The sequence below is a fragment of the Microbacterium sp. SMR1 genome (assembly GCF_003289625.1).
In the GTDB taxonomy this organism is placed as follows: domain Bacteria; phylum Actinomycetota; class Actinomycetes; order Actinomycetales; family Microbacteriaceae; genus Microbacterium; species Microbacterium plantarum.
The window spans coordinates 557756-1012512 of the sequence record NZ_QMBN01000002.1 but is presented as its reverse complement, the minus strand read 5'-3'; the positions used below and the strand labels follow the sequence as shown (position 1 = coordinate 1012512).

General features: G+C 70.8%; 422 protein-coding genes, 6 tRNA genes, 1 pseudogene and 2 riboswitches (2 of these 431 running past the window's edge). Of the genes and pseudogenes, 171 read left to right on the top strand and 258 right to left on the bottom strand.

Annotation, left to right across the window (positions count from 1 at the left end; translation table 11 throughout):
* Together DO944_RS09390 and DO944_RS09385 are read right to left on the bottom strand one after the other, a co-directional pair.
* A protein-coding gene (locus DO944_RS09390) for an ABC transporter ATP-binding protein (RefSeq protein ID WP_112616808.1) crosses the window boundary here: on the bottom strand, window positions 1-445 show its beginning. Its footprint begins 1613 nt before the window's first position; only the first 445 of its 2058 coding nucleotides appear in the window; the start codon lies at window positions 443-445; the stop codon falls past the left edge of the window.
* Entirely contained in the window at window positions 442-2169 is a 1728-nt protein-coding gene (locus DO944_RS09385) for an ABC transporter ATP-binding protein (RefSeq protein WP_112616806.1), read from the bottom strand. The genes DO944_RS09390 and DO944_RS09385 overlap by 4 nt, the downstream gene beginning before the upstream one ends.
* Window positions 2170-2282: 113 nt before the next feature.
* Here DO944_RS09385 and DO944_RS09380 point away from each other — a divergent pair, with 113 nt between their 5' ends.
* The gene (locus tag DO944_RS09380) at window positions 2283-2978 is read left to right on the top strand and encodes a GTP pyrophosphokinase family protein (protein ID WP_112616804.1); all 696 of its coding nucleotides are present in this window, start codon (window positions 2283-2285) and stop codon (window positions 2976-2978) included.
* A gap of 24 nt (window positions 2979-3002) precedes the next feature.
* Here DO944_RS09380 and DO944_RS09375 read toward each other — a convergent pair whose 3' ends face one another.
* The 6 genes from DO944_RS09375 to DO944_RS09350 form a co-directional block, all read right to left on the bottom strand.
* Complete coding sequence (locus DO944_RS09375) at window positions 3003-3425, bottom strand: organic hydroperoxide resistance protein (RefSeq protein WP_023952119.1); 423 nt, start codon at window positions 3423-3425, stop codon at window positions 3003-3005.
* Window positions 3422-3916, bottom strand: coding sequence for a MarR family winged helix-turn-helix transcriptional regulator (locus DO944_RS09370; protein ID WP_240309688.1), 495 nt, complete (start codon window positions 3914-3916; stop codon window positions 3422-3424). The genes DO944_RS09375 and DO944_RS09370 overlap by 4 nt, the downstream gene beginning before the upstream one ends.
* Before the next feature lie 93 nt (window positions 3917-4009).
* Window positions 4010-4906, bottom strand: coding sequence for an SDR family oxidoreductase (locus DO944_RS09365; protein WP_112616993.1), 897 nt, complete (start codon window positions 4904-4906; stop codon window positions 4010-4012).
* A 53-nt stretch (window positions 4907-4959) separates the two neighbouring features.
* Window positions 4960-5844, bottom strand: a complete 885-nt coding sequence (locus DO944_RS09360; RefSeq protein WP_112616800.1) for an SMP-30/gluconolactonase/LRE family protein — start codon at window positions 5842-5844, stop codon at window positions 4960-4962.
* Window positions 5834-7624 (bottom strand): glycoside hydrolase family 15 protein, encoded by a 1791-nt coding sequence (locus DO944_RS09355; protein WP_112616798.1) that lies wholly within the window; start codon window positions 7622-7624, stop codon window positions 5834-5836. The genes DO944_RS09360 and DO944_RS09355 overlap by 11 nt, the downstream gene beginning before the upstream one ends.
* Window positions 7621-7980, bottom strand: a complete 360-nt coding sequence (locus tag DO944_RS09350) for a sugar ABC transporter ATPase (RefSeq protein ID WP_112616796.1) — start codon at window positions 7978-7980, stop codon at window positions 7621-7623. The genes DO944_RS09355 and DO944_RS09350 overlap by 4 nt, the downstream gene beginning before the upstream one ends.
* 142 nt (window positions 7981-8122) lie before the next feature.
* Between DO944_RS09350 and DO944_RS09345 the strand changes: the two genes are divergently transcribed.
* Both DO944_RS09345 and DO944_RS09340 read left to right on the top strand, forming a co-directional pair.
* Window positions 8123-9043 (top strand): DUF368 domain-containing protein, encoded by a 921-nt coding sequence (locus DO944_RS09345; RefSeq protein ID WP_112616794.1) that lies wholly within the window; start codon window positions 8123-8125, stop codon window positions 9041-9043.
* A gap of 62 nt (window positions 9044-9105) precedes the next feature.
* Window positions 9106-10425, top strand: a complete 1320-nt coding sequence (locus tag DO944_RS09340; RefSeq protein ID WP_309300105.1) for a cytochrome P450 — start codon at window positions 9106-9108, stop codon at window positions 10423-10425.
* A 525-nt stretch (window positions 10426-10950) separates the two neighbouring features.
* Here DO944_RS09340 and DO944_RS09335 read toward each other — a convergent pair.
* From DO944_RS09335 to DO944_RS09280, 12 genes are all read right to left on the bottom strand, one after another.
* Window positions 10951-11024 (bottom strand) — tRNA-Met (locus tag DO944_RS09335).
* Window positions 11025-11047: 23 nt separating this feature from the next.
* A tRNA-Thr gene (locus tag DO944_RS09330) sits at window positions 11048-11119 on the bottom strand.
* A gap of 63 nt (window positions 11120-11182) precedes the next feature.
* Window positions 11183-12529 carry a M23 family metallopeptidase gene (locus DO944_RS09325; protein WP_112616792.1) on the bottom strand — a complete coding sequence of 449 codons (1347 nt, stop codon included), beginning with the start codon at window positions 12527-12529 and terminating at the stop codon, window positions 11183-11185.
* A gap of 136 nt (window positions 12530-12665) precedes the next feature.
* Window positions 12666-13463 carry an inositol monophosphatase family protein gene (locus tag DO944_RS09320; RefSeq protein WP_396652016.1) on the bottom strand — a complete coding sequence of 266 codons (798 nt, stop codon included), beginning with the start codon at window positions 13461-13463 and terminating at the stop codon, window positions 12666-12668.
* A gap of 9 nt (window positions 13464-13472) precedes the next feature.
* Window positions 13473-14069: an ABC transporter ATP-binding protein gene (locus tag DO944_RS09315; protein ID WP_181574189.1), complete on the bottom strand. Its 597-nt coding sequence runs from the start codon at window positions 14067-14069 to the stop codon at window positions 13473-13475.
* A gap of 28 nt (window positions 14070-14097) precedes the next feature.
* A complete protein-coding gene (locus DO944_RS09310) occupies window positions 14098-15666 on the bottom strand; it encodes a hypothetical protein (protein ID WP_112616788.1) in 1569 nt (522 codons plus the stop codon).
* Window positions 15663-16520, bottom strand: coding sequence for a hypothetical protein (locus tag DO944_RS09305; protein ID WP_146752026.1), 858 nt, complete (start codon window positions 16518-16520; stop codon window positions 15663-15665). Before DO944_RS09305 ends, DO944_RS09310 begins: the two co-directional genes overlap by 4 nt.
* A complete protein-coding gene (locus tag DO944_RS09300; RefSeq protein ID WP_112616784.1) occupies window positions 16517-17443 on the bottom strand; it encodes an ABC transporter ATP-binding protein in 927 nt (308 codons plus the stop codon). Before DO944_RS09300 ends, DO944_RS09305 begins: the two co-directional genes overlap by 4 nt.
* Before the next feature lie 13 nt (window positions 17444-17456).
* Complete coding sequence (locus DO944_RS09295; RefSeq protein WP_114588130.1) at window positions 17457-18026, bottom strand: hypothetical protein; 570 nt, start codon at window positions 18024-18026, stop codon at window positions 17457-17459.
* A 29-nt stretch (window positions 18027-18055) separates the two neighbouring features.
* Window positions 18056-18565, bottom strand: coding sequence for a hypothetical protein (locus DO944_RS09290; RefSeq protein ID WP_112616779.1), 510 nt, complete (start codon window positions 18563-18565; stop codon window positions 18056-18058).
* 75 nt (window positions 18566-18640) lie between these two features.
* Window positions 18641-18949 (bottom strand): hypothetical protein, encoded by a 309-nt coding sequence (locus DO944_RS09285; protein ID WP_114588132.1) that lies wholly within the window; start codon window positions 18947-18949, stop codon window positions 18641-18643.
* 154 nt (window positions 18950-19103) lie between these two features.
* Window positions 19104-19763 (bottom strand): response regulator transcription factor, encoded by a 660-nt coding sequence (locus tag DO944_RS09280; RefSeq protein ID WP_112616775.1) that lies wholly within the window; start codon window positions 19761-19763, stop codon window positions 19104-19106.
* A gap of 113 nt (window positions 19764-19876) precedes the next feature.
* On the opposite strand from DO944_RS09280, the gene DO944_RS09275 reads away from it, so the two are divergent.
* From DO944_RS09275 to DO944_RS09265, 3 genes are all read left to right on the top strand, one after another.
* Window positions 19877-20251 carry a PadR family transcriptional regulator gene (locus DO944_RS09275; protein ID WP_112616773.1) on the top strand — a complete coding sequence of 125 codons (375 nt, stop codon included), beginning with the start codon at window positions 19877-19879 and terminating at the stop codon, window positions 20249-20251.
* A complete protein-coding gene (locus DO944_RS09270; protein ID WP_112616771.1) occupies window positions 20248-20760 on the top strand; it encodes a hypothetical protein in 513 nt (170 codons plus the stop codon). The genes DO944_RS09275 and DO944_RS09270 overlap by 4 nt, the downstream gene beginning before the upstream one ends.
* Before the next feature lie 180 nt (window positions 20761-20940).
* Window positions 20941-22095 (top strand): sensor histidine kinase, encoded by a 1155-nt coding sequence (locus DO944_RS09265; RefSeq protein WP_181574188.1) that lies wholly within the window; start codon window positions 20941-20943, stop codon window positions 22093-22095.
* Between the two features lie 19 nt (window positions 22096-22114).
* Here DO944_RS09265 and DO944_RS09260 read toward each other — a convergent pair whose 3' ends face one another.
* Window positions 22115-23017 carry a hypothetical protein gene (locus DO944_RS09260; RefSeq protein WP_112616767.1) on the bottom strand — a complete coding sequence of 301 codons (903 nt, stop codon included), beginning with the start codon at window positions 23015-23017 and terminating at the stop codon, window positions 22115-22117.
* A gap of 79 nt (window positions 23018-23096) precedes the next feature.
* Here DO944_RS09260 and DO944_RS09255 point away from each other — a divergent pair, with 79 nt between their 5' ends.
* Together DO944_RS09255 and DO944_RS09250 are read left to right on the top strand one after the other, a co-directional pair.
* Entirely contained in the window at window positions 23097-24374 is a 1278-nt protein-coding gene (locus DO944_RS09255; protein WP_112616765.1) for a histidine kinase, read from the top strand.
* 13 nt (window positions 24375-24387) lie between these two features.
* Window positions 24388-25056, top strand: a complete 669-nt coding sequence (locus tag DO944_RS09250) for a response regulator transcription factor (protein ID WP_112616763.1) — start codon at window positions 24388-24390, stop codon at window positions 25054-25056.
* A gap of 110 nt (window positions 25057-25166) precedes the next feature.
* Here DO944_RS09250 and DO944_RS09245 read toward each other — a convergent pair whose 3' ends face one another.
* Complete coding sequence (locus DO944_RS09245; protein WP_112616761.1) at window positions 25167-27272, bottom strand: thioester domain-containing protein; 2106 nt, start codon at window positions 27270-27272, stop codon at window positions 25167-25169.
* A 196-nt stretch (window positions 27273-27468) separates the two neighbouring features.
* Entirely contained in the window at window positions 27469-28164 is a 696-nt protein-coding gene (locus DO944_RS09240; RefSeq protein ID WP_112616759.1) for a response regulator transcription factor, read from the bottom strand.
* 322 nt (window positions 28165-28486) lie between these two features.
* On the opposite strand from DO944_RS09240, the gene lanKC reads away from it, so the two are divergent.
* A complete protein-coding gene (lanKC, locus tag DO944_RS09235) occupies window positions 28487-31078 on the top strand; it encodes a class III lanthionine synthetase LanKC (RefSeq protein WP_112616757.1) in 2592 nt (863 codons plus the stop codon).
* Between the two features lie 13 nt (window positions 31079-31091).
* Entirely contained in the window at window positions 31092-31208 is a 117-nt protein-coding gene (locus DO944_RS16040) for a SapB/AmfS family lanthipeptide (protein WP_220118300.1), read from the top strand.
* Window positions 31209-31276: 68 nt separating this feature from the next.
* Here DO944_RS16040 and DO944_RS09230 read toward each other — a convergent pair.
* From DO944_RS09230 to DO944_RS09210, 5 genes are all read right to left on the bottom strand, one after another.
* Window positions 31277-31358: transfer RNA gene (locus DO944_RS09230), tRNA-Tyr, on the bottom strand.
* Window positions 31359-31451: 93 nt separating this feature from the next.
* Complete coding sequence (locus DO944_RS09225; protein WP_112616755.1) at window positions 31452-31943, bottom strand: FBP domain-containing protein; 492 nt, start codon at window positions 31941-31943, stop codon at window positions 31452-31454.
* A 61-nt stretch (window positions 31944-32004) separates the two neighbouring features.
* On the bottom strand, window positions 32005-33387 hold the full coding sequence (locus tag DO944_RS09220) for a hypothetical protein (protein WP_112616753.1): 1383 nt from the start codon (window positions 33385-33387) through the stop codon (window positions 32005-32007).
* The gene (locus DO944_RS09215) at window positions 33384-34529 is read right to left on the bottom strand and encodes a DUF2510 domain-containing protein (protein WP_258524635.1); all 1146 of its coding nucleotides are present in this window, start codon (window positions 34527-34529) and stop codon (window positions 33384-33386) included. Before DO944_RS09215 ends, DO944_RS09220 begins: the two co-directional genes overlap by 4 nt.
* Window positions 34530-34652: 123 nt before the next feature.
* The gene (locus DO944_RS09210) at window positions 34653-34979 is read right to left on the bottom strand and encodes a hypothetical protein (RefSeq protein WP_112616751.1); all 327 of its coding nucleotides are present in this window, start codon (window positions 34977-34979) and stop codon (window positions 34653-34655) included.
* Between the two features lie 55 nt (window positions 34980-35034).
* Between DO944_RS09210 and DO944_RS09205 the strand changes: the two genes are divergently transcribed.
* On the top strand, window positions 35035-35523 hold the full coding sequence (locus DO944_RS09205; RefSeq protein ID WP_071918434.1) for a YajQ family cyclic di-GMP-binding protein: 489 nt from the start codon (window positions 35035-35037) through the stop codon (window positions 35521-35523).
* Window positions 35524-35553: 30 nt separating this feature from the next.
* On the opposite strand, the gene DO944_RS09200 is transcribed toward DO944_RS09205, so the two are convergent.
* From DO944_RS09200 to DO944_RS09155, 10 genes are all read right to left on the bottom strand, one after another.
* On the bottom strand, window positions 35554-36531 hold the full coding sequence (locus DO944_RS09200; protein WP_112616749.1) for an alpha/beta hydrolase: 978 nt from the start codon (window positions 36529-36531) through the stop codon (window positions 35554-35556).
* Between the two features lie 40 nt (window positions 36532-36571).
* Window positions 36572-37867 carry an ABC transporter ATP-binding protein gene (locus DO944_RS09195; protein WP_112616747.1) on the bottom strand — a complete coding sequence of 432 codons (1296 nt, stop codon included), beginning with the start codon at window positions 37865-37867 and terminating at the stop codon, window positions 36572-36574.
* Between the two features lie 46 nt (window positions 37868-37913).
* The gene (locus DO944_RS09190) at window positions 37914-38762 is read right to left on the bottom strand and encodes a carbohydrate ABC transporter permease (RefSeq protein ID WP_094262209.1); all 849 of its coding nucleotides are present in this window, start codon (window positions 38760-38762) and stop codon (window positions 37914-37916) included.
* Entirely contained in the window at window positions 38762-39697 is a 936-nt protein-coding gene (locus DO944_RS09185) for a carbohydrate ABC transporter permease (protein WP_258524634.1), read from the bottom strand. The genes DO944_RS09190 and DO944_RS09185 overlap by 1 nt, the downstream gene beginning before the upstream one ends.
* The gene (locus DO944_RS09180; RefSeq protein ID WP_112616745.1) at window positions 39694-40956 is read right to left on the bottom strand and encodes an extracellular solute-binding protein; all 1263 of its coding nucleotides are present in this window, start codon (window positions 40954-40956) and stop codon (window positions 39694-39696) included. Before DO944_RS09180 ends, DO944_RS09185 begins: the two co-directional genes overlap by 4 nt.
* Window positions 40957-41097: 141 nt before the next feature.
* Complete coding sequence (locus tag DO944_RS09175) at window positions 41098-41463, bottom strand: hypothetical protein (protein WP_112616743.1); 366 nt, start codon at window positions 41461-41463, stop codon at window positions 41098-41100.
* A complete protein-coding gene (locus tag DO944_RS09170; RefSeq protein WP_112616741.1) occupies window positions 41460-42845 on the bottom strand; it encodes an FAD-dependent oxidoreductase in 1386 nt (461 codons plus the stop codon). The genes DO944_RS09175 and DO944_RS09170 overlap by 4 nt, the downstream gene beginning before the upstream one ends.
* A gap of 53 nt (window positions 42846-42898) precedes the next feature.
* Window positions 42899-43954 (bottom strand): polyprenyl synthetase family protein, encoded by a 1056-nt coding sequence (locus tag DO944_RS09165; protein ID WP_258524633.1) that lies wholly within the window; start codon window positions 43952-43954, stop codon window positions 42899-42901.
* A gap of 48 nt (window positions 43955-44002) precedes the next feature.
* Window positions 44003-44740: a bifunctional demethylmenaquinone methyltransferase/2-methoxy-6-polyprenyl-1,4-benzoquinol methylase UbiE gene (gene ubiE, locus DO944_RS09160; protein ID WP_112616737.1), complete on the bottom strand. Its 738-nt coding sequence runs from the start codon at window positions 44738-44740 to the stop codon at window positions 44003-44005.
* Window positions 44741-44810: 70 nt separating this feature from the next.
* Window positions 44811-45353 carry a DUF402 domain-containing protein gene (locus tag DO944_RS09155; protein ID WP_309300107.1) on the bottom strand — a complete coding sequence of 181 codons (543 nt, stop codon included), beginning with the start codon at window positions 45351-45353 and terminating at the stop codon, window positions 44811-44813.
* Window positions 45354-45378: 25 nt separating this feature from the next.
* On the opposite strand from DO944_RS09155, the gene DO944_RS09150 reads away from it, so the two are divergent.
* The gene (locus tag DO944_RS09150) at window positions 45379-46671 is read left to right on the top strand and encodes an isochorismate synthase MenF (protein WP_112616733.1); all 1293 of its coding nucleotides are present in this window, start codon (window positions 45379-45381) and stop codon (window positions 46669-46671) included.
* Window positions 46672-46705: 34 nt separating this feature from the next.
* Here DO944_RS09150 and menD read toward each other — a convergent pair whose 3' ends face one another.
* Complete coding sequence (gene menD / locus DO944_RS09145) at window positions 46706-48517, bottom strand: 2-succinyl-5-enolpyruvyl-6-hydroxy-3-cyclohexene-1-carboxylic-acid synthase (protein ID WP_112616988.1); 1812 nt, start codon at window positions 48515-48517, stop codon at window positions 46706-46708.
* Between the two features lies 1 nt (window position 48518).
* Complete coding sequence (locus DO944_RS09140; RefSeq protein WP_112616731.1) at window positions 48519-48923, bottom strand: PLD nuclease N-terminal domain-containing protein; 405 nt, start codon at window positions 48921-48923, stop codon at window positions 48519-48521.
* 53 nt (window positions 48924-48976) lie between these two features.
* Here DO944_RS09140 and DO944_RS09135 point away from each other — a divergent pair, with 53 nt between their 5' ends.
* Complete coding sequence (locus DO944_RS09135; protein ID WP_112616729.1) at window positions 48977-49237, top strand: DUF4229 domain-containing protein; 261 nt, start codon at window positions 48977-48979, stop codon at window positions 49235-49237.
* A gap of 18 nt (window positions 49238-49255) precedes the next feature.
* On the opposite strand, the gene DO944_RS09130 is transcribed toward DO944_RS09135, so the two are convergent.
* The 3 genes from DO944_RS09130 to DO944_RS09120 are packed head-to-tail and all read right to left on the bottom strand — an operon-like array spanning window position 49256 to window position 52313.
* Window positions 49256-50224, bottom strand: coding sequence for a 1,4-dihydroxy-2-naphthoate polyprenyltransferase (locus DO944_RS09130; RefSeq protein WP_112616727.1), 969 nt, complete (start codon window positions 50222-50224; stop codon window positions 49256-49258).
* A gap of 11 nt (window positions 50225-50235) precedes the next feature.
* Window positions 50236-51396, bottom strand: coding sequence for an AMP-binding protein (locus tag DO944_RS09125; RefSeq protein WP_112616725.1), 1161 nt, complete (start codon window positions 51394-51396; stop codon window positions 50236-50238).
* A 17-nt stretch (window positions 51397-51413) separates the two neighbouring features.
* Entirely contained in the window at window positions 51414-52313 is a 900-nt protein-coding gene (locus DO944_RS09120) for a 1,4-dihydroxy-2-naphthoyl-CoA synthase (protein WP_112616723.1), read from the bottom strand.
* 47 nt (window positions 52314-52360) lie between these two features.
* Here DO944_RS09120 and DO944_RS09115 point away from each other — a divergent pair, with 47 nt between their 5' ends.
* The gene (locus tag DO944_RS09115; protein ID WP_112616987.1) at window positions 52361-53350 is read left to right on the top strand and encodes an o-succinylbenzoate synthase; all 990 of its coding nucleotides are present in this window, start codon (window positions 52361-52363) and stop codon (window positions 53348-53350) included.
* Between the two features lie 18 nt (window positions 53351-53368).
* On the opposite strand, the gene DO944_RS09110 is transcribed toward DO944_RS09115, so the two are convergent.
* Entirely contained in the window at window positions 53369-53986 is a 618-nt protein-coding gene (locus DO944_RS09110; protein WP_023952201.1) for a TetR/AcrR family transcriptional regulator, read from the bottom strand.
* 125 nt (window positions 53987-54111) lie between these two features.
* Here DO944_RS09110 and DO944_RS09105 point away from each other — a divergent pair, with 125 nt between their 5' ends.
* Together DO944_RS09105 and DO944_RS09100 are read left to right on the top strand one after the other, a co-directional pair.
* Window positions 54112-56937 (top strand): MMPL family transporter, encoded by a 2826-nt coding sequence (locus tag DO944_RS09105; protein WP_112616721.1) that lies wholly within the window; start codon window positions 54112-54114, stop codon window positions 56935-56937.
* Window positions 56934-58985, top strand: coding sequence for a YhgE/Pip family protein (locus DO944_RS09100; protein ID WP_112616719.1), 2052 nt, complete (start codon window positions 56934-56936; stop codon window positions 58983-58985). The genes DO944_RS09105 and DO944_RS09100 overlap by 4 nt, the downstream gene beginning before the upstream one ends.
* 543 nt (window positions 58986-59528) lie before the next feature.
* Here the strand turns inward: DO944_RS09100 and ccsB are convergent.
* The 6 genes from ccsB to DO944_RS09070 all read right to left on the bottom strand — a co-directional run bounded on the left by ccsB (window position 59529) and on the right by DO944_RS09070 (window position 65245).
* On the bottom strand, window positions 59529-60596 hold the full coding sequence (gene ccsB, locus DO944_RS09095; protein ID WP_112616717.1) for a c-type cytochrome biogenesis protein CcsB: 1068 nt from the start codon (window positions 60594-60596) through the stop codon (window positions 59529-59531).
* A gap of 5 nt (window positions 60597-60601) precedes the next feature.
* On the bottom strand, window positions 60602-62380 hold the full coding sequence (locus DO944_RS09090; RefSeq protein WP_112616715.1) for a cytochrome c biogenesis protein ResB: 1779 nt from the start codon (window positions 62378-62380) through the stop codon (window positions 60602-60604).
* Complete coding sequence (locus tag DO944_RS09085; RefSeq protein ID WP_112616713.1) at window positions 62361-63200, bottom strand: cytochrome c biogenesis CcdA family protein; 840 nt, start codon at window positions 63198-63200, stop codon at window positions 62361-62363. Before DO944_RS09085 ends, DO944_RS09090 begins: the two co-directional genes overlap by 20 nt.
* Window positions 63197-63811, bottom strand: coding sequence for a TlpA disulfide reductase family protein (locus DO944_RS09080; RefSeq protein ID WP_112616711.1), 615 nt, complete (start codon window positions 63809-63811; stop codon window positions 63197-63199). The genes DO944_RS09085 and DO944_RS09080 overlap by 4 nt, the downstream gene beginning before the upstream one ends.
* Complete coding sequence (locus tag DO944_RS09075) at window positions 63811-64452, bottom strand: histidine phosphatase family protein (protein WP_112616709.1); 642 nt, start codon at window positions 64450-64452, stop codon at window positions 63811-63813. Before DO944_RS09075 ends, DO944_RS09080 begins: the two co-directional genes overlap by 1 nt.
* 67 nt (window positions 64453-64519) lie before the next feature.
* Entirely contained in the window at window positions 64520-65245 is a 726-nt protein-coding gene (locus DO944_RS09070; protein ID WP_112616707.1) for a DedA family protein, read from the bottom strand.
* 99 nt (window positions 65246-65344) lie between these two features.
* On the opposite strand from DO944_RS09070, the gene aspS reads away from it, so the two are divergent.
* Together aspS and DO944_RS09060 are read left to right on the top strand one after the other, a co-directional pair.
* Window positions 65345-66685, top strand: coding sequence for an aspartate--tRNA(Asn) ligase (gene aspS, locus DO944_RS09065; RefSeq protein ID WP_064956100.1), 1341 nt, complete (start codon window positions 65345-65347; stop codon window positions 66683-66685).
* A gap of 89 nt (window positions 66686-66774) precedes the next feature.
* Window positions 66775-67968: a mechanosensitive ion channel family protein gene (locus DO944_RS09060; protein WP_112616705.1), complete on the top strand. Its 1194-nt coding sequence runs from the start codon at window positions 66775-66777 to the stop codon at window positions 67966-67968.
* Window positions 67969-68004: 36 nt separating this feature from the next.
* Here the strand turns inward: DO944_RS09060 and DO944_RS09055 are convergent, their stop codons facing one another.
* The 6 genes from DO944_RS09055 to DO944_RS09030 all read right to left on the bottom strand — a co-directional run bounded on the left by DO944_RS09055 (window position 68005) and on the right by DO944_RS09030 (window position 69888).
* Window positions 68005-68307 (bottom strand): Dabb family protein, encoded by a 303-nt coding sequence (locus DO944_RS09055; protein WP_112616703.1) that lies wholly within the window; start codon window positions 68305-68307, stop codon window positions 68005-68007.
* Complete coding sequence (locus tag DO944_RS09050) at window positions 68304-68582, bottom strand: glutaredoxin family protein (protein WP_112616701.1); 279 nt, start codon at window positions 68580-68582, stop codon at window positions 68304-68306. The genes DO944_RS09055 and DO944_RS09050 overlap by 4 nt, the downstream gene beginning before the upstream one ends.
* Window positions 68583-68598: 16 nt before the next feature.
* On the bottom strand, window positions 68599-68892 hold the full coding sequence (locus tag DO944_RS09045; protein ID WP_112616699.1) for a rhodanese-like domain-containing protein: 294 nt from the start codon (window positions 68890-68892) through the stop codon (window positions 68599-68601).
* A 114-nt stretch (window positions 68893-69006) separates the two neighbouring features.
* On the bottom strand, window positions 69007-69105 hold the full coding sequence (locus DO944_RS09040) for a 30S ribosomal protein bS22 (RefSeq protein WP_003792170.1): 99 nt from the start codon (window positions 69103-69105) through the stop codon (window positions 69007-69009).
* A gap of 83 nt (window positions 69106-69188) precedes the next feature.
* Window positions 69189-69380 (bottom strand): helix-turn-helix domain-containing protein, encoded by a 192-nt coding sequence (locus tag DO944_RS09035; RefSeq protein ID WP_112616986.1) that lies wholly within the window; start codon window positions 69378-69380, stop codon window positions 69189-69191.
* Between the two features lie 100 nt (window positions 69381-69480).
* Window positions 69481-69888, bottom strand: coding sequence for a helix-turn-helix transcriptional regulator (locus DO944_RS09030; protein WP_112616697.1), 408 nt, complete (start codon window positions 69886-69888; stop codon window positions 69481-69483).
* Between the two features lie 100 nt (window positions 69889-69988).
* Between DO944_RS09030 and DO944_RS09025 the strand changes: the two genes are divergently transcribed.
* A complete protein-coding gene (locus DO944_RS09025; RefSeq protein WP_112616695.1) occupies window positions 69989-71431 on the top strand; it encodes a TrkH family potassium uptake protein in 1443 nt (480 codons plus the stop codon).
* Window positions 71424-72095: a TrkA family potassium uptake protein gene (locus DO944_RS09020; protein WP_023952231.1), complete on the top strand. Its 672-nt coding sequence runs from the start codon at window positions 71424-71426 to the stop codon at window positions 72093-72095. Before DO944_RS09025 ends, DO944_RS09020 begins: the two co-directional genes overlap by 8 nt.
* A 37-nt stretch (window positions 72096-72132) precedes the next feature.
* Here the strand turns inward: DO944_RS09020 and proC are convergent, their stop codons facing one another.
* On the bottom strand, window positions 72133-72975 hold the full coding sequence (gene proC / locus DO944_RS09015; RefSeq protein WP_112616693.1) for a pyrroline-5-carboxylate reductase: 843 nt from the start codon (window positions 72973-72975) through the stop codon (window positions 72133-72135).
* A gap of 114 nt (window positions 72976-73089) precedes the next feature.
* Here proC and DO944_RS09010 point away from each other — a divergent pair, with 114 nt between their 5' ends.
* On the top strand, window positions 73090-74208 hold the full coding sequence (locus DO944_RS09010; protein ID WP_112616691.1) for an alpha/beta fold hydrolase: 1119 nt from the start codon (window positions 73090-73092) through the stop codon (window positions 74206-74208).
* Window positions 74209-74217: 9 nt separating this feature from the next.
* Here the strand turns inward: DO944_RS09010 and DO944_RS09005 are convergent, their stop codons facing one another.
* Window positions 74218-74649, bottom strand: a complete 432-nt coding sequence (locus DO944_RS09005) for a nucleoside deaminase (RefSeq protein WP_112616985.1) — start codon at window positions 74647-74649, stop codon at window positions 74218-74220.
* An 87-nt stretch (window positions 74650-74736) separates the two neighbouring features.
* On the opposite strand from DO944_RS09005, the gene upp reads away from it, so the two are divergent.
* Window positions 74737-75372 (top strand): uracil phosphoribosyltransferase, encoded by a 636-nt coding sequence (gene upp, locus DO944_RS09000; RefSeq protein WP_023952235.1) that lies wholly within the window; start codon window positions 74737-74739, stop codon window positions 75370-75372.
* Window positions 75373-75477: 105 nt separating this feature from the next.
* Here the strand turns inward: upp and DO944_RS08995 are convergent, their stop codons facing one another.
* On the bottom strand, window positions 75478-78996 hold the full coding sequence (locus tag DO944_RS08995) for a bifunctional RecB family nuclease/DEAD/DEAH box helicase (protein WP_112616984.1): 3519 nt from the start codon (window positions 78994-78996) through the stop codon (window positions 75478-75480).
* A gap of 70 nt (window positions 78997-79066) precedes the next feature.
* Between DO944_RS08995 and DO944_RS08990 the strand changes: the two genes are divergently transcribed.
* Window positions 79067-81136: an NAD(+) synthase gene (locus DO944_RS08990; protein WP_112616689.1), complete on the top strand. Its 2070-nt coding sequence runs from the start codon at window positions 79067-79069 to the stop codon at window positions 81134-81136.
* 43 nt (window positions 81137-81179) lie between these two features.
* On the opposite strand, the gene DO944_RS08985 is transcribed toward DO944_RS08990, so the two are convergent.
* Complete coding sequence (locus tag DO944_RS08985) at window positions 81180-81761, bottom strand: hypothetical protein (RefSeq protein WP_112616687.1); 582 nt, start codon at window positions 81759-81761, stop codon at window positions 81180-81182.
* A gap of 142 nt (window positions 81762-81903) precedes the next feature.
* Between DO944_RS08985 and DO944_RS15915 the strand changes: the two genes are divergently transcribed.
* Complete coding sequence (locus tag DO944_RS15915) at window positions 81904-82035, top strand: hypothetical protein (protein ID WP_258524632.1); 132 nt, start codon at window positions 81904-81906, stop codon at window positions 82033-82035.
* Window positions 82036-82037: 2 nt separating this feature from the next.
* Window positions 82038-82598 carry a nucleoside phosphorylase gene (locus tag DO944_RS08980; RefSeq protein ID WP_112616685.1) on the top strand — a complete coding sequence of 187 codons (561 nt, stop codon included), beginning with the start codon at window positions 82038-82040 and terminating at the stop codon, window positions 82596-82598.
* Here the strand turns inward: DO944_RS08980 and DO944_RS08975 are convergent.
* From DO944_RS08975 to DO944_RS08940, 8 genes are all read right to left on the bottom strand, one after another.
* Window positions 82586-82768, bottom strand: coding sequence for a hypothetical protein (locus tag DO944_RS08975; RefSeq protein WP_023952247.1), 183 nt, complete (start codon window positions 82766-82768; stop codon window positions 82586-82588). The genes DO944_RS08980 and DO944_RS08975 overlap by 13 nt on opposite strands.
* 9 nt (window positions 82769-82777) lie before the next feature.
* Entirely contained in the window at window positions 82778-85783 is a 3006-nt protein-coding gene (locus DO944_RS08970) for an AAA family ATPase (protein ID WP_112616683.1), read from the bottom strand.
* The gene (locus DO944_RS08965) at window positions 85780-86928 is read right to left on the bottom strand and encodes an exonuclease SbcCD subunit D C-terminal domain-containing protein (RefSeq protein WP_112616681.1); all 1149 of its coding nucleotides are present in this window, start codon (window positions 86926-86928) and stop codon (window positions 85780-85782) included. Before DO944_RS08965 ends, DO944_RS08970 begins: the two co-directional genes overlap by 4 nt.
* Window positions 86929-86990: 62 nt before the next feature.
* The gene (locus tag DO944_RS08960; RefSeq protein WP_112616679.1) at window positions 86991-88454 is read right to left on the bottom strand and encodes an MFS transporter; all 1464 of its coding nucleotides are present in this window, start codon (window positions 88452-88454) and stop codon (window positions 86991-86993) included.
* A gap of 132 nt (window positions 88455-88586) precedes the next feature.
* Complete coding sequence (locus DO944_RS15910) at window positions 88587-88946, bottom strand: hypothetical protein (RefSeq protein ID WP_258524631.1); 360 nt, start codon at window positions 88944-88946, stop codon at window positions 88587-88589.
* Entirely contained in the window at window positions 88943-89173 is a 231-nt protein-coding gene (locus DO944_RS08950) for a hypothetical protein (RefSeq protein WP_064956107.1), read from the bottom strand. Before DO944_RS08950 ends, DO944_RS15910 begins: the two co-directional genes overlap by 4 nt.
* Window positions 89174-89275: 102 nt before the next feature.
* The gene (locus DO944_RS08945) at window positions 89276-89569 is read right to left on the bottom strand and encodes a GNAT family N-acetyltransferase (RefSeq protein WP_112616677.1); all 294 of its coding nucleotides are present in this window, start codon (window positions 89567-89569) and stop codon (window positions 89276-89278) included.
* Window positions 89566-90132 carry a toxin gene (locus DO944_RS08940; protein WP_258524630.1) on the bottom strand — a complete coding sequence of 189 codons (567 nt, stop codon included), beginning with the start codon at window positions 90130-90132 and terminating at the stop codon, window positions 89566-89568. The genes DO944_RS08945 and DO944_RS08940 overlap by 4 nt, the downstream gene beginning before the upstream one ends.
* Before the next feature lie 401 nt (window positions 90133-90533).
* On the opposite strand from DO944_RS08940, the gene DO944_RS08930 reads away from it, so the two are divergent.
* The 3 genes from DO944_RS08930 to DO944_RS08920 all read left to right on the top strand — a co-directional run bounded on the left by DO944_RS08930 (window position 90534) and on the right by DO944_RS08920 (window position 92531).
* Window positions 90534-91226 (top strand): winged helix-turn-helix domain-containing protein, encoded by a 693-nt coding sequence (locus tag DO944_RS08930; protein ID WP_112616671.1) that lies wholly within the window; start codon window positions 90534-90536, stop codon window positions 91224-91226.
* Window positions 91227-91302: 76 nt separating this feature from the next.
* Window positions 91303-92286: a DNA-3-methyladenine glycosylase family protein gene (locus tag DO944_RS08925; RefSeq protein WP_396652015.1), complete on the top strand. Its 984-nt coding sequence runs from the start codon at window positions 91303-91305 to the stop codon at window positions 92284-92286.
* A gap of 26 nt (window positions 92287-92312) precedes the next feature.
* Window positions 92313-92531, top strand: a complete 219-nt coding sequence (locus DO944_RS08920; RefSeq protein ID WP_112616669.1) for a hypothetical protein — start codon at window positions 92313-92315, stop codon at window positions 92529-92531.
* 95 nt (window positions 92532-92626) lie between these two features.
* Here DO944_RS08920 and DO944_RS08915 read toward each other — a convergent pair whose 3' ends face one another.
* Genes DO944_RS08915 through DO944_RS08900 form a run of 4 tightly spaced genes read right to left on the bottom strand, consistent with a single transcriptional unit; the run spans window position 92627 to window position 96382 of the window.
* Complete coding sequence (locus DO944_RS08915) at window positions 92627-93385, bottom strand: ABC transporter ATP-binding protein (protein ID WP_112616667.1); 759 nt, start codon at window positions 93383-93385, stop codon at window positions 92627-92629.
* Complete coding sequence (locus tag DO944_RS08910; RefSeq protein ID WP_112616665.1) at window positions 93382-94374, bottom strand: iron chelate uptake ABC transporter family permease subunit; 993 nt, start codon at window positions 94372-94374, stop codon at window positions 93382-93384. Before DO944_RS08910 ends, DO944_RS08915 begins: the two co-directional genes overlap by 4 nt.
* The gene (locus DO944_RS08905) at window positions 94367-95341 is read right to left on the bottom strand and encodes an ABC transporter permease (RefSeq protein WP_112616663.1); all 975 of its coding nucleotides are present in this window, start codon (window positions 95339-95341) and stop codon (window positions 94367-94369) included. The genes DO944_RS08910 and DO944_RS08905 overlap by 8 nt, the downstream gene beginning before the upstream one ends.
* 54 nt (window positions 95342-95395) lie before the next feature.
* The gene (locus DO944_RS08900) at window positions 95396-96382 is read right to left on the bottom strand and encodes a siderophore ABC transporter substrate-binding protein (RefSeq protein ID WP_112616661.1); all 987 of its coding nucleotides are present in this window, start codon (window positions 96380-96382) and stop codon (window positions 95396-95398) included.
* 101 nt (window positions 96383-96483) lie between these two features.
* Here DO944_RS08900 and DO944_RS08895 point away from each other — a divergent pair, with 101 nt between their 5' ends.
* The 4 genes from DO944_RS08895 to DO944_RS08880 all read left to right on the top strand — a co-directional run bounded on the left by DO944_RS08895 (window position 96484) and on the right by DO944_RS08880 (window position 99045).
* Window positions 96484-97269 (top strand): siderophore-interacting protein, encoded by a 786-nt coding sequence (locus DO944_RS08895; RefSeq protein WP_112616659.1) that lies wholly within the window; start codon window positions 96484-96486, stop codon window positions 97267-97269.
* 111 nt (window positions 97270-97380) lie between these two features.
* Window positions 97381-97920 (top strand): DUF805 domain-containing protein, encoded by a 540-nt coding sequence (locus DO944_RS08890; RefSeq protein WP_112616657.1) that lies wholly within the window; start codon window positions 97381-97383, stop codon window positions 97918-97920.
* Window positions 97920-98201, top strand: coding sequence for a DUF6412 domain-containing protein (locus DO944_RS08885; RefSeq protein ID WP_112616655.1), 282 nt, complete (start codon window positions 97920-97922; stop codon window positions 98199-98201). The genes DO944_RS08890 and DO944_RS08885 overlap by 1 nt, the downstream gene beginning before the upstream one ends.
* Window positions 98202-98319: 118 nt before the next feature.
* A complete protein-coding gene (locus DO944_RS08880; protein ID WP_112616653.1) occupies window positions 98320-99045 on the top strand; it encodes a membrane protein insertase YidC in 726 nt (241 codons plus the stop codon).
* 91 nt (window positions 99046-99136) lie between these two features.
* Here DO944_RS08880 and DO944_RS08875 read toward each other — a convergent pair whose 3' ends face one another.
* The 3 genes from DO944_RS08875 to DO944_RS08865 form a co-directional block, all read right to left on the bottom strand.
* Window positions 99137-101209 (bottom strand): alpha/beta fold hydrolase, encoded by a 2073-nt coding sequence (locus DO944_RS08875; RefSeq protein WP_112616651.1) that lies wholly within the window; start codon window positions 101207-101209, stop codon window positions 99137-99139.
* A gap of 23 nt (window positions 101210-101232) precedes the next feature.
* The gene (locus DO944_RS08870) at window positions 101233-102063 is read right to left on the bottom strand and encodes an aldo/keto reductase (protein ID WP_112616649.1); all 831 of its coding nucleotides are present in this window, start codon (window positions 102061-102063) and stop codon (window positions 101233-101235) included.
* Between the two features lie 63 nt (window positions 102064-102126).
* Window positions 102127-102930 (bottom strand): Cof-type HAD-IIB family hydrolase, encoded by an 804-nt coding sequence (locus DO944_RS08865; protein WP_112616647.1) that lies wholly within the window; start codon window positions 102928-102930, stop codon window positions 102127-102129.
* A gap of 120 nt (window positions 102931-103050) precedes the next feature.
* Here DO944_RS08865 and DO944_RS08860 point away from each other — a divergent pair, with 120 nt between their 5' ends.
* The 4 genes from DO944_RS08860 (at window position 103051) to DO944_RS08845 (ending at window position 107279) form a co-directional block, all read left to right on the top strand.
* Window positions 103051-104319, top strand: a complete 1269-nt coding sequence (locus DO944_RS08860; RefSeq protein ID WP_112616645.1) for a sensor histidine kinase — start codon at window positions 103051-103053, stop codon at window positions 104317-104319.
* Window positions 104307-104984 (top strand): response regulator transcription factor, encoded by a 678-nt coding sequence (locus DO944_RS08855; RefSeq protein ID WP_112616643.1) that lies wholly within the window; start codon window positions 104307-104309, stop codon window positions 104982-104984. The genes DO944_RS08860 and DO944_RS08855 overlap by 13 nt, the downstream gene beginning before the upstream one ends.
* Window positions 104981-105847 carry a hypothetical protein gene (locus DO944_RS08850; RefSeq protein WP_146752025.1) on the top strand — a complete coding sequence of 289 codons (867 nt, stop codon included), beginning with the start codon at window positions 104981-104983 and terminating at the stop codon, window positions 105845-105847. The genes DO944_RS08855 and DO944_RS08850 overlap by 4 nt, the downstream gene beginning before the upstream one ends.
* 220 nt (window positions 105848-106067) lie before the next feature.
* Complete coding sequence (locus tag DO944_RS08845) at window positions 106068-107279, top strand: MFS transporter (protein ID WP_112616639.1); 1212 nt, start codon at window positions 106068-106070, stop codon at window positions 107277-107279.
* Here DO944_RS08845 and DO944_RS08840 read toward each other — a convergent pair.
* The 6 genes from DO944_RS08840 to aztB form a co-directional block, all read right to left on the bottom strand.
* Window positions 107254-108660, bottom strand: coding sequence for an MFS transporter (locus DO944_RS08840; RefSeq protein WP_309300104.1), 1407 nt, complete (start codon window positions 108658-108660; stop codon window positions 107254-107256). The two genes, DO944_RS08845 and DO944_RS08840, sit on opposite strands and share 26 nt — an antisense overlap.
* 57 nt (window positions 108661-108717) lie before the next feature.
* Window positions 108718-109548, bottom strand: a complete 831-nt coding sequence (locus DO944_RS08835; protein ID WP_112616637.1) for a hypothetical protein — start codon at window positions 109546-109548, stop codon at window positions 108718-108720.
* A 77-nt stretch (window positions 109549-109625) separates the two neighbouring features.
* Window positions 109626-110810 carry a zinc metallochaperone AztD gene (gene aztD, locus DO944_RS08830; protein WP_112616635.1) on the bottom strand — a complete coding sequence of 395 codons (1185 nt, stop codon included), beginning with the start codon at window positions 110808-110810 and terminating at the stop codon, window positions 109626-109628.
* A 29-nt stretch (window positions 110811-110839) separates the two neighbouring features.
* Complete coding sequence (locus tag DO944_RS08825; protein WP_112616633.1) at window positions 110840-111742, bottom strand: metal ABC transporter substrate-binding protein; 903 nt, start codon at window positions 111740-111742, stop codon at window positions 110840-110842.
* Entirely contained in the window at window positions 111739-112974 is a 1236-nt protein-coding gene (locus DO944_RS08820) for a hypothetical protein (RefSeq protein WP_112616631.1), read from the bottom strand. Before DO944_RS08820 ends, DO944_RS08825 begins: the two co-directional genes overlap by 4 nt.
* The gene (gene aztB, locus DO944_RS08815; RefSeq protein WP_112616629.1) at window positions 112971-113852 is read right to left on the bottom strand and encodes a zinc ABC transporter permease AztB; all 882 of its coding nucleotides are present in this window, start codon (window positions 113850-113852) and stop codon (window positions 112971-112973) included. The genes DO944_RS08820 and aztB overlap by 4 nt, the downstream gene beginning before the upstream one ends.
* A 54-nt stretch (window positions 113853-113906) precedes the next feature.
* On the opposite strand from aztB, the gene aztA reads away from it, so the two are divergent.
* Together aztA and pgi are read left to right on the top strand one after the other, a co-directional pair.
* Window positions 113907-114626: a zinc ABC transporter ATP-binding protein AztA gene (gene aztA, locus DO944_RS08810; RefSeq protein ID WP_112616627.1), complete on the top strand. Its 720-nt coding sequence runs from the start codon at window positions 113907-113909 to the stop codon at window positions 114624-114626.
* Window positions 114623-116308, top strand: coding sequence for a glucose-6-phosphate isomerase (gene pgi / locus DO944_RS08805; protein WP_112616625.1), 1686 nt, complete (start codon window positions 114623-114625; stop codon window positions 116306-116308). The genes aztA and pgi overlap by 4 nt, the downstream gene beginning before the upstream one ends.
* A gap of 92 nt (window positions 116309-116400) precedes the next feature.
* Here pgi and DO944_RS08800 read toward each other — a convergent pair whose 3' ends face one another.
* Window positions 116401-116955 (bottom strand): helix-turn-helix domain-containing protein, encoded by a 555-nt coding sequence (locus DO944_RS08800; protein WP_112616623.1) that lies wholly within the window; start codon window positions 116953-116955, stop codon window positions 116401-116403.
* A 66-nt stretch (window positions 116956-117021) separates the two neighbouring features.
* Here DO944_RS08800 and DO944_RS08795 point away from each other — a divergent pair, with 66 nt between their 5' ends.
* Window positions 117022-118647: a bifunctional NAD(P)/FAD-dependent oxidoreductase/class I SAM-dependent methyltransferase gene (locus tag DO944_RS08795; RefSeq protein WP_112616980.1), complete on the top strand. Its 1626-nt coding sequence runs from the start codon at window positions 117022-117024 to the stop codon at window positions 118645-118647.
* 94 nt (window positions 118648-118741) lie between these two features.
* Here the strand turns inward: DO944_RS08795 and DO944_RS08790 are convergent, their stop codons facing one another.
* The 4 genes from DO944_RS08790 to DO944_RS08775 all read right to left on the bottom strand — a co-directional run bounded on the left by DO944_RS08790 (window position 118742) and on the right by DO944_RS08775 (window position 123650).
* Window positions 118742-120835 (bottom strand): glucose PTS transporter subunit IIA, encoded by a 2094-nt coding sequence (locus DO944_RS08790; protein ID WP_112616621.1) that lies wholly within the window; start codon window positions 120833-120835, stop codon window positions 118742-118744.
* An 88-nt stretch (window positions 120836-120923) separates the two neighbouring features.
* Window positions 120924-122426 (bottom strand): PepSY domain-containing protein, encoded by a 1503-nt coding sequence (locus DO944_RS08785; RefSeq protein WP_112616619.1) that lies wholly within the window; start codon window positions 122424-122426, stop codon window positions 120924-120926.
* 81 nt (window positions 122427-122507) lie between these two features.
* Complete coding sequence (locus tag DO944_RS08780; protein ID WP_112616617.1) at window positions 122508-123152, bottom strand: hypothetical protein; 645 nt, start codon at window positions 123150-123152, stop codon at window positions 122508-122510.
* A gap of 24 nt (window positions 123153-123176) precedes the next feature.
* Window positions 123177-123650, bottom strand: a complete 474-nt coding sequence (locus DO944_RS08775) for an S-ribosylhomocysteine lyase (RefSeq protein ID WP_112616615.1) — start codon at window positions 123648-123650, stop codon at window positions 123177-123179.
* Between the two features lie 255 nt (window positions 123651-123905).
* Between DO944_RS08775 and DO944_RS08770 the strand changes: the two genes are divergently transcribed.
* Complete coding sequence (locus DO944_RS08770) at window positions 123906-124931, top strand: lytic transglycosylase domain-containing protein (protein WP_112616613.1); 1026 nt, start codon at window positions 123906-123908, stop codon at window positions 124929-124931.
* A 95-nt stretch (window positions 124932-125026) separates the two neighbouring features.
* On the opposite strand, the gene DO944_RS15905 is transcribed toward DO944_RS08770, so the two are convergent.
* Entirely contained in the window at window positions 125027-125155 is a 129-nt protein-coding gene (locus DO944_RS15905; RefSeq protein WP_256978038.1) for a hypothetical protein, read from the bottom strand.
* A gap of 86 nt (window positions 125156-125241) precedes the next feature.
* Between DO944_RS15905 and DO944_RS08765 the strand changes: the two genes are divergently transcribed.
* The 3 genes from DO944_RS08765 to DO944_RS08755 all read left to right on the top strand — a co-directional run bounded on the left by DO944_RS08765 (window position 125242) and on the right by DO944_RS08755 (window position 127910).
* On the top strand, window positions 125242-125514 hold the full coding sequence (locus DO944_RS08765) for a VOC family protein (RefSeq protein ID WP_112616611.1): 273 nt from the start codon (window positions 125242-125244) through the stop codon (window positions 125512-125514).
* A gap of 23 nt (window positions 125515-125537) precedes the next feature.
* A complete protein-coding gene (locus tag DO944_RS08760) occupies window positions 125538-126776 on the top strand; it encodes an amidohydrolase (RefSeq protein ID WP_112616609.1) in 1239 nt (412 codons plus the stop codon).
* 69 nt (window positions 126777-126845) lie between these two features.
* Complete coding sequence (locus tag DO944_RS08755; protein ID WP_112616607.1) at window positions 126846-127910, top strand: sodium:calcium antiporter; 1065 nt, start codon at window positions 126846-126848, stop codon at window positions 127908-127910.
* A gap of 23 nt (window positions 127911-127933) precedes the next feature.
* Here the strand turns inward: DO944_RS08755 and DO944_RS08750 are convergent, their stop codons facing one another.
* A complete protein-coding gene (locus DO944_RS08750) occupies window positions 127934-128266 on the bottom strand; it encodes a hypothetical protein (RefSeq protein ID WP_112616605.1) in 333 nt (110 codons plus the stop codon).
* A gap of 286 nt (window positions 128267-128552) precedes the next feature.
* Window positions 128553-130352, bottom strand: a complete 1800-nt coding sequence (locus DO944_RS08745) for a DUF2207 domain-containing protein (RefSeq protein WP_258524629.1) — start codon at window positions 130350-130352, stop codon at window positions 128553-128555.
* A gap of 35 nt (window positions 130353-130387) precedes the next feature.
* Between DO944_RS08745 and DO944_RS08740 the strand changes: the two genes are divergently transcribed.
* Both DO944_RS08740 and DO944_RS08735 read left to right on the top strand, forming a co-directional pair.
* On the top strand, window positions 130388-130819 hold the full coding sequence (locus DO944_RS08740; protein WP_112616601.1) for a MarR family winged helix-turn-helix transcriptional regulator: 432 nt from the start codon (window positions 130388-130390) through the stop codon (window positions 130817-130819).
* 133 nt (window positions 130820-130952) lie between these two features.
* Complete coding sequence (locus DO944_RS08735; RefSeq protein ID WP_112616599.1) at window positions 130953-132332, top strand: HNH endonuclease signature motif containing protein; 1380 nt, start codon at window positions 130953-130955, stop codon at window positions 132330-132332.
* A gap of 138 nt (window positions 132333-132470) precedes the next feature.
* Here the strand turns inward: DO944_RS08735 and DO944_RS08730 are convergent, their stop codons facing one another.
* The gene (locus DO944_RS08730; protein WP_064956137.1) at window positions 132471-132896 is read right to left on the bottom strand and encodes an Hsp20/alpha crystallin family protein; all 426 of its coding nucleotides are present in this window, start codon (window positions 132894-132896) and stop codon (window positions 132471-132473) included.
* A gap of 151 nt (window positions 132897-133047) precedes the next feature.
* Window positions 133048-134457, bottom strand: a complete 1410-nt coding sequence (locus DO944_RS08725; protein WP_112616597.1) for an L-serine ammonia-lyase — start codon at window positions 134455-134457, stop codon at window positions 133048-133050.
* An 89-nt stretch (window positions 134458-134546) separates the two neighbouring features.
* Here DO944_RS08725 and DO944_RS08720 point away from each other — a divergent pair, with 89 nt between their 5' ends.
* Window positions 134547-135617: an FUSC family protein gene (locus DO944_RS08720; protein WP_112616595.1), complete on the top strand. Its 1071-nt coding sequence runs from the start codon at window positions 134547-134549 to the stop codon at window positions 135615-135617.
* A gap of 13 nt (window positions 135618-135630) precedes the next feature.
* Here DO944_RS08720 and DO944_RS08715 read toward each other — a convergent pair whose 3' ends face one another.
* The 4 genes from DO944_RS08715 to DO944_RS08700 all read right to left on the bottom strand — a co-directional run bounded on the left by DO944_RS08715 (window position 135631) and on the right by DO944_RS08700 (window position 138248).
* Window positions 135631-136884: an FAD-binding protein gene (locus DO944_RS08715; RefSeq protein WP_112616593.1), complete on the bottom strand. Its 1254-nt coding sequence runs from the start codon at window positions 136882-136884 to the stop codon at window positions 135631-135633.
* A 124-nt stretch (window positions 136885-137008) separates the two neighbouring features.
* Window positions 137009-137081: transfer RNA gene (locus DO944_RS08710), tRNA-Arg, on the bottom strand.
* Between the two features lie 76 nt (window positions 137082-137157).
* Window positions 137158-137775: an asparagine synthase gene (locus DO944_RS08705; protein WP_112616591.1), complete on the bottom strand. Its 618-nt coding sequence runs from the start codon at window positions 137773-137775 to the stop codon at window positions 137158-137160.
* A gap of 44 nt (window positions 137776-137819) precedes the next feature.
* Window positions 137820-138248: a YdeI/OmpD-associated family protein gene (locus DO944_RS08700; RefSeq protein ID WP_112616589.1), complete on the bottom strand. Its 429-nt coding sequence runs from the start codon at window positions 138246-138248 to the stop codon at window positions 137820-137822.
* Between the two features lie 219 nt (window positions 138249-138467).
* Between DO944_RS08700 and DO944_RS08695 the strand changes: the two genes are divergently transcribed.
* A complete protein-coding gene (locus DO944_RS08695; RefSeq protein ID WP_112616587.1) occupies window positions 138468-138884 on the top strand; it encodes a DUF4383 domain-containing protein in 417 nt (138 codons plus the stop codon).
* The gene (locus DO944_RS08690; RefSeq protein WP_112616585.1) at window positions 138884-139429 is read left to right on the top strand and encodes a hypothetical protein; all 546 of its coding nucleotides are present in this window, start codon (window positions 138884-138886) and stop codon (window positions 139427-139429) included. Before DO944_RS08695 ends, DO944_RS08690 begins: the two co-directional genes overlap by 1 nt.
* Before the next feature lie 39 nt (window positions 139430-139468).
* On the opposite strand, the gene DO944_RS08685 is transcribed toward DO944_RS08690, so the two are convergent.
* The 7 genes from DO944_RS08685 to DO944_RS08650 form a co-directional block, all read right to left on the bottom strand.
* Window positions 139469-140404: an aldose 1-epimerase family protein gene (locus DO944_RS08685; RefSeq protein ID WP_258524628.1), complete on the bottom strand. Its 936-nt coding sequence runs from the start codon at window positions 140402-140404 to the stop codon at window positions 139469-139471.
* 32 nt (window positions 140405-140436) lie between these two features.
* Entirely contained in the window at window positions 140437-141939 is a 1503-nt protein-coding gene (araA, locus tag DO944_RS08680; protein ID WP_112616582.1) for an L-arabinose isomerase, read from the bottom strand.
* Window positions 141940-141967: 28 nt separating this feature from the next.
* Window positions 141968-143593 (bottom strand): xylulokinase, encoded by a 1626-nt coding sequence (locus tag DO944_RS08675; RefSeq protein WP_112616581.1) that lies wholly within the window; start codon window positions 143591-143593, stop codon window positions 141968-141970.
* Between the two features lie 77 nt (window positions 143594-143670).
* Complete coding sequence (locus DO944_RS08670) at window positions 143671-144690, bottom strand: LacI family DNA-binding transcriptional regulator (RefSeq protein ID WP_258524626.1); 1020 nt, start codon at window positions 144688-144690, stop codon at window positions 143671-143673.
* A 91-nt stretch (window positions 144691-144781) separates the two neighbouring features.
* Window positions 144782-145411 (bottom strand): hypothetical protein, encoded by a 630-nt coding sequence (locus DO944_RS08665; RefSeq protein WP_112616579.1) that lies wholly within the window; start codon window positions 145409-145411, stop codon window positions 144782-144784.
* 632 nt (window positions 145412-146043) lie between these two features.
* Entirely contained in the window at window positions 146044-146631 is a 588-nt protein-coding gene (locus DO944_RS08655) for a PadR family transcriptional regulator (protein ID WP_112616576.1), read from the bottom strand.
* A 63-nt stretch (window positions 146632-146694) separates the two neighbouring features.
* The gene (locus DO944_RS08650) at window positions 146695-147771 is read right to left on the bottom strand and encodes an FUSC family protein (protein ID WP_146752024.1); all 1077 of its coding nucleotides are present in this window, start codon (window positions 147769-147771) and stop codon (window positions 146695-146697) included.
* Window positions 147772-147838: 67 nt separating this feature from the next.
* Here DO944_RS08650 and DO944_RS08645 point away from each other — a divergent pair, with 67 nt between their 5' ends.
* Entirely contained in the window at window positions 147839-148339 is a 501-nt protein-coding gene (locus DO944_RS08645; protein ID WP_112616572.1) for a DUF1992 domain-containing protein, read from the top strand.
* 22 nt (window positions 148340-148361) lie between these two features.
* Here the strand turns inward: DO944_RS08645 and DO944_RS08640 are convergent, their stop codons facing one another.
* The 3 genes from DO944_RS08640 to DO944_RS08630 all read right to left on the bottom strand — a co-directional run bounded on the left by DO944_RS08640 (window position 148362) and on the right by DO944_RS08630 (window position 151501).
* On the bottom strand, window positions 148362-149516 hold the full coding sequence (locus DO944_RS08640) for a cystathionine gamma-synthase (protein ID WP_112616570.1): 1155 nt from the start codon (window positions 149514-149516) through the stop codon (window positions 148362-148364).
* Window positions 149513-150532, bottom strand: coding sequence for a pyridoxal-phosphate dependent enzyme (locus DO944_RS08635; RefSeq protein WP_112616568.1), 1020 nt, complete (start codon window positions 150530-150532; stop codon window positions 149513-149515). The genes DO944_RS08640 and DO944_RS08635 overlap by 4 nt, the downstream gene beginning before the upstream one ends.
* Before the next feature lie 156 nt (window positions 150533-150688).
* Window positions 150689-151501, bottom strand: a complete 813-nt coding sequence (locus tag DO944_RS08630) for an NADPH-dependent oxidoreductase (RefSeq protein ID WP_220118296.1) — start codon at window positions 151499-151501, stop codon at window positions 150689-150691.
* A gap of 85 nt (window positions 151502-151586) precedes the next feature.
* On the opposite strand from DO944_RS08630, the gene DO944_RS08625 reads away from it, so the two are divergent.
* Window positions 151587-152156, top strand: coding sequence for a flavin reductase family protein (locus DO944_RS08625; RefSeq protein ID WP_112616979.1), 570 nt, complete (start codon window positions 151587-151589; stop codon window positions 152154-152156).
* Window positions 152157-152176: 20 nt separating this feature from the next.
* Here DO944_RS08625 and DO944_RS08620 read toward each other — a convergent pair whose 3' ends face one another.
* Window positions 152177-153034 carry a sulfurtransferase gene (locus tag DO944_RS08620; RefSeq protein WP_112616564.1) on the bottom strand — a complete coding sequence of 286 codons (858 nt, stop codon included), beginning with the start codon at window positions 153032-153034 and terminating at the stop codon, window positions 152177-152179.
* A 161-nt stretch (window positions 153035-153195) separates the two neighbouring features.
* Here DO944_RS08620 and DO944_RS08615 point away from each other — a divergent pair, with 161 nt between their 5' ends.
* Both DO944_RS08615 and DO944_RS08610 read left to right on the top strand, forming a co-directional pair.
* Window positions 153196-154533, top strand: coding sequence for an O-acetylhomoserine aminocarboxypropyltransferase/cysteine synthase family protein (locus tag DO944_RS08615; RefSeq protein ID WP_112616562.1), 1338 nt, complete (start codon window positions 153196-153198; stop codon window positions 154531-154533).
* A complete protein-coding gene (locus DO944_RS08610; protein ID WP_112616560.1) occupies window positions 154530-155855 on the top strand; it encodes an NtaA/DmoA family FMN-dependent monooxygenase in 1326 nt (441 codons plus the stop codon). Before DO944_RS08615 ends, DO944_RS08610 begins: the two co-directional genes overlap by 4 nt.
* A gap of 15 nt (window positions 155856-155870) precedes the next feature.
* Here the strand turns inward: DO944_RS08610 and DO944_RS08605 are convergent, their stop codons facing one another.
* A complete protein-coding gene (locus DO944_RS08605) occupies window positions 155871-158357 on the bottom strand; it encodes an MMPL family transporter (protein ID WP_112616558.1) in 2487 nt (828 codons plus the stop codon).
* Window positions 158358-158412: 55 nt separating this feature from the next.
* On the bottom strand, window positions 158413-158967 hold the full coding sequence (locus DO944_RS08600; RefSeq protein WP_112616556.1) for a TetR/AcrR family transcriptional regulator: 555 nt from the start codon (window positions 158965-158967) through the stop codon (window positions 158413-158415).
* 38 nt (window positions 158968-159005) lie between these two features.
* Between DO944_RS08600 and DO944_RS08595 the strand changes: the two genes are divergently transcribed.
* The gene (locus tag DO944_RS08595) at window positions 159006-159611 is read left to right on the top strand and encodes a response regulator transcription factor (RefSeq protein WP_146752023.1); all 606 of its coding nucleotides are present in this window, start codon (window positions 159006-159008) and stop codon (window positions 159609-159611) included.
* A gap of 54 nt (window positions 159612-159665) precedes the next feature.
* Here the strand turns inward: DO944_RS08595 and DO944_RS08590 are convergent, their stop codons facing one another.
* Window positions 159666-160256, bottom strand: a complete 591-nt coding sequence (locus DO944_RS08590) for a DoxX family protein (RefSeq protein ID WP_258524625.1) — start codon at window positions 160254-160256, stop codon at window positions 159666-159668.
* A gap of 181 nt (window positions 160257-160437) precedes the next feature.
* Between DO944_RS08590 and DO944_RS08585 the strand changes: the two genes are divergently transcribed.
* Window positions 160438-160893, top strand: coding sequence for a CinA family protein (locus DO944_RS08585; protein WP_112616552.1), 456 nt, complete (start codon window positions 160438-160440; stop codon window positions 160891-160893).
* Between the two features lie 13 nt (window positions 160894-160906).
* Here DO944_RS08585 and DO944_RS08580 read toward each other — a convergent pair whose 3' ends face one another.
* From DO944_RS08580 to DO944_RS08570, 3 genes are all read right to left on the bottom strand, one after another.
* The gene (locus tag DO944_RS08580) at window positions 160907-161200 is read right to left on the bottom strand and encodes a hypothetical protein (RefSeq protein ID WP_112616550.1); all 294 of its coding nucleotides are present in this window, start codon (window positions 161198-161200) and stop codon (window positions 160907-160909) included.
* 64 nt (window positions 161201-161264) lie between these two features.
* Window positions 161265-162224, bottom strand: a complete 960-nt coding sequence (locus DO944_RS08575; protein WP_112616548.1) for a Gfo/Idh/MocA family protein — start codon at window positions 162222-162224, stop codon at window positions 161265-161267.
* Between the two features lie 44 nt (window positions 162225-162268).
* Entirely contained in the window at window positions 162269-162565 is a 297-nt protein-coding gene (locus tag DO944_RS08570; protein WP_112616977.1) for a hypothetical protein, read from the bottom strand.
* A gap of 173 nt (window positions 162566-162738) precedes the next feature.
* Between DO944_RS08570 and DO944_RS08565 the strand changes: the two genes are divergently transcribed.
* Window positions 162739-163038, top strand: a complete 300-nt coding sequence (locus DO944_RS08565) for an ATP-dependent DNA ligase (RefSeq protein WP_112616546.1) — start codon at window positions 162739-162741, stop codon at window positions 163036-163038.
* 2 nt (window positions 163039-163040) lie between these two features.
* Here DO944_RS08565 and DO944_RS08560 read toward each other — a convergent pair whose 3' ends face one another.
* The 5 genes from DO944_RS08560 to DO944_RS08540 all read right to left on the bottom strand — a co-directional run bounded on the left by DO944_RS08560 (window position 163041) and on the right by DO944_RS08540 (window position 166883).
* The gene (locus DO944_RS08560; RefSeq protein WP_181574186.1) at window positions 163041-163487 is read right to left on the bottom strand and encodes a MarR family winged helix-turn-helix transcriptional regulator; all 447 of its coding nucleotides are present in this window, start codon (window positions 163485-163487) and stop codon (window positions 163041-163043) included.
* An 89-nt stretch (window positions 163488-163576) separates the two neighbouring features.
* Complete coding sequence (locus DO944_RS08555; protein WP_112616542.1) at window positions 163577-165031, bottom strand: NAD(P)/FAD-dependent oxidoreductase; 1455 nt, start codon at window positions 165029-165031, stop codon at window positions 163577-163579.
* Window positions 165028-165468: an SRPBCC family protein gene (locus tag DO944_RS08550; RefSeq protein ID WP_112616540.1), complete on the bottom strand. Its 441-nt coding sequence runs from the start codon at window positions 165466-165468 to the stop codon at window positions 165028-165030. Before DO944_RS08550 ends, DO944_RS08555 begins: the two co-directional genes overlap by 4 nt.
* A 24-nt stretch (window positions 165469-165492) precedes the next feature.
* Entirely contained in the window at window positions 165493-166668 is a 1176-nt protein-coding gene (locus DO944_RS08545; protein ID WP_112616538.1) for a zinc-dependent alcohol dehydrogenase, read from the bottom strand.
* Window positions 166665-166883, bottom strand: a complete 219-nt coding sequence (locus DO944_RS08540) for a multidrug transporter (protein WP_112616536.1) — start codon at window positions 166881-166883, stop codon at window positions 166665-166667. The genes DO944_RS08545 and DO944_RS08540 overlap by 4 nt, the downstream gene beginning before the upstream one ends.
* Before the next feature lie 104 nt (window positions 166884-166987).
* Here DO944_RS08540 and DO944_RS15900 point away from each other — a divergent pair, with 104 nt between their 5' ends.
* A complete protein-coding gene (locus DO944_RS15900) occupies window positions 166988-167110 on the top strand; it encodes a hypothetical protein (RefSeq protein WP_258524624.1) in 123 nt (40 codons plus the stop codon).
* Window positions 167111-167170: 60 nt separating this feature from the next.
* Here DO944_RS15900 and DO944_RS08535 read toward each other — a convergent pair whose 3' ends face one another.
* A complete protein-coding gene (locus tag DO944_RS08535) occupies window positions 167171-167680 on the bottom strand; it encodes a MarR family winged helix-turn-helix transcriptional regulator (RefSeq protein ID WP_112616534.1) in 510 nt (169 codons plus the stop codon).
* A gap of 178 nt (window positions 167681-167858) precedes the next feature.
* On the opposite strand from DO944_RS08535, the gene DO944_RS08530 reads away from it, so the two are divergent.
* Entirely contained in the window at window positions 167859-168215 is a 357-nt protein-coding gene (locus tag DO944_RS08530) for a hypothetical protein (RefSeq protein ID WP_112616532.1), read from the top strand.
* A gap of 156 nt (window positions 168216-168371) precedes the next feature.
* Window positions 168372-170024, top strand: coding sequence for a thiamine pyrophosphate-binding protein (locus DO944_RS08525; RefSeq protein WP_112616530.1), 1653 nt, complete (start codon window positions 168372-168374; stop codon window positions 170022-170024).
* A gap of 9 nt (window positions 170025-170033) precedes the next feature.
* Here the strand turns inward: DO944_RS08525 and DO944_RS08520 are convergent, their stop codons facing one another.
* Together DO944_RS08520 and DO944_RS08515 are read right to left on the bottom strand one after the other, a co-directional pair.
* Window positions 170034-171923, bottom strand: coding sequence for an FAD-dependent monooxygenase (locus DO944_RS08520; protein ID WP_112616528.1), 1890 nt, complete (start codon window positions 171921-171923; stop codon window positions 170034-170036).
* A 22-nt stretch (window positions 171924-171945) separates the two neighbouring features.
* A complete protein-coding gene (locus tag DO944_RS08515) occupies window positions 171946-173346 on the bottom strand; it encodes an MFS transporter (RefSeq protein ID WP_023952395.1) in 1401 nt (466 codons plus the stop codon).
* 76 nt (window positions 173347-173422) lie between these two features.
* Here DO944_RS08515 and DO944_RS08510 point away from each other — a divergent pair, with 76 nt between their 5' ends.
* The 6 genes from DO944_RS08510 to DO944_RS08485 are packed head-to-tail and all read left to right on the top strand — an operon-like array spanning window position 173423 to window position 179932.
* The gene (locus DO944_RS08510) at window positions 173423-174883 is read left to right on the top strand and encodes a fumarylacetoacetate hydrolase family protein (protein ID WP_112616526.1); all 1461 of its coding nucleotides are present in this window, start codon (window positions 173423-173425) and stop codon (window positions 174881-174883) included.
* A complete protein-coding gene (locus DO944_RS08505; protein ID WP_112616524.1) occupies window positions 174880-175578 on the top strand; it encodes a GntR family transcriptional regulator in 699 nt (232 codons plus the stop codon). Before DO944_RS08510 ends, DO944_RS08505 begins: the two co-directional genes overlap by 4 nt.
* 27 nt (window positions 175579-175605) lie before the next feature.
* On the top strand, window positions 175606-177117 hold the full coding sequence (gene hpaE / locus DO944_RS08500) for a 5-carboxymethyl-2-hydroxymuconate semialdehyde dehydrogenase (RefSeq protein WP_112616522.1): 1512 nt from the start codon (window positions 175606-175608) through the stop codon (window positions 177115-177117).
* 53 nt (window positions 177118-177170) lie between these two features.
* Entirely contained in the window at window positions 177171-178331 is a 1161-nt protein-coding gene (gene hpaD, locus DO944_RS08495) for a 3,4-dihydroxyphenylacetate 2,3-dioxygenase (RefSeq protein WP_112616520.1), read from the top strand.
* A 27-nt stretch (window positions 178332-178358) separates the two neighbouring features.
* Window positions 178359-179144 (top strand): 2-keto-4-pentenoate hydratase, encoded by a 786-nt coding sequence (locus tag DO944_RS08490; RefSeq protein WP_112616518.1) that lies wholly within the window; start codon window positions 178359-178361, stop codon window positions 179142-179144.
* The gene (locus DO944_RS08485) at window positions 179129-179932 is read left to right on the top strand and encodes an HpcH/HpaI aldolase/citrate lyase family protein (RefSeq protein WP_112616516.1); all 804 of its coding nucleotides are present in this window, start codon (window positions 179129-179131) and stop codon (window positions 179930-179932) included. Before DO944_RS08490 ends, DO944_RS08485 begins: the two co-directional genes overlap by 16 nt.
* Window positions 179933-179939: 7 nt before the next feature.
* On the opposite strand, the gene DO944_RS08480 is transcribed toward DO944_RS08485, so the two are convergent.
* From DO944_RS08480 to DO944_RS08470, 3 genes are read right to left on the bottom strand one after another with little or no spacing between them, the layout of a single operon-like run.
* Window positions 179940-180767 (bottom strand): PRD domain-containing protein, encoded by an 828-nt coding sequence (locus DO944_RS08480; protein ID WP_112616976.1) that lies wholly within the window; start codon window positions 180765-180767, stop codon window positions 179940-179942.
* Between the two features lie 44 nt (window positions 180768-180811).
* Entirely contained in the window at window positions 180812-182263 is a 1452-nt protein-coding gene (locus tag DO944_RS08475) for a family 1 glycosylhydrolase (protein WP_112616514.1), read from the bottom strand.
* Entirely contained in the window at window positions 182250-184154 is a 1905-nt protein-coding gene (locus DO944_RS08470) for a beta-glucoside-specific PTS transporter subunit IIABC (protein ID WP_112616512.1), read from the bottom strand. The genes DO944_RS08475 and DO944_RS08470 overlap by 14 nt, the downstream gene beginning before the upstream one ends.
* Before the next feature lie 220 nt (window positions 184155-184374).
* Between DO944_RS08470 and DO944_RS08465 the strand changes: the two genes are divergently transcribed.
* From DO944_RS08465 to DO944_RS08450, 4 genes are all read left to right on the top strand, one after another.
* Complete coding sequence (locus DO944_RS08465; RefSeq protein ID WP_112616510.1) at window positions 184375-185067, top strand: SDR family oxidoreductase; 693 nt, start codon at window positions 184375-184377, stop codon at window positions 185065-185067.
* A gap of 7 nt (window positions 185068-185074) precedes the next feature.
* Window positions 185075-186535 carry a glycosyltransferase gene (locus tag DO944_RS08460; RefSeq protein WP_112616508.1) on the top strand — a complete coding sequence of 487 codons (1461 nt, stop codon included), beginning with the start codon at window positions 185075-185077 and terminating at the stop codon, window positions 186533-186535.
* Between the two features lie 88 nt (window positions 186536-186623).
* A complete protein-coding gene (locus tag DO944_RS08455) occupies window positions 186624-186926 on the top strand; it encodes a hypothetical protein (protein WP_112616506.1) in 303 nt (100 codons plus the stop codon).
* Complete coding sequence (locus DO944_RS08450) at window positions 186923-188125, top strand: glycosyltransferase family 4 protein (RefSeq protein ID WP_112616504.1); 1203 nt, start codon at window positions 186923-186925, stop codon at window positions 188123-188125. Before DO944_RS08455 ends, DO944_RS08450 begins: the two co-directional genes overlap by 4 nt.
* On the opposite strand, the gene DO944_RS08445 is transcribed toward DO944_RS08450, so the two are convergent.
* Genes DO944_RS08445 through DO944_RS08430 form a run of 4 tightly spaced genes read right to left on the bottom strand, consistent with a single transcriptional unit; the run spans window position 188085 to window position 192128 of the window.
* A complete protein-coding gene (locus tag DO944_RS08445; RefSeq protein ID WP_112616502.1) occupies window positions 188085-188882 on the bottom strand; it encodes a galactosyltransferase-related protein in 798 nt (265 codons plus the stop codon). The genes DO944_RS08450 and DO944_RS08445 overlap by 41 nt on opposite strands.
* Window positions 188879-189889: a glycosyltransferase gene (locus DO944_RS08440; RefSeq protein WP_112616500.1), complete on the bottom strand. Its 1011-nt coding sequence runs from the start codon at window positions 189887-189889 to the stop codon at window positions 188879-188881. The genes DO944_RS08445 and DO944_RS08440 overlap by 4 nt, the downstream gene beginning before the upstream one ends.
* A complete protein-coding gene (locus DO944_RS08435) occupies window positions 189886-191004 on the bottom strand; it encodes a glycosyltransferase (RefSeq protein WP_112616498.1) in 1119 nt (372 codons plus the stop codon). Before DO944_RS08435 ends, DO944_RS08440 begins: the two co-directional genes overlap by 4 nt.
* A complete protein-coding gene (locus DO944_RS08430; protein WP_258524623.1) occupies window positions 191001-192128 on the bottom strand; it encodes a glycosyltransferase in 1128 nt (375 codons plus the stop codon). Before DO944_RS08430 ends, DO944_RS08435 begins: the two co-directional genes overlap by 4 nt.
* A gap of 115 nt (window positions 192129-192243) precedes the next feature.
* On the opposite strand from DO944_RS08430, the gene DO944_RS08425 reads away from it, so the two are divergent.
* The gene (locus DO944_RS08425; RefSeq protein ID WP_112616496.1) at window positions 192244-193302 is read left to right on the top strand and encodes a hypothetical protein; all 1059 of its coding nucleotides are present in this window, start codon (window positions 192244-192246) and stop codon (window positions 193300-193302) included.
* On the top strand, window positions 193299-194576 hold the full coding sequence (locus tag DO944_RS08420; protein ID WP_112616974.1) for a glycosyltransferase: 1278 nt from the start codon (window positions 193299-193301) through the stop codon (window positions 194574-194576). Before DO944_RS08425 ends, DO944_RS08420 begins: the two co-directional genes overlap by 4 nt.
* Window positions 194577-194583: 7 nt before the next feature.
* Here the strand turns inward: DO944_RS08420 and DO944_RS08415 are convergent, their stop codons facing one another.
* From DO944_RS08415 to DO944_RS08405, 3 genes are all read right to left on the bottom strand, one after another.
* Window positions 194584-195216 carry a flavodoxin family protein gene (locus DO944_RS08415; RefSeq protein ID WP_112616494.1) on the bottom strand — a complete coding sequence of 211 codons (633 nt, stop codon included), beginning with the start codon at window positions 195214-195216 and terminating at the stop codon, window positions 194584-194586.
* Between the two features lie 72 nt (window positions 195217-195288).
* The gene (locus DO944_RS08410) at window positions 195289-196263 is read right to left on the bottom strand and encodes a squalene cyclase (RefSeq protein ID WP_112616492.1); all 975 of its coding nucleotides are present in this window, start codon (window positions 196261-196263) and stop codon (window positions 195289-195291) included.
* Window positions 196264-196282: 19 nt separating this feature from the next.
* Entirely contained in the window at window positions 196283-198337 is a 2055-nt protein-coding gene (locus DO944_RS08405) for a beta-galactosidase (protein WP_112616490.1), read from the bottom strand.
* 62 nt (window positions 198338-198399) lie between these two features.
* Between DO944_RS08405 and DO944_RS08400 the strand changes: the two genes are divergently transcribed.
* Window positions 198400-198996 carry a TetR/AcrR family transcriptional regulator gene (locus DO944_RS08400; RefSeq protein ID WP_112616973.1) on the top strand — a complete coding sequence of 199 codons (597 nt, stop codon included), beginning with the start codon at window positions 198400-198402 and terminating at the stop codon, window positions 198994-198996.
* A 123-nt stretch (window positions 198997-199119) separates the two neighbouring features.
* Here DO944_RS08400 and DO944_RS08395 read toward each other — a convergent pair whose 3' ends face one another.
* The 5 genes from DO944_RS08395 to DO944_RS08375 form a co-directional block, all read right to left on the bottom strand.
* Window positions 199120-199926: a sugar nucleotide-binding protein gene (locus DO944_RS08395; protein WP_112616488.1), complete on the bottom strand. Its 807-nt coding sequence runs from the start codon at window positions 199924-199926 to the stop codon at window positions 199120-199122.
* Between the two features lie 126 nt (window positions 199927-200052).
* Window positions 200053-200144 (bottom strand) — tRNA-Ser (locus DO944_RS08390).
* 92 nt (window positions 200145-200236) lie between these two features.
* Complete coding sequence (locus tag DO944_RS08385; RefSeq protein ID WP_258524622.1) at window positions 200237-201547, bottom strand: LCP family protein; 1311 nt, start codon at window positions 201545-201547, stop codon at window positions 200237-200239.
* A gap of 270 nt (window positions 201548-201817) precedes the next feature.
* On the bottom strand, window positions 201818-203458 hold the full coding sequence (locus DO944_RS08380) for a RecQ family ATP-dependent DNA helicase (RefSeq protein WP_112616486.1): 1641 nt from the start codon (window positions 203456-203458) through the stop codon (window positions 201818-201820).
* A 4-nt stretch (window positions 203459-203462) separates the two neighbouring features.
* Window positions 203463-204224: a hypothetical protein gene (locus DO944_RS08375; protein ID WP_146752022.1), complete on the bottom strand. Its 762-nt coding sequence runs from the start codon at window positions 204222-204224 to the stop codon at window positions 203463-203465.
* A gap of 110 nt (window positions 204225-204334) precedes the next feature.
* Here DO944_RS08375 and DO944_RS08370 point away from each other — a divergent pair, with 110 nt between their 5' ends.
* Window positions 204335-206785, top strand: a complete 2451-nt coding sequence (locus DO944_RS08370) for an acyltransferase family protein (RefSeq protein ID WP_112616482.1) — start codon at window positions 204335-204337, stop codon at window positions 206783-206785.
* A gap of 302 nt (window positions 206786-207087) precedes the next feature.
* Window positions 207088-207942: a hypothetical protein gene (locus DO944_RS08365; RefSeq protein WP_112616480.1), complete on the top strand. Its 855-nt coding sequence runs from the start codon at window positions 207088-207090 to the stop codon at window positions 207940-207942.
* Window positions 207943-207998: 56 nt separating this feature from the next.
* Here DO944_RS08365 and DO944_RS08360 read toward each other — a convergent pair.
* The 3 genes from DO944_RS08360 to serS form a co-directional block, all read right to left on the bottom strand.
* Window positions 207999-208086, bottom strand: a tRNA-Ser gene (locus tag DO944_RS08360).
* 48 nt (window positions 208087-208134) lie between these two features.
* Window positions 208135-209076, bottom strand: a complete 942-nt coding sequence (locus tag DO944_RS08355; RefSeq protein WP_103841269.1) for an HAD family hydrolase — start codon at window positions 209074-209076, stop codon at window positions 208135-208137.
* Window positions 209073-210338 (bottom strand): serine--tRNA ligase, encoded by a 1266-nt coding sequence (gene serS / locus DO944_RS08350; protein ID WP_103841271.1) that lies wholly within the window; start codon window positions 210336-210338, stop codon window positions 209073-209075. The genes DO944_RS08355 and serS overlap by 4 nt, the downstream gene beginning before the upstream one ends.
* Window positions 210339-210453: 115 nt before the next feature.
* Between serS and DO944_RS08345 the strand changes: the two genes are divergently transcribed.
* The 3 genes from DO944_RS08345 (at window position 210454) to DO944_RS08335 (ending at window position 214167) form a co-directional block, all read left to right on the top strand.
* Complete coding sequence (locus tag DO944_RS08345; RefSeq protein ID WP_112616478.1) at window positions 210454-211644, top strand: diacylglycerol kinase family protein; 1191 nt, start codon at window positions 210454-210456, stop codon at window positions 211642-211644.
* Between the two features lie 63 nt (window positions 211645-211707).
* On the top strand, window positions 211708-213072 hold the full coding sequence (locus DO944_RS08340; RefSeq protein ID WP_112616476.1) for a deoxyribodipyrimidine photo-lyase: 1365 nt from the start codon (window positions 211708-211710) through the stop codon (window positions 213070-213072).
* A 48-nt stretch (window positions 213073-213120) separates the two neighbouring features.
* The gene (locus DO944_RS08335; protein WP_112616474.1) at window positions 213121-214167 is read left to right on the top strand and encodes an LLM class flavin-dependent oxidoreductase; all 1047 of its coding nucleotides are present in this window, start codon (window positions 213121-213123) and stop codon (window positions 214165-214167) included.
* A 38-nt stretch (window positions 214168-214205) separates the two neighbouring features.
* Here the strand turns inward: DO944_RS08335 and pheA are convergent, their stop codons facing one another.
* The gene (pheA, locus tag DO944_RS08330; RefSeq protein ID WP_112616472.1) at window positions 214206-215168 is read right to left on the bottom strand and encodes a prephenate dehydratase; all 963 of its coding nucleotides are present in this window, start codon (window positions 215166-215168) and stop codon (window positions 214206-214208) included.
* Window positions 215165-216061 carry an EamA family transporter gene (locus tag DO944_RS08325; protein WP_112616971.1) on the bottom strand — a complete coding sequence of 299 codons (897 nt, stop codon included), beginning with the start codon at window positions 216059-216061 and terminating at the stop codon, window positions 215165-215167. The genes pheA and DO944_RS08325 overlap by 4 nt, the downstream gene beginning before the upstream one ends.
* 73 nt (window positions 216062-216134) lie before the next feature.
* Between DO944_RS08325 and DO944_RS08320 the strand changes: the two genes are divergently transcribed.
* Both DO944_RS08320 and pgm read left to right on the top strand, forming a co-directional pair.
* Window positions 216135-217061 (top strand): LysR family transcriptional regulator, encoded by a 927-nt coding sequence (locus tag DO944_RS08320; RefSeq protein WP_112616470.1) that lies wholly within the window; start codon window positions 216135-216137, stop codon window positions 217059-217061.
* A gap of 52 nt (window positions 217062-217113) precedes the next feature.
* Window positions 217114-218754, top strand: a complete 1641-nt coding sequence (gene pgm / locus DO944_RS08315; protein ID WP_112616468.1) for a phosphoglucomutase (alpha-D-glucose-1,6-bisphosphate-dependent) — start codon at window positions 217114-217116, stop codon at window positions 218752-218754.
* A gap of 112 nt (window positions 218755-218866) precedes the next feature.
* Here pgm and DO944_RS08310 read toward each other — a convergent pair whose 3' ends face one another.
* On the bottom strand, window positions 218867-219361 hold the full coding sequence (locus tag DO944_RS08310) for a MarR family winged helix-turn-helix transcriptional regulator (protein ID WP_112616466.1): 495 nt from the start codon (window positions 219359-219361) through the stop codon (window positions 218867-218869).
* A 93-nt stretch (window positions 219362-219454) separates the two neighbouring features.
* On the opposite strand from DO944_RS08310, the gene DO944_RS08305 reads away from it, so the two are divergent.
* Window positions 219455-220384, top strand: coding sequence for an NADP-dependent oxidoreductase (locus tag DO944_RS08305; RefSeq protein ID WP_112616970.1), 930 nt, complete (start codon window positions 219455-219457; stop codon window positions 220382-220384).
* Between the two features lie 149 nt (window positions 220385-220533).
* On the opposite strand, the gene DO944_RS08300 is transcribed toward DO944_RS08305, so the two are convergent.
* The 11 genes from DO944_RS08300 to DO944_RS08250 all read right to left on the bottom strand — a co-directional run bounded on the left by DO944_RS08300 (window position 220534) and on the right by DO944_RS08250 (window position 231775).
* Entirely contained in the window at window positions 220534-221154 is a 621-nt protein-coding gene (locus DO944_RS08300; protein WP_112616464.1) for a bifunctional 4-hydroxy-2-oxoglutarate aldolase/2-dehydro-3-deoxy-phosphogluconate aldolase, read from the bottom strand.
* Window positions 221151-222095 (bottom strand): sugar kinase, encoded by a 945-nt coding sequence (locus DO944_RS08295; protein WP_258524621.1) that lies wholly within the window; start codon window positions 222093-222095, stop codon window positions 221151-221153. The genes DO944_RS08300 and DO944_RS08295 overlap by 4 nt, the downstream gene beginning before the upstream one ends.
* On the bottom strand, window positions 222092-222940 hold the full coding sequence (gene kduI, locus DO944_RS08290) for a 5-dehydro-4-deoxy-D-glucuronate isomerase (RefSeq protein ID WP_112616462.1): 849 nt from the start codon (window positions 222938-222940) through the stop codon (window positions 222092-222094). Before kduI ends, DO944_RS08295 begins: the two co-directional genes overlap by 4 nt.
* Before the next feature lie 64 nt (window positions 222941-223004).
* On the bottom strand, window positions 223005-223769 hold the full coding sequence (kduD, locus tag DO944_RS08285; RefSeq protein ID WP_112616460.1) for a 2-dehydro-3-deoxy-D-gluconate 5-dehydrogenase KduD: 765 nt from the start codon (window positions 223767-223769) through the stop codon (window positions 223005-223007).
* A complete protein-coding gene (locus DO944_RS08280; protein WP_258524620.1) occupies window positions 223766-224638 on the bottom strand; it encodes a fumarylacetoacetate hydrolase family protein in 873 nt (290 codons plus the stop codon). The genes kduD and DO944_RS08280 overlap by 4 nt, the downstream gene beginning before the upstream one ends.
* A complete protein-coding gene (locus DO944_RS08275) occupies window positions 224635-225831 on the bottom strand; it encodes a glycoside hydrolase family 88 protein (RefSeq protein WP_112616458.1) in 1197 nt (398 codons plus the stop codon). The genes DO944_RS08280 and DO944_RS08275 overlap by 4 nt, the downstream gene beginning before the upstream one ends.
* Window positions 225832-225852: 21 nt before the next feature.
* The gene (locus DO944_RS08270) at window positions 225853-226524 is read right to left on the bottom strand and encodes a DUF624 domain-containing protein (RefSeq protein ID WP_112616456.1); all 672 of its coding nucleotides are present in this window, start codon (window positions 226522-226524) and stop codon (window positions 225853-225855) included.
* 4 nt (window positions 226525-226528) lie between these two features.
* On the bottom strand, window positions 226529-227449 hold the full coding sequence (locus DO944_RS08265) for a carbohydrate ABC transporter permease (RefSeq protein WP_112616454.1): 921 nt from the start codon (window positions 227447-227449) through the stop codon (window positions 226529-226531).
* The gene (locus DO944_RS08260; protein WP_112616452.1) at window positions 227449-228384 is read right to left on the bottom strand and encodes a carbohydrate ABC transporter permease; all 936 of its coding nucleotides are present in this window, start codon (window positions 228382-228384) and stop codon (window positions 227449-227451) included. The genes DO944_RS08265 and DO944_RS08260 overlap by 1 nt, the downstream gene beginning before the upstream one ends.
* Window positions 228385-228476: 92 nt before the next feature.
* A complete protein-coding gene (locus tag DO944_RS08255) occupies window positions 228477-229760 on the bottom strand; it encodes an ABC transporter substrate-binding protein (RefSeq protein WP_112616450.1) in 1284 nt (427 codons plus the stop codon).
* Window positions 229757-231775 carry a DUF2264 domain-containing protein gene (locus tag DO944_RS08250; protein ID WP_258524619.1) on the bottom strand — a complete coding sequence of 673 codons (2019 nt, stop codon included), beginning with the start codon at window positions 231773-231775 and terminating at the stop codon, window positions 229757-229759. The genes DO944_RS08255 and DO944_RS08250 overlap by 4 nt, the downstream gene beginning before the upstream one ends.
* Window positions 231776-231941: 166 nt before the next feature.
* Here DO944_RS08250 and DO944_RS08245 point away from each other — a divergent pair, with 166 nt between their 5' ends.
* From DO944_RS08245 to DO944_RS16035, 3 genes and pseudogenes are all read left to right on the top strand, one after another.
* Window positions 231942-233825: a heparinase II/III family protein gene (locus DO944_RS08245; protein WP_112616446.1), complete on the top strand. Its 1884-nt coding sequence runs from the start codon at window positions 231942-231944 to the stop codon at window positions 233823-233825.
* The gene (locus DO944_RS08240) at window positions 233822-234937 is read left to right on the top strand and encodes a substrate-binding domain-containing protein (RefSeq protein ID WP_112616444.1); all 1116 of its coding nucleotides are present in this window, start codon (window positions 233822-233824) and stop codon (window positions 234935-234937) included. The genes DO944_RS08245 and DO944_RS08240 overlap by 4 nt, the downstream gene beginning before the upstream one ends.
* Before the next feature lie 296 nt (window positions 234938-235233).
* Window positions 235234-235413: pseudogene (locus tag DO944_RS16035) on the top strand (acyltransferase); the annotation flags it as partial.
* Between the two features lie 1244 nt (window positions 235414-236657).
* Here DO944_RS16035 and DO944_RS08230 read toward each other — a convergent pair.
* From DO944_RS08230 to DO944_RS08200, 7 genes are all read right to left on the bottom strand, one after another.
* The gene (locus DO944_RS08230; protein WP_220118294.1) at window positions 236658-237791 is read right to left on the bottom strand and encodes a glycerate kinase; all 1134 of its coding nucleotides are present in this window, start codon (window positions 237789-237791) and stop codon (window positions 236658-236660) included.
* Window position 237792: 1 nt separating this feature from the next.
* A complete protein-coding gene (locus DO944_RS08225; protein WP_258524618.1) occupies window positions 237793-238830 on the bottom strand; it encodes a LacI family DNA-binding transcriptional regulator in 1038 nt (345 codons plus the stop codon).
* A gap of 9 nt (window positions 238831-238839) precedes the next feature.
* Window positions 238840-239727 (bottom strand): sugar phosphate isomerase/epimerase, encoded by an 888-nt coding sequence (locus DO944_RS08220; protein ID WP_112616436.1) that lies wholly within the window; start codon window positions 239725-239727, stop codon window positions 238840-238842.
* The gene (locus DO944_RS08215) at window positions 239724-240926 is read right to left on the bottom strand and encodes a dihydrodipicolinate synthase family protein (protein ID WP_112616434.1); all 1203 of its coding nucleotides are present in this window, start codon (window positions 240924-240926) and stop codon (window positions 239724-239726) included. Before DO944_RS08215 ends, DO944_RS08220 begins: the two co-directional genes overlap by 4 nt.
* A 10-nt stretch (window positions 240927-240936) precedes the next feature.
* Window positions 240937-242061: a Gfo/Idh/MocA family protein gene (locus DO944_RS08210; RefSeq protein ID WP_112616967.1), complete on the bottom strand. Its 1125-nt coding sequence runs from the start codon at window positions 242059-242061 to the stop codon at window positions 240937-240939.
* A gap of 195 nt (window positions 242062-242256) precedes the next feature.
* The gene (locus tag DO944_RS08205) at window positions 242257-244641 is read right to left on the bottom strand and encodes a glycosyl hydrolase family 95 catalytic domain-containing protein (protein ID WP_112616432.1); all 2385 of its coding nucleotides are present in this window, start codon (window positions 244639-244641) and stop codon (window positions 242257-242259) included.
* Window positions 244638-245594 (bottom strand): aldo/keto reductase, encoded by a 957-nt coding sequence (locus DO944_RS08200; protein WP_112616430.1) that lies wholly within the window; start codon window positions 245592-245594, stop codon window positions 244638-244640. Before DO944_RS08200 ends, DO944_RS08205 begins: the two co-directional genes overlap by 4 nt.
* 93 nt (window positions 245595-245687) lie before the next feature.
* On the opposite strand from DO944_RS08200, the gene DO944_RS08195 reads away from it, so the two are divergent.
* The 4 genes from DO944_RS08195 to DO944_RS08180 are packed head-to-tail and all read left to right on the top strand — an operon-like array spanning window position 245688 to window position 251509.
* The gene (locus DO944_RS08195; protein ID WP_112616428.1) at window positions 245688-246866 is read left to right on the top strand and encodes an ROK family transcriptional regulator; all 1179 of its coding nucleotides are present in this window, start codon (window positions 245688-245690) and stop codon (window positions 246864-246866) included.
* 4 nt (window positions 246867-246870) lie between these two features.
* The gene (locus DO944_RS08190) at window positions 246871-247806 is read left to right on the top strand and encodes a BadF/BadG/BcrA/BcrD ATPase family protein (protein ID WP_112616426.1); all 936 of its coding nucleotides are present in this window, start codon (window positions 246871-246873) and stop codon (window positions 247804-247806) included.
* The gene (locus DO944_RS08185; RefSeq protein ID WP_112616424.1) at window positions 247803-248561 is read left to right on the top strand and encodes a glucosamine-6-phosphate deaminase; all 759 of its coding nucleotides are present in this window, start codon (window positions 247803-247805) and stop codon (window positions 248559-248561) included. The genes DO944_RS08190 and DO944_RS08185 overlap by 4 nt, the downstream gene beginning before the upstream one ends.
* A complete protein-coding gene (locus tag DO944_RS08180; protein WP_112616422.1) occupies window positions 248558-251509 on the top strand; it encodes a glycoside hydrolase family 2 TIM barrel-domain containing protein in 2952 nt (983 codons plus the stop codon). Before DO944_RS08185 ends, DO944_RS08180 begins: the two co-directional genes overlap by 4 nt.
* 10 nt (window positions 251510-251519) lie before the next feature.
* On the opposite strand, the gene DO944_RS08175 is transcribed toward DO944_RS08180, so the two are convergent.
* Window positions 251520-253040 (bottom strand): alpha-N-arabinofuranosidase, encoded by a 1521-nt coding sequence (locus DO944_RS08175; protein ID WP_112616420.1) that lies wholly within the window; start codon window positions 253038-253040, stop codon window positions 251520-251522.
* A gap of 224 nt (window positions 253041-253264) precedes the next feature.
* On the opposite strand from DO944_RS08175, the gene DO944_RS08170 reads away from it, so the two are divergent.
* Genes DO944_RS08170 through DO944_RS08150 form a run of 5 tightly spaced genes read left to right on the top strand, consistent with a single transcriptional unit; the run spans window position 253265 to window position 261158 of the window.
* A complete protein-coding gene (locus tag DO944_RS08170; RefSeq protein WP_094262385.1) occupies window positions 253265-254530 on the top strand; it encodes an ABC transporter substrate-binding protein in 1266 nt (421 codons plus the stop codon).
* Between the two features lie 22 nt (window positions 254531-254552).
* Window positions 254553-255500, top strand: coding sequence for a carbohydrate ABC transporter permease (locus tag DO944_RS08165; protein WP_220118292.1), 948 nt, complete (start codon window positions 254553-254555; stop codon window positions 255498-255500).
* On the top strand, window positions 255494-256387 hold the full coding sequence (locus DO944_RS08160) for a carbohydrate ABC transporter permease (RefSeq protein WP_112616418.1): 894 nt from the start codon (window positions 255494-255496) through the stop codon (window positions 256385-256387). Before DO944_RS08165 ends, DO944_RS08160 begins: the two co-directional genes overlap by 7 nt.
* The gene (locus tag DO944_RS08155; protein WP_112616416.1) at window positions 256387-259449 is read left to right on the top strand and encodes a glycoside hydrolase family 38 C-terminal domain-containing protein; all 3063 of its coding nucleotides are present in this window, start codon (window positions 256387-256389) and stop codon (window positions 259447-259449) included. Before DO944_RS08160 ends, DO944_RS08155 begins: the two co-directional genes overlap by 1 nt.
* Window positions 259446-261158 carry a hypothetical protein gene (locus tag DO944_RS08150; RefSeq protein ID WP_112616414.1) on the top strand — a complete coding sequence of 571 codons (1713 nt, stop codon included), beginning with the start codon at window positions 259446-259448 and terminating at the stop codon, window positions 261156-261158. The genes DO944_RS08155 and DO944_RS08150 overlap by 4 nt, the downstream gene beginning before the upstream one ends.
* 38 nt (window positions 261159-261196) lie before the next feature.
* Here DO944_RS08150 and iolG read toward each other — a convergent pair whose 3' ends face one another.
* From iolG to iolC, 7 genes are read right to left on the bottom strand one after another with little or no spacing between them, the layout of a single operon-like run.
* On the bottom strand, window positions 261197-262207 hold the full coding sequence (iolG, locus tag DO944_RS08145; protein WP_112616412.1) for an inositol 2-dehydrogenase: 1011 nt from the start codon (window positions 262205-262207) through the stop codon (window positions 261197-261199).
* A 22-nt stretch (window positions 262208-262229) separates the two neighbouring features.
* Window positions 262230-263147, bottom strand: a complete 918-nt coding sequence (locus DO944_RS08140; RefSeq protein WP_112616410.1) for a sugar phosphate isomerase/epimerase — start codon at window positions 263145-263147, stop codon at window positions 262230-262232.
* Window positions 263144-265072: a 3D-(3,5/4)-trihydroxycyclohexane-1,2-dione acylhydrolase (decyclizing) gene (gene iolD, locus DO944_RS08135; protein ID WP_396652014.1), complete on the bottom strand. Its 1929-nt coding sequence runs from the start codon at window positions 265070-265072 to the stop codon at window positions 263144-263146. Before iolD ends, DO944_RS08140 begins: the two co-directional genes overlap by 4 nt.
* A complete protein-coding gene (iolB, locus tag DO944_RS08130) occupies window positions 265069-265977 on the bottom strand; it encodes a 5-deoxy-glucuronate isomerase (protein WP_112616406.1) in 909 nt (302 codons plus the stop codon). Before iolB ends, iolD begins: the two co-directional genes overlap by 4 nt.
* Window positions 265977-267527, bottom strand: coding sequence for a CoA-acylating methylmalonate-semialdehyde dehydrogenase (locus DO944_RS08125; protein ID WP_112616404.1), 1551 nt, complete (start codon window positions 267525-267527; stop codon window positions 265977-265979). Before DO944_RS08125 ends, iolB begins: the two co-directional genes overlap by 1 nt.
* A gap of 27 nt (window positions 267528-267554) precedes the next feature.
* A complete protein-coding gene (locus DO944_RS08120) occupies window positions 267555-268433 on the bottom strand; it encodes a class I fructose-bisphosphate aldolase (RefSeq protein WP_112616402.1) in 879 nt (292 codons plus the stop codon).
* The gene (gene iolC / locus DO944_RS08115) at window positions 268430-269398 is read right to left on the bottom strand and encodes a 5-dehydro-2-deoxygluconokinase (protein ID WP_112616398.1); all 969 of its coding nucleotides are present in this window, start codon (window positions 269396-269398) and stop codon (window positions 268430-268432) included. The genes DO944_RS08120 and iolC overlap by 4 nt, the downstream gene beginning before the upstream one ends.
* A 152-nt stretch (window positions 269399-269550) precedes the next feature.
* Between iolC and DO944_RS08110 the strand changes: the two genes are divergently transcribed.
* Entirely contained in the window at window positions 269551-270312 is a 762-nt protein-coding gene (locus DO944_RS08110) for a GntR family transcriptional regulator (protein WP_112616395.1), read from the top strand.
* 7 nt (window positions 270313-270319) lie between these two features.
* Here the strand turns inward: DO944_RS08110 and DO944_RS08105 are convergent, their stop codons facing one another.
* The 8 genes from DO944_RS08105 to DO944_RS08070 form a co-directional block, all read right to left on the bottom strand.
* Entirely contained in the window at window positions 270320-271600 is a 1281-nt protein-coding gene (locus DO944_RS08105; RefSeq protein ID WP_112616391.1) for an ABC transporter substrate-binding protein, read from the bottom strand.
* Window positions 271601-271640: 40 nt separating this feature from the next.
* Complete coding sequence (locus DO944_RS08100; RefSeq protein ID WP_112616389.1) at window positions 271641-272309, bottom strand: hypothetical protein; 669 nt, start codon at window positions 272307-272309, stop codon at window positions 271641-271643.
* Between the two features lie 2 nt (window positions 272310-272311).
* Window positions 272312-273238, bottom strand: a complete 927-nt coding sequence (locus tag DO944_RS08095) for a carbohydrate ABC transporter permease (protein ID WP_112616387.1) — start codon at window positions 273236-273238, stop codon at window positions 272312-272314.
* Window positions 273235-274227 carry a carbohydrate ABC transporter permease gene (locus DO944_RS08090; RefSeq protein ID WP_112616385.1) on the bottom strand — a complete coding sequence of 331 codons (993 nt, stop codon included), beginning with the start codon at window positions 274225-274227 and terminating at the stop codon, window positions 273235-273237. The genes DO944_RS08095 and DO944_RS08090 overlap by 4 nt, the downstream gene beginning before the upstream one ends.
* A 71-nt stretch (window positions 274228-274298) precedes the next feature.
* The gene (locus DO944_RS08085) at window positions 274299-275597 is read right to left on the bottom strand and encodes an ABC transporter substrate-binding protein (protein WP_112616383.1); all 1299 of its coding nucleotides are present in this window, start codon (window positions 275595-275597) and stop codon (window positions 274299-274301) included.
* 183 nt (window positions 275598-275780) lie between these two features.
* The gene (locus DO944_RS08080) at window positions 275781-276734 is read right to left on the bottom strand and encodes a hypothetical protein (protein ID WP_112616381.1); all 954 of its coding nucleotides are present in this window, start codon (window positions 276732-276734) and stop codon (window positions 275781-275783) included.
* A gap of 103 nt (window positions 276735-276837) precedes the next feature.
* Window positions 276838-278604 carry an ABC transporter ATP-binding protein gene (locus DO944_RS08075; RefSeq protein ID WP_112616379.1) on the bottom strand — a complete coding sequence of 589 codons (1767 nt, stop codon included), beginning with the start codon at window positions 278602-278604 and terminating at the stop codon, window positions 276838-276840.
* 50 nt (window positions 278605-278654) lie between these two features.
* Entirely contained in the window at window positions 278655-279398 is a 744-nt protein-coding gene (locus DO944_RS08070; protein WP_112616377.1) for a hypothetical protein, read from the bottom strand.
* Between the two features lie 200 nt (window positions 279399-279598).
* On the opposite strand from DO944_RS08070, the gene DO944_RS08065 reads away from it, so the two are divergent.
* Complete coding sequence (locus DO944_RS08065) at window positions 279599-281572, top strand: DUF6807 family protein (protein WP_112616375.1); 1974 nt, start codon at window positions 279599-279601, stop codon at window positions 281570-281572.
* Between the two features lie 19 nt (window positions 281573-281591).
* Here DO944_RS08065 and DO944_RS08060 read toward each other — a convergent pair whose 3' ends face one another.
* Both DO944_RS08060 and DO944_RS08055 read right to left on the bottom strand, forming a co-directional pair.
* Window positions 281592-282509, bottom strand: coding sequence for a carbohydrate ABC transporter permease (locus tag DO944_RS08060; RefSeq protein ID WP_112616373.1), 918 nt, complete (start codon window positions 282507-282509; stop codon window positions 281592-281594).
* Entirely contained in the window at window positions 282499-283431 is a 933-nt protein-coding gene (locus DO944_RS08055) for a carbohydrate ABC transporter permease (protein ID WP_091500515.1), read from the bottom strand. The genes DO944_RS08060 and DO944_RS08055 overlap by 11 nt, the downstream gene beginning before the upstream one ends.
* 120 nt (window positions 283432-283551) lie before the next feature.
* On the opposite strand from DO944_RS08055, the gene DO944_RS08050 reads away from it, so the two are divergent.
* Together DO944_RS08050 and DO944_RS08045 are read left to right on the top strand one after the other, a co-directional pair.
* Window positions 283552-284709, top strand: a complete 1158-nt coding sequence (locus tag DO944_RS08050; RefSeq protein ID WP_112616371.1) for an acetylxylan esterase — start codon at window positions 283552-283554, stop codon at window positions 284707-284709.
* Window positions 284710-284859: 150 nt separating this feature from the next.
* Complete coding sequence (locus DO944_RS08045; RefSeq protein WP_112616369.1) at window positions 284860-286140, top strand: ABC transporter substrate-binding protein; 1281 nt, start codon at window positions 284860-284862, stop codon at window positions 286138-286140.
* A gap of 103 nt (window positions 286141-286243) precedes the next feature.
* On the opposite strand, the gene DO944_RS08040 is transcribed toward DO944_RS08045, so the two are convergent.
* Window positions 286244-286513 (bottom strand): hypothetical protein, encoded by a 270-nt coding sequence (locus DO944_RS08040; RefSeq protein ID WP_112616367.1) that lies wholly within the window; start codon window positions 286511-286513, stop codon window positions 286244-286246.
* Between the two features lie 139 nt (window positions 286514-286652).
* Between DO944_RS08040 and DO944_RS08035 the strand changes: the two genes are divergently transcribed.
* Window positions 286653-288164, top strand: a complete 1512-nt coding sequence (locus DO944_RS08035) for an HNH endonuclease signature motif containing protein (RefSeq protein ID WP_258524617.1) — start codon at window positions 286653-286655, stop codon at window positions 288162-288164.
* A 50-nt stretch (window positions 288165-288214) separates the two neighbouring features.
* On the opposite strand, the gene DO944_RS08030 is transcribed toward DO944_RS08035, so the two are convergent.
* Window positions 288215-289339 carry a Xaa-Pro peptidase family protein gene (locus DO944_RS08030; RefSeq protein WP_258524616.1) on the bottom strand — a complete coding sequence of 375 codons (1125 nt, stop codon included), beginning with the start codon at window positions 289337-289339 and terminating at the stop codon, window positions 288215-288217.
* 62 nt (window positions 289340-289401) lie between these two features.
* Here DO944_RS08030 and DO944_RS08025 point away from each other — a divergent pair, with 62 nt between their 5' ends.
* The 8 genes from DO944_RS08025 to DO944_RS07990 all read left to right on the top strand — a co-directional run bounded on the left by DO944_RS08025 (window position 289402) and on the right by DO944_RS07990 (window position 299489).
* Entirely contained in the window at window positions 289402-290394 is a 993-nt protein-coding gene (locus tag DO944_RS08025; protein WP_112616365.1) for a LacI family DNA-binding transcriptional regulator, read from the top strand.
* Window positions 290395-290503: 109 nt separating this feature from the next.
* Entirely contained in the window at window positions 290504-291838 is a 1335-nt protein-coding gene (locus DO944_RS08020; protein WP_112616363.1) for a Gfo/Idh/MocA family protein, read from the top strand.
* Complete coding sequence (locus DO944_RS08015; protein WP_112616361.1) at window positions 291835-292770, top strand: NAD(P)-dependent oxidoreductase; 936 nt, start codon at window positions 291835-291837, stop codon at window positions 292768-292770. The genes DO944_RS08020 and DO944_RS08015 overlap by 4 nt, the downstream gene beginning before the upstream one ends.
* On the top strand, window positions 292767-293666 hold the full coding sequence (locus DO944_RS08010; RefSeq protein ID WP_112616359.1) for a 5-dehydro-4-deoxyglucarate dehydratase: 900 nt from the start codon (window positions 292767-292769) through the stop codon (window positions 293664-293666). Before DO944_RS08015 ends, DO944_RS08010 begins: the two co-directional genes overlap by 4 nt.
* Entirely contained in the window at window positions 293663-294784 is a 1122-nt protein-coding gene (locus tag DO944_RS08005; RefSeq protein WP_112616357.1) for a mandelate racemase/muconate lactonizing enzyme family protein, read from the top strand. The genes DO944_RS08010 and DO944_RS08005 overlap by 4 nt, the downstream gene beginning before the upstream one ends.
* The gene (locus tag DO944_RS08000) at window positions 294781-296220 is read left to right on the top strand and encodes an aldehyde dehydrogenase (NADP(+)) (RefSeq protein WP_112616355.1); all 1440 of its coding nucleotides are present in this window, start codon (window positions 294781-294783) and stop codon (window positions 296218-296220) included. The genes DO944_RS08005 and DO944_RS08000 overlap by 4 nt, the downstream gene beginning before the upstream one ends.
* 48 nt (window positions 296221-296268) lie before the next feature.
* A complete protein-coding gene (locus DO944_RS07995) occupies window positions 296269-297240 on the top strand; it encodes a serine hydrolase (protein WP_112616353.1) in 972 nt (323 codons plus the stop codon).
* A complete protein-coding gene (locus tag DO944_RS07990) occupies window positions 297237-299489 on the top strand; it encodes a beta-galactosidase (RefSeq protein ID WP_258524615.1) in 2253 nt (750 codons plus the stop codon). Before DO944_RS07995 ends, DO944_RS07990 begins: the two co-directional genes overlap by 4 nt.
* Window positions 299490-299679: 190 nt before the next feature.
* Here the strand turns inward: DO944_RS07990 and DO944_RS07985 are convergent, their stop codons facing one another.
* Window positions 299680-303585 carry a glycoside hydrolase gene (locus DO944_RS07985; protein WP_146752021.1) on the bottom strand — a complete coding sequence of 1302 codons (3906 nt, stop codon included), beginning with the start codon at window positions 303583-303585 and terminating at the stop codon, window positions 299680-299682.
* 112 nt (window positions 303586-303697) lie between these two features.
* Complete coding sequence (locus DO944_RS07980) at window positions 303698-304681, bottom strand: LacI family DNA-binding transcriptional regulator (protein ID WP_112616349.1); 984 nt, start codon at window positions 304679-304681, stop codon at window positions 303698-303700.
* 171 nt (window positions 304682-304852) lie between these two features.
* Between DO944_RS07980 and DO944_RS07975 the strand changes: the two genes are divergently transcribed.
* From DO944_RS07975 to galE, 6 genes are all read left to right on the top strand, one after another.
* Window positions 304853-305776 carry a carbohydrate ABC transporter permease gene (locus DO944_RS07975; RefSeq protein WP_112616347.1) on the top strand — a complete coding sequence of 308 codons (924 nt, stop codon included), beginning with the start codon at window positions 304853-304855 and terminating at the stop codon, window positions 305774-305776.
* On the top strand, window positions 305773-306651 hold the full coding sequence (locus DO944_RS07970; protein WP_112616345.1) for a carbohydrate ABC transporter permease: 879 nt from the start codon (window positions 305773-305775) through the stop codon (window positions 306649-306651). Before DO944_RS07975 ends, DO944_RS07970 begins: the two co-directional genes overlap by 4 nt.
* 82 nt (window positions 306652-306733) lie before the next feature.
* The gene (locus DO944_RS07965; RefSeq protein WP_258524614.1) at window positions 306734-308080 is read left to right on the top strand and encodes a sugar ABC transporter substrate-binding protein; all 1347 of its coding nucleotides are present in this window, start codon (window positions 306734-306736) and stop codon (window positions 308078-308080) included.
* A 74-nt stretch (window positions 308081-308154) separates the two neighbouring features.
* Window positions 308155-309693: an alpha-N-arabinofuranosidase gene (locus DO944_RS07960; protein WP_112616341.1), complete on the top strand. Its 1539-nt coding sequence runs from the start codon at window positions 308155-308157 to the stop codon at window positions 309691-309693.
* Window positions 309690-311465, top strand: a complete 1776-nt coding sequence (locus DO944_RS07955) for a beta-galactosidase family protein (protein WP_112616339.1) — start codon at window positions 309690-309692, stop codon at window positions 311463-311465. Before DO944_RS07960 ends, DO944_RS07955 begins: the two co-directional genes overlap by 4 nt.
* 40 nt (window positions 311466-311505) lie before the next feature.
* Window positions 311506-312486 carry a UDP-glucose 4-epimerase GalE gene (galE, locus tag DO944_RS07950; RefSeq protein ID WP_112616962.1) on the top strand — a complete coding sequence of 327 codons (981 nt, stop codon included), beginning with the start codon at window positions 311506-311508 and terminating at the stop codon, window positions 312484-312486.
* 82 nt (window positions 312487-312568) lie between these two features.
* Here the strand turns inward: galE and DO944_RS07945 are convergent, their stop codons facing one another.
* Window positions 312569-313540, bottom strand: a complete 972-nt coding sequence (locus DO944_RS07945) for a LacI family DNA-binding transcriptional regulator (protein WP_181574200.1) — start codon at window positions 313538-313540, stop codon at window positions 312569-312571.
* 76 nt (window positions 313541-313616) lie between these two features.
* Between DO944_RS07945 and galT the strand changes: the two genes are divergently transcribed.
* Both galT and galK read left to right on the top strand, forming a co-directional pair.
* On the top strand, window positions 313617-314777 hold the full coding sequence (galT, locus tag DO944_RS07940; RefSeq protein WP_396652022.1) for a galactose-1-phosphate uridylyltransferase: 1161 nt from the start codon (window positions 313617-313619) through the stop codon (window positions 314775-314777).
* Window positions 314774-315964 (top strand): galactokinase, encoded by a 1191-nt coding sequence (galK, locus tag DO944_RS07935; RefSeq protein WP_112616333.1) that lies wholly within the window; start codon window positions 314774-314776, stop codon window positions 315962-315964. The genes galT and galK overlap by 4 nt, the downstream gene beginning before the upstream one ends.
* Before the next feature lie 59 nt (window positions 315965-316023).
* Here galK and DO944_RS07930 read toward each other — a convergent pair whose 3' ends face one another.
* From DO944_RS07930 to DO944_RS07905, 6 genes are read right to left on the bottom strand one after another with little or no spacing between them, the layout of a single operon-like run.
* The gene (locus DO944_RS07930) at window positions 316024-316194 is read right to left on the bottom strand and encodes a CsbD family protein (protein ID WP_023952533.1); all 171 of its coding nucleotides are present in this window, start codon (window positions 316192-316194) and stop codon (window positions 316024-316026) included.
* Between the two features lie 59 nt (window positions 316195-316253).
* A complete protein-coding gene (locus tag DO944_RS07925; protein WP_023952535.1) occupies window positions 316254-316868 on the bottom strand; it encodes a hypothetical protein in 615 nt (204 codons plus the stop codon).
* Entirely contained in the window at window positions 316865-317449 is a 585-nt protein-coding gene (locus tag DO944_RS07920) for a DUF6286 domain-containing protein (protein ID WP_112616331.1), read from the bottom strand. The genes DO944_RS07925 and DO944_RS07920 overlap by 4 nt, the downstream gene beginning before the upstream one ends.
* Entirely contained in the window at window positions 317446-317841 is a 396-nt protein-coding gene (locus DO944_RS07915) for a hypothetical protein (protein ID WP_064956258.1), read from the bottom strand. The genes DO944_RS07920 and DO944_RS07915 overlap by 4 nt, the downstream gene beginning before the upstream one ends.
* Window positions 317838-318029 (bottom strand): DUF2273 domain-containing protein, encoded by a 192-nt coding sequence (locus DO944_RS07910; RefSeq protein WP_023952539.1) that lies wholly within the window; start codon window positions 318027-318029, stop codon window positions 317838-317840. The genes DO944_RS07915 and DO944_RS07910 overlap by 4 nt, the downstream gene beginning before the upstream one ends.
* Entirely contained in the window at window positions 318026-318529 is a 504-nt protein-coding gene (locus DO944_RS07905) for an Asp23/Gls24 family envelope stress response protein (protein ID WP_112616329.1), read from the bottom strand. The genes DO944_RS07910 and DO944_RS07905 overlap by 4 nt, the downstream gene beginning before the upstream one ends.
* 139 nt (window positions 318530-318668) lie before the next feature.
* On the opposite strand from DO944_RS07905, the gene DO944_RS07900 reads away from it, so the two are divergent.
* The 9 genes from DO944_RS07900 (at window position 318669) to DO944_RS07860 (ending at window position 325330) form a co-directional block, all read left to right on the top strand.
* Window positions 318669-319241 carry an RNA polymerase sigma factor gene (locus DO944_RS07900; protein ID WP_112616327.1) on the top strand — a complete coding sequence of 191 codons (573 nt, stop codon included), beginning with the start codon at window positions 318669-318671 and terminating at the stop codon, window positions 319239-319241.
* Window positions 319241-319828, top strand: coding sequence for an Asp23/Gls24 family envelope stress response protein (locus DO944_RS07895; RefSeq protein ID WP_258524612.1), 588 nt, complete (start codon window positions 319241-319243; stop codon window positions 319826-319828). Before DO944_RS07900 ends, DO944_RS07895 begins: the two co-directional genes overlap by 1 nt.
* Entirely contained in the window at window positions 319825-320145 is a 321-nt protein-coding gene (locus DO944_RS07890; RefSeq protein WP_112616323.1) for a hypothetical protein, read from the top strand. Before DO944_RS07895 ends, DO944_RS07890 begins: the two co-directional genes overlap by 4 nt.
* Window positions 320146-320193: 48 nt before the next feature.
* Window positions 320194-321672, top strand: a complete 1479-nt coding sequence (locus DO944_RS07885) for a carboxylesterase/lipase family protein (RefSeq protein WP_112616321.1) — start codon at window positions 320194-320196, stop codon at window positions 321670-321672.
* A gap of 116 nt (window positions 321673-321788) precedes the next feature.
* Window positions 321789-322118: a hypothetical protein gene (locus DO944_RS07880; RefSeq protein ID WP_112616319.1), complete on the top strand. Its 330-nt coding sequence runs from the start codon at window positions 321789-321791 to the stop codon at window positions 322116-322118.
* 26 nt (window positions 322119-322144) lie between these two features.
* Complete coding sequence (locus tag DO944_RS07875) at window positions 322145-323386, top strand: hypothetical protein (RefSeq protein ID WP_146752020.1); 1242 nt, start codon at window positions 322145-322147, stop codon at window positions 323384-323386.
* Window positions 323387-323410: 24 nt separating this feature from the next.
* Complete coding sequence (locus tag DO944_RS07870; RefSeq protein ID WP_112616315.1) at window positions 323411-324025, top strand: hypothetical protein; 615 nt, start codon at window positions 323411-323413, stop codon at window positions 324023-324025.
* Window positions 324022-324582, top strand: coding sequence for a hypothetical protein (locus tag DO944_RS07865; protein ID WP_112616313.1), 561 nt, complete (start codon window positions 324022-324024; stop codon window positions 324580-324582). The genes DO944_RS07870 and DO944_RS07865 overlap by 4 nt, the downstream gene beginning before the upstream one ends.
* Window positions 324575-325330: a hypothetical protein gene (locus DO944_RS07860; RefSeq protein ID WP_112616311.1), complete on the top strand. Its 756-nt coding sequence runs from the start codon at window positions 324575-324577 to the stop codon at window positions 325328-325330. The genes DO944_RS07865 and DO944_RS07860 overlap by 8 nt, the downstream gene beginning before the upstream one ends.
* A 12-nt stretch (window positions 325331-325342) precedes the next feature.
* Here DO944_RS07860 and DO944_RS07855 read toward each other — a convergent pair whose 3' ends face one another.
* Complete coding sequence (locus tag DO944_RS07855) at window positions 325343-326392, bottom strand: biotin/lipoate A/B protein ligase family protein (RefSeq protein WP_023952552.1); 1050 nt, start codon at window positions 326390-326392, stop codon at window positions 325343-325345.
* A gap of 100 nt (window positions 326393-326492) precedes the next feature.
* Here DO944_RS07855 and DO944_RS07850 point away from each other — a divergent pair, with 100 nt between their 5' ends.
* Window positions 326493-327236, top strand: coding sequence for an ABC transporter ATP-binding protein (locus tag DO944_RS07850; RefSeq protein ID WP_112616309.1), 744 nt, complete (start codon window positions 326493-326495; stop codon window positions 327234-327236).
* On the top strand, window positions 327233-328648 hold the full coding sequence (locus DO944_RS07845) for an FtsX-like permease family protein (protein WP_112616307.1): 1416 nt from the start codon (window positions 327233-327235) through the stop codon (window positions 328646-328648). The genes DO944_RS07850 and DO944_RS07845 overlap by 4 nt, the downstream gene beginning before the upstream one ends.
* 22 nt (window positions 328649-328670) lie before the next feature.
* Here the strand turns inward: DO944_RS07845 and DO944_RS07840 are convergent, their stop codons facing one another.
* Window positions 328671-329516 carry an alpha/beta fold hydrolase gene (locus tag DO944_RS07840; protein ID WP_112616305.1) on the bottom strand — a complete coding sequence of 282 codons (846 nt, stop codon included), beginning with the start codon at window positions 329514-329516 and terminating at the stop codon, window positions 328671-328673.
* An 83-nt stretch (window positions 329517-329599) separates the two neighbouring features.
* On the opposite strand from DO944_RS07840, the gene DO944_RS07835 reads away from it, so the two are divergent.
* Both DO944_RS07835 and DO944_RS07830 read left to right on the top strand, forming a co-directional pair.
* Window positions 329600-330058 carry a MarR family winged helix-turn-helix transcriptional regulator gene (locus DO944_RS07835; protein ID WP_112616303.1) on the top strand — a complete coding sequence of 153 codons (459 nt, stop codon included), beginning with the start codon at window positions 329600-329602 and terminating at the stop codon, window positions 330056-330058.
* A gap of 8 nt (window positions 330059-330066) precedes the next feature.
* Window positions 330067-331407 (top strand): MFS transporter, encoded by a 1341-nt coding sequence (locus tag DO944_RS07830; RefSeq protein ID WP_258524611.1) that lies wholly within the window; start codon window positions 330067-330069, stop codon window positions 331405-331407.
* Between the two features lie 128 nt (window positions 331408-331535).
* Here DO944_RS07830 and DO944_RS07825 read toward each other — a convergent pair whose 3' ends face one another.
* Both DO944_RS07825 and DO944_RS07820 read right to left on the bottom strand, forming a co-directional pair.
* On the bottom strand, window positions 331536-334412 hold the full coding sequence (locus tag DO944_RS07825; RefSeq protein ID WP_181574184.1) for a rhamnogalacturonan lyase: 2877 nt from the start codon (window positions 334410-334412) through the stop codon (window positions 331536-331538).
* Between the two features lie 165 nt (window positions 334413-334577).
* Window positions 334578-335582, bottom strand: a complete 1005-nt coding sequence (locus DO944_RS07820; RefSeq protein WP_112616299.1) for a LacI family DNA-binding transcriptional regulator — start codon at window positions 335580-335582, stop codon at window positions 334578-334580.
* Between the two features lie 128 nt (window positions 335583-335710).
* Between DO944_RS07820 and DO944_RS07815 the strand changes: the two genes are divergently transcribed.
* The 8 genes from DO944_RS07815 (at window position 335711) to DO944_RS07780 (ending at window position 345178) form a co-directional block, all read left to right on the top strand.
* Entirely contained in the window at window positions 335711-336136 is a 426-nt protein-coding gene (locus tag DO944_RS07815; protein WP_240309808.1) for an L-rhamnose mutarotase, read from the top strand.
* Window positions 336133-337299: an L-rhamnose isomerase gene (gene rhaI, locus DO944_RS07810; protein ID WP_112616297.1), complete on the top strand. Its 1167-nt coding sequence runs from the start codon at window positions 336133-336135 to the stop codon at window positions 337297-337299. Before DO944_RS07815 ends, rhaI begins: the two co-directional genes overlap by 4 nt.
* Window positions 337296-338612, top strand: a complete 1317-nt coding sequence (locus tag DO944_RS07805; protein WP_220118289.1) for an MFS transporter — start codon at window positions 337296-337298, stop codon at window positions 338610-338612. Before rhaI ends, DO944_RS07805 begins: the two co-directional genes overlap by 4 nt.
* Window positions 338609-339469, top strand: a complete 861-nt coding sequence (locus tag DO944_RS07800; protein ID WP_258524610.1) for an alpha/beta hydrolase — start codon at window positions 338609-338611, stop codon at window positions 339467-339469. The genes DO944_RS07805 and DO944_RS07800 overlap by 4 nt, the downstream gene beginning before the upstream one ends.
* Before the next feature lie 28 nt (window positions 339470-339497).
* Window positions 339498-341549 (top strand): bifunctional aldolase/short-chain dehydrogenase, encoded by a 2052-nt coding sequence (locus DO944_RS07795; protein ID WP_112616295.1) that lies wholly within the window; start codon window positions 339498-339500, stop codon window positions 341547-341549.
* 97 nt (window positions 341550-341646) lie between these two features.
* Window positions 341647-343074, top strand: a complete 1428-nt coding sequence (locus DO944_RS07790; protein ID WP_112616293.1) for a rhamnulokinase family protein — start codon at window positions 341647-341649, stop codon at window positions 343072-343074.
* A 168-nt stretch (window positions 343075-343242) separates the two neighbouring features.
* Window positions 343243-343464 carry a hypothetical protein gene (locus DO944_RS07785; RefSeq protein WP_112616291.1) on the top strand — a complete coding sequence of 74 codons (222 nt, stop codon included), beginning with the start codon at window positions 343243-343245 and terminating at the stop codon, window positions 343462-343464.
* Window positions 343465-343567: 103 nt separating this feature from the next.
* Entirely contained in the window at window positions 343568-345178 is a 1611-nt protein-coding gene (locus DO944_RS07780; RefSeq protein WP_112616289.1) for an MFS transporter, read from the top strand.
* On the opposite strand, the gene DO944_RS07775 is transcribed toward DO944_RS07780, so the two are convergent.
* The 4 genes from DO944_RS07775 to DO944_RS07760 all read right to left on the bottom strand — a co-directional run bounded on the left by DO944_RS07775 (window position 345162) and on the right by DO944_RS07760 (window position 349814).
* Window positions 345162-346007 (bottom strand): transglutaminase family protein, encoded by an 846-nt coding sequence (locus tag DO944_RS07775; RefSeq protein ID WP_112616287.1) that lies wholly within the window; start codon window positions 346005-346007, stop codon window positions 345162-345164. The two genes, DO944_RS07780 and DO944_RS07775, sit on opposite strands and share 17 nt — an antisense overlap.
* Window positions 346004-346936 (bottom strand): alpha-E domain-containing protein, encoded by a 933-nt coding sequence (locus DO944_RS07770; RefSeq protein WP_112616285.1) that lies wholly within the window; start codon window positions 346934-346936, stop codon window positions 346004-346006. The genes DO944_RS07775 and DO944_RS07770 overlap by 4 nt, the downstream gene beginning before the upstream one ends.
* Window positions 346930-348594 carry a circularly permuted type 2 ATP-grasp protein gene (locus DO944_RS07765; RefSeq protein ID WP_112616283.1) on the bottom strand — a complete coding sequence of 555 codons (1665 nt, stop codon included), beginning with the start codon at window positions 348592-348594 and terminating at the stop codon, window positions 346930-346932. Before DO944_RS07765 ends, DO944_RS07770 begins: the two co-directional genes overlap by 7 nt.
* 95 nt (window positions 348595-348689) lie before the next feature.
* Window positions 348690-349814, bottom strand: a complete 1125-nt coding sequence (locus DO944_RS07760) for an aminotransferase class III-fold pyridoxal phosphate-dependent enzyme (RefSeq protein WP_112616281.1) — start codon at window positions 349812-349814, stop codon at window positions 348690-348692.
* A gap of 206 nt (window positions 349815-350020) precedes the next feature.
* Between DO944_RS07760 and DO944_RS07755 the strand changes: the two genes are divergently transcribed.
* Window positions 350021-350911, top strand: a complete 891-nt coding sequence (locus DO944_RS07755) for an aldo/keto reductase (RefSeq protein ID WP_112616279.1) — start codon at window positions 350021-350023, stop codon at window positions 350909-350911.
* Window positions 350912-350944: 33 nt separating this feature from the next.
* Here DO944_RS07755 and DO944_RS07750 read toward each other — a convergent pair whose 3' ends face one another.
* Window positions 350945-351265, bottom strand: coding sequence for a DUF952 domain-containing protein (locus tag DO944_RS07750; protein ID WP_112616277.1), 321 nt, complete (start codon window positions 351263-351265; stop codon window positions 350945-350947).
* A gap of 49 nt (window positions 351266-351314) precedes the next feature.
* Here DO944_RS07750 and DO944_RS07745 point away from each other — a divergent pair, with 49 nt between their 5' ends.
* Window positions 351315-351872 (top strand): TetR/AcrR family transcriptional regulator, encoded by a 558-nt coding sequence (locus DO944_RS07745; RefSeq protein WP_112616275.1) that lies wholly within the window; start codon window positions 351315-351317, stop codon window positions 351870-351872.
* Between the two features lie 20 nt (window positions 351873-351892).
* Here DO944_RS07745 and DO944_RS07740 read toward each other — a convergent pair whose 3' ends face one another.
* From DO944_RS07740 to thiM, 11 genes are all read right to left on the bottom strand, one after another.
* Complete coding sequence (locus DO944_RS07740) at window positions 351893-352189, bottom strand: hypothetical protein (protein WP_112616273.1); 297 nt, start codon at window positions 352187-352189, stop codon at window positions 351893-351895.
* A 36-nt stretch (window positions 352190-352225) separates the two neighbouring features.
* The gene (locus DO944_RS07735; protein ID WP_112616271.1) at window positions 352226-355921 is read right to left on the bottom strand and encodes a proline dehydrogenase family protein; all 3696 of its coding nucleotides are present in this window, start codon (window positions 355919-355921) and stop codon (window positions 352226-352228) included.
* Window positions 355922-355973: 52 nt separating this feature from the next.
* Window positions 355974-356534 carry a thioesterase family protein gene (locus DO944_RS07730; protein WP_112616269.1) on the bottom strand — a complete coding sequence of 187 codons (561 nt, stop codon included), beginning with the start codon at window positions 356532-356534 and terminating at the stop codon, window positions 355974-355976.
* Window positions 356535-356615: 81 nt separating this feature from the next.
* Complete coding sequence (locus tag DO944_RS07725; RefSeq protein ID WP_112616267.1) at window positions 356616-358157, bottom strand: alpha-N-arabinofuranosidase; 1542 nt, start codon at window positions 358155-358157, stop codon at window positions 356616-356618.
* A 58-nt stretch (window positions 358158-358215) separates the two neighbouring features.
* Complete coding sequence (locus DO944_RS07720) at window positions 358216-359133, bottom strand: carbohydrate ABC transporter permease (RefSeq protein WP_112616265.1); 918 nt, start codon at window positions 359131-359133, stop codon at window positions 358216-358218.
* A complete protein-coding gene (locus tag DO944_RS07715) occupies window positions 359130-360101 on the bottom strand; it encodes a carbohydrate ABC transporter permease (RefSeq protein WP_112616263.1) in 972 nt (323 codons plus the stop codon). The genes DO944_RS07720 and DO944_RS07715 overlap by 4 nt, the downstream gene beginning before the upstream one ends.
* The gene (locus tag DO944_RS07710) at window positions 360098-361429 is read right to left on the bottom strand and encodes an extracellular solute-binding protein (RefSeq protein WP_112616261.1); all 1332 of its coding nucleotides are present in this window, start codon (window positions 361427-361429) and stop codon (window positions 360098-360100) included. The genes DO944_RS07715 and DO944_RS07710 overlap by 4 nt, the downstream gene beginning before the upstream one ends.
* Before the next feature lie 109 nt (window positions 361430-361538).
* Window positions 361539-362591: a LacI family DNA-binding transcriptional regulator gene (locus tag DO944_RS07705; RefSeq protein ID WP_112616259.1), complete on the bottom strand. Its 1053-nt coding sequence runs from the start codon at window positions 362589-362591 to the stop codon at window positions 361539-361541.
* A gap of 9 nt (window positions 362592-362600) precedes the next feature.
* Complete coding sequence (thiD, locus tag DO944_RS07700; RefSeq protein ID WP_112616257.1) at window positions 362601-364103, bottom strand: bifunctional hydroxymethylpyrimidine kinase/phosphomethylpyrimidine kinase; 1503 nt, start codon at window positions 364101-364103, stop codon at window positions 362601-362603.
* Complete coding sequence (gene thiE / locus DO944_RS07695) at window positions 364100-364780, bottom strand: thiamine phosphate synthase (RefSeq protein WP_112616255.1); 681 nt, start codon at window positions 364778-364780, stop codon at window positions 364100-364102. Before thiE ends, thiD begins: the two co-directional genes overlap by 4 nt.
* On the bottom strand, window positions 364777-365583 hold the full coding sequence (thiM, locus tag DO944_RS07690) for a hydroxyethylthiazole kinase (RefSeq protein ID WP_396652013.1): 807 nt from the start codon (window positions 365581-365583) through the stop codon (window positions 364777-364779). The genes thiE and thiM overlap by 4 nt, the downstream gene beginning before the upstream one ends.
* A gap of 2 nt (window positions 365584-365585) precedes the next feature.
* Window positions 365586-365682: riboswitch (TPP riboswitch) on the bottom strand.
* A 116-nt stretch (window positions 365683-365798) separates the two neighbouring features.
* Here thiM and DO944_RS07685 point away from each other — a divergent pair.
* The 3 genes from DO944_RS07685 to DO944_RS07675 all read left to right on the top strand — a co-directional run bounded on the left by DO944_RS07685 (window position 365799) and on the right by DO944_RS07675 (window position 368801).
* Entirely contained in the window at window positions 365799-366758 is a 960-nt protein-coding gene (locus tag DO944_RS07685; protein ID WP_112616253.1) for a hypothetical protein, read from the top strand.
* Window positions 366759-366823: 65 nt separating this feature from the next.
* Window positions 366824-367330 carry a GNAT family N-acetyltransferase gene (locus DO944_RS07680; protein ID WP_112616251.1) on the top strand — a complete coding sequence of 169 codons (507 nt, stop codon included), beginning with the start codon at window positions 366824-366826 and terminating at the stop codon, window positions 367328-367330.
* A 130-nt stretch (window positions 367331-367460) separates the two neighbouring features.
* Entirely contained in the window at window positions 367461-368801 is a 1341-nt protein-coding gene (locus DO944_RS07675) for an HNH endonuclease signature motif containing protein (protein ID WP_112616249.1), read from the top strand.
* A gap of 45 nt (window positions 368802-368846) precedes the next feature.
* Here the strand turns inward: DO944_RS07675 and DO944_RS07670 are convergent, their stop codons facing one another.
* On the bottom strand, window positions 368847-369776 hold the full coding sequence (locus DO944_RS07670) for a cytochrome b/b6 domain-containing protein (RefSeq protein ID WP_258524608.1): 930 nt from the start codon (window positions 369774-369776) through the stop codon (window positions 368847-368849).
* A gap of 9 nt (window positions 369777-369785) precedes the next feature.
* Window positions 369786-370562, bottom strand: a complete 777-nt coding sequence (locus DO944_RS07665; RefSeq protein ID WP_112616247.1) for an enoyl-CoA hydratase-related protein — start codon at window positions 370560-370562, stop codon at window positions 369786-369788.
* A gap of 119 nt (window positions 370563-370681) precedes the next feature.
* On the opposite strand from DO944_RS07665, the gene DO944_RS07660 reads away from it, so the two are divergent.
* Complete coding sequence (locus tag DO944_RS07660; protein WP_220118287.1) at window positions 370682-374476, top strand: choice-of-anchor I family protein; 3795 nt, start codon at window positions 370682-370684, stop codon at window positions 374474-374476.
* A 28-nt stretch (window positions 374477-374504) separates the two neighbouring features.
* Here the strand turns inward: DO944_RS07660 and DO944_RS07655 are convergent, their stop codons facing one another.
* The 4 genes from DO944_RS07655 to DO944_RS07640 are packed head-to-tail and all read right to left on the bottom strand — an operon-like array spanning window position 374505 to window position 378842.
* On the bottom strand, window positions 374505-375695 hold the full coding sequence (locus tag DO944_RS07655; protein ID WP_112616245.1) for a bifunctional 2-methylcitrate synthase/citrate synthase: 1191 nt from the start codon (window positions 375693-375695) through the stop codon (window positions 374505-374507).
* A 41-nt stretch (window positions 375696-375736) separates the two neighbouring features.
* Entirely contained in the window at window positions 375737-376663 is a 927-nt protein-coding gene (gene prpB / locus DO944_RS07650) for a methylisocitrate lyase (protein ID WP_112616243.1), read from the bottom strand.
* Window positions 376663-378183: an MmgE/PrpD family protein gene (locus DO944_RS07645; RefSeq protein WP_112616241.1), complete on the bottom strand. Its 1521-nt coding sequence runs from the start codon at window positions 378181-378183 to the stop codon at window positions 376663-376665. The genes prpB and DO944_RS07645 overlap by 1 nt, the downstream gene beginning before the upstream one ends.
* A complete protein-coding gene (locus tag DO944_RS07640; protein ID WP_181574183.1) occupies window positions 378180-378842 on the bottom strand; it encodes a GntR family transcriptional regulator in 663 nt (220 codons plus the stop codon). Before DO944_RS07640 ends, DO944_RS07645 begins: the two co-directional genes overlap by 4 nt.
* Before the next feature lie 107 nt (window positions 378843-378949).
* Between DO944_RS07640 and DO944_RS07635 the strand changes: the two genes are divergently transcribed.
* Window positions 378950-379480, top strand: a complete 531-nt coding sequence (locus DO944_RS07635; protein ID WP_112616239.1) for a ribonuclease H — start codon at window positions 378950-378952, stop codon at window positions 379478-379480.
* A gap of 16 nt (window positions 379481-379496) precedes the next feature.
* Here the strand turns inward: DO944_RS07635 and DO944_RS15665 are convergent, their stop codons facing one another.
* The 11 genes from DO944_RS15665 to rlmN all read right to left on the bottom strand — a co-directional run bounded on the left by DO944_RS15665 (window position 379497) and on the right by rlmN (window position 388104).
* A complete protein-coding gene (locus DO944_RS15665) occupies window positions 379497-379646 on the bottom strand; it encodes a hypothetical protein (protein WP_181574182.1) in 150 nt (49 codons plus the stop codon).
* Window positions 379647-379671: 25 nt separating this feature from the next.
* Window positions 379672-380559 (bottom strand): hypothetical protein, encoded by an 888-nt coding sequence (locus DO944_RS07630; RefSeq protein WP_112616237.1) that lies wholly within the window; start codon window positions 380557-380559, stop codon window positions 379672-379674.
* 6 nt (window positions 380560-380565) lie between these two features.
* Complete coding sequence (locus DO944_RS07625; RefSeq protein WP_112616235.1) at window positions 380566-381414, bottom strand: hypothetical protein; 849 nt, start codon at window positions 381412-381414, stop codon at window positions 380566-380568.
* 113 nt (window positions 381415-381527) lie between these two features.
* Window positions 381528-382403 carry a hypothetical protein gene (locus DO944_RS07620; RefSeq protein ID WP_112616233.1) on the bottom strand — a complete coding sequence of 292 codons (876 nt, stop codon included), beginning with the start codon at window positions 382401-382403 and terminating at the stop codon, window positions 381528-381530.
* Complete coding sequence (locus DO944_RS07615; RefSeq protein WP_112616231.1) at window positions 382400-382951, bottom strand: hypothetical protein; 552 nt, start codon at window positions 382949-382951, stop codon at window positions 382400-382402. The genes DO944_RS07620 and DO944_RS07615 overlap by 4 nt, the downstream gene beginning before the upstream one ends.
* Window positions 382944-383558, bottom strand: a complete 615-nt coding sequence (locus DO944_RS07610) for a hypothetical protein (protein WP_112616229.1) — start codon at window positions 383556-383558, stop codon at window positions 382944-382946. Before DO944_RS07610 ends, DO944_RS07615 begins: the two co-directional genes overlap by 8 nt.
* Window positions 383559-383627: 69 nt before the next feature.
* The gene (locus DO944_RS07605; protein WP_112616227.1) at window positions 383628-384890 is read right to left on the bottom strand and encodes a hypothetical protein; all 1263 of its coding nucleotides are present in this window, start codon (window positions 384888-384890) and stop codon (window positions 383628-383630) included.
* Window positions 384887-385189: a hypothetical protein gene (locus DO944_RS07600; RefSeq protein WP_112616225.1), complete on the bottom strand. Its 303-nt coding sequence runs from the start codon at window positions 385187-385189 to the stop codon at window positions 384887-384889. Before DO944_RS07600 ends, DO944_RS07605 begins: the two co-directional genes overlap by 4 nt.
* A gap of 48 nt (window positions 385190-385237) precedes the next feature.
* Window positions 385238-385729, bottom strand: coding sequence for an NUDIX domain-containing protein (locus DO944_RS07595; protein WP_112616223.1), 492 nt, complete (start codon window positions 385727-385729; stop codon window positions 385238-385240).
* A gap of 22 nt (window positions 385730-385751) precedes the next feature.
* Window positions 385752-386765, bottom strand: a complete 1014-nt coding sequence (locus DO944_RS07590; RefSeq protein WP_112616221.1) for an aldo/keto reductase family protein — start codon at window positions 386763-386765, stop codon at window positions 385752-385754.
* Between the two features lie 55 nt (window positions 386766-386820).
* Entirely contained in the window at window positions 386821-388104 is a 1284-nt protein-coding gene (gene rlmN, locus DO944_RS07585; protein WP_112616219.1) for a 23S rRNA (adenine(2503)-C(2))-methyltransferase RlmN, read from the bottom strand.
* A gap of 95 nt (window positions 388105-388199) precedes the next feature.
* On the opposite strand from rlmN, the gene DO944_RS07580 reads away from it, so the two are divergent.
* The 4 genes from DO944_RS07580 (at window position 388200) to DO944_RS07565 (ending at window position 393663) form a co-directional block, all read left to right on the top strand.
* Window positions 388200-389111, top strand: a complete 912-nt coding sequence (locus tag DO944_RS07580; protein ID WP_112616217.1) for a PRD domain-containing protein — start codon at window positions 388200-388202, stop codon at window positions 389109-389111.
* Between the two features lie 187 nt (window positions 389112-389298).
* Window positions 389299-391158 carry a beta-glucoside-specific PTS transporter subunit IIABC gene (locus DO944_RS07575; RefSeq protein WP_112616215.1) on the top strand — a complete coding sequence of 620 codons (1860 nt, stop codon included), beginning with the start codon at window positions 389299-389301 and terminating at the stop codon, window positions 391156-391158.
* A gap of 129 nt (window positions 391159-391287) precedes the next feature.
* Window positions 391288-392703 carry a glycoside hydrolase family 1 protein gene (locus tag DO944_RS07570; protein WP_112616213.1) on the top strand — a complete coding sequence of 472 codons (1416 nt, stop codon included), beginning with the start codon at window positions 391288-391290 and terminating at the stop codon, window positions 392701-392703.
* 84 nt (window positions 392704-392787) lie between these two features.
* Window positions 392788-393663 carry a Cof-type HAD-IIB family hydrolase gene (locus DO944_RS07565; RefSeq protein WP_112616211.1) on the top strand — a complete coding sequence of 292 codons (876 nt, stop codon included), beginning with the start codon at window positions 392788-392790 and terminating at the stop codon, window positions 393661-393663.
* On the opposite strand, the gene mmuM is transcribed toward DO944_RS07565, so the two are convergent.
* Window positions 393656-394534: a homocysteine S-methyltransferase gene (gene mmuM, locus DO944_RS07560; RefSeq protein WP_112616209.1), complete on the bottom strand. Its 879-nt coding sequence runs from the start codon at window positions 394532-394534 to the stop codon at window positions 393656-393658. The two genes, DO944_RS07565 and mmuM, sit on opposite strands and share 8 nt — an antisense overlap.
* 35 nt (window positions 394535-394569) lie before the next feature.
* Between mmuM and DO944_RS07555 the strand changes: the two genes are divergently transcribed.
* A complete protein-coding gene (locus tag DO944_RS07555) occupies window positions 394570-395439 on the top strand; it encodes a Cof-type HAD-IIB family hydrolase (protein ID WP_112616207.1) in 870 nt (289 codons plus the stop codon).
* A complete protein-coding gene (locus tag DO944_RS07550) occupies window positions 395439-395918 on the top strand; it encodes a GNAT family N-acetyltransferase (RefSeq protein ID WP_112616205.1) in 480 nt (159 codons plus the stop codon). Before DO944_RS07555 ends, DO944_RS07550 begins: the two co-directional genes overlap by 1 nt.
* Before the next feature lie 10 nt (window positions 395919-395928).
* Here DO944_RS07550 and DO944_RS07545 read toward each other — a convergent pair whose 3' ends face one another.
* Genes DO944_RS07545 through DO944_RS07535 form a run of 3 tightly spaced genes read right to left on the bottom strand, consistent with a single transcriptional unit; the run spans window position 395929 to window position 398335 of the window.
* Window positions 395929-396771 (bottom strand): NAD(P)-dependent oxidoreductase, encoded by an 843-nt coding sequence (locus tag DO944_RS07545; RefSeq protein ID WP_112616203.1) that lies wholly within the window; start codon window positions 396769-396771, stop codon window positions 395929-395931.
* A complete protein-coding gene (locus DO944_RS07540) occupies window positions 396768-397577 on the bottom strand; it encodes an enoyl-CoA hydratase/isomerase family protein (RefSeq protein ID WP_112616201.1) in 810 nt (269 codons plus the stop codon). The genes DO944_RS07545 and DO944_RS07540 overlap by 4 nt, the downstream gene beginning before the upstream one ends.
* Window positions 397574-398335: an SDR family NAD(P)-dependent oxidoreductase gene (locus tag DO944_RS07535; RefSeq protein ID WP_112616199.1), complete on the bottom strand. Its 762-nt coding sequence runs from the start codon at window positions 398333-398335 to the stop codon at window positions 397574-397576. Before DO944_RS07535 ends, DO944_RS07540 begins: the two co-directional genes overlap by 4 nt.
* A gap of 64 nt (window positions 398336-398399) precedes the next feature.
* Between DO944_RS07535 and DO944_RS07530 the strand changes: the two genes are divergently transcribed.
* Window positions 398400-398909 (top strand): GNAT family N-acetyltransferase, encoded by a 510-nt coding sequence (locus DO944_RS07530; protein WP_240309802.1) that lies wholly within the window; start codon window positions 398400-398402, stop codon window positions 398907-398909.
* Between the two features lie 2 nt (window positions 398910-398911).
* On the opposite strand, the gene glpK is transcribed toward DO944_RS07530, so the two are convergent.
* From glpK to DO944_RS07515, 3 genes are all read right to left on the bottom strand, one after another.
* On the bottom strand, window positions 398912-400426 hold the full coding sequence (gene glpK, locus DO944_RS07525; protein ID WP_112616195.1) for a glycerol kinase GlpK: 1515 nt from the start codon (window positions 400424-400426) through the stop codon (window positions 398912-398914).
* Window positions 400427-400472: 46 nt separating this feature from the next.
* Complete coding sequence (locus DO944_RS07520) at window positions 400473-401225, bottom strand: MIP/aquaporin family protein (RefSeq protein WP_023952721.1); 753 nt, start codon at window positions 401223-401225, stop codon at window positions 400473-400475.
* Window positions 401226-401326: 101 nt separating this feature from the next.
* On the bottom strand, window positions 401327-403045 hold the full coding sequence (locus DO944_RS07515) for a glycerol-3-phosphate dehydrogenase/oxidase (protein ID WP_112616193.1): 1719 nt from the start codon (window positions 403043-403045) through the stop codon (window positions 401327-401329).
* A 122-nt stretch (window positions 403046-403167) separates the two neighbouring features.
* Here DO944_RS07515 and DO944_RS07510 point away from each other — a divergent pair, with 122 nt between their 5' ends.
* Window positions 403168-404148 (top strand): sugar-binding transcriptional regulator, encoded by a 981-nt coding sequence (locus tag DO944_RS07510; RefSeq protein ID WP_112616956.1) that lies wholly within the window; start codon window positions 403168-403170, stop codon window positions 404146-404148.
* Window positions 404149-404170: 22 nt separating this feature from the next.
* On the opposite strand, the gene DO944_RS07505 is transcribed toward DO944_RS07510, so the two are convergent.
* The 3 genes from DO944_RS07505 to DO944_RS07495 all read right to left on the bottom strand — a co-directional run bounded on the left by DO944_RS07505 (window position 404171) and on the right by DO944_RS07495 (window position 407123).
* Window positions 404171-404962 carry an energy-coupling factor transporter transmembrane protein EcfT gene (locus tag DO944_RS07505; RefSeq protein ID WP_112616191.1) on the bottom strand — a complete coding sequence of 264 codons (792 nt, stop codon included), beginning with the start codon at window positions 404960-404962 and terminating at the stop codon, window positions 404171-404173.
* Entirely contained in the window at window positions 404959-406569 is a 1611-nt protein-coding gene (locus DO944_RS07500; RefSeq protein ID WP_112616189.1) for an ABC transporter ATP-binding protein, read from the bottom strand. The genes DO944_RS07505 and DO944_RS07500 overlap by 4 nt, the downstream gene beginning before the upstream one ends.
* Window positions 406488-407123 (bottom strand): ECF transporter S component, encoded by a 636-nt coding sequence (locus DO944_RS07495; protein WP_112616187.1) that lies wholly within the window; start codon window positions 407121-407123, stop codon window positions 406488-406490. Before DO944_RS07495 ends, DO944_RS07500 begins: the two co-directional genes overlap by 82 nt.
* A riboswitch (TPP riboswitch) is annotated at window positions 407116-407225 on the bottom strand. Its footprint overlaps the gene before it by 8 nt.
* 37 nt (window positions 407226-407262) lie before the next feature.
* On the opposite strand from DO944_RS07495, the gene DO944_RS07490 reads away from it, so the two are divergent.
* Window positions 407263-408615: a D-alanyl-D-alanine carboxypeptidase gene (locus DO944_RS07490; RefSeq protein ID WP_258524606.1), complete on the top strand. Its 1353-nt coding sequence runs from the start codon at window positions 407263-407265 to the stop codon at window positions 408613-408615.
* Here DO944_RS07490 and DO944_RS07485 read toward each other — a convergent pair.
* The 3 genes from DO944_RS07485 to DO944_RS07475 all read right to left on the bottom strand — a co-directional run bounded on the left by DO944_RS07485 (window position 408578) and on the right by DO944_RS07475 (window position 411340).
* Entirely contained in the window at window positions 408578-409249 is a 672-nt protein-coding gene (locus DO944_RS07485; protein ID WP_112616183.1) for a class I SAM-dependent methyltransferase, read from the bottom strand. The genes DO944_RS07490 and DO944_RS07485 overlap by 38 nt on opposite strands.
* Complete coding sequence (locus DO944_RS07480) at window positions 409246-410169, bottom strand: DnaJ domain-containing protein (protein ID WP_112616955.1); 924 nt, start codon at window positions 410167-410169, stop codon at window positions 409246-409248. Before DO944_RS07480 ends, DO944_RS07485 begins: the two co-directional genes overlap by 4 nt.
* 100 nt (window positions 410170-410269) lie before the next feature.
* Window positions 410270-411340, bottom strand: coding sequence for an enoyl-CoA hydratase/isomerase family protein (locus DO944_RS07475; protein WP_112616181.1), 1071 nt, complete (start codon window positions 411338-411340; stop codon window positions 410270-410272).
* An 86-nt stretch (window positions 411341-411426) separates the two neighbouring features.
* On the opposite strand from DO944_RS07475, the gene DO944_RS07470 reads away from it, so the two are divergent.
* The gene (locus DO944_RS07470; RefSeq protein ID WP_112616179.1) at window positions 411427-412359 is read left to right on the top strand and encodes an ATP-binding cassette domain-containing protein; all 933 of its coding nucleotides are present in this window, start codon (window positions 411427-411429) and stop codon (window positions 412357-412359) included.
* The gene (locus tag DO944_RS07465; protein ID WP_112616177.1) at window positions 412356-413177 is read left to right on the top strand and encodes an ABC transporter permease subunit; all 822 of its coding nucleotides are present in this window, start codon (window positions 412356-412358) and stop codon (window positions 413175-413177) included. Before DO944_RS07470 ends, DO944_RS07465 begins: the two co-directional genes overlap by 4 nt.
* Here the strand turns inward: DO944_RS07465 and DO944_RS07460 are convergent.
* The 6 genes from DO944_RS07460 to DO944_RS07435 all read right to left on the bottom strand — a co-directional run bounded on the left by DO944_RS07460 (window position 413144) and on the right by DO944_RS07435 (window position 417184).
* Window positions 413144-413563: a hypothetical protein gene (locus tag DO944_RS07460; protein WP_112616175.1), complete on the bottom strand. Its 420-nt coding sequence runs from the start codon at window positions 413561-413563 to the stop codon at window positions 413144-413146. The two genes, DO944_RS07465 and DO944_RS07460, sit on opposite strands and share 34 nt — an antisense overlap.
* A 70-nt stretch (window positions 413564-413633) precedes the next feature.
* Window positions 413634-414434, bottom strand: a complete 801-nt coding sequence (locus tag DO944_RS07455; protein WP_112616173.1) for a uroporphyrinogen-III synthase — start codon at window positions 414432-414434, stop codon at window positions 413634-413636.
* A 200-nt stretch (window positions 414435-414634) separates the two neighbouring features.
* On the bottom strand, window positions 414635-414901 hold the full coding sequence (locus DO944_RS07450) for a hypothetical protein (protein ID WP_112616171.1): 267 nt from the start codon (window positions 414899-414901) through the stop codon (window positions 414635-414637).
* A complete protein-coding gene (locus DO944_RS07445) occupies window positions 414891-415301 on the bottom strand; it encodes a phage holin family protein (protein WP_023952744.1) in 411 nt (136 codons plus the stop codon). The genes DO944_RS07450 and DO944_RS07445 overlap by 11 nt, the downstream gene beginning before the upstream one ends.
* A 1-nt stretch (window position 415302) precedes the next feature.
* Window positions 415303-415662, bottom strand: coding sequence for a hypothetical protein (locus tag DO944_RS07440; protein WP_112616169.1), 360 nt, complete (start codon window positions 415660-415662; stop codon window positions 415303-415305).
* Window positions 415663-415756: 94 nt separating this feature from the next.
* Window positions 415757-417184 (bottom strand): NAD(P)/FAD-dependent oxidoreductase, encoded by a 1428-nt coding sequence (locus tag DO944_RS07435; RefSeq protein ID WP_258524650.1) that lies wholly within the window; start codon window positions 417182-417184, stop codon window positions 415757-415759.
* A gap of 7 nt (window positions 417185-417191) precedes the next feature.
* On the opposite strand from DO944_RS07435, the gene DO944_RS07430 reads away from it, so the two are divergent.
* Together DO944_RS07430 and DO944_RS07425 are read left to right on the top strand one after the other, a co-directional pair.
* Window positions 417192-417770: an HhH-GPD-type base excision DNA repair protein gene (locus DO944_RS07430; RefSeq protein WP_112616165.1), complete on the top strand. Its 579-nt coding sequence runs from the start codon at window positions 417192-417194 to the stop codon at window positions 417768-417770.
* A 94-nt stretch (window positions 417771-417864) separates the two neighbouring features.
* On the top strand, window positions 417865-421464 hold the full coding sequence (locus tag DO944_RS07425; RefSeq protein WP_112616163.1) for an endo-1,4-beta-xylanase: 3600 nt from the start codon (window positions 417865-417867) through the stop codon (window positions 421462-421464).
* 104 nt (window positions 421465-421568) lie between these two features.
* On the opposite strand, the gene DO944_RS07420 is transcribed toward DO944_RS07425, so the two are convergent.
* Window positions 421569-422957 (bottom strand): glycine--tRNA ligase, encoded by a 1389-nt coding sequence (locus tag DO944_RS07420; RefSeq protein ID WP_112616161.1) that lies wholly within the window; start codon window positions 422955-422957, stop codon window positions 421569-421571.
* Window positions 422958-423097: 140 nt separating this feature from the next.
* Here DO944_RS07420 and DO944_RS07415 point away from each other — a divergent pair, with 140 nt between their 5' ends.
* A complete protein-coding gene (locus DO944_RS07415; protein WP_112616159.1) occupies window positions 423098-424534 on the top strand; it encodes a flotillin family protein in 1437 nt (478 codons plus the stop codon).
* A 153-nt stretch (window positions 424535-424687) separates the two neighbouring features.
* A complete protein-coding gene (locus DO944_RS07410; RefSeq protein ID WP_112616157.1) occupies window positions 424688-425494 on the top strand; it encodes an SDR family oxidoreductase in 807 nt (268 codons plus the stop codon).
* A 19-nt stretch (window positions 425495-425513) separates the two neighbouring features.
* Here the strand turns inward: DO944_RS07410 and DO944_RS07405 are convergent, their stop codons facing one another.
* Window positions 425514-426245, bottom strand: a complete 732-nt coding sequence (locus DO944_RS07405; protein ID WP_181574180.1) for a GNAT family N-acetyltransferase — start codon at window positions 426243-426245, stop codon at window positions 425514-425516.
* Window positions 426246-426320: 75 nt separating this feature from the next.
* Between DO944_RS07405 and DO944_RS07400 the strand changes: the two genes are divergently transcribed.
* From DO944_RS07400 to purU, 5 genes are all read left to right on the top strand, one after another.
* Window positions 426321-427718, top strand: a complete 1398-nt coding sequence (locus DO944_RS07400) for an MFS transporter (RefSeq protein WP_112616953.1) — start codon at window positions 426321-426323, stop codon at window positions 427716-427718.
* Window positions 427719-427738: 20 nt separating this feature from the next.
* Window positions 427739-429232, top strand: coding sequence for a peptide MFS transporter (locus DO944_RS07395; protein ID WP_112616155.1), 1494 nt, complete (start codon window positions 427739-427741; stop codon window positions 429230-429232).
* A 21-nt stretch (window positions 429233-429253) separates the two neighbouring features.
* Window positions 429254-429523, top strand: a complete 270-nt coding sequence (locus DO944_RS07390) for a hypothetical protein (RefSeq protein ID WP_112616153.1) — start codon at window positions 429254-429256, stop codon at window positions 429521-429523.
* Between the two features lie 100 nt (window positions 429524-429623).
* On the top strand, window positions 429624-430259 hold the full coding sequence (locus DO944_RS07385; RefSeq protein WP_112616151.1) for an alpha/beta fold hydrolase: 636 nt from the start codon (window positions 429624-429626) through the stop codon (window positions 430257-430259).
* A gap of 43 nt (window positions 430260-430302) precedes the next feature.
* Window positions 430303-431181: a formyltetrahydrofolate deformylase gene (gene purU, locus DO944_RS07380; protein ID WP_112616149.1), complete on the top strand. Its 879-nt coding sequence runs from the start codon at window positions 430303-430305 to the stop codon at window positions 431179-431181.
* 31 nt (window positions 431182-431212) lie between these two features.
* Here purU and DO944_RS07375 read toward each other — a convergent pair whose 3' ends face one another.
* The 5 genes from DO944_RS07375 to DO944_RS07355 are packed head-to-tail and all read right to left on the bottom strand — an operon-like array spanning window position 431213 to window position 437783.
* The gene (locus DO944_RS07375) at window positions 431213-432085 is read right to left on the bottom strand and encodes a hypothetical protein (protein WP_112616147.1); all 873 of its coding nucleotides are present in this window, start codon (window positions 432083-432085) and stop codon (window positions 431213-431215) included.
* 31 nt (window positions 432086-432116) lie between these two features.
* Window positions 432117-432914: a MerR family transcriptional regulator gene (locus DO944_RS07370; RefSeq protein WP_112616145.1), complete on the bottom strand. Its 798-nt coding sequence runs from the start codon at window positions 432912-432914 to the stop codon at window positions 432117-432119.
* Between the two features lie 58 nt (window positions 432915-432972).
* Window positions 432973-433896, bottom strand: coding sequence for a serine hydrolase (locus tag DO944_RS07365; RefSeq protein ID WP_112616143.1), 924 nt, complete (start codon window positions 433894-433896; stop codon window positions 432973-432975).
* A 46-nt stretch (window positions 433897-433942) separates the two neighbouring features.
* Window positions 433943-435940, bottom strand: coding sequence for a M13 family metallopeptidase (locus DO944_RS07360; protein WP_181574179.1), 1998 nt, complete (start codon window positions 435938-435940; stop codon window positions 433943-433945).
* Window positions 435941-435986: 46 nt separating this feature from the next.
* Window positions 435987-437783 (bottom strand): alpha/beta fold hydrolase, encoded by a 1797-nt coding sequence (locus DO944_RS07355; RefSeq protein WP_112616139.1) that lies wholly within the window; start codon window positions 437781-437783, stop codon window positions 435987-435989.
* A 127-nt stretch (window positions 437784-437910) separates the two neighbouring features.
* On the opposite strand from DO944_RS07355, the gene DO944_RS07350 reads away from it, so the two are divergent.
* Together DO944_RS07350 and DO944_RS07345 are read left to right on the top strand one after the other, a co-directional pair.
* The gene (locus DO944_RS07350; protein ID WP_112616137.1) at window positions 437911-439227 is read left to right on the top strand and encodes an MATE family efflux transporter; all 1317 of its coding nucleotides are present in this window, start codon (window positions 437911-437913) and stop codon (window positions 439225-439227) included.
* Window positions 439228-439311: 84 nt separating this feature from the next.
* Entirely contained in the window at window positions 439312-439821 is a 510-nt protein-coding gene (locus tag DO944_RS07345; protein ID WP_112616135.1) for a hypothetical protein, read from the top strand.
* An 18-nt stretch (window positions 439822-439839) separates the two neighbouring features.
* On the opposite strand, the gene DO944_RS07340 is transcribed toward DO944_RS07345, so the two are convergent.
* Window positions 439840-440508: an RNA methyltransferase gene (locus DO944_RS07340; RefSeq protein WP_112616133.1), complete on the bottom strand. Its 669-nt coding sequence runs from the start codon at window positions 440506-440508 to the stop codon at window positions 439840-439842.
* Between the two features lie 38 nt (window positions 440509-440546).
* Here DO944_RS07340 and DO944_RS07335 point away from each other — a divergent pair, with 38 nt between their 5' ends.
* Complete coding sequence (locus tag DO944_RS07335; protein WP_112616131.1) at window positions 440547-441185, top strand: metal-dependent transcriptional regulator; 639 nt, start codon at window positions 440547-440549, stop codon at window positions 441183-441185.
* 6 nt (window positions 441186-441191) lie between these two features.
* Here the strand turns inward: DO944_RS07335 and DO944_RS07330 are convergent, their stop codons facing one another.
* Entirely contained in the window at window positions 441192-442154 is a 963-nt protein-coding gene (locus tag DO944_RS07330; protein WP_112616129.1) for an SDR family NAD(P)-dependent oxidoreductase, read from the bottom strand.
* A gap of 42 nt (window positions 442155-442196) precedes the next feature.
* Between DO944_RS07330 and DO944_RS07325 the strand changes: the two genes are divergently transcribed.
* The 3 genes from DO944_RS07325 (at window position 442197) to DO944_RS07315 (ending at window position 443925) form a co-directional block, all read left to right on the top strand.
* Window positions 442197-443006 carry an HAD-IIA family hydrolase gene (locus tag DO944_RS07325; protein ID WP_112616127.1) on the top strand — a complete coding sequence of 270 codons (810 nt, stop codon included), beginning with the start codon at window positions 442197-442199 and terminating at the stop codon, window positions 443004-443006.
* A 112-nt stretch (window positions 443007-443118) separates the two neighbouring features.
* A complete protein-coding gene (locus DO944_RS07320; RefSeq protein WP_112616125.1) occupies window positions 443119-443304 on the top strand; it encodes a hypothetical protein in 186 nt (61 codons plus the stop codon).
* 39 nt (window positions 443305-443343) lie between these two features.
* Entirely contained in the window at window positions 443344-443925 is a 582-nt protein-coding gene (locus DO944_RS07315; protein ID WP_146752018.1) for a hypothetical protein, read from the top strand.
* Window positions 443926-444231: 306 nt separating this feature from the next.
* Here DO944_RS07315 and DO944_RS07310 read toward each other — a convergent pair whose 3' ends face one another.
* The 3 genes from DO944_RS07310 to DO944_RS07300 form a co-directional block, all read right to left on the bottom strand.
* Window positions 444232-445323 (bottom strand): alkene reductase, encoded by a 1092-nt coding sequence (locus DO944_RS07310; protein ID WP_112616121.1) that lies wholly within the window; start codon window positions 445321-445323, stop codon window positions 444232-444234.
* Window positions 445324-445437: 114 nt separating this feature from the next.
* Window positions 445438-446016, bottom strand: a complete 579-nt coding sequence (gene pyrE, locus DO944_RS07305) for an orotate phosphoribosyltransferase (RefSeq protein WP_112616119.1) — start codon at window positions 446014-446016, stop codon at window positions 445438-445440.
* A gap of 44 nt (window positions 446017-446060) precedes the next feature.
* Window positions 446061-446555: a metallophosphoesterase family protein gene (locus DO944_RS07300; protein WP_112616117.1), complete on the bottom strand. Its 495-nt coding sequence runs from the start codon at window positions 446553-446555 to the stop codon at window positions 446061-446063.
* A gap of 63 nt (window positions 446556-446618) precedes the next feature.
* Here DO944_RS07300 and DO944_RS07295 point away from each other — a divergent pair, with 63 nt between their 5' ends.
* The 3 genes from DO944_RS07295 (at window position 446619) to DO944_RS07285 (ending at window position 449527) form a co-directional block, all read left to right on the top strand.
* On the top strand, window positions 446619-447458 hold the full coding sequence (locus DO944_RS07295) for an exodeoxyribonuclease III (RefSeq protein ID WP_112616115.1): 840 nt from the start codon (window positions 446619-446621) through the stop codon (window positions 447456-447458).
* Window positions 447459-447530: 72 nt separating this feature from the next.
* Window positions 447531-448817 (top strand): sensor histidine kinase, encoded by a 1287-nt coding sequence (locus DO944_RS07290; RefSeq protein ID WP_112616952.1) that lies wholly within the window; start codon window positions 447531-447533, stop codon window positions 448815-448817.
* Window positions 448818-448882: 65 nt separating this feature from the next.
* Entirely contained in the window at window positions 448883-449527 is a 645-nt protein-coding gene (locus DO944_RS07285) for a response regulator transcription factor (RefSeq protein WP_112616951.1), read from the top strand.
* Between the two features lie 12 nt (window positions 449528-449539).
* On the opposite strand, the gene DO944_RS07280 is transcribed toward DO944_RS07285, so the two are convergent.
* Window positions 449540-450874, bottom strand: coding sequence for a DUF2029 domain-containing protein (locus DO944_RS07280; protein ID WP_220118285.1), 1335 nt, complete (start codon window positions 450872-450874; stop codon window positions 449540-449542).
* A 74-nt stretch (window positions 450875-450948) separates the two neighbouring features.
* Entirely contained in the window at window positions 450949-452760 is a 1812-nt protein-coding gene (locus DO944_RS07275) for a glycoside hydrolase family 15 protein (protein ID WP_112616950.1), read from the bottom strand.
* 81 nt (window positions 452761-452841) lie between these two features.
* Between DO944_RS07275 and DO944_RS07270 the strand changes: the two genes are divergently transcribed.
* Complete coding sequence (locus tag DO944_RS07270) at window positions 452842-453885, top strand: ABC transporter substrate-binding protein (protein WP_240309797.1); 1044 nt, start codon at window positions 452842-452844, stop codon at window positions 453883-453885.
* A 2-nt stretch (window positions 453886-453887) separates the two neighbouring features.
* Window positions 453888-454757 carry the 5' portion of an iron ABC transporter permease gene (locus DO944_RS07265; RefSeq protein ID WP_258524604.1) on the top strand. Its footprint extends 156 nt past the window's final position, so only the first 870 of its 1026 coding nucleotides appear in the window; its start codon is at window positions 453888-453890; its stop codon lies beyond the right edge, outside the window.

Sequence of the window (454757 nt, the reverse complement as noted above, 5' to 3'; positions counted from 1 at the left end):
TCGCGAGGACGGTGACGACCACCCACTTCAGCCGGTCGAAGTCGACGCCCGCGCCCACCTGGAAGTTCTGCATCGCCCCGACGATGTTGGCGACGTCCGTCTGCCCCGCGGCGTTGAGCGCCGCGACGACGTCCTCCTGGCTCGTACCCGGGGGGAATTGCGAGCCGAGGTTCGCGGAGACGACGCCCTCGAAGATGAGGTTGGTGGCATCGCCGAGCACGCGCGGGGCGAGGACGGCGAGAACCACGCCGACGGCACCGAGAACCGTCATGAGACCGAACACGAGGGCATAGGGGCGCAGCAGACCGATCATCCGCAGGAAGCTCGGCCCGAACTTCGCCGCCTTGCCGGGAGCGACACTGTCCCAGCTGCCGGAGTTCTGACGAGCCTGTTCCGCGAGCTCGAGCTCGGCGCGCTCCTCGTCGGTGAGGTTCTCGGCGCTCATGCGTCCACTCCCAGCTGCGATTCGACGATCTCGCGATACGTCTCGTTGGACTCGAGGAGTTCTTCGTGCGTACCGAGACCCGCCATCCGGCCGTCGTCGAGCACGAGGATGCGGTCGGCACCGGTCACCGTGGAGATCCGCTGTGCGACGACGATCTTCGTAACCTCCGGCAGTTCGCGCCACAGCGCTTCGCGCAGTCGCGCGTCCGTGGTGAGGTCGAGCGCGGAGAACGAGTCGTCGAAGACCAGGACGTCGGGGCGCCGCACGATCGCTCGTGCGATGGCGAGCCGCTGGCGTTGCCCTCCCGAGACATTGGTGCCGCCTTGCGCGATGCGCGCTTCGAGGCCTCCCTCCATCTCCGCGATGAAGTCGCGCCCCTGCGCGATCTCGAGTGCCTTCCACAGTTCGTCGTCGGTCGCGTCCTCCCGCCCGAACCGGAGGTTCGACGCGACCGTGCCGGTGAACAGGAACGCGCGCTGAGGGACGTAGCCGATGCCGCTCCAGAGCAGGTCGAGGTCGGCCTCGCGCACGTCGACGCCGGCGACCGTCACCGATCCCCCGGTGACGTCGAACAGCCGGGGTATGAGCGAGACGAGCGTGGTCTTGCCCGACCCCGTCGAACCGACGACGGCGACCGTCTCGCCGGGATCCGCGCGGAACGAGATGCCCTGCAGCACCGGCGTCTCGGCGCCCGGGTAAGTGAACGCGACGTCGTCGAACACGATGGCGCCCGGCTCGGGGAACTCCCGCACGGGCGAGGCGGGACGCTCGAGCGCATCCTGAGAGGAGAGCACCTCGCCGATCCGGTCGGCGGAGACCGCGGCGCGCGGGATCATGATCGTCATGAACGTCGCCATGAGCACGCCCATCAGGATCTGGCCGACGTACTGCATGAACGCGAACAGCGTGCCGATCTGCACGTTGCCCTGATCGACCTGGATGCCGCCGAACCAGATCACGCCGACGACCGTGACGTTGAGCACCAGCATCGCCAGCGGGAACATCAGCACGAACAGCGACCCGACCTTGCGCCCGACGATCATGATGTCGGTGTTGGCACCGCGGAATCGCTGCTCTTCGATGCGCTCGCGGACGAACGCCCGCACGACCCGGACGCCGGTCAGCTGCTCGCGCATGATGCGGTTGACGTTGTCGAGCCTGGTCTGGAACTGGCGGAACAGCGGCACCATGCGGCCGATGATGAGCCCGGCGACCACGAGCAGGAGCGGCACAGCGACCCCGATCAGCCAACTGAGCCCGACATCCTGCTGCAGCGCCATGATGACGCCGCCGATCGCGAGCATCGGAGCTGTGACGAGCATCGTGGCGCCCATCATCGCGAGCATCTGCACCTGCTGCACGTCGTTCGTGTTGCGGGTGATGAGCGTGCCCGGGCCGAAGCGCGACACCTCGCGCTCGGAGAAGCCGCTGACCTTCTCGAAGACGTCGCGTCGGATGTCGCGTCCCGCGGCCATCGCGGCACGGGCGGCGCACAGCGTCGCGATGACCGACGCGACGATCTGCCCGAGCGCGATGACCAGCATGATGGCCCCGCGCGACCAGATGTAGGCGGTGTCGCCTCGGGCGACGCCGTTGTCGATGATGTCCGCGTTCAGTCGAGGCAGATAGAGCGAGGCCATCGCCGAGCCGAACTGGAACACCAGCACGCCCAGGAGCAGCCACCGATAGGTGCGCAGATAGCGGAACAGGAGCTTGCCGAGCATGGGTCTCCTTGAGCGAGTCGACCGGACGGTTCATGGTAGCGCCGGGCTCCGACACGCGAACGACCGTGGATCCTCACAGCCGCCGCCGATGCCGGCTCGGTACCGTCGGTGCCATGACGACCGGCAGCTCCGTGCCCCCGCTCTCGATCACCGACGGCCTCCAGAACTTCACGCCGCAGGAGCTCCGGAGCCTGCGCGACGAGTTCCAGCAGTTCCTCCTGGAGTACCGCTTCGGCATGCAGGAGATCGAGACGAAGCTGCAGATCCTGCGCGACGAGTTCCAGCAGCTGCACGACTACAACCCCATCGAGCACCTCTCGAGCCGACTGAAGTCACCCGACGGCATCGTGGAGAAGGTCGTCCGGAAGGGGGTCGAACCCGAGTTCGCGTCGATCCGCGAGCACATCACCGACATCGCCGGCGTCCGCGTCACCTGCAGCTTCACGCAGGACGCCTATCGCCTGTTCGACCTGCTCACGGCCCAGGACGACATCGAGGTCCGGACCGTCAAGGACTACATCGCTGAACCCAAGCCCAACGGCTACAAGAGCCTGCACGCGATCGTGGAGGTGCCCGTCTTCCTCTCGACCGGACGCATCACCGTGCCCGTCGAGGTGCAGTTCCGCACCATTGCGATGGACTTCTGGGCGAGCCTCGAGCACAAGATCTATTACAAGTTCGCCGCAAACGTGCCGGCGGAGCTGACCGCGGAGCTGAAGGATGCCGCCGAGACGGCGGCCGAGCTCGACGCGAAGATGGAGCGCCTGCACCGCGAGGTGCGGCACCGTCCCCGCGTCGTGCGCATCTGAGCGCGCGACGCGGGGACGCGGGGATCAGTCCTCCGAGACCGTGATCTCGACGGGGATGTTGCCGCGGGTCGCGTTCGAGTACGGGCACACCTGGTGCGCGGCGTCCGCGAGCTCCTGGGCGACCTCGCGCTCGACGCCGGGCAGCACGACCTCGAGGACGACCGAGAGCGAGAACCCGCCGGCATCCGTGGGGTGGATCTGCACCTGGCCGCCGACGGCCGAGTCGGTCACGTCGATCTTCTTGGAGCGCGCCACCATCTGCAGGGCGGAGTGGAAGCAGGCGGCGTAGCCGGCGGCGAAGAGCTGCTCGGGGTTCGAGCCGTTGCCCGAACCGCCCATCTCCTTCGGAATGGCCATCTCGAGGTCGACCCGGCCGTCCGTGGTGCGGACGTGCCCGTTGCGGCCGGCGCCCGTCGAGAGTGCTTCGGCGGTGTAGAGAGCGCTCATGCGTGCTCCTCCTTCATTTCCTTTTCGGGGGTGGTCTTCGTCGCGCGGGTATCCGCGCGCAGATCGGTGGCGGTGTCGCGCATCCCGTCCGCCAACTCGGTGAGGGCGGCGATCAGCTGCCGGGCACCGTCGACGGTGACGCCCATCCCCTGCGCGATGCAGGCGGGCACGTGGGCGAGCTCCGAGCGCAGTTCGCGGCCTCGGGGGGTGAGCGACACGGTCACGACGCGCTCGTCGACACTGTCGCGACCCCGTTCCACCAGGCCGTCGCGCGTCATCCGGCGCAGCAGTGGCGACAGCGTGCCGGAATCGAGGTCGAGCGCCTGGCCCAGGTCGCTGACGCTGCGGCCGTCGCGGTTCCACAGCAGCACGAGCACGAGGTACTGCGGGTAGGTCAGCCCGTGCGGCTCGAGGAGAGCCGCGTACGCCTTCGTCGTCGCCCGCGACGCGGCGTAGAGCGAGAAGCAGACCATGTGCTGCGTCGGTTCCATATATGCACTGTACACAACTAGGTTGTGCGCAATCAATACGCTGGAAAAGTGCGCCGGCAGCCGCGGCCACCGGCGCACTCGTCAGCGATGACGTCAGGGCGTGGGCATTCCGCCGTTGACGTTCAGGGTCTCCCCCGCGACGTAGCTCGACTCCGCTGACGCGAGGAACACGTAGGCGGGCGCGAGCTCCGCCGGCTGACCCATACGTCCCAGCGGGGTCTCCTCGCCGAAGCTGTCGATCTTCTCCTGCGGCTGGCCGTCGCTCGGCTGGAGCGGCGTCCAGATCGGCCCCGGCGCCACGGCGTTGACGCGGATGCCCTTCGGCGCGAGCTGCTGGGCGAGCGCCTTGGTGAACGTGTTGATCGTCGCCTTCGTCGAGGCGTAGTCCACGAGCGTCTCGGACGGCGAGTAGGCCTGGATCGACGTGGTGTTGATGATCGAGGCACCTGCCGGCAGGTGCGGCAGCGCGGCCTTGGTGATCCAGAACATCGCGTAGACGTTGGTCTTGAAGGTGTCGTCGAACTGCTCGTCGGTCAGATCGGCCAGCTCGTACTGGAAGATCTGCTTGCCGCCGTTGTTGACGAGGATGTCGATGCCGCCGAGCGCCGAGACCGTGTCGGCGACGAGCGAGCGGCAGTACTCCGGGTCGCGCAGGTCGCCGGGAAGCTGCGCCACCGTCACACCCGCATCCTTCAGGATGCCCGCGATGCGCTGCGCGTCCTCTTCCTCCTCGGGGAGGTACGAGATGGCCACGTCGGCACCCTCGCGCGCGAAGGCGATCGCGGTAGCGGCGCCGATTCCCGAGTCGCCGCCCGTGATGAGCGCCTTGCGCCCGGTCAGGCGGCCGCTGCCGCGGTAGCTCTCCTCGCCGAGATCGGCCTTCGGCGTGAGGTCGGCGTCGAGGCCCGGCTCGTCCATGTGCTGCTTCTCGGGCTCGATGTCCGCGTACAGCTCGGCGGGGTTGACGAAGGTGTACTGGTCACGGGACATGGTGTCTCCTTCCATCGGTCTTCCTGGGGGTGGTCGTCACTCGGGTCCGTCGATCAGGCGATCGACGCAGACCCGAACGTGTGGATGGGGCGGCCGGTCGCGCCGGGTTCGAGGCGGAGGATGCCGCCCGAGAGAGGATGCCGCTGCAGCTGCTCCTCGGTGAGGTTCTCGCGCGCCGATCCGACGAGGAGGACGTCGAGATCGGGCCCGGCGAACGCGACGGAGGTGATGTTGGGCACGGGCATCGTGATCTCCTCGACGAGGTCTCCGTCGGCGCTCCAGCGCGCCACCATGCCCTCGCCATAGAGCCCGTTGACGAACGAGCCGTCGGTCGCCAGTACCAGCCCGTCACTCGACCGGCCGACGAGGTAGGGCTCGAGCTCTCCGAGCTCGCCGGCGGGACCGTAGGACGCGCGGTAGACGGTCGAGGTCGCGGTGTCGGTGATGTACATCGTGCGCCCGTCGTCGGACCACTCCATACCGTTCGCGATTCCGTAGCCACCGCCGAGCACCCGCACGTCGCCGTCCGGGTCAACCGACCATACCGCCGCATCGGGGTCGTCAGTCGTGAGCTCCATGGCGCCGACGATGAAGCGGCCGAACGGGTCGACCTTGCCCTCGTTCAGCCGCATGCCGTCGTGGCGGTGACGCAGCGCGGCGAGGTCGCGCTCGATACGGCCGTCCGCGTCGAGAAGGACGACGCGGTCCTTCAGCGCCGCGATGTAGCCGCCTCCGGCGGCCGGCTGCACCGCCGACAGCGGCGGGGGCAGCTCGACGACCCGGTCGTCGCTGCCGTCGACCGCCCCGTCGAGCGGGCCGCGATGCAGCAGCCCTGCGGTGATGTCGACCCACACGACCTCGTCGGTGCGGTCGTCCCACCAGATGCTCTCGACGAGCACGGCACGAGTGTCGCGGAACACTCCGATCTCATCTGCCACGGAGGGCCTCCTCGGGGACGACGTCGCGGATGGTGAGTACCGTCGCGATGAACGCGAGGTGGCTGAGGGCCTGCGGGGTGTTGCCCCAGGCGGTGCCGTCGTCGGCGTCGATCATCTCGGCGTAGATGCCGACGTCGTTCGCGAGGGCGACGAGCTGGTCGACGAGGTCGAGCGCCTCGTCATGCCTGCCGACGCACGCCAGCGCCTCGGCGCGCCAGAACGCGCAGGCGACGAACGTCTTCTCCTCCGCCGACACCCCGCTGTAGCGGTACAGCAGCGGGCCGGCGCCCAGTTCGTCGGTGAGGGCGTCGATCGTCGACGACATCCGCTCGCCGCGGTCGAAGCCGGTGGGCGCGTGCAGCAGCACGGAGGCGTCGAGCTCGTCCGAACCCGCATAGAAGGCGTAGGCCGACTTCGCCTCGGACCAGCAGTTCTCGTCGATCCAGAGCCGGATGCGCTCGCGCTCGGCCTTCCACCGCTCGGCGCTCCCGGGGATCGCGCCGCTCTCGGCGAGCGCGACGGCGTCGTCGAGGGCTTTCCAGCATCCCATCTTCGAGGAGGTGTAGTGCCGTTCCTCCGGCAGCTCCCACATTCCCGAGTCGGGATTGCGCCACAGGTCGCAGGTGCGGTCGGCGACGCCCGCCAGCATCCGCCCCGTACCGATGTCCAGGACGTTCCCCGCATCGACGTACGTCCGGCAGATCGCCATGAGGTCGCCGTAGACGCCGAGCTGAAGCTGCTCGCGCGCGGGATTGCCCGTGACGACCGGACCGACGCCTCCCCAGCCGGGCACGGGGTAGTCCTGAGCATCGGGCACGAGTTCGCCGCCCAAGGTGTACATGACGTGCAGCTCGGGCCCGTGCTCGCGGATGGTGCGCAGCATCCATGACAGTGCCGCGTGCGTCTCCTCGCGGAGACCGAAGCGCACGAGCGCGTGAGCGGTGTAGGCGAGGTCGCGCACCCAGGCGTAGCGGTAATCCCAGTTCTTGCCGCCCTCGGGATTCTCGGGCAGCGACGTGGTGGCGGCAGCGGCGATCGCGCCGGTGGGACTGAAGATGAGCAGCTTGAGGGCGAGCGCGCTGCGCTGGATGCGTTCCTCCCAGGGGCCTTCGTACGAGAAGACCTCGGACCAATGCCGCCAGCTGTCGATCGTCCGGTCGATGCCGACGTCGACGTTACGGGGGTCGGGAAGGTGCAGGGGCTCGTCGTGCGTCGCGGCGAGCGCGATGAGGTGACGCGAACCCTTCGAGGCGGTGAACGAGCCGGTCAGGCGGGGGCCGCTCGTGCCGTCGGGATCGGGAGCCTCGGGCCCGTGCTCGAACCCCACGACGACGAGAGCGGTCTTGCCGCTGCGGATGACGTCGCCGTGCTGGGTGCGCTCGATCCAGGGCGACGCCGTACGCAGCGAGGTGCCGGGATGGATGCGCCAGGCCATCGGCACGGTGCCCTCGAGCCCGTCGATGCGGCGAGCCAGCTCCGCCCACGGCATCCGCCCGGCGACTCCCGACACCATGGCGTCGGTGACTCTCACGGACCCGCGAGCCGTTGTGAACGTCGTCTCGAGAACATTGGTGTCGGGCACGTACCGACGGGTGGTCTCGAAATCCTCCGTGGGCGCGAGCTCGAGACATCCGCCCGTCTCGCGATCGAGCAGGCGCGCGAAGACGGGCGTCGAGGTCAGATCGGGCAGCGGCAGCCAATCGACGCTGCCGTCGAGACCGATCAGCGCGACGGTGCGGCCGTCACCGATCGGCGCGTACGACTCGATCCCCGCGGTCACATGCCCTCGTCGTTGATGTCACCCTCGCCGTCCTCGCCGAGTTCGGCGATGACCGGGTCGTCTCCCTGGGTCTCCGGCTGGGCGTATCCCGTGGGCAGGTCCTCTGCGGGGATCTCGTCTTCGTCAGACGGGATGTGCGCCGGGTCGTCGCTGGTCGCGGTCGCGACATCGAGCTCGGCGGGGTCGACGCCGGAGTCGAGCGCCTCGTCGATCGCGTCGGTGCGGTCCCACTCGCGCTGGGCCGGGTCGAGGTCGGGGTCGGCCACGCTGGTCGCATCGCCGTCGCGCAGCGGCTGGATGCCGGCATCCTCGGCTGCGGCGGGGCGGGCGAGGTCGTCGTTGAATGCGTTGGACATGCCTCCACGATGCGGCGGGGCGGCGAATCCGTCGAGCCACTTGCACCGGACCGGAGTGCGCGGTAACGCGCGCACCCCTCGATCGCTCAGGTGCCGTCGGTAGGCTGGCACGCTCCGTCATCGCTCTTCCCGGAGGTCACCCATGCCCGTCGCCCGAATGCTGCTGGATGCCGGACGCGGCGCTCTCATCGGAACCGTCGAGATCATTCCCGGAGTCAGCGGCGGCACCGTCGCGCTCATCATCGGCGTCTACGAGACGCTCATCGAGTCGGCCGGCCACCTCGCCCGCGGGGTCGCCCGTGGTGTCGCGGACGGCGTTCGAGGCCGCGGGATGACGCGCGCTCGTGCCGAGTTGGCCGCCGTGCGCTGGTCCGTCGTGCTCCCGGTCGGCGTCGGCATGATCACCGCCGTCCTCGTCGCATCCGCGGTCCTCGCCCCGATCATCGAGGCCGAGCCCGTCGCCTCACGCGCCTTGTTCGCCGGGCTCATCCTCGCGTCGCTCGTCGTGCCGATCCGCATGGTCGGCGGCCGGTGGCGAATGCGCGAGTACGCGGTCGCCGTTGTCGGCGCGGTCGCCGGCTTCGCCCTCACGAGCCTCCCCCAGGTCGACCCCCTCGAGCCTCCCCTGCCGGTCGTCGCACTCGCGGCGGCGTTCGCCGTGTGTGCCCTGGTGCTGCCCGGAGTCTCGGGCTCGTTCATCCTCCTGGCCGTCGGGATGTACGCGCCGACGCTGGCCGCCGTCAACGAGCGCGATTTCCTCTATCTCGGCGTCTTCATCCTCGGCGCCATGATCGGTCTCGGCATGTTCGTCTCGGTGCTGCAGTGGCTGCTCATCCACCGTCGGCGCATCATGCTCGCGACGATGACGGGTCTCATGATCGGCTCGCTCCGGGCGCTGTGGCCCTGGCAGGAGGGCGGCGCCGTCCAGGCCCCCGGGCCCGACGCGCTGCCGGCGCTCCTCCTGGTGGTGCTCGGCGCGGCGGCGGTGGGCGGCGTACTGCTGATCGAGTCGGCCGTGCTGCGGCGCGCCGCGCGGCGCCTCGAGTCCGGAGCCGCGGGCTAGCACACGGCGGTCCGATCCGCCTCCCCCTCGGCTCATCGGACCCGACGTGTGAGCGTGGAGACATGATGTCTTCGATCGCCGCCGCTGCACGCACGCTGACCGACGACTCCCCTCAGCTCCTGCTGCGTGGGTACCGATTCGGCGACCGCATCTGGGGTCGCCTACGGGCTGGAGCGCGCTCGGCTCCGATGGGCCTGCTCGGCGACCCGACCGTCTTCGTCCGCGGCGCGGAGGGCGTCGAGGTGTTCTACGACGAGAAGCGGGTCCGGCGCCACGGGGCGATGCCGGGAATCGTGCAAGAGACCCTGTTCGGGCATGGTTCGGTTCACAGCCTCGACGGCGAGGACCACCGGCACCGCAAGGCGACCTTCCTCGACGTCGCCTACGAGGACGAGCAGGTCGAGCGTCTGCGTCCGCTTCTGGCTGCCGAATGGCAGGGCGAGCTCGACGACTGGTTCGCCGGCGGGGAGCGTTCCGCCTACGACGCGGCGGTGGGCGCCTTCGGCCGCGCCGTCATGCGGTGGGCAGGACTCCCGGGAACGCCTGCGGCAAAGACGCGGTGGGCGGCTCGTCTCGCCCAGATCGTCGATGGCTTCGGCGTCCCCTACTCCCCCGAGTACCTCCTCGCCTGGATCAATCGCCGCTGGTCAGACCGGCACACCCAGCACCTCATCGAGGCGGTGCGCGACGGCGACCTCGAGCCCGAGCCCGGAACGGCCCTGCATGCATGGGCCTGGCACCGGGACCGCGCAGGTGTCCTGCTGTCCGCCCGCCTGGCCGGCATCGAACTGCAGAACAGCATGCGTCCGATGATCGCGGTCGCACGCTTCGTGGCGTTCGCCGCGAAGGAGCTCCACGACCGTCCGGAGTGGCGCGATCGCATCGGCGCGGAGGCGGCCGAGCGCGAGACGCTCGACGGCGGGCCTCTCGCCGTGGCGTTCGCGCAGGAGATCCGGCGCACGGCCCCGTTCGTCCCCATGCTCCCCGCGCGTGCGGTCGCCGATATCGAACTCGACGGCCAGAGCGTCGCGGCGGGTGGCCGCGTCGTCCTCGACATCCTCGGCACCAACCTCGATGAGAACTCATGGGAGCGTGCCGACTCGTTCGCGCCCGAGCGTTTCGTCGGCGTCGACGACTACGAGGCTCTCCCCGCGTTCATCCCCCACGGCGGTGCCGATGTCGCGACGGGCCACCGCTGCCCTGGCGAGAAGCTCGCGATCGCCGGACTCGCGACGGCGATCACGGCGATGAGCCACCCGGATGTCACTATCCTCGACTCCGGTCTCGACGTGAACATGCGCCGGTTGCCCACCAAGCCGGCGTCGGGCGGGCGCGTGCGGGCGACGGGCACCGGCGGCGGCTGCCCGTTCCACCGGCGCTGACGCGTCACCTGCAGACGACGTGTCCCCCGAAAGGCCGACTCGACGGACCGGCGGGGAGGCCCTAGCGTCGATGACGTCGACGATCTTCCCCCCGGATCGTGGGACGCCCCGCATCCTCCGATGACGGGGCGTTCTGGTTTCTGCGGGACGCGCGGCGCCACGTCATCCGATCGGATGAAATCCTGCGCGGAACTTCAGCCCATACGTAGCTCGCACACGAGGTCGTTGCGACCCGGTTATCCTGCTTCACCGGCCATTTTTCCGCGACGCGGGCGGATAGCGGGCGCGCCACGACATCCTGCCACGCGAGGCATGATCGTGACGTCGGGTGCGATCCAGCGCTGATGGGGAGCAGGGCGGGCCTGCTCGATCCCTCGGCCGCGAGTTAGGTCCTCGTCTCGCGTCCGACCTGCGCCCGGGACTCTGGAGGGGTCCCGGGCGCCTTCTCGTTCCCGCGGACTTTCGCGCGCGGTTGCCGTTGCCGAATACGACAAAACCCCCGGTGCGTCCGGGGGTTTTCATCTGTAGCAGGAGCGGGGCTTGAACCCGCGACCTCACGATTATGAGTCGTGCGCTCTCACCAACTGAGCTACCCTGCCGCATCGCATCCGAGGATGCTGCGAGCCCCGAGTCAGGATTGAACTGACGACCCCTTCCTTACCATGGAAGTGCTCTGCCACTGAGCTATCGGGGCGTGCTACCCGCAAGCGGGCAACTAGAAGAGGATACCATCTCGGCGGCCTCACTTCGAATCAGGTCAGCGCTTCGTGTGCTCTTCGAGCCAGGCGATCGGGTCGATCTGCGTCGTCCCGCCGAGGAGCACCTCGAGGTGCAGGTGCGCGCCGGTCGACTTGCCGGTGCTGCCGACCTGTCCGATGATCTCGCCGGGCTCGATCGTGTCTCCGACCTTCACCCGCAGCGAGCCGTACTGCATGTGGCCGTAGCGCGTCGAGACGAGCTCACCGTCGATGTTGTGGTCGATGACGACGGTCACGCCGTAGTCGCCGCCTGCCTCGGTCGCGATGCGCACGGTTCCGCCCGCGACGGCGTGGATCTCCGCCCCGGCCCCCGGCGTCAGGTCGACACCGCGATGCGGGCGGGAGAACTCGGACAGGTACGAGACCGAGCCGAACTGCGCCGAGATCGGAACCCCGACCGGGAACGGCCACTGGATCGCGGCGTTGGGGTCGTTGACCCACGTACCGGCGAAGTTGGTCACACCCGAGTCGGCCGCGATCTCCGAGACGGACGTCACATCGAAGGTGTCGCTGCGATCGAAGGTGACGCCCGTGTTCGGAGACGAGACGTACGCCTGGATCTCTTCAGGCTCGATCGACGCGGATGTCCGGGGCGCCTCGGCCGTGATGTCGCGACCCGTGTCGCCCGAGGCGAAGACGGCGGCCGCAGGGCTCGTCAGGCCGACGGCCAGGAGACCGACGGCGGCGACGGCGCTCATCGAGACGGATGCCGCAGCAATTCGCTTGCCCACGCGACGCAGGCGACCCGGACGCGCGACCGTGACCTCGCGGGTGCGCTGCTGGTGCTCGGCGATGGACTCCTCGCCCACCTGCACCGGGGTCTGCGCAGTGAAGGAGAACAGCCGCGCGGCGAACTCGAACTCGTCGACGTCGTGCGCGTCGGACGGCTCGCGCGTCTCGTCGCTCGCGTGCGCGTCGCTGTGCGAGCGCGCGTCGTCGGCATCCGGCGTCTCGGAGTCGACCGCGGCCGGGCCGAACGACTCGCCCTGCGCGGCACCGTGCTCCGCGGCCGGGCGGGTGCGACGACGGCGGGAAGGCGCGACGAAATTCGGTCCCGCGTAAGCGTCGCCGTCCACGACGGTGAGGACCATCTCGTCGGCTACGGTCTCGCTGGTCGCGGCGGCCGGCGAATCGACGGCTTCGACGTCCGGCGTCTGCGGTGCCTCGTCGATCGTTGCGACGTCATCGGCCGGAACGGCGGCGACCTTCGCGGCGAGCTCGGCTTCAGCTGCCAGCCGCCGCCACTGTGCCCGGGTGAGACCGGCAGCCCGCGTGAGTCCCGCCGAGGCTTCCCCTGCCGAGGGTCGCGAGGACGCGGCCTCAGTGGGAGTGGTCTCAGAAGTCAAATCGCAGGCTCTCGAAAACAGCGCGCGCTCGTGCGCAGCGGAACAGTCCGGGTTGCGTTCGATCCCTCGGCTCGGGTTCCGAAGATAACGAACGGGTAAACACTAACGTCTTACAGCTGGGAACGCGATCCACGCGTCAGCTTTCGTGGAAAACCCGTTCGGTCAGCCGACTGTGGAGCGACGACGACGCGGCGATCGTCATGGTGCGGCCGGGCCGCTCGCCGGGCATACCGGTGACGACGCCGCCGGCCTCGGCCACGAGAAGCGCCCCGGCGGCGTGGTCCCACGGCTGCAGTCCGCGCTCGACATAGCCGTCGAGACGCCCCGCCGCGACGTAGGCGAGATCGAGCGACGCGGCGCCGGCTCGGCGGATGTCACGAGCGACCGGCATGATCCGCCCGAGTCGCGCGAGGTCGCCCGCGTGCGTCGCCGGGTCGTAGCCGAAACCCGTCGCCAGGAGGGCACCGGCATCCGACGGCTCGGACACCGCCAGGCGCGCATCCCCGAGCCACGCTCCCCCGCCTGCGGTCGCCCGGAACATCTCGTCGACGGCCGGAGAGAAGACCGCCGCCGCGACCGCCTCCCATCGCTGCGGATCGGGTTCACCGTCGACGACCGCGATGCTCACGGCGTAATGCGGGATGCCGTAGGCGTAGTTGACCGTTCCGTCGATGGGGTCCACGACCCAGGTCAGCCCGCTGGCGCCGCGCTCGGCGCCGGACTCCTCGCCGAGGAAGCCGTCATCGGGGCGCGCCTGTGCGATGCGATCGCGGATGAGGAGCTCGACCTCGCGGTCTGCTTCGGTGACGATGTCGGCGAGCGCCGACTTCGTCGCGGCGATCGCGACTCCTTCGCCGCGGCGTCGGCGCGCGAGCGCACCCGCCTCGCGGGCGATGTCGACGGCCAGGTCTTCGAGCGCTCGGGCATCCACCATGCCTCCACGCTACGGGGTCGTGCCGGAAGCCAGCCTCGAAGCCGGATCACCCAGGTCGAGGACTCGGGGTTCGACCGCCCGCAGCGCCTCCTCATCATGCGTGGCGCACACCACCGCACCGCCCTGAGCGAGATGACCGGTCAGCAGCTCTCGGAGCACCGAGACGCTGGATGCGTCGAGCCCGTTGAAGGGTTCGTCGAGAACCCACAACGTGGGTGCGTGGAGAAGCGCGAGCGCGATGCCGACCCTTTTGCGCTGACCGAGAGACAGCATGGCAGCCGGCAAGTCCGGCGTCCCGTCGAGGATGCGACCGCTCAGCTCTGCCCCGCCTGTCCCGATCTTCGCCGCGGCCCAGAGCGACCTCGCCAGTTCGAGATGCTCTCCCGGCGTGAGCTCTTCGAAGAGGTGGGGCGGGTCCGTCACGTAGCCGATGTCCTTCTTCGCCGCCGACGCGGCGGCTTGCGCACCTCCGACCGTCGTCGACCCACGGAGTGGCCTCCGCACGCCCGCGATGGTGGACAGGAGCGTCGACTTGCCGGCGCCGTTAGGACCGCGGACGAGCATCACCTCGCCAGGCGCAACCTCGAACCGCGCCCGGTGGAGCACGACAGTGCGGCTGTAGCCGATCTCAGCATCAACGATGAGGACGATGGTGTGCTCCGATCACTGTGGGAAGCAGCGCTGTCGCGGCAGCTGCGGCCACGGGGGACCCGACGACGAGGGCGACGACGGCCAGGGTTGCGGACGCGTGCGTCCAAGGAACGGCGGACCCGATCGACAGAGCGGCGGCGATCGCGATGCCGACCGCGTAAGTCGCGGCAGCTCGCATCCAGCCCCGCTGACCGAGCTCGCTCGCTTCCTTCCAATCGGTCTGGGGGTACCTCAGCGACACAGCGCAGGCAAGCGTGGGCGCCACGACGGACACCGCCGCGCACGCGACCCCGGCGGTGCCGACGGCATGCGCCTGAATCGGAGTCAGGCCGGCGAGTACGCCGATGAATGCCGCCCCGGCTATCGCCGTGATCATGCTGCCGCTGGCGGCTCGCGTGACGGCGAGCGAGCGGACGCCCCCGGGAAAGGTGCGCATCAGCACGACCGCCCGGCGGTCGGAGTCGAGCGAGACCAAGGGAGCGAGCGATGAGAAGACCACGAACCCGTACCCCGCGCAGATGCCGCCGACCACCGTCGCACCCACCGGTTGAGCAGAGAGCTCCTGGATCGGATGCGCCCAGATCCACCCGCCGAGCGCCCCCAGTGAGACGACGGCGAGGAGCATCGCGAGAAGTGTGAACAGACTCGGCCTCACGCGCCATTCGAACGACCGAAGCGCGCGGCGGATGTCGAGCAGGGCCAGTTCGGCGAATCGTCGCCCTCCCGACGAGCGTCCCGTCCGCCGAGTCCCACCACCGCCGATGCGATCTGCTCGAGGCATGATCTCCGCCCACTGAAGCGTCCGCACCTGTCGGGCCGCTGCCCCGGCGGCGACGGCAGCAGCGAGGCAGCACAGGCCCAAACTCGTCGTCAGGCCGGTCGGGGCTGGCACCTCGAATGCGTCGAGTGGCGCGCTCGGCAGCGCGCCGAAGGCTCGGCTCACCCATGTCACCACCCAGGCGACCGCGACAGTGACGACCGCGAGCGCGGTGAGAGCCCACGCCGTCGTAACAGCTGTACTGCGCCGAGCGAGAGGCAGTCGCAGCAGGGCGAAACCCATGCCGCACGACGCCGATCCCGCGCCCGCGAGCGCCGCCGCTGCCCATGTCCACGCACCGATCGAGCTCGCTGACTCGTCGAGCAGCCGCAGCGCCACGAGCATGCCGACCGTGATGGCGACGAGGCGGACGAGGCGTCCGAGCAGGTGCCGTCCGAACAGGTAGGCGCGGGGCGAGACTCCCCGGTCGGCGAAGACCTGCCAGCTGCGGTGCTCGATGAGCGCCGGGCGGACCTCCCCCCAGACCGATCCCGTCCCGATGCCGAAGACGAGCCCGATGAGGATCACGACGCCGGCCGCTGTCTGCGACGGCACCCCGATCAAGCGCAGCACGTACCCCGCCCAGACGCCGACACCGACCGCGAGACCGACGCCGATGATCGAGGCTGTGACGGCCGTTCGCGGCGCGAGTAGCGGAATCGGCGCGAACCGGCGCAGGCGACGCGTCGTCAGTGCGGCAGCGACGATCCACGCGTGCCGCAGATCCACGATCACCGGCGCACCTCGCTCCGAACCGCCGGCACACGCCAGCGCAACCAGGCGACCGTGGTCGCGCCCGCGAGCCACACCAGAAGAACCCCGCATGCGCTGATGAGAGGCAGAACCTCATCCGCGCCGGATGCATCGACCACGAAACCCAGCCGCCCAGCCGGCATCATCGACGCAGCCCAGGCGTAGCCCTCGTGCCGTGACGTGGCGGCCACAGATCCGAGCACCGCGGGGAGGATGACGAACACGGTGAGATGGGTGGCGGCGGCGACGACGCCGTTGCGAATCGCGAGCCCCAGGCACGCCGCCCACGCCACGCACAGGCTCGTCGCCAGTGCCACGACCGCCCACCCGACGATGTCGCGCACCGCGACCTGCGGCGTGCCGCCGCTCGCGAGAACATACGAAGCCGTCGCCGCTCCGGCGAGCGCAGAGGTGCACGCCGCGAGGACCCCGGCCCCCATGATGACGACCGCGAGTCGCGCGACGAACGTCCGCCCCCGCGACGGCACCTCGATGTCCGTCAAGCGCTCGCGTCCCGTCGCGCGCTCGTTCGCCGTGAGGTGGATCGCGGCGAATCCCCAGAGCAGCGCAGCAGTCCCGGCACCGGCAACGGGGGCACGCTCGACCAGCCGAGCGACCTCGCCCGGAGGCAGATCGGCGTCGATGGAACCGAGGATGCTCGCGAAGAGGAGAGCGGCGGCTGTACCCACGAGAGCGCCGAGCACCCCGGCCGTCCAGAGCAACGGCTGGACCCGCAGGCTCCGCGCCTTGAGAAACTCCGCGCGGACCACATCCCTCATACGCTGCGCCCGCCGGGCGCGCTCACTCATCAGCGCGGACTTCACCGATCCCGTCATGACGGCCCGTCCGAGCGCGGAGGCTCTTTCAGCACGGGGTCGAGCGGTGCCGCTTCGGCAAGCAGACGGACGTAGTCGCTCTCGAGCGAGTCGTGGGATTCCGCGAGTGATTCGACGAAGAACCGATGCCGGAACGCCACCTCAGCGACGGCTCGGACGGTCATACCCCAGACGAGAAGAGCACGTCCCTCGCGGACGATGTCGGTGGCTTGCGTCACCAGCAGACTCCGCAGCGCGCCGGGATCGTCGCTCACCACGACAACGTGCCGAGAGCGTTCTGCCGATGCCGCGACGTCGGCGGACGAGATCATCCGACCGCTGGCGAGCACGTGGATGCGGTCGGCGACCCGCTCCAGTTCGGAGAGTATGTGCGAGGAAATCAGAACAGCGCACCCGCCGTCGGAGGCCTCGCGCAGAAGACCGCGCATCCAATGGATGCCATCGACGTCGAGACCGTTGAGCGGCTCGTCGAGGATCAGACTGCGCGGACGTCCGATCAAGGCCACAGCCAGGCTCAGCCGCTGGCGCATTCCGAGAGACAGGGCCCGCACACGTCGGTGACGCACCGGCCACAGCCCCACTTCGTGGAGCACCGCTTCGACGCGCCGTCTTGGAAGTCCTTGTGAGACTGCCGCGATCAGGACTTCGTCGACGACCCGCCGCGCGGGGTGGAACGCGGATGGATCAACAGCGGCTCCGACGGCACGCAGAGGTGTCCGCGCACGGGAGTAGGGCAGCCCGTCCACCAGCGCCGAGCCCGCGTCGAGGGTCTCGAGCCCCAGGACAGCGCGGAAGAGCGTCGACTTCCCAGCGCCGTTGGGGCCGATCACGGCGGTCACCTGCCCCGGTTCGGCCGTGAGATCGACGGCGGTGAGCGCGACCGTCGAGCCGTAGCGCTTGTGCGCGTCGGAGACCTCGATCATGCTTCCCTCCGGCTCATCCGTCGCCGCCGAACGCGCCGGTGATGACCGCGGCCTCGATCAACGCCCCGACCACCACGAGGCCGAGGGCGACGAGCATGAGGACTCCCGCGGGGGCGAGCGCGGACGTATATCGCCGGAACGGACTTCCTGTGAGGGTGCGTCGTCCAGCCAGCGCAGTCGCGATCGGGAGGAAACCGGCGACCGCAGCCGTCAGGAGACCGAGCATCTCGATGCCGATGTAGGCGGCGACCGAGCCGAGCAGCGCTCCGGTGCCGACGGTGTTGGCTGCGGCCGTCACCGTCGCCCCGAGATAGACACCGAGCAGCAGGCCCGACCCCGCGGTGAAGGTGCCGGCGGTCACGGCCCCGGCAGCGAGCGAAGCGGCGACGGGAGCGTTCAGAGTCACGACGGCCAGGAACACCTCGCCGAACCCGTCCGTCCCGGAAAGCCCGGCACGCTCGCCCGGGTCTCCCGGGACGGTGGCTCCGGAGACAGCCAGCGCTCCGCCGAGAGCTCCACCGCCGACGATCGCCAGGATCAGCACCGCGACGAGGCCCGAGACGCGAGCGTCAGGCGGCGACATCCAGCGAGAGCGGGGAGAGAGCGTCGCCGTCATCCGACCATGACGGTTTCGGGCGCAGCACGGCGCGCCGCCGTGCGAGCTGCGAGGTATCCGCTCGACGCGGGCAACCACGTGAGCACGACGGCAGCGAGAACGACGACGAGACTGATGAGCGCGACGGCCGTCGGCGCCGCTGCAGCGGCGATCACCTGCAGACCGGCGAGGATCGTCAGAACGACGCGTATGTAACGGCGACCGGCGCGGAGCGAGAACGCGATCCAGAGCACGATGACGACGGAGACCAGAGCGAGGAAGGCCTGAATGGCCACGGCTGTCGTCTGAGAGACCGCGACGAGTGTGTCGGTGTCCAGTTCACCGACGTCCGCGCCCGGCGTCGCCTGCAGGCTCGCACGCAGCGCTGCCTCGCCATCGGGCGAGAAGACGGCGAGAGCCGCTGTAGCACTCGAGGCGACAGTGAGGCAGGCCGAAGCCAGGAGCAGCCAGAAGGCCAGCACGAGCGTCCGGGGACGAACGGGTGCAGCGTACGGCGTGATCGACATGTGTCCGCTTTCGGTCGAGAGGAATGGAGTGATAGGGGCCGACGCGCTCAGCCCGCCGGCCCCGACGAGCGTCGCTCAGGCGACGGCCGGCTCGACGGCCCAGTTGAAGACGAGCCACACGATGGTCGCGGTCAACGCGGATGCGACGCCTGCCCCGGCGACCGCCGCGATGATCGTGAACGCGTTCTTACCCGCCTTGATGGCGGCGACGATCTGCGTGGCGGCTGCCGCACTGATGCCGAGCGAACCGGCGATCCACATGGGGCTGAAGCCCGTCACGATCAGGCCGGTGATCGCAACGGCGAGAGCCACGCCGATGGCGGCCAGCTTCACGATCGAGGTGGATTGCTGCTCGCGGACGACGCCCGCCGTGGTTGCACTCATGTACCGCTTCTCCTTCACTGGCATCCCCTGGCCCGCCGGGTGCGGGTCTGGTCGATGGATGTGACAGCGAAGCTAATGACGACACGGACATCAGCGCGTCGGCCTCAAGGCGATACCTGTGTCGTCTTTCGGCCAGTTTCGGCAGGAAGTCGCTCTACCGGAAGCTGACGAGTCCGAACCGCGCCGCCGTGATGAGCACCTGCACCCGGTCGCGGGCGTTCCACTTCAGCATGATGTTGCTCAAGTGGGCTTTGACGGTTCCTTCGGATACGTGCATCGAACGGGCGATCTCGCCGTTGGACTGGCCCGCTGCCAGATATCGCACGATCTCGGCCTCGCGCGCCGATAGTTTCTCCGACTCGGTAGGCAGTCGCAATGCACCGGTTTCAGCTGTCTGCAGGGCTCGGATCAGCTGGCCGCTGACCGCCGGCGACAGCGCTCCGGTCCCGCGGTGCACGGCTCGAATAGCGTCGGTGATCTCGTCGGGGGACGAATCCTTCACCAGGTAACCGGCAGCTCCTGCTCTCAGGACCGGAATGACCGCTTCGGCCGTCGCCATCGTCGTGATACCGATCACTTTGGTGGCGGGGCTCGACGACAAGATCGCGATGGTGGCTTCCAAACCTCCGACATGGGGCATGCGCAGATCCACGAGTGCGACGTCGGCCGCGGAGCGGACCACCACATCGGCGGCAACGTCGCCGTCTTCCGCCTCACCGACCACGCGCATACCGTCCGCAGCTGTGATGTAGGCCCCCAGCGCGCGTCGGACCAGCGAATCGTCATCGACGATCACCACTCGGATCTCCCCCACACCGGGAGGCTATACCAACGGCTCCGACAGCCCGGGGCAACCAAGACGAAAGTCGAGACGCCTCTGGACAGAAGTAGATGGCCCGTGGGACTAGGTCGTGTTGCGATCTAGTCATGGACGCAATCGACGGCAGCAACGCGTCGCATCACGCCTCAACCTGGAACAGCGAATGGATGCGGGGCCTCCTCCCCCTCCTGGTGATGCGTTCGCTCCAGGACGGCGCGTCGTACGGGTACGCGATCAGCGCGACTCTCGCCCGATCTGGATTCGGGGCGGTCAAGGGCGGGACCCTGTACCCCTTGCTGGCTCGCTGTGAATCCGCGGGCCTCGTCACCACGCAATGGCGACCAGGCGACGGCGGCCCTGGCCGCAAGTACTTCGCATTGACTCCTCATGGTCAAGCGGAACTCGTCCGGCTGTCCGAAGAGTGGCAGCGCTTCGTCACCACCGTCAACACATTCATCACCCTCGAAGGGACTCGCCGATGACCACGAACGAACGCTGGATCTCACTCTTCAGCACCGAGCTCGAGCGCCGCGACGTACCCGACGAACGCATTCGGGAGGAGGTCGAAACGGTGCGGGTGCATCTCCGAGACGGCGACGACGACGCCGCCGAGGATGCCTTCGGCGACCCGGTGGCTTATGCGGCTACGCTCGCGGCGCCCGGCTCCGAGGATCTGCCGTCGAGGACGACGATCCTCTCCCTCTTCGCGGCCATCGCGACGTTCATCGTCTTCGTGATCGCGTCGGTGCGGTGGATGGACGGCGATGCCTCGGCGTCGCCGTGGTCGATCGCCGGAGGCGTCGGCCTCCTCATCGCCCTGGTGATGCTGTCCGTCTCTCTTACCCGGCGCGCCATCGCCGCAGCGCTCCGAGACGAGCTCGATCTGCACACCGAAGCGCAATGGTCCCGGGCGTCCACGCTGCTCCTGCTCCTGCCTTGGACCTTCGTCGGCTTCGCAGGCTTGATCCTGGCGCTTGCCGCGCTTCTGTGACTACTCGATCCGCCCACCCCATCAACACGAAGGAACGACCCATGCGCATCTTCACCATCCTGCCCACCGCCAGCCTGTGGACGACGATCTGCGAAATGCTCGGACTGTGTAAGTGATGCCAGCGTTCGGCGCCGACCGACATCCGTGAGTTACGTCGGCCGGTCGACCATGATGGACCGCATGGCAGAACGCGCACTCCTGCCGACGCGGCAATCGCGCGGCGCTATTCCGTCGGTGCCGGCCCTCACAGGGATCGAACGTCGGGCGATTCTCTCCATCGTGGTCGTGGCCGTCGTCACCGGAATCCTGCTTGCCATCACCCGGGGCGGCGACGACGCGCTGCAAGCCACGTTCGAGGTCGTCGTCACAGCGCTGTTCGCGGGATTCGTCATCAGCCCACCGGCGACGATCATCGCCCTCGCCGCGTCGATGGGGTTGTCTCTGCTGGTCGGATCCTCGACCGAGATGCTTCTCGCGCTCGCGGTGGCGACGGGGTTCGCGGCGCGCACCGCCGGAACCCGCCTGCTCGCCGCGTACGTCGGGCTCCTCCTCGTCTCCGTCGCCGCAGCGGTCTTCTCGGCGGCGTCCGACCAGCTGTCGACCATCGTGATCTACCTGCTGCTCGCGACGGTCTCCGGGGGGATCGGGCTCCTGCTCCGGTTCGCTCGGAGCCGCGAGCAGCGCCTTCGCGAGGAACTCGCCCGGCAGATGATCATCGAGCAGGAGGTGCGTCAGTCGGAACGGCTTCTCATCGCTGACGAACTCCACGATGTCGTGTCGAGGGATCTCACGGTGATCGTGATGCAGTCCGAGCTCATGTCGCTCGAGGCCGGGACCGTCTCGCTGCACGAATCGCAGGTCACCATCCGCGACGCCGCACGACGGGCACTACGCGATCTGCATCGACTCGTTTCACGCGTGCAGAACGAGCGTGCCGATACGTCGACCCCGGAGTCGCTGTGCGTCGCGCTACACGAGGCCGAGCGCGATCTGATGCGAGCTGGATTCCCGTATTCGATGTCCGTGGCGGATGGCGCTGACGAACTGCCTCAGATCATCGACACGACGGTGGCTCGCATGCTGCGCGAGAGCGTGACGAACATCCTGAAGCACGCGGCCCCGGGACCGGTCTCCGTCTCTGTAGACATCGTCGACGAGGTCGTCAGGTTGCACGTTCGCAGCACCCTCGGCCGACGGCGAGCCCTCACCCCGCTCCCCTCGAGTGGCTACGGCAGTATCCGCATGCGTGAGAGGGCGGCCCTCCTCGGTGGAGGTTTCGACTCCCGGCGTGAGGGGCGCGAATGGGTGGTGACGGCAGCCCTCCCCATCGCCTGACGTGCGGCCGCGGAAAGCCTCAGCGCGGGGCGATGGGCTGGTCGGGCAGCGGCGGAGGCGGCGGATAGTCCCCGTACCCGGGCTCGGCGTGGGCCGCCTGCTGCGCCGGGGCCACCTGCTGTGCGGGGGCGGACTGCTGCCCCGGCGCGGGGGCCTGCGGCGCCGGCTGCGCCGGAGCGTAACCCTGCGGGTAGGTGGGGCGCCCCGTGTAGTACGCCTGCCAGTCGGGCGATCCGTCGGCGAGGACGGGGAGAGGCGTCCGGCCATCGGCGTAGGTCGGCCATGCCGGGGCAGCCGGTTGAGGAGCGCGAGGCATCAGTAGCGCGTTCACGAGGGGCACGAGGGCCGTGCCCACGGCGGCGAGGATCGTCAGTGCGACCACGACCCGCCAGTAGATCGGCAGGAAGTCGAACCACTCCCCTCCGACCAACGGCACGATGAGCATGACGGCCACGATGCCGAGGAAGGCGATCGTCACATAGGTGACGATCGACAGGAAGGTCGTGGGGTTGCGCAGGTAGGCCTTGGTGAAGAGTCGCAGGTGCAGCAGCGCCAGCTGCAGGATGAGCAACACCAGGAGGAACCGCATGAACCGCTCGTACCCCCAGCCGAAGCTCTCGGTCGGGGATGGAAGCCAGATCATGACGGCGCCCACGAGCAGCGCCACGACCCAGGTGCCCATGCTCGTCAGAGCGAACCACGCGGGGCGACGACCTGCGAGGTGCGACTCGAGGATGGCGATGCCTGCGAAGCCGGCGAGCAGCAGCACGGTCATGAACGCGCGGGCGACGATTCCGGTGCCCGACCCGATCAGCACCCAGACGACGCAGACGATAGCCGCCGCGATGAGCGCACCGATGGCGACCCAGATCGCGGCTCGCAGCAGCTTGTTCGATTCCGGAGATGTGATGGGCTTGCTCATCGACAGGGTTTCCTTCCGCGCTGACACCTCACATCCTGGCATGCACGAGCGTTCCGTGCGGGGCTGAGAGGATTCTGTGGTGAACCCACCCCGAGAGCCTGGCCTTGAGCTCGACGCATCCGCGACGCGCACCTTCTTCCGCACGCGTCGCGCGGCGCTGATCCTGGTCGCGATCGTCTCGGTGAGCACGACCGTTCAGGTGCTCGCGACGCCGATCACCGCGATGATGGCTGGCCCCGTCGATTGGCCCTTCGACATATCGATATCGCTGCTGTGCGTCATCCTCGCCCTGGCATGCGTGGCCCAAGCCTCGGCTGTCCTCCTGAGCGATCGGTGGCCCCGCATCGCGGTCTTCGCAACCGTGGCCGTCTACCTCCTCCTCCTCGGCGCCTTCGACATACCGAACTGGCTCATCGGCACGTATCTCGTCGTGGCACTCGCGCAGTTCCTTCTGGCCCGCCGGGTCTCGGCCGGTTCGGCCGTCGTGTGCCTGCTCGGCGTCGTGGTCGCCGGAATGGGCGGGCTCTTCACCTGGGCCGTTTTCTACTCGGGCGATGTCGGTACCGCCCTGAGCTTCATGGCGAACGAGTTCTTCCGCTTCACCGCGCCGGCCCTCGGAGCGACCGCCCTGGGGATCTGGTGGGGCGCCCAGGTTCGTCAGGTGAACCTTGCTCGCGAGCAGGCCGAGCTCGCGCGCCAAGAACACGATGCGCGGGTCAACGACGCGCGTGAACGCGAGCGCGCCCGCATCGCGCAAGAGCTGCACGATGTCGCCGGCCAGCACCTCGCCGGGCTCGTGACGCTGGCCGACGCCGCCATCTCCCTCGCACCGGCACGCCCCGACGAAGCCATCCGTCTGGTCGGCGAGGTGCGCAACGAGGGCCGATTCGCTGCCGCGAGCCTGGCGGGTGCGCTGAGCGATCTGCACGCCGCCGACGCAGCTGGTCCCGCCGAGACGACCCGCGACCTGCGTCGCGCCGGTGAGCTCGTGGAGTTCTGGTCGCAACGCGGCATGCCGGTCTCATTCGACCTCGACGGAGCCGTGTCCGATCTGCCCGCCGTCGTCTCGACCACCGCCTACCGCGTTCTCCAGGAGGCACTGACGAACGCGGCGAAACACGCCCCCGGAGCGCCGGTCACCATCTCGGTGACCGTGACCGACGAGGAGCTCCGCGCCCGGGTCGTCAACCAAGCACCCGGCACTGATTCGATGCCCGTGCCGGGCCTCGATCTCGGCTGGGGCCTGCGCGGGATGCGCGAGCGCGTCGAACTGTTGCGCGGCACACTGTTCGCAGGGCCGACGCCGACCGGCGGATGGGATGTGCGGATCGCGATCCCGATCGACCCGATCGCCTGACAAGGAGAACGGTATGAATCGTGGGGCCGAGCGCATCCGCGTTCTGATCGCCGACGACAATCGCGCCGTGCGCCGGGGGCTGCGGCTTCAGCTCGAAGGCGCTCCCGGCATCCAGGTCGTCGGCGAGGTCTCGAACGGCGTCGACGCCGTTCACGTCGCACGGGCCGAACGCGCCGACGTCGTGCTCATGGACATCCAGATGCCCCAGATGTCCGGGTTGTCCGCCACGCGCCTGCTCGCTCGTCCCGACGACGGTCGCTCCCCCATCGCCGTCATCGTCATGACGAGCTTCGCCGTCGACGGCTACGTCAGTGAGGCACTCGATTCGGGCGCCGTCGGATACCTGCTGAAAAGCCACGACTCGGACCAGCTCGTCGGCGCGATCTACGCCGCAGCGCGGGGCGAGGCACTCGTGTCGTCGCGAGTGACGGCGCCGCTGATCCGAGAGTTCGTGCGCCGCGGCGGCGCTCCCGAAGACCCCGAAGCAAGCGCTCTGCTGACCTCGGCCGAGCGCCGCGTGATCTCCGTGCTCGCCGGCGGAGTCACGAGCAACGAGGGCATCGCCGAGACGCTGCAGGTGTCGGTTCACACCGTGCGATCGCAGCTGCATTCCGCACTCAAGAAGCTCGATCTCGCCGACCGCACCCAGCTCGCACTGTGGGGCGCGCGCAACCGGGTGTGAGATTACTTCATCCATCCGGGTGAAACTTCGACACGGGTTTTCACCGCACAACCGACCGCACGACCGTCCCCCTCCCGCTGACGAGCGGGAGGGGGACGGTCGTATCAGGCTCAGCGGATCGCGCGCTGACGGTGGACCCGCAAGCCTCCCGCCAGCAGGAGCAGACCGACCATCATGCTGCCCAGTCCGAGCATGAGGGCCAGGTGCGGTTCGCTGCCACCGGTGGCGGGCAGGGCGCTGTGACCCGGGACCACCGGCTTGCCGCCGCGGACGTCGTTCACGAGGGCCGCGTCGACGGTGTCGCCCGGTGGGATCTCTACCGTGACCGGGTCGGCGGTGGCTACCTGGACCAGCGCGGTCGTTCCCGCCTTCGTCTCCGTGACGACGCAGTCCGAACCGGCGGGCAGGTCGGTGTACACCTGCTCGTAGTCGCCCGCTGCACTCCTCGCGGGGATCGTGAACGTCTCATCGAGCACGGCCCCGTCATCGCAACGGACGGTGAGCTCGATGTCGCCCTGCAAGCCGGCGCCACCACCCGTGATCGTCTTCACGACCCGCAACGAACCGGGCAGATACACGACGTCGTTGGCCAGGGCGGCATCGACCGTCGCGCCCGGCTCGATCGCCACCGTGACCGGGGCGCCGGTCGTGACGTCGACCTGCGCCGTTGCGCCCGATTCCAGCTCCGTGACGGTGCACTCGGTACCCGCGGGGATGTCGGTGAAGAGCTGCTCGTACTCCCCCGCGGCAGCACCCGCGGGGATCTCGAACGTCTCGTCGAGGACGTCTCCGCACACGATGCGCAGCGAGATGGCACCCTGTTGCCCCGCCGCGTCGCCGTCGATGTTCTTGACGACTCGCAGCTCTCCCGGCAGATAGGTCACCGTGTTGGTGATGGTGACGGCCGCACCCTCCGACGTGATCTCAGCGTCCTGGCCGGCATCCGTCGAGACGTCGACGGCCGTGTTCGCGCCCGTGACCGGTTCGGTCACGGTGCAGGTCGTGCCCACTGGGATGCCCGAGTACGTGAAGGTCTGCGTCGACGCGGTACCGGCGGGGATGTCGGCGGTATAGGCGTAGCCCTCGCCGCAGTCGATCGCCAGCTGGATGTCGCCCTGCAACCCGAGCGCCTCACCGGCGAACGCCTTGCTGACCGTCAGCGAGCCCACGGCGAGGAACTCCGCCACCGCAGAGTCGACCGCGTCGAGTTCGGCGGTGTCTGCGAGGATGAGCCGCTGCGCGTCGGCGAGGTCCGGGGTGTTGCCGTCGTACAGGTAGACCTGTCCGCGCTGGACGGTCACCGTCGCGCGCGCGTTGATCACCGCTTCTCCCGGTGATCCGTCGGGGACTCTCACCCAGATGTCGGTGCCCGATGGGACGGTCGCGGGGTTTGCCAGGGGCTCCATGCCCGCCTCATCCGTGAACATGGCGTACCCGCCGGGAACGGAGACGGTGACGTCGGTCGCTCCCTCGGCGGTGACCGTGTAAGGCCCGGCACTCGATGTCGCTCCGACCGTGTCGGACTCCGGCGTGATGCTCACTTCAGGCGCGGGCGGCTCCACGACGGGACCGGCGGCCTGAGCTGCCGCGACGATCGCCGCCGTGGCCTCGCGCACCGTGGAACTCGCCGTGGTGCTGAGCACATAGCCATCGGTGAAGTACCAGATCGCCGACTGCACGGCGGCAGCCTGCTGGTTCGCCGACAGACCCGCCGGTTCCGGAACGGTGGGATAGAAGTTGTTGAGGATGTAGGTGACGTACCCGATGTTGGGCACGTTCGACTCCTCCCAACTGCCGGACTCGTATCCGATCCCCACGTAGGTCGAGACGCGCAGATTGATGCAGTACATCTCAGCTGTCAGCGACGGGTCCGAGACGCTCGACGCGACGATCGTGCCGGCGAACGTCGAGACCGACGCGTATCCCTCGGGGTTGCTCGTCGGATACGGCGCCTGCGGGTCTTGGGTGACGGGCGAGGGAGGTTCGAGACCGGGAAGCGTCGCCCCCGGGCCGAGGCTCGTGATCTGGATCTCGGTGTTGGGGCCGATCTGACCATCACCGATGGGCGTCGCATCATCGATGCGCGCATGCGCGGCGGGACCGAGCGGGAACATCACGAGCGCCGCGACGACGAGAGCTCCCAGTGCAGCGATGACGCCACGGCTGCTCGCGCCGAGCCGATCGCCGCGAGACGCGACGACTGAACGCGCCGTCATGGCGCGACCTGCTTTTCCGTCGACGAGTGATGCGAGGCTTCCTGTCTCATGCCGGTCATGGCGTCTCCCTCTCTCCGGGGCGGGGTGCAGACGCTCCCTTTCACGGGGATGCGTATGGTCACCCTCGACCACGACCGAGCGAGGTCGGCAGTGCCATTCGTCCCTTCGACCTTCGACGTCGAAAGGACCATCTCGCTCATAAAGGGCCGCTGCGCGTGCTTTCGTCGTGAATGACGCGATACACGGCAGCCTGCGTGCGACTTTCCAGATGCAACTTGGCGAGCAGTCCCGAGACGTAATTCTTGATGGTCTTCTCCGCCAGGCCGAGCCGGAGGCCGATCTGCCGGTTCGTCATTCCGGCGGCGATGAAACGAAGGACCTGCCGCTCACGCAGGGTGAGATCAGGCGCGGCCGGTTCGTCGGCCGGCGGGCCCGAGGTCGCGACCGCCTGCAGTCCATGGGAACCATCCCCGCGCGCGATCCGCCGCACCAGCTGCAGGACGTCCTTCCCGCGGGCGTCATCGAGAAGGTAGCCATCGGCCCCAGCCGCCCACGCGATGCGCTTCGCTTCCCCGGCGTCGGTGCGTCCGTGCACGACCACGGGAACGTTCGCCTGCACACGCCGGATCGTGTCGACTGTGTCGACGATGCGCGCGGTCGGTTCCGTCGCATCGAGGATGGCGACATCCAGTTCGGTCCGGTCGATCATTCGTCCCGTGTCGTCGAGTCGCGCCGCATCGCCCACCACGACGACGTCATCCGAATCCTCGATGACCGCTCTCAAGCCCCGTCGGACGACGTCCCGTCGATTGATGAGGAGGACCCGTACTTCGTCTTCGACGTCGAGGGCCCCATCAATCGGCTCGGACGGCGTCTCCGCTTCGTCATTCATAGCCTCCGTGCCTCTCCCGGGTGGCCTCAGTCAAACACCTGCGCCAGGGCGCGCCTAGGGGGCGCCCGGCTTTTCGAACAGTTTCAGGTCTTTAGTCCTTCGCACCTCCGTGCCGCGGGTATTCTCAACAATCGCGATTACTTCATCCATTCGGATGAATTTTTAGGACCTATTTGCGCGCCGCCTCGGTGTCCGTGAACGGCTGCGACGCGGCACCACCGGCAGCTCAGGGCGCCTTTGTGCCGGCAGCCGCGCAGGCGGCGCCGCTCGAGCGGACGGATGATGACCCTGAGCCCGCCGTTCCGGGCCATGGGGGAAGCAGATGGAACTGATTTTCGGGCGCTTCGCGACACGGGATCGGGTGTTCTACGACGTGCCCGGCACGGATGACGCGAGCGCCGAGGCCGACGGGAATACCGCTGTGTACGCGCCGACGACCCTCACGTCGCAGGGCTGGCGGCACAGCCGACGGGGCCCGTGGTCGGTGTGGCTGCCGCCCGCGCATCGTCTGCCCGAACAGGGATGGAAGGTGCATATCACCGCGCTTCCCGATGCGGCAGGCACCGTGCTGGACATCGCCTCGAGGTACTGCCACCGCCACACCATCGCCTTCAAGCACCTGCGAGACGAACGCGCCCTCGCGGCCGTGCTCGCCAAGGATGCCGACCGCGCGGGCGCGGGTAAGTTCATCACGCTCTATCCGCCTTCCGAGCGGAGCCTCGAGCACTGCCTCGTCTCGCTCGACGAGGTGCTCGGCGGCGAGCCCGGCCCGTATGTCCTTTCGGACCTGCGCTGGAACGCTGGCCCGCTCTTCGTGCGGTACGGTGCCTTCACCGACCACGAAGTCCTCGTCGACGGTGATGCCCTGCCCGCCATACAGGATCTGCGGACGGGAAAGTGGGTACCCGACCAGCGGACGGCGGGGTTCCACATCCCACCCTGGATCGAACTGCCGCCCTTTCTCCAGCGGCAACTCGACGCGCTCGGGCACGAGCCGCCGCCCGGTTTCCCGGAGATCACCGGTGCCCTGCACTACTCCAACGCCGGCGGCGTCTACACCGGGGCTCTCGACGGCGCAGAGGTCATCGTGAAGGAGGCTCGCCCGTTCGCTGGCTGGACGCCCGACGGGCGCGACGCCGTCGGGCGGCTCCGCGACGAGGAACGCACCCTCCGCGCTCTCGCCGGGAGGGTCCGCGTCCCGGCGGTCAGGGCCGCCTTCGAGGCGCACGGCCACCGCTTCGTCGCCCTGGAACGGGTTCCGGGCCAGCCCCTCGATCGGCTGGTCGCGACGACCAGCCCGCTCACCGCCGCCGCCTCAACGCCAGCGGAGCGCCGCGCGTACCGCGATCGGATGCTGCAGGTGCTCGACGCGCTGCGGAGGGAAGTCACCCGGCTGCACGCCGCGGGCGTCACCCACGGCGACCTGCATCCGGCGAACGTCATGGTCGACGCCGACGGGTCGGTGAGCCTCCTCGACCTGGAGATGTCGCTTCCCGTCGGCTCTCGCATGCCCGCCGTCCTCGGCGCAGCGGGATTCTCCCTCCCGGACGAGCCGGACCCCGTGCGGCGCGATGCACACGCTCTGGCGTGCATCGAGCTCTACGTCTTCCTTCCGATGACGAGCCCGCTGGCGCTGCAGCCGGCCAAGGCGGATGCCCTCGTCACCGAGGCCGCGGCGGTCTTCGATCTGCCCCGCGAATGGTGCGAGCGGATGACCGCCCGGCTTCGGCCCGCCGACTGTGCGGCGCGGCATCCTGCACCCGTCGTATCGATCGAGCGTGTCGCCGAGCAGCTCGTGGCCGACGCGACGCCCGAGCGGACCGACCGGCTGTGGCCGGGCGATCCCCGCCAGTTCGGGCAGCCTGCGTTCTCCCTCGGTCACGGCGCACTGGGGGTCGCCGTTGCGCTGGATGCCGCGGGGGTCGCCCTTCCGTCGGAGTTGCGATCGTGGGTGTCGCGCTCGATCGCGCAGCTGCGTCCCGGGCAGGCACGCCTCGGGCTGATGGACGGCGCGGCCGGTGCGCTCTGGGCCTGCCGGCGCCTCGGCTTCGCCGACGAGGCGACGGCACTCGACGAGTACCTGCACGACGACGCCGTCGGGTCACTCGGCTCCGACCTCGCGACGGGTCTTCCGGGGATCGGCATCGCTCTGCTCGACGAGCCCGATTCCGAGCGCAACATCGAGCGGGCGACCGCGATCATCGAAATCCTCCGCGAACGCTGGGGGCTGCTCGGTCACGCCGCGCCGTCGGGAGCACCGTCGCCCGTGCCGTCACGACGGCACGGCGGCCTGATGGGCGGCGCGAGCGGGACAGCTCTTCTGGCTCTCCGGGTGTTCGAGCTCACCGGAGAGCGCCGCTTCCTCGAGATCGCCCGCCGGGCGCTCGACGTCGACCTCCGCACGTTGCGCCGCGACGCGGACGGCTCGGTGCAGGTCGACCAGGGATGGCGCATGCTTCCCTACCTCGCGCACGGGTCGGCCGGCGTCGGCCTCGTGCTCGCACGGTACCTGGCGCATGAGCCTGCCGATGACGAGCTGCGTGTCACGCTGCACGGCATCATCCGCGCGGCGTCGGCGCCCTTCGTCGTCCAGGCGGGACTCTTCGCCGGCCGAGCCGGATTGGCCCTCTTCCTTCATTCTCTGGAGGCGACCGGACACGCGAGCGCAGACACGGTCCGCGCGCGCGACCATCACCTCGGGCGAATGACGCTGCACGCCCTCGACGCGCCGGTCGGCGCGCGTTTCGTGGGCGACGGGATGCTGCGCGCGTCGTGCGATCTTGCGACCGGCGCCGCGGGCGTGCTGCTCGCGCTCGCCTCCGCGTCGCCTCCGGCTTCGAACAGTGACCAGCCGGTTCTGCCCTTCCTCCCCCCGGTGCTCGTGCCCGCCGGTTCTCCGGCGGCGAGAGGATGAGGGAGGTGAACAAATGGGTTTCATCCTGGCATTGCAGACGCTCGAGAAGAGCGAAGACGAACATCGCACTGTCGTAGGCAGCACAGTAAGCATCGGTCTGTGCCGGAGCACCGTGTCGACGGCCTGCTGATTCCGCCGATCGCGCGCCCCGCAGCGAAAAACGAAAGGGCCCCCGCTCAGCGGGGGCCCTTCTCGATGTGGCGAGTGAGGGATTCGAACCCCCGAATGCAATGCAGTCTGATTTACAGTCAGATCCCTTTGGCCGCTTGGGTAACTCGCCAGTGCGCACCCGCCCGGCTTGTGCAGTCGACCGGAGGCGCGAGAACCCATATTACCCCCTGTGACCGCGTGCTCCGAACCACGGCGAGGGCCGTCAGTCGTCGCCGCCGATGACCCGTTCGACGAAGGCCTCGGTGCGGTGGCGCGTGCCGTCAATCCGGCGATCGACGCTCGCGCGGATCTCGCTGGGCGCGAGCGGCCCCGCGATCCGCACGTTGTCGTGACATCCGAGGTCGGCGCAGATGTACGTGCCGATGGTGTCGCCGGCATCGCCGGCCGGTCCGGCCTTGCGCGCGCTGAAGAGGGTGACCTGGTCGCCGGGCTGCATGGTGTGGCAGAGGTTGCAGAGCGCGGAGCGCGCACGCGAGCTTCCGGATGCTGCACGCAGCACGACTCCGACCGGGGCGCCCTCGCGCTGCGTGATGACGTATCCCCGCTCGCGCGAGTTCGGATCCCGCCAAGCGAGGAAGTCGAGGTGGTCCCAGTCGAGCAGCATGAAGTCGATCGGCATCGCCATGATCCGGCGGTCGTCGGCCGTCGCGTTGACGAACGAAGCGCGGACTTGGTCTTCGGTCAGAGCTTGCACGCGTTCCAGCCTACGAAGCGCACGGCATCCGCGGGCCGCGTGCACGGACGCCCTCCCGCGGTCACTGCGACGCGACCCACGCCTGCCAGTCGGCCTCGGTGAATTCGGTGCTGTCGACGAAGAATCCGCCGCCGAGGACCGAATCCACTGCCATCGTCCAGGCCGACCCGTCATAGGCATCGGCGTAGGCGTAGAACGAGCCCGCGGCGTCGTACGCGAGGTTCGCGTCCTTGCTGCGCAGCGCCTCGTCGGTGAAGGCACCCATCCCCTGCGCGGCGACGGCGGCCTTCACCTCAGGCCGGAGGTACCCGGGATCGGCGAGCCCCGATTTCCATTCGACGAAGCGGGCGAATCCCTCGTGGACCGCCACGGGCGGTGCGATGAACGACCCGGGCGCCGCTGCGTAGTGAAGGCCGTGTGCGAACTCGTGGACGAACACCTGCTCGCGACCCGACGCGCTGCCCGGGCCCATCACGATGAGCGTTCCGGAGGTGTCGGATCCCGTCGCGATCACGGGGTCGAGGAAGCGCTGCGCGATCTGCGGTCGGAGAGTCGGACGCGCGTAACCGGCGACATCCATGTCCCACGGCGTGCCCTTGCCGTACTGCCAGCGCTGGAAGCGGTCATCGTCGTCGGTGATCGCGGACACGAAGCCGTCCTGCGTCGGCTCGCCGCCGAGGGCGCGGATCGTGTCCAGCGCAATGACGGCCGACCGCTCGGCAGCATCCGCGTTCTGATCGACTAGCTCAGCCTCGTCGCTCATACCGAAAAGGACGACGTGGTCGCGCTTGGTGACGTAGATCTCGCCTTCGTCCCACGGGTTCGGCTCGCGCGCGGGGACGATGGACGTGATCGTAGCGGGCTCGGGCGGTTCCGTCTCCTCGTACCGGTCGAACGACCGGCTGGGGACGGTACCGGGCTCGAAGGTCACGGTGTAGGCGAAGCCCTGAATGAGGTCGAGGCCGGCGTCGCTGTCACCGTCGCCTCGCTGCGGCTGCGCCGCGAACGCATACTGAGCGCCGAGGATGACCTCAATGGTGCCGGTCTCGTCGACGTCGAGGTCCGACGGCGCGATCGCCGCGACATCCCACCCGATCTTGCTCGAGTTGTCCCACCACAGCGCGAGCTGCGTCGCCGCGTCACCCGTAGCGTGAGCGAGGAACCGCTCGCGATCCTTGTCGCGCATCGCGGCGTTCATCTCGGCGAACGTGGCGCTGGTGGGAGTCGCCAGGTCGTTGTCGGCCCACGGAGCCCACGCGACCGGAACATCGGCCGTCGGCCCGGCCTCGGGCGTCCGCGGCCACAGCACGACGCCCGCGGCGACGGTCATCAGCAGCGCACCGATGCCGAGGGAGGCGATGACGATCTGCATCGTGCGCGCCGCGCGGTTGCGAGGCTTCGGCTGCGGTGATGCCACGGGCTGCGCTTCAGTCGTGTCGGTCATCGGGTCTCCGCCTTCGAGATGAGGATGATGCGGCGCTCGGAGTCGGTCGTCAGCTCGCCGCCGACGCCGGTCGAGGCGAGAACGAAGACGTAGTCGGTCCCGCCCGAAGAGATCAGGTACTGCTCGAGGGGTGCCGGAGTGTTGGGATCGTTGTGCCACCCCATCAAATCGGTCAGCGGCGCAGCCTGGCCGACGACGGGGAACCCGGCGGCGAGGGCGTCGATGTCGATGCCGTCGTCGAAGGAGGTCGAGGTTCCGCCGCTCAGGCAGACCGCGGCCAGCACGCCCTCGGTGCGCGCGATCTCGGACATCTGCGACAGCACGACGTCGGAGGTGTAACAGGCCTGATCGATACGGGCGGGCTCGAAGCTCGTCGTCGCGACGACCGCTCCGTCGTACGACGACGCCGAAGCGGCGCCCGTCACCCGCCAGGGACCGATGGCCGTCGGAGTCTCCCCCTGGCGAGCGCCGGAGGGCACATCGTCACCGTAGTAGTAGGGCCGGGTCAGCCAGATCTCGCGGGTCGAGGTCGCCGTCTGCGGCGTGCCGTCGACGGTGAAGGTGTAGGTCACATCGACCAGTGCTTTGGCGGTGTCCGCGCCGCTGGGCGACTCGTAGCCGGCGGCGCCGTTGGTTCCATAGAAAATGCCGCGCCGGTCGTACTCGATAGAGAGGTCGAGCACCTCCGCGGCACGCGCATCGCCGAACAGAGGCGTCGCCGACCCCGAGATCGCGATGTACCCGGGCGAGGCGTACTCCGTCCAGCCGGGCTCGTCGGCTGTGGCGGCGGCGAGGAAGCCGTCGACGACATCCGGCGCCTCCGACGTCGCTGCTGCGTTGGCCGAGACGACGGTCCAACCGACGAATCCGGCTGCGCCGCCGACGATGAGGAGTGTGGCCGCCAGCACGATCCAGGTCGCGCGCGTCATCACCTTCTGCCCGGGGTTCTTGGGCGCGGGACCGGGCGCGGCAGCGGGGGCCGCCGCCGGCGCGGCATCCGACGCCGACTGCTCCGCCACGGGGTAGGGCGAGACGTGATCGGTCCATCGCTGGCCGTCCCAATACCTGAGCTGCTGCTGTCCCGATGGATCGGGATGCCAGCCGGCCGGCACGGTCGGAACAGAGTCCGGCACGTCGTTCACGCGTCCCCCTCGCCCCGGCCGCGAGCACCGCCGGTTCGAGACGATGCTATTGGCATGCGCGAAGAGGCTCGTACACCTGCTTTTCCGCGCCGGATCTGCTAGTCGTGACAGACGCCCTCGGCGTCAGATGAACCAGCCGTTCAGGAATCCGGTCCCCAGCAGCACCTGCCCCCAGCCGAGGACCAGCCCGACCACGGGCCACCCGTATCCTCCTCGGTCGCCGCGCGCCGCGATCAGCCCGATGATGCCGAGCACGCCGCCGAGAGCTCCCGCCGCGATCGAGATCGGCAGGGCGACGAACAGCATCCATCCCCAGAGCGGATCCACCGTGTACCCGAGGACGACCACGACAGCGACCGGGAGGATGCCGATGCCCGCGAAGATCGTCGCGGCGATTCCCCACCCGCGGCCGCGGCGGCTCCAGGGCCGGTTAGCGGGCTCACTCGTCATGGCGCGAGCCTAGCCTCCCCCGGCGCGCGGCCACGGGCGCGGCTAGAGTAGCGGCATGGCAGATTCCTCGTTCGACATCGTCAGCAAGATCGATCGCCAGGAGGCCGACAACGCGCTGAACCAGGCCCGCAAGGAGGTCGAGCAGCGCTACGACTTCAAGGGCACCGATGCCTCCATCGAGTGGTCGGGCGAGTCGATCCTCATCAAGGCGAACTCCGAAGAGCGCGCCAAGGCCGTGCTCGACGTCTTCCAGACGAAGCTCATCAAGCGGGGCATCTCGCTCAAGAGCCTCGACTCGGGCGAGCCCACCGCTTCCGGTCGCGAGTACCGCATCGTCTCGACGCTGAAGGAGGGCATCTCGTCGGAGGATGCCAAGAAGATCAGCAAGATGATCCGCGACGAGGGCCCGAAGTCGGTCAAGTCGCAGATCCAGGGCGATGAACTGCGCGTGCAGTCGAAGTCGCGCGACGACCTGCAGGAAGTGCAGCGGATGCTGAAGGCCGCCGACCTCGACGTCGACCTCCAGTTCGTCAACTACCGCTGACGCTCCCCCGCATCATCGCGGGCTGAGCAATCACCGGTCGAGGCCGCTGACGAACGACACGAGTCGGTCAGCGGCCTCGGCGCGTGCGGGCGCAGCCGAGAGGAAGACGTCGTGCAGGGCACCGTCGATGCGGGCGATCGTGACGGTGGCGGCGATGCGGGTGGCCGCGCGTGCGATGTCGTCGACGACGAGGACCGAGTCGGTCGAGGTCATCGTGTCGTTCCAGCGCAGCGGCGACGTCGACCGCGCCGAGAGCAGAACGAGGGCCGGTGCGCCGACATCCACGCCGGCGGCGACGCGCGCATGCCCGGCGATGACGGCGGCGAGCCATGCGGGATGCGTCGGGAAGCCCCGTTCGGGGCGCCAGCCGTCGGGCGCGTCGGGCAGGCTGCCCACCTCGCGCTGGGCCCGCGTGTAGAACCCGAGATCGACGGCGGGGTGGGCACCACGCGGGTCGAAGCGCGCCCGCACCTCGACGAGCGGCGCGACCGCCTGCCGCCCGAGGGGGCCGAGCTGCAGCTCCAGCCACGGGCTGTTCAGCACCACGGCGGCGGCTCGCCCCGGGTGGCGCGCCGCCCAGAGGGTGAGCGTCAGTCCGCCGGTGCTGTGCCCGAGGAGCACGAGCCGCCGGCCCTGACGCTCGGTGTCCATCGCGGCGAGCGCCGCCTCGATGTCGTCGTCGTAGACATCGAGCGACGTGACGTACCCGCGCGCCTGTCCGGGACGGATGCTGCGCCCGTACTTCCGCAGGTCGAGCGCGTGGAACCGCGCGCCACGGTCGGTGAACAGGCGGGCGAGGTCGGTCTGGAAGAAGTAGTCCGACCAGCCGTGGACGTACAGCACGTCGATGTCGCGCCACGCGCCGAAGAGGCGGAGCCCCGGATGCGGCATCGCCCGCACGAGTGTCGCGACAACGTCGCCCTCGTCATCCGACCCCAGCGGAAGCGTCGCCTGCTCGAAGCCGGGACCCAGCAGGTCGGGACCCCACGTCACCTCATCCGCCCGCATGCCCCCACCCTAGGTCGTGGACATCCGCGGGCGCAGGGCGTCAGGCGGCGGAACTCTGCTGCGAGCCCGAGCCCGCACCGGAGCCGGTGCGACGGGCTTCGCGCTCCTGGGCACGCTGGAGCGCGCGCTTGCGCTGCTCGCGGGCATCGTCCTCGAGCTTCGCTGCCCTCTCCTCGTCGCGCGTGAGGTTCTCTCCCGTCTCGGGGTCGAACACGTGCAGCGAGTCGGGCGAGAACCACAGTGTCGCCGGATCCCCCGCGCGGATGTTGCTGAGCGAGTCGAGCGCCACGACGAGCTCCGTGCGGAGCCCCTCTCCGTCGAGATCGCGGTCGAGCTCGGCGAGCTTCTCGCGGACCGATTCCTCGACCTCGAACGGGATGTAGGCGTACAGCACCTCGCCGAGCCACTCGGTCATCTCGACATCGACCTCGGCGCGCACACCACCCTCGAGCGGACGGTCGGAGGTCTCGGCATCCTCGAATGCGTCGGGGCGCACGCCGACGATGACGAGCTCGCGCTCTCCGATCGCGCGGCGCAGCCGGTCATCGAGCGGAACGTCGAACATCGGCAGCTTGAGGGTGTCGCCCTCGACCGTGCCGTGCAGGAAGTTCATCGGCGGTGACCCGATGAAGCCGGCGACGAAGAGGTTCACCGGCTGCTCGTACAGCCCGCGAGGGCTGGCCACCTGCTGCAGCTCGCCGCGGCGGAGCACCGCCACCCGGTCGCCGAGCGTCATGGCCTCGGTCTGATCGTGGGTGACGTAGACGGTCGTCGTTCCCAGCGAACGCTGCAGCCGGGCGATCTCGGTGCGCATCTGCCCGCGCAGCTTGGCGTCGAGGTTCGACAGCGGCTCGTCGAACAGGAACGCCCGAGCGTTGCGGACGATCGCGCGGCCCATCGCCACGCGCTGACGCTGGCCACCCGAGAGGTTCGCCGGCTTGCGCTCGAGGTGCTCGTCGAGCTCGAGAAGGCTCGAGGCCCGGCGCACGCGCTCGTCGATCTCGTCGTCGGGCACGTTGCTCGACTTCAATCGCATCGGGAAGGCGATGTTCTCGTACACCGTGAGGTGCGGGTAGAGCGCGTAGTTCTGGAACACCATCGCCAGGTCACGATCCTTCGGCGCCTTGTCGTTGACGAGGTCGCCGTCGATGAGCATCTCGCCGCTTGTGATGTCTTCGAGGCCCACGATCATCCGCAGGAGCGTCGACTTGCCGCACCCGGAGGGTCCGACGAGGATCACGAACTCGCCGTCGGCGATGTCGAGGTCGACGCCCTTGACCGCCGTGAAGCCGTCGTCGTACGTCTTCACGATGTTCTTCAGCGTGATGGAGGCCATGACGTTCCCTTCGAGGTAGACGCGGCGGCGGCGGGGATGCTGGAGGTCATCCCTTGACCGCGCCCTGCGTGAGGCCGGAGACGATCCGGCGCTGGAAGATGACGACGACCACCACGATCGGGATCGTCACGATGATGGCGGCCGCCGAGATCGCGCCCGTGGGCTGCTCGAACTGCGACGCTCCGGTGAAGAACGACAGAGCGGCGGGCACGGGGCGCGCCGCACTCGTCGAAGTGAGCGAGATGCCGTAGACGAAGTCGTTCCACGCGATGAAGAACGCGATGATCGCCGTCGTGAACACTCCGGGCGCCGCGAGCGGGACGACCGTCTTGCGGAAGGCCTCGAACGGCGTCGCGCCGTCGACCTGCGCCGCCTGCTCGAGCTCCCAGGGGATCTGGCGGAAGAAGGCCGCGAGCGTCCAGATAGCGATCGGCAGCGTCAGCGAGAGGTACGGGATGATGAGCCCCAACCAGGTGTCGTAGAGGCCGATGACCCGCCACAGGTTGAACAGCGGCGTCACGATCGAGACGATCGGGAAGACCGACACCGCGAGCGCGGTGACGAGGATGATGCGCTTGCCGCGGAACTCGAGTCGCGCGATCGCGTAGGCGCACAGCGTGGCGAGAACGACCGCGACGAAGGTGGCGATGAGCGAGATGCCGACGGAGTTGCGCAGCGCCGGAAGGAACAGATCCTGCGCGCCGCCGCCGGGGGCGAGGATCTCGGTGTAGTTCTCGAGCGTCCATTCCTGCGGGAGCAGGGTTCCCGAGAACAGACCCGACGGCGTCTTGAACGACGTCATAAGGATCGAGAAGACGGGGAAGAGCGACCACACGAGCACCGCGATGATGATCGCGGCCCATCCGATCCGCTGCGGCCAGGTGAGCGTGCGCATCAGGAGTTCCGTCCCGTCGCCAGGTCGACTTTGAAGCCCTTGATGAAGATCGCGGCGATGATCAGGACGCTGAGGAACAGCAGCACCGAGATCGCCGAGCCGAGCCCGATCTCGAGGCGCCCGATCGACGTGTTGTACGCGAGCAGCGACAGCGCCTCGGTGTCATTGGCGCCACCGGTCATGATGTAGATGTTGTCGAAGATGCGGAACGCCTCGAGCGTGCGGAAGAGCACGGCGACCATGATCGCGGCCTTCATGTTCGGCAGGATGACGCGACGCATGACCTCCCACCCGGTGGCCCCGTCGACCTTCGCGGCCTCCTCCAGATCGCCGGGCACCTGCGCGAGGCCCGACAGCAGCAGCAGCGAGATGAACGGCGTCGTCTTCCACACCTCGGAGAAGATGATCACCACGAGGGAGGTGCCCTGCTCGGCGAACCAGTTGAGCTCGGGGTCGAACCCCGGGATCCAGCTGAGCCAGTTGTTGACGTACCCGCCCGAGTTGATGTCGAACGCATAGAACCAGGCGAAGGCCGCGACGACGGTGATGATGCCGTACGGCACGAGGATCGCGGTCCGCGCGAGCCCGCGGAGCTTCTTGATCGCCCGGTGCATCACCAGCGCGAGGAGGAAGCCGAGGATGAGCTCGAACAGCACGGTCACGACCGTGATGAAGAGGGTGACCCCCATCGACCGCCAGAACGCGGGGTCGCTGAGCACCACCCTGTAGTTCTCGAAGAGGACGAACGACCGCTCATCGGGGGCGGTGAGTCGCAGGCTGAACAGCGAATCGAACAGGGCCTGCCCGATCGGGTACATCGTGACCAGCAGCATGATGACGAATGCCGGTCCGGCCAGCATCCAGCCCAGTCGTCCCTCCGCACGCGCCCGGGCCGAGCGGTGCGGCCGCGGCGACGCGCTCTCCCGCGTGCTCACAGCAGACGCTCCCCTCGCAGGACGGCGAGGATGAACTCGCTCGACGTTCTCGGGGTGGTGTCGGGGTTCACGGCTGCCGGCGGGTGCCATGTGCGCTGGAGCCCGATGGAGATCTCGTTGTAGTACGGCGTCTGCGGACGCGGCACACCGAGGTCGAGCGACTCGCGGATGGTGTCGGCCATCGGGAACTCCTCCTGCACGCGAGGGTCGTCGTAGGCGGCGGCGTTGGACGGCGGGTTGCCGTCGGTGACGAAGTACTGCGACTGGTTCTCGGGCTGGACGATGCACTCGACGGCCTGCCAGGCGAGGTCGGGGTTCTTGCTGAAGGCGCCGACGCCGAGGTTGATGCCGCCCACGGGAGGTGCGGCGGGCTTGTCGGCATCGACACGCGGATAGACCGCCCAGCCGAGGTCATCGGCGATGGCGGGGTCGGCGCCGGTCATCGCCGGCCACACGAACGGCCAGTTCACCATGAAGGACCCCTGCTCGCCCTGGAACAGGTTCATGTTGGCGTTCTCGTCGGCGGTCGGGAGACCCGGCCCGCCGAGCCCGTCGGCCCCGATGCGGTGGATGATCTCCGCCGCGGCTCGTCCCGCGTCGCTGTCGAGCCCGAGCTCGAGCTCGTCAGCGGGCGCCTCGGGGTTCTTCAGGATTTCGCCGCCGGCCGACGCGACGAGGGCGTTGATCCAGACGGTCAGCGACTCGGCCAGCGCGCCCTGAACGCCGAGCCGCAGATCCTGCTCCTCGGCGACGGCGATGATGTCGTCCCAGGTGACCGGCTGCGACATGTCGAGGCCCGCCGCCTCGACGACCGACTGCCGATACCAGAGCAGCTGCGTGTTGGCCCAGAAGGGAACGGTCACCAGCTCGCCGCCCCAGCTCGCGGAGTCGACCGCGCCCTGGACGATGCCGTCGGTGTTCTGCAGTTCTCCCGGAACGTCGTCGAGGAAGCCGGGCTCGGCGAGCTCCGGGATGAACGGCGGGTCGAGGCTCATGATGTCGAGCGAGGTGTCGCCGGCTGCCAGACGCCGGGCGAGCTGCTCGCGCTGCGACGCCGCATCACGCGGCAGCAGCGACGTCTCGATGCGATACGCGCCGTCAGCGGCATCCGTGCAGGCGGCGGCGATCCGCGCCTGCCCGCCGTCGTCGGGGTTGATGTACCAGGTGAGCGTGGGCACACCGTCATCGGGGGCGCAGGCGCCGAGCGTCGCTGCGAGCGCGACCACCGATGCGGCTGCCAGGACCCGGGTCGTGCGCATCGGGCCTCCTCGTTCCGTATCGTCGCGACCCAGCGCGCTCACGGCACCGGGCGTTCCCCCATCATGGCGTCGGAGGAATGCAGCGACCACGGGTTGCCCAACCCGACGCGCTGTAGTACGCCGGGCGGACGAGGATGCCGGTCAGTTCTCGGCGACCGGGCTCACGATCTCAGCGGGGTCGTCGCCCGCGAACGCGTGCGATTTCGTCTCGAGGAACGCGCAGAGGGTCGACACCATCGCGAGCTCGGTCGACAGGGCGAGCGCGGCGCCGGCTCCGAGCCGCAGTTCGGTCTCGCGCGCCTCGAACGTGATGCGCCAGGTGTTTCCGCCCGGCACGTCCGGCTCGATGTACGTCACGGTCTGCGCGTTCATCATGTTGATCGCGACGAGCCCCGTGTCGCGGCCGAGACTGCCGTCCTGCGGGATGACCTTCACGGCGAGGGAGTATCCGAACTGCCGGAACTCCTCGATCCACGAGTCGAGCGTCTCCTTGCTGCGGAAGGTCATCGCCCGGCCTCTTCGCCGCGCGAGATGGCGACCATGTCGTCGCGGTCGACGACCTTCACACGTGCGCGCTCGGCAGGGGCGCCGAGAGCGATCTCGTGCTCGTCGAGACGGTGCCACCCGTCGAGGTCGGTCCAGGCGACGCCGCGCTCGGTCAGCAGATCGAGGACGCCCTGCTCGGACGGGTCGACCGGCTGCCACCACGACCCCTGATCGTTGATGACATGGCGCACGGTCTCCATCGCGTCGGACTTCGTGTGACCGATCAGGCCGACGGGTCCACGTTTGATCCACCCCGTCGCGTACACGCCCGGCACGCGCTCGTTCGAGTCCTCGTGGAGCACCTGACCCTCGTGGTTCGGGATGACGCCGTGCGTGGCGTCGAACGGCACGTCCGGCAGGGGCGACCCGAAGTACCCGACCGCGCGGTAGAGCCCCTGGAGTGCGACCTCGCGCATCTCGCCAGTTCCCTCGACCCCGCCCTGACCGTCGGGGCGGGTCCGCTCGTAGACGAGGGCGGCGACGCGACCCGCCGCATCCTTCTTGACCTCGACCGGCTTGGCGTAGAAGTGCAGGTGCAGGCGACGCGAGGCCTCTCCCCCGGCGCCGTTGACGCCCGGGCGCTGACGCCACGACTGCAGCACGCGGTCGATGACCATCACCTGCTTGTTCGACGCGATCGCCGCCTTCGAGGCCTCGTCGTAGTCGAAGTCCTCGTCGTAGACCACGAGGTCGACGTCGCGCAGATCGCCGAGCTCGCGCAGCTCGAGGGGCGTGAACTTGACCTGCGCGGGTCCACGGCGGCCGAAGATGTGGACGTCGGTCACGGCCGACGAGCGGAGTCCCTGGTAGACGTTGTCGGGGATCTCCGTGACCAGAAGGTCGTCGGCATGCTTGGCGAGCAGACGAGCCACGTCGAGCGCGACGTTTCCGTTGCCGATGACGCCCACGGATGCGGCATCCAGCGGCCATTCGCGCGGGAAGTCGGGGTGGCCGTCGTACCAGCTGACGAAGTCGGCCGCGCCGTACGAGCCGTCGGCGTCGATGCCGGGGATGTCGAGCGCCGCATCGCGCACCGCGCCCGTGGCGAAGATGACGGCGTTGTAATGGTGCTTCAGGTCATCGAGCGTGATGTCCTCGCCGAAGCGCACGTTGCCGAACAGGCGGATGTCGCCGCTGTCGATCACGTCGCGGAGGGCGTTGATGATGCCCTTGATGCGGGGGTGATCGGGCGCGACTCCGTAGCGGACGAGCCCGTAGGGGGCGGGCAGGTGATCGAACAGGTCGATCGAGACGTCGAACTTGCGCTCGGCCTTCAGCAGCAGATCCGCGGCGTAGATACCGGCGGGCCCGGCTCCGACGATGGCCAGCCTCAGCTTGGTCATGGGTGTTCCTCGTTCCTGGTGGCACCCGAGCGCGGGCGCAGCGGGGGTCTGTGTCAGCTGGCGCGGTCGACGACGACCTCGGCGAACCGGGTCAGTGCGTCGCGCACGGCGCCGGAGGGAAGCGGCGCGAGGGCCGCGACGGCGTCATCGGCCCACTTCTCGGCGAGCCGGCGCGTCTCGGCCGTGACGGCGTGATCGCGCAGCCGGGCGAGCGGCTCGTCGAGGATCGCGGGGTCGGCGCCCTCGGCGATCTCGGCCACGCCACGGTCGATCGTGGCGGCGAGCTGACGCGAGGCTTCGTCGTCGGCGCGGGTCAGCAACAGGTAGGGCATCGTCGGCACCCCGGCACGCAGGTCGGTTCCGGGAACCTTGCCCGTGGCCTCGGGGTCGGCGGAGAGGTCGATGACGTCATCGAGCAGCTGGAAGGCGACGCCGGCCTTCTCGCCGAACGCGAGCAGCGGCTCGGCCAGCTCCTCCGGTCCGCCGGAGAAGAGCACGCCCACCTGCGCCGCAGCGGCGATGAGCGAGCCGGTCTTGTCGGCGAGCACCTGGATGTAGAACTCGACAGGATCATCGCCGGGCTGAGCGCCGATGGTCTCGTGCATCTGACCGAGCACCAGGCGCTCGAAGGTGTCTGCCTGCACGCGGATGGCTCGCTCGCCGATGCGCGCCATCAGCTGGCTCGCCCGCGAGAAGAGCAGGTCGCCGGTGAGGATCGCGACGTTGTTCCCCCACACCTCGTGTGCGCTGGGGACGCCGCGTCGCTTGTCGGCACCGTCCATGACATCGTCGTGGTACAGCGATCCGAGGTGGGTCAGCTCGAGCGCCGCAGCGCCGGCGATGACGTCCTCGGTCGCACCGTCGCCGAGCTGCGCGGTGAGCAGAGCCAGCATGGGCCGCAACCGTTTGCCGCCGGCTTCGTAGAGGTATCGGGTCTTGGCGTCGACGAGCGCGTCGCTGACGGTGAGCTCATCGCCGAGGCGCGACTCGACGCGCTCGAGCCCGGCTTCGACGGTCGCGAGCAGCTTGCGGGTGCGGGGTCCGGCGAAGATGCGCTCGGTCATCCCGAGGTGCTTCGCCAGCCGCGGCGCGGATGGGCTCGATGTCACCTCTCCAGCCTACCGGCCGGGCGACCGCGCCGATCCGCGCGAGCCGGTTCAGACCGCGGGCTTGACAGCGCGGTGGAGCGCCACGATGCCGAAGGACAGATCGCGGTGCGCGACCTCGTCCCAGCCGGCCTCGCGGATCCACCCGGCGAGGGTGCGCTGGTCGGGCCAATCGCGGATCGACTCGTTGAGGTAGTCGTAGGCCTCGGCGTTGGAGCTCACCGCGCGCGCGACCAGCGGCAGCACCCGGTCGTTGTAGAAGCGGTAGAGCCCAGCGAACGCCCGGGAGGGCGGTTGCGAGAACTCACTGATGAGCAGGCGGCCGCCGGGCTTGGTGACGCGCAGCATCTCGGCGAGCGCCTTCTTCGGCTCGTTGACGTTGCGGAGTCCGAACGAGATCGTGACGACGTCGAACTCGGCATCCTCGAAGGGCAGGTTCGTGGCATCCGCCTCGACGAACGACAGATTCGGGATGCCGCCGCCCGGCGCCTGCGCTCCGTACCGGCGGACGCCCTCGGCGATCATGCCGGGCGAGAAGTCCGCGGCGACGACCTCGGCACCGCTGCGGGCGAGCGACACCGAGCTCGCACCCGTTCCCGCGGCGAGGTCGAGGATGCGCTCCCCCGGCTTCGGGTCGATCGCGCGGGTGGCCGCGATGCGCCAGAGGCGGTCCTGGCCGAGGCTCAGGACGTCGTTGGTGCGGTCGTAGGCGCCGGCCACCTGGTCGAACATGCCGCTCACACGCGACGGGTCCTTGCCGAGGTCGGCGCGGTTGGGCTCGCTGGTCACGCTCCGAGTCTAGGCGCGGCCGTGCCCGCTCAGCCCCGCCCCGCGAGGTCCCCCGGCGGGCGGACGGGAGTCAGGGGGCGGCGGGGGCGGGGAGGGATGCCAGGATGCCGAGCCAATGGGCGGCCGTGGGGGCGTCGAAGGGCGGTCGGTGCGCGGTGACGGCCGCCTCGAGGTCGACGGCGAGGGCCTCGAGCTCGGCGACGATCTCCCGCGGGTACCCGTAGGCGACGCGATGCTCGTCCCACTCGTCGCGGTCGTCGATCCAGATGCCGCGGGTGGCGGAGTCGACGACATCCAGGTCCATGTCGATCGCCGTGGGCTCGCCGCCCTCGTCCCACCGGGCGTCCCAGGCGATGTCGATGTACACGCGGGTGGGATGCGGCGGCGCGTTCATCGTCAGCACCCACTCGCCGACCGGAGGCAGGAGCATCACGCACGGATGCGTCGCGACGAAGTCGCGTCCGGGCCGGTTGCTGCGGTCGCCGGGGCGCTGGCCGAACCAGTCGCCGTGCTCGTCGCTGCCGAGGTAGGTGCAGGCGTGCACCCAGTGGGTTCCGCCGTTCCACTTGCGCCAGCGGAAGGTCACCGGGGTTCCCGGCACGGGGCGGAGCATCACGCGCCGAGTCTAGGCTGGTCGAGTGAACGATTCTGCGCCCGCCGCCCGGCTGCGCGTGGTCACTCGCGAGATCGAGGCACCCGACGAGCTGCTGGTGTTCGCCGACCCGCAGCACCCGACGGTGTGGTCGCGACGCGGCGACATCCTCGTGGCGCGCGGCACTGCCGCGGCCTTCGACTCAGCCGACGCGAACCCCGGTCCACGCGAAGCCGCCGACTGGTGGCGCAGAACGGTCGCCGCCGCCGAGATCGACGATCCGGTCGGATTGCCCGGATCGGGACTCCTCGCGTTCGGCGCTCTGCCGTTCGATCCCCGCCCCGACGACCGCGCCGACGCCACGACACCGCCGCTGCACTTCGCGGTGCCTCGATTCGTCGTGGGTCGCCGCGGGTCACGCGCCTGGGTGACCGCGATCACCGCCGACGGCTCCGACCCGGATGCCGCCCTCCCCGTCGCGACCGGCTTCGGCCCGCACTGGTCGGCGACGACCGGCCCCGGAGCGCTGACACCCGACGGCTACCAGGAGATCGTGCGCGCGGGCGTCGACGCGATCCTCCACGGCGACCTGCAGAAGGTCGTCCTGGCGCGTGATCTCGCCGGCACCGTTCCCGCGGATGCCGATCTCCGGCGCCTCGTGCGCGCACTGTCGTCGGCGTACCCGGACACGTGGGCGTTCGCGGTCGACGGTCTGATCGGTGCAAGCCCCGAGACTCTCGTGACGGTGTCGGGCGGCACCGTCACCGCGCGCGTCCTCGCCGGAACGATCGCACGGGGGGCCGACGCCGACGCCGACACGTCGGCATCACTGTCCCTCGCCACCAGCACGAAGGACCTCGACGAGCACGGCTATGCGGTGCGCAGCGTGCTCGACGCACTCCGCCCGTCGACCTCGTCGCTCGTCGCCGGCGAGCAGCCGTTCATGCTCAAGCTGCCGAACGTCTGGCACCTGGCGACCGACGTCGAGGGCGAGCTCGCCGGGGATGCCTCCGCCCTCGACCTCGTCGCCGTGCTGCACCCCACCGCGGCGGTCGCCGGCACACCGACCCCGAACGCACTCGACGAGATCCGCCGCCTCGAGCCCTTCAGCCGGGGACGGTACGCGGGACCCGTCGGATGGATCGACGCGCACGGCGACGGCGAGTGGGCCATCGCGCTGCGGTGCGCGCAGTTCCGTCCCGGCGACCGCGCCGACGGCGGCGCCTCGATGCCCTTCACCGCCTACGCCGGTGCGGGCATCGTGGGCGCGAGCGACCCCGAGTCGGAGATGCTCGAGACGCGCGTGAAGTTCCGGCCGATCATCGACGCGCTGGCCTGAGCGGGCGCACGGGCCGCACACCGGGCGGAGCGACTCAGCGGGCGAGCGGGACCTCGATGAGCTGACGTCCGCCGACCGGCGAGGTGAGCACCTGGTCGAGCGCGGAGCGCGTCGTCACACGGCGGTACTCCCACCCGTAGGCGAGCGCGAGCTGCTCGAGCCGCGCCTCATGCGGCGTGAAGAGCACTCGGTCGGCGGCCTCCGGCGGTGCGGTGCCGGCGACCTCGAGCCCGTCGAAGATGGTGCCCCCGCCGTCGTTGCCGACGATGACCTGGATCCGGGGTTCGTCCTCGGTGCCGGGAAGCAGCAGCGCGCCGACGTCGTGCAGCAGAGACAGGTCGCCGGTGAGCACGCGGGTCACGCCCGCCCGTGCGTCGTCCTGGCTCGCGACCGCGATACCCATTCCGGTGGCGACGATGCCGTCGATGCCCGCGAGCCCCCGATTGGCGTGCACGGGCACTTTCTTGCCACCGAGCACCGTGTCGGCCACGCGAACGAGCCTCGACGAGGCGAACAGCAGACGATCGTGCGGCCAGCTCGCCCGCCAGACGGCGTCGACGAGCGACTCACGGTCGAGCGGAGCCTTGAGAACGGCCATCTCCGCCGAGATCGCACCGAGTCGCTCCTGCGGCACCGCCGACGCGAGCCCGTCGACATCGGGCGCCGCGGGGCTCAGGTCGACGGCCTCCTCACGCGATGCGCGCATCCAGGCGCCGAGCCAGGCCCGGTCCGCCTCTCCGGGCGGAACGGACACCGCGGCGACCGCTGTCGTCGTTCCGTTGAGATTGAGGTCCTCTCCCGGGCCGCGCACGGCCCAGACCTCGACCTCCGGTCGCGAAAGCAACGCGGCCACCTCGCGGCTGAGCGTCGGGTGCCCGAACACGACGACCCGTTCCACGGCGTCGGCGAGATCGGGGCGGGAGAGCACCGCACGGTAACCGTGGACGAGGTTGCGCCCGAACCGCGCACCGCTGACGATCTCGGCGACGAGCGGCCAGCCTCCCGCGTGAGCGAGATCCTCCGCCGCCGGACCGGCATCCGCGCCCGCGACGACGAGCGTGTTCGGCCCGCGGGTGAGCTCCACCGGCTCGAGGGGAATCGGGGGTTCGGCTTGGCCGATCCCCCCGCCGCCCTGATAGTGCGCGCCCGACACTGTGGCGTCGACTGTTTCGCACGGCTCGGCGCCGCGGGCGGCCGGGGCGGGCGCCAGCTCGGCGTCCGCGTCGATGAGCCACGGCGGGATCGCGCCCGACAACGGGTTCCGATACGGCAGGTTCAGGTGCACGGGGCCGGCCGGCCGCGACCGGTCGCCGAGCGCCGCGGTGAGCGCGTCGGCAGCCAGGACGGCGATCTCCGCCGACTGCGCTGCGGTGGGGGCGTCGTCGATGTCCTGCGGCGTCACGGCGTCGACCTCGAGCCGGACGAAGCGCGAGAACATCCCGGGCTGATGCGTCGCCTGATTGGCCCCGATGCCGCGCAGCTCCGGCGGCCGGTCGGCGGTCAGCAGCAGCATCGGCACGCCGGAGTGGTGCGCCTCGAGAACGGCAGGCATCAGGTTGGCGACCGCCGTTCCCGACGTGCATACGACAGCCGCCGGCATCCGGGTGTCACGTCCGATGCCGAGCGCGGTGAACCCGGCGACCCGCTCGTCGATGCGGACGTGCAGACGGATGAGGCCCCGCCGCTCCAATTCCGCCGCCACGAGCGCGAGCGCCTGGGAGCGCGATCCCGGGCTCAGGACCACGTGGCGCACTCCCCCGGCGACGAGAGCACCGAGCAGTGCAGCGGCGGCGTCGGTCGCCGGCGCCCGATCCGCCGGCGTCGGAGCGTGTTCGGCGCCGCTCATCTCAGGCGCGCGGGCCGCGTGAGCCGGCCGGACCTTCGGCGTCGTCATCGCTCGACGACGAGGAAGCCGGCGGAACGTCGCGAGGGTCGTCGGCCTCGGCGTCGAGGGCCGCGAGCTCCTCCTCAAGACGGCGGATGCGCTCGTCCTGGTCTCGCACCGACCCGAGGCTGCCGAGGAAGTCGGGGTCGTCGTCCGGGGCGCGGCGGACGGGAGCGCTCGTGCGGCGCGCGCGTCCGACGACGAACCAGAGGATGCCGCCCAGCACGGGCAGCAGGACCACGATGAGGATCCAGACCGGCTTGCTGACGCCGCGGTGACGGGTCGCGTCCTGCAGCGCGCAGTCGACGATGCTGTACACCCAGAAGGCGAGTGCCAGCAGCACACCGATGAGCAGGAGCCGCGCCATCCCCCCATCCTAGGCGTCCGGCGACCCCCTCGGCCCGGACGTAGAATGGCCGGATGAATGCCCGCTCGGCCGTCGTCTACTCGGTGCTGCGGCTCCTCGCCTTCCTGGTCCCGTTCGGCATCATGATGCTGTTCCCCATCATGCGCGAGTATTACTGGCTCTCAGCGATCTTCGCCGCCCTCATCGGCTTGAGCCTGTCGATGATCTTCCTGCGCCGACCGCTCGACGATGTCGCCTCGGGCCTCGCCGAACGACGCACGCGCCGCCGCTCCGGCGCCCAGACCGACGCCGAGGCCGAAGACGCCGCGTCCTGACCTCAGGTCTTCCGGGCCTCAGCCGACGAAGGCCCAGAACAGGAACGCGCCGTACGCGACGGACGTCAAGGAGGTCAGCGCGAGGGCGACGACCAGTTCACGCGGCTGGCGGTACGTCCAGACGATGAGGATCGCCGACAGAGCCGGCAGCAGCGCGAAGAGGCTCAGCCAGGCGATCGGATAGACCAGGGCGAGCAGCACGGCGATCGCGAACGGCGCCAGGACGAACAGGGTGAAGACGATGCGGGTCGCCGTCCGGCCGATCAGGACCGTCAGGGTGCGCTTGCCGGCGATGCGGTCCTGGTCGATGTCGCGCAGGTTGTTCGCCAGGAGCACGGCGCACGCGAGGAGCCCAGCGCCCACCGCGCCGAACCAGCTCTCCTGGGGAACGAATCCGGCCTGGACGAAGGTCGTGCCGACGGTCGCGACAAGGCCGAAGAAGACGAAGACGAAGAGCTCGCCGAGACCCGCGTAGCCGTACGGGCGCTTGCCACCGGTGTAGAACCACGCCGCGACGACGCAGGCGGCCCCGACCAGCAGCATCCACCAGTGCCCCGTCCGCACGACGATCGCGATGCCGGCGACGGCGGCGAGACCGAAGAACCCGAGGGCGACGGTGAGCACCGTTCGGGGCCTCGCCAGCTTGCCGCCGGTGAGTCGCGCGGGACCCACGCGCACATCGTCCGTGCCCCGGATGCCGTCACTGTAGTCGTTGGCGTAGTTGACGCCGATCTGCAGTGCGACCGCGACCACGAGGCAGCACAGCGCGATGACCCAGTGCAGGTCGCGGTCGACGAGCATCGCCGCCCCCGTGCCGATGAGAACCGGGGTGATCGCGAGCGGCAGGGTGCGCAGCCGCGCCGCGCCGATCCAGTCGCGAGCCGTCGCCTTCCGCGGCGGCGGAGCCGAGACGAGGCCGCGCTTGGCGGGGTTACCGCCGCGCGGCGCGGGACGAGACGACTTCGGGGAGCGAGACGAGCGAGCCACGAGGGATCATCCTAGATCGCGAGCATGCGACGCAACGCCGCACGGTCGGGTTTTCCGCTCGCGAGCACCGGCATGCGCTCGACCGCGACGACCCGTGCGGGGCGCGCCGGCTTGCCGAGCCGGTCGCCGACCGCGTCCCGGATCTCAGACAGCAGAGCCGACTCGTCGGCACCGATCTCGGCGAGCGCCGCGATCTCGACGACGACGGCGGACGCCTGCCCCCATCGCTCGTCGGTCGTCGCGACGACGACGGCCGACGCGAGTCCGGGTCGCTCCCGAACGACGGCCTCGACGCGGTCGAGCGAGACGTTGACGCCACCCGAGATGATGACGTTGTCCACGCGCCCGGTCACCCGCAGCACGTTCTCGTCGAACTCCCCCGCGTCGCCGGTGCGGTACCAGCGCACACCGTCGTCCACGATGAAGGATGCCGCCGTGCGGTCGGGCTCGCCGAGGTAGCCGTCGGCGAGCATGGGGCCCGAGAGCTGCACCTCGCCGGCCACGATCCGCACCCCCACCCCGTCGAGCGGGACGCCGTCGTAGACGCATCCGCCACTGGTCTCCGTCGAGCCGTAGGTGCGCACGATGCGCGCCCCCAACCGCGTGGCGCGCTCGCGCTGCGACGCCGGGAGCGCCTGCCCGCCCACCAGGATCGCCTCGTAGGCCCGCAGGGCGTCGGCGACGGCGGAATCCGTCTCGGCCGCGTCGAGCAGATCGGCCAGCTGGGCCGGTACCAGCGAGGTGAACGTCGCCGCGCGCTGCCCGCCGACGCTCGAGTGCATCGACGCGGTGACCGCGGCGAAGGCGGCGGGCGAGAACGACCCCGCGAGGACGGCCGGCTCGTGCCCCGCGAGGAGGCTGCGCACCATCACCTGCAGCCCCGCCACGTACCCGGGCGACAGGGCGAGGAGCCAGCGCCCTTCGCCGATGCGGGCCGCGGTCGACGCGGCGCTGGCGATGAGGGCCGAACGGCTGAGCACGACGCTCTTGGGCATCCCCGTCGACCCCGACGTCGTGACGACGGCGACGGTTCCGGGCGGCGCCTGCGCCGGAGCGCTCGTGCCGGCGGGCGCGCCGAGGGCGAGCGCCGGCCCGGCACCGTCGAGGGTCTGCCGAAGGGCCCGGAGCACCTCGCGGGGCTCCGACGCAACCGGGACGAGGTCGACCGCCATGTCAGAGGCGAGCCATCTCAGAAGTGGTAGGGGTAGGGCGACCAGTCGGGGTCGCGCTTCTGCAGGAAGGCGTCACGCCCCTCGACGGCCTCGTCGGTGCCGTAGGCGAGCCGCGTCGCCTCGCCCGCGAACACCTGCTGGCCGACCATTCCGTCGTCGATCGCATTGAAGGCGAACTTCAGCATGCGGATCGCGGTGGGCGACTTGCCGAGGATCGCGCGGGCCATCGCGATCGCCTCGCGCTCGAGCTCGGCGTGCGGGACGACACGATTGACCGCGCCCATCTCGTAGGCGCGCTGCGCGGAGTACTCCTCCGCGAGGAAGAACACCTCGCGGGCGATCTTCTGGCCGACCTGCCGCGCCATGTACGCCGAGCCGTACCCGGCGTCGAACGACCCGACATCCGCGTCGGTCTGCTTGAACCGGCCGTGCTCGGCCGAGGCGATCGAGAGGTCGCACACGATGTGCAGGGAATGCCCGCCGCCCGCAGCCCAACCCGGGATGACGGCGATGACGACCTTCGGCATGAACCGGATGAGGCGCTGCACCTCGAGGATGTGCAGGCGCCCGGCCCGGGCCGGATCGGCCACGGCGCTCTCGTCGTCGCTGTACTTGTACCCGTCTCGGCCGCGGATGCGCTGGTCGCCGCCCGAGCAGAACGCCCAGCCGCCGTCCTTCGGGCTCGGACCGTTGCCGGTAAGCAGCACGACGCCGATGTGCGGGTCCTGGCGCGCGATGTCGAGCGCGCGGTACAGCTCGTCGACCGTATGCGGGCGGAAGGCGTTGCGCACCTCGGGACGGTCGAACGCGATGCGCGCGATGCGCCCGTCGGTCGAGACGTGAGCGGTGATGTCGGTGTAGGCGTCCGCCCCGGGGGCGAGCGACCATTCCGCGGGATCGAACAGTTCCGAGACCATGCCGCCAGCCTATGCCGCGGTGGGAGGATGAACGCGTGGACCCCGCCCTGCCCCTCCCCTCCCTGGCCGAGCTGCTCGACCGATCGCACGTCGTCGCGCTGCCGCTGACGACGCGTTTCCGCGGCGTCGACGTGCGAGAGGCGCTGCTGCTCGAGGGGCCGGAAGGCTGGACGGAGTTCTCGCCGTTCACCGAGTACGACGACGACGAGGCCGCGACCTGGCTGGCCGCCGCGCTCGAGTTCGGCTGGGAACCGGCCCCGTCCCCCGTCCGGAACCGTGTCGCCGTGAACGCCACCGTGCCGGCCGTCGCGGCCGAGCGCGTCGCCGAGGTGCTCTCGCGGTACGACGGATGCCGCACGGTCAAGGTCAAGGTCGCGGAGCGCGGCCAGGTGCTCGCCGACGACGTCGCCCGCGTGCGGGCAGTGCGCGAGGCGCTCGGCCCCGAAGGACGTGTGCGGATCGACGCGAACGGCGCGTGGAATCTCGACGAGGCCGAGCACGCGCTCCACGCCCTGGCGGAGTTCGATCTTGAGTATGTCGAGCAGCCGTGCGCGAGTGTCGAGGAGCTCGCCGAGCTGCGCCGCCGCGTGCACTACATGGGGATCCCCGTCGCCGCCGATGAGAGCGTCCGCAAGGCCGACGACCCGCTCGCGGTGGCGCGAGCCGGTGCCGCCGATCTGCTCGTCATCAAGGCGCAGCCGCTCGGAGGCGTCCGGCGTGCGCTCGCGATCGTCGCGGAGGCGGGACTTCCCGCGGTGGTCTCGAGCGCCCTCGACACGAGCGTCGGCCTGTCGATGGGGGTCGCCCTCGCGGCCGCTCTTCCCGAGCTCGACTTCGACTGCGGCCTGGGAACGGCCTCGCTGTTCGCCGCCGATGTCGCGACCCCCGCCCTGCGTCCGCTCTCGGGTGAGCTCGCGACCGGACGGGTCACGGTCGACCGGGATGCCGTCGCCGCGCTCGCCCCGTCCGCGGAGCGGCAGCGGTGGTGGCGCGAGCGGCTCGAGCGCTGCCTCGCGGTGCTCGCACAGCCGCGCTGAGCGCAGGTCGCTCGGGCCTCAGGCGTCGAGGAGCGCGGTCGCGAGTTGCCCGATGCGCTCGTGCAGCAGCCGCGTCGTCTCCGCTTCGCCGAGCCCTTCGACCGCCGCCCGCTCGCACGTTGCATCGGAGAGATCGACCATGAGCTGCGCGACCTCCGTGATCGGCAGCCGGAAGCGCAGCTCGTAGACCTTCCGGATGTCGTCGACGATCACCCGCACCCGCTCGACGATGCCGTCCTGCAGGCGAAGGTAGGCCTCGGCCATCCGTTCGTCGCGAAGTGCCTGCGTGCGCAGCTCCGACACCAGCCGGGGCTCCATGCCCCCGAGCGAGACGTCGACGATCTGGGGAACGAGCAGGGACGGATCGGGCGCCGCGGTGCGATCGAGGGTGCGGACGCGGTCGGCGACCAGGTCGAGCTTCTCGCTGGAGGACCGCTCGACCAGGGCGAGGAAGAGCTCGCCCTTGGAGTCGAAGTTCGAGTAGAAGGCGCCGCGGGAGAACCCGGCGCGGTCGCAGACGGCCTCGACGGATGCCGCGTCGAGACCGACCTCGGCGAAGACCTCGGCGGCGGCATCGAGCAGCCGGGCGCGCGTGTTCTCGCGACTGCGGGTGGCTGTGCGTGCCTCGGCGTCCATGGTGCTCCTCGCGTTCACACCGATCGTCCAGCCTGACCAGTGCGTGATGAACATAGGATACATTGCTGTATCGGATACAGCGCTGTATCGAACAACCGTGACGATCGATCAGACCTGGAGCGCCCGTGTCCACACTCCTGTTCACCCTCGGACGCTGGTCGTTCCGTCACCCCTGGCGGGTCCTCGTCTCGTGGCTGCTGATCCTCGTCATCGCCGGCGGCGGAGCGGCGCTGCTGAACAAGGGCACCGACAACTCCTTCTCGATCCCGGGGACCGAGGCGCAGGAGGGGCTGGAGCTGCTGAACCGCACGTTCCCCCAGGCGAGCGGCACGAGCGCGCAGCTCGTCGTCGTCGCCCCCGAGGGAGACAGCGTGCGCGACGAGCCGTTCGCCGACGAGATCGCCGACACCGTGACCGCGTTCGGCGACCTGGGTGATGACGTCCTCGCCGTGACCGATCCGTTCGACCAGACGGTCTCCGGCCTGGTCTCGGAGGACGACCGGGCCGCGATCGTCCGCGTGCAGTTCGACGGCGAGGCGACCTCGGTCAGCGCAGAGACGAAGGACGCGCTCACCTCGGTGGCCGACCGGATGCGGGCGGACCTGCCCGACGGCACGCAGATCGCGCTGGGCGGTGACCTGTTCTCGACCTCGATCCCGGCGCTGTCGATCGTCGAGGTGATCGGTGTGCTGGTGGCACTGTTCGTCCTCATCGTCACGTTCCGCTCATTCGCCGTCTCGTGGTTCCCGCTCGTCAGCGCTCTCATCGGGGTCGCGCTCGCGACGGCGATGATCTTCGTGGCGACGCAGTTCGCCTCGGTGTCGTCGACGACCCCGCTGCTGTCGGTCATGCTCGGCCTCGCCGTCGGCATCGACTACTCGCTCTTCATCGCCGCCCGACATCAGGACCAGGTGCGTGCGGGCATGGACCCGGAGGAGTCCGCCGCTCGTTCGACCGGAACCGCGGGATCGTCCGTCGCGTTCGCGGGCATCACGGTGCTCATCGCACTGATCGGGCTCAGCTTCGCCGGCATCCCCTTCCTCACGACGATGGGCATCGCTGCAGCCGTTGCCGTCGCGATCGCCGTCGTCGTCGCCGTCACCCTCACTCCCGCGCTCCTCGGTTTCGCGGGAGCTCGTGTCGTCGGTTGGCCCCGCCGAGCAAAGCGGTCGCGGAAGCGACCGGCCGCGCCCCGTCGATCGTTCTCGGAGCGCTGGGTGCGCGGCGTCACGCGGCATCCGCTCGTCACCACGATCGCGGTCATCGCGGGTCTCGGCGTCGTCGCGATCCCGTCAGCGAGCCTGACCCTTGCCCTCCCCAACGCGGGGGTGCAGCCGCCCTCGAGCGAGGCCCGGCAGGCGTACGACCTCACCGCCGAGCACTTCGGTCCCGGCGCGAACGGTCCGCTGATCATGACCGGGACAATCGTCACCTCGAACGATCCGCTGACCCTGATGCAGGACATCGGCGATGACATCGCCACCATTCCCGGGGTGAAGGAGGTCGCGCTCGCCACCCCCAACGAGACCGCCGACACCGGGCTCGTGCAGATCGTGCCCGAGACCGCACCCGACTCCCCCGAGACGGCCGACCTTGTGCGCGAGTTGCGGGCACAGCACGACCGCCTGCTCGACGAGTACGGTGTCGACCTCAAGGTCACCGGGTTCACCGCCGTGGGTATCGACATCTCCGATCGGCTCGGCGAAGCCCTGCTGCCCTTCGGTGTCTTCGTCGTCGGGCTCTCGCTCATCCTGCTGACGATCGTGTTCCGATCGATCTGGGTGCCGATCAAGGCCGCGCTCGGATATCTGCTGTCGGTGCTCGCCGCCTTCGGCGTCGTCGCCGCCGTCTTCGAGTGGGGCTGGTTCGCCGACCTGCTGCACGTCACCCGCGAGGGGCCCGTGATCAGCTTCATGCCGATCATCCTCATGGGCGTCCTGTTCGGCCTCGCGATGGACTACGAGGTCTTCCTCGTCTCGCGGATGCGCGAGGACTACGTCCATGCCCGCCGCGACCGGGGCGGCCGCGCGGATCGCCTCACCGCCGTCGGGGCTGTCCGCTCCGGTTTCACCTCGTCGGCGCGCGTCGTCACGGCCGCGGCGGTGATCATGTTCGCCGTCTTCGCCGCGTTCGTCCCCGAGGGCGACTCGTCGATCAAGCCGATCGCACTGGGGCTCGCCGTCGGCATCGCCGTCGACGCATTCCTCATCCGCATGACGCTCGTGCCGGCCGTCATGGCGCTGCTCGGCGAGAAGGCGTGGTGGATGCCGCGCTGGCTCGACCGCGTCCTCCCCCACTTCGACATCGAGGGCGAGGCCGTCGAGCGCGAGCTCTCGCTGCGCGAGTGGCCGGAGCGCAACACCTCCGCCGCCCTGGTCGGAGAGGATGTCGCCGTCCACGCCGACGACGACGGCCACGCGGCGGTCTTCTCCGACGCGACCTTCCGGGTCGAGCCCGGCGAGTCGCTCGTCGTCTCCCACCCCGATCCGCGCGTCGGCCGCGCCTTCGCCCTCGCCGTCTCCGGGCGGCTCCGCGTCGACGGGGGGCTGCTCCGCGTCGGCGGGCACCTGCTGCCCGAGCGGGCGCCGTGGGTCCGCTCGCACGTCGGCCTCGCGCTGCTCGACGACACGACCGACCCGGTGGCCGAGCTGCGTCGCGCCACCTCGGGCGGAGCGACGATCGTCGTGGTCGACGGACTCGACGCCCTCACCGGCGCTGACCGCGATCAGGCCGCCGCGGTGCTCCGCGATGCGGCATCCGACCTCGACGAACGCCACGCGGGGGCCGGTGCCCTCACCGTCGTGGCGATCGTCCGGCGCGAGCTCGGCGTGCTCGACATCCTCGCTGAGGCCCATCGCGCGGCGCCCCACACCCTCCCCCTGCACGGCGGTGCATCCGCGACATCCGCGTCCGAACCGTCGCACCCGAACACCGAGGTGATCCCGTCATGACCCTGTTCATCGAGCGCGCCCGCTCGCGCAAGCCCGTCACCTGGCTCACGATCGTGGGCGTCATCCTGCTGCCCGTCCTCATCGGCGGCGTCTTGGTCGCGGCGCTCTACAACCCCGTCGAGCGCCTCGACAACATGCGGGCGGCGATCGTCAACGACGACCAGGCGGTCGAGGTCAACGGTCAGCTCGCGCCCCTCGGCCGGCAGCTGACCGCCGGTCTGGTCGCCGGGTCGGACGAGGTCCCGAGCAACCTGGACTGGGTCATCTCGAACGACGAGGACGCCCGGGCCGGGCTCGCCGACGGCACCTACGACGCCGTCGTCACGATCCCGAGCGGCTTCTCGGCCGCGGCCACCTCGACCGCCCCGGGCGGCACGCCCGAGAAGGCCACCATCCGGGTCGACACCGCCCCGGACAGCCTCGTCGTCGACGACGCCATCACGGCGCAGATCACACAGGCGGCCACCTCGCTCATGGGCTCGCAGCTCTCGACGGTCTACCTCGAGAACGTGTTCCTCGGCTTCACGACGCTGGGAGATCAGCTCGGAGATGCCGCCTCGGGCGCCCGACAGCTCGCCGACGGCGGGCGGCAGGCAGCCGACGGCGCGACGCAGCTCGCCGACGGTGCGGGCCAGTTGGCCAGCGGTGCGGGAACCCTCTCGGACGGGGTCGGCCAGCTCGCGACCGGTGCCTCGCAGCTCTCCGACGGGGCCGCGGCGACCCAGACGGGCCTGACGACCTGGGCGCAGGGCGCGCGCACCCTCGCCGGCGGAACCAACGAGTTCGCGACCCAGTTGTCGCAGTCGCTGAGCGGGCTGAGCGTTCCCGAGATCCCCGCCGAGGCCGTTGCCGGAGCGCAATACCTCGCCGAGAACTCCGACCGCATCGCGACCGGCGTGACGCAGGCCGCCGACGAGCTCGCGGCCGTCGCGGCGAGCTGCGAGGCCGACGGCGGATCGGCGCAGGTCTGCGACGCCCTTCGCACCGTCTCCGCGCGCACGCAGAGCGCCCTGCCCGAGGTCACCGGTGTGATCGGTCAGTCCGGTCAGATCGCCGGACAGGTCTCGGGACTGGCGGCCTCTGCGCCCGAGCTGATCTCCGGTCTGCAGCAGGCCGCCGGTGCGGCGACGCAGCTCGCGAACGGCATGACCGAGCTCGCCGACGGTGCGGACGCTCTCGCGGCCGGAGGCGGCCAGCTGGCCTCCGGCGCCTCGGCCCTCGCCGCAGGTGCCGGATCGGCCGCCGACGGCGCCTCACAGCTCTCGTCCGGCGCCGGCGAACTGGCCGGCGGTGCGACCGACCTCGCCACCGGCGTCGGAACCGTCGCCGACGGCACGGGCACCCTCGCCGACGGCCTCGACACCGCGACGGCGGCGCTGCCGTCGTACACCGACCAGCAGGCGACCGACCTCGCGAGCGTCGTGGCCGCCCCCGTCGAGGCGGAGGGTCTCGGGTCCGACCTGTTCGGCGCCTCGGCCATCCCGCTGCTCACGGGCCTCGCCCTGTGGCTCGGCGCGATCGGATCGTTCGTCGCGCTGCAGGCCGTCCCCCGCGGCGCGCTGACCTCACGTCGCCCGTCGTTCCTGCTGACGCTGTGGGCCTTCGCCCCCGCCGCGGTGGTCGGGCTCGTGCAGGGCGTCCTGGTCGCGGTGGTCGTGCAGCTCGCGGCCTCGTACGACCCGTGGACGTGGGCCGCGTTCGCCGGACTCTCCGCCCTGGCGGGTGTCGCCTTCGCCGCCGTGAACCAGGCCCTCGTCGCGCTGCTCGGCGGAGCGGGCCGATGGGTCGCGGCCGGTGTCGCCGTGCTGGCGGTGGCCACGGGAGTCGTCTCGACCGTGCCCGGAGTGCTGTCGCAGATCGCGGGGCTGCTGCCGACGGCATCCGCCTACCAGGGCCTGCTCGCGGTGCTCACCTCGGCCGGAGGTGCCGGAGCCGCGGTTGCGGGGCTGCTCGTGTGGACGGCGATCTCACTCGTGGTCACGGTCATCGTCACCGCCCGGGCGCGCACGACCTCGGTGCGCGCGGTGCTGCGCCCCGCCGCCGTCTGACACGCGTTCGCCCCGCCTTCTCTTGAGGCGGGGCGGAGCGAGTGAGTTGACAGTTCGCGCCCCTTCGAGCGAAAGGAATGGGCACACGCTGCCAACCGAGCCGACGTCCCGCACCCCGGGCGACTCCCAGTTGGCAGTCCACGCCCCCACGCGCGACGGGAAGGGGCGCATGCTGCCAACCGAGCCGACGCCGCGCACCACGGCGAGGTTGAGTGGGCAGTTCACGCCCCCTCCAGCGACGAGAACGGGCAGCTACTGCCAACCGAAGCGACGCCGCGCACCACGGGCGACTCCCAGCTGGCAGTCGCGCGCCCTCCCGCGACGGGAATGGGCACACGCTGCCAACCGAGCCGACGTCCCGGACCCCGGCAAAGTTCAATTGGCAGTTCACGCCCGCTCGCGCGACGGGAAGGGGCACATGCTGCCAACCGAGCCGACGCCGCGCACCACAGGCGACTCCCACTTGGCAGTTCACGCCCCTTCCAGCGACGGGAATGGGCGCCGGCTGCCAACCGAGGCGACGCCCCGCACCCCGACGAGGGGTCAGCTCAGGCCGCTGTAGGCGTGCAGACCCTTGAAGAACTGGTTGACGATGATGAAGTTGAACAGCACCGCTGAGAAGCCGACGATCGACAGCCACGCGCTGCGGTTTCCGCGCCAACCGCGCGTCGCGCGAGCGTGGATGTAGCCGGCGTAGAGCACCCAGATGACGAAGGTCCACACTTCCTTCGTGTCGAAGCCCCAGTACCGGCCCCACGCGTCGTTGGCCCAGATCGAGCCGGCGATGAGGGTGAAGGTCCAGAAGATGAAGCCGATGATCGCGAAGCGGTAGGCGAGCGACTCGAGGGCGTCGGCGCTCGGCAGCGTACGCAGGAACCGCGCACCGTCGCGCTGCGGAGCGGATCCCGCGGATGCCGCATCCCCAGCCTCGGCGCTGACCCGAGCGATCGCGCGTGCCTCGCGTCTTGCTTGCATGAGCTGCACGATCGACAGGGCGAACGCCAGCGCGAAGAACGCCGACGCCAGCGAGGCCACGAAGACGTGGATGACGAGCCAGATCGACTTCAGCGGGTCGGCGAGCGGCACCACCGCGACGTGGAAGTTGATGACCGAGCCGCCGAGCAGCACGACCGCGAGCCCGGTGATGAAGGTGCCGAGGAAGCGCAGGTCGTACCGGAAGAGCACGACGAGGTAGACCATCACCACGAGGAGCAGGCCGGTGAGGGCGAACTCGTACATGTTCGACCACGGCACCCGCTCGGCGGCGATGCCGCGCAGCACGGTCGCTCCGAGGTGGAAGAGGAACCCGATCCAGGTCAGGGTCGTTCCCATGCGCGCCCACAGCAGGCGCGGGCGGTCGGCGGGGCGGGCGTTGAGCGCGAGCTCGGCCTGAGCCTCCGCGGCGCGGATCTCGCCGATCGTCTGCGCACCGCCGGCGGCGACGAGGGCGGGAGCCGCAGCCGCGGCGGGGACGGAGTCTTTCGTCTTCAGCGCGAGATCGGAACGACGAGCCAGATCGATCGCGTAGGCGATGAAGGCGAGCGCGTAGACAGCCACCGCTGTCCAGACGAGCAGGACCGAGACGGCATCCAGCGACAGGTCTTCGGGCATGATCCTCAGTTTACGTCGGGCGCTTGCGCGCGGGCGGGGCGGGGACGGCGCGGACGCTCGGCCTCGGGCGGCAGCTCGACCTCATCGCGCCCGAGGGCGGCGAGGTGACTGCGGGAGATGTCGGCGACCGCCTGCGCGATCGCGGGGTCCTCGCCGCGGGCGAGGCCGGCGTACTCCAGGCGGATCGCTCCGTCTACCGGGGTCGCCTTGACCCACAGGCGCCGGCGCGGCACGAAGAGCCCCGCAAGCAGGCCGAGGGTGGCGAGGATCGCGAAGACGAGCACGAACGGCGCCCCCACGTCGCGGTGGATCGACAGCGAGACGTAGCGCTTGACCGCCTCCTGAGCGCCGGATGCGCGCTGGTCCTCGAAGGTCACGGTGCCACGACCGCCCGGGAGGTCGACGGTCTGACCGGGTTCGAGCTCGAGCGACGCGGCCTCCGCGTCGCCGCCGGCGATCTGCTCCATGCCGGTCGGGTCGAGCGTGTAGACCGAGCGGGGCGTCCCGTCGTCGATGCCGAGGTCGCCCTCGTAGACACGGAAGGTCACGAGCGGGTTGGTGAGGTCGCCGTAGGCGGAGGCGATGGCCCCCGTCTCGAGCGTCGCTGCCGTCGGGTAGAAGAAGCCGGCGAATCCGAGCTGCTTCGGCATCCCGTCGGCGATCTTGACGACGCCGATCGAGGTCATGTTGTTGTCCTGCGGCAGGAACGGCACGTCCTCGCTGAACACGACCTCGCCGGCGGCGTCGCGGACGGTGATCGTGGGGGCGTAGCCGTTGCCCATCAGATAGACGCGGTCACCCTCGATCCCGTAGGGGTGGTTGACACGCACCTCCCCGTCGCGCGGCTCCTGCCCGGGCTCGGTCACCGTGAGGTGGGCGAGGAAGTCTCCGGCCATCCCGTGACCCGGTCCCCCGCTGAACGGGCCGTACGTCACGTCGAACTTGTCGAGGGTGAGCGAGTACGGCGGCATCTGGTCGGTGTCGACGAAGCGGCCCGGGTTGAACGAGGTGTACCCGAGACCGAGCGAGTTGACGAACGTGTCACCCTCGACGATGACGGTCTGACCCGTGTACGTCAGCCCGCCGCCGATGCCGACCGAGATCAGCACGCCCACGAGCGCACCGTGGAAGACGAGGTTGCCCGTCTCGCGCAGGTAGCCCCGCTCGGCCGAGACGGATGCCACCTGGCCCGAGTCGTACCGCTCGACGCGGTAACCCGACTTGCGCAGCTGTCGCTGAGCCTCGTCGACGGCCGCCGACGCCGCGGCCGCGGCATCCTCGTCGTCGCGCAGGGCGACTCCGACCGTGTGGTGATCGGCCAACCGGGACAGGCGCACGGGGGTGCGGGGCGGGCGCGACTTCATGGCCTGCCAGTGGTGCTTCGTGCGCGGGATGACGCACCCGACGAGCGAGACGAACAACAGGATGTAGATCGCCGAGAACCACACCGAGGTGTACACGTCGAACATCTGGAGCGCATCGAGGATGGGGTACAGATCGGGGTTGTCGGTGCGCCACTGGGTGACGCCGTTGGGGTCGGCGCTGCGCTGCGGCACGATCGACCCCGGGATGGCCGCGATCGCGAGCAGGAGCAGCAGGACCAGCGCCGTGCGCATGCTCGTCAGCTGCCGCCAGCCCCACCGCAGCCACCCGACGAAGCCGAGCTGGGGCTGGGTGATCTCGCGGTCGCCGTCGGCGGGTTCGGCCGCGGGAGCGGCGTCGGAGTGGTCGCCCGGTCGCAGCGGCGCCGAGGGATCGGCCTGGTCAGAGGAAGGTCGGGACACCGGCCACCACTCCTTGGAAGACGGACATGATCGTGGTCCAGACGCCGGTGACCATCAGCAGGCCGAGGACGACGAGCAGCGCTCCCCCGGCGATGTTCACGACGCGGATGTGGCGGCGCACGAAGGCCACCGAGCGAGTGGCCCAGCTCGCGCCCAGCGCCAGCAGGACGAATGGGATGCCGAGCCCCAGCGAGTACGCCACGGCGAGAACGCCCGCGCGGGTCGGGTCGGCTTGGCTGAGGGCGATCGAGAGGATCGCGGCGAGGGTCGGACCGATGCAGGGCGCCCAGCCGATGCCCATCGCGATGCCGAGCAACGGCGCTCCGGCGAGGCCGAGGTTCTGCCGCAGCTGCGGCCGGTAGATCCGCTGCGCGAAGCCGAACATGCCGACGAACACGAGCCCCAGGACGATCACGACGGCGCCGAGGACGCGCGTGATGACCTCCTGGTACTCGAAGAATGCGCGGCCGATCGTGCCCGCGAAGACACCCATCGCGAGGAAGACGACCGTGAACCCCGCGATGAACAGTCCGACGCCGAGCAGCAGGCGTCCGCGGCCCGGCGCGGACGTCGGAGAATCCGTCGAAACGCGGACCGATCCGGCGGCACCCTCCGAGCTTTCCGACATTTTCCGAGCTTCACCGCGGCTGGCGACCCGCTCAGCGGGCTCGCGCGGCGTGACCGCGCTGCCGAGGAAGCCCAGGTAGCCGGGGACGAGCGGCAGCACGCACGGCGACAGGAACGACACCAGTCCCGCGAGCACGGCGATCGGCACCGCGAGCCACAGGGCTCCGCCGAAGACGATCTCGCCCGGGCTCACGACGATCCCGCGCCGGCGCCCGCCTTCGCGGCGTCCTCGACGAGGGTGCGGAGGATGCCGGCATCCCGCAGCTGGCCGACGATGCGGGCCGCTACGCGCCCTTCGGTGTCGAGCACGAGCGTCGTCGGCGCCGCCTGGACCGACGCGGATGCCGCGAGCGCGAGCTTCAGCTCGCTGTCGCCCTGCATGAGGAGCGAGGGGTAGCTGATGCCGTAGTTCCGCTCGAAGGCCGAGGCCTGCTCGGGACCGTCGTAGATGTTGACGCCGAGGAATTCCGCGCCGACCTCCTGCGTATCGGTGTAGACCTCTTCGAGCAGCGGCGCTTCGGCGCGGCACGGGCCGCACTGCGCGTACCAGAAGTTGAGGACGAGCGGCTTGCCGGCGTAGTCCGCGCTCGAGATCGTCGAGCCGTCGACGGCCGTGCCGCTGAACGCGATCGGAGCGCCGCGCTCGGCCTCGGGGATCTCGGTGGTCGTGCCATCGCCCGAGATGAACCCCTTGTTGTCGCCGTCGCGGTACTGCCCGGCGAGGTCGTCGTTGGGGCTCGAGCAGGCGGCGAGGCCCGCCGCGAGTCCGAGTGCGAGGACGGCGGCCACAAGGCGGCGCTTCATCAGACTGCTCCTACATCGACGGCGCCCGCGGTCGATGCGGGCTCGGCGTACGCGACCTCGCGCCACGCGGCGCGCTCTCCCCCGTCGGAGAGCTCGAAGCTCGTGACGCTCGAGAGCGCGCATCGACGCCGACGCGGGTCGTGGCGCAGCGGCTCGCCGGCGATCGCGAGGTGGGTGATCCAGATCGGCAGCTGGTGCGAGACGATCACCGCATCGCCCGAATCGGTCGAGTGCCACAGGTCGCGCATGGCCGCATCCATGCGCGCGACGATCTCGAGGTAGGGCTCGCCCCAGCTCGGAGTCGCCGGCGTGCGCAGGTGCCACCAGTTCCAGGGGTTGACGAGGGCGTTGCGCATGCGCCGACCCTCGAAGACGTTGTGCGGCTCGATGACTCGTTCGTCGATGACAGGATCGAGGCCGAAGAGCTCGGTGAAGGGCTCGGACGACTCGCGCGTGCGCTGCAGCGGCGACGACATCAGGGCGGTGACCGGGCGGTCGAGCGACGCGACGTGCTCGGCGGCCGAACGGGCCATGCGCCGTCCGTCCTCGCTCAGTCCGAAGTGCGGCAGCCGTCCGTAGAGCACGCGCTGGGGGTTGTGAACCTCACCGTGGCGCACGAGATGGAGACGGGCTGCGGGCACGGTCTCCAGTCTACGGCGGCAGCTCCTATGCGGACCCTGAGCGCCCGATCGGCCGGCAGCCGGTGGGTCAGGACCCCTCGACGCTCGGCTCCGGCGCCGGCCCCGCGCCCGCGGCTCGATCTCGACGCAGATCGCGCACGCGCTTCACGACGAACCAGACGATGAGCACCGCGACGACGACGATCACGATCAGCTGGAAGGTCTCGGCGTAGCGCTCGACGATGTGCCAATTCTCGCCGAGGAGGAAGCCGGCCATCACGAAGATCGAGTTCCAGATCAGGCTTCCCGCGGTGGTGAGCAGGCCGAACTTCCACCAGTGCATCCGCGCGACCCCGGCTGGGATCGAGATGAGGCTGCGGAACAGCGGCACCATCCGTCCGAAGAACACCGCGATCGAGCCGTGCTTCTCGAACCAGTGGACCGACCGCACGACGTCGTCGCCGGTCACCAGCGGCATCCGGTCGGCGATGCGGCGCAACCGCTCCGCTCCCAGCCAGCGGCCGAGGAAGTACAGGATGTACGCGCCGAAGACCGACCCGAACGTGGTCCACAGGATCGCCTCGGCGAGCGTGAAGGATCCGCGTGAGGCCGCGAGCCCGGCCATCGGCAGGACGACCTCACTGGGGATCGGCGGGAACAGGTTGTCCATGCCGACCGCGATCGCCGCCCCCGCCGGCCCGATCGTGTCCATGAGCGAGACGGTCCAGTCGGCGAGCGTGGTCAGCCACGACCCGCCCTCGTCTGCGGAGGCCTCCGACGCGTGGGCGTAGGCGGTGCGGGTCATGACGGTCATCGGGTGCCTTCGCGCTCGGTGATCGGATGCCCGGCCGGGCCCCGCGCACAGCCTAGGACGGCAACGTCGGAGATTGCTGGACGCGTAGACTCTCCCCTCGTGAGTGAACGCGTTCTCGTCCAGCAGCTGCAGGCCCGCCCCGACGGCCCCGTTTCGGTGTCCGGATGGGTCGAGACCGTCCGCGATCAGAAGAAGGTGCAGTTCGTCATCCTCCGCGACGAGACCGGCGCCGTGCAGCTGGTCAACCCCGCGACGCGCCCGGCCGAGGACGGCAGCGAGCAGGATGCCGCGGCCCTCGCCCTCACCGAGCTGATCTCGAACCTCTCGACGGGCACGTTCCTCACCGTCACGGGCGAGCTCAAGCACGACGAGCGCGTCAAGCTCGGCGGCGTCGAGATCAAGATCGGCGCCCTCGACATCGCGGCCGCCGCCCTCCCCGAGACGCCCATCGCGGCCGACTCCGGTCTCGACAAGCGCATGGACTGGCGCTTCCTCGACCTGCGTCAGCGCCGCAACAACCTGATCTTCCGCGTGCAGACGACGCTCGAGCACGCGATGCGCACGTACTGGATCGAGCGTGACTACATCGAGATCCACTCCCCCAAGCTCATGGCCTCCGCTTCCGAGTCGGCCGCCGAGCTGTTCGAGGTGCCCTACTTCGAGGACAAGACGGCGTACCTCGCGCAGAGCCCGCAGTTCTTCAAGCAGATGGCGCAGTCGGCGGGCTTCGGCAAGATCTTCGAGATCGGCGACGTCTTCCGCGCCGACCCGTCGTTCACCTCGCGGCACGCGACCGAGTTCACCTCGATCGACGCCGAGATCAGCTGGATCGACTCGCACGAGGACGTCGCTGCGATGCAGGAAGAGCTGCTGCAGTTCGCCTTCCAGGCCGTCAAGGACAAGCACGGCGACGAGATCGCCGAACTGTTCGGTGTCGAGGTGCAGGTTCCGCAGACCCCGTTCCCCCGCATCCCCCTGGCCGAGGCCCGTGAGATCGTCGCGGCACGCGGCTACGACATCCCGCGCACCGACGGCGACCTCGACCCCGAGGGCGAACGCCAGATCTCGGCGCACGTGCTCGAGACCTACGGTCACCAGTTCGTCTTCATCACCGACTATCACCCCGAGATCCGCGCTTTCTACCACATGCGCGACGAGGAGACCGGGCTGACCAAGTCGTACGACCTGCTCTTCAACGGCGTCGAGATCACGACCGGCGCGCAGCGCGAGCACCGCGTCGACGTTCTCATCGAGCAGGCGAAGGAGAAGGGGCTCGACCCCGAGCACCTCGACTTCTACCTCGACTTCTTCCGCTACGGCGCCCCGCCGCACGGCGGCTTCGGCATGGGCCTCGCGCGCGTGCTGATGCTGCTGCTCGGTGAATCGTCGATCCGCGAGGTCACGTACCTCTTCCGCGGGCCGACGCGCCTCGCCCCGTAACACAACACCCCACGCACCCGGCAAGCGCTCAGGCAGCGTCCGCCGCCGCCCGTATCGTGGCTTCTCCCGTGACGGAAGGAGTACGACGTATGTGGGACGGGTGGATGGAGTTCGCCATCGCGGTGCTGGTGGGTCTCGCGGTCGCCGTGGTGATCGCTGTGGTCGCTCATGTGGCGCTGAGCATCGCCGCCCGACGGCAGCGCTGGCCGGAGGTGCTCGGCCGCCGCTCGCGCGCGCCGTTCCGTTCGCTGCTCGTCGCCATCGTCCTGTGGGCCGCCGTGCAGACCGCCTTCCCCGACGAGCTCTGGCGGTCGGTCTTGAGCCAGCTGCTGACGATCGTCATCATCGCCGCGAGCGCCTGGCTGCTCGCCTCGCTCGTGCTGGTCGTCACCGACATCGCACTCGGCCGTTACCGCATCGATGTGCCGGACAACCGCGTCGCCCGCCGTATCCGCACGCAGATGCTCATCGTGCGGCGTCTGGCCGTGGCGATCATCATCGTGATCGGCATCGGCGCGGCCCTCCTGACCTTCGACTCGGTGCGGGCGGTGGGGGCGAGCGTCCTGGCCTCCGCGGGAATCGCGTCGGTGGTCGCGGGACTGGCCGCCCAGTCGGTGCTCGCCAACGTCTTCGCGGGGCTGCAGATCGTCTTCAGCGACGCCCTGCGCGTCGACGACGTCGTCGTGGCCGACGGCGAATGGGGCCGCGTCGGAGAGATCACCCTCAGCTACGTCGTGCTCGACCTGTGGGATGACCGCCGACTCGTCCTTCCCTGCACCTACTTCACCACGACGCCGTTCGAGAACTGGACGCGGCGCGGCTCCGAGCTGCTGGGGGCCGTCGAGATGGATCTCGACTGGAACGTCTCGCCCGCCGCGATGCGCGCGCACCTGCACGACGTGCTCGAGAAGACCGACCTCTGGGATCGCCGGACGTCGGTGCTGCAGGTGACGGATGCCGTCGCCGGCTACGTCCGCGTGCGCATCCTGGTCACCGCGAAGGACGCTCCCACGCTGTTCGACCTCCGCTGCCTCGTGCGCGAAGCGATGGTCACGTGGGTGCAGCGCACGATGCCGCAGGCCGTTCCGGTTCAGCGGATCGTCATGTCGGATGCCACGGCCCCAGGGCACCACACCGACGACCCGATCACGCACGACCCCACCCCGACCAACGACGGGCTCTTCACCGGCAGTGCCGAGGCCGAACGACGGGCGAGCACGTTCACGAACGCGATCCCGGTGGTCATGACGGACGAGCTCGCCGAGCGCGATCGGCGGAACTGAGACCCCCTCGGGGCGAGCCGGTCGAGGCCGGGTCGCTCAGACCTCGAAGTCGACCGAGATGCGACTCGCGACGACGCCGCGGACGAAGGCGGCGACCTCCTGGTGAGCCGGGTGCACCTGGTACGCCTCGAGACCGGCGACATCGTCGAAGTCGGCGACGAGGGCGACGTCGCCGTTGACATCGGCGTAAGCCGCGTTCGGCCCGATGCTCAGCGAGCGGATCGAGGGGACGACACCGACGAGACCCTGGATGCGGCGCGCCACCTCGGCGGCGTGCTCGGCCCGGGTCTCGGGGTCTTCGGCGGCGAGCTTCCAGGCGACGACGTGGCGGATGGTCATGCGGACTCCTCGTTCGGGGTCGGGGTTTCGTCGGTCAGCGCGGCGCGCAGCCGGTCGGCCGACACGCGCCAGTGCGCGTGGAGGCGGTCGTCGATCAGCACGACGGGGATCTTCTCCCACCACTGCTCGAAGAGCGCCGGGTCGTCGAAGATCGACCTCTCGACGACCTCGACGTCCGCGTCACCGGGCAGGTCGGCCACGACGGTGTCGACGATCTCGCGGGCGACGTCGCAGAGGTGGCAGCCGGGCTTGGAGATGAGCGTCAGCGTGGACATCGGTGGCGCGCCGCTGTCAGCGCTCGAGCTCGAAGCCGCGCGAGGCCCACTCGCCCGTGCCGCCGGCGACGTTCGTGGCGTCGTAGCCGCGTGCCTCGAGGGCGGCGACGACCTGGGCCGACCGTCCGCCGGCCTGGCAGATGACATCGAAGGCGCCGTCGGGCAGCTCGTCGATCCGCTCACCGAGCTGCGACATCGGGATGCTGATCGCGCCGGGGACCCGTCCCGCGGCGAACTCGTGATCCTCGCGGACGTCGATGAGGGGGATGTCGCGGCCCGCGCGGAGCTCGTCGATGGTGATGGATTTCATGCTCGTTCCTCCACGTTCAGCCTAGGCCGCGGCGCCGTGGGGCGGCCGCATCCGGAAAGCACGAAGCGCCCCTCGGCCGGAGCCGAATGGGGCGCTCAGTGACGTCGCCGCGACTTACTTCTTGTTGCGGCGCTGGTGGCGAGTCTTGCGAAGCAGCTTGCGGTGCTTCTTCTTCGCCATGCGCTTGCGGCGCTTCTTGATGACAGAACCCACGGAAAACCTCACTATGTCAGGGTCTGGACGCATCTCGTCTGCGTCCGGGAACAGGCACCTCGCGAAAAATGCCTCGGATCAGTCTAGCCGACGTCGGCGATCGGCCGTTGCACAGCGTCGCGCACGGCAGATTCGGGCACGCGATAGCTCCGACCGAAGCGGACAGCCGGCAGCTCGTCGGAATGCACGAGGCGATACACCGTCATCTTCGACACCCGCATGATCTCGGCCACCTCCGCAACGGTGAGGAAGCGCACATCGGGCAGCTCGGCCATCGTCATCCCTTTCCCCCGGATGCGAACACTCTAGGGGCGCGGCGCGACGCGTGTAAACCGGAGTGACACGTGTTGCGGACCGGGCACGGATCCCGCCGCGTCAGCGACCGGAGCGCTTGCCGAACACGCTCGTGACGGCGTGCTTGGCGGATGCCGCGGCCCGGCCGACGAGCTCGGCCGCAGCCACGGCCTGTTCGGGGAGGGCGGCGACGGGCTCGGCGTCGTAGGCCTCGGAGGACAGGAAGGGGACGAGCCAGTCGTCGACGATGTCGAGCGGCTCGGGCGACAGGCTGTAGTACCGATGCTGCCCTTCCTCTCGGACCGTGACGAGCTCGGCACCCCGGAGGACCTTCAGGTGCTTGGAGATCGTCGGCTGGCTCACCCCGAGCTCACTGACGATCTGCGAGACGCTCGTGCCGGACGAGCGGGGATCGGAGTCGCGATCGAGCAAGAGCCGCAGGATGTCCCGACGGGTACCGTCGGCGATCACGTCGAAGATGTCCGCCATGCCATCAGGTTAGTCGGCGCACGCGCCCGAGTACCATGACATCGGCACCGACCTACTGCGGCGCCGGGAGCAGCAGCTGCGATCGTGGGGAGGAACACGCATGGCGGACAGGTCCGTCGGCGCGATCGTCCTCCACCGCCTCGGTGGTTTCGGGCGCAGCGCCTGGGACGCCGGGCGTGATCTGGCGACCGCGTCGCCGTCTCGGTTCGCGGTGCTGATCTTCTCGACGCTGATCCTCGTCTTCACGACGCTGTTCTCCCTGCCGGCGGCATCCGCATCGGGCCGGGCGACCCCGTTCGCCGACGCGCTGTTCACCGCGGTGTCGACGATCTGCGTCGCGGGGCTCGCGACCGTCGACATGGCCACGCACTGGTCGCCGTTCGGTCACGTCCTGATCTACATCGGCGTCAACGTGGGTGCGCTCGGCGTGCTGACCCTCGCGTCGATCCTCGGCCTCGTCATCTCCAAGCGCCTCGGTCTGCGCGCGAAGCTCATCGCCGCCGGCGACAGCAATCCGATGCGCGCACACGGCGGTCCCGTCAACGAAGGTCAGGCCGTCCGCCTCGGCGAGGTCGGCTTGCTGCTGCGCACCGTCGCGCTGTCGACGCTCGTCATCGAGGCGGGGCTGGCGATCCTGCTGTATCCCTCGCTGCTGTTCGGCGGCGTCGATCCGCTCACCGCGCTGTGGGAGGCCCCGTACTACGCGGCGATGGCCTTCACCAACACCGGCTTCTCGCCGAATGCCGAGGGCCTGCAGCCGTTCGCCCAGGACTACGTGATGCTCACCGTGCTCATGGCGGGGGTGTTCCTCGGCTCGATCGGCTTCCCGGTGATCTTCACGCTCTGGCGCCACCAGTGGCACGTGCGGGCTTGGTCGCTGCACGCGAAGCTCACGATCATCACCACGATCATCCTGTTCTTCACCGGCGCCGGAGTCTTCCTGCTCCTCGAGTACGACAATCCGGCGACCTTCGGGTCGATGGAGGCGTGGGACACCACGTTCCAGGCGTTCTTCATCTCGGCGATGACCCGGTCGGGCGGCTTCTCGATCATCGACATCGGCGAGATGCACGGCTCATCCCTCATCGTCGGATCGATGCTCATGTTCGTCGGCGGCGGCTCGGCCTCGACCGCGGGCGGCATCAAGGTCACCACCCTCGCGGTGCTCGCCCTCGCCGTGTGGTCCGAGGCGAAGGGGCGCCCGTCGGTGCAGGTGTTCCGCCGCCGCATCCCCAGTGACGTGCAGCGCGTCGCGCTCTCGGTCGTCGCCTGGAGCGCCACGATCGTCGCGATCGGCACCGTCACGATCGCGCAGATCACCAAGGCCCCCGTCGACGAGGTGCTGTTCGACGTCATCTCCGGGTTCGCGACCGTCGGCCTGTCGACAGGCTTGACGGCCGAACTGCCCGACCCCGCGGTGTACGTCATGGCCCTCGTCATGTTCATGGGCCGCGTTGGTACAGTGACTCTCGCTGCAGCGGTGGCCGCGGCATCCCGTTCGCAGTTGTACGCCCTGCCCGTCGAAAGGCCGATCGTTGGTTGAGCAGATCCGAAGCGACGCTCCCGTCCTGGTCATCGGGCTGGGGCGCTTCGGCGCCGCCTGCGCGGGAGAGCTCGACCGCCTCGACCGCGAGGTGCTCGCGATCGACGACAACCTCGAGCTCGTCCAGAAGTGGTCGGAGCGCGTCACGCACGCTGTGCAGACCGACGCCCGCAACCTCGACGCGCTCAAGCAGATCGGTGCGCAGGACTTCCAGGTCGCCGTCGTCGCCGTCGGCTCGTCGATCGAGGCGTCGGTCCTCATCACCGCGAACCTCGTCGACCTGAAGGTCCCGCAGATCTGGGCGAAGGCGGTCTCGCAGTCGCACGGCAAGATCCTCGCCCGCGTCGGCGCCAACCACGTCGTGTACCCCGAGCGCGAGGCCGGCGAGCGCGTCGCGCACCTCGTGAGCGGGCGCATGCTCGACTTCATCCGTTTCGACGACGACTTCGTGCTCGCGAAGATGTACCCGCCGAAGTTCATCCGCGGCGTCGGCCTCAACGAGTCGGGCGTGCGGACGAAGTATCGCGTCACGGTCGTCGGCGTGAAGAGCCCCGGCAAGCCGTTCCGCTATGCCGAGGCCAACACCGTCGTGACCAACCACGACCTCATCATCGTCTCGGGCACGAACTCCGACATCGAGCGCTTCGCCTCCCTCGACCGCTGACCGGGTTTGGTCGCCGCGGTGTCGCGGTGTGCCGGGGTCAGGCGCCGGCGGCGAGCTCGCGGGCGCGGGCCAGAGCCGCGTCGGTCGCGCGAGCGAAGACGTCGTCGAGGCGGGCCTCCTGCAGCACGGCGATCGCCCGCTCGGTGGTGCCCTTCGGGCTCGTGACGCGTCGGCGCAGCTCGGCCGGGTCCTCACCGGATGCATCGAGCAGAGCGGCCGCGCCGATGAAGGTCTGCTCGGCCATCACCCGCGCGTCGGGCTCGGCGAAGCCCTTGTCGATCGCGGCGCGGGTGAGCTCCTCGATCAGCAGGAACACGTAGGCGGGGCCCGAGCCGGAGATCGTCGAGAGGGCGTCGATCTGCGCTTCCGGAACCTCGACGACGACGCCGCACGTCTCGAACAGCGCACGCACGGTCGCCCGGTGATCGTCGGATGCCGCGGGGCCGGCGGCCAGCCCGGTGACGGCCTTTCCGACGACGGCGGGGGTGTTGGGCATCGACCGGATGACTGCGACATCCGACCCCAGGATCCCGGCGAAGGTGTCGATCGTGACGCCCGCGGCGAGACTCACCACCACCACCCCCGGGCGCAGCACCGGCGCGATCTCGCGCAGCAGGTCGGGCACCATCGCGGGCTTGACGCCGATCAGGACCACATCGGCCGCGGCGGCGGCATCCGTGTTGCCCGTGGGAGTGTCGGCGAGCGCGACGCTCGTCACTCCCGGCAGGTCGGAGAGGGCGGCGGCCTTCTCGGCGGTGCGGTTGGTGACGGTCACTCCCCCGGCCGCGGCGCCCGAGGCCACGAGCCCCGACAGCACCGCACCTCCCATCGAACCGGCTCCGAGGATGGCGATCGGGGGCAGGGCGACGAGGTCGGGCATGCGGCCATCTTAAGTCCGGCCGTTTCCCAGCGGAGGGAACGGGCGCGAGGTAGAGTCGAAGCGTCCGCGGGCGCGGAGGCGCTCGCCGCGCAGAGCAGAGCGAAGGATCCCGCCATGCCCCTCTTCGACGGCATCACGCCACGCACCATCGAGACGTCGCGCCTGGCGGTGAACATCCTCGAACGCGCCGCAGACGACCCCGAGACCCCGGCCGACCGCACGCTCGTGCTGCTTCACACGGCTCCCGGGTCGAGCCTCTTCTGGCAGGAGATCATCGAAGACCTGCCGAGCGACGTCCGCCCGATCGCCATCGACCTCCGTGGCTTCGGCGACACCGAACGGCTTCCCGTCGACGCGACCCGCGGCGTCCGCGACTTCTCGGACGACGTGCGGGCGACGCTCGAGGCTCTGGGCCTCGATGCCGTGCACCTCGTGGGCTGGGGCCTGGGTGCCGCGGTCGCGATGCAGTACGCCCTCGATCACCGGGTGCTCTCGCTGAGCCTGCTCTCGCCCGTGTCGCCGCACGGCTTCGGCGGTACCCGCCTCGACGGCACGCGCCTGACCGACGATGACGCCGGATGCGGCGCGGGCGCCGTCAGCCCGGCCCTCGTCGACCGCCTCACGGCTCGCGACGCGGGCGACGACGAGGGCACCGCCCGTTCGTTCTTCCGCACGTCGTTCGTCTCGCCCGACTACGAGTCCGACAACGAGGACACGTGGGTCGAGGCGATGCTCACGACCTCGACGGCCGAGGGCAACTACCCCGGCGACAGTGTTCCGAGCGAGAACTGGCCCGGTTTCGCCGCGGGCCGGCTCGGCGCTCAGAACGCCCTCGCCCCGGGACACTTCGACGTCTCGTCGATCGTGGACCTGGCGGCCGGTTACGACGCTCCCCCGATCCTGTGGGTACGGGGCGGCGCCGACGTCATCGTCGCCGACGGCTCGTTCGCCGACAGCAGTCACCTCGGCGAGATCGGCGCGATCCCCGGCTGGCCCGGCGTGGAGGCCGCACCGGCTCAGCAGATGGTCGCGCAGACCCGTGCCGTGTTCGAACGGTACCGCGAGGCGGGCGGTCAGGTGACCGAGGTGGTCATCGAGGGCGTCGGGCACGCCGTGCACCTCGAGCGCCCGGGCAAGGTGCGCACCGCGATCCTGTCGACGATGGGCTACCTGGGAACGCCCATCTCGCCGGCTCCCCCGACCGAGGCGATCATCCTCAGCTCCTGGGACTGACCGGACCCGTCATCGTTGCTGCGCGAAGAACGTGCGCAGCAGCGCCGACGACTCCGCGGAGCGCACGCCCGCGACGACCTCCGCCCGCACGGGCAACCGACGGTCGCGCACGAGGTCGTACTGCGACCCGGCGGCTCCGGCTTTGTCGTCCCACGCCCCGAAGACGAGTCGCGAGACGTGCGCCTGCAGAAGCGCGCCCGCGCACATGATGCAGGGCTCGAGCGTCACGGTGAGAGTGCACCCCGACAGGTTCCACGACCCGGTCGCGGCCGCCGCGGCGCGCAGCGCGACCACCTCGGCATGAGCCGTCGGGTCGCCGGTCGCCTCGCGGAGGTTCCGGCCCTCGCCGATCACCGCACCCGCGGCATCCGTCACGACCGCGCCCACGGGGATGTCGCCGGCCGCCGCAGCCGCCTCTGCGAGCTCGAGGGCGCGCGCCATGCTGCGGATGTCGCCAGCGGATGCCGTGAGGGTCACCGCACCAGCGTAGAGCCGAGGACACACGGGCCGTCCGCGTAGGATCATCACATGCGTGTTCACGTCGCCGACCACCCCCTCATCACCCATAAGCTCTCGGTCCTGCGCGACAAGAACACCACGTCGCCGGTGTTCCGCCAGCTCACCGAAGAGCTCGTCACCCTGCTCGCGTACGAGGCCACGCGTAACGTCCGCACCGAGCAGGTGGAGATCGAGACCCCGGTGACCCGGACGACCGGTCTGGCGATCGCGAAGCCGCGTCCCCTCGTGGTGCCGATCCTGCGGGCCGGGCTGGGCATGCTCGAAGGCATGACCAAGCTCCTCCCCACGGCCGAGGTGGGCTTCCTGGGCATGGCACGCAACGAGGTCACGTTCGAGCCGACCACCTACGCGGAGCGCCTGCCCGACGACCTGAGCGACCGCCAGTGCTTCGTGCTCGACCCGATGCTCGCCACGGGCGGGTCGCTGGGGGCCGCAATCGACTTCATCTTCAAGCGCGGCGCGCAGGACGTCACCGCGATCTGCATCCTCGGTGCTCCCGAGGGCCTTGCTGCGATCGAGAAGCAGGTCGGCGACCGCGACGTGACCCTCGTCCTCGGCTCGCTCGACGAGCGTCTCGACGAGCGTGGCTACATCGTGCCCGGTCTCGGCGACGCCGGCGACCGCCTCTACGGCACCGTCGACTGACCCGCGAGCCGCGATCGCGGTAGCGAGCGCACCTCCGCGAATGAGGCGCAGTTCAAGCTGCGCCTTTCGGTGGGAAGTGGGCTCGATAAGAGCGACCAGCGCGCTTCAGACCGCTCCAACGAGGCGAGCGAACGCGCTCATCCGCGCGACGCCCTCGGGCGTGCGCGGCAGATCGTCGAGGATGCCGGTGCCGTAGACGATGTACGCCGTGTGCTGAGCACGTGAGACGGCGACGTTGAGGCGGTTCTGCAGCAGCAGGAACTCCAGTCCCCGCGGTGCGTCGCGACCCGAGGATGCCGCGAGCGACACGATCGCCACCGCCGCCTCCTGACCCTGGAAGCGGTCGACCGTTCCCACCGGCACCTCGGTGTATCCCGCTGCGGCGAGCGCTTCTTCTACGAGAACCTGCTGCGCGTTGTACGGCGTGACCACGATGATGTCGCGCTGTTCGAGCGGACGCGGTGCGAGCGCGGCGTCGGGCAGCCACGCGCGGCCGAGAAGATCGCCGACCAGGCCAACGACGACCTCGGCTTCCTCGGGCGCGGCGGTGGCATTGCGCCGATGCGCGACGGGCACCGGCACGACGCCCGGGGCCACGCCCTCGAGCAGCCGATCCGCCGTCGACGCGTGCGCGGCGAGACGTCCGTCATAGGCCAGCACGGAGACCGGTTCGGCGACCTCCGGCCGCATCCGCCGGGTCTCGGCCAGGAAGAACCCGCGGTCGGCGGGGATGACGTGCGCGCCGTCCATGATCCAGCCGAGAGCCGACGTGTCGACCGGCTCGGGGTGCGTACCCTGGCTGACCTGCGGCAGCTGCTGCGGGTCGCCCAGGAGGAGGAGGCGGGATGCCGCGACCGAGACCGCGATCGTCGAGGCGAGCGAGAACTGGCCCGCCTCGTCGATCACGAGCAGATCGAGGCTGCCGCGCGGGATGCGACCCGCGTGGGTGAGGTCCCACGCTGTGCCGCCGATGACGTAGCCATCCGGACGGGTCGCGGTGAAGTCCGCCACGCCGTTCTTCGGGATGACGGTGAAGGCCTCATCACCGGTCGGCTCGCCCTTCACCGCCTTGGCGATCTTCTCGCGGGGCACTCCCGCTGCCGCGATGCGGTCGAGCATGTTCTCGACGACGGCGTGCGACTGCGCGACGACACCGACGCGGTAGCCGCGTTCACCGACCAGGCGCGCGACGACGTGCGACCCGACATAGGTCTTGCCCGTGCCCGGCGGGCCCTGGACCGCCAGATAGCTGCGGTCGAGGTCGACGATAGCGCGCGAGATATCGGCAACGGGGTCGGATCCATCGCCGGGCAACCCGCCGGAAAGCATCCGCGGCGGCCGGCGCAGCAGGAGATCCGTGGCGGGGTCGGCCGGCAGTTCGGGCGCCGCGGCGATCACCTCGTCGGCCCACGCGTCGATCGCCGCCTGCTGGCTTCCCGCCGGAGGCGGGGCCGCCGGGGTCAGCGCGATCGGCAGCTCCGACCACATGTACGCCCCCGCAGCGAGCTCCTCGACGATCGCGCCGTCGTCGAGCACCTCGACGACCCGGACGCGCCGGTCGGCGTGGATGAAGCGGGGCCGCGGTTCGGTCGGGAACGGCGCGGGCGACTCGTAGATCGCGAAGGGGGACGAATCGACGCTCAGCCGTGTGCCCGGCGCGACCTCGCCGCGGAGCTCGAGGACGCGCCGGTCGGTTCGGGCTCCCTCGGGGCGATGCCAGTCCTCGAGCACGCGGCTGCGCTCCGCCGCGACGGCGACGACATCACGGGTGTCCTCCCACATCGAGAGCGGTTCGCGCAGACGGAGGAAGTGGGTGGCCCAGAAGGATTTCGCCTCGCGCGGGTAGTAGTCGATCGCTGCCGCCCCGAGCCGGAGCGCCACGGCGGCCGGAGCCTCGGTGCCCGCGGGGTCGCCTGTGGCAGCGGCATCCGCGAGCCGTGAGAGCGCGGTCGCTCGCGGCGACGGCTCGTAGGCGCGCTCTTCGGGCTCGACGTCTGCCGAGGGCCGCAGCTGCGCCTCTCGCGCCCGATCGACGAGCCAGTCGCGCAGGCGCCGAGTGGAGACGCAGTCGTAACGGTTGTAGTCGGCGAGGTCGGCGAGGATCGCGGCGGCTCCGTCCGCGTCACCGGACTCGGCGAGCGCCCGCGCCTCGACGTAGCGGACGATCGAGTCGTCGCCCTTCTGGACATCGCTCGTCCGGACCTCGGCGCCCATGTACAACGGTTCGAGCTTCTTGATCGAGTACGATCGCGACCCCACCCGCAGCGCCCGGCGGACGATCGGATACAGGTCGACGAAGACGCCGTCGCGCAGCAGCCGGTCGACCTCGGCCTCGCCGACGCCGTACCGCGCGGCCATCGCGAGAAGGTGCGTCGGCTCGTACGGTGCGTAGTGGTAGATGTGCATCGCCGGGTGCGCGGCGCGGTGCACGGCGACGAAGTCGAGGAAGGTCTGGAACGCCGCCTTCTCCTCGTCGAACGTGTGAGCCCACAGCGCGGAGTACTGCTCGCGCAGGTCGACCCACCCGAACAGGTAGTCGATGCCCCAGTGGCGACCCGGCCCTTCGGTGTAGAGCGGGTCGCCCTCGAAGTCGAAGAACAGGTCGCCGAGGTCGGGCCGGGGAAGCGCGCCGAGCGCCTGGGGGAAGACGACCTCGAAGGTCGGCAGGGGCGCAGCGCTCGGGGCGTTCTCGGGGTCGCCGTCGACCGCGGCCGTGACGCCTCCCGCCGGGCTCTCGAGTTGAAGCCGCGCTTGGGTGCGGAGCCCGGTGAACGTGTCCCACGACATCCGCGCGGGCGCTTCACGTGCCGCGGCCAGCTCGTCGATCGTCGTGACTCCGGCGGCCCGCAGACGCTCGCGCTGGATCGGCCGCATCCCCGCGACGAGCAGGAGATCTCGCGCGGCCACGACCTCGAGGTCGCAGGTCGCGCAGCGTCCGCAGGCCGCGATCCGCAGGTCGCCACGGTCGTCGCCCCACGCGATGGGCTCACCTGCCGCGCCCGTAGCGACAGCACGATCGGCGATGAGCGAGCGCAGACGCTCGCGACGCAGGACGAACACCGGGGCGATGTCGGCCCGGGCGTGCCGCGACACCGTCCCGTCGCCGAGCAGCAGCTCGACGTGATCGGCCACGCGGGCGCCCTCGCGATCGAGCTGGACGGCATACGCCTCGAGCTGCATCAGCGCGGTGACGCGGGCGTGACGCGCGAGCTTGGTGTCCTGCACGATCCACCGGCCGTCGTCGTCGCGCAGCAGGAAGTCGGCGAACCCGACGAAGTCGGTGTCGGAGAACGCGGCCTGGTAGATCACTCGCGCGTCCGATGCGAGGGCCTCGCGCGTGAGCGCGACGGCCTGTGCCAGGCCCGCGGCATCCGATGACCGTGTCTCGGGAATCTCGGTCACGCGGTCACCGAACTCGGCGCGGTACGCCGCGAGCTGGCGCTCTTCGTGCCGGTCGCCGAGACGTCCGGCCCGCTCGAGCGTCGGGTCGTCGGGCTCGTCGACCGCCGCGACGCGTCCGAGCTTGGCGTCGATCGCGCGCAGCCAGGCGAACTCGCACTCGGCCGCGGCCTTGAGGTCGCTCGCGCTCCAGACGACCCGGCCTTCGTCCTCGATGTATCGCATGATCCCCTTCCGTTCAATGACCCTAGCCGCGGGGTGCGACACCGCCGACGCCGGTGCCAGACTGAGGAGGGTGAACGAGTCGCTCCCCTTCGCCAGCGCGTACGCCCACGGCTTCGCGCGGGTCGCCGCCTGCACCATTCCGGTGGCCATCGCCGATCCCGCCGCCAACGCCGAGGCCGTGCTCGCCGAGGCGCACGCGTGCGACGCCGACTCCGTCGCGGTCGCCGTGTTCCCCGAGCTGTGCCTCACCGGGTACGCCATCGAGGACCTCGTGCTGCAGGATGCCGTGCTGGATGCCGTCGACGCGGCGATCGAGCGCATCGTCGAAGCATCCGTCGATCTCATGCCGGTGCTGGTGGTCGGTGCCCCGCTCCGCCACCGCAGCCGCCTGTACAACTGCGCCGTCGTCATTCATCGCGGCGAGATCCTCGGTGTCGCGCCGAAGGCCCACCTGCCCACCTACCGCGAGTTCTACGAGCGTCGCTGGTACGCCGCGGGTGAGGAGTGGGACGGTGAAGGCATCCGCATCGGCTCGCACGAGACCGTGTTCGGGACCAACCTCCTCTTCGACGTCCGCGACGTGCCCGGGCTCGTCCTGCACGCCGAGGTGTGCGAGGACATGTGGGTGCCGGTGCCGCCCTCGTCGCGTGCGGCTCTCGCGGGAGCGACGGTGCTCGTGAACCTCTCGGGCTCGCCGATCACGATCGGCCGGGCCGACGACCGCCGCACGCTGGTGCAGTCGCAGTCGCTGCGATGCCTCGCCGTCTACGCCTACGCCGCGGCGGGTCTCGGCGAATCGACCAACGACGTCTCGTGGGACGGCCAGACCATGATCTACGAGGGCGGTTCGCTCCTCGCCGAGACCGAGCGCTTCCCCGACGGGCCGCGGCGCAGCGTTGCCGACGTCGACCTCGACCGGGTGCGCCAGGACCGGTACCGGCAGGGCACCTTCGACGACAACCGCCGCACGACGGCGACCGACTTCCTCACCGTCGAGACGTTCCTGCACCCGCCCGCCGAGGACATCGGCCTGCGGCGCACCCTCGACCGCTTCCCGTTCGTCCCGGACGACCCGGCACGTCTCGACCAGGACTGCTACGAGGCGTTCAACATCCAGGTGTCCGGGCTCGAGCAGCGGATGCGCGCCATCGGCGGCCCCCGCCCCGTCATCGGCGTCTCGGGCGGACTCGACTCCACCCATGCGCTGCTCGTCGTCGCCCGCGCGATGGACCGCATGGGGCGACCGCGCAGCGACATCCTCGCCTACACGATGCCCGGCTTCGCCACGAGCGACCACACGAAGTCGAACGCCGTCGCCCTCGCCGAGGCGATCGGCGCGACGATCGAGACGATCGACATCCGCCCCGCCGCGAACGAACTCCTGCGCGGCATCGGACACCCTTACGCCTCCGGCGAGCCTGTGTACGACGTGACGTTCGAGAACGTCCAGGCCGGTGTGCGGACCGACTTCCTGTTCCGGCTCGCGAACCGCCTGAACGGCATCGTCATCGGCACCTCCGACCTCTCGGAGCTCGCGCTCGGCTGGGCCACCTACGGCGTCGGCGACCACATGAGCCACTACGCGGTCAACGTCGGCGTTCCGAAGACGCTCATGCAGCACCTCATCCGGTGGGTCATCGCGCATCGCGAGGGCACGGGGACCGATCTGTCCGATGAGGCCGTCGCCGTGCTGCAGTCGGTCCTCGACACCGAGATCAGCCCCGAGCTCGTGCCCGCCGGCGAAGACGGCAAGGTGCAGTCCACGGAATCGACGATCGGGCCCTACGCCCTGCACGACTTCGCGCTGCACCACGTCCTGCGCTACGGGTTCCGTCCGTCGAAGATCGCCTTCCTCGCTCAGCACGCGTGGTCGGATGCGGATGCCGGCGACTGGCCGGTCGGCTTCCCCCGCGACAGCCGGTACGCGTACGACCTCGCCGAGATCACCCAGTGGCTGCAAGTGTTCATCAAGCGGTTCTTCGGCTTCGCGCAGTTCAAGCGCAGCGCGATCCCCAACGGACCCAAGGTCGCCGCGGCCGGCTCGCTGTCGCCGCGAGGAGACTGGCGCGCGCCGTCGGACGGCAACGCCGAGGCGTGGCTCGCCGAGCTCCGTCGGGCGCTGCCCGATCTCGTCGACTGACCCGGACCGGGTCGAGTGACCGGCCTGACCGGAAAGACTCGGGTCAGGCCGTCGGGAGGGTGCCGTAGGCCAGGGTGATGAGCCACCCGTCGCGCGAGATGTCGACGAGCGTGTACTTCATGTTGCGATCGGGGATCCAGCCGCGGTGCCGGCCCGGATCGAGCCTGACCTGCTCCGGCGCGACACGGACACCGCGACCGTCGGCCTCGAGCACCGCCTGCACGTGAACCCAGTGGTCGACGAGCTCGAGGGTGTCGGCCCCGGAGAACAGGCGCGAGTGCTTGCGCATCCGGGCCAGATCGGCCGGCTCGGGGTGCGCGTCGCGGATGTCGATGCCGAGCGGCAGTCCCGGGTCGCTGACCGCGACGACCGTCGCCGCGCGGAAGCTGGCCGTCGTGATCGCCAGCGGCACCTCGACTCCGTCGCGTGAGGCGACGAGGCGCGTGTGATACCCGAAACCGCGCGGCGCCTCGCGTTCGATCCGCACGTCCTTCTCGTCGCAGCCGAGCGCCTGTGCGACGAGCTCGCGCGCGATCATGCGCCGCCGGTGGTGCACCGTGATCGCCGGGTCCCAGCCGAGCCGGGCCGTGATGCCCGCGGGCGTATCGAGAAGTACCGTCTGCATGTCGTCGCTCCCGCCTCTGGATGGTCTGACCTCAGTTCGAGTCTAACGATCACGCCTGCCCGTACCAGGGTGCGCCGCCGGGTCAATCCGGCCCCTGGCCGCTCGCGCTTCCGGTCGACGCGACCTCGCCTAGGCTGACGGGATGAGCCTCGACAACGGCGACGACAAGCGACCGTCCTCCGCCCGCATCGCGATCTGGGTCGTGGTGGGCGGCATCGGCGCCTACCTGCTGATCTCCGGCATCCTCGGCATCATCGCTCGGGGCGGTGCCTGACCGTGCGACGCCTCCTGGTCGTCGCCCACCGCGACGAGCTGACCGGCTTCCCCGCCGACATCCCGGGGTTCGACATCCTGCTGACCGGTCCGGGCAAGCTGCTCGCCGCGCATGAGCTGACCCGCGCTCTCGATCGCACCGTGTACGACGAGATCGTCGTCGTCGGGACGGCGGGGGCGGTGGCCGGCGCTCTCGGACCCGGCATCTACGAGGTCGGCGACGCCGTTCAGCACGACGTGTTCGATCTGGCCGGCGTTCGCGGGCGACACCTCTCGATGCCCGAGCGCGTCGAGGCCGGGGGCGCCGGGGTGCGCATCGCGACGGGTGACGTCTTCGTCGACGATGCCGAGGCGGTCGCCCTCATCCAGTCACTCGGCGCCCAGCTGGTCGACATGGAGACGTACGTCTACATCTGGGTCGCGCAGCGCTTCGGCATCCCCATCCGGGTGCTCAAAGCGGTGTCGGATGATGCCCAGGACGGCGCGACGACCGGGTGGGATGAGGCCGTGGCCGCGTGCAGCCGAGCTCTGTACGAGCGGATCCGCGCCGACTACGGCGTCTGATCGCTGCTGCGCGCGAACAGCCGGCGTAGCAGCAGGAACACGACGAGGGCGACGACCGCGACGAGCCCGAGCTTGACCGCGAACACGGCCAGGCGCAGCACGATGTCGACGATCACCCACGCGACGAAGATCGCGGCGATCACTCCGACGACGGTCCAGAAAGTCCTCACGACGCCAGCCTAGTCGCGCTCGCTGAGCGCCTCCTGCCGGATGATGCTCGGGCCCTCGCGCGTCGCCTCGACGACGATCTGTGCGGCGAGCTGCTCCTTCATGCCCTCGACGTGACTGATGACGCCGACGGTCCGGCCGCCCGCGCGCAGCTCGTCGAGAGTGCGCATCGCAAGCTCGAGGGTCTCGGGATCGAGCGACCCGAAGCCCTCGTCGACGAAGAGCGTGTCGAGACGGATACCGCCGGCACGACCGGTGACGACCTCGGCGAGACCGAGCGCGAGGGCGAGGGAGGCGAGGAAGGTCTCTCCTCCCGACAGCGATTGCGGCGAGCGGAGACGGCCGGTGTGCGCGTCGAGCACCTCGAGCCCGAGTCCGGATGCTGCGCCACGGGCCTGCAGCGCGTCGCTGTGGTGGAGGGTGTAGCGACCCGACGACATGTCGCGCAGGCGCAGGTTGGCGGCGGCGACGATCTCTTCGAGCTCGGCCGCGAGCACGAAGGTCTCGAGATCCATCTTCCGGGTGTTGGGCGCACGGCCGGCGACGGTGTCGGCGAGGCGGGTCACCGTCGCCGTCCGCTCGGCGAGACCCGCCACCGCGACGAACGCGTCGTCGATGCGCAGGAGGAGGTCGCGCATCGTCTCGGCGGCGTTGACGGCATCGCGGTGCGCAGCGATCGCCGCGCTGCGGGCGCGGTCTCCGGCGGCGACCGCCTCCGCAGCGGCCTCGAGATCGGGCCGCTCGTCGGGCAGCCCCGCGGCAGCGAGCTCGAGTTCGAGCAGGCGGGCGCGTGTGGCCGCGACGTCCGCGGCGTGCTCGGCGACGCGCCGCGTGAGGGCGGTTCGCTCGTTATCAGGGAGCAGCGCCTCGCGCACCTCGCCGACGTCCGCGAACACCGATGCCTCGATCCGCTGCGCCCGGTCGTTCGCCGCATCACTCGCGGTCGCCTCGCTGTGGGCGAGCGCCCGCCGGCTCTCGAGCACCGCGCGCGCGAGGTCACGCCGCTCGGTCGCCGCCGCGATGCGCTCCGCGACCGTCGCGAACGGACCCCGCGCGTCGGCCACCTCCCTCTCCAGGCGCGCGAGCGTCGTCGTCGCGACGGCGGAGCGCTCGCGCGCATCGGCCAGGGCGGCCGCGAGGCGAGAGCGTTCCTCGGTGGCCTCCGCGTCGAGACGGTCGAGCACGTCGCGCTTCTCGGTGAGAGCGATGACTCGCTCTGCGCCGCGTTCAGAGGATGCCAGCTCGTCCCGGGCCTGAGCGAGCAGGTCCGCGAGCTCGTCGCTGCCGCGTGCGCCCGCGCGCGCTGTCGCGGCGGCGAGCTCTGCGCGCAGCAGGGCGGCGCGCTCGCCCGCGTCGCGGGCCTCGGCGGCGGCGGCATCCCGCGCCGACTCCGCGTCGGCCAGATCGTCGTCCGTCACACCGTCGTCCGCCGGGGGTGCGGGATGCGGGTGATCGAGCGCCCCGCAGACCGGGCAGGCCTCGCCCTCGGTGAGTTCGGCGGCGAGCTCTCCCGCGCGACCGGCCACCCGACGCCGCAGCAGGTCGGTGACGGCGGCGGCTGCCGCCTCCGCGGCACCGCTCGCCCGCAGGTAACGCTCCTCGGCCTCGCCGAGCTTGCCAGCAAGGCGTCCCGCCTCGTCGGCGGCCTCGGCCTGGGCGGCGAGATCACTCACTCGCACGCGCTGCTCGTTGACGCGCGCCGCCGCGAGCGTCTCTGCCGCGAGCTCGGCGGCGACGCGTTCGCGCTCCGCCGGCAGGAGGGCGTGCTGCTCGTCGAGCAGCGTCGCCTGTTCTTGAAGGAGGGCGATCTCGGCCGCGGTCGCGTCTCGCGCGTCGATGGCGTCCGTCAGCTCGTGCTCACGGGCGAGCGCGTCGGTCCAGCGCGCGATGTCGCCGGTCAGGGTCTCGACCAGAGCGGAGATGTCGTCGTCGGTGCCTCCGCCCGCTGCGGTCCAGCGCTTCTCGGCCCGCTCCGCCATCGCGCGGGCCTGCCCCGCCGCTTCGCCCGATCGGTCGGCCTGCTCCAGCGTCGCGCGGAGCGCTTCGGCGGCACGCGCACGCTCGAGTCGGCGTTCAGCCGCAGCCACCTCATCGGCGGCCGCGTCGAGGTCGTCCAGGCGTCGCCGCGCCGCGGCGAGGTCGTCGAGCACCCGCGCCCGCTCGACGAGCTCGGCGTGCGTCGCCACGAGAGCGGCCTGCCGCGACTCCGCCTGCTGGCGGAGTTCGTCGGCCTGTTCCACGCGGTAATCGGCGCGACGACGCGCGCGCTCGACGGCATCACGCCGCCCGGCGAGGTCGAGCGGCGCGGCGTCGCCCGTCGCACCGTCGTCGCCGATGTCGACGCTCTGCTGCGTCATCGCGGCCTCGCCCAGCTCGAGAAGCGTCCGCACCTGATCACCGGCGGCGTCGAGCTCGCGCTGCGCGGCGCGGCGACGCTCCTCGAGGTCGTCCTTGTACTGCTCGAACCGCTTCGTGCCGAACAGGGTGCGCAGCAGCTGCTGCCGCTCGTCGTTGCGGGCGAGGAGGAATCGCGAGAACTTGTTCTGCGCCAGCAGGATCACCTGCTGGAACTGCTGCGCGTTCAGCCCCAGCACCTCGTCGAGCAGCAGGGCGACCTCGCGGGGTTTCGCCGCCCGGCCCACCCACGCACCGTCGACGTGCTGCTCGAGCTCGGCGCGCGCGATCTCGGTCGTGAGCTTGTCGCCGCGCTTCGCGGGCCGCTCGTACTCCGGCGCTCGGGTCACGCGCCAGCGCTGCCCGCCGACGGTGAACTCCAGCCGCACCTCGGTGGGGTCGCCCAGGAAGCTGTGGTCGCTGCGAAGACGCCGCTCACCGTTGTCGTAACGCGGCACCGAGCCGTAGAGCGCGAAGCTCACCCCGTCGAGGATGCTCGACTTGCCCGCGCCGGTCCGCCCCGAGATGAGGAAGACGCCGTCGCGATCGAAGGCGTCGAAGTCGACGGTCTGCTTCTCGCGGAACGGACCGAAGCCGGTCAGCTCCAGGCGATGGAGCTTCACGCCATCGCCTCCACGCGGATCCGCTCGTCGAGGACGTCGGCCAGCAGCTCGCGCTCGCGCTCGTCGGCCCCGGCCCCCTCTCGGACGTGCACGAGGAACGCTTCGACGAGCTCGGCGTCGCTGCGTGCGGCGCGCACGCGGTCGACGTAGGTGCGCGCGTCGCCCGGCGCGGCATCCGACGGGGCGTGCACCACCTTCGCGCAGAACGGGAAGCGTTCCTGCAGACGACGCATCGGATCGCGCTCGGGCAGCGTGTCGGTGTACTCGACGCAGACCCACGCATCGGCGTGCCGCTCGTGCGCGGGATCGGCGAGAACGTCGGCCAGCGGCCCGCGGAGGGTGACCACCCGACGCGGGACCGGCAGCTCGAGCCACCGCGCATCGGCGAAGCCGTCGGCGTCGAGATCGACCAGCCACGAGCCCCGGGGCTTCTCACCCTCGCCGAAGCTGTAGTGGAGCGGCGCACCCGCGTAGCGGACGGCGGGGGCGAGCTGCTGGCGTCCGTGGATGTGCCCCAGCGCCATGTAGTCGACGCCCGCGAAAGCGGACAGCGGCACGACGTCGAGACCACCCTGCTGGATGTCTCGCTCGAGGTGCGGCGTCGGCTCGACCCCCGCAGCGAAGCAGTGGGCGATTGCGACCGACCGACCACCGCGCACCGCCAGGTCGTCGCGCACGAGCCCCATCGCGCGATCGATCACGGCCGCCTGCGACCGGGCCTCGGGCCAGAGGTGTCGCAGCAGCGCCGGCTCGAGGTACGGGATGCCGTAGAAATGCACCGGCCCGTCGGCATCCGCGATCGTGATCGGAGTGCCCACCGCGGCCGGGTCGGTGAGGACGTGGATGCCCTCGCGCAGCAGCCCCGCCTGGAAGCCGAGGCGCGCGGCGGAATCGTGGTTGCCGCTCGTGACGATGACGCACGCGCCGGTGTCGGCGATTCCCCGCAACGTGTCGGAGAGGAGGGCGTAGCAGCCCGCCGCCGGCGCAGCCGAGTCGAACACGTCGCCCGCGACGACCACCACGTCGACCTCGTGTTCGCGCACCTGCGCGGTGAGCGCCTCGAGCACGCCCCGCAGCGCGTCGAGCGTCGAATGACCGTGGAAGGTCCGCCCGATGTGCCAGTCGGAGGTGTGGAGGATCCGCATGCCGACCAGGGTAGGAGGAGGCTCGGACATCGCCGCGGTGCCCCGCGGAGAAGCGGCGAAACTCAGGCCACGCGGGCTCGCCGGCGCCGTGACGAGAGGTCCGCGACGCCGAGCACGAGGGCGAGCGCGAGGAACAGGCCCACCGAGACCATCCCCAGGGCGTAGGCGTCGTGGTAGACGTCGATCCGCGGCGTCGATCCGCCTTCGAGGCGGTACACCGTCGAGTAGAACAGCGACAGCGCGACGGCGGTTCCGACCGCGGTGCCGATCCGCTGCACGAGCTGACCGACGGAGCCCGCCAGGCCGCCCTGCTTCACGGGGATGTCGGCGAGGGTCAGGGTCTGGTTGGGCGAGATGACGAGGCCACCACCGAAGCCCCCCACGGTCAGTACTCCCGCCATCGCGAACTCGACGATCCCGGGCGGCACGAAGTACGCGACGAGAGCGAGTGCGACGACGGCCGAGAGCATGATGATCAGACCGCCCACGACGAGCGGGCGTCCGACGCGCGTCACGATCCTGCCTCCGACGTACGAGGCACCAGCACTCGCGACGGCGAATCCGATCGAGACCATCCCCGCGAACACCGGCTCGAGGCCGACGCCCAGCTGCAGGAAGAGCGTCGTCAGCAGGAACATGGCCGGCAGAGCCATGAAGTAGACGGCCTGGATGAGGGTGCCGTTGCGATACGACGAGATGGCGAAGAGTTCGAGCGGGATCAGCGGATGCTTGCCGGATGCCGCGTACCGCCGCTCCCACCACACGAACAGGGCGGCGAAGACCCCGAAGGCCACGAGCGACCACCAGCGCTGCGGGTCATCGCCCTGCGCGCCCGTGGTGAGCAGGAACGGCACCAGGAAGGCGATCACAACGAGCGCGAACAGCAGCAGACCGATCGGGTCGAGTTGCAGCCGGGCCGGCCGCGATTCCCGGGTTCTGGGCAGCAGCCAGATCACACCGGCGAGGACCGCGAGGGTCAGCGGGACGTTCATCCAGAAGATGTAGCGCCAGCCGTCGTCGGCGCCGCCCAGCGCGATCATGAGGCCCCCGAGCGTCGGGCCGAACGCCGTCGAGATGCCGATCGTGGCTCCGAACAGTCCGAAGGCCTTGCCTCGCTCAGCCCCCTGAAACATCTCCTGGGCGAGTCCGATCACCTGCGGCATCTGGATGCCGGCGGCGACGCCCTGAACCAGCCGTGCCGCCAGGAGCACGTCCGTGTTCGGCGCGAGCGCGCACACGACGCTCGTCACGGTGAACAGCGAGAGCCCGATCACGAACAGTGCGCGTCGCGAGCGCTGGTCGCCGATGCGTCCGGCGGGTACGAGCGTCAGCCCGAACGTGAGGACGTAGCCCGACACGATGAGCTGGAGCTCGGTGGAACCCGCACCGAAGGCCTGCTCGATCGAGGGCAGCGCGACGTTGACCTTCGTCAGGTCGAGGATCGTCAGCGCCGCGACGGCGACGCAGACCCAGAAGGCCCGCCACCGCTGGTGCACCGACAGCGGGATGCTCGCCGTGTCACTCATCGTGGGTCAGGGTATGCCCGCACGAGCGCGGCAGGCCCGCCCTTGCACTCTCGGGCCGAGCGTCGTACAGGGCACCGCCTCGACACGACGAATGCCCCGGGGTCCCACCCGGGGCATTCGTACCGTCATCCGTCAGTCGGCGGCGAGGTCGTCGACGATTCGCGCGATCTCGTCGTCGCCGACACTCAGGCCGACCTCCGAGACGCGCTGACGCACGTACTTCTCGACCGTCGCACGGTTTTCGCCCGGGAGATCCGCCCGCAGCTGCGCGACGAGCCCGTCGAGGCGCTCCTGCTCGGTCGTGTCGTGCATCGACAGCGCGGGGCCGTCCTGCACGCCCGGAGGCGAGACCGGGGTGTCCTCCTTCGGAGGCGTCACGTCGCCGCCGGTGCCCGCAGTGGTCGACCGCGTGCCGCCGCGGCCGGTCTCGGGCGCGTCCTGCGTCGCGGAGTCAGAGACGCTCGAATCGATCTCGTCAGCCTGACCGCTCATCGCTGCTCCTCCTCGTCTGCCTGCTCGTCGGTGACGAGGTCGGGGTCCAGGCCCTGCTGGATCTCGGCGCTCTCGACGAAACCGTCGGGGCTGTCGCCATCGGGCATCGGGACGTCGGCGGGGCTGTCCGCGTCGCGCACGGCGTCGTCCTCGGCCTCGCTCGCGGCGAGCGACGTGGCACCGGCGCCGTCAGGATCGACGACGCCCTCGGGTAGATCGCGGTTCATGACTGTCTCCTTCGATCGATCGCCCCAGTCTGGCCCCGGCGTCCTCTCGCGAGCACCGTCTTGACAGCCGCGCGGCCGGAGACGTATCTGCGGCTTCGCGGGTCAGCGCCGCGGCTGCAGAATCCCCGCGCGATCGGGGTGCGCCTCGAACCAGTCGGCGACGTACCAGCAGACCGGGCTGATCGTCCGGTCACCGAGCGCCTCGATGTCGGCGACGGCGCGCTCGACGACCTCCGCCGCATAGCCGTGCCCGCGGAAAGTCGGAATCGTGTACGCGCGGGTGAGCGCGACCGTGCGCCCGTCGTCGCGGTAGTCGAGCACGCTGACGAGGTCGTCTCCCCGGTGCAGCGTGTAGCGGGAGGCATCCCTCTCATGCGTGAAGGTCAGATCGCTCATGCGCCCACGCTACGCCCGGCCGGCGGCAGCGAGGCCAGCCAGGCGTCGATCTCCGAGCGATCGCGCAGCCGCACGATGCGCTCCCCCGCGGCGATGCGCCCGAGCATGCGCTCGCGCGTGACGGGATGGTTGGTCCACGCGAACCGGATGATGTTCCGCTCCGGATGCCATCGGAAGAGATTCGCCGCACGCTCGCGGTTGCCGTGCCAGAGCTCCTCGCGCCGCACCACTCGGCGCAGCGTGCGCCCGACGACCTGACGCATCACCCGTCGGCGCGGCAGGTCGAGCCACACGACCGTGTCGGCGCCGTCCGGCGAACCCGGGTCGAGCATGTCGCCCAGGCGCGACGTCCAGTTGCCGTCCGCGACCCACCCGTCCGGATGCTGCCGCACGAACTCCCGGACCCGGGCTCGGGCCTCGTCGAGGTCGCGCATCCGCCAGTTCGCGTCCCAGAAGACGGCATCGAGCTCGAGCCGAGGCAGCCCGGTCCGCGCCGAAACGCGGTCCGCGAGCACGCTCTTCCCCGAGCCGGAGGTGCCGACGATCCGGATCCGCGTAGCCACGATCGTGCACCGTAGCGAGGATTGAGCAATCTGTCACATTCCGTCATCGAAGGACGCGCGGCGCTGGTGTGTTTGACACATCCGGACACGGATCGTCATAATCAACCCCATGACTGACATCGCACGCACTCTGTCCGCCCGGGAGGCGAACGGAACTGCCGACATCATGATGATGTCGCAGCGTGCTGTCATGTGTTGCCGAATGTGCCGCTGACAGGTGAACCCCGCCTGATCCTCCGCCGCTTCTGAACGCGGCCGCGGATCCCCGAGTTCCGATGGCCCGGCCCACAACGCCGACATCCGGATGCTCGCTCACCGGCCCCCGCTGGGCCTCACGCAACGCACACCCGAACCCGCCGCAGGCTGACAGCCCGGGTTCACGTTCCGAGGACGAACCTCCCATGTCGAACACCGCTCTTCTCGCCCCCGCCGCCCCCGCTCGCCACCTTCGCGCCGTCGAGACGCCTCCCCCGGCGCCCGCCGCAGCGACCTCGACCGCACCCCGTGGCTTCGCTCTGTATGTCGGCATCGACGAGGCCAAGGCCGCTGCCGACGGCGTCTCGCTCTCGACCCTCGTCGAGGCGCTGCGCCGCACGCTGAGTGAGCTCGCACCCCACGCCGAGACCTACGCGACGGTCGCCCTGGCACCGGTCGGCGCCGGCGGACGCGACGTCGACGTCGTCCGCCTCGCCCTCCACGAGCCCAGCGCGGTCGCCCGCACGAAGCAGGACGTTCCGGCGGAGGACCACGTCCCCGGCGGCGTGACCGTCGACATCTCGCGCAAGCGCGTCTTCATCGACGGCGAGTCGGCGGCCTTCACCTTCAAGGAGTTCGAGCTGCTGCAGTACCTGGTGCTCCGCGAGGGGCGCACCATCGAGCGCTCCGAGCTCGTCGAGTCGCTGTGGAGCAACGGTTCCGACGACGAGGCGCCGGGCGAGCGCACGATCGACGTCCACGTCCGCCGGCTGCGTGCGAAGCTCGGCCGCTATGAGGACATCGTGCGCACGGTGCGCGGCGTCGGCTACCGGTTCGACCGCCACGCCGACGTGGTCATCCGCTACGGCCACGGCACGCCGTCGCCCGACCGCTTCTGATTCGCGCCGCGTCACCCCGACGCCGATCGACGTCGCTCACGGCGGGATGTCGGAGGTTCCGACGTAGGGTGTCGGCATGAGCGCGGTGACGACGGGACGGATGCCGGGTCGCCGCCCGGCGATCCACGAGCGCGATGCCACGCCGCCGTCATCCCGCCCGATCGAGACCGAGTACCGACCGGCTGCGCCGATCGACATCGCCCGCGCGGTACGTCACCAGCAGCACGGCGCCCACGATCCCACGATGACGGTCTCAGGCGACGTGATCTGGCGCGTCAGCCGCACGCCGCGCGGCGTCGCGACGCTCGCCCTGCGGGTGGGCCGCTCGCTCGTGAGAGCAGCCGCCTGGGGCCCCGGCGCCCAGTGGGCGGTAGAGCAGCTGCCGCGGCTGTGCGGCGCACACGACGATCCCGAAGGGTTCGACGGGACGCGGCATCCGCTCATCGCCGACATCCACCATCGGCATCCCGACATCCGCCTGGGCGCGACCGACCTCGTCTTCGACGACCTCGCGAGCGCGATCTTCGAGCAGAAGGTGACGGGCCTGCAGGCCTTCGGCGCTTGGCGCGCGATCGTCACCTGGTACGGCGAGCGCGCGCCAGGACCGACGCCGCGTCCGATGTTCGCGCCGCCCGCGGACTGGCACCTGATTCCGAGCTGGGCGTGGCATCGCGCCGGCCTCGAGCCGCCGCAGTCGCGCACCGTCGTGCGCGCGGCACAGCGACGGGCGTCGATCGAGCGCGCGGTCGCCGGCGCCCGCGGCGGCGACGAGCACGAACGCATCCTGACCTCACTGCCGGGGATCGGGCCGTGGACCTCCGCGGAGACCCGCATCCGCGCCTTCGGCGATCCCGATGCTGTGAGCGTGGGCGACTATCACCTGTGCCACACCGTGGGCTACGCCCTGACGGGACACCGCGTCGACGACGACGGGATGCTCGAACTGCTCGAGCCGTGGCGGGGCCACCGGCAGCGCGTCATCCGGCTCATCTACGCGGGCGGCGTCTTCGAACCGCGCCGCGGTCCGCGGCTGCATCCCGAAGACCACCGCGACCGCTGACCCGCGCGGCACCGTAGGCTCGGGGCATGGCGAATCGGGGATGGCAGCGCGGACACACCTACTGGGCGCTCGGCGCCGCCCTCGTCTTCCTGCTCGGCATCGTGTTCGGCCTCGTGATGAACAACGTGTGGCTCGGCCTCGTGCTCGCCGCGGCGATCTCGGTGGGATGGCTCATCGCCTACGAGTCGCGCCGGGGACGCAACGAGGGCGTCTACGACCGCGACGACGACGGCGCGCAGCTCTGACCGCCGCGCAAGCCGCTTCACCCGACACTTTCCGCCCCCTTCACGCGCCGGATGCGGCCACAACTGCCAGGTGAAGCCCTCTCGGTGCGCTGCGATCAGCGGAAGTACACCGCGAGCGGGTACTCGCCGTCGTCGCGGACCGCGATCGGCGTCTGGAACACGCGCTCCAGCACGTCGGGGCGCATGATCTCGCGCGGTGTCCCCGTGCACGCCACCGTTCCCCCGGTGAGGGCCACGATGCGGTCGGCGTAGGCGGCGGCGAAGTTGATGTCGTGGATGACGACGACGACGGTCTTGCCCAGCTCATCCGCCGCACGCCGCAGCTGCCGCATCATCCCCACGGCGTGACGCATGTCGAGGTTGTTGAGCGGCTCGTCGAGCAGGATGCAGTCGGTGTCCTGCGCGAGCACCATCGCGACGTAGGCGCGCTGGCGCTGCCCGCCGGAGAGCTGATCGAGGTAGCGGTGCGAGAGGTCCTCCAGATCCAGGAAGCGCAGCGCCTCGTCGACGTGGCGCCGGTCGTCGGGAGTGAGGCGTCCCCCGGAGTGGGGGAACCGCCCGAAGCCGACGAGGTCGCGCACCGTGAGCCGCGTGACGAAGTGGTTCTCCTGCCGCAGGATCGACACCACGCGCGCCAGCTCGCGGCTCGGGGTGCGCGCGACATCGAGACCGCCCACCGTGACCGTGCCCGTGGTGGGCTCGGTCAGGCGCCCGACGATCGTCAGCAGCGTGGACTTGCCGGCGCCGTTGGGCCCGACGAGGGCGGTCACCCCGCCGGCCGGGATCTGGAGGTCGATGGGACCCAGCACGCGCAGGCCCCCGTAGGACTTCGAGACGTCGGTGAGGGTGATCACAGCGCGCCCTTTCGCAGCAGGTAGACGATGAAGAAAAGGCCGCCGACGAACTCGATGATGACCGTGAGCATGCCCGCGGCGTAGAACACGTGCCGCAGCACGAAGTAGCCGCCGAGCAGCGTCGCCGCCCCCAGCAGCGCCGCGAAGGGCAGGATCACGGCGTGGCGGGACGATCCGGCGAGCTGGTAGGCGAGGGTCGCGACGATGAACCCGAAGAAGGTCATCGGGCCGACGAGCGTCGTGGAGACCGAGATGAGCACGGCCACCAGGATCAGCAGGACGGTGACCTCGCGCTTGTACGCGAGGCCGAGGTTCGTGGCGACGTCGCGCCCGAGGGTCAGCAGGTCGAGACGTCGGCGGCGGCGCCACACCACGACGAGGACGATCGCGACGATCACCGCGGCCCACGGCAGGTACTCGGGGTTCGAGTTGCTCAGGTTGCCGAACAGGCGCGCCGAGAGCAGGTCGAAGTCGCTCGGCGTCAGCAGCCGCTGCATCACCGTCGAGAGCGAGCCGAAACCGACCCCGAGCACGATTCCGATCAGCAGCATGATGTGCAGGTTTCCCCGCTTGCCGGCGAAGAGCCACCCGTAGAGGAGGGTCGCGAACGCCACCATCAGCAGGCTCTGGAGGGCCACCTTGGCGAGCCCGTCGGTGGCCGCGAGCGCAGCTCCCCCGAAGAAGAACACCAGGCCGGTCTGCATCACGACGTACAGCGCGTCGAACCCCATGATCGAGGGCGTGAGGATGCGGTTGCCCGTCGCGGTGTGGAACAGCACCGTCGCGACCGCCTGACAGCAGGCGACGATCGCGACCGTCGCCACCGTCGTGACCCGGAGCTCCACGGCGAGCCAATAGCCGCGCTGCGCCGGATCGAGAGGGATGTTCCACGTCAGCAGCAGAACGGCCGCCGCGGCGACCATGATGGCGAGAACGAGGAACCGCAGCCACACCCGCGACCGGACAGTGCCGCGCAGCGTCTCAGCCATCGTGCCCTCGCTGCCGCAGGAGCAGCACGACGAACACGGCAGTGCCGAGGACGCCGAGGATCATCGAGACGGGCACCTCGAACGGCATCCGGATGACGCGGCCGACGATGTCGCAGACGACGATGACAGCCACTCCGCCGAGACACACCCAGGGGAGGTTCGCGCGGAGATTGTCTCCCCGCCACATCGACACGAGGTTGGGCACGACGAGCCCGAGGAAGGGCAGGAACCCCACGACGACGGTCGTGACGCCGGTCGCGACGGCGACGAGGGCGGTGCCGAGGAGGAGCACCCGGTCGTAGTCGACACCGAGCGTCGTTGCGACGTCCTTGCCGAGGCTCGCCGCCGTCAGCCGGTCGGCGAAGAGCGCGACGAGCACGACGACGATGCCGACGACCCACAGGACCTCGTAGCGACCGCGGACGACGGCGGTGAAGCTGCCCATGAACCATGTGCCCAGCATCTGCAGGGCGTTCGCACTGACCGCGAGGTAGGTCGTGAAGGACGAGACGACGGCGCCGAGCATGATGCCGATGAGCGGCACGATCAGCGACGAGCGCAGCTGGATGCGACGCAGGATCGCGAGGAAGACCATCGTGCCGACGAACGCCGCGAGGCTCGCGAAGAGCATGCGTACGACCAGCGGAGCGTCGGGCGCGAGGAGCACCGTCGCGAGGAGGCCGAGCGCTGCCCACTCGGTGGTCCCGGTGGTGGTCGGCTCGACGAAGCGGTTCTGCGTCAGCAGCTGCATGACGAGGCCGGAGACGGCCATCGCGCAGCCCGCGAGGACCAGCGCGAGCGTGCGCGGAATCCGGGTGATCCACAGCATCTCCGAGCCGACGCCGTCCGAGGCGAGGTCGTAGACGCCGACGAAGAGGGACAGCACGACGAGACCGGCCACGACGGTGATCGCGGCCGGGAGGGCGAGACGCCCGCGGATGCGGGCGGGGGCGGTGAGCGCAGTCATGACGGATCGCGGTGCCCCGGCCGGCAGTACCGGACGGGGCACCGCGCAGGACGATCAGGCCGCCGCGGCGAAGGCCGTCGCGATGTCGGCGTAGAGCTTGGTGTACGCCTGGATGCCCTCGTCGAGGTAGAAGCTCGGCGCGAGGTAGACGATTTGCCCCTTCTGCACCGCGGGGACGTTCTGCAGCGCTTCGGACCCCTCGATGAGCTCCTTCGCCGAGACATAGCCGTCCTCGTTGAACATGGCGTCCCGGTCCAGCACGATCAGCCACTCGGGGTTCGCCGCCGCGATCGCCTCGACGCTGATGTCGTCGCCGTGCGAGGCGTTCTCCGCTCCGCGATCGATGCCGGGGACGAGTCCGAGCGTGGGGAAGACGGCACCGACGCCGCGCCCCTCCCCCGGGGCCGCGAACGAGATCTTGCCGCCCGAGGTGAGCAGGCCGACGACCGTATCGGTGCCGTTGTAGGCCGCCTTCGCGTCCGCGACGGCGCCGTCGAGGTCGTCGGCGAGCTTCTTCGCGTCATCCTCCCGATCGAAGACCTGGCCGAGGATCTCGACCTGGCGCTTCAGCTCGGCGACCTGCTCCTCGCCCTCGCGAGCGCTGGTCTCGATCGTCGCGGGCTGGATCGCCGTCAGGTCGTCGTAGATGTCGCGGAAGCGGTACCCGCCGACGATGAGGTCGGGCTGGGCCGAGATGATCGCCTCGAGGTCGGGCTCGCGGTGCAGCCCGACGTCGAGCACGTCGTCGCCCCCGGACAGGTTGGGCCACAGGTCGTACATCAGCGGCTTGGGTGCCGCCACGAGGCCGATGTCCCAGTCGCTCAGCGTCTGGAACGTCGTGTTGTCGAGCGCGACGACGCGTTCGGGGGCGACGGGCACCTCGATCTCGCCGTGGTTGTCGGTCACGGTGACGGTCGTGGGCGCGGTCGCGTCACCGCTGGGCGCGGCATCCGGGCTCGCCGACGACGCGCACCCGGCGAGGCCGAGCGCTGCGACGAGCGCGATCGAGACGAGTGCGGGACGGCGGATGGCATGGCTCACGTGACGTAACTCCTGGTGCGGTGCGTATCGGATGCTGGTCGACGGGGCGACCGGATGCCGGGATCGAGACCCCGACGGCAGTGTAGGTTAGCCTAACCTTCATGTCCGCATCGACCGCAACCCCCTCGTTCCGGATCGCTCGCCGAGCGCTCGACCTGCGTTTTCGCTTCGTCCGCCTGGCAGCCCGACAATGGCTGACTCCGGCCTATGTCCGGGTGCGGCTCGAGGGCGCCGATCTGCGGGGCTTCGATTCCCCGGGCTGCGACGACCACGTCCGCGTCTTCTTCCCCGAGGTGGCCCCCGAGAGCATCGACGAGATGCGTGCGGCGCCGAGCCGCGAGTACACCCCTCTCGCCTGGGACGCCGACGAGGGCTGGCTCGACCTCGAGTTCGCCCTGCACGGCGACGGCGTGGCTGCGGACTGGGCGGCGACGGCGGAGATCGGGTCGACGATCGGCATCGGCGGACCACGCGGATCTGCCGTGCTCACGGGACGCCCCGACGGCTGGTTCCTGGCCGGAGACGAGACCGCGGTCCCCGCGATCCGGCGGTTCGCCCATCACATGGATGCCGCTGCCGTCGGGCGCGTGCTCATCGAGGTGCCCGACGCCGATCACGAGCTGCCCATCTCCGCGCCGCCGGGGGTCGTCGTCGAGCAGGTGCACCGCGGATCGGCATCCGCCGGCGCTGCGCTCGCCGCTCGTCTCGCCGCGCTCGGCGACGACGACCGACCGGACGGCGCCGTCTTCGCTTTCGTGGCGGCCGAGCAGTCGATCGTGCGCTCCGCTCGAGCGCTCCTGCTCGACCGCTGGCGCCTCGACCCCGAGCAGATCACGGTGAAGGGCTACTGGAAGCGGGGCGAGCCCGAATATCACGCACCCCACTGACGCGCACGGTTCAGTTCACCTGACGCTTCCCGCCCCCTCTCCGCGCGGGATGGGGCCAGAACTGACAGGCGAAGACTGCGCCGCCCCGCGACGCTCCGCTAGCATCGCGGGATGGAGGCCGTCTCGACAGCACCGCTGCCGAACGCTTCGCTGCCCCAGGCGATGCGCCGTTTCGTGGTGCACGCCTTCCGCCTGCGCGGGCGCGCCAGCCGCAGCGAGTACTGGTGGTGGATGGCCGTCGGCTTCACGGCCGCCGTCGTCTTCCTCCTCGTGATCCCGCGGATGCTGTCGGGGCGCTGGCCGCAGCTCGACCTCGGGCTGCACCCCTTCGGCTGGTGGGGATGGCGCGGGATCGAGCTCTTCGGGCCGATCGCTCCGACCGATCCCCTCTCGACCCTGGTGGCGGTCTACCTGTGGACCTCGACCGTGTGGGTGGTGGCCACCTTCATCCCGGGTTTCACCGTCGCGGTGCGGCGGCTGCACGATTCGAACCTGTCGGGATGGTGGGTGCTGCTGAACCTGATGCCCATCGGCGGGTTCGTGCTTCTCCTGCTCGCCCTGCGACGGTCGCGCCCCGAGGGCGCGCGTTTCGACGGGGATGCCGCGCTGCTCGAGCGCGCCGCGGGCTGGGCCCCGACAGGGGTGGCGTGATGTCCCTCCTCTCCACGCTCCCGATGCTGCTCTCGGTCATCGGCGCCCTCTCGCTCGGCGACTCGAGCGGGCTCGCAGCGGCGACCGCGGTGGCGCTGCTCACGATCGCGATCGCGGTCGCCTCGATCGCGGGCGCCGTCACGGCGACGGGGGCGGCGGGTTCGCGGCGCCCCCACCCGCGGCGATCCATCTCGCCGTCGACTCTGCTGGCGCAGAGCGACCCGGACGCTCCCGGGAGACGACGCCCCCGCGCCCCGGGGCTCGCGGCTCCAGCCGCGTAGCCACGTCCGGAACGGCTCCACACCCGCGCGCACCCGCACCGAAGGCCCCGTGCATCGCGCCGTCCGGCGTCCCCTCGCGGCTGATCTCCCGTGCTCAGCTTCGTCGATCGGACTCTCCATGGACCTGTATTCCTTCCCGCCCATCGCCGCCGCGCTCGACGCCGTGGCCTCGATCCTCACCGCACTGACCGCGGCGCTCGGACCCGCGCTCGGCGACCTCGCCGCCGCGGCATCCGTCATCCTCATCACCGTCGTCGTGCGCACAGCACTGATCCCCGCGGGCGTCGCCCAGGCGCGAGCGGATCGCGCTCGTGCACGCCTGGCGCCGCGGCTGCGCGAGCTCCAGCAGCGATACCGGACCGACCGCGAGAAGCTGCAACGCGAGACGCTCAAGCTCTATCGCGACGAGAACGTCTCGCCGACGGCGGGCTGTCTGCCGCTGCTGGTGCAGGCTCCCGTCGTGGGGCTGCTGTACGGCGTGTTCATCCATTCGACGATCGCGGGCCACACCAACGGGCTGCTCGCCGAGACGCTCGCCGGGGTCCCCCTCGGGTCGAGCCTGGCGGGCACCGTCGCGTCGGGCACACTGCCGCTCGCCGCCGCCCTCGTGTTCGGCGCCGTCATCGCCTCGATCGCGCTCGTCGGCGAGCTGACGCGGCGAGCCTTCCGGGTGACGGATGCTCCGGCCGCCCTGTCGGGGGTGCTCGGGGTCGCGCAGTTCGCGACCGCCGTCGTCGCGGTGTTCGTTCCGCTCGCGGCGGGCCTGTACCTGGTCGTGACGGTCGCCTGGACGCTGGCGCAGCGGCTCATCCTCCGCCGCATCCTCCCGCCCGTCGCCGCGTGAACCCGTTCATCTGACAGGAGTGGCCCCCTCCCACGCGGGGAAGGGGCTACTTCTGTCAGGCGAGCGCTGCAAGGCGCGACTGAGTCGCGACTCAGGCGCGCGCGGGCAGGTTCTCCTCGAGGAACGCGAAGACCGTCTCGTACCAGACCCGCGCGTTCTGCGGCGAGAGGATCCAGTGGTTCTCGTCGGGGTAGTACAGGAACCGGTGCGGGCTCGTGCCGTCCTCGGCGGCGTGGTGCTCGTTGAGGTCGGCCCACAGCCGCAGACCCTCACCGATCGGCACCCGGTAGTCACGGTCACCGTGGATCACGAGCATCGGCGTCCGGATGTCGGCGACGAAGCGATGCGGCGAGTTGGCGACCGCACCCTCGCGGCTGAAGATGCTCTGCCAGTACGGCGCGAAGTCGGTCGTGCCGGCGAACTGGTCGAACGCCCACAGGCTCGCGTGGGTCACGATCGCGTCGAAGCGGTCGGTGTGACCCGCCACCCAGTTCGCCATGTAGCCGCCGAACGATCCGCCCATCGCGGCCGTCCGGGTCTCGTCGATGTCATCGCGCGCGACGACCGCATCCGTGATCGACATGAGGTCGGTGAAGGGCGCCGCGCCCCACGCGTCCCACCCGCGCGCGATGAAATCGAGCCCGTAACCGGTCGACAGCGCCGGGTCGGGCAGCAGCACGGCATAGCCTCGGGCCGCGGCCAGCAGCGGGCTCCACCGCCAGCTCCACGCGTTCCAGCTGTTGAGCGGTCCGCCGTGGATCCACAGCAGAAGCGGCGCCGGGGTCGCGGCATCCGCCCCCTCGGGCAGCACGAGCCAGCCGCGCACGCGGGCTCCGTCATCGGCGGTCGTCTCGACCTCGACCATCGAGGCGGTCGTAGCCGGCGACGGCGCCGGGTTCGCCAGCGGCGTGACAGAGCCGTCGGCGGCGACACGGACCGGATGCGGCGGCGTCATCCAATTGGAGCGGAGCGCGATGACGTCCGTGGTGCCCGAGACCGGCTCGACGTGCGTGTACGCGAAGTCGTCGTGCGTCGTCTGCGCGACAGCGCCGCCGTCGAGCGGCACGGTGAAGACCGGTCCGCGACCGTCGTGGTCGGCGGTCACCACGAGCGCCGCGTCGTCATCGGAGAATCGGATGCTGCTCGGCCAGCGGTCCCAGTCCGAGGCCAGGCGCTGCGCGTCGGCACCGTCGAGGGCGCTCGCCCACAGCTCCTGATCGGCGGGCCCCGCGGGGGTGGACTTCGCCGTGCGGACGTAGGCGACACGGGCGCCGTCGCGGCTGATCGCGGGCATCTCGACGTCGACGTCGACCTCGTCGCGGATGACGCGCAGCTCGCCCGTCGCGGTGTCGACCGCGACGAGACGGTACCGGGCGTCACGCCCCTGCGGCTCGGGCACCGAGGCGACGAGGGTCGCACCGTCGGGCGTGAGCGCCATACCCGCCGTCGAGGCCGCACGACCACGGAGCAGGATGCGCGGGCGCGGCAGCCCCGCGGGGTAGGGCTCGTCGGCAGCCTCCCCCGCTTCGGCGCCAGCGCCGACGACCTCGTCGACGGCCTGGTCGGCGGTCGCGATGACGGCGGGCGCGTCGCCCAGCTCGCTCAGATCGAGGGCGAGCAGCGCGGGCTCGTGGGGGCCGAGATCGTGGTCCCAGTACCGCACGGGGTAGGTGTCGTGGATGATCGCGGAAACCTTGAGCTTCTTCCGCTCCGCCCGCAGCTTCGCGTCAGCCTCGATCGTGGCGGCCTCGGGGAGCAGCGACGACGCGATCACGATGCGGTCGGAGTCGGCAGCCGTGACGACCGCGGAGACGCCGCCGGCCAGCCGCGTCACCGGGCGCGCCTCGCCGCCGGCGGCCGGAAGCAGCCAGAGCTGAGCGGGTGCGCCGTCCGCGGCGTCGTTGTCGGGGCGGGCCGACACGAACAGCAGATCGCCGGACCCCGTGAACACGGCGCCGGACTCGCCGGTCGTCGAGCGGGTCAGGCGTCGCGGCGCACCGGCGCCATCGGCGGGCACCGACCACAGCGAGCGCTCGTAGCCGGTGCGATCCTTCGTGAGGGTCGCGACCGTCAGCACGACGTGCGAGCCGTCGGGCGCGGTCGCCGCCGCGTCGATGCGGGGAAGGGCGTAGTAGTCGTCGAGAGAGTCGAACGGCGTCGTCATGCCTCCACGCTATCCGGCGCGGGCTACATCTCCTCGTGGGTGTCGGGGTCGCCGTCCCAGAGCCGGCCGCGTTCGAGGGCGCTGATCGCCGCGATCTCATCGCCCGACAGCAGGAAGTCGAAGACGTCGGCGTTCTCGCGCTGGCGGACCGGGTCGGCAGACTTCGGGATCGGGGTCGACGACAGCTGCGTGTGCCAGCGCAGCACGACCTGCGTTCCGGTGACGCCGTGGGATGCCGCGATGTCGGCGATGACCTGCTCGTTCAGCAGCTCGCTGCGCCGAGCCAGGGGGCTCCAGCTCTCGGTGCGGATGCCGTTCGCAGCGTGGAACGCGCGCAGGCCGGCCTGCGGGAAGTAGGGGTGCATCTCGACCTGATTGACCGCCGGGGCGACTCCGGTCTCCTCGATGAGGCGGGCGAGCATCGGCTCGGTGAAGTTCGACACCCCGACCGACCCGACCTGCCCCTCGTCGCGGAGCGCCAGCATCGCGCGGTAGGTCTCGAGCCACTTGCCCTGGCTCGGGTTCGGCCAGTGGATGAGGTACAGGTCGATCTTCTCGACGCCGAGCCGGCCGAGCGAGCCTTCGGCGCTGCGGATCGTCTCGTCGAAGCCGTGGTCGCGCCCCGGCACCTTGGTCGTGATGATCAGCTGGTCGCGGATGCCGCTGCGACGCACGGCCTCCCCGACCTCCGACTCGTTCTCGTAGTTCACCGCCGTGTCGAGCAGCCGGTAGCCGGAGTCGATCGCGGCGGCGATGGCGTCGATGCCCTCGGGGCCGCGCAGGTTGTAGGTGCCGAGCCCGAGCTCGGGGAAGTCGGAGCCGTCGTTGAGCGAGACCGTGGGAATCGTGACCATGCCGCACACGCTACGCCGTCGCCGTGGTCTTCGGTGCGGGCTTGCGCAGAGCGATCCCGTCGCTCAGCGGGCGAGGAACTCCTCGATGACCGTCAGCACTCCCGCCTCGGTGTGCGAGGGGGCGCTGTAGCGGGCCACGGCCGCGATCTCGGGGTGCGCCTCGGCCATCGCGTACGAGTAGCGGGCCTGCTGGAGCAGTTCGAGATCATTGAGGTAGTCACCGAACGCCATCGTGTGCTCGGGGCCGACCCCGAGCGTCTCCTGCAGACGGGACAGCGCCCGCCCCTTGTTGACCCCGGGGTTCATGATGTCGACCCAGTGCTGCCCCGACACCACGACCTGGTGCGTCTCGCGGAGGTCGAACAGCTCGGGTGCGACCGAGTCCTCGGCGAGCGCGAAGTCGTAGACGGCGAGCTTGAGGATCTCGTCGTCGACCGAGGTCAGGTCGTCCACGACAGCGAGCTCGGCGTAGTACTTGTCGGCCTCGGCGAAGAAGGCTGCGTCCGCGCGCTCGATGTAGGCCGACCGCTTGCAGCAGACGACGAGGCCGACATCGAGGTGGTCGAGACCGCGGATACGGCGGACGACGGATGCCGCGAACGCGGGGTCGACGGCATCCGAGCTGACCTCGGCGCCGTCTCGGACGACGTACGCACCGTTCTCGGCGATGTAGTCGAGCTCGACCGGCGCATCCGCGAACTGCCGGCGAAGCGTCGCGAGCTGGCGTCCGCTTGCGGGAGCGAACACGATGCCCCGATCGCGCAGCCGCGGCAACAGCCGCCACAGTCCCTCGGGGATGCGGCCGTCCGCGTCGAGGAGCGTGCCGTCCATGTCGACGGCGATCAGGCGGATGTCGGGAGAGGTCACTCCCCCATCCTCTCCGACACGACCGGCGGCTGCGGCCGCGCGCCCCCGGGGGATAACCCGAAAGGGAGTCTCCGGGCGGCTCGCCTGCGCGGCACCCGGCCGCGGTCCTAGCGTGGAGCCATGACCACCGCCGTCGCCAGCACCGCCCCTCCATCCCGTGCTCTGACCTGGTTGCGCCCGCTCGGAGCGCTCGCCCAGCTCGCCGCCCTCGGCTTCGCGGGCACCGCCGTGTTCACCGTGCTCCTCACCCTCATGGCGACGGGGATCGGCCTGACTCCGGCACTCGGACTCGGCCTGCCGATCCTGGTGGGTTTCGTCTACGCGCTCTGGCTCACCGGCTGGCTCGAATACGCCCGCGTCGACGGCCTGTACGGGTGGGGCCTGCCCTCGCTTTCGCCGCGCAGCAGCGGCCGGCCCGGGTTCGGCGGCTGGCTCCGCACGGTCTGGCTGCAGTTCACCGACAGCCGGATGTGGCGCGGGGTCGCCCACGCAGCGATCTCGACGGTGCTGGGGCTCATCGCGCTCAGCCTGTCCGGACTGCTCGCGTCGGGCTTCGCCCTGATCTTCGCCCCGCTCTACGCGGAGCAGACCGTCACCGTCGCCTCGACCTGGATCAGCGTTCCCCGCGAGGGCGCCGTCGTGGCCGGGGTGCTCCTGGTCCTCGTGCCGGCAGCCCTCCTCGTGGGGATCACCCTTCTGCACGGCATCCTCGCCAAGGCGATCCTCGTCCCCTCGCGCGAAGCGCAGCTGGTCGAGGCCGCCCGCACCGCGGGGGTGCAGCGCGAGGGCGCGGTCCGCGCCGGTGAGCTCGAGCGCACCCGCATCGAGCGCGACCTGCACGACGGCGTGCAGCCGCGGCTCGTCTCGGTGGGCATGACGCTGGGACTCGCCCAGCAGAAGATCGACGACGATCCGGACGCCGCGAAGGAACTGCTTGCCGAGGCCCACACCTCGACGAAGGCCGCGATCACCGAACTGCGTCAGCTCGCCCGCGGCATCCACGCCTCGGTGCTCGACGATCGCGGACTCGACGCGGCACTGTCCGCCCTCGCCGCCCGCTCGCACGTGCCCGTCAGCCTCGACGTACGGGTCGACCAGCGGTGCAGTCGCACCGCGGAGGCGGCGGTGTACTTCGCGATCGCGGAGTCGCTCACCAACGCTGCCAAGCACTCGCGGGCCGGGGAATGCCGCGTGGTGGTCCGTCACCGCGACGATCACACCCTCTGGGCGCGGGTCGAGGACAACGGCGTCGGTGGAGCCCGGGTCATCCCCGGAGGCGGGCTCGACGGCATCATCAACCGCATCACCGCCGCGGGCGGCACGACACGCCTCGACAGCCCGGCCGGCGGACCGACCGCTCTGGAGGTGAGCGTCCCGTGCGCATCCTGATCTGCGAGGACTCGACGCTGCTGCGAGAGGGGATCGTCCGGCTGCTGGCCGACTCGGGCCACGAGGTCGTCGCGGCCCTCCCCGATGCCGACGGCATCTCCGCCGCCGTGGCCGAGACCCAGCCCGACCTCTGCATCCTCGACGTCCGGCTGCCACCGACGTTCACCGACGAGGGCATCCGCGCGGCCCTCGCCCTGCGTGCCGAGAACCCCCGGCTGCCCATCCTCGTACTGAGCCAGTACGTCGAGGAACGCTACGCGAGCGAGCTCATCACCTCGCAGGGGGCGGCCCTGGGCTACCTCTTGAAAGACCGCGTGGCCGACGTCGGCGAGTTCCTCGCGACGATCGAGCGCATCGGCGCGGGAGCCACGGTTCTCGACCCCGAGGTGGTCGCGCAGCTGCTCATGCGCCGATCGCGCGACGAGCGGATGTCGCGGCTCACCGAACGCGAGCGGACGGTGCTCGCCCTCATCGCCGAAGGGCGCAGCAATCAGGCGATCGCCGCCGCGATGTTCCTCAGCGAGGCGAGCGTCGAGAAGTACATCACCTCACTCTTCCAGAAGCTCGACCTCGAGCAGGACGAACACGGCAACCGCCGCGTGCTCGCCGCTCTCGTCCATCTCGAACACGGCGGCTCACAGCCGCAGAACGGAGCAGTGCGATGAGCACGACCCTGACCCCGCCTCCTGTCACGCCGCCGGGAGCCCCCGACGGGCCACCCACGACGGGGCCGACGTCGACGCCGTCGTCCGCAGCTCGCGTGATCGCCGGGCTCACGATCGCCGCGGGCGCGGGCCTCCTCCTGTTCACCGCCGGAACCAGTGTCGTGTCGACGGTCGTCAGCGGCGGCACCGCGACCTCGACGATCTCAGCGCCGACCACGGGTGTGAGCATCCTCGAGATGGATGCCGCGGCTGCCGACGTCGAGGTCTCCTTCGGCGATGTCGACGAGGCGACCCTCACCGTGACGGGCACGGGAGGCGCCGAGGCGTGGGAGCTCGCCCGCGACGGTGACCGCCTCGTGGTCGACTCGGACCGTGACTGGTGGAGCGGATGGCGCCTGTGGGGCGGAACGTCGCGGGCGACGCTCGTCCTTCCCGACGACCTCGCGGGACTCGACGCCCAGCTGACCGTGGGGGCGGGGGCCCTGCGCGCGGACGGGGAGTTCGGCGCTCTCGCGCTGCGCGCCGATGCCGGGTCGATCGATACGGCCGGCTCCGCGACGAGCCTCGACACCCGAGTGTCCGCCGGACGCGTCTCGGTCGAGCTCGACGGGGTCCGTCAGGCGACCGTCGACGTCAGCGCCGGCCGGATGTCGGGCTCCCTCGCGGGCACCGCTCCGACGTCGGTGACGATCGCCGCCGAGGCGGGCGGGGTCGACCTCGCGCTCCCCCGTGGTGATTACGCCGTCAGCTCGACCCAGGAGGCAGGCTCGTTCGTCAACGGCCTGACCGAAGACCCCTCGTCGCGCAACCGCGTCGAGGTCCGGGTCTCGGCGGGGTCGGTCGTCCTTCGGGAGGGTCGCTGAGGGTCCTGCCGCGATCCTGAACGATCACTATGCAGCGCTGATGAGAACGGCCCAGCCGTTGCATCCCGTTACCTGGTCGTTATAACTTCGAAGCACGCAGTTCCCCCCAACTGCGCGGTGTGATCTCTGGTGCAAGGGATGACAGGGCCGGTCGACGATTCTGAGTCGACCGGCCCTTCTCACGTCCGGCTGGCAGTCGCCGCGGTCGTAGGCTGGCCCGGTGCGTGCGTTCACCGGTCATGTTCCCGGGTCGCCCGCTTACCGCCGGCTCATCGCCGGGTTGTTCTTCGCCGGCGTCGCGACCTTCGCGCAGTTGTACTCGCCCCAGGCGGTCCTCCCCTTCATCGGCTCGGAGTTCGGGGTCGAACCGGCCACCGCCGCACTGGCGGTCTCGGTCTCTACGCTCGGCCTCGCCGTCGGCGTCATCCCCTGGTCGGTCGTGGCCGACCGCATCGGTCGCGTACCCGCGATGGCGACCGGGGTCATCGCCGCGACCGTGCTCGGCCTGCTGGCCCCGCTCGCCCCGACGCTGCCGCTGCTGCTCTCCGCCCGGCTGCTCGAGGGCGTGGCACTCGGGGCCGTGCCCGCCATCGCCCTCGCCTATCTGTCAGAAGAGGTCGACGCCGCCCACACCGCGACGGCAGCCGGCAGCTACATCGCCGGCACCACGATCGGCGGACTGCTCGGAAGGCTCGTCGCGGGCCCGTTCGGCGATGTCGGTCTGTGGCGCGGCGGCGTGTTCGCCGTCGCGGCGGTGTGCGCGGCGTCGGCGGCGCTCTTCCTGTGGCTCACCCCGCCGGCCCGCGGCTTCGCGCCGCAGCGGAGGACCGGAACCTCCGGCCCCTCGCTCGTTGCCCGGCTCGTGACGAACCTCCGCGACCGCCGTCAGCTGGCCCTCTACGCGCAGGGGTTCCTGCTCATGGGCGGCTTCGTCGCCGTGTACAACTACCTCGGGTTCCACCTGGTGGCACCGCCGTACTCGCTGCCGCTGTGGATCGTGAGCTTCCTCTTCCTCGCCTACCTCGCCGGAACCGTCGCCTCGCCGTGGGCCGGATCGCTCGCGGGGCGGTTCGGACGTCTGCCGGTGCTGCTGGCGGCGCTCGCGGTCATGGCGATCGGCATCGTCGTGACGGCGGTGCCCCACGTGATCGCGGTGCTCGTGGGGCTCCTGATCCTCACCGCCGGCTTCTTCGGCGCCCACGCGATCGCCTCGGGCTGGGCTCCCGCGGCGGCGAGGCCGGAGACGCGCGCTCAGGCCGCCTCGCTGTACTACCTCGGGTACTACGGCGGCTCGAGCCTGTTCGGCTGGCTGCTGGGCTACGCCTTCCACGATCTCGGGTGGGCCGGCGTCGCCGGATGGACCGTCGCGATGGTCGTGGTCGCCGCCGCGCTCGCGATGTTCGGCCTCAGGGCGCCGCGTCAGCCGGCCTGACCGGGGTCGGGTCCGGCACCGCAGCGGCGGCAGCCTCGGGCTCCGGCGGCGCCGCGTCGGTGTAGGCCCGGCTCAGTCGCCGGTACTGCGATGAGAGGAACGCGAGCAGCACCACCACGAGCATGAGCGCGCTCGCGGCGACGAAAGCCAAGGCGATGCCCCGCGCCTCACCACCGCCGAGCAGCCAGCCGAAGCTGCGCTCACCGGCGTCCGTGCGCATGAAGGGAATCAGACCGAACTGCGCGAGCGGTCCGACGAGGTACGCCGAGATCGGCGAAGCAGCCGACTCGACCGACGCCGCGAAGCCGAAGACGCGGCCCTGGGTCTGGAACGGCACGACGCGCTGGATGACGGTCTGCTCGGCGGCCTCGGCTGCGGGCATGAGCATCATGAACACGAAGATTCCCAGGGCGTAGAGCCACCACCACTCGCGGATCGCGAAGGTCATCCCCAGCACCGCGACGCCGACGTTGACCAGCAGCAGGGTGCGCACGGGGTTGCGGCCGAGACCGCGGGCGGCGACCAGCGCGCCGCCGACGATGAAACCCGTGCCGGTGACCGCGAGCACGATTCCCCAGGCCTCGACGGTGAAAAGCGTCAGCCCGTATGGATCCATGAGCGCCATGAACACCCCGCCGACGAGGTTGTTGAGGGTCGTGAACAGGATCAGGCCCAGCAGCCCCGGGACGGATCGGATCGCCGGAACGACGCCGCGGAACGTGAAGGCCGGTGCCGCGGCCTCGTGCGATGCGGCGATGCCGCGCTCGGGGATCCACACGAATGTCAGATGCGCGAGGGCCAACGCGGTCGCGGAGACCGCGATCACGACGGTCCACCCCATCCCGAGGAGGCCGATCGAGAGACCGGAGAAGACGCTCGTGACGATGAACGCCACACCCTGCACCGTTCCGACGAGGCCGTTCGCCCGGTCGCGGCGGTCGCTCGGCACGAGAAGGGTCACGGTGGTGGACAGCGCGATGTTGCGCAGGTTCTCCACGACTCCCCCGACGAGGATCAGGCCCGCGAACACCCAGAACCAGGGGCGCCCCCAATCGACGAGGATCGACTCGGGAAACAGCAGGTAGACCGCGCCGGCACCGAGATAGGTCGCCAGGGTGATGAGGCTCGAGAGCATCATCACGGCCTTCTTCTTCATGTGGTCGACGAGGGCCCCGAAGACCACCCCGAACACGGCGACGAGCAGCATGTACGAGCCGCCGATGATGGATGTCGCCAGGACGTTCTCCGTCGCGAGGTAGGCCCAGAACGTCAGGGCGAACCAGAGGAAGCTCGAGGTCACGTTCGCGAGCAGAGTGTTGCCGAGCACCTGGTGGAACGCGCGCATGCGCGAGGTCTCCAGCGCGCTGAGCGGGGCGGTCATGGGACGAACAGTAGACCCGCTCGCGGACACGGAGAAGAACGGGTTTCGGGTCGCCCCTCAGGCTCGCAGCGCGGCATCGGCGAGCGACCACTTCTGGGCCGTCTGCATCATCCAGAACACCAGGAACAGCACCAGGGCGATGAGCTCTCCTGCGAGCACGACGGGGAGGTCGAACAGCACCGCCGACACGACGGTCGCGGCGAGATCGACCAGGAGCGCGATCGCGACGATGACGTAGCCGATCCGCGTCCGCTTCGCCGGAGGGTGCGCTTCGGAGGGCCGCAGCGCCTCGGCGAGCGCGACGAGGGCGATGAGGATGAAGAAGCCGAAGGCCGCGACGGTGTGACCGTAGCGGACGAGCAGCTGCGGCGCGAGCGTCCACACGAGGGCCACGCCGGCCAGCACCGCCGCCGCGACGGCGAGGGTCGGCCCCGTGTCGCGGAGGGCGACGTCGCCGCGTCGTGCCAGCACGAGACCGATCGCGAGCACGACCGCGCCGATCACGAGGTACGTCGCCAGAGCGTTGTCGAGGTCGTCCGTGAACCCGGCAGGAACGCACGGGGCAGCGCAGTCGATGACGACGCCGGGCACCTCGCCGGCCGAGATCGGCGTCGGGATGATGGCGATGAGCGGGGCCAGGAGCGCCGCGACATCCAGCAGCACCCGTTGCGGGCCCCGCCCGGAGAGCGCGAGCAGGCAGGCCGCGGCCGCGACGAGGGCGGCGGAGAAGACGTTGCGGGCCGAGCTGTAGAAGTAGTGACTGACGCTGGGCAGCACTCCCACGTCGGGGATCGCGAAGAGCACCGCGAGCATGATCGCGACCGGCGCGCCCGCGAGGGTCAGGCGCAGGTAGCGATACGTGCGCTGCGAGGTCGAGACGGCCGGCACGACGCCAGGCTAACGGCGAGGTCGGACGTCCGCCGCATCCGCCCCGGTGACCGGAGCGGATGCGGCGGCGCGGCGCGTCAGGAGACGGCGGCGATCTCGTTCGGAACGTGCGGCAGCTTCACCGTCTGCACGATCTCAGCCGTCGTGAGGTCGACCGCGACGAGCTCGCTGTCCGCCGGGTCGGTGACGTAGGCGATGTCGCCCGCGACCTTGACGGCCGGGTGCGGAGCCTGCCACTCGGCCGGACCCTCCCACGGGTCGACAACAGGCAGGGACTTCGTGATGCCCCCCGTGGCGGGATCGATCCAGTGCAGCGATCCGTCGGTGCCGATCAGCACGGCCTCGCCGGCCGGCCCGCGCGCGATGCCGCGGAAGGTGTACTCGACGCCGGCGGGCAGCGCGACCTTGGTCAGCGACTTCGCCTCGGTGTCGACGAGGGCGATGTTGCGCAGCAGGTAGCCCTCGGCGTCGGGGTCGTCCTTGTAGTCCATGACGACGAGCGGGCTGTCCTCCGCGACGAAGGCGTTGCCGATCCGGCCGTACGAGTCGGGCGAGGTGACTTTGGTGATCTCGCCGCCGTCGTAGATGATCGCGCCGTTCTCGCAGCCGAACACGACGCGCTCGCCCTCGGCGGTGCCCTCACCGTGGACGCCCGGGCAGTCGGCGTTGGAGGCGACCTCGGTGCCGTCCGCGTCGAGCACGCGGATGCCGGTGCGCCCCGCCTCTCCGCCGACGGTGGTCAGGAGCGTGCCGTCCTCGAGCTCGACCGAGACGCCGTGGTGCGCCTCGACGCCGGCGATCACCTCGGCGTCGGGCAGCGCGCCGTCGAGCTGTGCGAGGTCGGCGGTGTCGAAGATCGTCGTATCGCTCGTCGCGTCGTCGTAGAGCACGGTCTTGCCGCCGTGGACGACGACGTGTCCGGCGGCGGCCGCCGGGACGACGAGGTCGGTGAGCTCGGGCTGCTGCACGTCGAGCAGCTGGAAGCCCTCCGACGTGGTGACCATGACGTGGCGGCCGTCACCGGCCGCGTTGAGCCGGATGAAGTCCTCGGAGTCGAAGTCTCCGATCACCTCGAGCTCGTCGCCGCCGAGCACGAGCACACCGCCCTCGTAGCCGAGCGCGACCCGGGGACCGGCGGGGACGGATGCCTCGGCCGACGCGTCGCCGGACGGGCTGGACGTCGCGGAGGGCGAGGACGAGCATCCCGCCAGCACCAGGGCTGCGGCGCCGGCGAGGGCGCCGAACTTCAGGGTTCTCTTCATGGGGTGGGTTTCCTTTCCAGGGAAATGCCTCATCGGGTGAGGCCGTCGGTGATGCGCTGGAGGTTCTGGCGCATCATGTCGAGGTAGGTGTCGCCGGGCTGCCCCTCTGGCGCGAGCGACTCGGTCAGCAGCGGCACGACGGACACGTCGCGCCCCGCTTCGTCGGCGAGGACGCGCATGAGCCGGTCGGGCTGCGACGAGTCGGCGAAGATCGTGCGGACCCCGGCCGCGTCGATCGCGTCGACGAGCTCCTGCAGGTCGGACGCGCTGGGCGCCGCGAGCGTCGTGCCGCCCGGCACGGCCGCCCCCAGGATGCGGACGTCGTAGCGGCGCGCGAGGTAACCGAACACGTGATGGTTGGTGACGAGCGCGCGGTGCTCGGCGGGGATGGACTCCAGACCGGCGGTCATCTCCGCGTCGACCGTCTCGAGTTCCGCGAGGTACGCGTCGCCGGCATCCGTCACGGCTGTTCCGCCGTCGCCGGCGAGGTCGGCGAGGACCGGGGCGAGTGCCTCGACGACGCTCGCGGTCTGGGTCGGATCGGTCCAGAAGTGCGGGTCGACCGCGTCGGAGTCGAGGTAACCGAGGGTCTCGACGTGATCGCCCGCGACGAACTGGGCCACACCGTCCGCGGCGGACGCGTCGACGTGGTGCTGCACCCCCTCTTCGAGCCCGAGCCCGTTCGAGACCACGAGATCGGCACTGCGCATCGTCGCCGCGTCCTGGGCCGAGAGCTCGAAGGAGTGCGGATCGGCGTCCCGCGGCATGAAGGTGACGACGTCGAGCTCTTCGCCGGCGAGGTTCTGCACGATGTCGCCCAGGATGTTGGTCGTCACGACGACGGTCGGGCGGTCGCTTCCTGCCCCCGAGCAGCCCGCGAGCGAGACCACCCCGGCGACGACGAGGCCGAGAGCCAGCGCCGCCCGCCTCATCGGCCCGTCTCCGTGAAGAGGGCGGGGGCGTGCTCGGTCGCGAAGCTTCGGGCCACCCGCCCGCCGTCGGCGGGATCGAGCTCGAACAGCGTTCGCTCCGCGGGCCCGTTGAGGTAGGTGCGACGCTGGTCCGCGACGAGGTCGACGCCCGCGGCGAGCGCCGGGTCTGCGACGGATGCCGCCACCAGCGGCTCCGTGCGGGAGAGCTGCTCGCCCGTCGCACCGGAGATGACGATCACCGAGCCGTCGGCGGCGAGCGCGACCACGGTCTCGTCGGCGTCGTCGACGGCCGTCACGCGGACGATCGGCTGGCCGGCGTCGTGCGCCGTCCACGAGCGCTCGCGGGTGTCGAGCAGCCAGAACGCCGAGGACTCGGTACGACCGGCCACGGTGGGGCGACCCTCGCGGTTCGCGAACGACAGGGCACGGCTCGGCCCGCCCGCGGGATACGGGATGCTCTCGAGAGCCGTGCCAGCGGCATCCGAGACGGCGAGCACGGCACCGTCGGCGCATCCGATGACGACGCCCACATTCGTCGCGATGGATCCTGCCGGGTCGACGCAGGGCGTGGTGTCGAGTTCCGACCCCGAGGCGTCGACGCGGCGGATCTCGCCCGACCCGGCGTCGGCGATCAGCGCTCCCCCGGGGATCGGTGCGACAAGGGACCCGGGGGCATCGAGGTCGAGGCGGAAGCTCTCGACGATGTCGCCCTTCTTGAGCGCGTCGAAGTCGAGCAGCACGGCCTCGCCGCCGCGGTCGCCGTCATCGAAGTAGACGCCGACCCCGAGATCGCTCGTCACGGTGCGCGGTGTGCCGGAACCCTCGAGCTCACCGAGGATGCGGGACGGCGCCTCGTAGTAGTGGAAGTGGTCGATGTGGTTCCACGTCCACACGCCGCTGTCGATGATCGACACCTCACCCTCGCGGCCCGCGAAGAGGAAGCGTCCTTCGCTGTCGAGCGTGTCGGCGGGAGCGATGTCACCGAGGACCTCGGACTGCTCGTCGATCAGGTCGAGGTGGTGCACGGCACCGTCGGTGCCGATGCTGGTGAGGTGCAGCGCGGGCTCGGCGAGTTCGCGCGCCCCGGCGATGGCGCCGTGACCGTCGCCACGCGCGGTGGCATCGGCATCCGGAGTCGCGGCGGCCGAGTCCGACGGAGCGGCCTGGCAGCCGGCGAGCAGGGCGGCACCGGCGGTGAGAGCGATGAGCGAGAGAGGTGCACGAGTTCTCATGCGGTCCTTTCCGGGGTGTTCGGGATGACGGATGCCGGCGCGCGGCGCCCGTCCGGGCGGGTCAGGGCGCGCACGAGCGCGCGGATGCCGGTGGAGACGGCACCGGAGCAGATCGCGGTGAATGCGACCGTGGCGCCGGCAGCGGTGGCGGCGTGCCAGGAGATGAGCAGGCCCACGGCGACGGAGAGCGTGCCGATCAGGGCGGCGAGGATCATCGTGGGCACGATGCGCCGAGTCCACTGCCCGGCCGCGACGGCGGGGCCGAGGAGCATGCCGACCACCAGCAGCGAGCCGACCGCCTGGTAGGCCGAGACCACCGCGAGCGTGACGAGCCCGACGAGGACGATGTGGGCGGCGCGGGGACGGAGACCGAGCAGCTGCGCCTGTCGCGGGTCGACGGTCAGCGCGACGAACGCGCGGTGCCCGAGGGCTGCGACGACGACGGTGACGATGAGCGCGACGGCGAGGGCGACGAGTTCGGAGGGACCGATGGCCAGGATGTCGCCGAAGAGGATGGCCGAGGCATCCGTCGCGAAGCTCCGCGACGCCGAGATGACGATGATGCCGAGCGAGAGGCTTGCGACGAACAGGAGTCCGATGCTGGTGTCGGCCGAGAGGCGGCCCCGGCGCTGCAGGGCTCCGACCCCGAGCGACATCGCTGCCGCACTGATGGCAGCGCCGGCCATCGGCGGGAACCCCGTGAGGGTCGCGACGGCGACCCCGGGAAGCATGCCGTGCGCCATGGCCTCGCCGAGGAACGCCATACCGCGCAGCACGACCCACGTGCCGACGATGCCGCACACGATCGCCACGAGCGCGCCGCCGAGCAGGGCGCGCTGGACGAACGTGACGGCGAAGGGATCGAGGAGGAGGGACACGGTCGACGACCTTACATGAAAGTGAGAACCGTTTTCATTTGCAATACTGGGTGGATGTCCAGCTCCACCACCCCACTCGTCCCCGGTGGCTCCGTCGTCGCCCTGCGGGAGGTGACCGTCGCCTTCGACGGGCACCTCGCCCTTCACGGCGTGGATCTCGACGTGACCGGCGGAGAGGTCCACGCGATCGTGGGCGCCAACGGGTCGGGGAAGTCGACCCTGATCGCCGTCGCGGCCGGGCTCCTCTCCCCCACCTCGGGAACGGTGCGCCGGGAACCCGGCATCCGCGTCGGTCTCGTACCGCAGACCTCGAACGACGGCGCCCGCCTGCCGCTGACCGTGGCCGACCTGGTCGCGATGGGGCGCTGGCGCGAGCGGGGACCATTCCTGCCGCTGCGGCGCAGCGACCGCGCGCGCATCGCCGAAGCGATCGACACCGTCGGGCTGGCCCCGCTCGCTCGGCGGCCGCTCGGCCTGCTCTCGGGCGGCCAGCGCCAGCGGGCGTACATCGCGCAAGCCCTCGCGCAGGAGGCCGACCTGCTGCTGCTCGACGAACCGATGAGCGGACTGGATGCGGCATCCCGCGACGCCGTCGCATCCGCTCTCGCCGCCGTGGCGAGCACGGGCACGGCCGTCGTCGCCGTCACGCACGATCTGGCCGAGCTCGGCGACGTCGATGCCGTGTGCCGCCTGGTCGACGGGCGCGTCGTCGAGAGTTCTTCCGCCGCGCCGCGTGGACGCGGACACCGCGGCGCGGCTACCGTGAGAGCGTGACCGCTGCTCCCATCGATGCCACCACCACCGCCGCTTGGACCGACCTCGAGTCGCTGAAGAAGGGCTTCACCCCCGACCTCCGCGGGTGGTTCGACAGCGACCCCGGGCGCGTCGAGCGTCTGAGCCTGCCGCTGGCCGACCTGCACGTCGACCTGTCGAAGAACCTCGTCACCGACGAGATCGTCGCCGCCCTCGTGCGCCTGGCCGAGCAGACCGGCGTCGCCGAGCGCTACGCCGCCATGGTCTCGGGCGAGCACATCAACACCAGTGAAGACCGCGCGGTGCTCCACACTGCCCTGCGTCGCCCCGCCGGCGCCTCACCCGAGCTCGTCGTCGACGGCCAGGACATCGACGCCGACGTCCAGGCCGTGCTCGAGAAGATGTCGGCCTTCGCCGACCGGGTGCGCTCGGGCGAATGGACCGGCATCACCGGCAAGAAGGTGACCCACGTCGTCAACATCGGCATCGGGGGCTCCGACCTCGGACCGGTCATGATCTCGGAGGCGCTTCGGCCGTACGCGACCGCCGGCATCCAGGCGCGGTTCGTGTCGAACATCGACCCGTTCGACATCGCGAACAAGACCGCCGACCTCGACCCCGAGACGACGCTGTTCATCGTCGCGTCGAAGACCTTCACGACCCTCGAGACCCTCACCAACGCGCGCCTCGCCCGCGACTGGCTGTGGGCCGGGCTGCAGGAGGCCGGCGCGATCGACGACGGCGAGGCGCAGAAGACGGACGCCGTCGCCCACCACTTCGTCGCCGTCTCGACCGCGCTCGACAAGGTCGAGGCCTTCGGCATCGACCCCGCCAACGCGTTCGGATTCTGGGACTGGGTCGGCGGCCGCTACTCCGTCGACTCGGCGATCGGCCTGTCGCTCGTGATCGAGCTCGGCCCCGACGCGTTCCGCGACCTGCTCGCCGGCTTCCACGCGGTCGACGAGCACGTGGCATCCACCCCGCTCGAGAAGAACGTGCCCGTTCTCATGGGCCTGCTCAACGTCTGGTACACCAACTTCCTCGGCGCGCAGACGCACGCGGTGCTGCCGTATGCGCAGCAGCTGCACCGCTTCGCGGCCTACCTGCAGCAGCTGACGATGGAGTCGAACGGCAAGTCGGTCCGCTGGGACGGCACGCCCGTCACCTCCGACACCGGCGAGGTGTTCTGGGGCGAGCCCGGTACCAACGGCCAGCACGCCTTCTACCAGCTGATCCACCAGGGCACGCGGCTGATCCCCGCCGACTTCATCGCCTTCGTCAACCCCGCACACCCGCTCACGGACGGCGGCCGCGACGTGCACGGGCTGTTCCTCGCGAACTTCCTGGCACAGACGAAGGCGCTCGCCTTCGGCAAGACCGCCGACGAGGTCGAGGCCGAGGGCACGACCGGGGCGCTCGTCGCGGCGCGGACGTTCGCCGGCAACCGCCCCACCACGTCGATCTTCGCGCCCGCACTCACCCCGAGAGTGCTCGGCGAACTCATCGCGCTCTACGAGCACATCACCTTCACGCAGGGCACGATCTGGGGCATCAACTCGTTCGACCAGTGGGGCGTCGAGCTCGGCAAGCAGCTCGCCCTGCAGATCGCGCCCGCGATCGAGGGCGACGCCGACGCGCTCGCCGCGCAGGACGCCTCGACCCAGGCCCTCCTGTCCTACTACCGCACCCACCGCGATTCCTGACCCACAAACACACCGTCGACTCGCCAGAGAACGCGAATGCCGGGGCACCGGCATCCGCAGTTCTCGGCGAGTCGACGCGTAGGGGGCGGGGGTCAGGAGGGGGCCGTCAGGGTGTGCATGCGCTCACCGGCGGCGTTGAAGATGCTGATGACCTCGGCGGGGCGCGTACCCACCGCGCTGATGGAATGCGGGGTGCGGGTGTCGAACTCCGCCGCCTCGCCCCGCGCGAGGATGAGCTCCTGGTCGTCGAGTACGAGCCGGATCCGCCCGCTCAGCACGTAGAACCACTCGAAGCCGTCGTGGACCCGAGGGGCCGGCGCCTCATCAGACGGCGGGAACGTCACCTTGTAGGTCTGCACGGGTGAGCTCTCGCGCGTCAGCGGCGCGACGACATGACCGTGCCGGGTCGTCGCGGGCCGACGCACCCGGGGATCGGGATGCTCGGCGGGCACGAGATCGTCGATCCGGATGCCGAGCTGCCGCGTGAGCGGCACGAGAAGCTCGAGGTTCGCCTGACGCTTGCCCGACTCGAGCCGCGAGAGCGTGCTCGTCGACATGCCCGCCCGCTCCGCGAGCTCTTCGAGGGTGAGTCCGCGTTCCTGCCTGGCCGCACGCAGGCGCGGGCCGATCTGGTCCAATCCGGTCATGCGTCTAGTTTGCCATTTCTGCAAACCTGTTTGCCAGCGCGCATTCGAAACCGGATGCTGTTCGACATGCATGATCTCGATCAGGACGTCGTCATCGTCGGCGCCGGCCCCGCCGGCCTCAGCGCCGCGCAGATGCTCGGACGGGCCCGCCGCCGCACCCTCGTGCTCGACTCCGACAGCCCCCGCAATCGGTTCGCCGAGCACATGCACGCCGTCGTGGGCTTCGACGGGACCTCGCCCGCCGAGCTCCGCCGGCGTGGTCGAGAAGAGGCGGAACGCTACGGCGTCGTCTTCCGCTCAGCACGCGTCGCGTCGGTGACCGAGATCGACGGCGGCCTCGAGGTCGGCCTTGCCTGCGGCACCGAGCGGATCACGACGCGAGCGCTTCTCGTCGCGACCGGCGTCTCCGACCGCATGCCCGACGTGCCCGGGCTCGCCGAGCGCTGGGGACGGACCGTGCTGCACTGCCCCTACTGCCACGGCTGGGAAGTGCGCGATCGCCGCATCGGCGTGCTCGCGACGTCGCCGATGAGCCTGCACCAGATCGAGCTCGTACGGCAGTGGAGCCCCGACGTCGTGGCGTTCACCGCTGCGGCGGGTGACCTCGGGGACGACGTGCGGGAGCGGCTGCGCGCTCGCGGCATCCGCACCGTCTCCTCGCCCGTGGTCGCCGTCACCGGCCCGGCGGAAGCGGCGGACGACGCCGGCGACGCAGCGATCGGCGATGTCGTGACCGCCGATGGGCAGCGTGTGGCGATCGACGCGATCTTCACCGGCGGACACCTCGAGCCTCACGACGGCTTCCTCGCCGGGCTCGACCTCGCCCGCGCCGACGGACCGGTCGGGTCGTTCATCGCCGTCGATGCGGCGGGGGCGACGAGCCACCCCCTCGTGTGGGCCGTCGGCAACGTCGTCGCACCGATGGCGAACGTTCCCCTGTCGATGGGCGCCGGGTCGATGGCCGGCGCCGCGGTCAACGCCGCGCTCGTCGGCCGCGACGCCGCCGCAGCGCTCGAGCGGCGCCGCGGTCACGCCGCCGACTGGGAGGCGCGATACGCCGAGACGGACCGGGTGTGGTCGGGGCGGGTGAACGAGACGACCTCGACGGTGATCGCCGAGCTCGAGGCCGCGGGCTCGCTCACTCCGGCCACGGCGCTCGATCTGGGCTGCGGCGAGGGCGGCGACGCCCTGTGGCTCGCATCGCGCGGGTGGTCGGTGACCGGCGTCGACCTGTCGCCGACGGCGGTCGCACGGGCCCAAGCGGCCGCCCGTGACGCTCAGGTCGACGCGACCTTCGTCGCCGGGGAGATCGACGCGGCCGAGCTCGGCGAGTTCGACCTTGTGACGACGAGCTTCTTGCACTCGTGGGACCCGGAGTTCTCCCGCATCCCGCTCCTGCGCGCCGCCCTGCGCCACGTCGCCCCGGGCGGACGACTGCTCGTCGTGTCGCATGCCGGCGGACCGCCGCGCGGGCCCGAGGACGGCGAGCCGCACGACCATCCTCCGTTCCCCACGCCCGCCGAGGAGCGCGCCGCGCTCGACCTCGACCCCGCAGAGTGGGTGGTCGAGCGTGAGGAGATCGTCGAGCGGCGAGAGATCCGCGAGCACGGGGCCTCTGCGGCATGGGGCCACGCGGCATCCCGTCCCCCGCACCCGCTCGACGGCGTCCTCCTGCTCCGCCGCCTCCCCTGACCCCGCCTACGTAAAACGTCGACTCGCCAGAATCTGCGGATGCCGGGGGCCCGGCATCCGCGATTCGTGGCGAGTCGACGTCGGGGGTTGGGGGTTACTTCTCCAGGACCAGGAGGGGGGCGCCGGTCGTCGTCGGGCCGAAGCCCACGGGGTCGACCGTCGCGAAGCCGTCACCGTTGAGGACGATGACCGGCGTGATCAACGGGTAGCCCGCCTTCTCGATCACGGCACGGTCGAACGTCACGAGGGGCGTGCCCTGCTCCACGCGGTCGCCGGCCTTGACGTGGACCTCGAAGCCCTCGCCCTTCAGGTTGACGGTGTCGATGCCGACGTGGATGAGCAGTTCCACCCCGTTGTCGAGCTCGAGGCCGAACGCGTGACCGGTCGGCTGTGCAGCCGCGACGGTTCCGGCACCGGGCGAGACGACGGTGTTGCCCGTCGGCTCGATCGCGACACCCGGACCCATGACGCCGCCACCGAAGACGGGGTCCGGCACCTCGGAGAGCGCGACGGCCGTGCCGTCGAGCGGAGACGCGATCTCGATCGCCGCCGACACCTCATCGGTGGCGCCGGGCTTGTCGAGGGTCGCGGTCGCGGTCCCCTGCGCGGTCTGCGCGGGTGCCGCGGTCGACGAGCCCGAGGCCGCAGCCGCAGCGGGCGCGGCCGCAGCACCGGCAGCCGTCGCGCCGGCCTTCGCCTCGGCCTTATCGCGCTGCGCCTCGAACTCGGCGCGCTGCTCGGGCGTGCGGTAGTCGCTGATGATGACGAGGGCCATCGCGACGACGAACGCCGCGAGCACGGCAATGCCGTAGAGGACGACCGAGTCGAAGGCAGGGATCGTCAGGAGCGACGTGAACACGAACGCCTGCGTCTTGACGCCACCTCCGATGCCGATGATGAGACCACCGACGAGGCATCCGACGAGCATCCGGGGGTAAATGCGCTTGAAGCGCAGGTGGATGCCGTAGAGCGAGGGTTCCGAGATGCCGCCGAGCAGACCGGCCGCGAGGGCTCCCGTCGCCGTCTGCCGCATCTGCTTGTCACGGGCACGCCACGAGATCCACAGCACGCCGGCGGTCGCGCCGAAGCAGGCGAAGTTCCACGCACCCATCGGGCCCTGGATGAAGTCGTAGCCGAGGTTCTGGATGTTCAGCAGCATGATCGCGTTGATCGGCCAGTGCAGGCCGAGCGGAACCATGAAGGGATACGCGAGCGGGATGACGACCGCGAAGATGAACGGCGAGAAGTCGTTGATCGAGCTCAGCAGGTTCGCGAGACCGGCACCCGCGTACACACCGATGGGGCCGATGAGGAAGGCCGTGAGCGGGATCATGATCAGCATCGCCAGGAACGGCACGAAGATCAGCTGGATGTTCTCGGGGATGACCTTGCGCAGCCCCTTCCAGAGCAGCCCGAGCGCACCCGCCATGAGCAGCGGCGGGAACACCTGCGAGCTGTAGTCGAAGATCGTCAGCGGCAGACCGAAGACCGAGACGGTCGTGATGTCCGAACCGAGGAAGTTGATCTGCTGCGCGCCCTCCTGGGTCGCCAGTCCCGAGAACTGCGGCAGCATCACGACGGCCATGATCGCGAAGCCGACCCACGGGTCGGCCCCGACCTTCTTGGCCGCGTTGTAGGCGACCATGAGCGGCAGGAAGATGAAGACGCACTGCCACATCAGGTTGACGAACTGCCACGACGGGTCGAGGACGACGCCCGGGGCGTTCCAGGCCGGGATGACCCCGAGCGTCGCCATCAGCGCCATGAACGTGATGAACAGAGACGCGCCCAGCAGCGCGCCGAGGATGGGGCGGAACGAGTCCGAGAGGAACTCGAACAGGGAGTCGAGCCAGGCGACCTTGCCGCGCGGGCCCTTCGCGCGCTCGCGCGCCTTGACCGAGTCGATGTCGTCCTCGTCGACAGCGCCACCGCCGGCGCCCGACATCGAGGGGAGCGCGTTGATGTCGTTGTAGACGTTCTGGACGGCTCCGCCGATGACGACCTGGTAGCGGTTCCCGGCCTGCGGCACGGCGCCCATGACGCCGGGGATCGCCTCGACCGTCGACTGATCGACGTTCGAGGAATCGCGCAGTTGGAAACGCAGGCGCGTGGCGCAGTGCGTCAGACTCTCGATGTTTCCCGGACCGCCGACGGCGTCGACGATCGATTCAGCGGGGCTTGTCGCCATGGCTTCTCTCCTGTTCTCCGACGGGTGGCCGGAGTTCTTCGCCCGGAACTTTACCCTGAGAATTCGCCGGGAACGAGGGCTTGACCAGTCATGGCCTGACCACACTCGTTTCCGCTCCCCCGGAGGAAGATCTCCGCGCCCGACGACCCCGGGCGCCCTGTACGAGCGCATCCCCGATCACGAACGCGGCGAGCGGCAGGCCGACGAGGGGAAGGAAGTACCCGATGCCGATCGCGACGGCCACCACGAGCACGACACCCCATACCGGCGCGTTCGGAAGGGCCTCGCCGGGGACCGTGCCCATCCGGCGAGCGGGGTCGCGGGTAGGCCGGCGCTTCCACCACATCAGGTACCCGAGCACGACCATCGTCGCGATCCCTGCGGCGACCACGAACAGGACGAGCTGATTCACGAGGCCGAACATCGACCCCATGTGGAGGTCGACGGCCCACCGCGCGAGCTTCGCCATGAACGGGTAGTCCGCGAAGTCGACCCGGTCCACGACCGCGAGCGTGTCGCCGTCGATCGCGACACCGTCGACCTCCGTCGGGAAGCTGCGCTGGATCTCCTGGACGACCCACGCCTGCCCCGCAGCCGAGGGCGGCCGGATCTCGATGAGGCCGACGTTCACGTTCTCGGTGCGCGCGACCGCGAGCACGTCGTCGAAGGTGTCGGGTGAGACCGCGGCGGTCGGCGCCGCGACGACCCCGTGGTCCGCATGAGCTCCCGCACCACCGCCGGAGCCGGTGTCACCGAGCGCCGTCGACAGCGCCGGGTTCTGCCACGACAGTGCCGCTCGCAGCGTCGAGACGTTCGCACCGCCGTAGGTGGACCACGTGATGCCGGAGGCAGACAGGAAGAGCGCTCCGAGCACGAGCCACACTCCGAGCGACGCGTGCCACCCGAAGAGGCGTCGGTAGCCCCGCGCTCCGCGCTTCGGGCGGAACAGGTCCTTCTTGGCGCGCGCCGTACGCAGCCGCACCACCCAGAGCGTGAGCCCGGCCACCACGACGATGCCGAGCCACGAGGCGGCGAACTCGCTGTAGAGGCGGCCCGGCTCGCCGAGGTGGAGATTGCGGTGCAGGTCGCTGACCCACGCGCGAAGCGGCAGCGCGCCGCTCGTGCCGTAGACCGTCAGGTCGCCTCGGATCTCGCCCGTTCCGGGGTCGACGAAGACAGCGCGGGTCTGGCTCGGACCGAGCCCCTCCTGGGCGAACATGACGCGCGTCGTGTCGCCCGCTGCGGGCGCGGGCCGCACCGCCGCGAGCGAGGCGGCGTCACCGATGTACCCCTCGGCGATGCGGACCTGGTCGCCGATCGGGAGTGTCGTCTCGGTGACCGGCGCGCTGAGCTCATGGGCGTAGATGACGCGCTCGAGCTGCGGCGTCACGACGTAGACCGCTCCGCTGAGCGCCGCGATCAGGATGAACGGGCCGACCAGGATGCCGGCGAAGAAGTGGATCCGCAGCAGCAGCGGCATGACCCACGCACGCGACCGCCGGGGCGGAGCGTGTTCGCGGGACGTGGTGGCGGGCGCGCCGCCCGTATCGGCGGCGCCGTCGGTGGACGCGTGTGACTCCGTGATGGACATGGGACTCCTCGGTCATCGGGGTGCCGGCACGCGAAGCATGGTCAGCGCGCACGACGGATCGCCCCGACGGGCGCCGGGGCGTCAGAGAGCGAGGAGAGCGGGCGGGCCGCGACGCGCGGGCGCCGCGACGAGGGCGCGAAGGCGCGGTGTGCGAACGCTCGACGCGAGGGGGCGCAGACGTGGCGGCATCGGCGCGGAAGGGACGGCATCCCGAGTCACAGACCGCAGCCGCGTCGCGATGCGCCGCGCGAGATCGGCGAGCGCCGCGAGCAGCCGTTCGCCGCGATGCAGCAGCAGGGTCGTGATGGCGGCCGCCAGGATGTGGGCACCGATCATCGCGGCGTCCGGGGCTGCCGCAGCGATCGCACCAGGCGCGGACGGGGATGCCGGGAGCGACATATGTCCCGCGTGCAGGCTGAACGGCCCCGTCAGGCCCGACGCCGGCGTGGGAATCCGTGCGGAGCCTGCGAGCGGCACGACTCCGAGAGCGAACATGACGTGGAAGAGCGTCTGCGCGGCCGTGACCGCGGCACCGAGGCGCACGACCGAGACGCGGCGCCCGACGACGGCGAGGCTGATCATCAGCGACAGCGCCCACGGGAGGGCGGCGCCCAGCGCCGAGGGCGGTTCGCCTCCCGCTGCGACGTGCGACAGCAGAGCGACGAACGTGGCCAGGGTCGCGGCAGCGGCGGCTCGCAGCGCGCGCTGGTGGCGAGACGGGGTCACGTCGCGGCGGTCGGTCGGCCGGCGTCAGACGCCGACGCGGGAGAAGGCGTCGAGGCTGATGCCCTGGTCGAGGACGGTCTTCGACCACTCGCGCGCCGAGTGCAGTGAGTGGTCGCGGTAGTTGCCGCACTCGAGAGCGGAGACGCCCGGGATGTCGGCCTCGACGGCCTCCTCGGCGATGAACCGCAGGCTGCCGGTGAGCGCCGCGACGACATCGGCGACCTCGGGCTCGCCCCACATGAGCAGGTGGAAGCCGGTGCGACATCCGAACGGCGAGATGTCGATGACCCCCGCGATCCGATCGCGGAGGAGACCCGCGAGCATGTGCTCGATGGTGTGGATGCCGGCGGTCGGGATCTCGCCCGAGTTGGGCTGCACGAAGCGAACGTCGAAGTTGGTGATGGTTCCGCCGTCCGGTCCGTGCTCGACGCCGATCCGGCGCACGTACGGGGCCAGCACAGCGGTGTGATCCAGCGTGAAGCTCTCGATTTCAGCCACGTGTTCCTCCTTCGACTTCAGCCACGTGTTCCTCCTTCGACGCGGACGGTCGGACGGCCGCCGAGCGCCGCCGTTCCGGCCAGAGTAACGCTCCCCGTCATGGGCTCGGCGCGCTCGGGCATTCAGGTTACGTCCAGGGACTGTCCGGGACTCGTCCAGACTCAACCCGCAGACTCGGGGAGTTTTGTGCGTCCGCCCGAGACGCCCGCCGCCTGTCGCGGTGCCCGCAAACATCGAAGGACCGCCCCTGTTCGCATGACTTCTTCGTCGAGCCAGACCACCCGCCGCGACCTGCGGCGCTCCGCCAGCGTGAGCTCCAGCTCCGCATCCCGCCGCTTCGTCCGTCCCGCCGCCCTCACCCTCGGGCTGGCCATGGGGCTGACCGCGGTCGTGGGCACGACGGCCTCGGCCGCACTGCCCACGGCATCCGGCCCCGCACCGGTGATGCAGCGCGCTGCACTGGTGACCGCCGCGGCCACGTCGACGGCGAAGCCGCTCAGCGCGATCGAGCAGGCCACGAGCGACGCCGTCGCCGCGGCTGAGGCATCGGTCGTCGAGGCCGCCACCGTGACCGGCGACGTCTCAGCCGCCGCGCTTCCGATCGAGGGCGACACGACGATCGACACGACGCAGCTGCGCGAGCGCATCGAGGGCCTGAAGGACACCGAGGTCATCCCGACGCTGCTCCTGCCCGACCTCACCGACAAGCTCACGGACGCAACCGACGACGTGCAGGCCGAGACGGCCGACCTCCGCGGACGTCTCGAGGCCGCACAGGCGCAGAAGGCCGCCGAGGAAGAGGCCGCGCGGATCGCCGCCGAAGTGGCCGCAGCCGCTGAGGCCGCCGCGAAGGCGAAGGCCGAGGAAGAGGCCGCCGCGGCCGCAGCGCAGCGTTCGAGCGGCTCGCGCTCCTCGTCCTCGTCCTCGTCCTCGTCCGCGCCCGCTGCTTCGGCGGTCGCTTCGACGGGCGACAACTCCCCCGGCGCCGCGCAGCAGGCCGCGAGCAACATGCTCGGCGAGTTCGGCTGGGGGCAGGACCAGTTCTCGTGCCTCGTCTCGCTCTGGAACAAGGAGTCGGGCTGGAACTACCAGGCCTACAACAGCGGCAGCGGTGCGTACGGCATCCCGCAGGCGCTTCCCGGCAGCAAGATGGCTTCGGCCGGTGGCGACTGGCAGACCAACGCCGTCACCCAGGTTCGCTGGGGCCTCGGCTACATCTCCGGCCGCTACGGCTCGCCCTGCGGCGCCTGGGGCCACTCGCAGTCGGTCGGCTGGTACTGATCACCGCTCGCTGACGGTTCGCGAAAGCGCACGTCCGCACGGTCCGCTCACGCGGAGACCGTGCGGACGTGCGCTTTCGCCGTTTCGGAGCGGGGTCAGTCCTCGTCGAGGGGGTCCTCGTCGAGGGGGTCCTCAGCCGTGACCTCGAGCGTCGGAGCTTCCTCGATCGGGTCGATGGGCATCTCACCGGGTGCGACGAAGGGCACGTTTCCATTGAGGCTCATGGTGGTTCCTCCCTGCAGTTCGTGAGTGGCTCACGCTACGACGTCGCCAGCGAGCGGTCAGCCCCGTTGCCGTCCAGCGATACCGGGTGTACCCACTGTCGGAGGGCGGGAGTACCGTCGGTCGCGACGAGGAGGTCACCGGCTCGAAGCGGGGGCGCAACCGCCTGCACGTCGACGTGTCGGTCGCACCCGTCGACGGTGCTCGCCGCGCGACGGCCGAGGCCGTGGATGCCGACAAGGATCGTCTCGTCGGGCTCGGGGCGAGCGTCGTGCGGCTGGTGGAACAGCAGTGGGGCGCGTGGCCCGAGCGGTATTGGCAGATGCGAGACCCCGAAGGCAACGAGTTCTGCCTCCAGTGATCGTCCGGCATAGGGTCGAGGGCATGGCCCCCCGCATCCTCGCCGTCGTGAACGGCCGCATCGTCCCCGTGTCCGCGCCCGTCATCGAGAGCGGGACGGTGATCGTCACGGACGGCGTGATCACCGCCGTCGGCGGGGCCGAGACGCCCGTGCCCGACGGCGCCGAGATCGTGGATGCCGCGGGGCGCTGGGTTCTGCCCGGGTTCGTCGAGGCCCACGGCCACCTCGGAGTCCACGAGGACGGCGAGGGCTGGTCGGGCAACGACACCAACGAGATGACCGACCCCAACGGCGCCCGCTTCCGTGCGCTCGACGGCATCGACATCGACGAGGTCGGGTTCCGCGACGCCCTGCGCGGCGGAGTCACCTCCGTCGTGATCAAGCCGGGGTCGGGCAACCCGATCGGCGGACGCACCGTCGCCATCAAGACGTGGGGCGGGCGCACCGTCGACGAGCAGGTGATCGCCGAGAACGTGTCGGTGAAGTCCGCCCTCGGCGAGAACCCCAAGCGCGTCTACGGCGACAAGAAGCAGACGCCCTCGACCCGCCTGGGCGTCGCGTCCGTGTTGCGCGACGCCTTCGTCGGCGCCCAGAACTACGTCGCGAAGCGGGATGCCGCGGCGGCCAAGGGCGAGCCGTTCGAGCGCGACCTCGGCAAGGAGACGCTCGCTCAGGTGCTCGACGGCACGCTGCTGTGGGATCAGCACAGCCACCGTCACGACGACATCGTCACCGCGATCCGGCTCGCCGAGGAGTTCGGCTACCGGCTCGTCGTGAACCACGGCACCGAAGGCCACAAGATCGCGGACGTCCTGGCCGAGAAGGGCATCCCCGTCATCTTCGGGCCGATGCTCACCTCGCGCTCGAAGGTCGAGCTGCGCGACCGGGCGATCGGGGCGCTCGCCCTGATCGCCGAGGCCGGCGTCACCGTCGCCATCACGACCGATCACCCGGTGGTGCCGATCGACCAGATCCGTCTGCAGGCGATCCTCGCCGTGCGCGAGGGCCTCCCGGCGGATGTCGCGTTGCAGGCGCTCACGACGAACCCGGCCAGCATCCTGCGGCTCGACGACCGCGTCGGCGCGCTCGAGGCCGGGCGCGACGGCGATCTCGTCCTGTGGTCGGGCGACCCGCTCGCGGTGGAGTCGCGAGTCGAGCACGTCGTCATCGGCGGCACCACGGTGCTCGAGACCATGGACGACGGCGATGTGCACATCGTCGAGCGGTGGGAGCGGTTCGGCCGGTCCAGCTGGCTCCGCTGAGCCGGAGTCCATTCCGGCCGCGAACGCAAGCGGTACGCCGTCGCACCGGTTCGGGTGTGCACTGAGGGGATGTCGAACCTGCCCCTCTGGCTGCTCCTCCTGGTCTTCGCCGCTGCCGCCGCCGTGGTGTGGGTGGCCGGAATCCAGCTCTCGAAGTCGACCGACGTCCTCGACGATCGCTGGCATATCGGCAGCGCGTTCGGCGGGCTGATCGTGCTCGCTGTGGCCACGAACCTGCCCGAGATCGCCATCACCGTCAGTGCCGCCATCGCGGGCAACCTCGAAGTCGCCGTGGGCAACATCCTGGGTGGCATCGCGCTGCAGACCGTGGTGCTGGTGATCCTCGACCTGTTCGGCAAGCGCGGTCGCGGGGTCAGGCCGCTGACCTATCGCGCCGCATCCCTCGTCCTCGTGCTCGAAGCCGTGATCGTGGTCGCCGTGCTCGCGGTCGTGATGGCGGGGAGCCAGCTTCCCAGCGACCTCGTCGTCGCACGTGTCACCCCCGATGTCGTGCTCATCGCGGCGCTGTGGCTCGCCGGGCTCTTCCTCGTGCAGCGCGCCGGCAAGCACCTCCCCTGGCACGAGAACGGCACGTCGCCGGGTGCGAGTGAACACACCCCGGGGCACCGGCGCGCCAAGCCGCGGCATCCGCATCATTCGATGAGCACCGGGGCGGTCGTCGCGATCTTCGCGGTCTCCGCGCTCGCGACGCTCGGAGCCGGTGTCGTGCTGGAGCGGGTCGGCGACGCCATCGCCGACGAGATCGGCCTGTCGGGTGTGCTGTTCGGCGCGACCATCCTCGCGCTCGCGACCGCGCTGCCGGAGATCTCCACGGGGCTGCAGGCCATCCGTCAGGGCGACGACAATCTCGCGATGAGCGACATCTTCGGCGGCAATGCGTTCCTGCCCGTGCTGTTCCTCGTGGCCACCCTGATCTCGGGCCAGGCGGTGCTGCCGCAGGCGAATGGAGCCGACATCTACCTCACCGCGCTGGCCGCGCTGCTGACGCTCGTCTACGTCGTCGGACTCATCTTCCGGCCCGCGAAGCGGATCGCCGGGATGGGTGTCGACTCGCTGACCGTGCTCGTTCTCTACGGCGCGGGAATCGCGGGGCTCTTCGCCGTCGCCGCGTGACCCGACCGCGACGGGCGGGCGACTCAGACCTCGTCGGAGCGCGGCGACCGCACCGACCATCCGACCCGCCGCAGCGCATCGGCCAACCGCGCGGCCTCTGTCGCCGCGACATCCCACGACACGTCCGAGCAGACGTCGACGGCGAGCGGCGGCGGGTCCGCGAACTTCGGGATCTGCACCTCGGCCCATACGTCCCGGCCCAGCCCGACGCGCGGGAAGGCCGTACCTGCATTCTCGATCGCCCCGTCCGATACGAAGGCGATCGTCTCGAGGGCATCGGGCTTGGCGATCGGCAGGTCGACGACGAGCGTGACCACGAAGGGTCCGCTGGCGGTGTCTCGGCCGTGGGCGTGCACGCGCTCATCCTGACAGACCCGCGGCACTGCGGAGGCCGAAAACCGGATGTCGTCGAGGTACCGGCTCAGCGTTTCCGATGATTACGAAAAGATAACGGGAAAACCCTTGCTCGTCGTTACCTCGCCGTTATAGAGTGCTCGCACGGTAGCTGTTTTGCTGTGGCAGCCACCGGCATGTGATTGCAGGAAACTCTTGGTGCAAAGGGACGAGGGTCCGACCGAATGCCTCTTCGGTCGGACCCTCAACTGCTTTCCGGCTACGCGAGCCGACTGCGCGGACGACGCGTCAGGCGCCGCCACCACCGCCTCCGCCGCCTCCCCCGCCGGCGGACCCGCCGCCGCTCGACCCGCCCGACGTCGACGACGACGACGATGCCGCCGACGACAGCGTGCCGATGCCCGCCGCGAAGGATGACGCATCGAACGCCGCCGTTCCCGCGTACCACACCGGTGTCGCGATGCCCGCGTCGCCGTAGAGCGCCGTCAGGTGCGCAGCCCACTCCTTCTCGCGGCCAAACAGCACGGCGTACGGCAGCAGCCGTTCGTAGATCCGGAGCATCTCCCGGGGGTCGTCCGTCGCGACCGGTTCGCGCTCAGCACCGGTCGGCGACTGCAGCATCCGGATGCGGTCGGCTTCGGCCCACCGGATGAAGAGATCGAGCCCGCGCAGGTGATCACGGACCTCGGCGCCCGTGTCCGACAGCGGCTCACCGGCGACCGCGAAGACGACCACCAGGAACGACGCCGCCGCCAGAACGATGCCGACGATGGGCAGTGCGGGGTGGACGTAAGCGTTCAGCGCGAGCGCACCGAACAGGATGACCAGACCCGACGCGATGGCCCATGCGGCGACGGGCCAGCCACGCACTCCCGCCGGCACGGGCTTGTACATGCCGCGACCGCGGAGACTGTCTTTGGCCATCTTCAGCGCCCGCTGGGTCTCGGTGGACAGCCGGGTGTCGGAGGATCCGAAGCGGTAGACCTCGCCACGACGGTGATGCGGGAACATGCCGCGCAGGAGTCTGCGCCCGTTCTCGTCTGCGGCCCGAGGGTCGACGAGCTCCGCCTGCAGCTTCGCACGTCCCCAGCGGCTCTTCCCATCGTCGACGATGCGGATGGCGCCCACCAGCGCCAGCTCGAGAACCTCGGCGGGAATCGCCTTCGACGTCTTCTGCAACAGCACCGCCGCGTCGATCGCATCGATGCGGCGCGGTGGCGCGTACTCGGCGATGACCGTCGGGCGCCCGGGCTCGTCGCGGAGGTACCGCCGGCGATTGCGCAGCGCCCAGCCGGTGGCGCCGGCGAGCAGCGCCGTCGACCCGGACTGGAGCCATCCGAGCGGCGACGCCAGGAACCCGGTGTCGTACACCTCGAACGTGCCCTCCTCGAACCCGACGGCGAAAGTGAGCGTCTCGTGCGGCGCGAGGTCGGTCGCCGAGGCGGTGATCGCGGTTCCGTACGGTGAGGCGACGATCTCGGGACACGGCGTGGTGCTGTCCTGCTCGCCGACATAGCAGGCCTGCCGGCCGGCGAGGGCGTCCGCGATAGCGGGGTCGACCCGCAAGGTGGCCGTCACCTGCCGGAACGGCTGATTCCAGTCGGTGCCGTTGACGTCCCAGTAGAACTCGAGCCCGGTGTCCGGGAAGTCCCACACGACATTCTCGAGGTCGTAGGTGAAGACGAAGGTGTTCGGCCCGTGCAGGTACTCGGGCCCGCGCGTCAGGATGCCGAGGGTGCCGTCCTCGCTGTCGGTCTCGACGGGACGGGCATCGCCGTTCTCGTCGGTGACCGAGATGAGTTCCGGATGCAGCGGCTGCCCGTTGTAGGTCTCGGGCAGAAGGCGGCGCATGCCCCGGTTCTGATCGGACGGGGGGAAATCGGCGACGAAGGTCTCGACGACCCGCATCCTGGCCGTGCCGTCCTCGTCGCGGCTGAGGGTGTAGTCCACGGCGAGCGAATCGAAGACGAAGTCGTCGAGATCGGCGGATTCGTCGGCGGATGCCGCGGCAGGGACCGCCAGCCCGAAAAGGCCCGTGATCAGCACGAGGACCACGATCGCGAGTGCCGCCCGGGTGCGACGCATCATGCCGACCAGCTTAGGCGGGCAGTAAAGTTGTCGCCATGAACGATCGTCGTCGCGCCGTTGCCGCGTGGGAGAGTCTCTTCCGCGCGCAGCACGAGATCTTCGACGACATCAGCAATGACTTCGCCGGCGATGAGCTGACCCAGGCCGAGTACGACGTGCTCCTGACGGTCGCGCGAGGCACGGGCCATCGCGCTCGCCTGCGAGACGTCACCGCGAACATGCTCATCAGCCAGCCGAGCGTCTCGCGCCTGGTCGATCGGATGGTCGCGCGCGGCCTCATCACCAAGTGCGGCGACCCGACGGATGGCCGCGGCGCAATGCTCACGGCGACGCCGGAGGGGCTGTCGGCGTTTCGTCGACTCGCCGCCGCCCACGGCCGCTCCATCGCCGAACGGATGTCGGTGCTGTCGACCGAAGAGCTCGAGCAGCTCGAGCAGCTGACGACGAAGCTGCGACGTCTGTCCTGACGACCGCGGTCGGGGTTGCGGGTCGCGCGGCCTCTCGCGATGTCGATTCCTCCCCCGGCGGGACGGTGCCCCGACTTTCGACAACAGAACATAGGTTCGACTCGGATGTCGTACCCGCTGCCACAATGGGAACATGACGGCGAGTGACGGGGGTGGCGAGGCGCGACGCGACGACGTCACGCCGTCGCAAGCGCTCGCTTTTGCGAGATACGCGGAGGCCCTCGACCTCTCTCACGCCGCTGACATCGCTCGCACCCGGGCGCTGGCCGACCTGGGTCATGCCGCCCTGCACGACGCGCGCCGCGACGGGGTGCGGGGTATGGCGTCGGACATGGAGCTGCGGTCGGTCGCGGCCGAGGCGGCCGGGATGGCGCGGCTCACCGATCGGCGCCTGCAGGGTGAGATCGACCATGCGATGACCGTCATCGACGACTACCCGGCCGTGTTCGAGGCGTGGGTGCAGCGGCGGATCGAACGCGGACACGTGGATGTGGTCGTGCGGGTCGGTGCGGGGCTTCCGAATGAGGTGCGGGATTCGTTCGCGGAAGCCGCGATCGGGGTGTGTGAGCGGGACGTGCCGTCGCGGGTGCGGGGTGCGCTGGATGCGTTGGCGGCGCGGTTGCATCCGCAGACGTTCACGGAGCGGCATAAGACCGCGGCCGCCGAACGGTGCGTTCGCGTGTTCCACGGGACGGACGGGATGTCGAATCTCGTCGCCAACCTTCCGACGGTCATCGCCGCGGGGATGCTCGACCGACTGACGCAGATGGGGCAGTCCGTGAAGGACGCGCGGACCGCGGGTGCGGGTGCGGCTGCGGGGGCGGATGCCGCCGGGGCGGGCGAGTCCGCCGATACGCGGACCATGGACCAACTGCGCGCCGACATCCTGGGCGACCTCGTCCTCGGTGGGGCGCCCGTGGTCGACCCGACGTACGGGACGGACCGGGCCGGTGGGCTCGGGGCGATCCGGGCACGTGTACAGGTGGCGGTCACCGCCGAGACGTTGATGGGGCGTGACAAGAACCCCGCCGAAGCCGTTGGGGCCGGGCTCGTCGATGCTGACACCGTGCGGCAGCTCGCCGGACAGGTCAGCGAGTGGGACCGACTCTTCATCGACCCCGTCACCCGCACACCGGTCGAGATCGACACCTACCGGCCGACCGCTTCGATGAAGAAGCTCCTGATGGCCCGTGATCAGCACTGCCGGTTCCCCGGATGCCGCAGAGCCGCGATCCGCTGCGAACTGGATCACACGATCGATTACGCCCTCGGCGGCCACACCCACATCTTCAACCTCGCCCACCTCTGCCAACGACACCACTCGATGAAGCAATTCACCAAGTGGGAGGTCAGGCAGGTCGGCGGAGGGGTCCTCGAATGGACCTCACCCCTCGGCCGGATCTACCGCGAAGACGTACCCATACCCGCAGTCTGCTTCACCATCGACACCGCCGATCCGCCACCGGATGCCGCACCCGGTGGACCACCGCCGGGTGAAGCAGCACCCTTCTGAATGCTGCAGCCACGCAGTCGGGCGCGCGCATCGCGCACCTTCGAATCGGTCGCGGGCGCTGGGGGATATACGCGAAAGGGCGGCCGCCGCCCCCGAAAGAGCTGCGGCCGCCCGTCGTGCGAACGCGGATCTGCGCGATCAGTTCTCGATCGGCACCACCGGCGCGGCTGCGTCGGTCGTGACCTCGACCTTGCGCGGCTTGGCCTTCTCGCTGACCGGGATGGTCACGGTCAGAACGCCGTTGTTGTAGGTCGCGGCGATGCCTTCCGTGTCGACGCCCTGGCCGAGGTTCAGCTGACGCAGGAAGCTCGCGGCTTCACGCTCGCGCGTGATCCACTTCACTCCGTCACCGCTCGCAAGCGTGCGCTCGGCGCGGATGGTCAGCAGCTGGCCGTCGACGTCGATGTCGACCGAGCCCGGGTCGATGCCCGGCAGGTCGGCGGTCATCACGTAGTGGTCGCCGTCACGGTAGAGGTCCATCGGCATGCGACGGGGGCCGCGGCGCGTGTCGAAGAGGCTCGAGGCGATGCGGTCGAGGTCGCGGAACGGGTCATAAGTAGCCATCGATCTTTCCCTTCTCTGATGCTTCGTGTTGAGATCTGAAAGTTGAGCCATACCGGCTCAACTGCATCCAGATTAGCACTCTCCCCCATCGAGTGCCAAGGGTTCTCGCACGGCGAACAGCGCCCCCGAAGATGGGGCGCGGAAGGACCTCTCAGCACTCGACGACGTTCACCGCGAGACCGCCCTCGCTCGTCTCCTTGTACTTGTGCGACATGTCTATCCCGGTCTGGCGCATCGTCTCGACGACGGCATCCAGCGACACGTAATGCTGCCCGTCACCCCGCAACGCGAGTCGCGCCGCGGTGACCGCCGTCGACGCCGCGATCGCGTTGCGCTCGATGCACGGGATCTGCACGAGGCCACCGACCGGGTCGCACGTGAGCCCGAGGTGGTGCTCCATCGCGATCTCCGCCGCATTCTCGATCTGCGCACTGTTGCCGCCCATGACCGCCGTCAGGCCTCCCGCAGCCATTGCGCACGCAGATCCGACCTCGGCCTGGCAGCCGCCCTCCGCACCCGAGATGGACGCGTTCGCCTTGAACAGCGACCCCAGAGCCGTCGCGGTCAACAGGAACCGCCTGATGCCGCGGCGCCGATCCAGATCCTCCGATGCGAGCCGCGACTCCGCCGCGAACCGCCACCAGTACATAGCCACCGCCGGAAGGATTCCTGCGGCACCGTTGGTGGGCGCGGTGACCACGCGTCCACCCGACGCGTTCTCCTCGTTGACGGCGAGCGCGAAAGCACCGAGCCACTCCCCCGGCAGCTCACGCCCGCCGGCCGCCTCCGCCTGTTCGAGCTGCGCCCGCATCGCCCCCGCCCGGCGCCGCACGCGCAGCATCCCCGGCAAGGTGCCGTCGGCTCGAAGCCCCGCCTCGACGCACCCCGCCATGGCATCCCAGATCGCGTCGAGGCCGGCAGCGACCTCGGCCTCGGGCCGGAGTGCCTCCTCGTTGCGGCGCGCGAGGCCGGCGATGCTCATCTGCTCGCGCTCGCACAGCTCGAGCAGCTCCGCCGCGGTGCTGAAACGGTACGGCCAGGCGACAGCGCACGAACCTCCGCGCCGTCCGCCCGCCTCGGCGGCTTCGCCTGCGCGACGGATGAAGCCGCCCCCGACCGAGAGATACGTTTCCGACGCGACGAGATCGCCCGCGGCGTCCCACGCGCTCAGGGTCATCGCGTTGGGATGCTCCGGAAGCCGCGTCCGCGGTTCGAAGGTCACGTCGCTCCGCGAGAACGGCACCGCGTGCCACCCCGCGAGCACCAGGGGCGACCCGTCGACCCATTCGGTCCACGCGCCGCGAACCACGTCGGGATCGACGGTCTCGGGCGCATGACCCTGCAGCCCCGCGACCACGGCGTCGGGCGTGCCGTGCCCGATCCCCGTCGCTCCGAGCGACCCGTACAGCACGCAGCCGACACGTGCGACCTCAGGAAGCCGCCCCGCGGCCTCCAGCCTGACGACGAAAGCACGGGCAGCACGCAACGGGCCGACCGTGTGGGAGCTCGAGGGTCCTACACCGATGGAGAACAGCTCGAACGCCGAGACGTAAGCGCTCACTCGCCCAGGCTACGCCAGCATCTGCCGTACGGGCCCGGTGGCGTCAAGGGGCTGCTGTCGGGCGCACTGTACGCCTATCGTCGCGATCGATGACCGCCCTACCCCATCCCCGCCTTGTCTCGCTGAAAGCCGCGGCGCGGACCGCGGGCGGCGAGGCCTTCGCGCTCTCTCGTCTGCTGCTCGCCGGCAAGGCGGCCCTCGCCGCGGCGATCGCCTGGTATCTCGCGCCGTACGTACCCTTCGCGCACGATGAGTACTCCTACTACGCGCCGCTCGGCGTGCTCGTGAGCATGTATCCGACGATCGCCGACTCGGCCAAAGCCGGCCTGCAGGCGGTCGGCGGCCTGGCGATCGGCATCGCGATCGGCCTGGTGGGCCTGTGGTTCGTGTCAGGCCCCAGCCCCCGCATCGTGGGTGTGGCGATCGTCGTCGGCGTCGGCGTCGCCGTCGGCGGCATCCGGGCGCTCGGCACCGGCCGGGACTGGATCGCCATCGCCGCCCTGTTCGTACTGCTGCTCGGGGCGAACGACGCGGGCGGCTTCTCGGTGTCGTACCTCGTCACGATGGCGTTCGGCGTCGTCATCGGCGTCGCCGTCAATCTCGCCATCATTCCGCCCCTCTACCTCCGCCGCGCCGCCACACGCCTGTCGCAGCTGCGCGACGCCGTATCGGACCGGCTCGAGATGCTCGCGACCTCGATCGCCGACGGTGAACCGGCCGACGAGGCCGGTCAGCGCTATCTCGAGGAGATCCTCGACGCCGTGTCGACCGACGTCCGCGAGGCCGCACGCAGCCGCAAAGCGCATCCGCTCGCCCGTCGCCGACGGGGCATCGAGACGGAGAACAACCGCCGATTGCGCGCGCTCGAGAACACCGTCCGCCAGACGATCGAGCTGGCCGACGGCATCGACGGGCTGCCCCTCACACCGGATGCCGCGCCCCCGCGTGCCGCACTCGCCGAGGCTGTCCGTGCGACCGCCCGAGCCGTGGCTCGCCCTCTGGGCGACCCCGCCGCCGCGACCACGGTCGAGGATGCCGAGAAGGCGCTCGCCCGCGTCATCGAGACGGTTCCCGCCCGCAACGACGGGCGCATCTCACCGTGGACGCGGACCGCCGTCGACCTCAGCCGCATCATCGACGCCTCGCGACCCTTCACCTGAGCCGCGGGGCTCCTCAGCGCGCGGGGATGCCCAGTACCCGCTCGAGGTAGGGGCCCGAGAACTTCCCCGCCGGATCAACGCGCGCCACGAGCTCCCGGAAGTCATCCAGGTGCGGCAGCGATCCGCCGATGGGCATCGAGAAGACCTTGCCCCAGTGCGGGCGCGGATCGAAGGGGGCGAGCACCCGCTCCACGTGCGAGATGGCCGTGCGCACGGCATCCGGCTCGTTCTTCCAGGTGAAATGGATGCACACGCTGTCACGTCCGAACCCAGGAGAGAGCCAGAGGTCATCGGCGGCGACGGTGCGCAGCTCCGTGACGAGGAGGGCGGGCTCTACCCGGTCGGCGATCGAGCGGACGGCAGCGATGGCGTCGACGGCGACAGCCCGGTCGACCCAGTACTCCGTCTGGATCTCGTCGCCGTTGGACGGCGTCGCATCGATGCGGAAATGAGGCAGACGCTCGCACCAGTCGCCCGGGACGCCGCCCTGCTCGGTCGTGTTGTCGACCCCGTCGGCCGCCGGCGAGTCCGCCTTCGCCGTCACCCGGCGTGCGCTCAGCACCCGTTCCGGCATGTCAGGAGCCGAGGTGTCGTCGAGGCGCTCCTTGACCCACACCTCGCCGACGTCGGGCGTGTTCCAGCGTGTGAAGACACTGACGCTGTAACCGGCTGCCGTCACCTCGTCGAATCGCTCGAAGAGGTCATCCCACGTCAGGCCGGCGTAGGTGTCCTGCCTCACCTGATACGTCGGCTCGATCGCGAGCGTCAGCCGGACGACCGGCCCGAGGGCGCCGAGGTGGACCACACTGCCGGCGAAGTCGGCGTCGCCCGCGGAGACCGTGCGGAGCTCACCACCCGGGCCGATGAACTCCAGCGCTCGCACGGCGGTGGCGAGGGATCCGTTGCGATCCCCCGAGCCGTGCGTCGACGTCGCCGTCGCACCTCCGACGGAGATGTGGGGCAGTGACCCCATGTTGTGCAGCGCCCAGCCGTGATCGGCGAGGTGGCGCGCGACCACGGCGTAGCGCGTGCCGGCCCCCACTGTCACCGTGCGGGCCGTGTCGTCGACCTCGATGTCGGGCGCGATCGTCGTCAGGTCGAGAAGGATGCCGGGAGTATCGGCCAGATCGTTGAAGGAATGCCGCGTTCCCAGCGTCCGGATGCGGTCGTGTGAGGCGACCAACCGCTGCGCCTCGGCGATCGTCGTCGGTGTCAGCACAGCTTCGGCGGCGAAGGTGTGCGTTCCGGCCCAGTTCCGTTCGGTCACGACCCCACGCTACGCGATACCCGTCGAGAATGTATAGGAGCGCAACAAAGTCGGCGGGAGCAGCCAGGAAAACAAAGAAGCCCCCGCAGAGCGGAGGCTTCTCGTTCACTGTCTCAACACAGTGTGCGCCCGAAGGGACTCGAACCCCTAACCTTCTGATCCGTAGTCAGATGCTCTATCCATTGAGCTACGGGCGCATGTCCCGGAATCTCTCCCGGGCCGTCGTCAAGCATAGCCCGCTCTCGCGCAAAGAGCGAATCGAGCGCGGAGTGGCTAATCGATCACCGGCGCGACCGCGGGATCCACGGCCTCGTCGCGCTCGACCGCCTGGCGCTGAGCATTGCGCCGCTGCGAGCGCAGGCGCGGCAGATCGACCATCCGCAGGGCCTGCATGCGGGCCGTGCGCATGCGCTCGTAGTCGGGCTCGAGATCGGGCCGCGCCGCCTCGATCCGCAGCGTGCGATCGATGTTTCCGGCCACCTCGCCCCACGCGGCCTCGCGCGCGTCGGCGATGAGCTTGCGCAGCTCGGCCTCGTCGGCGGCGCGCTCGCGCAGCTCCTTCGCGATCCGCAGCGACTGCTTCCGCCGTCGCCGCAGGTTCGACACATCACGGCTGCGATAGTCGTGCGTTCCGCTCGAATCGCTGTAGCGGCCGCTCGCCGCCTTGCGTTCACGGTGGGTGCGTTCGGCGTCGGCCTCGGCCTCCTCGGCGAGCGAGATCAGCGCGTCACGCGCGTCGTCGAGGAAACGATCGGCCTCGAAGTCGCGCCCATCGGCGAGGATGTCGACGAGGATGGCGTTCTTGAGCGCGAGGCGGGTCGCCGCGGAGGCGATGTACAAACCTTCGGCGACGATCTCCGAGCTCTTGGTACGCGCTTGACGGGTGGCCAACGCTGCCCCTCCTCACCTCACCCCAATCCTACGGGGCGCGCGTGTCAGCCGAGCTTGGCGACGACCGCCGCGATCCGCCGCGCGCGCGTCTCGGGCGCCTTCGCGGACTCGATGTTCACGACGTGCGCCTTGCGCGCACTCGGCGACAGCGCGGCGAACGCCTCACTCGCCCCGGCATCCGTCAGGGCGGTGGCGAGATCGGCCGGCACCTCGACCTCGCGCGGCGCGTCGTCGAGCTCAATGTCGACGACGATCCGGTCGCCTCCCGCAAGCCCGCTCTCGCGCCGTCGCTCCGCTGAGAAGGGGATGAGGGCGAGACCCCGCATCGACCCCACCGTGCTGCGGAAAGCGAACCCGTTGACCGTGACCGAGACCGCCGGGCGACGGCCGCCGCCGAGGGCATCCAGCACCGAGAACGGCACCTCGATGCCGGTGTTGTTGCCGAACTGGGACAGCGTGGTCTCGAATCGCACGCTCCTCCATACCACCGCCCGATAAGGGCGCACAAGGCCTATGAGCCGTGAGATCGCTGACCGTAGCCTCGCGTCACGGCCTGGGCATTACTCCCCATCGATATCGACGACTCACACAAGATCGGACGCCCCGGGCTCCGTCAGAGGCAAACCGATCTGCCACTGTCACCGAACAACCGCAGCACCGCGACATCCGTCGCCCAATGGGAGGGAACCCTCATGCGTACATCACCGAACCGCCTCGTGGCGATCATCTTCGGCGCCGTCTACATCCTCGTCGGCCTCCTCGGCTTCACCGTGACCGCGGGCGTCGACTTCATCGCCACCGAGGGTGGCCTGCTGCTCGGCATCTTCGAGGTCAACCCGCTGCACAACATCGCGCACCTCCTGATCGGTGCCGCGCTGCTCATCGGCGGCCTCTCGGGCGTCCGCGCCGCGAAGGGCGTCAACGTCACCGTCGGAGCGGCCTACCTGCTGCTCGGCATCGTCGGCTTCTTCATCCAGGACAGCGCTGCGAACGTGCTCGCCCTGAACACCGCCGACCACTTCCTCCACCTCGCCAGCGCCCTCGTGCTGCTGGGTGTCGGCCTCGGCACCGACCGCGCCGTCGACAACCGTCGCCACGCCGTCGCCTGATGAACACCGCCGCGCTCACCCGCTCCTGGCCCACGCTCGCCGCGTGGGGGGCTGGCCTGCTTCAGCTCGGCGTGGGCGCGGGCATGATCACGCAGGGCACCGGCGTCGCTGACCGCGGCGTCGGTGTCCTCGCGGCGGTCGTCGGGGCGGCCGCGCTCGGTTGGGGCGTCGCCGCCCTGACCCGCGGCCGCCTCGTCGCTCCCCGCGTCGCGATGGCCATCGCCGTCGTCGGCACGGTCGTATCGGGGCTCGCTCTCGCAGCGGACCCGATGCGGATCAGCGTGCACGCCGTCGGCGTGACCGCACTTCTCCAAGTGGCGTACGGCGTGGCCGCGGCGGCCGTCGTGCGCCGGGCGCGCTCGGCGTCCGCCGGCACCTCCCCCGCCGACGCCCGCGTCGCCCCGCGGACGAGCGTCATCGGACTCGTCGCAGGCTGCGTCATCGTCGCCGGGCTCGTCACGCCCGCGCTGGGCGCGACGGAAGCCGGCCGGGCCGCCCCGAGCCACTCCGACCACCCGCTCTTCTCCACCGAGCACAGCCACTGATCCAGCCGCCGCTCGGCGGCTCGGACAGCTCGGATCCGGTCAGATCGCGCTGATGCGCCAGGAGGCCTCGACCGTGTCGGCCGGCTCGATGAAGACGAGCCCCGCGTCGTAGTCGTACCGTGAGGCGTTGAAGGCATCCGGCGCGCACGTCATGGGTTCGACGGCCAGACCCGCGCGGTGCCCCGGCTGAGCCGGCCCGCCGGGGAGGTCTGCGGTGTGAACCTGGACCCACGGGCACGCGGCATCCCACGAGATCGCGACACCGGTTCCCGACGGTTCGGTCACCCGTACGGCGGCGATGCCGTCCTCGCCACGTGAGAGCGCCGTGAACGCGTGGTCGATCTCGACGGGGCCCAGCGTCCGCGGCTGGCGGAAGTCGAACTCGGCGACATCCGCGACGTCGGCCAGCCCGACCGGCGAGAGCCGATCGGGGGTGACCTCGAGCACACGGTCGGCAGGCAGCTCGAGCGTCCACTCGTCCAGCGGCGCCGATCCGGCGACGAGATACGGGTGCGGGCCGGTGCCGAAGGGCGCGGCACCCGCGCTCTCGTTCGTCGCACGCACTGTCTGCGTCAGGCCGTCGGCCCCGAGCCGGTAGGTCGTCTCGATGCGCACGGTCCACGGGTAGGCGGTCTGCGCGACGATCGTGGCGCCGAGCGTCACGTGATCGGCCCCGACGACCACGGGCTCGAAGTCGAGCCACGCCACCAGGCCGTGCAGCGCGTGGTGGCGCTCGGGCTCGGTGAGGGCGAGGCGGTAGCGCGTGCCCGCCACCTCGTACTCACCGTCGACGACGCGGTTGGGCCACGGTGCCAGCGTCGCACCGCGGTATCCCGGGCGCACCTCGTCCTCGCCGTAGGGCACGACGAGGTCGCGTCCGGCGACCTGGAAGGAGCGCAGCGACGCCCCCACGCTCGCCACGATCGCCTCGGCGTCGCCGAATCGCAGCACGTACGACGTTCCGGATGCCGCCACGGGCGTCCCCTCTCGGTTCTGGTCCTGAGAGCTCACAGTCCGCGGGCCAGGCGGTAGTAGGCCTGGTTCCAGCGGAGCTCCTTCTGGAATCCTCGCACCGTCGTGTCCTCGTCGATGACCACGAGCTCCGTGCCGGCGATCTCGGCGAAGTCGCGGAAGACCTCGATACCGACGGCCGTCGTCATGACGGTGTGGTGGGCGGCACCGGCGGCGAGCCAGCACGCGGCCGACGTGGCGAAGTCGGGGGCCGGCTTCCAGATCGCCCGGCCCACGGGCAGCTTCGGCAGGTCGGGAGCCTCGACGTTCTCGACCACGTTCGCCGTCAGGCGGAAGCGGTCGCGCATGTCGCTCATCGCGACCACGAGGGCGGGACCCGGGTCGGCGGTGAAGACGAGGCGCACCGGGTCGTCCTTGCCGCCGATGCCCAGCGGGTGGATCTCCAGACGCGGCTTGGCGGTCGTCAGCGACGGCGACACCTCGAGCATGTGCGCCCCGAGGATGCGCTCCGAACCGGGAACGAGGTCGTACGTGTAGTCCTCCATGAGGCTCGCCCCGCCGGGCAGGCCCGAACCCATGACGTTGGCGACGCGCACGAGGATCGCGGTCTTCCAGTCGCCCTCGGCGCCGAAGCCGTACCCCTCGGCCATGAGGCGCTGGACGGCGAGCCCGGGAAGCTGCTTGAGCGCGCCGAGGTCTTCGAACGACGTCGTGAAGGCGCCGAACCCGCCTGCCTCGAGGAACGAGCGCAGCCCGATCTCGATCGCCGCGCCGTCGCGCAGCGACTGGTGACGCTCGGCCCCGGGAAGAAGTTCCTCAGCGACGTCGTACTGCGCGAGATACACCTCGACGAGCGCGTCGATGTCGGCGTCGGAGGCCGCGGCGACGGCATCCGCCAGCTCGTTCACGCCCCACGTGTTGACCTGGACGCCGAACTGCAGCTCGGCCTCGGTCTTGTCGCCCTCCGTGACGGCGACGTAGCGCATGTTGTCGCCGAAGCGCGCGAGCTTGAGCGTACGGGCGGCCTGCCAGCCGGCCGCGGCTCGCTGCCAGTCCTCGATCTGGCGCGTGACCTCGGGGTTCGAGACGTGGCCGACGACGGTCTTGCGCGAGACGCCGAGGCGGGTCTGGATGTAGCCGAACTCGCGGTCGCCGTGAGCGGCCTGGTTGAGGTTCATGAAGTCGAAGTCGATGTCGGCCCAGGGCAGCTCGACGTTGGCCTGCGTGTGCAGGTGCAGCAGCGGCTTGCGAAGAGCGTCGAGGCCCGTGATCCACATCTTGGCGGGGCTGAAGGTGTGCATCCACGCGATGACGCCGATCACCGAGTCGTCAGCGTTGGCGTCGAGCGCAAGTCGGCGAATCGACTCGGAGTCCTTGAGCACCGGCTTCCATTCGACGCGCACCGGCAGCCCGGCGAGGCCGTCGACGACCTGCTGCGACTGCTCGGCGACCTGGCGCAGGGTTTCCTCGCCATAGAGGTTCTGGCTGCCCGTCACGAACCAGACGGTGTACTGCTCGAGAGAGGTGGAGAGGGTCATTGTTCTTCTTCCGGTGATGTCGGACGGGTCAGGAGAGGGCGGCGACGGCGGCGCGCTCGACGGCGAGCCCCGCGTCGTAACGGTCGAGGTAGGCGGCGAAGCCGGCGGCATCCGCCTCGTCGGGCTCGGCGACGTCGATCGACGCCGACGCGAACACGCGCTCGCGGAGATAGGCGTCGAGATCGAGACCGTCGCCGTGGGCGAGGTAGTCGGCGAGGACGGCGATGCCCCAGGCCCCGCCTTCGGAGGCGGTGTCGCCGACCGCGACCGGGGCGCCGAGCGCGGCGGCGAGAAATCGCTGGGCGACTCCGGCGGTGCGGAACATGCCGCCATGGGCGAACATCCGGTCGAGCTGCACCCCCTCGCGGTCGAGCACGCGCATGCCGAGCGCGAGCGTGCCGAACACGCCGTACAGCTGCGCCCGGATCGCGTTGGCGAGCGTGAACCGGCTGTCGGGGGTGCGCACGAAGAGCGGACGGCCCTCCTCGGTGCCGGCGATCGGCTCGCCCGCGAGGTGGTTGTAGGCCAGCAGGCCGCCGGCGTCCGGGTCGCCCGTCAGCGCCTCTCGGAACAGGGTGTCGTACACCGCGTCCGCGTCGAGCGTCGATCCCGATGCCGCGGCGAACCGCTCGAACATCCCCACCCAGGCCGCGAGCTCGCTGGCCCCGTTGTTGCAGTGGACCATCGCGACGAGGTCGCCCGCGGGGGTGGTGACGACGTCGATCTCGTGATGCGTGGACTGCAGCGGGCGCTCGAGCACGACCATCGCGAAGATGCTCGTGCCGGCGCTGACGTTGCCGGTGCGGGGCGCGACGGCCTCGGTGGCGACCATGCCGGTGCCCGCGTCGCCCTCCGGTGGGCAGAAGGGGATGCCGGGGCGCAGCACGCCGGACGGATCGAGCAGCGCGGCACCAGCCGCGGTGAGCGAGCCGGCGACCTGACCCGCCACGCGGACCTCGGGCAGCAGAGCACGGAGGTTCGCGGGGAGTCGCCCGGCGCTGTGCGCGTCGAAGAGGTCGACGCGGCGCTGGTCGTAGTCGCGCGTCACCGGGTCGATCGGGAACATCCCCGATGCATCGCCGACTCCGAGAACCTTCTCGCCGGTGAGGCTCGCGTGCACGTACCCGGCGAGGGTGGTCACGTGACGGATGTCGGCGACGTGCGCCTCGCCGTCGAGCACCGCCTGGTGCAGGTGGGCGACCGACCACCGCAGCGGGATGTTGATGCCGAGCAGCTCGGTGAGCTCGGCCGCGGCCGGGCCCGTGCTCGTGTTGCGCCACGTCCGGAACGGCACGAGCAGCTCGTCGTCGGCGTCGAACGCGAGGTAGCCGTGCATCATCGCCGAGACGCCGATCGCGCCGAAGGTCGCGGGCACGACGTCGTACTCCGACTCGACCGCGGCCGCCAGGTCGGCGTAGGCCGCCTGGAGACCCGACCAGACGTCGTCGAGGGAGTACGTCCACCGCCGCTCTTCGAAGCGGTTCTCCCACGCGTGCGAACCGGTCGCGAGCACCTGCGTGGGGTCTGAGCCGATGAGGCACGCCTTGATGCGCGTCGAACCGAACTCGATGCCCAGGCTCGTGCGACCGGCGAGGATGTCGTCGCGCTCTGCCGATCGGTCGCGCGTGGCGGTGTGGGTCACGGATGCCTCCATTGGTCGTGCCGCGGTGGGATCATGTTACCGGTAACACCGCGCCGACGCGAGTGTCGGCGCGGACGGATCGGCGAACCTCAGACCCGGCGAGTCGAGTCGCGCACGACGAGCCGCGGCAGCGAGGGGTCGGCGGGGGCATCGTCGCCCAGCAGGATGCGGACGCACCGCCGCGCCTCCCCCGAGATGTCGAGACGCACCGTGGTGAGGGCGGGCCGGTAGAACGCGGCGTCCGGATGGTCGTCGAAACCGACCACGCTCACGTCCGCGGGCACATCCAGCCCGAGGCGGGCCAGCCCGGAGATCAGGCCGAGCGCCATCTGATCGTTCGCGACGACGATCGCGGTCGGCCCGGCTGCGTCGCCGACGGCGGCGGCGACGCGGGAAGCGATGGCTGCACCCGAGCCGGCGGACCAGTCGCCGCGCCATCGACCCGCGAGCTGCAGTCCCCGGCGCGCGAGCGCAGACTCGGCGCCGGTGTCGCGCGCGACGGCCTCGAGCCAGGCAGCGGGGCCCGACAGCTGAGCGATGCGGCGGTGCCCGGCGTCCAGCAGGTGATCGACGGCGAGCGCCGCTCCCTCGGCGCCGCGGTCGCCGCCCCCGCTCGCTCGCTCCCCCGCGGCATCCACTCGTGCATGCAGCGGCACGACGGGAACTCCGAGGGATGCCGCAGCAAGAGTCTCGAGGGCGGCGGTATGCGGCGCCACGACGACGATCCCGTCCACCCCCTGGGCGAGCAGGTGATCGGCGGCAGCGGTCACGCTCCCCGCGTCGGAGCCGTCGGCGTAGGCCGTGGCGATCCACCGGCCCGCCGCGCGCGCGGCACGTTCGAGGGCGCCGATGCCCGCCGCGGGGCCGTAGAGGTCGGTGTCGGAGGCGATCACCCCGATCGTGCGCGTCGTCGCGGTCCCGAGGGCACGGGCCGCGTTGTTGACGCGGTAGCCGAGCTCGGCCATCGCTGTGATCACGCGCTCCCGCGTCTCGGGCCGGATGTGGGGGTGGTCGTTGATGACACGCGAGACCGTCTGCGTCGACACCCCCGCGGCGGCGGCGACATCCCGCACGCCCACTCGCGCCCGCCCGGGCATCGCTTCGCTCACTGCGCCAGGCTAGCGGGCATGCCGAAGGGCGGCACCGGCCGAAGCCGCGTGCCGCCCTTCGAGACCTCTCGGTCGGACCGGATCCGCTGGATCAGCGGTCGCCGAGGATGCCGCCGACGAGGTCGTCGACGTCGGAGGTCACGTCCGAGGTGATGCCGCCGACGAGGTTGTCGACGGTGCTGCCGATTCCGCTCGTGACATCGCCCGTGCTGACCTCGCCGGTGCTGACGTCGCCGGTGCCGACGTCCGTGCCGTTGCCGAGGTCGGTGTCGGTCTGGTTGCCGTTGCCGACCTCGTTGCCGTTGCCGGTCTCGTTGCCGTTGCCGGTCTCGTTGCCCGAGACGATGGGGGCGTCGACCGGGGCGTCCACGGCGGTGTCGTTGCCCGAGGCGATCGGGGTGTCGTTGCCCGAGAGAAGCGCGCCGTTGCCGACGTCGCTGATCAGCGGGCCGTTGACGAGGCCGCCCTCGAGCCCGAGGTTGCCGACGTTCGCGTTCTCGCCCACGCCGTTGCCGTTGGCCTCGAGGACGCCGTCGATCCACGTCGACAGCGCATCGAACGACGATGCGACATCCGTGGTGGTGGTCGTGTCGGTGGTGGACGAGTCGACTGCGGTGGTGTCGTCAGCCGACGCGGGCAGGGCGAATCCGGCGGTGGCGATCGCGGCGGCACCCAGGCCCGCCGTGCCGAAGATTGCTGCTCGCTTCAGGTTCGTACGCATGTCTCTTCCTTCCGTCACGTGCGCTGGATTGCGGCACGTGGGGCTATCCGGGACGACCCCCGGATGCGGATTGGACACCTCGAGCGAAAACCGTGCATCCGCCCCCGTTCGGGCCGCCTGCGATCCGCGCCCTCATGCGGATCGCGGCGGTTTCCTGGCAGTCGCCTGGGAACGATCGATCCGGCGCACGTAGGCTCTCCGTCATGCGCGCAGAGCTCGCCGATCGCCGTGACACGACCACGACCGCCACCTCTGGTCAGTCGCGCTGGTCCGCGGGGAGGGAGCGCAACGGGGTCTGGTCTGGCTGTCGGGTTACGACTACGACGACACCCCGACCGACGGCGTCGAATGGCAACGTCGTCGCGAGATGCAGGATCGCTACCTGATGGCGCGTTCCCGTCGCGGCGAGCCGCCCGTGCTCCCCGACGGACGGCGCGTCATCCGCATGTTCTCGGGATGGGCCTCGAGCCCGCTGTGGGAGAGCTTCACCGACGATTACGTCGTCGACCCGCGCAGTCTCGGGATCAGCGATGATCTGACCCGGGACCTCCTCGCCTGGGACGGTGCGAGCTCGCGCCCGTCGCCGAGGTGCGCCCCGATTTCTGGGCCACCGGGTAAGGGCGCAGCTGAACTCAGGCCTTGACCGGCCGGCCGCGCTTGGGCTTGTCGGTCGACAGCTCGATCGCCATGGCGCGTCCCGGATGCTGCGCGAGGCGCTGCTCGGTGTGGTCGAGCCACCGCACCTCGGCCTCGGCCGCGAAGACCATGGAATCGACCACGAGCGACCAGGCGAGCTCCTCGGGGCCCTCGGGGTTCGCGCCGGCGTACTCGGAAGTGCGGAGCTCCTGCAGCCGCGCGAGCGAGGAGCGACGCTGCGCCGCGATCACCTCGCCGACGTCGACTCCGGGGAGGGTCGCCGCGACCGCGAGCTTGATCGCGAGCTCATCGCGTGTGCCCGCCGGCCGTTCGACGGGCGAGCCCAACCATGACGCGACCTCGGCGCGACCGGCATCCGTGATCTGCCAGTAGACGTGGCCCTGCCCATCGACCGCCCCCTTCTCGACGAGCCCGTCCCGCTCGAGCCGGTCGAGGGTGTTGTAGATCTGGCCGACGTTCAGCGGCCACGTCGACCCGGTCCGACGGTCGAACTCCGCCCGCAGCTGATAGCCGTAGCAGGGGCCTTGATCGAGGATCGCCAGAAGGCTGAGTCGAACCGACACGATCGTCCTTTCGCATACCGGGTATGTAGTTTGCGAGTATATGCATACCGGGTATCGAACGACCTACCGGCGCGGCCCCACCACGATCAGGCTGCTGAGGATGCCGAGCCCGACGCCCACCGCGGTGTCGACGACGCGCTCTGCCGCGAGCTCCGCACCGCCCGCGCCCGCCGCGCTCAGGATGAGCAGCACGAGCGGCGTGATGAAGACGAGCGCGAGCGCGTAATGACGCACGACGACGAGCTCGATGACGAACTGCAGTGCGCCGAGCACGATGCCGAGCACGACGCCGCCGAGCGGCACGACGCTGATCGCGAGGAACACCGCCGCACCAGCCGCGGTGCCGAGCGCCCGGTGGATGCCGCGCGAGAGCGCGACGCGCCGACTCGCGCTGACCCCGAGCACGGCGATCCCCGCCCCGACGATCCAATAGGCGCGCTCGGGATCGACGAGGAGCGCGATCGCCGTGCCGACGACCGCCACCGCCGCCGTGCGCGTGACGAGTGTCCGCGTCGTCGCCCCGCCCCAGGCGGCGGGGAAGAGAGAGCGCAGCGCTCGAGGCTGCGTGCCGCGGTGCGCGCGCCGCACGAGAGGGGCCGCCGTGACCAGCCACCCGAACAGGAGCGACGTCGCGAGGATACCGAGGTACAGCGCCGGGTTCACCGCGTGCGATGACTGCGGCGCGGTGACGTGGGCCGACAGTCCGTAGATGAGCACGGCGAACAGCGGGCCCGGCGGCCCCACCGAGCGCCCGAAGACCAGAACGGATGCCGCGACGGCGACCACGATGAGGCCGACGGCCACCGCAACGGGACCGATGGCCGCCGCCGCGACCCCGACCGCCGCGCACGACCACAGCACCGCCGCGACGATCGGGACGAAGCGCAGGCGCTCGAGCGGCGACAGACGCCCACCGTAGAGCGTCGCGAACGCTCCGGTCGCCGCGAGCAGCGCGATGCTCTCGAGCCCCAGCGCCGAGAGCACGATGACCGGCGCCGCCATCGCCAGCGCGGCCTGCAGCCCCAGATGCCAGCGTGGCCCCGGCGACGGCCCGAATCGCGTCAGGCTGCGCCCCAGCTCGCCCGCCTCACGCCGCCACCGGCCGGAACTGTCGGGCGTCGGTTCGGGCGAAAACGGCATTACCCCATTGTCTCGCGAGAACGGCGACGCCCGCGCACCGGCACGTACCCTGGAGGCGGAGAACGACATGAGCGACGATTCCCCCGCATCCCCGACGCCGGACACGCCCGCGCCCGGCGCGCGCGAACGAGCCGCCTACATCGAGACGGCGATCCAGCAGGCCATCCGCCGCGGCGACTTCGACGACCTGCCGGGAGCCGGCAAGCCGATCGCCGACCTCGGCCCGCACCATGACCCCGACTGGTGGATCAAACGGAAGATCCGCGAGGAGCAGCTCACCGGCCTCGGTCCGCCGGCGCTGACCCTGCGGATCGAGCACGCCGAGTTCGATGCCCGCGTCGACGCGCTCACCCGCGAGGACGATGTGCGCGAGTACGTCGCCGACTTCAACCGGCGCGTCGTCGAGGCCCGCCGGCAGCTGCAGGGCGGCCCACCGGTGGTGACGCCGACGCGCGACGTCGAGACCGAGGTCGCGGCCTGGCGTCAGCGTCGCGCGGATGCCGCCGCCGCGGCATCCGCCGCTCCCCCGGTCGAGCCTCGACGCCGTCGGCGGCTGTTCCGGCGCTGAGCGGTTCGCCGGCGCCGGGACGTCAGCGCAGCGCCTGCTCCACGTCGGCGAGCAGATCGTCCACCGACTCGATGCCCACCGACAGCCGCACGACCTCGACCGGCACGGCGGCCTCCGTGCCGCGGACCGAGGCGTGGGTCATCGCATCGGGGTAGTTCACGAGCGACTCGACCCCGCCGAGCGACTCGGCGAGCTGGAACAGCCGCGTGGACTCGGCGAAGCGACGCGCCGCCTCGCCGGACTCGAGCGCGAGCGAGAGCATGCCCCCGAAACGGGTCATCTGCGACGCGGCGAGCTCGTGCCCCGGGTGCGAGGCGAGCCCGGGGTAGAACACGCGGGCGACACGCTCGTGCCCCTCGAGGAACGAGGCGATGGCCCCGGCGTTCTCACTGTGACGCTGCATGCGGACATCGAGCGTCTTGATGCCGCGCGTCGTGAGCCAGGCATCCATCGGTCCCGACACCGCACCGGCGGCGTACTGCAGGAAGCCGATCTTCTCGGCGAGCGCGTCGTCATCGAGCACGAGCGCACCGCCGACGACATCCGAGTGTCCGCCGAGGTACTTCGTCGTGGAGTGCACGACGACGTCGGCCCCGAGCTCGAGAGGACGCTGGAGCGCGGGGGTCGCGAAGGTGTTGTCGACGACGACCAGCGATCCGGCCTCGTGTCCGATCGTCGCGAGCCCGGCGATGTCGGTGATCCGCAGCAGGGGGTTCGACGGCGTCTCCACCCACAGCACACGGGGCGCACGCTCGGCGACCGCGGCCCGCACGGCGTCGAGGTCGCTCATGTCGACGACACGCAGCTTGACCCCCCAGGGCGCCAAGACACGGGCGATGAGGCGATGGGTGCCTCCGTAGACGTCGTTGCCGAGCAGCACCTCGTCGCCGGGCGTCAGCGCGGCACGCAGCAGCACGTCCTCGGCCGCGAGACCCGACGCGAACGAGAAGCCGTGCGCGCCGCCTTCGAGCGCCGCGAGCTGCACCTGGAGCGCCGTCCGGGTCGGGTTGCCCGAGCGGCCGTACTCGTACCCGCCGCGGAGGCCGCCGATGCCGTCCTGAGCGAAGGTGGTCGAGAAGTGCACCGGCGGGATGACGGCCCCGGTGGTGGGGTCGAACTGCTGGCCGGCGTGGACGGCGAGGCTGGCGAGGCCGCGGGCGGAATCGTGCGTGCTCATGCGTCGCTCCTGGTGTCGTGGGTCGTGCGGGGATCGGGGATGCCGTGGTCGGGTTCGTCGACGAGGTCGGCGAACCCGTGGGTCCGCATCCAGTCGTCGTCGTAGATCTTCGAGAGGTATCCGCGGCCATGGTCGGGAAGCACGACCACGACGACGTCGTCGGGTCCGAGGTCGCGTGCCGTCCGCAGGGCGGCGACGACCGCCATGCCCGACGAACCGCCGACCAGCAGTCCCTCTTCGCGCGCCAGGCGTCGGGTCATCGCGAACGATTCCCGGTCGCCGACGCGCTCGTAGCGGTCGACCACCGAGGGGTCGAAGGTCTCCGGCCAGAAGTCCTCGCCGACGCCCTCGACGAGGTACCGCCCCACCTCGCCGCTGTAGATGGATCCATCCGGATCGGCACCGACGATAGTGACCGCGCCGCCGGAGGCTTCGCGCAGGTAACGCCCCGTCCCTGTGATCGTGCCGCCGGTGCCGACCCCAGCGACGAAGTGCGTCACGCGTCCCGCCGTGTCACGCCAGATCTCGGGTCCGGTCGTGTCGTAGTGAGCCCGCGGTCCGGCGGCGTTGGCGAACTGGTTCGGCTTGAACGCGCCGGGGATCTCGCGCGCGAGCCGGTCCGAGACGCTGTAGTACGAGTCCGGATGCTCGGGCGGGACGCTCGCGGGGGTCATCACGACCTCGGCCCCGTACGCCTTCAGCACCGCCACCTTCTCGCCGGCGAACTTGTCGGGCACGACGAAGACCATCCGGTAGCCCCGCTGCTGCGCGACGAGGGCGAGTCCGACACCGGTGTTGCCGCTCGTGGGCTCGACGATCGTGCCGCCCGGGCGCAGCAGTCCGTCGCGCTCGGCGGCCTCGATGATCCTCGCGGCGATGCGGTCCTTCGCCGAGCTGCCCGGGTTGAAGTACTCGACCTTGGCGAGCACGGTCGCGCGCGTCGAGGTGGCGACGCGGGTCAGACGGACGAGCGGGGTGTTGCCGACGAGATCGGCGATGTTCTCTGCGTAGCGCACGAGGGTTTCCTCACGGTGTCCGCGCGCTCAGAGGCGCGGGTGCTGTCGGGGTCGTCTGAGGTGAGCGCGGCGGCGCTCAGCGACAACAACGACAGGTCTGCACGCGTCCACCCTAAGCCAGGGCCACGCCGCTGTCGAGGGCTCCGGCTGTCGGGCTCAGCGCGACGACAGACCGCGGCGTTCGAGCGAGCGGCGCATCGTGTGGCGCCCGTGCAGGCTCGCGGCATCCCGCACCCGGGCGATCGCGGCGCGGAGCCAGCCCCGCGGCTCGCCCTGCGTGCGGTAGTACGCCGTGACGGCGTCCTCGTATGCGGCGATCTCGGCGTCGTCCGGCAGACGGTAGGTCTCGCGGTGGCGGACGACCTGCTGCGGCAACCGGGGCTTCACCCCCGCCCGGTCGTGCGGGTCGGGGTGGCCGAGGACGACGCCGAACGCCGGGAAGGCCCCGTCGGGAAGCTCGAGCAGGTCGGCGATCTGCTCGGGATGGTTCCTGACCGCCCCGACGTAGACGGCGCCCAGACCCAGCGATTCAGCGGCGACGACGGCGTTCTGGGCGGCCAGCGCCGCGTCGATGAAGCCGACGATCGTGCTCTCGATGTACTCCACGGCATCCGACGGTTCCCCCGCGCGATGCGCGAGCTCGCGCGCCCGCGCCCAGTCGGCGACGAAGACGAGAAAGACGCCGCCCCGGCGGATGAAGTCCTGGTCGCCCGCGAGTCGTGCGAGCGCGTCGCGTCGGTCGGGGTCGCGCACCTCGATCACCGACCACGCCTGCAGGTTCGAGCTCGTCGAGGCCGACTGGGCAGCGGCGATGATCGCGGTCAGCGTCGCATCGTCGATCTCGCCGGGCCCGAATCGCCGCACGGAACGGTGACGGTAGAGCACATCGAGCACATCGTTGCGCGGGAGGCCCTCGGGAGCGGGCGAACCGTACCGCCGAGTCCAGCCGTCGTGTGGTTCCGTCGTCACGCGGGGCACGTTACACGGCGTCATCGATCGTCTCCGACGTTCACGGAACATGCGACGGGTCGTCGTGGTTACTAACGTCGTGATCATGTCGCAGCCGAACCTCGACCCGTCCGCGGAGCACCCCTCCCGTCATCTGGGCGGTTCGCTGTCCGCCGATGACTTCAAGACGCTCTTCCGCGGGCACCCCGGCGGTGTCGCGGTCATCACGGCCGACGCCGGCGATGGTCCGGTCGCCCTGACGGCGACGTCGGTCTCCTCGGTGAGCGCCGACCCGCCGCTGCTGGTGTTCTCGGTGTCGGCGCAGTCCTCCGCCTCCGCCGTGCTGTCGACGGCCGAGACCGTCGTGGTGCACCTGCTCGACGCCGACGACCTCGCGCTGGCGAAGCTCGGCGCGACCAGCGGCATCGACCGCTTCGCCGACGCCTCCGCCTGGTCACGGCTGACCACCGGCGAGCCGGTCTACCGCGGCGTCCGCGCCTGGGTCCGCTGCGCCGTCGTCTCTCGCATGGATGCCGGCGGTTCGATCGTCATCGCCGGCCATGCCCTGCAGTCGCACGTCGAGCGCGACGTCGAGCCGGGCGGGCACGGCGATGCGCTGGTCTACCACAACCGCACGTGGCACCGGCTCAGCGAGGGCTCGGCGATCCGCGACTGACGCGGTTCGCCGTCGCCCGGTCAGACCACGCCGATCGTGGCCGCCGGACTCGGCCCCGTCGCGACGGGGCGTCCCGGATCGCGGGACCACTGACTCCACGATCCCGCGAACACGCGCGCCCGGCGGTACCCGGCCACCGCGAACGCCAGCGCAGTGTGGGCTGAAGCGACGCCCGAGCTGCACGTGATGACGACGTCCGTGTCGGGCCCGACTCCGACGGCCGCGAGCGACGTGCGAATCTCGTCCGGGTCGCGGAGAAGACCGTCCGGGCCGATGTGGACGACGGTCGGAAGGTTGCGAGCCCCCGGGATGTGGCCGCTGACGGGGTCGGCCCCCACCGCCTGACCACGGTAGTGCTGGGGTGCGCGCACATCGAGGAGAACCCCGCGTGCCGGGGCGACAGCCGCTTCGTCGATGCCGGCGAGGCCTCCGCTCCCCTCCGGGAGATCGACGTCACCGGTCGCCGCGGCGCGGTCGCTGTGCTCCAGGCGACGGCCCGATCCGACCCAGGCGCGGAAGCCGCCGTCGAGCACCCGGATGTCGAGGCCGTGGCGACGGAGCAGCCACCACGCACGAGCCGCGGCGACCCCGTCGTTGTCGTCGTATGCGACGAGCCGGTCGCCCGCGTTCACACCCCACCGCCGGGCAGCGGCCTCGAGATCCGCGCGGCCGGGCAGCGGATGCCGTCCCTGTTCCGGAACACCGGGACGAGCGAGCTCGCGCTCGAGATCGACGTAGACGGCGCCGGGCAGATGCCCGAGCAGGTAGTCGGGTCGTCCTTCGGCACGGTCCAGGCGCCACCGGACGTCCAGCAGACGCACCGGAGCGTCCGCGGCAAGTTCGGCGGCGAGGTCGTCGACACTCACCAGGGGGGACATGACCCCATGCTCGCCACCGCGCGCTCCCATCGTGAACGGGGCCGAAACAGTCGGAAACCGGAGAACACAGAGAGACACACGAGGGCGAGCTCTGGTCACCGCGTGACTCCGGATGACGGCGGAGAAGCGCCGCCGCGGCCGCCCGCCGTACTCTTCCCCCCATGCCCGCTCTCGAGAACCACTCCGAATCCCTCGCCTTCGCGACGCGCCAGCTGCACGCGGGCGCCCGTGGCTTCGACGCGTACGGCTCGCGCGCGACTCCCATCTACCTGACCGCCGGCTTCGAATTCGACGACATCGCCGACGGCGAGGGCCGCTTCGCCGACCCCGCCACCGGGTTCAGCTACACGCGCGTGGGCAACCCGACCGCGGCGGCGGCCGAGCGGCGCATCGCCGACCTCGAGGGCGGCGTGGGCGCGCTGCTCGTCGGCAGCGGCCAGGCGGCGACCTCGACGGCGCTGCTGACGATCCTTGAGTCGGGAGACCACATCGTCGCGGCCTCCGCGATCTACGAGGGAACGCGCGAGCTGCTGCGCTCCGAGTTCGGGCGCCTCGGCATCACAACGGACTTCGTCGACGATCCGCGCGACCCGGCCGCCTGGGAGGCGGCGATCGGCCCGCGCACCCGCGCCCTCGTCGCCGAGACGATCGCGAATCCGCGCGGCGGCGTGCTCGACATCCCGACCGTCGCCGAGGTCGCACACCGGCACGGCATCCCGCTCGTCGTCGACTCGACCCTCGCGACGCCGTACCTGCTGCGCCCGCTCGAGCTCGGGGCCGACATCGTCATCCACTCGGCGTCGAAGTTCCTGTCGGGCCACGGCACGGGTCTGGGCGGCGTCATCGTCGACGGCGGACGCTTCGCCTGGGATGCCGCGCCCGACCGTTTCCGCCAGATCGCGGCCGAGACCGGACCCGACGGCCGCACGTTCGTCGAACGCTCGGGCGAGCGCGCCTTCCTCGACACTGCGCGCCGCGTCGCGATGCGCTTCGGCCCCTCACCGTCGCCCCTCAACGCCTTCCTGCTGCTGCAGGGCATCGAGACCCTGTCGCTGCGAGTGGAGCGGCAATCGCAGACGGCGGCGACCCTCGCCGCCTGGCTCGAGACCCGCCCGGAGGTCGACGGCGTCGACTACAGCGGACTCCCCTCGCATCCGGACCACGACCTCGCCGCGCGCCTTCTCCCCGCGGGGCAGGGCGCGCTGTTCTCCTTCACCCTCACCGGCGGGCGGGCAGCTGCGGAGGCCTTCACGCGCAGCGTGCGGCTGTTCACCCCGATGACCCACCTGGGCGATGTGCGGTCGCTCGTGCTGCATCCGGCGACCACGACCCACGCGAGCCGCAGTGACGCCGACCTGGCGCGCATCGGGGTCGGGCCGGGCCTGCTGCGGCTCTCGGTCGGCCTGGAGGACGCCGGCGACCTCATCGCGGACCTCGACCGCGGACTCGATGCCGCCCGAGCCGCGACCGCCGCAGCACCGGAAGCGGTGTCGGCATGACGCGCGCCCAGCACTTCGGCTGGTTCCTCTCGCGCGGGTTCGGTCCCCACGGCTGGGCGCGGCCGTACCAGCGATGGAATTGGCCGTGGCAGAAGCCCGACCTCTACCAGCACTCGGCCCGTGAGCTCGAGCAGGCGGGGTTCGACTTCGTCCTGATCGAAGACGCGCTCTCGGTCGGGATCACTCCCGAGACGCTGAACCTCCGCGTCCGCAAGGCGTACGGCGGGCCCAAGCACGACCCGTGGACGCTCGCCCCGTACCTGTTCGCCGCGACGCAGCACCTGGGCGTCATCCCCACCGTCAACCCGGCCGCGTGGCCGCCGTACCTCGCCGCTCGCCAGTTCGCGTCGCTGCAGCACCTCAGCGGCAGCAGGCTGGGCCTGAACGTCGTCACGGACGTCGGGTCTGCGCATCATTTCGGCACGGAGCGCCTCGGGCACGACGCGGCGTACGACCGCGCCCAGGAGTGGCTCGATGCGCTGCGCCTGCTGTGGCACAGCTGGGACGACGACGCCCTGATCGCCGACCCCGACACGCAGATCTACGCCGACGGCTCGAAAATCCACGCCGTCCAGCACCGAGGCGAGTACTTCTCGTTCGACGGTCCCCTCAACGCCGAGCCCCTGCCCGCCGGCGACCCGATCGTCGCCTCCCCCGGCGGCTCGCCGCGGGGCATCGGCTTCGCCGGGGCGAACTCCGAGATCCAGCTCGCCCTGTCGAACCTCGACCCCGCGAGCATCCGCGCGTACCGCGGCCGCGTGCGCGAAGCGGCGGTCGCCGCGGGGCGGGACGCCGACGCGATCAAGACTCTCTTCGTCGTCAAACCGATCGTCGCGAGCTCGGTCGAGGAGGCGGAGCGCATCGTCGAGGCATCGCGGCATCCCGACGAGGCGACGCTCGTCGAGGTGGCCGAGGCATGGTCGAGCGACCTCGAGATTGACCTCACGTCGCTCGACCTCGACCGCCCGCTCGATCCCGCGATCTTCGGCGATCACGTCTCGAAGGGCACCATTCGGGGGCTGCTCGGGCGGTACTCCGACTTCTCCGAGGCGCCGCTGCGCGACATCCTCGCTGGCAAGGCGCGGCTCGGACGTGTGACCGACGGCGCCGGAGGCACGGTGGGGACCGCGGAGGAGATCGCCGACGTCATCCAGGCGCTCGGCGACGACGCCGACAACGACGGGCTGATCTTCTCGGGCGACTTCCACCCCGTGACGCTCCACCGCGCTCTCGACGAGCTCGTGCCGGTACTGCGACGGCGGGGCATCCTGCGCTCGGAGCACACCGGGCAGGGCCTGCGCGCCGACCTCGACGCGTTCTGACCCCGGCCGGCGCGCTCAGACGTGCGGGTGCGTGCGCTCGAGCTTGGCGCCCTCGACGTCGACATCCGGGAGGATGCGGTCGAGCCATCGGGGCAGCCACCACGCACCGCGCCCGATGAGGTGCATGAGCGCGGGCATGAGCAGCATGCGCACGACGAGCGCGTCGACGAGGATGCCGAAGGCGAGACCGAAGCCCATCGAGCGGATGATCGTCGCCTCGGCGAAGATGAAGCCGCCGAAGACCGACACCATGATCAGCGCGGCCGCGATCACGACCGAACGCCCGGCACGGAAGCCCTGCATGACGGCGAGCCTCGCCTCGGAGCCGTGCACGAACGCCTCGCGCATCCCCGACGCCAGGAACAGCTGATAGTCCATCGCGAGCCCGAAGAGGATGCCGACGAGGATCACCGGGAGGAAGTTCAGGATCGGACCGGTCGTGTGCAGACCGATGAGCTCGGCGCCCCATCCCCACTGGAAGACCGCGACGACCGCGCCATAGGTCGCGAACAGCGACAGGATGAAGCCGCCGGTCGCGATGAGCGGCACGATGAGCGAGCGGAAGACGACGATCATGATCACGAGCGAGAGCCCGACGACGACCGCGAGATAGATCGGCAGGATGCCGACGAGCCCCTCGGAGATGTCGATGTTGATGGCGGCCTGGCCGGCGACACCGAGCGAGTACTCGCCGTTGACGGGCGGCAGTGAGCGGAGGTCACGCACCAGGTCCTCGGTCGCGACGCTGCTCGGCCCTTCGGTGGGGATCACCTGGAACGCCGCGATGGTGCCGCTGTCGGAGACCGCGATCGGCGCGACGGCGCTGACGTGGTCGCGGTCGGCGATCGCCTCGGCCACAGCGACCTGCGCTCGCAGCCGTCCCGTGTCGTCGAGGCCCTCGGGCAGGCTCGCGGTCACCAGCAGCGGCGAGTTGGCACCGGGGCCGAACGCGTCCTCGGTGAGCTCGAACGCACGCTGGCCGTACGACCCTTCCGGCTCGGACGCGCCGTCGGGCAGGCCCACGCGCATCGACAGCGCCGGAACCGCGAGGGCGAGCAGAAGCCCGACCGACACGACGGCGGTCGTGATCGCGCGCCAGGTCGGCATCGCGCGCGTCGGGGTCGATACCGCGTCGGGCTGGCCTACGCGCGCACGCGCACGACGGCCGAGCACGCGCATCCCGAGCAGCCCGAGGAGCGCCGGCAGCAGCGTGATCGCGATCAGCACCGCGATGGCGACGCAGACGGCTCCCGCCGTACCCATGAGACCGAGGAACGGGATGCCGGTGATGTTGAGGGCGAGGAGGGCGACGACGACGGTCGATCCGGCGAACACGACGGCGTTTCCGGCGGTGCCGCCGGCGAGGCCGATCGACTCGTGCAGGTCGATCCCGCGCAGCAGCTGCTTGCGGTGCCGATTGAGCACGAACAGGGCGTAGTCGATGCCGACCGCGAGCCCGAGCATCACGCCGAGCACGGGCGTCACCGAAGCCATCTGCACGACTCCCGACAGTGCGAGCACCCCGAGCACGCCGACGCCCACTCCGACGATGGCGGTGACGAGCGGGAGGGCGGCGGCGATGAGGCTGCCGAGCATGACGAGCAGCACCACGGCGGCGACCGCGACGCCGACGGCCTCGCCGACGCCGAGGATCTTCGGCACGCCCTGGGAGATCTCGGTCGAGAAGCCCACCTCGACGCCGTCGATCGGCTCGGCGGTGAAGTGCTCCACGACGGCGTCCTTCGCATCCTGCGGCAGCTCGAGGCGCGGCAGGGTGAAGGCGACGTTCACGGTCGCGGTCGAGCCGTCCGGCGAGACGAGGGCGATACCGTCGGCGAGGTCGAGCAGGCGCCCGCCGAGGTCGGCGGTCTCGGCCTGCGCCTCGAGCTCGGTCCGCCCGGAGTCGAGGGTCGCCTGCTGCCGCTCCAGCTCGGCGCGGCCCGCGTCGAGCTGAGCCTGCTGAGCGTCGAGCGCGGCGAGCTGCGCGGCCGGAGCACCGGCTGCCTCGAGTTGGGCGCGCGCGGCGTCGAGCTGGGCCTGGCCCGCCTCGAGCTGCGCCGTGCCCTGATCGAGCTGCGCCTGTCCGGCGTCGAGCTGGTCGCGCGCGGAGGAGATCTGCGCCTGACCGTCAGCCAGCTGCTGGGCCTGCGCCGCGCGCTGCGCCTCGGCCTCGAACGGGTCGTTGACGGTCGCGACGTCGGGCAGATCCGTGGCGGAGGCGACGAGGTCGGAGATCGCCGCACGCTGATCGTCGGTGAGCGCGCCGTCCTCAGCGTGGAACACGACGGTGCCCGCCGCTCCGGCGAAGTCGGGCAGCTCCTCGGCGAGCTGGTCGGTGACCTTCGACGAAGCGGTGCCCGGGATGTCGAAGCTCGATGAGAGTCCGCCGAAGCCGAGCGCGAAGGCGCCGCCGGCGATCCCCAGCACGGCGACCCAGGCGACGACGACGAGCCATGCGCGACGCGCGGCTCCCTTGCTCAGGCGGTACAGCAGCTCGGCCATCAGCGACTCCTTCGGAATGCGGACGCCCTTGACGAGACGCAGCGTCTCGTCAACCCTAACCCGGGACCAGCGCGTGGACGATCGCCCGGATGCCGTCCGGCGTCGGAGCCGCGCCCATGAGCACCTGCATCATCATCCAGCCGGCGATCGCGTCGCCGATCTCGACCGCGGCGACCGCGGGATCTCCGTGCGCGACGACCCGCGCCCGGATGCCGCCGTCGGCGCTCAGCCGATCGCGCATCAGCTCGCCGATGGCCGGGTGCTCGGTCGCCGCGGCGACGAGCGAACGCAGCAGCATCCGGCCCTGCGGCGCATCGAGGACCGACCACACCCGCGACATCCACTCCGTGAGATCGCGGCGCAGGTCTCCGGTGTTCCGCACCGCGAGCTGCTGTCGGAAGATCATGCCCTCGAGCAGCGCCTCCGTCAGGATCGCCGCACGCGAGGGCCACCACCGGTAGATCGTCTGTTTGCCGACCGATGCCTGCCGCGCGATGGCCTCGATGGTGAGATTCTCGTAGCCGTTCTGCGCGAGCAGGTCGGCCGCCGCCGTCAGGACCGCGAGGCGGGCCTGTTCGCTCCGCCGCGGACCGGCCCGGTGCTCCTCCATCCCCCCACCGTATCCAGCCGAACGCTACGGTGGAGGCCATGCTCGCCGTGCTGGTCCTGGCCGATCACGACCTGGTGCGCCGCGGCGTGGCCGACCTGATCGACGCGGCCGCGGGCATGCAGGTCGTCGCCGAGGCGGCGACCGCACGTCAGGCGAAGGCTCGCGCCGGGGTGACACGACCGGATGTCGCGATCCTCGGCTATCGGCTGGCAGACGGCACCGGCGCGGCGGTCTGCGCCGCTCTGCGCGCAGCGGATCCGCGCCTGCACTGCATCATCCTCTGCGCCTCGGACGACGACGAGGCGCGTCGCGAGAGCGCATCGGCGGGCGCGTCCGCCTTCCTCCTCGAGGACGTCGCGGCCGGAGAGCTGATCGACGCCGTGCGCCGGGTGGGATCGGGCCATCCGCTGGGCGCGACGCTGCACACGACCGCGTCCTCCGCGCCGTCTCCGGACCCTCTCCCCCGACGCCAGCGGGAAGTGCTGGCGCTCGTGGCCCGCGGGCTGTCGAATCGCGCGATCGCGGCCGAGCTCGGCATCGCCGAGAAGACGGTCAAGAACCATCTGACAGGCATCATGCGAACGCTCGGCGTCACCAGCCGCACGCAGGCCGCTCTTCGCGCGGCGCAGCCCGCGCACGAATGAGCGAAGGCGCGGACCCCCGGGGGGGATCCGCGCCTTCGGCGGGGCGACTCGGTGTCAGACGAGCCACCGGAAGCGCTGCACGAGAGGCAGCTTCTTCCACATGGCGCCGAGGCCCCAGGTGTCGCCGGCGTGGAGCACGGCGATCACGATCAGCGCGAGCGCGTAGACGATGTGGTAGTCGACGAGGGGGTTGGTAGATGCCGCACCCCAGGCGAACGGCCACTCGGCGAGGTACATCAGGAGCATGACGAGGCTTCCGGCTACCGCTGCGACGCGGAGACCGATGCCCGACATGACGGCGACTCCGATGGCCAGCATGCCCGCCATGAACAGGACGTCGGCGAGCGGGCTCGCCATGCTCTGGAACCAGGGCTGAAGGGGGCCGGTGACGGCGGGGCTGTTGAGGAAGCCCTGCGCCGGGGTGCCGCCGTTGATCCACGCCCGCTCGAACGGCGTCGAGAATCCGAGGCCGAACAGCTTGTCGAGGAACGCCCAGAGGAAGATGAAGCCGGTCGCGTAGCGCAGCGCAGCGAGAGTGCGGCGCCCGGCGAGCGAGGTCACGATCTCGTCCTGGCGGGCGATCACCTGGGTGCGGGTCCGAGCCTCCGTGCGGGGGATGGCTGCGTGGACCGCGTGCGTGGTCATTTCTGTCTCCTTCGTCGTATGTGGTCTGACCACATAACTATCTCGCGTTCGCGATGACTCCACCAGGGACCAAAGTCCCAGTCGAGCTCTGCGCCTCCCGCGCGATATCACCGTGCCGAATCGGAGACAATCCCCGCTCGCGTCTCCTCCACCGGTGCTTAGGGTCGCGCCAGGAGGAGAAATGACCCACATCGATGAACTCGCCCGGCTGGCACAGGAGAGCGGCACCGTGATCGCGGTAGCGGAATCGCTGACCTCGGGCAACCTCGCCGCCACCATCGGCGCGGCGGAGGGCGCGGGCGACTGGTTCGCCGGCGGCGTCGTGGCCTACCGACTGGAGACGAAGCACCGCGTCCTGGGTCTGGCCGAGGGGATCGACCCCTGCTCCCCGGAATGCGCCGAGCACCTCGCACGCGCGGTCCGCGACCTGACAGGCGCGGATCTGGCGGTGTCGGTGACGGGCGTCGGGGGTCCGGAGCCGCACGACGGCCACGAGCCGGGGACGGTGTACCTCGGGTGGAGCGACGGCGCAGAGACGGGTCACGTCCTGCTCAACCTCGACGGCGAGCCCGAACAGGTCATCGACGACAGCGCGAACGCAGCCGTCGGGTTGCTGATCGATCGGATGCGGCGCTGACCGCACCCGAGCCTCAGGCCCGCGAAAGCGGCGGACGGTGGGCGATGGGAATCGGCTTGGTCGCCAGCGGCGACCCGGTGCGGCGGGACGCGGCGTGTCGGTCGGCGATCGCGCAGGCGGCTTCACCGATCGCGACGAAGGTCTCGGTCCCCGCGGTGCCGCAGAGCCACACCACCTCGAAGACACCGTCCCGGCGCCGTTCGACGTAGGCGACGACGGCATCGGCATCGGAGGACGGGCGCGTGGGATCGCATACCCGCCAGGCATCCTCAGCGATCTCATCCCAGCGCAGTCCCGTGTGGTGCATAGGACGAGCCTGCGTCGACACCGGGTGAAACCCCAGGGCCTTGACAGGGCGCTCAGCGGATGCGTCAGCCGGTGGTCGCCTGGCGGATGCGCTCCATGGTCCGCAGCGTCGCCGCCGTGCGCGCCTGGTCCTCGTCCGGAGCGACCGCGCCGCCCACGAGCTCGACGAAACGCGCGACCTCGCCGTCGAGCGTGTCGACGGCAGCATCCGACGTCCACGCGGACTCCGCACCGTCGAGACCGACCCGTGTCACGCGGCGCGGACTGGCCAGGTGATCGATGAGCAGCGTCGCATCCTCGCCCTGGATCTCGCTCGGCCGGAGAGCGGTGGTGATCTTCGAGTAGGCGACGTCGACGACCAGCCCCGGGTAGTCGAGCACCGCCAGACCGGCGCCGTCAGCGCCCGTGGCGATCGTCACCGACGACCCGACCACGCGGGTGGGTTCACCGAACAGGAGGACCGCCGCGTGCACGCCGTAGACACCCAGATCCGCGAGCGCTCCGCCGCCCATGGCGGGATCGAAGATGTTCGGCGTCCCACCCGCGAGCACGGCGTCGTAGCGCGACGACCGTTTGGCGTAGTGGAACGAGGCGCGGCGGAGGGTTCCGAGCGATCCGAGCTGCTCGCGGACGGCCGCGATGCCGGGGTCGTACGCCGTGCGCATCGCCTCGAGCAGGATCACGCCCGCGCGGCGCGACCGGTCGACGAGGTCATCCCACTCCCGGGCTGTGGCGACCGCGGGCTTCTCCACGAGCACGTGCTTGCCCGCCGCGATGGCGGACTCGACCTGCGAGCCGTGGGCGGCGTTCGGTGAACCGATGTAGACCGCGTCGACCCCGGGATCGGCGAGGACGGTATCGAGGCCGGCGATCGCCCGTGCGACACCCAGACGATCGGCGTAGGCCTGCGCCTTCACCGCATCTCGAGACGACACCGCGACGACCTCGATCCCCCGGGTGCGAGAGGCCGCGCCGATGAAGGCGTCGGTGATGACACTCGTGCCGATGGTGGCGATGCGGATCATGTCCCCCAGCCTAGGAGGCCGGAGGACCACTGCCGGGCCGCGCCTCAGTGACGCCGGGCCGAGCGCAGCGTCTGCACCGCTTCATCGAAGCGGAGCGTCTGACGCAGCTCGACGGCAGCCGAGTACCAGGGCCCGCCGAGGGCTACGAAGACCGCGCCGACGACGTCGATGTAGCCGAGGGTGACCTCTCCCTCTCGCACCTCGTAACGGTCGACGTCGACGAGCTCCCAGCGGAGGTCCGCCTCGGTGCTCGGCGCTTCCGGCCGCCGCGACGGCAGCTGACGCAGAGCGCCCGACGTGGCCAGGCGCACCGCGCTGGGCTTGCGGGCGATCGGTGACATATCCAAGACCATGACCACTCCCGTCGCTCTGACACGACTATCGCGGTCCGAGCCGTCCGCACCTACCCGCTTGACAGAAGTTCACGAGGGGTTTACGCACCATCCCTCCTCTAACTAGTTCGCCTAACTAACCGGAATTAATTAGGCGGACCCCCGCCAGTACCCTCGCGTCCGTGGGAACACTCGTTTACGGCAGTCAAGGTCGGACGTTCGACGTCGAAGACCGTCTGCTCGCGCACCTGCGGGTCGTCTTCATGAACAAGCTGCGCCGCAACGAGCCGTTCATGTTCCATCGTTCGACCGACAGCGGGCTCTTCAGCGTGTGGGTGCACCCGGCCGTTCCGATGGTGTTCCTGTTCAGCGGCAGCCGTCCGCCGACGATCAATCGACACTGGGTCGAGGCCCTCCTGCTCGAAGCGGGCGGAGCGAACGGTCTGCGTGTCGTCCCGGAGCCCGCGTCCGCCGACGCCTGACCTCAGCGACACTCCTCGTCGACCGCATCCGCGATCGCGTCGAGAAGGATCGTCAGCTTCGCAGCGGTGTCGTCATCGAGCCCGCGCGCGATGTCGCGCACACGCAGAGTCAGCGGATCGACACCCTCGACGTCCGCGTTGCGATCGGTCGGCACGACGTACTTGCTCCGACCGTCGTCGGGGTTGCGCTCGAACGCCACCAGCCCCCCGTCGCGGAGACGCTTCAGCATGGTCGTCGCCGTCGGCGTCGAGATGCCCAGCGAGGCGGCGATGTCGGTCGGGGTGACGCGCCGGCCGGCATCCGCGCTGTCGTACACCACCCGCATTGCGGCGCGCGCCGTCTCACTGGGACCGCAGTCGCTCTGACGCCGCCGAGCCAGGCTGGCCTCGGCCAGACGGAGCCGTTCGACGGCTCGCGCGACGGATTCGGGCTCGGAAGCACCGGACACCATGAACCTCCCGCAGACGACGATGGTGCGTCCACTGTACGAGCGCGGCGACGGGGCGCTCTTCCGCTTGACTCCGGCGCCTCCCACCCCTAGAGATGCGGTGAGAGGTCGGGACGCGTGAGCACCCCGAACTCGTGCCGCAGAGCGCTCAGAGCCGACCACCATCCGGCCAGCCCGTGAACGCCCGGGCCCGGGCTCGTCGAGGACGAGCACAGATAGACGCCGCCCATGGGCGTCCGCCACGGGTCGCGTGCGAGCAACGGGCGGGCGATCAGCTGATCGAGCGACGGGATGCCGGCGGAGATGTCACCCTCGGGATAGTTGAGGTTGCGCGCGGCGACCTGCTGCGCGGTCTCCGAGTGGGTCGCGAGGATCGTGTCGCGGAAGCCCGGCGCGAACCGCTCGATCTGGCGCACGATCGCCTCGGTCCGGTCGACCTCGCTGCCCGCGGGAACGTGCGTGTACGCCCACAGGGTGTGATGGCCCTCCGGCGCCCGGCCCGCATCGAACAGCGACGGCTGCGCGACGAGCACATACGGCGCGTCGGGCAGCCGGCCGGCGCGCACCGCGTTCTCGGAGGCGGCGATCTCCGGCCGGGTCCCGCCGACGTGGACAGTGCCGCTCTGCGCGATCGCGGGATCGCGCCACGGCACCGGCGCGGACAGGGCGAAGTCGACCTTCGCCACCGCGTCACCGTACCGGAAGCGCTCGAGGCGGTGCCGATAGCGCGTCGGCATCCGGTCCCCGGCGATCGCGATGAGGGCGCGGGGCGTCACGTCGAGCATCACGGCGCGTGCGCTCGGCAGCTCGTCGAGCGAGCGGATGCGGCGTCCCGCGAACAGCTCGCCGCCGTGCGCACGGATGTCGTCGACCATGGCGGCCACGATCGCCCCGCTCCCGCCGATCGGGATGGGCCACCCGCGCGCATGGCCGTATGTCGCGAGGGTGAGGCCCCCGCCTGCCGCCGCGAGACTCGGGAGGCCGAGAATGGTGTGGGCCGCGACCCCCGACATGAGGGCCGGGGCCGCCTGCTCGCGGAACCGCAGGTTCCATGCCGGTGTCCCCTGCTCGAGGGTGCGCAGGCCGAACCAGGCCGCGGCGATCGGATCGCCGGGCACGCGCAGCAGCGATCCGCCGGTGAAGTCTGCGATGCCGCGCACGCGTTCGACGAGCGGCGCCATCAGCCGGGCATATGCACGGCCGTCTGTACCGAGCCCCTCGGCCGTGCGATCGAGATCGCGGTATGCCAGCGCTGCGTTGCCGTCGAGAGGGTGCGCGTACGACACCTCGGGCACGACGAACTCGACGCGGCGGCGCAGTCCGAACTCGCGGAAGAAGGCGGATTCGAATGCGAGCGGATGCACCGCCGAGCACAGGTCGTGCAGGTAGCCGGGGAGGGTGATCTCCCCGGAGGCCGCCCCACCGCCGAAGTGATCCTCGGCTTCGAACACCGCGACCGAGAGCCCGGAGCGCGCCAGGGTGACGGCCGCCGCCAGCCCGTTCGGCCCGGAGCCGACGATGACGGCGTCGTACTCGGTCGTCACCGTCCCGCGCCGCCCTCCGCGAGGTGCGCGAGACGGCGCAGGGTCTCGGCGTTGCGCACGTGCAGGGGCAGGTCGAGCAGCGGTTGCGGGATGAACGATCCCGGCCCCTCCGCGGCCACTTCCTGAATGCGCACGACGCAGTCATCACCCCGGGGCTTGACGTCGATGGTGATGTGGGCCTCGCCGATCGGCCAGCCGCGCGCTTGCATCACCATGCGATGCGGCGGATCGAATTCGAGCACCGACGTGCTGTCGTCGATGACGAAGGGCCACACCCCGAAGGAATGGTGCAGACGCGACCCCTTCTGAGGCCAGGCGGGACTGACATCGCGCATGCGCGAAGCGCCGACGACCCAGGCCGGGAACAGCCAGCCGTCGTTCAGGACCGCGAAGACGTCTTCGGGTGCGCAGTGCATGAGTCGGACGTTACGCGACATGGCAGTCTCCTCTCCGGGGCGGGATCACGGCTGCAGCACCACCTTGATGCAGCCGTCCTCCTTCTTCTGGAAAGTCTCGTAGAGGCCCGGCGCGTCGGACAGCGGCGCGCGGTGGGTCGTCAGATCCATGACGCCGAGCGGGTCGGCGGGGTCTTCGACGAGAGGCAGCAGGTCATCGATCCACCGCTTGACGTTGCACTGACCCATCCGAAGACTCAGCTGCTTGTCGAACATCGTCTTCATCGGCATCATGTCGGCCTCGCCGGCGTACACGCCGCTGAGCGACACGGTGCCGCCGCGGCGGACGATGTCGATAGACGAGTGAAGCGCCGCCAGCCGATCGAGCCCGCCGGTCTCCATGACCTTCTGAGCCAGGGCATCGGGCAGCAGCCCCAACGCCTTGTGCACCGTCGAGACGGCGGGGTTCCCGTGGGCCTCCATGCCGACGGCATCCACGACCGCGTCCGCGCCGCGCCCATCGGTGAGGTCGCGGAGTTCGTCGACCACCGAGTCGGTCAGGTCGAACACGTCCGCACCGTGCCGCTCCGCCATCGCGCGGCGCTCGGCGACGGGGTCGACCGCGAGCACCCGGTACCCCCGGTGCACACCGACGCGCGCGACGAACTGGCCGACGGGCCCCAGCCCCATCACCGCGAGAGTGCCGCCCTCGGGAACGTCCGCGTACTCCACGCCCTGCCACGCCGTCGGCAGGATGTCGCTGAGGAAGAGGTACCGGTCGTCGGGGAGGTCGTTGCCGACGCGGATGTGGTTGTAGTCCGCGAGCGGTACCCGCAGGAACTCGGCCTGGCCACCCGGGACCTGGCCGTACAGCTTGGTGTAGCCGAAGAGCGACGCGCCGCTGCCGTACTCGGTGACCTGCGTCGTCTCGCACTGCGACTGCAGCCCGCGCCGGCACATGAAGCAGTGCCCGCACGAGATGTTGAACGGCACGACGATGCGGTCTCCGACCGCCAGGTTCGTGACGGCCGAGCCGATCTCGACGACGACGCCCATCGGCTCGTGTCCGAGCACGTCGCCGCTGTCGATGAACGGCCCGAAGATCTCATACAGGTGCAGGTCGGAGCCGCAGATCGCGGTCGAGGTGATCCGCACGATCGCATCGGTGGGCTCGAGGATCTCGGGGTCGGGCACCGTCTCGACGGAGACGTTGCGGCGCCCCTGCCAGGTGAGGGCCTTCATCGCTCGACCTCCGGCTCGTCACCGTCGGCCTCGGGCGTACCGGGCCCAGGTCCCGGACGCACGGCGGCCGAGTCGGCGATGTCGATGCGCGTGACGCCGTCGTGCTCGCTCGTCTCGATCCGCGGCGCCGCGTCGGCCTCGGTCGATCCGCCGGCGCGCAGCAGTTCCTCGCGGCGGGCGTCTTCGTCGGTCAGGGGTTCGGATGCGTCGGACATGGGGCGACCGTAGGCACATCGTCCCGTCCGGGGCGAGGGGATGGCGGGGGTCGGACAAGCGTGATAGCCAGAGACGACGACCCCATCTCGGAAGGAGACCGTCGATGTCACGAGACGACGCGAAGCCCAGCCAGGCCGAAGGCGCCGACCCCGATCACCCCGACACGGGCGAAGCCCCGGAAGAGGAGACGGGACACCCCTCGCAGGCCGAGGGCGAAGACAGCTGACACGACGAAGCGGGGGCCGACACCACTGATATGGAGTCGGCCCCCGCTTCGTTTCGGGAGTCAGGCCCTGCGCTCGGCGATCTCGTCGAGGGCGGAAGCGAGGAGGTCGATGACCTCGGCCGCGATAGCGGTACGCTCGGGATCGAGCTCATCGATGACCGTCACAATCGCCTGGTGATGGGCGGCGAAGGCGGCATCCACCCGCTCGACGGCGGCGGCGGTCGGAACGAGGTAGTGCGCCCGGCGGTCGCTGGGGTGCTGCACGCGCTCGACCAGGCCCTTCGAGGCGAGACGCTCGACGACGTTGGTCACCGTGGCGCTCGAGGTGGCGAGCATGACGATGAGGTCCTTGGGCCCGAGATCGCGGCCGTCGCGGTGTCCCTGAACGAGGTAGCGCAGCGCGGTCAAGTCGATCGCCGACAGCTCGGAGGCGCGCACGGCGAGCCCGGCCTGCACCTGTTCCGCGCGCCGCAGACGCAGCACGGCGTCGCTCAGCCGACGACCGACCTCGTCACGAGGTTGATCCGCGTACAGGTGAAGTCCTTCATGACGGACGACGTTTTGAGGCATCGGGTTGCCACCTCCTCCGACAGCATCCTAGAACACTAGCCCAGCTTGACAGATTCTGTCTTTCACAGATGGTGAGATACATAGGATCTAAGAATTGACAGAAACTGTCTTGTCTGGCTAGATACTTAACGAGGGAACCAACACTTCACTCGCTCATCGACGATCTCAGGAGGACAGCATGGGACAGCTCCACTACGGAAACTCCGACACCCGAATCGAGATCCCGGACCGCCTGCTCGCGCACCTCAAAGTCGTCATCGCGACGAAGCTGCGGCGCAACGAGAGCTTCATGATGTCGTGGACGGCCGATGACGGTCGTTCCTCGATCTGGCTGCAGCCGTCCATCCCGCTGCGCTTCGTCTTCGAAAGCGCCGACATGGAGGTCCTCAACCCGGCCGCCATCCGCGACATGGCCAATGCGGCGACGTCGTCCGCCGGACTCGTCGTCGCGCTGGACCAGGAGATACCCGAGGCCCCGCAGCGCGAGCTGCGGCCGGTGGCCGCCGGAGTGCCGCGACTGAAGGTCCCGGCGTAACCCGTACCGAACACTTCACGCCGTCGTCGGTCGTTCCTATAATCGGAACGTCCGGCGGCGGCGTTGCCGTCGGTGCTCGAAAAATGGGCACGAAGCGGCATCCGCGCGTGAGACACATACGGCCTCCATCACCGTTCCGTCTCGAAAGGCATCGCCATGCCCTCCGTCTCCGCGCACGTCGCCGCCGCCCTCTCCCGACACGTCTCGCACGTCTTCGGCGTGATGGGCAATGGCAACGCACACCTGCTCGATGCGCTCGAGCGCTCCCCCGGCGTCACCTTCACCGCGCTCCGTCATGAAGCGGGCGGCGTGGTGTCCGCCGATGCCCACTACCGTGCCGGCGGAGGCCTCGCGGCCGCGACCGCGACGTACGGAGCGGGGTTCACCAACACCCTGACACCGCTCGCGGAGGCAGCGCAGGCACGCACCCCGCTGGTCCTCGTCGTCGGCGATGCGCCGACGTCCGGCCCGCGCCCGTGGGATGTCGACCAGATCGCGCTCGCCTCGGCGGTCGGAGTCCGCACCTACACGGTGGGCCGGGCGGATCCCGCGGCCACGACCGTCATCGCGATCGAGCACGCCCTCGCGTACTCCTCCCCCGTCGTGCTGGCGATCCCCTACGACGTCGCCAAAGCCGACGCCGGCCCGATCACCCGTACCCCCGAGCCGCGACGAGCGCCTGAGCTCGCTCCCGCCACGCCGTTCGCGACCGGAACCGTGACGCAGATCGCCCGCGCACTGGCGGGCTCGCAGCGGCCCCTCCTCCTCGCGGGGCGCGGCGCGTGGCTCGCCGGAGCAGGCACCGCTCTCGGCGCCATCGCCGATGCGACGGGAGCGGTGACCGCGACCACGGCCCTCGGGCGGGGGGTCTTCCCGCGTCCGGAGTTCGATCTCGGCGTGACCGGTGGATTCGGCGCCGACGGGGCGATGTCCGTCATCCACGACGCCGATGTCGTGCTCGTCGTCGGCGCGTCTCTCAACCAGTTCACGATGCGGTTCGGGACTCTGTTCGCCCCCGGGACGACGGTCGCTCAGATCGACACGGCATCCACGGCGACGCATCCGCACGTCGGGCTCTACCTGCGCGCCGACGCGGCCCTCGCGGCCCGGGCGATCGCCGACGAGCTCGCCGCGCTCGTCCCTCCGGCGAGCGGATGGCGCGAGTCGCTCGACATCGCCGCCCTGCGCGACCATCTCCCCGGCGACGCCCTCGCCCCCGACGGGCGTCTCGACCCGCGGTCCGCCGCGCGGCGGATCGGAGAGCTGCTGCCCGAGGACCGCGTCGTCGTGTCGGACGGTGGCCACTTCATCGGATGGGCGAACATGTACTGGCCCGTGTCGTCACCCGACCGGATGATGATGGTCGGCACCGCCTATCAGTCGATCGGCCTCGGCTTCCCCTCGGTCCCCGGCGCAGCCCGCGCCCGTCCCGACGCGACGATCGTGCTGACGACGGGCGACGGCGGCGGTCTCATGGCCGTCAGCGACCTCGAGTCGGCCGTCCGGGTCGCCGGCGGCCGCGGCCTCGCCGTCGTGTGGAACGACCGCGCGTACGGCGCCGAGGTGCACCTGTACGGCGCGCAGGGCCTCGCCCCCGCCCCCATGCTCATCCCCGAGGTCGACTTCGCCGCGCTGTGCCGCGCGGTCGGCGGCGAGGCCGTCGTGGTGCGCACGCTCGACGATCTCGAGGCCCTCGCCCGGTGGCGCGAACGCCCCGCCGATGAGCGCCGGTTCCTCCTGCTCGACCTGCGGGTGTCGGCGACGATCCGCGCCCCGTACCAGGAGGAGATCCTCCGCGTGAACTCCTAGGGCGAAGCCCTAGGCGCGCAGCAGGGCTCCCGCGAAGAAGGCGGTCAGCTCGTCGGTCGCGGTGAGCGGCAGCACAGCCGCGACGTACTGGTCGGGGCGGACGACAACGACGACTCCGTCGCGCGAGAGCCCGCGCTCGTCGAAGATGTCGGCATCGTGCCACGCGCTCGGTGCCGCGGCGAACACCTTCTCCCAGTCCGTCAGGCCGAGCGGGCCGGTGCGGGGGCGGAAGATGTCGGGCACGAGCGGCAGCTCGATCTCGTCGTACCGCTGCTGGTACACCACCTTGACGTCGAACACCGCGTCGACGTCGGCGCCCGCGGGGGTGTGCACGGACACCGGCGACACGGGCGACGCGAGCCACCGCGCGAAGTCGTCGAGCGCGGACGGCGCGCCCGGCAACGGGGCGTCGGCGAACGCATAGATGCGCCACCGCCCGTCGGCCCGGGCATGGTGACCCAGGTGCACGGCGTTGCCGTCGGCGACGCGCGCGACCTCGACCGACGCGAATCGCATGCCGATCGGGAAGCCCGAAGCGAGGTCCTGGTGCGCGGCATCCGCGACGATCTCCGACGGGTCGTACCGGGTGCGGAAGCCGGAGGGGAACTCCGCCGTCGCGAGGTAGTGGGTCGCGAGATCCTGCGGGTCGGTGATCTCCTCGGGCTTGCGCGCGATGAGGGCCGACCACTCCCGGTCGAAGTCGATCAGCTGCTGCGCGACGGGGCGTCGTTCCGCCCCGTACGTCGACAGCAGCGACGGCGCCGCCAGGCCCGTCAGGACGTGGCCGAGCTTCCACCCGAGGTTGAAGCCGTCCTGCATCGAGACGTTCATCCCCTGCCCGGCCTTCGCGCTGTGGGTGTGGCAGGCGTCGCCGGTCAGGAACACGCGCGGCGCGCGCGGGGCGGCCGCCGGCACGTCGTCGAAGCCGTCGGTGACGCGATGCCCCACCTCGTAGACGCTGTGCCAGGCGACTTCTCTCACGTCGATCGAGTACGGGTGCAGGATCGCGTTGGCTCGCCGGATGATCTCGTCGATCGGCGTCTGCCGCACGCGATGATCGTCGTCGGGGGCGACCTCGCCGAGGTCGATGTACATGCGGCTGAGGTAGCCGCCCTCGCGCGGGATGTGCAGGATGTTGCCCGCCGCTGAGTTGATCGCGCACTTGATGCGCCAGTCGGGGAAGTCGGTGTTCACCAGCACGTCCATGACGCCCCAGGCGTGCGCCGACGCCGCCCCGACGTGCACCCGGCCGATCGCGTCGCGCACGCGGCTGCGCGCGCCGTCGCACCCCGCGACGTACTTCGCGCGGATCGTGCGCTCCTCACCCGCCCGGGCGCCCGCGACATGACGCACCCGCACCTCGACGGGGAACTCGCCCTCCTCGCCGACGGTCAGCCCGAGGAACTCGACGCCGTAGTCGGGCACGACGCGCCCCGGTCCCTGCGCCGCGGCCTCGGCGAAGTAGTCGAGCACGCGCGCCTGGTTGACGATCAGGTGCGGGAACTCGCTCATCCGCAACGCATAGTCCTCCGTGCGCATGGTGCGCACGATGCGCGTCGGATCCTCCGGGTCGGGTGCCCAGAAGTTCATCCAGCCGATGTTGTAGGCCTCGGCCATGATGCGCTCGGCGAATCCGAACGCCTGGAAGGTCTCCACGCTCCGCGGCTGGATGCCGTCTGCCTGTCCCAGCTCGAGACGCCCCTCGCGGCGCTCGATCAATCTCACGTCGACATCGGGGAACTGCGACAGCTGCGCCGTCAGCAGCATCCCCGCCGGTCCCGAGCCGACGATGAGGACGTCGGTCTCGTCGGGCAGCTCGGCGGTGCGGTGCAGCCCGCGACCGGCCGCGGGCTGCACGCGCGGATCTCCCGAGACGTAGCCGTGATGATGGAACTGCATCGTGCCCTCCTCGCCGCCGCGGTCAGCGCCGGCCGGTGCCGACGATCGGGCTGACCGACTGCTCGGCCTCGTGGTCGGGGTCGAGCGGGATGCCGCTGCGGTCGCGCAGCAGCAGCGTCGCGACGAGCCCGAGCACCGTCATCCCCGCCAGGTACCAGGTCACCGACATGGTCGATCCCGTCGCCTGCACGAGCGCGGTGGCGATCGTCGGCGCGAACGCGCCGCCGAGGATGGCGCCGATGGCGTAGGAGATCGAGACGCCCGAGAACCGGATGGATGCTGGGAAGAGCTCGGCGTACAGGGCGGCCTGCGGGCCGTACGTCAGGCCCAGGCCGATCGTCAGGATCGCCAGCCCGGCGAAGAGGAGGCCGATGCTTCCGGTGTTCACGAGTGGGAAGAGAGCGAACACGCCCGCGAGCTGGAGGATCCAGCCGGCTATGTAGGTCGTGCGGCGCCCGATGCGGTCGGAGAGGAACCCGGCGATGAGCGTCGTGACGAGCCAGGTGACCGCCGAACCGGCGACCGCCCACAGGACCGGTTCGCGGTCGAACCCGAGCGGTCCGTCGGGGTTGGTGGCGTAGTTCTGGATGTAGCCGCCGGTGGTCATGTAGCCGACGGCGTTGTTCCCCGCGAAGACGAACGCGGCGATGATCACGAGAGCGGCGTGCTTGCGGAAGAGCTGCACGATCGGCATGTGGGCCTTCTCGCGCCGCTCGGCGAGCTCGGTGAACACGGGGCTCTCCTCCACGCGGCGACGCACGTACCAGCCGACGAGGATGAGCACGACGCTCAGGAGGAACGGGACCCGCCAGCCCCAGGCCAGGAACGCCTCGCCGGGAGCGATCATGGCCATGAGCGCCATCACTCCGGACGCGAGGAGGAGGCCGAGCGGTACGCCGATCTGCGGCGACGCGCCGAATGCGCCACGGCGCGTCTTCGGGGCGTGCTCGACGGCCATGAGCACGGCACCGCCCCATTCGCCGCCGGCCGAGATGCCCTGGACGATGCGCAGCAGCACGAGGATGACCGGCGCGGCGAGGCCGATCGTCTCGTACGTGGGCAACAGGCCGATCAGTGCCGTCGCGACGCCCATGAGGATGAGCGTCCACATCAGCACGAGCTTGCGCCCGAGCCGGTCGCCGAGATGGCCGGCGAGGAAGGCGCCGAGGGGCCGGAAGAGGAAGCTCACCCCGACGGTGGCGAAACCGATCAACGCGCTGTTGGCGCCGAGCGGAGCGAAGAAGAGCTGGCCGAAGACCAGCCCGACCGCCGTGGCGTAGATGAAGAAGTCGTACCACTCGACCGTCGTCCCGACGACGGTGGCGAAGACCACGCGGCGGCGGTCGGCGGCGGTGGCGATGGTCCCGGTCGGAGTGAAGCCGCTGCGTGCGGCCGGACCGGGGGTGGATGTGGGGGTGCTCATCTTCGTGCTCCCGAGGTGTCGACGACGTTGTCTGCAGACGTTGTTCTGCTGGCGATGATCATATACGATTTCGAATATGAGACAAGAGCGAGGAAGCTCCGGTCGACCGGGCAAGATCATCGCGGTCCACCTGAGCTATGCATCCCGGGCCGCGCAGCGCGGGCGCACGCCCGCCGCCCCCTCGTACTTCCTGAAGGCGTCGAGCTCGATCGCCGGGAGCGGCGACACGGTCGAACGCCCGGCGGGTACCGAGCTGCTGGCGTTCGAGGGCGAGATCGCGCTCGTCATCGGGCGCGACGCGCACCGGGTCGGCCTCGCCGAGGCCTGGGACCACGTCGCCGCCGTCACCGCGGCCAACGACCTCGGCGTCTACGACCTGCGCGCCGCCGACAAGGGATCGAACCTCCGCTCGAAGAGCCGTGACGGCTTCACTCCCCTCGGCCCCGACCTCATCGACGCCCGGACCGTCGACCCGCACCGGCTCCGCGTCCGCGCCTGGGTCAACGGCGACCTCGTGCAGGACGACACCACCGGCGGCCTGCTGTTCCCGCTGGCGCAGATCGTCGCCGACCTCTCGCAGCACCTGACCCTCGAGACCGGCGACGTCATCCTGACCGGCACGCCGGCCGGATCGTCGGTCATCGTCCCCGGCGACGTCGTCGAGGTCGAGGTCGACGCGCTCGACACCGGCGCCACGTCGGGGCGACTCGTGACGACCGTCGTCGCCGACGCGGGCCCCGCGTTCGATCCCGCGCTCGGCTCGCTTCCCACGGTCGACGACATCCAGCGCGAGGAGGCGTGGGGATCGCGCGAAGCTGCCGGGCTGCCGGACGAGCCGGCATCCGGCCTCACCGACGATCTCCGGGCCAAGCTCGAGCGCGTGCCCGTCGCGGCGCTGTCGCAGCAGCTGCGCAAGCGCGGGCTCGACGACGTGACGATCGACGGCGTGCGGCCGATGCACCCCGCCAGCAAGCTCGTCGGAACGGCCGCCACGCTGCGGTTCGTGCCGTTCCGCCCCGACCTCTTCGCCCGGCACGGCGGCGGCTTCAACGCGCAGAAGCAGGTGTTCGACGCGGTCTCGCCCGGCGAGGTCATCGTCATCGAGGCGCGCGGCGAGACCGGATCGGGCACGCTCGGCGACATCCTGGCCCTCCGCGCCCGGACCCGGGGAGCCGCCGGCGTCGTCACCGACGGCGGCGTGCGCGACTACGCCGCCGTCGCCGAGATCGGGCTGCCCGTCTATGCCGCGGGCGCGCATCCGGCCGTCCTCGGGCGCAAGCACGTCCCGTGGCAGGCGGGCGGAACCATCGCCTGCGGCGGCGCGACCGTCCAGCCCGGAGACGTCATCGTGGGCGACGCCGACGGGGTCATCGTCATCCCGCCCTCTCTCGTCGCCGAGGTCGTCGATGCGGCCCTCGCTCAGGAGGACGAGGACGCCTGGATCGCCGCGCGCGTGGCGGAGGGCGCCTCGGTCGACGGGCTGTTCCCGATGAACGCGGCGTGGCGCGCCCGGTACGACGGCGAGCGCGACGCATGACCTCCCCCACGCCTCCCCTGCCCGAGACGCAGAGCAAGTCGCAGCGCGCGTATCACTGGATCCGCGAGCGCATCGCCGAGCAGGAGTTCACCCCGGGGTACCGGCTCGTGCTCGGGACGATCGCCGGCGAGCTCGACATGAGCGTCGTCCCGGTGCGCGAGGCGATCCGCCAGCTCGAGGCCGAGGGCCTCGTGACCTTCGAGCGCAACATCGGCGCCCGCGTGGCGATGGTCGACGACTCGCAGTACCGCTTCAGCATGCAGGCGCTGTCGATCCTCGAGGGCGCCGCGACGGCGCTCGCGGCGCGCGCGCTGAGCGTCGACGACATCCGGCGTGCGCGCGAGATCAACGCGCTGATGACCGAGTCTCTCGATCACTTCGATCCGCGCTCGTTCACCCGGTTGAACCAGGAGTTCCACGCGACGCTGTTCGAGCAGTGCGCCAACCCTCGAATGCTCGAACTCGTGCAGGCCGAATGGGCACGGCTCGGACACCTGCGCGACTCGACCTTCAGCTTCGTCCCGGGCCGCGCGCAGGAGTCGGTGCGGGAGCACGAGCATATCCTGGCGCTGATCGAACGAGGGGCGCCCCTCACCGAGATCGAGCAAGCCGCGCGGCGCCACCGCTCGGCCACCCTCGACGCCTACATGACGCACGAGCACCCCGATCAGGCGCTCGGCCTGCCCAACTTCTGACCGCCCCCTGCTGCAAGGACGCACGAGATGACCGACACGACGCTCACCGCCCCCCACACGCCCGCGGACCTGCCCGGCGCCATCCGTCACTACATCGACGGGTCGCTCGTCGACTCGGCCGACGGCGCGACGTTCGACGTGCTCGACCCCGTCACCGGACGCGTGTACCTGCAGGCGGCCGCCGGCAAGAAAGCCGACGTCGATGCGGCCGTCGCGGCAGCCCGCCGCGCGTTCACCGAGGGGCCGTGGCCGCGGATGCTCCCGCGCGAGCGCTCGCGCGTGCTGCACCGCATCGCCGACCTGGTCGAGTCTCGCGACGCCCGCCTCGCCGAGCTCGAGTCGTTCGACTCCGGACTCCCCATCACGCAGGCGCTCGGCCAGGCCCGGCGGGCCGCCGAGAACTTCCGGTTCTTCGCCGACCTGATCGTCGCCCAGGCCGATGACACCTACAAGGTGCCCGGCCGTCAGATCAACTATGTCAACCGCAAGCCCATCGGCGTCGCGGGGCTCATCACGCCGTGGAACACCCCGTTCATGCTCGAGTCGTGGAAGCTCGCCCCGGCGCTCGCCACCGGCAACACGGTCGTGCTGAAGCCCGCCGAGTTCACGCCCCTGTCCGCGTCGCTGTGGGCGGGCATCTTCGAGGAGGCCGGACTGCCGCCGGGGGTCTTCAACCTGGTCAACGGCCTCGGCGAGGACGCGGGCGACGCGCTCGTGAAGCACCCCGACGTGCCGCTCATCTCGTTCACGGGCGAGAGCTCGACGGGGCAGCTGATCTTCGCCAACGCGGCGCCGCACCTCAAGGGGCTGTCGATGGAGCTCGGCGGGAAGAGCCCGGCGATCGTCTTCGCCGACGCGGATCTCGACGCGGCGATCGACGCCACGATCTTCGGTGTGTTCTCTCTCAACGGCGAGCGCTGCACGGCCGGCAGCCGCATCCTCGTCGAGCGCGCGGTGTACGACGAGTTCGTCGAACGCTACGCCGCGCAGGCCCAGCGGGTGCGAGTCGGCTTCCCCCACGACCCGGCGACCGAGGTGGGCGCGCTCGTGCATCCCGAGCACTTCGAGAAGGTCATGTCGTACGTCGAGCTCGGAAAGAGCGAGGGCCGCCTCGTCGCCGGCGGCGGACGCCCTGAGGGGTTCGAGAGCGGCACCTTCGTCGCCCCGACCGTGTTCGCCGACGTCGCCCCGACGGCGCGGATCTTCCAGGAGGAGATCTTCGGCCCGGTCGTCGCGATCACCCCGTTCGACACGGATGCCGAGGCGCTGGACCTCGCCAACGACACGAAATACGGACTCGCCGCCTACATCTGGACCAACGACCTGAAGCGGGCGCACAACTTCTCGCAGGCCGTGGAGGCGGGGATGGTCTGGCTCAACTCCAACAACGTGCGCGACCTGCGCACCCCGTTCGGCGGGGTCAAGGCGTCCGGCCTCGGCCACGAGGGCGGCTACCGGTCGATCGACTTCTACACGCACCAGCAGGCGGTGCACATCACCCTCGGCGCGGTCCACAACCCGACTTTCGGCAAAAGCTGACCCGCCGCCCGGAACCGCCGGACCCACCCGACATCGAGAGCAAGGACGCTGTCATGACCCACCGCGACCAGATGACCCGGACCTCCTCGGGCTACTTCGTCAGCCAGGAGGCGCCGATCACCTGCGACGACCCGATCCCGACGCCGACGGCGCCGGCGCCCGACATCCTCCGCTGCGCCTACATGGAGCTGGTCGTCACCGACCTCGCCGCCTCACGGGAGTTTTACGTCGACGTGCTCGGGCTCTACGTCACCGAGGAGGACGACGAGGCGATCTACCTCCGTTCGACCGAGGAGTTCATCCACCACAACCTGATCCTGCGGCAGGGACCGGTCGCCGCCGTCGCGGCGTTCTCGTACCGCGTCCGGTCGGCCGACGACCTCGACCGCGCCGTCGCGTTCTACACCGAGCTCGGGTGCCGGGTCGAGCGGCGCCCGGAGGGCTTCGTGCGGGGCATCGGCGACTCGGTCCGCGTCGAGGATCCCCTCGGCTTCCCGTACGAGTTCTTCTTCCAGACCGAGCACGTCGAGCGCCTCTCATGGCGCTACGACCTCCACACGCCCGGCGAGCTCGTGCGTCTGGATCACTTCAACCAGGTGACCCCGGACGTCCCGCGCGCCGTGCAGTTCATGCAGTCGCTCGGGTTCCGGGTGACCGAGGACATCCAGGATGACGCGGGCACGGTGTACGCGGCATGGATGCGGCGGAAACCGACCGTCCACGACACCGCGATGACCGGCGGTGACGGCCCCCGGATGCACCACGTGGCCTTCGCGACGCACGAGAAGCACAACATCCTCGCGATCTGCGACAAGCTCGGCGCGCTCCGCCGGTCGGACGCGATCGAGCGGGGGCCGGGGCGCCACGGCGTCTCGAACGCGTTCTACCTCTACCTGCGCGACCCCGACGGACACCGCGTCGAGATCTACACGCAGGACTACTACACCGGCGACCCCGACAATCCCGTCATCACGTGGGACGTGCACGACAACCAGCGCCGCGACTGGTGGGGCAACCCCGTCGTGCCCTCCTGGTACACCGAGGCCTCCCTCGTCCTCGACCTCGACGGGAAGCCCCAGCCGCTCCGCGCCCGCACCGACGACTCGGAGATGGCCGTCACGATCGGCGCCGACGGGTTCTCGTACACCCGACCCGGCGACGACGGGCTGCCCGAGTACAAACAGGGCGAGTACAAGCTCGGCAACCAGCTCTGATCTGCAACCAGCTCTGGAAGGACGCTCATGCTCTCCCCCGACGACATCGCCGCCATCGCGGACGAACTGGCCGAGGCCGACCGCACGCACGGCGTCATCCCGCGCATCACGGCGCGGTACCCCGGCGCCACCGTCGAGGACTCGTACGCCATCCAGGGCGTGTGGCGCGACCGGATGATCGCCTCGGGCCGCCGGCTCGTGGGACGCAAGATCGGTCTGACCTCGAAAGCGATGCAGCAGGCGACCGGGATCACCGAGCCCGACTACGGCGTCATGTTCGACGACACGATCTACGGCTCGGGCGCCGAGATCGCCACCGAGCGGTTCTCGAACGTGCGCGTCGAGGTCGAGCTCGCCTTCGCGCTCGCCCGTCCCCTCGCCGGGCCGGACTGCACGCTCGACGACGCGCTCGACGCGATCGACTATGCCGTCCCGGCCCTCGAGATCCTCAACTCGCACATCGAGCTCGAGGGGCGCACGATCGTCGACACGATCGCCGACAACGCCGCTTACGGTGCGATGGTGCTCGGCACCGAGCGGCGGCGTCCCGACGAGATCGACCTGCGGTGGGTGCCGGCGCTGCTCTCGCGCAACGGCGAGATCGAGGAGACCGGGGTGGCGGCGGGTGTCCTCGGCCATCCCGCGACGGGGGTCGCCTGGCTCGCCAACAAGGTGTCGCAGCACGGCGCGCGCCTGGAGGCGGGTGAGCTGATCCTCGCCGGGTCGTTCACGCGGCCGATGTGGGTGTCGCGCGGCGACGAGGTCCGCTGCGACTATGGCCCGATGGGAGTGATCGCATGCCGTTTCGTCTGACACCGACCTTCCGCGACGCCCTCGGTCGCGCGGACCGCCCGCTCGCGGGGATCTGGGTGTGCTCCGGGTCGCCGCTGGTCGCCGAGATCTGCGCCGGCGCCGGACTCGACTGGCTGCTCATCGACATGGAGCACTCTCCCAACGGAATCGAGTCCGTGCTCGCCCAGTTGCAGGCGGCCGCCGCGACACCGGTCACGACGATGGTGCGGGTTCCGACCGCCGACCCCGTCGTGATCAAGCAGGTGCTCGACCTCGGTGCGCAGAACCTGCTCGTGCCGATGGTGTCGTCGGTCGCCGAGGCCGAGGCGGTCGTGCGCGCGGTGCACTATCCGCCCCGCGGCATCCGGGGCGTCGGTTCCGCCCTCGCCCGTTCGGCCCGCTGGAACCGCGTCGACGACTACCTGGCCGAGGCCGAGCAGCACGTGTCGCTCGTCGTGCAGATCGAGACCGCCGCGGGGGTCGACGCCGCCGCGGGCATCGCCGCGGTCGACGGGATCGACGGCGTGTTCGTCGGCCCGAGCGATCTCGCCGCCTCGATGGGGCTGCTCGGACAGCAGTCCCACCCCGACGTGGTCGCCGCCGTCCGTCGCGTCTTCGCCGACGCCCGGTCCGCCGGCACACCGGCGGGCGTGAACGCCTTCGACCCCGCGCTCGCGCGCGGCTACGCCGAGGCCGGGGCGGACTTCCTGCTCGTCGGCGCCGACGTCGCGCTGCTGGCCCGCGGCTCGGAAGCGCTCGCGGCGGCCTGGGTGCCCGAGGCCGACCGCACCACCCGCGCCGGATACTGACGCGGGATCACCCCGGCACGGCGCGTGCGATGTGGAGAGCGAGGTAGGCGACCTCTTCGTCGGTGATCTCGATGTCGTGCTGCGTCCGCACGAGCGCACGCACGCGTTCGGCCGTCGCCGTCGCCCGAGGATGCCGCCGGCTCATGCTCTCGAACAGGAAGCCGTCGTCGCTGTCGAGCATGCGCCCCGAGAACACCCGCTCGGCGAAGAACTGCAGGTGCACGAGGAAGCGCGACGAATGCAGGTCGTCGCCGAAGGCGATCCCCGTGGTGTTCGACACGATCGTGGTCGCCGCCGAGATGAGCCGTACGACATGCATCGTGTCAGCACCGGCCCGCCCGTTGGCGGCGTTGGCGAGGTGGAACGCGATATTGGCGGCCTCTTCGTCCGGCACATCCACGCGCATGCGCGCCCGCAGCAGCTCGACACCGCGGGAGCCGACGGCGTACTCGTCGGGGTAGACGGTGCGCAGTTCCCATGCGAGCCGGTTCACGACGACGAGACCGCGACGGTGACGCTCGACGGCGAAGTGGAGGTGGTCGGTGAGCGTGAGGTAGATGTGCGGATCGAGATCCAGCCCCGAGGCCACGGCGTCACGGACGATCTCCCGGGTGAGCTCGACGAACTCACCCGGGATCTGCGCGAGCAGCTCGACGAGGTTCCGCTGATCGGCGTCGTCGAGCGCGACGAACACCCGATCGGTCGCGCCCTCGTCGACGACGTCGCCGGGTTTGGCACCGAATCCGATGCCCTTGCCCAGCAGCACCCGCTCGACGCCGCGCTCGTCATCGACGAGCACGACGCTCGAGTTGAGCACCTTCTTGATGATCTGCATGCCCGTCCTCATCGACCCGGCCTCACGCTCGTGGAGCAGGAGGGTCACCCGAGATCTGCGCCGTTCGTGGCGATCACCCGCTGGTACCACCAGAACGAATCCTTGCGCCGACGCTCACCGCTGCCCTGACCGAGATCGTCGAGGTCGACGTGAATGAAACCGTATCGCTTCGAGATCTGCGACGACGACGCACTGATGATGTCGATCGGCGCCCAGCTGGTGTAGCCCATCAGCTCGACGCCCTCGTCGACGGCCCGGATCATCTCGCGGAAGTGCGCCCGGAAATAGTCGATGCGGTACGGGTCGTGGATGCGCCCGTCGGCGGTCAGCTCATCGCGCATGCCCAGCCCGTTCTCGACGATGAACAGCGGCTTGCCGTAGCGGTCGTACAGATCGATGAGCGAGATCCGCAGCCCGACCGGGTCGATCTGCCAGCCCCACTCGCTGGACTCGAGGTAGGGGTTCTTGACTCCGAGTACCGTGTTCCCCGGGGTCCGCTCGGCATCCGGGTCGACGGACTCGGCGAGGGTCATGTAATACGACAGCGAGATGAAATCGACGGGGTGCTCGCGCAGCAGCTCGGCATCCCCCTCGGCGAACGGGATCTCGACGCCCTGTCGCGCGAGCGCGTTCAGGGCGAGGCGGGGGTAGGCGCCGCCGGCCTGGACATCCGTGCAGAGGTAGAGCAGCCGGTCCTTCGCCTGGGTCGCGGCGATGTCGTCGGGGTGGCACGTCAGCGGGTAGGTCTTCAGCATGGTCAGCATGCAGCCCATCTGCGACTCGGGCCACATCTCGCGCAGCATCCGCGTCACCGAGGCCGAGGCCACGAACTGGTGATGCAGTGCGGTGTAGCAGGCCTGCAGGATGCTGCCTTCGACGGTCTCCTCGATGATGCCGCCCGACGTGAGCGGATGCCGCACGATGCCGTCGATCTCGTTGAACGACAGCCACAGCTTGACCAGGTGCCCGAAGCGCTCGAAGCACGTGCGGGCGAAGCGCTCGAACAGGGCGATCGTGCCGCGATCGACCCAGCAGTTGTTCTTCAGGGCGAGGGCGAGCGGCGGGTCGTAGTGCGAGAGCGTGACGAGCGGTTCGATGCCCAGCCGCCGCATCTCGGTGAACAGCCCCTCGTAGAAGGCGATGCCCTCCTCGTTGGGTTCCGTCTCCTCCCCCGTCGGGTACAGCCGCGTCCACGCGATCGACACGCGCAGCACCGTGAACCCCATCTCGGCGAACAGGGCGAGATCCTCGGGGTACCGGTGGTAGAAGTCGATGCCGCGGCGCTTGGGGTAATACGTCTCGTCGTCGTCGGCCATGGCGGCGGTGATGCTCTCGACCGTGTGCGCGTGATGAATGGCGTATTCGCGGGGGTCGACGTTCGGACGATACCTCGCGATGTCCGAGACGGCCGGACCGCGGCCGCCCTCGCGCCACGCGCCCTCGGCTTGATTGGCGGCGAGCGCGCCGCCCCACAGGAACGAATCAGACAGTGCCACGAGCGGCCTCCTTGGTACGAGCGGTGAAGATGCCGGTGCCCGCCTCGACGGGCCCGGTGAGGGCTTCGACGACCTCGAACGCGTCGCCGTTGAGGACGACGACCGGGGTGATCGTGTCGAAGCCGGCGAGGTGGATCGCCTCGAGGTCGGCCTCGAGGATCAGCTGCCCGCGTTCGACGCGATCGCCCTGCGCGACGTGGGCGACGAAGGGGGCTCCGTCGAGCTTGACCGTGTCGAGCCCGACGTGGACGAGGATCTCGACGCCGTCGTCGCCGGTGATGCCGAAGGCGTGCTTCGAGGGCAGCAGGCTCGAGACCACTCCCGACAGCGGCGCGTACACGGCGCCCGCACTGGGGCGGATCGCGACGCCGTCGCCGAGGATGCCGCCGCCGAAGACCGGGTCGTCGACGCGGTCGAGCGGGACGACCTCGCCCGCGACGGGGGCGACGAGGCGGCCGTCGCCGACCGGGTCGGGCGCGATCCCGCCCGCCGCGCCGGTCTGAGCCTCGAGGGCGCGGATCGTGCCCGAGTCGGAGTCCTTCCAGATGACGAGCGCGACGACGAAGGCGGTCGCGAAGGCGACGAGCGCCCCGATGACGGCATGGATGAGGTTCCACGGGTTGAGCACGTCGATGAACATCGAGATGCTCGCAGCCCCCGGGCTGACGAGCGCGAAGGCGCCGACGGCCGCGATGCCGAGGTAGACGCCGCCGGTCAGCGAGCCGGCGATCACCGCGAACAGCGCACGGCGGTTCTGCAGCGTCACACCGTAGAGCGCGGGCTCGGTGATGCCGAAGAACGCGGAGATGCCCGACGAGATGGCCGTGCCGCGCAGAGTCTTGTTGCGGGTGCGGATAGCGACGGCCAGGCTCGAGCCCGATTCGGCGATGTTGTGGGCGAGCGAGGCCACGAGGTAGAAGGGATCACGCCCCTGCTGTGCGACGGTGGCGATCGTGGGCGGGATGAACGCCTTGTGCATGCCCACCGAGATGATGAAGGGGAGCACGGCTGCCAGCAGCGCGATAGCGACCCAGCCGAGCGTGCCGTACAGCCAGAGCATGCCGCCGGTGAGCAGCGATCCGAGGCCGTAACCGAGGGGCCCGAGGGCGAAGATCATGATCGGCGAGACCACGATGAAGCACAGCAGCGGCACGAAGAAGGTGCGGATGGGCCCGGGTGTGATCTTCGTCGCCAGCTTCTCGACGGGCCACAGCAGCAGCACCGCGAGGATCGGCGGGAAGACCTGGGCGTTGTAGGAGATCGCGGGGATGGCGAGGCCGAAGAGCGCGACACCGCCCTCCTGCGTCAGCAGACCGGAGAACGTCGGGAACACCAAGAGCCCGACGATGCCGAGAGCCAGCGGGATGTTGACACCCAGCTTCTTCGCGGCAGTGTAGGTCACCAGCAGCGGCAGGAAGAAGAACACCGCGTCGGGGATCGCCGAGAGCACCTGGTAGCTGGGGTCGGTCGTCTGCATCCACCCGAGTGCCGAGGCGAGGATCAGGAACGACTTGAAGATGCCCGCGCCGGCGATGGCCGGGATGATCGGGGTGAACACCGCGACGACGAAGTCCATGATCGCCGAGCCCGCGCGCTTCCATGTCAGCTTCGGACGGGTCTCCCCCGCCGTACGTGCCGCCGCACGCCCGCCGCGCAGCTTCTCGATCTCGGTGAAGTAGTCGCCCACCTTCGACCCGACGATGATCTGGGTCTGCGGACCGCGCACGACGCCGATGACGCCGGGCACCGCCTTCAGAGCCGCCTCATCGGCGCGGGCGTCGTCGACGAGATTGAATCGGAGCCGGGTCGAGCAGTGCTGCAGGGCGGCGATGTTCTCGGGTCCGCCGACGTGCTCGAGGATCGCGCCCGCGGCGTCCTTCGTGGTGGTCATCTTCGTTTTCCTCCTGTGGAATCCCGGACCGTGCCGCCGGAGCGGCTCCGCTCCGGCCCCGGTCGGAGGCAATAAAAAAAGGACCCGACCGCCGTGCGATGCACGTACGTTCGGATCCTGCCTGCATGACCAGTCACATGTCCGAGATGATCGTCGCACGTTCCACGGCGGCACGCAAACGAGCACGGCGGGGCCGTCGCGCGGATGCGACGATGGGTGCATGACGCAGACGCATCTCATCACGGGCTCGGGCTCGGGCATCGGACTCGCGATCGCGCGCCGGCTCGCCGACCGTGGCGACCGGCTCGTGCTCCTCGGCCGGAACGAGGCCCGCGCGGCCGAGCTCGCGGAGCTCCTCCCGGGCGCCGTCGGCGTCGCCGCGAACCTGCGCGAGCCCGCGGCCCTCGCCGGCGCGCTCGCGGACCGGCTGCCGGAGGCGATCGACACCGTCATCCACGGCGCGGGCGTCGTCGAGCTGGGTCCTGTTGCCGAGCTGCCCGTCGCCGCATGGACCGATCAGCTCACCGTCAACCTCATCGCCGCCGCCGAGCTCACCCGCCTCGCTCTGCCCGCGATACGGGCCGCGCGCGGTCAGATCCTGTTCGTCAACTCCGGCGCCGGCCTCACGGCGCACCCGGCGTGGAGCGCCTACGCCGCGTCGAAGCACGGACTCAAGGCCCTCGCCGACGCGCTGCGCGGCGAGGAGGCCGCCCACGGCGTCCGCGTGACGACGGTCTACCCGGGGCGGACCGCCACGCCGATGCAGGCGGAGGTGCACCGCCAGGAGGGCCGCGACTACGACCCCGCCGCCTTCATCGATCCCGAGTCGGTCGCGACGACCGTGCTCGCCGCCCTCGACCTGCCACGGGACGCCCTGGTCCCGGACGTGTCCGTGCGTCCCGGCCCCCGGTGACGTCGACGTGGCCGGCTCCGACCTTCCTCCCGGGCGTCACCTCGCACTGACCTGGGGCATCGCCGTTCCCTACGGGGGCATGACCACCGCCCTGCTCGATCGCAGCCGCCTCTTCGCCGAGGCCGGAACTCCGGTCGACGTGCTCACCCTCGACGACCGCGCGTTCCCCCTGCCGCCGGTCACCGACCCCGACGCCACGACGCCCGTGACGATTCGCAACCTCTACGACTGGCCACGGACCGGCGGCGTGCATCCCGGCACGGGGCTCCCCGACGCACCGCCCGCGCTCGATCCCGCGGACGACGGCGTCATCATCGATGAGGCGAACGACGTCATCCTCCGCCGCCTGCGGCTCGGCGTGGACGGCAAACCGGTGGACATCGACCACCTCCGCCCCGATGGCACGATCGCGCTGTCGGAACGACGGGTCGGCGCCCGGGGCCGCCTCCTCCTGGCCCGCGATGCCGACGGCCGACCGGTCCGCGCCTGGCGCCGACGCTACGACTTCTACGCCGACTGGCTCGACCACCTCGTGGGCGACGGCGAGGCGTTCCTCATCGTCGACAGCAAGACCGTTGCGCCCTTCGCGGCGGGATACCGGCGACGCCGGGTCACGACCGTGCACGTCATCCATGGCTCGCACCGGGGGCCGAAACCGGGCTCGGTGCGAGCATCGCGCCAGGCGGTGTTCTCGCGACTGACCGATTTCGACGCCGTCGCATTCGCCACCGACGCCCAGGCCGCCGACGTGAGGGCGATCGTGGGGCCGCGTCCGTTCCTGACGAGCGTCGCCCACCCGGTCTCTCTCATCGACGCCGCGACCCTGCCGACGGAGGCCGCACGAACCGGCGCCGTCGTCATCGCCCGGCTCGAAGCGATCAAGCGGGTGGAGGATGCCGTCGCGGCGATGCGCCTCGTGCACAACGACGACGGACCGCGCGTCCCCCTCGACATCTACGGCACGGGTTCTCGCGCCGCCGAGCTCGCCGTCCTCGCCGAGGACGACGACGCGATCCGCTTCCACGGGCACACCGATGAGCCGGCAGCGGCCATGGCCACCGCCAGCGCCCTCCTGCTCACGAGCAGATCGGAGGCGTTCGGTCTGGTCCTCCTCGAGGCGATGGCCGCGGGCTGCCTCCCCATCGCCTACGACATCGCCTACGGACCGGCCGAGCTGATCCGCCACGGCGAGAACGGATGGCTCGTCGCGGACGGCGACGTCGGCGCCCTCGCGGACGCCGTGCGAGCCGCGGTCGAGCTCGACCCCGCCCGGCGGGGCGCGATGCGGGAGAACGCCCGAGCGACCGCATCCGAGTACAGCGACGCGCGCATCCGCCGCCGCTGGGCGAGCATCTTGCGCGCGGCTCGCCGCCGGGGGCGCACCCGCGGCGGACTGCGCCGGTTGTCGGCGGCGGCGCGTCGCGTCGTCGGCGACGTGCGACGACGACTGCACCGCCCGGCCCGTTAGCCCGCTGTCCACCGGCTCGTCAAGGGGCACTCGGAAAAGCGGACGGCTGTTGCACCCTGTCGTGGCACGAGGGGAGGCGAGCGCCGCGATGGGAGAACTGAGATACGGATCGGACCTCACCGCCGTTGCCATGCCCGACGACATCCTCGCCCACCTCCAGCTCGTGGTCGCCGCCAAGCTCGGCGCAGGCGAAGGGTTCACGGTGAGCTGGAGACACAGCGACGGACAGGGGCGCAGCACGCTGTGGCTCGAGCGGTCGATCCCCCTCCGGTTCGACTTCGCGTCGCCTCATCCCGTCGCCACCGATCCACGGCGGGTGCGGGCGATGCTCACCGAGGCCGCCGCGGTCACCGGGCTCTCCCTCGGCACGCTTCCGCTCGAGGCCTCATGACCGACCTGCTCACCTCGCGGACCGAGACGCGCTGGCTCGTCGCGAGCCCCGAATACGCCGGCGTCACCGCCTACACCGGCGGGATCGGCCGTCACTACGCCGCGCTGCTCCCGGCCGTGGCCCGCCAGGGGGTCGCCGTCGACCTCGCGCTCGAGACGAACGACGACCTCGTGTCCGACGACCCGGGCGAAGGGGTCAGGCTGGTCGACGGAGGCGTTCGTCGCGCCTATCGCGCTCGCCACCATGATGTCGTCTTCGCTCCCGAGTGGGGCGGCCTGGCCGCGCCGCTCCCCCGCTCGGCACCCCTGCTGACGAACCTGGCGACCGGCGTGCGTCTGGCCGACCAGGTGTCCGGGCTCACGCCGGGAGACCTGCCTATCGGGCAGCGGCTCGCCCGCGTGCGGCAGGCGTCGGCGGAACGGCGTCAGCTGTACCGGTCCACCGGTCTCATCTCCATCTCGCGGGCGATGCTCGAGCGGACCAGCGACCTGTACCCGGGTCTGCCGCCGGCGCGCATCGTCCGCAACTGCATCGACGTCGACGCGGTCGCGGCCGCAGCGACGCGCGCGGCCGCGCCCGACGGCTGGCCCGACGATGACGCGCCGGTCGTGCTCTTCCTCGGCCGTTCCGAGCGACGAAAGGGCGTCGAGGACGCTTTCTCGGCGTTCCGGCTCGTGCACGAGGACGTGCCGGACGCCCGCCTCGTCCTCGCCGGCGCGGGTGGGGATGCCCGGTACGAGCCGACGCGCGCCGCACTCCTCGAGATGCTGCCGCCGACGGCGCGCGACCGCGTGATCTGGCTCGGGCACTTGCCGGGCGAGGAGCTCTACGGAGCGATCTCACGAGCGGATGTCGTCATCTGCCCCTCTCGCTGGGAAGGCTTCGGCAACGTCGCCCTCGAGGTCAAGGCGATCGGCACGCCGCTCGTGGTGACTTCCGGCAGCGGATACGACGACTTCTGCACCGACGGCCAGGACTGCCAGAGCGTGCCGCCCGCCGACCCGGAACGTCTTGCCGCCGCGATCACCGTCGCCGTGCGGCATCCCGCCTGGGCACGGACACTCGCCGATCATGGGCGCGCGCAGGTCGCCGATTTCGCCCCCGACCCCGTGGCCCGCGACCTGCTCGCTGCCGCACCCGAGTTGCTCGCCGGCGCGGTCAGACCGAGGCTCGACGCCAGCCGTCGTTCTCGCGGGTGATCGCTCCGGCTCGCTCGAAGGCCTCCAGCCAGCCCGTCATGGGCCACTCGGCCCACTTCTCAGCGAAGAGGGCGCCGTTGCGCAGGATGTCGTCGAGGTGCTGCCAGGGCGGCGACGAGGTCTCGTGATGCTGGTGATAGGCGTCGGCTCCGCCGACCCAGATCATCGGGACGCCGGCGCGACGCAGGGAGAACGCGAAGTCGGTGTCCTCTCCCCCGTAGCCCTCGTACCGCTCGTCGAAGCCGCCGACGGACCGCCACACGGCGGTCGTGGTCGCGAACGAGAGCGACCAGAACAGCGGGTACTCCGCGGGCTCGGCACGTTGCAGGGTGCCGGCGGGCGGAGCCGGGCGCGCCGCGTGGGGCGCAGTGGCCGCACGGAGGGACGCCGCGTCGAGCGCGGCCCTCGCGGGCAGATACGTCACCGGCCCGCACAGGACCGCATCGGGGTGCTGGGTCGCCGCGTCACGGTATCGATCGACGAGCTCGGGCCCGGGGACGCAATCGGCGTCGAGAAAGACGAGCAGGCGCGCCCCGAGCGCCTCGGCTGCACGGGCGCCGGCGTTTCGCGCCGCCGCGAGCCGCAGACCGGCCGCCCCCGGGGGAACGCGCACCACGGACTCGGCGTCGAGGAGGGGCGCATCGTCGTCGCCGATCCAGACGACGACCCGCGGCACACCCGCCGTCGCGCGCAGCTGATTGCGCAGGTGCTCGAGGCGCGGTGCCGAGCAGAGCGTCACGATCGCCATGTCGCTCATGCACCGGCTCCCGCCGCCGCTTCGGCACGGATGATGTCGGCCGCGCGCTGCGCCGCTCCGTCGGCGCGCCACGCGGTCCATCCCTCGCCGCAGGCCGAGGCCTGGTCGAGCAGATCCGGCCAGCGCGCCGGCTCGGGCCACCGGGGCACGGCGACGGCGAGGCCCGACCGCCCGAGCGCCAGGGCCGTCGCCCGCTGCTCGGAGAACGGACGTTCCTGCGGGATGACGATCGCAGGTGCGCCCGCGGCGGCGAGATCGGCGACCGCGTTCTGACCGCACCACGACACGACGACGGCTGCCGTCGTCAACGCATCCCAGGGGTCGGCGGCCCACGCTCCGGAACCGGCGCCGAGCACACGCCACGGACGCCCCGACGCGCGCTCCGCGGCCGCGATGTCGTCGGCCGAGACGTCGGCGTCACCGCCGCCGCCGAGCAGGACGACCTCGTCGCCGCGCGGCTGCGCGGGCCGACGACGACCGGCGAACCGCGAGATCCCGCCGACGAACGCGACGCGGTCACCGAGCGAGGTCAGGTGCTCGGGAGCATAGATCTCCTCCGGCCAGGGCGCGATGACCCGCCGCGCCGCGGCATAAGCCAGCCGGTGCGGCTCGTCCGTGCGGTCACCGGGCTGCGTGATGATCACCACGGGCACGCCGAGGAGCCGGACGAACAACGTCACCTCGGCCGAGACGTCGACGACGAACGCGTCGATGTCGCCCGCCCCGACCGCTGCGGCGATGACCGCGAGCCGCGAACGGTGGCCGACGTGGCGCAACGGAGCCCAGTGGAGCAGGCCGCCCGCCGTCGGGTCATCGGCGGGGACGGCCGGTGCGGGCACGTCATCGCGGGAGAGCTCGACCCACGAGACGTTCGCGGGCAGCTCGGCGGGAGCGGGCATCGAGCTGAAACAGACGACGTCGACATCGAGGTGGGGCGCGATAGCGAGCATACGGGTCAGGTGGCCGCGACCATGGTGGTGCACGTACCAGCCGATGCGCCCCGTCATGCCGGCAGCTCGGCGGGCGCCGCGAGCGTGCTCAGCGACGCGAAGATCTCCTCGAGGGCACTCGTTCGCGCGTCGAGCGAGAACCGCTCCACCGCCCGCGCCCGGACCGCGCGACGGAAGCGCGGATCACGGGCCTGCGGCCAGATCTCCGCCACGGCATCCGCCATCGCGGCGACGTCTCCGGCGCCCACGAGGCGCATCCCGACGGAGGCCGCCGCGATCTCGGGCACGCCGCCCACCGCGGAGCCGACGACGGGCGTCCCGCACATGAGGGCTTCCGGACCGACGAGCCCGAACGGCTCGGCCCACGCGGGAGTCGCGAGCGCGACGGCCGACCGACCGACGAGCGCGGCGAGTTCGTGAGGGGTGAGCTCACCGGCCAGCGTGACGTCGTCGCCGAGCAGCGGGCCGAGCACGTCGTCGGCGTACGCGCGGTCGCCGACACGACCGGCGATCGTGAGCCGTCGCCCGAGCGATCGGGCGACGGCCACGGCCAGGTGCGGGGCCTTCTCGGGAACGATGCGGCCGAACCAGACGAGGTCGTCGCCGCCCGGCCCGGCGGTCCAGACGCGAGGGTCGACGCCGTTGGCCAGCAGGGTCGAGGCGACACCCGCGTGCTGCCACTCCCGACGCGTGTGCTCACTGACCGAGAGGAACGTGCTGCCCCGGCCCGCCGCGGCACGGTGGGCCCGCACGAAGTCATCGTCGACGGGCGTATGCAGGGTCGTCACCATCGGCACGTCCAGCTGCGGTGCGAGCTGCAGCGGGAGGGCGTGCAGGCAGTGGTTCGAGATCACGTCGAAGTCCGCGGCCCGCGCGCCGATCGTCTCGAGAGCGCGCCGGAGCATCGGCACGCTGAGGGTTTCGTAGGCGGGCGGATACGTCTTGTCGGTGCGCACCGCGTCGGCGTCCCAGCCCAGCTCGGGCATCTCCCAGATGCTGCCGGGCTCGACGTGGTCCGACCCGGTCACCGCGACGACGGTCACCTCGTGGCCTCGGGCGCGCAGAGCCTCGACCTCCGACCACACGGCGGCCTCGAGCCCGCCGGCGTGAGGCCTCCGGATCGGAAACCGGAGCGGCGCGATGACCGCGATGCGCAGCGGACGCCCCGTCACGAGGCACGCTCGCTGCGAAGACGGCGGTACAGCGCGGCATGCGCTTGCGCCGTCCCGGCATCCTGCTCGCGGCGACTGTCGCGACGCGCATCGATGAGATCGGCCCGCGCGACCGAACCGGGACGGGCCGCCTCGTCGCACGACAGCAGCGTGCGCAACGCAGCGGTGAGCGTCTCCACATCGCCCGGGTGGAAGCTCGCGATCGAGTCGTCGTCATGCTGATCGGCGAAGTGGCCGACATCGGGGACGGCGACGGGGACGCCGAGGTCCCAGCAGAGCTCGAGCCAGCCGGAATGACTGCCGAAGCGGTAGGGCAGCACGCAGACGTCGAGTCCGCTGAGCGCCGTGTTCAGAGCGGCGTCGGGAAGCCGGCCCTGCTCGACGAGGACCGCGTAGGGGTGGCCGGCCACGGCCGCCCGCACCTCGTCGCGGGCGTCTCGCTCGCGGACCGACCGGTGCATGCGGATCTCGGCGACAGCGTGATGCCCCTCATCGCGGAGGCGCTCGACCGCGGCGATCAGCGTTCGCGCGCTGGTCGGCCCATCGGTGCCGGGGCGGAGGTCCTTCAGGTGCATCCCGATCCGCAGCTCTTCGCTCACCGCGACGACCGACGGGGTCTCGCCCTCGCGCAGGATGGCGGGATGCGGCAGCACGACCGCCTCGCGTCCCCAGCGCTCGCGCACCTCGGCTGCGGCGCCTGCGGTGAGCGTCACGAGAGCGTCGACGCGCGGAATGAGCTCGTCGAGCTGGGCGGCGTACGGACCCTGGTCCGCGAGCTGGGGGTGAGTCAGATCGTGGACGGTGAAGACGACCGCCCAACCGGCGGCATGAGCCGCGTCGATGCACGCCGTCAGATGGCCCGCAGCGAAAGACTCGGTGCCGAAGTGCACGTGCAGGATGTCGGCACGATCGGCGTGCTGACGAATCCAGTCGGGGTCGAGGGCGACGGGGGGCCACCACACGCCCTCGGCCGCGCCAGCCACCGGCGGGTCGGGCAGGAGCTCGATGCCCGCGGCGTGCGTGACACGCTGCACGTAGGGATGCCCGGCGGGCACCGCGACGACGCGCACGTCGGGCGCACCGGACATCTCGTCCAGGGGCGCACTGGCGGTGACGATGGTCACGGTCCTCCTTGCTGAAACCGCCGAAACGGGGGCGATCCGAGTCGGACGCTAGCCGAGCGGGACGCCCGGCGCCTCGCACTTGCGCGAACCACAGGCGACCGGTAACGATGACCGGATGCCCGTCGACACCCCTCCCCTGTGCCTCGTCTGGGGTCCTGCCGGACACGGAGTGACCGACTACGGCTCCGACGTCGCCGCCGCCGCGCACCGTCTCGACCCGGCCGTGCGCGCCGCCGCCGTGACCGACCTCAGCGCCGCGCTGAGAGCGGTCGCTCCCGGCGAGCCCGTGCATCTGCACGCGACCGACCGCCTGCTCGGAGCGAGCCTGGAGGAGGCCGCCGACGCGGTCGAAACGCTCTCGCGCGCCTGTCGGCTGACCCTCACACTGCACGATCTGCCGCAGCCGTCAGACGGCACGAAGTACGACCGCCGGGTCGCCGCCTATCGCCGTTTCTTCGCCGCCGCCGACGCCGTGGCCGTCAACAGCGAGCACGAGCGGCTGCTCGTGTCGGAGCACCTCGGCGACGACCTGCGGCCCGAGGTGATCCCGCTCGGAACCCGGCTCGCTCGCGCTCCTGAGCCGGGTCTCGCCGACGCCCCGGACCGACCCGGCGCCTCCGCCGACCTCATCGTGCTCATCGCGGGGTTCGTGTACCCCGGAAAGGGGCACGAGCCGGCCCTGCGCGCCGCCACCGCGGCAGTGAACGCGCTGCGTGCGTCGGGCCGACCGGTCGGCGAAGCGGTCGTCCGCGCTCTGGGTGCCGCCTCGCCGGGCCACGAGGGCGACGTCGCGACGCTCCAGCGCTTGGCCGCCGACCTCGGCGGCCGCTTCGAGATCACCGGATTCCTCGACGACGCCGAGTTCGCCCGGCGGCTGCGCGAGCCCGGCATCCCGGTCGCCGCGCACGAGCACGTGTCGGCTTCGCGATCGATGCTCGACTGGATCGAAGCCGGACGTCGTCCGCTCGTCGTCCGGTCGCGCTACAGCGACGAGATGGACGGCTTGCGCCCCGGGACGACGGTTCTCTTCGACCCGGCGGAGCTGACCGACCGCCTCGCCGAGGCGTGGGAGGACCCGGCCTCGACTCGTCTGGCCCCCGGGCATCCCCTGCGTCCCGACCTGGCCGACGTCGCTGGGTCGTACCTGAACTGGTGGCGCGGGATGTCGCGATGAGCACGGGCCCACTGCCCGGCGAAGCCCTACCCGGCAACCGGTGGGACCTTCTCGACGGCCGATGGCCCGCACAGCCGCCGACCGTCTCGGTGATCGTCGCCCACTACCGCCAGCCTGAACAGCTCGCTCGGACGCTCGCCGCGCTGCGGTCGCAGGATCACCCGGCCGACCGGCTGCAGATCATTGTCGCGGACGACGGCTCGCCCGAGCCGCCCTCCGTTCCAGACGGGGTCGAGCTCGTCCGCCACGAGGACCGGGGCTTCCGGCTCGCGGCCGTCCGCAACCTCGGTGCCGCGGCGGCTCGCGGAGATGTCCTCGTGTTCCTCGACGCCGATACGGCCCCCGAGCCCGCCTTCATCCGCGAGCTGACCCGGCTGCCCGCACTCGCGCCGGACTGCGTCACGGTCGGGCGGCGCCGGCACGCAGACCTGCGCGGCGTCGACGCCGCCCGGCTCGCCGAACAGGCGGCGCGCACGGCCCTGCCCGAGCCGGAATGGCTCGCGGCGGAGTATCGCCGAACCGCGAACCTGCTCCGCGCTGACGACCGCAGCTATCGCCACGTCATCGGGGCTGTCATCGCGTGCTCGCGGGTGCTGTTCGCCGCGACGGGAGGCTTCGACGAGTCGTTCACGTCGTATGGCGGGGAGGACTGGGAATGGACCTATCGCGCGTGGCTGCGCGGCGCGCTGCTCGCCCACGTGCCCGCAGCCGTGGCGTGGCACGACGGACCGGATGCCGCCGGACGCGATGAAGGCGCGGTGGCGCGCCGCAACGCGGAGACCATCCGGCTCAGCGACCTCATTCCCGTCGCCGGTTCCGCCGGCCGGGGCCTGCGGCCCACCCACCCCGACATCGCGATCATCGCGCCGCCGCGCGCGAGCGACGGGCAGCGGTTCCTCGCCATCGACAGCGTGCTCGCTGCTCTGGGGCCGGCTGCGGGGCGCGCCGCCGTGCTTCCGGAGGAATCCGAGCCGGATCCCGCGTTCGATCGCGTCCGGATCATCGTCGAACTGCTCCACCCGGTCCGCATCGACGCCGACGACGACGTCCTCACCGCCGCACTGGCTCGCGTCGACGGCGAAGGCCTCGGCGAGCTGACCCTGTGCTCCCCCGACAGCGAGCCCCTCCTGCGGGTCATCTCGGTGCGCGCCCGCGCGCGGGGCGAGCGCTGGGGCCGTGACGATCTCTTCCCGACGGCGTCGGTGACGACAGCGGAGATTCGCGTCGTCACCGACGAGCCCGATCTCGCCGCCTACCTCGGCGGCTGGGGCTGACCGGCGCTCACTCCGCCGGGTAGCGGGCGGCGCGCAGCACGCGCGCGAGATGCGCCGCGTTGCGTGCGAGAGTGGCGGTCGTCGAGGCGACCGGGTCTGGCGTCTTCTCCAGATCCTTGAAGTCGACGGTCTGCATCGCCTCGCCGTTCCAGTAGGTGCCGCCCTGCGCGGGGATCGTGAACCCGACGTCGTTCAGCCCCTGGAACAGGTCGGCGGTGGCCTTGTGCGCGCCGTCCTCATTGCCGACCACAGCCACCACGGCGACGCGGTCGAAGAGGATCGGCCGACCGGCGTCGTCCGTCTCGGAGAGCTCCGCGTCGAGGCGCTCGAGCACGCGCTGCGCGAGGCTCGAGGCGTGTCCCATCCAGATGGGCGTCCCGACGACGAGGATGTCGGCGGCGAGGATCTGCTCGCGAACGGAGGGCCACTCGTCTCCGTCCCCCATGTCGGTCTCGACGCCCGGCGCGATGTTCAGGTCGGCGATGCGCACCTGCGTGCCCGAGGCGCCGTGCTCGGCGAGGGCGTCGAGCACCTGCTGCAGCATGAGCTGCGTGCTCGACTCCGCGGGTGCGGGCTTCAGGGTGCAGTTGAGGGCGACGACCCGAAGCGGGGCGTCGGAAGCGGGCAGGTCTGTCGTCATGGCGAGTCCTTTCGTCTGCCGCCATCGTCGGCGACGCCCCGCGGTGGGCGACAGGCTGTTGACAGCGCGGCGTCAGGCCGGAACAGCGGCATCCCACCACCGCAGCACGCGCAGGGCGATCAGGGTCAGCCAGGGCGACGGCTCACCCTCGGCGACATCGATGTCGAACCAGACGCGCCCGGCCAACGGCGTTCTCTGATGCCACGTGCCGTCGGCCGCGCGTGCGTTCCGGACCATGTCGATCGCCTCCGCCAGCCGCGGGTCGGGTGCGGCGTTTTCGAGAAGCGCAGCCGCGCGGAAATGATCGAGGGCGACGAGCGCGCTGTAGCGGTGGCGATTGGGATAGACGAACTCCGTCACGAAGTCGCCGACGGGCTCGCCGGTCGAGGCGCGGAAGGCGAGCCGGCGCGACAGCAGGTACTCCTCCCCGCGGTGCCGGCTCTCGCGGAGGGCCGGGTCGCCCGTGATCTGCTCCCACGCGAGCATGCCGCGCAGAGCGTTGAGCGTCGAGTGGAACGACCCGCGCACCGATCGTCCTTCCTCCGCCTCGCAGTTCCACCCGCCATCGGCCAGCTGATGCTCACGGAACCACCGCGCCAGGCCGCTCATGTCGACACCGAGCCAGGCGCCCGTCGCGAGCGTGTACGAGTTGATGCACACGTCGATCTCGCCGTCCCAGTACGGCAGGTCGTCGTACTCCCACCGGCTGTTGCGTCGCAGCCGTTCCGCGGTGTCGCCGAGGACGGCGGCATCCAGACCCCACTCCCGCAGATCCTTCAGGGTCCAGGTGGTCGCCGTCCAGGGCTGTCCCGGCGCGCGGGCCTCCGGGCTGTCGAAGAACCCCGCGGGGAAGTACGCGCCCCCCTCCCACTGACCGTCGTCGCCCTGCTCCCGCAGGAGGCGTGCGCCGTTGCCCTCTGTCGCGACGCGAGCCCGTGTGGCCTGCCACACGGACGGCGGAGCGTCGGCGAGATCACGCTCCACCTGCCAGCGCAGCGACGGGTCGGTGTCCAGAAGCCACGCCAGCGTGCCGTCCGTGTCGGTCATGCGGTCATTGTCGCGCGGCTCAGCCCTCCTGCGCGAGCACCGCGACACCGCGCGGGGCGATCGCGACGGCATCCGCGGAACCTCGCTCGGCGGCACCCGCGAGCAGGTCGCCCGCTGCGGCCACCACCACCTCGGCGTCGGTGCGGTTCGCGAGGAACACGAAGCGCCCACCCTCGTGGCGGCGGATGATCACGTCGACGTCGCCGTCGGCCGCGAGGGGGTCTGCCGCGAGCGCCGGGATGTCGCCGGCCAGGCGCCGCACGACGTCCGCGGCACCGGCGCGACCGATCGCAGCCGACACGTACGTCGCGCTGCCTCCGCTGCCCTGGCCGCTTCGGCGTCGGGTCACGGCCGGGGCGCCGTCGAGGTCGCCGCCGGCGTAGGCGTCGAGCACCTCGACATCCGGTTCGATGCGCGCGATGCGCTCGCTCCAGTCGCGGACGACCGTGCCGGAGGCGAGGGATGCCGTCTCCCCCGGCAGCATCGGGACGAACTCCTCGATCGTGATGCCGAGCAGGTCGCGCAGCGCGCCCGGGTAGCCGCCGAGCCACACCCGGTCGTTCTCGTCGACCACGCCCGAGAAGTAGGTCGTCACGAGGTGACCGCCACCGGCGACGAAGGCGGTCAGTCGCTCGCGCAGCGCGGCCGGGACGACGTGGAGCATCGGCGCGACGACCACCTCGTAGTCACCGAGGTCGGCCGCGACGGGCACGACGTCGACGCGCACGCCGAGGTCGAGGAGCGCTCGGTACCACAGCAGCGTCTCGTCGTCGTAGGCGGGCGACTCGGAGGGGTGCGAGTCGCGTCCGCTGACCCACCACGACTCGTAGTCGAACACAAGCGCCACGCGCGCCCGCTCGCGCCGGCTGCCGGTGACCGGCGCCAGGTCGCGCAGCTGCGAGCCGAGGTCGACCACATCGCGGAACACCCGGCTCTCGGCACCGGCGTGCGGGACCATGCCGGAGTGGTAGCGCTCACCCCCGGCGCGGGACTGCCGCCACTGGAAGTAGCAGACCGCGTCTGCCCCGTGCCCGACGTGGGTCAGGGCGTCGCGGACCAGCTCGCCGGGCCGCTTGGGCGGATTCACGGCGCGCCAGTTCACCGCGCTCGGCGCGTGCTCCATGAGGAACCACGGCCGGCCGCCGGCGATGTTGCCCGTGAGGTTCGACCAGAACGACAGGTCGTCGCGCCCGACCTCGCCCGGGCGCAGGTAGTGGTCGTTCGACACGAAGTCGACGTCGCCGACCCACGAGGGGTAGTCGATGTCGCGGACGTTCTGGGCGACCATGAAGTTCGTCGTGCGCGGGATGCCGGGCGTCACCTCGGCGAGCACCGCGTTCTCGGCGCGGAGGTGGTCGCGCACGGCATCCGACGAGAAGCGCTCGAAGTCGAGCTGCTGCCCGGGGTTGCGCTGCGTCGGAGCGGCGCGCGGCGGCAGGATCTCGTCCCACTCCTCGTAGTGCTGCGACCAGAACGCCGTGCCCCAGGCCTCGTTGAGCGCGTCGAGGGTCGTGTAGCGCGCCTGCAGCCACACCCGGAAGGCCCGGGCGGCGTCATCCGAGAAGTCGTAGAGGTTGTGGCAGCCGAGCTCGTTCGAGATGTGCCAGGCGACGAGAGCGGGGTGATCGGCGTAGCGCTCGGCGAGCGCACGCGTCAGCCGCAGCGCGTACTCGCGGAAGACCGGCGACGTCGGCCGCCAGTGCTGACGCGACCCCGGCCAGAGGGTCGTTCCGTCGATCGTCTGCGGCAGGATCTCGGGATGCCGCTTCGCGAGCCACGGCGGCGGCGACGCGGTCGCGGTCGCGAGGTCGACGTCGATGCCGTTGGCGTGCAGCAGATCGATGACCTCGTCGAGCCAGCCGAAGTCCCACTCGCCCGGGCGCGGCTCGAGCAGCGCCCAGGAGAAGATGCCGAGCGAGACGATGTTGACCCCGGCCTCGCGCATGAGCCGGACGTCCTCGTCCCACACTTCGCGCGGCCACTGCTCCGGGTTGTAGTCGGCGCCGTAGCGCATCCGTCCCGGGCCGAGCGCCCCGTCCTTCACCCAGCGGTAGGTCGTGTCATCCGTTGCCATGCGATCAGCGTAGACCGAAACACGTGCAGATGCACGGGATTGATGTGTTCTACGCTCGGGTCATGCCATCCGACGCCGTCCACCCTCGCGGGCCGTACGCGAAGAGCGCGGCCCGGCGTGCGGAGATCGTGGCGTCGGCGACCGTCGTGTTCGGCACCCACGGCTACCGCGGCGGGTCGCTCCGGCAGATCGCCAAGCAGCTCGACCTGAGCCTCACCACCGTGATGCACCACTTCCCCACGAAGGTCTCGCTGCTGGCGGCCGTCCTCGAGCAGGAGGATGCCGCCGACACCGACTTCCCCGCGCGCGCAGCCCGCGACGGGTTCATCCCGAGCGTGCTGGCGATCGTCGAGCGCAACCTCGCCCGGCGCGAGCTCGTGCGCATGTTCTCGATCGTGTCGGCCGAGGCGACGCACCCCGAGCACGAGGCGCACGCGTGGCTGCTTGAGCGCTACCGCGCGGTCACCGAGACGTACGCCGCGGCCATCGCCGACGATCGCGCCCGCGGCCGACTCGATGCGGACGACGACCCTCGAGCCCTCGCCGACCTCGTGATCAGCGGGTGGGAGGGCATCCAGATCCGCTGGCTGACCGACGACACCGACCCCGTCGCCGCGATGCGCCTGCTGCTCGTCGGCCTGCTGCGGCCCCGCGCCTGAGCCGACCGCGCCTGAGCCGATACATTCGTCGGACTACCGGGGCTGGCGTGGCCTCGGCGCCCACTGCAGGCGACACCAGCACCTCCGGTCCGACGACTGTATCGCCGCTTCCGGGTTCGGCGATCAGCCTCGATCGGCGATCATGCGCCCGTAGCCCTCGACGAACGTCGGGAACGTCAAGTCGAGCATCGCCGCGAGGCGCGAGCCGTCGAGCACCTTGCCACGGTCGGCGTCGGGGTCGACCTTCGCGCGCGGCGGAGCGTCGACCCCGAGGCGATCCGCGATGAACTCGACCACCTCGCCGAGGGTCGCGGGTCGCCGGTCGACGCCGTGCAGAAGCGCGGGCGGCGCGTCCGCGTCGAGGAGGTGCGCGATCGCGCGCGCGAGGTCGACCTCGTGGATGCGGTTGGTGCGACGCTCGTAGTCGACCGGCTCACCCGCGAGCACCTGCCGGATCAACCGCTCGCGACCGGGACCGTAGATCCCGGCGGGCCGCACGACGATCGCGTCGAACATCTCGCGGGCCGCATGCTCGCCGTCGACGAGCTGTTCGCCGCGCGTGCTCGTCGGCCGGGGCTCGTCGTCCTCGTCGAGGGGACGCCCCGGACCCCACCCCTCGAAGACCCGCGTCGACGACACGAAGACGGTGCGCTCGGGCGGCTTCGGCAGCGCTCGCGCGATGCGCTCGAGCGCGGCGCGGTAGAAGCCGGGGTCATCCCCCGGCGGAAGCGTGACGACCATCGCGTCGACCGCGGGCAGCGTCGTGTCGAGGGGCGCAGCGAGGTCGGCGACGATCGGCGTGAACGCGGGCCGGATGCCGCCGGCGCCCCGCCGGATCGCGACGACCTCCTGCCCCGCATCGACGAGACTCTCGCCGAGGCGAGTGGCGACCTTGCCGGATCCGACCAGCAGCGTGCGTCGAGCAGTCATGTCCCCATCCTCCCAGGGTGCGCCGGGGCCGGGGCCGGGGCCGGGGCCGGGGCCGGGGAGCCAGGAGACCTCGACTGGAGATACAGCCGACACGGAAGAAGCCCCGGCGGACCGGGGCTTCTTTCGTGGCGGAGACGGAGGGATTTGAACCCTCGGTCCCCTTACGGGGACTCCACCTTAGCAGGGTGGTGCACTAGGCCTGACTATGCGACGTCTCCACGGCATCCGACGCGAGACGGCGCGGATGCACCCGGCAATCATAGCCCGGACTGCCTCAGGCTCCGAATCGAGGGCCGGAAAGCACCCCGGCTCACCGGGAGCTGACGGTACAGGTGACCTGCGCCGCCGTCTGGCCCGTGACCGACTCCGGCAGCACGACCGGTCCGCCCGCCTCCGGCGCGTCCGTCGCGGGCGCGTCCGGCGTCGCCGCCGGGTCGGCGGGCGCTGCGGAATCGGTCGGAGCGGGCGTGGGAGGAGCCGCCTCGCCGACGACCTCGGTGCCGTAGCCGTCACTCGTCGACCCGCTCAGCTGCACCGGCTGGTTCGCGGCGAGCGCTTCGAACAGCACCTTGGCAGCGCTCTCGACCGGCTGCACACGTGATCCGCCGTTGACGTAGGCCGTGGGGTACTGCACGAACACGATGTCCTCGTAGGGCACGCTGCGCATGGCGAGGGCGATCTGCACCATCCGCTGCGGGCTCGACAGCGACGAGCTCAGCTTGATCTGCCCGCTGGCGACCTGGTCGACGGCGGTGGTGGCGAGATTGAGCAGCGCCGTGGGGTTTCCGAGCACCCCGTCGGACTGCAGCTTGCGCACCATCGAGCTCATGAACTGCTGCTGGTTCGAGATCCGGCCGAGGTCGGATCCGTCGCCGATCGCGTACCGCGTGCGGAGGAACTGCAGCGCTTCCGTGCCCTGGAGGGTGTGGTTGCCCTTGGTCAGGCTCAGCCCCGTGTGAGAGTCGTTGACGTCATCCGACACGCAGACGTCGACGCCGCCGATCGCATCCGACATGTTGATGACGCCGGTCCATCGGGTCGCGGCGGCGAACTGGATGTCAATGCCGGTCAGTTCTTCGATCGTGCTCACGGAGCACGCGAGACCGCCGTACATGTACGAGACGTTGAGCATCTGCGCGCTCATCGCCGAGTACTGGGTGCCGTCCTCGCCGGTGCAGGCGGGGATGGGCACGATCATGTCGCGCGGGAACGAGATGACGGTCACGCGCCGCGGCTCGTCGCTGATGTGCACGAGCATCGTCACATCGTTGCGCTCACCGTCGGTGTCCTTCGCCTGACAGGCGGACGAGAGCTCGGCGTTCGCGCCCTCGCACGAGTCGGTGCCGACCACGAGCATGTTCACGCCGCCCTCGATCTCGCCGATCGTCGGGGGGAGCTGCGAGTCGTCGTCGCCGATCGAGACGCCGGCGTCGGCCACGACCTGCGTGGCGTTCCACACGTAGAAGCCGCCGACGGCGACACCGCTCACGACCACGACGGCGACTATGACGCCGAGCACCGCCAGGATCTGGGTCAGCGGGTTCGGCGACCGCAGCTGGCCGTGCCGGGCGACGGGACGACGACGGCGCCGCGACGCCTTCGCATCGGAACGTGCGCTCACGGGTGTCCTCTCGACGAGCCGGCGAGGAGTGCGTTCGGGTGCGCGCTCTTCGCGTCGCGCAGGCACTCCCGGTGACCGACTCATCATAGGGACGGATGTCTGGAAAGTCCGTGAGCGCCCCGGACATGCGAGGCGGTGACGCCCCCCATTCAGCCGCCACCGCCCGACATGTCGCCGTGCTCACCTGCACGCTAACCAGCCGCGAGCGGGCAACCGGCCGGAACGGGACGAGACTGGTAACCGCTCCCAGGGGCGAGTCGCGACCGGCGGTCAGGCAGGTTCGAGCAGACCGCGCTCGGCGACGAGCTCCGTGGCGAGTACCTTGTACCCCTGCGATTCGAAGAACACGGTGACACGGTCGTCCTCGACGGCCATCACGGTTCCCTCACCCCACTCGTGGTGGCGCACGACGTCGTCGACGCGGAAGGGACCGTCGGCGTGACCACCCCGTTCCTCCGAGGTTTCCTCGCGCGCCGCTCGGTCGTTCGCGGATGCCGCGCACGTGTCGCAGTTCTCGCACGGCTCGACGTAGTCCTGCCCGAAGTATCCGAGCAGCGTCGCCCGCCGGCACCGACGGGTCTCGGCATAGCTGCGGAGCATCTCGATACGGGAGGCGTCGATGCGTTCCCGCTCGGCCGACCTCTCCAACGCAGCGTCGACGGCGCGCTCCACGGTCATCCCCCGCCGCAGCGCGACCCCGGCGCGACTCGTCCGCACCGCGCCCGCATCCACGAGAACCGTCAGCAGCGCGGTCACGCGACGGGCCGACAGCCCGCCGGCCGCGGCGATCTCGGCGCGCGACCGCGTCGCGCCGGCGATGGCGTCGACGAGTCGCTTGAGCTCGCCCCGCTTCGGTGCCGACGCCGCGAAGAAACGTCGCAGCGACAGGTCTTCGGGCCGATAGTGAAGCGTCGCCGTCGCGGGCTCGCCGTCGCGGCCGGCGCGACCGAGCTCCTGGTAGTAGGCGTCGATCGAGTCGGGGATGTCGGCGTGGACGACGAAGCGCACGTCGGCCTTGTCGATCCCCATCCCGAAGGCCGAGGTGGCGACCACGACCTCGACCTCGCCATCGTGGAACGCCTCGTGCACCCCGTTTCGCTCCTTCGATGACAGGCCGGCGTGATAGGCGACGGCGTTGATGCCGCGGTCCTGCAGCGCCTCCGCGTACTCCTCGGCGCCGCGCCGGGTAGCGGTGTACAGCAGCCCGGGCTTGGGCAGCCCGGCCACCTCGTCGATCACGGCGTCGCGCTTGCCCGACTTCTCGGAGTGACGGCGGACGTTCAGCTCGATGTTCGGCCGGTCGACATCACCCACGAGGATGGCCGGGTCGTCCATGCCGAGCCGCTCGATGATCTCGGTGCGGACGGGGCTGGTGGCCGTCGCCGTCATCGCGAGAATCGGCGGCCGCCCCAGACGCTCGGAGACCTCGCCCAGCATCAGGTAGTCCGGGCGGAAGTCGTGCCCCCAGGCTGCGATGCAGTGCGCCTCGTCGACGACCAGCAGCGAGACCCCCGCCTCGGCGAGCTCGGCGACGACGTCGTCTTTCGCGAGCTGTTCGGGCGCGAGCAGGACGTACGAGGCCTCTCCCGACCGGATCGCCTCCCAGGCCTCGCGCTGGGCGCGCACGCCCCGGCTCGAGTTCAGGGCGACGCCGTCGGGCGCATCGGGCGCCTCCTCGATGCGCGCGAGCTGGTCCTCCTGCAGCGCAATGAGGGGCGAAACGATCGCGGTCAGGCCGGGCCGGAGAGCCGCAGCGACCTGGTAGACGGCCGACTTGCCCGCACCCGTCGCCCAGACGACCAGCACGTCTCGCCCGGCGACCGCCGCCTCGATGGCATCGAGCTGCTGCGGGCGCAGCTCCTCGATGCCGAAGGACTCTCGGGCGACACGGGCGATCTCATCGGGCTGCACCGGCTCAGTCCATCGCGCCCGCTGCGACCGTGCACGCCGGTTGCGCCGGCGCTTCCGGTGTGGAAGGCGCGTCGTCGGCGGGCCGCAGCCCGCGCCGCTGCACACGGTCGTAGGACGGCTGGCGCAGCGCGCGCACCCAGGGGTAGACCCGCGCACCGGGCAGCACCCGCCGCCCGGCGTCGAATCGGGGCTGCTCACCCGGCCATGCGGCGCGGGTCAGACGCACGAGCGCGAACGGACGCCACGAGCCCAGCGGTGAGGCGAACGAGAGCAAGAGCCGCCAGTCCGCGGCATCCGGGCTGCCGTCCACCGTCGTCGCCGAGAGCAGCACCGGACCGCGACGACCGCGGTAGGGCAGCAGGATGCCGAAGCGTGCGCGCTCGGGCCGGCGCAGGGGCAGCAGCGCGTAGCGCAGCGGCACGCCCCGTCCTGTCGAGGCGAACTCGATATCGCCGGCGTCGACCTCCGGTGATGCGGATTCGCCCGAGAGGCGCACGGCGAGCCCGTAGATGTCGGGCAGGGCGTCCGGCAGCCCCACGGAACGCGACAGTCGGGCGACGACCTTCGCCTCACCCGACTGCGGCGGCTCGTCGATCCACGAGATGCCCGACCGGCGCTCGGGCCCGACCCAGCGGACCGTGCCCGTCAGCATCGTGCCGCGCACGTGAATCGGACGCGGTCGACGCAGCATCAGCAGAGCGCCGAAGAACCCGCGGAGCAGCATTCCGGCGCCGCGGGCGAGAGGTGCTCGAGGAAGAGCTGTCATAGCACCACCGAACCCGATTTCCCGCATCTTGCGCACAGGGGTTGCGTTCGGACGTCGATGCGCTATGAGATCGCTCCCACTACACTCGGGGACGCCCTTCCGGACGCCATGTGAACAGCCCCACGCTCTCCCACCCGACGCCGCGACGCGACATCCAGGGCCTCCGGGCCCTCGCCGTCCTCGCGGTCATCGGCGCGCACGCGGTCGGCTGGCCACGTGGCGGATTCGTCGGGGTCGACGTGTTCTTCGTCGTCTCCGGCTTCCTCATCACCGGCGCGCTGCTGCGCGAGGCGCAGCTGACGGGCGGCATCCGCCTCGCCGCCTTCGCCGGTCGGCGCGCCCGCCGCATCCTGCCCCTCGCGGTCGTCGTACTCATCGCCACAGCGGCGAGCGCCTTCGTCTTCTTCAATCGCCCGCGCGCCGAGCAGACGCTCCTCGACGCCCTGTGGTCGGCGGGGTTCGCCGCGAACTGGCGATTCACCGCGGTCGGCACCGATTACTTCCACGCCGACGACGCGGTCTCGCCGCTTCAGCACTTCTGGTCGCTCGCCGTCGAGGAGCAGTTCTACCTCGCCTGGCCGCTGCTGCTCCTGCTGACCGTCTCGCTCCTGCCCGCCGCCCGTCGTCGCGGCGCCGCGGCGACCGGGGCCGTGGCCGCGCTCGCGGCAATCGTCGTCGCCGCCTCCTTCGCGTGGGCGATGCTGCAGAGCACGGATGCCGCCGTCGCGGCCTACTTCTCCACCTTCACCCGCGCGTGGGAGCTGGCGGTCGGGGCACTCATCGCCGCGATCGTGCCGCTGCTGCGCCGCATCCCGCCCGTCATCGGTGGACTCGCGTCGTGGATCGGTGTCGGAAGCCTCGTCGTGGCGTTCGCCGTCATCGATCCCGCGGCGGGCGGGTTCCCGGCTCCGTGGGCCGCCCTGCCCGTGGTCGCCACGGCACTCGTGCTCGCGGGCGGCGTGCCCGGCGACCCACGGCATCGTCACCTCTTCCCGCTGACGAACCCGGTGAGCGTCTTCACGGGCGATGTGTCGTACTCGCTGTACCTCTGGCATTTCCCGGTCATCGTGTTCGCCGCCGTTCTGCTGCCCGCCCGGGAGGCCACAACGGTGCTCGTGCTCGCGATCACCCTCGTCCTGGCCGTGGCGTCGTACCACCTCGTCGAACGGCCGTTCCGGTTCGCGCCGTACGGTCGGCCGGTCGGCGGCGAAACGACGGAGACGGCGCGCGAGGATGCCGCTGCGGCCCCGGTGCGGGCTCCCGATGCCGCGCCGGTTCGGGACGCCGCTCCGGCACCGGCGCCACGCGTGCTCAGCACCCGCCCAGCGGGCTGGACTCCCGGGACGCGCTACTACCCGGGTATGCCCCGCCCCGACTCCGCGGGCATTGCTCGTCACGATGCGCCCGCACCGATAACCGCACCGGCACCCGCACACGCGACAGCGACAGCGACAGCGACAGCGGCAGCGGCAGCGACAGCGACAGCGACAGCGACAGCGACGACCACAGAACCTGCGTCCGACGCTTCTGCGCCCTGGGCCGCGTGGCGCGCCCGGTTCGGCCCGCCGGCGCTGCTCGCGGCATCCGGACTCGGCATCGCCGCGCTGGCCGTCGTGCTCGTCGTCCAGAACGTGTTCGGCGGCCTCACGGCATCGCTCATCGCGTTCCCGCCCGCGGGCGCCGCCGACGCCGCGAGCGACGCGGCCGACGCAGACCCCGGCGACCCGATCGCCGCCCTGCAGGCCGAGCTCGCCGCGGCCGCGACCGCGACCGAGTGGCCCCAGCTGCATCCCTCGCTCGACGAGGTCATGACCCGGTCGTCGGCGAGCAACCCGGCTCGCGACTGCTTCTCGCCCGAGGTGTCGCCGACCGCCGCGGGCTGCTCCACGGGCAGCTCCGACGCCCCGGTCCACGTCTATCTCGTCGGCGATTCGACCGCGATGGCCTACGCCCCGGCGTTCCGCAAGCTCGCCGACGACAGCGACGGCGGCATCCGCGTGACGACCGTCGGCCTCTACGGATGCCGTTTCACCGACGTCGCGGTGCAGAACGACGGCGCCGGCGTCATGACGGCATGCCCGCAGCGCAAGGCCGATGTCCGCGCCATGATCCTCGCCGACGCGCCCACCCTCGTCATGATGTCGAACGCGTACACGCTCGGCCACACCCCCGACGGCGCCGACCTCTCGGCCGATGCGCTGCTCGCCGCCCAGGAGGCCGAAGCCGACACCTACGGGATGCCGGGCCGCATCGTGCACCTCGCGCCGCCGCCAGAGGGCGCCGATCTCGGGCGCTGTTACTCCCCCGCCGCCTCGCCGTACGGATGCGCGGCCGGCGTCTCGAGCACGTGGGGCCAGATGGAGTCGGCGGCCGAGCAGGTGGCGGCCGCATCCGGCAACCACGCGGTGAGCTCACTGCCCTTCACCTGCTGGGAGCTCGTCTGCCCTGCTTTCGCGGGCGACATCCCGACGCGGTACGACCGCACGCACCTGACCGTCGCGTACGCGGAGCACATCGTGCCCGCGCTGCGCGCCGAGCTCGCCGCCCGCGGGCTGCTCTAGCAGGGCGAGCCGCGGACGGGGACCTTCATCCGTTTGGACGAACTTCGGGCCGGAATGTGCGTGTCGTATGCCAGCGATGGCTGATCCGTCACCCGACTCCGGTCGTGGTCTCGCCCGCGTTTCCGGGCGTCGGCAGCGCCGGATCGTCGCGTCGAAGGCGGCCGCCAGCGATTCGCACGTCCAGGTCAGCGCGAGCGGAGGACTAGTTTGAGGTGCCCGTTCGACGTGGCTGCTCTGGGGGCGCCACCTGACGACGCTCGTCGTGTCTGCGTGGCATCACACCGTTCTATCTGGAGATCCGCATGACCACCACTCCGCCGCCGTCCGGCGCGCCCGAAACGCAGCCCGCTCCGTACTACCCGCCTCAGCCCGCCGGTGTGCCGGCGAAGCGCCGCAACGCCGTCGGCATCGTCGCCCTCGCGGTCTCCGCTGTCGGATTCCTCTTCGCCTGCATACCCGGCGCGCTGCTTCTCGGCTGGATCCTCCTCCCGGCCGGCTTCATCCTGGGCATCGTCGCCGTCTGCCTGTCGGGTCGTGTCAAGTGGCAGGGACTCACGGCGATCATCGTCTCGATCGTGGGAACCATCGTCGGCTTCCTCGTCTTCACCTTCGTCGTCGCCACCGCGCTCTCGGACGCTGTCGATGAGGCGAGGGGCGGAAGCACGACGGTGAACGAAGCCCCCGCCGATGCCGCACCGCAGGCCGAGACGGCCGACGAGGCCACGACCGACGGACCCACCGGCACGCGCGAGGACCCCCTGCCGTTCAGCGCGTCGATCAGCAACAACGACTGGGACGTGACGCTCAACTCGTTCGAGCGCGACGGAAACGACGTGGTCCGGGCGGCCAGCGTGATCAACACTGAGCCGGGCGACGGCACCCAGTACGTCATCCTCGACATGACCGCCACCTACAAGGGAAGCGGCGACGGCAGCTCTGCACTCGTCCAGGTCGAGTACGTCGCCGCGGACGGCACCGTGATCTCCACCTGGGACAACTTCGTCTCCGGCGTCGAGCCCGCCTTCGGCACGGCGAGCCTGCTGGCCGGGGCGTCCGACACCGGCAAGCAGGTGTACCTCGTGCCGTCCTCGCTCGACGGCCTCATCCGCGTGACGCCGGGCTTCCTCGGCGACGAGGTCTACTTCCAGCTTCCGTGACCATCAGCTATTCGGCCGGGTACGTCACCGTGCCCGGCCGAACGCGGCAGTGATTCTGGCGGAGGGTGTGGGATTCGAACCCACGGGACATTGCTGCCCACCAGTTTTCAAGACTGGATCCTTCGGCCGCTCGGACAACCCTCCCAGCGGCGTGAACCGCTGAGCTTCGATCCTAGCCGCCCGCGGCCCCGGTCAGAGCGAGCGGAGGATGGCCGCGACGCCGCCCTCCTGAACCGACACGGTGGTCTCGGATGCCTCGGCCAGCAGTTCGGTCGCGCCCTGCGCCATCGCGATCGCCCGCCCGCCGCGCTCGCGCGCCCAGCGGAACATCCCGATGTCGTTGCGGCCGTCGCCCATGACGAGGACGTCGGCCGGCTCGATGTCGAGCCACGTGCGCACCCGCTCGAGCGCCGTGGACTTGTCGACGCCCTGCGGCGCGATGTCGAGCCAGGCCGACCAGCCCACCGCGTACGACACCTTGTTCAGGCCGATGCGGTCGACCAGCTCGACGAAGTCTGAGTCGGTCTCATCGGGAGAGACCACGACGACGCGGCACACCTCCTGCTCCGACAGCTCGGCGAAGGCGACCTTGTCGGCGTCGTGCAGGTTCCAGTCGTGGAGCTCCTCGGTGTAGAGGCGGCGCCCGTCGGGCAGCTCGACCATGTAGCGGGCGTGCGGCAGGTGCTGACGCAGCAGGCCGAGCACCTCGCTCGGGTCGAACGTCTCGATGAAGAAGCGCTCGTACGCGAGCACGTCGGCGAAGTCGTCGTCGATCCGCTTGAGGATCACGGCACCGTTCGAGCACACGACGTAGTCGGGGTTCAGCGCGAGCGAGCCGAGGATGCCGTGCGTCCCCTCCCACGAGCGTCCTGTCGCGAGCATCACCTCGTGACCGGCCGCGTGCGCGTCGGCGACCGCCTCCACCACGCCGGGACTGAGCGTCTCGTCCTCGAGCAGCACGGTGCCGTCGATGTCGAGCACGATCATCAGGCGCGAGGCGCCGGCGACCGCCGGCATGACCTCGGCGACGTCCTCGACGATCTCGGCCGCATCGCGCGGCGCGACGACCTCGATGCCACCCTCGTCGGGAAGCGCGTCGGGGGCCTGCGTCATCCCGCCGTCGGCGCCGGTCATGCGATCGGCTCCGCGACCTCGAGGCCGCCGAGGTAGGGCCGCAGAACCTCGGGTATCACGACCGAGCCGTCCTCCCGCTGATGTGTCTCGAGAAGAGCGACGATCCACCGGGTCGTGGCGAGCGTGCCGTTGAGGGTCGCCACCGGCTCGGTCTTGCCGCCGTCGGGACGGTGACGGATGTCGAGGCGACGCGCCTGGTACGTCGTGCAGTTCGAGGTCGACGTGAGCTCGCGGTACGCGCCCTGCGTGGGCACCCACGCCTCGATGTCGTACTTGCGCGCCGCGCTCGAGCCGAGGTCGCCGGCAGCGACGTCGATGACGCGGTACGACAGCCCCAGGTCCTGCAGCATCCGCTCCTGCATCTCGACGAGGCGCAGGTGCTCGGCCGCCGCGTCGGCGGGCGTCGTGTAGACGAACATCTCCAGCTTGTTGAACTGGTGCACCCGGATGATGCCGCGCGTGTCCTTACCGTACGAGCCGGCCTCGCGCCGGTAACAGGTCGACCATCCGGCGTAGCGCTTGGCGCCGCGCTCGAGGTCGAGGATCTCGTCCATGTGGTACCCGGCGAGGGGGACCTCGCTCGTGCCGACGAGGTAGGCGTCGTCCTCCTCGAGGTGGTACACCTCGGCGGCGTGCTCACCGAGGAACCCGGTGCCCCGCATGACCTCGGGACGCACGAGCGTCGGCGGGATCAGCGGCGTGAACCCGGCGGCGAGGGCACGGTCGAGGCCGAGCATCATGAGCGCGATCTCGAGGCGCGCGCCGATGCCGCTGAGGAAGTAGAAGCGGCTGCCCGCGACCTTCGTGCCGCGCTCCATGTCGATGGCGCCGAGCTTCTCGCCGAGGGCGAGGTGGTCGAGCGGCTCGAAGTCGAACGACGGCGGCTCACCGTGCGTGCGGAGCGTGACGAAGTCGGCCTCGCCGCCCGCGGGCACATCATCGATGACGATGTTCTCGATGCGGGCGAGCGCGGCGTCGGCGGCCTCCTCGGCGGCGGTGACGGCCTGCTGGGCCTGCTTGACCCGTTCGCTGAGCTGCTTGGCCTCGGCGACGAGCGCGGCCTTCTCGTCCTTCGGCGCCTGCGCGACCTTCTTGCCGTGGGCGTTCTGCTCGGCACGGAGCCGCTCGAACGTCGTGATGGCCTCGCGGCGCTCGCGATCGGCGGCAATGGCGTCATCCACGCTCTCCGACGAGTTCCCGCGCTTCACCTGCGAGAGTTTCACCAGGTCGGGCTGTTCACGGAGCAATGCGAGGTCGATCACGCGTCAAGTCTAGGGTCGCCCGCATCCGCGCAGCCGGATCAGCGCACCCCGTACCGCCGCGGCCGTCCGGCGCAAGGGGCAATCCGCCACGGGCGGCCACCCCTAGGGTGTAGCCATGGCGACCGAGTCCGACGACACCTCCTCACGGGAGCGCTCCGACGATCCCACCTCCCAGACCCCCGACCCGGAACAGGCGGCGGCTCCCGACGACGTCATCCGCGAGCCCGAGGACGTCGCGCCCGACACGACCGACGGTGAGACCGGCGAGGCACGCCGCGTCGGCCCAGAGGGCGAGACGGAGCCGATGGCGGGCGGCTCGGAGAAGCCCAATCCCAAGGCGGCCCTCGTCTACAACCCCATCAAGGTCGACGGCGACGCCCTGCGCGAGCAGGTACTGCGCGCGGCCGAGGCCGCCGGGTGGGAGGAACCCCTCTTCTACGAGACGACGGTCGACGACCTCGGCGACGACGTCACGCGTCAGGCGCTCGAGTCGGGCGTCAACGTCGTGCTCGTGGCGGGCGGCGACGGCACGGTGCGTGCGGTTTCGGGAGAGATGAGCGGCAGCGGCATCCCGCTCGCGATCGTCCCGAGCGGCACGGGGAACCTGCTCGCCCGCAACCTCGGTCTGCCCCTCACCGAGCCCGAGACCATGATCGAGGCGGCCTTCAGCGGCGACCGGACCGCTATAGACGTCGGCTGGGCGCGGATCACCCGCGAGAGCGGCGAGGTCGAGAAGCACGCGTTCGTCGTCATGGGCGGCATGGGGCTCGACGCGGCCATGATCGCCAACACCAACCCGCAGCTGAAGAAATCGGTGGGCTGGGTCGCATACGTCGACGGCGCGACGCGCTCGCTCGTCAACGCCAAGCCGTTCCGCGTCGTCTACCAGCTCGACGGGCACCGCATGCACGCGGCTCGCGTGCAGAGCGTGCTCTTCGCGAACTGCGGGTCGCTGCAGGCCGGCATCGCCCTCATTCCCGAGGCTTCGATCACCGACGGCCAGCTCGATGTCGTCATCATGCAGCCGAAGGGCTTCTGGGGCTGGCTGCTCGTGTGGCGCCGCGTCGCGTGGGATAACAGCTTCCTGCGGAAGTTCCGCGCCGGACGCCGCGTGCTCGCGCTGCGGACGAAGGACAACGCCGTCGTCTACTCGCGCGGCCGCGGGGTCGCGCTGGCCCCGCAGGAGCCGCACCCGGTCCAGCTCGACGGCGACGAGTTCGGCGAGGCGAAGCACGTGCAGACGCGCATCGACCCGCGCGGCCTCATCGTCGCCGTGCCGGCCGGCCACACGCTGCCCGGCGACTGAGCCCCGCGCGTCCGCCCCTGTCAACCGCTCGCCGTCGCCCGGGTGGCCCGACAGGATGACGGGATGAGCTCGCCTTCGATCGTCTGGTTCCGCGACGACCTGCGCCTGGCCGACCACCCGGCGCTCCGCGCCGCAATCGACCGCGGCGAGCCCGTCGTCGGCCTGTACGTGCTCGACGAGGAGTCCGACGGCATCCGACCGCTCGGCGGCGCGGCACGGTGGTGGCTGCACCACTCGCTCGCATCGCTCGCCGACGATCTGCGCTCTCGCGGGTCGCATCTCGTGCTGCGCCGCGGGGCCGCAGCATCCGCCGTGCGGTCGCTCGTCGACGACATCGGAGCAGGCACCGTCTACTGGAACCGCCGCTACGGCGGACCCGAGCGCGCGGTCGACGCCGAGCTGAAGGACGGCCTTCGCTCGGACGGCGTCGAGGTCGAGTCGTTCGCGGCGAACGTGCTGTTCGAGCCGTGGACGGTGAAGACCGGGAGCGGCACTCCGTTCTCGGTGTTCACCCCGTTCTGGAACGCGGCACGCAACCTGCCCGCCCCGCGTGAGCCGCTCCCCCGGCCGGACGAGGTCCCCGGCCTGCGCTCATCGCCCGCCGGCGACGACCTCGACGATTGGGAGCTGCTGCCCACCCGGCCCGACTGGGCGGGCGGTCTGCGCGAGCGCTGGCAGCCCGGCGAGGCGGCGGCGCGCGCACGGCTGCGCGAGTTCCTCGACGACGACCTCGGCACCTACGACGCGGCCCGCGACGAACCCAGCGCGGGAGCGACCTCGCTGCTCTCGCCGCGCCTGCGATGGGGCGAGCTGAGCCCGCACACCGTCTGGCACGCAGGAGTCGAAACCGGCGGCGGCACCGGCGCTCATGCGACCTCCGCCTCGCGCTTCCTCTCCGAGCTCGGCTGGCGCGAGTTCGCGTGGCACACGCTCTACCACTTCCCCGATCTCGCGACGAAGAACTGGCGGAGAGGCTTCGACGCCTTCCCCTGGCCGACCCTCGACCCCGCACACCTGACGGCGTGGGAGAAGGGTGAGACCGGCGTGCCGATGGTGGATGCCGGGATGCGCGAGCTCTGGCACACCGGATACATGCACAACCGGGTGCGGATGGTGACGGCATCCTTCCTCACGAAGAACCTGCTCATCGACTGGCGACTCGGTGAGCAGTGGTTCTGGGACACCCTCGTCGATGCCGACGGCGCCAGCAACGCCTTCAACTGGCAGTGGGTCGCGGGGTCGGGCGCGGACGCGTCGCCGTACTTCCGCATCTTCAACCCCGAGCGCCAGGCCGAGAAGTTCGACCCGAGAGGGCTCTACATCGACCAGTGGGCACCCGACAGCGCCGCGCGCGAGCCGATCGTCGACCTCGCGGCGACCCGTAAGGCGGCGCTGCAGGCGTACGAGGCGGTGAAGCGGGCGCGGTGAGACGGGTGCGGGAATGCTTGCGGAGGCCGCGCGGTTGACAGAGGCGATATGACTGATGCATCCCGCCCCGCCCTGTCCGTGCTCGACCTCGTGCCCGTGCGCACGGGACAGACCAGCGCGCAGGCGATCACGGCTTCGCTGACCGTCGCGCAACGGGCCGACGAGCTCGGCTACCGGCGGTACTGGTTCGCGGAGCATCACAACATGCCGGCCGTTGCCTCGACGACCCCGCCGGTGCTCATCGCCGCCGCGGCGTCGCGCACCTCCCGCATCCGGGTCGGCTCGGGAGGCGTCATGCTCCCCAATCACTCGCCCCTCGTCGTCGCCGAGCAGTTCGCGGCGCTCGAGGCGATCGCCCCCGGGCGCGTCGACCTCGGAATCGGGCGCGCCCCCGGCAGCGATCCCGTCATCACGCAGCTGCTGCGTCAGTCGGGCACGACGAGCGACGTCGACCGGTTCCCCGACAACGTCCGCGACATTCTGGCCCTCGTGACCGGCGACGGCGCGACGGTGCGGTTCACGTCGGGCGGGACGTACGACGTCCACGCGACGCCCGCCGCCACGACGACACCGGATGTCTGGCTGCTCGGGTCGAGCGACTACTCGGCGCAGCTCGCCGCAGCCCTCGGCCTGCCGTACGTGTTCGCGAACCACTTCTCGGGCGAGGGCCTCGACCGTGCGCTCGGGCTCTACCGCGACCAGTTCCGGCCGTCCGAGACCCTCGATGCGCCGCGGACGTTCCTCACCGCGAACGCCGTCGTCGCCGACAGCGATGCGGAGGCCGAAGCCCTCATGCTGCCGCAGGCCCGCATGATGGCGCGCCTGCGCGGAAACCGTCCGCTCATCGCCCTCGAGACCGTCGAGGAGGCCGCCGCCGCCGAGGCGACCGACCACCTCGCCGCACCGCTGCTGGACGCCCTGCGCTCGCGTTGGTTCGTCGGCACCGGCCCCGAGGCCCAGGCCGCCCTCGCCGCGTTCGCCGCGCAGCACGGCGTCGACGAGGTCATGGTCTCGCCGGTGTCGGCCGCGCACGACGGCGAGCAGCCGGATGCCGCTCCCGCCCGCATCCGCACCCTCGAGCTCCTGGCCGCCTGACCCTGACCCGGCCCCGGCGGTCGTGGGGAGGCGGTGGGTCAGGCCTCGGGCTCGCCGGAGATCAGGGCACGCAGCCAGTCGCGCGCCTCGACGAAGACGTCGTCGGAGTACCGCTGCGGGTAGCGGACGATGGCGCGGTCGGCGCGCGGGTACGACCCGAGGAACAGCACCTTCGGGCTGAAGCGCCGCACGCCCATGAGGGCATCCGCCATGCGCTCGTCGGCGACGTGGCCGTCGGCGTCGATGACGAACCGGTACCGTCCGAGCGCGTCGCCGATCGGCCGCGACTCGATCAGCGAGAGGTTGATGCCACGGGTCGAGAACTGCTCGAGCAGCTCGAGCAGTGCACCCGGGTGGTCATCGGGCAGCTCCGCGATGAGCGAGGTCTTGTCGGCCCCCGTCGGCGATGGCGGGGCGACCGTGCGGCTCACGAGGACGAACCGGGTGACCGCGTGCTCGTTGTCGCCGATGTCGGATGCGAGCAGCTCGAGGTCGTGATGCTCGAGGATGCCGGGGGGCGCGATCGCCGCGTCGGCGTCGCTGACCCCGTCGATGAGGCCGACCGCGGCGGCGACATTGCTCGCGGCGGGCAGGTGCGCGTGCTCGGGGAGCGTCTTGAGCAGCCACTGCAGGCACTGCGCGTAGGCGACCGGGTGCGCGGCGATCAGCGACACGTCCTCGATCCGGGTGCCGGGCCGCGCCACGAGCACGAAGTTCACGGGCACGAGGTACTCGCCGACGATCCGCAGACCCGGCATCGTGGCCAGCGCGTCCTGCGCCGTCGAGACTCCGCCGTCGACGGAGTTCTCGATCGCGATCATCGCGGCATCCGAGCGTCCGTCCACGACATCCGCGAGCGCTTCGCCGACGTTGCGCACCGACCGCCAGATCTGGTCCCGCGCCTCGGGGACCTGGGCGAGGGCGGCCTCGGTGAAGGTCCCCGCCGGCCCGAGATAGCTGTAGGTGCGGCGGGCGGGCTGGTCGTCGTGCTCGGGCGTCACGCAACGAGCCTAGACCGGCGCGCCCACGGCACGCGCACGCTGGTCACGAGCACGCCGAGCACGAGCACCGCTCCGCCGACGATCTCGGCGGGGGCGGGGATCTCACCGAGCAGTGCCGCGGCCGCCGCCATCGCCACGACGGGTGCCAGCAGCACCCACGGCACGACGGCGGCTGACGGATTGCGCGCCAGCAGACCGTTGAAGATCGCGTAGCCGACGAGGGTGCAGAGCCCCGCGGTGTAGACCGTCGAGACGAGGGCGCGGATGCCGAACCCGGCGAGACCCGCGCCGATCGCTTCCGGGCCCTCGAACACCAGCGCCAGCACGAGCGCGGGCACCGGCACGACGAGGGCGGACCAGACGGTGAGCGAGAGCGCCCCGAGCGGACCGCGCCCGGTGACCACGCCGGCGCGGCGGGCGATCACGTTGCCGACGGCCCACGACAGGGCGGCGCCGAGCGCGAGCACGACGGCGAGCGCGGGAGCGTCTCCCCCACGGCCGGCGGCGACGGTCGCGAGCCCGGCGATCCCGAGGCCCACGCCGATCACCTGCCCCGGTGTGGGGCGCTCGCGCAGCACTCCGGCCGCGATGACGACGGTGAACACCGCCTGGGCCTGCATCAGCAGCGCGGCGAGACCCGGCTGCAGCCCGAGCCCGAGAGACAGGTACAGCAGCGCGAACTGGCCGAGGCTCATGAACAGCCCGACCCCGATCACCGACCCCCAGCCGGCCCGAGGGCGCGGCACCACGAGCGCGAAGACGGCGACGGCGGCGAACCGGATCGCCACGAACAGCAGGGGCGGGATGCCGGCCATGCCCCAGTCGATGACGAGGAAGTTGAACCCCCACAGGGCCGCCACCGCAGCCGCCAGGATCATGTCGCGTCGAGTCACGAGGCTCAGTCCACCGCGCCGGACCATCAACAACAAGCGATGCTTTCTCCACTCGAATCGGTAGCATCACTTCATGATCGATCTGGATGCCGTCCACTCGCTGCGAACCGTCGCGCGCGAAGGCAGCGTCGCGGCCGCGGCATCCGCTCTGGGATTCACACCCTCGGCGGTGTCGCAGCAGATCAAGCGCCTCGAGCGCGAGACCGGTGTCGCACTGCTCGAACGCGTCGGCCGCGGTGTGGCCCTCACGGCTGCCGGAACGCAGCTCGTGGTCGGGTCGACCCCGATCCTCGCCGACCTCGAGCGACTGCGCGCCGACCTGCACGCCGGCGTCGGTGCGGACGGAGACGGCCGCGTCACCGGCGAGCTGCGCCTCGCCGCGTTCTCGACCGTCGTGCGCGGGCTGCTCGCTCCCGTGCTCGTGGGTCTGGCCGCCGCCCACCCCGACCTGCGCCTGCCGGTGCGCGAGAGCGAGCCCTGGGAGACGGTGGCGCTCGTCGCCTCGGGCCAACGCGACCTCGGCATCGTCCACCAGTGGGGCGGCGTCGCCCTCGCGATCCCCGAGAACCTGGTCGTCACGCCGCTGTTCACGGATGTCGCCGACGTCATCCTCCATCGCGACCATCCGCTCGCCGGCCGCGACGTCCTGCACCCGGCCGACCTCGCGCGTGAGCAATGGGTCGCCACCTTCGACACGACCATCTGCCGGCAGTGGCTGCGGCGGCTGTTCGACGGCATCGGCGGCGCCCCCCGCGTGCTGTACGAGTCGATGGAGTTCGAGAACCACATCGAGCTCGCCCGAACCGGAGCGGTCGTCGCGCTCGTGCCGCGCCTGGGACGCGGCGATCTCGGCCCGGATGTCGTCGCGGTGCCGACCGAGGCTCCCGCGTCGACGCGCGATATCTCCGCGGTGCATCGGCGCTCGCAGGCCGACTCCCCCGCGCTCAGAGCAGTCCTCGCCGCGCTGCTCGCCGCCGCGGACGCGCACGATCGGCCGTGAGTGCCGTGTCAATCCGTCACCGCCGCGCCCGGAAACGGGCAGACTAAGCACTATGAGCCGTGCAGGAGCGCCCGCAGAAGCATCCGACCTCATCGACATCGATGAGCTGATCGCCGCCTACTACGACCGGAAGCCGGATGCCGCGGTCCCCGGGCAGCGCGTCGCGTTCGGAACGAGCGGCCACCGCGGTTCGTCGCTGTCGACGAGCTTCAACGAAGACCACATCCTCGCCACGACCCAGGCGATCGTCGACTATCGGCGCGCTCAGGGCATCGAGGGCCCCCTCTTCCTCGGGCGCGACACGCACGGCCTCTCCCTTCCCGCAGAGCGCAGCGCCATCGAGGTGCTCGTCGCGAACGGCGTCGACGTGCGCGTCGACTCCCGCGACTCGTGGGTGCCGACGCCCGCGCTCAGCCACGCGATCCTGACCTACAACCGGGGCCGCGCGCTCGACGACGCGGGCCGCGCCGACGGCATCGTCGTGACGCCCTCGCACAACCCGCCGCGCGACGGGGGCTTCAAGTACAACCCCCCGCACGGCGGACCTGCCGACACCGACGCGACCTCGTGGATCGCCGACCGCGCGAACGAGCTCATCGCCGCCGGCCTGGAGGGCGTGCACCGCACCCGTCACGCCGACATCGACCTCGACGCGCTCGGCCAGTACGACTTCCGTGACGCGTACGTGCGCGACCTCGCCACGATCATCGACGTCGACGCGATCAAGGCGTCGGGCGTGCGCATCGGGGCCGACCCGCTCGGCGGCGCCTCGGTCGAGTACTGGGCGCTCATCGCCGAGGTCTACGGCCTCGACCTGACCGTCGTGAATCCCGAGGTCGACCCGACCTGGAAGTTCATGACGCTCGACTGGGACGAGAAGATCCGCATGGACCCGTCGTCGCCCTCGGCGATGGCCGCGCTCGTGGCGCGCCGCGACGAGTACGACATCCTCACCGGCAACGACGCCGACGCCGACCGCCACGGCATCGTGACGCCCGACGCGGGTCTGATGAACCCGAACCACTACCTCGCCGTCGCGATCGACTACCTCTTCGCGAACCGCCCCGGCTGGCCGGCGGATGCCGCGGTCGGCAAGACCCTCGTCTCGTCGATGATCATCGACCGCGTGGCCGAGTCGCTCGGCCGCGAGCTGCTCGAGGTCCCCGTGGGCTTCAAGTGGTTCGTTCCGGGCCTGCTCGACGGCTCCGTCGCCTTCGGCGGCGAGGAGTCGGCGGGGGCCTCGTTCCTCCGCAAAGACGGCAGCGTGTGGACCACCGATAAGGACGGCATCCTGCTGTGCCTGCTCGCCGCCGAGATCCTCGCGGTCACGGGCAAGACTCCGTCGCAGCGCTACGCCGAGCTCGAGGCCCAGTTCGGGTCGTCGGCCTACCAGCGCGTCGACGCCGCGGCGACGCCGGAGCAGAAGGCCGCGCTCGGCAGGCTGTCGGGCGACGCCGTGACCGCCACGGAGCTGGCGGGCGAGCCGATCACCGCGAAGCTCTCGCACGCGCCGGGCAACGGTGCAGCGATCGGCGGCCTGAAGGTGCAGACCGAGCACGCGTGGTTCGCCGCGCGCCCGTCGGGCACCGAGGACGTCTACAAGCTCTACGCCGAGAGCCTGCGCGGACCCGAGCACCTCGCCGAGGTGCAGGCCGAAGCGCGCGCCGTGGTCTCGGCCGCGCTCGGCGCCTGACCCGCATCCTCGCATCACACCCAGTGCACGGCGGATCGCCGTGTGCACGACCTTCGAGCGCGGGCAGACCGTGCACTCGCAGCTAAGCCGTTCACTCGGGCGATTGCGGTAGTCAGGCCTGACGACGCCGGGATGCCGAACGCGGCGGCGCCGAGCGCAGGTGCGTCGTCACGCTGCCGAGGATGCGCGCGAGGTCGGCGGCATCCGCGTCGGACAGCGGCGCGAACAGCAGCCGATGCACGGTCTCGATGTGACCGGGGAACACGGCGGCGAGCACCTCGCGCCCCGCACCCGTCAAGGCGACCACCGTGCTGCGCTCGTCATCGGCGGACGGTGAGCGCGTGACGTATCCGCGCTGCTCGAGCAGCGTGGCCTGGTAAGTCAGTCCGCTGCGGCTGTACACCACGCCGTCGGCGAGGTCGGTCATGCGCAGGGTGCCGCCCGGGGCATTGTTCAACCGCGCCAGCAGCTGGAACTGCACGTAGCTCAGGCCGCCGGCATCCTTCAGCTGCGCCTCGACGGCGGGGCGCAGCAGGCTGCCCACCTCCGTGAAGGCGAGGTAGGCCTCCAGCTGCGTCGACGTCAGAGACCGTGGCGCGTTCGTCATATCTCGATCCTACCTGTTGCTTCACATTCGAAGCAGTGCTACGTTCTCCATATCGCTTCGAATTCGAAGCACTTGACCGCGAAGGATCAGATCATGAATGCAGTGCAGTTCTCTCAGACCGGTGGCCCCGAGGTCCTCGAGATCGTCGACATCGACCGCCCCGAGCCAGCGGCGGGCCAGGTGCGCATCCGCGTCGCCGCGTCGGCGTACAACGCGGCGGACGGCGGGATGCGCGCGGGCTTCCTCCCCATCCCGGTCGAGCTGCCCCACGTGCCCGGGTACGACGTCTCGGGGCACGTCGACGCGGTCGGCCCAGGCGTGAGGGACCTCGCCGTGGGCGACGCGGTGATCGCATTCCTCCCCATGGAGCACGACGGCGGAGCGGCGGAGTTCGTGCTGGCTCCCGCCGACGCCGTGGTCGCCGCACCGACGAACGTTCCCCTCGCCGATGCCGCCGCGCTGCCCTCCGTCGCGCTGACCGCGTGGCAGGCCCTCTTCGACGACGGTCGCCTCGAGCCCGGCCAGCGGGTGCTGATCGTCGGCGCCGGCGGTGTCGTCGGAAAGTACGCCGTCCAGCTCGCCAAGCGCGCCGACATCCACGTCATCGCCACCGCGAGCCCCCGCAGCGTCGACGCCGTCCGCGCTGCCGGAGCCGACCAGATCATCGACCACACCACGACCGACGTGCTGGGCGCGATCGACGGACGAGTCGACGTGCTGCTGAACCTCGCCCCGATCGAACCCGAGTTGTTCGTGGCCTACGTCGGGGCCGTCGCCGACGGCGGCGCGGTCGTCAGCACGACGGCGTTCATGGCCACGCCGAGCGACGAGGCGCGCGGCGTCCGTGCCGCGACGGTGTTCGTCCGCCGCGATAGCGACCGCCTGGCCGAGCTGGTCCGCCTCGTCGACGAGGGCGCGCTCACCGTCGAGGTCACGCGGCGCATCCCCCTCGCCGAGCTCCCCGCGCTGCACGCCGAGGCGGCTGAGAGCGGCATCGCGGGCAAGGTCATCGTCCTGCCCTGAGCGACGTCATCCGAACCCACCACGACGAGCCGAGCTCCCGCCCCGCATCGCACCCAATGCACGGCCGAGCGCCGCGTGCACGACCTTCGAGCGCGAGCAGGCCGTGCGCTCGCGGCGAAGCCGTACGCTCGGGGCCCTCCTCGCGCGAGTCAACGCGCGAGGAGGGCTGCGAGGCGGGGCAGCTGCGACTCGTCTTCCAGGGCCGAGCCGACGGCCACCACGCGCACGCCAGCGTCGAGGAAGGTCCCGGCGTTCGTGGCGTCCATGCCGCCGGTCGCGACGAACCTCACGCCGGGGAACGGACCGCGGATGTGCCGGAACCAGTCCGCGCCGAGCCACTGCGCGGGGAACGCCTTCAGCCACGTCAGCCCGAGGGCGACGGCCTGCTGCACCTCGCTCGGCGTGGCGACGCCGGGCAGGATCGGGATGCCGCGCTCCTGGGCGGCCCGCACCACGTCGGCGTCGAGACCCGGCGCCACCAGATAGGCGGCTCCGGCCGCGACGGCCTGATCGACCTGGGCGACCGTCAGGATCGTGCCGGCGCCCACGGCCTTGCCCCGCTCGGCGCCCAGGCGCACGACCTCGCGGAGCGCGCGCTCATCCTCTGCGGTCTGCAGCGGCACCTCCACGGAGTCGATGCCGAGGTCCCAGGCGGCTGTCGCGAGCCGGACGGAGCGCTCGAGTCCCATGCCCCGGAGGATCGCCATCAGCGGGGCTCCGGCGAAGATGTCGTCGAGCACGGCGGTCGGATCGGTGGGGGCGATGGTCATGACGGGTTCCTTTCGGAGAACGCGGCTGGGGTGGAGGCAGCAGTGGCGGTGACGCCATCGGGGAAATCGCCGGTCGTCGCCATCGTCAGCGCGGCGCGGGAGTGACCCGAACGCAGTCGCTCGGATGCCGGCGCTCCGGCGAGAAGGGCCGCCAGGCAGCCCCCGGCGAAGGCGTCGCCGGCTCCGACCGGCTCGACGACGTCGACGAGGAGGGCGGGCTCGAACACCCGCTCGCCGCCGGCGAAGAGCGTCGCGCCCACCGCGCCGTCCTTGACTACCAGCTGCGGCACCGCCGCGAGCAGCGCTCGCGCGTCATCGGCCGTCGCGGCACCCCAGAGGGCCTCGGCCTCGTCGCGGCCGACGAAGACGATGTCGGCTCGGCGTGCGAGCGCGAGGAGGGGCGCCGCTGCCGCGGCGACGGGCCACAGCGGCGCGCGGTGGTTCACGTCGACGCTCACGAGCACGCCGGCCGCCCGTGCCCGGTCGACGACTCGGTCGAGGAACGCCGGCGCCGTGCCGCCGAGTGCGGCCGTGATGCCCGAGACGTGCAGCAGCGCGACGCCGTCCCACGACAGAGCGTCGGCGTCGGTCTCCGAGAGGTGCGCGGCCGCCGACCCCGCCCGGTAGTACGCGACGCCGTGACCGGGGTCCTTCAGGTAGAGGCCGGTCGGGTAAGCGGCGTCGATGACGACCTGCGAGACGTCGACTCCGCGGGCACCGACCCGCGACAGGACCCGTCGACCGAGGGCATCGTCGCCGACGCGGGAGAACCACGCGGCGGGCTGACCGAGCGCGGCCGCGTGCGCGGCGACATTCGACTCCGCTCCCCCGGCGTCGATGCGGAACACCTCGGCATGCTCGAGGCGCTCCGCCGCAGCGGGCGCGACCATCGCCATGGTCTCGCCCGCCGTCAGCAGCACGCCGCCCACCTGAGCCCTCACTTCAGGGTCGTGACGGGTGCGGCATCCATGTCGTCGAACGCCTGGTTCTCGCCCGCCATCGCCCAGATGAACGAGTAGGCGGCGGTCCCGACACCCGAGTGCAGCGACCAGCTCGGCGAGATGATCGCCTGGCGGTCGGCGACGACGAGGTGCCGGGTCTCCTGGCGCTCACCGAGCAGGTGGATGACGCGGGCGTCCTCGGGGACGTCGAAGTACAGGTAGCACTCGGTGCGACGGTCATGGGTATGGGCGGGCATCGTGTTCCACATCGAGCCCTCGTGCAGCGTCGTCACACCCATGACGATCTGGCAGCTCTTCACGCCGTTCTCGTGGATGTACTGATTGAGCGTGCGGCGGTTGCTTGTCACCTGGTCGCCGAGCTCGCGCACCGTCCCCTCGCCCGGCGACACGAGCGCGGCCGGATGGGACGTGTGCGCGGGCGCCGAGAACAGGTAGAACTGCGCGCCGGTCGAGGCGTCGCTTTCCTCGCTCTCGCCCGCGTCGGCGAAGACGACCTCGCGGATGCCGCGGCCCAGGTACAGGCACGCACCTTTCACGAGCGTGTAGACCTCGCCGTCGGCGGTCACCGTGCCGGTGCCACCGACGTTGATGATGCCCACCTCGCGGTGCTCGAGAAAGTAGTCGCTGCGGATCTCCGGGTAGCCCGGAAGCACCAGCTCGCGCCCGGCCGGCACGGCGCCGCCGAGGACGATGCGGTCGTGGTGGGTGTAGACCACGGTGATCTCTCCCGACACGAACACCTCGGGCACGAGGTACTTCTCGCGCAGGTCGGCGGTGGTCATGCCGGGGATCTGCGCGGGGTTGGTCGCGTAACGCTGCTGCATGGGGTTCCCTTCTGGGGTGGGTCGGCGGATGCCGGCGGTGAAGCGGGGTGGAACGGGGATCGGATCAGCGGACGAGCCAGCCGCCGTCGACCGGCACGATCGCGCCGGTGACGTAGGCCGCGGCATCCGAGGCGAGGAAGACGAACGCGCCCTGCAGGTCGCCCGGCGTACCCCAGCGGCCCGCGGGGATGCGGGCGAGGATCGACGCCTCGCGGTCGGCATCGGCCCGGATCGGCGCGGTGTTGTCGGTCGCCATGTACCCGGGCGCGACCGCGTTGACGGTCACGCCCGACGCGGCCCACTCGTTCGCGAGCGCCTTGGTCAGGCCCGCGACGGCGTGCTTCGACGCCGCGTAGCCGGGCACGAGGATGCCGCCCTGGAACGACAGCATCGAGGCGACGTTGATGATGCGTCCCGACCCCTGCGCGATCATGCGGCGTCCTGCGGCTTGCGACAGGTGGAAGACGGCGTCGAGGTTGACGGCGAGGACGTCGTCCCAGTCGGTGGCCGGGTGCTGGGCGGCGGCGGCGCGGCGGATGATGCCGGCGTTGTTGACGAGGATGTCGATGCCGCCGAGTTCGGCGACCGTCTCCGCGACCGCGTCGGCGAGCTGCTCGGGCGTGGCAGTGCCGAGGTCGAGGCGGATGCGGTGGGCGCGGCGTCCGGCGGCGGCGATCGCCGCCGCCGTCTCGGCGGCGTCACCGCGGTCGAGCAGCACGACATCTGCGCCTGCCTCGGCGAGAGCGACGGCGGCGCCCTGGCCGAGGCCGCGGGTGGAACCGGTGACGAGGGCGACGCGGCCGTCCAGCCGGAAGGAGTCGAGGATCATGCGGGGCCTCCGATGAAGGTGGTGGTCAGTTCGCCGAGACGCTCGATGCGCACGGTGACCGCGTCGCCGGGACGCAGCGGGCGATGGGCGGTCTGCGCGTCGGGCAGTTTCTGCGGGGTGCCGGTCGAGATGACGTCGCCGGGTTCGAGCGTCATGACGCTGCTGAGGTACGACACGACGCGCGCGACCGAGAAGATCGTGGTGGCGGTGGACTGCGAGACGGTCACGAGGCCCTCGCGGACGACCTCGACGAGCATGTCCTGCGGGTCGCCCGCCTCGTCGGGTGTGACGAGCCACGGCCCGAGCGGCGCGAAGCCGTCGAAGCACTTGCCCATCGCCCACTGGCTCTGCCGCCGCTGCCACGAACGGTCGGAGACGTCGTTGAGGATCGTGTAACCGGCGACGTACGCCAGCGCCGTCGCCTCGTCGACATCCTTCGCCCGCCGCCCGATGACCACGGCGACCTCGCCTTCGTAGTCGACGTCGTCCGCGACCGCGGGCACCACGACGGGGTCGGCCGGCCCGCCGAGAGTGTTGGGAGTCTTCACGAAGACGTCGGGGAACGCGGGGTCGTCGGCGGTCGGGTCGACGCCGTCGGGCACATGCCCGCGGTAGTTGTAGCCGAGGCAGAGGATCTTTCCCGGGCGCACGGGCGCCTCGAGTCGCACCGACGACAGCGCGGAGTCGGCGACATCCGCACGCGCTGCCGCACGGTCGAGCGCGTCGCGGTCGGCGGCGAGCAGGTCGGTCAGCGCCGCGGGTCCGAGGTCGACGACGCGGTCGACGCCGCCGACCGTCACGACGACGCCCGACCGGACGGTCCCCTCGGCATCGGCCGCGCGGACAGCGCGGTAACGGACGAGCCTCACCAGTACGGCTTCCAGTCGGGGCGCGCGGCGCGCACGAGAGCCTCGAGGTAGAAGTAGTCGCCCCACAGGGTGCCCTCGTCGACGCCGACCGACTTCGGCAGGTCGTAGACGCTGTGCAGGAGCACCGCGTCGGCGGCCTCGGGGCTTTCGGGCGTGTAATTCTCGATGAGCGACGCGAGGATCTCGTGACCCGCCGCCCGGTAGCGGGAGGCGGCATCGGGGTCGGCGTCCGCCCCCTCGTCGAGCACACCGGCGAGCTCGAACAGCCCCGATACCGCGATCGCGGCCGACGAGCTGTCGCGGGGCGCGTCGGCGCCGTCGGTATAGACCATGTCCCAGAACGGCACCCGGTCGCTCGGGAGGTGCGAGAGGAAGCGCTCGGCACAGCGACGCGACGCGTCGAGCAGCGCCGGGTCGCCGGTCGCGCGGTGGTTCATCGCGAAGCCGTAGATGCCCCACGCCTGGCCGCGCGCCCAGCACGAGTCGTCGAACGCGCCCTGCTCGGTCGCGCCGCGCAGGGGCTCCCCGGTCTCGGGGTCCCAGTAGAAGGTGTGGAAGGTCGTGTCGTCATCGCGCAGGATGTGCGTGCGCAGCTGCGTCGTGTGCCGTCGCACCGCGTCGTCGAAGCGCTCTTCGCCGGTCTGCTCGCCCGCCCAGGTGAGCAGGGGCATGTTCATGAGGCTGTCGACGATCGTGCGTCCGCGCTGCGCGGGGTCGGAGAGATCTCCCCACGCTTGGATGATGCCGGCGGGTTCGAGGAAGCGGCGCATGAGGTGATCGGCGGCCGACAGGGCGGTCTGGCGGGCGTCCTCGTCGCCGAGGAGCCGCGAGGGCGCGACGGAGGCGAGGCTGTAGAGGAACCCGAGGTCGTGCGTGTCGAGGTCGTCCTCGTCGCGGATACGGCGTGCGAAGTCCGCCGCATGGGCCAGCCCGGCGTCGCGGAAGAAGGCGTCGCCCGTGATCTCCCACGCGATCCACATCATCCCCGGCCAGAAACTGGTCGTCCAGCCGCGATTGGCGCCCGGGGGGAACTCACCTGCCGCGGGGCGGATCGGGTACCGGTCGTCGCGCGTCGTGTCGTCGGGGTAGCGCAGCCCGAACGTCTCGATGTTGCGGCGCAGCGTGGTGAGGACGGCGCCGATCGCCGCCTCGATCGCGGGCGCGCCGAGGCGGGTTCCGGGGAGGGATGTCATGTCGAGGGGTTCCTTCGGGGTTCAGACGGTCTGGGGCTCGGGATCGCCGAGCGCCGGACGGAGGATGTAGCGGGCGTTGGCCCAGGCGAGGTAGAGCGCCGGCGCCGAGGTGAGACCGATCGCGATGGCCGGCATCGAGACGAACAGGCCCACCTGCAGCGCGATGACCGCGAGCGACACGAGGCTCAGCCACCACCGGCGGACGCTCAGCAGCAGCGCTGCCCGCGCGATCGAGCGCAGCGAGGCGTCGGGCTCTTCGGCGAGCGCAGCGAGTGCCACGAGCCCCGTCGCGAGCAGGAGGACGGTCAGCACGCCGAGCAGGGGAACGACGGCGACGCCCGCCTGCAGCGGCGCGAAGAAGCGGACGTCCACGAGTACGACGACGAGGGCGGCCACGACGACCGCTCCCAGTGCAAGGGCCTTCCGCCACGAGCACTTCCAGCTGCGGACGAACACGCGGACGACCTGGTTCTCGCCCTCGCCGTGAGCGCGGAACGTCGCGAACGCCGCCGTGATGCCCGGTGCGCACAGCGGCGCGACGACGGCCAGCATTGGCCACGACCGTGCCGGGTCGGTGATCACCAGCAGCACGACGAGCGGCAGACACGAGGCGAGCAGCAGCAGGTTCGTCATGAGCCCGAGGTAGACGACGCCGAAGACGGTCGCGTACGTGTTGTGCGAGATGCGCTTCACGGCCTCAGCCCTTCATCCCGCTCGTCGCGATGCCCTCGACGAAGTACTTCTGACCGACGAGGAAGATGATCGCGATCGGCACCACCGAGATGACGAGTCCCGCGAACAGCAGGGCGTAGTTGGTGTCGTAGAGGTTGCTCACGAAGCTCTTCAGCCCGAGCTGGATGGTCCACAGGTCGGGGTTACGCAGGTAGATGAGCGGACCGAGGTAGTCGTTCCAGGTGTTCACGAACGTCAGGAGCGTGAGGCTCGCGAGCGCCGGCACCGACAGCGGCAGCATGATGCGGCGCCAGATGCCGTACTCGCTCAGGCCGTCGAGGCGCGCGGCCTCGGACAGCTCCTCGGGGATGGTCTCGTAGAACTGCTTCATGAGGAACACCCCGAAGGCGCCGAACGCCTGGATGAGGATGATGGCCCATAGCGTGTTCGAGACCTTGACGTTCGACAGCAGGATGAACTGCGGGATCATGTACGACTGCCACGGCACCGCGATCGTGCCGATGTAGGCGAGGAAGAGCACGTCGCGTCCGGGGAAGCGGATGCGGGCGAAGCCGTAGGCCGCGAACGAGCCGGTCAGCACCTGCAGGAAGGTGACGACGACGGCGAGCACGAGCGTGTTGCGGATCCAGGTCAGCATCCCCGACTGGTTCCAGATGTCGACGTAGTTCTGCCAGACGAACACCTCGGGGATCCACTGGATCGGCACCGAGAAGACCTCGTTGGCCGTCTTGAGCGAGCTCATGATCATCCAGAAGAACGGCAGCAGCAGCGCCGCCGCGGCGATGATCAGCGCGATGTAGCCGGCGATGCGTCCGATGCGGCGCAACGGCGAAACGGTGTCGGGGCGGTGGCCCTCGGGCAGGCCGTCGGCCGCGATCTTGCGCAGCGCACGGCGGTCGTCCTGAGGTACGAGAAGATTCGTCATCAGACGTTCCTCCGCTTGTTCCAGATGAACTGGAGGATGGTCACGAGGATGCAGAGGAAGAAGAGCGCCACGGCGGCCGCGGATGCGTAGCCGAACTGGTTCTCCTCGAACCCCTTGCGGTAGATGAACTGCGAGATCACGAGCGTCGACTGACCCGGACCGCCCTCGGTCATGACGAGGATCAGGTCGAAGATCTTGAACGAGTTGATCGTGAGCATGACGGTGACGAAGAACATCGTCGGCCGCAGGCACGGGAGCGTGACGTTCACGAAGCGCTCCCACGCGTTCGCGCCGTCCATGCGGGCGGCTTCGTACAGCTCGCGCGGCACGGTCTGGAGCCCGGCGAGGAAGAGGATCATGTAGTAGCCCATGTCGCGCCATGTGCTGACGATGACCACGGCGGGCATCGCCCACTCCGACGAGGTGAGCCAGCCGGGAGGGTTGGCGATGCCGACCGCGCGGAGGATCTCGTTGATCGGGCCGTACTCGGGGCTGAAGAGCAGGTTCCACACGACCGCGATCGCGACGATCGAGGTGATGTACGGGAAGAACGCCGCCGTGCGGAAGAACGCGACGCCCCGCAGCTTGTTGTTCAGCAGCAGCGCGAGTCCGAGCGACGCGATGATCGTCAGGGGGATGTGCAGCGCGGCGTAGTAGAGCGTGTTGACGAACGAGATGCGGAAGCTCCCGTCGCCGAGCAGCCGCTCGAAGTTGTCGAGCCCCACCCAGTTGGCCGTGCCGAAGATGTTCCAGTTCGTCAGCGACATGTAGAAGAGCGTGACGACCGGCACGAGCGTCAGCAGGGCGAAGCCGACGAAGTTCGGCAGGATGAAGCTCCAGCCCAGCAGCGTGTTGCGCAGGGTCAGCTTCGATCTCCTGCGGCGCTGCGCCGGCTCGGGGCGGCGCGCCTTCGGGGAGGCGGCGGTGGTGGTCATGGTGTCTCCTGGGGAGGACGGCGGGGGATGCGGCCGGCGCGGGGTGCCGCGCCGGCCGCGGGGTGCCATCGGCGGGGCGACGGCACACGGGATCAGTCGAGACCGACCTCGTTGGCGACACGGTCCTCGGCCTCGGTGATGGCCCGCTCGACCGGGGTCGAGCCCGACAGGATCGCGCTGTGCATGTCGTTGAGGATGTTCTGGATCGCCGCCGTCTTGTTCGACGTCGGGTTCTCGGGGTGGACGTCGCCGGTCGACCAGGCGAACTTCGACAGCTCGTCGGTCGGCGCGCCCTCGACGGCGAAGTACGCCTCGGTCACGGCGTCGTTCGACGCGGCCGGGGTGATGCCGATCTTCGCCAGCTCTTCGGCGGCCTCGAGGCTCGCGGCGTAGGCGAGGAAGTCCTTCGCCGCCTGCACCTTGGCGCCGTCGATGTTGGCGTTGATCGAGAAGCCCGTCGGGTCGCCGAACGTCACCGGCGTGCTGTCCGTGCCGGTCGTCGACGAGTCGAGCTGCGGGATCGGCGCGATGCCCCACTCGAAGTCGTTCGCCTCGCCCGAGGCCTGCTGCGAGATCAGGGTCGCGACGTACCACGTGCCCATCGGCAGCATGGCGGCCTTCTGCGTGCCGAACTCGCCCTGGTAGGTGAGCTGGTTGGCCGTCGAGGTGTTGAAGTCGACCTGGGCGCCGGCATCCTGCAGGGCGAGGACGCGGTCGTAGTAGTCGGCGAAGTATCCGTAGTCGCCCGAGAGCACGTCGGTGTCCTCCTGCGCCGAGGCGAAGCCCTGCACGGTCGACTGCCAGCGGTGCTGGTAGGTACCCTTCGCGACGCCGGCGGTGTTGATCGCCTCGGCGGCCGCGTCGTAGTCCTCCCACGTCCACGAGCCGTCGGGGTACTCCTGGCCCGCGGCGTCGAAGAGCGCCTTGTTGTAGAACAGCACCCAGCGGTCCTGGCGGTAGGGCACGCCGTAGGCGGTGCCGTCGACCTCGTACGACGAGGCACCGCCGACGCCGTCGGGCAGCTCGACGTCGGAGACGTCCATGAGCTGGCCGCCCTCCTGGAACGTCGTGACGAACTTCACCTCTTTCTGGGTGATGATGTCGGGTCCGACGCCGGCCGCGAGGTCGGCGGTGACCAGCGTGTTGTATTCCGCCGCGTCGTACTGCTTGAGCTCGACCGTGACGTCGGGGTTCTTCTCGTGGAAGGCGTCGGCGAGCACCTGGAACTCGGGCGTCGTGTCGAGGCTCCAGCCCGAGAGGGTCAGGGTGACGGGACCGTCGGCGGTCTGGGCGGGCTCGGATCCCCCGCCGCAGGCGGCGAGCGACAGGGTGGCGACGACCGCCATCCCCGCCGCGGCTGCGAACTTGCGCTTCATGCGTGCTGCTCCTTTGCGATTGCGTGCGAGGTCCCACGTCGGACCTCGTGATGCCGAAGCGCCGGGGCAGGCGATTCGGAGTCGGTGAGTCGGCTTACGGTTCGGGCCCCGTCGGGCCAGGTGACCGTGACCGTGGCGCCGTCGATCTCGACGGCTGCGTGTGGTGCACTGTGCTCTCCCCCGGCGAGGTCGAGCAGGGCGACGACGGGCTCGCCGACGCGCACCTCGTGCTCGATGACGGGTACGAGGGTGCGGACGCCGAGCGGGTCGGCGTCCGCACGGGACACGAGTCCCGCGACGCCCGCCGGGAAGAGCGCCCGGATGCCGCTGCTGCGGCCCCGCGACGACACCCACGCTCCGCTGTCGTCGGTGCCGCCGACGACCTCGTCGCCCGAGAGCGGCCAGCCGCCGAGGCGGAGCCGCAGCGATGCGGCATCCTGCCCGGACGCGACGGCGTCGACGACGACGACGCGCACCTCGAACGAACCGCGGACGATCGAGGTGGTCGTGATGACGCCCACGGACGTGACGTCTCCGGCGAGCCCCGAACCGTGGCGGTGCGCCGTCGGGGCCGGTTCGACGAGGTGCGCGTCCCACGCCGATGCGGCGATGCCGAGCCGTCCGTCCGCGTCGTCCTGAACGCGCACGCTCCGCAGGGTCATCGCGGTGCGGTGCGTCGCGCGACCATCGGAGGCGACGATGGCGACCGACTGCTCGAGCGGCTCGAGCCAGCCTCGCTCGTCGACGATCGGCGAGGTGGCGGTCGAGTAGCCCAGGCGTGCGTAGAGCGGCGAGTCGGCCGTGCGGACCCCCGGGAACGCATGGTCGGTGCCGTGGTTGACGACCCGGACGATTCCGTCGGCGGCGGTGCCCGAGACGATCCAGCCGGGCGACGCGATCGCACGCAGAACATCGCGCTGCTCCACCGGCAGCGGCTCGGCCGCCGCAGTCCAGACCGGGTGATCGGCGGGCAGGAGAAGCCCGAGGAAGCCCTTGACCGCCCAGTACGGCGAGCCGGGACCTGAGTACGACTGAGCGAGGCCCCGCCACTCCCCGTGCCATCCCATCGTGAGGACGCCGTCGAGGTCGGGGGCGCCGCGGTCGGCGAAGTGCGTCACCATCCGATCGGCCGCGTGGCGGAGGCGACCCGGGCTGTGCGAGGGCACCTCGGCGATGACACCCGCCCAGAACGGTGCCGCGGCGGCGAAGCGATAGATGAGGCTGCGGCCCTGGATGAGCGGCGAGCCGTCACCGCCCACCAGCGCGAGTGCGTCGTGGAGGAACGCGTCGAGGCGGGCGACGTCGGCGTCCGTCCGGCCTGCGGCGAGCTCGGCCGCGCCCGCCATCCGCGCCCAGAGGATCGGGTAGACGTGCAGCGCCCAGCCGACGTAGTGGTCGTACGAGCGCTCGTCGCCGTCGGAGAGCCAGCCGCCCTCGCGCACGAACGAGTCGTGACGGGCGAGGTCGGCGGTGATGTCGTCGGCCGACCACGGCCCGCCGACCGACCGCAGGAACGTCTGCACGACGATGCGGAACCAGACCCAGTTGGTCTGCGGGTAGGTGTCGTCTCCGACGACGGGAGCGAGGTAGTCGACGACGCGCTGCTGCGTGAGGGCGTCGAGGCGGTCCCAGATCCAGGGACGGGTGAGATCGAGGACGAGGGCGATGGATGCCGCCTCGACCTTGGCCTGCGCGTGCTCCTCCATCCGGACCCACCGGTCGGACGCCTCGGGATCGACGCCCGAGACGATGCCGCGCGAGTAGTGCGCGACGATCTGGTCGACCCCCTCGCCCCGTGCCCCCGCGATGCGGAAACCGGCGAGGAGGAAGGTGCGCGCGAAACCCTCGAGCCCGTCGACGGCGTGTCCGTAGCCACCTTCGGCACCCGGGAAGTGGATACGGCCGGCACCGGGCGTCGCATGACGGCGGGCGGCATCGAGCAGAGCATCGGCTCGGGCGACCCAGGCGTCTCGGACCGTCTCGCCGTGGGGCGGGTTCGGGTGCTCGGAAGTCACCGGTTCTCCTTCGAAGGGCTTCTCGGTCGTCATCGTTGATCGCGACCGATTCGGAGATTAGCAACCCATTTCGATCATTGCAAGATCTTCTTAGATTCTTTATGATCGTTTCTGATCGATTAATTCGTCTGGACTGGTGACATCGTCGTCACTCGAAGGAGCACCCGTGCTGTGGAACACCGATAGGTTCGCCGGCCCGCTCGCGGCGGTGTGCGGTGGCATCCCCGCGCGCCTCCGTCCTCCCGCCGACGCGCTTCCCGTGCCCACGGCGGAGCGCTGGGCTGCGCGAGTCTCGCCTGACGTCGGTCGCCGCCTCGTCGACCGCGCGCGTGCCGACCTCGATGCGCCGTGGCCGCAGCCCCGCGCGAGCGCGGCCGCGCGCGTCCATCGAGACGGCGACCGAGACGGATACGAGCAACAGGTCTTCGCTCGCCAACGACGACTGAGCCGGGCCGTGGTCGCGGCCCTCTCGGACGACGATCCGAGATATCTCGACGAGGTCGTCGACGGCGTGTGGCTGCTCTGCGAGCAGTCGACGTGGTGCTGGCCCGCCCACGATGACACCTATGCGCGGCATGGGTCCGTTCTCGCGACCGTCACCGACCCCTTCCTCGATCTCGGCGCGGGAGAGGTGGTCGGACAGCTCGCGTGGATCGATCACGTGCTCGGTCGCCGGCTCGACGAGCGATACCCCGGGCTGCGGCAGCGCATCCGGCACGAGGCCCGCACGCGCGTCATCGAGCCGTTCCTCTCGCGACGCGACTGGCACTGGCTCGGGCTCGACGGGCACGTCCACAACTGGAATCCCTGGATCCACGGGAACGTGCTGGTCGCGGGGCTCGTCCTGTGCGAGGAGGGCGATGAACGCGATCAGCTCGTCGCCCTGGTGGCACAGGGCCTGGACCGCTACGTCGCCGTGCTGCCGGCAGACGGCGCGATCGACGAGGGATACGCGTACTGGTGGAATGGTGCGTGCCGGGCGCTCGAGGCTCTCGACCTGCTCGCCTACGCCACCGATGGCGCGTGGAATCCGGTGCCCGAGGTGGAGGCCCTGCGCGAAACGGTCGCGTTCCCCCATCGCTCGCACCTCGGCGGTCCGTGGTACGTCAACCTCGCCGACGGTCCGGCCCGTCCCCCGGCGGATCAGCCCTGGCACGCCCTGCACCGGGCGGCTCGCGCCGTCGGCGACGACGACGCCCGCCGCCACGCCGTCGCGCAGCGCCGCAACGATCTCCCCGCCACCGAGGAGGCCGGACTTGGTCGTCTGCTGCGCGCGCTGACCGACGACGCGTGGCTCGCGGAGCCGCGCGAATCCAGCCCGTTGCCCCCTGAGGTCTGGCTTCCGTCCACGCAGGTCTGGCTCGCCCGCGGCCACGCGGGCAGCGCCGCCGGACTCACCATCGTGATGAAGGGCGGCCACAACGACGAGAACCACAACCACAACGACGTCGGCTCGATCATCGTCGCGTCCGACGGCGTCCCCGTGATCGTCGACGCCGGCCGGCCGACCTACACCGTACAGACCTTCGGCCCCGACCGATACGACCTCTGGACGATGCAGAGCGACTGGCACAGCGTGCCGCACATCTCGGGGGCGGCGCAGCCCCACGGCGCGGCCTTCGCGGCATCCGATCCGGTCATCGTCCGATTGGATGAGATGAGCGCGCTGGATCTCGAGATCGGCGGCGCCTACCCCGCCGGGTCGGTACGCTCGTGGCGACGCCGGGCTGCACTTCACCGCTCGGGACGCGTCACGATCGACGACCGCTGGGAAGCCGCCGGACCGGACACCGAGGTGTGCCTGCTCCTCGCGGGCTCGGTGACGACGGGCGACGGGTGGGCTCGCGTGAGCCCGCTCGACGGTGCGACCCCGGTCCGGATCACGTGGCCCGCCGGCGCACCGCACACCCTCGTCGTTCGCGAACTCGACGATCCAATGCTGACCGACGTCTGGGGCGGCCGCCTCAGCCGGCTCGCCGTCGACGTCGACGGTCGTACCGAGCTGCGTGTCACGGTAGAACAGGAACGGAACGAGGACGAGCGACCATGACCGACCCCACACCGGCGCTGCTGGCCGCCGAACGCCGCGCGCACATCCTGGCGACGATGGAGCGCGAGGGCGCCGTGCGCATCTCGCAGCTGACCGAGGAGCTCGGCGCCGCCACCGTGACCCTGCGACGCGATCTGGCGCAGATGGAGCAGGAGGGGCTGTTGCAGCGCGTGCACGGGGGCGCGATCCCCACCAACGGGCAGCACCCGCACGCGCCCGCCGCTGGCGGCGGCGGCGAGGCTTCGACGGGTTCGATCGCCGTCCTCGTGCCGTCGCTGAACTTCTACTGGCCCGGGGTCGTTCGAGGCATGGAGACTACCGCTCGCCGACACGGGCTCAAGGTCCACCTGCGGGGAGCGTCGTACGAGCTGCAGGACGAGCGCCCCGTGCTCGAGCGTCTCGTCGCGAGCGGCGACATCCGCGGCCTCATCGTGGCGCCGAACACCGACACCCCGCATTCCCAGGATGTGGTGCAGTGGCTCGCCGCGTGCGGCACCCCGAGCGTCCTCGTCGAGCGCGACGCCATCGTCCAGCCCGCTGGCGTGCCCGTCGAGGCCGTGACCACCGACCACGCCCTCGGCGCGGTCCTGGCCGCGCGTCATCTCGCGTCGCTCGGACACCGAAAGGTCGGGCTGGTGCTCTCGCGCAACTCCCCCACCTCGCGCAAGATCGCCGCCGGCTGGCAGGCCGCATGCGAGGAGCTCGGGCTCACGCCCGCTCAGCACATCGAGACGACACTGCCCGACCGGGCGAGCGCGGAGTTCTCCGCCGCGGTCGACACGACGCTCGACCGCGCGCTCGGAAGCGGGGTGACCGCCCTGCTGGTACATTCGGACCCCGAGGCGATGGCGTTCGTCGATCTGGCGCTCAACCGCGGCATCTCGGTGCCCGAAGACCTGTCGATCATCGCCTACGACGACGAGGTCGCCGAGCTGTTCACGCCGGCCCTCACCGCCGTCGCCCCACCCCGCGTCAGTGTCGGCGAGACGGCCGTGGAGCTGCTGGTCTCGCGGATGGCCGACCCCGGTCGCCCCACCCGTCGCGTGATGCTCAACCCCACCCTCGTCGTGCGCGAGTCGACCGTCGCCCCGCGCGCGAAGGACCCGGCGTGATCGACCGCCACGACTACTCGCCGTGGGACTTCTGGTCCACGGCACCCGAGGAGAGCCGGCGGCGTCAGCTCAAGCATCAGGCGGCGCTGGCGGACGAGCACGCGGACTGGTCGTTCGGTGCGGACTGCTTCGTCTCCGAACTCGCGGCGCTCGACGCGGAGGCCCTCATCCTGGGCGATCGCTCGTACATCGCCGCGGGGGCGTACCTGACCGGCACCCTGCGTATCGGCGCGGACTGCTCGGTGAACACCTCGACCGTCGTCCGCGGCGACGTCGTCTTCGGCGACGGCGTGAGGATGGGGGCGCACAGCTCCGTGCTCGGCTTCAACCACTCGATGGAGCCGGGGACGCCCGTCTTCCGGCAGCCGCTCACCAGCCGCGGCATCCGCATCGGTGACGACGTCTGGATCGGCTCGCACGTCGTCGTGCTCGATGGCGTGACCGTGGGCGCATCGGCAGTGCTGGCGGCGGGCGCCGTCGTCACGAAAGACGTTCCCGCGGGCGCGATCGTCGGCGGTAATCCCGCTCGTCTGCTGCGGTGGCGGGTGCCGCCGGCGGATGCCGCACCCGAAAGAAATCGGCTGCGTGATCGCGTGGCCGCGTTCGCCGACCGGGCCCGCGCCGATGCGACCGCCCTGCTCGCCCGCTCATTCGACCCGGCCACCGGGCTGTACACCGACCGGCCGGGCGTTCCCCCGACGGTGCGCGCGCAGGGCGACGCGGTCGAGATCGCCGACCTGCTGCTGGGCTCCACGCCGCCGGGAAGCGATCCTTCCGGGCTCATCGAGCGACTGCGCGGCTGGCAGGACCCGGCGACGGGCGCCGTGCCCCCGCTCGGCTCGGTCGACGTCCCGAGATGGGACGACGGCGACACGGCCTACCACGTGCTGTCCACGGGGTACGCGCTCGATCTGATCGGGTCGGAGTTCGCCCACCCCATCGGACTCGTCGCCGATGCCACCGCCGACTCGGTCATCGCGCGACTCGATTCTTTGCCCTGGGACACCGACCCCTGGAACGCCGGGCACCACGTCGACGCGATCGGGACGGCTCTGCTCTGGGCCAGGCGCCGGGGCGACCGGATCGCGCCGGGCGTGGCCGAGGCCCTCTTCGGATGGCTCGTGACGCATGCGGATGCCGCGAGCGGTATGTGGGGCCGGCCTTCCGCCGACCGCGGCCTGCTGCTCGTCGTCAACGGCTTCTACCGGGCGACGCGCGGGACCTTCGCACAGCACGGCATCCCGGTTCCCCATCCCGAAGCCGTCATCGACACGGTGCTGCGACACGCCCGCGACGAGCGATGGTTCGCCCCGTCACGGCTCGACGCCTGCAATGTGCTCGACGTCACGCATCCGCTCTGGCTCACGCAGGCAGCCGGATACCGCCGTGCCGAGGTCGATGACCTCGCAGTCCGCCTCCTCGATCATGTGCTGGGAGGCTGGCAGCCGGGCGCGGGGATGAGCTTCCGGCTCGCCGGTGCAGAGCCGGGCCTCCAGGGGACGGAGATGTGGCTCGCCATCGCCTGGTACCTCGCCGACCTGCTCGGAGTCTCGGACGCTCTCGGTTACCGACCGCGCGGCGTCCACCGCCCCGAGCCCGCGGCATCCTCGCATCCCTCACTCAATGCACGGCCAAGCGCCGAGTGAACGGCCTTCCTGCGTGAGCAAGCGGTGCGTTCGCGGGGAAGCCGTTCACTCGGGCGAGTCAACGCGCGGGCGGGCTAGGTAGCGCCGAGAGCCGCGCCCGCCGCGCGGAGCCAGCGGGCGGGGTCGGCGAGCGAGGCTTCGGCCGACCCCGCGAGGTCGGTGAGCGAGACGGATGACGCGAACGCTGCGGTGTCGGCGTCAGCGGCGATCCGCCCCGCGACGAGGGCGACCGGCACCCCGGCGCCCGCGGCGAGCTCGGCGACGAACGCGGGGACCTTGCCCGCCGCGGACTGCCCGTCGAACGAGCCTTCGCCCGTGATGACGAGGTCGGCTCGGGCGATGGCGTCGGCGAGGCCGATGAGCGCGGCGACCTCGCGGGCGCCCGGGCTCAGGCGCGCGCCCCACGCGAGCAACCCGAACCCGGTGCCGCCGGCGGCTCCCGCCCCCGGCGCGGCAGCAAGCGACGCCCCATCCGGCACGAGGTCGGCGAGCCTGCTCAGCGCCGCGTCGGCTGCGGCGACCTGAGCCGTGTCGAGCCCCTTCTGCGGTCCGAACACGGCGGCAGCGCCCCGCGTACCGAGCAGCGGGTTCGACACGTCACTGAGCACGTCGACGCCGCCCGGGGGAAGCGGTCGGAGCTCCGACAGGTCGACGTGCGCGATGTCGGCGAGGCCGCGCGCGCCGGGCACGACGTCTCGTCCGGCGGCATCCGTGAACCGGGCGCCCAGCGCGCGCAGCATCCCGGCCCCGCCGTCGGTCGACGAGCTCGATCCGATGCCGAGCACGAGGCGGTCGACTCCGGCGTCGAGCGCGGCGGCGATCGCCTCGCCGAATCCGGTGGTGTCGGCGTCGAGGCCGCGTCGCTCGTCGCCCAGCAGCTCGATCCCAGAGGTCGAGGCCAGCTCGACGACGCCCACCGAGCCGCGACCCGACGGCGCGGACCGGTCGCCGGATGTCGGGGGAAGCAGCAGCCAGGACGCATCGACGGCTGTCCTCGCGGGGCCCGTGACGGTCACGGGCATCCGGCGCGCCTCGGGAATCGCCGCGGCGAAGGCGTCGAGCGTGCCCTCGCCGCCGTCGGCCATCGGGCGCAGTTCGAGAACCGCGTCGGCGTCGGCGGATGCCCATCCCGCGGCGAGCTCACGCGCAGCCTCAGCGGCCGCGATGGACCCCTTGAAGCTGTCGATCGCGACGACGACGCGCGTCACGTCACGCGCTCCGCGGCGGGGTGCTCTCGCGCACGAGCACCTCGAGGGGCAGCGCAGCCGCGGCCCCGTCAGCATCCGTGTCGACGGCGGCGCGGAGCGCGCTGTACCCGACATCGGGGAGCGGCACCCGCACGGTCGTCAGGGGCGGTGTCACGTCGCGACCGGTCGGGATGTCGTCGAAGCCGGCGAGCGCGATGTCGGTGCCGGGCTCGCGTCCTGCGGCACGAACCGCGGTGAGGGCTCCGATGGCGACGACGTCGCTGATGCCGAACACGACGGTTCCCGGCTCGACGCCGTCGGCGAGGGCCGCTGACATCGCCTCGGCGCCGGACTCACGGCTGAAACCACCGCGGTACACGCGGGGCTCGGCTCCCCCGCCGCTCGTGAAGCCGTCGGCGAAGCCGGCGAGACGGTCGTCGCTCGTCACGACGCCCTCGGCGGCGGCGAGCACGATGGCCGAGCGGTAGCCGCGCGCGGCGAGCGCGGCCCCGAGCTCGCGGGCGCCGCCGCGGTTGTCGATGGCGACGCTGCGGATGCCGGGGGCACCCGGGCCCAACGCGACGACGGTTCCCCCGCTCGCGGTGATGAGGTCGAGCTCGGTTCTCAGCTCGTCCGATATCTCGCGCGACGTGCGCGAGGCGGCGAGGATGATGCCGCGAGGACGCTGTCCGCGCAGCGCACGGACGAGCCGCAGCTCACGCGCGGGATCGCGCTCGGTGATGGCGACCGTGACGACGAGCCCGGCTTCGTCGGCGCCGCGCGCGACGCCTGCCGCGAGCTGCCCGAAGTACGGGTCGGCGATGTCGGCCACGAGCAGCGCGACGATCGCCGACGTGCCGCGAGCGGTCGCCTGCGCCGACAGGTTCGCCGTGTAGCCGAGCCGGGCCGCGGCCTGCTCGACGCGTTCGCGATAGGCGTCGGCGACCTTGCGGGTCGAGCCGTTCAGCGCCCGCGAGGCGGTCGCGAGCGACACCCCGGCTTCTCTCGCCACATCGTGCAGCGTGGCCGAGCCACGCGGCGACATCCCCGTCTGTCCCACGAGCCGAGTCTATGCGGTGGGGGTGCGCGCGCCCGAGAGGTGGGGCGTCACAGCCTCACCGAACGCCTCGGCGGTACGGCGCACGACCGCGGCGGGGTCGGCGGCCCAGATGTCGGCGTTGAAGATCTCCACCTCGATGTCGCGGTCGTACCCCGTCGCCTCGACGGCCCGGGTCAGCGATGCGAAGTCGATGACCCCGTCGCCCGGGTAATGGCGGCTCAGCAGGACGTCCGCGGGCAGCGGCGTTCGCCAGTCGCACACCTGGTACGTCGCGATGCGACCCTCGCGTCCGGCCCGTTCGATGGCGGGCAGGACGTCGGGGTCCCAGAAGATGTGGAACGTGTCGACGGTGGCGCCGACGACCTCGGACTCGAAGTCGGCCGCGATGTCGAGGGCCTGGCCGAGCGTGGAGACGACGCAGCGGTCGGAGGCGAACATCGGATGCAGCGGCTCGATCGCCAGCGTCACCCCCGCCGCCTTCGCGTGGGGGGCGAGCTCGCCGATCGCATCGCGGACCCGCTCGCGCGCGCCGACGATGTCGCGCGACCCCTCGGGCAGTCCGCCGGCGACCAGCACGAGGATCGCGGTGGAGCCGGGCGCACCGGCGGCGGCGAGCGCGGCGGCCTCATCGATCGCGACCCGGTTGTCATCGATCGAGGAGCGCCGGGCGGGACCCTCCGGCATCGTGAAGAAGCCCGCCCGGCAGTGTGTGGTGAACCGCAGGCCCGAGTCCGTCAGCATGGCAGCGGCGGTGGCGAGACCGACCTCCTGCACGGGCTCGCGCCACAGTCCGATCGCCTCGATCCCGGCATCCGCGGTGACCCGCAGCGCGGTCGCGAGGTCGGCGTACTTGATCGTGGCCTGGTTGATCGACAGGCGCGGGTCGACGACGCTCATGCCCGGACTCCGTTCAGATGCAGCATCGCGTGCCAGCGGTCCGCGGCCAGCTCCGGCTGTTCGAGCGCGTGCGACGCGTTCGCGAGCTCGACGATCCGCGAGAGGTGCGGCAGGCTGCGCGCCGAGTGCAGTCCGCCGACCATCTGGAACGCAGCCTGATGGCCGTTGAGCCACGACAGGAACGCGACGCCGGTCTTGTAGTAGAACGTCGGTGCCGCGAAGATCTGCCGGCTGAGCTCCTCCGTCGGTCCGAGGATCGCGAGATACCGGTCGGCATCCCCGGCGTCGAGCGCCTGGATGGCGGCGGACGCGACCGGAGTGATCGCCGCGAAGGCGCCGAGCAGCGCGTCGGAGTGCTGCCGCGGCGAGGCGAGGTCGCGCTCGGGCTGGGTCGCCTGGGGCACGTCTGCGCCGCCGATGAGGCCGACGTAGTTGAAGTCGTCGCCGGTGAACATGCGCACGCCCTCGGGCAGCCGCTCGCGCACCGACACCTCGGACGCGGCGTCGAGCAGGCTCATCTTCACGCCCGCGACCCGGTCGGCGTTCTCGCCGATGATCTCGACGAGGACGTCCGATGCCGCGCGCCAATCGGATGAGCCGAAGTAGCCCGCGAGGATCGGGTCGAAGGCGGTGCCGAGCCAGTGCAGGACCACCGGACCGGATGCCGCGGCGAGCACCTCGCGGTACACCCGGCGGTAGTCGTCGGCCGACGACGCCGCACGGGCGAGGTGCCGCGACGCCATGAGCACCGGACCCGCACCCTGGTCCTCCGTGAACGCGAGCTGGCTCTTGTAGGCGTCGATGACCTGATCGAGCGAGATGTGCTCGTCGTCGACGTGATCGGTGTTGACGCCGACGACGACCGAGCCCCCCTCCTCGCGCGCGACCTCGGCGGAGCGAGCGATGAGCTCGCGCGTCGCGGCGGCGTCGAGCCCCATGTTCCGCTGCGCGGTGTCCATGGCGTCGGCCACGCCGAGACCCCAGGAGTACACGGCGCGGCGGAAGCCGAGGGTCGCGTCCCAGTCGATCTGCGCCGGCTGGCCCGGGGTGTTGTCGGCCGAGACGACGGGAACGACATGGGCCGCCGCGTACGCGACCCGGCTGCGCAGCGCGCTCGTCGGCCGGGCGAAACCGGGCGCGTCGTTCAGCGGGACGGAGGTGACGGCGCCGTCGGCGCCGAGGAGGGCGAGATCGGTCATCGTGCGGCGCTCAGATGCTCAGAGCCGGAAGCTCGACCTTGCGGCCCTCGCGGCTCGACTGCAGGCCCGCCTCGGCGAGCTGCACTCCGCGCGCCCCGGCGAGGAGGTCGAACTCGTACGGGGTCTCGGCCACGTAGGAGGTGAGGAACTCCTCCCACTGCTGACGGAAGCCGTTGAGGAAGACGTCGTTGGTGGGCACGCTCTGCCAGTCGGCGTCGTAGTCGTGCGTGTCCTCGAGGTCGGGGTTCCACACCGGCTTCGGGGTCGCGTTGCGCGGCTGGATCTTCGCACCGAACAGACCCACGACGGCGGAGCCGTGCGTGCCGTCGACGTGGAACTCGACGAGCTCGTCGCGGTTGACGCGCACGGTCCACGACGAGTTGATCTGCGCGACGACACCGCCCTCGAGCTCGAAGACGCCGTAGGCGGCATCCTCGGCCGTGGCGGTGTAGTGCTCGCCCTTCTCGTCCCAGCGGTCGGCGATGTGCACGGCGGCCTGTGCGTAGACGGTCTTGACGTCGCCGAAGAGGTTCTCGAGCACGTAGTTCCAGTGCGGGAACATGTCGACGATGATGCCGCCGCCGTCTTCGGCGCGGTAGTTCCAGCTCGGGCGCTGCGCGGGCTGCCAGTCGCCCTCGAACACCCAGTAGCCGAACTCGCCGCGCACCGAGAGGATGCGGCCGAAGAAGCCCGAGTCGATGAGGCGCTTCAGCTTCTGCAGGCCCGGGAGGTAGAGCTTGTCGTGCACGACACCGGTCTTCACCCCGGCCTCGGCGGCGAGCTTCGCGAGCTCGAGCGCCTCGTCGACCGACTCTGCGGTGGGCTTCTCGGTGTAGATCGTCTTGCCGGCGGCGATCGCCTTGCGCAGCGCCGACGCGCGGGCCTTCGTGACGAGGAAGTCGGCGTAGATCTCCCAGCGCGGGTCGGCGAGAGCGGCGTCGAGGTCGGTCGTGTAGTCCTCGATGCCGTGCTTGGCGGCGAGGTCGGCGAGCTTCGCCTCGCTGCGACCGACGAGGAGCGGCTTGACCGTGACCTTGGTCCCGTCCGGAAGCTCGATGCCGCCCTGGTCGCGGATCGCGAGGATCGAGCGGACGAGGTGCTGGCGGTAGCCCATCCGGCCCGAGACGCCGTTCATGATGATGCCGATCTCGCGGACCTGCGGGGCGGTCGCCGTCTCCGGCGCGGGGCTGAGGGTGGTCGTCTCTGACACGGGCGTTCCTTTGCTTCGTCCGCTCACCGGTGGGATGGTAAGCGCTTTCCCATACTGTAGATCGCGGCTCGGTCCTCGCGCAAGCCGTAACGCGTCGCCCCCTCCGAGGAGAGGCGCGGGTCAGCCGCGGTCGAGCTCGACGGGGCGCCCGGCGTGGAGCTCGACGCGCGCGGCGCCACCGGGCCACCGCACGAGGCGGGTGCCGGCAGCGGCATCCGTCTCCGCCGTCAGGCGCGCCGAGGTCAGCCGGGCGCCGGCGTCAGACATCTCCCACGCGATGTCGACGACGATGCCGGGCCGGGCGCGCAGGCCTCGGACACGGCCACCGCCGAGCGACGCGGGAACGGCGGGCAGCAGCTCGATGTCATCCCGGTGCGACTGCAGCAGGCACTCGGCGATCGCCGCGGTGTAGCCGAGGTTCCCGTCGATCTGGAACGGCGGATGCGCCGCCAGCAGCGATGGGTACAGCCCGCCCACCTCCGCCTCGCGTGGCAACGTCATGTCGCGGAACACCAGCTTCAGCAGCCCGTCGACCCGCCCGGGCTCGCGCAGCCGCGCGCGAAGCGCGAGCTTCCACGCGAGCGACCAGCCCGTCGCATCGTCGCCGCGCGCGTCGAGGAAGCGGGAGGCGGCCCGGCGATGCTCCTCCCCGAGATCGTCGGCGCCGGGATAGACGAACGCGACCGGGGAGACGTGCCGGTGATGCGGATCCACCGCGTCGGGATCGCCATCCCATTCCGCGATGCTGCCCGACGCGGTGACGCGGACCGGCGCGAGCCCGTTCAGCACCTCGCGGACGCGGACCGCGTCAGCATCCGCTGCGGAGTCGTGCCCGAGCTGCGCCGCGAGCGCGAGGTCGGCCGCGAGGTGCTCGCGGAGCAGCACGAGGTCGAGGGAGGCTCCGGTGGTGACCGCGGCACGTCCCCCGTCCGGGGTGCGGTAGTCGTTCTCGGGGGATGTCGACAGGAGGGTCGTGAACGTGCCGTCCGGTCCACGATGCACCCAGTCGAGTGCGAACAGCGACGCCTGGCGGATGACGCGGTGCGCGCGCTCGCGCGACAGGGGGTCTCCCGCGCCGAAGCGATGCCGCTCCTCGAGATGTCGACACAGCCAGAACCCGGCCATGGGCCAGAAGGCCCACTGCGCATCGTGGACCCCGTTTCCGACCGGCTGCGTGTACGCCCACGCGTCGGTGTTGTGATGAGCGACCCAGCCGCGCGCTCCGTAGAGGCGGCCCGCCGTCTCGCGACCGTTGTCGGCGAGTGCCTCGACGAGGTCGAGCAGCGGCTCCTCTGTCTCGGCGAGCGCGGTGGTGTGGGCAGCCCAGTAGTTCATCTGCACGTTGATGTTGGTCGTGTAGTTCGAGCTCCACGGTGGCCGCATCTCACCGTTCCAGATGCCCTGAAGGGTCGCTGGAAGACCTCCCGGTCGGGAGGAGCAGATCAGCAGGTATCGCCCGTAGTGGAAGAGCAGCGCGGCGAGGCCGGGGTCCGCCGCCGGCTCGGCGAGCTCCCCCGCGGCGCCGTCGACGACGTTGACGTCGCGGAGGCGCCTGTCGGTCACGGCGTCGGGTGTCGGAGCGTCGAGGTCGAGTTCGACCCGGCCGTAGAGACGTCCGTGATCGTCGAGCTGCTCGGCCCGGACACGCTCGAGGCCGTCGGCGAGCGCCCGCTCGATGCGGGCCCGTGCGCGCTCGGCGGCATCCTCCGCGCTCCCCCGCGGCGGCGCTCCGATGCGGGTGAAGGTCGTCTCGACGGCGACGATGAGCCGGAGCGTCCGGATGCCGCCCAGCGGGCGACCCGGGTCAGGGGCGTCTGACAGGACGCGCACGCACACGGCGCCCTCGACCACCTCGGCGGCGGCGTCGAACACGATGGGCTCCGCAGAGTCGTCGTGGGGCGGGACGACGTCGGACGGCAGACGGAACAGGAGCGTCGCCTCCGCGCCGGACCCCACGCGATCGAGTTCCTGCAGGCCGGTGTCGAGGACGACCTCGATGTCGACCGCCTCGGGCGCCTCGATCTCGTGGACCATCACGCCGTGGGGTGCGCTGATCCACGTCCGCTGCACCAGCGGCGCATCGAGAGGCCCGGTGCGGACCGTGTGCGTGGCCGTCCGCAGATCCAGCGAGCGCTCGTAGCCCGCGCGACCCGACGCCGCGGCGGGAGCGGAGCCGGCGATCGCCGCACGCAAGGTCGCGACGGGGAGGTAGGCCTGCGTGTGCCGGTGCTGCAGCAGGCGCACGGCGTCGTCGGCGTCTGCGAAGCGCCCGTCGGCCATCGCCTCCCGGGCGCGGGCCAGGGCCGCCGCGGCGGCGTCGGCGCCGACGGTCGGCGGCATCCGCTCGCTCGCGGGGCTCCCCGACCACGCCGTCTCCTCGTTGAGGACGAAGACCGCTTCGGCCGGGTCTCCGAAGCACATGGCGCCCAGGGCGCCGTTGCCGATCGGCAACGCGTCGGTCCACTCGCTCGCGGGCGCCGCGTACCGGAGGAGATGCTCGCTCACGCGTCGAGCTCCGCCCAGAGCGCCTCGGGCAACGGCTCATCGTCGTCGAACGTCCCCGGAACGAAGGAGGGGTCGCCGATGCCGAGCACCACCGAGACGACGGCGGGATGCCGCAGGGCGAACGCGCGCGCGGCGCGAGGCAACTCGACACCGTGGGCGGCGCACACCTCCGCGAGCCGAGCCGCGCGGGCGATGACCTCGGCGGGAGCGGGGGCGTAGTCGTAGTAGCTGCCCGGCCCGGGTCGTGCGGTCGCGAGGATGCCGGAGTTGTAGACGCCCGCCGCGACGACGGCGACATCGTGGTCGAGCGCTGCCGGCAGGAGCCGCTCCGCGGCCGTGCGGTCGAGCAGCGTGTAGCGCCCCGCGATCATCGCCACGTCGACGAGCCCCGTCTCCACGACCGCGATCGCGGCGGCGACGTTCGTCGTTCCGATGCCGATCGCCGAGACGTGCCCGGCCTCCCGCAGCTCCGCGAGCGCGGGAAGCGCCTCGTTGACGGCGGCGTCGAGATGATCCTCGGGATCGTGGAGGTAGAGGATGTCGACGGCGTCGAGTCCCAGGCGTTCGAGCGACCGCTCCCATGACTCGTGCACGCCGCGCGCGGAGAAGTCCCACCGTCGGACGAGGTCCGCCGGTACGTCGAACCCGGCGGAGTCGCGGCGCGATGCGCCCTCGGGGTTCGGGACGAGCAGCCGGCCCACCTTCGTCGAGACCACGTACTCCGCGCGCGGCCGATCTCGCAGCGCGTCACCGAGCCGGCGTTCCGCCAGCCCGAGGCCGTAGTGCGGAGCGGTGTCGAACATCCGCACCCCGCGATCCCAGGTCGCGTCGACGATCCGTCGCGCCTCGTCATCGTCGATGGCGGCGAAGAGGTTGCCGAGAGGGCCGGTGCCGAGTCCCCACCGGCCCATCGTCGAGAGGATGTCGGGCCTCGGCCGCGCATCGGGTGTCATTGTGTCTCCGGGAGGGTCGAGGTCGGGTCGTGTGCTTTTTTATCAGTGCGAGATATATTCTGCAATGGCCCCCGCGATGAGATCGAGGAACGCATGACGCACGATGAGGCAGCCCCGAGCCGGGCCACGGCGACGACGCGCACCGCGGCGCTGATCAATCAGACCGCGATCCTCGATGCGCTGCGCACCCGCGGCCCGCTCGGCCGCGTCGAGCTCGTCGAGGCGACCGGTCTCGCCACGGCGACGGTCCATCGGCTGTGCACCCGACTGGTCGAGGACGGCGCGATCGTGGTCGAACGCGACCTCGACGGCGCGATCGGCCGGCCGTCGCACCGCTACCGATTCGCCGGGGAGACCCGCAGCGTCATCGCCCTCGACGTGACGGACACCTGTGCCCGCGGTGCCCTGATCGATCTCAACGGTGACATCCGCCACACCGAGGAACGTTCGCTCGTCGGCCCCGACGGCTCGCTCGACCCCGCGTCGCGCCTGAACGGAACCCTCGAACTCATCGACGACCTCCGCGGGGCGGCCGCACAACGCGGCATCCCGGCGAACGGCGTCGGCGTGGCCGTTCCCGGCGTCGTCGCCCCGACGGGACGCGTCGGCGACTCGGTGGAGCTCGGCTGGGTCGACGTCCCGCTCCGCGACCTCGTCGCCGAACGGACCGGGCTGCCCACCGTGGTCGAGAACGACGCCAACGCCGTCGCGGTCGGGGAATGGTCCCACGGGGCCGGTCGGGGAAGCGCCAACATGGCCGCGTTCCTCCTGGGCGTCGGCCTCGGAGCCGGAATCGTCGCCGACGGTCGGCTGCTGCGCGGCGCGCGCGCCGCCGCCGGCGAGATCGGGCACCTGATCGCCGACCGTTCCGGCTTCACCCGCTCCCCCGCCGCAGGGGGCGACCTCGAGACCCGCATCCTCGAGGTCGGGGCTTCGCGCTCGACGCTCGCCCGGCGAGAATCGACCCTCGGCATCCTCGACGAGTACGCCGACGGCTCCGAAGCCGCGCGGTCGGCGGCGACCGAGCTCCTGGACTACATCGCGATGTCGGTCGCAGCACTGGCGGTCGTCCTCGACTGCGGGGAGGTCATCCTCGCCGGCGCCCTTCCCGAGCGTGCCGGCCTGCTGGTCGACGAGATCGACCGGCGGCTGGCCGGACGCCTCCCCGCGCCGCCGCGGATCCTCCTGGGCGAGCTCGGCGAGCGCGCCGCCGTCGTGGGCATCGGACAGCTCGCGATCGACCGCGTGAACGGAGCGCTCTACCTTGCCTGAGCCGATGCCCCGCCCCGTCTCCGGTCCGATCGTCGGCGTCGACGTCGGCGGCACCAAGACGCAGATCGTCGCCTCAGGCCCCGGAGTCGACATCGACGTGATCGTCCCGAGCCCGAGCTGGCGGCACGGCTCGCTCTTCGACGACGTCGCCAACTTCGACCGCCTCAGCGAGGCCGTGCTGTCCGCCGTCGGGCGTGCACCGACGGCCACCGTCATCGGAGCGCACGGTGTCGACAACGCCGGTCAGCGGCAGCGCGCGACCGCCCTCCTGCGCGACCGACTCCCCGGACTCGTCGATGTCGTCAACGACGCCGTGCTGCTCGCTCCCGCCATGCGGCGCGACACCGCCATCTGCGTCATCGCCGGCACCGGTTCGATCGTCGTGGGCGCGGGACCGGACGGAGCGCCGATCGCCGCGGACGGGCACGGATGGCTGATCGCCGACGACGCGAGCGCTCCCGGCCTCGCGCGCGGCGCGGTGCTGGCCGTGCTGCGCGCCGTCGACCGCGACGGAGCTGCGGCGCTCCGCGATCCCCTCGCGCGATCGCTCCTCGACGCGCTTGGCGCGCACGACGCCGTCGAACTGGCGCTGCGCTTCCAGGCCGACGCGAGCGAAGACACCTGGGGCCGGCTGGCGCCGCGGGTGTTCGAGGCTCTCGCCGCCGGATCGCCCCTGGCTCGCGAGGTGGTCGAACGCGCGACGGCGCACCTGGCGGACCTCGTGATGGCGGTGCGGGCTCGCGGTGCCCGGGGCCGCGACGTCATCGCCGCCGGCGGGGTGATGACAGCCCAGCCGGCGCTTGCGGCCGGGCTGCGCACGGCCGTGGCCGCGCGCGACGGGGCGCTCAACGTCACCGTCCTCGATACCGCGCCCGCCTTCGGGGCCCTCGCCCTCGCCCACCGTCTCGCCGCCCGCTCCGCACCGAAAGGCACTTCGTGAGAATCATCGTGTCCCCCGACCCCGTCACGACCGGCGCGGCTGCCGCGCACGCGGTCGCCTCAGCGGCCGACGACCGCCCGGACCTCGTGCTCGGCGTCGCGACCGGTTCGTCGCCGCAGCCGCTGTACCGGTCGTTGGCCATTCTCGTTCGCGCCGGACTCGATCTGTCGTCGGCGACGGCCTTCGCGCTCGACGAGTACGTCGGCCTCGCCCCGGACCACCCCGAGAGCTACCACTCCGTCATCGCTCGCGAGGTGACCGCGCCGCTGCACCTCGACCCCGCCCGCGTGCACGTCCCCAACGGTGCGGCAGCGGATGCCGGCGCTGCCGCCGAAGCCTACGAGCGTGCCATCGCGCGGGCGGGCGGCGTCGACCTGCAGATCCTCGGCATCGGGACGAACGGGCATATCGGCTTCAATGAACCCGGCTCGGCCGCCGACTCGCGCACCCGCGTCGTGGAGCTGGCCGCGCAGACGATCGCCGACAACAGCCGGTTCTTCCTCGACCCGGCCGACCCCGTCCCCACTCACGCCCTCACGCAGGGCGTGGGGACGATCCTCGAGGCGCGGCACATCGTCCTCGTCGCGACGGGCGGGCATAAGGCCGACGCCATCGCCCGCGGGGTCGAAGGCCCCGTGACCGCCGCGGTGCCGGCGTCCTTCCTTCAGCGGCATCCCGATGTGACCCTCTTTCTCGACGACGCCGCCGCATCTCGGCTCTCCCCGGCCCTGGCGACTCCCTCGGTGAACGCATGAGCGCGGCGATCTTCGACGTCGCGCGCATCGGGCCCGGCGAAGGCTCAGAGCCGCCGCGGTCACGCCTGCGTTCGGACGCGCCCGCGCAGACCCTCGACGGCACGTGGCAGTTCCGCCTCAGTGCGTCGGTGCTCGACATCCCCGACGACACCTGGCTCGACGGCGTGGCGGGGAACTGGGCCGAACTCGGGGTCCCCGGTCACTGGAACCTCAACGGTTTCGGGCTGCCCGCTTACTCGAACGTGCAGTTCCCGTTCCCGATCGACCCGCCGCATCCGCCCGACCGCAATCCGATCGGCGACTACCGCCGGACGTTCGAGCTCGACCCCGCGCTCGAGACCGTCGCGGCGGTGGCGGACTCACGGATCCTGCTGCGCTTCGACGGTGTCGAGTCGGCCGCCGACGTGTTCCTCAACGGCGCGCGACTCGGCTCGACGCGGGGAAGCCGGCTGACCCACGAGTTCGACGTGACGGATCTCGTGCGCCCCTCCGGCAACGTCATCGGGGTGCGCGTGGCGAAGTTCTCGGACGCCACCTACCTCGAGAACCAGGACATGTGGTGGCTGCCGGGCATCTTCCGCAGCGTCGCGCTGCTCGCGCGTCCGGCCGGCGGCATCGACGACGCCTTCGTCACGGGTGACTACGATCCGGCGACGGGCCGTGGCGAGCTCGCCGTGCGCGTGGCGACCGATGGCGAGGTCCGCGTCCGGATCGACGAGCTCGGCATCGACACGGTCGTCCGCGGCACCGGAGCCGGCATCGTCGACACCGCGCTCGCGCCCGCACTCATCGACGCCGGCGAGGTCTCGCCGTGGTCGGCCGAGACGCCGCGGCTCTACGAGGCGGTTCTGAGCACCGCCGCCGAACGCGTGTCGCTGCGGGTCGGATTCCGGCGGGTGGCATCGGCCGGCGGCATCCTGACGGTCAACGGACGGCCCGTCACGCTGCGGGGCGTCAACCGGCACGAGCACGACCCCGAGCACGGGCGGGTGCACTCGGAGGCGCTGGCGCGCCGCGACATCGAGCTGATGAAGCAGCACAACATCAACGCGGTGCGCACGTCGCACTATCCCCCGCACCCCGGCTTCCTCGATCTCGCGGACGAGTACGGGCTCTACCTCATCGACGAGTGCGACCTCGAGACCCACGAGTACGAGTACGTCGAGTGGCGTGGCAACCCCAGCACGGATCCCGCGTGGCGCGAGGCGTTCCTCGACCGCATCCGCCGCACCGTGACCCGCGACCGCAATCACGCCGGCGTCATCCTGTGGTCGCTCGGCAACGAGTCCGGCGCCGGCTCGAACATCACGGCGATGGCCGATTGGGTACGCGGTCACGATCCGTCGCGGCTCATCCACTACGAGGGCGACTGGTCCAGCCGCGACGTCGACGTCTACTCGCGGATGTACCCCTCGCACGAGGAGGTGCGCCGGATCGGCGAGGAGGCGCTGCATCCCGTCGCGTTCGACGCGACCGCCGACGAGGCGCGGCGGCGCGGCCTGCCGTTCATCCTGTGCGAGTTCGGGCACGCGATGGGCAACAGCCCGGGAGGCGTGAAGGAGTACTGGGAACTCGTCGAGCGGTACCCCCGCATCGCCGGTGCGTTCGTGTGGGAGTGGGTCGAGCACGGCATCGCCGTCCGGGACGAGAACGGACGCCGCCTCATCCGATACGGCGGCGACTTCGGCGAGTCGGTGCACGACCACAACTTCGTCATCGACGGGCTCGTCAGCGCCGATCGCGAGCTGCGACCCGGCCTCGTCGACTACGCGGCGATCATCGCGCCGGTCGTGTTCGAGATCGCCGCCGACCGTCGCGAGGCCGCGGTGATCAATCGTTACGACCACATCGATCTGTCGCACCTGCGCGTGCAGTGGCGGCGCGAGCGCGATGGCGTGGTGGTCGCCGAGGGCGAGCTGGAGGTCGCGGCGGCCGCGCGGGAGCGCTCGGTCGTCGCGCTTCCCCCGGAAGCCCGGGACGACCGCCGGGCTCCGGCGGTCGCCGACGTCCTCACCCTCGAAGCGGCACTGCGCGGCGAGACCTCGTGGGCGGCGCCCGGCCATGTCGTCGCCCGCGGACAGCACGTGCGCACCGGTGCGCCGGTGCGGGAGGACGGGGCCGCGCCGGCCGCCGAGCTCTTCGACCGCCGAGCTCGGCCGCTCGTCCTCGGAACCGCCCGCGTGATCGACCCGCCGCGCCTGGGCATCTGGCGTGCACCGACCGACAACGACCGGGCCGCGGGGTGGGACGAGCCCGACCTGCCGCCTTATGCCGAGCGCTGGGCGACCGCGCGGATGGACTGGATGCTGACCCGTCTGCGCGGGACGGAGCGCGACGACCTGGCGCTCACCGCCTGGACCCGCGACGGCACGCCGTCGTACGACGCCGCGATCGACGCGGTCTGGTCGTGGCGCGCCGTGGCGGACGGACTGCTGCTGCACCTGGACATCGAGCCGCACGGGCCCTGGGAGGTCGACTGGGCGCGGCTCGGCATCGACCTCACCCTGGAGGGGGCGCCGGTCGGTCTCGACTTCGCGGGCTACGGTCCCGGCCCGAGCTACCCGGACACCGACTCCGGCGTCCACTTCGGGTGGCACCGCGTGGGCGCGTCCGACCTCGTCACCCCGCACGTCCGCCCGCAGGAGAGCGGCTCGAGGCGCGGTGTGCGTGACGCGACGATCCACACCGAGACGGGCGCCGTGCGCGTGCGCGTGCTCCGAGGTGGCAGCACGGATGCCGGCGTCGCCGTCACGGTGTCGCCGTGGGATCGGCGCACCCTGGCCGACACGACGCACGCATCCCTCCTGCCCGCCCCCACCGCGACCCACCTCTCGATCGACATCGCGCAGTCGGGTGTCGGCACGGCGACCTGCGGCCCCGGGGTGCTCCCCCGGTACCGTGTGCCCGCCTTCGCGGCGTCGGTGCGGCTGCTGTTCAGCCCCGCCTGAGCGGGCGCGCTCAGGCCAGCAGCAGGGCTGCCCAGCTCACGGGCGGAAGGGGGACCTCGAGGATGCCGTCGCGGATGACGGCATCCTCGAGCGGCGCGACCCCGACCCGCTCCGGATCGTCGAGCGTGTTCGCGGCGTACATGTCGTCGTCGTGCAGCAGGTGAGACTCCGCGATGCGCGGCTCGCGGCCGAGCTCCGCGATCAGCGCGGAGACATCGAGACGCATGGTGGCCGCCTCGTCGACCGACCGGTTGACGACGAAGACGCTCGTCCCCTGCTCGCCGACCGTCGCGACGGCGTTGACGGCGGGGATCTCGCCGAAGCGCGAGCTGGTCACGGTCGCACCGTCGAGCGGCACGCGCACGACCTGCTCGCCGGTGAGGCGCGAAGTGATCGAGAAGGGGAAGAACGTGGTCTGGCGCCAGGCGGGACCGCCGGGCTCGGTCATGATCGGCGCGATGACGTTGACGAGCTGCGCGAGGGACGCCGAGCGCACCCGGTCGGCGTGCTGCAGCAGCGTGATCAGCAGGTCGCCGAAGACGACGGCGTCGAGCGCGTGGTACCGGTCTTCGAGCAGGCGGGGTGCGACGGGCCAGCCCGCCTCCTCGGGCTTGTCGTCCTGCTCGCCGTTCTCGTCGAACAGGTACCAGACGTTCCACTCGTCGAACGAGATCATGATGCGCTTGTCGCTGCGCTTGGTCGCGGCGACGGAGTCGGCGATCGCGACGACCGACTCGATGAAGCGCGCCATGTCGACGCCGGAAGCGAGGAACTCCTGCGCGTCGCCGCCGCGCTCCTGGTAGTAGGAGTGGCAGGAGATGAAGTCGACGTCCTCGAAGGTGTGCTCGAGCACCGTGCGCTCCCACGACCCGAAGGTCGGCATCCCGCTCCCCGACGAGCCGCAGACGACCAGCTCGAGGTCGGGTTGCATCATCCGCATCGCCTTGGCGGTGCGGGAGGCGAGCTTGCCGTAGTCGTCGGCGTTGCGGTGACCGAGCTGCCACGGTCCGTCCATCTCGTTGCCCAGGCACCACATCCGCACGCCGAGGGGCTCGGGTCGCCCGTGCTCCGCGCGCTTGCGGGTCCAGGCGGTGTCGGCGTCGAGGTTGGCGTACTCGAGGAGATCGAGAGCCTCCTGCGTGCCGCGGGTGCCGAGATTCACCGCGAGCATGAGGTCGCTGCCGACGAGCTCGAGCCAGTCTGAGAACTCGTGGAGCCCGACCTCGTTCGTCTCGGTCGAATGCCACGCGAGGTCGAGGCGCCGCGGGCGCTCCTCGCGGGGACCGACGCCGTCCTCCCAGCGGTAGCCCGAGACGAAGTTGCCGCCGGGGTACCGGATCGTCGAGACGCCGAGCTCCCGCACGAGGTCGACGACATCGCGCCGGAAACCATCGGGACCCGCGGACGGGTGTCCGGGCTCGTGGATGCCGTCATAGATGTGACGACCGAGGTGCTCGACGAAGCCCCCGAAGATGCGCCGATCGACGACGGTGAGAACGGCGTGGGGATCAAGGGACCCGTGGGTGCTCATGAGGACCTTTCCGGCACTGGCGAAGGACGTTGACCTGTCACGTTACCGGTAACATTCATCCCTCGCTCAGCTTTTACGGCTTCGAAACGGGAAGCGCTTGCCGGATGGGCGGTGGAGGGCTACCGTATGTCTCACCCACATTGTCATGACATGCCGACAATTGCACCACGGCCTGACGCGACACGATCGAGCGCTCACCGCAGAGCGCGTGTGAAGGAGAAGCAGTGAAGAGTTCCCGCACCATTCGCACCACCGTCCTCGTCGGAGCAACGATCGGCGCCCTCGCGCTCGCCGGCTGCTCGTCTCAGGGCGGCGGGGAAGGCGATCAGGTCGTCCTCCAGTTCGTGCAGTCGGGCGACGCCGCACAGGGCGGCGGCTACGCGATGCTGGCCGAGAAGTACGAGGAGGAGACCGGCGTCAAGGTCAACGTCGTCGAGGTCCCCAACGACGACCTGCGCACGCGACTGCGCACGGCCTCGCAGGCCAACGACCTCCCGGCCCTGGCCGCGGCACCGGACGCCGACCCCGCCTGGACCGCCCGCATGCTCGATCTCACCGACATCGCCGAGGAGGCGAAGGTCATCCCGGCCCTGCGCGTCGAGGACCCGAGTGACGGCAAGGTCAAGGCCCTCCCGACGACGCTGACCGGCGTCGGCATGTTCATCAACAAGTCGCTGTGGGATGCCGCCGGCGTGGAGTACCCGACCTCCCTCGACCAGCAGTGGACGTGGGACGAGTACGTCCAGCGCGCTGGCGAGGTCGTCGAGAAGACCGACGCCGAGTTCGGCGCCGTCATGGACAGCTCGGCCCACCGCCTGCGCGCCTTCCTCTTCGAGTTCGGCAGCCAGGGCGTCACCGAGCAGAGCGACGGCACCTGGGCCCTCGACGCCGAGGGCGAGAAGGCCCTCGAGTACTTCAAGAAGCTCAACGACGACGGGTTCATGCCCAAGGCCGTCTGGGCTGCGGGCGACGACCCCAGCGCGACCTTCAAGAGCGGTCGCGTCGCGGGCTACATGTCGGGTGTCTGGCAGATCGCCGACTTCCAGGCCAACATCACCGACTTCGAGTGGCTGTCGGTGCCGCTTCCCCAGCAGCCGGTCCGCTCGACGAACTACGGCGCCGCCTCGTGGATCGTCGCCTACGACGGCACCGGCGTCGAGCAGGAGACGCTCGACTTCGTGAAGTGGATGTACCAGCCCGAGAACTACCGCGCGTACTGCGAGGTCTCCGGCTGCCTGCCGGCCCTCGAGGGCCTCGAGGTGAGCTACCAGGACGACGCGTACGCGTTCGACCTCTACAACGGCGAGATCGCCGAATCGCCCGAGATCGCGGCACGTCAGACCGTCGACGGGCTGAAGAACAGCTACACCGGACTCGCGATCGACAGCGAGCCGCTGAAGGACGAGACCATCAAATACCTCAGCGGCGAGCAGACGCTCGAGCAGACCGTGGCGAACATCAACTCCATCTCGACCGAACAGATGAACTGACCTCCCCAGGGGAGCCCATCGCATGACTGCAACCATCACGCCGGACGCCTCCGCCCCCACGGCGGGGGCGCCCGGCGCGCCCCGTCCTCGCAAGCGCGTCTTCGGGCGCTACCGGCTCGCGCCGTTCCTGTTCACCGTGGGGACGGCCGCCCTGTTCGCGCTGTTCTTCCTGTGGCCGGGTGTGCTCGGGCTCTCGTACTCGCTGACGGACTTCCGCGGCTGGGGCGACGCCGAGTTCGTCGGCCTCGCGAACTACGTCGAGCTGATGACCGATCCGGGCTTCTACGGCGCGCTGGCCCGGACCTTCGTCTTCACCCTCTTCGCGGTTCCCCTCAGCTACGCGCTCTCGCTCGCGATGGCCGTCGCCATCAACGCGGTGTGGGCGCGCGGCAAGACGGCAGCCCGCATCATCTTCTTCCTGCCCTGGCTCGTCTCCCCCATCGTCACCGGTGTCATCTGGCGCTGGATGTTCGGCGAGAGCTTCGGCTTCGTGAACTTCATCATCCGCGCCCTCGGCGGCGAGGGCGTGCCGTGGTCGTCGAACGCCGACCTCTCGCTGCTCGTCGTGATCGTGGCGTCCTCCTGGGGCGGCGCGGCCTTCAACATGCTCCTGTTCGTCGCCGCGCTCAACAACGTGCCGAAGTCGTACTACGAGGCGGCGGAGCTCGACGGTGCGAACGGGTGGCAGCGGTTCCGCAACATCACCCTGCCGTCGATCGCGCCGACCTCGGTGCTCGTGATCCTCCTGTCGACCCTCGGGCACATGAAGGAGTTCGCGCTCATCCAATCCCTCAACGGCGGCGGTCCGGGCACCCAGAACCGTCTGATCGTGCAGTACATCTACGAGACCGGCTTCAAGCAATCCGAGATCGGCTACGCCAGCGCGGCATCCATGGTCCTCCTGGTGATCCTCATGATCATCGCGGTGATCCAGCTGCGCATCAGCCGGAGGAGCAACAACGCATGGTGACCACCTACGCCATCACCGTCCCCGACGACAAGCGGACCAAGCGCTACGAGCGCCGTCGCCGTACGCAGGGCCGCATCCGCAAGTCGATCGTCCCCACGACGATGCTCTGGGTCCTCGCCGTGCTCATGCTGTTCCCGCTCCTGTGGTTCCTGCTGTCGTCGTTCAAGCCCGGCAGCGAGCTGTTCAGCTACCCGCTGTCGTTCTTCCCGCGGGAGTGGACCCTCGACGGCTATGCCGCGGCGCTCGAGCGCATCGACTTCGCGCGCTACTTCCTCAACACCGCGATCGTGGCGACGGTCACCACCGTCCTGACCGTCGCGCTCTGCGCGATGACCGGCTACGCCCTGGCGAAGTACAAGAACCCGTGGCTGAGCGTGCTCGGGCTCTGCATCCTGTCGATGACGATGCTGCCCGGCGAGGTCATTCTCAACCCGCTGTTCATCGTCATCCGCGACCTCGGGCTCTACAACTCGCTCGCGGGTGTGATCATCCCCTCGATCATCACGCCCACCGGCGTGTTCATGTTCCGGCAGTTCTTCATCACGATCCCCGACGAGCTCATGCAGGCGGCGCGCATCGACGGTGCGAGCGAGTTCGGCATCTTCTTCCGCATCATGATGCCGCTGGCCCGCCCGATCGCGCTGACCCTCGCGATCATGTCGTTCCAGTGGCGCTGGAACGACTACATCTTCCCGCTCATCATCCTCGGCAACCCGGAGCAGTTCACGCTGCAGATCGCCCTGCGCGCCCTCGTCGGCGCGGAGAACATCGAGTGGACGATCCTGCTGTCGGCGTCCGTGCTCTCGATGCTCCCCCTGATCGCGCTGTACCTCGTGTTCCAGCGGTACATCACGTCGTCGAACATCAATGCGGGGCTGAAGGACTGATGCCCGCGCGGGACGACCTGATCCTCGAACGCGTCGACCGGTTCGTCGGCGACCACCTCGCACGCGGGGTGGTCGCCGATCGGCGCGCCGTGACGGTGTCGGCCTGGCAGGTGCCCGACGAGGGCGACCTGGCGGGCGAGCCGGTGCCGGTCGCACGGATGCAGCGGGATGCCGCTTTCGTGCCGATCGAGCCCGGCTCCCTTTGGGGGCGGCCGTGGGGCACGACGTGGCTCCTCGTCGAGGGCCGGGTGCCCGCCGAATGGGCCGGACGCGACGGTCGTATCGAGCTCTCGCTCGACCTCGGGTTCTCGCAGGCCAAGCCCGGGTTCCAGTGCGAGGGGCTGGTGCGCACGAGCGCGGGGTCGGTCGTCAAGGGCCTCGAGCCGCGCAACCATCACGTTCCCGTCGACACCGGCCCGGGCGAGGAGTTCTCGTTCACCGTCGAGGCGGCCGCCAACCCCGACCTCTCCGGCGGCGACGACTTCCGCAGCCCGCTCGCGTTCGCACCGACGGCGCTCGGCGACAGGGCCACCGCGGGAGCCGCCCCGCTCTACCGCCTCGGGGCGATGGAGGTGCGGCTCGTCGACGAGACGGTCGAACGCCTGCGTCGCGAGATCATCGTCCTGGTCGGCCTCGCACGCGAGCTCACGGCGACCGATCCGCGCCGTGCCCGGATCCTCGACGGCCTCGAGCGGGCGCTCTATGCGGTCGACCCGGACGATCCGGCCGCCGGCGCGAGCGCGGCCCGCGGCATCCTCGCACCGCTGCTGGCGTCACCGGCCGCGGCATCCGCCCACCGCATCACGGCGACGGGACACGCGCACATCGATTCGGCCTGGCTGTGGCCGACGCGCGAGACGGTGCGGAAGGTCACCCGGACCTTCGCCAACGTGCTCGACCTCATGTCCGCCGACCCCGATGCGGTGTTCGTGAGCTCCTCGGCGCAGCACTTCGACTGGGTGCGGCACAGCGACCCCGAGCTGTTCGCCCGCGTCGCCGAGCGGGTGGCCGAGGGCCGGTTCATCCCGGTCGGCAACATGTGGGTCGAGTCCGACGTCAACATGCCCTCCGGCGAATCGCTCGCGCGCCAGCTGCTCTACGGCACGAGGTTCTTCGAGGAGCACTTCGGGGCCAGGAGCGACGTCGGCTGGCTGCCCGACTCGTTCGGCTTTCCCGCGTCGCTCCCCCAACTGCTGCGCGGTGCCGGGCTGCGCTGGTTCTTCACGCAGAAGATGTGCTGGAACGACGGCGACACGATGCCCCACCACTCCTTCGTGTGGGAGGGCCTCGACGGTTCGCGGATCTTCACGCACTTCCCCCCGAACAACACCTACAGCGGCGACATGCGTCCGACCGAGCTCGCCCGCAGCGTGCGCAACTTCGCCGATCACGCCGCGAGCACGCGATCGCTGATGCCGTTCGGATACGGCGACGGCGGCGGCGGCCCGACCCGCGAGATGATGGCCGACGCGCGTCTCCAGGCCGATCTCGAAGGGTCGCCCACGGTCGCGTTCGGCACTCCGCGCGAGTTCTTCGTCGAGGCCGCCGACGAGCCGGCCGACCCGCCCGTCTGGGCGGGCGAGATGTACCTGCAGTTCCATCGCGGCATCTATACGTCGCAGATGCGGACCAAGCGCGGCAACCGGCGCAACGAGGCCCTCCTCGTCGAGGCGGAGCAGTGGAGCACCGCAGCTCACATCCGGCGCGGCATCCCCTACCCCGCCGACGAGCTCGACGAGCTCTGGCGGGAGGTGCTGCTGCTGCAGTTCCACGACATCCTGCCCGGCAGCGCGATCGCGTGGGTCCACCGCGAAGCCGAGCGTTCGCACGCCGAGACGACCGAGCGTCTGGAGGCGATCATCGCGGCGGCGATCGCCGCGCTGGCGGGCTCGGGATCGACGCGGCTCGCGCTCAACCCCGCGTCGGCGCCCGTCGGATCGATCGCTCCCGGGTCCTCCGGACCCGCGCCCGAGGCGACGCCGTTCTCCTCCGAACCGGTCGCGGACGGTTTCCGGCTGCGCTCCGACAGCATCGACGTCCTCGTCGGTCCCGACGGCACGCTGCGCAGCGTCCGTGCGCTGCCGGATGGTCGCGAGCTCATCCCGGTGGGACACCGGGGCGGGCTGCTCCAGCTGCACGTCGACGCTCCCGCCAAGTGGGACGCCTGGGAGCTCGACGCCTCGTACCGGCTCGCGACGACCGACGTCGACGGCGGCACGGCCCGGCTCACCGAGACCGGGGCCGTGCACGTCGTCCACCCCCTCGCCCACGGACAGGTGGAGCAGTGGATCGACCTCCACCCGGCCGGCGGCGCCGTGCGCATCCGCACCCGGGTCGACTGGCACGAACGGCACCGCCTGCTCAAGCTCGCCTTCCCCGTCGCGGTGCACGCGCCGGACGCCGCCTACGAGACGCAGTTCGGGCACGTGCGCCGCCCGCTGCACACCAACACCTCGTGGGATGCCGCGCGCTACGAGGTCTGCGCGCACCGGTGGGTGCACGTCGCCGAGCCCGGCACGGGAGCGGCGATCGTCAATGACGGCCTGTACGGGCACGACGCGACCCGGACGACGGATGATCACGGAACCGTGACGACCGTGCGGCAATCGCTGCTGCGTGCCCCCACCTTCCCCGATCCGGATGCCGACCAGGGCGCGCACGAGTTCGTCTCGGTGTTCGCGCCGGCCGAGACGACCACGGACGCCGCCCGCTGGGGCACGATCGTCGGCTCACCGCTGCGCGAGGTCGACGGTTCGGGCCCGGTCGCGCCGCTCGTCGCGAGCAACGGGGCCGACGTCGTCGTCTCCGCCGTCAAGCTCGCCGCGGACGGCAGCGGCGACCTCATCGTGCGCGTGTTCGAGCAGCGCGGCGCGCGGCGCTCGAACACCCTCCGCTTCGACGTGCCCGTCTCGTCGCTGGAGGTGTGCGACCTCGTCGAGACCGCCGGAGGCGGCCGAGCGGATGCCGCCACGCTGACGGACGATCGAACGGTCGTCCTGGACCTCCGTGCCTTCGAGGTCGTGACCCTGCGCGCCCGCCTGCTCACCCCGGAGACCGAATGACCCGCGACACCGACGCCTTTCCGGCCGACACGTTCCTGAGCGACGTCGTGGCCGCCGCCGACGCTGCGGCCGCCGCACTCATGGACACCCCGGTCGACGTCGCCGAGGCGCCGCTCGGTCCGCACCGGGAGTCCATGCGACGCGCGAAGCTCCTGGTGGCCGTCTACCTCTCCCCGTCCTCGGCGTTCGCCGGAGACCCGGCAGCTCTGGCACTCGCGGAGCGGTACGCCTCGGTCCTCGCCGAGTTGCAGTCGCCGACGGGGCTGTTCCTCGGCGGCGACAACGTCGAGTCGCCACCCGACAGCGGCTTCACCATCAACGACGTCGGCGACATCCTCGAGCTCATCCGCCGTTCGGGTGACGATCGGCTGAGCGCCCTCGGCACCACGCTGGGAGCTATCGCCGACCGCGCGGCGCCCGCGATGCTCGCCGGCGGCGTGCACACCCCGAACCACCGGTGGGAGCTCACGGCGGCGCTCGCCCGCCTGCACCGGCACCGGCCCGACGAACGGCTGGTCGAGCGCGCCCGGTGCTGGCTCGCCGAGGGCATCGACATCGCTCCCGACGGGCAGTACTCCGAGCGCAGCGCGAACTACGCCGTCTACGTCTCGAACCCGTCGCTGCTGGCCGTCGCCGACATCCTCGGCCTGCCCGACCTGCGCGCCGTCGTCGAGCGGAATCTCGCGTCGACGCTCGGTCTCATCCAGCCCGACGGATCGGTCGAGACCGTGCACTCCCGCCGGCAGGACCAGCGCGAGACGCGGTTCCCGCTCGCCCCCTTCGCGACGCTCTACCGGCGGCTCGCGATCGAGACCGGTCGCGCCGATCTCGCGTGGGCAGCGCGGGTCGCAGCATCCGAGCCGGTCATCGACCCCCAGACCGCATTGGCCGACGTGCTGCTGCACCCGGCCATCGCGGGGCCGCTCCCCGACGCTGCGGTCCCCGCGGCGCGGATGCGGAGCACGTGGCCGTCGTCCGGACTCGTCATCGATCGCACGCCCGAGCGCGCGATCACGGTGTTCGGCGGTTCGGACTATGCCGCGGCAGGCCGCATCCGCTCGGGTCTCGCGACGAACCCGACGTTCCTGCGCCTGTTCGCGGGCGCGGCCGTGCTCGAGTCGGCGCGCCTGTCGCGCCACTTCTTCGGCCTCGGCCCGTTCCGCGCCGACTCCCTGACCGTCTCCGATGACGAGTTCGTCCTCGAGGAGCGGCTCTCCCCCGCCTACTTCGGCCCCCTCGACACCGATCTCCACCGCGCGGACGGCGACTACCGACTCGTGGACGAAGGGCGGTTCTCGGCGGCGATGTCGTTCGACGTCCGCCCCCGCGACGAGGTCGCCCTGCACACCCGCATCGCGGTGCGCCCCTCCGAGACCGGCACCGACCTCGTGATCGATACCGAGGGGCCGCTCTGCACGTGGAGCCTGGAACTCGCCTTCCGGCCCGGCGGAGCCTTCGAGGGCCTCGACCTGGCACCCGACGGAACCGGCGTCCTGGGCGCGGGCACCGCGCGCTACCGCGTCGGTGACGAGGCGATCGAGTTCGGCATCGCGGCCGATGTCGACCGCGGGGTGCCCGGAGCCGCCGGCTACCTCCCGGGTGAGGACTACACGTACCTGGGCGGCACCGATGCCCTCGGCGGGCCGCGCGTCTACCTCACCGGCACGACGCCCGGCCGCGCCGAGGTGCGGCTGCGCCGCATCCGCTGACGCAGTCGGCTGACCCGATCCGGGCGGGCGGTCGCGCGTCAGTCGAACGAGACGGCGACGGCCGCGCGCTCGACGAGCGAACGCTGCGCGGCGTCGGCGAGCACGAGGGCGGCGCGACCGTCCTCGAACGTGGGGCTCGTCGACGCCTCGCCGCGAACGGACTTGACGAACTCCGCGAGCTCGGCGGCGTACGACGCGGCGTAACGCTCGAGGAAGAAGTCCTGGTACGGCGGACGCGCCTCGACGCTCGTCGCCGTCGACGCGCTGACGAGACTCGTGCCGGCGTTCGCCACCTGCAGCGAACCGCGCGCGCCGAAGGCCTCCAGGCGCTGGTCGTAGCCGCTCGCGCTGTGGCGCGAGTTGATGATCGTGACGATCGCGCCGGATGCCGCGCGCAGCACCGTCACCGCGGTGTCGACATCGCCGTGCTCACGGGCGCCGTCGTCGAACGTCGTCGTCGCCGTCGCCGAGACCTCGACGATGTCCGACACGAAGAAGCGCGCCATGTCGAAGTCGTGGATCGTCATGTCGCGGAAGATGCCGCCCGAGACCGCGATGTACGACGCGGGCGGCGCGGCGGGGTCACGGCTGATGATCGTGAGCTGCTCGAGTTCGCCCACCTCGCCGGCGCCGACCCGCGCGTGCACCTCCGCGAACGCCGGATCGAAGCGGCGGTTGAACCCGAGGGCCACCGGCACCCCGCTCGCGGCGACGCGCGGCCGGAGGGCGTCGACACGGGCCAGGTCGAGATCGATCGGCTTCTCGCACAGCACGGGGATGCCGCGGTCCAGGGCCGCCGCGATGAGGTCGACGTGCGTGGGAGTGGGAGACGCGATGATCACCGCGTCCACCTCACCCGAGGCGAGCAGCTCGTCGGCGGACTCCGTCGCGCGGCCGCCGAAGCGGTCGGTGACGCCCGTGGCACCGGCGATGAACGGGTCGGCGACCCACGACAGCGTGGTGTCGGGCGACGCGGCGATGTTGACGGCGTGGACCTGGCCGATGCGGCCGGTGCCGATGAGTCCGAAGCGGATGGGGGAAGGGGTCACGGTTCTCTCCGTCTGTCGTGGGTCACAGCCAGGCGCGCAGGGCGTCGCGGTTGGTCTGCTGGTCGGCGGTGCGCTCGCGCAGGAAGGCGTCGATCGCGGTCTCGGGGCCGTTCAGGACGTCCTGCTCCACGACGATCCAGCCGTCGAAGTCGCGCTCGGCCATCGCCGCCATGACCGGGGCGACATCGAGATCGCCCTGTCCGAAAGCGACGAAGACGCCCGATGACCAGACCTCGCGCATCCCCCCGCCCGCTGCGACGACCGAGCGCAGCCGGCCGAGGTCGACGTCCTTCAGGTGCAGGTGGTTGATGCGGTCGCCCCAGCGGCGTACCGCATCAACAGGGTCGCCGCCGCCGAGGGCGAGGTGCCCCGTGTCGAGGGTCAGGTCGATGTCGACCCGCCCGAGGAAACGGTCGATCTCGTCCGGCGACTCGACGAACGTGCCGGCGTGGTGGTGGAAGGTCGGCTCGAGCCCCGCGGCCCGGACGAGCGCGACGGCGCGCTCGGCGTTGCGCGCGAGGCGGTCCCAGCCGGCGTCGTCGAGCCGGTCGACCTCGGCGCCGCGCCCGGGCGCCGCGCGGCGGGCGGCCGAGCCGTCGTCGGCGAGCGTCGGCAGCGGCGGCCGGCCGCCCACGGCGTCAGCCGCGGCGACGAAGCTGCGCAGGGCCGACTCGAGCTCGGGAAGGGCTGCGGCGAATGCCGCGTCGTCCGAGAACGGCAGCTGCACCCAACCGCCGGCGAGGCCCAGGCCGAACCGGCGGAGTCGTGCGGCGAGCGCCTCGCCCTCACCGAGGAATCCGGCCGGTCCGAGGTCGACGCCGTCGTACCCCGTCTCGACGAGGGCCCCGAGCATCTCGTCGGCGCTGACCGTCTCGGCACCGTCGGGCGTCAGTTCGAACACCCCGAAGCTCACCGGGGCTCCGGCGACTGTCGCTTTCATGCTTCCTCCCGTCCGAGCAGCGGGCGCTGCGCCCCCCGCTGCCGCTCGTAGTCCTCCCGCGCGCGCGCCGTGGAGCCGAGCTCGGCGACCTCGGCCACCGGCACGTCCCACCAGCCCGTGCCGTCGGGGGCGTAGATGAGGGGGTCGGACTCGACGTGGATGACGGTGGCGGTGTCCGCGGTTTTCGCTCGCTTCACGGCGGCCGTCAGGTGCGCCGCCGCATCCGGACCCGGCGCGATCTCGATGACGTCGACGCCGTAGCTGCGGGCGTTGGCGGCGAGGTCGACGGGCAGGGTCTGCCCGCCCTCGAAATTGCGCGCCTCGTCGTCGAGCATGCGGTAGCGCGTGCCGAAGCGCGCGGAACCGACCGTCTCGGAGAGATGCCCGATCGATGCGTAGCCGTGGTTCTGGACGATCACGACGATGATCTTGATGCGTTCGGCGACGGCGGTCGCGAGCTCGGAGTGCAGCATCAGGTACGACCCGTCACCCACCATGGTGATGACGTCGCGGTCGTCGCCCGCGGCGAGGAGCGCCCGCTTCACGCCGAGAGCGCCGGCGATCTCGTACCCCATCGTCGAGAAGGCGTACTCCACGTGGTAGCCGAGCGGATCGCGGACGCGCCAGAGCTTGTGGAGGTCGCCGGGCAGGGATCCGGCGGCCTGCACCATGACGTCGGCCGGGTCGGTCGCGGCGTGGACCGCGCCGATCAGCTCGGGCTGACCCGGCCGGTCGAGGTGGGAGGCGACGAAGGCCGCATCCACCGCGGCATCCCACCGCGTCTTGTGCTCGGCGATGCGTGCCGCGTACTCCGCCGGCACCCGATGACCGGGCAGGTCTCGCAGGGCCGCGGCGAGCGTCTCGCGGGCGTCGGCGATGACGGGCAGGTCGGTACCGTGCTTGTGCGCGTCGAACGAGGCGACGTTGACGTTGACGAAGCGCACCGACGGGTGCTGGAAGGCCGTGCGCGAGGCCGTCGTGAAGTCGCTGTAGCGCGTGCCGATCCCGATGACGACATCCGCCTCGGCGGCCAGGGCGTTCGCCGCGGCCGTGCCGGTCGAGCCCACCGCCCCGACATACTGGGGGTGGTCCCAGGGCATCGATCCGCCGCCGGCCTGCGTCGTGGCGACGGGGATGCCGGTGCGGGCCGCGAACTGGGCGAGCACCTCTTCGGCGCCGGAGTAGATCACGCCGCCGCCGGCCACGATCAGCGGGCGCTCCGCGGTCGCGATCGCCTCCAGAGCCCGTGCGAGCGGGCCCGCCTCGGGCACCGGGCGACGCACGTGCCACTCGCGGTCGGCCAGGAACTCCAGCGGTACATCGATCGCCTCGGCCTGCACGTCTTCGGGGAGAGCGATCGTCACGGCGCCGGTCTCGACCGGGTCCGTCAGCACGCGCATCGCGGCCAGCGCGATCGAGAAGAGCTGCTCGGGGCGCTGGACCCGATCGAAGAAGCGCGAGAGCGGCCGGAAGGCGTCGTTGACGGTGAGGCCGATGTCGCCGGGCTGCTCGAGCTGCTGGAGCACCGGGTCGGCGACGCGCGTCGCGAAGGTGTCGCTCGGAAGCAGGAGCGCCGGCAGCCGGTTGGTCGTGGCGAGTGCGGCTCCCGTCAGCATGTTGGTCGCCCCCGGGCCGACGGATGCCGCTGCGGCGAAGGTGGCGCGCCGCCGCCGCATCCGGGCGTAGCCGACCGCCTGATGGACCATCGCCTGCTCGTTCCGCGCCTGGTGGTACGGCATCAGGTCGGGAGCGGTCGCGTTCAGCTGCGCGAGGGCCTGCCCGATCCCGGCCACGTTGCCGTGGCCGAAGATGCCGAGCACGCCCGGGATCGTGCGCTCGCGGATGTCGCCGTCGACGGTCCACTGGTGCGCGAGGAACTCCACCAGCGCCTGGCTGACCGTCATCCGTCTCGTGCGGGTCATCATTTCTCCTCGTCGGCGTCGCCGTAGGGCAGGCGCGGATCGATCTGCTCGGTGCGCCAGGTCTCGCGCACCCAGGCGTGGGCGGGGTCGTCGCTGATGAGCCACGCGCGCTCGGGGTCGGGTCCCGCCATCACGTTCAGGTAATAGAGGTCGTAGCCGGGGGCTGCCACGGCCGGACCGTGATAACCGTAGGGCACGAGGGCGATGTCGCCCGAGCGCACCTGCTCGTCGATCGAGATCTCCCCGGCGGGCGAAGACGTCGTGGAGAAATGCCCGAACGCCGCGTCGGGGTCGACGGTCGGCCCGGCGCCGGCGATGGGCGCGCTCTCGAAGTAGTAGATCTCCTCGAGGCGGCTCTCGTGTCCGGGGACGTGCTCGTCGTGCTTGTGCGCGGGATACGACGACCAGTTGCCCGCGGGAGTGACGACCTCGCAGACGATGAGACGGGCCGCATCGAGCGAGCCCGGGGTGCCGAAGTTGTGCACCTGACGGCTCGCGGCGCCCGCTCCCCGCAGCTCGACCGCGACCTCCTCGGCGGTGATGTGCCGGCTCGGGTGCCGCTCGTCGGTGGGCGAGGAGGCGACGGCGACCCGGCCGGCACCGGTGACCCGAAGCGTCGACCCCGCGGAGACGTACAGGACGTCCGTCGGTCCGGCGAACACCGATGCGCGGCCGCGGAGGACCGTCGTCTGCGACTCGGCGCCCTCGCCGTGGTAGACGACGAAACTCCCCTGCAGGGGTACGACGATCCGTTCTGCCCCGGTCTCCTGGAGCACGACCTCGTCGCCGTCGGCGAGCGCGGCGACGTGCAGCCCGGTGTGCGCCCATCCGGGCAGACGGTCGTCGACGACGCTCTCCCAGCCGCCCTGCGCGAGCGCGCCGCGTCGGTGGAACCAGGTGGCGTTCATCAGGAGTTCTGCGGGAAGCCGAGGTTGATCCCGCCATGCTCCGAGGCACCGCGCGTCGCCGGGTCGAGCCACCGGCTCGTCACCGCCTTCTCGCGCGTGAAGAACTCGAAGCCGTGCACGCCGTACGCCTTCGCGTCGCCGAAGAGCGACTGCTTCCAGCCGCCGAAGGAGTGATACGCCACGGGCACCGGGATCGGTACGTTGATGCCGATCATGCCGACCTCGACCTCGTTCTGAAACCGGCGTGCGGCACCGCCGTCGTTCGTGAAGATCGCGGTTCCGTTGCCGAACCGGCCGGAGTTGATGAGCGCGACGCCCTCGTCGAAGGTCGCGACGCGGACGACCGCGAGCACGGGACCGAAGATCTCCTCCTGGTAGGCGCGTGAGGAGGTCGGGATGCCGTCGATCAGCGTCGGCCCGAAGAAGAATCCGTCCTCGTGCCCGGCCACCGAGAAGCGACGACCGTCGACGACGATGCGGGCACCGTCCGCTTCGGCGATGTCGACGTACTCCGCGACCTTGTCGCGATGCGCGCGAGAGATGAGCGGCCCCATGTCGGGCTCGGTCTCGGCCGAGCCGTCGCCGACCCGCAGCGCCGCGATGCGGTCGCGGATCTTCTCGATGAGCGCATCCGCGACCGGTTCGACGGCGAGCACGACGCTGATCGCCATGCACCGCTCCCCCGCCGCGCCGTACCCGGCGTTCACAGCCTGATCGGCGACGAGGTCGAGGTCGGCGTCGGGCAGCACCAGCATGTGGTTCTTCGCGCCGCCGAGCGCCTGCACCCGCTTGCCGTGACGAGATGCCGTCTCGTAGATGTACTGCGCGATCGGCGTCGAGCCGACGAACGAGATCGACGACACGTCGGGGCTCTCGAGGAGGCCGTCGACGGCGAGCTTGTCGCCCTGCAGCACCGTGAACGCGCCGTCGGGAAGCCCGGCCTCCTGCCAGAGTCGCGCGAGCCACAGCGCCGCGGACGGATCCTTCTCGCTCGGCTTGAGCACGACCGCGTTGCCGGCCGCCAGCGCGACGGGGAAGAACCACATCGGGACCATCGCCGGGAAGTTGAAGGGCGAGACGATGCCGACGACGCCGAGGGGCTGCTTGATCGAGTAGACGTCGATGCCCGTCGACGCGTTCTCGCTGAACGCCCCCTTGATCAGGTGCGGGAACCCGGTCGCCAGCTCGACGACCTCCTGTCCGCGCAGGATCTCGCCCATCGCATCCGAGACCACCTTGCCGTGCTCGGCGGTGATGATGCGCGCGAGCTCCGGCTTGCGGGCGTTCAGCAGCTCGCGGAACGCGAACAGCACGCTCTGTCGACGGGCCACGGAGTACCGTGACCAGACCTCGAAGCCGCGGCGGGCCGACGCGATGGCCCGCTCGATCGTCTGCTCGTCGGCGAGCGCCACCTCGGCGCTGACCCGACCGGTGGCCGGGTTGAACACCGGCGCGGTGCGGGTGCCGTCGGGTGCGTACTCGCCTCCGTCGATCCAGTGCGGGATGACGGGCACGTCGCCGGTCGGGTCGGCGGTCGCGGAAGCAGCCATGAGGGGGATCCTCTCGGAGTCGGAGCGTCAGGGGTGGACGAGTCGCGCGGCGATGTCGATCGCCGCCTCGACATCGTCGTCATGCGGGTACAGGAGAGTGCGGCCGACGGTGAGCCCGCGGACGCCCGGCAGGGCGAGCGCGTTCTCCCACGAGCGGTAGGTCTCGTCGGGCGAGGTGCCGTTGTCGCCGCCGAGCAGAAGAGTCGGAAGGGTCGTCGCGGCCATCACCCGCTCCATCCCCTCGACCACCGGCAGCTTCATCCAGGTGTAGGCGCTGCTGGCGCCGAGCCCCGACGCGATCGCGACCGAATGGATGACGGCCTCGGTCGAGAGGTCGTTGACCACGGCCCCGTCGACGCGACTGCTGAGGAAGGGCTCGAGCATGATGGGGAGCTTCGCGGCCGCGGCCTGCGTCACGGCACGCGCCGTCGCCTCGAGCGTGTCCGCCGTGGCGGGGTCGGCGAGGTCGATGCGCATCAGCGTCTTGGCGAAGTCGATCCCGCTCGCCGTCATCGTCGGCACGTCGTAGGCGGTGAAGCGGTCGTCCATCTCGAAGCTCGCACCCCGCAGCCCGCCGCGGTTCATCGAGCCGACGACGATCTTGTCGTCGAGCAGACCGAGCAGCGCGAGATCGTCGATGATGTCGGGGGTTCCGAGCACGCCGTCGACGCCCGGCCGCGACAGCGCGATCGCCAGGCGCTCGAGGAGGTCGTCACGGTCGGCCATCGCGAGCGGGTTGCCCCCCACCCCGAGGGCCCCGCGGGCGGGGTGGTCCGCGGCGATGATGAACAGCCGCCCGTCGCCCCGCGTGAGCGGCCGGCGTCGACGTTCCGCGAAAGCGTGGGCGATGCGCTCGGGCCGGGCTGCGCGCGCTTCGCGGACGGCTCCCACGTCGACGCGGCTCATCGACCGGCCTCCGCGAGCACGGCCTCGACCTCGGCGGTGGTCGGCATGGCGGTCGAGCATTCCAGACGCGACGCCACGATGGCGCCGGCGGCGTTCGCGAAGCGCAGCATCCGCTCCAGCTCCCATCCCTCGAGCAGGCCGTGGCAGAGTGCCCCGCCGAACGCGTCGCCCGCACCGAGACCGTTGACGACCTCGACCGGGTGCGGAGGGACGATGACGCTCTCGTCGGCGGTGCGGGCGAGCACGCCCCGCGGGCCGAGCTTGACGATGGCGAGCGAGACGCCGCGGGCGAGCAGAGCATCCGCGGCGCGGTCGGGATCGGTCTCGCCGACCGCGACCTCGCACTCCTCGCGGTTGCCGACGACGACGTCGACGTGGCCGATGGCGTGCTGCGCGAACGCGGTCGCGTCGGCGCGGTCGTTCCAGAACATCGGCCGGAAATCCAGGTCGAGGACCGTGTGGGACCGGCGCTCGCGCGCATCCAGCGCCGCAATGTGGGCGCTGCGGCTCGGTTCACGGCTGAAGCCGGTGAGGGTGAGCCAGAGGATGCGAGCGCGGCGGAGGGATTCCGCGTCCAGGTCGGATGCCTCGATGTTGAGGTCGGGCGCCGAGGGCTCGCGGTAGAAGTAGAGCGGGAAGTCGTCGGGCGGGAAGATCTCGCAGAACGTGATCGGCGTCTTCAGGACGGGGTCGACTCCGACGGCCGACGGGTCGACACCGAGGCGCCCGAGCTCGGCGAGCAGGTAGCGACCGAACGGATCGTCGCCCACGCGCGACACGAGACCGCTCGCTCGCCCGTGCCGCGCCGCCGCCACCGTGACGTTCGCGGCGGACCCGCCGAGGAACTTGCCGAAGGTCGACACGTCCTCGAGCCCGACGCCGTGCTGCAGCGGATAGAGGTCGACTCCCAGTCGGCCGAGCGCGATGAGGTCGGCGCCCGGCTCGGTCTCAACGCTGTCGTGCACGAGGTACCGTTCTCTCCGTTGCGGCGGTCATGTCCTAACAATAGCTCAATAGCGGAGGGTGCAACAAGGGTGACTGCCGTCCCGGGCGAAAAAGATATATTGTCGGCACATTCGCGCTTCCGCATTCGGCGCGTCGAGGGGATGACACGACGATGACCACCGCCGACACCGTCTGGCCCGAGAGCATCGGCGCCGAGCTCGATCGGACCGGCCCGGTTCCGCTGTACTTCCAGGTCTCGACCCGGCTCGAGCACGAGATCCGGGCCGGGAACATCGCGCCCGGCGCGCGCCTCGAGAACGAGATCGCCATCGCCGAGCGACTCGGCCTCTCGCGCCCCACGATCCGCCGGGCCATCCAGGAGCTGGTCGACAAGGGCCTCCTCGTCCGCCGCCGCGGTGTCGGCACGCAGGTCGTGCAGGGCCAGGTGACGCGCCAGGTCGAGCTCACGAGTCTGTACGAGGATCTCGACAACGCCCAGCAGGGACCGGCGACCCGCGTCCTCGAGCACGAGGTCCGACCCGCCGACCCGGCGAGCGCGACCGCCCTCGGAGTCACGGAGGGCTCCGACATCCTCTACCTGCGTCGGCAGCGGCTCACGGGCACCACACCGATCGCGATCCTCGAGAACTACCTTCCCGCCGACCTCGCAGACCTCGATCGCGACGAGCTCGAGCAGCGTGGGCTCTATCAGCTCCTCCGCGCCCGCGGCATCGCGATCCGGATCGCGAAGCAGAAGATCGGCGCCCGCCGCGCGGAGGGCGACGAGCACGCGCTCCTCGGGACCGAGCGCGGCGGACCGGTGCTGACGATGGAGCGCATCGCCTTCGACAACACCGGCCGCGCGATCGAGTTCGGTCACCACTGCTACCGACCCGACATGTACACGTTCGAGACGACCGTCGTCGCCCGCTGACGGGCGCTCAGCCGAGCACGACCTCGGCTTCGGAGAAGAACTGGTCGACAGCCTGGTCCACCGACGTGGTTCCGAGCCCGAGCGACTTGCCGAGCTCCCAGAACGTCTGCTCGAGCGATCCGTATCCGGCCACCGGCACGGGCGGCGCATCGCCGATGCGGTCCGAGGCCGACTCGATGTAGTCGGCGACCTGCTTGTCGGCGCCCTCGAGCGTCGCCCCGGCGAGCTTCGAGCTCGACGCCGGGAAGCCGAGCGTCGTCCCGAAGACCTGACCGGCGGCCTCGGAGTTCACGACGAAGTCGAGGAACAGGGCGGCCGCCTGCGGGTGCTCGGTCTTGGCCGAGATCGCGACCTGCAGGCCGGCCTGGCGGTACAGGTCCTTTGAACCCTCCTTCGCCGTCGGCGGTGCGACGATCGAGATCGACGAGGCGCCCGAGTCAGCGAGGTAGCCGCCGAGGAAGTTGCTCCAGCTCATCTCGCTGGCGGTCAGTGCGGCCCCGAAGCCCGACTTGGGCGACAGCTCTTCGAGCCGCTGCTGCGGTACGGCCGCACCGTCGCGCAGGCCGGCGCCGCTCTCCCAGAACTCGCGCAGCTGGTCCTTGGTGAACCCGAGCTCGCCGTCGTCGGTGTAGAGGTTGCCGCCATCGGCCCGGAGAACCAGCTCGAAGGCCTGGATGCGCTGGGTGTAGTCCGTGCCTCCGTAGACGGCGCCTCCCGTCTTCTCGGTGACCTCGGCCATCCATTCGTCGAACTCGGCGAAGTCGGTGCCGCCTTCGGGCGCCGCGACGCCGGCCTGCGCGACGAGGTCGTCGTTGACGAAGTTCGCCCACAGGCTGTAACCGGTCGGCAGCGAGTACTGCGTGCCGCCCAGCGCGCCGGTGCCGAGGAGACCGTCGTCGAAGGTGGTCATGTCGATCTGGTCGGCGACCTCGGCGAGATCGAGCAGATTGCCCGACTCGCCGTACTGACGCAGGTAGCTGTCGGAGAACTGGAAGACATCCGGCAGTCCCCCGCCCGCCGCTTCCGTCTGCCGCTTCTCCCAGTAGCTCGGGAAGTCGGTGAAGCTGACATTGACGGTGATGTTCGGGTATTCCTCGTTGAATGCCGCGATCAGCTCGTCATAGCGCTTCGCCCGGTCGTCGTTGCCCCAGAACGCGTAGGTCAGCGTGACCTTCTCGTCGGGGTCGAATGCGGCTGCGGGGGGCGTCTGCGCGCCGCCGCATCCGGTCAGTGCCAGCGCACCGGCGGCGACGATGCCGACGGTGGTGAGCAGGCGGTGTGCCTTCATGGGAGTCCTTTCATCGGGAGCGGGCCCGGGGGGACGGGTCTCAGGTGCGGCGGGGCCGGGCAGGGATCGCCACGACCGCGAGCGCGGCGCAGCCGATGCCGGCGACGAAGAGGGGCGGCAGCGCCCACGTCACGATCACGACGAAGGCCGCCGTGGCGAGGAGGTAGAGGCTTCCGACGACGTCGCCGCGCGCGGCATCCGGGATCGCTCGGACCGCTCCGCGCCACCCGAGCTCGGGGCTCCAGGAGCCGGCCGCGGTGAGGAGGGCGACGACGAGCGCGGCGAGCCCCGCCCAGCCGACCGCTTCGATCACGACGCCGCCCGGGAGGAATCCCGATCGGGCCAGGTCGATGTCGAGCAGCAGGATGAGGGTCACGACCAGCGTCACGAGACCGACGGCCGCACCCGGCAACAGACCCGCGCGGACATCCGCCCAGAACAGCGACAGCCGCGAGTCGTCGGCGGCGACGTAGCGGCGCAGATGCCGCACCCCCGCCGCGAGCGCGACCGGAAGTGTGACGACGGCGAGCGAGACGCCGCCGATGAGGAGTCCGATCAGCAGCACTTCGCCGAGCAGCGCGAACGCCCCGACCGCCCCGGGATGCCGCAGCTGCGGACGCCCCTCGAGGGTCGGTCCGCTGCCGGAGCGGTCGGCCCGCACCGCGGCGCGCTCCTCGCGCCGCGTGCGGGGACGCTCGTCGGTCGACATCGCTAGCCCTTCAGGCCCTGCGTGGCGACGCCGTCGACCAGGAACTTCTGGAAGACGATGAAGAACAGCAGGATCGGGACCAGGGCGATGAAGGATGCCGTCACCGTCGCGCCGTAGTCGCTCGACGAGGTCTGGTCGTTGTAGAGCCGCAGCGCGATCGGCAGCGGGTAGTTCTCGGGGCTCGTCAGATAGAGGAGCGGGCCGAGGAAGTCGTTCCACGCCCAGATGAAGCTGAAGATCGCACACGTGATGAGCGCCGGCTTGATCAGGGGCAGGATGATCGACCAGAAGATGCGGAGGTGTCCCGCGCCGTCGATCTTCGCGGCCTCGTCCATATCGCGGGGCATCTGCCGGATGAACTGCACGAGGAGGAAGACGAAGAACGCCTCGGTCGCGAGGAACTTCGGGAGCAGCAGCGGCCAATAGGTGTCCACCATCCCGAGATTGTTGAAGATGATGTACTGCGGGATGATCACGACGTGGAACGGCAGCAGCAGCGTGCCGATCATCGCGGCGAACAGGATGCCGAGTCCCTTGAACTGCAGCCGGGCGAAGGCATAGGCCGCGAGAGCCGACGACAACACGGTTCCGATCACCGAGACGCCCGCGATGAGCAGCGAGTTGGCGAAGAACCGCCACATCGGCACGCCCGCGATGCCCTCGGCGACCTTGACGTAGTTGTCGATCGTCGGCGCGTTCGGCAGCAGGCCCATGTTCTGCCCGAACTCGCTGTTGGGCTTGAACGTCGACAGCAGCAGCCAGACCAGCGGGTACAGCACGACCGCGGTGATGACGATGAGCACGGCGAACCAGACGATCGTCTGCCAGGTCTTGCGCTTCACTCTGCGGCGCGCGGGCGGCATCGGCGTGGTCTGCTGCTCGGCGAAGATGGCCTCGCTCGTCAGCGGTGAGGTGGGTGACGTGGTCATCGGTTGTCTCCCGAGTAGTGCACCCACGACTTCTGGGTGCGGAAGAGGATGAGGGCGATGATGGCGACGACGACGAGGAGGACCCAGGCGATCGCGGCGGCGTAACCCATGCGGCCGTCGGCGAATCCGGTCTTGTAGAGGTACACCGTGATGAAGTTCGTCATGCCGGCGGGGCCGCCGGTGCCGTTGGAGATGATGTAGGCCGATCCGAAGACCTGGAACGCCCCGATGAGCCCGAGCAGCAGGTTGAAGAAGATCACGGGCGAGAGCATCGGCACCGTGACCGCGCGGAAGCGGCGGAGGGCGTTGGCTCCGTCCATCTCGGCCGCCTCGTACAACTCCTTCGGGATCTGCTTGAGGCCGGCGAGGAAGATGACCATCGTGGCACCGAACTGCCAGACCGCGAGCAGGATCATCATCGGCAGGATGAGGCCGGGGTTGCCGATCCAGCCGCCGAGCTCGATGCCGAACACGTTCAGGCCGTTGTCGACGGGACCGTCCGTGGCGAACATCGCGCGCCACACGATCGCGACCGAGACCGACGCCCCGATGAGCGACGGGGCGTAGAACGCCGACCGGAAGAAGGCCGCGCCCTTGTCGCGGTAGTTCAGCAGCAGCGCGATCAGAAGTGCGGCGATGAGCGAGATCGGGGTGCCCACGAGCACGTAGATCAGGGTGATCTGCGCCGACTGCATGAAGCTCGGGTCGTTGGTGAAGAGTCGGATGTAGTTGTCGATGCCGACCCACTTGGGCGGCGAGAAGATGTTGTAGCTCGTGAACGACAGGTACAGCGAATACGCCATCGGCACGAGCGTGAGTCCGAAGAATCCGACGAGCCACGGCAGGAGGAAGCCGTAGCCCGCGATGTTCTCGCGGACGGCGCGCTTGCGAGCGCCGGGGCGATCGAGATGTTCGGGCCGCTGCTTCCGGACCAGGCCGCGACGCGACGAGTCCTTGGTGACGATCACCCGTGTGGCGGTAGTGGTCACGATGCTCCTGAGGATGCGGGGAGGATGTGGGGCCCGCGGGCCGGCGCCGTGCGCCGGCCCACGGGATCGGGTCATCCGTTGAGGGTGATGTCCATCTGCGAGAAGAACCGATCGACGGCCTCATCCACGGTGATGGTGCCGAAGGCGAGCTCGGTGCCGAGCTTGCGGAACTCCTCCTCGATCGTGCCGTAGCCGACGATCGGCACCGGCGGGGCGTCGCCGAGGCGGTCGGCGATCGACTCCTCGTACTCCTTCACCTGCTGGCTCAGCGGGTCGAGGTCGGCCGCGTCGAGGGCGGTCTGCGAGGCGGGAAGGCCACGGTTGGTGCCGAAGATCTCACCCGACTCGGGCGAGTTCACGAGGAAGTCGACGAGCGTCGCCGCGGCCGCGGGGTGCTCGGTCTTCGCCGAGATCGTGTGGAGCATCGAGGGCTTGAGGTAGAGGTCCTTCGCGCCCTCCTTCGTCACGGGCGGCGCGACGAGACCGAGCTCGGTGTAGCCCTCGCCCAGGTTGCCCAGGTAGCCGCCGCCGAAGTTGTCCCACGTGAGCTCGCTCGCCGTCAGCGCGGCGTCGAAGCCCGAGAGCGGCAGGGCCTCTTCGAGGCGCTGCTGGCCGATGACGGCTCCGCTCTCGCGGAGCTCGGCACCGTCCTCCCAGAACTGCGTCAGCCGCTCCTCGTCGAACCCGGGCTCGCCGTCCTCGTCGAACAGTTGCGACCCCTCGGCTCGCAGCTGCAGCTCGAAGTTCTGGATGCGTCCGGTGTAGTCGGTGCCACCCCAGTAGGCGCCGCCCGACGCGTCCGTGACGCTCGCCATCCACTCGGAGTAGTCGTCCCACGAGCCGCCGGCGAAGTCCTCCACGCCCGCCTGCTCGAGCAGCTTCGGGTTGGTGAACATGCCCCACGCGTTCGTCGAGGTCGCGATGCCGTAAGTCGTGTCGCCGACGACACCGATGTCGAGGATGTTCTGCGGCAGAGCATCGGTCTCGATGATCTCGCCGAGGTAGGGGTCGAGGTCGAGCAGGAGGTTGTTCTCGGAGTACTGGCGCAGGTACGAGTAGTCGAACTGCATGACATCCGGCAGCCCGCCGCCCGCGGCCTCCGTCTGGCGCTTCTCCCAGAACTCCGGGAAGGTCAGGAACGTCGCGTTGACCGTGATGTTCGGGTACTCCTCGTTGAACGCGGCGATCGCCTCGTTGTAGAGCTGTGCGCGAACGTCGTTGCCCCAGAACGCCAGGTTCAGGGTGACCTTCTCATCCGGGTCGAATGTGGCATCCGCGGCCGGGGTCTCTCCGCCGGCGCAGCCCGCCAGGGTGAGCGCGGCGCCTGTCGCGATGGCGACCGTGGCCAGTGCCCGCTTTCTGCTGAACATCGTTGTCCTCTCTGCCGAACGTCGTCGTCTCGGTGCGCGCGAACGTCCATTGTCCGTGTGTGCAGGTGCGCGCCTCCGATGGTCGGGAAAGCGCTTGCCGGCAACGGTACTACGCGATGAAACGTTTCGCAAGGAAGTCGGGTCAACCGATTCCGACCCGTGATCTCGCGACTGTTACCGGTCTCAGTGCGTCGACTCAGCCTCGCACACCAACCGACCCGCGTCGACACGCAGCCGCACTCGGTAGACGGCGCACCGGCGAGCCTCGACGTCGTCCGCACCGGCCCCGTCGCCACCGGCATCCGGGGTCGTGGCCGGCTGTGCGAAGAAGTAGTACCAGAGGGAGTCGTCGTCGCGAACGGGGGCGCCGTGGTGCCCGAACCCTCGGCCGGGCACGGCCCCCGCGCCGAGGAGGACGTCGTCGGGACCGCCTTGGCGCACCCAGTGGACGGTGTCGTCCGAGACGAAGACACCCATCCCCCGCCACTCGTCGACGATCATCCACCAGCGGCCGCCGAGCTCGAAGACGCTCGGCCCTTCGTGCGGGCGTCCGCCGATCGCGACCCCGCCGTCACTCCACGACTCGAGGTCCTCCGACACCGCTACGCGGGTGACGGAATCGGCGGCTTCATCTTTGTACCAGAGCCGCCACTTCTCGTCGGGACCGCGGGCCACACCGGCGTCGATGACGCGGTCGCTCGCGAGATCGAGCGGTCCGAGCCGGTGCCACGACACGAGGTCGGTCGAGCGGTAGGCGACGATCGTGCGGGCATGACCCGGCCAGCGATCGGGTACACCGTCGATCTCGGTCAGATACATCCGCCATCCGGTGCCGTCGAAGACGACCTCGGGGGCCCAGTGGGTGCGGTCGACGTCGGCCGGAGGCTGCCCGGCGGTCAGTTCGAGCCCGCCGGCATCCGGTTCGAGTGTGCCCGCGTACTGCCAATCGACGCCGTCTCGCGAGCGCGCCACCCCGATGCGCGAGCCGTGCACCCAGGAGACGCCCGGCCCCGGGTCGGGATGCGTCGCCCGCCGCTGCGTGTAGAACATCCACCATCCGCCGTCGCCCGGCTCGATGACGACCACCGGATCGGTCGCCCCGTCGTACACCGGGTCGCGATAGATCTCCCTGAGCATGAGTTCTCCTGTCTTATACCCGTCGACTCGCCATGAAATGCGGATCCGGGGGCACCGGCATCCGCACCTTCTGGCGAGTCGACGGAGGGGTGAGGGGGGAGGGTCAGGACTGGGTGGCGTGGAGGTGGGCGTAGCGGCCGGCGGCGGCCAGCAGGTCGTCGTGCGAGCCCTGCTCGACGATCCGCCCGCGCTCGAGCACGATGATGCGGTCGGCACGCCGGATCGTCGACAGCCGGTGGGCGACCACGAGGGTCGTGCGGCCGGCCATGAGCCGCGCGAGCGCGTCCTTCACGAGCTCCTCCGACTCGGGATCGAGCGCCGAGGTCGCCTCATCCAGCAGCAGGATGCGGGGATTGCGCACCAGCGCCCGCGCGATCGCGAGCCGCTGCCGCTGCCCTCCCGACAGGCGCGCGCCCCGCTCGCCGACCACGGTGTCCCACCCGGCCGGCTGGTCGCTGACGAACTCCCACGCGTTGGCGTCGCGCAGCGCCCGCTCGATGCGCTCGTCGGAGACATCGGGCAGCCCGTAGGCGACGTTCTCGCGGATCGTGCCCTCGAAGAGCACCGACTCCTGCGGCACGACCGACACCGCGCGGCGCACGGTCCGCAGATCGAGCTCCTGCACGTCGGCCCCGTCGATCGTCAGCCGCCCGCTCGTCGCGCGAACGAACCCGAGGACGAGGTTGAGCAGCGTGGACTTTCCCGATCCGGACGAGCCGACGAACGCGTAGGTACGACCCGCGGGGATGTGCAGATCGATCTCGTGCAGCGCGTCGTCGCTCGCCCCCGCGTACCGATGGCTGGCGCGCTCGAGCTGGATGTCGCCGACGACGCGATCCACGCGGCGCTTGCCCTCGTTCTGCTCGAGGTCGGGTTCCTGCAGCACCTCGGCGATGGAGCGCACCGACTCGAGCCCGCGCGCTCCGACCGGGATCAGCATGAGGAGCTGGGTGAGCCCCTGCGTGAGCAGCGTGAAGTAGGTCGAGAGCAGCACGACCTCGCCGGGTGATATCGGCAGGATGCCGGTGAGCGAGAAGATCGCGGCGAGCACGAGGCATCCGACGCCGAGCAGCTGCATCGCCACCCACGAGATCGAGGCGACGTGACCGTTGAGCATGTCGAGGTGAAGACCCGCGCGTCGCACTCCCTCGGCGCCGCGCGAGACGCGCGTGACGGCCGTCTCCTCGAGGCCGTGGGCGCGGGTGACCGGGATGAGCGAGGCCATCTCACCCACGCGTGCCGAGAACACCTCGACCTCGCGGCGGAAGACCGCGTTGCGCTCGCGCGAGCGGTTGCGCATGCCGTACCGGATGCCGATCGCGATCGGTACGGCGAGCGCGTAGACCGGCAGGAACTGGGGCACCGCGATCGCGGTCATGGTGAGGGCGCCGATCATCACCATCGTCGCCGACAGCAGCGGATGCGTGACCTGCTGCAGCATGAGCTCGACGTTCTCGACATCGCGCACCACCTTGGTCTGCACGATCGACGAGCTCACCCGCGAGTGGTATCCGATCGACAGGCTCTGCAGCCGCGCGGCGAGCGCGTTGCGCAGGTCGGCCCCGGTGTCGCGCACGACGGTCATGAAGCTGCGCGTGTAGAGGATGTGGTTCGGGTAGTTCTGCAGCAGCAGGGCCGCGGCCAGCAGGAACCAGCCGATGACCGCCGAGACCTCACCCCCGCCCGCGACGATGTCGATGATCGCCGCGGTGATCACCGGGAGGAACCACATCGGGATCTCCTTCAGCGCGAAAGCGCCGACGGCGACGCTCATGCGCCCCGGGCGACGGGCGAGCAGCCGCAGGACGGATCGCGCCGGATGAGCGCCGTCGATCAGGTCCGCGGGATGGGAAAGCGGTTTCCGTGCCACGCGACCATGCTAGGCGCCCGTCGCGACCGTGCACACCCCCTCGGCGCGAATCAGCCGGCCGCCTGCGCGATGCGGTCGACGAAGAGCTGCGTCGCCTGCGGCACGTAGTCCGCGCTCGTCTCGGGATCCCAGCCCACGAGCGCGAGGACGTTCTGACCCGTGCGGACCGTCGCGCCGACGAGCGCGAACGGAGAGCCGCCCACGTCGCCGGTCACCCGCCACCCCTGGACATCGTCCGCGCCGCTGACGGCGAGATCGAACGGCTCGACCGAGGTCGTGACCGGCACCCCCTGCATGGCGAACAGCTCCTGCCCGTCCGCGCAGCGCGCGATGGCGTCCTCAGCCTGAGTCACCAGCCCCTCGGCGGCTGCGTCGTCGGCCGCGGAGGCCACGACAGCCGTCATCGATCGGTCGTTGCTCGTACCCCATTCGACAGCATCGCCGGCCGATTCCCACCCGGCGCCGAAGGGAGCGAGGCACCCGGCGTCCGAGACCGTCAACCCGGGATAGATCGACTCGAGCATCGCGGCGATCGTGTCGTACTGGGCGGGGCGGAACTGGATGCCGCTGAACAGGTCGGCGAGCTCGGTGCGGTCGAGCGCACCGGATGCCGCAGCGGGCGCCGACGCCGACACCGAGGGCGACGCCGCGGTGGTCTCGGGCGCAGCGCTCGAGGCCGCTCCGCTCGGTCCACCCGCCGGCGTGCAGCCCGTCAGCGCCGCCAGGCCGAGGGCCGCGACGACGAGCCCGGCGTTCAGTCGCGTGCGCGGGGTGCGGGATGCGGGTGATGCCATGGCGGTTCTCCTCGGATCGATGTGCCTCGACGCTAATCCCTGGCACCCGGGCCCGTCGCGGGCAGCGCTCCCCATCGACGGCCGGTGGCGCCTGCCGTAGGGTGTCGCTTCACCGCTCCCACCCGAAGACGTGAGCGCGCGTCGCGAGACCCATGGGAAAGCGCTTGCTGGCATGATGGGAGCGACGTCAGGAGAATCGGATGCCACGCACCACCACCATCGCCCTCGTCGGCGTCCACGGCTACGGAACCGTGCACCTCGACAATCTCCGCCGTCTGGGCGATCGCGTGCGACTCGTCGCGGCGGCCGACCCCCGCCCGCCGGCACCGGGCACCCTGCCGGAACACACCCGCGTCTTCCCCGACCTGCCGACCCTGCTCGCCGCGACCGACGACGTCGATGTCGTCATCGTCGCCACCCCGCTGCATACCCACCTCGAGCTCGCGCGCACCGTCGTGGACCGCGGTATCGACCTGTACCTCGAGAAGCCGCCGGTGCTGACCCTCGCCGACCTGCGCGTGCTCGAGGCCGCCGCCGCGCGGTCGAGCGCGCGCGTGCAGGTGGGCTTCCAGAGCCTCGGGTCGCGGGCGCTGCGGGCCTTCGCCGACGACCGCTTCGACCTGGGCCCGGTCCGCGCGATCGGAGCCGTGGGACTCTGGGCGCGCGACCGCGCGTACTGGGAGCGCAGCCGCTGGGCCGGGCGCCGCGAACTCGACGGTGTCGCCGTCGTCGACGGGGTCACGACCAACCCGCTCGCCCACGCGACCGCCACCGCTCTCGCGATCGCCGGCACGACAGCCGTCGCCGACATCACGCAGGTCACCGCCGATCTCTACCGCGCCAACGCCATCGAGGGCGACGACACGAGCCTGCTGCGCGTGTCGACGACGCGCGGCATCCGCGTCACCGCGGGGCTGACGCTGTGCGCCGACGAGCAGGTCGACCCGTACGTCGAGGTGCATGGCCGCCGCCGCTCGGCACGCTTCTTCTACACGGAGGACATCGTCGAGGTCGACGGGCGCAGCGAACGCTTCGAGCGTGACGACCTGCTCGAGAACCTCCTCGATCATCGCGACGAGGGTGTCGCGCTGCTGTCGCCCCTGTCAGCCTCGGGCGCGTTCGTCGCGGTCATCGATGCCGTGGGACGCACCGCGCCGCACGAGATCGACCCCGCGTTCGTCACTGCGCGCGGCGAGGGCCCCGCCCGGCGGCTCATCGTGGACGGCATCGAAGACGCCGTGGTCCGCGCCGTCGACGCCGAGGCGACCTTCGCCGAGCTGCACCTTCCCTGGGCTCGGCGCACGGCTCGCGACGTCGTGCTGACCCTGCCGGGCGACGGCTCGCCAATGGCGGAGCTCGTCGACGGCGCTGGCACCGCACGGTCGTCGAGCCCGCGCCCGTACCTGCATCCGCTCCGCACCCCCGGCGGCGTGACCGTGACCGACCACCATCCCGCCGACCACGACTGGCACCTCGGTGTCAGCGTCGCCCTGCAGGATGTCGACGGCACGAACTTCTGGGGTGGTCGCACCTACACCCCGGGCGAGGACTACATCTGGCGCGACGATCACGGGCGCATCGAGATCGCCGGCGTCGAGCGGATCGCCGACGGCGCGGTTCTCGATCTGCGCTGGATCGGCCCCGACGGCAGCGTCGTCGTGCGCGAGCGCCGCGAGATGCGGCTGATCCATCGCGACGAGCGCGCCGCCGTCATCGAGCTGTCGTTCGAGCTGTCGCCGGCGACCGACCGCACCGTGATGCTCGGGGGTCCGGGCAGCAACGGGCGCGTGGGCGGCGGCTACGGCGGGCTCGCGTGGCGCCTCCCCGCCTGCGTCGACATCGACGTGCGCACGCCCTCGGCCCGTGGCGAGGCGGCGGTGCACGGAACGGTCGCGCCGTGGCTCGCATGGTCGGCGGCCTTCGCTGGCCCGACCGACCACTCCCCCGCCGCGCCTCCGACGGCCGAGGCCACCATCGCCCTGGCTCCTGCTGATGACGTCTCAGCCGCCGATCCGTGGTTCGTCCGAGTGGCGGGCTACCCCGGCATCGGCGCGGCCCTCGCTTGGGACCGCGCGGTCGCGGCATCCCCCAGCGCCCCGGTCCGCAGGGCGTACCGGCTGCTCGTGGCCGACGGACGCCTGACCGACGCGGAGGTCGGCGCGCTCCTCGCCTGATCCGGCGCATACCCGCCGGTCACTTGATGCCGGTGGTGGCGATGCCGCGGATGAGGAAGCGCTGACCGAACAGGAACGCCAGGAACACCGGCACGAGCGAGACCACCGACATCGCGAACATGCCTCCGAAGTTCGACGCCCCCTGCGCCGACATGAACTGCCGAAGCGCGAGCGGCACGGTGAACAGGTCGGGGTTGTTGAGGTAGATGAGCGCGCCGAAGAAGTCGTTCCAGACCCACACGAACGTGAAGATGGCGGTCGTCGCGAGTGCCGGAGTCATCATCGGCAGCAGGATCTGAAGGAAGATCCGGGCGTGCCCGGCTCCGTCGATGCGCGCGGCCTCGTCGAGCTCGCGCGGGATGCCGCGGATGAACTGCACCATGAGGAAGACGAAGAACGCGTCCGTCGCGAGGGCCTTCGGCAGGATGAGAGGCCAGAAGGTGTTCACGAGTCCGAGCTGACTGAACATGATGTACTGCGGCACGATCACGATGTGCACGGGCAGCATGATCGTCACGAGCATGATCGCGAAGAGCGTGCGCTTGAAGTGGAAGTTGAGCCGGGCGAAGGCGTAGGCGGCCATCGCGCACGACACGAGGTTGCCGATGATCGAGCCCGCGACGACGACGAGCGAGTTCCACAGATAGGTGCCGAACGACGGCGAGAGCGCGTTCCACCCCTGGATGTAGTTGTCGACCTCGAACGACAGCGGCCACAGACCGGGCAGCCGGAAGATCTCGTCGTTGGGTCGCAGCGAGCTGACGATCATCCACAGCAGCGGGTAGAGCATCAGCAGCGAGGTCGCGATGAGGAAGATGTGCCGCGCGAGAGCGCCCGCGCGGCTGCGACGACCGAGGCCGAGCTCCTCCCGCCGACGGGCACGCTGCCGCTCGCGGGCGTCCTTGCGGTCGGCGGTCGTGATCAGTTCAGTCGTCATAGAACACCCACAGCTTGGAGAGAGCGAAGTTGACCGCGGTGAATCCCGCAATGATGGCCACCAGCAGCCAGGCCATGGCCGAGGCGTAGCCCATGTCGAAGGCCGTGAAGCCCTTCTGGTAGAGGTACAGCGTGTAGAACAGCGTCGAGTCGGACGGTCCGCCCGATCCGTTCGAGATGATGAACGCCTGCGTGAAGGCCTGGAACGCCCCGATCATCGACAGCACGAGATTGAAGAAGACGATCGGGCTCAGGAGCGGCAGCGTGATCGAGAAGAACTGGCGGGCAGGTCCCGCGCCATCCATCGCCGCCGCCTCGTAGTACATGACCGGGATCTGGCGGAGGCCCGCGAGGAAGATCACCATCGGGGCGCCGAACCCCCACACGCTCAGCAGGATGATCGTCGACAGCGCCGTGTCGGGGTTGGAGATCCACCCGGGGCCCTCGATGCCGAAGATCGCGAGGAACTGGTTCACGAGCCCGTCTACCCCGAAGATCTGCTTCCACAGGATCGCCACGGCCACCGACGAGCCGAGCAGGGAGGGCAGGTAGAACATCGAGCGGTAGAACGCCAGACCCCGCAGCCCCTTGTCGAGCAGCAACGCAATCCCCAGCGCCGCGCCCATCGCCAGCGGGACGCCGACGAGGACGTACACGAAGGTGACACCGAGGGATGCCGCGAGCCGCGGGTCCTGAGCCATGCGGACGTAGTTGTCGATGCCGATGAACTCGGGCGCGTTGAACAGGTCGTACTTCGTGAACGACAGGTACAGCGACGCCGCGATCGGCAGCACCGTCACCAGCACGAGACCGAGCAGCCACGGCGCGAGGAAGACCATCGCCGCCTTCGTGTCGCGCGGTTTCTCCCGCGCAGCCCGCCCGGCGGGACGCCGTAGCCGGGACAGCTCGCCGATGGCGCTCATCCGGTCCTCCTCGACACATCCATCGCTTCGTCGTCGAGCGATGCAGAGCGCTCAGAAAGCGCTTTCTGCGAAGATGCACTATCGACGTGGACACACAAGCGTCCCTCGATCGGAGCCACAATGACGTCGCCTGACCCCCTACCCGCTCGCGCCGACGGCGGCAGCACGATCGCCGGGAACCAGCCGTCCGGCCCGCTCGCCGGCTACGCCGACTGGCCCGCTTTCCTGGCGGCCACCGCGCCGCACCGGCCCGGCGACGAGCGCGGCGACGCACTCGCCCGAGTCCTCGGCGCGCGTCGCCCCGTCGCCGATGACGTCCGCGTCGATCGCACGTGGTCGCGCGACGGCGTCGACGGCTCGGAGCTGAGCTGGCAGCTGCCGTACGGACCGCGAACGCGGGCGTGGCTGCTGCGGCCAGCCGGCATCCGCTCACCCCTCCCCGGCCTGCTCGCGCTGCACTGCCACGGCGGGGTGCGATCCGTCGGCGCGGAGCAGCTCGTCGAGACCGACCGTCCCGCCCATCCGACTGCAGCGAGACTGAGGCGCGACATCTACGACGGTCGAGCCCCGGCGAACGACCTCGCGCGCGCCGGGTTCGCGGTGCTCGCACACGACACGTTCTCGTGGGGCAGCCGCGCGTTCGACCTCTCGCGGCCGACGCCGCGGCTGGCCGAGCACATCGCCGCGCGTGAAGCGCTGTGGCGCGAGCGCGACGAGAGCCCGAGCTCCGACGACCGGTTCGACGCGATCTCGACGCTGCACGAGGACTCGCTCGCGAAGGCCGCGGGCATGCTCGGGACGAGCCTCGCCGGCGCCGTGGCGAGCGACGACCTCGCGGCCCTCGACGTGCTCGCCGCACTGCCCGGAGTCGACCCGGAGCGGCTCGGCACGCTCGGGCTGTCGGGCGGCGGCGGGCGGGCGGTGCTCGCGGCCGCCCTCGACCGGCGCATCTCGGCGACCGTCGTCACCTGCATGATGGCGACGTTCGCCTCGCTCGTCCCCGCGGAGATCGACACCCATTCGTGGCTGCTGCACAGCCCCGGCATTCGATCGGTGGGCGACCTGCCCGAACTTGCGCGCCCCCGAGACGGGCAGGAGCTGCTCGTGCAGTACGGAGAGCACGATCCGCTCTTCCCCGTGAGAGGGATGCGAGCGGCCCACGATGCGCTCGCGGGCGCCACGGGGTACACCGGCTCGTTCCACGAGACAGGGCATGTGTCGTCGGCGTCGATGCAGGATGAGGCCCTCGCGTTCCTGCGGGCAAGACTGGGCGCCTGACGGGGCCCAACGCATCGTTGACATTGCCCGTGGCGGGCGTTAACGTCCGTCAGTAAGCGTTTTCTCGCCTCGAGAAGCGTCAACGAGAAAACGCTTCCGCTGGATGTCGAAGATGACCTCCGGCGATGCACCCGCCCGAGAGGACCTCCCATGAACAACCGACGACTCCTCGCCCTCGCCGCCGCCGGCGTCGCGATCGCTGTCTCGCTGTCCGGCTGCGCCGCCGGCTCCGGCGGCGGCTCGGACGAGAAGATCACCCTGCGCTTCGCGTGGTGGGGAAGCGACGAGCTCAACGCCATCAAGGACGAGCAGATCGCCCTCTTCGAGAAGGCCCACCCGAACATCACCGTCGCGGGCGAGCCGAGCGAGTACAACGGCTACTACGACAAGCTCGCGACCCAGGTCGCCGGCGGTGGCGCACCCGATGCCCTGCAGATCACCTACGACGCCCTCCCGCTCTACGTGGCGAAGAATGCGATCGCCGACATCTCGAGCGACGTCGACCAGGAATCGTTCACGCCCGGGTCGCTCGATGCGGGCATGATCGACGGCAAGCTCTACGCCCTGCCCACCGGCGTCGGCTCGCGCGGCATCATCGTCAATCCCGCGGTGTTCGAAGCTGCGGGCGTGCCACTGCCCGACGACACGACATGGACGTGGGACGACTACATCGACATCGCGACCCAGATCTCCGAGAAGAGCGGCGACGGCGTCTACGGATCGGCACAGATCGCGAACGACCAGTCGCTCATGGCGTTCGCTCGTCAGAACGGGGAAGACCTCTACACCACCGACGGCGAGTTCGGGGTGAGCGAGAAGACGGCGACCGAGTTCTTCACCTTCGCGAAGGAGCTGCAGGCCAGCGGAGGATCACCCGACGCCTCGACCGCAGCCGAGGACGCGTCGGCCTCCCTCGAGCAGAGCCTGATGGGCCAGGGGAAGATCGGCATGGCATTCGCCCCGCTCAACTTCACCGGGATCTACGCCACGGCATCCGGTCAGGACCTCCAGATCCTCAACGTGCCGGGCGACAGCGCGGGCAAGGTCGGTCTCGTCATCCAGCCGACCGTCCAGTACGCCGTGTCGTCGAAGTCGAAGCACCCGCGCGAAGCCGCGATGCTCATCGACTTTCTCCTCAACAGCGACGAGGCCGGGCCCCTCAACAAGCTGACCCTCGGCATTCCCGCGACGCCCGCGGTGCTCGAGGCGATCACGCCCGAGTTCAGCGAGTCGGAGAAGGCCCAGGTCGCCTTCATCGATCGGCTGTCCGCCGCGGGTGGGGCGCCCCAGAACCCGCTGGCGCTTCCCACGTCGCAGCTCGGCCCGATCATCACCAAGCTGCTCGACGACGTCACGTTCGATAAGGCGACGCCGGCCGACGCCGCATCCGAGCTCGTCTCGCAGGTGAAGACCGCGCTCGACGCGAGCTGACGAGCAACACTCCGGCAGGGCCGGATGCGGGAACCTCAGCCCCCGCATCCGGCCCTGTCTCGCGTGAGGCGCCGCCCCGCCGGAGCGCGCAGCCTCGCGCACGTCAGGATGCGTCGAGCCAGCGGAGCTCGAACTCTTCCGCGCTGATCGGTGTGACGGCATCGTCGTCGTCGAGTTCCCGGGTCGTGGACGGTTGGTCCGACAGCATTCCCTGATCGTCGACATCAACGGCGCCGACGCCGTACCGCCGCGGGCCCGCCGGTCGATCATCGATCTGCCGCACGACCCGCCAGAGGCCATCCGGTCCGGCCTCGAGATGTTGATACTGCGCGAAACCAGCGAGGTCGGCATCGACGACGAGATAGCGGGCCATACCTCCATCATCGCCGGAGGCGACGGGGTGCGGGGGGGCGGCGGGGCGGGGTGCGCGCGTCCCGGTCCGGAGGCCGCGGCGCCGCGCAGGCTGTGGACAGTCACGGCGCAATGTCGGAGGTCGATGGCAACATTAGAACATGCATTCGAATGACGGGTTCCGCGGCGCGATGGATGCCGGGATGGGCAGCGACAGTGACGTCGATGCCCTCGCGATGCTCGTCGCGGATGCCGAGGGTGTTTCAGATGCCGCACGGGCGGTGCAGATCCGTGAGGTTCGGGTGCTCGCCGCGGCCGGGGTGCTGGCCGAGAAGCAGGCCGCTGGGGCGTCGGAGAAGGTCAAGGCGCGCGAGATGGCGTTGCGCGGGATCGCCGCGGAACTGGCCGGGGTGTTCGTGGCGACCGACCGGACGTTGCAACGCCGGATCGACGAAGCACGCGACCTGGTGGACAACTACCCGCTGACGATGGCGGCGTGGGAGACCGGACGCATCGTCCGAGGACACGTCCGGGTGATTCAGGAGATCGGATGCCTCGTGCCCGCGGACGACCGCGAGGACTTCGAGCGAGCCGCAATCGAGCGATGCGAGGGCGAGACGCCCAACCGGGTGCGGGCGGCGTTGCAGATGCTCGCGGAGCGGATGCACCCGCGGACGTTCACCGAACGCCACGAGGAGGCTGCGGCGGGGCGGTGCGTGCAGGTGCGGACCGGGGCCGACGGCATGTCGGATCTCATCGCGACACTGCCGACCGTGATCGCCGACGGCATCGTGGATCGACTGACGCGGCAGGCGCGCGAGATCATCGACGCGCGGGCGAAAGCCGACGCTGCGGACGCCGCCTCCGCGAGCGCTGACGCCCAGCTCGCCGCAGACGCGACCGGCGCCGACGGCCTGGTCGACCACGCGGGCGCTGACGGGTCGTTGTTCGTCGGTGACGCGCGAACGATCGATCAGGTCCGCGCCGACGTGTTCAGTGATCTCCTCCTCGCGGGCAGACCCGCCCTCGACCCCACCGCAAGCGGCGACGGGGACGGGACCCTCGGCGCGATCCGGGCGCACGTGCAGGTCGCCGTTTCGGCATTGACTCTGATGGGTAAGGACGAGGGGCCAGCAGACCTTGCGGGGCGCTCCCCCGTCGATGCCGCTACCGCGCGCGAACTCGCGGGCAACTCCCCCTCGTGGGACCGGCTGCTGACCCATCCGGTCACCGGAACCGTCCTCGAATGCGACAGCTACCGGCCCACCGCGGCGATGGTGCGGCTGCTGCGGGCACGGGACCGGCACTGCCGGTTCCCCGGATGCCGGCAACCCGCCATCCGGTGCGAGTTGGACCACACGATCGCCGCATCCGACGGAGGGGCGACGCACGTGTGCAACCTCGCGAACCTCTGCAAGAGACACCACGATGTCAAACACCACACTCGATGGCAGGTACGACAACTTTCCGGCGGAAGGCTGATCTGGACGTCACCGACCGGGCGGATCTACCGCGAAGACGCACCACCACCCGTCGTCGCTTTCACGGTCGCCGTCACGACCGCTCGTCCACCGGACGGGCGGGACGATGAACAACCGCCCGGCGCGCTCTCACCACCACCGCGTTCAGGGGGACGACTCCACACCCCCTTCGGATCAGAGCCGCCGTTCTGACGCGACCGTCGGGTCAGGTCAGAACAGAGCGCGGATCGGCGCGGTGGACGTCAGGAGAACGGGCGCGCGACGGGCCGGGCGATGCCGCCGACCGCGGTCGTGGGCCACCGTGGATCCACCGTGAGCACCTCGAGGCCGGCGTCCGTGACGATGACGGTGTCTTCGACCTTCGCGCCGGGCGCGCTCGGATTCCAGGCGAACGCGTGCGGCGACCGCACGAGGTCGCGCGTCTCGGCAGTCGCCCGCGGGTCGCGCCCCGCGTATCCGGTCGGGCCTCCCTGATGGTGGCGTTCCCACTCGTCCGGATCGAACCCCGCATCGGCGTAGCCTCGACACCCCGCAGCGAACACTTCGTCCAGGTGGGCGCCGGGCCGAGTCGCCGCGAAGAACGCCGCCTCCACCGCGAGGATCCGTTCATCGTCGCCACCGGCCGCACCCACCCACCGGGTCGCGTTGGCGATGAGCCCGTGCCGACGTCCGCACACGACGAGCATCGCCCGCGCACCGAGCGGAGAGTCCGTGGGGAGGGGATGCCGGTGGGGCAGCCGCGGCTCTCCCGCCACCAGCACCACGAGCGGGTCGATGCCGCGCGCCACGAGCCCGGCAGCCAGCCGGGCAGCTGCGGCACGCTCGGATGTGCGGGGAGACAGTTCCGCGGCGACATCCGTCAACACCTCGGCCACGGCACGGCCGAGAGCCCGATAACGATCGACTTCCTCCGGCACCAGCTCGGCGCGCGCCGCCCGCAGCTGGGGGCCGACCTCCGACTCGTCGACGGCGAGATCACCCCGCCCCTCGGAGGGCCCGCCGGAACCACCGGACAGGGCGTGCGCGACGACCGATTCGTACCACGGGACCCGGGCGACGCGTGCGGCGTCGTCCGGCGCGAGCTCCTCCGCGATCAGCCGGTCGGCCTCGTTCGCCGAGACGAAGAGAGTGTCGCCGCCCTCAGCGACGCGGACGGCCAGCACGGGCGGACCCGCGAACGAGACGTGCGTCCGAATGCCGCCGAGGTACCACGAGAGCGCCTCATGCGACGAGAGCACGAGCGCATCGGCGCCGGCATCCTCACGAACGGATGCCAGGCGACGGCGCTTGACGTCGCGCTCCGTCGTCGGCCCCGCGCTGGTCGCCGACACGGTGTCGGCAGCTTCCGCGGTCGTGATCGCAGACATCGTCGTCTCCTGTCATAAAACGTTTCCTCGCATAGTATGGCCGGACGAAGGGCGGGGGAACGATGGCCGGAGCGAAGCAGACCACGATCACCGACGTCGCCGCGCACGCCGGCGTCTCACTCGCCACCGTCTCGCGCGTCATGAACGGCAACGCCACCGTCGATCCGGCTCTCGCCGAGCGGGTGCGCGCTTCGGCAGCGCAGCTCGGTTATTCGGCGAATCCGCTCGCGCGCAGCCTCGTGCTCGGCCGCACTCAGACCATCTCGGTCGTCGTGCCCGACCTGGCGAACCCCACCTTCCAGGGGATGCTGCGCGGCCTCAGCCGGGCCGCGGTCGCCAACGGCTACCACGTGCTCATCGCAGACTCCGACGAGAACGTCGACGAGGAGCGCCTGCTCGCGCTGGAGTCGCGGCGGCGCTCGGACGGACTGATCCTGTGCGCGCCACGCATGAGCGACGACCAGCTCGCCGACGTCGTCGCCGACGTCGCCCCCGTGGTCCTGGTCAACCGCACGGGCGATGCTCCGAGCGTGGCGGCCGACTACCGCACGCCTCTGCGCGCCATCATCGACCACCTCTACGCGCAGGGACACCGCCGATTCGCGTACCTCGCCGGCGCGGCGCGCAGCGCCTCGAGCGGGCAGCGACTGTCTGCACTCGAAGACGCGCGACGCGAGCTGGCGGACTGCGAGATCGCCGAGATCCCCGCCGGGGTCGACTTCGCCAGCGGCGCCGGCGCTCTCGACGATGTTCTCGCGTCAGGGGCGACGGGGGTGCTGGCATTCAACGATCTGTCGGCGATGGGACTGCTGAGCGCGGCGACCGAACGCGGCATTCCGGTCCCCGGCCGACTCTCGATCGCGGGGTTCGACGACATCCCCTTCGCGCGGTACACCTCCCCCGCACTCACGACCGCCGCCGTGCCGATGGGCGAGCTCGGCGCGCGAGCGTGGTCGGCGCTGCACGACCTGCTGACGGGCCGCGCGCCCGAGCCCGCCGTGACGGTCTCGCCCGACGTCATCGTCCGCGGCAGCACCGGCGCTCCCGCGGCCTGAGCCGCGCACGCTCGCGTCGGGAGGATCGCTCGTGCTACGCTGAGAAAACGTTTCCTGAGAGCGCTTTCCCACATCGACGGCCTCTCAGCTCTTGGCACGAAGGAGAGCCATGACCCGCACGCGGTACGCCCTGGTGGGCGCGGGACACCGCGCCCAGATGTACGTCGACGCCATCACCGGGACCCACGCCGATCGGGCGGAGCTCGTCGCGATCTGCGAGCCGAACCCGGTACGCGCCGAGCACTACCGCGATCAGCTGGTCGAGCGCGGCGTGCCCGCCCCGACGCTGTGGTCGCCGGACGACCTCGAGCAGATGATCCGCGATTCTCGTGCCGAGCGCGTCATCATCACCGCGCGCGACGACCTGCACGCATCCCTCATCGTGCGCTCGCTCGATGCCGGCGCGGACGTGGTGGTCGAGAAGCCCCTGACGATCGACGCGCCGAGCGCGGCGGCGATCGAGGACGCCGTCGAGCGCACCGGCCGATCGGTCGTGCTGACCTTCAACTACCGCTACTCGCCGCGCAACAGCGCCCTCCGCCAGGTGATCCAGGACGGCCGCATCGGGCGGGTGACCTCAATCGACTTCTCGTGGATGCTCGACACGAAGCACGGCGCCGACTACTTCCGCCGCTGGCACCGCGAGAAGGAGCACTCCGGCGGCCTCCTCGTCCACAAGGCGAGTCATCACTTCGACCTCGTCAACTGGTGGATCCGTGACGAGCCGCGCCGCGTGTTCGCCTCGGGCGGCCTGCGGTTCTACGGGGCGGAGAACGCCCGGGCCCGCGATCTCGGCGAGCGGCCGCAGCGCGGCACGCACGACGGCCGCCACGACCCGTTCGAGCTCGACCTCCGCGACGACGAACGCCTGCGCGCGCTCTACCTCGAAGCGGAGAGCCACGACGGCTACCTTCGCGATCGCGACGTGTTCGGCGAGGGCATCACCATCGAGGACAACCTCGCGCTCGTCGTCGACTACGCCGGCGGGGCGACGATGTCGTATTCGCTGAACGCCCACGCCCCGTGGGAGGGCTACCGCGTCGCCGTCAACGGCACCGAGGGCCGCGCCGAGCTCGAGGTGGTCGAGCGCGGCGCCGTCCTCGAGGACGAGGGTCTGCACCCGGTGCTCGACCCCTCGGCCGTCGACTCCGCCGGCCCCGCCTCCCTCCGCCCGCAGGGCGAACGGCTGATCGTCCAGCGCCACTGGGAGGACGCCGTCGAGATCCCGATCGAGGCGGGCGAGGGCGGCCACGGCGGCGGAGACGAGCTGCTGCTCGCCGACGTCTTCGTCGGCCCCGGCGATGACCCGCTGGCTCGACCCGCCGGCTGGGCCGACGGCGTCCGCTCGATCGCGGTGGGCATCGCGGGCAACCTGTCGCTGGCGTCGGGTCTTCCCGTGCACACCTCCGAGCTCCGCATCCGACTGCTCGACGGCCGGCGATGAGCCGGGTCGTCGTCACCGGCGGCTCCGGCCGCCTCGGTCGCAGCCTCGTCGGCGGCCTCGTCGCCGCGGGGCATCGGGTGGTCTCCTTCGATCGGACGGTCTCGGACGCCCCCGAGCTGCAGGGCGCCGACCAACTCGCCATCGACCTGCTCGACGCCGAGGCCACCGCCGCGGCGCTCCGCGCGCAGCGGGCGACCGCCGTCATCCACCTGGCCGCGATCGCCGTCCCCTTCAGCGCCCCCGAAGACGTCATCATGCGCACGAATGCTGCCCTGGCCGTGTCAGTGCTCGGCGGTGCCGTGACCGCAGGGATCCCGCGCATCGTCGCCGCTTCCAGCCCCACCGTGCTGGGCTACGGGGCGCCGCGCGGCTGGGTGCCCGACCGCTTCCCGCTCGATGAGGACACGCCGCCACGGCCGTGGAACAGCTACGCCCTGTCGAAGCTCGTGATCGAGCAGACGATGCGGATGCTGCACCGACAGACCGGCGACGCCGTACGCTTCGCCGCCTTCCGCCCGTGTTACGTGATCGCACCCGAGGAGTGGCGCGGAGCCCCCACGCAGCAGGGCCACACCGTTCGCGAGCGCCTTGACGATCCGAGCCTCGCCGCTCCCGCGCTGTTCAACTACGTCGACGCGCGCGACGTCGCCTCCTTCGCCGACGCTCTCCTGTCCGCTCTGCCCACGATCCCGAACGCCGAGACCTTCTTCGTCGGAGCCGACGACGCCCTCGCCCGCCGCCCGCTCGCCGAGCTCATCCCCCGCTTCCACCCCGGCACGGAGCAGGCTTCCGCCGTCCTCACCGGCACGGCGCCCGCGTTCTCGAACGCGAAGGCGCGTCGCTTGCTGGACTGGGCGCCCCGCTACTCGTGGCGCGACGCCCTGACCGAAGAACCCTCCCGCACCGACACCCGAAAGGACGTGCCGGTATGAACTTCGACGGCATCCTCTTCTTCCCCGTCACCCCGTTCGACGCCTCCGGCGCCGTCGACCACGAGCTGCTCGCATCGCACGTGAGCCGCGGTGTCGAGGAAGGAGCCGGCGGTGTCTTCCCCGCGTGCGGCACGGGCGAGTTCCACGCGCTCTCGACCGCCGAAGCGGCCGCGGTCGTCCGCACCGCCGTCTCGAGCGTCGCGGGAGCCGTCCCCGTCGTCGCCGGCACCGGCGGCCCGCTCGGCCACGCCCTCGAGACCGCCCGCGCTGCCGCGGATGCCGGGGCCGACGCCCTGCTCGCCCTGCCGCCCTACCTCGTCGGCGGGCCGCAGGAGGGACTCGTCGCCTACGTCGAGGCGATCGCCGCGGCATCCGACCTGCCGGTGATCGTCTACCACCGCGCCAACGCGCAGTTCACGCCCGAGTCGATGCGCCGTCTCGCCAACAACCCGCGGATCGTCGGATTCAAGGACGGCACCGGCGACATCGGCACGACGCAGCTCATCGTCCGCGTGATCGCCGACGCCGGCCGCGACGACTTCGCGTTCTTCAACGGGCTCCTCACCGCCGAGCTCACTCAGGCCGCATATCGCGGCATCGGCGTGCCGCTGTATTCGTCCGCAGCCTTCGCCATGGCGCCCGAGGTCGCGAACGTCTACTACCGGGCCTACGTCGAGCACGACGAGGAGCGTCGCCTGGCACTGCTCGACGCGTTCTACACACCTCTTGTCGCGCTCCGCGACGAGACGCCCGGGTTCGGCGTCTCGCTCATCAAGGCGGGCCTGCGCCTGAGCGGGCAGGCCGTCGGCGGGGTTCGCGCCCCGCTCGTCGACCCCACCGCCGACCAGGAACGCCGCCTCGCGGCGATCCTCGATGCCGGGCGCGCCCTGCTGTGACGACGATCGCCGCGCTCGCAGCGCGCCTGATCCGGGTCCCGCTCACCCGCCCGTGGGCCGCCGACGTCACCTCGGTCGTCGTCATCGCGACGCACGTGCAGCGCAGTGACGGCGCCGAGGGGTGGGGCTTCTCGTGGACTCCGCAGATCGGGGCGGAGGCTGTGCTCGCCCTGCTGCGACACGACATCGCACCGGCCGCCGTCGGACGTTCCGCCGAGCCGGGCGGCGCATGGCAGGGCCTCTGGGAGCACCTGCACGAGGCGGGCGGTGGTGGCGTGACGACGATCGCCCTCGCGGGCCTCGACCTGGCGCTCTGGGATGCCGCGGCTCGCGCGGCCGGCTCGTCGGTCTCGACGCTGATCGGACGGCGCCGCGAGAGCGCCCGCGTGTACGGCAGCGGCGTGAACCTCCACTACTCACTCGATGAGCTCGTCGCTCAGGTCGAGCGATGGGTCACGCGCGGGTTCACCGCCGTCAAGGTCAAGGTCGGCAAGCCCGACGTCGCGGAGGACCTCGACCGCCTTCGCGCCGTCCGCTCGGTGCTGGGCCCGGACCGGGGCCTGATGATCGACGCGAACCAGCGCTGGGATCTGACCCGCGCGACGCGTTCGCTCGAGGTCCTCGCTGAGGTCCGACCCGACTGGATCGAGGAGCCCCTGCGCGCCGACGACCTCGACGGACACGCCGAGCTCGCGCGTCGACTCGGCGCCGGCGCGCGCATCCCGATCGCGGTCGGCGAGAACCTGCACACCGCGTACCGCTTCGCCGAGGTGCTGCGACGCGGCGCCGCGCAGATCGTCCAGCCCAACATCGTGCGCGTCGGGGGGATCACGCCGCTGCAACGCATCGCCGCGATCGCCGAGGACGCCGGCGCCGAGCTGCACCCGCATCTGCTGCCCGAGCTGTCGGGCCAGCTCGCACTGACCCTCCCCGGCGGCGCGGCCGAACCCTGGGTCGAGGACGTGGAGGATGCCGGCTTCGCCGAGCTGGGCGCCCTCCGCGGCCCCTCCCCCGTCGTGATCCGCGACGGACGGCTCCGCGAGACCGCCCACCTCGGCCTGGGCCTGCGCTTCACCGACGGACACTTCACCACTGACGACCGCGAGGAACACCGATGACCACCACCCCTGATCGCATCGACGAGCTGGCCGCCGCGGCGTCCGCCGCAGCCCCGATCTGGCGCGATTCGGATGCCGCGACGCGCGCCACCTGGCTGCGCGCTCTCGCCGACGCCCTCGACGGCGCTGCTGACGAGCTCGTCGCGATCGCCGATCGCGAGACGCGACTCGGCGAGGCGCGCCTGCGCGGCGAGGTCGCCCGCACCACGGGACAGCTGCGACTCTTCGCCGACGTCGTGACGGAGGGCTCGTTCCGAGAGATCACGATCGACGAGGCCGATGCCGCGGCGACGCCGCCCCGGCCCGAGCTGCGTCGCCTGCTGGTGGGCGTCGGACCTGTCGCGGTGTTCTCCGCCTCGAACTTCCCCTTCGCGTTCTCGGTGTGCGGCGGCGACACGGCGTCCGCTCTCGCCGCCGGCAACCCGGTGATCGTCAAGGCGCATTCCGGGCACCCGGAGCTCTCTCGCCGCACGGCCGAGATCGCCGTCGCCGCGCTCGACGGCGCCGGAGCGCCGGAAGGCTCCTTCGCACTCGTCGAAGGTCGCGAGGCGGGCAACGCCCTCGTGCAGCATCCCCTCGTTCGGGCGGCGGGCTTCACCGGCTCGGTGTCGGGCGGCCGCGCCCTGTTCGACCTCGCTTCCGGGCGACCGGACCCGATCCCCTTCTACGGCGAGCTGGGCAGCGTGAATCCCGTGGTCGTGACGCCCGCGGCGGCCGAGGCCCGCGGCGACGAGCTCGCCCGCGGACTCGTGACATCGTTCACCCTGGGGGCGGGTCAGTTCTGCACGAAGCCCGGCGTCGTCTTCGTTCCCCGGGGCAGTGGATTCGTCGAGTCCGTCGCCGCCGCCGCCCACGGCGCGACCGGCGGCCCGCTGCTGACCGACCGCATCACCGAGGCCTTCCCGGCAGGGATCGCCGCGCTCGAGGCCGACGCGTCGGTGCGGGTGGCGGCGGAAGGCGTCTCGGGCGACGGCGCGCGACCCGTCGTCCTCGTGTCGGACGCGTCCGCGGTCGCCGCCCGTCCGGAGGTCCTGCTCGAGGAGTGCTTCGGCCCCGTCACCCTCCTCGTCGAGTACGGCGACGAGGGCGACGTGCACGCGGCCCTCGCCGCCGTGCCCGGCAGCCTCACCGCCACCCTGCACTCCGAGCCGGGCGACGACGTCGCCGCGACCCTCGCGCTCCTGCAGGAGCGCGCCGGACGCGTGCTGTTCGCGGGCTGGCCGACCGGCGTCGCGGTGACCTGGTCGCAGCACCACGGCGGGCCCTGGCCTGCGACGACCTCGCTGCACACCTCCGTCGGGGCCACCGCCATCCGCCGATTTCTCCGGCCGCTCGTCTTCCAGGACGCGCCGGCCGCGCTGCTGCCGCGCGAACTGCGTGACGAGTCGCTCGAGAGAACCCCGCACCGACGCAACGGCATGCTCGTGCTGCCGTAACGGCCGTATGCCGGCGCGAACGGAAAACGCTTCCCGTAGGCTGGGGCGATGACATCGAGCTTCACCGCTGCGTTCGACTGGGCCCGCCGGCATGTGACGGACGGCCGCCTGCCGTCCGCGGTCGTCGGGGTCGCCGATGCGAACGGCGTCCTCGCCCTCGACGCCGTCGCGGCGGACATCGACGATCGGTACGCGCTCTTCTCGATCACGAAGCCACTGCTGGGCATCTCCGCTGCCCGCGCCATCCAGCGCGGCGAGCTCACGCTGCAGACTCCGCTGACCCGTGCCCTGCCCGAGTTCGGCCGCGACCGGGACGACATCGTGCGGCTCTCGCACCTCGTGAGCCACACGAGCGGCATCAGCGAGCCGCCGCTCGACACCCGACTCCCGCTCCGTACCGAGCTACTCACCCGCGGCCGTGACTTCGTCGCCGGCACGGCCTCGCGGTACTCCACGCTCGCCTTCGAGGGCGTCGCCGCACTCGTCGAGAGCGTGAGCGGCCGCATCTGGCACGACGACATCGCCGACTGGGCATCGGGCATCGGCGCCGGCGGCCTGTCGGTCGACCTCGACGGCACGGCGCCGATCGCGGATGCCGCCGCCGCGGGCGCCGACATGGCGGCCTTCGCCGCGCAGCGCAACCCCGGGGCCGGCCTCGCCGGGAAGGCGCACGACCTGCTCGCGCTCGGGACCGAACTGCTGCGGATCCACGCCGGCGCCCGCGACGGCATCCTCGCCCCGGCGACGCTCGCGATGATGCGGCGCCCCCTGACCGGCGACATCCCCCGATTGGAGCCGTACCCTGCCGAGCGCGGGCAGGACTGGGGTCTCGCCTGGAACCTCCGCACCCGAGCGCCGGGCCTGATCGACCGCGACGTCTACGGTCACGGCGGCTGGGCGGGAACGGAGTTCTGGGTGCACCCGACCGCGGGCATCGCGTGGGTGCTGCTGACCAACCGGGCGTTGCGCTCCGGCGTCGACATCGACGAACTCGACAACGCGATCGTCGGCGCGCTGTGAGCGAGCTGCTCCGCGTCGAGCATTCCGCGTGGCCGCAGCCCGAACGGCCCGCACCGCTGCCCGCTCCCCACGAGCGCGCCCGCGGCATCTCGGTCACCGACCGCGCCCTGTACCGGCACGGTGAAGGCTGGGTGCCGGTGTCGGGCGAGGTGCACTACAGCCGACTGCCGCGCGATCGCTGGTCCGAGCGGATGCGGCAGCTGCGCGCCGCCGGCGTCACGGTCGCCTCGACCTACGCCTTCTGGAACCACCACGTCGCCGAGCGCGAGCACCCGCGCTTCGACGGGAACCTCGACATCGGGGCCTTCGTCGACGAGGCGGCTGCGGCGGGACTCGATGTCGTGCTGCGCATCGGCCCGTGGGCGCATGGCGAGTCCCGCAACGGCGGCTTCCCCGATTGGGTTCAGGCTCTGCCGGTCATCCTCCGCAGCGATGACCCCGGCTACCTCGACCTCGTCCGGGAGTGGTTCGGCCAGCTCGCCGCGTCCCTGGGCGGCCGCGCGCGACCAGGCGGGCCGGTCATCGGCATCCAGCTCGAGAACGAGTTGTACGACCGTCCGGAGCACCTGGTCACGCTCAAGCGCCTCACCCGCGAAGCGGGAATGGCGGCACCCCTGTGGACGGCGACGGCCTGGGGCGGGGCGCAGCTGCCCGACGGTGAGGTCATGCCGCTCTTCGGCGGGTATGCGGACGGATTCTGGGTCGACCCGGGCGCACCCTGGGACCCGACGTTCCGCGCGCACTACTTCCCCTCACACGACTGGGACGACCCGGGGGTCGGGGCGGACGTGCGCGCGAGCCAGGGCTTCGCGGCGGCGAGCGCGACGGCCGACCTGCACGGCTTCCCCCCGGCGACCTGCGAGCTGGGCGGGGGGATGGCCACCGCGTACCACCGTCGCCCGGTACTCGGAGGACGCGATGTCGCCGCGCTCGCCCACATCAAGATCGGCAACGGGTCGGCCTGGCAGGGCTATTACATGTTCGTCGGCGGCCGGAACCCCGGACCCGATCTGCAGGAGACGATCGACACCGGGTATCCCAACGACCTCCCCGAGTTCGGCTACGACTTCCACGCCCCGATCGGGCAGTCGGGCGACCTCGCCGACTCCGCTCCGCTGCTGCGCGCGCAGCACGCCTTCCTCACCGCGTTCGGCGACCGCCTGTCCGGCATGTCGTCTGCTCTTCCCGACGTCCGCGCCGCGTCGCTCGACGACCGGACCACCCTCCGGTGGGCGCTGCGCTCCGACGGAGCGGAGGGCGTCGTCGTGATCTCGCACCACCAGCCGTACGAACAGGTGGAGGACGTCGCCGACGTCCAGCTGCGCGTCGTCGTCGGCGACACCGAGACCGTGCTCCCGTCACGTCCGGTCACGGTCCCCGCGGGGACGCTCGCTCGATGGCCCGTCGGGCTCACCGTGGGTCGGGCACGGGTCGCCTGGGCGACGGCCACCCTGATCACGGTCCTCTCGGGCGGCCCGCGTCCGACGCTGGTGCTGCTCGAAGATCGCGGCATCCCCGCCGAGATCGCGATCGGCCAGGCCGGACCGCAGGTCGCCCGGCCGGGACGCGCTCCGCTCCGCTTCGACGACCTCGATGTCGTGGTGCTGCCGGCCGCCGACGCCGACCGGCTCTGGGTGCGCCCCGGGTCGCGCCCGGAGCTGTGGCTGACCGATGGCGAGCTGGCGTGGGATGCCGACATCGCGATGCTCCGTGACGCTCGGGAGGCTCACCGCTACGACCCGCACACCGGCGAGTGGTCGATCGTCACGGGCGCGCCCGGCGGACCCGGCCGCGTCACCGCGACGGGCAGCGCGCCAGTGGGAGTCGAGCTCGTCCGCCCGCCGGCCGCTCCGGCGACGGACTACGGCTTCGGCGGCCCGCGTCACCGCGCGCCGTCGGACGAGACGTTCGCCGAGCGGGCCGCTCGGTACCGGGTGCAGCTCCCCGCGACCTCGCTCGACCCCGAGGCGGACGCCGTGCTCGACCTCGACTGGGCGGGCGACGTGGGACGGTTCCTGGTCGACGGCCGCATCGTCGACGACCGCTTCTGGGACGGCACGCGCTGGTCGCTGTCGCTTCGGGACGCCGGGGCGACACCGACGAGCGAGATCACCGTCGAGGTGCTGGCGTTGTCTCCGGCCTCGACGATCGCGCTCGCGACGGATGCGGAGTCGCGGCGAGCCGATGCCGCGGCGACATCCCTGCGCGCGTCGCTCCGGCTGCGCGGTCCCTGGCAGCGCCTCGCGTGATGCGGCACACGGCGCGCGGCACGCGGCACGCGGCACGCGGCGGCAGCGAACTCGGAGAATGACGCGTAGATCGGATGCCGCGCGGGCTGAAGCTCCGAGAAGCGTGGGATTCTCCGAAGACGGCGAGGCCGTGCCGATCGTCTTATCGATCGGCACGGCCTCGCCGTCGGGCGCTCAGGTCCTCAGGCGCTCAGGCCTGCGCGCGTCGGCGACGCAGCACGAGCGCTCCGGCGCCGAGCATGAGCAGCGCGAGCGCGCCCATCACCGTCGCGGTGATGCCGCCGGCATCCCCTCCCGTGCGTGCGAGATCGCGCGCGTCCGTCGAGGCAGCCGAGCCGTTCGCTCCGGTCCCCGTCGCCGAGCCGCTACCCGAACCCGAACCCGACCCAGCGCCCGAACCCGGAGCGCCGGTGCCGCCGCCGGTGCCACCGTCGGTGCCGCCGCCCGTTCCCGGGTCGACGACGGCGGCGGTCGGGACGATCGCCGCTGAGCGGGCGCTGCCGTCGATGAAGCCGGCCGCCTCGGCGGCCACCTCGACCGAGATCTCCCGGCCTTCGTCGGCGGCCGTCAGCGCGTAGGTGTCGGCGGTGGCGCCATCGATCGCCGCCCCGTCGCGCAGCCAGACGAACGCGCGTGCCGCGTCCGCGGGATCGGTGACGGCCACCGCGCGCACGGTCGCGCCGACGCGCGGCTCGCCCGACACGACCGGCGTCTCGACGCCGACGGCGCGGTTCACGGTCACCGAGTAGGTGCGCGAGGCGCCGTCGGGAGCCGTGACCGTCACGGTTCCGGTGCTGCTGATCACGTCGTCGGCCGCAGGCGCGGCATCCGCCGCCATGCGCTGGACGTCGCCAGCCTGGTCCTCGCCGGGCTGGGTCACGACGACCGTGGCATCGTCGTCGACCGCGAGCGCGTGGAGCATCGGCCACGCGGACCCCGTCGTCGTGACGGTGTACTCCAGCGTGTCGGGCGCGAACCCGTCGACGGGCACGTCGCCGACCGTGAGGCGCGCGAGATCGGCGATCCCGGCCGGCGCCGGTGCTGCGGCGAAGATCTCGACCTCCGACACGATCATGTGCGTGTCGGGACGGGCGTTCAGCACGACGCGCACCTCGTCGGCGGCGCCGGTGACCGGCACCTCGACGCGCGGCGCACCCGCGGTGGGCTCCGGCACCGGAACGAGGTCGCCCTCGACCCAGTCGCCGCCGCTCACGCGGTGGTCGACCCGCATGGTCGCGGGCCAGCTCAGCGAGCTGCCGTCGCGGTAGAACTGCACGGCGACACGCGTCAGGGTCTCGCGCTGCGCCAGGGCGTAGCTCAGGGTGTCCTGCGCGTTCTTCGTGCCCGAGCGCCAGTTCGACCAGCCCTTGTCGGTCGAGCTTCCGTTGATCGTGTTGCTCACCGCGTACTGCGTGCTCTCGGTGAAGGTCGCGCTCGGGCGGCTCTCGGGGGCGACGTTGCGCTCGGACGCGGCCGTGACGATCACGGTCAGCCGCGCGTCGAGCTTCTCGCCGCTCGGGCCCGCGGCCACGCCGGGCACCGAGACCGTGCCGGGCTCGGCGAACGCACCATCGGCGATGCCGTCCCACGCCCACTCGACCGGGACCGGGAAGCCCGCTCCCGAGGGTCGCAGCTCGGCCTCCACGGTGTCGTCGGCCTGGCTCCTGACGGCGTCGAGGGCGCTTCCGGCCGGGACGGTGACGGATGCCGGCCGCGTCGCGGTGTAGGCGCCGATCTCGACGGTCGCGGTCGCTTCGAACGAGCCGCCGAACAGCTCGGTGCCCGTGCCGGTGACCTCCACCGCACCGGGGCGCGAGAAGTCGACACCGTCCAGCTGCCACGTCACCGGCGCCTGTCGCACCGTCCCTCCGACGTAGCGCACGCTCACGGACGCGGGCAGTGTCGGGGCGACGCCGACCGCGGTCGCGACCGTGACGGGCTCGGTGCCCGCGACGCTCGTGCTCGCGATGCGCCACTGCTGGTTCCCGCCGCCGTTCGAGGTCCACAGGCCCACCGCAGCGCCGGACGTCGTGCTGCCGCCGTTCACGTCGAGCACGCGCTCCGCGGCGACGTTGAGCACCGAGTAGTACGTGCCGTCCGTCGTCGAGGCCATCCACTGCAGGGCGGGATCGGCCGCGGCTGCCGCCGGGTCGGCATCCACGAGCGCCGTGGCCGTGCCGCGCGAAGCGAGGAACTGCCCGGAACCGTTCTGCAGCGTGAAGCGGTGGCGGTTGGTGCCCGCGCCCTCGATCGTGCGGACGGTCCAGGCCTGTCCGCGGGCGGCCTCGGCCGTGGTGGCGAGCGAACGGACCGCGAGGCTCGAGCTGCCGTCGAGGGCGAGTCCGCTCTGAAGACCCGTGAGCTGCACCGTCTCGCCGTCGCGGAAGGCCGCGGCATCCGATGAGACGCCCGAGACGCCGTCGATGACGAAGGTCACGACTGACTTGGCGGGCACCGTCAGCGTCGCGGTGCGGGATGCCGCGTCCACGGCGACCGGCTGCCCCTGCCGGAGCGCGTTGACCGAGGGCTCCGCGGCGGTCGACTGCGTCGTCACGATGGGGGTCACGGTCGCCCCGGGGGCCACCGTGCCGAAGTCGCTCAGGTCGATCTCCACCGTGCGTTCGGCGGCCTCGGCGTTGACGTGCACGATCGTGGCGCCCTCGCCGTCGGCGTCGATCGCCGCCGTCGACTGCGCGTTGTCGGTCGCGATCAAGCGGTCGCCGGGGGTGATGTAGTGCGTGAAGTTGCGCACGGTGTTGAACTTCTCGTTCGTCAGCACCTTGCAGGAGGGGTCGGCGTCACCGTCGCGGAGCCGGCGCTCGGACTGCCCCTCGTCGTTGCAGTCGAAGTCGATGAAGACGCTGCCCCAGTTCAGCTTCTCGACCTTCTCCATGTTGTAGAGGTCCTCGACCGGCTGCCAGAACACCCAGGCGTCGGGCTCGAGCTCGCGCAGGTCACCGACGATGTGCTGGGCCATGCCGAGGCCGTTGTCGATGTCGTCGGTGACGAACCCCTTGCTCTGATCGGTCCAGTTGCCCTCGACCTCGCTCATCCACAGCGGCTTGTCGGCGGCCTTGGCGATGTCGCGGACGACCTGGCGCCCGCCGGTGCCGTACGTGTGCACGTTCAGCTGGTCGACGAGGTCCTTCGCCTTCGCAGACCACGTGTTCCAGTTGGTGGCGAAGATGCCGGGGTTGGTCTCGTCCATCGCCGAGATGACCGCGTCGGTGGTCGTCCCCGGCTCCGCGAGGCGGTCGGCGAGGGCGGCGATCATCGCGTCCTGCGCCTCCGGCCCGATGTGCGCACCCTCCTGGCGTCCGCCGGTGGGCCACGTGGCACCGTCGGGGATCTGCGTCGACCAGTAGTTCGTGTTGGGCTCGTTGAACGGGTCGATCGTGTCGAACGAGATGCCGTGAACCCGCTCGAGCTCATCGACGACGTTCACCAGATAGCCGGCGAACTTCTCCATGTCGGCGGGGGCGAGCTGCTCGCTCGTGGCGTTGTTGATCCCACCCGAGACGTAGCCGCTCTGGGTGAGGAAGTAGGGCGGGGAGTTGCTGAACGCCTCCCAGTGCGTGACCTTGTCCTTCAGCGCGCCGAGCCACCAGCGCTGCGCGAGGTCCTGCTCGAAGTCGTACGCGTCGGGGTCATCGGGGTCCCAGGCATCCCGGTACCGGTCGCGGTCGGCGAAGGTCGAGGTGATCGCCCCTTCGTCATCGGTCGCCGGCAGGTTCGGATTCCAGAAGCCGGGAACCGCGCCGCCCGGCCGCAGGTACGGCGGGACGTCGGAGGCGTTGCCGCCGCCGATGTTGTAACGCGCGATGTTGAGGTTCAGGCCTTCGTCGCCGAAGACGGCGTCGAAGAGGTCCTGCCGGACGTCCTCGGGATAGTCGCCGGTCGCGTTGGCGAACCAGACGAGGCTCGTGCCCCATCCCTCGAACGGCTTCTCCGAGGCGGTGGCGGGATTCGGAGTGATCCGCACGGCGGCGGCGTCGGCGGCGTGCACCGGCGGGGGCGCGACGGCGGCCGCAGCGGTGAGCCCACCGGACGCGAGCGCCACCGCGCAGGTCATCGACATCAGTCGAGCTGACTTCATCGTCATTCCTATCCGGTCGCAACGATGCGACCTCAGGGGGGTGATGTTGACGTAAACATGTTGACGTCAACATCGAGCCTAAGGGACGTCTGTGTCCCGGTGCAACGGTTGATCAGCGGCGCGGGCCGGAACTCGCGCGCACGACGAGCTCGGTCGGCACGAGGGTGCGCTCGGCGGGAACCTCTCCCCCGTCGATCTCGGTGAGCAGCGACCGCACGGCGGCCGCACCGATCCGGTCGAAGTGCTGACGTACGGTCGTCAGCGGCGGCCAGAAGTTCGCCGATTCGGGAGCATCGTCGTACCCGACGACGCTGACACTCGCCGGGACGGGACGATCGGCCTCGTGCAGCGCACGCAGCAGCCCGAGCGCCATGCGGTCGTTGGCGACGAAGACCGCCGTCACGCGGTCGTCCCCGGCGAGCGCCCGGCCGATCTCGTAACCCGACTCCGCGGTCCAGTCCCCGACGTGCACCTCGGGCACAGCCGCACCGCGGGCGACGAGCGTGTCGTGCCAGGCGGCTCGCCTGCGCTCGGCGGCGAAGGACTCCCGCGGACCCGAGATGTGACTCACGGTTTCGTGTCCGAGGTCGAGCAGGTGCTCGGTCGCGAGGCGCGCGCCCAGCGTCTGGTCGTTGTCGACGACGGGATACGGGTAATCGGCACTCGAGTCGACCACGACGACGGGGAGTCCCGTCGGCAGCGCCAGCTCGCGCTCGCCCAGACGATGCGTCTCGATCAGGATGATGACGCCGTCGACGGCATGCTCGGCCAGGCGCACGAATGCACCCGAGACGTCGGACTGCGTCGCCGACTGCACCGTGATGACGGTGAGGGAGTACCCCGCCTCGGCGGCGACGGATGCCACGGCGTCGAGCGTGCGCGTGTTGCCGTAGCTCGCGAGCGAGAACATGATCACGCCGATGCTGCGGAAGCGCCCCGAACGCAGTGCACGCGCGGCGCTGTTGGGTCGATAGCCGAGCTGCGCCATCGCATCCTGGACGCGCGCCCGGGTCTCGGGGTCGACGTTCTCGCGGCCGTTCGCGACCCGCGAGACGGTCTGACCCGACACGCCGGCCATCGCCGCCACGTCGGCCATCGACACTTCCCGACGCCGCGGTCGAGCGTCCGGGCGTACGGCTGGCCCTGCTTTACCCATGCCCGGATCCTCCTTGATGTTGACGTTGACATGCTAGCGTCTCCGAGTTATGTTTACGTCAACATCCGCGCTCAATCGACGAGCGCCTGCATCACAGAAGAGGCACGGACGATGACGACCACAACGGCACCCCCTCCCGCCGTGCGCACCGCGCGGAAGCGGCGGCGCGTCAGCGTCGAACAGCGCGGATGGCTCTTCGTGGGCCCCTTCGCGATCGTGTTCGCCCTCGTCTTCCTCGCGCCCCTCGCCTACGCGCTCTACCTCAGCTTCTTCCGCGAGCAGATCGTCGGCGGCAACGCGTTCGTCGGCTTCGAGAACTACCTGACGGCCTTCGCCGACCCGAAGCTGTGGGACGGCTTCCTCCGCGTGCTGCTGTTCCTGCTGATCCAGGTGCCGATCATGCTCGTGCTCGCCCTCGCTGCGGCCCTCGCGATCGACAGCGCGCGCCTGCACGCCTCGGGCTTCTACCGGATCATCATCTTCCTGCCCTACGCCGTGCCCGCCGTCGTCGCGGTCCTCATGTGGGGCTACATCTACGGCGATCAGTTCGGCCTCGCCGGCAACATCAACGATCTGCTCGGTGCCCAGGTCCTGCGACCCTTCCTCCCCGAGTGGATGATGGTCTCGATCGGCAACATCGTGACCTGGCAGTTCGTCGGCTACAACATGCTGATCTTCTACTCGTCGCTCAAGACCATCCCCGGTGAGCTGTACGAGGCGGCATCCCTCGACGGCGCCGGCGCCTGGCGCACGATCCTCTCGATCAAGATCCCCGCTCTGCGCGGCTCGATCGTCATCGCCACGATCTTCTCGATCATCGGCAGCTTCCAGCTCTTCAACGAGCCGAACATCCTCAAGCCCCTGGCCCCGAACACGATCACGACGTTCTTCACGCCGAACATGTACGCGTACAACCTCTCGTTCGCCGGCCAGCAGTACAACTACGCCGCCACCGTCGCGATCATCATGGGCGTCATCACGGCGGTCATCGCCTACGTCGTCCAGTTGCGCGGATCCCGTCAGGAGATGCGATGACCGCTCCCGCCCTCGCCCGCAGCACGCCGTTCGCCCGGCGGAAATCCGTCGTACTCACCGTCGTGATGAGCCTGTTCATCCTCTACACGCTGCTGCCGCTGTTCTGGCTGATCATCAACGCGACGAAGACGCAGGGAGACCTGTTCACGACGTTCGGCCTCTGGTTCGGCGACAGCTTCAACCTGTGGAACAACATCGTCGACACGTTCACCTACCGCGACGGCATCTTCCTGCGGTGGCTCGGCAACACGCTCCTCTATGTCGTCGTCGGCGCGGGCGGAGCCACGGTGCTGGCCACAATGGCGGGCTACGGCCTGGCGAAGTACAACTTCCGCGGCCGCAAGGCGGTCTTCGCCGTCGTCATCGGCGCCGTCGCCGTTCCCGGCACCGCCCTCGCGGTCCCCACGTTCCTCATGTTCAGCCAGCTGGGCCTGACGAACACCCCGTGGGCGATCATCATCCCCTCGCTCATCAGCCCCTTCGGCCTGTACCTGATGTGGGTGTTCGCCAGCGACGCCGTTCCCACCGAGCTGCTCGAGGCCGCTCGGATGGACGGCGCCAGCGAGATGCGCACGTTCTTCACCATCTCGACCAAGCTCCTCATGCCCGGCATCGTCACCGTGCTGCTGTTCGCGGTCGTCGCCACGTGGAACAACTACTTCCTCCCACTCATCATGCTCAGCGACCCCGCCTGGTACCCGCTCACCGTCGGGCTCAACCAGTGGAACGCCCAGGCCACCGGAGCCGCGGCGCAGCCGATCTACAACCTGGTGATCACCGGATCGCTGTTGTCGATCATCCCGATCGTGGTGGCCTTCCTCATGCTGCAGCGCTTCTGGCAGTCCGGTCTGAGCGCCGGCAGCGTCAAGCAGTGAGCACACCCCCGAAGACCCTGTATTCCGCACCACCTGAATCCACAACAACCCGAATCCACAACAACGAAGTGAAGGAACTCCCATGACACCCATGCGCAAGGGATCGGCGCTGCGTCGCGCCGCATCCGTCGTGGCCCTGACCGCAGCCGCCGGCCTCGTGCTGGCCGCCTGCTCGTCCTCCGGCCCCGCCGCGGGCGGCGGCAACCCCGACGATCTCGACGCGGCCCTGAAGGCCGGCGGTGAGATCACCTACTGGTCGTGGACCCCGTCCGCCGAGGCGCAGGCCGAGGCGTTCATGAAGAAGTACCCCGAGGTCAAGGTCAACGTCGTCAACGCGGGCACCAACACCGAGGAGTACACCAAGCTCCAGAACGCGATCAAGGCCGGCTCGGGCGCCCCCGACGTCGTGCAGATCGAGTACTACGCCTTCCCCCAGTTCGCCCTCACCGACGGGCTGCTCGACCTCGCACCCTACGGCTTCGGCGACCTCGAGAGCGACTACACCGCCTCGACGTGGAACTCCGTCGACTTCGACGGCAAGATCTACGGCCTCCCGCAGGACTCGGGCCCCATGGCGCTGTTCTACAACAAGGCGGTCTTCGACCAGTACGGCCTGACGGTCCCGACGACGTGGGACGAGTACATCGCCACCGCGCGTCAGCTCACCGCCGCCGACCCGACGAAGAAGATCACGAACGACACCGGTGACGCCGGCTTCGCCACCAGCATGATCTGGCAGGCGGGCGGCCAGCCGTTCTCCGCCGATGGCACCGACGTGACGATCAACGTCGCCGACGATGGCTCGAAGAAGTGGGCCGACACCTGGAACACGCTCGTCGAGGACGACCTGATCGCCAGCACCCCGAGCTGGAGCGACGAGTGGTTCAAGGGCCTCGGCGACGGCTCGATCGCGACCCTCGTCATCGGCGCCTGGATGCCCGGCAACCTCGAGTCGTCGGTGGCCGACGCGGCGGGCGACTGGCGCGTGGCTCCCATGCCGACCTACGACGGCACCCCGGTCTCGGCCGAGAACGGCGGCGGCGGCCAGGCGGTCACGAAGCAGAGCGAGAACCCGGCGCTCGCCGCCGCGTTCCTGAAGTGGCTGAACAACGACGAGGAGAGCCTGACGATCTTCGCCGAGAGCGGCGGCTTCCCCTCGACGACCGCGCAGCTCGAGTCGGATGAGTTCCTGAACAAGGCACCCGAGTACTTCGGCGGCCAGAAGATCAACGAGGTGCTCGTGCAGGCGGCCAAGGACGTGCGTCCCGGCTGGCAGTACCTGCCCTTCCAGGTGTACGCGAACAGCATCTTCAGCGACACCGTCGGGCAGTCCTACGCCTCGAAGTCCGACCTGAACGAGGGCCTCGCCACGTGGCAGGACCAGCTCGTGCAGTACGGCAACGACCAGGGCTTCACCGTCAACAAGTGACGCCCGACGAGGGGCGGGTCGCATCGAGCTTCGGTCCGGCCCGCCCCTCGCCATGTCCCCTCAGGAGAAGAGCAATGACCTCCCCCACCCGCATCTCGCTCGACACGGCCGCACCCGGGCCCGTTGTCCCGCGCCGGCTCTTCGGCACCTTCGTCGAGCACATGGGCCGCTGCGTCTACGACGGCATCTTCGAGCCGGGTCACGCCACGGCCGACGACGCCGGCTTCCGCGCCGACGTCCTCGAGCTCGTGCGTGAGCTGGGCGCGACCGTCGTGCGCTATCCCGGGGGCAACTTCGTCTCGGGCTACCGGTGGGAGGACGGCGTCGGCCCGCGCGGCCAGCGCCCCGTGCGCCTGGATGCCGCATGGCACAGCACCGAGACCAACCAGGTCGGGCTGCACGAGTTCGCCGCGTGGGCCGAGCAGGCGGGGCTCGAGCTCATGGAGGCCGTGAACCTCGGCACGCGCGGCGTCGCCGAGGCCGCCGACCTGCTCGAGTACGCCAATCACCCGGGCGGCACCGCCCTGTCGGAGCGCCGCCGCGAGAACGGGCGCGCCGAGCCCTTCGGCATCCGGCTCTGGTGCCTGGGCAACGAGATGGACGGCCCCTGGCAGATCGGCCACAAGACCGCCGACGAGTACGGCCGCCTCGCTGCCGAGAGCGCCCGACTCATGCGGTTCATCGATCCCGACATCGAGCTCGTCGCCGCGGGCAGCTCGAACCACGAGATGCCGACCTTCGGCGAGTGGGAGCGCACCGTGCTCCGTCACACCGCGGGGCTCGTCGACCACATCTCCGTGCACGCCTACTACGAGGAGACCCCGGGCGACCCCGCGAGCTTCCTCGCCTCCGGCGCCGCGCTCGACGCCTACATCGGCGAAGTCGCCGGCATCATCGACGAGGTGCGCGCCGAGCGCGGCATCACCGACCCCATCGGCATCAGCGTCGACGAGTGGAACGTCTGGAACCAGACCCGCTGGAACGAGGTCGACAAGCCCGAGGTGTTCACGGGCGACTGGCCCGTCGCCCCGCGCCTCATCGAGGACGACTACACCGTCACGGATGCCGTCGTCGTCGGGTCCCTCCTCATCACGATGCTCCGCCGCGCCGACCGCGTCTCGATGGCGAATCTCGCGCAGCTCGTCAACGTCATCGCGCCGATCCGCACCGAGCCGGGCGGCGCGGCCTGGCGGCAGACCACCTTCTTCCCCTTCCAGCTGACCGCGGCCGCGGCATCCGGCCACGTCGTGGTGCCGGTCATCGACACTGGCGTCATCCCGACCGCGCGCTACGGCGACGTGGGCGCCGTCGACGCCGTTGCGACGATCGCCGGCGACGAGCTGTCGATCTTCCTCGTGCACCGCGGGCTCGACGCCGAGACACCCGTCACGATCGATCTGGACCGCTCGGCCGCGGGCGCCGAGGCGCTCGTGCTGACCGTCCCCGCCGGCGGCGACCGGCACACCGTCAACAGCGCGTCGTCGCAGCCCGTCGCGCCGGCATCCCTCGCCGTCGACATCCGCGACAGCTCCGTGACCCTGACCCTTCCCCCGCTCTCCTGGGCGCGCGTGACCGTGCGCCTGAACCCCGGAACGAATCGAGTGACCGCGTGACGACCTTCAGCATCGGCGAGACCGACTTCCTCCTCGACGGGCGCCCCCACCGGGTCATCGCGGGAGCCCTGCACTACTTCCGCATCCACCCGGACCACTGGGCCGACCGCATCCGCAAGGCGCGGCTCATGGGGCTCAACACGATCGAGACGTACGTCGCCTGGAACGCCCACGAGCCGGTGCGCGGCGAATGGGATGCCACGGGCTGGAACGACCTGGGGCGCTTCCTCGACCTCATCGCGGCCGAGGGCATGCACGCGATCGTCCGCCCCGGCCCGTACATCTGCGCCGAGTGGCACAACGGCGGACTTCCGGTGTGGCTCACCAGCACGCCCGGCATCGGGCTGCGCCGTTCCGAGCCGCAGTACCTCGAGGCGGTGAGCACCTACTTGCGCCGGGTCTACGAGATCGTCGCCCCGCGTCAGATCGATCGCGGCGGCAACGTCGTGCTCGTGCAGATCGAGAACGAGTACGGCGCCTACGGCTCCGACCACGACTACCTCCGCACGCTCACCGAGCTCACCCGCGCCTGCGACATCACCGTGCCGCTGACGACCGTCGACCAGCCCGAGCCCCACATGCTCGCGGCCGGCACGCTGCCCGACCTGCACACGACCGGATCGTTCGGCTCGCGCGCCACCGAGCGCCTCGCGACGCTGCGCGAGCACCAGCCGACGGGGCCGCTGATGTGCTCGGAGTTCTGGGACGGTTGGTTCGACTGGTGGGGCGGGGTGCACCACACCACGGATGCCGCGGCCTCAGCGTCCGAGCTCGACGCGCTGCTCGCCGCGGGAGCGTCGGTGAACATCTACATGCTCCACGGCGGCACGAACTTCGGCACCACGAACGGCGCGAACGACAAGGGCCGCTACGCCCCCATCGTCACCTCGTACGACTACGACGCTCCGCTGGACGAATCGGGCCACCCGACCGAGAAGTACCACGCGTTCCGCGAGGTCATCGCCCGGTACGCCCCGGTCCCCGACGAGGTTCCGCCGGCTCGGCCCGAGGCTCCCGTCCTGTCGGTTCCGCTGCGGACGACGGGCGATTGGCTTCCCGCGGCGGATGCTGCCGCGGGTGCCGGCGCGGGTGCCGGCGCGGGTGCGGCGGTCACTCCCCCCACGTTCGAGCAGCTCGGACAGCTCGGACCCCTCGTGCGTTACGACATCGCGCTGCCCGCCGAGCCGTTCGGTGATTCCGACAGCGCCGTGCTCGCCTTCGCGGAGGTCCGCGACCTCGCCTGGGTCGCGGTCGACGGCGCGCCGATCGGCCGCCTGCAGCGCGCGCTGCACGAGCGGTCGCTGCCGATCCCCCGCGGGTCGCGGCTGACGGTGCTCGTCGAGGACCAGGGCCGCGTGAACTACGACGTCCGTCTCGGCGAGAACAAGGGCCTCGTCGGCCCCGTCACCCTCGGCGGACACGAGCTCTCCGGCTGGACGGCGCAGCCCGTCGACCTCGCGGGCGTCGCCGCCGGCATCGCCCGGGCGTCCGGCCACGCCGTCGCCGGACGCACCGGCCTCGTGGGCACGTTCGACCTCGACGAGCCCGCCGACCTCTTCCTCGACACGGATGCCTGGAGCAAGGGCTACGCGTTCGTGAACGGGTTCTTCCTCGGCCGGTACTGGCGCAACGGCCCGCAGCGCACGCTCTACGTTCCCGCTCCCGCGACCCGCGCCGGAGCGAACGAGGTCGTCGTCGTCGAGCTCGAGCACGTCATCGACCCCGTCGCCGCCTTCGTCGCCGCGCCCGACCTCGGCCACCGCGAGGAGTGACCGTGAGGGAGCCCCGCCAGGATCGGGCAGGATGGATGTCATGAGCTGGATGGTCACCGGTGGTGCTGGATACATCGGCGCGCATGTCGTGCGCGCCCTCGCCGCGGCGGGCCTCGACCCCGTCGTCCTCGACGATCTGTCGAGCGGGCACGCCGGGTTCGTCCCCGAAGGCGTGCCGTTCGTCCGCGGCTCGATCCTCGACCGCCCGCTCGTCGAGGGCGCCCTGCGCGAGCACGGCGTCGAGGGCGTCATCCACGTCGCCGGCTACAAGTACGCCGGCGTCTCCGTGACGCGCCCGCTGCACACCTACGCGCAGAACGTCGAGGGCACGCGGATCGTGCTCGAGGCGATGGAGACCGCGGGCGTCGACAAGATCGTCTTCTCCTCCAGCGCCGCCGTCTACGGCACCCCCGACGTGCCGCTCGTCACGGAGGACCTGCCCAAGCGTCCCGCGTCGCCCTACGGCGAGTCGAAGCTCATCGGCGAGTGGCTGCTGCGCGACCAGGCGGTCGCGACCGCGGACTCCCCCGCACCCTTGCGCCACACCTCGCTGCGCTACTTCAACGTCGTGGGCTCGGGCGATCCGTCCGTCTACGACACGAGCCCCCACAACCTCTTCCCCATCGTCTTCGAGAAGCTGATCGCCGGTGAGATCCCGCAGATCAACGGCGACGACTACGACACCGAAGACGGCACGAACGTGCGCGACTACGTCCACGTCGCCGACATCGCCGCGGCCCACGTCGTCGCCGCCCAGCGCCTCGCGGCCGGCGAGAACGTCGAGCCGGCCTACAACCTCGGGTCGCAGAACGGCCTCTCGGTCCGCGAGATCATGGACGCGATGGCCCGCGTGACCGGCATCGACTTCACGCCGAGGGTCGGCCCCCGCCGGCCCGGCGACCCCGACCGCATCGTCGCCACCGGAGAGCTCGCCGCCCGCGACCTCGAATGGGCGAATCGCTACTCGGTCGACGAGATGGTCCGCACCGGCTGGGAGGCCCGCCGCGCGGCATCCGTCTGACCCGCTCGCCGAGCGCGGGGATCAGGCGCAGTTCCGGGGATGACGCGCGGTTCGAACCGCGTCGGACACCCCGAACTGCGCCTCATTCCGCCGCGAGACCGCGTACCGAGCTCGCGCGGACCACGAGTTCCGTGGGAACGGTGCGCAACGCGGCCGTTGAGCCCGACTCGATGACCTCCACGAGCGCCTCGACGGCGCGGGCGCCGAGGGCGTCGAAGTCCTGGCGGACGGTCGTCAACGGAGGCCGGTACTCCGCGGCATCCACGACGTCGTCGAACCCGACGATAGCGACGTCGTCCGGCACAGCGCGACCGGCGTCGCTGAACGCCCGCAGCAGGCCGAGCGCCATCTGGTCGTTGGCGGCGAACACCGCCGTGGCGCCCGCGAACCCCGCTCCCGCCGCGTGACCGCCGCGCGAGGTCCAGTCGCCGCGGACGACCTCGGGCGCGACGGCATCCGCGTCGATCAGCGCCTCGCGCCAGCCGCGTTCGCGCTCTTGCGCCGCGAACGACGCCTCGGGCCCCGCGAGGTGGTGCACCGTCGCGTGCCCCAGCTCGAGCAGGTGCTGCGTCGCCTGCCGGGCGCCGCCCGCGTGATCGGTCTGCACGATCGCGAAACGGTCGTCCGGCGGCGAGTCGACCACGACGAGGCGCAGGTCGGCGGGCGGTGCGGTGTCACGAGCGAGCCGCGTCGCCTCGTTGAGCACGATCGCCCCGTCGACGCCCTGGTCGCGCAGCTGCGCGAAGGCCTCCGCGATGTCGCGCGCTCCGGCGACCGTCACCACGGCGAGGGCGTAGTCGCGCTCGCCCGCCGCGTCGGCGATGGCCTGCAGCATGCGGGAGTTGCCGACCGAGGCGAGCGTCGAGACGACGAGGCCGATCGTGCGGGTCTGGCCGGTGCGCAGGGCCCGCGCGGCGCGATGCATGCGGTAGCCGAGCGCCGCCATGGACGCCTCGACCCGGGCCCGCGTCGCGGGGTCGACGCGCGGGCTTCCGTTGGCCACGCGCGAGACGGTCTGCGCCGAGACGCCCGCGTGGGCCGCCACTTGGGCCATCGACACCCGCATGCCGGTCCTCTCGTCGGGGTGTGTTGACGATATCACGCCCGGAATGTACCGTGTTATCGTGAACATCAGCGCTCCTCCCGCCGTGCCGCTCGGCGCGGGCGTCGTCAAACGCTCCACGCGACTCGACGACGGCCGCGAGCTCATCTACTACGACGACCCCGAGACGACGCTCGACTCCGAGCGAGCGGTCGACGCCCGCACCCTGGACCCGCGCCCCGAGACCGCGACGATGCGGCAGGACGTCCTGACGGGTGACTGGATCTCGATCGCCGCATCCCGGCAGAACCGCGCCTTCCTGCCCCCGGCCGAGCTCGACCCGCTCGCCCCGCAGACACCCACCAACCCTTCCGAGATCCCGTCGCGCTACGACGTCGCCGTCTTCGAGAACAAGTCGCCGTCGTTCGGTCCCGCCCTCGCCGAGGCGTTCGGCGGCGCGCCCGCGGCATCCGATCCTCCCCGCGGCATCGATGACCTCGCCCACCTCGGCCTCGGCCGCACCCGCACGAGCGTCGGACGCACCGAGGTCGTGTGCTTCTCTCCCGAGCACGCCGGATCGTTCGGCACCCAGACGGTCACCCGCGCCCGCACCGTCATCGAGGCGTGGGCCGACCGCACGGCCGCGCTCTCGACGCTCCCCGGCATCGAGCAGGTGTTCCCGTTCGAGAACCGCGGCGAGGCGATCGGCGTCACGCTGCCGCATCCGCACGGGCAGATCTACGCCTACCCGTACATCACGCCCCGCACGACCCGCTTGCTCGACTCGATCGACCGCACGGCTCCCGACCTGTTCCAGCGCATCCTCGAGTTCGAGCAGGCCGGCCCGCGGGTCGTGCTCAGCGGCGAGCACTGGACGGCGTTCGTCCCGTTCGCCGCGCGCTGGCCGATCGAGGTGCACCTGCTCCCCCACCGGCACGTCGCCGACTTCGCCGAGACGAACGACGCCGAGCGAGACGAACTCGCCCCGCTCTACCTGCGCCTGCTGCGCGGCATCGACGCGCTGTACGACACCCCGACGCCATACATCGCCGCGTGGCACCAGGCTCCGGTCCGCCATGCGCGCGACACCGCGCGTCTGCACCTGCAGCTCACGAGCCCGCGCCGCGCCGCCGACAAGCTCAAGTTCCTCGCCGGTTCCGAGGCGGCCATGGGCGCCTGGATCGGCGACATCCCGCCCGAGACCGCGGCCGCGCGTATCCGCGAGGCCGTAGAAGGAGTGCCCCTGTGACCGACACCGTTCCGCGCACCGATGCGCGCGACCTCCTGACCTCGCTCGGCGCGACCACGACGAGCGAGTGGTCGGCGCCCGGCCGCGTCAACCTCATCGGCGAGCACACCGACTACAACGACGGCTTCGTGTTCCCGTTCGCCACGCCCCACCGCACGCACGTGGCGCTCGCTACCCGCGACGACGGCCGGCTGCGCGTCATCTCGACGTTCGACACGGTGCCGGTCGAGGTGGCGATCGCCGACCTCGACGCGATCTTCCCGACCACGGGCGGCGAGCACGCCGTGCCCGAGTGGTCCGCATACCCGCTCGGCGTCGCCTGGGCATTGATCCAGGCCGCCGGCGCAGACCCGACCGCGCTGACCGGCGCCGATCTCGCGTTCGCGTCGAACGTGCCGGTCGGCGCAGGCCTGTCGTCGTCCGCGGCGATCGAGGGCGCCACCGCCTCAGCACTCAACGAGCTGTGGAACCTCGGACTCGACTCCGTCGCGCTCGCGCAGGTGGGCCGTCGCGCCGAGAACGAGGCCGTCGGCGCTCCCACCGGAATCATGGACCAGATGGCGTCGATGCTCGGCGAGCCGGATGCCGCCACCTTCCTCGACTGCCGTTCGCTCGAGACCGATGAGGTCGAGCTCGGCTTCGCCGCCGCGGGGCTCACGCTGCTGGTCATGGACACCAACGTCAAGCACGCGCACTCCACCGGTGGCTACGGCGAGCGCCGCGCTTCGTGCGAGAAGGGCGCGCGGGTCATGGGCGTCCCGATGCTGCGCGACCTGTCGGTCGGCGACCTCGACCGTGCCGCCGAGCTGCTCGACGACGTCACTTTCCGCCGGGTCCGCCACATCGTCACCGAGAACCAGCGTGTGCTCGACACGGTGCAGACCCTCCGGGAGCAGGGGCCACGAGCGATCGGGTCGCTGCTGGACGCCTCGCACACCTCGATGCGCGACGACTTCGAGATCTCCGTCCCCGAGCTCGACCTCGCCGTCGAGACCGCCCGCGCGGCCGGCGCCATCGGCGCGCGCATGACCGGCGGCGGCTTCGGCGGTGCGGCGATCGCACTCGTCGAGACCGCCGCCGTCGACGACGTGGCTGATGCCGTCGAGAAGGCGTTCGCTGCCGCCGGGTACGCGACCCCGACGATCTTCCCCGTCAGCCCGTCGGCCGGCGCACGCCGCGACGGCTGACACGACGAGACCACAAGAGGGGGATGCCGACACGGCATCCCCCTCTGCAGTCACGCGGCTTACTTGAAGGCGTCCTTGACGTCTTCGCCCGTCTTCTTCGCCTCGGCCTTGACCTGATCGGCCTTGCCCTCGGCTTCGAGCTTGTCGTTGTCTGTCGCCTTGCCGATGGCTTCCTTCGCCTTGCCGGCGATGTCCTGGGCGGCGTTCTTGATCTTGTCGTCGAGACCCATGATGGGCTCCTCTCTTTCGGTGGTGGCGCCCCGCGGGCGGGGCTGTGGACGTGCGCGATTCAGGACAGGCGGCGCTGGTCGTGCGCCAGCTTCGCGCGCAGCCCGGTGTGAATGGAGATGTAGGTCGTGAGCTGCTGGCCCGTCAGCGTGCCGAGGTTGCCGACGAGACGTTCGACGGTCTCGGCCACGTGCAGCGGCGAGGTGTTCTGCCGCGGGGTCACGCTGACGTGCAGCACGGGCTGCTTCTTGATGTCGTTCGCGGTGACGCGGGCACTGAGGATCTCGTCGCGGTCGGCCAGCGCGTTCTTCAGCGCATCCGCCGCGAAGCCCTCCGTGACCGTGATGCGGCCGAGGTCGCTCTCCGCCCCGGTCGCCCGGAGCGCGGTCCGGCGGCGGCCGTGGATGCTGCGCACGACCAGCACGATCAGCAGCACGACCAGCAGCGCGAGCGCGGCGAGCACGCCGACGGCGAGCCAGGTGAGGCTCGTGCCCGCGATGACGGTGGCATCCCACGCCTGCTTCGCCCAGTCCTCGGCCCCGGATCCGACCGAGGTCCAGGTGTCGGCGGCCGCCGGCCACACCGCGCCGGCGATGATTCCGCCGCCGACGACGACGAGCACCAGTCCCAGGATCAGGAGGATCGTGCGGTTGACCGCGCGATTGGTGTTGTTCATGCGTTCTCCTCCTGTTCGCGGGGCCGCTCGATCCGCACCGCCGTGCGCAGCTTCGACGCGAGCCGGTACGACTCCAGCTCCGCATCCGCCAGGGCGCGGACCTGCGTCTCGTCGACGGGGACTCCCACCGCAGGGGTGAGGGTCACGTCGACCGAGCGATGTCCGACACCGACCCGCACCTGGTCGCGGGGCAGTCCGCTCTCGTCGCTGACCCGCTGCGCGATCGCCGAGGCGATCACGCCGTTGTCGGCGACGACGGCGCTCTCACCGACGACGAGCTGGTGCTTCGACAGGCGGCCCGGGGCGACGGCGAGCACCACGAGGACCACGCCGAGCACCGCGATGACGGCGCCGATGGCGACGCTGACGCCGACCGGTACCTCCGTCGGGAGTCCGACGACCCACCCGAAGGCAGCGGCGGGACCCAGCAGCAGAGCCGGCTGGCCGGCCAGGTTCAGCACGATCTCCGTGCCGACGTAGATCAGCGCGAGGATGACGAGGACGACGGCGACGATCATCGCGACGGTGCGCGGCGAGTGCGTCTCACGCCGCACGACGCGGCGCAGCACGGGACTGCTCATCGGACTCTCCTCCTTGCGGGTGTCGTGGCACCGGTGACGGTGATGTCGACGCGGGTGACGGGTTTACCCAGCACGCGGCCGAGCTCTTCCTGCACCCGGCGCTGGGCCTCACGGGCGATGTCGACGACGGCTCCGGCGGCTCGCACCGCTTCGGTGTCGTCGAGCGACGGGACGGGGAACGGCGCCTGGATGCGGACGGCCACCCCACCCCGGTGATCGGATGCCGTGACCGATACGCGGTCCACGTCCACTCCGATGACCTGGGATGCGATCTGTTCCGAGACCTTCCGCACCACGCGCTCGCGCACATCGACCCGTCCGGCGAGACCGGACGCCCCGCCGGTGGCGGCCGTGACGCCGCCACCGGGACGGATGGCCTCTGCAACGGTCATGACGAGGTGCGCCGACCTGTCAGCACGTCGGCCAGCCCGCGGACGTCGAGCTTGCCGGACGCGATGCGACCCACCGCCGCGCCGATCGCCATGAAGAGGGCGACGAGGAGGAATCCCCAGAAGCCGAACAACAGGGCGGCGGCGGCGAGGATGGCGCCGATCAGCGCACCCGAGACGGTGGCACTCATGCGACGCGCGACTCAGACTCGTTGTCGTCGTCGTCAGCGCCGGCGATGTGCACGTCGTTGACCTCGACGTTGACCTCGACGACCTCGAGGCCCACGAGACGGCTGATGGCACCGGCGACGGCGGCACGGACGTTGTCGGCGACCTCCTGGATCGGCGCCGGGTACTCCACGACGATCGTGAGGTCGGCTGCGGCCTGGGTCTCGCCGACCTCGACCTTCACGCCCTGCGACAGGTCGGTGGCGTTGATGGCGTCGCGGATCGCACCGAAGGCGCGGGCTCCGCCGCCACCGAGGGCGTAGACGCCGGCGACCTCACGGGCTGCGATGCCGGCGACCTTCGCCACGACGCCGTCGGCGATCGTGGTCTTGCCCGCGGCATCGGTGTCGGCCGGGACACGCGACGACGAGAACGTGCGGTCGACGCGCGAAGCCTGCGGCGCGGCGGCCTGCGGCTTCGTGGTCTCAGCAGCGGGGGCGGTGTTCTTCTGGTCCTCAGCCATGACTTTTCCTTATCTGTCTGCGTTGTCCGATGCAAGCTCTCGGCTCGCCATTCGGTGAGCGTTACGTTCGCTCTACAGATAAGAGGGCGGCTCATCCGGATTCGTCACAAAAAAGTTCGAGAAGTTTTCTGGGGGGACGATGCGAGCCGAAGACAGCGGGTCGAACGCCGACCTGCAGGCCGCGCCCGACGGCATCCTCGCCGCCCGCGCGGCATCCGGCGATGCCGACGCGTTCGATGTCCTCCTCCACCGTCACTCCCGCCTCGTGCGCGCCTACGTGTACCGCATCGTCGGCACCCTCTCGGAGACCGACGACGTCGTGCAGGAGGCCTTCCTCACCGCATGGCGGCAGCTGTCCACCCTGCGCGACCCGAACGCCGTGAAGGCGTGGCTGATGAAGATCGCGAGCCGCGAGGCGTACGCGCATCTCAGGAAGCGCCCCGACCATGACACACTGGACGGATTCGACAGAGCCGCGGAGGCGGGCCTCCTTCCCGAGGCCGCTGCCATCCGCAACGCACAGTTGCAAGCGCTCTCTCTTGCACTCGATGCGCTGCCGGAAGCCCAACGCCGCTGCTGGCTGCTCCGAGAAGTCGGGTCGCTCAGCTATACCGAGATCGCAGAAGAGATGAACCTCCCTCTCAGCACCGTTCGAGGAAACCTGTCCCGCGCCCGCGCCAGCATCACGATTCAGATGGCGGGGTGGCGCTGATGGATGCCGCAGACATGACTCTCGAGTGCGGCAAGACGATCGACGAGATCAGCGACTACCTCGACAGCGGTCGCTCGCCGTACGACCCCGAGATCGAGACCTGTCCCGACTGTCTGAACGCCCTCGACGCGCTCGAGCGCGCGGGGCGGTTGTCACGCGAACTCATCGCGGCGGATGCCGCCGAGATGCCCGAGCCCTCGGAGAACTGGTTCCACGGCGTGATGAACGCCGTCCGGGCCGAGCTGCGGGCCGGGCGCTCGATCCCGCTCTCGCATCCCGATCCTCGGGTCTCGATGACCGTCACCGAGGGAGCCGTGCAAGCGCTCATCCGAGCCAGCGGCGATGCGATCGACGGCGTCTTCATCGGCCATTCGCGCATCGTCGGCGACGTCGAGGTGCCCGACGCGCCGATCGCCGTCGACATCACCGCGTCGGTCGCGTGGGGCGAGTCGCTGCCGACCGCCGCCGGAGCGGTCCGCCGAGCGGTGTCCGACGCGCTCGCCCGGCACACCGAGCTGAACATCACCGCTGTCGACGTCACCGTCGAAGACCTCCACCGTCCCTTCCCGCCCAAGGACATCGCATGATCGAGCCCGTCTCCGTCGTCGACCCCTCGGCTCCGCGCCCCCTCGTCGAGGTGCCCGGAGTCAGCGCCGTGCACGATCCGCGACCGCCGCTGACCCGCGTGCTCGGAGCGGCGGCCACCGCGCTCCACCGTGAGGCGGCGGAACCGACGAACGGCATCCTCGTCTCAGCCCATGGCGAGGTGGTGACCGCCGCGGCCGCCATCTCCGTCGCCGCATCCGCGCGCACTCCCGAGGTGGCCCGCGCCGTCGCCGACGAACTCTGCGCGCAGCATCCGACGGTCGACCGCATCACGGTGCAGGTCCGCCGCATCGCCTGACCCGCGTCCTCCTCACCGAGTCGCTGCCGAGTCCGCTAGCTTCGGATCGTGACAGCGAGCGTCTCGGCACCCCTCTCCAGCGGTGAGGTGCGCGGCACGCGTCGCCCCGACGGCACCCTCGCGTTCCTCGGCATCCCGTACGCGCAGGCCCCGACAGGCGCGTTGCGCTTCGCCGAGCCCGCACCCGTCGAGCCGTGGGACGGCGTCCGCGACGCGACCGCGTACGGCCCCACGCCGCAGCGCGGGGACTACGGCGACACCCTCATCCCCGAGCCGTCGATCCCCGGCGACGACACCCTGTCGGTCAACGTGTTCGCGCCGGACTCGCCCGCGGAGCCAGGCGGCGCACAGCATCCGGTGCTCGTCTACATCCACGGCGGAGCCTTCGTGCAGGGTTCGCCCGCGAGCCCCTGGTACGACGGCGGCTCGTTCGCGCGGGCGGGCATCGTCGTGGTGACGGTCTCGTACCGGCTGGGCTTCGACGGCTTCGGCCTCCTTCCCGGAGCCCCGACGAACCGCGCGGTGCGCGACTGGATCGCCGCCCTCGAATGGGTGCGGGCGAACGTGTCCGCCTTCGGCGGGGATCCGGATGATGTCACGATTGCCGGGCAGTCCGCGGGCGGCGGCGCGGTGCTCACCCTGCTCGGGATGCCGGATGCTCAACACCTGTTCCGCCGTGTGCTGGCGATCTCGGCGGCCCTGACGAACGTGCCGCCCGCCCGGGCCGCGACGGCGACAGGCCGGCTCGCCGCGCGCCTCGGCATCGCCCCGACACGCGAGGCGTTCGCCGGTGTCGACGAGCTCACGGTGCTCACGGCGCAGCAAGCTCTCGAGTCGCAGCGGCACGGCAGCATCATCGCCTCGGTGCGCTCGCGGCTCGCCGAAGGGCTCACGTGGGGTCCGGTCGTCGACGGCGAGCTCATCCCGCGCCCCACCCTCGACGCACTCGCGGCCGGCGTCGGCGCGGACAAGACGCTCGTGCTCGGCACCACCGACGACGAGTTCACGATGATCACCGACGGGGTCGCCGGCCCGTTGCGTTTCGTCCCGCCGGCGCTCGCGCTGGCCGCCCTCGGGGTCGGCCACGCGATGCGCTGGCGCTACATCCGCGACAACCGCGCGCAGCGACGACTCGGCACCGCCGCGTTCCTCGGCCGTTACGCCACCGACCGCATCTTCCGCGACACCGTGCCGCTCGTCGCCCGGGCACGAAGCGGCTCGCCGACGTGGGCCTACCGGTTCAGCTGGCCCTCGCCGACCCGGCGCTGGGCGCTGCACTGCCTCGATGTGCCGTTCTGGTGGGACGTCCTCGACTCCGACGGCGTCGCGAGGCTCGCGGGGCCGCACCCGCCGCAGGAGCTGGCCGATGCGATGCACGGTGCCGCCGTGTCGTTCGTGCGGACCGGCGACCCGGGCTGGCCGCGATGGACGCCGGACGAACGGGCGACCCGCGTGTTCGGTGCTCCGCCGTCGGTGCCGACGGTCGCGGCCGACGGCTACGCGTCGGTGCGGGCGCTCGTCGGCTGACGGGGTACGGGTCGGACCCTGCTGACGGTCGATCCGTCACCCGAGATGGGGAGTGCTCCCCATCGAGAGGTCTGGTGCTCCTGAATACACTGTCAACGCAAGCAGAGGGGAGCGCCATGTCGGATGTCATCGTCACTTATGACGTGCTCAACGAACTCAACGGGTCGTTGAAGCAGATCATCGTCGAATTCGAGAAGGCGGAGGAACGCGCCGACGACCTTGAGGACTCCGTAGGTACGCCGTACGGCAAGACCCGCCTTCGAGACGCGTCGTCGGAGTTCGAGAGCGGCTGGAATGATCGCCGCCGCGGACTCCGCGAGGATCTGATGAAGATCCAGGAACGGGTCGAGAGCACGGGACGCGGCTGGGCCGAGTGGGATGTCGAGGCCTCTCGGTCCACTCAGGTCGAGCGCAACGAGGCTGCGACGATGCCGAGGGCCTCATGAGCGGGTACGGATTCGGCGCACGCGACATGGCGCCATCCCCCCGCGGACGAGAGATCTCCGTCGTCACCGGTGACGCCGCCGCCGTGGTTCGGCGCGGCGGGGAGATCGAGGACTTAGGGGCGCAGATGATCGGCGCGGCGGGAGTGCTCGAGGCGATCGCCGACGGCGCCGATGGTCAGCGGGGTCTGTCGATCGAGAAGATCCGCGAGGTGGTCGGCGAGATCCACGAAGAGTTGCGTCTCGCCGGTGAACGCTACGAGCCGACGGGCGCAGCAGTTCGAGAGTATGGCGAATCGCTCAGCGATGTGCAGCAGTCGATGCGTCCGATCGTCGAACGCTGCCAGGCCGCCTGGGACGCTTACGTCCGCGCGCAGCAGAACTACGACGAGACGGCGGGATCGGCTCCGCTCTTTCCCTCTCCGACGCCCGACGACCCTGGGCCCAGCGCGGCGGAGCTCGCTCACGAACGTGACGTTGCGCAGGCCCTCACCGCCCAGACCAATGCACATGCCGAGTTCGTCGCGGAGGCCGAGACCTACGATTCCGCCTACGACACCTGGGAGAGCGCCTTCGAGCTGGCCGCATCACGCATCGGCACGGCCACTTCCGGCGGTATCCAGGACAGCGGCTGGGACGACTTCGACGGCTTCGTCGAAGGCGCGCTCGTCGTACTCCAATGGGTGGGGATCGCGCTCGCGGTGGCGGCTTTCGTCATCGGCGGACCGATCATCGCCGCTCTCGGCGCGATCGTCGCCCTGGTCACCCTGGGTCTGACGCTGTACAAAGCCGGACGCGGTAACTCGGATCCGTTCGAGATTGCGGTCGCGGTGATCGGCGTCATCCCGTTCGGCAGCCTCGCCAAGTTCGCCGGCGGCGCGCGATCGGGCTTCACGGCGGTCGGAAGCGACCTGATCGGAGGCCTCGGGACGACAGCCGGACGCACGGACTTCGCCCTGGCCTTCTCTCGATTCGGCGATACCTTCAGCACCGCGCGCACCTTCGGGGCGGGCGGATGGACGTCCTTCACTACCGCCATGCGTGGCTCGTCGGCGATGGACGACGTCGCCGCCCGCCTCATGGGACACGGTTTCGCTGCGAACGCGAACGATGCCCTCAGCACGGGCGGCTGGGGCGTCGTGGGAACGGTCGCCGGGCACTACGGCTGGATCGCCAACACCCCGGGCCAGATCGCATTGGCAACGTACGACGTGATCAGTGAGGCCTCATCGCCCGTCGATACGTGGGAGGCTGAGCTTGCCCGATCCTGAGCACGGCATGAGGAGTCCCCACCGATGAACAGATTGCGCGCCGATGTGCTGGGACAGTCGTACCCGGAGTTCTCTGTCGTACTTCCCGACGGCTGGGAGGAGTTCACCACGACGCAAGCCGCACAGGCCGCGCTGATGGGCCGGGCTTCGGAGCGACTCAGTGCAGCGCACCGGCCGGAATTAGCGGCCCAGCTGCGCGCGATCACCACGAGGGCATTCTCGAAGATGCGCGCGACCGGCACCGAGCGCTTCTACATCCAGACCCGCGCCTGGTCCAACGACCTCCTACTACCGCTGTCCATCACTGCGAGCGTCCGCGAGGCCACCGCTCAGAAGACGCTCGATGCTCAAGTTGCGGATCTGATACGCACCCGCGGCGCGACCGCTCTGCGTGACGATCGCCGCTTCGTGCGCTGGGAGTCAGAGTCAACCCTCGCCCTCGGAACCGAACGAGCCCGCCAGTACACCACTACGTATCTGACGCCGATCCCGGGGACGGAGCGCCGAGAGGCGCTGCATCTGGTGGCGGTGGCGGTCGCGCCGGCCGATGGGTCCGTTCCGCGCTCGCACCCGCTCGTCGCCGGAATGTTCGAGCTGAGCGACGCGGTCGTGTCGACGCTGCACTGGAGCACGAGGTGAGACTCACCGTATCGCCCGACCCGCGGGTATGGCTGCACATCCCGAACCACCTCGCTCCAGGTCAGGCGACGACCGAATGGGAGCGGGAGACGGCGGCGAGATTCGCCGCATCGCCGATGGCCCCGTCAGACCGGGAAGCCGCCGTCGCGATCGCGCATGCGGCGCGTGCCGCCCTCGACCCGAGCACGGGGTTCGGGGTGCAGTTCTGGCCCGGAGCGGCCCCGGTCGCCCTTCTGGTGCGAGCCGAGGTGCGCCCGCCGCTCGCGGCCGACCAGGACGTCGTCGCAGCCCTCCTCGGAGACATTCCGCTGGCGATGGCGCCGACCGTCGAGGAGATCACTGTCCCCGGCATCGGCGCGGGCGTGGTGGTTCGCTTCATTGCGGCGGGCCCGGATACGCCCGGCGCACCGGTCCCGGCGGGGATCGGTATCCTCGTCTCCGGCGAACTGTGCGCGGTGCGCCTGCTGAGCGACCCGACGACCACGACCATGGTCGGTGTGGTGGAGGAGCCGCTGCGGACGCTGGCCGAGTCGATGAGAGTAGAAGACGATGCGTGAGAGCTCCGCCGCGTCCGCGGCCCGCGAACTCGTGGAGTCCGGGCGCGGATTCGACGCCGCGCTGATCGAGCGCGCCGCCTTCGCCGACGAACCGGCGGTCCAGGATCTGCTGGACGCGTCGGACGAAGAGCGCCGCCGCCCGGTCGGCCGCGGGTCGATGTTCCGCTCACTGGGCGTCGCACTGCTGGAGTTCCTGCCGATCATCGCCGCCGGGGTCGTCGTGATCCCCGCCCGAACGGCGTCCGACCTGACCGTGCCGACCCTCGCCGCCGGTGCGCTGGCGATCGTGGCGGCGGCATCGCGTCCGGTGCTGTGGCGGCAGCTGGCGAGCGGGCGCGCCGAGGCGAGCGGTTCCCAGCTGTCCATCAATGCCATCTCGGTGCTCTTCGCCGCGTTCGCGATCATCATCGTCGCGCTGCGCTCCGATGACGCGGGTGCCCCCGGCCTCACCATCGGCGCCTTCGCCGTGCAGGGAATCGCGTCCGCCATCACCGTCGCCGCCATCGTCCGTGCCGGGCGTCGCGCCGGAGGGTCGCCGACTCCGCGGACGGGAGTCGAGGCCCTGCGCGCCGCCGTCGGCGCGCTGCCGGCCGCGCGACAGGAGCGGGCGCGAGAAGACATCGCCACCGCATTGCGCATGGCGGTCGACGGCGGCATCCTGAGCGAATCGGATGCCACCATCCTCACGCGAGCGCCGCTCGGCGGTCTCGCCCGAGCCCACTGGGCCCTGTCGCAGACGCGCCGCTGACGACGCCGCGGCTCAGGGAACGCGCTTGAGCCAGGCGTCCGTCGCGAACTTGGACTCGACGAGCGCTTCGGCCTCGGCGTACTCCTCGTCGGAGATCGTGCCGGGCACGGCGCCGTAGCGCTTCGAGAACACCTCGATGAACCGCTCGATGATCGCGTCGCGAGGCAGACCCGTCTGGCTGCGCAGCGGGTCGACGCGCTTGGCGGCCGAGACGGTTCCCTTGTCGCTGAGCTTCTCGCGGCCGATGCGCAGCACCTCGGTGAGGACCTGACCATCCATGTCGTACGACAGGGTGGCGTGGTGGAGCACCCCGCCGTTCGCGAGACGCTTCTGCGCGGCGCCGCCGATCTTGCCCGACGGTGAGGCGATGTCGTTGAGCGGCTGATACGTCGCCTCGATGCCGAGTGAGCGGAGGGCCTCGAGCACCCAATCGTCGAGGAAGGCGTACGAGTCGGCGAAGGTCAGCCCCGCAACGAGGGATGCCGGCACGTACAGCGAGTACGTCACGATCGAGTTCGCCGCCATCATCATCGCTCCCCCGCCGGAGATGCGGCGCACGACGTCGAACCCGTGCTTCGCGGCACCCTCGGGGTCGACCTCGTTGCGGTACGACTGGAACGACCCGATCACGACGGCCGATTCGTTCCACTCCCAGATGCGCAGGGTCGGGTTCCGCCGGCCGTCGCCGACGCGGGTGGTCAGCACCTCGTCGAGCGCGAGGTTCATGCTGGGCGACACGGCTCGGTCGTGGACGACCTCCCAGTCGAACTCGCGCCAGCCCGGGGCCGTGATCATCGCGCGCCGCACCGCGGTGCCGACCGACTCGGGCGTGAAGCCGAGCAGCTGGGCGCCGTCGGGCAGCGCCGAACGGACGGCGGCCGCAATGGTGGCGACGTCAGACTCCTCGGGCAGGCCCGTCACTGCCGCATCGATGTCGGCGAGCGCGTCGTCGGGCTCGAGGAAGAAGTCGCCCGCCAGGTGGAAATCGGCGATGCGGCCGTCGCGCACCTCGAGGTCGACGACGACCAGCTTTCCTCCGGGGACCTTGTATTCGCCGTGCATGCGTCCAGCCTAGGACCGGGCGGAGGATCGGTCGCCCGATGGATGCCGTTACACCTCGCGACGGACGACGGCGCGGGCCCCGCTCGGAAGAGTGGATGACATGAACCCCACCATCGATTCCGCCCCCGTCCTCGAAGCCCGCGGGCTCGTGAAGCGCTACGGGGCGCTCACCGCGCTCGACCGCGTCGACCTGACCGTGCGCGCCGGCGAGGCCGTCGCGATCATGGGCGCCTCGGGGTCGGGCAAGACGACGCTTCTGCACTGCCTCGCCGCAATCATCTCGCCCGATGCCGGCTCCGTCCGCCTCGCCGCTCCCGGCGCCCCGGCGCAGGAGCTCGTCGGCATGCCCGACGCCGACCGCTCCGCCGTGCGTCGCAGCAGCCTCGGCTTCGTCTTCCAGGACCACCTGCTGCTGCCCGAGCTCACCGCCGTCGAGAACGCCGCCCTGCCGCTGCTCCTCGTCGGCACGGCGCGAGCTGCTGCCGAAGCGCACGCCGCCGCCTGGCTCGGCGCCCTGGGCCTCGCCGGCATGGAGAACCGGCGCATCGGCGAGCTCTCCGGCGGGCAGGCGCAGCGCGTCGCCATCGCCCGCGCCCAGGTGACCGGAGCCCCCGTGGTGTTCGCCGACGAGCCGACCGGCGCCCTCGACTCCACCACCTCCGCGGAGGTCCTCGATGCGCTGCTGCACGCCACCACCGGCCAGGGCCGCAGCCTCGTCGTCGTGACCCACGATGCGGAGGTCGCGCGCCGCTGCGACCGCGTCCTCCGGATGCGCGACGGACGCATCGTCGATTCGTCCGTCTTGCCCGCGCGTGGGGCCGCAGCCGCCGAGGTGACCCGATGAGCGTCGTCGTCGCGACCGGTTCGCTCCCGCAGCCTCCGACCCCGCTGGCCCGAGCGGCGGAGACACCGGGCAGTGTGCGCCGCGTCGCGGCTCTCACGGTCCTGCTCTCCCGGCCGGCGCGGCAAGGGTCTGCGGCCATCGTCCTGCCACTGGTCGCCTTCGCGGTGACGACGATGCTCATGCTGATCGTCGCGGGCGGCACCCGCATGTTCCTCACCGACCCGCGCACGGGCCAGATGGCTTTCCTCTACGGCGTGCTCAGCGTCCTCGCGCTCATCCTTCTCGCCGTTCCGACAGCAACCCTCGGGGCTGCCGCCGCGCGCCTGTCGAGCCGGCGCCGCAACGACCGGCTCTCGACGCTGCGCCTCCTCGGCGCCACCAACACCGAGGTCGGAGCGATGGCGGTGGGTGAGGCATCCGCCGTCGCGTTCGCGGGAGCACTGGTCGGCGCCGCCGCCTACGGCATCGCCCTGCCGCTGGTCGGGCTGCTCCCCTTCTTCGGTGGCCCCGTCGGTGCCGCCGCCGTGTGGGCCGGATGGCCGATCGTCCTGGCCGTCATCCTGGGCGTCGGGCTCATCGCGACGGTGAGCGCGGCAGCGAGCCTGCGACGCGTGCGGCTCACCCCACTGGGCGTGCGCCGCCGCACCGAGGCGCCGCCGCGACGCACCCGCACCCTCGTGATCTCCGGGATCGCGATCGTCGCCGTCGGCACGATCGTGGCCCAGTTCAGCAGCGTGAGCGCGGTCCTCGCCCCCGCAGCGTCGATCGCCCTCCTGCTGGCTCTGTTCGCCGGGGCCCTCGCTCTGGTGAACCTCATCGGTACGCCCATCGTCGCCGCACGCGGCCGCTCGATGGCTCGCCGCGCCCGGACGGCTGCTCAGCTCATCGCAGGCCGGGAGCTCGCCGCACATGCCCCCACCGCCTGGCGTCGAGTCTCGAGCATCGCGATGATCTCGTTCATCGCCGTCGTCGGGGGCAGCGGCATCGCGCTCACCGAGATCGCCGGCGACGAGCCTGAAATGACGCTGTTCGCCGACATCCGCACCGGTGTCCTCGTCACCCTCGGGGCGGGCTTCGTCCTGCTCGCCGCCTCGGTGGGCGTCAGTCAGGCGGCGTCGGTGCTCGACGACCGCGAGCTCATCGTGGGCCTCGACCGGCTCGGCATGGAGCCCGCGGAACTCGCTCGGGCACGTCGCATCACGGTGATGCTGCCCCTGCGCTGGGCTGCCGCCGGCGGAGCGGTCGTCGGCGTGGCGCTGGCTCTCCCGGTCGTGGGGATCAGCCTGGTCGTCGCGCCGCTGACGATGGCCGTCATCGCGGCGACCTTCGTCGCGGGCTTCGGGGCGGTCGCGCTGGCGCTCCTCGCGTCACGCCCGCTCGTCACGGCAATCCGACGCGGTCCCGCCGGGTGACACCGACGCTGCTTCCCGCGATTCAGTCCCGCGGGAAGCGGGCGTCGAGCCAGGCGAACAGATCGGCCTGCACGTCACCCCGGACCGCCTCGTTGAAGATCTCGTGACGAGCACCGGGGTAGACGAGCGTCGTCACATCCGTCAGGCCCGATCGCGTGCGGTAGGCGTCGGCGAGGCGATGGACGCTGCGAGGCCCGCCGACGGTGTCGTCCCGGCCGACCATGAGCAGCACCGGGACGTCGACACCGAGGTCGCGTCGGGGTCGGCCGATGAGCTTGAGCGTCTCGACCGGCCCGAACAGGCGGGGCAGCGCGGTCGTCGTCGTGAGCGGGTCGTCCAGGAAGCTCTGCTGGACGGCGGCATCCGTGCTCAGCCACTCGACGCCGTTCGCGCCGGGCGCCTTCCACGGCGCGTTCAGGTCGCCCGAGTTGAGCGATCCGGGCCAGCGCAGCGCCGACCCCGACAGCACGAGTGCCGCGTATGCCTCGGGCCGGTCGTCGAACAGCATCTGCGCGAGGAATGATCCCCACGAGTGGCCGAGGAGCACGATCGGCGCCCCAGGATGGTCGCGCTCGATGATGCGGGTCAGCTCGGCGCAGGCGTCGCGCGCGGCATGCAGCCCTCCCCGACCGAGCTTGCCGAGCTTGCTCGGATCACCGTGCTGCCGGATGCCGGTGCGGCCATGACCCCGGTGGTCGTCGGCGTAGACGGTGAAGCCCGCTGCGGTGAGGATCCCGGCGAGTTCGGCATACCGGCCCGCGTGCTCGCCGACACCGTGCAGCAGCTGCACGACGGCCCGCTGCTCGCCATTCGCGGGATGGATGTCGTAGACGATCGCGACCCCGTGCGCGTCGATGAACTCGGGCATGCGGCGAGTCTACGTTTCCGGCCGTCGCATTCCGGACACCACAGACCGTTAGCAAGACTAATGAGCTAAGCTAAACATCACAGATGAGCACCTCCTCCCCCGCTTCCGCCCCACCGACCGCCATCGATCTCGCGCACGACGCGACCGACCTCCGCATGGCGACCTTCCGCCTCGCACGGCGGCTCCGCGCGCAGCGTGCCGTCGATTCGATGAGCGACGGGCAGTACGCCGTGCTCGCGAACCTGCACGTGCACGGTCCGCACACGCTCGGCGAGCTGGCCGACCGCGAGCGCGTATCGGCACCGTCGATGAACCGCACCGTCAACCACCTCGAAGAGCTCGGGTACCTGACCCGGACACCCGACGACGGCGACCGCCGCAAGGTGAACATCGCCCTCACCGACGAGGGCCGCACCGTCGTGATCGAGACGACCCGCCGTCGCGACTCCTGGCTCGAGCACGCGCTGGAAGAGCTCGAACCGGCCGACCGTGAGACTCTCGCGGCCGCCGCCGTCATCATGCGGGCGGTGGCCGACCGATGAGCTCCGCGATGTTCCGCTCCTTCTCGGTGTTCAACTACCGGGTGTGGTTCTTCGGCGCCCTCGTGTCGAACGTCGGCGCGTGGATGCAGGCCACAGCGCTCAGCTGGGTCGTCCTCACCGGCCTCACCGACAACGACGCGGGAGCGATGGGCGTCACGATGGCGCTGCAGTTCGCCCCGCCGCTCCTGCTCGTGGGCGTCACCGGGTGGGTCGCCGACCGTTTCGACCGGCGCCGTCTGCTCGTGGTCACGCAGAGCTCGCTCATGCTCGTCGGGCTGGTCATCGGCACGCTGCTGCTCACGGGCGTCATGACGCTCCCGCTCATGTACGTCTTCGCGTTCACGCTCGGCATGATCTCGGCCTTCGACAATCCGGCGCGCCAGGCGTTCGTCTCCGACATCGTCGCGCGCGAGATCGCGGCCAATGCGGTCGCGCTCAACGCGGCATCCTTCAACGGAGCGCGCATGATCGGCCCCGCTGCCGCGGGAATCGTCATCGTCGCGGTCGGCACCGGCTGGGTGTTCTTCATCAACGCGGCGACGTTCCTCGCGATGATCGTGGCGCTGTTCCTCATCCGACCCGGCGAGCTCATCCCGCGGGTCACCTCTCCCGGTGCGGCGCGCCTCGCCGACGGCTTCCGGTACGTGCGCGGGCGCCCCGACCTCATGGTGACGTTCGCGATGGTGTTCCTCCTCGGCGCCTTCGGTATGAACTTCCCGATCTTCGCCTCGACCATGGCGATCGAGTTCGGACGCGATGCCGACGGGTACGGCCTCCTCAGCTCGATCCTGGCGATCGGATCGCTCGCGGGCGCCCTGATGGCAGCACGTCGCGATCGCGCCCGCATCCGCGTCGTGATCTTCGGCGCCGGACTCTTCGCGGCCGCCGCAGCGGTGTCGGCCTTCATGCCGGACTACTGGCTGTACGCGGTGACCCTGATGTTCACCGGTTTCGCGGTCGTGACCACCCTCACGACGGCCAACGGGTACGTGCAGACCACGACCGACGCGGCGCTGCGCGGCCGCGTGCTCGCGCTGTACATGGCGATCCTCATGGGCGGCACGCCCATCGGCGCGCCGATCGTCGGGTGGGTCGCCGACCAGTTCGGGCCGCGCGCGGCCATCGGCCTCGGTGCCGTCGCCGCCTTCGTCGCGTTCGGGGTCGGGGTGACGTGGATGCTCGTCTCCGGACGCGTGCACCGCTCGAGCTCGCGCCGGTTCGCCCTCTCGCTCGACGAGACGCGTCCGATCTCGGTCGTCGCCCCGGAGGAGTTCAGCGACGAGGTCGCGGGCACGACGCCCATCTCCCTGCCCGACGCCACGTCCGACCGCCCCCGCCGCTCCCGCTGACGCCCGCGCCCGCGCCCGATACATCTGTCGGATGGGTGGGGCTGGTGAGCATTCGCACGGCCTCACCGGCCCCACCCGTCACTCCGGCCCTTCGGATGTATCGGGGCCTCGCGTCCGAGCCGGACGCCTCAGCACATCCGGGCGAAGTAGGGCACGTCGTAGGTGGCGTGGTAGCCGACACCGTCGACCCACTGATACGCCGTGACGGTCGCCGACCCGGGCACGAGCGAGTCGCGGCCCGAGTCGAAGAGCCGGTACGCCGCGTCGGCCGCCGCGACCTTCTGCTGCGCGTGCTCGCCGCCGACCGCGGCCAGCCGCACGTCGACCGGCGCCCCCGCCTGATTCGCGGCATGGACCGCGACGTGCACCGCTCCGTTGACGCACTGCGACCGCGCGCTGACTCGGAGTGGCACCGGCTGCCCCTCTCGCACTGTGGCCGTCGCCGACGGCTGCGACTGCGCCGCCGAGCCGAAGGTGCCCGCGGGCGTGACGGTCGCGGTCCACTCCCCCGGCGGGACCGTCGCGAACCGCGCAGAGCGAGCCTCGGTCCCGACCTGCTGCACGATCGTGTCGCCCGCCTCCGAGCGGAGGATGACGGTGAAGCCGGTGACCTCGGCGCCGGCATCCGTCGTCTTCCAGCTGACGTTGACGCCGGTCGAGTCCACCCCGATGCCGGGCGTCGCGACGGGCGCGGGAGCAGGCCGCAGCGGCACACCGGCGAAGTCCATGCCCGAGGCGAGGTGGAAACCGGTGTAGCTCGGCTGGTTGTAGGTCGTCTGCTGACGGGCGACCTCGGCGCGGTACTGCGGATCGTGCATGAGCGTGTACAGCTTGTGCTCGGTCACCTCGGTCGAGACGTACACCCGCAGCGCCGACGAGTCGGCCGTGCGCACGACCAGCTCTTCGCGCCAGTCTCCCAGCACGTCGGCGACGAGCCCGGGGTTGCCCTTCGTGCCGTTGTTGGCGAGGGTTCCGGATGCCGTCAGTACGGTGCCGCGCGCCCAGTCGTCGATCGTCGGGGTGACGTCACCGCTGCCGTTCACGATCTGCGTCGTGAGGTCGCCGCCCCAGCGGATCGAGGCGTTGGTGCCGGGCGTCGCCGCCGAGAGCACCTCGCCCTGGGCGGTCAGCAGGCCCGAGGCATCCGTTCCGCCGGGCATGCTCGACCAGACCTCCATGCCGGGCACGTCGGGGCGCACGTCGCCGATCATCCCGCGCCCGGTGTCTCGGCCCGAGTAGGCGCCGAAGATGACCTCGCCGGTGGCGGCATCCCGCAGTGCCGTACCGTACGGCGCGTATGCCCCGCCCTCGTGCACGGTGAAGATCTCCAGGCCCGGGCGGGTCGGGTCGATGTCGGCGACGTGCATCGCGTCGCCGTGACCGAGACGCGCCATCTCGCCCGGGGTCGCCGATCCCTCGGGCATCTCGGCGAACGAGCTGTAGAGCAGGCTGCCGTCGTCGTCGAGCGTCGCCGATCCGTAGACGATCTCGTGACGGCCGTCTCCGTCGACATCCGCCGCCGACAGACTGTGGAAGCCCTGCGTCGTGATCGAGCCGTACACGGGATCGGTGCCGTCGACCCCGTGGGGACCGTCGTTGAACGGGTTGGTCATCGGGGCATGCCCGCTGTCGACGAACCACCGTTTCGACAGGTTCTCGCCGTCCCAGTCGTAGGTCGCGATCGTCGTGCGGGTGTAGTAACCGCGAGCGAACACCGCCGACGGGCGCTCACCGTCGAGATAGGCGACGCCCGCCAGGAACCGGTCGACCCGGTTGCCGGGCTCGATACGCGACATCGCGTAGTCGCCCCACAGCAGGCCGTCGTCGCCGCGGTCGGGCTCGTAGCGCACGGTCTGCAGCTCGGCCCCGCTCTCGCCGTCGAAGACGGTGAGGTACTCGGGCCCGTCGAGGATGAAGCCCTCGAAGTTCCGCAGGGCGTTGCGGGCGCTTCGGCTCGGCGCGTACACGTCGATGAAGTGATCGACGAGGGCGCGGGCGCCGGCCTCCGACAGCGGGTAGTCGTAGCGCGGCTCGATGCCGAAGGCCTCTTCCAGGGTGGCCGGCCACTGGCCCGAGACGACTTCGTCGCGCGTCGACCATCCGCGGAACATCTCCTCGAGGTGGTCGGCGTAGTCCGCGGCGCTCATCCGGTAGTCATCGGTGTGGGCGTAGCCCGCCGCGACATCCTCGTCCGGCATCGTGACGTACTGCTCCGAGGCCACCGAGCCGTCGTCGGCGTAGGTGATCGACTTCGTCCCGGGCGCGGTCTTGAGCATCGTCTCCGACCGGCCGTCACCGTCGAAGTCGTAGACGAGGAACTGCGTGTAGTGCGCGCCGGCACGGATGTTCGGACCGAGGTCGAGCCGGTTCAGCAGGCGTCCCTCGAGGCTGTAGGTGTCGATGTAGACCCCGCCGGTGTACCCGACCTGCGAGACGTCCTTGGAGTTCGAGGGATCCCACTTCACGATGAACTCGTAGCGCCCGTCACCGTCGACGTCACCGACGGAGACGTCGTTGGCCGAGTAGGTGTATTCCTCGCCCGCCGGGGTCACGCCGCCTTCGGGCCGCTGCAGCGCGATGTCGAGGAAGCCGGCATCCATCGCGATCGCGGCCTCGCTCGCCGCCGCCTCAACGCCCGCCGTGACCGGCGCCACGCGATAGACGGATGCCGCCGTCCCGGCGTCGTCGCGGTAGTTCGTGCTGTCGGTGACGGTGGCGATCGGAACGTCGTCGCGGTAGACGACGAAGTCGGTGCCCGTGAGGCCGGTCTCGCCGGCACCGCTGGCCTCGCCCGCGAGCAGACGCCAGCTGAGGAAGACGCCCTCGTCCGTCGGCACGGCGACCAGGCCGCGATCGAGGGTCTCGAGCCGCGGTATCGGCGGGGACGGCGGCGCCTCGACCCCTGCCGCGGGAAGCGTCGCGACGCCCCCGACCGTGAGGGTCGCCGTGGCGAGCGTGCCCGCGGCGAGGCCGGCGAGCAGCGAGGAGCGGAGTCTGTTCTTCATTGAATGGATCCCATCGGAATGCGCTTTCCTGCGTTCCGATGAGCCTAGGCGCACCTCCCCCGCGCGCCGATGAGTCTTCTCTCATCCGGGCCGCGCGGCGGGGACCTCGCGGGGCGACAGAGCCCCGCGGGCGACGGTGCCTCGAGGGGCGACAGGATGCCGCGGTCAGCCGGTCGAGTCGCGGACGACGAGCTCGGGGCGGAAGCGCACGCGGCGCTCGTGCTCGCCGGCGGGATCGTCGAGGCCGCGCAGCAGGAGGTCGACGGCGCGGTATCCGATCTCGTGGGCGGGCTGGCGGATCGAGCTGAGCGGCACGACGGTGGCCGACGCGAAGTCGATGTCGTCGTAGCCGATGAGCGCGACCTCCTCGGGCACGCGAAGCTGCCCGAGGACCGCGAAGGCCTGCAGCACTCCGACGGCGAGCAGGTCGTTCGCCGCGAACACGGCATCGACGCGGTCCTCTCCGCGGCGGTCGCGCAGCTGCTCGCCGGCAGCTCGGCCGTGCAGCACCGACAGGGCGGGCACGGCGAGCTCTTCCAAGTGGGCACCGGCGACTTCGGCCACCGCGCGCCGCGCACCCTCGAGACGATCGGCGACCTGACGGATCGACACCGGTCCGCGGACGAACGCGATGCGCCGACGCCCGCGGGCCAGCAGGTGCGACACGGCGAGATAGCCGCCCTCGACGTCGTCGACCGACACCGAGGCGAAGACGTCGTCGGGCACCTCGCGGTCGACGAGGACGACCGGGACCCCCGCCGCCTGCAGCCCACGCAACCGCTCCAGGTCGTCGCTCGCGGGGGTCACGAGCACGCCGTTGACGCGCTGCTCGCGGAAGAGGTCGAGATACGCCGACTCGCGCTCGGGCTTCTCGTCGCTCGTGCTGAGCAGCACCGCCATGCCGCTCTCGGCTGCACGCTCCTCCGCGCCGCGCGCGACCTCGGCGAAGAACGGGTTGCCGATGTCGAGCACCACGAGGCCGATCGACCGGCTGCGTCCGGCCCGCAGCTGTCGGGCCGCATCGTTGCGGACGAACCCCAGATCGGCGATGGCTTGCTGCACGCGCGCGACCATCTCCGGCGACACGCGCGTCGGGTTGTTGAGGACGTTCGAGACGGTCCCCACCGAAACGGATGCCGCGACCGCGACATCCCGCACGCTCACTGCCATGCACACCACCGTAGCGCGAGCACGACGGCAACGGCAGGATGTGGGTAAGCGCTTGCCGTTTGTGCCCGCGCGCACAACCCGCTACGCTCGTGAAACGATTCACACCAGCTCACCAAGGAGCCTCGACGATGAGTGCATCTACCCACCGGGTCTGCTTCTCGCTGCAGATCCATCCGGACCTGCTCGACGAGTACGTCGCCCGGCACACCCCCGTCTGGCCCGAGATGCTGGCGGAGATCGCCGCGTCCGGCCGCCGCAACTACTCTCTGTTCCTCGGTGAGGGCGGCCGGCTGATCGGCTACTACGAGGTCGACGACGATGCGGCCGCTCAGGCGTACCTCGCCGCGTCGCCCGTCGCAGCCCGCTGGGAAGCCGAGATGGCCCGCTTCTTCGTCGGACTCGAGGGGCGTCCCGATCAGGCCGCCACGCCCCTCACCGAGGTCTTCAACCTGCACGACCAACTCGCGGCGACCGCCACCGGCACGGCGACCGCCACCGGCACGGCCCCGACGACATCCACCGAAAACCCCGACGAAAGCGACGACGCATCGTGAGCACCCTTTCCCCCGACCACTTCGCCCTGCTCGAGCGCCAGGGCATCGAGCTGCCCAGCTGGGCGTTCGGCAACTCGGGCACGCGCTTCCGCGTGTTCCCCACCGCCGGCACGCCGCGCGATCCGTTCGAGAAGATCGCGGATGCCGCCGAGGTGAACCGTGTCACCGGGCTCGCCCCGGCCGTCGCGCTGCACATCCCGTGGGACAAGGTCGACGACTTCGGCGCCCTGCGCCGCCGCGCCGAGGATCTGGGCGTTGCGCTCGGCACGATCAACTCGAACACGTTCCAGGACGAGGACTACAAGTTCGGGGCGCTGACCCACGAGGATGACGCGATCCGCCGCAAGGCCATCGACCACCACCTCGAGTGCATCGACGTGATGGATGCCACGGGCTCCCGCGACCTGAAGATCTGGCTGGCCGAGGGGTCGAACTACCCCGGGCAGAACGACATGCGCGCGCGTCAGGACCGCCTGGCCGATTCGCTGCAGCGGATCTACGACCGCCTGTCGGGCGAGCAGCGCCTGGTGCTGGAGTACAAGTTCTTCGAGCCGTCGTTCTACCACACCGACGTCCCCGACTGGGGGACGAGCTACGTGCAGGTGGCGGCGCTCGGCGAGCGCGCGATGGTGTGCCTCGACACGGGCCACCACGCTCCCGGCACCAACATCGAGTTCATCGTCATGCAGCTGCTGCGCCTCGGCAAGCTCGGCTCGTTCGACTTCAACTCCCGCTTCTACGCCGACGACGACCTCATCGTGGGCGCGGCCGACCCGTTCCAGCTGTTCCGCATCCTCGTCGAGGTGCTGCGCGGCGGCGGCTTCGACAACCCCGACGTGGTCTTCATGCTCGACCAGTGCCACAACATCGAGGCGAAGATCCCGGGCCAGATCCGCTCGGTACTCAACGTCCAGGAGATGACCGCCCGCGCGCTGCTCATCGACGCCGACGCCCTCGCCGCCGCCCGCACCGCGAACGACGTGCTCGGGGCGCAGGCGGTGTTCATGGACGCGTTCTACACCGACGTCCGCCCGGCCCTGGCCGAGTGGCGCGAGTCGCGGGGACTTCCCGCCGACCCGATGGCCGCGTACGCGGCATCCGGCTACCAGGAGAAGATCGAAGCCGACCGCGTCGGCGGCACCCAGGCCGGGTGGGGCGCATGAGCACGACCCGCACCCGCCGCCCGCTGAGTGCCTGGAAGGCGACGATCGCCGTCGCCATGTCGAACTACATCGAGGCCGGCGCGATCATCGCGCTCGCCACGAGCCTGACGCTGTGGCAGGAGGCCTTCGGCTTCGACGACGGCGTCGTCGGCATCGTGGCCGCCCTGTCGGCCAACGCCTTCGGCGCCGCGATCGGTGCCGCGATCGGCGGTCCCCTCTGCGACCGCCTGGGCCGCAAGTTCATCTACACCTACGACCTGATCGTGTTCATGCTCGGAGCTCTGGCCGTCACGTTCGCGCCGAACCTCGGGGTCCTGCTCGTCGGCGTCATCCTCATGGGCATCGCGGTCGGCGCGGGCGTTCCGGCGTCGTGGACCTACATCGCCGAGGAGGCACCCAACGAGCACCGTGCCGCACACGTGGGTACGGCGCAACTCGCCTGGTCCATCGGCCCGGCGGTCGGGTTCCTGCTCGCGGTCATCGTCGGCCCGCTGGGTCTGCTCGGCTCGCGCCTGATCTTCTTCCACCTCTTCGTCATCGCCGCCGTGACGTGGTGGGTGCGCCGCGGACTCCCCGAGTCGCGCCGGTGGAAGAGCCAGCGCGAGGCCGCGCTCGTCGCGGGCGAACGCCCGTCGTTCTTCTCCGGCATCGTGGGCTTGCTCAAGGAACCGAAGAACTGGGGCGCCCTCGCCTTCCTCATCGGCGTCTACGGCCTCTGGAACACCGTCGCGGGCCAGGCCGGCATCTTCCAGCCGCGTGTGTACGACGCCGCGGGCCTCCACGACCCGATGCAGCAGAACCTGCTGCAGGTGCTCGTCTGGAGCCTCACGGCAGCCGCGACTTTCTTCGGCTTCATGCGCTTCGGCGACCGGGTGCGTCGCAAGTGGCTGTACCTCGGCGGTGCGGCGCTCGGCGTCGTGGCGTGGGCGGTGCTGATCTACGCTCCCCCGGGGCTGTTCTCGCTGCTGTTCTTCGCCGTCGCGTGGGGTGTCTCCGCCGGCGTCGGGGCGCAGGCGTTCTACGGTCTGTGGACCGCCGAGCTGTTCGCCACCCGCTACCGCGCGAGCGCGCAGGGCGTGCTCTTCATGCTCGCCCGGGTCATGGTCGGGCTCCTGAGCCTCGTCTTCCCCGTCCTGCTGTCGGGACTGGGACTCGCCGGACTCGGCGTGATCATCCTCGGGCTGCTCGTCGCCGCGCTGCTGATCGGAACCATCTGGGCGCCGAACACCGAGGGCAAGTCACTCGAGGACATCGAGCTCGAGCGCTACGGCCGGCATGTCCCGACTCCCGCGGAAGAGCGGGTCGCCCGGTGAGCGCCGCCTCCCCGGCCGCGCCCTCGCCCACGTCCGAGGCGGGCGGGCTCATCCGGCTCTACCGCGCGGCCGAGCCCGACGGCACCGGATTGGTATGGATGCACGGCGGCGGCTTCGCGTTCGGCGACCTCGACATGCCCGAAGCGGATGCCGTCGCTCGCGGGCTCGCCGCGGCGGGGACGACGGTCTTCTCCGTCGACTACCGCCTCGCCCCGGTGCCGCCCGCGTGGGACGGCGCCGACCAGCAGACGGACGACCGCAGCGGCAACCGCTACCCGGCGGCATCCGACGACGTCCTGCGCGCCTGGGAGTGGGCGACGGTGCACGCCGAGGAGCTCGGCGTGACGCGCGTGGCGCTCGGCGGCGCGAGCGCGGGCGCGAACCTCGCGACGGGCGCGACCCTGCGCCTGCTCGGCGAGGGCGGCATCCTGCCCCGCCTCGTCGTGCTGGCCTATCCCACCCTCCTCGCGGTGCAGCCCGCCCCCGGCCCCGCGCTGCGCGCCGCTCTCGCCGCGCACCCCGAGCACGACCGGTTCGGGGCCGACGTCGTCCGTGAGATGTACGAGAACTACCTCGGCCACTCGGTGATCGGCGCGCCGATCGCGGCCGTTCCGGGCCTCGCGTCGACCGACGAGCTGCGCGGCTTCCCGCCGACGCTCATGATCAATAGCGAGATCGACGAACTGAGCGTCTCGGGCGACGTGTTCGTCGCGACGCTGCGGGCCGCCGGCGGCGATGTCGACGTCGTCGTCGAGCCAGGCACCGATCACGGCCACCTCAACCGGCCCGAGCATCCGGGTTTCGCCGCATCGATGGCACGCATCGTGCAGCGATTCGCTGCCCTCGCCGCATCCTGACCTCCCCTCCCTACCCCGAAGGAAAGCCATGACCTCCGCCGCAGCCGCCGACCTCATCGCGCGCAGCAACCGCCTGGGCTCCGACCCCAAGAACACCAACTACGCCGGGGGCAACACCTCCGCCAAGGGCATCGACATCGACCCCGTCACGGGTGAGCCCGTCGAGCTGCTGTGGGTCAAGGGATCGGGCGGTGACCTCGGCACCCTGACCGAGTCGGGACTCGCGGTGCTGCGCCTCGACCGGATGCGCGCGCTGGTGAACGTCTACCCCGGCGTCGAGCGTGAAGACGAGATGGTCGCCGCGTTCGACTACTGCCTGCACGGCAAGGGCGGGGCGGCTCCCTCGATCGACACCGCGATGCACGGGCTGGTGGATGCCGCGCACGTCGACCACTTGCACCCCGACGCCGGCATCGCGATCGCGACCGCCGCGGACGGCGAAGAGCTGACCGCGAAGATCTACGGCGACGGCACCGGTTCACAGCGCGTCGTCTGGGTGCCGTGGCGGCGACCGGGCTTCCAGCTCGGCCTCGACATCGCCGAGATCAAGGCGCAGAACCCGCAGGCGATCGGGTGCATCCTCGGCGGGCACGGCATCACGGCGTGGGGCGACACCTCGGATGAAGCCGAGGCGAACAGCCTCTGGATCATCGAGACCGCGCAGGCATACATCGACGAGCACGGCGCGGCAGAGCCCTTCGGCGGCGTGCGCGCCGGGTTCGAGGCGCTGCCCGAGGCCGAGCGTCGCGCCCGCGCCGCAGCCCTCGCCCCCACGATCCGCGGCATCGCCTCGACCGACAAGCCGATGGTCGGCCATTACACCGACAGCGACGTCGTGCTCGACTTCCTGGCGTCCGAGAAGGCTCCTGCCCTCGCCGCGCTGGGCACGAGCTGCCCCGACCACTTCCTGCGCACGAAGGTCAAGCCCCTCATCCTCGACGTCCCCGCGACGGCGTCGGTCGAGGAGCAGATCGCCCGCCTGCACGAGCTGCACGCCGAGTACCGCGCCGATTACCAGGCGTACTACGACGCACATGCCGACGCGGACTCGCCGGCGCTCCGCGGCGCCGACCCGCTCATCGTGCTGGTTCCGGGCGTGGGCATGTTCTCGTACGGGGCGAACAAGCAGACCGCACGCGTTGCGGGTGAGTTCTACATCAACGCGATCAACGTCATGCGCGGCGCCGAGGCCCTCTCAACCTACTCGCCGATCTCGGACGCGGAGAAGTTCCGCATCGAGTACTGGGCGCTCGAAGAGGCCAAGCTCCAGCGGATGCCCAAGCCCAAGACCCACCAGGGACGCATCGCGTTCGTCACGGGAGCGGCATCCGGCATCGGCAAGGCCATCGCCACCCGGCTCGCGGCCGAGGGAGCATGCGTCGTCGTCGCCGACCTCGACCTCGAGAAGGCGCAGGCCGCGGCCTCGGAGCTCGGCGGCACCGACGTCGCGATCGGCGTCGCAGCCAACGTCGCCGACGCCGACGGCGTGCAGGCGGCGATCGACGCGACGCTGCTGGCGTTCGGGGGCATCGACCTCGTCGTCAACAACGCCGGTCTGTCGCTGTCGAAGCCGCTGCTGGAGACGACCGAGAAGGACTGGGACCTGCAGCACGACGTCATGGCCAAGGGCTCGTTCCTCGTCTCGAAGGCCGCGGCGAAGGCGCTCATCGAGCAGAGGATGGGCGGCGACGTCATCTACATCTCCTCGAAGAACTCCGTCTTCGCCGGGCCCAACAACATCGCGTACTCGGCGACGAAGGCCGACCAGGCCCACCAGGTGCGGCTGCTCGCGGTCGAGCTCGGCGAGCACGGCGTGCGCGTGAACGGCATCAACCCCGACGGTGTCGTGCGCGGCTCGGGCATCTTCGCCTCCGGCTGGGGCGCCAACCGCGCCGCAACCTACGGCGTCAACGAAGAAGACCTCGGCCAGTTCTACGCCAACCGCACGATCCTCAAGCGCGAGGTCGTCCCCGAGAACGTCGCCGATGCTGTGTTCGTGCTCACCGGCCCCGAGCTCTCCCGCACGACCGGCCTGCACATCCCCGTGGACTCCGGCGTCGCCGCCGCGTTCCTCCGATGAGGGCAGGCATTCGAATGCACGGCTTCGCGCCGAGTGCACGGCATCCGCTCGCTCCGAGGTCGTGCACTCGGCGGCAGGCCGTGCACTCGCGGGAAGGATGCCGCGCGTGAGCGCGTCAGGGAATGTGGTGGCGGTTGACCTCGGGGCCACCAGCGGGCGGGTCATCGTCGGGCATGTGGGGGCTGACGCGCTGCGCACCGAGACGGTGGCGCGGTTCGCCAACGATCCGGTGCACGCGGGCGACGGCCTCCACTGGAACCTCGTGGGGATGTACGGATCGGTACTGGGCGGTCTGCGCGAGGCCTTCCGCGCGAAGCCCGAGATCGCCTCGATCGGGGTCGACTCGTGGGCCGTCGACTACGCGCTGATGCGCGGCGGGCGGATGCTGGGCGAACCGTTCCACTATCGCGACGAGCGCACCGTCCGCGGGGTCGAGAGCGTGCACGCGCGCTTTCCGCACGCCGAGCTCTTCGAGCGGAACGGCCTGCAGTTCCTGCCGTTCAACACGCTGTACCAGCTCGCCGCCGAGGACCCGGAGGTGCTGGCGTTCGCCGACACCGCCCTCCTCGTACCCGACCTCGTCGGGTACTGGCTGACCGGCGAAGCCCGTGCAGAGCAGACCAACGCGTCGACGACCGGACTCCTGCGGGTGCTGCAGGCCTCGTGGGACGGTGCCCTCGTCTCGGCGCTCGGCATCCCCCGCGGCATCCTCCCTCCGCTCATCGCGCCGGGCGATCGGCTGGGCCCGCTGCGTGCGGACGTCGCAGCGTCGATCGGGGCGCCGACCGACACACCCGTGACTGCCGTCGGATCGCACGACACCGCCTCGGCCGTCGTCGCCGTGCCGATGCAGCCGGATGCCGCGGCCTACATCTCGTGCGGCACGTGGGGTCTCGTGGGCGTCGAGGTCGACCACCTCGTGCTGACCCGCGCCGCTCTCGAGGCGAACTTCACGAATGAGGGCGGCGTCGACGGCCGCGTGCGCCTGCTGCACAACGTCATGGGCCTGTGGGTCCTGAGCGAGGCCGTGCGGCAGTGGGAACGCCGCGAGGGACACCGCATCGATCTGCCGACCCTGCTCGACGCCGCACGCGAGGCGGACGGCGTCGTCTTCGACGTCAACGACCCGCGTTTCCTCGCGCCCGGCGAGATGACCTCGCGCATCGACGCCTGGTGCGCCGAGCACGACGTCGCGCCGCCGCGCACCCGCGCGGAGTACACCCGGTCGATCGTCGAGTCGCTCGCGCAGGCGTTCGCCGACGCCGTGGCCGATGCCGCGCGCCTCGGTCGCGTCGATGTACGGACGATCCACATTGTCGGCGGCGGGGCGCTCAACGAGCTGCTGTGCCAGCGCACTGCCGACCGCGCCGGAATGCCGGTGCTCGCCGGCCCCGTCGAGGCGACGGCCCTCGGCAACGTGCTGGTGCAGGCCCGTGCCGCCGGTTTCGTCTCGGGGTCGCTCGAGGCGCTCCGCGACCTCGTCGCCCGCACGCACGCGCCGCGCCGCTACGAGCCCAGCGCCTAGCCGGGGAGCCGTTCGCGATACATTCGCCGGACCGGCGGTGCGGGAGTGGCCTCAGGCGGCCACCGACACCACTCCTGTCACGCCGATCCGACGGATGTATCGGCACCACGGCCGGATCGTGTGTCAAGGGGTGCCGCGCGCGGCGACGGCGCGCGTAACGTCGCGGCCATGAGCAGCCACGACACCCCGGCCGGCGGCGCCGGCGACAGCGCAATCCCGTCCGAAGAGCCCACCGGCGACCGTCACCTCGATGACCCGAGCGCCGAGCAGTCGATCACCGATGACGCACCCCGCGGCGGCGACGAGACCACCGAGGACGAGCTCACGGCCGACAACGCCGCCGAAGAGGACATGCTGAAGACCCTCGACCCGGGCGACCCGCCCGCCTGATCCACTTCTCCATCGAGACGGCCGGTTCCCCGCGGGACCGGCCGTTTTCGCGCTGCGCGAACCTCATCTTGTGTCCGCAATTTTGCTAGCTATTCTAGCAATCATGGAAACTTCGGCACGCCGCCGGTGGGCGGGACTCGTCTTCATCAGCATCGCCGTCGCACTCATCATCGTGGACTCGACGATCGTCAACGTCGCCGTCCCCTCGATCGTCGATGACCTCGGCATCACCTCCACTCAGGTGCAGTGGGTCCAGGAGGCGTACACCCTCGTGTTCGCCTCCCTGCTGCTCGTCTTCGGCAGCGTCGCCGATCGGGTGGGTCGACGACGGATGCTGCTGACCGGCGTCGTCGTCTTCGCGCTGGCCTCGGTCGGCGCGGCGCTCGCGTCGAGCGGTGACCTGCTCATCCTCGCCCGCTTCGTTCAGGGCGTCGGCGGCGCGATGATCCTCCCGACCACCCTCTCGCTCCTGAACGCGACGTTCCGCGGCCGCGAGCGCGGCATCGCCTTCGCCGTCTGGGGCTCGACGATCGGCGGCATGGCGGCCGTCGGGCCACTGCTCGGCGGCTGGCTGACCACGACGTTCTCGTGGCACTGGGCCTTCGGCATCAACATCCCCCTCGGCATCCTCATCGTCGTGGGCGTCCTGCTGACGGTCGCGGAATCGCGCGGCGGCGCCGCAGGCGTCGACGTCGTCGGAGCCGTCCTGTCGGTCATCGCCATGGGCACCCTCGTGTTCGGCCTCATCGAGGGACGCACCTACGGCTGGTGGACGGTCGACCAGCGGCCCGAGCTCTTCGGTGCATCGTGGCCGTGGGACCTCTCCCCGGTCCCGATCGCGTTCGCCGCCTCAGCCGTGACGATCGCGGTCTTCATCGCCTGGGGCGTGCGCCGTCGCCGGGTCGGCAAGCCCACTCTGCTGGCCTTCGGGCTCTTCGGCATCCCCTCCTTCCGTAACGGCAACCTCGCCGCCCTCGTCGTCGCGCTCGGCGAGTTCGGCATCATCCTGGCCCTTCCCCTGTGGCTGCAGTTCGCGCTCGGGTTCGAGGCGGTCCAGACGGGCCTCGTGCTGCTCGCCCTGGCCGCGGGCTCGTTCGTCGCCAGCGGGCTCGCCGGCGCCCTGTCGGGCAAGGTCTCGCCGGTCTGGATCGTTCGCGCGGGCCTGGCCGCCGAGATCGTCGGCGTCGTCGGCGTGGCCCTCGTCATCGCCCCCGATGCGACGTGGGGCCTGCTCGTCCCGGCGCTGTTCGTCTACGGGATCGGCGTCGGCCTCGCGACGGCGCAGCTCACCGGCGTCGTCCTCGCCGATGTCCCCGTCGCCGAGGGAGGGCAGGCGTCCGGAACCCAGTCCACCGCGCGCCAGCTCGGCGCGGCGCTCGGCATCGCGATCCTCGGGACCATCCTGTTCTCGACGACCTCCGGCGCCCTCACCGCCCAGCTCGACGATCGCGGCATCCCCGCCGAGCAGCGCGATCAGGTCGTCAGCGCCGTCGTCGAGAGCGCGGGCGGCGCGATCGCGGGCCTCGAGGCCTCGCCGCAGACCGCCGACGTCGCGACCGACGCGAAGGCTGCCCTCTCGGACGGCACACGGGCCGCGAGCTTCGCCGCGGCGGGCTTCCTCGTGCTGGGCCTCGCGGCGACGGCATCCCTCGGCCGGGGTGCCCGCCGCGAACCGGTCGAAGCGGATGCCGCGGAAGTCACGCCTCGCGCGTGATCGTCACCGTGACGTGCAGTGCGCTCTTGTACGGGCCCGCGAAGACCCCGCGCAGCGGCGGGACGTCGTTGTAGTCCCGGCCGCGCCCGACCAGCACGTGCCGGTCGCTGATCTCGACGTTGTTGGTGGGGTCGAAGCCCTGCCAGTCACCGGCGAACCACTCGATCCACGCGTGCGACTCGCCCGTCACCGGCACGCCGACCTGAGCGTCGGGATCGGGATGCAGATAGCCCGAGACGTACCGCGCCGGGATGCCGACGCTCCGCAGAGCGCCGAGCGTGATGTGCGCGATGTCCTGGCACACGCCCGTGCGCTGGGGCCACGACTCCGCGGCGGTGGAGTGCACCCCGGTGACGCCGGGCATGTACTCCACGGCATCCCCGATCGCGATCGCGATCGCGTGGGCCGCCGGCCCCGGCTCGTCGTGCGACGCCGCGATCTCGCGCGCCAGCGCCACCACCTCCGGATGCGGCGCCGTGCGCGCCGTCTGCCCGAGCTGCTCGACCGTGTGGATCGAGCGCTCGGTCTCCGCGGCGAGCTCCTCCCACGAGATCTGCCGGTGCTCGATGGGGCGCGGCCGAACCTCGACCAGCGAGCGGGCCGTGATCGACAGCGCGTGATGCGCGGCGAGCACGTCGAACGCGGCGACCCGGGTGCCGAAGTAGTCCACGTAGTGGTTGACGGCCGTCGTCGGGTCGATGTCGAGCTGCGAACTCAGCACGAATTGGCTGTCGGTCGAGCCCGGCAGCATCCGCGCCTCGTTGTACGACGCGGCGACGTCTCCGGGATAGGTGAATCCGGTCGCGTGCTCGATGCGCAGACGCTTCACGAGGTCTCTCCGATCCAGTTCGGTTCCGCCGCCGTGGGGAAGAATCGACCGCGAATCGCTTCGGAAGCCTCGCGGGTCACCTTCTGCACGTTGTCCATGTGCTCGGGCAGCTCGGAGAGGATCTCGCCGAGCGGCCGGTACTCGAGGTCGTTGCGGATACGCCCGAGGGCCCGCAGCACCGCATTGGAGTGCCCCACCCGGTCGGCGACGGGGTCGATCGCGCTCATGCACTCCTCGGCACGTTGGATCGAGTGGATGATCGAACGCGGGAAGAGACGGTCGAGCAGCAGGAACTCCGCCGCGTTGCGCGCGCTCGGCATCCCGCGATACGTGCGCAGGTACGCCTCGTACGCACCGCAGGAGCGGAGGATCGTCGTCCACGACGGGCCGGACTCCTCCGTCAACGAGCGCGTCGCGAGCAGCCGCGCGGTCATGTCGGTGCGCTCGATCGAGCGCCCCAGCGTGAAGAACTGCCAGGCCTCGTCGCGACTCGTCGACGAGTCGGTGACCCCGACGGCGAGCGCCGCGCGCTCTCGCACCCAGTGGAAGAACTCGTGCACCTTCTCGGCGTTGAGCCGCCGCGGCATCCGCGAATAGGTGGTGTTGAGGGTCTCCCACAGCTCGGTGGAGACGATCTCGCGGGCGCGGCGGGCGTTCTCGCGCGCCGACTGCAGCGAGTAGGCGATGCTGGAGGGATTGGTGCGGTCGACCGCGAGCCGGGTGAGCACGTCCTGACGGGTGACGGTGTCGAGCCCCTCGGGCGGGAACGACCCCATGACCGACAGGAGCGACCGGCAGGCGGTGTCCTCGTCGATCCAGGGGTCCTCGAGCAGCAGCTGCAGGTGGACGTCGAGGATGCGGGCGGTGCCGTCGCTCCGCTCGATGTAGCGTCCGATCCAGAAGAGGCTCTCGGCGATGCGGCTCAGCACGTCGCACCTCCGGTCTGCTGCTGCTGCTCCTGCTGCTCGCTCAGGCCGCCGGGGTGGTCCTGCGGCGAATGGGCCGGCTCGTCCTGCTCGTCGTAGATGATCGGGATCGCCTGCGTCGACGCCTGATCGGCGACGAGGCCGGCGAGGTTGCCCTGGCTGTACTCGACCGTGCGCGGCGCGTCACCGCCGACGACCCACGTGTCCTTCGATCCGCCGCCCTGACTGGAGTTGACGACGAGCTGCCCCTCCGGCAGCGCGACGCGCGTGAGGCCGCCCGGCAGCACCCACACCTCTTCGCCGTTGTTGACCGCGAACGGGCGCAGGTCGGCGTGGCGGGGGCGCATGCCGTCCTCGACGAGGGTGGGGATCGTCGAGAGCATGACGACGGGCTGCGCGATCCACCCGCGCGGATCGGCCAGCAGCTTCTTGCGCAGCTTCTCGAGCTCGGCGGGCGAAGCGTCCGGGCCCACGACGAGTCCTTTGCCGCCCGACCCGTCGACGGGCTTCACGACGAGTTCGTCGAGCCGGTCGAGCACCTCTTCGAGCGCGCCCGGGTCCTCGAGCCGCCAGGTGTCGACGTTCTTGAGGATGGGCTCCTCCGCGAGGTAGTACCGGATGAGGTCGGGCACGTAGGTGTACAGCAGCTTGTCGTCGGCGACGCCGTTGCCCACGGCGTTGGCGATCGTGACGTTGCCCAGGCGCGCGGCGAGCATGAGGCCCGGGGCGCCGAGCATCGAGTCGGCGCGGAACTGCAACGGATCGAGGAAGTCGTCGTCGACCCGGCGGTAGATGACGTCGACGCGCTGCGGGCCGCGCGTCGTGCGCATGAACACCTTGCCGCCCGAGCAGACCAGGTCACGGCCTTCGACGAGCTCGACGCCCATGAGTCGCGCGAGCAGCGTGTGCTCGAAGTACGCGGAGTTGTAGACGCCCGGCGTCAGCACGACGACGTTGGGGTCGTCGACTCCGGGGGGCGCGGAGGCCCGCAGGGCCTGGAGGAGCTTGTTCGGGTAGTCGCCGACGGGTCGGACCCGCATCGAGACGAACAGCTCGGGCAGGGTCTGCGCCATGACGCGGCGGTTCGAGATGACGTAGCTGACCCCCGAGGGGACGCGCACGTTGTCCTCGAGCACGCGCATCTCGCCGTGCTCGTCGCGGATGAGGTCAATGCCCGAGACCTGGATGCGCACGCCGTTGGCGGAGCGGATGCCGGCCGCCTGACGGTAGTAGTACTGCGACGAGGCGATGAGCTTCGCCGGCAGCACGCCGTCGCGGACGCAGAACTGATGTCCGTAGGCGTCGTCGAGGAAGGCCTCCAGCGCACGCACGCGCTGCTTCACGCCCGACTCGACGTGCGACCACTCGTCGTAGTCGATGACGCGGGGAACGGCATCGAGCGGGAAGGGGCGCTCCTCCCCCGCGAAGTCGAACGTGACGCCCTGCGCGAGATACGAGCTCGCGAGCGATTCGGTGCGGCCGCGGAGCTCCTCCTGGGTCATCTGCGCAAGCGCCTGATACAGCTCGCGGTACGCCGCGCGCGAGCTGCCGGGGGCGGGCATCGTGCCCGAGACCTCGAACATCTCGTCGTACGGCGGCACCCCCGATACGGTCTTGCGCGGCGTCAGCGTCGAGCCGTATCCGTCGAAGAGGTCACCCATGGATGCGAGCCTAATCCGGGCTGTGTTGCGTCAGTATTTCCCGACCTGTTTCCCCCGCCGTGTTGACATCCGGCGCGCGGGCCGGGCCGGCAGGATCAGGCCGCGAGCACGACGCGCAGCTGCTCGATCGCCCAGTCGAGCTCGGTCGCCCGGATGACCAGCGGCGGAACCAGCACGATCGTCGCGTCGCCGACGACATCGACGAGGACGCCGCGCGCGACGAGGCGCCGGGCGACCTCGGCTGCGGTGACGACCGTCGGGTCGACGTCGACGCCCGCCCAGACCCCAGCGGTCCGGACGGCCACCGCGCCCGCCCCGGCAAGGGCCTCAATGCGTCCGGCGAGATGTTCGGCGAGAGCACGGGCCCGGTTCTGCACCTCGCCCGCCTCGAGCATCTCGACCACGCGGTGCGCGATGGCGCTCGCGAGCGGAGACACGGATGCCGGGTCGGCGGCCTCACCGAGCAGCGTGCGACTCCCGACGACGGCGGCGACGGGGACGATGCCGCCGCCGAGCGCCGGGCCGATCACACGGAGGTCGGGCGCCGCGCCCGCCCCCGCGAGCGCGACGGTGTCGCCGAGCCTGCCGAGGCCGCTGCGCGTCTCGTCGAGGATCAGGGCGATCCCGCGATCGGCGGTCGCCTGCCGTGCGGCTTCCAGGTATCCCGCGGGCGCGCCGATCACCCCCGCCGCGGCCTGCACGGGCTCGAGGACGACGGCGGCGACGGTGTCGTCGAGCGCCGCGACGAGCGCATCGATCTCGCCGAAGGGCACCACGACGGCGCCCGCTGCCGTGAGATCGGGATGCGAGCCGGCAGCGACGACGACGGCCGTCCGTTCCCGCGCGGCGAGCGTGAGGTCGACGGCTGCTCGCAGTGCGTCCCGTCCGGTGGTGGCCGGCAGCACCGCCTCAGCACCCAGCAGCGCAGCCAGCGCGTCGGCGAATCCGTCGGCGCGGTCGTCGGCGACGACGGTGCTCGTGCTGGTCAATCGGCCCAGCTGCTCGGTGGCGACGGCGAGCAGAGCGGGATGGCGGTGCCCGAAGGTGAGAGCCGGATCGGCGGTCAGGTCGAGGTATCGGCGCCCCTCGACGTCGGTCACCCACGCTCCCTCACCCGTCGCGGCCATGACCGGCAGGAGCGGCGGCGCTCCCGCGAGAGCGCGCTTCGCGCTGACCTCGTCGTTCGCGTCCGGCGTCGGGTGGTGGTCGGCGATCGTCATTCGGACTCCTGGCTTCGGCGGTCGCGCACGCGGCGGCGGGTCGCCGCGCGGCCGGCATCCATTCTCCCCCGGCACGATCTGGGGCCGCTGAGGACTGCGACGACGACCCGCGGTAGCCCCCTGACCCGATTGCGCAAGGTCCTGCCCGTTCGTCGTCGCGCCTGACAGGCTGGAGCCACACCACCGCGAATCGTCGAAGGAGACCCATGCAGCAGCGCACCCTCGGACCGTTCACCGTCTCGGCCATCGGCCTGGGCGGGATGCCCGTCTCGATGAACAACGACAAGCAGATCCCCGACCGGAAGGATGCCGTCGCGACGGTGCACGCCGCGCTCGACGCGGGCATCACCCTGCTCGACACCGCCGACATCTACGCCCCGAGCTGGGACACGATGGGGCACAACGAGGAGATCATGGCCGAGGCCCTGGCCACGTGGGGCGGCGACCGCTCTCAGATCGTGGTGGCGACGAAGGGCGGCATCACCCGCAGCGACGGCGAGACGTGGGGCCGGGACGGCTCGCTCGACTACCTCCGGAAGGCGGTGGAGGCCTCGCTCCGAGCGCTTCGGATCGACGTGATCGACCTCTACCAGTACCACCGCCCCGACCGCTGGATGGTCTACGGCGAGGTCATGGAGAACTTCAAGACCTTGCAGCAGGAGGGCAAGATCCGCGCGATCGGCATCTCCAACGCCAGCGTCGAGGAGATCGAGATCGCTCAGCAGGTGCTCGGCGAGGGCAACCTCGCGAGCGTGCAGAACGAGTTCTCGCCGCGGCATCCGGGCAGCTACGACGAGCTGCGCTACTGCGCCGACCGCGGCATCGCATTCCTCCCCTGGAGCCCCCTGGGCGGAACGGGCGGTGGCGCACGGTCGATCGGTGATCGCTTCGCGGTCTTCGGCGAGGTCGCGCGCGCCCACGATGTGAGCCCGCAGCAGGTCGTGCTCGCGTGGGAGCTGGGGCTCAGCGACACCGTCATCCCGATTCCGGGAGCGCGCCGCGCCGCGTCGATCGTCGACAGCGCGAAGGCCGTGCACCTCGAGCTCTCGGGCGACGAGCGCTCACGCCTGTCGCACTCGGTCGGCATCGACGCCTGATCCGGCGCACGCCGCTCACGGCCCGAGGCGACCTCAGGCCGTGAGCGGATGCTCGCCGACGACGGCATCCGGGTTCATGGGAATCGGCCCGTGGATGCGGGGCTGCCCGTCGACCCGCGTCACCTCGACGCCGTGGCGCGCGAGGCCCGCGACGCTGCAGTCGATTCGCAGGAGCGGCAGCCGCACGTCGGCGTAGACGGTTGCGACGACGTCGGCGACGTCGGCGGGGTCGCAGGCCCGGATGTACTCGCCCGGTTCCCACGGCACGCCCCGCGTCGCGACCTCGTACTCGCTGAACTTGCGGCTCATGCCCCAGTCATCGGCGATCGCGATGTGGCAGACAATCTCGTCCATGGCGCCTCCTTAATGAAACGCCACCGTATCATTCTGCTAGCCTGTCGTCATGCCCTCGACCGGAGATCGACGCCGCGGCCGCCCGCCCGCCCATGAACAGGCCGCGCGCGACGCCCGCATCGTCGCGGTGGCGGCAGACGTCTTCGTCGAGGTCGGCTTCCACGCCGCCTCGCTCGACGCGATCGCGCAGCGGGCGGGCGTGACCAAACGCACGATCTACGAACGCATCGGTGACAAGTCGGCGCTGCTGGGCGCCGCGGTGACCGATGTGCACGGCTACCTCGATGTCGCGGCCCGCGACCTCCGGCACGCCTGCACACTCATCGCGACGGCGCTGTTCGCCGACCGTGCGATCGGCCTGCACCGCGCGGCCGTCGCGGTCGCGCTCGACGACCCCGCGGTCTCGCGTGCGTTCTACGACGCCGGCCCGATCGCGGCGCAGCGTTACCTCGCGGCCCACCTGGACGGCGACGACCGTCGCGCCGAGCATCTGTTCGGTGCCCTGCTCGGCGAACCGCACCGTCGACGCCTCCTCGGCCTCGACCCCGAGCCGGCGGCCGCGTCGCTCGACGCCCACGTCGACGCCGTACTCGCCGCCTTCGTCTGAGGCGCCGAGCAGCGCTCAGCTCAGCTCGGCTCGGCTCGGCGAGAGACGGAGGCCGGAGCGGACTCGAGCCGGTTGAGGGCGGCCGCGGCACGGGCGGCGGCCGAGCGGCGCAGGATGCCGTGGACGAGCAGCACCGTTCCCGCGCCGACACCAACGAGCACGGGCAGGTTGAGCCCCGGCGAGAGCGCCAGCGCGATGACGGTGATCGCGAGCGCCACCGCCCCGAGCCCGATGAACAGGGCACCGAGGAGCGACTCGCGCTCGACCGACAGGCGGGCGAGGATCAGCGTGGGTGCAGCGGCTGCGTCATCCGTCATCCCGCCACGCTACCGAGACGGCACCGCGGCCGCACGTCAGATGACCGCCTCGGACCAGTCGTCGGGATTGCCGAAACGGTGCGCGGTGATCGTGATGGACTGCTCGTGCACGAAGGGCAGCAGTTCGATCCGCGCCGCGGTCGTGACCTCGTCGGCGTAGACGGCGACATCCGGGTCTCCCTCGGTCGCTGCCGCGATGGCCGTGCGCAGCTCGGCCACCGTCTCACGCGAGCCGACCAGGCGGATGCGGCCCGGTCGACGCTCGGGGGCGGCGATGCGCTGCAGCCATTCGCCGTCGGTCTCGACCGAGACCGCGATGTCGACCTCGCCGAGCGCCCGCCGGACGTCCGCGGGAAGACCGACCGGCGAGCTCAGCGTCACGGCCGACCCGGCCCGCACGCCCGCGACGAGCACGCGGAGCACCGCCTGCCAGGTCGCATCCGAAGACGCTCGCACCGCCACGTCGACCGGGCGATACCGGAACAGGTTCCGCTCGACGCCGAGGCCGGACACGTCGCGCACCTGGCCGAACTCGCGGTCCCAGGCGACGGCATCCGAGAGCGCGCCGCGCCGCAGCCATTCGAACGACTCGTAGTCGAGGGTGGGCTGGGCCGACTCGATGATGGTCGTGATGCGCGAGTCGAGACCGCGCAGATGCAGCGTGCTGGATGCCGAGCCGTTCGACGCACGCCAGGAACCGAGCCCGACGAGGTAGTTCGGTCCACCGGCCTTCGTGCCCGCGCCCACCGACGACCTCTTCCAGCCGCCGAAGGGCTGACGCTGAACGATGGCCCCCGTGATGCCGCGGTTGACGTACAGGTTGCCGGCCTCGACCCGGTCGAGCCAGGTCGCCAGGTCGGCGGCGTCCTGGGTGTGCAGGCCCGCGGTCAAACCGTAGGCGACCGCGTTCTGCAGTTCGATCGCCTCGTCGAGAGTGCGCGCGTGCATGACGCCGAGCACGGGCCCGAAGAACTCTTCGAGGTGCGTGCGCGACCCGGCACTCACCCCCACCTTCACACCCGGAGACCAGAAGCGCCCAGCGGTCGCGTCACCGAAATCGAGACGACGAGGCTCGACGAGCCAGCGCTCACCCTCCTCGAGTGAGGTGAGAGCCCATTCGAGCTTGCCCTGCGGCGGCTCGATCACGGGCCCGACCTCGCTGCGCGGATCGGTGGGCGGTCCGACCCGCAGCGACCGCGTGGCGTCGACGAGTTGACGCGCGAACCGCTTCGACCGCCCGACCGGCCCCACCAGGATCGCGAGCGACGCGGCGGAGCACTTCTGACCCGCATGACCGAAGGCGCTCTTGATCAGGTCGGACGCCGCCAGATCGAGGTCGGCGGATGGCATGACGATGATCGCGTTCTTGCCGCTGGTCTCGGCAAGCAGCGGCAGCTCGGGCCGCCACGACCGGAACAGCGCCGCCGTCTCCCACGAGCCGGTGAGGATGACGCGGTCGACCGACGGGTGGGTGATGAGCCGGCGGCCGAGATCGCCCTCGTCGATGTCCACGAGCGCGAGGAGATCGCGGGGCACCCCGGCATCCCACAGCGCCTCGGCGACGACCGCCGCACAGCGACGGGCCTGCGGAGCGGGCTTGAAGACGACGCCCGATCCGGCGGCGAGGGCCGCGAGCACGCCGCCGGCGGGGATGGCGAGCGGGAAGTTCCACGGCGGAGCGACCACCGTCACCGACGCCGGCTCGAAGACGGCGCCGCTGACCCGATCGAGCTCGCGCGCCGTCGCGGCGTAATAGGCGGCGAAGTCGACCGCTTCGCTGACCTCGACGTCGGCTTCGGCCAGCACCTTGCCGGTCTCGGATGCGGCGACCTCGATGAGCTCGGCCCGACGTGATTCGAGTGCGCGCGAGGCGGCGAGCAGCACCGCACTGCGGTCGGCCGCGGCCATCGAGCCCCAGGCGGATGCCGCCGATCCCACACGCGCCACGACTCCATCGAGCTCTCCCGCGTCATCGACCCGGGCGGCGGCGATCGTCTCGTCACCGGCCGTGCTGCCCTCGATCCGCGACAGGATGCCGCGGGCCCACTCCCGGTTGACGGCGAGCGCGGGGTCGGAGTCGGGAGTGTTGGCGAACCCGGGCGCTCCGAGCGCCGGGGCCCGGCGCGTCTCGCGCGGGGCGTAGACGGCGGTCTCGACGAAGTGCTCGCCGCCGAACAGGACATCGTCGGGCTCGCCCAGAGCCGTGGTCTCGTCGGAACGGCCCGCGGCGTCGGCGATGCCGAGCACCGCCTGCGTCAGCCCGTCGTCGCCCTCGGCGGGGTCGCGCGTGATGCGTTGCGGCGCGATGGGCCGCAACGACATCGTGCGGTCCTGCGTGCGGTTCGGCCCGCTGGGCAGGGCCGGGTCGACCGCGCGCTCGAGGGAGGCGAGGAATCGATCGCGTTCGCGCTCGAACAGGCTCGCGTCGGTCGCGAGGTCGAACGCCGCCGAGAGGAAGTTCTCGCTCGAAGCATTCTCCTCCAGCCGCCGCACGAGGTAGCTGATGGCGACGTCGAACTCGTCGGGGCGGACGACCGGGACGTACAGCAGCACGTGGCCCACGTCGGCCGTGACCGCGGCGACCTGACCCTGCGCCATGCCGAGGAGCATCTCGATCTCGATGTCGTCGCGCACACCGCGCTCGCCGGCGAGCAGCCAGGCATACGCGATGTCGAAGAGGTTGTGCCCGGCGACGCCGAGCCGCACCGCGGCGCTCCGCTCGGGGCGCAGGGCACGGTCGAGGCACCGCAGGTACATCGCGTCGGCGTCGAGCTTGCTCGCGTGGGTCGCCAGCGGCCAGCCGTGGATCGTGGCGTCCACGCGCTCCATCGCGAGGTTCGCGCCCTTGACCAGCCGCACCTTGATGCGGCTTCCACCGGCCGCGACGCGGGCCTGCGCCCAGGCGGTCAGCTCGTCGAGGGCGTCGGCGGCGTCGGGCAGATAGGCCTGCAGCACGATCCCGGCCTCGAGCCCCCGCAGCCGCTCATCTTCGAGGATGCGGGTGAAGACGGCGATCGTGAGATCGAGGTCGCGGTACTCCTCCATGTCGAGGTTGATGAAGGTGCCGTCCTCAGCCGCGCTCAGGTAGAGCGGCAGCAGCCGCTCTACGACATCGGCGACGACCTCGTCGAACGCCCACATCGAGATGCGGCTGACGATCGCCGAGACCTTCACCGAGACATAGTCGACGTCGGGCCGGCGGATCAGCTCGTGGATGCCGTCGAGCCGGCGGCGTGCTTCTTCCTCGCCGAGCACCGCCTCGCCGAGGAGATTGAGGTTGAGGCGGGCTCCGGACTCGCGGATGCGGGCGATGGCCGGGCCGAGCTTGTGCGGTCGCGCGTCGACGACCAGGTGCCCGACCATCTCGCGCAGTGCCGTGCGCGCGATCGGCACGACGGGGGTCGGCAGCACGGGGGCCACGGCGCCGCCGATGCGCACGGCACCGCGGAGATACCAGGGCAGGAACTCCGGGACCAGCGGGGCGACGTGGTGCAGTCGGGTCGCGGCGGCGGTCACGCTCTCGGGGCGCATGACCCCGTCGACGAAACCGATCGTGAACGGCAGGCCGTTCGGGTCGCGAAGGACTCCCGCGAGGCGCTGCGCTGCGGCATCCGCGGAGAAATCGGCCGACGTGTGCACCCATTTCTGGGCCAGGTCCACCGCCTGATGGGCGAGGGAATCGTCGGCGGGGAAGCCCGGCGGGGTGGTGCCGGACGAAACGGTGTCGGACATGCCGTCAGCCTATGTCGCAAGCGCTCTCGAAGGGCGGCGCCTCGCCCGGGGATCACTCCCAGACGCTGGGCGCCTCGGCACGCGTCGACGGCAGAGCGGTCGCCGCAGCCCACTCGGTCATCCACGGCTCGAGCTCGGGCAGATCGTCGCGCCGGCCGAGCACCGCGAACAGTTCATCGAGCGGCACGATGCCGCCCGTGCGACGCAGGAACCGCGAACGCACCAGCATCTCGGCGTAGACCTCGCCGCGGACGACCGCACGATGCACCATGTACACCGACTTGTCGTCGTGTCCGTGCAGGCGCGTCTCGATCGTGAAGCGCTGCCAGAGGTTCAGCGACTTCCGGAAGGTGATCGTGCTGCTCGCGACGACGCCGTACCAGCCCTTCTCCTGGAAGGTGTCCCAGATGCCGTTGCGCACCAGCAGGTCGAACCGGCCGAGGTCGAACAGCGAGGCGTACCGCCCGTTGTTCATGTGCCCGAGCAGATCGATGTCGGTGGGCAGCGTCCGGAGCTTCACCCGGCCGACCGCCATGAGCGGCCGCGGGCCGTTCCTGCGCAGCTGTCGCTTCGCTCGCCAGATCGTCAGCAGGGTCCGGAGCCACACGTTCACGAGGGCCGACGCTATCGGATGCCCCATGCCCCCACCCGCATCCGTTGTGCGCCTTCCACAAAGCGTCGGCCCCCGTGGCGGTCAGGCGCGGGCGGTGTCGAGCACGATCACCGCCCACGACAGCGCGGGCAGGGTCGCCCGCAGCGTGCCCTCGTCGAGTCCGACGCCGCGCAGGGGCACGAGGCCGACGGCATCCTGGTCGTGCTCGGTGTTGGCCGACCGCCGGTCGCCGCCCTCGGGCACCGTCAGCACCTCGGCCGAGACGACGCCCGACGCGCCCAGCCCGCGCAGCTCGAGCGACACCTCGGTCTCGGACTCGAGCGAGCGATTGGCGACGAACAGGGCGACGCGGCCGGTCGCCTCGTCCCACGTCGCGGCCGCGTCGACGACATCCACGTCGCCGAACTTCGCCGTCGGCGTCTGATCGGAGTCGATCGCGAGCCGCAGCACGCGCCCCTGCGCCAGCTGCGACATGCGGGCGAACGGCCAGAAGATCGACTGCCGCCAGGCCGGCCCGCCCTCCTCCGAGCGGATGGGTGCGATCACGTTGACCAGCTGCGCCTGGTTGGCGATGCGCACGCGGTCGCCGTGGCGCAGCAGGCTGTGCAGGAAGGTCCCGACCACGACGGCGTCGGTGACGTTGTAGGTGTCCTCGATGAGGCGCGGGTGGGCGCGCCACTCCTTCGACGCCGAGACGATGTGCGGCTGGTCCTCGGTGTCGAGGCCCCGCTGGTACCAGACGTTCCACTCGTCGAACGAGATGTCGACCTGCTTGCGATGCTTGCCCGCAGCCTTGACCGCGTCGATCGTCGAGATGACGCCGTCGATGAAGGCGTCCATGTCGACGGCCTCGGCGAGGAAGGATGCCGCGTCCCCGCCGTCCTCCTGGTAGTAGGCGTGCATCGAGATGTAGTCGACCTCGTCGTACGCGTGCGTGAGGACCGTGTGCTCCCACGAGCCGAAGGTCGGCATCTGCCGGTTCGACGATCCCACCGCCACGAGCTCGATGTCGGGGTCGACCAGGCGCATCGCCTTCGCCGTCTCCTGCGCGAGCCGGCCGTACTCGTGCGCGGTCTTGTGGCCGATCTGCCACGGGCCGTCGAGCTCGTTGCCGAGGCACCAGAGGCGGATGTCGAAGGGCGCTGTGGCCCCGTTGCGGCGACGCAGGTCCGACCAGTACGTGCCGCCGGCGTGGTTCGCGTACTCGACGAGCGCACGGGCCTCGTCGACACCGCGCGTGCCGAGGTTGACCGCCTCCATGACCTCGACCTCGGCCTCGCGCGCCCAGTCGACGAACTCGTGGAGCCCGAACGCGTTGGTCTCGACCGTGTGCCAGGCGCCGTCGAGCCGGTGCGGACGGTCGGCGACCGGCCCGACGCCGTCCTCCCAGTTGTAGCCCGAGACGAAGTTGCCGCCGGGGTAGCGGATCACGGTGGCGCCCAGCTCCTTCACGAGCGAGAGGACGTCGCGACGGAAGCCGCGTTCGTCGGCCTGCGGGTGACCCGGCTCGTAGATGCCGGTGTAGACGCAGCGGCCCATGTGCTCGACGAACGAGCCGAAGAGGCGGCGCGGCACGTCGGCCACGGTGAAGTCGCGATCGAGGACGATGCGGGCGCGGGGCATGATGCTCCTGTTCTTTCGGGGTGAGGGGATGCGGACGACGCGTGCCGGGCGGCGCCGGTCACTGACCGCCGAAGCCGGTCGTGGCGACGCCGCGGACGATCTGCTTCTGGAACACCAGGAAGACGATGATCAGCGGCACCGAGGCGAGGACGGCCTGGGCCATGACCTGCGCGTACTGCACGCCGTAGGCGCTGATCACGGTCTGGAGTCCCACCGGCAGGGTCATGAGGGTCGTGTCGTTGATGATGAGGAACGGCCAGAGGAAGTTGTTCCACGCGCCGATGAACACGAAGATCGCGACGGCACCGAGGATGGGCCGCGACAGCGGCAGCACGATCGACCAGAACACCCGGAAGCGTCCGGCGCCGTCGACCCGCGCGGCATCCTCGAGCTCGATGGGCACCTGGTCGAAGAACTTCTTGAGGATGAACACCATCGCCGGCGCGACGACCTGCGGCAGGATCAGGCCCCACGGGGTGTCGACGAGGTTGAAGGCGAGCATCTCGTAGAACAGCGGGATGATCAGCACCTGCGGCGGGATGACGATCGAGGCGATGACCGCGCCGTAGAGGAACTTCTTGCCGCGGAACTCGAGCCGTGAGAACGCGTACGCGGCCACGGCCGAGATCGCGACGGTGAGCAGGGTGATCACGGCGGAGGTCCAGAGGCTGTTGCCGGCCCAGACCCACACGTTGCCCTGCGAGAGGATCGAAGTGAAGGCCTCCGTCGTGGGCCCGCTCTCGCCGATCCAGCCGCCGGCGCCGGAGGCGGCATCCGTCTCGGTCTTGAAGGCGGTCGCGACCGCCCAGAGGAACGGCAGCAGCCACCCGATCGCCAGGAGGGCGAGGGCGACGAACGCGACGATGTTGAGCGCGCTGAACCGGCGCTGACCGGGTTTGCGGCTCCGCGGATCGGGGCCGACCCCGGGCGCGACGACGGCGCGCGTGGCCGTGGAGCTGGCGGTGGCGGCGCTCATGAGTGCTCCTTCCGGCGACGGGTGGCGAGGGCCTGAATGACGCCGATCAGCACGATCACGGCGAAGAAGACGTACGAGATCGCCGCCGAGTAGCCGAAGCGGTACCCGACGAACCCGGACTCGTAGATGTACTGGACGATCGAGCGGGTCGTCTCGCTCGCGATGCCTCCGAGCATCTGGTACGCCTGGTCGAACAGCTTCAGCGACGCCAGCACCTGCAGGATGACGATGAGCACGGTGACCTGGCCCAGCTGCGGGATCGTGATCGAGAAGAGCTTGCGCCACTCCCCCGCGCCGTCGATGGACGCCGCTTCGTACTGCGTCTCGGGGATGTTCTGGAGGGCCGCGAGGTAGAGGAGGAAGTTGAAGCCGATCGTCCACCACACCGTCGCGACGACGATCGCGAGCATGTTGGTGTCGGGGTTCTGCAGCCACGCGATCGGCTCGAGCCCGAACGCCTCCAGGATGCCGTTGGCCGCACCGATCTGCGGGTTGAAGATCCACACCCACATCTGCGAGATGACGGTCGAGGCGAGCAGATACGGCATGAAGAACGACAGCCGCCAGAGCCACTGCCCGGGCAGGCCGCGCTGCACGAGGAGCGCCATGACGAGGGCCAGGACGACGAGCGGCACGGTCGAGAGCACCGTGAACCATGCGGTGTTGCCGAGCGAGCGCCACATGACGGGGTCGCCGAGCGCCTCGACGTAGTTCGCGATGCCGATGAACGACCCGCCGGCGCCCGTCAGCGACTGGTCGGTGAAGCTCAGGTACAGCCCGTGCAGCAGCGGCCAGACGAGGAAGAGGAGGAAGGTGGCGAGGAACGGCGCGAGGAACGTCCAGGCGATGCGCTGCTCGCCGCGGTCGCCGGCGTGCCGGCGTCGCCCCGCGCGGTCGCCGGTGACGATCGTGCGCGTCGCAGCGGTGTCGGCGAGTCCGGCGCGGCCGGATCCGGTGTCGAGGGTCATGCGCGGGCTCCGTCCGGTGCGGCGGGGTTCGGCGTCTGCAGGCGCAGGTCGACGCCCGCGCGGAAGCGGGAGACCGCTGCGGCCGGATCGGCGCCCTGCAGCAGGACGTTCTGCACCGCGGCGCCGAAGTCGGCCTGGAAGCGCGAGCCCGATCCGGTGAACCAGGCCGGCGGGTCGTATCGGACGAGCTCGGCGGCTTCGGCGTAGTGCGCCTGCGGCAGCAGATCGGCATAGGCGGGCGACTGCGTCACGGGAAGATACGCGGGGATGTGGCCGGCCCCGGCCCAGTCGAACGAGCCCTTCAGGATGTCGGCGACGAAGCGGTAGACCAGGTCGCGGGTCTCCTCGTCGGGCGCGCTCTGGTGCGGCAGGGTGAACGAGTGCGAGTCGGCGTAGACCGACGGGGTGCCGAAGACGGCCGGGATGATCGCGGCGTCGATCGGCAGGTTCTGCTGCTGCATCGAGCGCAGCTCCCAGACGCCCGTGAGGAAGAGCCCGCTGCGCCCGGTCGCGAACTCGGCGATCGCGCTCTGGTAGTCGGCGCTGCGCGACGCGATCTCGTCGTCGAGGAGCTGCTGCATGAAGGTCAGCGCCGCGACCGCGGCATCCTCATCGATCTCCGCTTTGCCGCCCTCGGGAAGCTCGATCTCGAGCCCGTGCTGCGTGTAGAGCGTGTAGAAGAGGCGCCACATCTGCGCGCCGTCGCCGAGATAGCCGAAGGACAGCCCGTGAGACTCCGACACGGCCGCTACGGCTCGCCCGAGCTCGAGGAAGTCCTCGGGCGAGGTGATCGGCAGCAGCTTGCCGTCGCTGTCGAGAACCCCCGCCTCGGCGCAGATGTCGGTGTTGTACATCAGGATGAACGGGTGGGCGTCGAGTGCGACGCTGTAGAGGTCGTCGCCGATGAAGCCCTTGCGCCAGATCGCGTCGGTGAAGGTGCTCGCGTCGACGCCGAGGTCGGCCAGCCGCCCGGTGTCCCAGGTGTCGAGCAGCCCGCCCGGCGCGTAGCCGACGACGCGCGAGGCATGCATGACCGAGACGTCCGGCGCCCGCCCGCCCGCGGCCGCCATCGCGAGCTTGGTGTAGTACGGCTCACCCCACGCGAGCACCGTCGGACGCACGCGATAGTCGGACTGCGCGGCGTTGACGCCGTCGATGAGCCCGGACATCGTCACGCCGTCGGCGCCGGAGAGCAGGTGCCAGAACTGGAGGGTGCGGGCGCCCGTGGCGCCGGGGAGACCGGCGCACGAGGCGAGGAAGGCGGTTCCGGCGAGGGCTGCGGCTCCCGTGAGGAATCGCCGTCTGCTGAGTTCTATGGGTGGGGCCATCGGTCACTCCTTTGTGACGGCACGACATCGTGACAACCAGGGACCCTCATACTTTTACATCGATGTAATCAATGCGCAAGGAAAATCCGGATGTCGTCGATGCCGACGGTCAGCGGCCGAGCGATACGCCTCGCGGCACCGCGTCCGTGCTCGCTCGAGCGACCACCCGGTGCTCGATCGCCACCGCTCGCACCGGAACGTCGCGCGCCGCGATGCGCTCCTCGAGGAGCGCGATCGTCGCACGCGCGAACTCGTTCCGGTCGAAGGAGACGGTCGTCAGCTGCGGTGTCGTGAAGCGCGACTGCTCGATGTCGTCGAAGCCGCACACGAGCACGTCCTCCGGCACCCGGATGCCCGCACGCGCCAGTTCGTGCAGCGCGCCGACGGCGATCGAGTCGGTGAAGCAGAGGAGGGCGTCGACCTCGACCCCGCGATCGAGCAGTGTCCGCACGCCCAGCGCGCCCGCCTCCATGTTCCAGGGCAGCAGGTTGACCTCCCGGCGGCGGTCGTGCTCGAGCCCGGCCGCGGCGAGCCCGTCGCGCACGCCCGCGAGGCGCAGGCGACTGGTCGCCGTGGCGAGCTCGGGCTGATCGTCGCCGCCGATCGCGGCGATCCGCCGCGCCCCGCGCGCCACGAGGTGAGCCACGGCATCGCGCGCGCCGCCCCGGCTGTCGACGAGCACCCGGTCGGTGACGTGCTGCTCGACCTCGCCGATCAGCACGACAGGCGGCAGCCGTTCGTCGCGATCGACGACGCTGTCCTCGATGCGGATCGGGTTGAGCACGACACCGTCGACGAGATGCTGACGCGCCCGCGAGACGAGGTCGCGCTCACGCTCCGGCTCGAGCGCGGTCTCCTCGATCTGGACCGCGTAGCCGCGCTGGTGAGCCGCGTCGACGAGGTGATGCAGCATCTCGGCGGAGAACGCCGTCGCGAGGTCGGGGAGCGCGATGGCGATCACACCGGAGCGGCCGTTCCGCAGGCCCCGGGCGCTGAGGTTCGGCACGAAGTCGAGCTCGCGCATCGCCGACTCCACGCGCTGCTGCGTCTGCGGCCGGACCGCGGCAGTGCCCGTCAGCACATTGGAGACCGTCTTCGCCGATACCCCGGCGAGCGCCGCCACATCCTTCATCGTGGCTCGGCCGGCTCTCTCCTTCGGCATGAGCACAGACTAGGCCCCGCGCGCAGGCCCTCTCGCCCGTGTTGCGCCGGCCAGCGCTGCGATGGGCGCCTCGAAGAAGGCGAGCTCGTGGCGCATCGATCGCGCGAACGCGACGCTCATCCGCGCGCGCTCTGCCGCCGACGCGTCCGCCGCCGCCCGCTCGACGATCTCGATCGCGGCGCGGGTCGATGCGGCGAAAGCGGGGTCGGCGTAGGTCGAAAGCCAGTCCCGATACGGATGGTGCGGGTGCGACGCCGCCGCGAATCGCTCGCCCACATCGGAGTACAGCCAGAAGCACGGCAGGAGGGCGGCGACCAGCTCACCGTACGCACCGCGAGCGGATGCGGCGTGGAGGTGATCGGTGTAGGCGAGCGTCGCGGCGGCGGGGTCCGCGGCGTCCGCGCCGACCCGCGAGCGGTGGAGCTCGGATTCGACCGCGATCGCCGAGGCGGCGGCCTCCGCCCAGAACACCTGTTCCTCGCCTCGCGGGGCGAGCGCGCTGGCTCGGGCGAGGACACGGGCGTACTCCGAGAGGTACAGCGCGTCCTGCTGGAGGTACCAGGCGAAGACCGGCTCATCGAGCTCTCCCGTGCGCAGCCCCTCGACGAAGGCGCAGGAGTCGACGGCGGCGCGAAGCGGAGCGGCGCCGGCCCAGGCGCGCTCTGTCCACGACACGGGCGACGGGAGGTGCGGGCGCAGCTCGTGCAGGTGGTCGACGGGGCCGTTGCCTCGCCCGACGCCGAGCGCCGCGCCCGCTGTGATCGAACCGGCCAACCATTCGGTCGCACGCGCGAGGGCACCGGTCCAGCCGATGCCACTCGCGCCGAGCGTCGCCATCGCCGACGACAGGGAGCACCCGGTGCCGTGGGTGTTGGTCGAGGCGATGCGGCGACGCGACACCTCCGCCGCGACCCCGTCCGGCGTCACGATCGCGTCGGGGCAGTCGTCGCCGTCGAGATGCCCGCCTTTGACGAGCACCGCCGCACCCGATGTGCGCGCGAACCGCTGTGCCTGGGCGAGGGCGTCGAGCCATGTGCGTGCGACCGGCTCCTCCGCGAGCACGGCCAGCTCGGGGAGGTTCGGAGTCACGAGGGCGACGCGCCCGCAGAGGGCGCGGATCGCGGCCTCTGCGGCGGGATCGAGCAGGCGATCGCCGCTCGTGGCCACCATGACGGGGTCCAGCACGACGAGGTCATGGCCCCGCCGAGCCAGCCAGTCGTCGACGACCGCGACGAGCGGCTCGGAGTGCAGCATCCCGATCTTGATCGCATCGATCTCGACGTCATCGCCGACCGCGTCGAGCTGCGTACGCAAGAACTCCGGCGGAGGCACGTGCACGGCCCGCACACCGCGGGTGTTCTGCGCCACGAGGGCCGTGACGACGGCCATGCCGTAGCCGCCCATCGCCGCGATCGACTTGAGGTCGGCTTGAATGCCCGCGCCGCCCGACGGGTCGGTGCCCGCGATGCTCAGCACCCGCGGCACGCGCGGCGCCCGTGCCCCCGCGGTCACCGGACCGCTCCGTCCGCAGTGTCGGAACCGCGCCCGCGCGCTGCGACGGCGAAGGCGCGCGCGGCCGCGGCGGGGTCCGCGGCACCGCTGATCGCCGAGACGACGGCGACCCCGGCTGCCCCCGCTCGGCGGAGGGCGGCGACGTCATCGGGACCCACGCCCCCGATCGCGACGCACGCGAGCGGCGTCGCCGCGGCCCGTTCTGCGAATCCCTCGATGCCCAGCGCGGGCGGGTGATCGGCCTTCGTGATCGTCGGCCGGATCACACCGACCCCGAGATAGTCGAGGGTGCCGTCCGGCATCGCGTGGGCGGCCTGCAGATGCGCCGCCGTGTTCGCCGTCCACCCGATGACGGCGTCCGGCCCGAGGACTCGCCGCGCAGTCGTGGGCGGGATGTCGTTCTGACCGAGATGCACGCCGTCCACGCGGGCCCCCGCATCGATGGCGGCGAGGGCGACGTCGACCCGGTCGTCGATGAGCAGCGGAACCCGCCCCGCGATCACATCCGACAGCATCCGGGCGCGGCGGATCAGCTCGGCCGCGCTCACTCTCTTGTCGCGCAGCTGCACCACTGTCACGCCCCCGTCGACGGCGGCGTCGACGATCGACAGCAGCGCGTCGGCGTTCAGCCGGTCATCGGTGACGAGGTGCAGGGCGAGGTCGACCCGGCGGGTCACCGGACGCCCTCCGCCGCCATCGCGCGGGTCGCGACGCGTGCGGCATCGAGGTCGCCGGGAGCGAGCGTCGCGAGCGCGTCGAGGAAGGCGACGGCGAACGAGCCGGGACCGGACGACACGGATGCCGCGGCCTCGGCGGCCTGCTTGTGCACGAGCGACGCTGCGACGGCTGCCGAGAAGGGCTCGACGACGCCGAGGAAGGCCGCCATCGTCGCGCCCAGCGAGCAGCCTCCGCCGGTCACCCGGGTCAGCAGCGGGTGTCCCCCGGGAACCCGCGCGACCCGTTCTCCGTCGGTGACGAGGTCCGTCGCGCCCGACACCGCGACGACCGCGCCGGACCGGCGGGCCAGGGCCGCCGCGGCCGCGTGCACCGAGTCCGGGTCGTCGATGCTGTCGACGCCGCGGCCGCCCGCGCCGGTTCCGGCGACCGCCGCGATCTCCGAGGCGTTGCCGCGGATGATCGCGGGGCGAGCAGCGACGAGCTCCGCGGCAAGGGCCGTGCGGACCGGCAGCATCCCGACCGCGACGGGGTCGAGCACCCAGCGCCGCGTCGCCGCCACGATCTCGCGGGCGCTGGCCTGCTGCTGCGGATTCGGGGTGCCTAGGTTGATCAGGACACCGTCGGCGACGCCGGCGAAGATGCCCGCCTCACCCTCGATGTCGACCATCGCCGGACTCGCCCCGAGCGAGAGCAGCGCGTTCGCGGTGAACCCGGTGACGACGGCGTTGGTCACGCAGTGGGTGAGCGGAGCGGCATCCCGCAGCGCTCGGAGCGCCGCTTCCGGTCCTCGGACGGTGGGCACGACATCGCGCATTTCGACATCCCTTCGCCAGCATTGCACTGGAGCAGGTTCGACGGGTCTGATCTCAGCTCGCGGTCGCGGGCACCCCGTGTCGGGACACGACCATAGCAGGCCGGTTTGCACGCTCTGGGCCGCTGTGCTTTTCTCCCGGCCCCCGAAGCGCGTAGGTTGCGAGTGAGCGCGCTTCACGGGCCGGCGCGCGAGGGGGTGGGGCCGTGCTGACAGCGGGATGCGCGCTGGTCTTCGCGTGCCTCATGACGATCATCGGTCTCGTCGTGCTGTTCACGCTGCGCCCGAGCTGGCGTCGGCGCGGCGCGCTCCTGCGCTTCGGGATCGTCGGCGCGCTCTCGGCCACCGCGTCCAGCCTGCTGTACCTCGTCCACACCCAGACCGGCGATCCGGCATCGCTCGTCATCAGCGACATCGCCATGGTGCTCGGCCCGGGACTGATCTTCGCCGGGCTCGGCTCGCTCGGCGGCGGCGTCCTCGCCCGAGGCGGCATCGCCGTCTCGCTCGCCGCTGTCGTCGGCGTCGTCTCCGCGGCGATCGGGCTGCCCGTCTCGCTCGCGGTGAAGGTCCTGATCATGGCGGTCATCTGCGGGTTGACCAGCGTCGCCGCGAGGCACCCGGCCATCGCAGCGCGACGCGGGTCGTGGCTCCTCGCAGCGACCATGGCGGTCTACGCGCTCTTCTCCGTGTGCCGCGCCGGCGTGGGGCTCACGCTCGGATGGGATTCAGCGCTCTACCGCCTCGGGTTCTCGGTCGCGCCGACGACCATCGCGGGGGCCGTGCTCGTCCTCCTGAGCGGCGCTGCCCTCCTGATGATCCTGTCGGACCGCAGCGCCGCGCTGGCCGCGCAGCGCTCGCGCGGGGCCTCGGGCGACGACCGGGGGCCGGCGTGGACGGTCACGCTGGGTTCGTACGAGATCGTCCGAACCGCCCTCGGGGCCGCGCGCGCCGATCGGATGCGGGAGGACCTGATCGCCGCGGCGCGGACTCTCGATCCCGGCGCCGTCGTCGAACCCGCGGGGGCCGGTGCACGGCTGCGCAGCCCCAGCGAGCAGAGGGTCATCGAACGAGCGCTGCGAGCTCGACTGGTCGCGGCGGGCTGGAGCCCGGGCGAGGTCGGCCTGGTCTCGGTCGAGGTCGCCGTGGTGGACGGTGTCGGCGCATGACGGCAGGCGGCGCAACCCCGACTCCCCGATTTCACGCCGTCGCCGGCCGCGCGTAGAGTCTGGCCATGGAAGCCGAACTGCAGACCGACATCGTCGTCCGTCCGGTGCGGGATGTCGACGCCGAAGCCCTCGGGCGGGTGCACGCCACCTGCTGGCACGAGACCTACGACCACCTCATCAGCACCGCCGCTCTTCAGAGCGTCTCGCCGCGACGACTCGCCGAGCTGTGGACCCACTGGGCCGCGCAGGGCGAGGACTTCCGGATGTACGCCGCGCTCGTCCGCGGCGAGATCGTCGGCTTCGTCGGGTCGGGCCCGGCGCGCGATCGCGACGCCCCCCGGATGCGCGAGCTGTACTTCATCTACCTGCTCGACGCCTGGCACGGCACCGGCATCGGTCAGCGGCTCTTCGACGCGGCCGTCGAGAAGGACGAGGGCGTCTACCTGTGGGTCGCGGAGGACAACCCCCGCGCGCACCGCTTCTATGAGCGAAATGGCTTCACGCTCGACGGGCAGACCCACACCGAGCCGTTCCTCGGCGAGACGCTGACCGAGGTCCGCTTCGTCCGCTGACCCGGCGCGAGTCGGGTGACGGCGGCGGAGCGATCGGCGCCGCTCCTCCCCCGCCAGTCTTTCTAGCGAGCTGCCCACATTCGCACTTCTGTTCGACTTGGATGTCGTACCCCACTGCCATCATGGGAACATGACACCGAATGTCGCGGGTGGCGAGGTGGGACGCGAGGCACCCACGCCGTCGCAGGCGCTCGCTTTTGCGAGATACGCGGCGGCCCTCGACCTCTCTCACGCCGCCGATGTCGCCCGCACCCGGGCGCTGGCCGACCTGGGCCACGCCGCCCTGCACGACGCGCGGCGCGACGGCGTGCGAGGCATGGCCTCGGACATGGAGCTGCGTTCGGTCGCGGCCGAGGCCGCGGAGATGGCGCGACTCACCGACCGCAGGTTGCAGGGCGAGATCGACCACGCGATGACCGTCATCGACGACTACCCCGCGGTGTTCGAGGCGTGGGTGCAGCGGCGGATCGAACGTGGCCACGTGGATGTGGTCGTGCGGGTCGGCGCGGGAGTGCCTGCGGAGGCCCGGGGGTCGTTCGCGGAGGCCGCGATCGCGGTGTGCGAGCGGGATGTGCCGTCGCGGGTGCGGGGTGCGCTGGATGCGTTGGCGGCGCGGTTGCATACGCAGACGTTCACGGAGCGGCACAAGGCCGCGGCGGCGGAGCGGTGCGTGCAGGTGTTCCACGGGTCGGACGGGATGTCGAATCTCGTCGCGAACCTTCCGACGGTGATCGCCGCGGGGATGCTCGACCGGCTGACGCAGATGGGGCAGTCGGTGAAGGACGCCCGGGCGGAGAGTGATTCCGCCGGCACGCGGTCGATGGATCAGCTGCGGGCCGACATCCTCGGTGACCTCGTACTCGGCGGGGCGCCCGTCGTTGACCCGACGTATGGGATCGACCGGGCTGGTGGGCTCGGGGCGATCCGCGCGCGGCTTCAGGTGGCGGTCACCGCCGAGACGCTGATGGTCAAGGACGAGAACCCCGCCGAAGCGGTGGGCGCTGCGCTGATCGATGCCGACACGGCACGCGAGCTCGCCGGGCAGGTCAGCGAGTGGGACCGGCTGTTCATCGACCCCGTCACCCGCACACCGGTCGAGATCGACACCTACCGGCCGACCGCTTCCATGAAAAAACTCCTGATGGCCCGTGATCAGCACTGCCGGTTCCCCGGATGCCGCCGGGCCGCGATCCGCTGCGAGATCGACCACACCATCGATTACGCCCTGGGTGGGCATACCCACATCTTCAACCTCGCCCATCTCTGCCAGCGGCACCACTCGATGAAGCAATTCACGAAATGGGAAGTCCGGCAGGTCGGCGGAGGGGTTCTCGAATGGACCTCACCCCTCGGCCGGGTCTACCGCGAAGACGTTCCCATACCGGCCGTATGCTTCACCATCGACACCGCGGACCCGCCACCGGATGCCGCACCCAGCGGACCGCCGCCGGACGAACCGCCACCCTTCTGACACCGCCTGATCGCGCGGGCGTGATCTCCGACCGGCCGACGACGGTCAACGGGTGATGGTCGTGCCGAACAGGCGCGCGATCGGTACGAGGACAGCGGGGCGAGCGGCGACGCACGCCCCGACGATGACGGCGAGCGACAGGACGAACAGCCAGAAGCCGGTCCAGTTGTCGGCGTAGGCCGTCGGGTCCGCCGATCCTTGTGCGGCGTACATGTGGTTGAGGTTGCGGAGCGCTCCCGTAGCCAGGACGAGAGCGACATGGGTCACGATGAAGACGACGAAGAAGAGCATCACCAGCACGTGCAGGCGTCGTGCCCACTCGAGCGGGTACAGGCGGTTGATCCGCCCGTCGCCCCGCGGCCAGACGGTGCTGAGCCGCGCGCCGGTGACGACCGCGAGCGGCGCCGCGACGAATACCGTCGTGGCGTACGCGAGCTGCTGCAGGCTGTTGTAATTCACCCAGCCGTTCTCCGTCGGCCAGTCGAGCGACACGTACTGCAACGCCGCCGAGGCAGCATTCGGCAGCACGTCCCAGCTCGTCGGCACGATCCGCATCCACTGTCCGGTCGCAAAGAGCAGGATGACGAACACGATGCCGTTGCCGATCCAGATGACGTCGAGCGCCTGATGGAACCAGATCGTGAGGCTCGTCCGGCGCTTCGGCCTGCCCCGCGGTGACCAGAACACCCTCGGACGCTTCTCCTTCCGCGCCTGCAGACCCGTGCGAATGATCAGCACCATCAGGAAGGCGTTGAAGAAGTGCTGCCAGGCGAGCCACGGCGGAATCCCGACCGGCGCCCCCGCCGGCAGCGGGTATGCGCCCGGGTATCGCTCGACGAACCCACGCATCGCATCGAGGCTCAGCGCCCAGCGGGCGAACGCGACGGCACCCGCCGCCGCGAGCACCAGTGCGACGCCGACGGCCACGATCACCGTCACCCGTCGGCGTGCGGCGGCCCCGCGTTCGACCAACACCGCGGCAGGTCAGCGGTGGCGGAACTCGGGGGCGCGCTTCTCGGCGAAGGCGGCCATGCCTTCCTTCTGGTCCTCGAGCGCGAACAACGACGCGAAGAGCGTGCGCTCGAGGCGCAGCCCTTCCGCGGCACTCGTCTCCTGCGAGGCGCGCAGCGCCTGCTTCGCCGCATAGGCGACCGGCAGCGATCGCGACGCGATCCGCTCGGCGACGGCACCGGCTTCGTCGAGCAGCTGCGCCGCCGGAACCACACGAGACACGAGCCCGGCGCGCTCCGCCTCCTCCGCTGGCATCCGCCGTCCGGTCAGCACGAGCTCCGCGGCCTTGTAGTAGCCGACCGCGCGCGTCAGCCGCTGCGTCCCGCCGATGCCCGGAATGACGCCGAGGTCGATCTCGGGCTGCCCGAACACCGCGGTGTCGGCGGCCAGCACGACGTCGCACATCATCGCCAGCTCGCACCCGCCGCCGAGCGCGAACCCGGCAACCGCGGCGACGACAGGGGTACGCACCCGCGCGAAGTCCTCCAACGCCGCGAAAGGGTTCTCCATGGCCATGTCGCGGGCACTCTTGCCCGCCATCTCTTTGATGTCCGCGCCGGCCGCGAACGCCCGCTCCGAGCCGGTCACCACGATCGCGCCGATCGCCTCGTCGCGGTCGAACGCCATGGCCGCGTCGGCGAGCTCGGCGACGAGCGTCGAGTTCAGGGCGTTCAACGCCTCCGGTCGGTTCAGTGTCAGCCAGCCGACGCGCCCTCGCGTCTCGCTGACGATGGTCGTGTAGTCGCTCATCCCCTCATCGTGCCACGCGCCTCTCCGCGCGTCTCCGATCGGTTGCCGGGCATTCACATGCCGGACACGTGCGGAGAGTACTCACGACCTGCACCCGTTCACCCGACCAGAGGACACCTATGCCTTCGCCTGCCCGGAGCCGCACGGTTCCCCGCACGCTCGCCGCCGTCGCGACGGCCGCACTCACCTGCACGCTGGCACTGACGCCGCTCACCACGGCATCCGCCGCGATCGTCAGCGAACCGATCACCGACTCCGCTCCCGGCGCGACGCTCGCGCTCACACCCATCGGCACCCACGAGACCGGCGTCTTCGATGAGTCCGCCGCCGAGATCGTGCAGTCGTACCGCGACCGCCTCTACGTCGTCAACGCGCAGGCCGGCTCGGTGACGGTGCTCGACAACAGCGACCCGACCGCGCCGGTCGAGCTGTTCACCATCGCCGATGCCGGCACGGCGAACTCCCTTGCGATCCGCGACGACGGTCTCGGCATCGTGGCGTTCGAGGCCGAGGACAAGACCGCGAACGGGTCACTGGTCTTCTTCGACGCGAACGCCGGCGACGCGGCATCCGCTCGCCTCGGCTCGGTCACCGTCGGCGCCCTGCCCGATATGGTCACGATCTCGAAGGACGGCGCGTACGCGGTCGTCGCGAACGAGGGCGAGCCCGCCGACGACTTCTCGGTCGACCCGGAAGGATCCGTCGGCGTCGTCGCGCTCCCCAAGACCGTCTCGGCCCCCGCGCAGGCGGCCGTGCGCATCGCGGGCTTCGGCGCGTTCGAGCCCGGCGGCTCGAAGACGCTTCCGGCCGGCGTGCGCGTGTTCGGACCGGACGTCGCGGCACCGGACCAGGGAGACAAGCCCCTCACCGCCAATCGTGTGAGCCGCAACCTCGAGCCCGAGTACATCACCGTCGACGGCACGACCGCTTACGCGGCGCTCCAGGAGGCGAACGCGATCGCCGTCGTCGACCTCGCCAAGGCCGAGGTCACCAAGGTCGTCCCGCTCGGGTTCAAGGATCACGGCGCGGTCGGCAACGGGCTCGACGCGAGCGATAAGGACGGCGCGATCAACATCGCCGAGTACGCCGGGCTGAAGGGCATGTACATGCCCGACGGCATCCAGTCGTACTCGGCCACGGCGGGCGGCAAGGCCACGACCTACCTCGTCACCGCCAACGAGGGCGACGCCCGCGAGTGGGGCGACTACGCGGAGGCCGTCCGCGTGAAAGACCTCGGCAAGAAGGGGCTCCCGGCCGTCTGCGCCGATTCTCCCCTCGCGGCGCAGCTCGGCGATGCAGCCCTCGGACGTCTGAACGTCACGATCGAGAACGGTCTGCGCGCGGACGGCAGCTGCTACGACGAGCTGTACTCCTTCGGCGGTCGCTCGTTCTCGATCTGGGGCACCGACGGCTCGCTGGTGTTCGACTCGGGCGACCAGTTCGAGCAGATCCTCGCGCGCGTCGCGCCCGAGTACTTCAACTCGAACCACACCGAGGCCAACCTCGAGGGACGCAGCGACGACAAGGGCCCCGAGCCTGAGAACCTGTCGATCGGGACGGTCGGCGGCCGCACGTACGCCTTCATCGGCTTCGAGCGCGTCGGCGGCGTCATCGTCTACGACATCACGGATCCGAAGGCGGCGACGTACGTGACGTACGTCAACAACCGCGACTTCAGCGCCGCTGCCGACTCCCCCGACGCGGGCGACCTCGGCCCCGAGGGCATCCAGTTCATCGGGGCGCACCGCTCCCCCACGGGCCAGCCGCTGCTCGCGGTCGGCAACGAGGTGTCGGGAACGACGACGCTGTACAGCATCGAGCAGCTCGTCGGCGGCGCTCCCGTCGCGCAGCCCGACATCCGCGTGCTGACGATCAACGACTTCCACGGGCGGCTCGTGCAGGAATCCAGCGGCGTCGCGGGTGCCGCTGTCCTCGCGGGCGCGGTCGACACGTTCCGCCAGCAGAACCCGAACACCCTGCTCGTCTCGGCCGGTGACAACATCGGCGCGTCGGCGTTCGAGTCGTTCATCGATCAGGACACCCCCACGATCGACGCACTGAAGACGGCCGGCCTCGACGTCAGCGCAGTCGGCAACCACGAATTCGACCGTGGTTTCGACGACCTGACCGGTCGCGTCATCCCTCGATTCGAGGAGGACGCGGATGCCGACGCCTTCAGCGACTTCGCACTCGGTGCGAACGTCTTCGTGAAGGGCACCGACGAGCACGCGCTCAAGCCGTACACGATCAAGGAGGTCGACGGCACGCAGATCGCGTTCGTCGGCACCGTGACCGAGCAGACCGCGGGCATGGTGAGCCCACAGGGCATCGCGGGCATCGAGTTCCGCGACCAGGTCGCATCGGCCAACGATGCAGCGGCCGACGCGGTCGCCGAGGGCGCGGACATCGTGGTGCTGCTCGCCCACGAGGGCTCCGCGGGCTCCGACTGCACCGCGATCGCCACCGAGACCGGCGACTTCGGCGACCTCGTCCGTGGCGCGTCCGACGACATCGACGCGATCGTCTCCGCTCACACGCACCAGAAGTACGCGTGCGAGATCGGCGGGCGCCCGGTGCTCCAGGCGCACCAGTACGGCACGACGCTCGGCGCGCTCGACATCGAGCTGACCGACGCGGGCGAACTCGAGTCGATCACCCCCAGCACGGTGTCGCTGTACGACGCCACGCTGGGGCAGTACATCGCCTACCCCGACACCGAGACGGCCCAGGTCGTCGCGAACGCGGTGCGCATCGCGGACGAGAAGGGCCGCGTGCAGGTCGGCTCGATCACCGCCGACATCCTGCGCGGCAAGACCGCGTCGGGCTCGGAGGACCGCGGCGTGCACTCGACGCTCGGCAACACCGTCGCCGACGTCTACCTGTGGGCCACGTCGCAGAACCCGGCCTACGGTGGGCGCGACGCCGAGGTGGCGTTCATGAACCCGGGCGGCCTGCGCGCCGACCTGCTGTTCGGCGACGACAACGGCGCTGTGTCATACCGTGAGGTCGCCAACGTCCAGCCGTTCGCGAACACCCTGGTCACGCTCGAGCTCACCCCGGCACAGATCAAGCAGGTTCTCGAGGAGCAGTGGCAGCCCGACGGAGCGTCGCGTCCCAAGCTCGCGATGGGCGTGTCGAAGGGCTTCACGTTCGAGTACGCACCCGAGGGAACGAGGGGCTCGCACATCCGCTCGATGCAGCTGAACGGTGAGCAGCTCGCGCTCGACGACACCACCACGAAGATCCGCGTCGTCACCAACTCGTTCCTCGCGGGCGGCGGCGACAACTTCGGCACCTTCGCGACGGGCACCGGCGCCGCGGACTCCGGCCAGGTCGACCTGCAGGCGACGGTGGAGTTCTTCGCCGCCGTGGGCCCGGTCTCACCGGCGCCGGCGAACCGTGCCTACGTCGCCGGCGAGCAGCCGCCGGTCGAGCAGCCCGGCTTTCCCGGCCCCGGCGCGCCCGGTGACGGCGAGCCCACGGAGCCCGGCGAGCCCGCCGAGCCCGGCGAGCCCGCACAGCCGTGGGCGACGGTCGAGCTCGGCGGCAGCACGGTCGCGCAGGGCGGCACGCTCGATGTCACGGTGACCGGCCTCGAGCCGGGCCAGCGGATCGCCGCGACACTGTTCAGCGAGCCGATCGTCGTCAGCGGCATCCCCGCGGCCGACGCATCCGGCCGCACGGCGTTCTCGATCGCGATCCCGCGTGACTTCGAGGTCGGCGCGCACCGCCTCGTCGTGACGTCGGGGACGCTCACGCCGATCGAGGTCGCCGTGACGGTGACGGCCGCCGCGCCGGCGGGCACGATCGCCGTCACCGGCGGGACGGCTCCGATCGGGTTCGCAGTGGCGGGCATCCTCGCCCTCGCGCTGGGCGGCCTCCTGGTCGCCGCGCGTCGCCGCCGAACCGCCTGACCCGTCCGAGTCCGCCCCGAGGGAGCCGTCAGCCGGCGACTTCCTCGGGGCGCTCTGCTGCCTCGACCTCGGCCTCGTCGGCGACATATCCGTCGACGTGGCGCTCATCCGGCCCGTCGTACGCAGACAGCGGCCGGATGAGCGCATTGGCGGCGTACTGCTCCATGATGTGCGCCGTCCACCCCACCACGCGCGCCGCGACGAAGAGGGGCGTGAAAGTGACGGTGTCGAACCCCATGAGGTTGTACGCGGGGCCCGACGGATAGTCGAGGTTCGGGTAGATGCCCTTGCGCTCGGTGAACTCGCGCTCGAGGGCGTCGTAGAGCTCCGCGACATCCGGCCGGTCGTAGTGGGCGACCAACGCGTCGAGCGCCGCCTTCATCGTCGGAACCCGCGAATCGCCGCGCTTGTAGACGCGGTGACCGAACCCCATGATCTTGCGCTTCTCGGCGAGCGCCCGGTCGAGCCAGGCCTCGACGGCGGTGGCATCCCCGATCTCGTCGAAGACGTGCATCACAGCCTCGTTCGCTCCGCCGTGGAGCGGCCCCTTGAGGGCTCCGATCGCCCCGACGACGGCCGAGTACAGGTCGCTCAGGGTCGAAGCGATGACCCGAGCCGTGAAGGTCGAGGCGTTGAACGAGTGCTCGGCGTAGAGGATCAGCGACCGGTTGAACGCGTCGGCGACGACCGGATCGGGCTCCTCGCCGAAGGTCATCCACAGGAAGTTCGCCGCGTCGTCGAGGTCGTCGCGCGGCTCGATGGGGCCGAGCCCGCGGCGGCGACGCTGCCCGTAGGCGACGACCGCCGGCAGCACCGCGAACAGGCGCAGGCTTCGCTCCAGGTTGCGCTCGGGCGTCCCGACGGCGTCGAGCACGGATGCCACGCCGGCGGTGTCGAGCGCGCCGAGAACGCTCACGGCGGTCCGCACCTCGTCCATCGGGTGCGCGTCCACCGGCATCCGGTCGATCGCCTCCCGCAGCTCCGGCGGCAGCGCCCGCTGCGGCCGAGCCCGCCGGCGCTGCTCGGCGAGCTGGTCGTCGGTCGGCAGTTCGCCGTGCCACAGCAGATGCGCCACGGCGTCGACCGGCTGCGTCGCGGCGAGCTCCTGGACCGGGTAGCCCCGGTAGAGCAGCGAGTTCGTCTCGGGGTTCACCTTCGAGATCGCCGTCACATCGGCGACGACCCCCACGAGCCCTTTACGGATGTCTTGCTCGGTCATGTTCTGTTCCCTCTCCGTCGAGTAGCCAGAATTCGCGGGTCTCAGCCCCGGTCGATCGACTCATTCTGGCGAGTCGACAGGGTGAAGTCGAAGACCGAGGAGTCGAATCGCGTGTAGCCCTCGTAGTCGACGAGGTCGTACAGGTCGGCGCGGTGCTGCATCTCGCCGAGCTTCGCGGTCAGGTTCCCGGCCGCCGTGAGCTCGTCGAGCGCGCGGCCCGCCGCCCCCATCGCGATGCGCAGCAGCGAGACGGGCCAGATCACGATCCGCACACCCGCGTCGCGCAGCTGGTCCACCGTGAAGAGCTCGGACTTCCCGAACTCCGTCATGTTCGCCAGGATCGGCACGTCGACGGCCGACGCCATCGCCTCGAACTCCGCGAGGTCGCGCATCGCCTCGGGGAAGATCGCGTCGGCCCCCGCGTCGACGAGCGCGCGGGCGCGGTCGACGGCGGCATCCATCCCCTCGATCGCCCGCACATCGGTGCGCGCCATGATGAGGAAGTTCGCGTCGCGCCGGGCGTCGACGGCAGCCCGGATGCGGCCCACGGCCGTGTTCTCGTCGACGACGCTCTTTCCGTCGAGGTGCCCGCAGCGCTTGGGGTTGACCTGGTCCTCGATGTGGCATCCGGCGAGGCCGGCATCCTCGAGCGTCTGGATCGTGCGGGCGACGTTCATCGGCTCGCCGAAGCCCGTGTCGGCGTCGATGATCGCCGGGAGCTCCGTCATCCGCGCGATCTGCTGGCCGCGCCCGGCGACCTCGCTGAGCGTCGTGAGCCCGACATCGGGCAGGCCGAGATCGGCCGCGATGACCGCGCCCGAGACGTACACACCGTCGAAGCCGCGCCGCTCGATGAGCCGGGCCGAGAGGGGGTTGAACGCCCCCGGGAATCGCAGGGTCTCACCGCTCGCGAGCCGCTCCCGGAGGATGCGGCGCTTGTCGGCGGCGGTGGTCTGCGAATACAGCATCAGAACAGCCCTCGCGGGTTCGGCGCGGACGCGATGACGCCGTCACGTGCGACGATGTTCAGCTCGCGCACCTCGTCCGCCGTGAGCTGGGGCAGGCGCTGGGCGAGGTCGAGGAAGCGCTCGATCTCGGCCGGCTCGAGCACGGGCTCGGCGAGGATCCGGAACTTGCGGATGTAGTCCTCGCGCGCGAACGGACGAGCACCGAGCGGGTGGGCGTCGGCGACGGCGATCTCGTCGACGATCGTCGAGCCGTCGGCCATCCGGATCTCGACGCGCCCGCCGAAGGCCTTCTCCGCAGGATCCTCCGAGTGGTAGCGCCGCGTCCATTCGGCATCCTCGGCCGTCGTGATTCGCTGCCACAGGGCGACCGTGTCGGGGCGGGCGGCGCGCTCGGGCGTGTACGAGTCGACGTGGTGCCAGCCGCCGTCCTGCAGTGCGACCGCGAAGATGTACGGGATCGAGTGGTCGAGCGTCTCGCGCGACGCGGTCGGGTCGTACTTCTGCGGGTCGTTCGCACCCGAGCCGATGACGTAGTGCGTGTGGTGGCTGGTGTGGAGCACGATGCTCTCGACGTTCGCGGAGTCGAGCAGCTCGGGGTGCTCGCCGTGCAGCTTGCGGGCGAGGTCGATCCACGCCTGCGCCTGATACTCGGCCGAGTGCTCCTTCGTGTACGAGTCGAGGATGCCGCGCTTGGGCTCTCCCGGCGCCGGCAGCGGCACCGTGTAGGCGGCATCCGGTCCGTCGAGCAGCCACGCGATGACGCCGTCCTCACCCTCGTAGATCGGGTTCGGGCTCGTCTCGCCGCGCATCGCGCGGTCGACGGCCTCGACCGCGAGCTTGCCGGCGAAGGCGGGGGCGTGGGCCTTCCAGGTCGAGATCTCGCCCTTGCGCGACTGGCGCGTCGCGGTCGTCGTGTGCAGCGCCTGGCCGACCGCCTGGTAGATCGTGGCGGTGTCGAGGCCGAGCAGCGTGCCGATGCCCGCGGCGGCCGAAGGCCCGAGGTGGGCGACGTGGTCGATCTTGTGCTTGTGCAGGCAGATGGCCCGCACGAGGTCGATCTGGATCTCGTACCCGGTCGCGAGGCCCCGCACGAGCGCCGCACCGTCGGCACCGACGTGCTGAGCGACCGCGAGGATCGGCGGGATGTTGTCGCCGGGATGCGAGTAGTCGGCGGCGAGGAAGGTGTCGTGGTAATCGAGCTCGCGCACCGCGACGCCGTTCGCCCACGCGGCCCACTCGGGGCTCGTGCGGTCGGTCACGCCGAACACGCTCGCCCCCGCGCCGCCCCGCGAGACCGGGTGGTCGAGCGCCTGCGCGCGGGCCGAGCTGACGGGCGCCCGGGTGAGGGATGCCGCCGCGACGGCGGCGTTGTCGATGATGCGGTTCACGATCATGTCGACCACGGCGGGCTCGACCGCCACGGGGTCGACGGCGACCTCGGCGATCTTCCACGCGAGCTGGTCCTCGCGCGCGAGCTCCTCGTCGCTGCGGTGGACGCGGACGTGATGGCTGACGGTCATGCGGATGCCTCCAGGGAGTCGAGGATGCTGGTCAGGGCGTTGTGCAAGTGGACATGGGTGGCGTGCGCCGCCAGGTCGGCGTCGCGGGCGGCGATGGCGCTCGCGATGAGCCGGTGCTCCTCGATCGACGCCGCGAGCCGCGCGGGGTTGTCGCGTGCGAGGCGGCGAACCCGCACGAGGTGAGCGCGGACCTTCGTGAGCGCCGACGTGAGGTAGGCGTTGCCTGCGGCGTCGTCGAGCGCCGCGTCGAAGCGAGCGATGAGCGCGTAGTACGCGTCGGGGTCACCCGCTGCGGGCGCATCGGCCTGCGCAGTGCGGTCGAACGCCGCGGCGAGCTCGGCGAAGAGCGCGGCGTCGCCCCGGGATGCCGCGAGCCGTGCGGCCGTCTCCTCGAGCGCACGGCGCACCTCGAACAGCGAGCGGATGTCGTCGCGGTCGATGTCGGCGACGACGGTCACCCGGGGTGAGGCCTGGCGCACGAGGCCGTCGGCCGCGAGCCGTCGCAGGGCCTCGCGCAGCGGAGTGCGGCTGACGCCCAGTCGCGTCGCCTGCTCCACTTCGCCGAGCACGGCGCCGGGCGCGAGGTCGCCGTTCTGGATCTCGGCCAGCAGAGCGGCGTAGGCGCGCTCTCCCGCCCGTGCTCCACCCTCGGCCACCATGCAGCGATTGTATACACAGAGCCCGCTTCGGGGGCCCATAGCGCGCGAATCGGGCACCAACGTATACAGAAACCGCATCATACGACGCCCCGGGTACCCTTGCCCGAGTGAGTTCCGACCGATACACCGTGGCCACCGACGGCGCCTGCAAGGGCAATCCCGGACCGACCGGCTGGGCCTGGGTCGGTGAGGACGGCCACTGGGCCGCCGGAGCGATCCCGCAGGGCACGAACAACATCGGCGAGCTGCTCGGACTGCTGAAAGCGATCGAGGACCACCCCGACGTCCGCGAGCTCGTCGTTCAGGCCGATTCCAAGTACGCGATCGACACGTACGCATCGTGGATGGACGGCCATCGCCGCCGCGGCTGGAAGACCTCGACCGGCGCGCCGACGAAGAACCGCGACATCCTCGAGCAGCTCATCTCCGCCCGCGACGCCCGCCGTGCGCGCGGCCTGCCCGACGTCATCCTCGAGCATGTGCGCGGGCACCGCGGCCACGTCCTGAACGAGTGGGCCGACGAACGAGCCGTGCGCGGCGCCGAGCACGCCGCGAAGGGCACCGCCAGTGCCTGGTCATCGCTCGGCGGGCTGCACGAGAAGCTCGATGTGTCGGAGGCGCCGAAGAAGAAGCGCTGACGCGGGACGGCGCGGATCAGCCGCGCCGGCGCCACCGCACGCTCGCGACGATCGCGTCGCAGACGAGGTCCATCGCATCGATGCCTTCGTCGGGTATCTCCGTCCCGTCGACACGGTGGAGGATTGTCGACCGGAAGACGAGCGCGCGCTCCTTCTCGTCGGGCACTCGGATGAGATATCGGCATCGCGCATCATCGTCGTCCCGGCCGCCTGCGGAGCTTCGCTACGGAGGCCGGAAGCCAGCGATCGGGATCCGTCTGCGCAGCGATGAGAGCCGAGCCGACCGGCGCGGCCGAGTCGAATGCAGCCAGGGCCGCATTGCGATTTCCGAGATCGGCGAACAACGCTGTGCGGACACGCGCGATCAGCGCGGCCGTCGCAGGATCGAGCTCGGCATCGAGTCGTCGCTGCACGTCGCGGGCGCCGAGCGCCACCTCGTCGATCGCACGGAGGTAGGCGCGTTCGACGCTGAGGTCGATCGTCTCGGTGCCGTCGGCGTCGCGCCACCGCATCGCCACGACCAGGATTCCCACGATGGCCGCGACGAGCAGGCACACCAGCTGTGCCGTGGCGGCGTCGGTGAGCCCGTACGAGAAGCTGAACGCCGCAGCTGCCGCGAGACCGACGCAGATGAAGACCTGCATGCGCAACACGAAGCGGTTCAGGGGATGCAGTCGCGACCCCGCGAGTGAGATGGCGTTCGCGACAGCCGCGACGGCGCCGAGGACGGTCACCGCCACCGCGACGTCTGCCGGGTCCGACCGGATACCCGACGCGAAGGCTGCGGCCAGCACGCTCGTCACGACCGAGAGGAACATCGCGAAACCGATCCACCCGCGCTCCGGGTTACGCGCCCCGAAGTCGCGGACCAGTCCACCCTTCGCCCGACGCACGGCCTCAGAACCGAGGTTGCGCACCGCGTCGGATGCGCGATCGGCGACGGACCGTTGACCGGCGACGTCGAACACGTTCACCTCAGCCAAGCCCGGGGTGAACTGCGGCAGCGCCATAGCCAACTCGACCCGGGGCTTGGCGCGCGCGACCAGCATCTCGACCTGCTCATCCGAAACCGCGTGCATGAGCCCTCAGACTTCGCCCCTCATGACCTCGGGCACCCACGTCGCCAGCAGCGCGTCGATGATCACCGAGCCCGCCGGGGTGCGCGGCGGCACGGGTTCGAGCGTGATCCCCCGCGCCGCGAGTTCCGCCAGCACCGTGTCGCGAAGCGCCGCGATGCGCTCCGCTGTCGCCGCATCGAGAGCCGCCTCCGTCTCGGCGCGAAGCCGGACGCCGACCGCCTCGACTGCCGGCTTCGTCTCGGCGAGGGCGACGTTCTCCGCGGTGTCGACGACCTCGGTGTCGGCGGGATTCCGAGCGCGTCCGACGAGCACGCCGACGAGGCCGGCGACCCCGATCGCCGCTGTCACCAGCAGGATCATCGCCGCCGCGTCCCAGCCGCGTCCGACAGTGAACACTGCGGCGAGGACGAGCCCCGCCGTGGCGACGCCGTGAAGCCGGATGACGGCGCGGTTCAGCGCCCGCCCTCGCGCAGCGATCATGACTGCGATGCAGGCGAGGGCGGCGAGCCCCGACAGGGTAAGGACCGCGGCCACGGTGTCAGCGGGATCGAAGCGCAGGCCGCTCGAGAGCACGGCCGCAACCGCGGCGCACAGTGCTCCCGCGAGCAGGACCATGAGCGGCCACCCGCCCGGTCGGCGCGAACCGTGCCGCTCCCGCAGACCGGCCCGCACCGATCTACGCGCACCGTCCGCCGCGTCGCGCGCGTCCTTCCACAGCCGCATGGCGAGATCCCGCTCGCCGACCGCCCCGAACGCCGCGAGCTCGACAGTGCGCGGCTCCACGTTGCGTGGGAGAGCCGGTGCGATTTCGGCGTGGACCGCGGCGAGCTGTCCGGACCATCGCGCGTCGGTCATCACGCCGGCCCTCCCGAGAGCGAGAGAGTCGAGAGTACCCGCTCGGCTACGTCGATAGTCGAAGGCGCACACGGCACGAACAGCTGGGCCACAGCCGAGGATCACACCCTGAGTTACAGCTTGTCGGCGAGGGCGCGGGGCAGCCAGACCCGGGGGTCCGCGAAGTCGCTGATGATCACGCCACCGGCGGGAACCGCATCGTCGTAGCGCGCCAGATCGAGACCGTGGGGCGAGACGGGCGCCTCGGCGAACGCCGCAGTGCGGATCCGCACGATCGCGGCCGCAAGCTCAGGGCCCAGCCGGTCGGCGGTCTGCCGCTGGAGGTCGGCCGCTCGGTCCTGCACCGTGGCCAGCGCTTCGCGGTATGCCGTCGCGGTGGCGTTATCGATCGCGTTCGCCTGGTCGGGGTGGCGATGACGCACAACGTACAGCAACGCCAGCGCGGCTAGAGCGACGAGCGCCGCCGACGCGACGATGGCGCCGCCGACGACGGCGCCGCGACCGAGCGTGAGCGCTGCCGCGCCGACGAGGGCACCGCACACGGTGAGGAGGATGCGGCCGTGGGCACGATCGGTCGCCCGCAAGCGCGCGCCGACGAGTGTCACCGCAATCAGGACGGCAGCGGCGACACTCAACGCGACGACGACCCCCTCCAGGTTCTCCGCGGGAACACGGAAGCCCGTAGACATGACGAGCGCCAGGGCGGCGCAGATCGCAGCCAACACCAGCACCCACCCGATCCACCCGACGCCCGGCGCCCGACCGCCGTAGCGGCGGCGCAGCTCGGCGCGGGCCGACTTGTTGCCTTCCTCGCCGATCGCGCGAGCGGCGTGCCAGATCTCCACAGCGTGCGCCCGCTGACCGGCGGCGTCGAATACCAGCATCTCCGCGTCGCGCGGGTGGAATGACCGCGAACCGAGGCTTCCGCGTACGTTGCGACGCGCGGCTTCGGATGCGACTCTGATCGACTCTTCGTCCAACACGGTCATGACGAGGCCACCTCGAGTGTGTTCAACAGCCGTTCGACGTGCAGCTGAGCGACGGCGGCTGCCTCCGGGAACATCGGGGTCAGGAACGCGACGATGCACACGCCTTCGAGGTCGAGCGCGTACGTGGTCCAGAAGGCGCTGGCTTCGGCGCTCTTCTCGCCCTCGGGCGCGACGGGCGTGGTCACGCGCCACCCGCGTGCCGACCCGAATTCTCCTGCGAGCGCGAATGAATCCCAATCCGACAGTGTCGCTGATCTCGCGAGCTCGATAGCCTGCTCCTCATTCGAAGCAGGAGGCACGTCGGCGTACGCGAAGACCGTCAGTGCGCCGAGGACTCGCGCATCGTGCGCGGTGAGCGCCAGAACGAAGGTGGCGGAGGGTGCCGCGGCGCGCGCCATGCCGGCGAGGGTTGCCCCCTCGCCGATGCGATCCCGGTGATCTTCGGGCGCCTCGGCGACGCGCGCATCACGCCAGCGGAGGATCTCGTCGGGCTCATCCGGCACCCGGCTCCAGATCGTCTCGTCGGGGGCGATAGCCAGATCAGGCACGTTTCCTCCAGCGCACGCTCGCGACAATCGCGTCGCAGAGTCGGCCCATTGCGGCGACCCCCTCGTCCGAGATCTTCGTCGAGTCGAGCCCGCCGAAGATGGTGGAACGGAAGAGTAGGGCCTTGTGGGTGAGTCCGGGAGCACGTAGCAGGTAGCCTGCCCCCGAGATTCGCACGGTGGACGATTCGATCTGTGCAGTGGTGTCGATATGCCACGTGAGGATCGCGCCCGTCGGGTCGAGCGGGGAGGCTCCATGGCGTTCGATGAGCTCGGACCCGAGTTGGGCCGCCGTCGATCCGACAGGAGCATTCAGCCACGCGGCGACGAGCGACACCGGGACGACGTCCTTCTCGGATGATGCCGTGGGCGCGAAGATGCGAATCACGTCCGCTCGCTCAGCTTCGGCTCTCGCGGTGTCGAGCAACTCGGCCATGCGCGCCCGAGCCGCCCCCTGTGCGTGCAGCGGAAGGGTTGCGACCGCCGCGCTGACCCGGTCGCGCGGCGAGCTGAACTCGGGAGATGTCGCTTCCCAACCGGGCGGCAGGAGTACAGCGAAGTCAGGGTCGCCGTTGGCCATCGATCCGATCAGCTCGGCACGCAACGACATACCTCTCCCCTCGCTCTGACGATGTTCAGCCTAGCGGCGCGCCGTTGCCGTCGACTGGCCCGGCGGCAGTCAGCTCTGCGCACCGAGCATCTGCGGGATGTCCGGGATGGTGTCCGCGATCGTGACGTAGACGTCGACCAGGCCGCCGGCGAACTCGCCGCGCGTGGTCGGGTTTCCCATCAGGTTGAGGAAACCCTGCGCGATGTCGGTCGTCACCGAGTTGTTCTGAAGCAGATAGCCGGGGGTATTCACCAGCCGCATGAGGTTCTGCGAATTCAAGCCGTGCGGGGAGCGGTAGATCATCTCGCCTGCGTCGTTGAAGCGACTGAACAGGTCGGGCATCTTCCGGTTGAGGAACTGAGTGAAGTCCGAGCCGTATTCCACGAACTCGTCTCCCGCGATACGGATGCCTCCCAGGATGCGGTTGCCGAGACCGGCGACGTCTCCGAGCGATGCGAGACGCGCGAGCCGGCCGAACGGGATGACCCCGAGCGCGGCGAGGCCGACATCGGCCCAGCTGCCGCGTCCCGCCGCAAGACGCGAGATCTCGCCGAGGAGCGTCAGCACGCCCGCGACTGCAGCGAGCACCCCCGCCAGGAGCGCCAGCGGCCCCGTTACGAAGAAGGCGACGATCAGAAGCGCGACACCCACCCACATCAGCACCGTCAGCATCCCCTCGACGAACGGCATCGAGTTGTCCCAGAAGCTGTCGGACACGCCGTCGGCGTTGGTGCGCTCGAGGCTGTTGACGGCCGTGTCGTAGGCCGACTCCCATGTCTCGACAGGCGCGTCGTAGGTTCCCCAGTAGGCCTCCCACGACGACACCGCGGCGTCGAACGCCGCCTGCGCGCCAGCAGTGCTGGGCCGCGTGCCGGTCTGCTCGACGTCGGGATGCAGGCGTTCCTGGGTGTCGAACTCGTGCTGGTCGGCTTCTGCACCGCTCAGCGCCCGCGATGCCTCGTTGACCTCGGGCCACGTCCGGTTCGCTCCGTCGACCCGCCAGTCGCTGTCGGCCTGAACGCTGCTGAGCGCGGTCGCATACGCCGCCAGCGCGGTGCCACTGGGGCGGTACCGGCGAGCCGCCGTCTGCAGGTCTTCGTAGACCTCCTTCGCCTGCTCGCGGACCGCCTCGAACGACTCGCCACGGCCCACGGTGCCGTCGGCGAACCGCTCAAGGGTCGCCGCCGCACGGGCCATCTTGTCGCCGAGCGACTCGATGTCGGCCGCCCGTGCGCTGATCGCACCGGGATCACCCTCGATCTTGCGCACCCGCCGACGACCCGGCGTCGAGGGCATCTCCTCACGGGAGTAGATGAACGAGTTCTCGGTCATTCGGCTGACTCCATGCTCTGCGCGAGCTCCAGGTCGGCCTGTTCCCAGCCCTCGCGCGCGTCGTCGAGCCGCTTCTTCATCTCTTCGAGGTTGCCACGCTGGGTCTCGCGCTTGTCGTCCCACTCGGACTCGAAGTCCTCGGCGGCACGGGCCAGACGACTGTCGCCCTGGGGGTTGCCGATCGCACCCACGAGGTCACCGGTGCGCGAGCCGGCGTCCTCGAACTCGGCGATGATCTCGGTCAGCGCATCGCTGAGCGCTTGCATCGAGTCGAGCGGAATGTCTACGCCGTCGGCCATTGCGGTCCCCCCAGGTTGTCGTGGAACAGCATAGGAACACGCGGGCGGTCACGGCGATGGGGAGTTCTCCCCATTCAGGAGTTCGTCGAGCCGGTCAAGGGCCGGTCGTTGACCCTTCACCAGCAGCTCGCGGGCGCGGTCGAGGTCGACCCACTCGACCCGGTCGACCTCGGGGAACGACGCCGTGCGTCCCGACCGCGGCGGCCACTCCATCTCGAACTCGCCGAAGGTCGCGGCCGAGACATCGAAGGCGCTGCCGTCGACGACGAACACGGTGATGCGCTTGCCCGACGAGTACGAGAAAGTGCCCAGCTCGGCATATTCGCCCTCGGGCGGCTCGAGCCCGAGCTCTTCGCGGAACTCGCGACGCGCGGCGTCCAGCGCCGCCTCGCCGTCAGGGTCGTACTCGCCCTTGACGATCGACCACGCCCCGGCGTCCTTGGCCGCCCAGAACGGCCCGCCCATGTGTGCGACGAGCGCCGACACCGTTCCGTCCGCAGCGATGCGGTAGGGCAGGATGCCGGCGCTCGTCGTGACCACGATCTGGCGGAGTCAGGCCGGATCAGGCCGGGCGCGTCTTCGGCGAGACGTTGTCGGTCTCCGCCGGGTCGGTCACCGCGACGCCGCCGAGGGCGTCGTTGATCGCGTCGTACGCCGACTCCTCGAGCTTCACGCCCGAGGCCTTGACGGTGTCCTCGAGCTGCTCCGGGCGCGAGGCGCCGACGAGCGCTGCCGCGATGTTGTCGTTGTGCAGCACCCAGGCGAGCGAGAGCTGCGCGACGGTGAGGCCCGCCTCATCGGCGATCGGCTTCAGCTTCTGGACGGCCGTGAGCACCTCGTCGTTCAGGAAGCGCTTGATGAAGTTCGCGCCGCTCTTCTCGTCGGTCGCGCGCGATCCCTCGGGTACGGGCTGGCCCGGCTGGTACTTGCCCGTCAGCACGCCCTGCGCGAGCGGCGACCAGACGATCTGCGAGATGCCGAGCTCCTGCGAGGCGGGAATGACCTTGCCCTCGATGACGCGCCACAGCGCCGAGTACTGCGGCTGGTTCGACACGAGCTGGAATCCGAGCTTCGTCGCGAGGGCGTGACCCTCGCGCAGCTGCTCGGCGGTCCACTCGCTGACGCCGATGTAGAGCGCCTTGCCCTGGCGGACGATGTCGGCGAAAGCCTGCATCGTCTCTTCCAGCGGCGTCTCGTAGTCGTAGCGGTGCGCCTGGTAGAGGTCGACGTAGTCGACACCGAGACGGCGGAGCGACCCGTTGATGCTGTCGAAGATGTGCTTGCGCGAGAGGCCCTGGTCGTTCGGCCCCTTGCGGCCGGTCGGCCAGTACACCTTCGTGAAGATCTCGAGCGTCTCGCGCGGCTGCCCCTTCAGCGCCTCGCCGAGCACGACCTCCGCGGCCGTGTTGGCGTACGCGTCCGCGGTGTCGAACGAGGTGATGCCGAGGTCCAGCGCCTTGTGGACGGTCGCGATGGCCGCGTCGTTCTCCACCTGCGACGCATGCGTCACCCAGTTGCCGTACGTGATCTCCGAGACCTTGAATCCACTGTTGCCGAGGTAGCGATACTCAACCATGGGAAAACGCTACCTCGCGGTGGGCCCCGGCGGGCCGGAGTTGCGTCTTATGACCTCAACCCGCGGGAACCGTGTCGGCCGCGCGCTGGTCGTCCTCGGTCGCGACGAGCTGACCGCACGCCCCGTCGATCTCCTTGCCGCGCGTGTCGCGAAGGGTCGTCGGGATGCCGGCCTCGTTCAGCCGTCGCACGAACTCGTCCTGCACCTCGGGCTCGGACGAGGTCCAGATGGAGCCGGGCGTCGGATTGAGCGGGATGGGGTTGACGTGCACCCAGCCGCGTCCGCGGGCGTTCAGCTTCTCGGCGAGGAGGTCCGCGCGCCACGCGTGGTCGTTCATGTCCTTGATGAGGGCGTACTCGATCGACACCCGCCGGCCCGTCTCGTCGAAGTAGGCCTTCGCCGCGTCGAGCGCCTCGTCGACCTTCCACCGCGAGTTGACGGGGATGAGCTCGTCACGCAGCTGGTCGTCGGGGGCGTGCAGCGAGAGTGCGAAGGTGACGGGAATGTCCTCCTTCGTCAGCTTCTGGATCGCCGGCACGAGACCGACCGTGGAGACGGTGATGCCCCGCGCGCTCATGCCGATGCCGTGATCCTTATCGACCATCGTGCGCACCGCCTGCATGACGCGGGCGTAGTTCGCCAGCGGCTCGCCCATGCCCATGAAGACGATGTTCGTGACGCGCTCGCCCTCGTGCCCGACCTTGCGCGGGTCGCCGAGGCCGCCGTCGGCGATGAGACGGTTCGCCCGGACGACCTGCTCGATGATCTCGGCGGCCGACATGTTGCGGGTCAGGCCCGCCTGGCCGGTCGCGCAGAACGGGCAGTTCATGCCGCATCCGGCCTGGCTCGACACGCACAGCGTGATGCGGCCCGTGTAGCGCATGAGCACCGACTCGACGAGGGCGCCATCGTGGAGCTTCCACAGGAACTTGATCGTGTCGCCGCGGTCGGTCTCGAGCCGGCGCACCTCGGTCAGGAGCGGCGGGAGCAGACCCGCGACGAGCTCGTCGCGCCCCGCGGCGGGCAGGTCGGTCATCTCCGCGGCATCCGAGGTGAAGTGCCGGAAGTAGTGCTTCTCGAGCTGCTTCGCCCGAAAGCCCGGCATGCCGAGCTCCTTGACCTTCTCGACGCGCTGCTCGGGCGTGAGGTCGGCGAGGTGGACGGGCGGCTTGCCGCGCTTCGGGCTCGCGAACTGCAGCAGCGGACGACCGGACTCGTCCTTCTGCTGCGACCAGCCCTCGGTCGCCGGGCGCACCTGACGCGGCTTGGTGGAGCGCACGGGCGACGAGGTCTCGCGCACGGACGACGCGGTCTCGCGCACGGGATCTGAATCGGTCATATGATCCAGGGTACCGGCGCCGCCTGCGCGAAGGCTGGCCGCCGGCGTTCGCCGCGCCCGGCGGCCCCCGCCCTGCTCCGCCCTAGACTGCAGCCATGAACCTCGACGACGTCGCTCCGCCCCCGCGGGGCACCGTCGTGCACAAGGTGCTGAACAACAACGTCGTCATCACCCTCGACGAGCACGGCCGCGAACGCGTGCTCATGGGACGCGGGCTCGGGTTCCAGCTGAAGCCCTCCGACACCCTCGACCCCGACAAGGTCGAGAAGACCTTCATCCTCGATGCGGGGGATGCCGGCGACCGCGAACGCCAGCTGCTCACCGACGTGCCCTACCCGGTGGTGGAAGCCGTCACTCGCGCCGTCGACGAGGCCGAGCGCCGTCTCGGCCACCACCTCGACCGGTTCTTCACGATGGCCGTCATCGATCACATCCAGTTCGTGCTCGAGCGGCTCGACAACGGCATCCGGATCCCCGCGACCAACATGCCCGAACTGCGCGTGCTGCATCCCCACGAGTTCTCCGCGGCGCAGCGGATGGCGACCGCGATCTCCGAGTCCCTCGATCGCGAGCTGCCCGCCGAAGAGGCGGTGTTCCTCACGATGCACCTGCTCAACGCGACCCGCGACGAGCCGAACGGCACAGCGGCGCTGCTGTTCCGCCGCCTGCAGCACGTCGTCATGACGGTCGAGAACGGCCTCGGCGTCAAGCTCGACACCGACAGCCCCGATTACGCCCGATTCATCCTGCACATCCAGTTCCTGCTGCAGCGCCTCGTCTCGAAGACGATGCTGCGCAGCGCCGACACCTCGTTCTTCGAGTTCGCCAAACACAGCTACCCGCGCTCGTACGCGATCGCGGAGGAGGTGAAGGCCTACGTCCGTGCGGCGACGGAGTCGGAGCTGACCGACGAGGAGCTGCTGTACGTCATCGTGCACGTCGAGCGCCTGGCGACGCAGGTCGGTGCGAACGAAGCTGGCCAGAACCCCGGTCCCGTGCTACCGTGACCCTCGCAGGGCGTCGCTGCCCTGCGGAAGTCTCCGGATTGTTACCGCGGCAGCGGGCAAAACCTGAACTCACATCGTCTTGATCGACGGTGAACGAGTTCAGGTTTTTTTGTTGCTCGGAAACAGGGATGCGGCGGCTTCCTCCACCCGAGTGCCGCGATGCTGCGGCAGAAAGCGAGCAGTCCCGATGGATTACTCGAAGACCGCGGCCGGCGTCCTGGCGGGCGTCGGCGGCGAGGAGAACGTGAACTCCCTCGTCCACTGCGCGACGCGTCTGCGTTTCGTGCTCAAGGACGAGTCGAAGGCGAACACCGCTGCCGTCAAGGCCGTTCCCGGTGTCGTCACCGTCGCTCAGGCCGGCGGCCAGTACCAGGTCGTCATCGGCAACGACGTCCCCGACGTGTTCGCCGAGATCGGCAAGATCTCGAAGTTCGGCGCCGGCTCCGAGGCCGCGGCATCCGAGGGCCCGAAGGGCAACCTCTTCAACCGCTTCATCTCGATGATCTCGGCGATCTTCACGCCGCTGCTGTGGGCCCTCGCCGGCACCGGCCTGCTGAAGGCCTTCCTCGCCGCCGCGGTCACCTTCGGCTGGATCGGCACCGACAACTCGACCTACGCGGTGCTGAACGCGCTGTCGGACGGTCTCATCAACTTCCTGCCGATGGCGCTCGCGTTCACCGCGGCGCGCTACTTCAAGGCCAACGAGTTCACCGCCTTCGCGATCGCGGCCGCGCTCCTCTATCCGACCATCACCCCGCTCGTCGGGGTCGAGGGGCTGACGTTCTTCGGCATCCCCTTCACCATGGTCACCTACGTCTCGAGCGTCATCCCGATCATCGTGATCGTGTGGCTGCAGAGCCACGCCGAGAAGTTCCTCTACGCGAAGCTCCCGGGCGCCGTGCGCCGCTTCGTCACCCCGATGATCGTCGTGCTCATCGCCGTCCCGATCGTCTTCGTCGTCATCGGCCCGATCTCCGCGATCCTCAGCGGCGCGCTCGGCAACGGCATCGGCTGGGTCTTCGAGAACGCCCCGTGGGCCGGTGGCGCCATCATGGGCGGCTTCTGGCAGGTCTTCGTCATCTTCGGTCTGCACTGGGGTCTCGTGCCGCTGTTCACGCTGGAGTACCAGACCACCGGTCAGATCCTGCTCATCGGCCCCGTGTTCGCAGCCGTCCTCGCTCAGGCTGCCGCCGTCGCCGGTGTCTGGGTGCGCGCCCGCAACAAGAACCTCAAGTCGCTCGCGGCTCCCGCGACGCTGTCGGGCTTCCTCGCCGGCATCACCGAGCCCGCCATCTACGGCATCAACCTGCCGCTCAAGCGCCCCTTCGCCTTCGGCATCGTCGGCGGTGTGGTCGGCGGCGCGATCATCGCGATGGGCGGCGTCTTCTCGACCGCCTTCGTCGTCCCCTCCGGACTGGCGCTTCCGGCCCTGTTCGGCAACGGGAACATGGTCATGCTCATCATCGGCCTCGCCGCCGCGATCGCCATCCCGTTCCTGCTGACCGCGATCGTCGGCTTTAAGGAGCCCGAAGAGGATGCCGCACCGGCGGCCACCCCGGAGGCATCCGGCAACGACGTCGTCGTTCTCAGCCCGGTCGACGGCACGGTCGTGCCGCTCAGCGAGACCCCCGACGCGGCCTTCGCCGAGGGCAGCCTCGGTGACGGCGTCGCGATCAAGCCGCGTTCCGGCGCCGTCTACGCCCCGTTCGACGCGACCGTCGCAGCCGCGTTCCCGACCGGACACGCGATCGGCCTGCGCCACGCCGACGGCGCCGAGGTGCTCATCCACATCGGCATCGACACGGTCAAGCTCGCCGGCGCTCACTTTGACGTCAAGGTCACCACCGGCCAGGAGGTCAAGGCCGGCGATCTGCTCGTCGAGTTCGACGGCGACGCGATCGAGCGGGCAGGCTACGACCTGACGACGCCCGTCATCGTCACCAACGGCGAGCTGTACCCCGCTCTGACCGACCAGGCGTCCGGCCCGATCGCGCACGGCGAGCCGCTGTTCACGGCGGTCTCGGTCGAGTCCGCGCTCGCGAGCTGACCGACGCACCCGAACGGAGGGGGCGGGCAACCCGAACCCCGCCCCCTCCCCCACCCGTCCCGCCATCGGCGGGACCAGCGATACACAGTCCCGTCACCATCGGGACAAGCGATACGAAACGAGAGAGTCATGAGCACCACCACCTTCCCCGACGGATTCCTCTGGGGCGGCGCGACCGCCGCGAACCAGCTCGAGGGCGCCTACGACGAAGGCGGCAAGGGCCTCTCGGTGCAGGACGTCATGCCCCGCGGCATCGTCGGCGCCCGCACCGACGCACCGACCCCCGACAACCTCAAGCTCGTCGGCATCGACTTCTACCACCGCTACGCCGAAGACATCGCCCTGTTCGCCAAGATGGGCTTCAAGACCTTCCGCTTCTCCATCGCGTGGAGCCGCATCTTCCCGAAGGGCGACGAGACCGAGCCGAACGAAGAGGGCCTCGCCTTCTACGACCGCGTGCTCGACGAGCTCGAGAAGCACGGCATCGAGCCGCTCGTCACGATCTCGCACTACGAGACCCCGCTCCACCTCGCCGAGACCTACGACGGATGGACCGACCGCCGGCTCATCGGCTTCTACGAGAACTACGCGCGCACCCTCTTCGAGCGCTACGGCGCACGGGTGAAGTACTGGCTGACCTTCAACGAGATCAACTCGCTCCTGCACGCCCCCTTCATGTCGGGGGGCATCAACACTCCGAAGGACGAGCTGACGGAGCAGCAGCTGTACCAGGCGATGCACCACGAGCTCGTGGCATCCGCCCGCGCGACGCGCATCGCGCGCGAGGTCGCCCCGAACGCGCAGATCGGCTGCATGGTGCTGTCGATGCCCGTGTACCCGCTCTCGCCCTCTCCCGCCGACGCACTCGAGGTCATGTCGTTCGATCACTCGAACCTCGTCTACGGCGACGTGCACACCCGCGGCGCCTACCCCGGGTACTTCCTGCGCACGCTCGCCGAGAAGGGCATCGAGCTCGACATCACCGACGAGGACCGCGACGACCTCACCAACACGGTCGACTTCGTGTCGTTCAGCTACTACATGTCGGTCGCCGCGACCGCCGACCCGGCGAAGAAGGTCACCGGCGAGGGCAACATCATGGGCGGCGTGCCGAACCCGACCCTCGAGGCGAGCGAGTGGGGCTGGCAGATCGATCCCGTCGGCCTGCGACTGGTGCTCAACCAGTTCTGGGATCGCTGGCAGAAGCCGCTGTTCATCGTCGAGAACGGCCTGGGCGCGAAGGACCAGCTCGTCGAGGTCGACGGCGTCAAGACGGTCGTCGACGACTACCGCATCGCCTACCTCAACGACCACCTCGTGCAGGTCGGCGAGGCGATCGCCGACGGCGTCGAGGTGCTCGGCTACACCTCGTGGGGCTGCATCGACCTCGTCAGCGCCTCGACCGCTCAGCTGAGCAAGCGGTACGGCTTCATCTACGTCGACCGCAACGACGACGGCTCGGGCACGCTCGAGCGCTTCGAGAAGAAGTCGTTCGGCTGGTACGCCGAAGTCATCCGCACCAACGGCGCCTCGCTGACCCGCTGAGACGCTGACCCGACCGGGCGCGGTCGCGGGGCCCTCCTTCTGGCCCGCGGCCGCGCCCTTCTCCGCATCCGAGAGGGGATCCGCATGACCTCGTCCGACTTCCGCCGCCGCGCCGTCTTCCTCGACGTCGACGGCACGCTTTTGCAGGACGGCACCCATCTGCCCGAATCCGCCGTCGCCGCCGTCCGCCGTGCCCGCGAGAACGGCCACCTCGTGCTGCTGAGCACCGGACGCGGCATGGCCGAGCTCCGCGGCCGCATCCTCGACATCGGCTTCGACGGTGCCGTCACCAACGGCGGCGCGTTCGCCGGGGTCGGCGACGAGCTGATCGTCTCGCGACTCATGACCGCTGCCGAGGTCGCACGCCTCAGCGCCGCGTTCGAGGCCCGCGGCATCCACTGGTACTACCAGTCGTTCGACCGCATGTTCGCGAGCCCGGGACTGCCGGCTCTGCTCGCGGACCGTCTCGAGCGCGACCGCGCCCGCCACATCGAGGACGCGCGGGCCGCCGGGGCCGACCCGGAGGAGCTCGAGTTCTTCAGCGTCGGGATGAAGACCTTCGACGACGAGGTCCACTTCTCGGATGCCGAGGTCGCCAAGGCCGTCATCCTCGGGCACGACGCGGACGCGGTCGCCGACCTGCTCGCGGAGCTCGCCCCTGACTTCGCCGTCGTCTCGGGCACGATCCCCCTGCCCGAGGGCAGCTCGGGCGAAGTGGCGCCGCGCGGCGTGAACAAGGGCGCCGCGATCCTCGAGGTGCTCGCCCACCTGGGCGTCGACCCCGCCGACGCGATCGGCATCGGCGACAACTGGAACGACGCCGAGATGTTTGAGGTCTGCGGCACCGCGATCGCGATGGGCAACGCCGCGCCCGAGGTGCAGGCCCTCGCCGACGAGGTCACGACCGCGATCGACGACGACGGCATCCACAACGCCTTCGTCCGTCACGGCCTCATCTGATCCGACGGGCGAGAGCGGCGATGTCGTCGGGCGTGGTGCGGCAGCAGCCGCCGACGATGCGCGCGCCGGCCGAGATCCAGGCGTCGGCCTCCGCCAGCGCGCGGCCCGGCTCGCCGGTCCAGACCCGCGCATCGGCATCCCACGACTCGCCGCTGTTCGGGTACACGACGAACGGCACGGCCGCGGCCGGCGTCAGGGCCGATGCCACGGCGGCCGGCGGACAGCAGTTGACCCCGACGGCCACGACGCCGGGCACCCGCGAGATCGCGACGAGGGTCTCGCGCAGCGTCGCCTCGTCGAACGCCGTGCTCGCCCCCGACAGCGCGACCCACGTCGGGATGCCGACGCCTTCGACCGCACGCGCGACCGCCTCGGCCTCGGCCGGGGAGCTGATCGTCTCGACCGCCAGCAGGTCGGGCTCGGCGGCGACGATCGCGTCGAGGCGCCGACGGTGCCAGCGCTCGAGCTGCGCGACGGTGAGACCGTACTCGCCCGTGTACTCGCTGCCGTTCGCCCGCGTGGCGCCGAACGGGCCGACGGATGCGGCCACGCGCACGTCCCGCCCCGCCTCGGCCCCACCCTCGCGCGCGACCCGCACCGAGAGGTCCAGCAGCCGGCGCGTGTGAGCCGAGTCGAAGCCCGCCGCGGCGAGATTGTCGAACCCGATCTGGTACGACGCCGTCGTGAGGATGTCGGCCCCGGCGCCGGCGAACCGGGCGTGCACGGCGCGGACGTCGGCGGGCGACTCGGCCAGCACGCGCGCCGACCACAGCGCGTCGGAGAGGTCGTGCCCTCCCGACTCGAGGGTCGTGCCCAGACCGCCGTCCAGCAGCAGCACCCGGTCGGCGAGGGCGGTCGCGACGTCGGACATGCCGTCACTCTAGATCCCCGCATTACGCTGGAGGGGTGACGTCGGATTCTCGCATCATCTTCCTCGACGTCGACGGCACCATCCTCGCGCACGGCGAGACGATCGCCCCCTCGACGATCGCAGCGGTTCGCGCCGCCCGCGAACGCGGGCATCTCGTCTACCTGTGCACGGGACGCGCCGCCGGCGACATCAACCCCCGCGTGCTCGACATCGGCTTCGACGGCGCCATCTCCAACGGCGGGGCCCTCGCGGTCTCCGGCGACGAGACGGTGCTCGCCGAGCTGATGCCCCGCGCCGCCGTCGAGCGGGTCATGGCCTACTTCGACGAGCAGGGCACGAGGTACTTCATCCAGTCGCACGACGGGGTGTACGCGAGCGAGGGCGTGCGGTCCTTCATCGCCGAGTTCATCAGCGAACGCCGACGCCGCCACGCCGAGGACCTCTCGACCGTCGCCCTCGCCGAAGACGTCGTGGCCGCGCCGCGCTTCGCCCCCGTCGAAGAGGCCGATCTCGACCACATCGCGAAGGCGGTGTTCGTCAGTTCCGATCCCGACGCCGTCGAGAAGACCCAGCGCGCGCTCGGCGACGAGTTCCACGTCATCCCGGGCAGCATGCCCCTGCCCACCGGGGCGAACGGCGAGGTCGGGATGCGCGGCACGAACAAGGGAACCGGCATCCAGGCGATGCTGACGCACCTCGGCCGCGACGCCGCCGACGCCGTCGGAATCGGCGACAGCTGGAACGACGTCGAGATGTTCGAAGTCTGCGGCACCGCGATCGCGATGGCCGAGGCCGACCCGCAGCTGCAGCGCATCGCCGGCGAGGTCACCACCGGAGTGCTCGACGACGGTATCTGGAACGCCTTCGTCCGCCACGGCATCATCGACCCCGAGACGGCCGCCTGATGTCCCGCGAGGCCGGCGACCGCGACATCCGCCCCATCGACCCCGCTGACGCGGGCGAGGTGCTGACCCTGCAGCGCGCGGCATTCGTGTCCGAGGCCCTCATCTACGACGCCGCCGACATGCCGCCCCTCACGCAGACCCTCGATGAGCTCCGTGCGGAGCTGCAGGAGAACCTCGGCTGCGTCGCCGTCGACGACGGTCGCATCGTCGGAGCGGCGCGCGCCCGCCTCGACGGCGAACTGCTGCTGATCGGCCGCATCGCGATCGCCCCCGACCAGCAGGGGTCCGGACTCGGCACGGCACTGCTCGCCGCCGTCGAGGCCCGCGGACGGGAGGCCGGAGCGCGCGAGGCCGAGCTGTTCACCGGGTCGCTCAGCGAGGCCAACCTGCGCCTCTACGAGCGCGAAGGCTACAGCGAGTCCGAGCGCGTGCCGCAGGGCGACGGCACCTTCCAGATCTTCCTGCGCAAGCCTCTCTGATCCCGACCCGTCAGTCGAGGAAGACGTCGGGGAACAGCTCGGCGTCGGGCGTTCCCGGGACGGCGGCGTAGCTCGAGAAGTCGGTCACGCCGGCGGCTTCGAGCACATCCTCGACGATGAGGGTCTGCCCCGTGCAATCGCGCGAGGGCTGGATGAGCACGTGGTAGGCGGCATCCGCGTAGATCTCCGGAGTGCGGCTCGCGGCCATCATGCGGTCGCCGCCGAGGGAGTACTTCACCGCCGCCGTCGCGATCGTCGTCCGCGGCCACAGGGTGTTGGCGGCGATGCCGTCGCCGGCGAACTCCGCGGCGACGCCGAGGGTCGCCATCGTCATGCCGTACTTCGCGAGGGTGTAGCCGGTGTGCGCGCCGAGCCACTTCGGCGAGAGGTTGAGCGGGGGCGACAGCGAGAGGATGTGCGGGTTCTCGGCCTCTCGCAGGATCGGGATGGCGGCCCGCGAGAGCAGGAACGTGCCGCGCACGTTGACCCCCTGCATGAGGTCGAAACGCTTCGTAGCGAGCTCGAGCGTGCCCGAGAGATCGATCGCCGATGCGTTGTTGACGACGATATCGATCCCGCCGAACTCGCCCTGCGTCTTCAGCACCGCCTCGGTGATCGAGCCCTCGTCGCGGACGTCGCCGACGATCGGCAGGGCCTGGCCGCCGGCCGCGACGATCTCGGCGGCGGCAGTGTGGACGGTGCCCTCGAGCTTCGGATGCGGCTGGTCGGTCTTGGCGAGCAAGGCGATGTTCGCACCGTCGCGCGCAGCGCGCAGCGCGATGGCCAGACCGATGCCGCGGCTCCCGCCCGACATCAGCAGCGTCTTGCCCGCCAGGGGCTTCGGGTCGGTCATGACTTCTCCTCGGGTCGGGTGCGGCGGGCGGATGCGGCGGCGAACGCGTCGATGCGGACACGCGCCTCGTCGCTGTCGAAACGCGCGCCGATCGTCCGCGCCTCGTCGTTGAGGTTCTGCGCGAAGGTGCGCCCGGCGCCCTCGCGCACGAGGCGCTTGGCCTGACCGAACGCGGTCGTCGCGCCGTGCAGCCACGATTCGGCGAGCGCCTGCGCGCGGGCGGCCGGGTCGTCGACGACCTCGGCGATCAGGCCCCAGTCGCGCGCGGTCGCGGCGTCGAGCGTCGTGTCGTCGAGCAGCAGCTGCAGCGCCCGGCGCTGGCCGATGGCGGCCGGCAGCAGAGTCGACACACCGAGATCGGGAGTGAGCCCGATGTTGGCGTACTTGCTGACGAAGACCGCCGACGGCGACGCGACGATGTAGTCGGCGACGAGCATGATCCCGAGCCCTCCCCCGGCGACCGCGCCCTGGACGGCCGCGACGATCGGCACCGCCGCGGTGGTCAACGAGGTGATGCCGTCGTGGATGACGCGGGCCGTCTCGGTGACCGCGGTGCCGCCCATGCCCGACGTCGACATCGACACGACGTCGCCGCCGGCGCAGAAGGCGCGGCCCGCGGCATCCAGGATCACGGCGCCGATCGACGCGTCGGCCGCGACCTCGGCGGCGACCTCGCGCCAGCGGGCGGCCATCTCGGCGTCGACCGCGTTGAGGGATGCCGGACGGTTCAGGGTGATGCGCGCGAGCGCGCCCTCGCGCCGCAGCAGGACGGTGTCGGATGCGGTGTCGGTCGCCGTGTCGGTCATCGTGGTGCCATTCTGATCGCGCCGTCGAGACGGATCGTCTCTCCGTTGAGGTAGTCGTTGTCGACGATGTGGGCGGCGAGCGCCGCGAACTCCTCCGGGGCGCCCAGCCGCTGCGGGAAGGGAACCTGCTCGCCGAGGGAGCGCTGCGCGGCATCCGGCAGCCCCGCCATCATCGGCGTCTGCATGATCCCGGGGGCGATGGTGCAGACGCGGATGCCGTAGCGCGCGAGCTCGCGCGCGATCGGCAGGGTCATCGCGTGCACTCCCCCCTTCGATGCGGCGTAGGCGGGCTGGCCGATCTGGCCGTCGAAGGCGGCGACCGAGGCGGTGTTGACGACCACGCCGCGGGCTCCCGAGTCGGTCGGCTCGGTCCGCGCGATCGCCGCCGACGCCTGAGCGACCACGTTGTAGGTGCCGACGAGGTTGATGCGGATGATCCGCTCGAAGTCCGGCAGCGGCGTGGGCGCGCCCTCGCGGTCGAGCACCTTGGCGGGCGGGGCGATTCCGGCGCAGTTGACGACGATCCGCAGCGGCGCGGCGCGGCCCGCTGTCTCGACGGCAGCGGCGACTTCGTCCGGGTCGGTGACGTCGGCGGGGGCGAACCGCCCGCCGAGCTCGACGGCGACCTCCTGCCCGGGCGACCCCGGCAGGTCGACGATCGTGATGTGCGCGCCGTCGGCGGCGAGGCGCCGCGCCGTGGCCGCGCCCAGTCCGCTGGCGCCGCCCGTGATGAGGGCGGAGACTCCCGCGATCTGCATGTGTTCTCCTTCGAACTCGACCCTCCACCCTAGAACGCCCGCGACTGGCCTACTATCGGTCGCTGTGGAACGAGACCTGACCTGGCGGATCGTCGACGTCGCCTACGACGATGCCCGCGCCCGCGACCTGCGCCGCCAGCTCGACGACGACCTCGGCGCGCGTTACGACGGCTTCCACGGCGACGAGCCGGACGAGCGACGCCGCGCCCGCGCCCGTGCACTCGCGACGCACCCCGACGAGATCGTCGCGACGCTGATCGCCCTCGCCGCCGAAGCCGGCGCCGACGAGGCCCCTGCGGGGCACGTCATCCTGCGCCGGCTCGGCGACGAGTGGGAGATCAAGCGCCTCATCGTGGCACCGGGCTTCCGAGGGCTCGGCATCGCCCGCGGACTCATGTCGGCCGCGCTCGAGGCCGCCCGCGCGGACGGCGCGGAGCGCGTGATCCTGCAGACCGGACTCCAGCAGCCCGAGTCCATGGCGCTCTACGCGTCGATGGGCTTCAGCCGCATCCCCGTCTACGAGCCCTATGTCGAGACGATGCCGCGCTCGGTCTGCTTCGCCCTCTCCCTCTGACCTCAGCGGACGTCGTCGTCGACCCAGTCCATCGACTTCGTCACGGCCTTCTTCCACAGCCGCAGCTGGCGCTCGCGCTCCTCGACGTCATCGTTCGGCGTCCAGCGCTTGTCCTCCTGCCAGTTGGCCCGCAGCTCGTCGAGGTCGCTCCAGAAGCCGACCGCGAGGCCGGCTGCGTAGGCGGCACCGAGCGCCGTCGTCTCGGCGACGACCGGCCGCACGACGGGAACGCCCAGGATGTCGGCCTGGAACTGCATCAGCGTGTCGTTGGCGATCATGCCGCCGTCGACCTTCAGCTCGGCCAGGTCGACCCCGGAGTCGGCGTTGACGGCATCCAGCACCTCGCGGGTCTGGAAGGCCGTGGCCTCGAGCGCTGCGCGGGAGAGGTGGCCGCGGTTGGCGTAGCGCGTGAGCCCGACGATCGCGCCGCGGGCATCCGGCCGCCAGTACGGTGCGTACAGACCCGAGAAGGCGGGGACGAAGTACACGCCGCCGTTGTCTTCGACCGAGAGCGCGAGCTGCTCGACCTCGGGAGCGGTCGAGATGATCCCGAGCTGGTCGCGCAGCCACTGGATGAGCGACCCGGTGACGGCGATCGAGCCCTCGAGCGCGTAGTGGGTCGGCCCGTCGCCCAGCTTGTAGCCGACCGTCGTGAGCAGGCCGTTCTCGGACTTCACGATCTCGGTGCCGGTCTGGAAGATCAGGAAGTTGCCGGTGCCGTAGGTGTTCTTGCTCTCACCGGCGTCGAAAGCCGCCTGGCCGAAGGTCGCGGCCTGCTGGTCGCCGAGGATGCCGGCCACCGGCGTCTCGCGCAGCAGAGACGTGTCGCGCGCCTCGCCGTAGACCTCGCTGGACGAGCGGATCTCGGGCATCATCGAGCGCGGCACACCGAAGTCGGCGAGGATGTCGTCCCGCCATTCGAGGGTCTCGAGGTCCATGAAGAGTGTGCGCGACGCGTTCGTGACGTCGGTGGCGTGGATGCCGCCCGTCGGGCCTCCGGTGAGGTTCCACAGCACCCACGTGTCAGTCGTGCCGAAGATGAGATCGCCGGCCTCGGCCTTCTCGCGTGCACCCTCGACGTTCTCGAGGATCCAGACGATCTTCGTGCCCGAGAAGTACGTCGCCAGCGGCAGCCCGACGATGTCCTTGTACCGCTCGACGCCCTCGTCGCCCGCCAGACGGTTGACGATCGACTGCGTACGGGTGTCCTGCCACACGATGGCGTTGTAGACGGGGATGCCGGTGTTCTTGTCCCACACGACGGCGGTCTCGCGCTGGTTGGTGATGCCGATCGCGGCGATGTCGTGACGGGTCAGGTTCGCCCGGCCGAGCGCGATGCCGATGACTTCGCGCATGTTGTCGCGGATCTCGATCGGGTCGTGCTCGACCCAGCCGGCCCGGGGCATGATCTGCTCATGCTCCTTCTGCCCGACGGAGATGATCGAGCCCTTCTTGTCGAAGATGATCGCGCGGCTCGAGGTCGTGCCCTGGTCGAGGGCGATGATGTAGTCGGTCATGATGTGACGTCCTTGTCTGTTCGCGTTGTCGGTTCGGTGGAGGGGGTCAGGCGAGGCCGAGCAGAGCGCCGGCAGCGAGTGCCGCGAGCGTACCGCCGATGAGGGGTCCCACGACGGGAACCCACGCGTACGACCAGTCGCTCGAGCCCTTGCCCTTGATGGGGAGCACGGCGTGGGCGATGCGGGGACCGAGGTCGCGGGCCGGGTTGATCGCGTAGCCCGTCGGGCCGCCGAGCGAGGCGCCGATGCCGACCACGAGGAGAGCGACCGGCACCGCGGTGAGGGGTCCGAGCGAACCGGGCGTGCCGATCTCGATGTCGCCGTAGTCGGCGAACCCGAAGATCACGAACACGAGCACGAAGGTCGCGATGATCTCGGTGACGAGGTTCCAGCCGTAGGCGCGGATGCCGGGGCCGGTCGAGAACACCCCGAGCTTGTTGGCCGGGTCGGGCTCGGCATCGAAGTGGTCGTGGTAGGCCAGCCAGCAGAGCACCGCGCCGAGGAAGGCACCGACGAACTGGGCCGCGATCGCGACGAGGAACTGGACGAACTCGATCTTCCCGCCCACCAGGAGGCCGATCGACACGGCGGGGTTGAGCTGAGCGCCGGAGTACGACGACACGAGCACACCGGCGAAGACCGCGAGGCCCCAGCCCCAGTTGATCATCAGCGTCCCACCGCCGAGACCCTTCGACTTGGCGAGGATGACGTTGGCGACCACGCCACCGCCGAGCAGGAGCAGCATCGCTGTTCCCACGAGCTCTGACACGAAGTAGAGCCCGAGATTGATGTCGTGCATGTCAGCGTCGACCTTTCTGCAGAATCATCGCGGGCGACGTCGCCGCGCGAGAGGGTGGCCCGAGCGTGATCCGGCGTCGGGCCTCGCCGGGTCTGCGAGCGTCAGGCGTCGAGCGGTGCCAGGTGCGAGGTCCGCACGTCGATGCGGTGCGCCTCCTCGAGGGCCTGCGCGGCCTCCTCGACCTGGGCACGCACGGCGTCGTCGTCCCAGCCCAGCACCGGCGCAGCCGCCTCGGCGACCTCGGAGAGCGTCTCCATCGAGACGCCGCCCACGAACGCGATCGACGTGCGACGCAGCAGCAGGTCCATCAGCGACACGACCTCCTCGCGCTCCGCGAGGAAGGCGATCTCCTCGACCGAGTAGCCGGGCGGGTGCGCGAGCTCCTGCTGAGCGACAGGGAGGGCAGCGAGCACCTCCTGGGCGTAGGTGCCGTAGCGCTCCAGCATCCGGTCGGCGAACTCCGCCGAGTGCGCACCGCGATGCGCGTCGATCCAGCGACGGCGCTGCGCGACGCTGCGGGGGTACCCGGCACCGCCGCCGATCGCGAGGTCGGTGGTGGCGACCCGGCGCGGACGCCGCATCAGGCCGAGCACGTCGGTGGCGAGGTGCTCGGCGAGCGCCCGGAACGTCGTCCACTTGCCGCCGACGAGGCTCAGGACGGGCACATCGCCCAGACGGTCCTTCTCGATGCGGTAGTCGCGCGAGACGAAGCCCGGGGCGAGGTCGTCGTGCCGCGGGAGGGGACGGATGCCGGAGAAGGTGTAGACGATCTGCGATCGATCGACCGAGATGTCGGGGAAGACCTGCCCGATCAGATCGAAGAAGTAGTCGATCTCGTCGTCGGTGCAGACCGTCGCGCTCGCGGGGTCGGCGTCGATGTCGGTCGTGCCGACCATGACCCGGCCCTTGAGCGGGTAGATGAGGACGATACGGCCGTCCGCGGCCTCGAAGAAGATCTCGTTGCCGCCCGTGGCCTCCAGCAGCGACGTGTTGTCGAGGACGATGTGCGAGCCCTTCGTGCCACCCATGAAGCGCGTCGGGGCGCCGAGTGCGGTGTTGGTCAGGTCGGTCCAGGGTCCGCTCGTGTTCACGATGACGTCCGCCGAGAAGGGGAACTCCTCGCCGGTGACGGCGTCGCGGATGATGACCGACGATCCGTCGGCACCGACCACCGGGGCGTAGTTCGCGGCGCGAGCGGAGTCCTCGCGCGCTCCGTCGCGCAACACGTCCAGCGCGAGGCGCTCGGGGTCGTGCATCGAGGCGTCGTAATACGTTGCGGTGTACCGGAAACGCTCGTCGAGTTCGGGGAACTGCGTCCGCGAGCTGCGGCGGCCGCGGAACCGGTGACGAGGCACCGATCCGCCGTCGCGCGAGAAGGTGTCGTACATGATCAGACCGACCTTGATCAGCAGAGCGCCGCGCTCGCGGGGCTTGCCGCGGCCGTGCGTCACGAGCAGCCGGAACGGGGCCGCGAGGATGCCCGAGAAGGTGCGGTGGATCGGGATCGTCGTCGGCAGCGGCTTGACGAAGTGGGGGGCGTTGCGCACGAGGCGGTTGCGCTCGGTCACCGACTCTTTCACGAGGCGGAACTCACCGTTCTCGAGGTAGCGCACGCCGCCGTGGATCATGTGGCTCGATGCCGACGAGGCACCGCTGACATAGTCGCCGCGCTCGACGAGGGCGACGTCGACGCCCTGGAGCGCGAGATCGCGGAACGTCGCGATGCCATTGATACCGCCGCCGATCACGAGGACCTCGGCATGGGGGCGCTCACGCAGGGCTCGGATGTTCGCTCGGGTGGTCGGCGTCGACTCGGTCATACATGCATCCTTTTCCACGGCTGTCCCGATCTACACTGGGGTCCACCGCACGGATGCGCAACGGTCGTGCACAGATGTGCACCGGCGCCGCGGCTATGCACGAACGTGCAGAACGGACGACGATGAGCGCGGATGCCGAAGCCGAAGCCCGGACGCGCGACGCATTGCGCGCCGCGCAGCTCTACTACGTGCAGGACCGGACGATGGATCAGATCGCGGCCGAGATGAGCCTGTCGCGGTCATCGGTGTCGCGCCTGCTCTCGCACGCCCGCGACATCGGTCTCGTGGAGATCACGGTGCACTCCCCGCATGAGGCGAACTCGGTGGTGGCACGGCGGCTCTCTGAGCGCTTCGGCATCTCGGTGCACGTCGTGAGCACCCCGCCGCGCACGAATGACGCCGAACGGCTCGAGCGCACCGCACGGACGGCGGCCCACGTCCTGTCGTCGACGCTCGATCCCGACGCCAGCATCGGCATCGCCTGGGGAGCCACGGTGTCGGCGATCGCCCGCCACCTGCCGACGAAACGGCTGCACGACTCGCAGATCGTGCAGATGAACGGTGCGGCGAACGAGTCGACGTCGGGCATCTCGTACTCCGGCGCGATCCTCGAGCGGTTCGGGCAGGCGTTCGGCACCGACGTGCAGCAGTTCCCCGTGCCGGCGCTGTTCGACGATCCGCTGACCAAGCAGCTGCTGTGGCGCGAACGGTCGATCCGGCGCGTCCTCGACGCGCAGTCGCGCGTGCAGGTGTTCGTCTTCGGGCTCGGCTCCCCGCACGCCGACGTCCCGTCCCATGTGTACGCGGGCGGCTACCTCACCGGCGAGGACCTGCGCTCGCTTCTCCGCGACGGCGTCGTCGGCGACTGCGCGACGGTTTTCTACCGCATCGACGGCTCGGCGACCGGCATCGAGCTCAACGCCCGCTCAAGTGGACCCTCGCTCGAAGCGATCCGGCGCATCCCCCGCCGCCTGTGCGCGGTCTCGAGCCTGACCAAGCTCGACGCGCTGCGCGGGGCTCTCGCCGCCGGGCTGATCACCGAGCTCGTCGTCGAGGAGGCGCTGGCCCGGCGCTTGGCGGAGACGACGGTCGGGAGCCTCTGAGACCCGATCTCGTGGCCTGATCTCAGGACGGGCCGAAGATCGGGTGAAAGGCTCCCACCGCGACCGACACGGCCACTGCCGTGACCGAGATCGCGAGCCCGCCCGCCATGACCGCGACATCGGATGCCGCGAGCCGCGACTCCCGCGCCCACGTGCGGCGCACCGGCGCACCGAAGGCCCGAGCCTCCATCGCGGTCGCGAGCGCCGAGCCCCGTCGAATGGCCAGCACGAGAAGCGCGAAGGCCATCCCCAGCGTGCGCCGCAGCCGGCCGGCGTCGGCCACGCCACGGGCCCGCCGCGCCAGGGCGAGCGCGCGCCAATCCTCCGCGAGCAGACCGAGCATCCGCATCCCGGCGAGTCCCCCGATGACGAAACGGGCCGGAAGGCGCAGGATCTGCGCCAGCCCGTCGGCGAGGTCGGTCGGGTCCACCGTGATGAACAGCACGACGGCCGGCAGTCCGATCGCGAGGACGCGGAGCGCAGCCGCCAGCCCCAGCGCGAGCGAACCCTCGCTGACGTGGACGAATGCCCAGGAGAAGACCTCGGCGCCGCTTCGCTCGCCGTAGAGCGAGATCGTCGCCGCGGCCGCCGGCGCGGCCATCCACAGCGGCAGTGTCCGCATCCAGAACCGGCGCCACCCGACGCCCGACGCGAGCAGGAGCGGCAGCTCGAGGAGCAGGGCCACGCCGGCCGAGACCGGGTCGATCGTGATGACCAGCGGAAGTGCAATGAGGAGCGCCGCCAGCAGCTTCGCCACGGGGTTGAGCGTCGCGACGCCGCGCGGCGCAGCTTCGAGATGCACGGGGGCGCTCACGCCCGCACCCCCGCCGGCGCGAGCGCGAACCGGCGCGCCGCGAGCGCGTCGAGCACGGCATCGTCGTGGGTGATCGTGACGACGCCGAGCGGGCCGCGGTCGTCGACACCGTCGCGCAGGGAAGCGATGATCGCGACCAGCTCCGACCAGGTGCGCGCATCCTGGCCGAAAGTCGGCTCGTCGAGGACCACGACCCGGGGACGCGCCGCCAGCATCGCCGCGACAGTGAGGCGACGCTTCTCGCCGCCCGACAGTGTGTACGGGTTGGCCCCGGCGAGCGGGGCGAGCCGAAGCCGCTCGAGCAGTTCGTCGACGCGAGCAGTGATCTCCGTCTCCTCGAGGCCCAGAGCGCGGGGTCCGACCTCGAGCTCGTCGCGCACCGATGCGCGCAGGATCTGGTGCTCGGGCTCCTGCAGGACCGTCCCGATCCGCGTCAGCAACGCCGTCGACGTCCACGCCGCGGGGTCGGCGGGGGCCGCGGCGACACGTCGCCGCGGCCGGCGGACGAGCGCAGCCCCGGCAGCGAGTCCGTCCGCCGCGCGCACGGCGCCGCCCTGCGCCCGGAGCAGTCCCGCAAGAGTGAGCCCGAGAGTCGACTTGCCGGCACCGTTCGGCCCGACGACGCCGAGCACCTCACCCGCCCGCACATCGAGGTCGAGTGGCCCGGCGGCCGGCGAGCCGACGGCACGACCGACGACGAGATCCATGGCCGACAGCAGAACGTCGCCGGGCGCAGCGGCGGGCCGCGGCGGGAAGGAGGGACGGATGCCGGGCACCCACACGCCCGCCGCAGCGAGCTCCTGACCCCGTTCGGTCAGCACTGTTCGAGGATCGCCGTCAGCGATGACCTCGCCGCCGGGCGCCAGCACGATGACCCGATCGACGACGGGAAGCCACGCCTCGATCCGGTGCTCGATCACGACGAGCGTGGCCCCGGTGGCATCGAGCGCGCGGGCGACGGCATCCCGGACGTCGACGACGCCCGCAGGGTCGAGGTTCGCGGTCGGCTCGTCGAGCAGCACCGCACCCGGCTGCATCGCGACGATGCCCGCGAGGGCGAGGCGCTGCTTCTGCCCGCCCGACAACGCCGCGGTCGAACGATCCAGCGGGACGTCGAGTCCGACCGCATCCAACGCAGCCCGTACCCGGCGCCAGATCTCGTCGCGGCGCACGCCCAGGTTCTCGCAGCCGAATGCGACGTCGTCGCCCACCCGCGCGAGGATCGTCTGACTGTCGGGGTCTTGCAGGACGAGCCCCGCTCGGCCGCGGGCCTCCGCGGCCGGCTGCCCGTCCACGAGCAGCGCCCCCTCCTGCTCGCCTTCGTCGGCTCCGCCGAGGACCCCGGCGAGGCCTTGCAGCAGTGTCGATTTGCCCGACCCCGAAGCGCCGAGCAGCAGCACGCGCTCGCCGGCATCGATGCGGAACGCCGTCTCGCGTGCAGCCCACGCGCGTCGCGTCGCGTAGCGCCACCCCCACCCGCGGGCCTCGAGGGTCGCGGGCCGCGGAACCCCGGCGTCGCCCACCGTCAGACGCGGGCGGTGGCTTCGCGCCCGGCCGCGAACCGGCCGAGGGCTCCCGTCCGCGCCAGCGCGCGCGTGATGAGCCATCCGCCGAGACCGGCGATGACGGCGCCCGAGATCGTCGTCGAGGCGATGTAGACCGACGTGAAGAGAGTGTCGGCACCGGGGTACCAGAGGATGCGGTCGTTGATGCCGCCGGCGAGACCCGCCCCCGCACCCGCGAGGAGCGCGACCGGAAGACGCCACGACGCGTAGAGGAACACCAGGAAGATCAGTTCCGCGCCCAATCCCTGGACGAGACCGGAGACGATCGTGAGGGGGCCCCACTGGTTGCCGACCAGCGCCGAGATCACAGCCGCGAGCAGCTCGGTGTAGAGCGCGGCGCCCGGCTTGCGGATGATGAGGCCGCCGAGAACGCCGGCGATGAGCCAGGGCCCGGCGAGCAGGCCCTGCAGGCCAGGAAGCAACGGCGTGAGCGCGGCGGACGGGCCCTGATAGGCGACGTTCCACAGCAGGAACACCGCGGCGCAGGCGACGCCGATGACGCTGGCGATGACGATGTCGACGACGCGCCAGCGGAAACGGCCGGGCGTGCGGCCGGTACGACGATCGGACTCGGTGGTGGACGCAGCAGCGTGCATTCTCTCTCCTCCCTGCGCCGGCATGATCCGGATCAGGTTCGACGGTCGAAGCGTGGATCGCTTCCTCTCAGCCCGGCTCACCGGACTCCCGTGGTTGTCGCTGAAGTATAACGTCGCGCGGGCGATGTACGTTGGGCGGGTGAGTTCTCCCGACGCGCGCGTCGCCCTCGCGTGGGTCGACGAGGACGCCGTCGCGCGCGGCGGCAGGCGAAACGAAGCGGCTGCCTCAGCAGGCCCGTACACGGTCGCGCACGCCGACCTGCTCACCGAGCCGCCGCGACGCTCGGCGGCGCCGGCTGCCCTGTCGACGCTGGGAATCGCCGCCCTCACCGTGGGCGGCTACGCGGCGGCGACGCTTCTCTGGCCGCTCGACGCCGTCGCGCCCGACATCCTCCCCGCCGCCGTAACCGCCCCCGCCGCAGCCGTCGCACAGCCGGCGTGGCCCCTCGAAGGCGCCGGCGCGACCGGCGTCGAGGGCTTCGCGAACGTCTCGGCCTCGTCGAGCGAGCCCGAGTCCATCGCGAGCATCACCAAGCTCGTCACGGCCCTCGTCGTCCTCGACCGGATGCCGCTCGCCGACGGCGAGCAGGGTCCGGAATTCGCTTTCACCTCCGCCGACCGCCGGGAGTACCGCGCCTACCTCGCCGACGACCAGTCGGCTCTCGACGTCCCCGTCGACGGCGTACTGACGCAGTATCAGCTGCTGCAGGGCGTGCTCATCGGATCGGCGAACAACTACGCCGACCGCCTCGTGTTCGACCTCTGGCCCGATGAAGACGCCTACGTCGAGGCGGCGAACGCCTGGCTGCAGGCCCATGATCTCGGCGGCGTCACCGTCGTCGATTCGAGCGGGATCGATCCGGAGAACACGGCGGCACCGGCATCCGTCGTCGCCCTCGCCGAGACCGCGATGTCGAACCCGGTCATCGCCGGTATCGTGGCGCAGCGCTCCGTCGAGCTGCCGGGCGCCGGTTTCGTCGAGAACACCAATGCTCTGCTGGCCGACCCCGCGGTGGTCGGCGTCAAGACGGGCAGCCTGTTCGGGTCGTACAACCTCGTCGCCGCGAAAGACACCGCCATCGACGGGGTGAACGTCCGCGTTTACGCGACCGCTCTCGATCAGCCCGACGACGAGACCCGCCACTCGGCGACGGCCGAGCTGCTCGATCGCACGATCACCGAGATCGCCGCCTCACCGGCCCTGCCCGCGGGAACCGTCGCCGGCACCGCGACCACCGCGTGGGGTGCGACAGCCGAGATCGTCACCGACGCCGACGTCCGGGTCGCGCTCTGGAACACGCAGTCGTCTCAGGCTGCGGCGAACGTCGAGCTCGGCGATTCCCGCGACGCCGGCGACGAGGCGGGCGAGCTGACGCTCACCGGCCCGCTCGGCTCGGCGACCACGACCCTGCGCCTGACCGCGGACATCCCCGACCCGGACATCTGGTGGCGCCTCAGCCACCCGCTGCAGCTGTGGGGTCTCGCGGACTGACCTCGCGACGCGCGAGCACGAACCCCTGCGCATGGCGCTCCCCGTCTCGCGCGGGACGCTCGCACTGCTCGAGCACCTCGAATCCGAGAGCCGCGAAGGTCGCCGCGACATCGCGAGGTTCGTGCAGGACGGCGTCCAGGGCGACATCGTGACCGTAGGCACGCTCGATCCGGCGGGTTCCGCTCCCGCTCTGGAACCCGAGGAGGACGAGGCCGCCCGGCATCGAGACTCGGGCGAACTCGGCGGCGATCACCGCGAGCTCGTCCGGCGCCGCGTGGATCACGGAGTACCAGGCGAGGATGCCGGCCGCGGACCGCTCAGGCAGCGGCAGCTCGGCGAGGTCACCTACGGCGAGATCGGCGAACGGACAGCTCGAGCGCGCCTGTTCGATCATCCGCGGCGAGAGGTCGACGCCGACCGTGCGCAGATCCGGGCGGCTGTCGTGCATGAGGCGAAGCATCCGACCGGCACCGCACCCGGCGTCGACCACCCGGGCGCCGCTCGGGAGCAGGTCGAGGAACCGATCGATCAGGGCGACATCGTCCGGGGCCTCGAACGACGCATCAGGCAGCAGGGCCGCGTAGTCGGCCGCGACGGTGTCGTACGCGGCGCGCATCGCACCTCGCGACGTCATACGAAGCGGACGGTCTGCTGCAGGCGGGTGCGGACGTCGAAGAGCTCGTTCCCGCCGATCTCGCGCGCACCGGCGACCCCGCGACGGAGCACCGTGGCCAGCGCCGAACGTCCCACCACCGCGACCGCGAGACCGCGCACACGGCCGAGCTCCTCGATGGCCTGCACCACATCGTCGTCGGGGAGCACCACGATCACGCCGCTGAACTTCACCCGCGCGGCGCGACTGAGCGCTCGCGCTCGATGCACGAGCGTCGCGATCGGCGAGTCGACGCCCTCGCCGATCAGCTCGCCGCGCCGAGTGCGCACCGGAGCGCCGAAGTCCTCCGACAGCACGGCGTAGAGCCCGGAGGGCCCGAGCACCACGTGATCGAGCTTCACGTCGGGATCGCGGGGGTCGGCGGCCACGTCATGCCAGACGGTGTACCCCATTCCGAGGTCCGCGACCACGCGAGCCGTCGCCTCCTCAGCGAGGGCGTCGGCGAGCAGCCGCCGGATCTCGTGGGGCGCGGTGCGGACGAGCGCGGGGTCGTACGGGTCGTCGACCGCTGCGCCACGTCCGACCCACTCCCGGATGAGGGTCAGGTAGCGCTCACGGCGCCAGCCGCCGGGCTGCCCGAACGACCGCGCCCGCGGGCGGGTGTCGGCCGGGCGCTGCGGCGGCCGCCACGTCGGGGCGTCGGGAGAGAAGGTCGGGGCGTCCGCGAAACCGTGTCCTCGGTCGTAGGCCGCGCGGGCGGCGGACGTGCCGACCAGGTCCCAGGCACGCTGCACCTGCACGAACTTCACGGCGTCGCCCCCGGTGTCGGGATGCGTCTGCCGCAGCCGGAGGCGGTAGGCGCGGCGAAGCTCCTCGTCGTCGACGTCGGGCGCGACCCCGAGCACGTCGTACGCCGAGGCGGACAGCGGACTGTCGAACACGAACCCTCCCTCGCGCGGCGCAGCCCCGGGACGGCGCGGACGCACAGCATCCCGAGACTATTACCTCGGGGCCGGGCGGAGCCCGGACGTCCGACGGAACTCAGTCAGTCCATAGGGCCGGGACGGGCTCGAACCCGAACGCCCGCGCGACGACATCGGGAGCGAGGTCGTCTCGCGACGCGGGCGACCACGACGGCGCCCCGTCCTTGTCGACGAGGCGGGCTCGGATGCCCTCGACGAGGTCGGGCTGCGTCGTGGCGAACCACAGCACCAGGCCGTACTCCTGCGCCAGGACCGTTCGCAGCTCGTCCTGCTCGCGCGCGGCGCGGACGGCCGCGAGGGTGACGGCAAGAGCAGTCGGCGGAAGCGTCTCGAGCAGCTCAGCGGTGGCGTGGGCCTCCGGCTCGGTGCACCCCCGCAACCGGCCGATGATCTCGCCGACGGAGTCGGCGGCGAAGGCGTCGTCGATCCAGGGCCGGGCGGCCTCGAGGCGGGCAGGACCGGCCGTCTCGTCGAACAGGAGGACGAGCTCGGTCGCGGTCTGGGGGTCGGCGCGGCTGACGAGGGCGTCGCGCAGATCATCGAGCCGCTCGGAGGGAACGAGGTGGTCGGCGAACCCGGCGTAGATCGCGTCAGCGGCATCCATCGACTCACCGGTCAACGCGAGGTACTCCCCCACGCGCCCCGGCGCCCGGGCCAGCAGCAGGCTGCCGCCGACGTCGGGAGTGAACCCGATCCGCACCTCGGGCATCGCCAGGCGCGACCGTTCGGTGACCACTCGCACCGCCGCGTGACCGGCGAGCCCGATCCCGCCGCCCATCGTCACACCGTCGGCGAACACGACGACCGGCTTGGGGTACGCGGCGATCCGTGCGTTGAGGGCGTACTCGGCCCGGAAGAAATGTGCCGTCTCGGCGACATCGCCCGCGACGATCTGGTCGTACAGCCCGCGGACGTCGCCCCCCGCGCACAGCCCGCGGTCGCCCGCGCCGTCGAGGAGGACGGCGTCCACACCGGGGTCGTCCTCCCACGCGTCGAGCGCTGCGGCGAGGCGCTGGATCATGCCGAGGTCGAGGGCGTTGATGGCGCGCGGCCGGTCGAGAGTGAGATGTCCGAGTGCACGATCGACACGGACTCGGACACGCGGATCGGATGCAGCGGCGTCGGTCACCCTCGCCACGCTACCGCTCGGAGTTCGCGGTGAACGCGGCGTGTCGGGCAGGATGGGAGCGGAACCACCCGGCGAGAGGGGGCGCGATGGCGGACGGACAGGTGCTGGAGTTCACCGACGTGGCCAAACGTTTCGGCGCCGTCGCGGCGGTCGACGGCCTGACGGCGCGGGTCGAACCGGGCGCGGTCACCGGCTTCCTCGGACCGAACGGTGCGGGCAAGACGACCACGCTGCGCATGCTCCTCGGGCTCATCTCGCCCACGTCGGGCTCCGCCACGATCGGTGGCCGCCGCTACCGCGACCTGAAGCACCCGCTGCAGACCGTCGGCGCCGTCCTCGAGTCGTCCAGCTTCCACCCGGGCCGATCGGCCGCCGCACATCTCCGGGTCTACGCCCATGCGGCGGGGATCCCGACGTCGCGCGTCGACGACGCCCTGGGCATCGTCGGTCTCGGCGATGTCGCCGGCCGCAAGGTGGGCGGGTTCTCACTCGGGATGCGGCAGCGCCTCGGTCTCGCCTACGCCCTGCTGGGCGACCCCGGCGTCCTGGTCCTCGACGAGCCGACGAACGGGCTCGACCCCGAAGGCATCCGCTGGATCCGCCGCTTCCTCCGCGACCTCGCCGCGGAAGGACGCACCGTCCTGGTCTCGTCGCACCTGCTGGCAGAGGTGCAGCAGTCCGTCGATTCGCTCATGATCATCACGCGCGGGCGCCTCGTTTACCAGGGCGGCATCGAGCATGTCGTGCCGCAGGACGAGATCGCGACCGTCGTCGACGCCGAAGATCGCGACGCGCTCCGCCGCGCCCTCTCGGCCGCCGGCTTCGAGAGCGACGAACGCCGCACGGGCCTTGCCGTACGCGGTGCCGACGCCCCGACAGTCGGACGCATCGCCGCCGACGCCGGCATCGCCCTGACCGCGTTGCAGCGGAAGGGTCCGGCTTTCGAGGAGGTCTTCCTGGAGCTCGTCAGCGGCACCCGCGTGCACCCGTCGGCCGTGACCGGGGAGGAGACGCGATGAACCTCGTGAACGCGACCCGATCGGAACTGACGAAGCAGTTCTCCACCTCGGTCTGGTGGATCCTCCTGATCGTCCTCATCCTGTACATCGGCGGAACGGCCGGCGGCATGGCCGCCGTCTTCGCGGCGGGCGAGAACGGCTCGCTGCCGGGCACCACGTCGCTGCCGACGGGGCTCGGCGATCGGCTGCCGAGCCTCATCTACGGGCTCGCCACGGCGATGGGTTACGTGTTCCCGCTCGTCGTGGGTTCGCTGCTCGTGACCGGCGAGTACCGCCACAAGACCCTGACGCCGACCTTCCTGGCCACACCCCGACGCGGCGTCGCGTTGTCGGCGAAGATGCTCGCGGGCGTCGTCATGGGTCTCGTCTTCGGCGTCGCCGCCGTCGGCTCGACGGTCGCCGCAGGCGGGGGGATGCTGGCGCTGTTCGGCGTCGACCCGCAGCTCGGACGCCCCGAGACCTGGGCGTTCCTCGGACGGATGCTGCTCGCCCTCGTGCTCTGGGTGCTCGTGGGCATCGCGCTCGGCACCCTCATCCGCAACCAGATCGCCGCCGTCGTCGGCATCCTCGCTTTCACCCAGTTCGTCGAGCCGATCGCCCGCGTGGGCGCGAGCATGGTCGACGGGCTCGCCGACGTGGTGCGCTTCCTCCCGGGTGCGGCCTCGGATGCGCTCGCGGGCGACAGCATCTACGCCGCTATGGGCGGGAGCGCCGGCCAGCCCCTGGAGTGGTGGGCGGGCGGGCTCGTGCTCGTCGGCTACGCCGTCGTGTTCGCCGTGATCGGCTACGCGGTGTCGTGGCGGCGCGACGTCGCCTGATCGACCAGATCCGCCACGTCAGCCGGCTCGTCCTCGACGTCGAGGCGCAGGGCGCGCACGAGCGCCACCCCGTGCCGCGTCGTGAGGATCAGACGCTGGAACTCGTCGTCGCCCTCGAGGTCGACGACGACCGACGGGCGGCGACGCCGGACCAGGACGAAATCGGTGGCTCCCGCTGACTCGAAGGAACCGGCCGCGATGACCGCAGGAACCAGCAGTCCGGGGCGCGGCACGCCGCGGAGCCACGACCACGCGTCATCCGTCAGCTGCACCCGCGCGATGTGCTCGCGAGACACCAGGACATTCCGCTGACGGAATGCTGCGGCGCGCTCGGTCGCCGAAAGCACGACTTCGAGCTGCGCGGAGTCGAGCAGAAGCGTCACCATGCGTCTCAGTCTGCCAGTCGGACACTCACGAAATGCTCACAGACCGGCAACGATCACCGCCGCGATCGCGTCAGGACGCCGATGCTCCCGATGCCGGGGCAGGCTGGCGGGCGATCGCATCGAGGAGGGATGAGATCGTGGTCTCGGCGGCCACCACATCGACGGTGAGACCGAGCTTGCGCGCGTCGCGGGCCGTACGCGGGCCGATCGCCGCGATCAAGGTCGACGCCGGCAGATCGGGGAACTGCTCGCTGACCTGCTCGGCGACCGAGCCGCTGGTCACGAGCACCGCATTGATGCGCCCGCTGGCCACGTCGGCTGCAATGCGTTCGGTCACCGGGACGCCGACGGTGCGGTACGCCACGACGCTGCGGACGTCGTGACCGGCCTCGACGAGCATCCTGGTGAGGACGGGCTTGGCGACCTCGCTGCGCAGCGCCAGGACGCGTGTCGGCTCGGGCTCGATGGCGAGGATCTGCTCGGCGAGGCCGGCCGCCGAATCGTCCTCGTCGGGAACCAGGTCGACGCGGTACCCGACCGCCGTCAGCGCCGCAGCCGTCGTCTCACCGACCGCGGCGACGCGCGTGCGCGCGGGGATCTCCGCGCGATAGGCGTACAGGACGTCGACGGTCGTGGCACTCGTCAACGTGATCCAGTCGAATGCTCCGGCCGCGAGCTCGGCGAGCGCGCCTTCGAGATCGGCGACGTCCGTCGTGGGCGCGAAGTTAACCAGCGGCGCGATGACGGGCGTGGCACCGTGCGATCGTAGGAGTGCCGCGACCTGGTCGCCCCAGGGACCGCCGCGCGGCACGAGCACGCGCCACCCCCGGAGGGGCTTCTGCGGCTCTGGGTGGCCGGGCTCGACATGCATATGGTGGCTCTCATGAGGCGCGGCCGCCCCCGAAAGAGCGGCCGACGCACGTTCCTTCTCCGGGCGGTGCAGACCCGGATGCGCAACATCGGCAGCATCCGCTCCATCGCCGCTGCCTCGTTTCCGAGCATACTCCGATGCGGGCGCGAGGCGGCGGCGGGAGGTATCGATCCGGACTCGGTTGGCCGAGAACGGACGGGTCAGCGGGCGATCAGCCGGGCGATGCCCCAGACCACGGCGCCCACGGCGACCGCGACGCCGAGCGCTGCCGCAGCGGCTCCGGCCGGGTTGCGCTGCGCGTAGGCGCGCGCCTCGCGGCTGGCGCGGTCGGTTGCGATGACCGCCCGCTTGGGGAGGTTCGCCTTGTGCTCGATGGCGGCGAGCGCGGCCTTCAGCTCGGCACGCGCCTTCTCGACCGGGTCGGAGATGCCCAGCGGCACCGCGGTGTCAGGGAGCTCAGAACTCATCGGCCACTTCCTTCACGATCTTGGCGTCGGTGGAGATCGCCTGCGCGGGGTTCTGCCGCGAGCTCAGACGCTTGAAGCGGAGGAGCCCCAGCACCGCGAACACGGCGGCGATCACCAGGAGGATTCCGATCACGATCAGCGACGCGGCCCACGCGGGCAGCCACGACGACAGCCCGATGATCGCGAAAGCGCCGATGGCCGGGATCGTCCAGAAGAGGAAGAACAGCGCGACGATGAACCAGACACCGCCGAGGCCGGCATCCTTTCCCGTCTTCTTGGCCCAGGCCTTCGCCGAATCGATCTCGGCGACGACGAGGTTGCGGACCAGCTCGGGGATCTCGCCGATCAGAGTGAACAGGCTGTCGTCGGCGCGATCGCGGAATCCGCGGGGCGTGCTCATCTCAGCTGTCCGCCACGGCGCTCGCGTCGGCGACCTTGCGCGCGTCGCGCTCGGCGGCCTTGCGCACGTCGCCGGCAGCCTTCTCGCCCTCGGCCACGGCCGCGTCGAGCTTCTCGCCGGGGGTGCCGCTCTTGCTCGCGGCCTTGACGACCTTCTTCGCGCTGTCCCAGACGACGCTGGGGACGGCGAGGGCGGCGGACTTGCCGAGCTCGGTCACCTTGCCGACCTGCTTCTGCACGGGGTCGAGCTCCCAGACCTGCTGGGCCTTCTCTTTGATCTGCTCGTAGCGCTGACGCCCGGCGCGTGCCCCGAGCACGTAGCCCGCGGCGAGTCCGACGGCGATGCCAATCTTGCCCCTCATGGGGTCTCCTCACGTTCGACGTTGCTGCGTGGTCCCAGGCTATCGCCGTATGCCGCCTCAGGTATCCACTCCCGAAACCCGGCGGAGCCGACTATCATGCCGGATCGACTCCCCGCCAGAGCACCGCACGGCGAGCGGCGTCCGCCTCGGCGATGGCGTCGGCGGCGACCCGATCGAGGCTGTTGCCCGACAGCCACCCGCCCACGAGCGCCAGGGCGGGCATCTCACGCGCCCGCGCCCGGACAGCCTGGGCCGCCTCGTCATGACCCAGCAGTGACGCCGGGGCCGCGCGGGAGTAGCTGATGCGGGCCGAAGCGCGTATGGCGCCTGCCGGGATCGCGACGCCGCACAGATCGGATGCCGCCGCGCGCGCGGCCCCGACGACCTCCGCGTCCGACCCGGCGGTGTGCGGCAGGGTCACCCGGATGATGTGCTCGCCCTCGGCCAGCGCTTCGCCGATCCATGGCCAGGTCCGCGAGATCGGACGCACGGTGGCCGGCTCGGACCCGGGCCCGATCACGAGCGACCCCCGCTCGGGCAGGTCGACCCCCTCGATGCGGAGCAGCACCACGTCGAGCGGCGCTGGCCGGGGCTCGGCGCTCGCGGGAAGCTCCACGTGCGGGGACAGCAATCGGCGGGCGGCGTCTTCGTCCGCGGCGACGATCAGCAGATCGGCAGGTACCGGCTCTTCGACGCTGTCGGCACGCACGAGCCACGTGTCGCGCTCGCGATGGATCTCCGTCGCGGCCGCGCCGGTGCGGATGTCGACGTCGAAGTCCCGCAGGCGCGCCTCGAGCGCATCGATCAGGCGGAACAGCCCGCCGCGCGGCGCGCGGCGCTGCGGGGAACCGGGACGCACGGTCTGCGCGACCGCGCCGCTCAGCGAGCCGGTCCGCGTGAGCGCGGGGTTGAGCGACGGGGCCGCGGCATCGACGTCGATGAACTCGGGAGCGACGCCGTGGACGGCGAGCACATACGGGGCTACGAGCCGGTCGCGCACCCGCTCGCCCATGCGCGACGAGACCAGCTCGCCGAGACTGCGGTGACGCCCGACCGTCAGCGGCGGGCGCACGCGGTCGAGATAGGCACGCCAGGCGCCACGCCCCTCGATGTGTCGTCGCACATCCTCGGCCCAGGGGTTGGCGGGGATGCCCAGCACCGTCCCCGCGGGCGCGGGAGCAGGTCCGGCCGGACCGGCGCCGAGCCACAGCTCGTCGTCGCGGGCGGTCTCGAGTTCAGCGCTCAGCCCGACCTCGTCGATGAGCTTCGCGAGCGTCTTCGCCGATGCCGGGATGCCGTCGGCCGCGGCATCCACCGTCAGGTCGCCCAGCGTCGCCCGGTCGAGGGAGCCGCCGAGCTGCGGCCCGGCCTCGATCAGGGTGACCTGCAGTCCGAGGCGCGCACATTCGAGCGCCGCGACGATGCCCGCCATACCGCCGCCGACGACGACGACCCGGGTGTCGTGGGCATGCGTCACGAGATCCGTCATGCCCCCATCCTGCCGTCTCGCCGATGAGAACATGGAGAGCATGAGCCTGCACATCACCGACGACTCCGCCGCCGACCAGCTGCTGACCGAGAATCCGCTCGCGCTGCTGATCGGGATGCTGCTCGACCAGCAGATCGCCATGGAGACGGCGTTCACCGGGCCGCTGAAGATTCGCGAGCGCGCGGGGTCGGTCGACGCGGCGACGATCGCGGGCTACGACCCCGACGAGTTCGTCGAGGTCTTCCGTCAGACGCCGGCCGTGCACCGCTTTCCCGGGTCGATGGCGGGCCGGGTGCAGACGCTCTGCCAGACGATCGTGGACGACTGGGACGGCGACGCGTCGGCGATCTGGACCTCCGGCGACCCGGACGGCCCCACCGTCTTGAAGCGGCTCAAGGCGCTGCCGGGGTTCGGTGAGCAGAAGGCGAAGATCTTCCTCGCGCTTCTGGGCAAGCAGTACGGCTTCACCGGCGACGGGTGGCGGGAGGCCGCGGGCTCGTACGGCGACGAGGGCTCGTTCCGCTCGGTGGCCGACATCGTCTCACCCGAGTCGCTGACCAAGGTCCGCGAATACAAGCGCGCGGCGAAGGCGGCAGCGAAGGACGCCTCTGCCTCCTGAGTCGCGGTTTTCGAAAAGACTGGCGGACGACACCGAATATGTTTGAGTAGTCGACATTCCGTACCCCCGGTCTGCGCAAAGGAGCGCTCGAACCATGCGAATTCGTCGACCCCGTTTACTGGCAGCCGCGGCGACCGCGGCGCTCGCCGCACCGTTACTCGTCGCGACGGGAGCCGCCGCGGCCCCCGGAGCGACTACCCCCCTCGTCGCCAACGACTTCTCGAGCCCGACGCTCGGTGACGCACTGACGCAGAGCGGAGGCGACGGCTCCACGCTCGACTACGTCGACGGCGCTCTCGTCGTGCGGGACCGCGACGCCGACTACGTCGGCATCCAGACGGCGCCGGGCATCCTCGAGCCCGAGACCGAGTACACCGTCAGCGCCCGCGTCCGGCTGGCCGCGGGCACGCCCGACACGCAGGCGCGCTGGGTCGGCGTCCCGGGATACACCTGGATCGGGAACACGACCATCACGGCCGGCGACTGGACGACGGTCACCGGCACCTGGACGTCGCCGCAGACCACCGAGGACGTCCGGCTCTACCTTGGCACCGGCGACATCGCCGGCACGGCCGCTTACACCTACCTCGTCGACGACGTCACCGTCACGGCGACGGACGGCGATCCGGGCGCGAATCCGGGTACCGGCCCCGACGCCCCGGGCACCGTCCTGATCGAGAGCACGTTCGACGACGGCGCCCTCGGCGCCTGGCAGCCGCGGGCCGGGTCGAGCGGTGCCGGCCCGACCGTGGAGGTCGTGCCCGGCGGAGCCGACGAGTCGTCGCACGCGGCTCTCGTCACCGATCGGACGCACGAAGGCGACGGCATCCTCCTCGATGTCACCGACACCCTTCTCGCGGGACAGACCTACGCCTTCTCCGCGGCGCTGCGCTTCGCGCCCGGCGCAGATCCCGGCCAGGGCCTCACCGTCTCGATGCGCACCGACGACGGCGGCACGGTCGCCTATACCAACCTCCTGCAGGCCGAGAGCGCCTCGGCGACCGGATGGACGACCGTCGCCGGCGACATCACCATCCCCGGGTACGACGCCGCGGCGGAGCTCTACATCGAGGCGCGGTACAACTCCGGCAACACCTCGCCGTTCCTCGTCGACCAGGTGCGGGTCGCGGTGCCCGAAGCCGGCCAAGGCGACCTCGATCTCACTCCGCTGAAGGACACGACCGACTTCCCCGTCGGCGTCGCGATCGATCAGCGCGAGACCAGCGGCGCGGCATCCGATCTGCTCCGGCACCACTTCGACCAGATCACGCCCGAGAACCACATGAAGGTCGAGGCCTGGTACGACGACCAGCAGCGGTTCCAGCGCCACCCGCAGGCCACCGCGCTGCTCGACTACGCGGCCGCGAACGACCTGCGGCTCTACGGGCACGTGCTGCTGTGGCACGCCCAGACCCCCGACTGGTTCTTCCAGGATGCTTCCGGGCGAGAGCTCACCGACTCGGAGGCCGACAAGCAACTGCTGCGCGACCGGCTCGCGACGCACATCGACGACGTCGCCCGGTCGATCGCCGACGACTACGGCCTGTTCGGGTCCGAGACCAATCCCCTCGTCGCGTGGGACGTCGTCAACGAGGTCATCTCCGACCAGGCGACGCCCGACGGCCTGCGAACCAGCCGGTGGCACGACGTCCTCGGTGAGGAGTTCATCCACCTCGCCTTCCGGCTCGCCGACCAGGCGTTCAACCGCGACTACGCGGCCCCGGGCTCGGACCGCCCCGTGAAGCTGTTCATCAACGACTACAACACCGAGCAGGACGCCAAGGGAACGCAGTACGAGGCCCTCGTCGGCCGGATGGTCGCCGCCGGAACGCCCCTCGACGGCGTCGGCCACCAGTTCCACGTCTCGATCAACACCCCTGTCAGCGCTCTCGCGAGCACGCTCGACCGGTTCGCCGGACTCGGCCTCATGCAGGCGGTCACCGAGCTCGACGTCACCGTCAACCCCGCCACCGCGGCGAACCTCGCGCGCCAGGGGTACTACTACCGCGACGCGTTCGAGGTGTTCCGCGGCTACCACGCCGGGGCGCCGGCATCCGAGGGCCTCTACTCGGTCACCGTGTGGGGTCTCACCGACGCCCGCTCGTGGCGCTCGGAGCAGGCGCCGCTGCTGTTCGCGGGCGACCTGAGCGCGAAGTCGGCGTTCTTCGGCGCGATCGGGCAGGACGACAGTCTGCCGCCGCTGGTGACGACCGCCGATGTGTTCCGCGGCGACGTGGGGCTCGACGGCGCGATCGCCGATGCCGCCGAATGGCGCAACCTGCCCGAGCACCCGCTCACCGGCGACGCGGGCGGTTTCCAGACGCGCTGGAGCGACAATCACCTCACGGTGCTCGTTCGCTCGAACGTGCGGCCCGAGCGGATCGAGTTCACCTACCGTGACGAGCAGGCCGCTTTCGGCACCGGCGGCGACCTCGCCGGCCGGACCGTCGAGGCCGACGGCGCGTTCTACTCCGTCGTTCAGCTGCCGCACGAAGCCCCGGCCGTAGGCGCGACCGCCGCATTCGACGTCCGCGTCTTCGGTGCCGACGGGCTCGTGGGATCGTGGAACTCGGCGGGTGCCACGGGTCAGCTGACCTTCTACGAGGAGCTGTCGTACCTCGAGATCCCGCGCGCTGACACGATCACGGTCGACGCGGTCGTGGATGACGCGTGGGCCGACGCTCCGCGGATCGAGACGGCCAAGCGCGTCGAGGGCGACGCGACCGGCGCCACGGCGACGGTCCGGACGCTCTGGCGCGACAACGTGCTCTACACCCTGTTCGAGGTCGTCGATCCCGAGATCGACACGTCGAACAGCGATCCTTGGAACCGCGACGGCGTCGAGATCTTCCTCGATCTCGGCAACACCAAGAGCGGGGCGTACGGTCCCAACGACACGCAGATCCGCATCACGGTCGACGGCGACGTCACCTTCGGCACCGGCAACGAGGCGCTCCAGCGGTCACGACTGCTCGAGAGCGCGACCGCGCGCACCGCGAACGGGTACATCGTCGAGGCGGCCATCGACCTCGTCGGTCAGTCCGGCGGGCAGAGCGACGTTCCGCTCGGTGGCGCCGGCACCTTCCAAGGCTTCGACGCGCAGGTCAACGACGCTCGCGGCGGCTCGCGCTTCGCCGTGCACACGTGGGCCGAGCCGACCGGCACCGGCTACCAGACCACCTCGCGGTGGGGCGTCCTGCACCTCGTCGAGTCGCTGACCACGCCGGGCGAACCGGGCGGTCCGGGTGAGCCCGGCGAGCCCGACGCGTGGGCGACGGTCGACATCGGCGACGGCCGCGTGGCCCAGGGCGGATCGCTGCCCGTGCGGGTCTCGGGCCTCGAGCCGCAGCAGCAGATCGGCGCCACGCTGTACAGCGATCCGATCGTCGTCAGCGGCATCCCCGCGGCCGATGCGTCAGGCGAGGTGCGCTTCGCCGTCGCCATCCCCCGTGACCTCCCGACCGGAGAGCACACGCTCGTCATCACGTCGCCCGGGTTCGACGACATCCGCGTGGCCGTGACGGTCGTGAGCGGCGCCTCGAGCGGCAGCGGCGCCGCGGGCGGCACGGCCAGCGGGAGCGGTAGCCTCAGCGCGACCGGGGGCGAACTGCCGTGGGGCGCGGCACTCGCCGCGGCGGTGCTGCTCACCGCGGGCGGACTGTTCCTGGCGCTGCGGCGACGCCGCACCCCCTGACCCGCGGGTCTGCTCTCGGGCGCGAACGTCGGGGAAAAGCGCGAACCTCGGAGTCCATCGCAGGATGGCTCCGAGGTTCGCGTCGTTCTCCGCCCGAAGGTGCGTCAGGCGCCGCGCAGGCGCTCGGCGAGATAGCCCTCGAGCGCGTCGAGCGCGATGCGCTCCTGGGCCATCGTGTCGCGGTCGCGCACGGTGACGGCCCGGTCGTCGAGCGAGTCGAAGTCGACGGTGACGCAGAACGGCGTGCCGACCTCGTCCTGACGGCGGTAGCGGCGCCCGATCGCACCGGCGTCATCGAAGTCGATGTTCCAGCCGCGGCCGCGCAGCGTGTCGGCGACCTCGCGCGCCAGCGGCGAGAGACGCTCGTTGCGGCTGAGGGGCAGCACGGCCACCTTGACGGGCGCCAGGCGCGGGTCGAGGCGCAGCACGGTGCGGGTGTCGACGCCGCCCTTCGCGTTGGGCACCTCTTCTTCGTCGTACGCGTCGACGAGGAAGGCCATCATGGCCCGCGTCAGGCCGAACGAGGGCTCGATCACGTACGGCGTGTACTTCTCGCCGGATGCCTGGTCGAAGTAGGTCAGTGACTGGCCGGATGCCTCGGAGTGGCTGCCCAGGTCGTAGTCGGTGCGGTTCGCGACGCCCATGAGCTCGCCCCACTCCTTGCCCGGGAACCCGAAGCGGTACTCGACGTCGATCGTGCCGGCGGAGTAGTGGGCGCGGTCGTCCTCGGGGACGTCGAAGCGCCGCATGTTGTCGGCGTCGATGCCCAGCTCGATGAACCAGTTCCAGCACGCCTCGACCCAATGCTCGAACCACTGCTGCGCCTCGGCGGGCGGCGTGAAGAACTCGATCTCCATCTGCTCGAACTCGCGCGTGCGGAAGATGAAGTTACCCGGCGTGATCTCGTTGCGGAACGCCTTGCCGACCTGGCCGATGCCGAACGGCGGCTTCTTGCGGCTCGCGGTGAGCACGTTCGAGAAGTTCACGAAGATGCCCTGCGCGGTCTCGGGGCGCAGGAAGTACAGGCCGGTCTCGTCGTCGACGACGCCGAGGTAGGTCTTCACGAGGCCCGAGAACGACTTGGGCTCGGTGTACTGGCCCTTGGTGCCGCAGTTCGGGCACGGGACGTCGGCGAGGCCGTTCTCGGCCTTGCGGCCCTTGCGCGCCTCGAAGTCCTCGATGAGGGTGTCTTCGCGGAAGCGCTTGTGGCACTGCAGGCACTCGACCAGGGGGTCGGTGAAGGTCGCGACGTGGCCGGAGGCCTCCCAGACGCGCTTGGGCAGGATGATCGACGAGTCGAGGCCGACCATGTCGCCGCGACCGCGCACGAAGGTCTGCCACCACTGCCGGCGGATGTTCTCCTTGAGCTCCGTGCCGAGGGGGCCGTAGTCCCACGCGGAGCGCGAACCGCCGTAGATCTCCCCCGCCTGGAAGACGAACCCGCGGTGACGGGCGAGGGCGATGACTTTGTCGAGGCGGGACTGCTCGGCCACAGGTGGCTCCTCATGGTCGTTTTCGGGATGCGCCGGCGGCGCGGATGCCGCAGACAACGGCATCCTCGATTCTAGTCGCGCCGCGCGGGCCGACCCCGATACGGTCGAAGGACACATCGTTACGCACGGGAAAGGTCAGCATGGAAGCTCTATTCGCCGGAGGCGCGCTCGTGATCGGCGGCATCGCCGTGATCGCCGTCATCATTCTTCTGATCTTCCTGCTGATCATGGTGCGGGCCTGGTACAAGGTCGCCAAGGCCGACCAGGCGCTCGTCGTCGTCGGTCGCAACCAGAAGAACGCGGCGGGAGACTCCTCGCGCATCTCGGTGATCACCGGCGGCGGCGCCCTCGTCAACCCGCTGACCCAGCGGGCCGAGATGATCTCGCTGCGTGCACGTCAGATCAAGATGGAGCCGACCGCACAGGCATCCAACGGCGTCACCGTCATGGTCGCGGGCGTCGCGCTCGTGAAGATCGGCTCCGATCCTGAGTTCGTGCGTCGCGCCGCCGAGCGCTTCCTGTCGCAGGACGGCGCGATCGAGCAGTTCACGACCGAGCAGCTCGAGGGCGCGCTCCGCGGCGTCGTCGCGACGCTGACCGTCGAGCAGCTCATGAAGGACCGCCAGAAGCTGTCGGACCAGATCGCCGAGGGCATCAAGAGCGACCTGCTGGCCCAGGGCCTCATCCTCGACTCGTTCCAGATCCAGGGCATCACCGACAAGAACGGCTACATCGACGCCCTCGGCGCGACCGAGGTCGAGCGCGTTCGCCGCGAGGCCGAGGTCGCCCGGATCAACGCCGCCCGCGAGGTCAAGGCTCGCCAGCTCGCGACCGACGAGGCGAACCTCATCGAGCAGACCGCGTACGACAAGAACTCCGCCGCCGCCTCCGCCGAGGTCGGCCGCGCCCGCGCCGAGGCAGAGCAGGCCGAGGCTCTCGCCCGCGCGCAGCGCGAGCAGGACGTGCTGCTGCAGGCCGCCGAGAACCGGCAGGCCCAGCTCGACGCCGACATCAAGAAGGTCGCCGACGCCTCGCTCTACGAGCGCCAGCGCAAGGCAGACGCCGACGCGTACGCCGAGGTCAAGGCCGCCGAAGCCCGCGCACAGATCGCTGCCCAGGAGGCCGAGGCCACGCGCCTGCGCGCCCAGGCCGAGGCCGACGCCGTGCGCCTGGCCGGTGAGGCCCGCGCCGAGGCGATCGAGGCCGAGGCCGCCGCCATCGCCCAGAACCAGGAGGCCCTGCTCGCCCAGCGCGCGATCGAGGCCCTCGTGCCGCTGATGACCGAGTTCGCCCGCGGCTTCGACAAGGTCGGCTCCATCACGGTGCTCGGCGGCGACGGCGCATCGAGCCACATCGCCTCCGAGAGCGCGTCGAGCATGCGCGCCACCTTCGACGCCGTGCAGGCCACGACCGGCATCGACCTGCGCCAGATCATCCAGGGCCAGGCCACCGGCCGCGGTGTCGCCCAGGGCCTGCGCGACGACGACGCCGCCGCGGCTTCGGCGCCGGCTCCGGCTCCGGCTCCGGCTCCGGCTCCGGCTCCGGCTCCGGCTCCGGAGGAGCCTTCGGCGGAGTGACCCCGCGCTGACTCCTCAGATCCGACGACGCCCCGTCTCACCTCTCGCGTGATGACGGGGCTTCGTCGTTTCCGGGCGCCGGGATCTGAGGAGTTACCGCGCGGGATTGTCAACCGGGTGCGACACCGCGCCGGGGGTTCGTAGCGTCGGGGCATGACGTTCACTCCTCGCCGTGCCATCGTGACCGCTTCCGACTCGGGGATCGGCCGCGCGACCGCCCTCGCCCTCGCCGACGCAGGGATGGACGTCGGGGTCACCTGGCACTCCGACGAGGAAGGCGCGAACGAGACCGCAGCGGGCGTTCGGGCCCGGGGGCGCAAGGCCGTCGTCGCCCAGTTCGACGCGACCGAGTTCGAGAAGGTCCCCGGTGTCATCGAGCACCTCGCCGAGGAGCTCGGCGGCCTCGACGTCTTCGTCAACAACGCCGGCGGCGGCACCGGCGGGCCCGTGCTCGACCTCGACCTCGATGGGTGGCGGACGGTCGTCGCGCTCAACCTCGACGGCGCCTTCCTCGGAATGCAGACCGCCGCGAAGCTCATGGCGGATGCCGGTGACGGCGGGCGCATCATCGCGGTGACGAGCGTCCACGGCTCGCAGCCGCGGGTCGGCTCGGCCGCCTACGTCGCCTCGAAGCACGGCCTCGAAGGCCTCGTGAAGACGATGGCGCAGGAGCTCGGCCCCCGAGACATCACCGTCAACTCGGTCGCGCCCGGCGAGATCGCGACCCCCATCAACGACATGGAGGGCGACGAGGCCGAGAAGACCCACCGCCCCGGCATCCCGATCCCGCGCCCGGGCAAGCCCGAGGAGATCGCCGCGGTCGTCGCCTTCCTGGCGTCGCCGGCGTCGTCGTACGTCACGGGCGCGACCTGGGTCGTCGACGGCGGGATGCTGCAGATGGGCCCGCAGGCCGGCTCGCACCTCGAGTCCGACGACTGGCGCGACGCCGGCGCGGAGTAACCGCGCCGCGCCGCGCAGGTCAGGGCCGGACGAGGAGGTAGCCGCGCTCGTCGTCGAAGCCGCCGACGGTGAGCCCGGCCGCGAAGTGCTCGAGGAACTGCGCGCGCACGCGGTCGCGCCAGGCGTCGGCGTCCGCGGGAGAGGCGGCGCGGATGGCGTGGATGTCGGCGGGCACCTCGATCGTCGCGACGATCCGGTCGTCGGACGGACGCTCCTGCGGCGGTGCCGCGAGCGGCCACGTCACCATGAGCCGGTCGGTGACCTCGCCGCGATTGATGCCGTCGTCCATGAGCCCGTACTGGTCGACGAGGTAGTCGCTGATGCGGGCTCCGAGTACCTGCAGGTTGAAGTGCGCGTTGCGCGCGAAGAGCGGGTCGAACGTCCACGTGATGGTGCCGACCTCACGGGCGAAGGCCCACGCGCGCTGGTGCTGCTTGAGCACGCGCCCAAGTCCCTGCTGCTGGTACTCCGGCAGCACACCGGTCACGTGCGAGTGCATCGACCGCGCACCCGGCTCGGCGAAGAACGCCACCGACGCACCGACGACCCGGTCGCCGTCGAAGAGTCCGACCACGTAGTTGCCGGAGTAGGCGAGGGCGCGCATGAGGTTCGTGGGCACCGAATCGCGGTCGCCGCCCCACACCTCGCGCAGCACCGCGGCGCCGGCGAAGATGTCGGCGACGGTCTCGAGGGGGCGGATGTCGATCCCCGCGGGCACGTCGGCTGGGGTCGGGGGAACGCTCTCGCTCATGAGCCCACCCTACGCCGCCGCGGATAGCCTGAAGGGATGGCATCGGGTGAGAGCGGACGACGACGACTCACCCGGATGCCGCGACAGGGCGCGATCGTCACGGTGCTGGCGATCGCGGGACTGGCCTCGTCCTTCATGTTCACCCTCGTCGTCCCCATTCAGTCGAAACTGCCCGAGCTGCTCGACGCGAGCCGCGAAGACACGGCGTGGGTCGTCACCGCCACCCTCCTCGCCGCCGCGGTGTTCACCCCCATCGCGGGGCGCCTCGGCGACATGTACGGCAAGCGCCGCATCGTGCTCGTACTGCTCGGCCTGCTCATCGCCGGGTCGGTCGTCGCGGCGCTGTCCACGGACATCGTCGGGGTGATCGTGGGGCGCGCGCTGCAGGGTGCGGTGACCGGCGTCGTGCCGCTCGGGATCTCGATCATGCGCGACGTGCTGCACGAGAACCGCGTCGACGCGGCGATCGCACTGATGTCGGCGACCCTCGGCGTCGGGGGCGCCGTCGGCATGCCCGTGAGCGCGCTCATCACCGAGACGAGCGACTGGCACGTGCTGTTCTGGGTGTCGGCGGGCCTGGGCGCGATCGTGCTCGTGCTGGTCGTGCTCGTCGTTCCCCCGAGCGTGCTGCGGACGCCGGGGCGCTTCGACCTCATCGGGGCGATCGGCCTCGCGGTCGGTCTGACCGGAGTGCTCCTCGCGGTCTCGCGCGGGAACACCTGGGGCTGGACGTCGGCGGCGACCCTCGCGTGCGGCCTCGGCGGCATCCTCGTCCTGATGGTGTGGGGCCGGTTCGAGCTGCGCATCGCCGACCCGTTGCTCGACCTGCGCGTCGCCGCCCGCCCGGCAGTGCTGCTGACGAACCTCGCGTCGGTCGCGATCGGCTTCTCGCTCTTCGCCTCGAACGTGTCGTACCCGCAGATGCTCGAGCTTCCCGAGACGGTCGGCGGCTTCGGGCTGACGCTGCTGCAGGCGAGCCTCATCATCATGCCGGCGGGTCTGGTGATGATGATCCTCTCGCCGTTCTCGGGGCGACTGGCCCGAACGGTGGGGCCGCGCCTGCTGCTCGTCCTCGGCTCGATAGCCCTGATCCTCGCCTACGGCTTCTCGCTGCTGTGGGCCTCCGAGGTCTGGCACCTGCTCGTGGCGAACCTCCTCATCGGCGTGGGCATCGGATTCGGCTACGCCGGCATGCCGATGCTCATCATGCGCTCGGTCCCGCCGACCGAGACCGGCGCGTCGAACGGCCTGAACGCCCTCTTCCGCTCCCTCGGGACGAGCACCGCGGCCGCTCTCGTCGGCGCCGTGCTGGCTGCCCTGTCGATCGAGCGCGACGGCGTCGCCGTGCCGACACCGGCCGCGTTCCAGGTCTCGTTCGCCCTCGGCCTGGGCGCCGCCGTGATCGCCCTGGCCGTGGCGCTGTGCATACCGCAGCGCCGCGATCCGCACGAGTCGCGCCCGTCGCTGCCCTGAGCGGCGTATCGTCGGCATCCATGAGCCACGAGGACGCAGACACCACCGCATCCCGCCCCCACTCCCCCGACGACAGCCGGAACGACCGCCGCTTCTTCGGGCAGCCGTGGGCGCTCACACACATCTTCGGTGTCGAGCTGTGGGAGCGGTTCAGCTTCTACGGCATGCAGATCGTCCTGGTCTACTACCTCTACTTCTCGGTCTCGGAGGGCGGGGCGGGCCTGCCCGAGGCCACGGCCGTCGGCATCGTCGGCGCCTACGGCGGAGCGGTCTACCTCTCCACGATCCTCGGAGCCTGGATCGCCGATCGCCTGCTCGGCTCCGAGCGCGTGCTCTTCTTCAGCGCGATCATCATCGTCGCGGGCCACGTCGCGCTCGCGGTGCTCCCGGGGCTGCTGTCTGTCGCGGTCGGACTCGTGCTGGTCGCGCTCGGCTCGGGCGGGCTGAAGGCGAACGCCACGGCGGTCGTCGGATCCCTCTACTCGGAGCACGACCCCCGCCGCGACGCCGGATTCTCGCTGTTCTACCTCGGCATCAACCTCGGCGCCTTCGCGGGGCCGCTGCTCACCGGCTTCCTGCGCACGAGCCTCGGTTTCCACTGGGCGTTCGGAGCCGCGGCGGTCGGCATGACCATCGGCCTGATCCAGTACGCGATCGGACGCCGGTCGCTGCCCGAGGCCGCACGTCGCGTTCCCAACCCGCTGCCCCGGCCGCGCTACCCGCTGGTCACCGGCATCGCGGTCGCAGCCGTCGCGGCCATCGCGCTCCTGATCACCCTCGGCGTCATCCGGGCCGACAACCTGTCGCTCGTCGTCGTCATCGTCGTCATCGCCGCGACGATCGCCTACTTCACCGTGATCATCTCGAGCTCCCGGATCACCTCGACCGAGCGGTCGCGCGTGTACGGCTTCATCCCGCTGTTCATCGTCAGCGTCGCCTTCTGGTCGCTGTATCAGCAGCAGTTCACCGTCATCCCGATCTACGCCGAGAAGCGGCTGGACCGGAACGTCCTCGGGTGGGAGATGCCGCCGGACTGGGTCAATTCCATCAACCCCGTGTTCATCATCATCCTCTCGGGGGTCTTCGCGGCCCTGTGGACGAAGCTCGGAACACGTCAGCCCTCGACGCCGATCAAATTCGCCGCGGGCGTCATCGTCATGGGACTGGCGTTCCTGCTCTTCCTGCCATTCGCCGGCGGCGGCCCGGACGCGACACCGCTGCTCGGCATCGTCGGCATCCTGTTCGTCTTCACCGTCGCCGAGCTGCTGATCTCGCCCGTCGGGCTGTCGGCCGCGACGAAGCTCGCGCCGGCGAGATTCCAGACGCAGATGGTCGCACTGTTCTTCCTCTCGGTCTCGCTGGGAACCGCGATCTCGGGACTGCTCGCGCCGCTCTACAATCCCGAGAACGAGGTGCCCTACTTCTCGATCCTCGCCGCCATCGCGATCGTCCTCGGCCTCGCACTCGCAGCGGCCCGCAAGCCCGTGCTCGCTCTCATGCGCGACGTCCGCTGACACACGCGAGAGGATGGACACATGTCCTCTTCCGTCGCGCGTCGTTCCAACCCCACCGCCTGGGCCGCCTTCTGGGTCGGCCTCCTCGGGCTCATCCTCATGCCGATCCCGCTGTTCATCGGCTTCGTGCTCGGGGGCGGTCTCTCGCTCGTGGCCGCCGTGCTGGTGGTGATCGCCCTGCTCAAGGGCCTCGCGCGCAGCGGCGCGGGTATCGCTCCGGTCGTCTTCGCGGGCATCTTCGTGCTGCTCACCTGGGGCGGCATCTCGCTCGGCGGCGGCATCGTCTGGTGACCCACCCCCGCAGGCTGTCGGGCCGCGATGCACCCGCGACCGCGGGCGCCCAGCTGATTCGGCTAGCGTGAATGGTCGCAGGACACCGCGAGAGGGAGCCATGACCGACACACAGCCGCAGATCTTCGAGCCCGAGGGCCGCGCCATCCCCTACGTCGAGGATGCCGGCAGCGAGCCGGTCCTGGTGCTGATCCCGGGCTACAGCAACGTCGCGGCGCTCGGAACGCTCGCCCACGTGCTGGCCGAGGAGGACTTCCGCATCCTGCGGGTCGGCTACCGCACGGCGCAGACCGAGGGCGTCACGCTGCACGACCTGGCACAGGATGTCGTCGACGTCATGGACCACGTCGGACTCGGCGACGCCTGGGTCGGCGGTCACGCCTTCGGCGGCGCCGTCGCGCGCACCGTCTCGATCGACCACACCGACCGCGTCGACGGCGTGCTGCTGCTCGGCGCCGAGGGCGACGAGCCCCGCACCGACCTCGAGCCGCTGCAGGCGGCGGCCGCGGCATCCGTGTCGGCCGAGGAGTGGCGCGCGCTCGCTCCGACGGTTCCGGTCATGCTCATTCAGGGCGCCGACGACGAGGTGCTGCCGCCCGCGAACGGCGAGCGCCTGCAGGCCGCCGCTCCCGGCCTCGTCAGCCTCGTGACCCTCGAGGGTGGCGGGCACCTCTTCCCGGCGACGCACGCCGGCGAGGCCGCCTTCGTCATCGAGGACTACCTCGACGTCGACTGACCCGGGTGCCGAACCGGGGGCTGGGACAGGGCAGAATCGAAGGATGACCGATTCGTCGACTGCGCTCCACCCCGCCCACGCCTGCCTCATCGTGCACGGGCAGGACCAGCCGGGCATCATCGCCTCCCTGTCGGCGATGGTCACCCGCGTGGGCGGCAACATCGTCGCGTTCGACCAGTACTCCGACGACCCGACCGGCGGCGCCTACTTCTGCCGCGTGGTCTTCCACCGCCCGAACTTCGCCGTCGACCGCCCGTCGATCGAAGCCGAGATCGGCGAGACGCTCGCCGGGTTCGATCTGCAGTGGTCGCTGACCGACCAGTCGGTGCCCAAGCGCATGGCGATCCTGTCGTCGAAGCAGGACCACTGCCTGCTCGACCTGCTGTGGCGCCACCGCCGCGGCGATCTGCCCGTGACGGTACCGATGGTCGTGTCGAACCACACCACCTCGGCCGAGGACGTCCGCTCGTTCAACGTCCCGTTCTTCCACGTCCCGTCGACGCCCGGCCCCGACAAGTCGGCGTCCGAGGCCGAGATCCTGAAGCTGCTCGTCGGCAACGTCGACTTCGTCGTCCTGGCCCGCTACATGCAGATCCTATCGTCGGACTTCCTCGAGAAGCTCGGCGTGCCCGTCATCAACATCCACCACTCGTTCCTCCCCGCCTTCATCGGCGCCGAGCCCTACAAGAAGGCCAAGGAACGCGGCGTCAAGCTCATCGGCGCGACGAGCCACTACGTCACGACCGACCTCGATGAGGGGCCGATCATCGAGCAGGACACGATCCGGGTCACCCACGCTGAGACGGCGGCCGAGCTCGCCCGCCGCGGCGCCGACGTCGAGCGTCAGGTGCTCTCGCGCGCGGTGCTGTGGCACGCGCAGGACCGCGTCATCCGACACGGCAACCACACGATCGTCTTCTGACCGCGGGCCGCGCGAGCTCGCGGGCCGGGTGTCAGCTCGCGGGCTGCACCGGCTCGAAGTCGTCGCGGCCCGTCGCGCCGGTCGGCGACAGGAAGATGCGCGTCGTGTCGCCGGGATCGGCGGGATCGAATACGAGCGGACGCGTGTCACCGATCGCCGGCACCTCGCGCGGCGCGATGAGCACCATGGTCGTGACCCAACGATCCGTGCCCACGACATCGGTGAACTTCGCCACCAGCGACGCGGCCATCCGCGACGCGTCATGCGCGGGAAGGGGCGCCTCGACGATCTCCGCGTCGACGCGCGAGCCGGAGGCCAGGAGGCGCGAGATGACCGCGTTGTTGCGGCGGCGCGTCGCGAGGGAGCGCACCCGCGCGATGTAGCTCAGCACGGCGAGGAGCGTGAAGAGCCCGGGCAGCCACCATTGTCCGGCGTACAGGATCCACTCGCCGACACCCCAGGTCTCGTTGCCGCCGAATGTCGGGTCGACGGCGACGCCGACGGCGTCGGGCTCGATCCACATCGTCGTCGCGATCCACGTGCCGATCGCCAGCCCGGCCAGGATCATCGTGAGCGGGCCGATCGCCGCGTAGCCCTTCTCGCGGGCGCTGAACCGGTGGTTCCACTTGCCGTACTGGCCGATGCAGACGATCAGCAGAAGGATGCCGACGGGCAGGCCCCACCCGCGCGCAGCCATGGGGACGCCGGTGTCGCGCGTGCCGAACACACTGTTGATGTTCACGACCCGGAGCTGCTCGAAGATGCCGCCGATAGCGAACCCGACGACCGCCGCAGCGGCGACCGACAGGATGCCCCAGATCAGGCTCGCGGCCAAGGCGGAGGTGGCCCCCCGATACTTGGCCTGTTCACGTCGTGCGGCCTCTCGGGGATCCAGCAAACTCACTCCCCCAGGCTAGCGCTGCCCGCGCCGGCGCTCAGGACACGGGCTGCTGCAGGTCGATGACCCATCGGTCGCCGTCATAGGGCGTCTGCAGGTAGATCTCGCGGCACGCGCCGTCGGATCGCAGTCCGCGCCGCTCCGCCTCGGCGACCAGCGCCTGCCACGCGCTCTGAATGCCAGCGAGATCGTCGGCCTCGTAGCGAAGGGTGAGCGCTCGCGGTTCGGCCGAGACGACCGCCCGCTCGAGGCCGTCGGGCACCGGAGCGTCACCGATCTGCTCGGCCGCGGCGACGACCATGCCGTCGCCTGTCGTCGTGTAGACGGCGACGCCGGGTCCGACCCGCTGCGCACCGGCGGACTCGATACGGTCGTTCACGCGCTGGAACATGACGCTGATCTCGTCTTCGATCTGCGCCATCTCGTCGATGCGGACCGACAGTTGAGTCAGAGTCAGCTCGGGCAGTGCGGTCTCGATGAATGTGGACACGGGTATCTCCTTCTCGATCGATCGGAGCCTCGCCTCGACCTCGTTCAGCCGCTGTACGTCCGCGGCGATCTGGCCGCTCAGCTCAGCCCTCCGCTCCCGCAGGAGCGCGGCCACCGATGCCGACGACATACCGTCATCGAGCAGCCGGCCGACCTGTTCGAGGGTGAAGCCGAGGTCCTTCAGCGCGATCAGCCGGTTGGCTCGATCGAGCTGCGACGCGGAGTACGAGCGGTAGCCCGAGGCCGGATCGACGTGATGCGGACGCAGCAGACCGAGTTGGTCGTAATGGCGCAGCATCCGCACCGATACGCCGGCCAGCCGGGCGAACTCTCCGATACTCAACATGGTGATCCCACTCGACAGCCTGACACGGTGTGAGAGTCAAGCGCACGGCCGGATCGGATCAGAAGACGTACTCCATGAGATCGAGCCCGAACGCGCGGAACGCCTCATGAGCGCGCAGGCGGTCGCTCATCGACAGGTCGTCGAACCCGACCAGCAACGCATACGACACCCCGGCACGGGGGCCGGCGAGCACGCCGGCCTCGGCGCGGATGCCGTCGGCGCGGCCGGTCTTGTTCACGAACAGCAGCTCGTGCTTGTCGTCGTCGTGCGCGAAGGGGTCGAGTCCCGTCACCGAGCCGACGAGCGACAGGTCGTGGTTCAGGCTCAACCACTCCGACACCTGGGCGCTGACGCCGGGCGAGACGACGTCGGTGTTGACGAGGGCCGCGAACATCGCGGCGAGCTCGCGTGCCGTGCCGAGCGCGTAGTGCGGGGCATCGTCGGGCCCACGGGTGTCACGGAACCGGTCGAGCAGCGCCGTGCGCGGCATCCCCAGGCTCCCGATCCGGGCGCGCACCGCATCGAGACCGACCCGCTCGAGCAGGGCGTTGGCCGCGAGGGCGTCGCCCGTCGAAGCCGCGAGCACGGCGAGGTCGCCGAGCGGGAGGGCCGGTGCCACGAGGTGTCGCCAGAGTCCCGCGACGGCGACGTCGCCCACTGTCGAACGATCGACGATCTCGAGCGGGTCGAGGGTCCCGGCGTCGAACCGCGTGGCCACCTCGATCAGCAGCGGGACGATCCCCATCCCCGCGACGGGCAGCGTGACGAAGTCGTCGCCCGCGAGCACCGGTGTGCCGCGGTCGAGGTCGCTGACCCGCACGGACACCCGTGCTCCTGAAGCCGCCAGCGTGTCGAGCGCCTTCTCGGTCGACGCGAACCCCCGGCGCGGCACGCTCGAGCGACGTCGCGGACGCGCGGCGCCCCGTCGCTCCGCGCGCGAGCGGGCGGTCCCGGAGGAGGACTCGGATCCATCCACCGTCATGTTCTCGTCTCCGTCGGAGTCAGTCTGAGCGATTCGGTTCGGGTGATCACCAGATCGTGACGCGGCGATCAGGGGCGAGCCACAGCTCGTCTCCCTCGGTGACGCCGAATGCGTCGTAGAACGCATCGATGTTACGGACGATCTGGTTGCAACGGAACTCGTTCGGAGCGTGAGGGTCGATCGTGAGCAGTCGAATGGTCTCGGCGTCGCGGCCCTTCTGCTGCCAGATCTGACCCCAGCTCAAGAGCAGCCGCTGCACACCCGTGAAGCCGTCGATCACGGGACCGTCGGGCGCTTCCGCAAGCTCTTCCGGCGACATCGTCGCGGCGAGGTGGAGCCGGTAGGCCTTGAGGGCGATGCCGAGGCCGCCGAGGTCGCCGATGTTCTCGCCGATGGTCAGGGCGCCGTTCACGGTGTGCTCGTCGCCGAGGCCGCGCGGCACGAGGGCGTTGTACTGCTCGATCAGGGCGCCCGTGCGCTCCTCGAAGGCAGCGCGATCAGCGTCGGTCCACCAGTCGTTGAGCGCGCCGGTGCCGTCGTAGGCGCTGCCCTGGTCGTCGAACCCGTGCCCGATCTCGTGACCGATGACCGCCCCGATGCCGCCGTAGTTCGCCGCGGCATCGCGCTCGGACGAGAAGAAGGGCAGCTGCAGGATCGCCGCGGGGAACACGATCTCGTTCATCAGCGGGTTGTAGTACGCGTTGACCGTCTGCGGCGTCATGTGCCACTCGTCGCGGTCGATCGGCTGACCGAGCTTCGCCAGCTGACGCTCGTACTCCCACTCGGTGGAACGCAGCACGTTGCCCAGGAGGTCGGTGGGGTCGATCTCGAGCGCGGAATAGTCCTTCCAGCGGTCGGGGTAGCCGATCTTCGGGGTGAAGGCAGCGAGCTTCTCGAGAGCGCGCTCGCGGGTGGCCGGCGTCATCCACTCGAGCCCCGTGATCGACTGCCGGTACGCCTCGATGAGGTTGTCGACGAGGGCATCCATCTCGACTTTGGCCTGCGGCGGGAAATGCCGCTCGACGTAGATCTCGCCGACAGCCTCGCCGAGCGCCGCCTGGACGATGCTCACGCCGCGCTTCCAGCGCTCGCGGTTGACGGGCACGCCGGTGAGCTGGGTGCCGTAGAAGTCGAAGTTCTCGGCGACGAAAGCGTCGGGCAGGAACGGCGCCGAGGCGCGAACGACCTGCAAGCGCAGCCAGGCCTTCCAGTCCTCGAGGCGCTCGTCGGTCAGGAGCGTGCCGAGCCCGGAGAGGAAGCTCGGCTGATTGACGTTGATCTCGGCGAAACCGTCACGGTGCCGCGGCGCGAGCCCGTCCAGCCACGGGTCGAGGTCGACGCCGGCGAGGGTCGTCACCTCGTCCCACGTGTGCAGGTTGTAGGTCGCGACGGCGTCGCGGTTTCGCACGTTGTCCCAGTGGTGCGCGGCGAGCTCCGTCTCGAGCCGTGCGATGCGCTCGGCCTGCTCCGCGGCGTCTGCGACCCCGGCGAGCTCGAGCATGCGCTCGGCGTATCCGCGGAAGGCCGTGCGCGTCGGGGCGAAGCCGTCGAGGCGGTAGTAGCTCTCGTCGGGGAGCGACAGCCCGCCCTGCACGAAGAACACGACGTAGCGCTCGGGATTGCCCGGGTCGGGCTCGATGAAGGTGCCGATCATGCCGCCGATGCCCTCGCGCTCGAGCTCGCCGACGGTGCGCAGCAGCGCCGGGATCGAGTCGACCGCGTCGACGCGCGCCAGCTGCGGTCGGAGCGGCTCGGAACCGAGCTCGTCGATGCGAGCCGTGTCCATGAAGCTCGTGAACAGGTCGCCGATCTTCCGCTGCACCGTGCCCGGCTCGGCGGTCGTCGCCTCGTCGATGATGGCGCGGACGTCGCTCTCGGCCTGCTCGGCGATGACGTGGAACGATCCCCAGCGGGCCTTGTCGTCGGGAATCTCGGTGCGCTCGAGCCAGCTGCCGTTGACGTGCCGGAACAGGTCGTCCTGCGGTCGGATCTGGGGACTCAGCTCGGCGATGTCGATGCCGGAGGGAAGGACGGGGTCGGTCATGGCACCCATGCTAGGCCGACCGGACGACACGAACTTCTGAGACCATTCAGCGTTCCGTGGTGGTACATCCCTCGGCAACCGGGATGCCTGCGAAACGATCCCTCGTCCAGTCGAACAGCTCGTCGATGAGCGGCGACGGTCGCTCGACGACCCCCGCATGCTCGAACCCCGCGTACGTGCGGAAGTCGACGTCCTGACCGGCCGCGCACATGCGGTCGACGAATGCGGCCTGGGTCTGCACCGGGATGACGCTGTCGGCCCCGCCGTGCGCCAGCAGCACGGGCGCGGTGGAGCGCAGCGGCGCCGTGTTCTCGCGCAGGTGCCGCCCGAGCACTCCGGATGCCGGCGACCGCGAGAACAGCGCCGGGTCGCGGCTCATCCCGAGAGCAGCGGCGACGGAGAGCACGATCGTCGGGTCGGACAGGCACCGCTCCGACATCTGCCGCAGCACGGTCTCCGCGCCGGGACGCACATAGTCGCGGTACTCGATCTCGGGATAGATCGACGAGAACGAGGCGAAGGCGTAGGACGCGAAGATGCTGCCGCCGGTGACACTCGAGATGCCCTGCACGAGAGCTGCGGGGTCGCTCGCCGGCGCGAGGGCGGCGACGCCCTGCACCCAGACCTCGGGAGCGTACTCACGGGCGACCGCGCCCGTCCACAGCGCCGCCGCACCGCCCTGCGAATGCCCCCACACGACGGTGCGGGCGCCGAGGTCGGCCTCCTCGAGCTCGCGCGCAGCCCGAACGGCGTCGAGCGAGGCGTGGGCGCTCGGCAGCCCGACGAGATAGGGATGCGGCCCCTCGGTGCCGAGTCCGATGTAGTCGGTGCCGACGACGGCCCAGCCCTCTTTGATGGCTCGCGGCAGCATGTAGAAGGCGCCCGCCCACAGTCCGCGCGGCTGCAGCGACGGGGCGCAGTGCTGCGCGAACCCGGTGGTCCCGTGGTTCCAGTCGATCACCGGCCATTGCCCGTCGCCCTCGCGCGGCACCGCGACGATGGCGCTCGCGACGCGGACATCTCCGTCGACGCCGGTCGTCGTGTAGAGGATCCGCCACCCTTCCGCGCTGGCCGGGATGCCGGCGTCGAACGGCTCCGCCCGCACGAGCCGGCCGGGCTCGTCGGGCAGGTCACGCGGCGCCGCATAGAAGTCGTCGACGACGGTCGAGCCGTCGCGCAACGGCGCTGTCACGATCGTCGTGGTCACGGCCAGCGCGACGGAGGCGATGGCGACCACGGTCCGTCCCCACCGCCGGCGAGGCCTGCCGTCCGGCCCCACGCGTTCGGCCACGCGGTCGTCGCGACGGCGGCGGAGCCGCGTCCAGAGGTCGACGACGCCGCTCATGATCAGCCGGGCGCCGAAGACGACGGCGGTCACGAGCAGGGTGATGTCGGGCCAGAACAGTGCGAGCGCGCCGAAGATGACGCCCGACGCGCCGAAAGCGGCGTCGGCGATGCGCGCGTCCCAGGTGCGGCCACGCCCGAAGGCTGCGATGACGCCGAGGATGCCGCCACCGAGGAGAAGGATGCCGACGACGACCGCGACGACACGCACCGTCAGTCCCGGCGCGAGGAGGACGATCGCGCCGCCGAGAAGCCAGGCGACCCCCGTTGCCGTGCGCCAGCGCGGGCGGTGCGCCTCGCCCTCGCGCCCGGTGAGCTCGAGGAGGCCTGTCAGCGCCATTCCGCCGCCGATCAACCAGGCGAGGACGTCGAGAGCCGTCGTGGGACGGATGACGATGACGACGCCGAGCACGACGGCCGCTGCGGCCACGACGACGCGGACCCACGTCGGCAGCCGAGCGTGCAGGCGCGCAATCGCCAGGCGTTCGAGCAGCCGCATCCGGCGTCCTCTCCCTCGGTCGATGATCAACGGTAACCGTCGTTGCGGTGGCGTTCCGTGCGCTCGACAGCGACCCGGCGGTCGTGCAAAGGCGGGTCCGCCGGCGTCACGCCTCTAGGCTCGAGTCATGGCGCCCACGCTCAACCGCGAGATCCTGCGGCTGGCCGTTCCCGCCCTCGGCGCCCTCATCGCCGAGCCGATGTTCCTCATCGTCGACGCCGCGCTCATCGGCCACCTCGGCGTCGTGCCGCTCGCGGCGCTCGGCATCGCCGGCGCGGTGCTGCAGACGATCGTGGGGCTGATGGTGTTCCTCGCCTACGCCACGACCCCGGCGGTGGCCCGTCGCTTCGGAGCGGGCGATTCGACCAGCGCCGTCAGCGCGGGGATCGACGGGCTGTGGCTCGCGCTCGGCCTCGGCGCCGTGCTCGCGGCCGCCGGCTCGCTCACCACGCCGCTCCTGGTCGGCATGTTCGGAGCCGGCGAGGCCGTCGCGACGGATGCCGAGACCTACCTCCGCCTGTCGATGTGGGGTCTTCCGGCGATGCTCATCGTCTTCGCCGCGACCGGGCTGCTGCGCGGCATGCAGGACACCGTCACCCCGCTGTGGATCGCCGGCCTCGGCTTCGGCGCCAACGCGGTGCTGAACGTCCTCTTCATCTACGGGTTCGGCTGGGGCATCGCCGGGTCGGCGATGGGCACCGTGATCGCCCAGTGGGGCATGGTCGGAGCCTACGTGGTCGTGATCGGCCGCCTCGCTCGCCGGCACTCGGCGTCGCTCCGGCCCCGCGCCGACGGCATGCGCGGGTCGGCGCGTCTCGGCGGCTGGCTGTTCCTCCGGACGGTCTCGCTGCGCGCGGCGCTGCTCGCGACCGTCGCCGTCGCGACCGGCCTGGGCACGAGCGAACTCGCCGGCTGGCAGGTCGCCTTCACGATCTTCTCCACCGCGGCCTTCGCGCTCGACGCGCTCGCGATCGCCGCGCAGGCGCTCATCGGGCGTGGCCTGGGCGCCGGCGACGAGGCCTTCGTCCAGCGCGTCCTCGGTCGCACCGTCGCCTGGGGCGCCTGGTTCGGCGTACTCGTCGGGGGCGTCATCGCCGCGACGTCAGGGGTCATCGGGCTGCTGTTCACCGGCGACCCTGCCGTGGCCGCCCTGATTCAGCCGGCGCTGCTCGTCCTCGCGATCGCGCAGCCCGTCTGCGGCATCGTCTTCGTCCTCGACGGGGTGCTGATGGGCGCCGGCGACGCGCGCTATCTTGCGATCGCCGGAGGCCTGAACCTCATCCCCTTCATCCCCGCTCTCCTGGTGATCGGAGCGCTGCATCCGGGCGGCGCGGCAGGCCTCGCCTGGCTCGCGGTGGCGTTCTTCGGCGTCTACATGATCGCCCGGCTGGTCACGCTGGGGTGGCGCGTGCGGCGCGGCGCGTGGCTGCGCATCGCCGTCTGAACCCCGGAGACGCGAAGCCGAACTGTGATCGGGTCGAAACCCCATTCACGTGCGAACCTCAGATTCCGCGCTTAGCGTGGCGGCATGCCGAAGCTCACCTCTGCCGCCGCCGCCGGTGCCGCCGTGCTCGTGGTCGGGATGCTCGCCTCCGGCTGCGCGCAGGAGACCGCGCCGGTCGAGATCCCGACGCGCTCCGACGACCCCCGGACGCTGCCCCGCCCCACCGCCGACGACGCCCGGCAGTGGGCTGATACCGTCGTCCCCGAGAACGGGCTCGGCGGGGCGTCCTGGACCCAGCGCGAGGCCGGTGTTCTCGAGCCCGGCAGAGAGCCGATCATCTCCGTCACCGCCGGCGAAGCGCCCGCCGTCGTGACGATCGCCTGCGTCACCGGATCGGGAAGCGAGCTGGCCTACACCGTCACCGCCGACGGCACGACCATCGAGAGCGGAAAGGTGCCGTGCGCCGCCGTCGACGGCAACGCCGAGCCGCACGGCATCCGGGACGTCCCGGCCGACGCGACGGTCGAACTCAGCGCGTCGGCGACGGGTCTGTTCGTCTACGCCGTCACCCCGGACCGCCACCCGGAGCGGTGACCTCTCGCCGGTCGGTCCTCATCGAGCCCAGCGACGGCACCACTCGTACATGACCACGGCGCCCGCGGCCGATGCGTTGATGGAACGCGTCGAGCCGTACTGCGTGATCTCGACGACGACGGATGCCGCAGCCACGGCCTCGGGCGACAGCCCCGGCCCCTCCTGACCGAACATCAGGACGGCCCGCTCGGGCAGGTCGGCGCGGTCCACCGGAACCGACCCCGGGACGTTGTCGACCGCGACGATCGGGAGGTCGTTCTCACGTGCCCACGCCGCGAAGGAGGCCACATCCTCGTGGTGGCGGACGTGCTGGTAGCGATCGGTCACCATCGCGCCCCGACGGTTCCACCGCCGCCGTCCCACGATGTGGACCTCCGCCGCGCCGAAAGCGTTCGCGCTGCGCACGATCGAGCCGATGTTCATATCGTGCTGCCAGTTCTCGATCGCGACGTGGAAGGGATGCCGGTGCTCGTCGAGGTCGGCCACGATCGCCTCGAGCCGCCAATAGCGGTAGTGGTCGACGACGTTCCGGCGGTCACCGTCGGCCAGCAGCTGCGGGTCGTACCGGGGGTCGTCAGGCCACGCGTCCGGACCGCCCGGCCACGGCCCCACGCCGACCGGCAGCTGCGTTTCCGCGTCGACGCCGTCGCGGTCGCCGCTCGCGTCGGCGGGGTCGGGGCGGGTCACCGGGACAGGCTATCCCGCCGCCGCGGATAATCTGGAGTGTGCCCTCCCCCGCCGTCGACGACTACCTGAAGACGATCTACCACCACACCGAGTGGCAGCCGGCGCCGATCACCCCCTCGCAGCTCGCGGCGACGCTCGGGCTCGCACCGTCGACGGTCACGGAGATGGTCCGCAAGCTCGCCGCTCAGGACCTCGTGTCGCATCGCCCGTACGGACCGGTGGCCCTGACCGAAGCCGGTCGGCGGCGTGCGGCATCCATCATCCGGCGTCACCGCCTCATCGAGACCTGGCTCGTCCGCGAGTTCGGCTACGCCTGGGACGAGGTCCACGACGAGGCCGAGGTGCTCGAGCACACCATCAGCGACCGGCTGCTCTCGGGCATCGCCGAACGGCTCGGCGATCCCCGGTTCGATCCGCACGGCGACGCGATCCCGGACGCCGACGGCGAGGTCCATCGCGAACCGTTCGTGCTGCTCGCCGAAGCGGCGATCGGCCACGAGGGCCGCATCCTTCGCGTGAGCGACCGTGATCCCGCCCTGTTGCGCACGCTCGAGGGCCACGGCGTCGACGTGGGCCACACCCTGACGGTCAGCGGACGCGGCAGCGTGCGGCTCGACGGCGGCGGTTCCGTCGTGCTGCCACCCGGTGCCGCCGCGGCCATCTGGGTCACCGCCTGAGCGCGATCAGCTCTTCGCGCGCGTCCGGCTCGCCTTCAGATACGGCCACGGCGTGCGCGTAGTGTGCTCGCAGTACGACCACAGGCGCGCGGCGATGTCCGGATCGCGCGTGATCGCCGCGGGCGTCGCGACGCGCGGCTCGCCCCGGAGCACACCGGCCGGCCCGTAATACTCGCCGCCCGCGGCATCCGGGTCGACGAGAGCGCGCACGAGCGCCCACGCCCCCCGTTCCTTGGACTGCGTCACGGCGACCTGCAGGTTGTCGGTGAAACGCGTCATCCGCGACGGCTCGTTGATGCCGGCGATGCCGCGGGTGCGCCCGCTCGTGGAATAGCCGGGGTGGGCGACCAGGCTCGAGACCGGCACGCTCGCCGCCCGCAGGCGCTCGTCGGCCTCGAGGCCGAGTGAGGTCGTGGCGACCTTCGACTGCACGTATGCGCGCCAGGGCGAGTAGTCGCTCTCGAGCTCGATGTCGGTCGGGTCGTACTTCCAGATCGATGTCGACACCGAGCCGACCCAGACCATGCGGCCGCGGCCGGCGGCGAGCGCGATGAGCAGCTCCCCCGCGAGCGCGTAGTGGCCGAGGACGTTGGTGGCGAACACCAGCTCGTGACCGTCGGGCGTCGTGCGGCGCTGACGGGGCGGATGCACCACCCCGGCGTTCAGGAGCAGGCCGTGGAGGGGCTTTCGGCCGCGGGCGGTCGCCGCCGCTGCCCGCACGGAGCCCAGGTTGCTCGTATCGAGCAGCAGCGTCTCGACCGATCCCACCCCGTCGGGCAGGGCTCGCACGACCGAGGCGCGCGCCGTCGCGAGCCGCTGCGGGCTGCGGCCGGTCATGATGACGTGGGCCCCGGCCGAAGCGAGCTGCAGACTGGCGAAATACCCGAGTCCCGCGTTGGAGCCCGTGACGAGATACCGCTTGCCCGACAGGTCGGGCAGCTTGCGGGGATTCCAGTCATCGTGGGCCACGAGTGAAGACTACGGCCGGATCGCCACAGCTAGGCTGGGGCCATGCGGACACGCGCCGATATCGAGTGCTGGCTGACGGACATGGACGGCGTTCTCGTCCACGAGAACCACCCCATCCCGGGGGCGGCGGAACTGCTCGCGCAGTGGCGCGAGACGGGCACGCCGTTCCTCGTGCTGACCAACAACCCCTTCTTCACGCCCCGAGACCTCAGCGCGCGTCTCGCGCGGTCGGGGCTGGAGGTGCCGGAGGACCGCATCTGGACGTCGGCGCTCGCGACGGCGGACTTCCTGCGTTCGCAGCATCCGGGCGGCTCGGCGTTCGTGATCGGCGAGGCGGGCCTCACCACCGCCCTCCACGAGGCCGGCTACATCATGACCGAGACCGACCCCGACTACGTCGTGGTGGGCGAGACGCGCAACTACTCCTTCGACGCCATCACGAAGGCGATCCGGTTCATCAACGCCGGCGCGCGGTTCATCATCACCAACCCGGATGCCACGGGCCCGACCCCGGAGGGCGTCGTTCCGGCGACCGGTTCGTTCGCGGCCCTGATCTCGCACGCGACCGGGAAGAGCCCGTACGTCGTCGGCAAGCCGAACCCCATGATGTTCCGTTCGGCGATGAACCGCATCGGAGCGCACTCCGAGAACACCGGCATGATCGGCGACCGCATGGACACCGACGTCGTGGCGGGCATCGAAGCGGGTCTGCACACCGTGCTCGTGCGCACCGGCATCTCGGACGACGCCGAGATCGAGCGGTACCCGTTCCGCCCCGACGAGATCCTCGACTCCGTCGCCGATCTGCTCGAGACGGAGCCGTACGAGACCGAGGATCCGGGCATCCTGTGAACGAGTTCGAGCAGAACCTCCTGCTGATCAGCGTCGCGCTCATGCTCACGACGACCCTCGTGGTCGTCATCGTGCAGTTCGTCCGGCGCCGCCGCGACGGGGACGACGACTGATGTCGATCGTCCTCGCGCTCACCGGTCTCGCGATCCTGCTGATCGCGCTGATCATTTTCGTGCGCAACCAGCAGATCGGCACCGACGGCACCAATCGCGGGTCGACCCGTCGCGGCATCATCCTGCTCATGTTCTTCGGCCTGCTGCTCGGCCTCGCGTCGCAGCTGCCCGTCTTCCAGAGCTGAGCCGCGGCGCGGGCGGGGCCGTCTCGTACACTCGGGGCGATGAGTCCCATCCGATTCGACTCCGTGCTCCGACGAGCCGACACCGCAGAGGTCGTAGCGGCCGTCGGCGAACTCGAGCAGCCGCGGCGCCTGGCAGGACGTGGGATCGCACAGTCGTCGGATGAGCTTGTTCAGTTCGCCTTCGCCGTGGACCAGACCGACGACTGGTGGGAGCTGACATTCGAGGACGGTCGACATCAGGACTACCGCGAGGGGACGTACTCGTACCGAAGCTCGCGCAATCACGAGCAGGTGGCGGCCGAGTTCTTCCGCCCGATGCCGCAGGCGCTCCAGATGCTGTGGCCCACCCGGCTGCTGACCTGGGCGAATCCGCACGGCAGCTTCTATCCCGTGCTGGCACAACCTCTCGGCCGGCGCTCCATACTCTTCACCTTCGAGCACGTCGATGATCCGGCGTACCGGCAGACGCTCGTCGTAGACGCACGCTCCGGCGTCGCGACGCGATTGGTCGGATTTGATCACGCTCTGATCATCACGAGCATTGAGCCCCTCGCACGGTGGGACCGTGCCGCGACGCCCGCCTTCGAACCTCTCACCGGACCGCCTGAGCCCGACTACTGATGTCCGGGCCGCCTGAGTCGCAGCCGAGGACTGCTGCCTCGGATCCCGCGACGGTCGTGCCGTCGACAGGCTGAGGAGCTTCGGGCAGTGTTCGGGGGGCTGGCCGGCATCGCGTCGTCCTGTCGACGGGTCGAAGACCACGGGCAGAGCGGCGCCCGGACCGGGATCCGATGCGAGGTCGACGCCGGAGCAGAACCTCAGGTCGACCGTCCCGCGCACAGGCTCCGCGGCATCCAGAGGCTCGTCGGGATTGCGCGTCGGGCTATTGAGCCTGTGCACGGGACGGACGGACCGGCCTCCGGGCGCTCAGACCGCGCCGGCGGCCACCTCGTCGAGGAACGGGTAGTCGATGTAGCCCTCGGCGGTCGAGCCGTAGAAGAGCTCGGGGCGCGCCTCGTTGAGCTCCGCGCGCTGCTCCCACCGGGCCGCTAGATCGGGGTTGGCGATCACGGGGCGACCGACGGCGACGGCATCCGTCCAGTCGGCGATCACGAGGGTCTCGGCCTCTTCGCGGGTCGTCGGAGATCCGAAGCCCGAGTTGAGGATGAAGGGGGCGGCGGCCGTGCGACGGATGTGCTGCACGAGCTCACCCGTCGGGTCGGCGCTGAGCACGTCGACGAACGCGAGCCCGAGGGGGGCGAGCCCCTCGGCGACAGCCGTGTAGGTCGCGCGGGCGTCGGCGTCGTCGTGCTCGAGCACACCCTGGATGTTGTGCTGCGGCGAGAGCCGGATGCCGGTGCGGTCGGCGCCCACGGCAGCGGCTACGGCCCGCGTGACCTCGACCGCGAAGCGCGCGCGGTTCTCGGGCGATCCGCCGTACTCGTCGTCGCGCACGTTCGAGACGGGCGAGAGGAACTCGTGCACGAGGTATCCGTTCGCTCCGTGGACCTCGACACCGTCGAGCCCCGCCGCGAGCGCGTTGCGCGCGGCCTGCGCGAACTGCTCGACGACCTCGGGCACCTCTGCCGCGGTCAGCGCGTGCGCGATCGGCATGTCGGCCTTGCCCTTCGGGGTGCGGGTCTGCCCGGGCGCGGCCAGCGCGCTCGGGCCCACGACTCGGTCGGCACCGGTGATGTCGGGGTGCGACACGCGTCCGCCGTGCATCAGCTGCATGACGATGGTGCCGCCGGCCTCATGGACGGCGTCGGCGATGCGTCGCCAGCCCGCGATCTGTTCCTCGGTCTGGATGCCGGGCTGCCCGGGGTACGACTTGCCCTCCACGACAGGCCACGTGCCCTCGGTGATGATGAGGCCCTGCCCCGCGCGCTGGCGGTAGTACTCGACCATGACGTCGGTGGGAACACCGTCCTCGCCCGCGCGGGTGCGCGTGAGCGGCGCCATCACGACGCGGTTCGACAGGTTCAGGGCACCGAAGACGGCGGGCTCGTACAGGCTCATACTGAACCGCAACCGCCCAGGCCCCGCGCGCTATTCCTCGGCGGCTGCGGTTCACCTGGCAGTTCATGCCCCCTCACGCAGCCCGAAGCGGCGGATGCTGCCAGGTGAAGCGCCTTACTGAGGGGCGAGGCCCAGGTCGTCGAGGTCGATCGCGGCGAGCCACTGCAGCCCGGCCTCCTCGACCGCTGCCTGGGCGCCGGTCTTGCGGTCGACGATGACGGCCACCGCGACGGGCTCAGCGCCCTCGCGCCGCAGCGCCTCGACGGCCTTGAGTGCGGACTGGCCGGTGGTCGAGGTGTCCTCGACGACGACGACGCGCTTGCCTGCGACATCCGCGCCCTCGACCTGCCGACCGCGGCCGTGGTCCTTGGGCTCCTTGCGCACGACGAACGCATCGAGGGGGCGGCCCGCGCGCACCGACTCGTGCATGACGGCGTTCGCGATCGGGTCGGCGCCGAGGGTGAGGCCGCCGACGGCGACGACGCCGTCGACGTCCGAGATGAGGTCGAGCATGATGCGGCCGATCGCGGGCGCGGCGCGGTGGTCGAGCGTCAGCCGACGCATGTCGACGTAGTACGTCGCCTTCTTGCCGCTCGAGAGGGTGAAGTCGCCGTGGAACACCGCCTCGTCCTGGATCAGCCGGATGAGGTCCTGGCGGTCGGCTTCGAGCTCGGGCGTGCCTGCGACGGTCATGACCCCGATTCTACGAGCGGGTCGCCCCGGCCCGACGCCGTCGCTCAGACCACGACGAGGTCGACATCGCGCAGCTCTCCCGCGTCGACCGTGAGCGTGAGGAACGTCTTGTGAGGCTGGCGACGCCGGTCGGTGGGCGAGCCGGGGTTGAGCAGCCGGAGTCCGCGCGGGGTCGTGGTGTCCCACGGGATGTGGCTGTGGCCGAAGACGAGCACGTCGTCATCGGGGTAGGCGGCATCCATCCGTCGCTCGCGCCCCGCCGCGGCGCCGGTCTCGTGCACGACGGCGAACCGCACCCCCTCGATCGTTCGACGCGCCACCTCGGGCAGTCGCGACCGCAGGTCGGCTCCGTCGTTGTTGCCCCACACCCCCAGCACCTCGCCGTGCCGCTCGAGCTCGTCGAGAACGGATGCCGCGACCCAGTCCCCCGCGTGCACGATGAGGTCGGCCGCGTTGGCCGCGGCGAGGACGGCATCCGGCAGGGCCCGCGCCCGCCCGGGGACATGCGTATCGGCGATGAGCAGCAATCTCGTGGCCATCCCCCGACGGTATCCGGATGCCGCGCAGCGGGCGAGGTCCGAGCCGCCGAATAGGCTGGGGGCATGCGTCTTGCCACCTGGAACGTGAACTCGATCCGCGCTCGCGTCGACCGCATCGTCGGCTTCGCGGTGAACGAAGACATCGACGTCCTGGCGATGCAGGAGATCAAGTGCAAGCCCGAGCAGTTCCCGATGGAGCAGTTCGAGGCGGCCGGCTACCACGTCGAGCTCCACGGCCTGAACCAGTGGAACGGCGTCGCGATCGCCAGCCGCGAGCCGATGACCGACGTGCAGATCGGGTTTCCCGGGATGCCGGGATTCCTCAAGGGCCACGAGGGCCCCGACGCGCCGCAGGAGGCGCGGGCCATCGCCGCGACCGTCGGCGGCGTCCGCGTCTGGAGCCTCTACGTCCCGAACGGCCGGTCGCTCGATGACCCGCACTACGTCTACAAGCTCCACTGGCTGCAGGCACTCGAGCAGTACACGCGCGACACCCTGGCGGCATCCCCCGGCCTCGCCCTGGCGCTCACCGGCGACTTCAACATCTGCCCCACCCCCGAGGATGTCGGCGACCCGACCCTCGTCGAGGGCGTGACGACCCACGTCTCGCCGCCCGAGCGCGCCGCGTTCCAGGCGCTGCTCGACGCCGGCCTCTCCGACACCGTGCGCCCGCTGGTGCCGACCGGCTTCACCTACTGGGACTACAAGCAGCTGCGGTTCCCCCGCAACGAGGGCCTGCGCATCGACTTCATCCTCGGCTCGTCCGCGTTCGCCGATGCCGTCACCGGCGCCGCAATCCACCGCGATCAGCGCAAGGGCGAAGCGCCGAGCGATCACGTCCCCGTCGTCGTCGACCTCGACCTCGACGGCGACGACGATGACGACCGTCCGATGATCTTCTGATCGTCGCGATGACCGTCCGGCTCCCCCGCTCGGGGGATGTCGCACCCCTGCGCGCACCGTAGCGTGGAGGTCATGTCCGTGGCCTCCCCCGTACCCGACGAGCGTCTCGCCGCGACCCCCGAGCAACTGCGCAACGACCTGTGGCTCGCCGCCGCGCTGCTCGTGAGCGCGATCCTCAGCACCTGGCTCGGCAGTGTCGCGCAGGTCTGGGGCGACGACTCACCGCACCTCGGCTGGGGCCTGCTCTACAGCGTGGCGCTGACGGCACCGCTCGGGCTGCGTCGCCGCATCCCCGAGGTCGCGCTGATCGTCGTCGCGGTCGTCTACTTCGTCGGCATGTCGGCGCACATCCCCGAGATGTACGTCGGCAGCATCGCCCTCTTCATCGCGATGTACTCGGTCGGCGCGTGGGTGGTCGACCGGCGGCGGGCCCTGATCGTCCGCGTCGTGGTCATCATCGGCATGTTCTTCTGGCTGCTCGCGGCGATGTTCCAGGCGGCCAGCGAACAGGGCAGCGACAGCGCCGCGGAGTTCTCGCTGTTCTCCCCCGTCGCGGCGATGATGATGCTGCAGTTCCTCTTCAACGTCGTCTTCTTCGCCGGCGCCTTCGCGTTCGGCGAGCGCGCCTACGCGGGCGCGCTCAGCCGCGAGGAGCTCGAACAGCGCACGCGTGAGCTCGAGCACGAGCGCGAGATCACCGCGGCGCAGGCGGTGGCGCTCGACCGCGTCCGCATCGCACGCGAGCTCCATGACGTCGTGGCGCACCACGTCTCGGCGATGGGCGTGCAGGCCGGCGCCGCGCGCACGGTGCTCGATCGCGATCCCGAGGCGGCGCGACGCGCGCTCACCGTGGTCGAGGAATCGGCACGGGCGTCGCTGACGGAGCTCCGCCAGCTGCTCGAGACGCTGCGGACCCCGGATGCCGCGGCACCGCACGATTCGACGCTGCGGCTCGACGCGATCGCCGAGCTGGTCCGGTACTCGGAGGAGAACGGGATGCCGACCACCTTCACCGTCGTCGGCGAACCGGTCACGGCGTCCGAGGTCGCTCAGGTGAACCTCTACCGCATCGCCCAGGAGGCGCTCACGAACGCGCGCCGCCATGGCGGGCCCGACGCGCGCGCCGACGTGCGGCTGCGCTTCGACGGCGACGAGATCGAGCTCGAGATCGCCAATGACGGCCGCGTGCGCTTCGGGGCGACGCCGGGCCTCGGCCTCGTGGGCATGCGCGAGCGCGCGGCGGCATCGGGCGGCTGGCTCGAGGCGGCACCCCGTCCTCGCGGCGGCTTCCTCGTCCGGGCCCGTGTTCCCGCGAGCGCGCGGTCGTCCCAGCCGAGCACCCAGGGGGTTCTCGCGTGAGCACGACCACCACGCCCTCGCCCACCGGGCCCACGTCGGTGGTGCTCGTCGACGACCATGCCGTCATGCGGGCCGGTTTCCGCATGATCCTCGAGGCGAGCGGCGACATCGCCGTCGTGGGCGAGGCCGGCGACGGCGCGGAGGCCGTCGAGACGGTCGCACGCCTGCAACCGGACGTCGTCTTCATGGATGTCCAGATGCCCGTCCTCGACGGACTCGAGGCGACCCGCCGCATCGTCGCCGACCCTCGCAATTCCAGCGCGGTCGTCGTCGTGACGACCTTCGACCGCGACGACTACCTGTTCCAGGCGTTGCAGGCCGGAGCCAGCGGCTTCCTGCTGAAGAACGCGGGACCCGAGGAGCTCGCCGCCGCCGTGCGGGTGGCTGCCGCCGGTGACGCCCTCCTCGCTCCGGAGGTCACCCGACGGGTCATCGAGCGATTCGCGGGCGGCCCACCCGACGCGACCTCCGCGACCACCGAAGCACCCGCCGCGCCGCAGGCGTCGACTCCCGCCGATCACGGCCTCACCGAGCGGGAGGCGGAGGTGCTGCGCCTCCTCGCGCGGGCGCTCAGCAACGCCGAGATCGCGCGAGAGCTCTTCATCGGCGACGCCACGGTGAAGACGCACGTGTCGAACATCCTCATCAAGCTCGGCGCACGCGACCGCGTGGCCGCCGTCGTCCTGGCCCACCGCAACGGCTGGGCCTGACCAGCCGCGAGCTCAAGCCGGGTCGGAGACGGGCGAGAGCGAGGGGCGCGGCACGGGCATCGAGAGGGGCCGCACCGCGCGCGGCATCGCGATGCGCCAGAGCGCCTGGATGCTCCAGATGAACAGTGCGACCAGGAGCACGTTCCGGGCGAGAAGCAGGCTCGCCGCGAACGGGTCGGCGTGCACGAGCGGCATGTAGAAGATCGGGAAGACGAGCGTCGTCAGGAAGCTCGTCACCGCCATCCACTTCGCGGGCGTCCGCCACCGCTCGGGGTCGATGAGCAGCCCCACGACGACGATCGGGGCGAGCCACAGCATGTACTGCGGAGAGCCGACCTTGTTGAAGACGATCAGCGCGGCGGTGAGGGCGAAGGCGCCCAGCACCATGAGGCGACCCTCCGCGCGCTCGACGCGCTGGGCGCCGGCGACCCAGGTCATCCGGGCTCGCACGAGCAGCAACGCGATCGCGGCGAACGCGGCGATCATGAGCCAGCCGACGACCTCGCCGGCAGCCATCGCCCCGTGCCCGATCACCTCGCGGGTGGCGAGCTCGTAATTCTGCTGGATGCGCGCTCCGGGCAGCTCCCAGATCGTCGCCCACACCCACGGCGTCGCGACGGGCGCTTCGAGCTGCGGGGCACGAGTCCCTTGGATCGTGAGGAAGCTGAAGAGGTTCGATGCGCCCCCGGCGAGAACCACCGCGATCATGATGACGACGCTCGCCACGCCACCGCCCACGGCGACCCACCAGCGGCTCCGGCACACCGCGACCACCGCGGCCGCGATGGCGGCCGGCCACACCTTGATCCAGGTGGCGAGCGCGATGAGCGCTCCGGCGACGACGGGGCGCCGCGAGACCCAGACGAGTCCCGCGATGGCGAGCGGAGCAGCGAACCCTTCCAGGCGCAGCATCGACACGGGGGCGAGGAGCAGGATGCTGAGCAGCCAGTACCAAGCGGCCGGATAGGCCGAGCGACGTTGCAGCCGCGCGCCGGCGATCGCGGCGAGGGCGAGCCAGTTGGCGCCGGCGAGCATGAGCAGCCAGACGAGCTGGTACAGGTAGGGGCCCAGCGCGATCGGCGCGACGATCGGCAGCAGCGCGCCCGCCGGGTACACCCACTCGAAGTCGATGATGGGCCAGGTTCCCTGCACGGCATCCTGCGCCCACTGCCGGTACAGCGGGAGGTCGCCCTCCGTGCCGCCCGCGATGATCAGCGGCAGGAGGGCGAGGATGTAGGCCGCGTGGAAGGCCACGAAACCGGTGACGAGACCCCGACGGGTTCGGCCGAATGCCGCCAGTCGCTGGCGGCGCGTCGGGCGGCGGGGGGATGCCGAAAGAGACGTCACCCGGGCATCATAGGCCCCGCGCATATCTGCCCGATGAACGCCGAGGTGGCCGATGTGGCGTACCGCCGGCCGGCTCAGCGCCGGTGCGCCGCGCGCCCGCCGTGCCCCGCCAGCGCATCGGCTGCGCCCACCAGCGCGAGGTGCGACAGCGCCTGCGGCGTGTTTCCCGCCTGGCGCCCGTCGGTGACGTCGTACTCCTCCGACAGGAGCCCGACGTCGTTGGCGAGTCCGCACAAGCGGTCCATGAGCCGGGTGGCGTCGTCGATGCGTCCGGTCGCCGCGTACTGCTCGACGAGCCAGAACGAGCAGGCGAGGAAGGGATGCTCGGTGCCGGCGAGACCGTCGACGCCGGCCTCGGTGCGGTAGCGCATCACCAGGCCCTCGCGCAGCAGCGTGCTCTCGATGCGCGCGACGGTCGCGAGCATGCGCGGATCGTCGGGAGCGCAGAACCCGACGGCCGGAAGCAGCAGCAGCGACGCGTCGACCTCGTCGGTGCGGAAGTGCTGCGTGAAGTGCCCGCCCGCGGCATCCACGCCCTGCTCGTCGATCTCGGCGCGGACGCGGTCGCGCAGGGCCCGCCAGCGATCGGGATCGCCGCTCAACCCGTGCTCCTCGACGGCGCGGACGCCCCGATCGAGGGCAGCCCAGACCATCGCCCGCGAGTGGGTGAACATCTGCGGTTCACCCCGGATCTCCCAGATACCGTGATCGGGCCGGTCGAGCCAGGCGACGACCTGATCGAGCAGCGCCCGCTGCAACGCCCACGAGAACGAGGTCTCGGTGACGCCGGCGAGCCGGGCGGCCTCGAGGGCGACCATCACCTCGCCGATCACGTCGGCCTGATACTGGTCGACCGCGCCGTTGCCGACGCGCACCGGCGCGGATCCCGCGTAGCCGGGCAGGCTCTCCAGCTCGCGCTCGGGCAGGTCGCGCTCGCCCGCGATGCCGTACATGATCTGCACGTCGGCGGGATCACCCGCGACCGCCCGCAGCAGCCAGTCGCGCCAGCGCGCGGCCGCCTCGAGATAGCCGTGCGAGATGTAGGCCTCGAGAGTCAGGGCAGCGTCACGCAGCCATACGTACCGGTAGTCCCAGTTGCGCGAACCACCGAAATCCTCCGGCAGAGAGGTCGTCGCGGCGGCGACGATGCCGCCCGTCTCGGCGTGGGTGAGCGCCCGCAGCACGAGCATGGAACGCAGTACCCGGTCGCCCCACCGCCCGCCGTCGCGGATGCGCCGCGCCCAGGTGGTCCACCACCCGCGCGTGCGCTCGAGGGCGACGTCGACGTCGAAGGGCTGCGGGATGTCGCGGTACGAGGCCTCCCAGCGCAGCACCGAGTCGACGGTGCGCCCCGCCTCGACACGGAACTCGCCCCGGTGCATCGTGTCCCGGGCGACGAGCCGGGGCCCGCGCAGCGTGACGGCATCCGGCCCGGCCACCGCGAGCAGGACGCCCATCGGGCGGGCATCCGACGTGTCGGCCGCACCGATCTGCCGCACCCAGGGCACCGCCCGCGCATAGTCGAACCGCAGCCGCACTTCGCTCACGAAGTCGACTTCGCCCGCGACACCGACGACGCGCCGGACGACCGCATCGACCCCGTCGAGGACCGGCATGAACTCGTGCACCTCGGCGACACCGGCGGCACACTCCCACCGGGTCACGAGCACGAACGTGTCGCCGTCGTAGCGCCGCGTCGCGGTCGCGTCCGGGTCGCGTGGCCGCAGGCTCCAGCATCCGTGCGAGCTGTCGCCGAGCAGGGCGCCGAAGATGGAGCCGGAGTCATAGCGGGGAAGGCACAGCCAGTCGAGGTCGCCCCGGTCGGACACGAGCGCCGCACTGCGGCAGTTGCTGAGGAGGGCGTAGCGCTCGATCGGTGCGGGCATGCTCGCATCATCGCGGTCGGGGGTCGGATCCGCCAACACGGCGATTCGCGGATGCTGGTTAGGCGAGGCTATCCTTCTGCGGTGCGTCATCGTCTCCTCGCCAGTCTCGCCATCGTTCCGCTGGCCGCTCTCGCTCTCGCGGGCTGCGGCGCATCGGAGGTCGTCCCGGCCGGCGCGGCCGCCCCGGCCGGAAACGGAGAGACGTCCTACCCCCTGACGATCGAGAACTGCGGCCGCTCCATCACCGTCGATGCGGCGCCCCAGCGCATCGTCTCGCTGGACCAGAACTCCACCGAGATCCTGCTCTCGCTCGGACTGGAGGACCGCATCGTGGGTACGGCGTCGTGGACCGACCCGATCCTTCCCTCGCTCGCCGAGGCGAACCAGAACGTGCCCCGCCTGGCCGACAACGCCCCCACCTACGAGGTCACGCTCGGCGCCGACCCCGACTTCGTCACTGCCTCGTTCGGACGACACTTCACGCAGGGCGGCGTCGCGACGCGCGACCGGTTCGACGAGACCGGGATCGGCAGCTACCTCTCGCCGACCGACTGCGACAACGGCGTCAGCATCAACGGCGGTGGCACCCGCACCACCCCGCTCACCGTCGACGCGCTCTATCAGGAGATCACCGAGCTGGGTCAGATCTTCGACGTCTCCGATCGGGCCGAGAAGCTCGTCGACGATCTGCGCTCGCGCGCTGCGGCCGCGACGGAGGGCATCGACGCTTCGGGCGCCACCGTCGCCTTCTGGTTCGCCGACACCAAGACCCCGTACGTCGCCGGCGGGCTCGGTTCGGCTGCGCTGCTCGCGGCGACCACCGGGTTCACCAATGTGTACGCCGATGCCGCCGACGACTGGCCCGCGACCACCTGGGAGGACCTCGTCGACCGCGATCCGCAGGTGCTCGTCCTCGGCGATCTGCAACGCGATCGCTTCCCCGGCGACCGGCTCGACGACAAGATCGCGTTCCTCGAGTCGGATCCCGTAACGCGCACGATCGATGCCGTGCGCAACAAGCGCTACATCGCGCTGCATGGCGCCGAGCTCAACCCTTCGATCCGCTTCGTCGACGGGCTCGAGAAGATCGAGAGCTGGATGGACGAGCACCGGGACGAGCTCTGAGCGTGCGCACCCGCGGCCCCGTCGCCACGGCCGGGTTGCTCGGGGGCGGCATCCTGCTGCTCGTCGTGTCGGTCGGCGTCGCGATCACCCTCGGCCCGGCCGACATCCTGCTCGTCAACGTCCGCGACATCGTCACCAACCACCTGGGCCTGACCGACATCCCCGTCAAGACCGCCAAGGACGCGATCGTCTGGGAGGAGCGGCTGCCCCGCGCGCTGGTCGCCGCGGCGTGCGGTGCGGGGCTCGGGCTGTGCGGCGTCATCATGCAGTCGCTGCTGCGGAACCCCCTCGCCGAGCCCTTCATCCTCGGCATCTCGTCCGGCGCCTCGACCGGTGCCGTCGCGATCGGCGTGCTCGGCCTCGGCGGTGCCGCGCTCGGCCTCTCCGGCGGGGCCTTCATCGGAGCGCTCGTCGCTTTCGCGGTGGTGCTGCTGCTCGCACGCCTCGCCGGGGGCGGGAACGACCGCGTCGTCCTGGCCGGAGTCGCGAGCACGCAGCTGTTCTCGGCACTCACCTCTCTCGTGATCTTCGCGTTCGCCGACGCCGATGAGACGCGCGGGGTCATGTTCTGGCTGCTCGGATCACTCGAGGGCATCCGCTGGGACGACGTCGTGCTGTGCACCGTCGTCGTCGCGCTGGGCTCCCTGCTGTGCCTGCGCTACGCCTCGGCCCTCGATGCCTTCGTCTTCGGCGATGAGGTCGCGGCCTCGCTGGGCATTCACATCGCACGCACGCGCGGCATCCTGCTCGTCACGACCGCGCTGATCACGGCCACCCTCGTGAGCGTCGCCGGCGCGATCGGCTTCGTCGGCCTCGTCCTCCCCCACATGGCACGCCTGCTCGTCGGGTCGCGCCACGGGCGCCTCATCCCC

Excerpts from the sequence above, each read along its gene's own strand:
- DO944_RS09385 (WP_112616806.1), bottom strand. The coding sequence starts at position 2,169 with ATGCTCGGCAAGCTCCTGTTCCGCTATCTGCGCACCTATCGGTGGCTG.
- DO944_RS09380 (WP_112616804.1), top strand. The coding sequence starts at position 2,283 with ATGACGACCGGCAGCTCCGTGCCCCCGCTCTCGATCACCGACGGCCTC.
- DO944_RS09375 (WP_023952119.1), bottom strand. The coding sequence starts at position 3,425 with ATGAGCGCTCTCTACACCGCCGAAGCACTCTCGACGGGCGCCGGCCGC.
- DO944_RS09370 (WP_240309688.1), bottom strand. The coding sequence starts at position 3,916 with ATGGAACCGACGCAGCACATGGTCTGCTTCTCGCTCTACGCCGCGTCG.
- DO944_RS09365 (WP_112616993.1), bottom strand. The coding sequence starts at position 4,906 with ATGTCCCGTGACCAGTACACCTTCGTCAACCCCGCCGAGCTGTACGCG.
- DO944_RS09350 (WP_112616796.1), bottom strand. The coding sequence starts at position 7,980 with ATGTCCAACGCATTCAACGACGACCTCGCCCGCCCCGCCGCAGCCGAG.
- DO944_RS09345 (WP_112616794.1), top strand. The coding sequence starts at position 8,123 with ATGCCCGTCGCCCGAATGCTGCTGGATGCCGGACGCGGCGCTCTCATC.
- DO944_RS09340 (WP_309300105.1), top strand. The coding sequence starts at position 9,106 with ATGATGTCTTCGATCGCCGCCGCTGCACGCACGCTGACCGACGACTCC.
- DO944_RS09320 (WP_396652016.1), bottom strand. The coding sequence starts at position 13,463 with ATGGTGGATGCCCGAGCGCTCGAAGACCTGGCCGTCGACATCGCCCGC.
- DO944_RS09305 (WP_146752026.1), bottom strand. The coding sequence starts at position 16,520 with ATGACGGGATCGGTGAAGTCCGCGCTGATGAGTGAGCGCGCCCGGCGG.
- DO944_RS09300 (WP_112616784.1), bottom strand. The coding sequence starts at position 17,443 with ATGATCGAGGTCTCCGACGCGCACAAGCGCTACGGCTCGACGGTCGCG.
- DO944_RS09295 (WP_114588130.1), bottom strand. The coding sequence starts at position 18,026 with ATGTCGCCGCCTGACGCTCGCGTCTCGGGCCTCGTCGCGGTGCTGATC.
- DO944_RS09290 (WP_112616779.1), bottom strand. The coding sequence starts at position 18,565 with ATGTCGATCACGCCGTACGCTGCACCCGTTCGTCCCCGGACGCTCGTG.
- DO944_RS09285 (WP_114588132.1), bottom strand. The coding sequence starts at position 18,949 with ATGAGTGCAACCACGGCGGGCGTCGTCCGCGAGCAGCAATCCACCTCG.
- DO944_RS09275 (WP_112616773.1), top strand. The coding sequence starts at position 19,877 with ATGGACGCAATCGACGGCAGCAACGCGTCGCATCACGCCTCAACCTGG.
- DO944_RS09270 (WP_112616771.1), top strand. The coding sequence starts at position 20,248 with ATGACCACGAACGAACGCTGGATCTCACTCTTCAGCACCGAGCTCGAG.
- DO944_RS09265 (WP_181574188.1), top strand. The coding sequence starts at position 20,941 with ATGGCAGAACGCGCACTCCTGCCGACGCGGCAATCGCGCGGCGCTATT.
- DO944_RS09260 (WP_112616767.1), bottom strand. The coding sequence starts at position 23,017 with ATGAGCAAGCCCATCACATCTCCGGAATCGAACAAGCTGCTGCGAGCC.
- DO944_RS09250 (WP_112616763.1), top strand. The coding sequence starts at position 24,388 with ATGAATCGTGGGGCCGAGCGCATCCGCGTTCTGATCGCCGACGACAAT.
- DO944_RS09245 (WP_112616761.1), bottom strand. The coding sequence starts at position 27,272 with ATGACGGCGCGTTCAGTCGTCGCGTCTCGCGGCGATCGGCTCGGCGCG.
- DO944_RS09240 (WP_112616759.1), bottom strand. The coding sequence starts at position 28,164 with ATGAATGACGAAGCGGAGACGCCGTCCGAGCCGATTGATGGGGCCCTC.
- lanKC (WP_112616757.1), top strand. The coding sequence starts at position 28,487 with ATGGAACTGATTTTCGGGCGCTTCGCGACACGGGATCGGGTGTTCTAC.
- DO944_RS16040 (WP_220118300.1), top strand. The coding sequence starts at position 31,092 with ATGGGTTTCATCCTGGCATTGCAGACGCTCGAGAAGAGCGAAGACGAA.
- DO944_RS09220 (WP_112616753.1), bottom strand. The coding sequence starts at position 33,387 with ATGACCGACACGACTGAAGCGCAGCCCGTGGCATCACCGCAGCCGAAG.
- DO944_RS09210 (WP_112616751.1), bottom strand. The coding sequence starts at position 34,979 with ATGACGAGTGAGCCCGCTAACCGGCCCTGGAGCCGCCGCGGCCGCGGG.
- DO944_RS09205 (WP_071918434.1), top strand. The coding sequence starts at position 35,035 with ATGGCAGATTCCTCGTTCGACATCGTCAGCAAGATCGATCGCCAGGAG.
- DO944_RS09200 (WP_112616749.1), bottom strand. The coding sequence starts at position 36,531 with ATGCGGGCGGATGAGGTGACGTGGGGTCCCGACCTGCTGGGTCCCGGC.
- DO944_RS09195 (WP_112616747.1), bottom strand. The coding sequence starts at position 37,867 with ATGGCCTCCATCACGCTGAAGAACATCGTGAAGACGTACGACGACGGC.
- DO944_RS09190 (WP_094262209.1), bottom strand. The coding sequence starts at position 38,762 with ATGCGCACGCTCACCTGGCCGCAGCGGATCGGATGGGCCGCGATCATC.
- DO944_RS09180 (WP_112616745.1), bottom strand. The coding sequence starts at position 40,956 with ATGCGCACGACCCGGGTCCTGGCAGCCGCATCGGTGGTCGCGCTCGCA.
- DO944_RS09175 (WP_112616743.1), bottom strand. The coding sequence starts at position 41,463 with ATGACCTTCCGCAGCAAGGAGACGCTCGACTCGTGGATCGAGGAGTTC.
- DO944_RS09170 (WP_112616741.1), bottom strand. The coding sequence starts at position 42,845 with ATGACCAAGCTGAGGCTGGCCATCGTCGGAGCCGGGCCCGCCGGTATC.
- DO944_RS09155 (WP_309300107.1), bottom strand. The coding sequence starts at position 45,353 with ATGCTCCGCCCCGTGCCGGGAACCCCGGTGACCTTCCGCTGGCGCAAG.
- menD (WP_112616988.1), bottom strand. The coding sequence starts at position 48,517 with ATGAGCGGCGCCGAACACGCTCCGACGCCGGCGGATCGGGCGCCGGCG.
- DO944_RS09140 (WP_112616731.1), bottom strand. The coding sequence starts at position 48,923 with ATGGCGCGGCTCCTGCTCATCGGTGTGCTGCTGGCACTCGCCTTCTGG.
- DO944_RS09135 (WP_112616729.1), top strand. The coding sequence starts at position 48,977 with ATGAATGCCCGCTCGGCCGTCGTCTACTCGGTGCTGCGGCTCCTCGCC.
- DO944_RS09125 (WP_112616725.1), bottom strand. The coding sequence starts at position 51,396 with ATGGCGGTCGACCTCGTCCCGGTTGCGTCGGAGCCCCGCGAGGTGCTC.
- DO944_RS09120 (WP_112616723.1), bottom strand. The coding sequence starts at position 52,313 with ATGGTCTCGGAACTGTTCGATCCCGCGGAATGGTCGCTCGCCCCCGGG.
- DO944_RS09110 (WP_023952201.1), bottom strand. The coding sequence starts at position 53,986 with ATGGACGCCGAGGCACGCACAGCCACCCGCAGTCGCGAGAACACGCGC.
- DO944_RS09100 (WP_112616719.1), top strand. The coding sequence starts at position 56,934 with ATGACCCTGTTCATCGAGCGCGCCCGCTCGCGCAAGCCCGTCACCTGG.
- ccsB (WP_112616717.1), bottom strand. The coding sequence starts at position 60,596 with ATGCCCGAAGACCTGTCGCTGGATGCCGTCTCGGTCCTGCTCGTCTGG.
- DO944_RS09080 (WP_112616711.1), bottom strand. The coding sequence starts at position 63,811 with ATGAAGCGCCGCCTTGTGGCCGCCGTCCTCGCACTCGGACTCGCGGCG.
- DO944_RS09070 (WP_112616707.1), bottom strand. The coding sequence starts at position 65,245 with ATGACCGTCATGACCCGCACCGCCTACGCCCACGCGTCGGAGGCCTCC.
- DO944_RS09060 (WP_112616705.1), top strand. The coding sequence starts at position 66,775 with ATGTGGGACGGGTGGATGGAGTTCGCCATCGCGGTGCTGGTGGGTCTC.
- DO944_RS09055 (WP_112616703.1), bottom strand. The coding sequence starts at position 68,307 with ATGACCATCCGCCACGTCGTCGCCTGGAAGCTCGCCGCCGAAGACCCC.
- DO944_RS09050 (WP_112616701.1), bottom strand. The coding sequence starts at position 68,582 with ATGTCCACGCTGACGCTCATCTCCAAGCCCGGCTGCCACCTCTGCGAC.
- DO944_RS09045 (WP_112616699.1), bottom strand. The coding sequence starts at position 68,892 with ATGAAATCCATCACCATCGACGAGCTCCGCGCGGGCCGCGACATCCCC.
- DO944_RS09035 (WP_112616986.1), bottom strand. The coding sequence starts at position 69,380 with ATGGCCGAGCTGCCCGATGTGCGCTTCCTCACCGTTGCGGAGGTGGCC.
- DO944_RS09030 (WP_112616697.1), bottom strand. The coding sequence starts at position 69,888 with ATGGCGGACATCTTCGACGTGATCGCCGACGGTACCCGTCGGGACATC.
- DO944_RS09025 (WP_112616695.1), top strand. The coding sequence starts at position 69,989 with ATGGCGGACAGGTCCGTCGGCGCGATCGTCCTCCACCGCCTCGGTGGT.
- proC (WP_112616693.1), bottom strand. The coding sequence starts at position 72,975 with ATGCCCGACCTCGTCGCCCTGCCCCCGATCGCCATCCTCGGAGCCGGT.
- DO944_RS09010 (WP_112616691.1), top strand. The coding sequence starts at position 73,090 with ATGCCCCTCTTCGACGGCATCACGCCACGCACCATCGAGACGTCGCGC.
- DO944_RS09005 (WP_112616985.1), bottom strand. The coding sequence starts at position 74,649 with ATGGCGCGCGCCCTCGAGCTCGCAGAGGCGGCTGCGGCGGCCGGCGAC.
- upp (WP_023952235.1), top strand. The coding sequence starts at position 74,737 with ATGCGTGTTCACGTCGCCGACCACCCCCTCATCACCCATAAGCTCTCG.
- DO944_RS08995 (WP_112616984.1), bottom strand. The coding sequence starts at position 78,996 with ATGCGATACATCGAGGACGAAGGCCGGGTCGTCTGGAGCGCGAGCGAC.
- DO944_RS08985 (WP_112616687.1), bottom strand. The coding sequence starts at position 81,761 with ATGCAGACGGTACTTCTCGATACGCCCGCGGGCATCACGGCCCGGCTC.
- DO944_RS15915 (WP_258524632.1), top strand. The coding sequence starts at position 81,904 with ATGAGCCTCGACAACGGCGACGACAAGCGACCGTCCTCCGCCCGCATC.
- DO944_RS08965 (WP_112616681.1), bottom strand. The coding sequence starts at position 86,928 with ATGCGGATCCTCCACACCTCCGACTGGCACATCGGGCGGACCTTCCAC.
- DO944_RS08960 (WP_112616679.1), bottom strand. The coding sequence starts at position 88,454 with ATGAGTGACACGGCGAGCATCCCGCTGTCGGTGCACCAGCGGTGGCGG.
- DO944_RS15910 (WP_258524631.1), bottom strand. The coding sequence starts at position 88,946 with ATGAGCGGTCAGGCTGACGAGATCGATTCGAGCGTCTCTGACTCCGCG.
- DO944_RS08950 (WP_064956107.1), bottom strand. The coding sequence starts at position 89,173 with ATGAACCGCGATCTACCCGAGGGCGTCGTCGATCCTGACGGCGCCGGT.
- DO944_RS08945 (WP_112616677.1), bottom strand. The coding sequence starts at position 89,569 with ATGAGCGATCTGACCTTCACGCATGAGAGGGATGCCTCCCGCTACACG.
- DO944_RS08930 (WP_112616671.1), top strand. The coding sequence starts at position 90,534 with ATGTCGAACACCGCTCTTCTCGCCCCCGCCGCCCCCGCTCGCCACCTT.
- DO944_RS08925 (WP_396652015.1), top strand. The coding sequence starts at position 91,303 with ATGAGCGCGGTGACGACGGGACGGATGCCGGGTCGCCGCCCGGCGATC.
- DO944_RS08920 (WP_112616669.1), top strand. The coding sequence starts at position 92,313 with ATGGCGAATCGGGGATGGCAGCGCGGACACACCTACTGGGCGCTCGGC.
- DO944_RS08910 (WP_112616665.1), bottom strand. The coding sequence starts at position 94,374 with ATGGCTGAGACGCTGCGCGGCACTGTCCGGTCGCGGGTGTGGCTGCGG.
- DO944_RS08905 (WP_112616663.1), bottom strand. The coding sequence starts at position 95,341 with ATGACTGCGCTCACCGCCCCCGCCCGCATCCGCGGGCGTCTCGCCCTC.
- DO944_RS08895 (WP_112616659.1), top strand. The coding sequence starts at position 96,484 with ATGTCCGCATCGACCGCAACCCCCTCGTTCCGGATCGCTCGCCGAGCG.
- DO944_RS08890 (WP_112616657.1), top strand. The coding sequence starts at position 97,381 with ATGGAGGCCGTCTCGACAGCACCGCTGCCGAACGCTTCGCTGCCCCAG.
- DO944_RS08885 (WP_112616655.1), top strand. The coding sequence starts at position 97,920 with ATGTCCCTCCTCTCCACGCTCCCGATGCTGCTCTCGGTCATCGGCGCC.
- DO944_RS08880 (WP_112616653.1), top strand. The coding sequence starts at position 98,320 with ATGGACCTGTATTCCTTCCCGCCCATCGCCGCCGCGCTCGACGCCGTG.
- DO944_RS08875 (WP_112616651.1), bottom strand. The coding sequence starts at position 101,209 with ATGACGACGCCGTTCGACTCTCTCGACGACTACTACGCCCTTCCCCGC.
- DO944_RS08870 (WP_112616649.1), bottom strand. The coding sequence starts at position 102,063 with ATGGTCACGATTCCCACGGTCTCGCTCAACGACGGCTCCGACTTCCCC.
- DO944_RS08860 (WP_112616645.1), top strand. The coding sequence starts at position 103,051 with ATGACCACCGCCGTCGCCAGCACCGCCCCTCCATCCCGTGCTCTGACC.
- DO944_RS08850 (WP_146752025.1), top strand. The coding sequence starts at position 104,981 with ATGAGCACGACCCTGACCCCGCCTCCTGTCACGCCGCCGGGAGCCCCC.
- DO944_RS08840 (WP_309300104.1), bottom strand. The coding sequence starts at position 108,660 with ATGACCGCCCCGCTCAGCGCGCTGGAGACCTCGCGCATGCGCGCGTTC.
- aztD (WP_112616635.1), bottom strand. The coding sequence starts at position 110,810 with ATGAAGAGAACCCTGAAGTTCGGCGCCCTCGCCGGCGCCGCAGCCCTG.
- DO944_RS08825 (WP_112616633.1), bottom strand. The coding sequence starts at position 111,742 with ATGAGGCGGGCGGCGCTGGCTCTCGGCCTCGTCGTCGCCGGGGTGGTC.
- DO944_RS08820 (WP_112616631.1), bottom strand. The coding sequence starts at position 112,974 with ATGAGAACTCGTGCACCTCTCTCGCTCATCGCTCTCACCGCCGGTGCC.
- aztA (WP_112616627.1), top strand. The coding sequence starts at position 113,907 with ATGTCCAGCTCCACCACCCCACTCGTCCCCGGTGGCTCCGTCGTCGCC.
- DO944_RS08800 (WP_112616623.1), bottom strand. The coding sequence starts at position 116,955 with ATGACCGGATTGGACCAGATCGGCCCGCGCCTGCGTGCGGCCAGGCAG.
- DO944_RS08795 (WP_112616980.1), top strand. The coding sequence starts at position 117,022 with ATGCATGATCTCGATCAGGACGTCGTCATCGTCGGCGCCGGCCCCGCC.
- DO944_RS08790 (WP_112616621.1), bottom strand. The coding sequence starts at position 120,835 with ATGGCGACAAGCCCCGCTGAATCGATCGTCGACGCCGTCGGCGGTCCG.
- DO944_RS08785 (WP_112616619.1), bottom strand. The coding sequence starts at position 122,426 with ATGTCCATCACGGAGTCACACGCGTCCACCGACGGCGCCGCCGATACG.
- DO944_RS08770 (WP_112616613.1), top strand. The coding sequence starts at position 123,906 with ATGACTTCTTCGTCGAGCCAGACCACCCGCCGCGACCTGCGGCGCTCC.
- DO944_RS15905 (WP_256978038.1), bottom strand. The coding sequence starts at position 125,155 with ATGAGCCTCAATGGAAACGTGCCCTTCGTCGCACCCGGTGAGATGCCC.
- DO944_RS08760 (WP_112616609.1), top strand. The coding sequence starts at position 125,538 with ATGGCCCCCCGCATCCTCGCCGTCGTGAACGGCCGCATCGTCCCCGTG.
- DO944_RS08755 (WP_112616607.1), top strand. The coding sequence starts at position 126,846 with ATGTCGAACCTGCCCCTCTGGCTGCTCCTCCTGGTCTTCGCCGCTGCC.
- DO944_RS08745 (WP_258524629.1), bottom strand. The coding sequence starts at position 130,352 with ATGATGCGTCGCACCCGGGCGGCACTCGCGATCGTGGTCCTCGTGCTG.
- DO944_RS08740 (WP_112616601.1), top strand. The coding sequence starts at position 130,388 with ATGAACGATCGTCGTCGCGCCGTTGCCGCGTGGGAGAGTCTCTTCCGC.
- DO944_RS08735 (WP_112616599.1), top strand. The coding sequence starts at position 130,953 with ATGACGGCGAGTGACGGGGGTGGCGAGGCGCGACGCGACGACGTCACG.
- DO944_RS08730 (WP_064956137.1), bottom strand. The coding sequence starts at position 132,896 with ATGGCTACTTATGACCCGTTCCGCGACCTCGACCGCATCGCCTCGAGC.
- DO944_RS08720 (WP_112616595.1), top strand. The coding sequence starts at position 134,547 with ATGACCGCCCTACCCCATCCCCGCCTTGTCTCGCTGAAAGCCGCGGCG.
- DO944_RS08695 (WP_112616587.1), top strand. The coding sequence starts at position 138,468 with ATGCGTACATCACCGAACCGCCTCGTGGCGATCATCTTCGGCGCCGTC.
- DO944_RS08690 (WP_112616585.1), top strand. The coding sequence starts at position 138,884 with ATGAACACCGCCGCGCTCACCCGCTCCTGGCCCACGCTCGCCGCGTGG.
- araA (WP_112616582.1), bottom strand. The coding sequence starts at position 141,939 with ATGACCCTCTCCACCTCTCTCGAGCAGTACACCGTCTGGTTCGTGACG.
- DO944_RS08675 (WP_112616581.1), bottom strand. The coding sequence starts at position 143,593 with ATGGAGGCATCCGTGACCCACACCGCCACGCGCGACCGATCGGCAGAG.
- DO944_RS08665 (WP_112616579.1), bottom strand. The coding sequence starts at position 145,411 with ATGCGTACGAACCTGAAGCGAGCAGCAATCTTCGGCACGGCGGGCCTG.
- DO944_RS08650 (WP_146752024.1), bottom strand. The coding sequence starts at position 147,771 with ATGCCGTTTTCGCCCGAACCGACGCCCGACAGTTCCGGCCGGTGGCGG.
- DO944_RS08645 (WP_112616572.1), top strand. The coding sequence starts at position 147,839 with ATGAGCGACGATTCCCCCGCATCCCCGACGCCGGACACGCCCGCGCCC.
- DO944_RS08640 (WP_112616570.1), bottom strand. The coding sequence starts at position 149,516 with ATGAGCACGCACGATTCCGCCCGCGGCCTCGCCAGCCTCGCCGTCCAC.
- DO944_RS08625 (WP_112616979.1), top strand. The coding sequence starts at position 151,587 with ATGTCGCAGCCGAACCTCGACCCGTCCGCGGAGCACCCCTCCCGTCAT.
- DO944_RS08620 (WP_112616564.1), bottom strand. The coding sequence starts at position 153,034 with ATGTCCCCCCTGGTGAGTGTCGACGACCTCGCCGCCGAACTTGCCGCG.
- DO944_RS08615 (WP_112616562.1), top strand. The coding sequence starts at position 153,196 with ATGCCCGCTCTCGAGAACCACTCCGAATCCCTCGCCTTCGCGACGCGC.
- DO944_RS08610 (WP_112616560.1), top strand. The coding sequence starts at position 154,530 with ATGACGCGCGCCCAGCACTTCGGCTGGTTCCTCTCGCGCGGGTTCGGT.
- DO944_RS08605 (WP_112616558.1), bottom strand. The coding sequence starts at position 158,357 with ATGGCCGAGCTGCTGTACCGCCTGAGCAAGGGAGCCGCGCGTCGCGCA.
- DO944_RS08600 (WP_112616556.1), bottom strand. The coding sequence starts at position 158,967 with ATGGAGGAGCACCGGGCCGGTCCGCGGCGGAGCGAACAGGCCCGCCTC.
- DO944_RS08595 (WP_146752023.1), top strand. The coding sequence starts at position 159,006 with ATGCTCGCCGTGCTGGTCCTGGCCGATCACGACCTGGTGCGCCGCGGC.
- DO944_RS08590 (WP_258524625.1), bottom strand. The coding sequence starts at position 160,256 with ATGACCACGCACGCGGTCCACGCAGCCATCCCCCGCACGGAGGCTCGG.
- DO944_RS08585 (WP_112616552.1), top strand. The coding sequence starts at position 160,438 with ATGACCCACATCGATGAACTCGCCCGGCTGGCACAGGAGAGCGGCACC.
- DO944_RS08580 (WP_112616550.1), bottom strand. The coding sequence starts at position 161,200 with ATGCACCACACGGGACTGCGCTGGGATGAGATCGCTGAGGATGCCTGG.
- DO944_RS08575 (WP_112616548.1), bottom strand. The coding sequence starts at position 162,224 with ATGATCCGCATCGCCACCATCGGCACGAGTGTCATCACCGACGCCTTC.
- DO944_RS08570 (WP_112616977.1), bottom strand. The coding sequence starts at position 162,565 with ATGTCACCGATCGCCCGCAAGCCCAGCGCGGTGCGCCTGGCCACGTCG.
- DO944_RS08550 (WP_112616540.1), bottom strand. The coding sequence starts at position 165,468 with ATGTCGCGTAACGTCCGACTCATGCACTGCGCACCCGAAGACGTCTTC.
- DO944_RS08545 (WP_112616538.1), bottom strand. The coding sequence starts at position 166,668 with ATGAAGGCCCTCACCTGGCAGGGGCGCCGCAACGTCTCCGTCGAGACG.
- DO944_RS08540 (WP_112616536.1), bottom strand. The coding sequence starts at position 166,883 with ATGTCCGACGCATCCGAACCCCTGACCGACGAAGACGCCCGCCGCGAG.
- DO944_RS15900 (WP_258524624.1), top strand. The coding sequence starts at position 166,988 with ATGTCACGAGACGACGCGAAGCCCAGCCAGGCCGAAGGCGCCGACCCC.
- DO944_RS08535 (WP_112616534.1), bottom strand. The coding sequence starts at position 167,680 with ATGCCTCAAAACGTCGTCCGTCATGAAGGACTTCACCTGTACGCGGAT.
- DO944_RS08530 (WP_112616532.1), top strand. The coding sequence starts at position 167,859 with ATGGGACAGCTCCACTACGGAAACTCCGACACCCGAATCGAGATCCCG.
- DO944_RS08525 (WP_112616530.1), top strand. The coding sequence starts at position 168,372 with ATGCCCTCCGTCTCCGCGCACGTCGCCGCCGCCCTCTCCCGACACGTC.
- DO944_RS08520 (WP_112616528.1), bottom strand. The coding sequence starts at position 171,923 with ATGCAGTTCCATCATCACGGCTACGTCTCGGGAGATCCGCGCGTGCAG.
- DO944_RS08515 (WP_023952395.1), bottom strand. The coding sequence starts at position 173,346 with ATGAGCACCCCCACATCCACCCCCGGTCCGGCCGCACGCAGCGGCTTC.
- DO944_RS08510 (WP_112616526.1), top strand. The coding sequence starts at position 173,423 with ATGAGACAAGAGCGAGGAAGCTCCGGTCGACCGGGCAAGATCATCGCG.
- DO944_RS08505 (WP_112616524.1), top strand. The coding sequence starts at position 174,880 with ATGACCTCCCCCACGCCTCCCCTGCCCGAGACGCAGAGCAAGTCGCAG.
- hpaE (WP_112616522.1), top strand. The coding sequence starts at position 175,606 with ATGACCGACACGACGCTCACCGCCCCCCACACGCCCGCGGACCTGCCC.
- hpaD (WP_112616520.1), top strand. The coding sequence starts at position 177,171 with ATGACCCACCGCGACCAGATGACCCGGACCTCCTCGGGCTACTTCGTC.
- DO944_RS08490 (WP_112616518.1), top strand. The coding sequence starts at position 178,359 with ATGCTCTCCCCCGACGACATCGCCGCCATCGCGGACGAACTGGCCGAG.
- DO944_RS08485 (WP_112616516.1), top strand. The coding sequence starts at position 179,129 with ATGCCGTTTCGTCTGACACCGACCTTCCGCGACGCCCTCGGTCGCGCG.
- DO944_RS08480 (WP_112616976.1), bottom strand. The coding sequence starts at position 180,767 with ATGCAGATCATCAAGAAGGTGCTCAACTCGAGCGTCGTGCTCGTCGAT.
- DO944_RS08470 (WP_112616512.1), bottom strand. The coding sequence starts at position 184,154 with ATGACCACCACGAAGGACGCCGCGGGCGCGATCCTCGAGCACGTCGGC.
- DO944_RS08465 (WP_112616510.1), top strand. The coding sequence starts at position 184,375 with ATGACGCAGACGCATCTCATCACGGGCTCGGGCTCGGGCATCGGACTC.
- DO944_RS08455 (WP_112616506.1), top strand. The coding sequence starts at position 186,624 with ATGGGAGAACTGAGATACGGATCGGACCTCACCGCCGTTGCCATGCCC.
- DO944_RS08450 (WP_112616504.1), top strand. The coding sequence starts at position 186,923 with ATGACCGACCTGCTCACCTCGCGGACCGAGACGCGCTGGCTCGTCGCG.
- DO944_RS08445 (WP_112616502.1), bottom strand. The coding sequence starts at position 188,882 with ATGAGCGACATGGCGATCGTGACGCTCTGCTCGGCACCGCGCCTCGAG.
- DO944_RS08440 (WP_112616500.1), bottom strand. The coding sequence starts at position 189,889 with ATGACGGGGCGCATCGGCTGGTACGTGCACCACCATGGTCGCGGCCAC.
- DO944_RS08425 (WP_112616496.1), top strand. The coding sequence starts at position 192,244 with ATGCCCGTCGACACCCCTCCCCTGTGCCTCGTCTGGGGTCCTGCCGGA.
- DO944_RS08420 (WP_112616974.1), top strand. The coding sequence starts at position 193,299 with ATGAGCACGGGCCCACTGCCCGGCGAAGCCCTACCCGGCAACCGGTGG.
- DO944_RS08415 (WP_112616494.1), bottom strand. The coding sequence starts at position 195,216 with ATGACGACAGACCTGCCCGCTTCCGACGCCCCGCTTCGGGTCGTCGCC.
- DO944_RS08410 (WP_112616492.1), bottom strand. The coding sequence starts at position 196,263 with ATGACCGACACGGACGGCACGCTGGCGTGGCTTCTGGACACCGACCCG.
- DO944_RS08405 (WP_112616490.1), bottom strand. The coding sequence starts at position 198,337 with ATGGCAACGGATGACACGACCTACCGCTGGGTGAAGGACGGGGCGCTC.
- DO944_RS08400 (WP_112616973.1), top strand. The coding sequence starts at position 198,400 with ATGCCATCCGACGCCGTCCACCCTCGCGGGCCGTACGCGAAGAGCGCG.
- DO944_RS08395 (WP_112616488.1), bottom strand. The coding sequence starts at position 199,926 with ATGACTGCTCGACGCACGCTGCTGGTCGGATCCGGCAAGGTCGCCACT.
- DO944_RS08375 (WP_146752022.1), bottom strand. The coding sequence starts at position 204,224 with ATGACAGCTCTTCCTCGAGCACCTCTCGCCCGCGGCGCCGGAATGCTG.
- DO944_RS08365 (WP_112616480.1), top strand. The coding sequence starts at position 207,088 with ATGACCACCACTCCGCCGCCGTCCGGCGCGCCCGAAACGCAGCCCGCT.
- DO944_RS08355 (WP_103841269.1), bottom strand. The coding sequence starts at position 209,076 with ATGACCGGCGCCGACGGCGGGATGACGCAGGCCCCCGACGCGCTTCCC.
- DO944_RS08345 (WP_112616478.1), top strand. The coding sequence starts at position 210,454 with ATGGCGACCGAGTCCGACGACACCTCCTCACGGGAGCGCTCCGACGAT.
- DO944_RS08340 (WP_112616476.1), top strand. The coding sequence starts at position 211,708 with ATGAGCTCGCCTTCGATCGTCTGGTTCCGCGACGACCTGCGCCTGGCC.
- DO944_RS08335 (WP_112616474.1), top strand. The coding sequence starts at position 213,121 with ATGACTGATGCATCCCGCCCCGCCCTGTCCGTGCTCGACCTCGTGCCC.
- DO944_RS08320 (WP_112616470.1), top strand. The coding sequence starts at position 216,135 with ATGATCGATCTGGATGCCGTCCACTCGCTGCGAACCGTCGCGCGCGAA.
- pgm (WP_112616468.1), top strand. The coding sequence starts at position 217,114 with ATGAGCCGTGCAGGAGCGCCCGCAGAAGCATCCGACCTCATCGACATC.
- DO944_RS08310 (WP_112616466.1), bottom strand. The coding sequence starts at position 219,361 with ATGACGAACGCGCCACGGTCTCTGACGTCGACGCAGCTGGAGGCCTAC.
- DO944_RS08305 (WP_112616970.1), top strand. The coding sequence starts at position 219,455 with ATGAATGCAGTGCAGTTCTCTCAGACCGGTGGCCCCGAGGTCCTCGAG.
- DO944_RS08300 (WP_112616464.1), bottom strand. The coding sequence starts at position 221,154 with ATGACCATCGCCCCCACCGATCCGACCGCCGTGCTCGACGACATCTTC.
- kduI (WP_112616462.1), bottom strand. The coding sequence starts at position 222,940 with ATGCAGCAGCGTTACGCGACCAACCCCGCGCAGATCCCCGGCATGACC.
- kduD (WP_112616460.1), bottom strand. The coding sequence starts at position 223,769 with ATGATCCTCGACTCCTTCCGGCTGGACGGCCGCGTCGCCCTCGTCACC.
- DO944_RS08275 (WP_112616458.1), bottom strand. The coding sequence starts at position 225,831 with ATGACATCCCTCCCCGGAACCCGCCTCGGCGCGCCCGCGATCGAGGCG.
- DO944_RS08265 (WP_112616454.1), bottom strand. The coding sequence starts at position 227,449 with ATGACGAATCTTCTCGTACCTCAGGACGACCGCCGTGCGCTGCGCAAG.
- DO944_RS08260 (WP_112616452.1), bottom strand. The coding sequence starts at position 228,384 with ATGACCACCACCGCCGCCTCCCCGAAGGCGCGCCGCCCCGAGCCGGCG.
- DO944_RS08255 (WP_112616450.1), bottom strand. The coding sequence starts at position 229,760 with ATGAAGCGCAAGTTCGCAGCCGCGGCGGGGATGGCGGTCGTCGCCACC.
- DO944_RS08240 (WP_112616444.1), top strand. The coding sequence starts at position 233,822 with ATGACCGACCCCACACCGGCGCTGCTGGCCGCCGAACGCCGCGCGCAC.
- DO944_RS08220 (WP_112616436.1), bottom strand. The coding sequence starts at position 239,727 with ATGAGCGTCGTCGACCCGCGCCTGTCGATCAACCAGGCCACGATCAAG.
- DO944_RS08215 (WP_112616434.1), bottom strand. The coding sequence starts at position 240,926 with ATGACCGATCTCGCCCTCCTCGGCGCCGACGGCGCCGTCACCTCCGTC.
- DO944_RS08210 (WP_112616967.1), bottom strand. The coding sequence starts at position 242,061 with ATGAACGGCGTCTCGGGCCGGATGGGCTACCGCCAGCACCTCGTCCGC.
- DO944_RS08200 (WP_112616430.1), bottom strand. The coding sequence starts at position 245,594 with ATGACACCCGATGCGCGGCCGAGGCCCGACATCCTCTCGACGATGGGC.
- DO944_RS08195 (WP_112616428.1), top strand. The coding sequence starts at position 245,688 with ATGACGCACGATGAGGCAGCCCCGAGCCGGGCCACGGCGACGACGCGC.
- DO944_RS08190 (WP_112616426.1), top strand. The coding sequence starts at position 246,871 with ATGCCCCGCCCCGTCTCCGGTCCGATCGTCGGCGTCGACGTCGGCGGC.
- DO944_RS08180 (WP_112616422.1), top strand. The coding sequence starts at position 248,558 with ATGAGCGCGGCGATCTTCGACGTCGCGCGCATCGGGCCCGGCGAAGGC.
- DO944_RS08175 (WP_112616420.1), bottom strand. The coding sequence starts at position 253,040 with ATGAGCACCCACGGGTCCCTTGATCCCCACGCCGTTCTCACCGTCGTC.
- DO944_RS08165 (WP_220118292.1), top strand. The coding sequence starts at position 254,553 with ATGACTGCAACCATCACGCCGGACGCCTCCGCCCCCACGGCGGGGGCG.
- DO944_RS08160 (WP_112616418.1), top strand. The coding sequence starts at position 255,494 with ATGGTGACCACCTACGCCATCACCGTCCCCGACGACAAGCGGACCAAG.
- DO944_RS08155 (WP_112616416.1), top strand. The coding sequence starts at position 256,387 with ATGCCCGCGCGGGACGACCTGATCCTCGAACGCGTCGACCGGTTCGTC.
- DO944_RS08150 (WP_112616414.1), top strand. The coding sequence starts at position 259,446 with ATGACCCGCGACACCGACGCCTTTCCGGCCGACACGTTCCTGAGCGAC.
- DO944_RS08140 (WP_112616410.1), bottom strand. The coding sequence starts at position 263,147 with ATGAAAGCGACAGTCGCCGGAGCCCCGGTGAGCTTCGGGGTGTTCGAA.
- iolD (WP_396652014.1), bottom strand. The coding sequence starts at position 265,072 with ATGATGACCCGCACGAGACGGATGACGGTCAGCCAGGCGCTGGTGGAG.
- iolB (WP_112616406.1), bottom strand. The coding sequence starts at position 265,977 with ATGAACGCCACCTGGTTCCACCGACGCGGCGCGCTCGCGCAGGGCGGC.
- DO944_RS08125 (WP_112616404.1), bottom strand. The coding sequence starts at position 267,527 with ATGGCTGCTTCCGCGACCGCCGACCCGACCGGCGACGTGCCCGTCATC.
- DO944_RS08120 (WP_112616402.1), bottom strand. The coding sequence starts at position 268,433 with ATGAGCCGCGTCGACGTGGGAGCCGTCCGCGAAGCGCGCGCAGCCCGG.
- DO944_RS08110 (WP_112616395.1), top strand. The coding sequence starts at position 269,551 with ATGACCACCGCCGACACCGTCTGGCCCGAGAGCATCGGCGCCGAGCTC.
- DO944_RS08105 (WP_112616391.1), bottom strand. The coding sequence starts at position 271,600 with ATGAAGGCACACCGCCTGCTCACCACCGTCGGCATCGTCGCCGCCGGT.
- DO944_RS08100 (WP_112616389.1), bottom strand. The coding sequence starts at position 272,309 with ATGTCGACCGACGAGCGTCCCCGCACGCGGCGCGAGGAGCGCGCCGCG.
- DO944_RS08095 (WP_112616387.1), bottom strand. The coding sequence starts at position 273,238 with ATGACCACGTCACCCACCTCACCGCTGACGAGCGAGGCCATCTTCGCC.
- DO944_RS08085 (WP_112616383.1), bottom strand. The coding sequence starts at position 275,597 with ATGTTCAGCAGAAAGCGGGCACTGGCCACGGTCGCCATCGCGACAGGC.
- DO944_RS08080 (WP_112616381.1), bottom strand. The coding sequence starts at position 276,734 with ATGCTCAGGGAGATCTATCGCGACCCGGTGTACGACGGGGCGACCGAT.
- DO944_RS08070 (WP_112616377.1), bottom strand. The coding sequence starts at position 279,398 with ATGGCATCACCCGCATCCCGCACCCCGCGCACGCGACTGAACGCCGGG.
- DO944_RS08065 (WP_112616375.1), top strand. The coding sequence starts at position 279,599 with ATGCCACGCACCACCACCATCGCCCTCGTCGGCGTCCACGGCTACGGA.
- DO944_RS08060 (WP_112616373.1), bottom strand. The coding sequence starts at position 282,509 with ATGACGACTGAACTGATCACGACCGCCGACCGCAAGGACGCCCGCGAG.
- DO944_RS08055 (WP_091500515.1), bottom strand. The coding sequence starts at position 283,431 with ATGAGCGCCATCGGCGAGCTGTCCCGGCTACGGCGTCCCGCCGGGCGG.
- DO944_RS08050 (WP_112616371.1), top strand. The coding sequence starts at position 283,552 with ATGACGTCGCCTGACCCCCTACCCGCTCGCGCCGACGGCGGCAGCACG.
- DO944_RS08045 (WP_112616369.1), top strand. The coding sequence starts at position 284,860 with ATGAACAACCGACGACTCCTCGCCCTCGCCGCCGCCGGCGTCGCGATC.
- DO944_RS08040 (WP_112616367.1), bottom strand. The coding sequence starts at position 286,513 with ATGGCCCGCTATCTCGTCGTCGATGCCGACCTCGCTGGTTTCGCGCAG.
- DO944_RS08035 (WP_258524617.1), top strand. The coding sequence starts at position 286,653 with ATGCATTCGAATGACGGGTTCCGCGGCGCGATGGATGCCGGGATGGGC.
- DO944_RS08030 (WP_258524616.1), bottom strand. The coding sequence starts at position 289,339 with ATGTCTGCGATCACGACCGCGGAAGCTGCCGACACCGTGTCGGCGACC.
- DO944_RS08025 (WP_112616365.1), top strand. The coding sequence starts at position 289,402 with ATGGCCGGAGCGAAGCAGACCACGATCACCGACGTCGCCGCGCACGCC.
- DO944_RS08020 (WP_112616363.1), top strand. The coding sequence starts at position 290,504 with ATGACCCGCACGCGGTACGCCCTGGTGGGCGCGGGACACCGCGCCCAG.
- DO944_RS08015 (WP_112616361.1), top strand. The coding sequence starts at position 291,835 with ATGAGCCGGGTCGTCGTCACCGGCGGCTCCGGCCGCCTCGGTCGCAGC.
- DO944_RS08010 (WP_112616359.1), top strand. The coding sequence starts at position 292,767 with ATGAACTTCGACGGCATCCTCTTCTTCCCCGTCACCCCGTTCGACGCC.
- DO944_RS08000 (WP_112616355.1), top strand. The coding sequence starts at position 294,781 with ATGACCACCACCCCTGATCGCATCGACGAGCTGGCCGCCGCGGCGTCC.
- DO944_RS07995 (WP_112616353.1), top strand. The coding sequence starts at position 296,269 with ATGACATCGAGCTTCACCGCTGCGTTCGACTGGGCCCGCCGGCATGTG.
- DO944_RS07985 (WP_146752021.1), bottom strand. The coding sequence starts at position 303,585 with ATGAAGTCAGCTCGACTGATGTCGATGACCTGCGCGGTGGCGCTCGCG.
- DO944_RS07980 (WP_112616349.1), bottom strand. The coding sequence starts at position 304,681 with ATGGCCGACGTGGCGGCGATGGCCGGCGTGTCGGGTCAGACCGTCTCG.
- DO944_RS07975 (WP_112616347.1), top strand. The coding sequence starts at position 304,853 with ATGACGACCACAACGGCACCCCCTCCCGCCGTGCGCACCGCGCGGAAG.
- DO944_RS07970 (WP_112616345.1), top strand. The coding sequence starts at position 305,773 with ATGACCGCTCCCGCCCTCGCCCGCAGCACGCCGTTCGCCCGGCGGAAA.
- DO944_RS07965 (WP_258524614.1), top strand. The coding sequence starts at position 306,734 with ATGACACCCATGCGCAAGGGATCGGCGCTGCGTCGCGCCGCATCCGTC.
- DO944_RS07960 (WP_112616341.1), top strand. The coding sequence starts at position 308,155 with ATGACCTCCCCCACCCGCATCTCGCTCGACACGGCCGCACCCGGGCCC.
- galE (WP_112616962.1), top strand. The coding sequence starts at position 311,506 with ATGAGCTGGATGGTCACCGGTGGTGCTGGATACATCGGCGCGCATGTC.
- DO944_RS07945 (WP_181574200.1), bottom strand. The coding sequence starts at position 313,540 with ATGGCCCAAGTGGCGGCCCACGCGGGCGTCTCGGCGCAGACCGTCTCG.
- DO944_RS07930 (WP_023952533.1), bottom strand. The coding sequence starts at position 316,194 with ATGGGTCTCGACGACAAGATCAAGAACGCCGCCCAGGACATCGCCGGC.
- DO944_RS07925 (WP_023952535.1), bottom strand. The coding sequence starts at position 316,868 with ATGAACAACACCAATCGCGCGGTCAACCGCACGATCCTCCTGATCCTG.
- DO944_RS07920 (WP_112616331.1), bottom strand. The coding sequence starts at position 317,449 with ATGAGCAGTCCCGTGCTGCGCCGCGTCGTGCGGCGTGAGACGCACTCG.
- DO944_RS07915 (WP_064956258.1), bottom strand. The coding sequence starts at position 317,841 with ATGACCGTTGCAGAGGCCATCCGTCCCGGTGGCGGCGTCACGGCCGCC.
- DO944_RS07910 (WP_023952539.1), bottom strand. The coding sequence starts at position 318,029 with ATGAGTGCCACCGTCTCGGGTGCGCTGATCGGCGCCATCCTCGCCGCC.
- DO944_RS07905 (WP_112616329.1), bottom strand. The coding sequence starts at position 318,529 with ATGGCTGAGGACCAGAAGAACACCGCCCCCGCTGCTGAGACCACGAAG.
- DO944_RS07900 (WP_112616327.1), top strand. The coding sequence starts at position 318,669 with ATGCGAGCCGAAGACAGCGGGTCGAACGCCGACCTGCAGGCCGCGCCC.
- DO944_RS07895 (WP_258524612.1), top strand. The coding sequence starts at position 319,241 with ATGGATGCCGCAGACATGACTCTCGAGTGCGGCAAGACGATCGACGAG.
- DO944_RS07890 (WP_112616323.1), top strand. The coding sequence starts at position 319,825 with ATGATCGAGCCCGTCTCCGTCGTCGACCCCTCGGCTCCGCGCCCCCTC.
- DO944_RS07880 (WP_112616319.1), top strand. The coding sequence starts at position 321,789 with ATGTCGGATGTCATCGTCACTTATGACGTGCTCAACGAACTCAACGGG.
- DO944_RS07875 (WP_146752020.1), top strand. The coding sequence starts at position 322,145 with ATGGCGCCATCCCCCCGCGGACGAGAGATCTCCGTCGTCACCGGTGAC.
- DO944_RS07870 (WP_112616315.1), top strand. The coding sequence starts at position 323,411 with ATGAACAGATTGCGCGCCGATGTGCTGGGACAGTCGTACCCGGAGTTC.
- DO944_RS07860 (WP_112616311.1), top strand. The coding sequence starts at position 324,575 with ATGCGTGAGAGCTCCGCCGCGTCCGCGGCCCGCGAACTCGTGGAGTCC.
- DO944_RS07855 (WP_023952552.1), bottom strand. The coding sequence starts at position 326,392 with ATGCACGGCGAATACAAGGTCCCCGGAGGAAAGCTGGTCGTCGTCGAC.
- DO944_RS07850 (WP_112616309.1), top strand. The coding sequence starts at position 326,493 with ATGAACCCCACCATCGATTCCGCCCCCGTCCTCGAAGCCCGCGGGCTC.
- DO944_RS07845 (WP_112616307.1), top strand. The coding sequence starts at position 327,233 with ATGAGCGTCGTCGTCGCGACCGGTTCGCTCCCGCAGCCTCCGACCCCG.
- DO944_RS07840 (WP_112616305.1), bottom strand. The coding sequence starts at position 329,516 with ATGCCCGAGTTCATCGACGCGCACGGGGTCGCGATCGTCTACGACATC.
- DO944_RS07835 (WP_112616303.1), top strand. The coding sequence starts at position 329,600 with ATGAGCACCTCCTCCCCCGCTTCCGCCCCACCGACCGCCATCGATCTC.
- DO944_RS07830 (WP_258524611.1), top strand. The coding sequence starts at position 330,067 with ATGTTCCGCTCCTTCTCGGTGTTCAACTACCGGGTGTGGTTCTTCGGC.
- DO944_RS07825 (WP_181574184.1), bottom strand. The coding sequence starts at position 334,412 with ATGAAGAACAGACTCCGCTCCTCGCTGCTCGCCGGCCTCGCCGCGGGC.
- DO944_RS07820 (WP_112616299.1), bottom strand. The coding sequence starts at position 335,582 with ATGGCAGTGAGCGTGCGGGATGTCGCGGTCGCGGCATCCGTTTCGGTG.
- DO944_RS07815 (WP_240309808.1), top strand. The coding sequence starts at position 335,711 with ATGAGTGCATCTACCCACCGGGTCTGCTTCTCGCTGCAGATCCATCCG.
- DO944_RS07805 (WP_220118289.1), top strand. The coding sequence starts at position 337,296 with ATGAGCACGACCCGCACCCGCCGCCCGCTGAGTGCCTGGAAGGCGACG.
- DO944_RS07795 (WP_112616295.1), top strand. The coding sequence starts at position 339,498 with ATGACCTCCGCCGCAGCCGCCGACCTCATCGCGCGCAGCAACCGCCTG.
- DO944_RS07790 (WP_112616293.1), top strand. The coding sequence starts at position 341,647 with ATGCCGCGCGTGAGCGCGTCAGGGAATGTGGTGGCGGTTGACCTCGGG.
- DO944_RS07785 (WP_112616291.1), top strand. The coding sequence starts at position 343,243 with ATGAGCAGCCACGACACCCCGGCCGGCGGCGCCGGCGACAGCGCAATC.
- DO944_RS07780 (WP_112616289.1), top strand. The coding sequence starts at position 343,568 with ATGGAAACTTCGGCACGCCGCCGGTGGGCGGGACTCGTCTTCATCAGC.
- DO944_RS07765 (WP_112616283.1), bottom strand. The coding sequence starts at position 348,594 with ATGGGTGACCTCTTCGACGGATACGGCTCGACGCTGACGCCGCGCAAG.
- DO944_RS07760 (WP_112616281.1), bottom strand. The coding sequence starts at position 349,814 with ATGACGATCGCCGACCACCACCCGACGCCGGACGCGAACGACGAGGTC.
- DO944_RS07755 (WP_112616279.1), top strand. The coding sequence starts at position 350,021 with ATGCAGCAGCGCACCCTCGGACCGTTCACCGTCTCGGCCATCGGCCTG.
- DO944_RS07750 (WP_112616277.1), bottom strand. The coding sequence starts at position 351,265 with ATGGACGAGATTGTCTGCCACATCGCGATCGCCGATGACTGGGGCATG.
- DO944_RS07745 (WP_112616275.1), top strand. The coding sequence starts at position 351,315 with ATGCCCTCGACCGGAGATCGACGCCGCGGCCGCCCGCCCGCCCATGAA.
- DO944_RS07740 (WP_112616273.1), bottom strand. The coding sequence starts at position 352,189 with ATGACGGATGACGCAGCCGCTGCACCCACGCTGATCCTCGCCCGCCTG.
- DO944_RS07735 (WP_112616271.1), bottom strand. The coding sequence starts at position 355,921 with ATGTCCGACACCGTTTCGTCCGGCACCACCCCGCCGGGCTTCCCCGCC.
- DO944_RS07725 (WP_112616267.1), bottom strand. The coding sequence starts at position 358,157 with ATGCCCCGCGCCCGCATCGTCCTCGATCGCGACTTCACCGTGGCCGAC.
- DO944_RS07720 (WP_112616265.1), bottom strand. The coding sequence starts at position 359,133 with ATGAGCGCCGCCACCGCCAGCTCCACGGCCACGCGCGCCGTCGTCGCG.
- DO944_RS07715 (WP_112616263.1), bottom strand. The coding sequence starts at position 360,101 with ATGACCCTCGACACCGGATCCGGCCGCGCCGGACTCGCCGACACCGCT.
- DO944_RS07710 (WP_112616261.1), bottom strand. The coding sequence starts at position 361,429 with ATGGCCCCACCCATAGAACTCAGCAGACGGCGATTCCTCACGGGAGCC.
- DO944_RS07705 (WP_112616259.1), bottom strand. The coding sequence starts at position 362,591 with ATGCCGAAGGAGAGAGCCGGCCGAGCCACGATGAAGGATGTGGCGGCG.
- DO944_RS07680 (WP_112616251.1), top strand. The coding sequence starts at position 366,824 with ATGGAAGCCGAACTGCAGACCGACATCGTCGTCCGTCCGGTGCGGGAT.
- DO944_RS07675 (WP_112616249.1), top strand. The coding sequence starts at position 367,461 with ATGACACCGAATGTCGCGGGTGGCGAGGTGGGACGCGAGGCACCCACG.
- DO944_RS07665 (WP_112616247.1), bottom strand. The coding sequence starts at position 370,562 with ATGAGCGACTACACGACCATCGTCAGCGAGACGCGAGGGCGCGTCGGC.
- DO944_RS07660 (WP_220118287.1), top strand. The coding sequence starts at position 370,682 with ATGCCTTCGCCTGCCCGGAGCCGCACGGTTCCCCGCACGCTCGCCGCC.
- DO944_RS07655 (WP_112616245.1), bottom strand. The coding sequence starts at position 375,695 with ATGACCGAGCAAGACATCCGTAAAGGGCTCGTGGGGGTCGTCGCCGAT.
- prpB (WP_112616243.1), bottom strand. The coding sequence starts at position 376,663 with ATGCTGTATTCGCAGACCACCGCCGCCGACAAGCGCCGCATCCTCCGG.
- DO944_RS07645 (WP_112616241.1), bottom strand. The coding sequence starts at position 378,183 with ATGACCGTCAGCCATCACGTCCGCGTCCACCGCAGCGACGAGGAGCTC.
- DO944_RS07640 (WP_181574183.1), bottom strand. The coding sequence starts at position 378,842 with ATGGTGGCCGAGGGTGGAGCACGGGCGGGAGAGCGCGCCTACGCCGCT.
- DO944_RS07630 (WP_112616237.1), bottom strand. The coding sequence starts at position 380,559 with ATGCACGCGGTTTCGGATGAGCAGGTCGAGATGCTGGTCGCGCGCGCC.
- DO944_RS07625 (WP_112616235.1), bottom strand. The coding sequence starts at position 381,414 with ATGACCGACGCGCGATGGTCCGGACAGCTCGCCGCGGTCCACGCCGAA.
- DO944_RS07620 (WP_112616233.1), bottom strand. The coding sequence starts at position 382,403 with ATGACCGTGTTGGACGAAGAGTCGATCAGAGTCGCATCCGAAGCCGCG.
- DO944_RS07610 (WP_112616229.1), bottom strand. The coding sequence starts at position 383,558 with ATGTCGTTGCGTGCCGAGCTGATCGGATCGATGGCCAACGGCGACCCT.
- DO944_RS07605 (WP_112616227.1), bottom strand. The coding sequence starts at position 384,890 with ATGACCGAGAACTCGTTCATCTACTCCCGTGAGGAGATGCCCTCGACG.
- DO944_RS07600 (WP_112616225.1), bottom strand. The coding sequence starts at position 385,189 with ATGGCCGACGGCGTAGACATTCCGCTCGACTCGATGCAAGCGCTCAGC.
- DO944_RS07590 (WP_112616221.1), bottom strand. The coding sequence starts at position 386,765 with ATGGTTGAGTATCGCTACCTCGGCAACAGTGGATTCAAGGTCTCGGAG.
- rlmN (WP_112616219.1), bottom strand. The coding sequence starts at position 388,104 with ATGACCGATTCAGATCCCGTGCGCGAGACCGCGTCGTCCGTGCGCGAG.
- DO944_RS07580 (WP_112616217.1), top strand. The coding sequence starts at position 388,200 with ATGAACCTCGACGACGTCGCTCCGCCCCCGCGGGGCACCGTCGTGCAC.
- DO944_RS07575 (WP_112616215.1), top strand. The coding sequence starts at position 389,299 with ATGGATTACTCGAAGACCGCGGCCGGCGTCCTGGCGGGCGTCGGCGGC.
- DO944_RS07570 (WP_112616213.1), top strand. The coding sequence starts at position 391,288 with ATGAGCACCACCACCTTCCCCGACGGATTCCTCTGGGGCGGCGCGACC.
- DO944_RS07565 (WP_112616211.1), top strand. The coding sequence starts at position 392,788 with ATGACCTCGTCCGACTTCCGCCGCCGCGCCGTCTTCCTCGACGTCGAC.
- mmuM (WP_112616209.1), bottom strand. The coding sequence starts at position 394,534 with ATGTCCGACGTCGCGACCGCCCTCGCCGACCGGGTGCTGCTGCTGGAC.
- DO944_RS07550 (WP_112616205.1), top strand. The coding sequence starts at position 395,439 with ATGTCCCGCGAGGCCGGCGACCGCGACATCCGCCCCATCGACCCCGCT.
- DO944_RS07545 (WP_112616203.1), bottom strand. The coding sequence starts at position 396,771 with ATGACCGACCCGAAGCCCCTGGCGGGCAAGACGCTGCTGATGTCGGGC.
- DO944_RS07540 (WP_112616201.1), bottom strand. The coding sequence starts at position 397,577 with ATGACCGACACGGCGACCGACACCGCATCCGACACCGTCCTGCTGCGG.
- DO944_RS07535 (WP_112616199.1), bottom strand. The coding sequence starts at position 398,335 with ATGCAGATCGCGGGAGTCTCCGCCCTCATCACGGGCGGCGCCAGCGGA.
- glpK (WP_112616195.1), bottom strand. The coding sequence starts at position 400,426 with ATGACCGACTACATCATCGCCCTCGACCAGGGCACGACCTCGAGCCGC.
- DO944_RS07520 (WP_023952721.1), bottom strand. The coding sequence starts at position 401,225 with ATGCACGACATCAATCTCGGGCTCTACTTCGTGTCAGAGCTCGTGGGA.
- DO944_RS07515 (WP_112616193.1), bottom strand. The coding sequence starts at position 403,045 with ATGACCGAGTCGACGCCGACCACCCGAGCGAACATCCGAGCCCTGCGT.
- DO944_RS07510 (WP_112616956.1), top strand. The coding sequence starts at position 403,168 with ATGAGCGCGGATGCCGAAGCCGAAGCCCGGACGCGCGACGCATTGCGC.
- DO944_RS07500 (WP_112616189.1), bottom strand. The coding sequence starts at position 406,569 with ATGGCTCATCACGCGCGCGCTGGCGCGGACGGGAGCCCTCGGCCGGTT.
- DO944_RS07495 (WP_112616187.1), bottom strand. The coding sequence starts at position 407,123 with ATGCACGCTGCTGCGTCCACCACCGAGTCCGATCGTCGTACCGGCCGC.
- DO944_RS07485 (WP_112616183.1), bottom strand. The coding sequence starts at position 409,249 with ATGACGTCGCGAGGTGCGATGCGCGCCGCGTACGACACCGTCGCGGCC.
- DO944_RS07470 (WP_112616179.1), top strand. The coding sequence starts at position 411,427 with ATGGCGGACGGACAGGTGCTGGAGTTCACCGACGTGGCCAAACGTTTC.
- DO944_RS07465 (WP_112616177.1), top strand. The coding sequence starts at position 412,356 with ATGAACCTCGTGAACGCGACCCGATCGGAACTGACGAAGCAGTTCTCC.
- DO944_RS07460 (WP_112616175.1), bottom strand. The coding sequence starts at position 413,563 with ATGGTGACGCTTCTGCTCGACTCCGCGCAGCTCGAAGTCGTGCTTTCG.
- DO944_RS07455 (WP_112616173.1), bottom strand. The coding sequence starts at position 414,434 with ATGCATGTCGAGCCCGGCCACCCAGAGCCGCAGAAGCCCCTCCGGGGG.
- DO944_RS07450 (WP_112616171.1), bottom strand. The coding sequence starts at position 414,901 with ATGAGTTCTGAGCTCCCTGACACCGCGGTGCCGCTGGGCATCTCCGAC.
- DO944_RS07445 (WP_023952744.1), bottom strand. The coding sequence starts at position 415,301 with ATGAGCACGCCCCGCGGATTCCGCGATCGCGCCGACGACAGCCTGTTC.
- DO944_RS07440 (WP_112616169.1), bottom strand. The coding sequence starts at position 415,662 with ATGAGGGGCAAGATTGGCATCGCCGTCGGACTCGCCGCGGGCTACGTG.
- DO944_RS07435 (WP_258524650.1), bottom strand. The coding sequence starts at position 417,184 with ATGTTCTCATCGGCGAGACGGCAGGATGGGGGCATGACGGATCTCGTG.
- DO944_RS07430 (WP_112616165.1), top strand. The coding sequence starts at position 417,192 with ATGAGCCTGCACATCACCGACGACTCCGCCGCCGACCAGCTGCTGACC.
- DO944_RS07425 (WP_112616163.1), top strand. The coding sequence starts at position 417,865 with ATGCGAATTCGTCGACCCCGTTTACTGGCAGCCGCGGCGACCGCGGCG.
- DO944_RS07415 (WP_112616159.1), top strand. The coding sequence starts at position 423,098 with ATGGAAGCTCTATTCGCCGGAGGCGCGCTCGTGATCGGCGGCATCGCC.
- DO944_RS07410 (WP_112616157.1), top strand. The coding sequence starts at position 424,688 with ATGACGTTCACTCCTCGCCGTGCCATCGTGACCGCTTCCGACTCGGGG.
- DO944_RS07405 (WP_181574180.1), bottom strand. The coding sequence starts at position 426,245 with ATGAGCGAGAGCGTTCCCCCGACCCCAGCCGACGTGCCCGCGGGGATC.
- DO944_RS07400 (WP_112616953.1), top strand. The coding sequence starts at position 426,321 with ATGCCGCGACAGGGCGCGATCGTCACGGTGCTGGCGATCGCGGGACTG.
- DO944_RS07395 (WP_112616155.1), top strand. The coding sequence starts at position 427,739 with ATGAGCCACGAGGACGCAGACACCACCGCATCCCGCCCCCACTCCCCC.
- DO944_RS07390 (WP_112616153.1), top strand. The coding sequence starts at position 429,254 with ATGTCCTCTTCCGTCGCGCGTCGTTCCAACCCCACCGCCTGGGCCGCC.
- DO944_RS07385 (WP_112616151.1), top strand. The coding sequence starts at position 429,624 with ATGACCGACACACAGCCGCAGATCTTCGAGCCCGAGGGCCGCGCCATC.
- purU (WP_112616149.1), top strand. The coding sequence starts at position 430,303 with ATGACCGATTCGTCGACTGCGCTCCACCCCGCCCACGCCTGCCTCATC.
- DO944_RS07370 (WP_112616145.1), bottom strand. The coding sequence starts at position 432,914 with ATGTTGAGTATCGGAGAGTTCGCCCGGCTGGCCGGCGTATCGGTGCGG.
- DO944_RS07365 (WP_112616143.1), bottom strand. The coding sequence starts at position 433,896 with ATGACGGTGGATGGATCCGAGTCCTCCTCCGGGACCGCCCGCTCGCGC.
- DO944_RS07360 (WP_181574179.1), bottom strand. The coding sequence starts at position 435,940 with ATGACCGACCCCGTCCTTCCCTCCGGCATCGACATCGCCGAGCTGAGT.
- DO944_RS07355 (WP_112616139.1), bottom strand. The coding sequence starts at position 437,783 with ATGCGGCTGCTCGAACGCCTGGCGATTGCGCGCCTGCACGCTCGGCTG.
- DO944_RS07350 (WP_112616137.1), top strand. The coding sequence starts at position 437,911 with ATGGCGCCCACGCTCAACCGCGAGATCCTGCGGCTGGCCGTTCCCGCC.
- DO944_RS07345 (WP_112616135.1), top strand. The coding sequence starts at position 439,312 with ATGCCGAAGCTCACCTCTGCCGCCGCCGCCGGTGCCGCCGTGCTCGTG.
- DO944_RS07325 (WP_112616127.1), top strand. The coding sequence starts at position 442,197 with ATGCGGACACGCGCCGATATCGAGTGCTGGCTGACGGACATGGACGGC.
- DO944_RS07320 (WP_112616125.1), top strand. The coding sequence starts at position 443,119 with ATGTCGATCGTCCTCGCGCTCACCGGTCTCGCGATCCTGCTGATCGCG.
- DO944_RS07315 (WP_146752018.1), top strand. The coding sequence starts at position 443,344 with ATGAGTCCCATCCGATTCGACTCCGTGCTCCGACGAGCCGACACCGCA.
- DO944_RS07310 (WP_112616121.1), bottom strand. The coding sequence starts at position 445,323 with ATGAGCCTGTACGAGCCCGCCGTCTTCGGTGCCCTGAACCTGTCGAAC.
- pyrE (WP_112616119.1), bottom strand. The coding sequence starts at position 446,016 with ATGACCGTCGCAGGCACGCCCGAGCTCGAAGCCGACCGCCAGGACCTC.
- DO944_RS07300 (WP_112616117.1), bottom strand. The coding sequence starts at position 446,555 with ATGGCCACGAGATTGCTGCTCATCGCCGATACGCATGTCCCCGGGCGG.
- DO944_RS07295 (WP_112616115.1), top strand. The coding sequence starts at position 446,619 with ATGCGTCTTGCCACCTGGAACGTGAACTCGATCCGCGCTCGCGTCGAC.
- DO944_RS07290 (WP_112616952.1), top strand. The coding sequence starts at position 447,531 with ATGTCCGTGGCCTCCCCCGTACCCGACGAGCGTCTCGCCGCGACCCCC.
- DO944_RS07285 (WP_112616951.1), top strand. The coding sequence starts at position 448,883 with ATGCGGGCCGGTTTCCGCATGATCCTCGAGGCGAGCGGCGACATCGCC.
- DO944_RS07275 (WP_112616950.1), bottom strand. The coding sequence starts at position 452,760 with ATGCCCGCACCGATCGAGCGCTACGCCCTCCTCAGCAACTGCCGCAGT.